Below are 445,676 nucleotides of genomic sequence, written 5' to 3'. Positions count from 1 at the left end.
GATCGGTCGCTGGCCGGCAGCCGTCACGTCGTCTGTACTGCGTGCGCCGGTGTAGACCGTCGCGCCGTGGTCGACCAGCTGAGTCGCTATCTGTTCGCCGATACCACGCGTCGCGCCTGTCACGAGGACGACCTGTTCGTCCATGGAGTCGTATCGTTCGACGGAGACCATCGTGCTAGTCCAACGGCATCACACCGACATATGAGTTCGTCGCGCTGGCGAGATTCGAATCGATCGATGGGCGTGTCGCCCGACAGAGCGCGGGCGTGTCAGTCGGCGATCTCACCCCCCGCCAGCGCTACGTTGCACCCGGTAGAACCGAGGGTGACATAACTTTCCAAACCGATAGATACTAGGTATATAGACATAATATTCCCAGCCTTAACGGATATAACTTTGTAGACACCGGAAGATATAACCGTATATTTTGTGAATCTGCAGACTGGCACTAACCATGCGTCGAGCCGCGAGGGATTCTAATGGTAGATGACAGCGTCGACAGCGGAGTTCCGGGGCCACCGCCGGACTCGACGACGATTCGGCGGAGTATCGAAGTCGAGTACTGGGTCGTCGACGAAACGGGGAGACTGGTTGAACCGGACGGGTTGACTGATTTTCCAGGCGTCGAGCGGGAGTTCGTCGAACCGCTTCTCGAAATCAAGACCACACCCTGTGAGACGTCGGAGGAGCTGCGGACCGAACTCCTCGAACGGATCACCAGGGTCGTGAACCGGGGAAAGGATATCGGGAAACGACTCGTCCCGCTCGCGACGCCGATCCACGAACCCGAAATCGGAGAGATTCCGAGCGATCGGACACGGATTCAGAACGACGTCGTCGGTGAGAACTTCGAGTACGTCCGTCACTGTGCCGGGACACACATCCACGTCGAGCAACAGCCAGGGCGGTCGATCGAGCAGTTGAACACGCTGGTCGCCCTGGACCCCGCCCTCGCGCTCGTCAACTCCTCGCCGTATTACGAGGGCCGGAGCGTCGCCGTCGGCGGTCGGTCGTGGCTCTACCGCTGGATGGCGTACGCCGACCTCGCACACCAGGGCCGACTCTGGCGGTACGTCGATAGTCACGACGAGTGGAACCGGCGGATCGAGCGCCGATACGAGGAATTCGTGGAGGCAGCGAGAGACCATGGCGTCGACCGACGGGACATCGTGGCGAACTTCGACCCCGAGAGCGCCGTCTGGACGCCGGTCCAGCTCCGCGACGAGTTCAACACGGTGGAGTGGCGGTCGCCCGACACCGCGCTCCCGAGTCAGGTCCTGCGGGTCGCCGACCATATCGCCACGGTGACGGCACACCTGACCGAGACCGAACTGCGAATCGAAGGCGACAGAGGGGAGATCCGGGAGGACGGGATCATCGTCCCCGAGTTCGACACCGTGCTCGAGTACCTGAACGAAGCGATCGAGGTTGGCCTGGAATCGGAGGCTGTGTGTGGCTACCTCGACCGGATGGGGTTCCAGCCCGATACGTACGACCCGATCGCCCACGAGATTGACGGCCGGGAGGTAGTCGACCGGGAAGGGGCCCGAGAGATCCGGCTCACGTACGCACAGCGGCTCGAAGAGGAGGTGACTCGCGCGGCACCGGTCCGCCGCGAGTGAGACGGCACGCGCCCGACCAGACACCGTTTTAGGCGTCGAGCGACAAGCCGCGTCCATGACCGACCCCGAGACGCTCGACGTGACCATCGTCGACGGCTACGTCGACGAACCCGCGCACTTCGGGGTTCCGCCCTACGTCTCGACCTACCCGCGCTACGCCGCCGGCGCGCTGGTCGACGCCGGCGTCCCCCGCGAGCGGATCACCTACCACACCATCGACGAACTCCGCGACGACCGGCACCTGTGGCGCGACGTCGAGGAGGCCGACCTGATGGTGTACGTCGGCGGGATGACCGTCCCCGGCAAGTACGTCGGCGGGACCCCAGCCGAACCCGACGAAGTGCGGGAACTCGCCTGGACGGCCGACGGCACCTCCATCATCGGCGGCCCCGTCCGCTTCGGCGTCGGCGAGGCCAACGAAGGGGCCAGCGAGACGGCCCGCGACGACCTCGACTTCGACTTCCTGGCGATGGCCGACGTGGAAGCCGCCGTCTACGACCTCGTCGAGTCCGGCCTGGAGGGGTTCAACAACCGCTACCGCGACGTCGAGGAGGAGACCCGCTGGGCCAGAGCGGGCGCGTTCGTCGTCGAGCAGCACCCGAACCACCCCGACTATCTCATCTGCGAGATGGAGACCTCGCGGGGCTGTCCGTACCGGTGTTCGTTCTGCACGGAGCCGATGTACGGCAACCCCGACTTCCGTCCACCCGAGAGCGTCGTCGACGAAGTGGATGCGCTCTCGGACCGCGGCGTGAAACACTTCCGACTGGGCCGGCAGGCCGACATCCTGGCCTACGGTGGCGACGGCGAGGCCCCGAACCCCGACGCCCTGCGCCGATTGTACGGCGGCATCCGCGAGGTGGCCCCCGACCTCGAGACGCTACACCTGGACAACATGAACCCCATAACCATCGTGAAGTGGCCAGAGAAGGCCAGAGAGGGGATCCGGATCATCGCCGAACACAACACGCCCGGCGACACCGCCGCCTTCGGCCTCGAGTCGGCGGACCCGAACGTGATGAGCGACAACAACCTCAACGTCACCGCCGACGAGTGTTTCGAGGCCGTGAAGGTCGTCAACGAGGTGGCCGGCTTCAGGCCTGGCGGCGACCGGGACACGGCCCCCAACCACGGCGCGGACGCCGCCCCTCGCCTGCCGAAACTCCTGCCGGGCATCAACCTCGTCCACGGGCTGAAAGGCGAGACCAGGGAGACCTTCGAGCACAACAAGCGGTTCCTCCAGCGGGTCTACGACGCGGGCCTGATGCTGCGCCGGGTGAACATCCGCCAGGTGATGGCCTTCGAGGGGACCGACATGGCCGACACCGGCGCGGAGATCGCCCACGACCACAAGAAACTGTTCAAGCAATACAAGCGGGAGGTCCGTGAGACCATCGACAACCCGATGCTCAAGCGCGTCGCGCCGCCGGGGACCGTGCTGCCGGACGTCCACCTGGAGTACCACCAGGACGGCAAGACCTTCGGCCGGCAACTCGGCACCTACCCGCTGCTCGTCGGGCTCCCGGGCGAGCGCGACCTGGGCACGACGCTGGACGTCGCCGTCACCGGCCACGGCTACCGCTCGGTGACCGGCGTGCCCTACCCGCTGGACCTGAACTCGGCGTCGATGGGCGAACTCGCGACGATCCCGGGCGTCGGCAAGAGCCGCGCCGGCGACATCGTCGTCGGCCGGCCCTACGAGTCGGTCTCGGAGGTCGGCGACGACCTCGCGAAGTTCGTCACTGCTCGTTCGCCGCCGAAGGCAGACTAACTCTCCAGTCGATCGAGAACAGGCCGCACATCGCTCCGACTGCAGTCGAAGCGAACAGAAGGTACTTTTGCGCCGCTCGCACATCCCGAGGTAATGAGCGACGGAGTCGAGGTGAGCGTCGTCCTCCCCGCCTACAACGAGGCCGACACCATCGAGGAGACCGTCCGCGTCACCCTCGAGACGCTCGACTCCTTCCTGCCTGCAGGTGCCTACGAGGTCATCGTCGCGGAAGACGGCTGTGCCGACAGGACGCCCGAGATCGCGGCGCGTCTCGCACGCGAGGACGACCGGGTTCGGCACGTTCACAGTGACGAGCGCCTCGGTCGCGGCGGCGCACTCGAGTACGCCTTCGAGCGGGCCAGAGGGGAGACCCTGGTCTACTTCGATACGGACCTCGCGACGGACATGCGGCACCTCGAGGAACTGGTCGAGTCTATCCGGACCGACGGCTACGACGTGGCGACGGGGTCGCGGTGGCTGCCCGAGAACCGCGCAGACCGCCCGGCGAAGCGGGGCATCCCCAGTTTCGGGTACAACACGCTGGTCCGGACGGTCCTCCGGTCGGACCTGCGGGACCACCAGTGTGGCTTCAAGGCCTTCGACCGGACGGCACTCGAGTCGCTGTTGCCCGCGGTCGGCGACGAGCACTGGTTCTGGGACACCGAAGTGCTGGTGAAAGCCCAGCGTCGGGGCTACCGCGTCAAGGAGTTCCCCGTCGACTGGACGCCGAAGGGTGACTCGAAGGTCGACATCGTCCGCGACGTCTTCGGGATGGGGAGCCAGATACTCCGGACCTTCTGGGAGCTGTCGGTCAGCCCCCGCATCACCCGCCGGGTGTCGCTGGGGGCGGGGACCGCGCTCGTCGTCGTCGCCCTGCTGTTGATGACCCAGTACCTCGACCCCCAGGCGGTGCTGACCCGGATGGCCGGCGCCGACCCCGGCATCGTGCTGGCGAGCGCGCTCGTGTACGCGGTCTCGTGGCCGCTCCGCGGTGCCCGCTACCGCGACATCCTCTCGTCGATGGGCTATCGCGAGCACTGGGGCTTCCTGACCGGCGCGGTCTTCATCAGCCAGACCGGGAACCTCGTCTTCCCGGCCCGCGCCGGCGACGCCGTCCGGGCCTACGTGGTGAAGGCCCGCCGGTCGATCCCCTACCCGACGGGCTTTGCCTCGCTGGCCGTCGAGCGCGTCTTCGACCTGCTGACCATCACGCTACTGGCCGGCGTCGTCATGGTGGCCCTGGCGGCGACGGGGTCGGCCGACCAGCTGCTCGTGGCCCTGACCGACGGGGCAGTCGGGGCGACACGGCCACCAGCGGGCGGACCGCTATCGCCGTCGCCGCCGGCGTCGGCGTCGCCGCCATCACTGCAGTGACGGCCATCGTCGCCAGCGCCCGCACCGACCGGAACTTCGTCCGCCGGACGGTCGGCGCGTTGAGCGACGACTCCTACGCCGACTACGTCGCCGGCGTCGTCGAGCGGTTCGTCGGCGACGTCCAGACAGTGGCCGCGGACGCCTCGGCCTTCGGCCGCGTGGGCGGTGCGAGCCTCCTCATCTGGTCGCTGGACGTGGTGACCGCCATCGTCGTCTTCGCCGCCTTCGGCGTCGACGTGACGCTCGCCGTCGTCGCGGTTGGGTTCTTCGCGGTCAGCGTCGGGAACCTGGCGAAGGTGCTCCCGCTGACACCCGGCGGCGTCGGCCTCTACGAGGGAGCGTTCACGCTCATCATGGCCGCGCTGACGCCCGTCGGGGTCGCCACCGCGCTCTCTATCGCCATCGTCGACCACGCGGTCAAGAACGTCGTCACCATCGCCGGCGGGGTGGCCTCGATGGCCTGGCTCAACGTCTCGCTGACGAAGGCCGTCGAGGAGTCACAGAGCGCGGGGGACGTTGAGGTCGAAGCGGACGATTGACTCCGTCGACCCGCTTCGCGTGGTCGACACGCGAGCGTCCGGGTCGTAGAAGCGGACGATTGACCACCGAGGGCCGCCGTGCGTGCCTGAGACTCGAGCGACCGGCTTTCCCGTTTCGGCCGTCAGGGTGGGGACGGACGACAAAGCAGGCTTTTTATCGGTTCACAGACCACTCCGTGGTGTGAGCGACTGGTTGTTCCCGGACGAGGACGTCGACCCGGACGACATCGACCCGGAAGACGTCGACATCCGCCGGTTGAACACGCACGACATCGATCCCGGCACGAGCATCCTCGTCGCCGGCCCGGTGATGACGGGGAAACGCCGCTTCGGCGTCGACGTGCTCGGTGGCTCCGCCTCGCGGACGGCCTGCATCGTGACCACGAAGAAGTCCGCCCGCCACGTCGACGCGTCGTTCCGGGCGGCCGTCGAGGGCGACGACTGGGACCTCTCGATAGTGGACTGTAACGGGGGCATCAACCGCGAGGACCAGACGGGGGACTACACGCTCGAACAGGTCTCGACGCCGAGTGACCTGACCGGCATCGGAATCAAGCTGAGCGGCGTGCTCCAGCGGTGGTACCACGAGGGCCGTGAGGACCCCCGGGTTCAGTTGCACTCGCTGTCGACGCTGTTGATGTATACGGACATGAAGCGCGTCTACCGGTTCGTCCACGTCGTCCTGGGCCGACTGGATCGAATCGACGCCGTGAGCGTTTTCACGCTCGATACGAGCGAGCACGACCGCCACCGGTTCAACCAGTTCGCACACTGTTCGATGCGGTCGTCGAGGTTAGAGAGGGTGCGGACGGTCGCGAGTTCCGGGTCCGGGGTGGCGAGTTCGGCCCGCAGACATGGACGCGGTACTGACTCAGCCGTCGAAGTGCCGTTCGGCCAGGTCGAGCAGCGAGTCCGTGACGCGGTCGAAGGTGAAGACCAGTCCCGACCACTCCCGGACCGGGAACGTCGCCACGACGACGGCGTCGTACCAGCGGACCGTCGCGTCGAGGTGCCCGAAGTCGAACAGCGCGCTCTCCTCGACGGGGTCACCCAGGCCCTTGAACATCAGCGTCTTGACCCGCTCTGCCATCTCCGCCTCGGAGAACTGCGCCGCGACGTCGTCGCGGACGAACAGGAGGTCGTAGTCGTCGCCGCTGTACTGGAGCGCCATGCGGACGCTGTCGCCCGAACCGTCGAGGATGGCATCGAGCAGGGCCCGTGCGTCCTCGTCCAGGTCGGCGGCGTCGCCCGAGACGTCCTCGGAGACGTCGTCGAGGTCTTCGGCGGCTGCCGAAAGGTCCTCGGAGACCGCATCGAGCGAATCGTCCGTGGGGTCTGGCATGCGTAGGCGAACGCCCCACGGGAAAATAAAGCCACGCCGTCGGCGACCGGTGGTGTTTAGTTAAGGGATTCAAGTCGTGAACAGCCAGAAAGCCCCACCCGAAGCCGGGTGATCAGCCGGCCGGGGCTTTCTGGCTCTCTGAACCGATTGCTGCTAAAGTAAACACCGCCCGGCGACCCGAAGATGTTCGTGGCCGGGACTACGGTCGCTCCAGCCCGAGAGTGAGGTATGACCGACCGGACTGCGGAACTCAGGGGGCTGGCGGCCGACCTCCGGGAGACCGACGACATCGCCGACGCCTTCCTCGCGAAGAGCTTCACCGACCGCCTGCTCGTTGTGGACGTCGCGGGTGGTGGTGCCGTACCGGACGCGACAGCGGTCAGACTGGCCGAACACGGACTCCCTCCGGCAGAGGAGGTCTACGGCGACGACGAGACGGGGCGCTCGTTCGCCGGCGTCGTCGGCGACGCGGCCCGTCACCACTTCGTCGACATCCGAACGCGCGGGCGCCACCAGTCCTACACAGTCGAGTGAGCGGCCCCGCGACGACAGCGAGTGCGCGTGGTCGCGGGTCACCGCCCGGTCCTGGAGACACAGGCACACGTAGCGCTCGCATGCGGAACCGGGCGTTCCGGCCATCAGGCGTGCTATTTGAATGGTCGTGCGAGAGTGACACAGACCCGGGCGTCGACGGGTGAAACGGTGGTCTCCATCACGATACCAGAGCGTTTAAATGGCTTTCGGACGCAGGAAGGTTTACCGACAGCCGCCGGGTTTCTCGGGAAGATTCCAGCCCGGTGAGCACCCGCCCTCGCAACCAATGAGTGACCATACACGACTGCGACAGCGAACCGAGGAAACGACCACGGAGTCGACCGAGTCGACTGCGACCGCCTGCCCTGAATGTAGCGGCTCGCTCGTCATGGACGACGAGCACGGCGAGACGGTCTGTGAGGACTGTGGCCTCGTCGTCGAGTCCGACGAGATAGACCGCGGGCCGGAGTGGCGCGCGTTCGACTCCAGCGAGAAAGACGAGAAGTCCCGCGTCGGCGCGCCGACGACGAACATGATGCACGACAAGGGTCTCTCGACGAACATCGACTGGCGCGACAAGGACGCCTACGGCAACTCCCTGTCGAACAAGCAGCGCCAGAAGATGCAGCGCCTCCGCAAGTGGAACGAGCGGTTCCGCACCCGCGACTCCAAGGAGCGCAACCTCAAGCAGGCGCTGGGCGAGATCGACCGCATGGCCTCCGCGCTCGGACTCCCGGAGAACGTCCGCGAGACCGCCTCGGTCATCTACCGCCGCGCGCTCGACGAGAACCTCCTTCCCGGCCGTTCCATCGAGGGCGTCTCGACGTCCTCGGTGTACGCCGCCGCCCGCCAGGCCGGCGTCCCCCGCTCGCTGGACGAGATTACCGAGGTCTCCCGCGTCGAGAAGAGCGAGATCGCCCGCACCTACCGCTACGTCGTCCGCGAACTGGGCCTGGAGGTCGCGCCGGCCGACCCCGAGAGCTACGTCCCGCGCTTTGCCTCCTCGCTGGAGCTGTCCGACGAGGCCGAACACCGCGCCCGCCAGCTCCTCCAGAACGCCAAGGAACAGGGCGTCCACTCCGGGAAGTCCCCGGTCGGCCTGGCCGCCGCGGCCGTCTACGCCGCCGCCCTGCTGACCAACGAGAAGACCACGCAGGCCGCCGTCAGTGAGGTCGCCGACATCTCCGAGGTCACCATCCGTAACCGGTACCATGAACTGCTGGAAGCCGAGCAGGACCTGCCGGTCGCCTGACGCAGGAAAGAGATTTACCGCGAAGTAGTGTTTAGTCAGGCTTTTTCGATGGTGAACAGCCAGTCGGGGCTTTCTGGCTCTCTTAACCTACAGTTGCTAAAACAAACACTGCTGCGCGCGACAACCGCAAGAACCGAGTCCCGCCCCTGTCTCGACCGTTGATATGGAGACGACACATCGGATCGTCACGGGGGACGCCCGCGAGATTCCCCGCCCGGACGACAGCGTGGAACTCGTCGTCACGTCCCCGCCCTATCCGATGATAGAGATGTGGGACGACATCTTCGGGGCCCTCGACCCGGCTATCGCGGACGCCCTCGCGGCCGGCGACGGTGACCGCGCCTTCTCGCTGATGCACGACATCTTAGATGAAGTCTGGGCCGAGGTAGCCCGCGTCCTCGCGCCCGGGGGCATCGCCTGCATCAACGTCGGCGACGCGACCCGCTCGCTGTCCGACGGCTTCCGCTCGTACCCGAACCACGCCGAGATAACGTCCCGGCTGACCGACCGGGGCCTGCGGGCGCTGCCGGACATCCTCTGGCGCAAGCCGACCAACAGCGGCGCGAAGTTCATGGGTTCGGGGATGGTCCCCCCCAACGCCTACCCGACACTGGAACACGAACACGTCCTCATCTTCCGCAACGGCGAGCGCCGTCGACTGGAACCCGGGGCCGACCGGCGCTACGAGAGCGCGTACTTCTGGGAGGAGCGCAACGAGTGGTTCTCGGACCTCTGGGAGTTCCCCGGCGAGGTCCAGGACTTAGACGAGGGCGTCCGCGACCGGTCGGGAGCCTATCCGCTCGAAGTGCCGTACCGACTCGTCTCGATGTTCTCGGTGTACGGCGACACCGTCCTCGACCCGTTCCTGGGGACGGGGACCACGACGCTCGCGGCGATGGTCGCGGGGCGCAACTCCGTGGGCATCGAACGCGACCCGGACCTGGTCGCCGCGCTCGACCGGCGGGTCGCCGACGTCCCCGAGCGCTCGGCGGGGATGGCACGGGACCGGTTGGCGGCCCACCGCGAGTGGGTCCGGGCCCGCCGCGAAGCCGGCGAGGAACCGGGCTACGAGGCCGAACACTACGGCTTCGCGGTCAACACCAGACAGGAGGAACAGATCCGCCTGTACGCCGTCGACGAGGTCGACGCGACCGACGAGGGGTACCGGGCGATCCACGCACCCATCGAGGCAGGGACGTTTTAGGTCGGCGCGGCGAACCCCGGCTATGGACTTCAGTTCGTTCACGCTGCTCGCGGCCGGCCACGACCTGGGTATCGAACCGGCCGCCCGCGAGGACGCCGACGGGGTCGAACTGCGCATGGACATGGCCGAGGCGCCACTGGCTCAGCTCGAGGCCTACGACGGCGAACTCCCGGTGCTCGTGACCAATCGCGTCGAGTGGGAGGGTGGCGGGACGGCGGACTCGGCCGAGCGACTCGACACACTGGAGCGGGCCGTCGAGTTCGACGCCGTCGAGGCCGTCGACCTGGAGCTCGCGGCGCTTTCGGGCGAGGGGGGCCACGACGCGAGCCGGGTGGCGGCCCACGCCCGCGACCACGGGGCGTCGGTGGTCGTCTCGACGCACGACTTCGAGGCGACGCCGGACCGGGAGACGCTCGTCGACCGGCTGGAACGGGCCTGTGCGGCCGGAGACGTCGGGAAGATAGCGACGACGGCGCACACGCCCGACGACGTGCTGGCCGTGCTGGCCGCGACACGGGTGCTGACCACCGCCGGCGAGCGCGTCGCCACCATGTGCATGGGCGAGGCCGGACGCCACTCACGGGCAGTGGCGCCGCTCTACGGGTCGAAGATCGGATACGCGCCGGTCGATCCCGCTGTGGCGACGGCACCGGGCCAGTACGACCTGGCGACGCTCCGGGACCTGGTCGAGCAGCTGGCGAGCGAGGCGTAGCGAAAAGAGACCGCGCTGTACTGTAGCGCCCCGTCTCTACGGACCGGCCAGGTGACTCGCCTCCGGGTATCGATCCACCGGTTCGTCGTCCCCTCGGTCGCTACTCGGCGCCGTGGGCCGGCACGAACCCGCAGTTCTGACACCCGCGATGTTTCGTCGTCTCGTAACTCATCGGTTCGCCGCAGTCGGGACAGTCGTAGGCTCGAACTGACATATGCTACCCTATATTTCGACGGCTACTAAATTATACGACAATCGACGAACCTACAGTAGCCCGGACCCCGCTCGTCGAACCGGAGCGGCCACGGAACAGACAGTCGATGAGTGAGAAACCGAAACGGAGTGAGACGGGCGTCGAAATTACCCGTCGGTGGCGACGGCCGGGGTTACATGTAGCCGAGGTCGCGCAGGCGCTGCATCAGGTCCTCCTTGTCCTGTGCGCGGCCCGCGCGCTCGGTCGTGTTGGCCATGTCTTGCAGCCAGGCGGGTTCGTCGTCGGACTTCTTCGTCGAGACCTCGCTGCCCAGCGAGCGGAAGCCCTCGAAGTACTTCGGGGAGACGGGGATGTCTTCCTGTTCGATGCCCTCCGGCAGGTCGCCAAAGCCCTGCGGGACGTAGCCCTCCTCGGGGTAGCCGGAGACAGTGTCGGGGACGACGAAGTGCCAGAAGGCCTCCCAGACGTCGGCCTCGGCGAACTGGAGTATCGGCTGGATGCGGTCGTGGGGCGGGTAGATGTCGGGGTTGTGCCGCGGCGAGAAGAACGTCTCGTCGGCGCGGGACTCCTGTTCGTCCCAGCGGATCCCCGAGAGGATGCCGTCGACGTCGTACTCCTCGATGGTGTCGTTGAGCGCGACGGTCTTCAGCAGGTGGTTGCCGACGTACGTGTCCAGCAGGAACGGGAAGGTCTCGTCCTCGTACTCGAGGATGTTGCGCACGTGGTGCTGGTTGTGCTCGGAGAGGGCGTCGATGGGGATGTCGTCACCCGGTTCGAGACCGTTCTCGTCGACGTAGTCGCCGACGTCGGTGTTGCGCGCCCAGATGACCTCCAGGTCCCACTCGTCGGCCCAGTGCTTGACGAACTCGATGAGCTCGTCGAAGTGCTGGTAGTGGTCGATGAAGACGACCGGGGGTACCTCGAGGTCGAATCGGTCGGCGACCTCTTTGACGAAGTACAGCGTCAGCGTCGAGTCTTTCCCGCCGGTCCACATGACGACCGGGTTCCGGTACTCCTCGAGGCCGCGCTTGGTGACCTCGATGGCCTTCTCTATCTTGTCGGTGATCGCCGGGTAGTCCGCGGCGGTCTGTTTCTCGCCGTCCTCGTAGTCGACGTCGAGGTAATCGGGGAAGTCGTCGGACATCGTGTAATGAGATATAATTAGAGGCTTGTAAGTATTTTTTGGGTTCTCGAGCGGTGTGGGAGGAAAAGACACGCCTACTATCGTGCGGTCCCGCCGTCGCGTCCCCGTAGGCGCTCTCTACGCCCCTGTCCTTTTACTCGTGTCGCCCCTGCGTCCAGACAGGATGACCGACCGAATCGCGTCGGCTGCCGGCATCGTCCGGCGCTGGGTCGCCCTGTATGTCCCCGTCGCGGCAGTCCTGCTCGGGGCCAGCACCGCCGTCGGGTTCCTGCTCGGGAACGCCGTCCCCCTCGAGTCGCTGCCGACGGCGCCCGACGGCGGTGCGGACCCGTTCGGGCCGACCGAGCTGACGACCACCGCCATCGCGGTGAACAACCTCACGGCGATGCTCGTCATGTTGCTCGGGGCCGTCACGCTTGGCATCGTCTCCGTGTTCGGCCTCGTGCTGAACGGCCTGCTCATCGGCGCGGTGGTGGGCCTGGCCCTCCAGGAACTGCCTGTCGTGGTGGTTCTCGCCCTGCTGATCCCCCACGGGATTCTCGAGATCCCGGCGCTCCTGCTCGTCGCGGCCGTCGGCCTGCGCTTTGGCAGGTTGACCGTCCGCTACCTGCGCGACCGGGAACCGGAACTCGTGACCGAGCGGCGACTCCGGGAGGCCGGGTGGCTCGTCGTGCTCTCGACGCTGCTGATTCTCGTCGCGGCGTACATCGAAGCCACAATCACCCTCCAGGTGGCCGAGCGGGTGGCCGGCGGGCCCATCACTCCGGTCGGGCGCTGAGGGCGCGACGGCGTCAGTCGAGGTCGGCGGGCGCATATCCGCGACGCTCACGAACACGCGGCAGCCGTCGGACCAATCCGGACGCGACTAGTTGATGAACTCGTTGTCCCGCCAGTTGACACCGTCGCTCTCGTCGTCGTCGGACGGGTCCTCGACGACGTTGATGGAGGCGGGCAGTTCCTCGCCGTCGACGATTCGGACCGCCGTGAGCTCGTCGTCGACGGCGGCGATGGCCGTCAGCGTCCCTTTCTCTGCCACCTTCGCGATCTCACACAGCACCTCGAACATCTCGTACTGGAGGGCGGTGTTCTGGAGCACCGTCTCGCGGTCGCCCTTGAAACAGGCGTACTCGACGAGTTCGGACTCGATCTCCTCCTCTTCCTCCTCGAGGGCGCCCCACTGTGGCCCCCCGCTGCTCCCCGTGCTGGCCGCGCCGGGCGGCCCCATCTCGTCGGGGTCCTCCTCGTAGACGCGATTTTCCGTGACGCTGGCCTTGAGCTGTGCTGTCGGCGTGTACTTGCTCATCGTCTCGTCCTCGGCGACGGCGCTGACGATGAGCGTGTTGTTCCGGCGGGTGATGTCGATGTCCGCGATTTCGGGTGGGAGGTCCGGGTCGTCGAAAAAGTCGTATGCGTCTTCCAGTGGCAGTTCAAGTGTCGAATGAAGTCTGTATACGCGACTGGTCATGGTTAGGGGAAGGTGTCAATCGTCGCCGACCGTCCGCTGACACTGCTGTCACCACCACCTAGGAACCACACGCTTATATCACCTGCCCTTTATTGTGCTAGGTTATGTCATTCTATTGGCGTCCGGTTCGAACGGTGGGTCCGGCCGCGAATGGGGTCGCTAGGGGCTCCGAAAACCGGGTTGGCAGCGCCTACCGACGGGTCAGTCGTCGGCCGAGACGGCGTCGCCGGCAGCCGCTTCGATGCTGGGCGGGTAGACGCCACGGTCGAGTTTCAGATCCGACTGGGGCCGGGCCATGCAGGTCAGCGCGTAGTTCTCCCGTTCGCGCTCGGTGAGGCCGCGCGCGGCCGGCTGGGTCACCTCGCCCTCGACTATGTGGGCCGAACACGCCAAACACATTCCCACGCGACAGGAGTACTCCTGGGCGATGCCCGCCTCGATGCACCGCGAGAGGATGGTCTCCGTGTCGGCGACCGTGATGGTCTCGCCGGTCCCGACGAATTCGACGGTGTACTCGGTCATATCCCGCCGTTCGGAACCACCCATCAAAACTCTTGTCTCCGAGGCTGACCCGCCGAGACCGACAGTCGGAACGGTTTTCTCTCTCCGGCTAGCAGGCACCACCATGAGCAGTCACGAGTACGACGTCGTCGTCGTCGGGGCGGGCACGTCCGGGTGTTACGCCGCCGCGACGCTCGCCGACGGGGGGTACGACGTCGTCGTCGTCGAACGGAAGGACGCCGAGGAGGCGGGGCACATCGCCTGCGGTGACGCGCTGAAGGGGGCCAGCGACTTCCCCGAGGCCATCCCGAAGTCCCAGCTCGAACCCGCGTTCACCAACACTGGCGTCGACCACGGCCGCTTCGAGATTCCACAGGAGGACACGGTGCTGGAGATTCCGGTCCCCGGGGAACTGGCCGTCATCGACCGCTGGGAGTACGGCCGCCGGGTCATCGACGGGGCCGAGTCGAAGGGCGCGGACTTCCACTACGACACCGTCGTCCAGGACGTCGACCAGGACGCCGACGGGCGCGTGACGGGCATCACAGCGATGCGGAAGGGCCGCGAGGCCACCTACGAGGCGGACCTGGTCGTCGACGCCGCCGGTGCGCTCTCCCTGTTGCAGGACAAGACCGACTTCGAGGGGGCCACCTTCGACACCAACGTCCGGTACTCGCAGTTCTGTTCGGCCTACCGCGAGATAATCGAGGTCGACGAACCCGTCGAGTGGGACGACGCCCTCGTCTTCAAGCCCACCGAGCGGTCGGCGGGCTACCTCTGGTACTTCCCGCGCACGTCGACGGAGATCAACGCCGGCCTGGGCTTCCAGATGAACGAGGAACCGATGGAACTCGTCGACGACCTGAAAGCCGACCTCGAGAACCGCGCGGAGTTCCAGGGCGCGACGGTCACCGACAAACTCGGGGCGGCCCTGCCGACGCGGCGGCCCTACGACTCGGCGGTCGCACCGGGCTACATCGCTGTCGGCGACGCGGCGGGCCACGTCAATCCGACGACCGGCGGCGGCATCGCCGGGGCGGCCTACGCCGGGAAGTACGCCGCCGAGCAGGCCATCGAAGCCATCGAGGACGACGCCACGGGCGACGAGGCCGCGCTCTGGGAATACAACGAGCGGGTGATGGACCACTTCGGCGCGCGTTATGCCGCGCTGGACGTCTACAACATCTTCACCACCGCCTACGACATCGACGACCTGATGGGCCTGCTGGCCGCGCTCCCCGGAGAGAAACTCGCCGAGGCACTCTACGGCGGGTCCACGGACCTGAGCCTCGGGCTGAAGGTGAAGACGGCGATCAAGAGCGTCGGGCACTGGGGGACCATCTACGACCTCTATCAGACAAAGCGACTGGCCGACCGCCTGCTCGATCACTACGAGTCGTACCCGAGCGACCCCGCCGGGTTCGACGCCTGGCAGCGCGAGCGCGACGCGATCATGGACGACGTCTACGAGCTCACCGGTGCGGACCCGAAGTACTGACACGTCCGTGACTGACCGTTCCGCGAGTGTGGGACCGACGTGCAGTCATCGTGGCACGATGTCGCCGGACCTCGCTCGGGCAGGTCAAGATACAATAGCGTCGGGCGCGACGACCGACCTATGAGCGATGCGAGGCCCGGTGCGTCGTCCGACCGAACGTCCAGCGACGAGTTCTCGCTGGAGAGCGTCCTCGCCGTCTTCGACGACCGGGCGGACCCCGGCCGGCCGCTGACCGCCAACGACGTGATGGAGGCACTGGGGTGCTCGCGGCGGACGGCCCACAACAAGCTCAACGCGCTCGTCGAACAGGGCCGCCTCGCGACTCGGAAGGTCGGTGCCCGCGGCAGGGTCTGGTGGGTACCGCTCGACTCGGTCGTCGACGACGCGGCTCGGGCCCGCGCGGAACGCGAACTGGCCATCGACAACGAGGTCCATGCGGTGGACCTGCCGGGCGACGGCGAGCGACTCGCGAAGCAGCGCGCGGCCCTGCAGGCGGCCTACGACTTCCTCGGCGAGAACCCGGAAGCCACCGAGTCGGAGGTCATCACAGAGGTGTTCCCCGACCACCCCGCGGGGCACGACACCGCCGACGACTGGTGGGCGGTCATCAAGCCGGCGCTGAAGGAACTGCCCGCCGTCGACGTGGCCGCGGACACGGACCACTTCTGGCACTACGTCGGCGGGTGATAGAGACGGCGAGCGAAGACCGCGAGATCGGGTCGTTCAGACCCGTCTCAGAACGTCCCGGGCGCGAAGACGTAGACGAACAGCAGCGCCAAGATGCCGGTCATCGTGGCGTAGTAGGCAAGCGGGATGAGCTCGAGGCGGATGACACGCCCCTCCTCGCCGACGAGGCCGACGACGGCCAGCGCGGCGACGACGTTGTGGACCGCGATGAGGTTCCCGATAGCGCCGCCGACGGCCTGGGCGCCGACCAGGATGGTCCGGGAGACGCCCAGGTCGGTCGCGACGTTGTACTGGAAGGTGCCAAAGAGGATGTCACTGACCGTGTTCGACCCGGCCAGGAAGGCCCCGAAGGCCCCGACCAGCGCGGCGAAGAACGGATAGACGACGCCGGCGGTGTCGGCCGTCGCCTCCGAGAGGACCACCAGCATACTGTCGACGTTGGCCGTCTCGCCGGACTGGATCATGATCTGGACCGTCGCGACGGCAAAGATCAGCGCGAGCACCGCGGGCGTCACCTTCACGATGGTCTCGGACCAGGCGTCCGTGATCTCGCGCCGGTCCATCCCGTGCAGCGGAATGGTCAGCAGGTGGACCGCGACGAAGATAGCGCCGGGCAGGTACAGCAGCGCGAAGCTGTTGTCCATGCCCGTACCGAGGATGTTCGGCCACGCGAAGACGAGCGTCGAGGTGAGGAAGTTCGTCACGGGGTCGACGACCCGCGTGAGGACGAGCAGCGCGGCGAGCACGGCGTAGGGCGTCCACGCGCGGACGAGCGACATGGACTCGGAGGCGGCGACCTGCCCGCCGTCGGCGGCGACCCTCGTACTGCCGCTGGCCGATTCGCCCGGCTGGATGTCGCCGATCCAGTGCTCGGGCCACTGGGACTCGGGCGCGAAGTCCCAGTCCTCGTCGGGGTGGAAGAAGCCGGCCTTCAGCGCACCGACCGTGAGGACCATCCCGCCCATCGCCCCGAACAGGCCGGGGAAGGTCGGGCCCAGGAAGTACGCGGTGAGCCAGTACGGCACCGAGAAGGAGGCCCACGCGAACAGCGTCAGGGGCAGGACCTCCAGTGCGGGCCGGATGGACCGTTCCTCGCCGAAGAAGCGCGTCATCATCGCCACGCCGATGAAGGGCAACAGCGCCCCGACGACGACGTGGAAGGTCGCGGCCCAGACGGCGATCTGGGCGACCCACTCGGGGATGGTCATCCCCTGGGCGGCGACCGTCGACTGGATGGACTCGGTCGAGGCGAAGATGTCCTCGAGGCCGATGATGAGCGGCGTCCCGACGGCGCCGAACGTGATTGCCATCAGGTTGCCGGTCAGCGCGATGACGACGGCCGCCAGCGGCGGGAAGCCAAGTCCCACCAGGAGCGGGCCGACGACGGCGGCGGGCGTCCCGAACCCGGCCGCGGCCTCGATAAAGGACCCCATCAAGAACACGAGCAGGACGACCTGGACGCGCCGGTCGTCGCTGATGGAGGTGAACCCGGCGTTGATGACGTCGAACGCGCCAGTCTCCTTGAGCGTATACAGGACCAGGATGGCCCCGAAGACGATATAAAGGATGTTCACCGCGGTAATCGCCCCGTTGATGGACGCCGCCGCGAGCCACCGTGGTGACATGTTCCACCCGAGGACGCCGACGACGGCCGCGACGAGCCACGCGACGGGCATGGCCCGCGTGGCGGGCCAGTACCGGCCGATCATCAGGAAGGCGATGGCCGCCAGCGGTAACACCGCCAGGCCGATCTGCAGTGCGGTCGCCATCTCAGTGCCCCTCCCCCGGGAGCGCGCGACGCACCGGTCGCGGACTGTACTGTGCTGTCTGTGTCGATGCCAGTGGTGGCATAGTCGACGGCTCGTCCTACCGGCTATTTATACCCGACAATCGTTCAGAACGAGTTGTTACTCAAACGACTACCACATAGAGCGTAATCTGTGCTTTTAGTCCGTTTCAGAACTTTATTCTTATTTTCTATTTTTGAAATAAAATCCCCCAGTTTACAGTTGTGTGTACACCCAGCGGGGGATGCACTCGTGTGTACCATCAGTACAAGGCTGGATTTCCCCTGTACAGTCAACTGTAATCGCCGGTCTCCGGCCGGTTTCCCGGCCAATCCCGACCGACCTGCCGACAAGCCCGGACGACCGACCGGCTACTCGGGCACGTGGACCGGAACGTGCCCCCCGGCGAGCGCACGCATTCGAGACGGGTTCGACGGACCGAAGGCACCGACGGTGAGTCGACCCGAGGGCGACGGCGGGTGATCGCGGCGGGGTCGCTCGCGTCGTTCAATCTGGTCGACTGGAGTGCCAGACGGCACGGCGGACCGCCCGGGACCTGCCCGTCAGTCGTCGACCGGCCACAGGCCGGGCAGCGGCGAGTGCCCCCGGGTCGAGAGGCTGGCCACCAGCAGGGCCCCGGCGAGGAGGGGGACGACGGCGCAGGCGACGTAGACCGGGGCGAACCCGACCACGTCGACCAACGGGAGCGACACCAGCGGGCCGAGCGCACCGCCGAAGTCGCCGAGGACGTTGTTCGTCGCCGTCGCCCGCCCCATCCGCTCGCTCGGCGTGAGGTCGGCCAGGAGCGCGACCAGCGGCCCGCTGGTTCCACCCTGGCCCGCGCCGACGAGGAGGCAGGCCAACACGAACGCCGGGAGGGAGCCGGCGACCGCGAGCAGGAGAAACCCGGCGAACGAGACGACGAGGAAGGCGAGCAAGACCGGCAGGCGCCGGCCGTCGCCGTCGCTGAGCGTCCCACCGGCGAGCGTCAGCCCCGAGGCGGCGACGACGGTCACCGCCATCAGACCGCCCGAGAGCCCCTGGGGGCCGTAGCCCAGCGTCGTCAGGTCCCTGACGTCGATGACGAGCACGAGCGTCGAGAACAGCGCCCCGAGGTACGCGAAGTAGAGGCCGAAGTTCACCAGGCCGACCGAGAGGGTGGTCCGGGTAGTGTCGACGTCGAGCGGCGAGACGCCGCCGCGGTGGTCGTCGACGTGTGTCTCGGGGACCAGCACGTAGGCGATGGCGCCGGCGAGCATGGCGAACGCCGCCGCGACGGTGAACGCGGCGGCGACGCTGTAGGCCTCGCTGACGACGCCGCCCAGGACGAGGCCGACGGGGAACCCGAGCGTGATGCCGCCGCGGACGACACCCATGTTCGCCCCGCGCGAGTCGGCGCCGCTCACGTCGGCGGCGATGGTGTAGGCCGTCGCGAACACGAGCGCGCTGCCGATCCCCCAGAGGACCCGAGCCACCAAGAACCAGGCCTCCGGGAACGGCGCGGTGACAGCCACGAGGTAGCCAAGCGTCGCCAACCCCTCGACGAAGAGACCGACGACGAAGGGTGTGCGCGTCCCCACCCGATCGATGAGTGACCCCGCCGGGGCGTTCGCGACGATGCGGGTGATGCGGTTGGCGCTGAGAATGAGGCCCACGAGGAACGGCGAGATGCCGAGCACGGCCCCCAGGTTCGGCAGGATGGGGAAGACGACGCCGCCGCCGAACCCGACGAAGAAGGTGCTGACGATGACCGCGAGCACGACGGTCCGTCGGCGGGTCATCGGGCCGACTCACCGCCGCTCGTCGCTCGGTGCACAGCGGGCGTTGTGACCGGCCGCAATTAGGGATGTCGTTGTGGCGGCGTTCATGTCCGTGGCGCCCGAAACCGGGGGCATGGATGTCTTCGTCTACGGGACGCTCACCGACCCGGCGACGGCGGCGTCGGTACTCGAGACGTACACGTACCGCGGGCCGGCCACGCTCGCCGGCCTCCACCGCGTCGACGGACGCTACCCCACGCTCGCGCCCGGTGGCACGACCGACGGCCGGCTCCTCCGGACGCCCGACGTCGCCGCCCTCGACGCCTACGAGGGGGTCGACCGGGACCTGTACGTCCGGGTATCGCCCCCGCGGGCCGACACAGCGGACGGGCGCGTCGAGTGCTACGTGGGCGACCCGGCGGCGCTCGACGCCCCGGTCGAGTGGCCCGGAACCGGCCCGTTCGCCGACCGCGTGGGCCGGGTCTGTCGACGCGAGGACGTCGGGGTTCGGGTCCGGGAATAGCCGGGTCGGCCGCACCGATCACCGACACCGAAGTATCAGCAGTAGTAATCCCGTCCGAACTATTATCAGTGTCACATCATTCTGTGCGGCATATGTCTGCGGCCGAGCGTACCACCCGGATCCTCTATGTCGACGGCGACGAGGCGTCCGCGGCCCACACCGCGGCGTGCCTCGAACGGGAAGCCGACTCGTTCGAGGTCGTGACCGCGGACTCGGTGCGCGACGGGCTCGACCGCATCGAGACGGAACGGGTGGACTGTGTCGTCAGCGAGTACGACCTCCCCGACCGGACCGGTCTCGAGTTCCTCGAGACGGTCCGCGAACGGTACGGGGAATTGCCGTTCGTCATCTTCACCGGACACGGCAGCGAGGCGGTGGCGAGCGAGGCCATCGGCGCCGGCGTGACCGACTACCTGCAGCAGTCGAACGAGCCCGGTCGGGACGCCGTCCTCGCGAACAGGGTCGCCGCGGCGGTCGACGAATACCGGTCGCGCAGCGAGGACGAGTCGAGCGAGGAGCGCCTGTCCCTGCTCGTCGACGAGTCGCCGATGGGCGTCATCGAGTGGGACGGGGAGATGCGCGTCGTCCAGATGAACCCCGCAGCCGAGGACATCCTGGGATACAGCGAGGCGGAGCTAGTCGGCAAACAGTGGACGGAGATCGTCCCGCCGTCGGACCGGGCCCCCGTCGCCGACGTCATCGCCGAGATCATGGAGACCGGGACGAAGGCCCGCAACGTCAACGAGAACGTCCGCGGCGACGGCGAGCGCATCACCTGCGAGTGGCACAACCGCGTCGTCACCGACGACGACGGGTCGGTCGTCACGATGTTCTCTCTTCCAGGAGGTCACGGAGCGACGGCGCCGCGAGGACGCTGTCGAACAGCTCCACGAGACGGCCCGATCGCTGATGAGAGCCGAGACGCACCAGGACGTCGCCGAGATGATCGTCCGGGCCGCCCGCGACATCCTCGACATCCCGGTCAACTCCGTCCACCTCCGGGCGGCAAAGGACGACCGCCTCGAACCGGTCGCGTGGACCGACGAGGCCAGGGAGGTGGTCGGTCCCCTTCCGACGTTCGAGCCCGGGAGCGGACTCGCCTGGCAGGTCTTCGAATCCGGTGACGCGGCGATGTTCGAGGACGTCTCGACCGCCGATGACCGGTTCAACCCCGAGACGAACGTCCGGAGCGAGATGATACTCCCGCTCGGGGACTACGGCGTGCTCCTGGCCGGGTCGACAGCGGTCTCGAAGTTCGACGGGGCCGACGTCTCGCTGATGAAGACGCTGACCACGACGGCGACGGCGGCCCTCGAGCAAATCGAACGAACCGAGGCGCTGGGACTCGAGCGCCACCGGCTCCGGACGCTCTTCGAGATGGTACCGGAACCGATCATCCGGGTCAAGTTCGAGGACGACCGCCCCGTCCTGCGGGACGGGAACCCGGCGTTCGAGGAGACCTTCGGCCACGACGTCGAGGACGCCGCCGGCGAACCGGTCAACGACCTCATCGTCCCGCCGGACCGCCAGCGCGCGGCCGAGCGCATCGACGACCGGATACGCAGCGACCGGACACTCGGGCGGGAGGTGCGTCGCCAGACGGACGACGGACTCGGTGACTTCCTCTTCCGGTCGGTCCCGGTCCCCGGGGAACGCGACGAGTACTTCGGCATCTACGTCGACATCAGCGAGCTGAAGCGGTACGAGCGCCGCCTGGAAGAGCAAAACGAACGCCTGGAGATGTTCGCGGGCGCCGTGAGCCACGACCTCCGGAACCCGTTGATGGTCGCTCAGTCGGGCGTCGAGATGGTCCAGCAGCAATTGGAGGGCGACGGAGACCTGAACGACGACGCACTGGACATCGTGGCTCGCGCCCACGACCGGATGGACCAGCTGGTCGACGACCTGCTGACGCTCGCGCGCCACAACGGCCAGACGCTCGACCCGGAGCCCATCTCGCTCGCCGACGTCGGGCGGGCCTGCTGGGAGACGGTCAAGACCGACGGGGCGACACTCGACGTCGAGGCGACGATGCGCGTGCGGGCCGACGAGAGCCAGCTGAAACAGCTACTCGAGAACCTCGTCCGGAACGCGGTGGACCACGGCGGGACCGACGTGACCGTGACCATCGGCGACATCGCGGACGGGTTCTACGTCGAGGACGACGGCACCGGAATCCCGCCGGCCGAACGAGAACAGGTCTTCGAGCGGGGCTACTCGACGGCCGACGACGGCACGGGGTTCGGACTGGTCATCGCCGATCAGGTCGCCGACGCCCACGGCTGGGATCTCCGCCTCACCGACGGCGCGGACGGCGGGGCGCGCTTCGAGGTGTCCGGCGTCGAGACTGACCCGACCGAGGGGTGAGCGCAGTCCCGCGGGCAAAAGAATACCCACAGTACTACGATAAAATCAGACGTATTCTATACTAAAATTTAAGTCCGATCGGGCGTCGAACGACCCGACATGAACCGACACGCGGACACAGCCTGGCACGCCGCCGTGCCGGCACCGGTACCGCCGGACGACCCCGGGGCCTGGTACGCTCCGGACGTCCGAGAACAGGACGAGATCTATCCCGGCGTGGTCGTCACCATCCGCCGGGCGGGCAGCGAGTTCGGGTACGAGGTCCGCGAACCGCTGCTCTCGACGCCGGCTGCGAACGCCCTCGCGACCGTCGAATCGCACTTCGAGGGTGCACACGTCGAGCGTCCCCGAACGCGTGAGGGTGCCATCGAGCGCATGGACGGCGGATTCGACCCGAAACACCGCCGGGTCATCGACCGACTGGTGGAGTGTTCGCCGGCCGTCCGCCGACGCGTTGACTACCACGCGGCCTGTTCGCTGGCCTGTTTGGACGACCTGACGCCGTACGCGCTGGACCACCGCATCGACGTCGCCGACGTCACCGACGACGGCGTCGTGGTGCACACCGACGACTACGCGCCGGCCCAAACCGACCTGGGGCCGGAGCCGGCGTTCATCGACCGGTTCGCCAGCGAGCGCGTCGAGCGCCACACCGTCTCCTTCGAGGGGTTCGAGGTGCCGGTCGTCGTCTACCGCGAGCACCTGCTGGGGTCGGACCCGTTCACGACGAAGTACGCGGTCCGGGAACCGGACCTGTTGCCCGGCGACGAACAGCTCATCGAGGCCTGCAAGGAGCGCATCTGGGAGACGAACGTCGACGGCCTCGTCGAGGACCGCACCGCGTTCGTCCGCGAGCGGGCGCGGGCCCATCTGGCCCGACAGCTCACCGTCCGCAACACGACCGAGTGGCTCGACGCCGTGCGCTACCGCGTGCGCTCGGCGCTCGCCGAGCTCGACCTGGCGGTGCCGCCGGTCGACCACCGCTTCGCCGCCGACCGACTCGAGGACCTGCTGTACTACGTGATGCGCGACCTGGTCGGCTACGGGAAACTGACGGTCCCTATCCGCGACCACACGCTCGAGGACATCGAGGCCAACCGGGTGGGCGAGCGGGTGAAGGTCCTTCCCCGAGCCGACCTCGGTCACGACGGCCGTGTCCCGACGAACCTCGCCTTCGAGTCCGAGAGCGCCTTCGTCAACGTGGTGATGCAGCTGGCGGCCGACGACGGCACCGAGCTCAACGCCTCGAATCCGAGCGCGAAGGTCAACATCGACCCCGACGGCGACAGCGAGGCCGACGAGACCATCCGCTGTGCGGTGGCCCTCCCGACGATCAGCGAGGGCGGCCCGCACATCTCCATCCGCAAGCAATCGGCCGACGCGATGACGCCGGTCGACCTCGTCGAACGCGACTCGCTCCCGACGGCGCTGGTCGCCCTGCTGTGGCTGTTCTACGAGTCCCACGGCGTCGTGCTGTTCTCGGGCCCGACGGGCGCAGGGAAGACGACGCTCATGAATGCCCACATGCCCTTCGTCCCCTACCGCGACCGGCCCATCAGCATGGACGAGGGATCACGCGAGGTGCGCATCCCACACGAGACCGGCGTCTCGCTGACCACCCGCGAACACGAGCGCGACCACCGGCGGGTGACGATGGCCGACCTGATGACCCAGTGCAACTACCTGAACCCGGACGTCGAGGTCATCGCCGAGATCAACACGCCCGAGTCGTTCGAGACGTTCGCGGAGACGCTGAACACCGGCCACGGCGTCATCGGCACCACGCACGCCGACGACGTGGAGACGCTCGTCAACCGCGTCATCGAGAAGGGGGTCCCGACGTACCTGCTCGCGGAGATCGACCTCGTCGTCTTCCCGCGGCACGTCGACGGCCAGCGGTACGTCGCCGAGGTCGTCGAGTTCGTCGACGAACCCCGGTACCGCGACGACCGTTCCGGAACCATCGAAAAGGACGGGACGACCGTCCACTGGAACAGCGTCTGCCGGCGCCGGCCGGACGGGACCTACGACCTCGCATACGAGCACCCCCAGTTCGGCGACGAGGCCCGGTCGGTCGAGACGGCCGTCCTCGAGCGCCTGGCGAGGCTCCGCGACGAACCGATCGAGGACGTCGAGGCCGCGCTGCACCGCCGGCACCGCTACGTGCAGTACCTGGTCCGGGAGGGAATCACGGACTTCGAGTCGCTGTTCGAGGTGCTCGCGGACTTAGAGACCAACGAGGCCGCGACCGTCGAGCGACTGCGACGACGGGCCGGCGAGTCGGGCCCCGACCGCCCGGAGGTCCGGAGCGATGACGACTGACGGTCCCCCGCTCGGTATCGTCGACCGGGGCTGTACGCACTCTTTGCCCACCACGCCGACGACGACCGCCACACCGCGACGCGGGCCCGGTACCGGGCGGCCGACCCAGACACCGGGTTCGGACTCTACGTCGCGCGGCTGTACGGCCTCGCGTGGCTGGCGCTCGTCGCCGGTATCACCGGCACCGCGACGCTGGCCGCACTCGCCCCGCCGGCCGCAGTCACCCGGCTCGCGGCCGTGGTCGGCGAGAGTCTGCCGGTCCTCAACCGTCTGCCGCTGCCGACGGTCCCCCGGGCGGTCCTCCTGCTCGTCGCCAGTGCGGCGGCCGGGCTCTGCTGTCGGACCGCGGTGTTCCGGCTGGGCGACCGCTACCTCTCGTGGGTCGCCGCCGGTCGACGGGCCGACATCGCCGCGACGCTCCCCGGCGCCGTCCGGTACCTCCGCGTGCTCGCCTCCGGCACCCACGACCGGGAGGCGATGCTCCGGGCGGTGGCCCGGCAGGACGCCTACGGCGAGACGGGCCGAGCGTTCCGGCGTGCGCTCAACCGGGGCGCGCTGACCGGAAGCCTGGACGACGGGCTCGAACAGGTCGCGGGCGAGACGCCCTCCCGGGACCTGCTCGCACCGTTCCTGCTGAAGTTCAAGGAACACGCCAACCAGAGCACCGAGGCGTTGGCGGGCTATCTGGAGATGGAGGGGCGACTCCTCGCCCACCAGCAGACCCGCCGCCACGAGCGCGCGACCGGCTACCTCGAACTGCTCGCGGAGCTGTTCGTCGTCCTCCTGGTGGTGCCGGCGCTGGTCGTCCTCATCGTCACCGTCATGAGCGTGCTCGCGCCAGGGCTGTCGGCGCCGGTGTCGACCCCGCTGGGCGAGACCACGGTCAGGGCGGCCGTAGTCTACGCGAGCGCGGGGTTCGTCCTGGTGACCGGGGTCCTCGCGTCCTGGCTCGTCCACTCGCTGCGGCCCACGACGACCGCGACGCCGACGTACCACCGGCCCGACGGTCCGCTGGCGACGCTCGCGACGGCCCACACGAACCCCGCGAGCGCGCTCGTCGTCGCCGTGCCGGCCGGGGTGCTGGTCGCCGCTGGTCTCTGGTCGCTGGGCTACCGACCGCTGAACGTCGGCCTGCTGTCGTACGTCGCCGTCGGGCTCCCGGTCGGCGCCGTCGCCGTCCGCAGGGCGCGCCGTGACGACGCGAAGGACCGGGAGATACAGGACTTCGTCCACGCCGTCGCCGGCCACGTCGCCCTCGGGCGGCCGTTCCCCGAGGCGGTTCGGCGGGTGGCGGCGGAGGTGGAACTGGGGGCGCTCGCCGCGGACGTCGACGCGCTCGCGTTCACGCTTGGCCTGAGCGACAGTCCGGACGGGGAGGCGACCAACGGACGCTCGGCGGCGCTCGAGCAGTTCGTCGAGCGCGTCGGGACGCCGCTGGCCGAACAGACCATCGGGCTCGTCGTCGGCGCGCTCGACGCCGGGAGCGACAGCGAGGACGTCTTCGAGACCCTGCAGACCGAGATCGGGACGCTCTACCACCAGCGCAAGTCGCTCCGCTCGGCGCTTTTGGTCTACGTCGCCGTCGGCTGGACGACGGCCCTGCTGGTGCTTGGCATCACCGTCGCCGTCAACGTCTACGTCCTGGCCGAGTTTACCCAGCTGTCGGCCGTCGCCGACGGGTCGACCGTCGCCTTCGACCCAGCCGCGGTCGACCCCGAGCGGGCACGATACCGGTTCTACGTCGTCACCCAGGCGACGATGCTCGCCTGTGGCTGGTTCGCCGGCACGGCCAGCCGCGGCGTCTACGAGGCGCTGCTTCACTCCGGCGGGCAGGTCTGTATCGCCTACGTCGTCTTCGCGGGGGTGGGGCTGCTGTGAGTCGGACGCCGTCGCGCGGCCAGTCACACGTCGTCGGCGTCGTCCTGCTGCTTGGCATCACCGTGGTCGCGCTGGGGGGCCTGACGGCGGCCGTCGGCACCGTCGTCGACGGCCAGACCGCGGCGGCCGACGAGACACGTGTCGAACACGCCTTCCGGACCGAACTCCGGCCGGTCGAACACACCGGGCCGAACGAAGCGCGGGTCAGTTTCACCGAGGGGCGCCTGTCGACCGTCGAGCGTGACCTCAGAATCACGACGTCCGCGGGTGTCGTGCGAACGGTCGAGGTCGGCGGGCTGGTGTACGCCTCCGGTCAGTCCCGGGTCGCGTTCCTCGCTGGAAGCGTGGTTCGCGGCACGGCCGGGAACGCGTGGCTGGAGCGGGACCCGCCCGTCACGGTCACGCGTGACGGGGAGACGCTCGTCGTCGGCGCGCCGCGCCTCGGGGCCCGCGGAGAGGGCGTCGCCGGGAACGGCGGCGCGTCGGCGCGACTCCGGACGAACGTCAGCCACGAGCGGATCGAACTGGGCGAGCGGGAGTACGGGGTCGCACTGGAGACGGCCACACCAGGCCCACTGGCCCGCTACTTCCGGCGGCAGAACGCCACGACGGAGATCCGTGACCTCGACGACGACGGGGTCCGGAGCGTCCACGCCACCTTCCCCGGGAACCGGACGCTGTACCTCGTGGTCCACCGGATGCGCCTGGAGGTGGCCCATGGATAACCGCGCGGTCAGTCCGGTCGTCGAGAAGCTGCTCGCGCTGGGGCTGGTGGTGGTCTATATCGGCCTCCTGACGACGACGCTGTACGGCGGCGCCGTCCCGACCTACCGGGCGGCCGTCGGGAGCGAGCTGGGCGAGCGGACGCTGGCCGAAGCGACGGCCCGCGTCGAACAGGCCGTGCCACCGGACGGGCGGGCGGCGTCGGCGCGGTACCCGGTCGACCTGCCGGCGACCATCGGCGGGGCGGCCTACGAGATTCGGACGGACGGGCGCGAGCTCGTCCTGGTCCACCCCGACCCGTCCGTCGGAGGTCGGACCCGCCCGGTGTTGTCGGACCGCGTCGGCGCGCTCGCCGGGACCTGGGAGAGCGGCGCCGAGACAGTGGTGACAGTGGACGGGTCGCCCGACGAGTTGACCGTCGAACTGGAGGAACGATGAGCGACGCGAGGGTCGAACCGCCCGGCGCTCGACGGGGCCGCGCGCAGACGACGCTCCCGGCACTGGCGCTCGCGCTCGTCGTCCTCACGGTGGTGACCGGTCTGAGCCTGGGGATGGCCGACGCGGCCATCGGCGGCGGCGACCGCACGCCAGACGAGCGACGCGCCGCGGCCGCGCTCGCCGACCACCTGGTCGCGCCGGACGGTCCGCTGGCGGTCCGGGAGAACGTCCTCGCGCGGGACCGGGTCCGGTCGTTCGACGGCGGCGCCCTCCCACGAGTCGCCCCGGCCGACGACGCGTACGACGTCCGCGTCACCCTCGACGGCCGGACGATTGCGCGCCGGGGCACCCCGCAGGGCGGGACGACGGTCCGGCGCATCGTCCTCGTCGAGCAGCGGACGCGCGAGAGGCTGACCCCGGACCTTGGAGCCACCGCCACGGTGACGCTCCCCCGCCGCACCGGCGCGGCGACGGTGACCCTGGCGCCGCCGAACGGGACCACCGTCTGGACGGTCCGGGCCGACGACAGGGTCGTCCTCCACGACGAAGGCGGCCTCGAGGGGCGCTTCGACGTGTCGCTGGTCCCTTACGAGACGGCGACGCTCCGGTTTCGGTTCGCCGGTCCGCTGGACGAGGGCGACGTGACCGTCGCCTACGACGCCGCCCGGACGACGAAGGCCACGCTGGCGGTGAGCGTCGATGCCTAGGGCGCAACTCCCGCTGTCGCTGGTCGAGGTGGCGCTGGGTGCCGTGCTGATACTCGGCGTCGCGCTGGGATTCGCGCTCGGGACACCGGCGCCGGACACGCGGACGCCCCAGCTGACGGCCTACGCCGAGGATACGGCGACGGTGGTGGCAACCGAGGCGCCGCGTCACGGCGGCACGACGCGGCTGGGGGAGGTGCTGCGCAGCGAAGCGGCCTTCGAGCGAGAACGGGGCGCGCTCGAACGCCGCGTCGACCGCATCGTGCCCGCGAACGTGATGTACCGGGTCGTGACGCCACACGGGACCGTCGGGTTCCCGAAACCCGATGGAGTCCCGACGGGGACGGCGACGGTCCCGACCGGGTACGGCCGGGTCCGCATCGAGGTGTGGTACGCGTGAGACGGGGCCAGCTCGTGCTCGTGGCGGCGGCGCTCGTCGCAGTCGCGCTGGCGCCGGTCGTCCTCGCGTCACTCCAGCTGGGCTACCACGGGGACGTCCGGGCGACGGGGGACTACGGCGATCCGACGCGGGACGCCCGGCGCGCGCTCGACCGGGCGGTCGCGACTGCGCAGTCGGGCGTCACCGGCGAGTACGCCTGGTCGCGCCGGCGGGCCGCGGTGACGGAGGTCCGCGACCGACTGGAACCGCGACTCGAGCGACTCCGGACCTCGCGGGTCGACGCCGGGACGGTCCACGCGGTGACCTACAACGGGACCGTCGCCGAAGCGTGGGCCGACGAGCGCTGTCCGGGCGGCCCGGCCCGAGAGTTCGGTGCCTGCGTCGTCGACCGGGGCGTCCTCGTCCAGAACCGGATCGGCACCACCCACGTCGTCGGCGTCGGTCTCGACGTCACGACGACGACACCCCGCGGCGAGACGCGCGTGACCGTCTTCGTCCGCCCGGTCGGTCGATGACGCGATCGACAGCTACACAATCGTGACACTAAACACGCAGGGGCCTGGTACTGTAAACCAATGGAACCCGACGAGGCGGCCTTCGGGGACGTCCAGTTTCTCACTGGGTCCCCCCAGCGGTTCGCGGTGCTGTCGGCCCTGTGTGAGACGCCGGCACGACCTTGCGACCTACGCGACCGGGTAGACGCGACGCGGACGACCGTCCAGCGCATCCTCGCCGGGTTCAGGGAGCGCGACTGGGTCTACAAACGCGACGGGCAGTACCACCCGACGGTGACCGGGCGGCGGGTGCTGACGCGGTACCGGTCGCTGCTGACCGAAGTCGAACGGGCCCGCGAGTTCGGCCCCGTCGCGACGCACCTGGAACCGGTGGCCGACCGGTTCCCCGCGGCGCTGCTGATCGAGAGCACGATGACGCGGGGGACCGAACAGGACCCGCTCGCGGCGGTGAGCCGGCTCATCGACCGGTTCCGATCGGCCGAGGGACGGGTACGGGCCATCTCGCCGATCGTCTCCCAGTCGTTCAACGAGGTGGCGGCCGAACTCCTCGACTCGGACGTCGAGATGACGCTCGTCGTCGACCGGGACGTCATCGCCCGCTCCGCCTCGGACTTCCCGACGGCGTTCGAGCGGGGGATAGAACACGGCGGTATCGACATCTTCGTCCACGAGGCGCCACTGTCGTTCGGGCTGTTACTGGACGACACGGGGTGCTGTCTGGCCGTCTACGACGACGGGAACAACCTCAGGGCGACCATCGAGTCGGCCGACGAGTCCGTCATTGAGTGGGCGCACGCGCAGTACGAGCGACGCAAGGAACGGGCGGACCCGCTGGAGACACTCGTGGCCGACTCACAGGAGTGATACGAGGGCGCGATGTCAGACGGGGGACCGGGCGACCGGAACGGGGGTGGAGGGGGAATGGGGGACCATGGAAGGCCGAATCGAAGGGTCCCTGGCGGACCTGGCATCCAGGCCAGTGGGACTGGAGCGTCCCACCCGAATAATGCGGGGGGAACAGTCTATACTTATTCTCGCGCACCCGTTACCGATCCCGACACCTGTTACAACCCCTGTAACATGCCTGTCGCCGGGTAGACCGCGGGACGTCGAGGCGTTCCTCATGGACGACCGACAGTATAAGTACCAGGCCGTCGTGATTTCTCACATGTCACCACCCGGACGGGAAGTCCAGTACACCGAATCCGACGTCATCGAGGTGTTCAGAGACCGGAACGACTACGCGGAGCCACTGACGGCCTCGGAAGTCGCCGACCGGCTGGGCTGTTCGCGCCGGACGGCGCTAAACAAGTTGCACAGCCTGGCCGCGGAGACGGACGTCACCAGCAAGAAGGTCGGGGGGCGCTCGCGGGTCTGGTGGATTCCGGTCCGGACGAGCTGATATCTGAGTTTTCCGCCCGCGAGAGGGGTTCTGCCGACGGTTCACGCCGCATCGCGAGTGAGAGCAAGAATGGCAAAAGCGGTGTCGCTTCGCGTGACGATGAGCGACGCCTGTGGCTCGGACGGACCCTCGCGGCCACCGCTCTCCGCCTCGTGCCGATGCTCGGGACGAGGTGTGCCGCCCGGGGATGCGGCGATGGGACATTAACAAGTGAGGTCCGCGGCGCTAGAGGTCCCACTCCTCGGCCCGCTCCCGGGCCTCGGCGCGCGCCTGCTCTTTGATGGCCGAGATCTTCTCCGTGTCCTCGAGGAACGCCTCGACGGCGCTCGCGTCGCCGGGGTCTCCCTCCGTCTGGGAGTTCGCGGGCTCGTCGCCCGCCGACCGGTCCGGGTCGGCCCGGCGCGTGCTCTCGGCCAGCGCCGGGTCGCCGGCGAGTCGCTCGGCCGGCATCCCCGGGGGCACCTTGAGGTCCGTCGCGTCGTGGACGGCCGCCAGATCGGTCGCCGGCAGTTCGTGCAGCGAGACGTGGTAGGGGCCGGGGATCGCCAGGTCGGCCAGCGCCGGCGGTCCGCCGCGGTCCGTCCCGGTGTGGTAGGCGACGACCGGCACGCCGTCCTCGAAGGTGATGACGCCGCGCCCCTCGGCATCGAGCAGGAGCGCGTCCTGGGACTCGAAGACCGCGTAGCCCGTCAGCTCGCGGTCGAGCACGTCCGCGAGCGGTTCCCGCGGGTCGGCGACGACCCGCGACTTGCAGAGGCGACCGGTTGGGAGCCTCATGGCGGGTGGGGGATGACCGCGCTCCGGAAGCGGTCGGCGACGTCTCCCGGCCGGCCGCTGGCTACTGTCAGCGCGTCCGCCGCACGCCGGTAGGCCGCGGCCGCCGCCGACTCGGGCGCGTGGGCGAGCAACGGTCGACCCGCCCGCCGGGCCTCGCGTGCGGCCTGGGCCTCCGGAACTGCCGCGAGCGTCGGTCCGTCGAAGTACCGCTCGGTCTTCTCGGCGACCCGGTCGATAGGTTCGTCGTCCCTGACCTTGTTGAACAGGAGGCCGGCCACGTCGGTGTCGTAGGAGGCGGCGTACTCCTGGACCTTGAGGCCGTCGGAGATGGCCGGTATCGTCGGCTGGAGGACGACCACGGTCCGGTCCGCCATCACCACCGGGAGGACGGCGGCGCGACTGTCCAGCGCCGGGGGCGAGTCAAGCAGGATGACGTCGGTGTCGGCCGCGAGCGTCGCGACGACGTCTCGCAGCCGCGTCGGGTCGGCGTCGCGGAACCCCTCCAGACTCGTCCCGCAGGGGACCACGGTCATCCCGAAGCGGTCGTAGGCCGCGTCGACGACGGACGCGTCGTCGGCCAGCACGTCGTGCAGCGTGGTCTCGGCGTCAGAGAGCCCGGCGTGAAAGAGCAGGTTCGCCATCCCGGTGTCGGCGTCGACGACGGTCACGTCGTACCGGTCCGACAGCGCCATGCCCAGCGCGACGGTGCTCGTCGTCTTGCCCGTCCCCCCTTTCCCGCTGGCGACGGCGAAGACTTCGACCATGTGCGTGCGTCCCCGCCCCATCGCACATAAAGTTCGCGAATATTCGATCCGAAAAAACCTTACTCGACCCCGAGCGGCCCGAGGTCCACGTGGTCGGCGACCATCCGTGCGGCGCGCTCGTAGGGATTTGGCTGCCCGGAGTCTCCCTCCCGCGGCGGGTCGATACCGGCGGCCGCGAACGTATTTCTCACGAAGGTATCTCTCGCAGACTCGTTCTCGAAGAGGTCGTGGAGGTAGGTACCGAGCACGTCGTCGGTGGCGGCCCTCGGTCGCGAAGGGGCGCGTCACGTCGCCGGTCGACGTCGACTCACCCGTGTGTATCTCGTAGCCCTCCACGACGCCCTCGGCGCCGTCGAGCGGGCCGACGCCGCGAATCTGCCGCGTGACGTGCTCGACCGTCTTGGTCTCGGAGAACGTCGTCTCGACGGGGAGCAGGCCGAAGCCGTCGACGCGCTCCTCGTCATCAGTACCTTCGAGGGTAGCATTCGTCAGCGTCTCTCCGAGCATCTGGTAGCCGCCACAGAGGCCGACAACCGGTCCCTCGAAGGCGGCGAGTCGCTCATCGAACCCCGCCTCGCGGAGCGCCAGCAGGTCGTCGACGGTGTTCTTGCTCCCGGGCAGGACGACGGCGTCGGCGTCCGCGAGCGAGTCGGCGGGCGGGACGTAGGCGACCCGGACGCCCGGTTCGCGGACCAGCGGTTCGAGGTCTGTGAAGTTCGAGATGCGCGGGAGGCGGGGCACGGCGACGGTGACGCTCCGGTCTTCGGGGACGCCGTCGTCGTCGCCGCGGACCGCGCGCGTGCCGACCGGCGGGAGCGAGACGCTGTCTTCCTCGGGGAGGCCGGGGTCCTCGTAGGGGACGACGCCGAGCACCGGCACGCCGGTGCGCTCCTCGACGGCCTCGATACCGGGCGCGAGCAGCGAGCGGTCGCCGCGGAACTTCGTGATGACGACGCCGGCGATGCGGTCGCGGACGGCCTCGGGGACGAGTTCGAACGTCCCGACGATGGACGCGAAGACGCCGCCGCGCTCGATGTCGGCCACCAGCAGCACCTCGGCGTCGGCGAACCGGGCCGTCTCGACGTTCGCGAGGTCGCGGTCGTGGAGGTTGATTTCGGCGATGGAGCCGGCCCCCTCCGCGACGACGACATCGTGATCGCGGGCGAGTCGCTCGTGTGCGGCCTCGGCCGCGGCCAGCGCGGTGTCCCAGTGGTCCGCGTAGTACGCGCCCGCCGAGACATCGGCGACGGCGTCGCCGTCGACGACCAGCTGGGACTCACCGTCGCCGCGGGGCTTGAGCAGGACGGGGTTGTGGTCGGTCGTCGGCGAGACGCGGGCCGCCCGCGCCTGGACGTACTGTGAGACACCGACCTCGCCGCCCGGCGTGGCCCGGGCGTTGTTGCTCATGTTCTGAGCCTTGAACGGCGCCACGTCTCGCCCGCGGTTCGACAGGAGGCGACAGAGCCCCGCCGCTATCGTGCTCTTGCCCACGTGGGACGCGGTGCCGGCGACGAGGACGGTCGTCATTCGAGTCGCCGGTGCTTGGGACCGGGCCCGCTTGAGACTCCCGGTTAGCTACGCAGTGCGACCGGCGCCACCGCGAGGACCGAATCGCCTACGGTGTCACGGACCGAACGGGGAGTGATGACAGAGGACCGACTCGATAGCCTGGCGGCCCACATCCAAGCGACTGGCGAACGGCCGGTCGAGCGGTCGGCCGCCCGCTGGCTGGGCGAGGCCGAAGCCATCGCGACGGACCTCGCCGAGAGTGACCTGGGCCCCGACGCCCGGGCGAAGCGCCTGGACCAGCTCGACCACCTGCTGTCGAACGTCGAGACGACGGGCGACCCCGAGGCCGACGAGCACCTCGAGTCCGCCCGGGACCTGCTGGCCGCGCTCCGCGAGTCGTAGTCAGTACTCGGTGCCCTTCCGGGCGGCGTGGCCCGCGTCGAGCGGGTGTTTCTGCTTGCGAACCTCCGTGACCAGGTCGGCGTGGTCGACGACGTAGTCGGGTGCCTCGTGGCCGCCAGTGAGGACGAGTTCCAGGTCCGCGGGTTTCGACTCGACCAGGTCGACGACGTCCTCGGGGTCGACGAGGCCGCGGTTGGCGGCGTACAGAATCTCGTCGGCGACGAGCATGTGCACGCCGTCCGCCGGCGGCCCGTCGGCCGGGAGCGGTGCCGAAAGGTCGGCCGCGGCGCTCCCCGCGAGTATCTCGCGGGCGCGGTCCAGTGCCCCCTTCGCGCGGGCCGCGTGTTCGTCGTCGTCGCTCCCGTCCATGAACCCGTGCCAGCCGTAGTGGCCGGCGTTCTCGTAGGAGAACCCCGGGAGCGCGCCGATGGCGTTGTACTCGCCGCGGACGTCTTCGACGGTGCCCGTCCCGCCTTTCATGAACTGGAGCAGGTGGACGCGGTAGCCGTGCCCCACCGCGCGGGTCGCCATCCCCAGGGCGGCGGTGGTCTTTCCCTTCCCGTTTCCCCACCACACCTGCACGAGGCCGAAGTCCTCGGGCGCGCCGGGCGTGATCGGTTCGGCCGTCGGGCCGGCCGCGTTGCGCGCGCGGTCGGTCTGGTCGTCGCTCATACACTCGCGTTCAGGGCTGGAACACATCGGTCTGCCGGTCGGTGACGACACCGTAGGGGGCCTCGGCGGGAGCGGGCGGCCCATCGTCGTATCGAGCGGCCAGACTCACCCGGACTGCGTCTCGCACGCAGGCGCGGGTCGCCGTCCCCACCTCGGTCGCGCTCCCCGCAAACTCGGCCACCGACGCGTCCGGAACACAGCCGACCAGCGCCGCGTCCGAGGTGGTCCCCGGGACGCCGGCAACGTCCATCAGGGTCGCGGCCTTCGCCTCGACGGCCGTCGCCAGGAGCGTCGCGAGCGCGCCGTCGTCGAGGGCCCGGTGCGCGCCGACGATGAGGTTGACCGTGCCCGGTCGCCAGCCGTCGTCGGTCTCGCCGGATGCCGGTCCGGCGGCTTCCCCATCCGCGGCATCGTCCTCGCCCATCGGCAGCACCGCCGGGTTCGACACGCCGGCCGTCGCGAGCACGGTCACCGGGCCGCTCCGGGCGTACCGAGCGTTCGCCATCTCGACGCCGGTCAGGAGCGCCGGGCCGGTGGCAAAGCCCGCGTCGGCGAGTCGCTGTTCGCGGTAGGCGTCGAGGTCCGTCCGCTCGAAGCCCTCGGGGACGGTCAGGTTGTAGACGGCGTCGGCGCGCCGGTAGCCACCGTCCCACGACGTCGAGAGCCAGCGGGCCCCGTCCTGGGCCATCCGCGCGACGCCGTGGCGCCGGTCGACCTCAAACATCCAGGGCCTCCAGCAGGCGGTCGTTCTCCGTGGGGGCCCTGACGGCGACGCGGACGTGGCTGTCGAGGCCGCGGAACGTCCGGGCGTCGCGCAGGGCGATGCCCTGCTCGCGCGCGCTCTCGAGGAGGGCGTCGATACTCACGTCAGATACCTCGAAGAGGAGGAAGGGGGCGTCCGACGGGTAGACGTCGAAGCGCGAGCCGAGCCGCTCGGCCATCCGGGCGCGCTCGGCGGCGACGCGCTCGCGTGTCTCGGCCACGAAGTCGTCCTGCCGAAGTACGTGGGCACCGACGGCGGCCGCCGGGCCGCTCATCGACCACGCGCGCCGCGCGGTCACGAGGCGCTCGAGCGCCTCGCCGGTCGCGACGGCGTAGCCCGCGCGGACTCCCGGGAGGCCGAAGAGTTTCGTCAGCGAGCGCGCGACGACCACGCCCTCGCGGCCGGCGAGCGACGGGTCGTCAGTGTACGCAAGGAACGCCTCGTCGACCAGCAGCGTCGTGTCATCTTCCCGACACCGGTCGGCGAACGCCCGGAGCGCCGCCGGGTCGCAGGGCTCCCCGGTCGGGTTGTTCGGGTTGCAGACGATGGCCAGCGCGTGGGGCGCGGGGTCGGCCTCGAGGACGGCGTCGTGGGTGACGAACGACGGGTCGGCGCCCTGCAGGCCGACCTCGCGAGCGTACTCGCCGAAACTCGGCGTCGGGACGAGCACGGACTCGCCGGCCCGGACCGTCGTCTGGATAGCGAGCCGGATTGCTTCGAGGCCACCGGCCGTGGGGACGACCTGGACGGGCGCACAGCCGACGAACGCGGCGGCCGCCGCGCGGAACTCGGGGTAGCCGTCCGCGGGGTACGAGCGGGCCCCCTCGAACGCCGCACGATAGACGTCCTCGACGCCCGGCGGGAGCCGCGGGTTCGTGTTCGCGCTGAAGTCGAGCACCTCCGGGTCGTCATCGCTGCCGTGGGGCACACGGCCGTCGGGGCCGATGGCGTCGTCGGCGCCCGCGCGCAGGCGCTCGACCGTGTCTGGATCCATTGGCCAGTCGTAGGGCCAGGAGCCTAGAGAAGGTTTCGCGACGCGAGCAGGTGCTCGGCCACTTGCGCGTCCCGGCGCGTGTTGACGTTGATCGCCACTCGCAGGTCGTCCGTGCACCACGCGTCGTCGCCCGCGTCGCCGACGACGTTCACGCCGGTCGGTGCGACCTCGCGGCCGCCTCGCTCGAAGGTCGTGTCGTCGCTACCCCCCAGGGCGCGTTTCAGGGCGGCCGGGACGATGACGGTCATCGAGCCGGCGTCGTGGGCCGCCAGCACCCGGTCGAGAATCTCGCCGTCGAGCAGCGGCAGGTCCGCGGCGACGGTGAGCACGGGCGTCGAGAGGCGGTCGTCGGCCAGCGCCGACGACAGGTCGTCGACGTACCCCTCGCCGGGCGTCTCGACGGTCGGGACGTCGACGTGAGCACGCGTCTCGGGCGTCGCTGGCGACGTCGCGGCGTAGACCGCGTCGACGCTGCTCGCCTCGAGCGCGTCCAGCACGCGGTCGACCATCGGCACGCCGTCCACCTCGAACAGGGGTTTCTCGACCGGCGCGTCCAGGCGGGTACCCCGGCCCCCACACATCACCAGGGCGTCCACGCGAGCACCCCCCAGTCGGAAAGCGTCCAGGCGGCCACGGCGGTGTGGAGCGCGACGACGCGGGCGAGTTCGTTTCCCGCGCCGAAGACGTCCCCGCCGACGCCGTCGAGTGTCCGGGCGACCCAGCGTGTCAGGCCGGCGCCGACGACGAGGCCGGCGAGGACGGCGGTGGCCGTCGCGGGCACGACCAGGACGGCGACGGGGAGCGTGACGGCCACCGGTGCCAGGAGGTCACTGGGGCGCGCTCCCTCGAGCACCATCGCCCCGAATCCCTCGTGACTCGGTGTGCCGAGACAGGCGAGCGTGGCCATCGCGACTTTCGCGCCCACCTCGCTGGCGAGGACGAGCGCGACGGCGACGAGCGGCGGGAGCGCGGCCACGGCGAGCGCCCCGAGCGCGAGGGCGAGGAGGACCGACCCGAGCGCGAGGACGGCGCCGACACCGACGGTGGTGTCACGCAGCACCTCGCGCCGCGCTTCGGGGCTGCCGTGGACGACGGCGGCGTCGCCCAGGTCGGCGAGGCCGTCGAAGTGGTTGACGCCGGTCACGAGCACGACGGCCGCGAGGTAGCCGGCGGCGACGACGGGCGCGGGCAGGGCGCCCGCGGCGAGCAGCGGGAGCGCGACGAGGCCGCCGACGACGTACCCCGCCAGCGGGAAGGCCGCCGGCGTCGCGGTGAACGCGTCCCAGGCCGCCTCGCTGTGGCCGACGGGGAGCCGCGAGAGGAAGCCCAGCGCCCCGCGGACGGCGGTCAGAACCACGCGAGCACCCCCGCGACGACGTACGAGAGCAGGCCGGCGAGGCCGACGCGACGGACGGCCCGACGAGCGGTGTCGAGGTCGGGCAGGGCCGCGCCGTCGTTGAGCACGTAGACGTCGGGTTTCTCGAGTCGGACGTCGAGTGCGGCGGCGGCGACGCCCATCGGCCATCCGGAGTTCGGCGACGGGACGCGATCGAGCCACGTCCTGGCGCGGACGAGGGCCAGCGGGTCCGCGAATGCCGCAGCGAGCGCGAGCGCGCTCACGCGAGCGGGGAACCACATCACGGCGTCGTCCAGGCGCGCGGCCGGCGTTCCGACCCGCTTCTCGTGGTAGCCCAGCATCGAGTCCATCGTGTTGACGGCCTTCACCCACGCGGCCGCGCCCGCCGCGACGGGCAGCGCCGGGAGGCCGACCAGCGGTGCCAGCGCGCCCGCGAGGACGAACGCGCCGAGCGACGCGACCAGGCCGTCGGCGAGGTTCTCGGCGGCGCTCTCGACCGCCGCGCTCCGGACGTGGCCCGCAGAGAGGGACCGCGCGTCCCGCCCCGCGAGCGCGAGCAGACCCTCGCGGGCGGCCTCGAGGTCGCGCTCGGAGTCCACGACGACCCGCCAGGCCACCGAGACGAGCATCCGGAGACTCGTCGTCAGGAAGAGGACGGCACCCGCAAGTAGCACGCCGCCGAGCAGCGACACCGACGTGGCGCCCGCGACGAGGAGCGCGACGACGGCCGCGACGGCGAGCGGGAGGACGAGCGCGGCAGCGGCCCCGACGAGCGAGGGACGTCGCCACTCCCGGTCTACCATCCCGACCACGGACCCGAGCCAGGCCACCGGGTGGAGACGGGTCGGCGGTTCCCCGACGACCACCTCGAGGGTCGCCGCCACGAGGACGGCGAGTGCCGTCAGCACAGCGACCCCTCCCGGAGTTGCTCGGCGACGGTCGGGAGTGCCACGTCATCGAGCAGGACCGACTGCGCGCCGACTCGCCCGGCGCCGCCGTCGGTGCGCGCGTCGTCGCCGACGTGGACCAGGGCCGCGAGCGGGACGTCCAGCGCCGCGGCCGTCGTCTCGAATATCTCCGGGTGGGGCTTGCGCCACCCGCAGTCGACGCTGGTCACGACGGTATCGAACCCGCCGGGGACGGCGTCGGCCAGCCCGGCGCGGTCGAGCGTCCGCTCGACGAGGTCGGGGACGCTGCAGTTCGAACAGATGCCCACCGGCCCGCGGTCCGCGGCGGCGCGTAGCGGGGGTCGGGCGCCCTCGCGCACCGCGACTGGTGCGTCGAACGCGGCGAGGACCGCCCCGCGCGCTGTTGCCTCGGTGACGTCGACGCCGCGACTCGCCAGCGCAAGGCGGACGTGCTCGTCGAGCGGTGCCTCCCGGCCGCGGTCGTACTCCCGGTGGGACGTGCGGTACGCGGCTTCCCAGTCCTCGGGGACACGGACATCGTGTTCGGCGAGGGTGTCCGCGACGGCGTGCCAGGGGGCCGCCGGCCGGTCGGCGTCGACGAGCGTCCCGAAGAGGTCGAACGAGACTGCCACGTCCGTGTGAACCCCGCAAGCGTACTTCAACGGTGTGGTCGGTCCAGTACCGATTTACCCTGTCCCGCCGTCGGTGCGGCCATGACAGCCCCGTTCCGCTACGGCGGCGAGGTGGCCCCTGGCGAACAGCGACACGTCCGCTACGAAGTGGGCGAGACGTACCTGGGGGACCCGATCGAGATCCCGGTGACGATCGTCAACGGCGAGCGCGACGGCCCGACCGTCGGACTGACGGCGGCGCTCCACGGGGACGAGCTCAACGGCGTGAAGGTCATCCAGGAGGTGGCCGACCGCTACGACCCCGCGGACGTCCACGGGACGCTCCTCTGTCTGCACGTCCTGAACGTCCCCGGCTACCTCGCACAGACCCGTGACATCCCCATCTACGACCAGGACCTGAACCGCGCGTTCCCGGGCAAGCCTCGGAGCAACACGGCCGAGCGCATGGCCAACCGCATCTACGAGACGTTCATCGACCAGTGTGACCTGGTGCTCGACTTCCACACCTCGACCCGCAACCGGACGACGATGTACCACACGCGAGCGGATATGACGAACCCGGCCGTCGAGCGACTCGCGCGGTCGTTCGGCGCGAATGTCGTCATCTCCGGCGCGGGGGACGCGGGGTCGCTCCGGCGGACGGCGACGGAGAACGACATCGCGGCGGTCACCGTCGAGATGGGGAAGGCCCACCGGTTCCAGCCGACGCTCATCGAGCGCGCGCTGGCCGGCGTCAGGAGCGTCTTCGCCGAGTACGGGATCGATCCGTCGGCGACCGTCGACTGGCCGGGCTGGTTCCGCGCCGTTCCCGCCGACCAGGGCGACAAGACGTGGCTCCGTGCCGACACCGGCGGCCTCGTCGAGATGAAGTGGGGACCGTACCCGCTGGTCCGCGAGGGCGAGACCATCTGTACCGTCACCGACCACTTCAAACACCAGGAGCGAATCGTCGAAGCCCCCTTCACCGGCATCCTCGTCGGTGTGCTGGAGAACCCGGTTGCCCAGCCGGGTCACTCTGTCACCTGGTCCGCATCGACGACGCGACGCGCGACGAGATCGAGGCCGAGATAGACCGCGGCGAGTTCGACGGGTACCGACAGCGCGGGCTCCGCTGGCGCGGCGAACGGTCCGAGCTCGACTGACCGACTCGTCATCCACTATTTCTGATAGGAGGAGATAGCGGAACTACCAGATTACGTATACGTAGATTCGCTCTAACAGTCAGGATCGTTACCCAAACCGACGGACATGAGACTGATAATATACTGGAGAGTTTTATCTGTTGTTACTAATGGGTTTGTCAAGGACCTCGACAGCAGTGGTACGTATACCGATACGTTCGACCCTGGGTCTCACCAGCGATGGTGGACAGCGTCGTGGACGTGTTCCTCGTAGATGTCGCGCACCGCGCCGTGAGTCTGGTGGGACAGCGGCGGGAGGTCGCTGGCGGCCGCGTTGGCCTCGATGTGTGCCGGCGTCGTCGACCCGGGGATGACCGTCGAGACGGCGTCGTAGTCGAGAATCCAGCGCAGCGCCATCTGGGCCATCGTCATCCCCTCGGGGACGTGTTCGCGGAGGTCCTCGACGGCGTCGAAGCCGGCCTCGACCGGGAGGCCCGCGAAGGTCTCGCCGCGGTCGAAGGCCTCGCCCTCGATGTTGTAGTTGCGGTGGTCGCTCTCGGGGAAGGTCGTGTCCCGCGAGAGCTCGCCCGTAAGCAGCCCGGAGGCCAGCGGCACGCGGACGATGACGCCGACGTCGCGCCGGGCAGCCTCCTCGAAGAACAGTTCCGCGGGTCGCTGGCGGAACATGTTGAAGATTAGCTGGACCGTCTCGACGCCGGGGTACTCGATGGCCTTCAGCGCCTGCTCGACGCGCTCGACGCTGACGCCGTAGTGGGAGACTGCCCCCTCGTCGGCCAGTCGGGCGAGCGCGTCGAACGTCGACGGCTGATAGTACGCGTCGCTGGGCGGACAGTGCAGCTGGAGGAGATCCAGCGTCTCGGTACCCAGATACTCCCGCGAACGGTCGACGAACGCCGAGAGGTGCTCGTAGTCGTACCGGTCGGCGGTGTGGGGATCCAGGCGACGGCCGGCCTTCGTCGCGACGGTCACCTCGTCGCGCACGCCGCGTTCGTCCAGCACCTCGCCGATGCGCTGCTCGCTGAACCCGTCGCCGTAGACGTCCGCGGTGTCGACGAAGTCGATGCCGGCGTCGAGGGCCGCCCGAACGGCCTCGCGCCCCGCTTCCTCGTCGACGTCGCCCCAGTCGCCGCCCATGTTCCAGGTGCCGAATCCGACCTCCGTCACGTCGATGCCAGTCGAACCGAGTGGCCGTCTGCCCATACAGAGCAAAGCGGCGCGAGGTACTTGTGTCTGACCGACGCGACCAGTCGAAAAATGAGGCGAACGCCCGATAGCGTGAGGGTGTGGACGTGCCAGTGGACGTCGAGGGGTTATTCGACCCATTTGGCCCGGCGGACGTCGTACGCGCCACAGACCGGACACGAGTGATAGAGCACATCGAACGACTCCTCGCAGTTCAGACAGATGTACGGTCCCCGTGTGTCTGCCCCGAGGTGGGATTCAGGTTTGTTCTTGTCAAATAGTCCCATCGACGACCACGTCGTACGTACGGCAGACATCGATAAAAAGCGGGCGGATAGTTCACGTCATTTCACCCGCCGCCGTCGTGCGGTTTTCGCGCCGGCGGTCGGAAGTCCCGTTCGGCCGCTCGGCGAGGTGCGATCTGGGGACCTCCCACACGGTGGGGACCGGCCGTCGGACAGCGAGGGAGAGGTGCCCCGTCAGGTCAGTTCCGGAGAACGTCGGACGCAATTACTAATAGCAGCACTCCACACAGGTGATTTTGGGATGAGTCTCGCAGAGAAAGTCGACGCGATGGCGGTCCGTACGACGGCGGCCGATATCGTCAGCGACCAGCCGTCGGCCAGCGGGGGCACGTTCCACTATCACCAGGTCGCAGAACTGCACAGGTACGTCAACGAGAACATCACCTACGTCCCGGACCCGTCATCCACCAACTACGTTGCGCCGCCGAGTGAGACGCTGGAGACGGGGGCGGGAGATTGTGATTGCCAGGCCGTCCTGGTCGCTTCGCTGTGTGAAGCCATCGGAGCGACAACGAGACTCGCTCGGTGCCAATCCGTCGACGGCGACTGGCACCTCCTCCCGGAGATCTATCTCGCCGATTCAGCAAACGGCGAGACCGCCGATATCGCCGGTTCACTTACCGACTACTACGCATCGTATGGGTACGGGTACGACACGTTCTACTACGATGCTGGCGACAACCGAATCTGGTATCCAGCCGATACGGCGATGGGACGATACGTGGGCGACATTCACCAGCTTTCTGACAACGGGTACGTTCACGGACCAGAATCAGACGGGTCGTGGACGTGGAGTACCGTCGAGTACTACTATCCCTGACTGTGCGAGCGAAGCAGGGATGTGTCCGTGATCGGATGGTTCGCGACGGCGGCCCGCAGCGATCACCGAGCGCCGGCAGACGTATTCGCTCTCCCCGATTTGAACGCCGGAAGACGCGCTCGCTCCGCTCGCCGCTGCGACTCTCGTGTTCAAATCGACTCGAGAGCGACTACTCACTGCTCACGTCGTTCGCAGGAAGAGTCCATCCTCCCCGATTTGAACACCGAAAGACGTGCTCGCTCCGCTGTGCGCGCCTTCCGAGCCCTCGTTCGCTGCGCTCACGAGGACGGAAGACAAGTCGATCTACGGTCGGTCACGTATCGACCGAAAACCAAGTCCGCCCTCCCCGATTTGAACGGGGGACAAGTCGATCTACAGTCGACTGCTCTACCAGTCTGAGCTAAGGGCGGTCTACACCCGAACGTAGCCCGCCGTCCGGACTTAAGGATTGTTATTCGGTAGACGTGCGACGGACGATACCACGGCGAGTTCTGAAAACCTGGCGGCGATGGTCCGCACCCGCGGCGGCGCACGTGTGACGTTCGCCCCGAGCGGCATTGAGGTGACCCGTACTAGTCAAGCATCCAACCAGTTTGACAGACGGACGTCAGACATCGCGGGAAGATTAAAATAGTCGGCCGACATCGTGTCTGACGAGTCGGATGAGCAAGATCACGTTCCGGGCCGACGACGCCCTCATCTCGCAGCTCGAGGAGTACGACGCCTCGAAGAGCGAGGTCATGCGTGAGGCACTCAGAGCGTACCTCGGGGAGCAGGAGGACTCGAGCGTACAACGTGAGAGCCCCCAGGGGTCGGTGACCGACACCGAGTCCATCGACGAGCTCATCGCGGACCGCGTCGATCGCATCATCGCCGAGCGCCTGGACGACGCCATCCCGCGCCGGGATCCCCAGGACGTCAACGTAAACATCAGGTTAGCGGGCGATTCAGCGGTGAACACGGCCAAATCGGATGCGGCGCAGTCGGACGTGTCTAACGACCCTGCGGCGGGCGTATCACACGACGACGAGGCCCGTAAGACAGAGCCCGAGGCGCGGGATCGCGCGGAGCCAACGGCGCGTAAAACGTGTGCACAGTGTGGTGAGGATGTCGCGTCGTCGCACGTCTACTGTCCGAATTGCGGGGAGAAGGCGTCCCGGCGCGTGTTCTGCGACTGCGGCGACGAGCTCCGGTCGGACTGGGGCTTTTGTCCGAGCTGTGGTCGTCGAACACCGGCTGCAGACGTGCTCGACCAGACCTGATTACGGCGTTTACGCGCCACACAGGCCGTAAGACTGCGTTCCCGGGTGTGTGTATGACACCCACCGTAAGTTTTAATATATAATGGTCTGTTGTTTCGTCTGCGTAAGACGGCTGTCTTACACAGCGGGCGTCGTGGGGGTGTGACCCCCGCAGTCGGGCGGGTTCGCTGTGTAAACGAACGGGCGGGGCGAGAATCGACCCGGTCGGACCGTCTTACCCAAAGGGAACAAAAAATATGGAGCGTGTGACACTACGGATTCCGAAACAGCAGATCGAAGAGGTCGAACAGATGGTCGAGACGGGAGTACCCCAACCGGAGTGAGGCCATCCGTTCGGCAGTCCGGGAGATGCTCGCAGAGCAGGAGAGCTCCGAGCGGTCCTCCGAGAAACGCAAGCGGACCTGGGCGAGGGTGTAACGATGCAGGACATCGTCAACGAAGCCCTCGAACGCGACGAGCAGGAGCAAAAGCAGCTGTCGGACGAGGACGTCGACGGGTTCGGAGACCCGCGCATCGTCATCGTCGGGTGTGGTGGGGCCGGGAACAACACCGTCAACCGGCTCTACAACATCGGCGTCGAAGGCGCCGACACGGTCGCCATCAACACGGACAAACAGCACCTCAAGATGATCGAGGCCGACACGAAGATTCTGGTCGGCAAGTCCCTGACCAACGGGCTCGGCGCCGGCGGCGACCCGTCGATGGGCGAGCGCGCAACCGAGATGGCACAGGGGACGATCAAGGAAGTGCTTGGCGACGCGGACCTGGTCTTCGTCACCGCCGGCATGGGCGGCGGGACCGGGACCGGTGCAGCCCCCGTTGTCTCGAAGATCGCCAAGGAGCAGGGCGCCATCGTCGTCGGCATGGTGTCGACGCCGTTCAACGTCGAGCGCGCACGGACGGTCAAGGCCGAGGAGGGCCTGGAGAAGCTGCGCAACGAGGCCGACTCCATCATCGTGCTGGACAACAACCGCCTGCTCGACTACGTCCCGAACCTGCCGATCGGCAAGGCCTTCTCCGTGATGGATCAGATCATCGCCGAGACGGTCAAGGGCATCTCGGAGACCATCACCCAGCCGAGCCTCATCAACTTAGACTACGCCGACATGACATCCATCATGAACCAGGGCGGGGTCGCGGTGATGCTGGTCGGCGAGACGCAGGACAAGAACAAGACCCAGGAAGTGGTCAAGGACGCGATGAACCACCCGCTGCTGGACGTCGACTACCGCGGTGCGTCCGGCGGGCTGGTCCACATCACCGGCGGCCCCGACCTCACGCTGAAGGAGGCCGAGGGCATCGCCCAGAACATCACCGAGCGCTTAGAAGCCTCGGCGAACGTCATCTGGGGCGCCCGCATCCAGGAGGAGTACAAGGGCAAGGTCCGCGTCATGGCCATCATGACCGGCGTCCAGTCCGCACAGGTCCTGGGTCCGACGACCCAGAAGCAGGCCAACAAGTCACGCCAGGCCATCCAGGAGGTCGGTGACGACGCCTCCTTCGACGCCTCCGAGAACGTCGAGTCGTTCAGCGGTGGCAGCGCCGGGCGCTCGAACGGCGGGCGCAACACGGGCTACGGCGAGACGGACGGCGGGCAGGACCCCGTCGAGAAGAACAACGGCCTCGACGTCATCCGGACGAACAAGTAACGACGCCCCGCGGTCGGGAGTCGTCTGCCGCCTTCTGCGTTCGATGCACCGCCGAGCGGTCGCTGTGTGACACGCCGTCGGTCTGTCTGACGAGGAGTCAGACCGCCTCGAGCGCCTCCAGCAGGTTGCACTTTCGACACAGGTCGCGGGCGGTCGGCGCGCCACAGCGGTCGCAGTCACCGAAGTCGACGTCGGCGTCGGCACCGCCGTAGGCGTCCGCGGCGAGGGCGGCGAGTTTCTCGTAGCCGGCCATGATGGAGTGGCGCGTCCCGGGATGGTTCTGTTCTAAGTCGAGCATGAGCGACTGGATCTCGCCCCGATAGGCCTCGTCGGCGTGGGGACACTCGGTGATGTGGGCGGGCAGGCCTCGGAAGCGCGCGTAGAGCGCGACCTCCTTCTCGGGGACGTCCCGCAGGGGTTTGCCCCGCGGGATGTGGTGGTCCTGGGCCTCGCGGGCACGGTCGGCCGGCGCGTCGCCGCCGGCCTCGAACGGGCCCAGCGAGGCGTCGAAGTGCTGGGCCATCTGGGTCACGTCACCTTCGAGGAAGTTCATCAGCGCCGTCTCGGCCTCGTCGTCCAAGTTGTGCCCGGTCAGCAGTTTGTCGGCGTCGAGTTCCTCGGCGTAGCGCGACAGCAGGTCACGACGGAAGACGCCACAGTACGCACAGGCGGCCATCCCCTCGGGATCCTCCTCGACGACGTCGTCCATCTCGACGCCGAACTCCTCGCTGTAGGAGACGACCTCGTGACGGATACCCAGGTCGGCGGTCAGCTCCTCGCAGGCCTCGAGGCTCCGGTCCCGGTAGCCCTCGATGCCCTCGTGGATCGAGAGTGCGACGAGTTCGATGCGGGGGTCCTGCTCGAAGATATCGTGGAGAATCTCGGTGAGGACGACGCTGTCCTTGCCCCCCGAGAGTCCGATGACCCACGTGTCGGGGTTCTCGGGCGTCGCGTCGTCGGGAACCAGCCCGTCCTCGCGGATGCGCCGACGCACACGCTTCTCGACAGCGCGACAGAGATGCTCCTCACAGAGGTGCAGGCCCGAGTAGGCCGCGTGCATCACGGCGCTCTCGCCGCACTTGTCACAGTCCATTGGCGGGAGATTGCGGACCGAGGTGCCTGAGCGTTTCGTCTCGAAACGGCCGGTGGGTTGTCCCCCGAGAGAAAGTCCGATACTTCCGGCACCCCGTCGGAAGGTACGGGCGAATCGCTGCGGACGCGGCGCTAGTGGCTCGCGTTCAACCTGTACCCCCCCTACCGGCGCAGCGGCGGGTGGATGACCCACATCGAAGACGACTGGTCGGAGCTGCGCCTGCGGGTGCCGCTGAACTGGCGGACCCGGAACGTCGTCGGTACCATCTTCGGGCAGCCTCTAGGCCGCCGTCGACCCGATGTACATGATGCAGTTGCTCAAACGGCTGCCCGACGGCTACGTCGTCTGGGACAAGGCCGCCGAGATCAGGTTCAGGCGCCCGACGACCGAGACCGTCTACGCGACCTTCGAGATGCCCGACGAGGAGGTCGCCGCCGTCCAGTCGGCGCTGGCGTCGACGGACTCGGTCGACCGCGAGTACACCGTCGACCTGGTCGGGGAGGACAGCGAGGTGTGCGCCACCGTCGAGAAGACGGTCCACGTGAGCACCGACGAGGACAAGCGCGTCTGACCGTCAGACGGCGTCGGGCCCGGCTTCGAGCGCCGCGAGCACCGTGTCGGTGTGTCTTTCACGCGCACTCGAGGAGAACAGTTCGTGGCCGCCGTCGTACAGTCGGACGCGGTCGGCGGGCAGTCGCTCGCCGATGGCCCGCGGGTCGACGATCTGGTCGGTGAGCGTGCAGAATGCGACTTCCTGCTCACGGGCTGGCGGGAGCGTTTCGTGTGCGTCCGCGATGGTCCGGACGAACGCCGGCGAGTACGCTCGCGGACCGTCCCGCAACTGGGCCTCGGTCGCGAGGTCACCGATGTCGTCGGGGTCGCCGAGGCCGGTCGGGAGGATCGGTTTCGAGACGGGGATGCGTGCGACGAGTTCGAGAAAGCTGCTCCGGGAGCGGCGGGTCGGTCCCCCACCAGGGGCTCAGGTAGACGCGGTTCGTGATGCCCGGGGCGTCGAGGTGGGCGGTGGTCAGTCCGCCGGCGCTGTGAGCCAGCACGGGAAACGAGTCCAGGTCGGCGTCCGCGAGGTACCGTTCGATCGGGGTGGCCCACTCGCGGCGGAAGTCAGTGATGTGGGTCGGCAACTCGACGGCGTGGATGCGGTAGCGCTCGGCGACCCGGTCGACGAGCCACTGGACGTTCTCGTGACGACAGCGGTTCAGCCCAGCACCAGGAGGCAGTCCGCGTCGGCGCCGTCGTCGTAGACTCGGACCTTCATTGCCGGCCGTAGCGGCGCGAGTGGCAAAAACACACCGTGCCGGAGAGTCAGCGTTTTGCCCGCGGGGCCGTTACGGACTGGCGATGAGCATGGACCGTGCGGCGGCCGTCGAGCGCGTCGAGGAGATCGTGGCGACCGTCGAGGAAGCGACGATGCCGGTCCCGGTGCGCGAGGTGTGGGTCTACGGCGACGTGGCGCTGGGCTTAGACCCCATCGAGCGCCTGGACGTCTACGTCACCAAGGACATCCTGTTCCGGGACGCCCCCGAGCGCGCCGACGAGTTCGCGGCCAGTCACGGCGTCGACGGCGTCGGCAAGACGGTTCGGGCCGAGTGGGCCGACGAGTTCCCCGAGTACCTGCGGGCGAACGCCAACGGCCACGCCGCGCCCGAGAAGTGCCTGGCGGCCCACTTGCTCCCCGACGACGAGCCCGTCCACCTGGAGGTGTGTAACGCCTCCTTCGACGACAACGTCACTCAGCGCCTGAAGGGCGCGATGGCCCGCGAGGACTACGAGCAGATTCTCGACCCGCGGGGCGCGTGTCTGTGGGTCGACGGGCAACGCTCCCCGGAGGCCTTCCAGAAGTTGCGCGACGGCGAGTTCGTCTTCCCGACGCTCTCGGGCGCGCTGGAGATGCTGGGCATGGACCCAGAGGAGGCCAGCGAGGCCGCCGACGCCGTCCGCGCCTCCCGCGAGCACCAGGAGGGGGCGACGGTGCGTGGCGACGTCGTGTAGGCCGACACTTTTGGGCCGGCGTGCGTAGTATCGGGTCATGGCTCCCCTGTCCCTCGCGGTGCGAACCCTCCACGTCCTGACGATGGCGGTGCTGGTCGGCGGGACGCTCGCGGTGTGGTACGGCTACCGAACCGAGGCGGTCACCGACCTGTCCCTCGCGCGGCGCTACGAGTGGGGCTTCTGGGCCGCGCTGGGTGTCCTCGTCGTCACCGGCGTCGGGAACCTCGGCGCCGTCGGCGCCCCCGGGCCGGCGACCGCCTGGGGTCGGACCTTCCTGGTGAAGCTGGTCCTCGTCCTCGCCGTCGTCGTCGGCTCTGCCGTCCGGACGCTCGCGGTCGTTCACGTCACCGATGACCCGTCGGCAGGCGCCGTGCAGAGTCCCGTCGTCGGACGGCTGTACGGCGCGACGACCGTCGCGCTCGTCGCCGTCGTCGTCCTCGCGGAGGTGCTGGCCCATGGCTGAGTGGCCCCCCGGCGGCGACTGGACGCTGACCGCGTGGGCGCTCGCGACGGTCGACGTGACGCTGTTCGTGTCGCTCGCCGTCCTCGTCGCCCACGCCAGCGGCGCCCTCGGCGACCTGCTCGCCGGACTGAACACCGTGCTCGGTATCGCCATCTTCGCGTACCTCTGGGTGCTCGTGGGCCTCGCCGTCCGGTGGGTGCTCGCGGGGGCGTCGCTCGGCGAGGCACAGATGCGGGTGCTCGCGCTCCGGGGAGTCGCCGCAGGGGCCGCCACCGGCGTCGCGTTCCTGCTCGGGGTCGTGGGCGTCGCGGTCGTCCCGCGGGTCTTCACCACCACGCTGGAACCGCTGTCGGCCGCGCTCATCACCCTGTTCGGTGTCGTCCTGGCCGCGCCGATCGGCGCACTCCTGGGGCTCGCGTTCGGCCTGCTCGACGTGGGGCTCTCCCGGCTGGCCGGTGCCGTCGCCCCGGGTCGGGGCGAGTCGGCTACGGGACCCGACCGACGGTGACGAAGAAGGGCGTGGTCTCCCGGCGCTCGTACTCGCCGGCCTGCATCTGGGCGACGACGTCCCGGCCCATCTCGCGCCACTGCTCGCGCAGGGCGTCGTACTCCGCCGGCGTCGTCCCGCCCTCGAGGATGGTCTCGCGGTCGGCCGCCAGTCCCTCCCCGGTGGCCTTGCGCCGGGCGGCCCGCACCGCCGTCTCGTCGTACGGTGGTTCCACGGCCCGGCGCTGGTCGTAGCGGCGCGTCGAGACGACCTCGAGTCCAGCGGCCTCGAAGACGTCGGCCGTGTCCGCGCCCAGTGTCACGTCGGTCCGGACGCCGTCGAGAAAATACTCGCGGGCCCGGCGGGCCAGGAGGGGCTCGCTGTCGACGGTCGACTCGACGGAGACGGCGGCGTTGTTCGGTTCGACGGCCGCCACCCGGTCGCTGGCGACGCGGGCGAACTCCCGGACCGCCGCCTCGGGGTCGGGCAGGTTGATCAGCAGCGCCTGACAGACCACCAGGTCGACGGCGTCGTCGGCGAACGGGAGGCGGGTCGCGTCCCCGCGGACGACCGGCTGGCCGACCCGTTCCAGCAGGCCCGCGTCGGCGTCGAGGCCGACGACGGTCCCGCCGGTCTCCTCGCGCAACACCCGCGTGAGTTCGCCGGTGCCACAGCCGACGTCGAGCACCCGCTCGCAGTCGGCCAGGCGGAGGTCGACAAGCGCCTCGCGGGAGTCGGCCCACATCCCCGTCCGCGTCGTCTCCAGGTAGTCGGCGGAGAACCGTCGCACACTCACAGGGAGTCGGGTCGCGGGCAAAAGTGCAGCGGTCAGCGGCGCTACGAGTCGCGCAGCTCGCGGACCCGCTGGATGTTCCACGGGTAGCTCTTCCCGTCTTCCGTGGGCGTCTCGAGCACTATCGGCACGTCTCTGATGGCGTCGTGATTGACGAACGCGCGCATGCCGTCGTCGCCGATCTCTCCCTTACCCACGTGGGCATGTTCGTCCTTGTTCGTCCCGCAGGCGTGCTTGGAGTCGTTGAGGTGGACGCAGGCCAGGTCCTCGAAACCGACCACGTCGTCGAACTCCGCCAGCGTCTCCGCGACCGCCTCGGGCGTCGAGAGGTCGTACCCGGCCGCGAACGCGTGGGCGGTGTCCAAACAGAACTCGATGTCCAGGTCGGTCCGCTCGCGGACCGTCGCGAGGTGCTCGAAGTCGCCGCCGAGCTTCGTGCCGCTGCCGGCGTCAGATTCCACGAGCACGGTGACGCCGTCGGGCACGTCCAGTTCGTCCAGCGCGCTCGCGGCGTTCGAGAGGCCGCCGTCGACGCCCGCACCGGTGTGGGCACCCAGGTGGACGTTGACGTACTCGACGTCCAGCGTGGCCGCGGCGTCGACCTCCTGCTGCATGGAGTCGACGGACTTCTCGCGGAGGTCGTCTTTGGGCGTACAGAGGTTCACGAGATAGGACGAGTGGATGACCCACGGGCCGACGCCGTGCTCCTCGGAGAGCGAGCGGAACCGCGCTGCTTCCCCGTCCTCGATGTTGGGGTCCTGCCAGACCTGCGGCGAGTGCGAGAATATCTGCCCGCAGTTGCCGCCGTATTCGACCTGCTCTTCGACGGCGTTGAACGCGCCGCCCGCGATGGAGGTGTGTGCGCCGACTCGTACCATGCTCCGGGGTGGGGGAGCTGGCACAAAAGAGGTTCCGGAGTCGGCGGTCAGGGCGCCCGCCGCACCCACTCGTCCGCGGCGTACTTTTCGACGGCGAGGGCACGGGCACGCGCCAGTTCCGCGTCGGTCCAGGTCCCTTCGTGGGCACCACACCACTCGGTCAGCGTCTCGTGGAGCGTCTCGACCGCCTCGTCGCGCGAGACGTCGACGTACTCGTCGATGGCACCCACGCGCTCGCCGAACGCGCCCGGGTCCGGCTTGCCGGCGAAACAGCCACAGTGGCGCTCGGGCCGCAGCGAGAACGAGAGCGATCCGTGCTGGACGACGGCCTCGCGCTGGCGGTACTGGGCGTTGCCGCTGATCTTCCGGCCGTCGGGGCCGACGACGTCGTGGGCCGGGTGGAGCGCCCGGAGGTAACAGGCCGGGTGATAGATCGCCTCGCGTTCGCGCTCGACGAAGTCCGCGTCGACGCCCAGCCGGCCGAACGCGTCCAGTACCGGCTCACAGAACAGTTCGTAGCAGTCCATGAGGTTCCCGGGGACGGCGTCGGCGGGGGCGACGATGCCATACGAGATGTCGCCGACCGAATCGTGGTAGATGGCGCCGCCGCCGGTCGGTCGGCGCGTGACGCCGACGCCCTCGCGCTCGCAGTAGTCCCAGTCTATCGTCTCGGGGTCCTGGTTGTACCCCAGCGAGAGCGTGTCGGGCCAGGTGTACACCCGGACCGTGGCCGGGCCACCGTCGGCGACGGTCTCGGCGGCCACCTCCTCGAGGGCCATCGTCGTCGGGCCCGGGTGGCGCTCCTCGCCGACGACGCGCCACTCCAGGGCCGAGAGGTCGGTCATCGACGGGTGTAGGTCGCTCGGGCCGATATGGGTTGCGCTAGGGTTGCCGGGTGCCGGTGTCGACGAGCCGTTCCATGACGCGGGCTTCGGCCTTCCGGAGGTGTTCGGCGGCGGTGCTGGGCGCACAGTCCAGCGCCGTGGCCACCTCCTCTGTGCTCCCGCGTCGGGGGTCGTCGTAGTAGCCACACTCGACAGCCGCCGAGACGGCGGCGAACTGCCGGTCGGTCAGCGTCGCTGTCGTGTCCAGCCGGCGACTCGAGTACGTGCCCACCTCCCGGACGTCGACCGTGGCCCACGCCGGCAGGGCTTCGAGGGCGCGCTGGACCGTCTTCCCGGGCCCCACCAGGGTGAGGCCGACCGTGCCGTCGGCCCGGTAGGCGACGGGCGAGACGGGCACGAGGCCGACCTGCAAGAGCGCGTCGACGAGGTCCCGGTCCGTCCCCGTGGGACGGTCCCTGACATAGAGGTAGAACGTCTCGTCGGGACACGTCGAGATGGCGTACTCCACGACCGAGTCGGTCCGCTCCAGGGCCGCCCGGTAGGGGTCGGGCGGGAAGCCATCGACGTGGAAGAGCAGCGTCTGGACGTCCTCGCCGACCTCGTTGCCACGCACGAGGTAACTCGCCTCGTAGCCGTCGTGTTCGACGACGAACTGGTGCATCGGATGGCGGACGTCGGCGTCCATCGCGAGCGAGAGGCTGACGTACTTCACGGCGGCCGTTCGACCCCTCTTGATAAATAAGCCTCGCCGTTGGGGCATCAGACACAGGGGGCGGCGTCGCAAATCGGCACCCACGAGATGTCACAGACAGTCCGTGTCGACGCTGTCGAGTCGACGCCGCTCGTCGACCCCATCCGCGAGCACGTCGTCGCGACCGACGACCACGAGCACGCGCCTGCAGTCGTCGTCCGCGCCGACGAGGTCCAGACGGTGCTCTCGAAGCTGAAAGCCGAGTCCGGTCTCGATCACTGTGCCACCGTCACCGCACAGGAGTACGACGACCGCTACGAGTCAATCTATCACCTGCGGCGCTACGACGACCCCACGACGGAGCTGTCGGTAGTCGTCCCCACGACGAAAGACGACCCGACGAGCGAGTCGGCCGCCCCCGTCTACCCGACGGCGGCGTGGCACGAACGGGAGGCCTACGACCTCGTCGGCATCGAGTACGAGGGGCACCCCGACCTCCGGCGTATCCTGCTCCCCGAGACCTGGCAGGGCCACCCCCTCTCGAAGGACTACAACCAGGACCAGCCCCAAATCGTCACCTACCGCGAGCACGAGCGCATCCTCGAGGACCGGCGCGAGGGTCCGGAGACGCTGCACCTGAACATGGGCCCCCATCACCCATCGACCCACGGTGTGCTCCACCTCGAGGTGTCACTGGACGGGGAGCAGGTCGCCGACATCGCCCGACATCGGGTACATCCACCGCTGTGAGGAGCAGATGTGCCAGTCGAAGACCTATCGCCACCAGATCATGCCGTACCCCGACCGATGGGACTGGAGCGGGGCCGGCCTGCTGAACGAGTGGGCGTACGCCCGAACCGCCGAATCCCTCGTGGGCATCGAGGTTCCGGAGTACGCACAGGTCATCCGGACGATGTGTGGCGAGTTCTCGCGCATCCTCGGACACCTGCTCGCGGTCGCGACCTACGCGCTGGACGTCATCGGCGAGTTCACGCCCGTCTTCCAGTGGGGCGTCCGGGACCGCGAACTCGTCCAGGACGTCCTCGAGGACCTGACCGGCCAGCGCCTGATGTTCAACTACTTCCGCCTGGGCGGGGTCGCGTGGGACCTTCCGGAGCCGCGCGAGGCCTTCTTCGAGAACATCCGGGCGTTCCTCGAGGACCTGCCGACCAAACTCGAGGAGTACCACACACTGCTCACCGGGAACGAGATCATCCAGGCGCGGACGGTCGGCACCGGCCACCTCCCGGCGGAGACGGCCCGAGCGTACGGCTGTACCGGGCCCGTCGCACGCGGGTCGGGCGTCGACTACGACCTGCGGCGGGACGACCCCTACGGCTACTACGACGAACTCGACTGGTCGGTCGTCACCGAGGACGAGGGCGACAACTTCTCGCGCCTGCTCGTCCGCCTCCGGGAGGTCGAGGAGTCCGCGAAGATCATCGACCAGTGCGTGGACCTGCTGGAGGAGTGGCCCGAGGCAGATCGCGAGATACAGGCCAACGTCCCGCGGACGATTCGGCCCGACCCCGACCGAGAGATCTACCGCGCCGTCGAGTCCGCCAAGGGCGAGCTGGGCATCTACATCCGCACCGACGGCACCGAGACGCCCGCCCGCTTCAAGATTCGCGGTCCGTCGTTCTCGCACGTGCAGGTACTCCCCGAGATGGCCCGTGGGGAGTACGTCGCCGACCTCGTGGCCACCCTCGGCAGCCTCGACCCCATCATGGGCGACGTGGATCGGTGACCCCGACGCACACCGCCGAGGCTGTTTTCCCTCTCGCGCGCCTACATACGTGAGATGACAGCACAAGCGACGTTCGCCGGGGGCTGCTTCTGGTGTACCGAGTCCGTGTTCAAGCAGATCAAAGGCGTGACGGACGTCGTCTCGGGGTACAGCGGCGGTCACGTCGCGAACCCCAGTTACGAGGCCGTCTGTCGCGAGGAGACCGGCCACGCCGAGTGCGTCCAGGTCACCTACGACCCCGACGTGGTGAGCTACGAGGAACTGCTCGCAGTTTTTTTCACCACCCACAACCCGACGACGCTGAACCGCCAGGGCAACGACGTCGGCACCCAGTACCGGTCGGCAATCTTCTACCACGACGAGACCCAGCGCGAGACCGCGGAGGCGTTCATCGAGGACATCCAGCCCGGCTACGACGACGCCATCGTCACCGAGGTCGAACCACTCGAGGCGTTCTACCCCGCCGAGGAGTACCACCAGGACTACTTCGAGAAGAACCCCACCCAGGCGTACTGCCGGATGACCATCCCGCCGAAACTCGAAAAGCTCGAGGAGAAGCACGCGGAACTGCTGGCGTGAGCTTTGACTTCACCACGGACGTCGCGGTGCGGTACCGGGACGTCGACAGTTACGGTCACGTCAACAACGTCACCTACGGAACGTACTTCGAGGAGGCCCGCATCGACTACCTCGAGTCGGTGGTCGGCCGCGAGGACAGCGCGACCCTCACCGGCGGCGACGGGGAGGGGACCGGCATCGTCATCGCCAACCTCCAGATCGACTACGAACGGTCGATAACGATGACCGACAGCGTCGCCGTCGCCGTCAGGGTGACCCGCCTGGGTGAGAAGAGCTTCACCCTCGAGTACGAACTGCGCGATGAGGGCGCCGTCGCGGCCACCGGCGAAACGACGGTCGTCACCTACGACCGGGCGGCGCAGGCGCCGCGCCCGATTCCGGACCACTGGCGCGAGGCCATCACCGAGTTCGAGGGGCTCTGAAACGGCGCTGACAGCGGTCAGGCCCACACGCGCCGACGGACCGCGGCGAGTGTGTCGGCCTGCCGGACGAGGACGCTCCCGACGACGCTCGTCACGAGGACGTAGCCGACGGTGAACGCGGGGATGACCTCGGTGAGAATCGGCGTCGTTCCGGCGGTCGCCAGGAAGGCGGCGATGACGAGCGAGAACTCCCCTCTCGGGGTGAGCGCGGTGCCCATCCGGACGGCCCCGTCCGGGTCAAGGCCGAACGCGCGCCCCGCGTAGTAGCCGCTGACGACCTGCCCGCCGAGGGTCACGACGCTCGCGACGGCGATGAACGGCCCGACCCGGCCCACGACCCCCGGGTCCGTCCGGACGCCGACCCACACGAAGAACGCGACGGCGAAGACGTCCCGGACGGGCGCGAGGTACCGTTCGGCCTCCGGGAGGAGGCCGGCGTTCCGGAAGACGCTGCCGGCCAGGAACGCCGCCACGGCCTCGCTGGTCCGCGTGAGCACGCCCAGTCCGCCGACGACAGCCGTGGCACCCAGGGAAGCGAGGACGAACAGCTCGCTCCCGAGCGGCCGGAAGGCGCGCTCGACGACGTCGCTGCCGTGCAGCGAGACCGCCGTGAGGGCGACCAGGAACGAGAGGCCAGCCAGCAACGCGGCGGCCAGCGACCACCCCGACCCACCACCGACGACGGCCGAGAGGACGCCGAACAGTCCCGCCGTCACGAGGTCCTCGACGACGACGAGCCCGAAGATGGCGTCGCCCTCCGGCGTACCGATCCACCCGAAGTCGAGGACCGACCGGGCGACGATGGCCGTCGAGGAGTTGAACACGACGAGTGCGAGGAAGGCCGTCTCGAGCAACGAAAAGCCCGCGGCAAGGCCCAGCAGTGCCCCGAGACCGAGGCTGATGCCGACGTCGACGGTCCCGGCGCGGGCGAACGCCCACCGGTTCGCGAGCAGGTCGGTGACGGTGAGTTCGAGCCCGACGAAAGAGGAGCAAGACGACGCCCACCGCCGCGGGGAGCGAGAGCAGCGTCGGGAGCGGGACCCCGACGGTCAGGACCCCGAGGCCGAATCCGAACGGCCCGACGAGGACGCCAAAGAGGATGTAGACCGGGAGGACCGACTGCCCGACGGCCTGGGCGGCGCGAGCGAGCACGACGAGGGCCAGGAGCGCGAGTCCCAGGACGAGCAGCGGGTCCGTCACGCGACTACGTGAGCAACTCCGTCAGCCGGTCGTGTGCCTCGTCGCTCCCGACGGTGACCAGGACGTCACCGGCACGAAGCACCGTGTCGGCGGTCGGGTTCCCGATGGTCCGGTCGCCTCGCTGGACGCCGATGACGAGGACGCCAGTCTCGCTCCGCAGCGCGCTCTCGCCGAGGGACAGCCCGACGAGCGGGTCGTCCTCGGTGAGTTCGACCCACCGGATACGTGCGTGGTCCAGGGTGTCGCCGAGTTCGTCGGCGACCGGCGTGAAGTACGTCCCGTCGAATATCTCGGCTATCTTCCGGGCCTGGGGCTCGGAGAGGGTGAACAGCCGCTCGCTGTCGTCGTCCTCCTCCGCCCGCCAGAAGGTCTCGCGTCTGCCGTCGTTGTAGAGGAGGACGGTCAGCCGGCGCCCGTCGGCGAACTCGACAGTGTACCGCCGGCCCACGCCGGGAAGTTCGGTCTCGAAGACGCGCATACCGGAGTAACGGCCACCGCCTACTTTGTTATTTGCTATCTCTGCACAAACAGTCCGGTGGCCGACCGCGGCAGGCACGTCGACCCTGGACAGACGAAGCCGGCACCCCGGAAGCCCCGGAACGGGACGCTGGCGGCGTCCTCCACCGGTCCACTATCCTCGATTTAATATAGCGGAGTGGAGTTTATCCCCGTCGCCCCGGCAAACGCGTCGCGCTTTTACGAGTCGGGCGACTACGGCACGCTAATGGTCCAGAACGTCGCTTCCGTGATGGCCGAACTGGAGGCCGAGGACTTTCACCTGCTCTCGGGCGTCGAGCAGGGGATGCGGTTCTCGGAGTTCGTCGACCGGGGGAAACTCACCGACTTCTCCGGCCTGACCGAAGAGAACGTCGACTACCGACTGGACCGCTGTGAGGACCGGGGGCTCGTCGAGCGAAAGACCATCCAGTACGAGGGATTCAAACTCACCTTCGAGGGCTACGACGCGCTCGCGCTCCACACGTTCGTCGAGCGAGACACCATCGAGGGCATGGGCGCCCCCCTGGGAGTGGGCAAGGAGAGCGACGTCTACGAGGTCACGTCGTACAAACCCCTGGCCCTGAAGTTCCACCGGGAGGGCTACACCAACTTCCGGGAGGTGATGCGCGAACGGGATTACACCTCCGACCGGGACCACGTCTCCTGGCAGTACACGGCCCGGAAGGCCGCAGAACGGGAGTACGAGGCACTCGAGACGCTGTACCCCGACGTCTCTGTCCCCCAGCCCATCGACGCGAACCGCCACGCGATCGTGATGGAGAAAGTCGACGGTGTCGAGCTCTCGCGGACCGGCCTCACCGACGGCCAGGTCGTCCCCATCCTGGAGCTCGTCCTCGAGGAGATGCAGTCTGCCTACCGCGAGGGGTTCGTCCACGCGGACATGAGCGAGTACAACGTCTTCGTCACGAACCAGGGGTCGTCGTCTTCGATTGGCCCCAGGCGGTGCCGACCGACCACGAGAACGCGCGCGAACTGTTGACGCGTGACGTGGACAACATCGTGAGCTACTTCGAGCGGAAGTATCCGGCCGTCGTGGGTGACGTCGACGTCGAAGGCGTCGCCGAGGCGGTGGCGGCGGCGGCGTTCGACTCGCTGTCGCCGTATCTGGACTGAGGCGGGATTTCACGGATTTCTGGTGTCCTGGGCCGCGAGTAGCCACGATGGCGCCGCTCGAGCCAGCACTGATAAATCGCATATCGCGATATCAAATCTAGATTCGCGGCCACCTCCGGCACACAGCACACCGGCGGTCTGTGGGCCGCTCGTGGTCGAATTCGTCAAAAGGACTATCTCGGTGCCGGCCGATGTGGACGTATGTCACTCGACCGACTATCGGAGTTCGACGCCCGGCCCGGAGCCGGCGATGTCGTCGACGGCGAACTCGCGGTGACCGACGACGTACTGGTGAAAGCCTTCGCGCTCGGGCCGGGAGCGACGGTCGAGCCACACGACCACGCCGAGTCGACGAACGTCTTCCACGTCGTCGAGGGTACCGTGGTCGTGATACAGGACGACGCGGAAGCGCAAATCCGGGCGCCCGGCGTCGTGTTGAACGAGCGCGGGCAGGCCCACGGCCTCCGCAACGAGAGCGACGAGCGAGCCGTCGTCACCGCGAGCCTCTGTCCGCTCCCGTGACGTGACCGAAAAACGGACCGGTCAGTAGTCGGTCTGGCCCTGGTTCTGGGCGATAGCGTCGTCGAGCCAGTCGGGGTCCTCGACCGACGTCGAGCCCAGGTCGGTCACCGTGTAGCGCCAGGTGGCCGAAACGGGCTGTCCGTCCTCCGTCTCGCCGGTCATGGTCCACTCGGTCGAGCGTGCGATGCCGTCGCGGTCGATCAGGACGACGACGGTGAAGTCGGTGACCGTGACGTTCTCTTCGGCTCCGAAGGTCGTCGTGCCGTACTGTCGCCAGACGGTCGGGTCGGAGTAGACGAAGCGGTCGACGGTGGTCCCGTCGAAGGACTCAGTGCCGTCGTGCCGCGCGTCGTCGAACTCGTCGTAGCCGGTCATGCCCTGGCTGAGGGCGTTCTCGACCAGATCGGTGTCGTCGGGTCGCACCTGGTAGAACGCCTGTTCGCCGTCGCCGAGTTTCGTGTAGGCCGTGCCGTCGGCGTAGAACGTCTCGAACTCGACGGCCTCGGCGTCGCCGACGATCGAGAACGACTCGGCGGAGCGCTCGGCGTCGAGGTCGACGGAATAGGTGCGCTCTATCGAGGACGTCGTCCCGTTGCTGTCGGTCATCTCGAAGTACAACCGGGCGGTGAAGCTCCCGGCGTCACGGAGCGCCTGCTCCGAGTCGGTGACCGCGAACGACTGGTCCGGGCTGTCGCCGTCGCTGCCGCTCGATCCGGCGTCGCCGGCCGAGCCGTCGCCGCCACCGGTCCCGTCGTTGCTGCCGGCCGCGCCGCCGTCCCCGTCCTCGGAGACGGCAGCGCCGCCACAGCCCGCGAGGAGGACCAGCAGCGCGACGAACACTGTCAGAACTGTACGTGAACTCATCAGACTAGAGACGCGTGGATACCAGATAAGGTTATATGGTTGATATGATAGCGCCGACCACACCCGAACCACCCAAGCACCGGTCGCTGTCGACGGGGACGCGAGACCGGGTTCGGCGGCCTCGTGGACGGCATCGATGGCGGTCCTGCCCACCAGTGATAGATCCCGTCAAGGGAAACAGCCATCTCGATGGCGACGCCTCGAGCCGTCTCGGTCGAACTGTCGACCGGGAACAGCCCACCGCAGTGGCCGCTCTCAGGTGGCACAGAAGCACGTGGACGGCGCCTGGCGGCGACGACGGCCGGGATTTAGAGCCAGTCCGTGTCGGGGTCGATGCGGTCCGGCGGCGTCTCGCCGGCCAGGACCGCACGGACGTTGTCGGCGACGGTGCGGTTCAGGTCCGCTCGGGCCTCGACGGAGTACCATCCGGCGTGAGGGGTGACGATACAGTTGTCGAGGCCCACCAGCGGGTTGTCGCTGCTCGGCGGTTCCGCTTGCAGGACGTCGAGACCGGCAGCCGCGATGTCACCTGCTTCCAGCGCTTCGGCGAGGGCGGTCTCGTCGACTAGCCCACCACGGCCCGTGTTGACGAGCACGGCGTGGTCCTGCATGGACGCCAGCGCGTCGGCGTCGACCATCTCGCGCGTGCCGTCGGTCAGCGGTGCGTGCAGGGAGACGTAGTCCGCGTGCGCGTACAGGTCCTCCAACGGGACCTTCTCGACGCCGTCCGCGGCCATCTCTGCGGCGTCGACGTACGGGTCGAAGGCGACGACCTCGAGGTCGAACCCACGGAGGCGCTCCCGGACCTGCCGGGCGATGGGGCCGTAGGAGACCAGCCCGAGGGTCCGGCCGGGGACACGGTACAGCGGCCGGCTGCGCTCCCAGCCCCAGTCGCCCGCCGCGACGTCCCGGTCGTAGCCGGCGACGTTGCGAACGCAGTCCAGGAGCAGGGCGACGGTGTGGGTCGCCACTTCCGTCGTACAGTAGTCGGGGGCGTTCGTGACGGTGACCCCGTGGTCCGCGGCGGCCGCGACGTCGACGTTGTCGATGCCGACGCCGGCCCGCGCCACCACCTCCAGGTCGTCGAGTTCGGCGAGGATAGCGGCGGTCACCGGCGTGTTCACGTCGACGACGAGGCCGTGGGCGCCGCTGGCCGCCGCGACGAGTTCGTCTTCGTCACCCGTTTCGGCGGTGGTTACCTCGGCGTCGAGTGCCTCGTCGAGCTGTGCGACGTCTATCATCGGGTCGTCGCTGGCGACCACTCGCTTCATACGCCGAGTGTTGGTCTCCCGCTATATAACGGCCCCTGGCGTTCCCGGGCGCCTGGAATCGTCACGATCGTCTGTGAGCAGCTCACGTCGGTAAACCACATGTCGGGATAGGAAATCGACTCGGCGGGACCCTGTGAGGATGCCACAGCCCCGGGACAGTTCGAACCGTTTAAGCCGCCGAGTCCAGAATCTCCAGTAACTCGCTGGACGACGGGCGCCAGCGGGCACCTGCGTGTGCAGGTCGGGATGTGAGGCGCTCGGGGCCGAGCCCCGCAGGCCTTGAACCACGCAACGCCCGTGGTGATACACATGGCACGAAGTGCATACTCGTACATCCGAGACGCCTGGAAGAACCCGGGTGACGGCAAGCTCGCAGAGCTCCAGTGGCAGCGACAGCAGGAATGGCGCAAGCAGGGCGCCGTCGAGCGCATCGAGCGCCCGACCCGCCTCGACAAGGCCCGCTCGCAGGGCTACAAGGCCAAGCAGGGGATCGTCGTGGCGCGCGTCTCCGTCCGGAAGGGCAGCGCGCGCAAGCGCCGACACAAGGCCGGGCGCCGCTCGAAGCGCCAGGGCGTCACCCGCATCACGCGCCGGAAGGACATCCAGCGCGTCGCCGAGGAACGCGCCGCCCGCGTCTTCCCGAACCTCCGCGTGCTGAACAGCTACTCCGTCGGCCAGGACGGCCGGCAGAAGTGGCACGAGGTCATCCTCGTCGACCCCGAGCACGCAGCCATCCAGAACGACGACGATCTCAACTGGATCTGTGAGGACCACCAGGCAGACCGCGTCTTCCGCGGGCTGACCGGTGCCGGCCGCCGCAACCGCGGCCTCTCGAAGAAGGGCAAGGGCACGGAGAAGACCCGGCCGTCCCTGCGCAGCCAGGGCGGCAAGGGCAAGTAACGCCCCGGACACGAGCCACGATTTCTTCGGTCGGACCGGCCTGCAGCGGCCGCGCCGCCGTCCCCTGTATCGCGAGGCGACCCACAGGCTGGAGCGTGTGGAAGCCGGTGGCCAGCGCGTTCTGAATCGAGAGTGGTGTGAATTCGGAACTACCTCAGGTCGTTACGTCCCCAGATTCCCGATATATAGTACCAAAAATGGGGTTTCGAGAGAATATTTTCGCCTTTAAGACATTTTCGAGGTGCGTATCGCCGCCTCTGCCGCCATCTGCCACTCACGTATCGAAGGTTATCATCCCTTTGACCACATCCGACTCCATCGATCGCTGGAAGGCGGCGTCGATGTCGGAGAGCGGGGCCTCGAAGTCGACGATGCCCTCGACGTCGACGACGCCGTCGGCGAGCAGGTCGACGGCCGCATCGTAGGTGTTCTTGTAGCGGAACGACCCGTGGACGTCGAGTTCGTTGTCGATGATGTCGAGGACGTCGATGGGGATGGTCGCCTCGGAGGCGAGGCCGACGAGGACGACGCTACCGCCCCGGCGGACGACATCGAACGTGCTCTCGATGGACGGAGCGGCGCCCGAGGCCTCGACGACCACGTCCGCCCCGACGCCGTCGGTGTGGTCGTCGACGGCCGCCTCGAGGTCCGTCTCGGTGACGTCGACGGTCAGGTCGGCGCCGCGTGCCTCGGCGACGGCCAGTTTCTCCGGGACCACGTCGGTGAGGACGACGTCGGTGGCGCCCGCGGCGCGGGCGGCCTCCATCACCAGCAGGCCGATGGGGCCCGCACCCGTGACGACGACGGTGTCGCCCGTCTCGACGTCGCCGCGCCGGACGGCGTGGATACCGACGCTGAGCGGTTCACAGAGCGCTCCCTCGGTGGTCGAGACGGTCTCGGGCAGCTTGTAAGCGAAGTCGGCCGGCCACGAGACGTACTCGGTGAAGGCACCGTCGTGTGGCGGCGTCGCCATGAACGTGACCTCCTCGCAGAGATGGTAGTCCCCGCGTTTGCAGTGGGCACAGCGGCGACAGGGGACGCCCGGTTCCAGCGCGACCCGGTCGCCGGCGGCCAGGTTCCTCACCTCGTCGCCGACGGCCACGACCTCGCCGGCGCTCTCGTGGCCCAGCACCAGCGGGTTCTCGACGACGTAGTCGCCGATACGACCGTGTTCGTAGTAGTGGACGTCGGACCCGCAGATGCCGATGTCGCGGACGGCGACGAGCACCTCGTCGGGGGCCGGCTCCGGTCTGGGACGGTCCGTGAGCTCGAAATCGGTCGGTTCGACTAGAACTGCGGTTCGCATACGGCAGTGTGGGTCGGTGCCCTACTAAAAGCGTGGGGTCACCACTCGGCGACGCTCCCGTCGGCGTGGTGCCAGACCGGGTTGTACCAGTTGACCTCCGCCTGGGCCTGCTCCCGGACGGTTCCCTCGTCGACCTCGATGCCCAGTCCCGGACCGGTCGGGCGCTCGACGTAGCCGTCCGCGAACTCGAAGGTCGTGGGGTCCTCGAGGAGGCCGAGTCGCTTGCTCGACTCGGGGTCGTCCACGCCGAGGTCCTGTTCCTGCATCACGATCCCCTGGGCGCTAAAGCCCACCTGGAGGTGGGCCGCGAAGGCGATGGGCCCCAGCGGGCAGTGAGGGACGACGGTGACGTCGAATGCCTCGGCCATCGAGACGAGTTTCTTCATCTCGCTGATGCCACCGAGGTGGGTCAGACAGGGCTCGATGACCGAGACGGCGTCGTCGACGAACAGCTGCTTGAAGTCGTACCGGGAGTAGAACCGCTCGCCCGTCGCGATGGGGACGGTGGTCTGTTCGCTGAGACTGGCGAGCAGTTCGGAGTGTTCGGGCAAGACGGGCTGGTCGACGAACATCAGGTTGTACGGTTCGAGTCGCCGGACCAGCTCGCGGACCATCGCCTTCGAGACGCGGCCGTGGAAGTCGACGCCGATGAAGCAGTCGTCGCCGACGGCGTCCCGGACGGCCCTGATGCGGTCGAGGGCGTGGTCGACCGTGTCGGCGGTCTCGAGCGGCCGGAACTTCCGGGCGACGTTGAACTTGAGCGCCCGATACCCCCGTTCGTATCCCTGCCGGGCGGACGCGGCGATGTCTTCGGGGTCGTCGCCGCCGATCCACTGATAGACGAGCATCCGGTCGCGGACGTGGCCGCCCAGCAGCTGGTGGACCGGGGCGTCGTGGTGACGGCCCTTGATGTCCCACAGCGCCATGTCGATGCCCGACAGTGCGCTCATCAGCACCGGGCCGCCGCGGTGGTAGCCTCCCTGGTAGAGCTTGCGCCAGTGGTACTCGGTCCGGCGGGGGTCCCGGCCGAGCAGGTGCCCCTCGACGAGTTCGGTCACCGCCGACCGCACCGTCTCGAGACGACCGGGGACAATCGGCTCGCCCCACCCGGCGACCCCCGTGTCCGTCTCCAGTTTCAGCAGTAACCACCGGGGCGGCACGGCAAACAGCTCGTAGTCGGTGATTTGCATGCGTGGTCAATAGGGGAGTATCCACTTGAAATGGCTGGTCCGGAGCCACCGCTCACCGACTGCGAGTCGAAAACGACGGCGCACGTCGCGGGGTTACTGACTGACCGACTGCATCCGCTCCTCGAGCGCGACCTCGGCCTCTTCCCCGAGTGGCGCTGGTGGATGGTCTCGCCCGACCCGGCGTCGAACAGGTGGACGTCGTCTGCCGGGATGTCGACGTAGACGGTCTGTTCCTCCGAGATGGGGCGCTGACCGTCCGTCTCGACGATGAACGTCTGGTCGTGATCCTGGTTGGACGCCTGCAGGTAGACGTAGGAGATGCTCCCCATCGGCTCGACGACGTCGACGACGGCCTCGAACTCGGTGCCGACGGTCGGTTCGTCGTGCAGGGAGATGTCCTCCGGACGGACGCCGAGGGTGAGCGCGGTCCGGTCGCCGACGGCCGTCTGCATCCGGTCGGTCAGGTCGAAGTCGAAGCCGTCGGCCCGGAGCGTGCCGCCCTCGACGGTGCCATCGAAGAAGTTCATCGACGGCGACCCGAGGAAGCCGGCGACGAACTGGTTCGACGGGCGGTAGAAACACTCGAGCGGGGTCCCGACCTGCTGGATCTCCCCGTAGTTCAAGATCACAAGCCGGTCGCCCATCGTCATCGCCTCCGTCTGGTCGTGGGTGACATACAGCGTCGTCACGTCCAGGTCGTTCTGGAGGCGGTTGATCTCGGTGCGCATCTCCGCGCGGAGCTTCGCGTCCAGGTTACTGAGCGGCTCGTCCATCAGGAAGACGTTCGGGTCCCTGACGATGGCACGGCCCAGCGCGACGCGCTGTTGCTGGCCACCGGAGAGCTCGCCGGGGCGGTTGTCGAGCAGGTCGCCGATACCCATCATCTCGGCGGCTTCGGTGACCTGGCGCTCGATCTCGTCCTCGGAGAGGTCCGTGGACATCTTCAGTCCGAAGGACATGTTCTCCTCGACGGTCATGTTGGGGTACAGCGCGTAGTTCTGGAACACCATCGCGATGTCCCGGGCGCGCGGCCCGAGCTGGTTGACGAGGGTGTCGCCGATGTGGATGTCGCCCTCGGACTGCGTCTCGAGCCCCGCGACGATGCGCATGAGCGTCGACTTCCCGCTGCCCGAGGGGCCCACGAAGACCATGAACTCGCCGTCGTGGATGTCCAGGGAGACGTCGTCGACCGCCACGATGGACTCGTCGCCCTCTCCGAACCGCTTCGTTACGTCGTCGATTGTGATACGAGCCATTAGTGAACCTCCGTCGTGCGGCTATTTACCGCCACCGCATGGGCGTGGTCAGCGAGCAGTACGCGCCGTGTCGTGGGAGTCGTGCTCATTCTTTGATCACCACACCGAAGCTGAGTCCGGCGGCGAGGTACTTGTTCACCGCAATCAGGAAGATGGCCACCGGGATAATCATCGACATCGAGGCCGCCGCCAGCATCGACCACTCGATGGACCGGGAGCCGATGAAGGAGTAGACGAACAGCGTCACCGGCACCGCCTCGAAGCTCGTCAGCACGAGCCCGAAGAGCAACTCGATCCACGCGAAGATGAAGCTGATGATGGCCACGGAGAAGATGCCGGGTTTGGCCGCCGGCAGGACGACCTTCATGAAGCCCTGGAACTGTGTGGCTCCGTCGACCCGAGCGGCCTCCTCCAGCGTCTCGGGGATGCCGTCGAAGAACGCCTTCATCACCCACACGACCAGCGAGAGGTTGATACTGATGTACATCAGCACCATCCCGATTCGGGTGTCGAACAGGTTGAGCTCCCGGAAGATGATGAAGAAGGGGAGCACGACGGCGATGGGCGGGAGCATCCGCGAGGAGAGAATCCACACAAGAATGTCCCGCTCCATCGGGACGTCGTACCGCGAGAGGACGTACGCCGCCGGCACGCCGATGAGCAGGACGAGGATGACCGACGCCCCGACCATGACGAGACTGTTGACGAACGCCCCGACGAAGTCCGACTGCTGGACGAGCTCCAGGTAGTTGAAGACCGTCGGCAGGAAGATCCAGTCCGGCGGGAGCGAGTTGGCCTGCCCCGGGGGTTTCAGCGACATGGAGGCGAGCCAGTACAGCGGGAACAGCACGATAAAGGACCACAGCAGGAGCAGGCCGTGTCGGACGACCGTCACGAGCGTCTCCCGCGTGTCTTTCTCGAGCATCTGTTCCGAACCCGGTTCGATGTCCTGGGTCGCCATCAGTCCCACACCCCCTCGAAGCCGACCTTCGCGATAACGATGTTCGCGATGGCGATGACGAAGACGAGGTAGACGACTGCGATGGCAGCCGCCACCCCGACCTGGTTATTGATGAACATCTGTTCGTAGATGTTGATACTCACGAGCTGGGTCGCCGTCCCCGGACCGCCCTGGGTCAGGCCGTATACCACGCCGAAGGTCCGGAACAGGTCGATCATCCGGATGAGGGTGGCGACAAACACCACCGGCTTCATGTACGGGATGATGACGTGGACGTACCGGCGCCACAGCGGCGCTCCGTCGACCCGAGACGCCTCGACCAGCGTGTCGGGCACCGACGAGAGGCCGGCGTAGAAGATGATGAACATGAACGGCGTCCAGTTCCACGTGTCCAGCAGGATGACCGTCAGCAACGGCATGTCCGAGAGGAACGCCGGTGAGGCGAACGGGGTCGCCGAGTTGATGACATAGGGGATGATTCCGACCTCGGTGTTCAGCATCAGCCGACCGATGGTCGCGAGCGAGACGGGTGCCACTGCCATCGGCAGGATGAACAGGACCCGGTAGAACGACTTTATCGAACTGGAGTCGTCGACGCCGGCGACGAGTGCCGCCAGGAAAAAGCCCAGAAGGCTCTCTAGGGCCAGGGCGCTCACGACCACGGTGACCGTGATGACGAACGAGTGGAACGCGCCACCGCGGGTGAACGCCGTCCGGAAGTTGTCGAGGCCCGCGAACTCGGCCGCGAAGATGTTCGTCGTGGGCTCTTCGATCAGCGAGAGGTACAGGTCGTACGCACCGGGGAAGAAGGTGATGCTTACCATCACCAGCACCATCGGCGCGATGAACCAGTACGGGAGATACTCGTTCCACAGGTCGCTGAGTCTGCCGAGGCCCTGTGAATTGCTTGTTTCTGTTTGTGTTGGGGTACTCATGGATTATTGGAAATTGACCGGTGCGGTCTGTCGTCAGGCCTCAGCCGCTGTAGATGTCTTCGGCAGCCGCCGCAGCGTCCCGCATCGCCTTCGCAGCCTCCTTCTGGCCGGCGATGGCCCGCTGCAGTTCCTCGGAGTAGCGCTGACCCCACTCGGGGTACTTGCGGTCGAACGGGTCAGGCGCCGAGACACGGAGCGACTCGAGGGAAACCTGTGCGTAGTCCTCGCCGACCTTCGAGATGTAGTCCTCGTTCTCCCACGTGGACTCGCGCACGGAGAAGACACCGCTGCTCTCCGTGTTGATCCAGAGGTCCGTCGGTGGCGAGGTCGCCCAAAGCATGAACAGGAAGCCCTGCTTGGAGTTCTCGGCGTTCGTGGACGTCGAGATCTGCCAGTTGAACGCGTTGGGGTTCAGCTCGCCGCCTTCCGGCTTGGGCACCTTCGCGATCCGGACAGTGTCCTTGACGGCGGACTCGTCGTTGGTCAGGCCGCCCCAGAACATGTTGGCGTCGGCGACGATGTGGCCGGTCTGCCCCTCTGCCATCGCGGCCTGGACGTCGGACCAGGTCTGAGTCGACGCGCCGTCGGGCCCGTAGTCCTGCAGGAGGCTCGAGTAGTACTCGGCCGCCTCGATGACCCCGTCGGAGTCCAGCCCGGAGTCGTTCGGGAAGTCGGTCCAGAGGCTGGTCCCCTTCTGGCGCAGGAGCGTGTTCAGGATGTAGATGTTCATCCCGTAGCCCTTCTGCCCACGACCGGACGTTCCGGCGACGTCTTCGTTCTCGTGGAGGACCTTCGCGTTCTGGCGGTGCTGTTCCCACGTCTCGGCGACTTCCAGGTCGTGCTTGTCGTAGAGGTCCTGGCGGTAGAACTGGGTCTGAACCTCGACCGTGATCGGGAGGCCAGTCCAGTTGTCGCTGTAGCCACCACCGTGGGCCTGCCAGCGCGACCCCTCGAAGAGGTCGTCGGGCTGGTAGAAGCTCTCGTCGTACATGCTCTCGTCGTTGAAGTACGGGTCGAGCGGTTGGAGCCAGCCCTCCTCGCGGAACTGGTTGACGACCTGGTCCATGAAGAACACGTCGAACTGGCCGGCACCGGTACTCGCGTCGGTCTGGCGCTTGGTCCGGAACTGGTTCTCCGGCAGGATGTTCCACTGGACGTCGATACCGGTCAGTTCCTCGAAGACCGGGATGGCCGGCTTGATGGCCGAGACCCACGGGTGCTGGACGGCACCGATGTTGACCGTGTCACCCTCGAACTGCCGCCAGTCGATGTCGGCGCTGTCGTACTCGCTCAGTGAGATCGGGAGCTCGTCCTCCGAGCTGCCGTCGTTCGAGCTGCCGTCGCCGGACGAGCCGCCGTCGCTCGAACCGTCGCCGCCAGAGCCACCGTCACTGCCGCTGCCACCGTCGGAACCCCCTCGCGTACACCCCGCGAGACCCGCTGTGATTCCGACACCTGTCGCTTTCAGAAACTTCCGTCTGTTGGAATTACTTGGCATGTTCGGTTGCCTCACACTAAGCACATTGTTCATAGATAATAAAGCTACTCCCTTCCCCTCCGCGACAGTGGTTCCTCAGCAGCATTCGGCTCACCGAGCCAGACGAACCACTGCCCCACGCCACCGGTGCTTACTTTAGCCGCAATCGGTTCAGAGAGCCAGACAGCCCCACCCAGGGCCGGATGGGCAGCCGGCATGGGTGGGACTGAAAGGGGCGGCCAGCTGAACGACGGTGGACGACGCAAGCACTGGAGCGAACGCAGTGAGTGAAGCGCGCAGCGAGTTCGTTCGGAAGACCGGAGGTCTTCCGTGATGACGAAAGACGCAAAGCGTCTTTCGAACCACCCTTGAGTTCAGCCAGCAGAGCGAGACCGAAGGTCTCGCGGGCAATCGGACGCTTCGCGCCCGCTGACAGCCGGAGCTTTCTGTCTCTACAACCCGAATACCGTCTGAGTAACCACCGCCCCTCCGCCGGTGGAAAGTTTTTAATAGAGCCTCACACCATATCCGGGACGAGAAAGCCGATCGCTACACGCGTGGCGACCGCAGGAATCGGCCACGGTACGGCCCCCGACCGCCTGCAGACGGCCCACCAGCAGCCAAAGACTATGACACGAAACCTACCCAAGCACTCCCAGTATCGTTCACTCGCGTCACGGACACCCACGCGCGCCCGGGAGGGCGGGAACTGATGCGCGTCGCCGCCCTGACGGAGGTCGGTGAAATCGAGATCCAGGAACGGGAGCGACCCACGCCCGAACCCGACGAGGTACTCGTCGAGGTCGGTGCCTGTAGCGTCTGTATGACCGACTTCCACATGTATCACGGTACCTTCCCGGTGGACAAGCCGATGGTCCCGGGGCACGAGAGCGCCGGTACCGTCGTCGAGGTCGGTGCCGACGTCGACACCGCCGCGGTCGGCGACCGCGTCGCGGTCAACCCGACTGTCCCGTGTACCGTGTGTTCGTACTGTAAGGAGGGCGACACGCACCTCTGTGAGAGCAGCACGAGCATCGGTGGCGCCGCCGACACGGTCCGCGACGGCGCCTTCGCCGAGTACGTCAGGGTCCCCGAGATGTGCGTCGAGAACATCGGCGACATGCCCTTCGACCGGGCCGCCCTGGCCGAACCCCTGGCCTGCTGTGTCCACGGCGTCGAGGTGGCCGACATCACCCCGGGCGACAGCGTCGCCATCATCGGCGCGGGCCCCATCGGTCTCCTCCTCCTGCAGTCGTTCCGCAACGCGGGCGCCGGTCCCATCGTCGTCTCGGAACTGGACCCCGAGCGGCGGGAGGTCGCGAGAGAGCTGGGCGCGGACGCGGTCATCGACCCGAACGAGGCCGACCCGGAGACGGCGATTCCCGAGGCTGCCGGCGGGAAGGTCGACGTAGGCGCCGAGGCCATCGGTCTCGTGCCGACCATCGAACAGGCCAACGCCGTCACAGCCAACGGCGGGACCACGCTCATCTTCGGCGTGCCCGCCCAGGACGCGACGCTGGAGGTCAGCCCCTTCGACATCTTCTACCACGAGATCGACTACCGTGGCTCGTTCGCGCTCAACACGGCGGACTTCCAGCGAGCCATCACCATGCTCCGGACGGGGCGCATCGACGCCGACAGCGTCATTACCGAGCACATCGGCCTCGACGACATTCCGCGCGCGTTCGAGCGCATGGACGACGCGGAGGGATTGAAGAAAGTCGTCGACCCGAGCCGGACCTGAGGCCGGGGCCGGTCCGGCCACCGCATCTGCGCGTGACGGCGTCGTGAGCCTCGCGTACGGCGGTCCGCTTTGGGGGAGAGCGTGGCGGGCGCGACACGGCACGAGCGGTGTTCTGCAGAGCAGAAAGGATATGCTTCGTACCATTTCCGGGCCGGTAGAAAGGCAATAGTGGTTATTTATCATTATATACAACCCTATGTCATCTGTTACCATACACCTCGTGTTCTTTTCTAACGAACAAAGTTATACGTCGTCGCTCTGTACTGGCTGACAGCATGTCATCCGACCAGGACTACACCATCGACGCGACGGAGACCTCGCTCGACCTCCTCGAGACACTCGTCGAGTCGGACGAGCCAATGGGGGTGACCGCGCTCGCAGACAGTCTGAACGTCTCGAAGAGCGTGGTCCACAACCACCTCTCGACGCTACGGGCCCGGAACTACGTCTGCAAGCGGGGAACTCGCTACGAACCGGCGCTGTGCTCGCTTTACCTCGGAGCGAAGGCACTCCAGCGGTTACCCATCTACACGGCGGCCAAGCGGTATCTGGACAATCTCGCGTCGGCCGCCGGAGAGACCGCGGTGCTGTTCGTCCTGCAAGAAACCGTCGGTGTACCCGTCTACATCGCCGAGTCTCCGGACGGATGGGCACCGCGCTACGTCGTGGGCGAACGCCTCCCCCTGCACGTAAACGCCCCCGGAAAGGCCATGCTCTCGGCGCTCTCGGAGGAACGCCTCGATGCGATCGTGGCCGACACGGACCTCGTCGCGCCGACGAGCGCCACGATCACCGATCCCGACGCGCTGAAAGAGGCGCTTTGGGGCGTCCGCGACGAGGGGTTTGCGTTCTGCAGAGGAGAACAGTACGAGGGCATCGTCGGCGTCGCCGCGCCGGTGACGACCACCGAGGACGACCGCGTGGCCGCGCTGGGCGTCTGCGGGCCCGTGGACAGGCTGCACGGCCGGTATCTCGAGGAGGACATCCCCGGCCAGGTATTCAGTACGGCGAAGTCGATAGAGGTCGAGCTCACGGGACCGTGAAAATAACAGAGGTACACCCATTATTTTTGTAGACTTCTCCAGATTACTCACATAATCTCTCTTTTTGAGATTGTATATTAGTATTTCATTCCCAAAATACACCTATCTTCTCCGATAACTGATTTTGAAGTCTGAGAGATAGAATATAGCAGTATATTTAAATCACCTACTCTCATTTTCCCCATCTGCGCCTGTACTTGTATCCCTGTGTATCGGATTTCGAATCGTTCGACGAAGGTGCGAGTCCCACGAGCGGCGGCCGACTCAGGCCGCCGCCGACCAGATGTCCTGTTCGAGGTCCATCAGCGTGACGACGACGACGTGGGGGAGCGTCACCACAGCGATGAACACGAGATAGAGCGCGACCCACTCCGGGACCGTCTGTGGGGATCCGGGACGAGGACGGCGAGGCCGGTGAGCAACGCGAGCGACGCCACCGTGAGCGGAGCCGCGTCACGGGCGAACCGCCCGAGTGCACGCGCGGGGTGTCGGTTGCGGAGTGCGGTCGCCGCGCGGTCGTCGACCGCCAGCAGGCGGGCGACGTGACGCAGCGAGTGCCAGAGACAGAAGTAGACGCCGATGGCCAGCACCGGCGGAACCAGCGCGAAGTACACGACCAGGCCCAGCGTCTCGCCGGCGTCGACCAGCCAGGGGGTCCGGTCCGTCGCGCGGGCGTATCCCACGGCCAGCGTCGCGACGAGGACCGTCGCGTAGGCGACGGCCAGCCCCGCGCGGACGTCGGGCCGGAAGACCACGGCCAGCGCCGCCGTCGCACCGGGCGCGAACAGGTCGACCAGGTCGGTGGCGACCCGGCGGTACCAGGCCGGGAAGGCGAGCAACGGGACGAGCATCGGGAGGCCGCCCCGGACGACGACGGTGGCGACGCGCTGGCCGGTCGATCGGACGTGGTCGGCGTCCACGAGTGCGACCAGTGAGAAGAGGTCCCCCTGTCCCCAGTGGAACCAGGTGAGCGCGATGAAGAGGACGAAGGCAGTCGCCGGCGCGAGGAACCACAGGCCCGCGTAGGCCCCGCCCAGAACGACGTAGAGGCCGACCACGCGGACGACGGCACGCACGTCGGGGCGCGCCCCGCGGGTGCGCGCGACCGCGAGGTGGTCCACGGCCCCGTGTGGGAGCCCGAAGACGACGACGCTGAGCACCAGCGGGACGTACTGCAGCGCCGGCGAGAGCGACGCGCCGGCCAGGAAGAGTGCCGAAAGCAGGAGTGTGGCTACCCACGAGGGGACGAAGACGACGCGGCGAAGCGTCTCGCGAGCGGGTCGAGCGACGAGCGACCGGTCCGTCACTGCCATCTATCGACCACCCAGGCGTAGAGCACGACGCCCTGGACGACAAAGAGGGAGGTCAGCAGGAAGAATGTCGCCTCCTCGATGGGCAGTCCCAGCAGTGGCACGTCGAGGCCGAGCGTGTGTTCCTTCGAGATGACCCAGATGCCCAGCGCGAGGGCGATGGCGTCGACCACCCAGAGGTACGCCATCGGGACGAGCGTCCCGACGGCGACGGTCCGCCAGTGGGCGACGAGGAACGGCCACCCGAACGCCCACTGGATGGCCAGAATCGGTGCCCCCCAGGCGAGCAGGAGACCCAGATACAGCCCCCCGGGGTGGCCCAGCAGCGCGACCCCTGCCAGGCCGACGAAGGCGGCCACCCCCAGGCCCACCAGGCGCGTCCGGACCGGCAGCGCGAGCGACCGGGAGGTGTCGACGGGGAAACGCCCGACCCACAGTCCGACAACGACCGGCTGGAGGACGAAAAAGAGGTACTCCCCGAGCGGGATGTCGGCCACTCGGAGCGCGACGCGGCCCTCGCCGTACCACCAGGCGCCACGCAGGATGAGGTAGCGGTCCCACGGCGTGGTGTAGACGGCGGCCAGACCGGCGAGCACGAGCGTCCCGGTCAGGACGACGCGGCGGCTGGCGAGCCGGTATCGGGCGGCCACCACCAGCCCGACCAGCACGGGCAGGATAAAGACCGCGTGAAACTGGAGGTACGTCAGTGGATACGGCATCACCCTGGCGCGGATCAGCCGCGCCAGGCGGGCTGGCCGTGGCTGGCGACTTCCGTCGAAGCGGTGCTCGGGCGGCGTTCGGAGACGGCGCTGACGGCGTAAAAAGTCGCCTCCGGGTCGCCGTTGCGCCGCCAGTGCCACCAGGTCCGGACGAGCAACCAGAGGCGACGCCGGCGAGTCAGCTCGGGCGTCTCAGTCAGGACGTCGTACCCCCGCGACCTGATGAGCCGGTGGTGTTCGGCGTACAGCACTGCCGCGAGCAGGACACCGAACTGGCAGTCCGCCGGGAGATAGCGGATGCCGGCCACGCCCTCGCGGTAGAGGTCGTCGGTCCGGGCGATCTCCTCCTGCATGACCGCCCGGAACGCCTCGTCGACCCGGCCCTCCGCCAGCTGGTCTTCGGTCACGCCGTGACGCTCGAGCGTCTCCTGGGGAAGGTAGACCCGCCCGTACTCGTGGATGTCCTCCCGGACGTCCCGCAGGAAGTTCGAGAGCTGGAACGCCTCGGCCAGCGCCGCCGCGTGCGGGCGCGCCTCCGCCCCCTGGTCGGGCCCCATCACCGTGGTCATCATGTTGCCGACGGCCACCGCCGACCCGCGCATGTACTCCTGGAGGTCCTCGAAGGTCTCGTAGCGGGCCTGGGCGATGTCCATCTCCATGGCGTCGATGAAGACGTTAATCTCGTCGTCGTCGATGTCGTGTTCGGCCGCCAGTTCCTGGAAGGCAGCCAGGACAGCCCCCGCCTCGGAGTCCTCCGGTTCGCGGTTCCCCAGCGCCATCTCGCGGAACTCCTCGAGTCGGTCGTGCTGGACCGCCGGCGGCGGGCCGTCCGGCTGGTCGACGATCTCGTCGGCGACGCGGAAGAAGGCGTACATCACGTACGTCGGGTGCCGGATGCGCTTTGGCAGGAGCCGCGTCGCGAGGTGGAACGTCCGACCGGTCTGTCGCTGGATCGATTTACTCTTGGTGATATTGTCAGATTGCATTGGATTTGGGCGGCATGTCGGTCGGAGATGATGCGAGTCGCATCTGAGTCAGATTCCTCGAGCGTCCCGGTGCTGTCGGGCGGCGGGCGACCCGGCAGTCGTCGGGCGCGTTCGCGTGGGGCCACTCGTCTCCAGGGTTACGCGTCATTCACCTGAAATATGGGCTCCACAACTTTAACCTGTGTACCCAACCGTGTTAGGCACCGGTCCGCCGACCCGGTTCCGGGACGGCCGTCGAGTGCAGGGATCGGTCCCGTTCGGCGCCGGCGGTCGCCGGAAGCGGGCGATCCCCGAGGCGGGACCCGACGGCCCCGTGGAAACACCAGCGAAGCGAGGGCCCATCGCCGCGACGACGGAGGGCATTGCCAGCAGGATGTTGGGCCTCGATCACTCCGCTGTCAAGAATTCGACGACGAAGACTGCACCCTCGGGGTCGTTGTCTTCGATCCACACGTCACCGTCGAACTGCTCGGTCAGGGTGTGGACGAGATAGAGGCCGATACCGGTCCCTGGGCTGTCGAGGCCTTTCTCGCCCTTTCCGAAGACCTGCTCTTTCTGTTCGTCGGGGACACCCGGTCCGTTGTCCGCGACCCGAACGCGAACGACGTCGACTGTCTCGTTGCAGGTGACGGTGACCTCCGGGTTCGCCGCGTCGTTGTGTTGGACTGCGTTCTCGAACAGGTTTCTGAAGACGGATGACAGCATCTCGTTTGCCCGGACCGACACCTCCGGGAGGTCGCCCGACACGCGAAAGGTCGCGTGGGGATGGGAATCACGCGCCGTCGCGAGCTCGGATTCGAGTATCGCAGCCAGCGCGATCGGTTCCAGCTCGGTCATCTGCTCGTCCGAGAGCGATTCGATGAACTCGCGCGCGATGTCGGTGAGTTCGATGACGTGACGGGACCGCCGCAACACGCGGTCGAGCGCGGCCGCCCCCTCGTCGTCGACGTGCGCCTGCAGCTGTTCACTCCACCCGAGAATGACGGTCATGTCGTTCCGGATGTCGTGACGGATCACGCGGTTCAGCGCTTCGAGCTGTTCCGTCTTCTCCTCGAGTCGCTGCCGGTACGATTCCTGGGCAGTGACGTCCGTGAGCGTCACCAGCTGCCCGGTCTGGACTTCACCTGCCACGAAGGGAGCAGCCGACACCTTGTAGTACAGGGTCTCGTCGCCCTCCGGTACCGTGAGAATCCCGCGCTCGGAGACCTGGTCCGCAAACGCGGCGCTCACGGACTCGACTGGCGACCCGATCGATCCCTGTAGGTCCGGGAGGATTCGGCGTGCCGCCCGATTGTAGTCACGGATCCGGCCATCGATGTCGAGGAAAATCGCGGGCTCGTCGGTCCCGCCGGTCAACCTGATCGCCTCGAACCGGCGGACGTAGACGAACAGAGTCCCCACTGCGAACAGAGCGACGCCCGGGGGCTCGTACATCAGCGGGAGGAGCCCGTCGAGCTGTCCGCCGAGGACCGTCGCTATCGCAGGCAGGGCCGTCAGACAGACGAGGATCACGAGCGGTCGACTATCGGTGCCAGTTTGATAGAACCGCTCGAGAAGCATGAAGAAACCGACCGCCAGGAGCGCGTACGACACGCCGAGCACGACCCAGTAGAGAAGCTGGGGCCGTATCGCGAGGTGCGCGAACGGGTCGGTCGTCCACTCGGTGGTAAAGTAGAGACGGTGGAGCGGGTTCGTAAACTTGAGTGCGATCAGGAAGAGAAAGACACCGGTCGCGGCCTTCCGATACGGGGCCTCGCTCGGGGCCGACCCGTGTAGGCCGCACAGAAGTAGAGCCAGGCACCGACGGCGACGAACGCGAAGACGAAGCCGACGATGTACGACGCGACTTTGGCTGTTTCACCCGGCACGAGCAGGTACCCGACGTAGCCGACCGACCAGACCGCGACCGACCCGAGGAGTGCGACGAGTCCCCGTCGAGTGCCCGGATGCTCGATGGACCGGGCACGTGGAATGCTGGCCAGACAGGCGAGCGCAGAAACAGCGTACAGAACCACGTAGCCCAGAACGGTCACTGTTATCGGTTTGGGGGACGGCTAAACGGGCAATAACTGTTGGGAAGTCACGGCGGGCTCGCCGGCGCGTTCTGGCACTCAGTCTTACGACGACCGGGGGCGCCGATGACGGGATCCGACGAGCGAGTCGTGACGTCGGGAAGGCGTCCCTCCCCAGCTACTCACCAGAACTGGTATCAGGCGAGGGGTCCGACGGGTCCAAAACGATATAATCCACCCGCTGTTAGTAGCGGATATGTTCGGGTCCCGGGCCCGCCGGGAGACGGTGACCTGCATCGCCTGCGGGGAGACCGTGTCGCGGTCCGACGCCCGCGAGTACGACAAGTACGGGGACCGGTGGGACCGGACGGACAAGGAGTTCGAGTACGTCTGCAAGGCGTGTTTCGGCGACCTCTGTCGCCAGCCCCGGCGTGGGCTAGAGCGAACCCTCGACGAGGCCGGTGCCGGGGAGGCCGACCGGGAGACGTTCCTCGAGCGGTTCCGGGAGCTGTCCGAGCGCCACCGCGAGTGACGCCGTGTCCGGCCCGACAGTCCTAACTACACCCTGGTCGTAGGCCGCCCCATGACTACCGAGGACGCGCAGGCGGCGGCCGGAACCGCGGAGGGGCAGGGCCCCGTCGAGATCGACGAGGAGATGGCCCGCCACCTGGCCAACAAGCGCGAGGAGCTGTTCGAGAAGTTCGGCATCCGCGACGAGTTCCCGCCGGAGGTGCTCGAGGAGGCCGAGGCCCGGACCGAGGACGTCCAGCAGGAGATACACGACGAGCTCGACGACCGTGAGGACCTCCGGACGATGACCACCTGGACGACCGACCCCGTCGACGCCCAGGACTTCGACGACGCCATCTCCGTCGAGGAACGGGACGACGAGTACGTCCTCTGGGTCCACATCGCCGACGTGACCCACTACGTCCACCCCGAATCGGCGATGTGGGCCGAGGCCGTCGAGCGCGGGAACACGGTGTACCTCCCGGCCTACACCATCCACATGCTGCCGCCGGTGCTGGCCGAGACGGTCTGTTCGCTGGTCCCCAACGAGGACCGCCTGGCCCACACCGTCGAGATGCACCTCGACAAGGAGACGCTGAGTTACGAGGAGATAGACATCTACAAGTCCGTCATCGAGAGCGACGCCCGCCTGACCTACACCCAGGCCGAGCGCCTGCTGGACGACCCCGACAGCGCCGACGACCTGCTCGAAGACCAGAGCGTCGACCTCGCCGAGAAGACCGAACTCGTCTGGGAGCTCGCCGACCGGATGCACGAGCAGCGCAAGGAGGACGGGTCGCTCGTCCTCAATCCGGCCCGCGACCGCGCCCACACCATCATCGAGGAGTGCATGCTGAAGGCGAACAAGGCCGTCACTCACGAGCTGATGTGGGACCGCGGGGTCGAGGCGATGTACCGCGTTCACCCCCAGCCCAGCCCCGAAGAGTGGGACGAGGCGCTCGTCGAGATTCAGGACCTCGACGGCGTCTCCATCCCCGGGTCGTCGTGGGACGACCCCCGGAAGGCCGTCAACGCCACGCTCGAGCAGGCCCCCAAGCGCCAGCTGAGCAAGATACAGTGGGCCGTGATGAAGGTCATGCCGCGCGCGAAGTACATGAACGATCCCTTCGGCGGCCACCACGCGCTGAACTTCGAGATATACGGCCACTTCACCTCGCCCATCCGTCGTCTGTCGGATCTCATCAACCACTGGATCGTCTACACCAACGATGTCCCCGAGGACCTCGTGGCGCTGTGTGACCGCGCGAGCGACCGGCAGAAGGACGCCGAGCAGTGCGAGCGGGAGTACAAGCAGTTCTTAGAGGAGGTCGGCCTCGACCCGTCGGCGGTGAACAACCGCGGCCTCGAGGTCGTCGACGACGAGAACTGAGCGACCGAGCTGCCCTCGAAGGTGACCGAACTACGACTGGACCGCGACGTCGTCGAGGGCCCCCTTGCGGTCGCTGAAGCCGCGCCTGTCGTCTGCCAACAGCGTCGAGAGGACGACGGATGCACTTCTTGCCAAGCACCGCCGTCGCCCGTCGGAGGTGTGAGTGCACTCCCACCCGCACCCGGTCGCCTGCCTCTGAAGACACAACCGCAGTGCACGAAACACGGACGTAAGTACTGGTGTGGGGTCGGGGGTGGTGTTTTGTTAACAAATGGAGCCGCAAACAGCCAGAAAGCCGATTGCTGCTGCAGTAAACACTACCGGTTCGGCGCCGCCGTACTCAACAGACCGGTCTGGGGTCGAGCCCCATCGCCTCGAGAGTCTCGGCGTAGTCGGCGTAGACCGCCTCGATGGCGTCGACGGCGGCGGCCGCCGCCTGCTCGCGCTCCTCGGACGAGAGCGACTCGAGCGCGACACGAGCGTGCTCGAGGTCTGCGGCCGCCGTACGGATCTCGCGGAACAGGTCCGCGCTGGCCCTGTCGGGTTCGTTCAGGAAGAAGTTGACCACCTGGAGGTAGAACCGGTCGGCGACCAGCGCGGGCGCGACGAGGCCAGCCCCCACGCGGGCGGGCGAATCCGCGACGGTCTCGAGGTGTGCGACCAGCGCGTCGTCGTCCTCGGCGTCGGCGTCGACCCGGTCGGCGCGGTCCACGGCGTCGGCCGCCGCATCCGTGAACACATCGGCGACGGTCGTATCGGACGCCTCGACGCCCCACCGTTCGAGCGTCCGGGCGAGGCCGCGCTCGCGCGTCGCCGCCGCCGCCCGGACCGCGGCCGGTTCCAGCGTCGCCCGTCACGGCGACGAGGAGCTTGTCCGACCCGAGGCGATCGAGTTCCGTGGCCGTCGTCTCGCGAACTGTCTCGATGGTGTCGGCAGGATCCATACCGGACGATGGGGTGAGACGTATTTCAATCCCCGTCCGACTTATCCGCCCGCGAGACCAAGCGCTGGTATGCCCACCAACGCACCGACTCCGCCGGCCGAACCGGAGGGGCTGTCGGCCGCGGAGCTGAAACGGCGGCTCGACGCCGGGGAACCGGTCCGCTTACTCGACGTCCGCGACCGGGAAGAATACGAACAGTGGCGCATCGAGGGCCAGTCGGTCACGTCCAGCCAGGTCCCGTTCACGAAGGTGCTCCAGGCGAAGGTCACCGGCGACGTCGACGCGCTGCTGGCGGACCTCGACGGCGAAGGTCCCATCGTCACGGTCTGTGCCGAGGGAGAAGCCAGCGCGTTCGCCGCGGGGCTGCTGGTCGACCACGGCGTCGAGGCCCGGAACTTAGACGACGGGATGGAGGGGTGGGCGCGGCTCTACGAGGCCCACGAACTCCCCTGTGAGGAAGCTACTGTGGTCCAGTACCAGCGGCCGTCGTCGGGGTGTCTGGGGTACCTCGTAGTCAGCGACGGCGAGGCCGCCGTCGTCGACCCGCTCCGGGCGTTCGCCGACCGCTACGTCGACGACGCCGCCGCCCGGGACGCGACGCTCCGCTACGCCGTCGATACGCACGTCCACGCCGACCACGTCAGCGGCCTCCAGCGACTCGCCACCGAGGGCGTCGAACCGGTGCTGCCCGCACGCGCCAACGAGCGAGGGCTCACCTACGCGGTGTCCGAGGTGGAGGACGGCACGGAACTGACCGTCGGGGACACGGCGCTCACGGCCGTCGCGCTCCCCGGCCACACCACCGAGATGACGGGGTTCCGCGTCGGCGAGGCATTGCTGGCCGGCGACAGCCTCTTCCTCGAGAGCGTCGCCCGCCCGGACCTCGAGGCCGGCGACGAGGGTGCTCCGGCGCTGGCCAGGGACCTCCACGAGACGCTCACCGAGCGACTCGCCACGCTGCCCGACGACACGCTGGTCGCACCGGGCCACCACGACGACCGGACCGAGCCCGCCGCCGACGGGACCTACACCGCTCGGCTGGGCGACCTCAGGGACCGCCTGCCCGCGTTCGACCTGGACACCGAGGCGTTCGTCGACTACGTCACCGACGACATCCCGCCCAGGCCGGCCAACTTCGAGCGCATCATCGCGGTCAACCTCGGTCGGGAGACCGTCGAGGAGACGGCGGCGTTCGAACTCGAACTCGGCCCGAACAACTGCGCGGCGACGCCGCTCGAGAACGCCTGAATCCGGAGGTACCCGGAGACGGGGGGCGGCGAGGCGCGCAGCGACGGCGTCGGGCCAGCGGCGCCGCACCCACCGACGTCGCGACGAGTTCAGCCACCTGTCGCGACGCACTCCCGCCCCGGAAGGTCACAGCGGGAGTCGCCTGCGCAACTGGTCGAGCAGTGACTCCTCGTCGTCCGGCTGGTCAGCCCCGACCACATCCTCGTGCGGGAGGATGACCGTCCGCTCGCCGTTGTCCTCGACCTCGATGAGGTCGTCCGCCTTGAGAGCGGCCAGCGCGTCTTCGATCTGGTCGATGCTGACGTCCGCGCGCGACCGGAGTTCGAACACCGTCATCCCCTCCTGGTGGCGGTCCGCGAGGGCGTCGAGCACCGCAACTTCGGTATCGTCCCGGTCACGGTACTCCCGCTTCGCTCTCATACGTGGTACTATACTCGGACGACTCTTGGCTTTGTCCCTCGTTCGGGCGGTCGGCGTGCACTCGTCGCAGGCGGCCTGGGACCGGTCAGGGAGGCGCCCGCTCTTCGCTCCGATTCATCTCCGGATAGGTCAGCCGCGTGGTGGAGTTCTCGCCACCCTCGACGTACGACGGCGAGGCCGGCCCCTCGATTTCGGTCGAGAGGTACATGAACCAGTAGCCAGTTATCTCGTCCTCCAGATCGTACGTGTCGGCCCACTCCTTGGTGATGTAGGTCGTCCGATAGAGCGTCCCGTTCGGCGTCATCGCTCGATGGTAAATTCGGTCGGGGACCCACGACTCGTTGACCTGCTCGTACTCAGTTCGGTAGTCGTCGAGCATGATAGTGTACGAAATTAATAGCGAGGTGTCTATATCCATCAATTCACGCGGGCTCGGGTCGTCACTGCTCAAGTGGTACGTGACCACTGCGTAGTCCTGGACTGGATTTACCGCGTCGATACCGCGAGTCGGTCGGATTGTCACAGCATCATCACTGGCGAGTTCCTGGTAATCGGCAGTAAACTCAGCATATCGCTCACTTTCGTTCCATTTCTGCATCTCACCAGCAAACCATCCCCGGTCGTTTGGATGGACCCACTCGGAAACCGTCAGCCAGTACTCAAACGTCTCGCCAGGCTCGGTCGACATTGCTCTAATAGTATACTCCCCATTCACGGGGAGCGTGACGTTCACACGGGCAGAGTCGTTGCGCTGCCAGTAGTCCTCGTTAGATGCGACGACCGTCCCGTTAGGTGCGACGAACTCCATGTACGGGTCGCCAGATTCCGATTCCATCGTCACGACCACGGTCGTACCTTTTTGCCCGGAAAGCGTGACGGGTTCGAAGTGGTTGTCGTTGACTTGCGGGTCTTGCTGGTCGATTTCGCCGCGCGCTGGTTGGTCAATGATTTTGATTTGCTCCAAATCGATTCCCCGCCGAGGACTAGGGGTCGAAACAACAGTAGTAGTCGTGGCTTCGGTTGGTGAGTTTGTCTTCTCTCTATCTGGAACTGGCTCAGAGTTCGCCGACACCCCAAAGCCTGCACAACCTGCACTGGACATCAACAATACGGCAACCGCGAGGATGCTCAGAAATGATCTACACTCATCGAACATTTTTCTATAATTTTAGAAGTATGAACCTCCGGAAAACCCACCAAAAGAGGTACCAGCGCTTCCACTCCAAGAGTGAGAGGAGTCGCTGGAATTTCCGGTAGATGGAGACCCGGCGTTGCCTGCACCACCCGTATTATACCCATCTTCTGCGCCGCTGTCTGTGTATCCACCATCGCTACCTCCCTCCCCATCATCATCGGCGTTGCTACTGCTGTTATTTTCATCAGCACTGTCACGGTCTTGATTTGAGTTTTCGTTTTGTTTCTCCGTCTTGTCCAACGTTGCCTTGTTCACCGTATCAATCATCTCTGCCTCGTAGAGTACTGGCCCGTTCTCCCCGCCCGAGGTCCGGTACTTGCTCACGTCGACGTACTCCCGCGCGTCGACCTGCCCGTAGGCGTCGGTCAGCACCTGGATGCCGGCCTCACCGTTGGCGTTGATGACAGTCTCGGTACCGGTCTCGCTGTTGGTGAGGACGGCGTCGTTGAGGCAGTTATTCGACCAGAAGTGACAGTCCTCGCTGTTGCCGTCGCCACCGTCGCTCCCGCGGATGTACACGGTGACCTCGCGGGTCGTGCTGTTACGCCGACCGGCGCTGTCGTAGACGACGGTACGCACCGGGACCGAGTCGGTGGCCGTGTACGTCCGTTCGAGGGAGACCGTCGCGCTGTCCCCGGCAAGGGTATCGCGTTGCACGACGCTGCCGTCGAGGACCCAGGCGAGCGACGAGAGGGTGGCGTCGCCGGCGTCGACGTCGGCCGTGAGCGTCGCCGAGCGGTTCCGGACCACCGTGGTCGGGCCCGAGAGCGTGACCGCGGGGTCGGTGCCGGCCTGGACGTCGACGAAGAGCGTGTCCGAACGGGTCGCGCCGTCGTCGTCGGTGACGTTCAGGGTGACCTCGTACCGGCCCGTCGTCGCGGGCTGGAACTCGGTCTGCCGGCAGGTCGGGCAGTCGGGGCGCGTGGTCGTCCCGTCGGGGGCCTCGATAGTCCAGGCGACGCTGGCGATGGCGCCGTCGGGGTCGCGCGACCCGTTGGCGTCGAGGTGGACCGTCGCGTCGGGGCCGACCGTCTGGTCGAGGCCCGCGTCGGCCAGCGGCGGCGCGTTGCTCGTGGTCGCCGCCACACTGACCGACAGGCCACTGACACACAGGATCAGTACCGCACACGCCGTCAGCGACCGGGGCATCGGTCGAGTGTCGGCTCCCCTTCAGTTATAAAATTTCAGTTTCCGCGCCATTAATTAAGTCCCCAAATATTTGAATCGCTCCGGGCGAGGGTTCGACCGCCCAGACAGACAGGGTTTAAGTACGTCACGGTGGGAAGAACTGACAATGGGTCTCAAATGCTCCGTCTTCGGGCACAAGTACGGCGAGGCCACCGTCGAGCGCGACCGTGAGGAACAGGGCAGCGAAGTCGTCATCACCATCCGAGAGGAGGAGACGTGCGAGCGGTGTGGCAACACGCGGATCGTCTCCGAGAACAAGGAAGTGACGTCGATAGAGACGCCCGCCGACATCGCCGGTGACGTCGTGGAAGCACAGGCAGCGGCGGACGACGCGGACGACGACACAGACACCGCGGCGGAGAGCGGCGACGCCGTGACGCCGGTCTTCGAAGAAGGGGATGGCGAGGAGGGCGTCGGCCCGGTCGACCCGTCGGCCGACGACGCCGAGATCATGGACGACAGCGACGACGGCGTCGCGAGCGGGGACGCCGAACTCGACGCGCCGACCACGGGCGTCGACGTGCCCGACGCGGAGAGCGACGTGACCGCCGAGACCGAACCCGAAGAAGACGACGGCGTCATCATCGACGGGGACGACGAGGAGTCGGCCGGCGACGACCGCGCGCCGGGCGAGTGGCCCGAGGAACCGGGGGACGACGAGGACGACTGGAAGCCAGAGACGGTGCTCGGCGACGACACCGACGAGACGGCCCAAGAGCCCGAGGTCGAACCGGTCACCAAGAGCGCCGTGACCGTCCCGGATGGGCAGTTCTACTGCGAGGAGTGTGGGTTCTCAACCCCCGTCGAGTCCTCGTCGCTCCGCGAGGGCGACTTCTGTCCGGAGTGTCACAAGGGCGCACTGGTCCACACCGCCGGCGAGTGAACGCAAAGGGTAAGACGGGCGCTCGCAAAACGACGCCCATGCGAGAGTACAAAATGCGTCGGGGCGAGCATCTCGAAGACCGCGTCCCGGACATGGAGGCGTTCGTCGAGGAGTACTTCGGGGAGATCACCGACACCGAGGACTACGAGGGGAACGACCTCTATGTCGTCGACGAGCCGAAAAATCCCGTGTTCGATCGCGTCGTCGCCGGCACCGTCGGCTACGGGAGCAAGAAGGACAAACTCGCACTCCACATCGACGAGAAGCCCGCCGAGCAGGTCATCGCCGAGGGGCACGTCGACGCCGCCGAAGACGCCGTCGCGGCGAAAAACGACTTCCTCGAGGAGGCGACCGGCCGCGACGCGAAGGCCCGGCGTGATTCCCTGAAGCGGGCCGTCGAGGACGACCCCGACGCGCCCGACAACGTCTGAGACGGGCTATTTTTCACGCCCCGGCACGTGAAAGCCCGCCAAGTGTAAATACCCCGCGTGACATATTCTCACACACGCCCCGTCCGGAGGCGCATACGAGTATCCGGACCGCGAGCGCCGCTCGTGGGGCACCTGTCATAGTTTGCCCGCCCGCCGGAGCGGACCCATTCCGGCATTCGGCACGTCCGTTCGGTCGGTTCTCAGTCCACCAGGCCGTAGCCGCGCTTGACCAGCGCGATGTCGACGGCGACGACGGCGACAGTCAGGCCGGAGAGCACCGCGAGCGAGACGCTCGGCGCCACGTCGGTGGTCTGGGGGATGACGCCGTAGCGGACGCCGTTGACCATGTAGACCATCGGGTTCAGCAGGGTGACTTGCCGCCAGATACCCGAGAGCGCGTCGAGCGGGTAGAAGACGGCCCCGAAAAAGACCAGCGGACGGATGATGAACTGGTTCATCACCGTCAGGTAGTCGAAGTCGCTTGCCCAGAGGCCGCCGATGACGCCAAAGCCCGCAAAGAGCGTCGGGATGACGAGCATGAACGCCACGAGGTAGAACGGGTTGGCGACCGAGACGGGGGGTGAATATCATCCCGACCCCCCAGATGATACAGCCGACGACGACGCCGCGCAGCGCCGACGCCGCGACGTACGCCAGCACCATCTCCGTATGCGAGAGCGGCGAGGTCAGCACCTCGTGGATATATTCGTTCCACCGCCCGTGGAAGATCGAGAAGGAGGCGTTCTCGAAGGCGTTGGAGATGGTCCCTAACACGACCAGGCCGGGCAGGATGAACAGAATGTAACCCGCGCCGCCGAAGGCGTCGGGGTCGCCGCTGCTGATGCGCTCGCCCAGCACGACGCCGAAGACGGTGAAGTACAGGACGTTGGTAATCATCGGCGGCAGGAACGTGTTCCGCGGCCGGCGGACGTACCGGAGGATCTCGCGGTGGAGCAGCGTCCAGAGCCCGACCATGCGTGCGCGGGGGCCGGTGGGCGCGCCGGACTCGCTCTCGCCGGCCAGCGTCGTGGTGCCGCCGTCGGTTCCGACCACCGCGTCGTCGCGGCTCACGCCGACACCTCCGCGTACTCGCGTTCGTCGCGGGTCATGTTGACGAAGACCTCCTCGAGCGAGGCCCGGCGGATGTCCAGGGAGGTGACGGTGTGGCCCTCGCGTTCGAGCGCGCGCATGAGTTCCGGCGCGGTCTGACTGCCGCCCATCGCAGTCACGCTGAGGCCGTCGTCGGTGACCGCGACGTCGGTGACGCCCTCGACGTCGAGGCGGGGCGCGGTCCGGGGCGGGTCCGCCAGGCCGAGCTCGATGGTGTCGGTCCCGCGGGACATCAGCTCGTCGGGGGTGGCGACGTCGACCTTCCGGCCGTCGTCCATGATGGCGACGCGGTCACAGAGGCGTTCGGCCTCCTCGATGTAGTGGGTCGTCAGCAGGATGGTCGTCCCCGAATCGTTCATCCGGTTGATGATGTCCCAGAGGTCGTGGCGCAGCTGGACGTCGACGCCGGCGGTCGGCTCGTCGAGGATGAGCAGGTCGGGGTCCGAGACCAGCGCGCGAGCGAGGACGAACCGGCGCTTCATCCCGCCCGAGAGCCAGTCGAAGCGGGTGTCGCGCTTGTCCCAGATGCCGACGGTCTGCAGCGCCTCCTCGGCCCGTTCGCGGGCTTCCGAGCGGGGGATACCGTGGTAGCCCGCCTTGTGCTCTAAGACTTCGATGATGGGGAAGAAGCGGTCGACGTTGAACTCCTGAGGAGCCAGGCCGATGCGGTCGCGGGCCTCGCGGTAGTCGGCCTCGACGTCGAACCCGAAGACCTCCGCGGTACCGCCGTCGCCGTGGGCCAGGCCGACGAGCGTGTTGATGAACGTCGTCTTGCCCGCGCCGTTGGGACCCAGCAGGCCGAAGAACTCGCCTCGTTCGACGGTCAGGTCCAGGCCGTCGAGGGCCGTCACGTCGCCGTAGCGTTTCACCAACTCCCGGGCACGGATGGCCGGCGCTGTCATTGTCACCTGCAGTGGATCGAGACCGAAAAGCACGTTGAAACGACGCGGACGCCACCAGTGCGGCGAGTGCCGGGCCGATCGGCGCCGGCGAAACGGTCCGTCGACGACCGACTACTGCCCGAGTCGGTCGCGGGCGATGGCGACGCCGGCCGGCGTGATGATGAGCTGGTCGTCGTCCTTCTGGACGATGTCGCCGCCCACCTCGTTTGCGACCTGCTTGAGCTCGTCGCTGATGTGTTCCATCGTCCGGTCGGTCGTCGAGTGGCGGACGATGTCGGCGATGACGATGTCGCCATCGTAGACGGCGTCTTTGATCTCGATGACGTCCTGCTTGTCGCTGATGCGGGCGATTCGGACCCGGCGTTCGGCCTCGGCGCTCGTGAGGTCGTAGGCGTCGGCGTTCAGTTCGACGTAGTCCTCGGTCTTCCGGGAGGATCCCGAGCCGCCGAGGATCTTGCTCATCAGTCCCATGTCATGTAGGGCGTTCGCAGGTGGTTTAGGTCTTACGTCAGACTCCACCTTTTTCTTCGTTGGGTGGCCTCGCTTCGCTCGGCCACCACGCCTCGAAAAACGTGGGCGAAAAAGGCCGGAAGAGCGTCTCCAGGTCCCATGGAACGGATGGAAGCAGACATCGACAGAGGAAGCAGCATGCTCGAACAGTACTGTACAGGAGACGGCTGGCAGGTGGCACTCGGCTTCAGTACGTTCGCGATTGCCGCGAGTACGGGAACGAAGCGCCGGACAGCAACGACTCCAGAGAGACCCGTAGAGATGGATACGACGCCGACACCGGACACAAAGCGTGACAGAGAAGCACTTCTCGCGCGGTCGCCTGCACTCTCTGTCCGATATCCGAAAGACGGCGTCGACCCGTCCTGAGGAGTCCGAAGGCGCTGTTCCTCAGTCCCGGTCGGGCGCGTAGTAGTACTCGCCGGCGTTCTTCTGCTTGCGGTCGAGCTGCGACCCCGGCTTGTTGATTCGGGGCCGCGAGGTGCGCTCGTCGCGGCGGAAGGTGATGTCCAGGTTCTCCAGGAACTCGTTCATCCCCTCGCGCATCCCCTGTGGCGGGGTCGCCCGACCGTGCTTTGCGGGTTCGCCCTCGAAGACCAGCAGGCGGTCGGCCAGCAGGTCGATCATGTAGATGTCGTGGTCGATGACCAGGGCGGTGGCGTCGTGGTTCTCGGCGTAGCGTCGAATCGCGGAGGTCGCGAGCACCCGCTGTTCGACGTCGAGGTGTGCCGAGGGTTCGTCGAGCAGGTAGAGGTCGGCGTCCTTCGAGAGACACGCCGCGATGGCGACGCGCTGGCGCTCCCCGCCCGAGAGGTCCGTCAGGTTCTGCTCCATCACCGCGTCCAACTGGAGGGGCTGGGCGATCTCGGTGTTCCAGTAGGAGCTGCCGAAGTCGTCGGTGATCGTCGAGAGGAACGCGTCGACGCGCATCTGCTGGTCGATGTCGATGTACTGGGGCTTGTAGGCGATGTCGAGTTCCGCGTCGACCGAGCCCGAAGAGGGTTCGAGGCGTCCCGCGAGCATCTTCGCGAACGTGGACTTCCCGATGCCGTTGGGGCCGACGACGCCCAGCACCTCGCTCTCGCGGATAGTGCCGGCCTCGACTGACAGCGAGAACTCGCCCTCGCCGTAACTTTTCTCTAAGTCGGGGTACTCGATGACCACGTCGCCAGTCGAGGCCGTTCGAGGCGCGTGTTCCTCGAACTCGATCTCCGTCTGGCGGATGCGCATGTTCTCGTTCTCCAGATACCCGGAGAGGTACTCGTTGATGCCGTTCTTCGTCGACTTCGGCGAGGTGATGATCCCGAACGCGCCGGGGCGTCCGTAGGCGATGTTGATGTTGTCGGCCAGCAGGTCCAGGATGGCCAGGTCGTGCTCGACGACGAGCATCGAGCGGTCACCCTCCTCGGCGAGGTCGCGGATGAGTCGCGCGGCAGTCATCCGCTGGCCGATGTCCAGGTAGGGCGTAATCTCGTCGAGGAAGTAGAAGTCGGCGTCGCGAGCGAGCGTCGCGACGAGCGCGACCCGCTGGAGTTCGCCGCCCGAGAGGTCGTCGATGTGGTTGTCGACGACCGGGCCGATGCCCGTGCGTTCGACGAGGTCGTCGAGCGCGCCGCGTTCGTCGGTCCGTTCGAGCAGTTCGCGAGCCGTGCCGTCGAACTGGTCGGGGATGCGGTCGACGTACTGGGGCTTGCGGGCCACGGTCACGTCGCCGTCGCGCATCTCCTCTAAGTAGTCCTGCAGGGCCGTCCCGCGGTAGCGGTCGAGGATGTCGTCCCAGCCCGGTTGCTCGCCGTAGCGCCCCAGGTTCGGGGCCATCTCGTCGGCGAGGATGCGGACCGCGGTGGTCTTCCCGATGCCGTTCGGGCCGAGGATGCCGGCGACCTGGCCCTCCGACGGGGCGGGCAGGCCGTACAGCGCGAAGGCGTTCTCCCCGTAGCGGTGGACCGGTTCCTCGTTCAGTTCCTGGGGGAGGTTGATTATCTCGATGGCGTCGAAGGGGCACTTGTTGACACAGATGCCGCAGGTCTCGCCGAGACAGATGTCCTCGGAGATACGGACCTGGTCGGGTTTCCCCTCGAACTCCTCGTCGTCCTCGTAGGTGTCCCCGCGCTTGACGATGCACTCCTTCCCGCTCCGGTTGGGCGGGCAGTAGTTCATGCACTCGTAGTTACAGCGGTCGGGCTGGCACCTGTCGAGGTCGACGACGGCGATGCTGTCGTCTGCCATGGTTACGCTCCCGTCGTCAGCAGGATGCCCCACGTGACGAACCACAGCGAGAAGGTCATGAAGGCGATATAGAGGATGTCCTTCGTCGAGAGGTCCTCCTGGTCGATGCCGACGAGGCGCAGAATCGGGAACTGCACCAAGACGGCCGCCGCGAGCACGAGCACCCCCATCGTGTCGGTGGCACCGCTCGCGAGGGCGTTCGACCCGAACGCCGCGGCGATGCCCGCGACCGCTGTCAGCGTCGTGACAGTGAGCCCGCGCATGTGCGAGCTCATGCCGTCCGCCGTGTCCGTAGCCATACCCCATCTTCGTCTACCCTCCACCAAAAGGGGCGCGGTTCGCCGAGACGCCCTCGCCGGCCGCGAAGGCCTTCCAGCCGACCCAACTCCTCAATCTTTAAGCATCCCGCGCCACTGGGTCCACGTGATGACAGAGTCCGATGGGGAAGCCATAGCGGACCTTCCTCCGAGCGCGAAACTCGTGTACAAGGTGCTGGAGTACGACGGGCCGCTCACCCAGAAGGGAATCGTAGAGGAGTCGATGCTCTCCGCGCGGACCGTCCGCTACGCGCTCGAACGCTTAGACGAGGTCGGGGTCGTCGAGGAGGACGTCTACTTCGCCGACGCACGACAGAACCTCTACGAGATAACTGAACAGCCCGCCGAAGCGGACGCGCCGGTTTCTGACTGACGCAGTGTCTCCGTTCGATGGTCGTCGCCGGCGAGCGACTGGGCTCTCGCGACCGACGCCGTCGTAGGGGTAGTGTTTAGTTAAGAAACTAAGGTTGGGAACAGCCAGAAAGCCCCGGCTGGCTGAACTCGGGGGCTTCGTTGCGGTCCTCACTCACTCCGTTCGTTGCGGTCCTTGCGTCGGCCGCCGTCGTTCACCCAGCCGCCCCTTTCAGTCCACCCAACGCCGGGTGGCCAGCCGGCATGGGTGGGATGAAAGGGGCCGCGCTCTCAGCGAACCCCGGCGACGCAAGCACCTACTGGAGCGCAGCGAGCCGCGGGAGCTGAGAGCGCGGGGGCTTTCTGTCTCTCTGAACCGATTGCTGCTAAAGTAAACACCACCGTCGTGGGCACGCGGAGGTTTTTGGTCGGGAAGGGCTTACGGACCCTCATGAGTGACGAGGGCCGGCGGACACACGGGTTCAGACGGCGGACGCCGCTCGGGGCGGCCAGGGAACGACTCCTCGAGCAGGTGACGCCACACGGGCGGACCGAACGGGTGCGGCTCCGGGACGCCGACGAGCGGATCCTAGCAACCGACGCCGTCGCCGAGCGGCCGGTCCCCCACTACCGGCGGGCGGCGATGGACGGCTACGCGGTCCGGGCCGAGGACACCTTCGGCGCGAGCGACCGCTCGCCGGCGCAGTTGCGGGTCGGGGAGACGGTCGGGCCGGAGACGGCGACCCGCGTCCACACCGGGAGCGAGCTGCCCGAGGGGGCCGACGCCGTCGTGATGGTCGAGGAGACGGAGACGCGCGGCGAGTCGCTGACGGTGTTCGACGCGGTGGCCGGCGGGGAGAACGTCGCCCCCGTCGGCGAGGACGTCGAGGCCGGCGAGGCGCTGTACGAGGCGGGTCACCGCCTGCGTCCCTCCGATCTCGGATTGCTGAAGTCCGTCGGGAACGAGGCCGTCGAGGTGTACGAACGCCCGAGGGCGAGCGTGGTTCCGACCGGCGAGAGCTGGTCGAGACCGACCCCGAACCCGGCGAGGTAATCGAGACCAACGGGCAGACCGTCGCCCAGTACGTCGAGCGGTGGGGCGGCGAGGCGACGTATCGCGACATCGTCACCGACGACGAGGCGGCCCTGCGGGCGGCCGTCGAGCGGGACCTGGACCACGACGTCGTAGTGACCACCGGCGGGTCCTCGGTCGGCGAGCGCGACCTGGTCCCGGAGGTCGTCGACGACCTGGGGGAGGTGCTGGTCCACGGCGTCGCGCTCAAGCCCGGCCACCCGGTCGCACTCGGCGTCGTCGAGGGGACGCCCGTGCTGATGCTGCCGGGCTACCCCGTGGCGTGTATCGTCAACGCCGTCCAGTTCCTCCGGCCGACGCTCCGCGAGGTCGGCCACCTCCCGCACACCGACCCGCCGACGATCGAGGCGGAGCTGACCCGGAAGGTCGTCAGCGATCCCGGCACCCGGACGTTCGCCCGGGTCCAGGTCGACCGCGACGGCGAGACGGTGACCGCGACGCCGACGCGGGCCAGCGGGTCGGGCGTCCTCTCGAGCGTCGCGCTGGCGGACGGGTGGGTTGTCGTGCCCGACCGCCGGGAGGGACTGGACGCCGGGGACGTCGTCGCCGTCGAGGACTGGGAGTGGTCGGGATGAGCGAGCGCCGCGAGTTTCGCGACCTCGCGCCGCCCGAGGAGGCACGTGAGGTGCTCTCGGGCCTGGACCTGACGCCCGACACCGAACGGGTGCCGCTGGCCGAGGTCCGTGGCCGGGTCCTCTCCGAGCGCATCGACGCCGAACTGGACGTCCCGGGATTCGACCGCGCGAGCATGGACGGCTACGCGGTCCGCGCGGCCGACACCTTCGGCGCCGACGAGGCCGACCCGGTGACGCTGCCGCTCGCCGGGGCGGTCCACGCCGGCGAGGAACCGGAGGTGGCCGTCGACGAGGGGACCGTCGCCGAGATATCCACCGGGGCCGTGATGCCGCCGGGCGCCGACGCCGTCGTGATGGTCGAGCGGACGACCGAGGTCGAGGACGGCATCGAGGTTCGGACCGCCGTCGCGCCCGGGGATAACGTGATGCTCGCCGGCGCGGACATCGCCGCCGGCGCCCGGGCGCTCGGGCCGGGCACGACCGTCACGCCCCGGGAGATCGGCCTGCTCTCGGCGCTGGGCGTCGACGCGGTGCCCGTCCGGGGCCGCCCGACGGTCGGCATCATCTCGACGGGGGACGAGCTGGTCCGGCCCGGCGACTCGCTGCACAGCGCCGCCGGGCAGATCTACGACGTGAACAGTTACACGCTCGCGGCCGCCGTCGAGGACGCCGGCGCCGACCCCGTTCTGTACCCCCACGCCGGCGACGACTACGACGAGATGGAGCGCCTGCTCCACGAGGCCGCCGACGAGTGTGACCTCGTGCTCTCCTCGGGGTCGACCAGCGCCAGCGCCGTCGACGTCATCTACCGCGTCATCGAAGACCGCGGCGAACTCCTGTTGCACGGCGTGGCGGTCAAGCCCGGCAAGCCGATGCTCGTCGGCACCGTCGGCGACTCGGCGTACGTCGGCCTCCCGGGCTACCCCATCTCGGCGCTGACCATCTTCCGGGAGTTCGTCGCCCCCATCGTCCGCGAGGCGGCGGGCGTCGACAAACCGGCCACGGCGACGGTCACCGGGCGGATGGCCGTCACCGAGCGCTACGGCGAGGGGCGCCTGCGGTTCATGCCGGTCGGCCTCGTCGAGGACGGCGCCGACGACCTGCTGGTGTACCCGGTCGACAAGGGCAGTGGGGCGACGACCAGCCTCGTCGACGCCGACGGCACCGTCGCCGTCCCGCCGGGGACGGACATCCTGGAGGCAGGCGAGGCCGTCGAGGTGACCCTGTTCTCGCCCGGCGTGCGACCCCCGACCCTGCTCGGCGTCGGCGAGGACGACCCGACGCTTTCGGCGTTGCTCGACGACGTCGAGCGACCCCGGTACCTCCCCGTTGGAACCACGGAGGGCCTGCGGCGACTGGCGGGCGGCACGCCGGACATCGCGGTGGCCGCCGGTCCGGCCGACCCGCCGACCGACGCCGTGGACATCGGGGGCTGGGAGCGAGACTGGGGGCTGGTGGTGGCAGACGCCGACGCGGTGGACGGCCTGGCGGCACTGGTCGATGGCGACGCGAGCTTCGTCAACCGCGGGACCGAGTCCGGCCTCCGGCGGAGTCTCGACGATACGCTCGGGGCCCTGGCCGCGGACCGCGGCGTCGACCGCCACACGCTCACGGAGTCCATCGCGGGATACGGACTGACGACGAAGGCCCACGAGAGCCCGGCCCGGACGGTCGCCGCCGGACGGGCCGACGCGGGCCTCGGCCTCCGTACGACTGCCGAGAAACTGGGCCTGGAGTTCGTCCCGCTCGGAACCCAACAGGTCACCGTGTACGCGAATCCCGAGCGGACAGAGAAAGCGGGCGTCCGGGCACTGGAGCGGGCGATTTCGTCCCTCGGTGACGCGTAGTCAGTCGTCTGTGGAGTACTCGTAGGGCGTCCGGTCGCCCTCGCTGTCCTGGTAGGCCTCGTTGAACGTCCAGTCGCCGTCCTCGTCTTCGACCATGTACTCGCCGTAGTAGGGGACCCGCTCGTCGACCGTCTTCTCGAAGGCCGCACGCATCTGGGCCTTCGTCTCGCCGATGTCGACCAGGTCGTCGTTGCGGTTCAGACAGCCCTTGAGGTAGCCGTCGTGGGTGAGCCGGACCCGATGGCAGTTCGCGCAGAACTCCGCGTTGCCGACGGGGTCGACGATCTCGACCATCCCGACGTCGCTCGCACCCGGGTCGGTCCGGACCCCGCCGTCGGCGGCCGCCATCGCGGTGCCGGGCGTCGCCTCGCCGGTCTCGCTCCGGACGAAGTAGCGCTTGCGGTCGTGCATCTCGCGGGTCTCGACGTGGTCGGCCCGGTCCGCGAGCCAGTCGTGGACCCGCTGGATGTCGATGGCCCACTCGGGGTGGCCAGCCAGCTCGGGCATGTACTCGATGAGCTGGAGCTGGAGCCCCCGGTTCTCGGCGACGTGGTCGACCATCCGGGGGACGTACCCCGCCGTCGGCTCGAAGACGACCATGTTGAGTTTGACCGGGGCGAGTCCGGCGTCCAGCGCCGCTTCGACCCCCTCGAGGACGCGCTCGTAGGCCCCGCTGTTGGTCAGCGCCGCGAAGTCCTCGGCGTCCAGGGCGTCCTGTGAGACGTTGACCCGTTCGAGGCCGGCGTCGACCAGGCCGGCCGCCCGGCCGGGGAGGAAGGTCCCGTTGGTCGTCATCGACACCTCCATCGCGTCGGGCGTGCGCCGGACGAGTTCCTCGAGGTCGTCCCGGAGCATCGGCTCGCCGCCGGTGAACTTCACCGCCTCGACGCCGTACTCCGCACAGACCTCGAGGAAGGCGACGACCCGGTCGGTGGAGAGCTCGTCGTCTTGCGGGTCTAGCGGCCCGCGCGTGTCACCCAGCCCCTCGTTGTGGCAGTAGACGCAGTCGAAGTTACACCGGTCGGTGAGTGACACCCGGACGCCTGTCACCTCCCGGCCGAAGCCGTCCTCGAGCATATACTGCCATACGTTGACGCTCCCCGGATTTAAAGGGTAGTTTTTTCGCACTTCTGACACAGACAGCGTGCCTCAGCCGGTCGCCAGCGCCCGGGTCGCCGTCGCCTTGAACGAGGCCACGACGCCGTCGCCGGCCCCCAGGCCCATCCGGTCGAGGCTCTCGTGGGTCAACAGCGCTACCAGGGGCGACTCGGCACCGACGTCGACGGTCACGCGGCCGACGGCGGTGCCACGCTCGACGTCCACGACCGTCCCCTCGAACCGGTTGCGGGCGCTGGTCGCGCTGGCGGCCGGCACGTCAGACGGGTCGTGGAGCGTCACCGCGTCCGAGTGGACGCTGACCTGGACAGGGGCCCCGACCTCGACGGTCTCGCGTCGGTCGACCAGCCGGGCCCGAAGGTGGCCGGCGGCGGTGTCGACGACGCCCAGTTCGCCCTCGCGCTCGGTCACGGTCCCGGCGAGGACGGACTCCTCAGCGCTGGTCGTGCTCGCCAGGGCCGCCTGGAGCCGGGCGAACCGGGAGAGGAGCCGCTCGGCGGACGCCGTCAGTTCGCTGCCGCCGCCGGTCTCGCCGCCGCGGTGCCGGTCGACCAGCGGGCCGAAGGCGTCCTCGAGGCGCTGGATGCGGTCCAGCGCCCGTGCTCGCGAGCGACCCAGCTCCTCGCTGGCGCCGCTGACCGAGCCGGTCCGGTCGATGGCACGCAACAGGGCGGCGTCGGCAGCGGTGAAGGCCACGCCCTCGGCCTGGAGTTGTGCGTCGACGCTGGCGTCCATACCGCCACTCGGTCCCGGCCGGGCAAAACGGTTGTCACCACGCCGAGCAACCGATGTATCAGGTTCGGAACATAGCCGTCGAGGGTACCCCCAGCGAGGGTCCGGCCGTCGGTCATCGCACCCGGCTGAGCGACCGAGTCAGTCCGTTCGAGCCGTCGGCCGGTCAGACAGGGCCCGGCCTGCACGCGGCCCATCGCGGCCGGCCGCGGGTCGATGTTATCAGTTTCTAGTACAAATCGTTAAGTGGATACAAACCCCGGTCTAGGACAGATATTCATGACTGACCTCGGCGGCTTCCAAGACCACATCGCCCGAATAGACCTCGGAGAGGGGGAGGTGTCCTACGAGGGCATCGACGACGAGGACGCGAAGAAGTACATCGGCGCCCGGGGGCTGGGCGTGAAGTACGTCTTCGACCAGGGGCCGGACGTCGACCCGCTGGGCCCGGACAACCTGCTCGCGTTCATGAACGGTCCCCTGACGGGGACACAGGTGACCATGAGCGGCCGTATCGCCATCTGCACCAAATCGCCGATCGAGGGACAGGTCACAGACTCCCACCACGGCGGCTGGTCGGGTGCGCGTCTCAAGTGGGCCGGGTTCGACGGCCTGCTGTTCGAGGGGCAGTCCGAACACCCCGTCTACGCCGTCGTCGAGGACGGCGAGGTCGAACTGCGCGACGCCTCCCACATGTGGGGCTGGGGCATCCACGACACCATCTCGGAGATCGAAGACGAGGTAGAGGGCTCGTACGGCAAGAACCTCTCGGCGATGGCTATCGGGCCCGCCGGCGAGAACGAGGTCAAGTACGCCTGCATCGTCAACGAGGACGACCGGGCCTCGGGCCGTGGCGGGACCGGCTGTGTGATGGGCAACAAGAAGCTGAAGGCCGTGGTCGTGAAGTCGCCGACACGGATGCCGAAACCGAAGGACAAGGAAACGTTCCAGGAGGGCCACAAGCAGGCCATGCAGGTCATCCAGGAGTCCGACATCACCGGTCCCAACGAGGGCGGCCTCTCGGTGTACGGCACCAACGTGCTGATGAACCTCACCGAGGAGATGGACGGCCTGCCGACCAAGAACGCGAAGTACTCCTCGACCCGGTCGATGTCGGAGTCGGAGGGCGGCGGCGAGCGCATCATCGACTCCGAGGACGTCTCCGGCGAGAACGTCCGCGAGAACATCCTCGTCGACGAGCCGACCTGTCACTCCTGTCCGGTCGCCTGCAAGAAGGAAGTCGAGGTCCAGACGATGCACAAGGGCGAGGAGCTGAACGTCCGCACCGAGTCCTACGAGTACGAGTCCGCGTGGGCGCTGGGCCCGAACTCCGGCCACGTCGAGCGCGACAAGATCGCCGTGATGCTCGAGCGGTGCAACGACATGGGCGTCGACACCATCGACGTGGGCAACACGATGGCGATGGCCATGGAGATGACCGAGCAGGGCAAGCTCGACGGGCTCGGCGAGGGCATGGACTGGGGCGACGCAGACACGATGATCGACATGATCGACGCCATCGCCGAGCGCGACGGCGAGCTCGCCGACCACCTCGCCGAGGGCCCGAACCACCTCGGCGAGGAGTTCGACGCCCACGACAACTCGCTGGCGGTCAAGGGCCAGACGATGGCGGCCTACGACCCCCGCTGCATGAAGGGGATGGCCATCGGCTACGCCACCTCGAACCGCGGCGCCTGCCACCTCCGTGGCTACACGCCCGCCGCCGAGATCCTGGGCGTCCCGGAGAAGGTCGACCCCCGCGAGTGGGAGGGCAAGGGCGAACTGTGTGCCCTGTTCCAGGACCTCCACGCCATCAGCGACTCCTTCGACATCTGCAAGTTCAACGCCTTCGCCGAGGGCATCGAGGAGTACGTCCTGCAGTACAACGGCATGACCGGCCTGGACGTCACCGAGGACGAGCTGATGGAGGCCGGCGAGCGCATCTACAACCTCGAACGGTACTACAACAACCTCGCGGGCTTCGACGGCAGCGACGACGATCTGCCGGGCCGGTTCGTCGAGGGCCACGAGGACGCCATCCCGGCACAGGGCGGCTCCGAGGGCGAACTCGCCGAGCTGGACGAGCTGAAAGCGGAGTACTACGACGTGCGCGGCTGGGAGGACGGCGTCGTGCCCGACGAGAAGCTCGACGACCTGGGCATCGACATCGGCCCCGGCACCGGCGTCAGCGCCGGCGGCGCGGCCGCCCCGAGCGACGACTGACGAGGCATCGACCGCAGGAGATGCCCCGAACCGGAGCGGTGAACCCAGCGTGCCGCGGGGGGACAGCGTCACTAATGGGCAAGGAGGATTTCGACGATTTCGAGTTCCAGGTGGAGTCGCGCCTGACCAGCCACGGCGTCTACGTCCAGACGTTCACCGAGCGCACGGAGGACGAGACCTACGAGGTCACCTACGAGTCCATCGCCGCCGAGCCTGGGTCGGTCCCCCACCGCGAGATCGGCCGGGTCATCAATGTCCTGCGTGACCTGCATACCGACGACTGGACGGGCCACGACGTCGAGGCCACGGTGCTCGACCTGGACGGCGAGGTCCGGGGCTACTGGTACGTCGACGCCGAGTGGTTCGACCGCCTGCACAACGGCGACCTCTCGGAGACGGACTTCTCGGAGAAGGTACTCGAGACGCTCAGCGTGTAGCCGAGACGGCCACCACTTCCCGCACCTCGAGTGTCGTCTCGAACTCCGACTCCCGGTCGAGTCGCCGGCCGTCGCGGGTGAACTGCGCCTCGTGGGCGCGCCGGACGGCGTCGGCCTCCCGGCGGTCCAGGCCCAGTTCCTCGCCGACCCGCTCCCAGAATCCCGTCTCGACGCAGTAGAAGTCGGCGTCGCGGGCGCCCTCGATGCGCTCGTAGGTCCGCTCGTACGCCTCGCGGTTGGCGACGACGTGGTCCTGGGCCCGCTCGACGAGGCCGTCGACGCGGTGCAGGGCGACGCTCGCCCGGGCGCCCGCCGCCAGGAGGAGTTGTCCTTCGATGGGGTGGTCGGCCACAATCTCACCCGCCCGCGCGCATCGCCTTCTGTGCGAACTTCTCGATGAGCGGGTCGAGCGTCTCCCGCTCCCCCTCGAAGACCACCGTCACCTCGTTCAACTGCAAGGAGGGGCCGACGCTGACCTTCTCGGCGGAGAGCTCGGCCGTCCACCCGTCGCCGGCGACGGTCGTCTCGTCCTGCCGTTCGCCGCCGCAGTTCTCGAGGTAGCCGACGGCGGCCCGGATGGAGATACCGCGCCAGCTCCGTTCACGTCGCATCGGTGGTCGTAGGGACCCTCGCGGCTAAACCCTGTGGGTGTCGTGGCCCCGCTCAGCCGGGCCGGATGCCGTCGTCGACGATGCGGGCGTTGCGCTCGCGATTGATGCGGTCGGCCAGGTCGGCGTGGTCGTATAGCTGCTGGATGACCGACGCCACGAGGTCGCGCCAGACCATCGCGTAGATGGGCGACTGTCCCCACGCCCGCAGCTCCACGACGTACTCGTCGTAGGCCTCCCAGCGGTCCTCGAAGTACTCGATGAGGTCGACGACGCCGGCGGCGGGATCGTCGCTCTCGAGCACCGCGTTGATGTCCTGCTCCCACCCGTCGACGGCGCGCTGGATGTCCCGCTTCGCGTCCGCGCCGTCCTCGGGCAGCGAGTCGACGATGGGGCCCGGGATGGCCAGTTCGATGTCGTCCATACCTCCGCGTCGGGCCGGACCCAATTAAAGCCAACCCCGGGCGAACATGTTCGGGCTCACGTTGTTACTGCTCGCGACCCTAGCCCTCGGCATGAGCAGGCAACTTCGCGAGCAGGAGGCGGCCGCCGAGCGGACCGTCGAGGTCCGCTGTACGGGCCACGTCAGAGACGCCGTCGGGGAACCGCACATGGAGTACACCTTCGACGGGCGGACGCTCGGGGACTTCCTCGAGGCGTTCTGTGGGACCTACGACGTGGCAGACCTCCTCATCGCCGAGACGGAGTCCGAGGCCTCGACGGACGGCTGGGCGCCGGAGCTGGTCGACCTTCCCGGGACGTGGGTGAAGAACCCGGAAGGAGAACAGACGCGGTGTTACGCCCGCGTGACGGTCAACGGGCAGTTCAACGAGCTGCTCGATGGCCTCGAGACGACGCTCGAGGACGGCGACCGGGTGGGGCTTCTCTACCCGTTCATCTTCTGCTGTTAGCCGCCCGCGACCGGCGGGAAGACGCTGAGCTCGTCGCCGTCCTCGATCGAGGTCTCGAGCCCCTCGATGTGTTCGATGTCCTGGCCGTTGCGCAGAATCGTCAGGTACTGGCGCAGCTGGCCATCTCCCTCGAACAGTTCCATCTCGGGGAACTCCTCGGGGAGCGACCGGAGGATGTCGCCGGCCTTCGCGTCGTCGTCGAACTCGCGGTGGATGGTCTTTTGCCCGACCGCCTCCCGGAAGTTCGCGAAGAAACGGAGCTCGATTTCCATACCCGGTTCCTAGGCGCACGGCAGTATAAATGTGGACGGGCGGCCTGGCCGGCAGCGCCCGTTCGTGCCTACGACGGCACGACGGTGATCGTGTTCCCGCGGTCGATGGCCCACTCCAGTTCTTCTGCGATACCGGACCCGCGGGAGACCTGAATCTCGCACACCGACCTTTTTCGTCGTCGGGGGTCCTCGCTCGCTCCGCTCGCTGTGGGTCCCACTCCTCGAAAAACGTCGACGAAAGACGCTCGCTCGTTCCTCGCTCGCAACTACGACGGCACGACCGTAATCGTGTTCCCGCGGTCGATGGCCCGCTCCAGTTCTTCTGCGATACCGGACCCGCGGGAGACCTGAATCTCCCCGCCCCGCGAGACGGTGGCCGTAAACAGGTACTCGCCGTCGGCCTGGACCTCCACGGTGTCGCCAGAGTGCCCGTCAAGCGGGACGATGATGTGCCGGGAGGTCACTTCGGGTTGGACGATTTCGCCCTGCTGGCCCCCGCTATCGGTCTGTGGGCCGCCGGAGGGGCCGGTCGGGCGCTCCGCGAAGGTCCGGACGTCGATGTCGATGCCCAGGCGGTTCTCGACGTCGCTGATGCGGCCGCCGCCCTTGCCGATGACCTGTGAGATGTCGTCGTCCTCGACCCAGACGACGGCCGTGTTCGGGCCGCGGAGTTCGACCTCCACGTGACCGCGGGCGATGGAGCGAATCTCGCGTTCGACCTCCTGTTTCGCGAGGCGGTCGACGCCCGAGTCCTCGCCGTCGTCGTCCTCGTTCAGCGGGACGGTGACGACCTGGTTGTTGAAGGTGTAGATCTCGAAGGCCGGGGCGTCTGTCTCGAAGTCCTTGACCATGATGACCGGGCGGGCGAGGTCTTCCTCCATGAGGCCCGCGGGCACCTTCACCTCGGTCGTGACGTCGTAGACGGTGTGGACCTGCCCGGCCTCGATGTAGACGACGGTGTCGACGATCTGCGGGATGAGGCCGAGTTCGACCCGGCCGATGAGCCGCTGGAGGGCGTCGATGGCGCGGGTCGCGTGGACGACCCCGACCATGCCGACGCCGGCCAGACGCATGTCCGCGAAGACCTCGAAGTCGTCGGTCTTGCGGACCTCGTCGTAGATGGTGTAGTCGGGTCGCACCATCAGCAGTGAGTCGGCCGTCTTCGCCATCGATCCGTCGAGGGCGGTGTACTGGGTGACGTTCGGGCCGACCTGGAGGTCCCGTGGCTTCTCCATCGTCTTGACCGAGTAGTCGGCGTCGACCAGGAACTCCGCGACGGCCTGGGCGAACGTCGACTTCCCGGCCCCGGGCGACCCGGAGATGAGGACGCCCCGCTGGTGTTCGGTGAAGCGGTCCCGGAGTTCGTCGGCGTACTCGTAGTCGTCGAGTTCGGTCTTGACGATCGGCCGGACGGCCGTGATTTCGAGTGCGTCGGAGAACGGCGGGCGGGCGATGGCGATACGGAGGTCGCGGAACTGGATGATCGTCATCCCCGGTTCGTCGAGTTCGACGAAGCCGTCGGGCGACCCGCGAGCACCGTCCTCGATGTCGGCGGCGTACTCCCGCAGTTCGGACTCGGTGGCCTCGCTGTCCCGGATGGGCTGGTAATGCATGTCACCGATGTCGCCCTTCTTCGCGAAGGGAGCGACGCCCACCTTCAGGTGGACGCTCATCGTCGACTCGTCGAAGAAGTTCTCTATCTCCAGGCGGTCGACCGAGCGGCCCCGCGGTTCAAAGTACTCGACCTGGAGCCCCTTCGCGCGGGCCACCTCGGCCTGGACGTCGTCACTGGTGACGAGCACGGCGTCGCGGTCGCCGGCGACGTCCCGGATGAGCGCGTCGATCTCGCCCTCGCCGGCGTCGCGTTTCTCGATGGCGTCGGGCCGCCGGCCGACGTATTCGACCTCGATGATGCCCTCGCTCGCGAGATCGACCAGTCGCTGGAGCTCCTCGAGTCCCTCCCAGCCGGTCTGTCGGCCGTCGTTGGCCTGTGCTTCGAGTTCGCCGACGACGGCCTCGGGCATCACCACCGTCGCGCCGGCGAAGCCCTTGCCGCTCTCCGGCGAGTCCGGGTCGGCGTCGGCCTCGACCTGTTCGGACACGCGGCCGTCGACGACCACGCTCGTGTCCGGTACAATTTCCATACCGGGAGTACGCGGCCGTCGATTGATAAGGATGTTCACCCGCGAGCGCCGGGAGCGTCCCGGGGCCGCCGTCCGGACAACGGACCGGCTATCACACTCGCTCTGCCTCGCGTAGTCGGTGACTGACGGCACCGGTCCAGCAAGACACAAACCCGCGGCCACCGACCGACCGGTATGGACGTCACCGACCTCACGCGTGAACTGGTCGCGATACCGAGCCACGAGGACGAGACGGCCGCCGGCGACCGTATCGAGGCGTGGCTCCGGGCCGAGACAGCGGCCGACGTGACCCGTGACGACCACGGGAACGTCCTCGCTCGCAAGGGCGACGGCGAGCCGTCGCTCGCGCTCGTCGGCCACCACGACGTCGTCCCGCCGGACGACTCGCAGGTAGCCGACGGCGAGTACGTCGTCGAGGAGCGAGACGGACGCCTGTACGGCCGGGGCGCCGCCGACATGAAGGGGTGTGTCGCCGCCGCGATGCTCGCTTTCAGGGACGCCGACCCGGCCGGGGAACTGGTCTTTGCCTCCTTCGTCGGCGAGGAGCAGGGCGGCATCGGCTGTCAGGCGGCCATCGAAGACGGCTTCGCACCCGACTACGCCGTCGTCGGCGAGGGGTCGACGGGGTACTCGGGGGAGGGTGTGACCGACGTCGCCGTCGCCCACAAGGGCCGGCGCGGGTCGACCATCGTCGCGGAGGGGCGACCGGCCCACGCCAGCGAACCCGAGGCCGGCGAGAACGCCATCTACCGCGCCACGGACGCCGTCGACGTAGTCCGCGAGCTCACCGTTCCCGAGACGACGGTGCTGGGCCACGACCTGTCGGGGAGCGTCGCGGTCACGGAGGTCGACGGCGGGTCGGCGTGGAACGTCATCCCAGAGCGCTGCGAGGTGACCGTCGACGAGCGGACCGTCCCCGGCGAACGCGCCCCCCTGGAGCGCGTCGAGGGCATCCAGGGCGTCACCTGGCAGGTCGACCAGGACCTCCCGCCGATGGCCTGCGAGGACGCCGCCTTCGCCGAGAGCGTGCTGGCTGCGGCCGCCGCCACCCAAGAGGGCGCGCCCCAGCAGGTCGTCAAGCCCCACGCGACGGACGCCGGGTGGCTCTCACAGACGGGCACGGAGTGTGTCGTGGTCGGTGCGGCGGAACCGGGCGAGGCCCACACCGGCAACGAGAGCGTCTCCCTCGCGGTGCTGTCGCGGTGTTACGAGACGTACCGCGGTGTCACAGCGTCGTGGCGTCGGTGAGCGGCGCGACTCACCCGGTCGGCTGGAAGTACCGGTACCTGACGACGGGTTCGAACCCCAGGTCCTCGTAGAGCGGTGCGACCGACGCCTCGGCCTGGACCACAGCCACCTCACAGCCGTCGGCTCGGCCCGCACGAAGCAGCGCGCGGGTTGTCGCTTTGCCGATGCCGCGACCGCGGAACGGTTCGACGACGCCGACAGTGTAGATGCCGGCCACGTCGCCGGTGCGGACGAGGACGCCACTGGCGACGGGCCGACCGTCGACCCGGCCGACGTACAGGTCGGCGCCGTCGGCGGCCGCGACCGCCCGGTGGACCCGCTCGGCGACGCGTTCCGCACGCCCGAAGACCGCCGTATAGACGGTCACGAAGTCGGCGAAGTCGTCCGACCCCGACACCCCCGTGACGTCGACACGCCCCTCGTCGGCCGGGACGGCATCGAGCGAGCGGTGCGCCAGGCCGAGCTCGGGGTCATCGAGGAGCGCCAGCGCGGCGTCGACCTCCTGGACGCGCTCGTGCTCGCCGTCTGTCACACCCACCAGGAAGGGGACGTCGCGGGCACGCATCCACGCCACTGCCGCCGCGATGTCGTCGGGTGGCGCGTCGAACGCGAATATCTGGTTGTACACCGAGAGCGGGAGGCCGGCCGAGACAGCGAGTGCGGCCCCGTGCCGGCGAGTCGCACCGCCCGAGACGTGGTCCGCGATGTGCTCGAAGGTTCTCGCCATGTTCGCGTTCGCCTCGGTCACGATGTCGCGGGTCATAGAGACACCCATCGGTCGACGGACCATGATACCCCGGGACGAAGGCAGGTGCGACGACTAGCCGTCGGTCGGGAGGACGTTCGCCTCGAATCCGCGCGGCGTCTCAGTGATGCGTTCGGTACCGTCAGCGGTCACGACCACGGTATCGGAGTGTCTGAACCCGCCCACGTCGGTGTACAGCGCCGGTTCGACGGCGTAGACGTCGCCCGCCCGTATCGTCGCGTCGCTTCCCCGGTCGAGGTACGGGGGTTCGTGGAGTTTCATCCCGAGGGCGTGGCCGCTGTGGTGTCGCGTGAACTCGAGGACCCCTTGCTCTTCGAAGTAGTCACGGGCCGTTCGCTCGACTGTCGCAACCGGAACGCCCGGTTCGATGCTGTCGATCGCCACAGACTGGGCCTCACACATTATCTCGAAGTACTCGCGTGCCCTGTCGTCCGGGTGGCCGACGAACATGGTCCGTTCGAGCTCGGCCTGGTAGCCCCCGATATCCACGACGACGCCGGTGATGAGCGAGTCACCGGGTTCGAGCGGGTCGTTGGACGTATAAGCGTGCGGTCGACCCGTCCGCTCGCCGCTCACGATGCCCGCGATGACGGGGCCGTCGAACCGCGTCCGTGCGTCGTAGTCGTCGCCGAGTTCGGCCGTCAGCGACTCGGTCCCCGCGGTCATCGCTCGCTCCGAGACGGTCAGCGGATTCGCGCCCGGACGGACGAGTCCGCCGAGGTGGTCGTGGACCCGATCGGCCCACCGCGCCGATTCGCGTATCAGTTCCAGCTCGGCCGCGGACTTCTCTCGCCGAGCCTCCCGGACCCACGACTGCGCCGTGACAGCGACGAACTCGTCGAGCGAGGGGCCCTCGTATCCCATGACCGACGGCGGCGACCCGGCGTCGGCCGCGACCGACCCGACGCCGAGGCTGTCGAGCGTCTCGCGGACAGTCCCCATCGGGGGCTCTGCCGGGTAATCGAAGTAGTGATGCACCGCGTCGACGTGCTCGGCCGCACGTGCCCGCTCGACCTCCAGTCGGGGGACGACCAGCGCGACGGTCTCGGCGGTCACGACGAGCACCACGGGGCGTTCGGTGACGACGTGGGGGAACCCGGCGAGGTACTCGATACTCGTCGCGTCGAACCAGACACCGGCGTCCACGCCTTCCTCGGCGATTCGCTCGCGTACGGTGTCGAGTCGCCGATCGCGGGCCGACGCCGGAAGACGGAACATGCGTTCCTGTTCGGAACTCGCGTATAAAAGCTACCGGACGCAGGCCGGCTGCGTGACCGTGGATTTCGGGGGCGGCGCCCCCTCTGGAACGACCGCCCCGTACCGGCCTCGTTGCTGTGTCACCCGACGCGTCCGCTCGTCCCTTCGTGTCGGCACTCGTGACCCCGTGGTTGCGAAATCCGTTCCAGACGGACACCGGCAGTCCAGTGGCGGGAATCTGGTCAGGGCGCTCGTCGGTAAATTTATCCTTCACGGTCCTAAATGAATGGATGAGGCCGGGCCGCTGGCCCGAACAGTGCGTGAACGACCGAATCCATCACTCACCATGATCAAACCAACGTAACCGGCCCACGGCGCGGTGAGCCGGCAGCAAGTATCAGCCACGACTGCGGCGGTTCCGTTCCCACGCCGTTTCGGACGCCCAGAGAGATTGTCGCGGTGTTGCTGCCCTAGAACTGCCGTTTCGGGTTGCTGATGTAGTCACACTCGTCGCACTCGAGCGTCCAGTCTGACAGGCGCGTATACCCGTCGCGTCTGTGCTGGGTCCGCCCGTCGACCCGGCGTTCGAAGTGTATCCAGTCGGTGCCACACCTGCTGCAGTCACCTGACCACTGTTCGGCCCAACCGTCACTCATAAGTGCGCAGTTACTCTGTAGCCATTTATCAGTACCGTGACGATGCTCGGTGAAGACATCGCATGACGGCCGACAATACGTGCGACTACGTATTCGATCTGGCGGAGTGGCGGGACGAGCGGGGACGAGACTTCCGCCTCGAGGAGTCCGTGCCGACCGAGTGGTCGTGTGACCGGCCGGTCGAGGGCGACGGGGCCTGCCTCTTCCACCGACCTGCAGACGAGACGGACAGTCAGGCGGTGGCGGAGCGACTGGTCGAGGAGGTGGCGACGCCGGCAGCCGAGACGGACGTCGACGCGGTGGCCGAGAACCGGTTTCTCGGCGCCGCGTTCGACGACTTCTCGCTCTCACATCGCGTGCTCGAAGGGGAGGGGAACCGCCCGATAGACCTCCGGTTTTCCACCGTGGCGGGTGCGATGGAGTGGGACCGGCTCGTGACGACGAACCCGGTCCGGCTCGTCGGGACCGTCGTCGGGGGCGAGGCGACGTTCCACCGGGCACAGGTCCGTGCCGATTTCGACGTCTCCGATACGGTCTTCGGTGGTCCGGTCGATTTCACCGACGCGACGTTCACCCGGCACGTCTGGGCGATCCACGCAGCGTTCGGCGCCGGGATGTCCTTCGACCGCTGTGCCGTCGGGGAGGACCTCTGTCTCGCTGGCGCCGACATCGGCGGGAACCTCCGCCTCGCCGACGCCGAGGTCGACGGATACAGCTGTTTCTCGCGGATCGACTGTGCAGGGGCGCTCGTCGTCGAACCGAAACACGTCGGCGAGAACCTCTGGTGTGTCCGCTCCACGTTCGAGACCTTCGACGAGACCAACGAGCCGAACAACCTCATTCGCGGCGGGAGTATCGAGGGCGACGTCGTCGTCCGCGAGTCGACGTTCGGGGGGAAGCTGACCTTCGAGGACCTCGACGTCGAGGGGCGATTCCTCTTCGAGGACACCTCGGTGGCGGGCAACTGGGTCGATCTGACCGGCTGTTCGGTACCGGCGGGGGAGCTCGGCCAGCCCGACGAGGGTCACGTCACGTACGATTTCACGGACGCGACGATCGGCGACGTCCGGCTCCAGGACGTTCCCGGGAACGGATTCGAGCGCATATTCTTCACGAACACGACCTTCGACGGGTTCGACTTCGGTCGACACCGCCCGCTCTTGCTCAGGTCGAACTGGACGATCCACACCGTCGCGGACGGACCGATAGCCGACACGCAGACCGAATCGGGGCCGCTCCGGGCGACCTGGGACCGGCTGGCCTCGCTTGCGGCCCCCGTTGCCTGGTTCGGACGCTCGCTCCTCGGGCGGACAGCGCCCGGTGTCGACGAGAAGTCGCTCGACGAAACGACGTATCTGAAGGCCAAGAACGGCGCGAACAAGGCCGGGGACAACAAGGCGGCCGCTCGCTTCTTCCAGAAAGAGCTCGCCTTCCGCCGGAAGGGCCACGCCGAGGTCGCGCTCAACGGGCGACCGGCCGCCAACGGCTCGACGACGGTCTTCGAGCGACTCTCGGCTGCGGGCGCGTGGGTCGCCAACGTCGTGCTCTCGGCCACGACCGGCTACGGCGAGAAACCCCATCGCGTCCTGCTCGCCTCGCTGGCGACCATCCTTGCGTTCGCGTTCGTCTTCGCCGGGATCACCCACCTCGGGCCCGGCGCGGACTACCCGCCGCGGGAGATACTGCTCCTGAGCTTCCAGAGCTTCATCACGTTCATCCTGGGCAGTCCCGTCGGCGAGGACGTCACGTACGCCTTCCGGTTCGTCTCGGCCGTGGAAGGGCTCATGGGCGCGTTCCTCGTCGCCCTGTCGGTGTTTGCGCTCACCCGGTCGGTCCATCGATAGCGCGTCCCGGCCAGTCACGGCGCCGGGTCTGATCCGGGTTCAGAGCGCTTCGCCGTGGACCTGTTTGCCATCGACGAAGACGTGTTCCGGGTTCGTCTGCAGGCGATAGAAGGGGCCGTCCCAGACGACGAGGTCGGCGTCGGTCCCCGGTTCGAGCGTCCCCACGCGGTCGTCGATACCCAGCAGCGTCGCCGGCGTCGTGGTGACCGTATCGAGGGCGGCCTCGCTGGGCAGCCCCTCGCGGACTGCCAGGCCGACACAGACGTCGAGATACTGCTGTGGAAGGACCGGAGCGTCCGTCTGGATCGCGACCGCGACGCCTGCGTCGTGCAGTTTCGCCGGCGTTTCGAAGGAGATGTTCCGGAGTTCGTACTTCGTGGCGCTGACGAAGCTCGGCCCGACGACGGCCGGGACCCCCCGCGAGACGAACTCCCCGGCGATCCGGTGTCCCTCGGTGGCGTGTTCGATAGAGAGGTTCGTGACGTCGAACTCGTCCGCGATCCGGAACACGCTCCTGATGTCGTCGGCCCGGTGTGCGTGGACTCGCAGCGCGAGGTCGCCGTCGAGAACCCGCGAGAGGTTCTCCATCCCCAGGTCGCGCTCGAAGGCATCCCCCTCGTCCCGAGCGTGTTCCTTGCGCGCGACGTAGTCCTCGGCTTTCATCAGGGTGCTCCGGAGCATCGCAGCGACGCCCGGCCTGGTCGATGGCTGTCTGTCGTTCTCCTCGCCGTGGATCCGCTTGGGGTTCTCGCCCATCGCGGCCTTCATGCCGTCCTCGCGGACGAGCATCTCGTCGGCAGTCTCCCCGTGGGTCTTCATCGAGCAGGTGATGCCGCCGACGACGTTCGCGCTCCCCATCCGGGCAGACACCGTCGTGACCCCGCCCTGACAGGCCTTCGCCAGTTCCTCGTCGCCGGGGTGGAACCCGTCCAGTGCCGACACGTGGGGCGTCACCGGCTCGGTCAGCTCGTTGATGTCGTAGTCCTCGGGTTCGCCCCACTCCGAGAGCCCGACGTGGCTGTGTGCGTCGACCAGGCCCGGCGTGACGTGCGCCCCGTCGGCGTCGAGTACCGTCTCGTCTGCGCGTGCCTCGATGTCACCCACCGAGACGATCTCGCCGTCCCGAAAACAGAGGTCGGCCTCGACGGTTCCGCGCTCGGTCTGCGTGTGGACGAGACCGTTTCGTATGATCACCATTGGGCAGACGGAGCGCTGGGAGAGTAATCAGCTTTGCGTCGCCCACGAAGCCGCGGCCGCCGTCCCGACGCGCTCGCCGAGTGCTGACCGGGGGACCGGCTGGTTTTCAGTCGGCGGGATGTAGGTATGACCTTTTTTGAATACAAGAGCAAAGCATGGGATACAATGTCCAAGCGTAGCACGGGAGCGACGGAGATTGCCGCCGACGCGGACATCGACGACGACATCGACGCCGACATCGAGGACGACGTCGCGGAAGACATCGACGAACAGGCCGGCTACGACCACGAGGCCGCCAGCGAGATACAGACGCTGCTGGCGGAACTCGAGGACTCCTCGGTCGACATCGCCGAGGAGACGGACGACATCCGCGAGCAGGCCGCAGAACAGTACGAGGGGATGGCCGAGGTGGCAAGCGAGGTCTCGAACCTCTCGGCGTCGGTCGAGGAGATTGCCTCCTCCTCCGAGGAGGTGTCGGCGGCGGCCCGCGAGGCCAGGGAGCTCGCCGAGCGCGGCCAGGGCAACGCCGAGGACGTCCACGAGGCGATGGAGAGCATCCAGCGGGCCGCCGACAGCGTCGCGCAGGACGTCAGGACCATCCAGGAGGGCGTCGAGGAGATCGACTCGATCGTCGAGGTCATCAACGACATCGCCGATCAGACCAACATGCTGGCGCTGAACGCCTCCATCGAGGCCGCGCGGGCCGGCGAGGCCGGCGAGGGGTTCGCGGTCGTCGCCGACGAGGTCAAGAGCCTGGCCGAGGAGTCCCAGGAGCAGGCGACGACCATCGAGAACATGATCGACGGCATCCAGGACGACACCCGGAACGCCGTCGAGAGTCTCGAGGAGAGCAACGAGGAGATAGAGGCCGGCATCACCACCGTCGAGGAGTCCACGGAGATTCTGGACGAGATCGACGACACCGTCACGGAGGTCAACCACGGCATCGAGGAGGTCGCGACCGCGACCGACCAGCAGGCGGCCTCGACCGAGGAGGTCGCCAGCATGGTCGACCAGGCCACCGACGCCGCCGAGGAGATCGCCGACAGCACGGCCGACATCGCCGACGAGGCCGTCGCCCAGACCGACCAGATCTCGAGCATCAACCGGAAGATGGACTACCTGGTCGCGGACCTGCAGCGCAACAACTGAACGCCCGTCGCCCCCATCCCGCTCTTTATCTTTCCGGCCCGTCAACGGGGCGTATGCGACCGAACCTGGACCCCGAACAGCTCGACCGCTACTCGCGGCACATCATCATGGACGGGGTGGGCCCCGAGGGCCAGGCAGCGCTGCTCGACGCGTCGGTGCTGGTCGTCGGAGCCGGGGGACTGGGCTCGCCGGTCCTGCAGTACCTCGCGGCCGCCGGGATCGGCACACTCGGTATCGTCGACGACGACGTGGTCGAGCGGTCGAACCTCCAGCGCCAGGTCATCCACGGCGACGACGACGTGGGCCGGCCCAAGGTCGAGAGCGCCGCCGAGTTCGTGACCGGCCTCAACCCCGACGTCACCGTCGAGGGCCACCAGACGCGGTTCGCGACGGACAACGCCCCAGAACTCGTCGAGGCCTACGACATCGTCGTCGACGCGTCGGACAACTTCCCCACCCGGTTCCTGGTCAACGACGCCTGCACGCTCGCCGGCGTCCCCTTCTCCCACGGCGCGGTCTTTCGCTTCGAGGGGCAGGTGACGACGTTCTCCGGCGAGGGGCCGTGTTACCGGTGTCTGTTCCCCGAGGCACCGCCGGCGGGGACCGTCCCGGACTGTTCGACCGCCGGGGTGCTCGGGGTGCTCCCGGGGACCATCGGCTGCATGCAAGCGACTGAGGTCGTCAAACTCGCGATGGACTACGGCGAGTCGCTGGAGGGGCGCCTGCTGGCCTACGACGCCGGGTCGATGCACCTCGACGAGGTGCCGGTCACACAGCACCCGGACTGTCCGGTCTGTGGCGACGAGCCGGTCATCGAGACCGTCGGCGAGGCCACCTACGAGGGACAGTGCTCGCTGGCCGGCGACTGACCGGCGACCGGGAACCGGCGAGAAACGACGGAGAGAGTTATTACAGTCCGGTACGTAGGGGAACGGAGACGACCAGTATCACGCATGTCACGACCACCAACCGACAGCAGTCGTCCCGCAGCGCTCCTCTCGCGAGTGGTCCGGCCGGGGTACGTGGACCTTGTGTTCGCGGTGGTGCTCGTATGGGGCTTCGGTGACGCCGTCTCGACGCTGCTGGCGGCCGAGGCTGTCGGCTTCCGACACGAACAGAACCCGTGGCTCCGCCTCCTGCTGTCGGTCGAACCGCTGCTGGTCCCCCTGGTGAAAGGTGCGGTCGTCCTGCTGGTGGGCGTGGTGCTGCTGGAGTGTCGCGACCTCATCGAGTCGGTGCCGCTCTGGCGGGCGTGGTTCGTCGCCGTCATCCTCGCCGGGACGCTCGTCATCGCGGGCAACGTCTACGTCGCGCTCTCGACGCTCTAGGCGCGCAGCGTCGCCAGGTCGCTGACGGCGTCGCGCGGCGGTGCGTCGAACAGGTCGGGGTGGATCAGTGCGGCCAGATATTCCAGGGTCTCGACCAGCCGCGGCCCCGAGCGGTTGACGAAGTGGTGCCCGTCCATCACGTGGGCGCGGCCCTCGCGGACGGCCCGCAGGTCGTCGAATCCCGGTCGGTCGGTCAGGTCCGCGAGGTGCTCGGTGGTCTGTGCGACGTCGAACCCGCAGGGCGCGGCGACCAGCACGTCGGGGTCGTACTCCCGAACTTCCGTCCACTCGCGGGGGCGGGAGTGGGCGCCCCGCTCGGCCATGCCGTACCGACCACCGGCCAGTTCGACCAGTTCTGGGATCCAGTGCCCGGCGACCATCACCGGGTCGAGCCAGTCGAGGACGGCGACGCTGGGCGCCTCGGTCACCCCGGCGGCCGTCCGTTCCACCGCCGCCACGCGGTCCCGGAGGTCAGCGACCAGTTCGGTCGCCCGCGCCGGTTCGTCGATGGCCGCGCCGACGCGGCGGATGGACTCGAAGAGGTCCTCGAGGCTGTGGACGTCGAGGGTCAGTACCTCGCAGTCGAGGCCCAGGTCGGCGACGGCGTCGGCGACCAGGACGTGGTCGACGGCACAGACGTCACAGACGCCCTGCGTGACGACGACGTCGGGGTCGAGGTCGGACAGCGTCTCACGGTCGATGGCGTAGACGCCGTCGCCGGCCTCGGCGTCGGCCACCTGCTCGTTGATCTCGCTGCTCGAGGTCCCGGGGTCGACCCGTGAGCGGTTGACCGCCGGTTGCTCGCGGGCGGCCGGGGGGTAGTCACACTCGTGAGAGACGCCGACCGGGGCGACGCCCAGGGCGTAGACGATCTCGGTCGCCGAGGGGAGCAGGGTGACGACGCGCATACCCCACGTAGGGCGGGGGCCGACAAAAGCCTCCGCCGGTTCGTTACGCTTACCCGCCGGCCCCGCTGACTGGGAGGTATGCAGGTCAAATCCCGCCACCATCTCCGTTCGGACGAGGTCGGGGCCATCACCGACGCGCTCGCGGCCAACCTCGGCGTCGAACTGGACGCCGACAGCTTCGAGAAAGTCGAGTTCGCCGAGAGCAACTGGGACGTCGTGCTGGTCGACGGGGAGCCGTTCGTCCTGTACGTGGACGGCGAGCCGTTCCTCACGGTCCAGGGTGCAAACGAGTACCCGCCGGAGAAACACGTGGTGACCGTCGACGCCGGGGCGATATCGTTCGTCTCCGACGGCGCCGACATCATGCGGCCCGGAATCACCGAGGCGGACCCGGACATCAGCGAGGGCGACCTCGTGGCCATCAACGAGGAGACCCACGGGAAGTTCCTCGCCATCGGCCGGGCGATGACCGACGGGTCGGACATGGTCGGCGACAGCGACAAGGTCGTGAAGTCGATCCACCACGTCGGCGACGACCTCTTCGAGTTCACTATCTGAGCGACACCCGCCGCTGGAACGTCGGCGTCAGGGAGAAGGGAAGACAGGAGGGCGTCGCGTCAGTCGTCGCCCAGGTCGGCAGGGTCGGAGGTGTCGCCCATCTCGGCGCCCGCGACGGCGTCTTCGAGACCGTCGGCGACGTCTTCGCCGTCGAACTCGTCGTCGGGCCGCAGCTCCCGGTCGGAGGGTCCGTCGTCCTGCTGTTCGGTGACCGATTCGCCGCCGGTGACCGAGACGAAGATGTCGCCGAGTTGCTTCGTGCGGTCGCGGGATTGACTCTTGCTCATCGCAGTTAGCCGTAGCGTATGGGAGAACCTATCAGGGTCACCTAACTCGTTAGGAATACTGCGGGCGGTTCAGAGGACGTCGCGCTGACAGGAGCCACAGAGCGACGCCTCCTTGACGTCGACCTGCCTGACCGTCGGGGAGAAGTTCATCACGCAGCGCTTGTTGTCACAGTGTTCGAGGCCGAGTGTGTGGCCGATCTCGTGGACGATCTCCTTGCGGACGCGGGCCGAGAAGATCTCGCCGGCAGAGCGGTTCGAGAACCCGCCGTCGGAGGAGGTCTGCAGGCGATAGGTCGAGATGACGCTCCCGGAACCACCCAGATACGCGAGGCCGAAGACGTAGTTGCGGCGGCGGTAGAACAGGTCCATCGGGGTGATGCCGATGTTCTTGTCGCCGGACCCGACCCGGCGGACGAGGTCTATCAGTTCTTCGGCGCGGTACTGGTCCCGGTCGGCGTCGTACGCACCCTTCGGGATCGACTGCGGTTCGTGCATGGAGACCTCGCAGTCGTAGACGGACCGCAACCCGTCCGAGGCCTCCCGCTTCACCTGGGCGGAGACCTCGCCCACGGGTACGATGTCGACGTGCATGGGAACCTATATGCGACGCCGTCTCATAAATATCCCGACGTGCAAGACCCGGAGACGGCACTCGTTTCTCGGCTGGAAGTTGCCGACAGAGTCGTCGAAGTCGGGGTGGGTGCGCGGCCCGGCGTCGCGGGGGACCTGGCCGCCGCGGGCGTGTCAGTGACGGCGACGGATATCGAGCCGCGACCGGTCCCCGAGGGCGTCCGGTTCGTCGTCGACGACGTGACCGACCCGGACCCGTCGGTGTACGCCGGGGCCGACGTCGTCTTCGCGCGGCACCTGCCGCCGGAACTACACCGGCCCGTCCGGGACGTCGCGCGGTCGGTCGGTGCGGCGTGCTGGTTCACGACGCTGGGCGGCGACCCCCCGACAGTGCGGGTCGAGACGGAGCAACTCCCCGGCGGCGTGACGCTGTACCGGGCGACCGGGAGAGATGGGAAGGTGCTTGAATGACCGGCGTGTTCCGCCAGGCATGGACGTAGATACGGTCGTCCTCGACATCGACGGCGTGCTCGTGGACGTGGCCGACTCCTACCGGCGGGCCATCATCGAATCCGTCGACCGGGTGTACGGCGACACCATCGAGCGGGCCGACATCCAGCCGTTCAAGGACGCGGGCGGGTTCAACAACGACTGGGAACTGACCGACGCCGCGGCCCTGTTCGTCCTCGCCGGTCGCGAGGGCGACATCGGCACCGTGGCCGAGTTCACGGACGCCATCTCGGAACGCGGTGGCGGCCTGGACGCCGCGAAAGCCGTCGTCCGCGAGCGACTCGACGACGCGAGCGCCGACCGCGTGTTCGACGCGTGGGACAGCGAGCGCCTTCGAGACGTCTTTCAGGCCCTGTACCTCGGTTCCGACCTGTACCGCGACATCGAGGGCGGGGAGCCGCCGTTCGACGCGCCGGGGTACATCCACGACGAACCGAAGCTGGTCTCGGCCGAGACGCTGGCGACGCTCCAGTCGCGGTACAACGTGGGCGTCGTGACCGGACGGCCGGCCGCCGAGGCCGACATCGCGCTGGACCGGGTGAGCCTCGACATCCCCGACGACCACCGCTTCACGATGGACGACTGGGACGAGGGCAAGCCCCACCCCGCCGCACTGCTGACGCTGGCCGAGCGCTTCGACGCCGAGCAGGTGGCCTTCGCCGGCGACACGCTGGACGACATCCAGACCGCGATCAACGCCGACGCGGAGGACGACGAGCGAGTCTACTACGGCGTCGGCGTCCTGACTGGCGGCCTCACCGGGGAGGCGGGGCGAAAGAAGTACGTTTGGGCGGGGGCCAGCGCCGTCGTCGGCTCCGTCGAGGACCTGCCCGACCTGCTGGAGTGAGCGAAGCGGCAGGGATTTCTGCGGCGACGAACAGGTCGAGGTATGGGCCGGTTGGCGACGGTCGGGTGGTCGCTCCTGGTGAGCATCTGGGCCGGCATCGTCGGCGGTGCGGCCGTCTACCTCCCGAGCGTCGACGCCGCCCAGCTGTACACGGTCGGCTTCCAGCTGGTCGCCTGGCCGGTCACCTACTGGACGATTCGCGAGCACCCGGACGTCTTCGCGGACGCACACCGCCCGGGACGGCTGGCGATGTTCATCCTCGCGTGCTTCTTCACGACGGTGACCCTGGCGACGGTGGCCAACCTCGCGCTCGGCCACACCAGCATCGTCGGGATTGGCGGCCAGTTGGTCGCGTTCGCGGCCGGGCTGGGCGTCGCCCTCTACGTCGCGTACGGCGGCGGGTTCGACCGGGCCTGGGACACCTACACGTAGGCGATACCGGCCGGTCGCACAACGCTTATTCGCCGGACGCCCGACGCAGACGACATGGACATCGCGTTACTCGGCGGCACGGGCGACATCGGACAGGGACTGGCGCTGCGCTGGGCGGCCGACTCCAATCACACGGTCATCGTCGGCTCCCGGGATGCCGAGAAGGCCGAGACGATGGCCGAGGAGTACGAGACGGAACTCGACAGCCGCGGCCGCGAGGTGACCATCGAGGGACTCTCGAACGCCGCGGCCGCCGCCCGGGCCGACGTCGTCGTCACGGCCGTCCCGGCCTACCACCTCACGGACACCATCGAAGCGGTGGCGGACGAACTCGGCGACGCCATCCTCGTCTCGCCCGCCGTGGGCATGAAACGCGACGAGGACGGGTTCCACTACAACCGTCCCGGCGCCGGCAGCGTCACGGAACTCGCGGCCAACGCCGCGCCCGACGACATGCCCGTGGTCGGCGCGTTCCACAACCTCGCCGCGGGTCGACTGGCCAACCTCGACGCCGACCTGGACTGGGACACCGTCGTCGTCGGCGACGACGCCGACGCGAAAGCGACCGTCAGCGAACTCGCTGAAGCCATCGACGGCCTCCGGGCCCTCGACGCCGGCCCGCTCTCGAACGCCGCCGAGGTGGAGGCGGTCACGCCGCTGCTCATCAACGTCGCCCGCCACAACGAGAAGATGCACGACCTCGGCGTGAAGTTCTGGTAGTCCCAGAGAGAAAGCGTTATTCCCGCCCGTCGAAAACGACGGGATACGGGTCCGTGGTCTAGTTGGTTATGACGTGGCCTTTACAAGGCCGAGGTCGGTGGTTCGAATCCGCCCGGACCCACTTCTGACGCCGCCTGCGACGAGCGAAGCGAGGAGCCAGCGGCGTCTGTGTGGGTGACGAGGGTTCGAATCCTGGAAGACGAGCACAGCGAGTCTTCCTCCGGTTCGAATCCGTCCGACAGGACAGAGCCACGCCACCGTGGACCAATCAGGGGTCGAGCGGCCGGCCCCACCGACGGCTATTTGCGCCCGTGTGACGAAGTGTCATCTGAGGGCAACGATAGTTGCCACCGGTGTCGCACAGTCGTCGACCACAGCGGAACCACGCAAAGTCATGGACATCGAAGCAATCGTATCGGAAGACTACACCGAGTTCAGTCCCGAGACGCGCGTCTCGAAGCTCGTCGGGGCCTTCGACGACCCCACACTCAAGGGCGTCGTCGTCCGCGGCGAGGAGTTCGAAGGGGTCGTCACGCGCCGGCAGCTGGCGGGGTCTCACCACCCGCCGGGCGAGAAGGTCGGGTCGCTCGTCTGGCACGTCCCGCGACTCAGCCCCGACGAGGACGTTCGAACCGTCGCGCAGTTGATGATCGACAGCGACGTGCAGCTGCTCCCCGTGTTCGAGGGGGAGACGCTTTCGGGTATCGTCACCGTCGACGGGATTCTCGAGGCGGTGACACCGTACCTCGACGCGGTGACCGTCGGCGACGCCGCGACGTCGGAGCTGGTCACCGTCGCCCCGGAGACGACGATCGGCGAGGCGCTGCACGACTTCCGGGAGCACCGAATCACGCACCTCCCCGTCGTCGATGACGACGACGCCGTCGGCATCGTGAGCCTCTACGACGTGACCGACCTCACCGTCCGGGAGACGAGCCAGAGCCAGGGCGGGGACGCAAGCGGCCGCGACGCCTTCGGCGGGTCGCTGTCCGCGAGCGCCAGTCGGAGTCGGGGCGGCGGCTTCGGGGCGCGGGAAGGCGAACTCGAGCGCGTGCTCGATCTGCCAGTTCGGGACGTGATGGTCGCGCCGGTGCGGACCATCGGCCCGGACGCGACGCTCGACGTCGCCGTCGAGGGGATGTTCGAGGTCGGCGGGTCGTCGCTCGTGGTCACCGAGAACGGCCACCCGTACGGCATCGTCACCAAGACGGACGTCCTCGACGCGCTCACGTGGGAGGCGGGCGGCAACCGGGGCGTCCAGGTCTACGGGACCGACCTGCTCGACGACGTCCGCTACGAGGACATCGTCGAGATGGTCGACAAGTTCGACACCCTCGACGGGGAGATGTCGATACTCGAGGCGAAGATACACCTCCACGAGCACGACGAGAAACTGCGCGGGACGCCGCTGTTGCTGGCCCGCATCCGCCTGTACACCGACCGGGGGCACTACATGGCGTCCGGCGAGGGCTACGGTGCGAAACACGCGCTCAACGAGGCGCGGGACATCATGGAGCGGCGGATCCGCGACCGGAAGACCCACGGGCGCAGCAAGAAGCCACCGGGCGAGGAGTTCTGGGAGAAACGCTTCGGGTGGCTCCTCGAGGAGGCGGACTGACGGCGGAGACCTGGGGTAGCGGCTAGTCGTCCCTGGCGCCGGGGACGGCGAGCACCGGCGTCTCCGAGAGTCGGATGACGCGACTGGTGACGCTGCCCAGCAGGTACCGCTGGACGCCGGTCCGCCCGTGGGTACCCATCGCGATACAGCCGACGTCGTGTTCGTCTGCGTAGTCCGTGATGGCTCGGTAGGGCGTTCCCCGGGTTACCGTCGTCTCGACGTCGAGGCCGGCGTCTTCGGCCTCTGCGCGGAGTTCTGCGAGGAGGTCGGCCCCGGCCTCTTCGAGCGAGTCGAGGAACCCGACGGCCCCGATGTCGCCGTAGACCGTCGCGGGGTCGACCACGTGGAGCAGGTGGAGCGTCGCACCGGTCAGGTCAGCCAGGTCGATGGCGTGGTCGACGGCGGCGCGGGCACAGTCGCTGCCGTCCGTGGGGACCAGTATCGAGGGGAAGGACGGGTCGAGCACCGAGTCCGCGTGGACGGTGAGCACGGGGACGGGGGCGTCGCGGACGGTCCGTTCGGCGACGCTCCCGAAGACGAGGCGGTCGACCCCGCTCCGGCCGTGCGTGCCCATCACGAGGCAGTCGACGTCGTGGCGCCGGGCGTAGGTGACCAGCGCCTCGTGGACCGAACTCCCCGCCTCGACGATGGCCGTCTCCACTGAGAGGCCACGCTCGGTCGCGTCGCGCTCGACGTCGCGTATCGCCGCCTGGGCACCAGTCGCGAGCGTGCTCGCGTCGTCGTCGTCCGCTCCCGGCGGGAGTTCCCCGAGTTCGTTGACGTGGACGACGTGGACCGTGGCCTCGAACCGTGCAGCGAGTCCCAGGGCCGCCTCGGCTGCGGCCGCGGCGACGTCGCCGCCGTCCGTCGGCACCAGAATCTGGTCGTACATCGGGAGAGTCAGGACTCCGCTTCGACGACGACCACTTCGTAGTCGCCCCCGTTCCGTATCTTCTGCCCGACACCGGAGAAGTGCCTGTCGTGGTCGCCGTGTTCGCCGACCACGATGACGTCCGCGTCGACTTCGTCGGCGTACGCCACGATGGTCTCGTGGGGGACGCCGTGTCTCGTTTCGCCCTCGACCCGGACGGCGCGCCCGTCGGCCATCTGGGTGACCTCGTTGACGGTGACGACGGCGTGATCCTCGGCGTATATCGTCGCCAGTTCGGCGGAGCTGAGTGCGGGGTCGTCGAACTTCTGTCTGTCGACCACACAGATGACGTGCAACGCGCTGTCGCGTTCCTCCGCCAGGTCGATCGCCCGGTCCGCGGCCTTGCGTGCGTACTCGCTCCCGTCGGTGGCAAGGAGGATACTGCCCATACCACACATACACTGTGGAATGAATTAACTGTTCCCCGAAACGAACCGGCTGGAGCGGTCACGGTGCCGTCGGCGTCCCGCAACCCGACTAGTGGCCGGTTATTTGACCTTCCGCTGCCTACGTACCAGGTGCGGGAACAGTGTTCCCGGTTGCCATGACCTACACGCTCGAAATCAGCGACGACCTGCGAGAACGGCTCGAGAGCCATCTGGAAGAAGACGAGACCTACGAGGAGTTCATCACCGAGCTGGTGGCGATGTACGAGACGGAGGGTGCGTTTCTCCAGGAAGGCTACTCGGAGTGACCAGGGCGGGCGGGGCCGTTCCGGGCCGCCGTCGGCCCGACCCGGTCAGACGATAGAGTCCGGGCGCGTCATGAAGTAGTTGAAGACGATGCCGAGGCCCAGGCCGTAGACGACGTGGGCGACCAGCGTCAGGACGACATACAGGACCAGCGAGAGCCCCGACTGGCCCGTGTAGAACGCCAGGACGAACCCCGTCCACATCGCGACCCCGAAGAAGGCTCCGCTCGTGGGGTCGGACCGTCCGGGGAGGTACGCCTTCAGGGACGCAAAGAGGAGCGGCCAGGGGAACATCCCGCCGCCGAGGAAGATGATGTAGCCGAACAGTATCTCGGGGACGAGCCCGTCCAGGCCGACCAGTTCCGTCAGGATGGCGAACGCGGACCGGTCGAAGGCGCCGACGGACTCGGCGACCAGGAAGACGACGCTCATCATCGCCGTCCCGACGAGGCCGCCCGCGGCCCCGACGACGCCGTCACCGATGATCCCGGCCAGGTTGTCGAACTCGTTGTCCTCGCCCACTGCCGACTCCTCGTTCACGGGCCGGTCGTCGACGCCGGAAGTCGTATCTGCCATGGTGTGGTATTCCATACCAGTGGACAAAAAAGTTCGCGCGCCGACATGCCGGGAGGATATATGTCGGCACCCTGTCCACAATGACTAATAGGTACTGGTTTGAACGCTTACCACGATGCCGAGTGACACGATAGCACACGCCGTGGGGGTCCCGCTCCACGGGGGCGACGTCAGGGCGCCGGCGGACGTTTTCAACAGTATCTTCGAGGTGTTCCTCGTCCTCGGGACGGTCGTGGGCATCGTCGTGGTGGCGTACACGATGTACCACGCCATCAAGTATCGGGACTCCGGGAGCACGGACGACCCGTACGCGGACACGGTCGAACGGCCCCAGCTGGGCGAGAAGCCCACCGGGGGGACGGGCGGACGGAAGGTGTTCTACTCGTTCGGAATCAGCGCCGTCATCGTCGTCTCGCTCATCGCGTGGACGTACACGACGCTGCTGTACATCGAGAACGGGCCCGACGAGTCACAGGCGGCCATCGACGCCATCGAGATAGAGGTCGAGGGGTTCCAGTTCGGGTGGAACTTCGTCTACCCCAACGGACACGAGACGAACTCGCTGGTCGTGCCCCAGGATCGGGTGATAAAATTACAGGTGACATCCCTGGACGTGTTCCACAACTTCGGGATACCGGAGTTGCGCGTCAAGACCGACGCACTCCCGGGCCAGTACACCAGCGCCTGGTTCACGGCCAGCGAGACCGGCGAGTACACCGCCAAGTGCTACGAGCTGTGCGGGACCGGGCACTCGCTGATGGTCACCTCGGTCGAGGTCGTCCCCCAGTCGGAGTACGACGAGTGGTACGCGGACACGCAGTCGAGCGGTAACGGAACCAGCGGGAACGTGACGGCAGCTATCGACGCCGGAGCGACAACTGCGGTCGGAGGTGCCCCGGCATGAGCCACGACCACGAACACGGCCTACCGCCGAAGTCCTCCATCAGTCGCTGGTTCCTCACGACCAACCACAAGGACATCGGCATCCTCTATCTCATCACCGCGCTCTTCTTCCTCGTCTTTGGCGGCATCCTGGCGCTTCTCTTCCGTCTCGAACTGCTGTCTCCCGGAGCGGACCTGCTGGGCCAGATGGGCTACAACCAGGCCGTCTCGACCCACGGCCTGCTGATGGTGTTCTGGTTCATCTCGCCCTTTGCCTTCGGCTTTGCCAACTACCTCGTCCCTACAGATCGGGGCCGACGACCTCGCCTTTCCGCGCCTGAACGCGCTGTCGTACTGGCTCTACCTGTTCTCGGGGATCCTGGTCGGCGTCTCCTTCTTCCAGGGGTCGACGTTCGCCGGCGGGTGGACGATGTACGCGCCGCTGAACACGCCGGCCTACATCCCGGGTGAGGGGCTGGGCGCGACGTCGGTCGTCCTGGCGCTCATCATGTTCACCGCCGCGGTGACGATGGGGTCGGTGAACTTCCTGACGACGATGTACCGCATGCGCGCCGAGGGTCTGCGGATGCGCGACATCCCCATCTTCTCGCTGTCGATCAACCTCACCGTCTGGATGATGCTGTTTGCCTTCGCGGCGCTTTTGGCCGCGCTGATGATACTGGCCTCCGACCACGTCATCGGGACGACCTACTTCCAGTTCGCCAACGACGGGTCGACGCTCGGGACCAGCGCCGAGAACCCCGGCGCGTCGTTGCTCTGGGCCCACCTATTCTGGTTCTTCGGCCATCCGGAGGTCTACATCGTCTTCTTCCCGGCACTGGGCGCGATGGCCGAGATCTTCCAGACGTTCACCGGCCGCCGCCTGGTCGGCCGCAAGTGGTTCATCATCTCGATGGTGCTCGTGGCCATCCAGTCCTTCATCGTCTGGATGCACCACATGTTCCTGACGGGCATCAACCTGCCAATCAAGACCATCTTCATGGCGACGACCATCGGCATCTCGCTACCCTTCGACCTGATGGTCTTCTCGCTCATCTACACGATGGCGAAGGGGCGGGTCCGGTTCAAGACGCCGTTCCTCTTCTCGCTCGGCGCCCTGCTCCTGTTCATCCTCGGGGGCATCACCGGCGTGTTCCTCGGGGCCATCGTGCTGGACTATCAGTTCCGGGGGACCTACTGGGTGGTCGCGCACTTCCACTACGTGATGTTCGGGGGCGCGACGGCGCTCATCGGGGGCCTCTACTACTGGTACCCCAAGATGACCGGGAAGATGTACGACGAGTTCCTCGGGAAGGTCCACTTCGCGACCTTCTTCGTCGGGTTCAACCTCCTGTACTTCCCGATGTTCATCGCCTGGGAGACCCCGCGGCGGGTCTTCGAGTACCCCGCGGACCTGCAGATATGGCACAATCTCTCGACGGTCGGCGGGTTCATCCTCGGGGCGAGCATGCTCGTCATGTTCTACAACCTCTTTGTCAGCATCTGGCGCGGCGAAGACGCCGGTGAGAGCCCCTGGAAGTACGCCAGCACCGCCGAGTGGGCCGTCGGCTCGCCCCCGAAACTCGAGAACTTCCCCGGACTCCCGTCGTACGCGAGCGGGTCCCTCGAGTTCCTCGACGACGAGGAGGTCGCCGAGCGGACCGGGAAACCGCCCGGTGCCGGCGTCGCCGCGGACGGTGGCACCGCCTCGGACGGCGGGACCGCCAGGAACATCAGGGCGGTGACCGCTCCCGCAACGCCGACGGCGGCGGCCCACGAGACAGGCGGCGAGGGGCACGCCAGCCACGCGAGCTTCTGGCCGTTCCTCGTGAGCCTCGGGGGCTTCATCGCGTTCCTGGGCCTCTCGGGCGTCCGGACCGGCAGCCCCGTCTACGTCGGCATGGCGGCCGTCGGCGGCCTGGCCACCGTCGGGTCGCTGGTCGGCATGACGCGCGAGTCGTTCCACGCCCCGGAGATGGCCATCGCCGAACGGTGGCCCTTCGAGGGTGTCGAGAAGATGAAACTCGGGATGTGGACGTTCCTCGCGAGCGACGTGGTCCTCTTCGGTGGGTTCATCGGGTCCTACGCCTTCGTCCGGGTGGCCTACGGCTGGTCGGACTGGCACCACGACCTCATCCCCGCCGAACACGTGACGATGCCGGGACTGATCAACACCTACCTGCTGCTCACGTCGAGTTTCCTCGTCGTGCTGGCGATGGTGGCCGCGAAACGCGAGTGGCGCGGGGCGACGACAGCCTCGCTGGCTGGCACCTTCGCGCTCGGGGTCGGCTTCCTCGTCAACAAGGGCATCGAGTGGAACCACCTGTTCCACATCCACAGCGAGATGTTCCCGAACGGCTGGACCCTCTCGACGAACATCGGGTCGTCGACGTTCTACCTGACGACCGGGCTCCACGGGGCCCACGTCGTCGTCGGGCTCGTCATCTGTGGATACATGACCATCCGCGCCTGGAACGGGGCGTACCAGGGCGACGACAAGCCGATAGAGTACTTCGGGCTCTACTGGCACTTCGTCGACATCGTCTGGCTGTTCCTGTTCCCGCTGTTTTACATCCTGTGACCATGGACTGGAAAGGCTACACCCTGATATACGTCGTACTGTTCGTGTTCGCGACCATCCAGGCTGTCGTGGAGTTCGTCGGCCTCGTCGACAGCGCGTACTGGCTGGCGTTCGGCATTATCATGGTGCTGTCGGTCGTCAAGGCCGTCGGCGTCGCCGCGTACTACCAGCACCTCATCTCCGAGCCGCGGTCGGTCACCTACATGATACTGGGCGGGACGCTCGGTGCCATCGCGCTGACGGGCGCGGCGGCGTACTCCATCGTCTGAGAGGCTGCGCCCGGCGAGAACCGCCGACGGGGACGAGGCAGCGAACCACGCACTCGATGGCGTTCTCCTCCCGTTCGAGCTGGAGCTTGCCGAGGTCCCGCAGGTCGGGGTCGTCGTCGACGTGGAGAATCGAGAGCTGACTGGTCCCGCTCATCCTTGCACAGTCGGACGGCAGCGACACGTCAATGCACGATGCCAACTGTGTTACACAGACGACGGAGCGTGTCGGCGCTACGGGAGGAGGAGCCTGACAGTTATCGCGACCAGGAAGAGCGTCCCGGCGACCGTCGCCGACTCGGCGGCCGCGAGGGAGCTCGGGTGGCCTCGACGCTTCGCCGAGATATAGACGCCAAAGAGGAGATATCCCACGAGCACCATCCCCCCCGCCGGCGGCGAGGGCCGGGCCGGCGAGACCGCCACTCCCGTCGGGCGCGGAGATGAGCGCCACCACGCCGACGACGAAACCCACGACGAGCAGCGTGAACGCGACGACCCACGCCGACGTGTTGCCGGCCAAGCGGGCGAGCGTGTTCTCCCGCCGGACGCCCGGCGACCACCCCCCGCTGGAGACGGCCGGTGAGTACTGATACCACCCGCGGGCTCGGCCGAGCCACAGCAACACGCCGACCACGAGCAGGCCCATCACTCCCGTACTCGCCAGATACGCCGTTGTCATGTCATGCAATTACATGACACTCCGTAATAACCGTTTATCCGCCCGGGACGCCGTCGCCTGAAGGTACCGACGATTCTCGGCTCGTGCCAATCACCCGAATTAAAAGTGGGGACGGGCGGATGGTGCCGGTGATGCGCGAGAGTCCGTCCGGAGACGGGAGAACCGCGAGCCGGCCCCGACCCTGTCCGTGTCGGCCAGGGCTGCGGGCCCGACAGACGGCGAATCACGCACGGAGGCGAGGGTGAGCCAGCGGGACCGCTCGCCGGAGGCCGACCTGGGACTGCTCGACGCGACGATGATCGGCATGGGCGCGATGATCGGCGCCGGCATCTTCGTGCTCACGGGCCTGGCCGCCGAGATAGCCGGGCCCGCGGCGATTCTCGTCTTCGCGCTCAACGGCGTCGTCACGGCCTTCACCGGGCTGTCGTACGCCGAACTGGCGGCGTCGATCCCCAAGAGCGGCGGCGGGTACGCCTTCGTCCGCGAAGTGTTCGCCGACCTGCCCTCGTTCCTGATGGGCTGGATGCTCTGGTTCGCCTACATGATCGCCGGTGCGCTGTACGCGCTGGGCTTCGCCCCGAACTTCCTCGAACTGCTGCATGTCTACGGCCTCGTCCCGCCGCCGGAGGCCGTCGGCGCGATCGCACTGCCCGTCGTCGACCTGGCGCTGCCCGCCGCGTTCCTGCTCGCGTTCCTGGCGGTGCTCGGCCTGGTGTCGCTGAACGCCGTCTCGACGGCCGCCAGCGGGAGCCTGGAGACGGTCTTTACCATCGTCAAGGTGAGCATCCTCGTGGTGTTCGTCGCCTTCGGCGTCGCCTCGCCGATGTTCTCGACAGCGGAGTTCCAGCCTCTGTTCCCCGAGGGAGGGGGCGCGCTGGCTATCCTCCCGGCGATGGGGCTGACGTTCATCGCCTTCGAGGGGTACGACCTCATCACCACCGTCACCGAGGAGGTCGAGAACCCTCGGGAGAACATCCCGAAGGCCATCTTCGTGAGCCTCGCGGCCACGGTGGTCGTCTACCTCGCGGTGGTCACCGTCGCCGTCGGCACCCTCGGCGCACAGGGACTCGCCGAGGCCGGCGAGGCCGGCATCGCACAGGCCGCGACGTCGTTCATGCCGACCGGCATCCCGATCATCCAGAACGGCGGCGCGATCATCGTCTTCGGCGCGGTGTTCTCGACGCTGACGGCGCTGAACGCCGTCGTCATCGCCTCCTCGCGGGTCGCCTTCTCGATGGGGCGCGAGGGACAGCTGCTGCCCTCGTTCGGGCAGATCCACCACCGCTACGGGACGCCGTTCGTGGCCATCGTCGCCTCGGCGGTGGTGATGCTCGGGTCGGTCGTCTTGCCCACCCAGAGCGCCGGCAACATGTCGAGTCTCTTCTTCCTGCTCTCCTTTATCGTCGTCAACGGCTCGGTCATCAAGCTGCGCCGGGAGCGCCCCGACATGAACCGACCCTACGAGATGCCGTTCTACCCGGCACCACCGATCATCGGCATCGTGTTGAACCTCGTGTTGACCGTCGTGCTGATCGAGTTCCTCGTGCGGACCGACCCGCTGGCACTGGCGCTCAGCGCCGCGTGGATCGGGCTGGGGGTGGTGTCGTATCTCGCACTGAATCACCTACGAACGGACCCGGACGCCGCCGAGGGGACGGCGGCCGGCGACGAGCAGGTTCCCCTGGAGGACGACTGAATCATGGTAAGCAAACTGGACGTCATCGTCGCGGGCGGCGGCCGTGTCGGCTTCGAAACAGCGACCATCCTCGACGACCGGGGCCACGACGTCACCGTCGTCGAACGCGACCAGGAGCGGGCCGACGCCGTCTCCGACCAGTACGTCGCGACGGTGGTCACCGGCGACGCCTCGAACCCCGAGATACTCGAGCAGGCCGGCGTCGAGGACGCCGACGCCATCGCCGGCCTGACCGGTCAGGCGGGGCTGAACCTCGCCGTCTGCATGGAAGCCAAAGAGATAGCGCCGGGCATCCGGACCGTCGCGCGCATCGACACCCGGGCCAAGGAGTCCTACACCCGGTTCGTCGACACCGTCCTGTTCCCCGAACTGGCGGGGGCCCGGAACGCCGCGAACGAGATAATCGGCAGCGACGTCGAGACGCTCGCGGACGTCACGGGCACGCTCGACATCATGCAGATTCGCGTCGCCGAGGGCGCGCCGGCCGCCGGCCGGAAACTCTCCGAGGTCCGGTTCCCGGCCGGGACGCTGGTCGTCTCCGACGACGACGGCAACCGCATCGCCCGGCCGGAGACGACCCTCGACGCCGGCAAGCGCTACGTCGTCGCCGTCGAACCGGACGTCGCCGACGAGGTGATGAACCTCATGCGCGGGTGACTCAGGCCTCGACCGGCCGGCGCTCGGGCCGGTCGCGCGCCGTGCCGGCCAGCCGGACCGCCTCCCGGAAGGGCGTCGTCGCGACGGACACGTACGACTCGATGCTGTCGTCGGTGACCACGACCGGGTTCTGGAGGCCGTCGACCAGCGGCTTGGCGACGCTGGTGGGGACGTCGGTGACCAGCCTGAGCCAGCGAGCCGACAGCCCCGGCGAGAGGACCGGGACGGGGACGATGACCGGGCGCCGGCCGAACAGGATCTCGGCCGTCTGGACCAGGATCGTCTCGTAGGTCAGCACGTCCGGACCGCCGATTTCGAACGTCCGGCCGGCGGTCTCGGGGGTCTCGAGCACGCCCACGAGGTAGGCGACGACGTCGTCGACGTAGATGGGCTGGCAGTCGGTCCGGACCCAGCTCGGGGTGACCATCACCGGGAGCCGCTCAGCGAGCTGGCGGATGACCTGAAAGCTCGCGGACTCGTCGCCGATGATGATGGCCGCCCGGAGCACCGTGAGGGCGGCCGCGCCGGTGTCGAGCAGGCGCTCGACCTCGCGCCGCGACCGCAGGTGATCGGAGAGGTCGTCCTCCTCGCGGCCCAGGCCGCCGAGGTAGACGATGCGGTCGATGCCCGCCGCGTCGACGGCCGCGACGAAGTTCCGGGCCGCACGCCGGTCGCGCTCCTCGAAGTCCTCGCCCGCCCCCATCGAGTGGATGAGGTAGTAAGCGGCGTCGACCGTCGGGAGCGTCAGGTCCGGGTCGAGCACGTCGCCCTGGACCACCTCGACGCCCGCCGGCGCGTCGTATGTCGCCGGGTCCCGGACGAGCGCGACCACCTCGTGGCCCGCCTCGCACAGCGCCGGGACGAGGTGACTTCCGACGAACCCTGTCGCTCCGGTGACGAGGACGCGCATACAGACCTGTGAGACCCCAGACGCTTTAATCACAGCCCTGACTGAGGGTGTCGACGAGGGCCGCTCAGTCGTCGGCGTCCGTCCGCGCGCGGCGCCGAATCGCCCGCTGGACGAAGTCGTCCGGCAGTTCGTCTATCTCGCCTGCCTGGACCGCCCAGAGATTGGCGTAGAGGCCGTTCTCCGCGAGCAGCGCCTCGTGGGTGCCCCGCTCGACGACCCGGCCGTCCTCCAGGACGAGGATGACGTCGGCGTCCTTGATCGTCGAGAGGCGGTGGGCGATGGCGAAGGTGGTCCGGTCGGCGGTGAGTTCCGACAGGGAGCGCTGGATGAGCAGTTCCGTCTCGGTGTCCACGTCGCTCGTGGCCTCGTCCAGTACGAGGACGTCGGGGTCTTTCAGCATCGCGCGGGCGATGGCGATGCGCTGGCGCTGGCCGCCCGAGAGTTTGACCCCGCGCTCGCCGACCATCGTGTCGTAGCCGTCCGGCAGGTTCTGGATGAACTGGTGGGCCTCGGCGGCCTCCGCGGCCGCACGGATCTCGGCGTCGCTGGCGTCGAACGTGCCGTAGGCGATGTTCTCCCGGACGCTCCCGTAGAAGAGGAACGTCTCCTGGCTGACGTAGCCGATGGCCTGGCGGACGCTCGGGATGGTCACGTCGCGGACGTCCTGGCCGTCGATGCGCACCGCGCCCTCGTCGACGTCGTACATCCGCAACAGGAGCTTCAGCAGGGTCGACTTGCCCGCGCCCGTGGGCCCGACCAGTGCCACCGTCTCGCCGCCCTCGACCTCGAAGGTCACGTCCTCGACGACGGGGTCGTCGCCGTAGCCGAAGGTGACGTCGTCGTACTCGACGGCGCCCTCGGTGACGCGAAGCGGGGCGGCATCGGCGGCCTCCTCGAGTCGCCCCGGCGTGTCCATCAGGCCGAAGACCCGCTCGGCGGAGGCGTACGCGCGCTGGTACATGTTGATGATCTGCCCGAACTGCGCCATCGGCCAGACGAACCGCTGGGTGTAGATGATGAACGCGACGAACTGCCCCGGACTGAGCGTCGTCGTCAGTGGGCCCGGCGGGCGGCCCAGCACCATCAGGCCGCCGACGACGAACGTGACGACGAAGCCCAGCCCCGAGACAAGCCGCAGGCCCGGGAAGAAGGTGATGCGCGTCTCGATGGCGTCCCAGTTGGCGTCGAGGTACTCCTGCGAGCTGTCCTCGACCCGGTCGGCCTCGTAGGGTTCGGTGTTGGCCGTCTTGATGATCTGGATGCCGCTGAGGTTGTTCTCCAGCCGGGAGTTGAGGCTCCCGACCGACGAGCGGACGTCGGCGTACTTTGGCTGGATGGTCTCGATGAACCGCTTGGTGAACACGGCGATGATGGGGACCGGCAGCAGCGCTACGAGCGCGAGTTGCCAGTTCATCACGAACAGGTAGGCGGCGATGCCGACGACCATGATGACCAGCCGCGAGGTGGAGTTCAGGCCGTCGTTGAGGAACTTCTCCAGGCGGTTGACGTCGTTCGAGAGCACCGACATCATCTCGCCGGTCTGCTTGTCGGCGAAGAAGTCCATGTTGAGCCGCTGCATCGTCTCGTAGGTGTCGGTCCGCACGGCGTGCTGGACGTGCTGGGCGAATCTGTTCCAGCCCCAGTTGCGACTCCAGTGGAACAGGGCGCCGAAGGCGAAGGTGGCGGCGATGATGCCCGTCGTCAGGAACAGCTGGCCGACCGGGTCGGTGGGGAGCCACGCGTCGGGGACGAGCCAGAGGGAGAAGGCCGTCTCGTCCTGGATGACGGCGTCGATGGCCACCGCGAGCAGCAACGGCGGCAGCAGGTCCAGCATCCGGGCGAAGACCGAACTGACGAGGCCGACGACGAACGCGACGCGCTGCCCCTCGCCGTACTGCGTGAACAGCCGGAGCATCGGACGCTCGGCGCGCTCGCGCGCCTCCTCGAAGACGTCGTCGTCGGACCCGGCGTCGATGTCCATTGGTCACAGGTTGGGCCGAACGCGCAAAAGGCCGTCGGGGACGCGACCGCGGTCACCGGGCGGCGTCGGGAAGTTCGACCCGGTCGCCGACGGTGACGCCGGTCCGGTTGGCCCACCCGCGGTTGACCTCGAGGACGTACAGCCCCCGTCCCTCGTAGCGTTCGAGGTCGGAGTTGCTCGTCCCCTCGGGGGGCAGCGACGCGTGGTGGATGGTGGTGATGGTCCCGTTCGCGGATATGAAGAGGATGTCGAGCTCGAAGGACATGTTCCGCATCACGTAGGCGTGGCGCCCCGCCTCGTCGTGGACGAACAGCATCCCCTCGTCGGGCCCCATCGACTCGGTCTCGCTGAGGCCGACGTAGCGCTGCTGGAAGGTGTCGGCGATGCGCACCTCCACCGTCGCGAGCACCGGCCCGGCCGGGTCGTTGCGCACGGCGACGGTCGTCCCGGCGGCCTCGGGCGTCGACGTGGCCGTCCGGGTCGGCGCGTCGCCGGTCGCGTCGGTCCCCTCACGGACCGTCACGGTCCCCTCCTCGTACTCGCCGACGCCGAGCAGGCTCACCCACAGGCCGGACTGGAGGACGACGACGGCGAGGACGAGCGCGACGGCGGCCGCGACGACGACCGCGAGCGCACGGCGTTCCATGCTCGACCGATAGGTCGGGCCGTGGGTAACGCTGTCGGTGTCGGGGAAACCGCCGGCCGGCGAGCGACCACCGTAGCGGTCACCGCCGACGCTGGTCGCGAACTGCGTCGGAAAACAGCCGTCTCAGGCGCTCGCCTGCTGCAGTGCCGCCTCGATGTCGTCGGCCTGTGTCACGCCGACGAACCGCTCGACGATGCCGTCGTCGTTCTCGATGATGAGCGTCGGCAGCGACCGGACCTGATATTCGTTGGCGATGTCCTGCTCCTCGTCGACGTCGATCTTCTCGAACTCGACGTCACCCCATTCCTCCTCGAGCTCCTCGAGAATCGGGTCCTGCGTCTTGCACGGACCACACCAGTCGGCGTAGAAGTCCATGAGTGTAACCGTCATTGTACTCTCCCCATCGTTGTCCGTGAAATCAGATAAGGGTTATCAATGTGTGTTGACTCCTCACAACCCCGGATACAGGGGAAATAGCGGACAGAAGTTGGCGTCCAGTCGGTTCTACGGCGGAAAGCCGACGGAATTCGCGGGACAAGGGCCGTCCAGCGCTCGTCCGGAACGCCGGTCCCTGGAGTCACCCGGACAAAGGCGAAAGGCTTAGGCGGGCAGGGACGACAGAGATGACTATGAGCAGCAACAGCGGCGGACTGATGTCCAGTGCCGGACTCGTCCGGTACTTCGACGCCGAGGACACGAACACGATCCGCATCGACCCGCGAACCATCGTCGCGTTCGGCCTCCTCTTCGGAATCCTGATGCTCGTGCTGAACGCGATGGCCTGAATCAGCGACGTTTTCTTCCCGGGCCGTCGAACGTCGGCTATGCACTTCACACAGCGCGAACAGCAGGCGCTTCGCGAGGCCGGCGTCGCCCAGGAGACCATCGAGGCAGCGTCGGCGGCCGTCGTCGAGGCGACCGCGGACGCGGCCGGGGCCCTCGAGGCCTTCTTCGAGGGGCGCGAGACAGTCTACTCCGACATGGACCTCGCCCACAGTTCGAGCGACATCCAGGAACACACTGTCGCCTACCTGGACCTCTACACTCACGCCGACGACATCCGGGGCTACCTCCGGTTCGACTCGTGGGGCGTCCCGGTCGAGGGTGGTCGGGTACTGAGCGGCGACGTCGTCGAACTGTCGCTGGGTCCGACGGTCGACGCACGGATCCGCTTTGGCGCCACAGAGGACGCCGTATGACCGTCCGGGTCAGGGGCATCTACGCGACGGCGCTGACCCACCTGCTGACCGAGGCGGGCGTCGACGTGGTGCAGGCGTCGGAGCCGATACGGGAGCGGTTCGACGCCGACTTCGCGGCCGAACACGCCGCCGTCGCCCTCGAGACGACCGGCGACCAGCAAGGCGTCGGCGTCGTCGGCGACCCGGAGCGCGTCGAGACGGTCCTGGACCTGCTGGCCGACCTCGGCCGGGATACCCTGTGGTGGGACGCGCCGCTGCCAGCGGGTGCGGTGTACGCCGGCGAGGTGACCGAGACGCTCGGCAGTGGCGCCATCGTCGACTGTGGTGACGGCGAGGGCTTTCTCCCCTACGGGAACGCGGCGGACCGCGTCGAGACGGGCGACCGCCTGCGCGTCCAGGTCGTCGACGCCAGTGCCCCCTGGACGGACGGCCGACCGGTGCTCGACACCACGCTGGCCGTCCGCGGCGAGGTGCTGACGCTAACGCGTGGCCGCGCGAACACGACCACGGCGGGCGGCCCGGCGATGCTCGACGTCGTCGACGCCGACCCCCGGGATGGGTGGGGCGTCTCCTGGGAGGCCGCGAGCGACGACGCCGGGTTCGACGCGCTGGCCGGCGCACTCGAAGCGGCCAACGAGCGGGCCGCGGCCATCGACGCGGCACTCGAGGATGCAGAACCGCCCGAGGAGGCCGCGCCCGCCAGTTACGTCGACGGCGAGCGGACGGTCTGGGTGTGGTTCGGCCGCGAGAGCCGCTTCGCGCTGGACGAGCACCGGCGCGCGGTGACGACGACGATGGCCGGCCACCACCGCGTGAAGGCCGGCGACCGTGCCGCCAGCGCCGCCGTCGATTACGTCGAGGCCCTGTGTGTCGATCCCGGTGCCGGGACGGAGACGGACTTCCCCTTCGCCGTGACCGCCCGGCAGTTCGGCCCCCGCGAGGGCGACTCGCTGGGGATGGGCCACGGCAAGCCCGACGGCCGGCTCGTCACGCTAAGCAGCGGCGAGGTCCAGTCCGTCGACCCGGACGGAACGGTGACCATCGAGCGCGAGATGGGCGGCGGCGGGACCTACGACGGGCTGGGTACCCCGAAGGAGTCGGGGGACGTCGCCCGGACGACGCTCAAGGAGGGGCGCTGGTGGTACCCGACGACCTACCGGGGCAGCGACGGCGCCGCGAAGGGCACCTACGTCAACGTCTGTACGCCCGTCGAGATATTCCCCGACGTCGCCCGCTACGTCGACCTGCACGTCGACGTGGTCAAGTACCCCGACGGGTCGGTCGAGCGCGTCGACGACGACGAACTGGCGGCCGCCGTCGAGGCCGGGGACGTGCCGGCGGAACTCGCAAAGCGGGCGCGGAGCGTCGCGGCGGCCGTGGAGACCGCACTGCGATAGGCCGGGTCAGCGCCGGTGCCGCCAGGCCCACAGCGCGACCGCCGAGAGCGCCGCCCCGACACCGAAGCCCGCGCCGCCGGCGCCGGAGACGGCCGGGTCGTCGCCGGCCTGTGACTCGGCGGTCCCCGTCGTGGCATCGGTCCCCGGCGCGCCGTCCCGGGGCGGGTCCGAGAAGGTGTAGAGCCCCGGCTGGACGTCGACGCCGCCCAGCGCGTTCGTGCTGGTGGCGACGACTGTGTCCGCGCCCCGCTGGGCGGTCCAGAACGACGCGCGCCCGCTGTCGCGCCAGGCGAACACCTCGCGGGGGTTCGAGGGGGCCGAGACGTCGTGGACCGTGAGGCCGCCGAGGTACCACGAGGCGTAACACCGGCCGCCGACGAGTTCGAAGTTGTGGGCCGTCGTCAGGACGCCGTCGCGCGTCGAGTCGTCGGACGGCGGCGGGTCGATGGTCGCGAGCGATTGCGGGGCCGTCGGGTCGCTGACGTCGAAGAGCTCGATGCCGCTGGGCCCGCCGGCGCCGTCCTCCAGGCCGAACGTCTCGCTGCCCACCCCCAGGAGCGTCGCGTCCTCGTCGACGGTGACGTAGTGGTCGTTGCCGGGCGGGACGCGATTCTCGCGCCCGGGGTCGTCGACGGCCGCGAGCGCTCCCGGGTCGCGGCCCCGCACCTTCGAGACGAGTGTGGGTGCTGCGGGGTCGGTGACGTCGAGAATCCACGTCCCGGCGTCCCAGTGGGCCAGGTACGCCCGGCCGTCCTGGACGGTGACGTCGTGCAGCGAGCGCAGGCCCGGCGAGACGTCCCGCCAGCGCGCGTCGACGTCGAACAGCGACCACGTGCCGACCTCGCGCTCGCGCTCGGTGTCGACGACGACCAGCGGGTTCGCCGCCCGCCCGTTCGCGGTCAGGTACGCGAAGCGGCCGTCGAAGTCGCAGTTGTGGACGGTCGAGTCGAACTCGAAGGCGGCGACCTGTCGGGGATTCCGGCGGTCGCGCACGTCGAAGACCACGAGGCCGTGGGCGCCCTCGCTGGGGTGGGCCGGACCGACGACCAGCAGGCGAGAGCCGCTGACGGCGAGGTCCTGGACGCGCTGCATCGGGCCGTCGGCGCTGTCGGCCAGCAGGGCTGTCTGTGTGGCGAGACGCCGCGGGTCCGACGGCGACTCGATGTCGACGACGGCGAACCCGTCGCCGAGAGCGACGTACGCTGTGTGGCCGTCGGGGCTGACGACAGCCTCGTGGGCAGCGGGGAGGTCGAGGACCCCCAGGAGCCCGTCGCCAGTCGGCGTTCCCGGGGCCGGGTCGCCGGTGGCGTCGTCGGTGGGCGTCGGGTGGGCGGCGGCCACGCTGGCGAGGCCGACGCCGGCAGCGCCGACACCGAGATTGCGGAGGAAGGTCCGGCGGCGCATATCCGCGTTCGGGCCGGGACAGACAGAAGGCTTCCGGTGGTATCCGGCCGGCGGAAACCGCGACGATGAACGACGAGGGTCCCGCTCAGTTCCCCTGGATGGCGTCGATGACCATCGCCGCCGCGACGACCGGTTCCTTCGGCACGCCGCTGGCGTCGTCGATGGTGATGTCGTAGCGGTCACGCATCGAGAACTGGCCGTCGATGTTGCCGACGTGGTTCCCCTCACTGTCGGTAATCTCGTACTTGTGGGGAATCCACTCGCCGAAGGGGAGTGTGTTCCGAGCGATAGTTACCAGCGCCCCGCGGGAGTCGATGCGGGCCAGTTCGGCACCCGTCTCGGGGTCGCGGACGCGCCAGGTGTCCTGCAGGAGCGAGAAGTCGTTGTCCAGCACGACGACGGGGTCGCCGGTCCGGGCGTCGATCAGCGTGTAGTTGCCGGCGACGTCGACGATGCCGCTGGCTTTCACCGTGAACACGTCCTCGCCGTTCCCGTCGACGAAGGGGAACTCCTCTTTCAGCTTGAACATCTTCTGCTTGCCCCGGAGGACGACGTTCCCGGCGGTGTCCATCGCCTTGTACTTGTTCCGGACGAGGCTCTGCTCGACGGTGTAGCTGTCGTCGGTGAGCTCGATACCGCTGATGTCGTACGTGGAGGGCGTGCTCATACTGGCGAGTGCACCGGTCAGGACCTTGAACGTGTTGGCACGCCGCCCACTCGCCCGGGCGCAATCGACAGCGTTTCCCCGACCCAATCCCTGGACACGCCATAGATGAGCAAAGACGTCATCGAGGTCACGGGCGCAGCGGAACACAACCTCAAGGACGTCGACGTGGAGATTCCCCGCGAGGAACTCACCGTCGTCACCGGGCTGTCGGGGTCGGGGAAGTCGTCGCTCGCCTTCGAGACGGTCTACGCCGAGGGGCAGCGCCGCTACATCGAGTCCCTGTCGGCGTACGCCCGGAACTTCCTGGGCCAGATGGACAAACCCCAGGTCGAGAACGTCGAGGGGCTCTCGCCGGCCATCTCCATCGACCAGAAGAACGCGGCGAACAACCCCCGGTCGACGGTCGGCACCGTCACCGAACTCCACGACTACCTCCGCCTGCTGTACGCCCGCGTCGGCGTCCCCCACTGCCCGGAGTGTGGCCGAGAGGTGGGCGAGCAGTCGGCCCAGAACATGGTTTCGCGCCTCCTCGACCTTCCCGAGGGGACCCGGGCGAAGCTGTGTGCCCGTGGTCAGAGACCAGAAGGGCGCCTTCGAGGACCTGTTCGACGACCTCGTGAGCGACGGCTACTCCCGGGTCGAGGTCGACGGCGAGGAGTACGACCTCACGCTCGACCGGCCCGAACTCGACGAGAACTACGACCACACCGTCGACGTGGTGGTCGACCGCATCAAGGTCTCGACGGAGGCGCGCTCGCGCATCACCGACTCCGTCGAGACGGCGCTGGGCGAGGCCGAGGGGACGCTGAAGGTCGTCCTCCCGGACCCACCCGAGGGCGCGGCCGACACGCTGGGCGGGTCGACGGCCCGCGCGACGGGCGACCTGGCCCACGACGACGCCGCGGACCCCGAGGAGGACCGTCTCGTGGTCGAACTCTCCGAGGACCTGGCCTGTACCCACTGTGGCATCGACATCTCGGAGATCGAGACCCGCTCGTTCTCGTTCAACTCCCCGCACGGCGCCTGTCCGGCCTGTGAGGGACTCGGCGAGACCAAGGAGGTCGCCGAGGACCTGGTCGTCCGCGACGAGAGCAAGCCCCTGAAGGACGTCTTCGAGCCCTGGAGCTACGACCGGACTTACTACTCGCGGCAGCTTGACAACGTCGCCGAGCACTTCGGCGTCTCGGTCCACACCCCCTTCGAGGACCTGGACCCGGAGATTCGCCGGCAGTTCCTCTACGGCACGGACGACGTGGTCCACTTCCAGTGGCGCACCAAGAACGGCACCCGCGAGAAGACCGAGCGCTTCGAGGGAGTCATCCCCAATCTCGAGCGCCGGCACGTCGAGACGGACTCGGACCGCGCCCGCGAGCACATCGAGGACTTCATGGCGACGACGACCTGTCCCGACTGCGAGGGGACGCGCCTGAAATCGGAATCGCGCGCAGTCCTCGTGGACGGGACCGCAATCACCGAGGTCAACCGGATGTCGATCGGCGACGCGCTGGCCCACTTCGAGGGCCTGGAGGCAAACCTCTCAGCGCGCGACCGGACGATAGCCGAGGAGATCCTCAAGGAGATCCGCGCCCGCCTGGGCTTCATGAAGGAGGTCGGCCTGGAGTACCTCACGCTGGACCGCGAGGCCGCGACGCTCTCCGGTGGCGAGAGCCAGCGCATCCGCCTCGCGACGCAGATCGGCTCCGGCCTGGTCGGCGTCCTCTACGTGCTCGACGAGCCGTCTATCGGCCTACACCACCGGGACAACGACCGCCTGCTGAACACCTTGGAGGAACTGCGCGACCTGGGCAACACCCTGCTGGTGGTCGAACACGACACCGAGACGATGCGCCGGGCCGACAACATCATCGACATGGGCCCCGGCCCCGGCCGGCGCGGCGGCGAAGTCGTCGTCAACGGCCCCTACGAGGAAGTCGTGGCCGCCGACGACTCCGTGACCGGCGAGTATCTCTCCGGGGAACGGGCGATTCCGGTGCCCGAGGAGCGCCGCGAGGGTGACGGGACGCTCACCGTGAAGGGCGCCCGTCAGCACAACCTCGCGGACGTAGACGTCGAGTTTCCCCTGAGCACCGTCACCGCCATCACCGGTGTCTCCGGGTCCGGGAAGTCGACGCTGATGCACGACGTGCTCTACAAGGGCCTCGTCCGCCGGATGAACGACACCGACGTCAACCCCGGCGAGCACGACGCCATCGAGGGCATCGACAACATCGAGACGGTACGGTTGATCGACCAGTCACCTATCGGCCGCACGCCCCGATCGAACCCCGCGACCTACACCAACGTCTTCGACCACATCCGCGAGCTGTTCGCCGAGACCAGCCTCTCGAAGCAGCGGGGCTACGAGAAGGGGCGGTTCTCGTTCAACGTCAAGGGCGGCCGCTGTGAGGGCTGTGGCGGCCAGGGCACCGTCACCATCGACATGAACTTCCTCTCGGACGTGGAGGTTCCCTGCGAGGAGTGTGGCGGCGCACGCTACAACGACGAGACGCTGGATGTCACCTACAAGGGCGCGACCATCGCCGACGTGCTGGAGATGACCGTCGAAGAGGCCTTCGACTTCTTCGAGAGCCACTCCGGCATCCGCCGGCGCCTCCAGCTCCTGAAGGACGTCGGGCTGGACTACATGAAACTCGGCCAGCCCTCGACGACGCTGTCGGGCGGCGAGGCCCAGCGCATCAAGCTCGCCGAGGAGCTCGGGAAGAAGGACTCCGGCGAGACGCTGTACCTGCTGGACGAGCCGACGACCGGGCTCCACCCGGAGGACGAGCGCAAGCTCATCGACGTGCTCCACCGTCTGACCGACGACGGCAACACCGTGGTCGTCATCGAGCACGAACTGGACCTCGTGAAGAACGCCGACCACATCATCGACCTGGGCCCCGAGGGCGGCGAGCACGGCGGGACGCTCGTCGCCGAGGGGACGCCCGAGGACGTGGCGCGGACCGAGGAGTCCTACACCGGCCAGTACCTCCGTGACCTGCTCCCGGCGGTCGACCTGGAGGGTCCGCGAGCGGACCGCGAGGTGGCCCAGCCGGCCGCGGACGACGACTAATCGCCGGCGTCGTCGAGGAGTGTCTCCGCGCGTCTTACCAGGCTCGCGCTGAGACGAGCACCGACGTCGTCCATCGCGTAGAGCTTCGTCTTGGCCTCGTTCGGTTCGAGAGCCCCGGTTTCGACCGCCCTGACGAGAATCCCGATAGTTCCCGAGACCGGTATCGAGAGCGATTGACACGTGTTCCGAAGCGGCTTGTCGTCGGTCAGGATCACGGCCGTATCGGTGAGCCGTGCGGCGGTGAGGAGTGCGACGTCGCCATCGGTACTCGCCGGAGTGGCGGGGCCGGTCCTCACCGTCTCGTCCGGGTCCTTTCCGAGTCGGCGTGCCGAATCGTCGTAGACGTCCGCTGCGTCCATTTCGAGCGCCGTCGAATATACGTCTACGGCGCGGACGTCACCGGTTGCTCGCTCGGGCGCGTTCTCGTCGAGGAGCGTGGCCAGTTGCGTCCGAGCGGGGTCGTCCCTGACCTCTGCTCGGACCGCCGTCGGAACGACGGATTCGCCCCGAAGCGAGGAGAGCAACTCCACGGCGTCGATCGCGGCCAGCGTGATGAACACGCTCGCGTCGACGAACAGCGTCCGTGGGTCGCTACTCATCGTAAGGCGTCCACGTCGTCAGCCAGGTCGGCCTCGTCGTAGTTCGACAGCACCCCACGGTCGTTTGCCTCCGCCATCATCTCGGCGATGGTGAGGCCGGCAAGCGCTGCCGCACCTCGCATCCCGACGGTTCCGTCCTGATAGCGCTGGAGTGCGACGCGAATGAGTTCTTCACGTGCACCCCGTCGGAGCGCCTGACGGATAGCATCGCTCCGGCTCTCACCGCGTGCCTCGGCCAGCCGTTCCACGAGGTCGAGTTCGTCATCGCTCATCCGAGTCGTGACGTTCTCCATATGCAATGCGACGCGTTGCATCGTAATAATCGCATCGTGCTATCGAGTACTGGGCCCGGAATCCCATTTAAATACTCGTGCCGCCCTGAATGCTTATATACCAGCCACAGTTGTCGTTCGCACATGGCTGGTGCGACAGCTGACCAGGTGGAGCGGAAGCGGGGTATCGGGGGACTCGCACGACAGGCGAATCCGGCGTTCGCCGTGGGGGCGGTGGCGGTGCCGCTCCTGGCGCTCGCGGGCGCGCTGGTGACCGGGAACGTCCGGTCGCTCACGTACGTCCACGTCATGGCCGGGGTGCTGTGGACCGGCATCGACCTGTTCATGGGGCTGGTGCTGGGCCCGGTGCTGGGCAGCCAGGAACCCGAACAGCGGGCGGCGTTCTTCACGACGTTCACGCCGAAGATGACGTTCCTGATGCCGGCGCTGGCGATGGTGACCATCGCCGGGGGCATCGTGCTGGCGCTCAGGCTCGGGAAGTTCCCCAACGCCGACCCGTGGCTGGCGCTCATGACGGCGGCGACGCTGATTCCAGTGGTGGTGCTCATCGGGTACCAGTTCGACGCGCTGACCGACCCGAAGACGCTCGTGGCGCTCGGCGTGGCAGTAGTCGGGTCGGGCGCGTATCTGGCGACGGCCCTGCCGGAGTTCGCGATGACCTCGCCGTGGATTATCGCGGCGCTCGCGATCGTCACGCTCCTGTCGGTGCAGGGCTTTGGCGTCATCCTCCCCGGGGAGATTCGAATCTACCGGCAGGTGGTCTCGGCGGACCCCGACGTCGATCTCATCTCGGACATCGGGATGCGAAACGCCAAGCTGGGCGGTATCCAGGGGCTGATGCAGTTGGCCATCGTCTTCGTGATGGTCGGCATCCGGTGGGCGGGATAACCGAACAGTTATCCCACACTCGCGCAAGGTGTCAGGCAAGATGACCGTACTTGACGGGAGTGGGGCGCTGGAGGCGCTTGCCGAGCTCCCGACGATCGCCCATCCCACCGCGTCGCCCGACGGCGACTCCGTCGCGCTGTACTACGACGGGACCGGGCGAAACGAGCTCCACGTCGTCGACGTCGAGACGGGCACACTGACCCAGTGGAGCGACGGCGAAGTACCCAGGGACGTACGCTGGCACCTCGAGTGGAGCGCCGACGGGGACCGGGTGTTCTTCCACCGCGACGAGACCGGCGACGAGCAACACGACGTCTACGCCATCGACGTAGACGGCAGCGTGGAACCGGTGGTCCGGATGGACGGCCAGGTGACCGTCGAGGACGTCGGCGCGGACGGGCGGACGCTCCTGCTGGGCGGGATCCGCGACGGCCAGCGGAACCTCTACCGCCACGACCTGCGGACCGGCGAGACGACGAAACTCACGGCTTACGAGCGGGCCGTCCGGAGTGCGGAACTCTCCCCGGACTGCGAGCACGTCGCCTACGCCACCAACGAGACGGCGGACGTCGACAACCTCGACGCCTACGTCGCCGCGGCCGACGGGTCGGGCCCGCGCGTCCTCCCAGTCGGCCAGCCGGGCGCGGAGACGGTGCCGGTCGACTGGGCGCCCGACGGCGACCGGCTCCTCGTCGCCGACAACAGCGCCGACCTGACGCGGAGCGGCGTCTACGACCTCGAGACCGGCGACGTCGACTGGTTCGGCGGCGAGTTCGAGGAGGAGCCGCAGTGTTTCACACCCGACGGCGAGCGAATCGTCGCGATCCGGACCCGCGAGGCGACGAAACTCCCGGTCGTCTACGACATCGAGGGGCGCGGCGAGCAGGCGGTCTACCTGCAGTCGGGCGTCAGTTCGCTGGGCCGCACCGCCACCCTGGACGACGAGCGCCTCCTGTTGACCCACACGACGCCGACGCGGCGGCCGGAGCTGCTCGTCTACGACCTCACCACGACCGAGGCATCGACGCTGGTGGGCGCGGAGTACGGCCCGTTCACGCCGTCGGAGTTCGCCGACGCCGAGTACTTCACCGTCGAGTCCGACGGGGTCCCCGAGACGCGCCAGGCGGCCGTCGAGCACGAGCCGGCCGCGTCCCTGGAGATCGGGGCGTTACTGTACGACTCGGGGGCGCGGCCGTCGCCGCTCGTCGTCACCCCCCACGGCGGGCCGCGGGCGATGGACACGAAGGCGTTCGACCGCTACACGCAGTTCCTCGTCCAGCAGGGCTACAGCGTCCTCCAGGTGAACTACCGCGGGTCGGCCGGTCGTGGCAGGTCGTTCGTCCGCGAGCTGGACGACGACTGGGGCGGGGCCGAACAGGGCGACGTGGCGACGGTGACCGAACACGTCGTCAGGGAGCGCATCTGGATCGACCCCGACGGCGTCGCCGTCTTCGGCGGCTCCTACGGCGGCTACTCGGCGTACTGGCAGCTGGTCCAGTACCCGGACCTCTACGACGCGGGCGTCGTCTGGATGGGGCTGACGGACCTGCCGCTCATGTACGAGACGACGATGCCCCACTACCGGACGGAACTGCTCGAGCGGAACCTCGGGACGCCCGCGGACAACCCCGACCTGTACCGGGAGCGCTCGCCGGTCAACTACGTCAGCAACCTCTCGGCCCCGCTGTTGGTGCTCCACGGCGTCAACGACCGGCGGGTCCCGGTCTCGCAGGCCCGCCGGTTCCGCCAGGCGCTCGACACCTACGGCTACACGGAGGCCGAAGAGGGCGACTACGAGTACGTCGAACTCGGCGAGGAGGAGCACGCCTCCTCGGACATCGAACGGACGAAACGCCGCTTTCGCCTGCTCGCCGACTTCCTCGACCGGCGGCTCTGACCGGTCGCACCGGCGATAGGTTTCTGCCGCGCCGACGCCAAGAGATGGACATGGACGTCTACGCCGGACTCTCGGACCGTGTGCTCGTCGGCGACGGCGAGACGTGGGCCGACCGACTCCAGGGCCGGACCGTCGAGTGTGTCGCGGCCGACGCCAGGGCCCCCGAGCGGGCGTTCGTCGGCACCGTCGAGGCGGGCCTCCAGCGGACGACTGACGGCGGCGAGACGTGGACCGAGGCGCTCGCGACCGACGACCGGGTCACCAGCGTCACGGTCGCCCCCCACGACCCCGACGTGGTGTGGGCGGGGACCGAACCGAGTGCGGTCTACCGGTCGACTGACGGCGGCGAGTCCTGGACCGAGCGCGGTGGGCTGACCGACATGCCGTCGGCCCCGCGCTGGTCGTTCCCTCCCCGCCCCCACACGCATCACGTCCGCTGGATCGCGGTCGCCCCGGACGACCCCGAGCAGCTGTACGTCGCCATCGAGGCCGGCGCGTTCGTCCGCTCGCCCGACGGCGGCGCGACGTGGGACGACCACCCCGACGGCGCCCGGCGGGACACCCACACGCTCGCGACCCACGCCGACGCGCCCGACCGGGTCTACACCGCCGCGGGTGACGGCTACGCGCGCTCGGACGACCGGGGCGAGACGTGGGCGACCCCGCAGGCGGGGTTGGACCACCGGTACGTCTGGAGCGTCGCCGTCCACCCAGCGGACCCGGAGGTGGTCGTCGTCTCTGCCGCGAGCGGTCCCTATACGGCCCACAGCACGACCGGCGAGAGCTACGTCTACCGCCGGACGGGCGGGGCGTGGACGCGGGCGATGGCGGGCCTGCCCGCCCGACGGACTCGCCCGGGCGGTACTCGCGACCGACGCCGAGGCGTTCTACGCGCTCACGAACCACGGCCTCTTCCGGTCGACCGACGGCCGCGAGTGGGACGCGGTGGGACCCTGGTGCGACGCCTACGACCAGGTTCCCCGGGGACTGGCGGTCGTCTAGAGCGTGCCGCCGAGGAGGAGGACGACGCCGGTGGTCGCCACGGTGAAGATCCCGGCGACGGCGAGAATCTGGAGCGCGCGCTTCCGATCGGCCCGTACCGCCTCGCGTTCCGCGACGGACCCGCTGGACCCGCCAGACCCGGAGAGGTCGTAGCGGGCCAGCGCCCCGAATGCGACGCAGAACTGGAAGTGGTCCTGGAAGACGCCGACCCACCCGCCGAAGACGAAGGGGACGGTCGCCCACAGCGCGGTGTCGGGCACTCGCCCGAGCGCCACCGAGAGGACGATTGCCGCGGCGATACCGAACGACCCGACACCGGAGAGTCGCCTGGCGCGGCGCTGGTCGGCCCCGATGTTACAGACGCCTGGCTGGTACTCGGTCATATCGGACTCAGGTCCCCCGGCGTGAAAATCACGACGGTCACGGGCGACCGAATCGGGAACATATTTGACGCGTGACACCCACAGCGGAGGTATGCACGACGTCGTCGTGGTCGGAGCCGGGCCGGCCGGGTCGCGCTACGCCCGCCGGGCCGCCCAGCGAGGGCTCGACGTGCTCGTCTTCGAACAGGGGACGGTGGGCGAGCCGCTGGCCTGTTCGGGCCACGTCAGCACCGACATCTGGGAGTACACCGAAGACGCCCGCGACGAGCTGTTCCAGAACGAGATCACGGGCGCGCGCTTCCACACCGGCGGGCCGGGCAGCGCCGACCACCCGTTCTACCGGGACGAGGTCATCTCGAACGTCATCGACCGCGTGGGCCTGGACCGCCACCTGGCGGACCTGGCCCGGGAGGCGGGCGCGGACGTCCGCGAGGAGCACACCGTCGTCGGGGTCAGCGAGGAACGCGACGGCGCCAGCGTCGAGGTTCGCGGGCCGGACGGCGTCGAGACCCACCGGGCGAAGCTGGTCGCCGGTTGTGACGGCCCCAAGAGCCGCGTCCGGCGGGAACTGGGCATGCCCGAGCCCGGCGAGCTGCTCCACGGCGTGCTCGGGTTCACCGACGAGGTCGACGACGGCGACTTCGTCGACGTCCACCTCACCGTCCCGCGCTTCTTCGCCTGGCGCATCCCGCGCGGCGAGGCCGGCGTGGAGTACGGCCTCGCCGTGCCGCCGGGCGACGACGCCCGCGGCCGGTTCGAGGCGTTCTGCGAGGGGTACGGCGTCGAGCCAGACCACCGCTGCTCGGGACTCATCCCCGTCGGCCCGCCCAGGCGCGTCTCCGGCCGGCGGTCGTTCCTGATCGGTGACGCCGCCGCCCAGACCAAGCCCTTCACCGGCGGCGGCATCCTCTACGGGATGACCGCGGCGGACCACGCGGCCCGCGAGATCGACCCCGACGACCCGGGGACGCTGGGTGACTACGAGCGGGCGTGGCGGGCGGACCTCCGCTCGGAGATTCGCCTGGGACATGCCGTTCGCGCCGGCTACTCGATGCCCGAACCGGTCCAGAAGCTCGGCATGCGCGCCCTCGAGGGGAAGATCGGGGTCCACATGGACCGGCCGACGACGCTGTTCTCGCGCGAGCAACTGCGGGCGCTGCTCTCGCGGTCCTGACCGCTCAGTTCGACGGGGATGCGACCCGCGCCACGAGTCGCTTGTAGCCGAGCATGTAGACGCCGGCGTAGAGCGCGATGGCGCCCATCCACAGCTCCCACAGGCCGAGCGTCGACTGGCCCGCGAGCAGGTTCGCGAGGCCCGCGCTCTCGATCAGCGCCCCAACGACGGTCAGCAGGCCGGCGGCGAGGAGCGAGAAGACCAGTCCGGCCAGTTCGGCGACCGATTCGGTGACGATAGCGTTCATCACTCGTGGCAAGGCCGCTTTCGACTATAGGCCTTTCTGAAATCGAAAGACAGGTATCATCCCACGTGCGAGCCGACTGGTATGGGACAAACACGTCAGATGGACCACGCGACGCTCGCCAAACGCGGCTTCCTGCTCGGCGTCGGCCTCTTCGCGCTCGGCGTGCTCGGCGAGGTCGCCGGGCCCGCGCTGGTCGGTCCGCTGCCGGCCTGGGGCGACGTGCTGTTGACCGACATGGAGGGACTCGGCATCCTCCTCGCGCTGTTCTCGCCGCTCGTCTTCGGCATCGCGCTGCCGCTCGTCGAGTGACCGACGGCGCTCGAACCTGGTACAACCTATTTAGGCGGTGGCGGCGACTCTCACCCGTATGGAAGCCGCTCGCTTCACTACGGCATCGGCAGTCGTCGCCCTGCTGGGGTGTGTCGTCGCGTTCGTCGGACCGCTCGCGCTCGGTGCGAACCCGGGCATCCGCGGGAGCGTGACGCTCTCGGCGGTGGTGGGCGCGGTGTTCGCCGGGAAGAACTTCCTGACGATTCGCGGTCGGGGCCGTCCCCGCCTCGCCGCCGGCGTCATGGCGACGGCCGTCGGCGTGTGGCTCATCCTCGCACCGCTCCAGTACGGGAACGTGCAACCGGCGTTGACCGCAGTCACGCAGTTCGGCGGGATGTGTCTCGGGGCGTTCTCGGCGTACACGGCGCTGGTCGCCGTCGAGTACTACCTCGGCGAGTCGGACCTGGCGGCCGACGACGCGGGCTACTCGTAGGTCGGCAGTCGCGCCGACGTCGCAGACCCCTCGACGAAGGGCAGGGACACGCGCTGGGCTCCGACCGGGTCGTCGTCGACGCGGACGGTCAACGCGTCCGCGGGCAGGTCCCAGTCCAGGGTCGCCATGGCGATGGGGGCCGCGCGCATCGGGCTGTCGACGGCCCGAGTCACCTCGCCGACGTGCTCGTCGCCGGCGAAGACGGCCGCGCCCGGTTCCGGCAGGGCCTCGACTGCCAGGCCGACGAGTCGCGTGCTCGGGTGCCCGCGGTTCTCGACCCGGGAGACGACCTCCTGACCGACGTAACACCCCTTCTCGAAGTCCAGCGCGTTGCGCAGGCCCAGGTCGTTCGGGAGCGCCCCCTCGATCTCGGTGTCGAACAGCGGCGTCCCCGCCTCCAGGGTCAGGGTCTCCCAGGTCGTGTATCCGAACGGGACGGCGTTGAGGCCGCGGTTGACGAGCGTGTCGAAGACCCGCTCGGCGTCGGCGGCGCGACAGATAACGTCGTAGCTCTCCTCGCCGGCGAGGTTGTCGGTCCGGACGACGGTCACGCCCGCGTCGCCCAGTTCACCACGCTGGAACGAGAGCGAGGTCTCGGGCGAGGACGCCTGGTGGAGGACGCTCGCGACCTTCTCCGTCGATTTGGGGCCGTGGACGCCGAAGGTGGCGAAGTCGTCGGTCGCGACCCGGAACGCCACGTCCTGGATGAACGTCTTCTCGGCCCACTCCTCGGCCAGGGGTTCGGCCTTCTGTGGCGGGGTGAAGACCAGCAGGCGCTCGCCGGCGTTGTAGACGTACATGTCGGTGTCGACACGGCCCTGCGGGTCGAGCAAGAGTGCGTACGTGCCCTGTCCGTCAGTCGCGGGGACGCGGTTCGAGACGGCGTTGTCGACGTACTCGACTCGGTCCTCGCCCGTGACGACCACGACCCCGTAGCCGAACTCGCAGACGCCGACGACGTTCCGAACCGCGCGGTGGGTCCGTTCGGGACGGCCGTAGTTGTCGACGACGCGCCGGCCCCCCACCTCGCGGAACGTCGCGTTGTGGGCCTCGTGGACGGCCTCGAGAACAGTCATTGTACGCCGGTGGGGCCTTCGCGGGGAAAAGCGTCCCGCTAGCGGCGCCGTGCCAGGAAGGCCACCGCGAGCGCCAGTGCGACCAGCGCGGCGGCGGGGGTGAATCCGGGGCCCGCGACGCCCGTCGAGTCCGTCGTGGCCTGCTCGGTGGGCGTCGCCGTGGCCGTCTCGGTCGGCGTGTCGGCCCCGCCGGGCTGGACGCCCTCGACGGTGACGGTCGTCCGCAGCGACCCGTTCTCGGCGGAGAAGGTCACGTTCCCGGCCGTCGGGACGGTGGCGGTTATGTCGCCGGCAGCGTCGGTGGTGCCGACCATCTCTTCGCCCCGGCTGACCGTCGCGTTGGGCACCGCCTCGCCGTACTCGTCGGTGACCGTCAGGGCGACCGACTCGCCGACCACGACCCGTTCGTTGGCCGGCGTCAGGTCGATGCGGGGCGTCCGCGAGATGGAGACGTTGACCGTCGTCTCGGACTCCTGAATGGCGAGGCGCTGTTCGAAGGTCTGGTAGCCGTCCTTGGTGATGCGGACATCGTAGCGGTCGTTGACCGGCACCGAGATGGTCGCCTCACCGTCCGAGAGGGTCTGGACGGAGCCCACGTCGCCGACGGCTATGCGGGCCTCGCGCATCGGTTCGGGCGGGTCGAAGTGCTCGTCGACCACGGAGAACGTGACGAGCACCGACCCCTCGGCCAGCGTGATAGACGTCTCGTTCTCGCCGACGAACGTCGCGCGGGTCATGTTCCGGAAGAATCCGGCCTTCGTCGCGATGACGGTGTAGGTCCCCACCTCGATGGGCGGGGAGGTGACCGTCCCGTCGCTGCCGGTTCGCTGGTCGGTCACGTAGTTCCCGTCGGTGAACAGCCGGACACGGGCGTCCTCGACGGGGCTGCCGTCGGACCCGACGACGGACACCGTCGCGGTGGCCGCGGGCGAGACGTCGACTTCGACGCTGCGGGCCGAAGCGTCCTCGACGGTCAGCGGGACGTTGCGGACGTACTCGTCGTCGTGGACGGCTATCTGGACGGTCGCGCCCTCGGGTACGTCGACGAGCGCCTGCCCGTTCGCCCGGGTCGTCTCGTTGACCGGGCCGCCGCCGTCCCACCGCGCCGAGATGTCGATGTTGCTCAGCGGGTCGCCGTCCTGGTCGACGACGGTGACCGTCAGCGTCACCTGTGACTGTGCCGTCGCGGCCCCCGACAGTGCCACCGTACTGCCGGCCGCGACCAGAAAGAGGACGGCCAGTGTCGCTGCTTGACTCCGGTTCCTGGACATATAGTGACACTTATCGTGGGCGCCTTTAACAGTATGATCGTATTACCGGGGCGAGATAGCGGGGTGCCCGGGGTCAGGGGCGGCCGCCGGACTGGGCCGCGACGAGTCGCTCCACCTCGGCGCGCTCTATCGGCGTCAGCGCGCCCGGCATCGTCCGGGTGAGCGCGGCGGCCGCGACGCCGTGGGACAGGGCCTCGTCGAGCGGGGCGTCCGCGACGAGGCGCTCCAGGACGGCGCCCACGAGGGCAGCGTGCTGGCCGGTGTCGTCGACCGTCTCCGTCTCGACGGCGTCCCGTTCGTGGATGACGTTGTCGTGGAAGGCGACGGCGCCGTACTCGTTTCGCGTCAGGACCACCGTCTCGAAGCCGTGGTCCGCCGCGATGGCGTGGACCATCTCGCGCGGGCGGCCGTTCGTATCGAACAGGGCTTCGACCTGGCTCTCGCCCGCAAAGAGGACGTCGACGGCGTCGAAGAGGTCAGAGAGCGTCTCGAAGGCCCGCTCGGCGGACCACAGTCCGGGGTGGAAGTCCAGGTCCAGCGCCGTCGTCCCCGGCATGGCCCGCAGCAGGGCGCCAGCCGTGTCGGCGGCCGTCTCTGACAGCGCGGCCATCGACCCGGCGACGAACAGCGCGTCGGCGGCCCGGAGGCGGTCCATCGGGAGCTCGCCGGGTCCGAGCGTCGCCATGGCGGCGCCGTGCCTGTCCTGGAGGAGGCGGGTCTCCCGCGGGGGCGCGGCGTCCTCGTGGAAGGACAGTCCCTGGCGGCCGTCCGCGGGGTCGGCCCAGACGACGTCCGTCTCCAGCCCGTGTTCGTGGAGTTCGGCGACGACGCGGCGCCCGAGCGGCGAGTCGGGGAGCTTCGAGACCCAGACGGCGTCGCCACCGAGGCGGTGGGCAGTGGCGGCGGCGGTGCTCGCCATCCCGTCCGTGTGGAGGGTCACCTCGTCGGCGGTTTCGAATCTGTGACCGGCCGGTGGCGAGAAGCGGAGAGCCGTCTCGCCGACCGTGACGAGTGTCATATCCCCTCATCGAGAGACTGCGGCTTAGTTCAACCGGCTAGCTGCCGGTCAGGAGCGGCGGCCGCCGTGACCCGGATAGTCCCGCTCGAAGCGGTCCTCGAGTTCGGTCCGGTCAACCTCGATGACGGTCGGCCGGCCGTGCGGGCAGGCGTAGGGGTTCTCGCAGTCGTCGAGCGCCGCGAGCAGGTCCCGCACCGAGCCCTCAGTGAGCGACGTGTTGCCGGTCACGGAAGGGTAACACGCCAGGTCGCCCAGCAGTTCGTCGGCGGCGGCCTCGACCGTCGCGGCCGCCTCGTCGGCCCCCGAGACGAACCCGCTCAGGACGTCACGCACCAGGTCGGGGCCGGCGGCGTCGGCGACGACCCCCGGCAGCGTCCGCACCTCGACGGTCCGCTCGCCGGTCCGGGCAGTGTGAAAGCCGAGGCTGGCCAGCGCGTCGGCCCGGCCCTCGAAGACGGCGGCCTCGCGGGCGGTCAGTTCCAGTTCGACCGGGTCGGCCAGCGCCTGCGTCGTCGTCTCGCCCTCGAACTGCCGTTGCAGGCGCTCGTAGTTGACCCGCTCGTCGGCGGCGTGCTGGTCGACCAGCAGGAGGCCGTCGTCCGTCTCGGCGACGACGTACGTGTCGTGCAGCTGGCCGAGGATGCGCATCGACGGGAGCGAGTCGTGGGTCGTCTCGGGGGCCTCGCCCAGGCGCTGCTGGTCGTGGCCGCCGGAGAACTTCCGGGCCGCGGACCGGTCGCGACCCGCCGCCGTCGAGGGCGTCTCGAGCGAGTCGGTCCCGGACCCCGACTCGGTAGCGTCAGTCGGCGTCGTGGTGTCGTCAGTGGCGTCAGTCGTGGCATCACCACGAGCGTCGTTCGCGTCACCTGCGTCCACAGTGGCGTGGCTCCGCGACGGGGAGCCATCTTCGTCACGCGACCCCCCGACGTCACCGGCCACGCCGCTGGCGCCCTGCGTGTCGTCTCTGCCGTCGTCGCGGGCCGCCACCTCCCTGGAGTCGGCCGACTCGTCGCCCGCTGGGCCGGGGCTGATTTCGGTCTGTTCCGGCGCCGACCGGCCACGCGGTGCCGACGAGCGCAGCAGCCCCTCCCGGAGCAGGGCGTCCTCGACGGCGGTCCGGACCTGGCGGCGCAGTCCCTCGTCGTCGGCGAAGCGGACCTCCATCTTCCGGGGGTGGACGTTCACGTCGACGTCGCTGGCTGGCACGTCGAGGAAGACGACGGCAAAGGGGTAGCGGTCGGGAGCCAGCTGGGTGCCGTAGGCGTCGACGACGGCGTCGCGGGCGGTACCGGCGCGGACGTACCGGCCGTTGACGTAGGTGGTGAGGTACTCCCGGCCGGCGCGGTTCGTCTCGGGATGGGAGACGAGCCCCGAGATGCCGTCGAGCGGGCCGTCCGGGAGATCGCCCGATTCGACCTCGATCATCGACGTCGCCACCTCCCGCCCGTACACCGACAGCACCGTCTCGCGCAGGTCGCCCTGGCCGGTCGTCGCGAACGTCTCGCGATCGTCGTGGGACAGCGACACCGCGACGTCGGGGTTGGCCAGCGCGTAGGACGTGACGACGGTGTTGACGTGGGCGAACTCCGTCGAAGCCTGCTTGAGGTACTTCCGGCGGGCGGGGACGTTGTAGAAGAGGTCCTCGACCTCGATGGTCGTGCCCTCGGGACACCCCGCCGGCCCGACGGCGGTGACCTCGCCGCCCTCGAGGACGAGTTCGGTGCCGACGTCACCGCCGCGCGGCCGGGTGGTGATGGTGAGCCGGGAGACGGCACCGATAGCGTGGAGCGCCTCGCCCCGGAAGCCCAGCGTGCCGACGCCACCCTCCAGGTCCGCGATGTCGCGTATCTTCGAGGTGGTGTGTTTCTCGACGGCGCGCTGGGCGGCCTCGCGATCCATCCCGACACCGTCGTCGCTGACGCGGATGCCCTCGGTGCCGCCGGCCTCGACGGCCACCGAGACGCGGGTCGCGTCGGCGTCGATGGCGTTCTCGACAAGTTCCTTCACGACCGAGGCCGGCCGTTCGACCACCTCGCCGGCGGCGATGCGCTCTACCGTCTGGTCGTCGAGTTGCCGGATGTCGGTCATGGCGTCCCCCGCATGTCGTCGGTGATAGCGGCCGGGGCGACTTGAGCGTGTCCCGTGTGCTAGCAAAGTGTTAACACGGAACAGATCCCAGTTGGACACGGTGGACTCCCATGTGCCACGACAGAGGACGGATGCCACCGTGGAACCGCGACCGAGAGCACACTGCGGACAGCGAGACGGACGAGGAGGACCTGCCTTCGTTCCTCAACGAAGCCGACGACGAGCTCGAGGTACTGACCGACGGCGGCGACGGCGAGGAGGACTGACCCGGCGGCGAATTACCCCCACGACATCCGTATTTTCGCGCCGACGCCGGGACCGTACAGTGAAGTGCGCCGGCGTCCACACACCCAGCATCGAGAGTCAATGGAGAAATACGACCAGCTCTACCACCTCTACCGGACGACCGACACCGAGACGCTGCGGGCCTACCAGGAGTTCGTGGACCTCTTTCCCCGCTACGGTCGACGGTCGCGCTGGACCAGTGGGACGCCGTGCGGGCGGAACTCGACGAGCGCAAGGCGGCCATCGCCGAGGAGTACCCGACGACCGGGGAGACCTACGCCGAACTCGCCGCGCGGCTGACCCGCGAGGAGGCCTTCACCGCGCTGGACCTCTACTCGAAGTACGGCCGGCGCGTCAACGTCCTCGTGCTGGACGTCGACGAGACGCTGCGGTCGGCCGGCGACACGGACAACGAGATTCCACGGAGCACGCTCCACCTCCTGACGGAGTTCCACGAGCGGGGCGTCCCCATCGTCGTCGTCACGGGCCAGACCTTAGAGAACGTCAAGGGGTTCATGATACAGGGGCTGGGCAACGCGGTGGTCTCCTCCGGGGACGTGAGTATCGTCTACGAGACGGGCAACGCCGTCTTCACGCCGGGCCACGGTCCCGACACGAAGCGGTTGCTCTACGAGCGCCTCGACCCCGAGATCGGCAGCGTCTTCGAGACGGTCCGCGGGCGGGTTCTCTCGGAGGCACCCGACTCGATCCGCCGCGGCTGTCACCTCCAGGGCAACGAGTTCAACGTCACGCTCAAGCCAAACGCCGAAATCGGGAGCGAGGCCGCCGCCGCGGTCGTCGACGAGGCCGTCTGTCACCTCTGTGCGCTCGTCGGCGAGGCGGTGGTCGAGGCCGTCGACGGGTCGGTCGACGACCCCGCGGCGCTCGCCCGGACGTACTTCGCGAGCGACCCGGAGCTTTCCCGCGTCTTCGCCGACGCCGAGGTGTCGACCGACGCGGACCTGGATGGCGCCCCCGAGTCCGTGCTGGAGGCTCTCGAGCGTATCGACCTGGGCTACTACGAGGCCGACGCGGTCGAACTGGTCAGCCTGGAGCTGGACAAGGCCACCGGGGTCCAGGAGGCCCTCGACGTGCTGGGCATCGACGACCCCTTCGGCATCGTGATGGGCGACAGCAAGAGCGACCTGCGGGTGATGGAGTGGGTGGCCGAGGCCGAGGCCGGCATCGCCGCGGCACCGGAACACGCCTCGCAGGCCGTCCTGAACCACGTCCGGGCCCACGACGACCTGGTCTACGAGCCGGGCGAGGCCAGTTCCATCCTCCACGTCGTCTACGGCCTGAACCTGCTCGCCGAGCTCGACGAGCGACACTCCTGACCGGCGCCGTCGCCCCGGTCCCGTCCGCGACCCGGCACAACAGTTAGACGGGCCGGGACCCAACGCGGAGGCATGTCACTCGAGACCGTGTTCGGGAAGGTCCCGGACCCCGCGTCGTACACCTTTCCGGACTACTCGCTCCCGCAGGGCGACCCGGTCCGGCCCGTGGCGGTCACCGCCGACGAGCTGACCACGCTGCTCGACCTCTACGAGCAGTTCGCCCGCGTCGACCCGAGCGGGATGGGCTCGAACCCGTTCGTCCAGGCGACCAGCGACTTCCTCGAGCAGACCTTCGGGACCCCGCTCAAGCGGCCCGACGAGCAGCTCCACGACGACATCGCGACGATGCTCAACGACTTCTCGGACGACCTCGGGGGTGCGTCGATGGGCGTCGTCGACGCCACGCCGGCCCACCACCGGACGCTGTATTTCTTCCTGACCAGCTGCAAGGCCTACCACCTCGCCCCGCACGTCCGGTTCGACCCGCCGCCGACGGCCGTCGAGACGCTCTATGACGTCTACGAGCGCGTCACCGACCAGGAGTTCTACCTGAAGCGGCCGAAGTCGGTGCTCGAGTGAGCGCGCGGGAATCGGTCCGTATTTCACGCCCCCGCTGAGAGTGACGGGTATGGCCAGCGACGACGAACTCCCGGAGATTCCGGTCGTCTGTCCCGAGTGTGACACCCGGACGAAAGTCGCCTTCGACGAGGTCGAACGGGCCGTCCAGCGGCACAACGACCACTCCACGACGGCGAGGCCGTCGCCGAGGTCGACCCCGAGGTGCTCGAGGCGCTGACCGACCGCGTGGCGAAGGACCTGGGACTGTTCTGAGTCCACCCGTGCCGGAACAGTCCGGCATCGGGGTTACCTGCCACCGTCACGTCAGACACCCTATGAGTCTACTCCTCGAGACAGTCTGCCCGCTCTGTGGCGACGACTGCGGCGACCACGGCCAGCTCCGGGCCCACCTCCACGTCCACCATCGCAAGAGCGAACTCATCGAGCAGTGTCTCGTCTCGGAGTGAGTGGCACCGCCGAGGGCTCTTGTCGCTGCCCGCCGTAGTGAATCCATGGACCTCAACGACGTCCGGCGGGCGTGGGACGACGTCGCCGAGACGTACGCCGAGCGGCGCGACCCGACCGGCTCTGACGCCGCGCTCCTCGACGACCTGCGTGCCCTGCTTCCCGACTCACCCACGGTGCTCGACGTCGGTTGTGGCGACGGCGCGCGGACGCTGGCGAACCTCCCGCCCGGCAGCGTCGGCCTGGACGTCTCCCGCCGGAGCCTCGAACTGACGGCCGAGCGGGTCCCCGCAGCCAGACTCGTCCAGGGCGAGATGACCGCCCTGCCGGTCGCCGACGAGAGCGTCGACGCCGTCACCGCGTACCACGCCGTGTTCCACGTGCCTCGCGAGCGCCACCCCACAGTCTACCGCGAGTTCGCCCGCGTGCTACGCCCGGGCGGCCTCGTCCTGCTGACGCTCCCCGGCGGTCGCTTCGAGACCGTCCGGCGGGGCTGGATGGGCGGGTCGATGTTCTTCTCGGCGCCCGGCCGGCAGGCCACCCTGGACCAACTGCGCGACGCCGGGTTCGACGAGGTGTGGACCGAGGTGGCCGACGACCCGCTGGGAACTTCGACGGAGTTCGCCTTCGCGCGGCTCGGGTGAGTCACGACCCGGACAAGACACTTATACGTCCGGTCTGACAGTCCGAACATGGTCCACTGTCCCGGCTGCGAGACGACGCTCGAGGCGTCCGCGGACATCGAGTTCGTCGAGATGGACTCGACGACCGGTATCCTCGCGGCCTCCAAGCGGTTCTACGTCGCGAACTGCAGCGAGTGCGGGCGGACGCTCGGGAGCGGCGTCGCCGGCGCGAAAGCCGGTGGCGGCGGGGCCGTGTGACGATACCTGGAGTCCCCGACAATGGTTCACTGCCCTGAATGCGACACGACATTCGAGGAAACGGACGACGTGGAGTTCGTCGAGATGGACGCGACGACCGGCTTCTTCGCCGCGTCGAAGCGGTTCTACCTAGTCGCGTGCAACGAGTGTGGCGCCGCCATCGGCAGCGGCGTCGCCGGTGCCAAGGCCTGACGGCCCCGGTCCGCCGGCGGCCGTGCGGAGCCTGGCCAGCGGTGCGTATTTCCGTCTGAGCGACGAAGATTCGAGTATGTCACTCGACGTTCCCGTTCCGGACCCGCCGGCGCTCCGTGGCCCCCAACCCCGGGGCGAGTACGACGCCATCGGCGCCTCGACCGACGAGCAGGCGGACGACTACCGACGCGAGGAGGTCGCCGAGATCCTCGAGGCCGGCGCCTGGCACGACGGCTTCGAGGAGTGGGCCACCCAGACCAGCCTGGTGCCGGCCGACTTCGAGCTCGTCGTCGAGCACGACCTGATCGACGGGTTCGACTTCTACTGGGACCCCGCGACCGACGAGGTGGGGTACCGGGCACCGGCGCTGCCCGAGGCCGTCGAGCGCGACCTCGAAGTCGGCGACGCCGACGAGATAGAACTTGAACTGGACGCGCTCGGTCGCATCGTCTCGGAGATGCTCGAGAACGACTACCTGCCCCGCGACGAGGAGACCTTCGGGTTCTTCGACGACGAGGCCCCCGAATCGGAGTTCGACGCGGAACCGGAACGCCACCGGGGGGAAGAACCGGCCGAGGAGCCGACGGAGGAACCCACGAGGGACCCCCTGAGCGACGACACCCGGCGCTAAGCGCTCGCGACCGGATCAGTCCTCGTCCAGGTCTGCCTGCCAGTCCTGGACCCGCGCCAGCAGTTCGACCGGCGGCGTCTCGTTGACGTCCAGCTCCGAGAGGGCCCGCAGGACGTCCTCGGCGCCGGAGCCGAACCGGTCCTCCAGCGTCGGGTCCTGCTCGGCCGAGCCGCCGTCCGCGCTCGTGGGCGAGTCCGCGGCACCGCCGCCGAACGTCCCCGAAGAGAGGTCGAAGACGGCCTGCGTGGTCCCGCCGCCACCACTGCCTTTCGCTTCGATGGCCTTCTCCTCGCGGAGGCGGTCCAGCACCTCCCGCGAGCGCTCGACGACCGGCCCGGGGACGCCGGCCAGGTCCGCGACGTGGATGCCGTACGAGCGGTCCGTGGGGCCGTCCCGCACCGTCCGGAGGAAGGTCACGTCCCCGTCCGTCTCGTCGGCCGCGACGTGGACGTTCTCCACCCGGTCGAGGTGGTCGGCCAGCGTCGTCAGTTCGTGGTAGTGGGTCGCGAAGAGCGTCTTCGCGCGCACCTCGTTGTGGAGGTACTCGGTCGCCGCCCAGGCGATGGAGATGCCGTCGAAGGTCGCCGTCCCGCGGCCGACCTCGTCCAAGATGACGAGCGACTCCTCTGTGGCCGAGTGGAGGATGTTCGAGAGCTCCTGCATCTCGACCATGAACGTCGAGCGGCCCTGGGCGAGCTCGTCCAGCGCGCCGACGCGGGTGTAGATGCCGTCGACGACGCCGACGCGGGCCGACCGCGCGGGGACGAAACTCCCGACCTGGGCCAGCAGCGTGATGAGCGCCGTCTGGCGCATGTAGGTCGACTTCCCGCTCATGTTCGGGCCGGTGACGACGAGGAACTGGCGCTCGGCGTCCATCGCGAGGTCGTTCGGGACGAACTCGGTGGTCTGTTCGACGACCGGGTGGCGACCCGCCTCGATGGTGAGTTCGCGCCCCTCGAGGACCTCGGGCCGGCTCCAGTCGTTCTCGACGGCGTGGACCGCGAGCGAGGCCAGCGCGTCCACCTCGGCGAGCGCGCGGCCGACGTCCTGCAGGACCGACGTTCGCTCGGCCACTCGGTCGCGCAACCCCTCGAACAGCTCGTATTCGAGGTCGTGGCGCCGTTCCTCCAGGCGGAGGACGTCCCGCTCGCGCTCGCCGAGCTCGGGGATAGTGTAGCGTTTCGAGTTCTTCAGCGTCTTGATCTCCTCGTACTCGTCGGGCACCCCGTCGGTCTCGCTCTTGCCGACCTGGATGTAGTAGCCGTCGGTCTTGTTCCGGTCGACCGAGAGGTGCGTGATGCCCGTTCGCGACTTCTCGCGCTCTGGGAGGGTGTCGAGCCACTCCAGGGCGGCCTCGTGGTCCTCGATGAGGTCGTCGAGTCTCTCGTCGTAGCCCCGGCGGAAGAGGCCGCCCTGGGTGACGGTACCGGGCGGGTCCTCGACGAGCGCCGCGTCGAGTTCCTCCGCGAGCGAGGCGGCGGCCTCGCGGTCCGCACCCTCGAGCGCGTCGGCGACCGGCGACTCGGCGAGGCGTTCGGTCTCGGCGACGGCGTCGGCCACCGCGGGGAGCAGCGCCAGCGTCTCCTGGACCGCCCGCAGGTCGCGCGCGTCGGCGCTCCCGGAGATGGCACGCGCCCCCAGTCGCTCCAGGTCGTAGGCGTCCGAGAGCGTCTCGCGGATGGCCTCGCGAGCCATCGCCGCCCGCGAGAAGGCGGCGACGGAGGACTGCCGGCGGCGGATCTCGCTCCGGTCGCGCCGCGGCCGCTGGATCCACTCCCGGAGGCGGCGCCGGCCGGCCGCTGTCACCGTGTGGTCGATGGTGTCGAACAGCGACCCCGTGCTGTCGCCCTGCATCGTCTCGGTGAGTTCGAGGTTGCGCTGGGTCGTCGCGTCCAGGTCGACGTGCTCGCGAGCGCCGTAGGCCTGCAGGCGCGTCACCGCGGCCAGCGTCCCCACGCCGGTCTCCTCGACGTACGAGAGGACGGCCCCGGCGGCGGCGACGGCCGCGTCGTCGTCGTCGATGCCGACGCTCTCGAGCGTCTCGGCGCCGAACTGCTGGCGCACCCGGTGGCGCGCTCGCCCAGGGGCAAACGACTCCGTGGCGTGCAGGGTCAGGGCCGCGTCGGTCCGCTCGCGGAGGCTGTCGAGGAAGTCGTCGTCGGCCCGCAGGTCCGGCCCCGGGAGGACCTCCGCGGGGTCGAAGGTGTACAGCTCCGAGAGCACCTCGCCGGCGGTGGCGCCGTCCAGTTGCGTGACCTGGAACTGGCCGGTCGTCACGTCCGCGACGGCCAGTCCATAGGTGTCCGTGTCGCCCTCGCGGTGGCGGACGACCGCCGCCAGGTACTGGGCGGCGGCGTCGCCCGTCTCTAAGTGCGTGCCGGGCGTTACCACGCGAGTTATCTCGCGAGCGTGGCCGTCGGCCGTCTCGTGCTGGTCGGCGACGGCGACGCGGTAGCCCCGCTCGACCAGCGCGGAGACGTACGGCGTGAGGTCGTCGACGGGGACGCCGGCCATCGGGTACGACGAGCCGTGGGAGGACTTCTGGCTCACCTTCAGGTCGAGTTCGTCGGCCACCCGCTCGGCGTCCTCGCCGAAGAACTCATAGAAGTCGCCACACTGCATCGCCAGCAGGTCGGCGTCGGTCCCCTCCTTGAGCGTGAGGAACTCCCCGACGATGCCCGTCGCCTCGGTCATATCAACGTCTGTGCGTGTCCCCGGCGTAAGGGTTGCGGGAGCAACGCGGATGCAGCGATGGGTCCCCGAGCCGGAACATACCGCTCAATAGGGGTATGGAGACGGGACGGCACCGAAATCGGCGATACGTCCGGTGAGCGAACCCACGCTATCGCAGAGGACTCCGTGACCTCATCATGACCGACACATTCCGCGTCGCCTTCGACTGCGTACAGAACGCCGGTCGCGCGCAGACGTCGACCGCCTTCGCCGAGCGAGCGGTGGCCGAGTGCGGCCTCGAGGACTTCGTCCCGCGGACGGTCACCGACGCGGGGCTCAACGCGTGTGACCTGGTCGCGACGAGGGGGTGTTCGACGCCGGAACTCGGCGCCGACGTCGAGAGCCGCGGCTGGGCGCTTGCCGACCGGGACGGGCAGGACGCCGGGGTGGTGCGGGAGATCCGCGAGCAGATACGCGAGCGCGTCGCCGACGTCTTCGACGACGTCGAGGCGCGGCTCGAACCGGCCGCATAACGGGGCAGTTATTTCATTGGGGGCCTGTAACAAGGAGCGTATGCACGGGGCCCGCCGGGGAGTGGTGGCCGCGCTCACCGTCGCTGTCGTGGTCGCCGTGGTCACGCCACTCGTCGGCGTGGCCGGCGCGACGACCGGTGCGCCGGTCCGTGACGTGACCAGCGCGAGCGGCGCGCAGGTCACCGACGGCGATAGCATCCGGCAGACCCAGACCTACGCGCTGACGCCCTCGCGCCCCGGCGAGGTCCGGGTGACGCTGACCTACGAGATACCCGACCGGGTGGTCAGCCTCGAGACGCAGGTGCCCGCCAGCGTGACCGTGGCCAACGCCGACGGGTTCGACCGGGTCAACGAGACCGCCTTCGAGTGGGACGGGACGACCGCGGTGGCGACCATCACCTACCGGACGAACCCCAACGAGACCCTCGAGACGACCGGGCCCGAGGCAGACTCCGGGACCTACATCAGCGTCGACGCCGGCGAGTGGGCACTGTTCCAGCGCTCGCGGACGCCCACGCGGTGGCGGTACACCGGGTCCGAGCCGGTTCGCTTCGAGCGCGAGGTGACGACCGACGGACCGGGGGCGGCCGGCGACGACCTGGTCTACCTCGGCGAGCAGGAGACTGTCAGCCGGACCGCCCACGGACAGACCGTCCGGCTGGTCGTCCCCGCGGCGTCGTCGCTCGCCGAGAACCGGTCGGGTATCTTAGACTCCATCGCCAACGCCTCCGACGCGCTCCGGGTCGGCGACAGGGACACGTCGGTGTTCGTCGTCGCGGCCCCGACCGGCGAGGTCGAGTGGGCGGTCCGGGGCCTCCAGACCGGCGACGCCGACATGTGGGTCCAGGACCGGGAGCGACTCGACACCGCCGAGAACGTCTGGATTCACGAATACGTCCACTCGCGACAGCGGTTCCGGACGACGGCCGAGAGCCGCTGGTTCACCGAAGCGAGCGCAGTGTACTACGCCGCCCTGCTGACGCTCGAACAGGACCGCGTCGACTTCGAAGCGTTCGAGGCCCGCATGAGCGAGGGCGAGCGGGCGGTGTACGACAGCGTCGTCCTGACCGACCCGAGCACCTGGGAGCGAAACCCCGACTACCACCGCGGGGCGCTGGTCGCCGGCCGCGTCGACGAGCGCGTTCGCGTGGCGAGCGACAGCGAACGGACGCTCCAGGACACGTTCCGCCTGCTGAACGGCCGCGACCAGGCGGTCACGCAGGCGGCGTTCCTCGCGGCCGTCGAGCGTGCGGGCAACGAGTCGGTCCGGACGGCGGCCGCCGACCTGACTGGGCAGCGGACGGACGTGACGATGTGGGACCAGGCCCGCCACGCCGCCGTCTTCGAACAGCTGCCGGCCCGCATCGGCTACGGCCTCCCGTCGACGGACGAGGCGGCGACGTACAACGTGACCGGCCCGTATCGCGAGACGAACCTCGACGGCGCCGGGCCGATCCGGCTGGCGACCGGCGAGACGCTCACGCTCGATGCCGTCGTCAGCAACGCGGGCGGGACCGAGGGCCAGTACAACGCCACCCTCGAGATAAACGGGACCGAGGTGTCGACCCAGCGCGGGCGCATCGAGCCGGGGGAGGCGGTGCTCGTTCCCCTCTCCCACCGGTTTGTCACGCCGGGGCGGTACCAGATGAGCGTCGACGGCGACAACGTGACCGTCCTCGTCGAGCGTCCGGCGCGGGCCCGCGTCACCGACGTCGAGGTCAGCACGCGCGCGGCCGACCAGGGCGACATCGTCGTCGTCACCGCCTCGGTGGTCAACGACGCCGAGATACCCGGCGAGGTCCTGGTCGTGTTCACCAGGGACTTCCAGTCGGTCGCGGAACGCCAGGTCTACCTCCCGCCCGAGAACGCGACGGAGGTCTCGACGGGCGTGACGGTGCCCGAACCCGGCGAGGTGCTGCTCTCGGCCGGCGAAGCCAGGGCGGTCAGGGTGACGGTCACACCCGCCGAGACGCCGACGCCGACGCCGACGTCGACCACCACCACGACGGTAAGCGAGACGACCGGCGGGAGCGCGCCAGGCTTTACCGCGGCGCTCGCGGTGGTCGCGCTCGTGCTGGCGGCGCTGCTGGCACGGCGACGCTAGTGCCCCCGGCAGATAGCCACTGATTAGTACCACCGCGAGATATCACCGGGTATGTCAGACCTCGGCAAAGTCGACCGCGAGTTCTTCGACGAGTACATCTACCCGCACCTGGGCGCCGACCGCGAGGACGTGACGCTCGGCCCCCAGCACGGCGTGGACTTCGGCGTCGTTGACGTCGGCGGGCAGGCCGTGGCGATGGCGACCGACCCCGTCTTCGTGATGCCCTCACTCGGGTTCGAGCGGGCGGCCTGGTTCGCGTTCCACATCCTGATGAGCGACGTGGCCGTCTCCGGCCTCCCGCCGACGCACCTCTCTATCGACTTCAACCTGCCGCCCGAGATCACCGACGAGGAGTTCGCCACCGTCTGGGAGACGTTCGACGAGGAGGCCCGGCAGCTGGACGTCTCGGTCGTCACCGGCCACACCGCGCGGTACGCCGGGTGTAACTACCCGATGGTGGGCGGGGCGACGGCCGTCTCCGTCGGCGACTACGACCGGCTGGTGCGGCCCGACGGGGCCCAGGTCGGTGACCGTGTCGTCGTCACGAAGGGGCCGGCCATCGAGGCCACGGGACTGCTCTCAATCCAGTTCGAGCCCCTGATGGCCGAGGAACTGGATCCGGGGGCGATTCAGGACGCCAAAGACCGCTTCTACGACATGAGCCCCGTGAAGGACGCCCTGGTCGCGGCGGCCGCCGGCCCGGTGACGGCCATGCACGACGCCACCGAGTGTGGTGTCTTCGGCGGTCTCTACGAGATGGCCCGGGCCGCCGGCGTCGGCATCGAACTGGAGACCGACCGCGTCCCGGTCCAGCCCGGGGTCGAGGCGACGTGTGACTTCTTCGGCATCGACCCGTGGATCTCTATCAGCGAGGGGACGCTGCTGGCCTCGGTGCCGCCCGAGGGCGTCGAGGACGTACTGGCGGCGCTCGAGGCGGAGGGCATCCCGGCCGCCGAGGTGGGCGAGGTCACCGAGGGGTCGGGCCTCGTCGTCGACGGCGACCCGACGGACCACCCCGGCGTCGACCCCTTCTGGGGCACCTTCGAGGAGTACATGGGCAAGCTCGAGACCCGAGACTGAACCACGTCGTCGCCGGCCGGCGGCGCAGTCGCTCGTTGCCGGGGTTGCCGAAAGAAGGACCCGCTTACGCGCTTGTTCGTTCCGACGAGGGGCCGACCTCTACCGCGTAGTCGGACTGGAGCCACGCTTCCGGGTTGTCCGTGTCGTAGACGACGACGTCGCCGCCGCCGGTCGTGAAACTGCCGTACCGTTCGTCTGCCTCGTCGGCCTGGTTCGATGCCGGTTCCATTGTCGTACACCGGTTTTGTGGGACTGAGACACATAAACTTTTCTCGGGTCTGGTATCAAGTATTATTAGCATACTAGGATGGCCGCCGGCCGGTGGTTCCGCTCCGAGACCACCACCGCTTTGGGGACACCGGCCCAGACACCGGGCATGAACCGAGCCGACGCGCCAGTCTCCCCGCCGGTCGTGTTGACCGTCGCCGGGAGCGACTCGGGCGGCGGGGCCGGCATCCAGGCCGACCTCAAGACCATCGAGGCCGGCGGTGCCTTCGGCACCAGCGCCATCACGAGCGTCACCGCACAGAACACCACCGGCGTCCAGGGACAGCACCTGCTCCCCGTCGAGGACATCGAGGCACAGATTCGGGCCGTCCGCGAGGACGTCGACCTCGCGGCGGCCAAGACCGGGATGCTCGCGACGAGCGAGGTCGTCGACCTCGTCGTCGACCACGCCGGGGACCTGCCGAACCTCGTCGTCGACCCGGTGATGGTCGCCGCCTCCGGGGACCGGCTGCTCGACCCGGACGCCGAGGACGCCTACGAGCGCCTCGTCGCTGAGTCGAGGCTCGTCACGCCAAACGCCGACGAGGCGGCGGTGCTCACCGGCCGCGACGTCGACGACCCCGACGCGGCCGAGGCGGCCGGCCACGACCTCGTCGAGATGGGGGCCGAGGCTGCGCTCGTCAAAGGCGGGCACGTCCCCGGCGACGAAGTGGTCGACACACTGGTGACCGCGGACTCGGTGACGACGTTCCGCCACGACCGAGTCGACACCGAGGCGACCCACGGGTCGGGGTGTACGCTCTCGTCGGCCATCGCGACCCGACTGGGCCACGGCGACGACCTGTCGGCGGCCGTGGCGTCGGGCATCGACTTGCTCTCGCGGGCGGTGCGGTACAACATAGACGTCGGCGAAGGGCCCGGCGCGGTCCACCATCTGGTCGAGACGCGCAACGAGGCCGCGCGCTACGAGACGAGCGAGGCCGTCGAGGACGCCGTGGAGGCGCTCGTCGACCGCGACGTCTCCCGACTGGTCCCGGAGGTGGGAATGACCGTCGTGGGCGCGACACCCTACGCCGAGACGCCCGCCGAGACGGCCGCTGTCGAGGGGCGCATCACGCGCACGCTCTCGGGGGTGCGACCGAATCGCGGCGTCCGCTTCGGGGCGTCGACCACCGTCGCCCGTGTCCTGCTGGCGGCCCGAGAGCACGACCCCGCGCTACGCTTCGCGATCAACTGCCGCCTCGACGACGCCGTCGAGGACGCGCTGTCCGACCTGGCCGGGTCAGCGCCCGCCTACGACCCTGAAGACCGACCCGCGGCCGTCGGGGCCGACGAGACGGCGACGTGGGGCGTCGGCGAGGCGTTCGCGGCGAGCGAGGAGACGCCCGTGGCCGTCGTCGACCGGGGCGAACTCGGCGTCGAGGCGAGCGCGACGCTGCTCGCGACGGACGCCGAAACGCTCGTCGAGCGGACGGCCCGGGTGCTGGACGCGGTCGAGGCCTGAGACTCAGTCCAGCGCCGCCTCGAGTCGCTCGATGAGGGCCGCGTTGCCGACGTGCATCGGTGCCCGCTGGTGCAGCGACTCGGGCTCGGCGTCGAGTATCGAGCCGTCACCGGTCGAGGACGCCCCGCCCGCCGCCTCGAAGACGTGGGCGATCGGGTTGCCCTCGAACTGCAGGCGGAGTTTGCTGTCGGGCTTGTGCTCGAGTGCGGGGTAGGCGAAGATGCCGCCGTAGGTGAGCAGCTGGTTGATGTCGGCTATCATCGCCCCGCCGTAGCGGAGTTTGAGCTCCTGCTCGATCTCGCGGGCGAACGCGAGGAAGTCGTCGGTCCAGTTGGGGACGTCCCCACCGAAGCCGTAGATGTCGGGGTCCTCGGGCAGCGTCACGTCCTCGGCGAGCACCTGTGGCACGTCGTTCTCGAGGAGGTAGTCCGTGACCTCGCCGTCGCGGGCGACGATCATCGTCGTGATGGGGCCATAGAGGACGAACCCGGAGGCGACGAGGTCGCGCCCCAGCGCGGGCGGGCGCTCCGTGTAGACGCCGAAGATGGTTCCCATGGCGTTGTTCGACCGGAGATTCGACGACCCGTCGAGCGGGTCCATCGCGACGTGGTACTCGCCGCCGTCGCGCTCGATGGGGTCCACGCGCTCCTCGCTGGCGTAGGTGCCGACGCCGTCGATCGACAGGATGGCGTCCTCGAACAGTTCGTCGGCGCGGATGTCGGCGGCCATCTGCGTCTCGCCGCTGGGGTTGGTCTCCGCGGAGACGGTCCGGTCCTCGACGAGGCCCTCGCGGACGTCCGCGGACGTGTCTGCGATGGCCGAGACGATCTCGTCGACCGTGCTCCCCGAGTCGAAGTGCGTCATGCCGCCATCGCCCTCCCCGGCGAGGGCGGCGCCGACGTGTGCGTCGTGGTCATAGAGTCCGGGTTCGCCCACACCCTATATCAAACTGTTCCCGGAGAGCCCGGGTACTCGATGCGAACCCGGTCGAGCAGTAACGCGGCGTGTGGGCGAGGGCCCTGGCGCGGCCGTCGTGTCGCGGGGCGCACGACCGGAACGGACTCTTTACCCGCGAGCGAATAGGGCGACCATGACACAGGAGCCGGACGAGACCATCACGGTGTACTCGGACTACGTCTGTCCGTTCTGTTACCTCGGCCGCGAGTCGCTACGGCAGTACCAGGACCGGCGCGAGGAACCGCTCGAGATAGACTGGCACCCGTTCGACCTGCGGAGTCAGCAGCGCAACCCCGACGGCACCATCGACCACTCGGTCGACGACGGCAAGGGCGAGGACTACTACGAGCAGGCGAAGCAGAACGTCCGGCAGCTTCAGGAGAAGTACGGCGTGGAGATGGAACTGGACATCGCCACCGACGTCGACTCGCTGCCCGCGCAGGTGGCGTCGTACTACGTCGCCGAGCACCACGACTACGAGACGTGGCTGGCGTTCGACCGCGCCATCTTCGACGCGCTGTGGCAGGACGGCGCCGACATCGGGGCGACGGATCAGCTCGTCGACCTGGCGACCGAGGCCGGCGTCGACGGCGCGGAGATACGGTCGGCGCTCGACGACGACGCGCTCCGGGCCGAGGTCCGCGAGCAGTTCCGCGCCGCCCAGCGAGAGGGCGTCACGGGCGTCCCCACGTTCGCCTACGACGGGTACGCCGCCCGCGGCGCGGTGCCACCGGAACACCTCGAGCGACTCGTCGAGGGGACCTGAGTCGGGCCCCTTGTCGTGACGTCGCTATCCGCGCGCACACAGCAGGCGCTACCGGCCTTGAACACGCGGAGAACTGCGGCGACCCGTCTCAGTCCCGACGGCCGGTGCGTGCTTCGACGCGCATCTCGACGTAGCGGCCGGCCCAGTGCTCGACGTGGTCGCGAATCGCGCCGGCGAGTCCGTCACGGGGACCGTCCGTCGGGGCGGGGTCGACCGGGTCGTCGTCGTACGTGGACTGCTCGACTGCGTCCGTGGGCCCCTCGGGAAAACTCATTACGCTATACGGTACCACAGGTGTTACAATAAATATTAGGGATTCCAGTGCGCGAGAATCACCTCTAGGGACCCCCAAGAGACGAGTACACACGGCCGGCCGGAGACGTTCACGAACGTTGTGACGAGAAATATACAGACAGCAACGCACTTATACCATTGTTCCAAACACTGGGCCCAAGCCTCAATGACCACCCCTTCTACGTCCAGTAGCATCCAGAAGACCTTTCTGAAGTATCAGCACGTCTTCGTGTTCCTCGCACCGCTCGCGTTCGTGGTTGGGGTGTACTTTTTCGCCCCGACCCGAGAGTGCGGGAACGGCGTACTGGGTCAGGTACTGGTGGCTGTTCCTGGCGTTCATCACCGGCGCGACCATCGTCAACACCGTCGGTATCAGCGGGTCGGCCCTCTTTGTCCCCTTCCTCATCTTCGTCTTCCCGGTCGTCGCCGGCGAGACGCTGACGCCCGAGACGCTCGTGAAGGTCGGCCTCATCAGCGAGTCGTTTGGCCTCTCAAGTTCGGCGCTCGCGTTCATCCAGTACGGCCTCGTCGACCGCCGGCTGGCGCTCAGCCTCGTCGCTGGCGCGGTCCCGTTCGTCGTCGCCGGCGCCCTGCTCTCCTTTATCATCCCCGCACCGGTCTTCCACGCGATGCTGGGGATGGCACTATTGGCCGCCTCCTACCTGCTGTTCAAGGCCGACCTCGGCCACGAGGAGCCGAGTGCGGCGGGCGACGAGGCGGACGCCGACGCCGCGGCCGACGGGGGCCGCGCCGACCTGCCGGACGACGACGACAAACTGGGGCCCGCGGGCGTCGAGAAGGCCGACGACGGCACGGTCACGCGCATCGACCGCGACGGCAACGACTACACCTACTCGCACGGCGGCTACTTAGAGCGATTCGCCAACTACAGCGTCGGCGGCGTCTTCCAGGGCCTGGCCGGGTTCGGCATCGGCGAACTGGGCATCATCTCGATGCTGCGGACCAACGTGCCCGTTCGCGTCGCCATCGGCAGCAATCACATCGTCGTCGCGCTGACGGCCGTGCTGGCCTCGCTGGTCCACGTCTTCGGCGGCGGCCTCGTCCCCGGCGCCCACAACATCGACCTCGCCTCGACCCCCTGGAACATGGTCGTCTGGACCGTCCCCGCGACGGTCACCGGCGGGCAGATCGCGCCGTACGTCTCGGCGAACCTGGACACGAGCCTCATCAAGAAGGGCGTCGGCGTCCTCTTTGCGGTCATCTCCGTCGCGCTCTTTCTGATGGCCTCGGGCACGGTCTGAGGCGCGCGAGCCCTGACAGTACTCGTCTTTCGAACGCGGAAAACCGGCGCCAGCGGCCGCTCAGTCGGCGCCCCGTCGCGGGCTCCAGCAACAGAGGTCACAGCGCTCCAGTCCGAAGGGACCGGTCAGCCGACCGCTACAGGCCGGACAGCGCTCGGTCAGTGCACCCGTCCGCGTCGCGTCAGTCATCGTCGCTCGTGACGATGTCCGCAGACAGGCCCTGTGCCATCTGGATGTCCTTCGAGTTGTTGAGCGTCCACGCGGTCCGGTCGGTGACGGCCTCGATTATCTCGCGGGCCGAGGGGAAACCGTTGCCGGACTTCTTGACGCCGCCGAAGGGCAGCTGGACCTCCGCGCCGATGCAGGGGAGGTTGCCGTAGGCCAGTCCCAGCTCGGCGTGGTCGCGGTAGTAGTTTATCTGGCGGTAGTCCTCGGAGACGATGGCGCCCGCCAGGCCGTAGGCGGTGTCGTTCTGGATCTCGACGGCCCGCTCGATGTCGCCGTCGTACTCCATGAGCGCGACGTGGGGGCCAAAGACCTCCTCGTGCGTACAGCGCAGGTCGTCGTCGGGGTCGGCCTCGTAGACGAACGGGCCGACCCAGTGGCCGGCCTCGTGGCCGTCGGGAATCTCGTCGGCGTCGAGCTCCGTGCGGTCGACGAGGACGTTCACGCCCTCCTTGCGGGCGACGTCGGCGTACCCGATGACCTTCTCCTTGTGGTCGGCCTCGATGAGCGGGCCCATGAACGTGTCCTCGGAGAGGGGATCACCGACGGCGACCTTCGAGGCGACGTCGACGAAGCGCTCTTTGAACGCATCGTAGACGTCCGTGTGGACGATGAGGCGCTCCGAGGAGACACAGCGCTGGCCGGTCGTCTTGAACGAGGACATCACCGCCGAGTGGACGGCGATGTCCATGTCGGCGTGTTCGGTGACGACCACGGCGTTCTTCCCGCCCATCTCGCAGGCGGCCCGCTTGCCGGGGACGCCGCCGACGGCGTCGGCGATCTTGTGGCCGACCTCCGCCGAGCCGGTAAAGAGGACCGTCTCGACGGTGTCGGACTCGACGATGGCGTTGCCGGCGTCGCCGAAGCCGTGGACCATGTTGAACACGCCGTCGGGCAGGCCGGCGTCGACGAACAGCTGGGCGATGACGTCGGCGCACTTGGGCGTCTGCTCGGCGGGCTTGAACACGACGGTGTTGCCCTCCACGAGCGCGACGGCCATGTGCCAGTAGGGGATGGCGATGGGGAAGTTCCACGGCGTGATACAGCCCACAACGCCGCGGGGCTTGCGGCGCATGTAGGCGTCTTTCGCCGCGACCTCGGAGGGGACGACGTCGCCGCTGGGGTGGCGGGCGTCGCCCGCGGCCCACTCGACCATGTGGGCAGCCTCGACGACGTCGGCCCGGCCCTCGCTGATCTCCTTCCCGCACTCGCGGGTGACGATCTCGGCGTACTCGTCGACGTTCGACTTCAGGGCGTGGAAGACGTCCCAGAGGTACTCCGCGCGGTCGATGCGGGAGAGCGCGCGCCAGTCCTCGTAGGCGTCCTCGGCGGCCGCGACCGCGCGCTCTACGTCCTCGGGGGTCCCACGGGGAAACTCGCCGAGGGGCTCGCCCGTCGCCGGATTCTCGCTCGAAAACGAGTCCGACCCGGTTCCGTCCGTCCATTCGCCGTCGATGTAGTGCTGATGTGTCGCTCCCATTGCGTCGACCTACCACGCCGGAGAGCCAATAGCCCCGTCCGACCATGGACGGGTCGGAGCGGTGACAGGGGGCCGAGGCGGGCGGCTGGACCCCACCCGACCATGGTCGGCCGGGGTTTGTGAAACCGTCACGTACAAACGCGTACAAGGGATACAGAATCTATGAGTGTCGACATTCCGGTGTCGGGAACCAGGCTCACCCTGGACCTGTGGCACCCGAACTGCTGGGCCATCGAGGCGACCGAACAGGTAGGCGGCGGCGTCCTGGCCCACGCCGTCTACAACTCGCCGGCGACGAGCGAGGCGGGGGTCTCGTCGGTCAACGGACTGTTCACGGCCTTCGGGGACTCCGAAGACGAGGTCGAACAGCTGCTCCGGACGATCAGCGAGTCGAACCGCGCCGGGGAGCTGCAGGAACTGCAGGAGCGGTTCGGCCGCCAGCGCAACGCCCCCGGCAACGTCGTCCGCGAGTTCTTCCTCGAGTACGACCCCGCGGACATGGTCTGTCCGACGCTGCTCGAGCACGGGTTCGTCCACAGCGCCCCCGTCCGCATCGAGGACGGCCGCGAAGAGTGGCAGGTCTGTTTCGCCGGCGAGCGCTCGCGCATCGAACCGGCGCTCGATGACGTCGAGTCGGTCGCCGGAGCCGACGTGAACGTCGCGTCGATAACCACCTCGGACTCGCCGTCGTCGGCCCGCGAGGACCGCCTCGACTCGCTTACGGCGGCCCAGCGCGACGTCTTCGAGCACGCCCGCGAGTCGGGCTACTACGAGTGGCCACGCGCCACGTCGACCCGCGAGCTGGCGGCCGACCTGGACGTCTCGAAGACCACGCTGTTAGAACACCTGCGGAAGGCCGAGGCGAAACTGCTGGACCCCTAGATACCGACGACGGCCCGCAGCGCGAACAGGGCGTTGGACTTGCGCTCCCTGACGCGGCGATAGAAATACGAGAACCACTTCTCGCCGTAGGGGATGTACTGGTAGACGTCGACGTCGGGGGCGAGACGAGTCTGTTCGTCCTCGCGCACGCCCATGAGCATCTGGACCTCGTAGGGCGTGCCGTACTCGGCGTGGAGGTCGGCGGCCAGCGAGATCATCTCGGGGTCGTGGCTCCCGACGGCGATGCCGTCCTCGAAGTGCTCGAACATGTACTCGAGGTACTCCCGGTAGGCCTCGTCGACCTCCGCCTTCTTCTTGTAGGCGATCTCCTTCGGTTCGTCGTAGGCGCCCTTGACCAGCCGGACCTTCCCCGGAAGGTCGGCCAGTCGTTCGAGGTCCTCGCGCGTGCGCTTGAGGTTGGCCTGGACGCAGACACCCACGTTGCCGTCGGTCTCCCGGGCGTGGTGTTCGAAGGCGTCGAGGGTGACGTCGGTCGTCGTGTGGTCCTCCATGTCGATCCAGACCAGACAGTCGGCGGCCTCGACGATTCGCGCGAGGTTCTCCCGGAAGACGTCCTCGCCGATGTCGAGACCGATCTGGCTGGGCTTGACAGAGATACAGGACCTGGTGTCGCGGTCGGCCAGCGCGGTCACGAGGTCCACGTAGGCCTGCGTGTCCGCGTCCGCGTCCGCCCGGTCGTCGTAGTGTTCGCCCAGCAGGTTCAGTATCCCCGCGACGCCCCGGTCGTTCAGGTCGTCGACGTGGTCCATCGCCGCCCCCTGTGTCTCGCCCGCGACGAAGTTGCTCGCGATAGGTGGTAGCATACCCACTAGCTGGTCCTACCGCGGTATATAGGCCCCCCCGACCAAAGATTCCAAGTTGTTTTCCTTGAAATTAAACTGACGATCCCCGTCTCGAGACGCCAGTTCCCGGGATTCCCGTCCATGGTCGGGACACGGTTAATGGTGGTCCTTGTGCCATGTGGGGCATAGCCATGCAAGACGATTCAGAATACACGTTCGACCGACGACGAGTACTCAAAGCGGCGGGCCTCGCGGGGCTCGCGGGCCTGGCGGGCTGTGTCAGCACGACGGACGACGGCGGCGACGGGGGTAGCGACGGTGACGGTGGCGACGGCGGCGACGGGAGCAGCGAGGACACGGACACCGAATCGGGCGGCGACGGCGGGAGCAGCGGCCCCTACGAGATCGGGATGGTGAACTCCCTGACCGGGTCGCTGTCGGCGTTCGGCCAGCGCAACCAGCGCGGGAAGGAACTGGCGCTCGAAGTCGTCAACGCGGTCGGCATCGACGGCCGCGAGCTGGCCATCATCGAGGAGGACTCCGAGAGCGAGAGTCAGGGCGGCGTCTCCGCTGCGCAAAAGCTCGTCAACCAGGACGAGGTCCCGTTCCTCATCGGCGCGGTCGGGTCCGGCGTCTCGCTGGCGATCTACGAGAGCGTCGTCCAGGGCACCGACGTCGTCCAGCTCAGCCAGAACTCGACGGGGCTCGGCCTCACCGACTTCCCCGGCCTGCTTCGGATGTCGCCGACGGGTCGCGTCCAGTCGGTCGCGCTGTCGAACATCATCGCCGAGGACGGCTACGACTCGGTCGCGGTCACGTACGTCAACAACGACTACGGGCAGTCGCTGACGGACGCCTTCGTCGAGGCCTGGGACGGCGAGATCGCCTACAACAGCCCCCACGACCAGGAACAGCAGTCCTACTCCAGCGTCGTCTCCGAGATGAACGACTCGGGGGCCGAGGCATGGCTCTTTATCACCTACCAGGCCGAGTTCGCGACGATGGTCAACGAGGTGTACTCGAGCGGGTACGAGGCGCAGTTCTACGGTGCCGACTCCGTCTCCGGAGACAACGTCATCTCGAACACGCCCGAGGGCAGCATGGAAGGGATGAAGATCGTCGTCCCCTCCGCCCGTCGAGGAGGAGAACTATCAGCAGTTCGCCGCGGACTTCGAGGAGGCCTACGGCGAGCAGCCCACCGCGTGGTCGGCCTACGCCTACGACTGTGTGATCACCGCGGCGCTGTCCATCTGGGCCGCAGACGAGTTCACCGGGGCGGCGCTCCAGGAGGTCGTCCGCGACGTGACCCGTCCGGAGGGCGAACAGGTCACGTCCTTCGAGGCCGCGAGTCAGATCCTCGCAGACGGCGGCGGCGCGACCGACATCGACTACCAGGGCGTCAGCGGCCCCATCGACCTGGACGAGAACGGGGACCCCAAGGGCTTCCTGCAGATCCTGGAGGTCCAGGACCACGACTACGTCGGCACCGGCTTCATCGAATCCTGAACCGGACATGGTCCTTGACTTACTCGCCAGTGGCCTCGTGTTCAGCAGTATCATCGTGCTGGGCAGCATCGGGCTGTCGCTGATCTACAGCATCGCGAACTTCGCGAACTTCGCCCACGGGGACACCATGACGGTCGGTGCGTACGCGGCGTTCGTCACCTTCGGGGCCGTCGGCGGGCTCGGGTTCGGGATCCTCGGCCTCCCGCTCGGGTTCTTCGTGGCGCTCCTGGTCGGTATCGTCGCCGCGGCCGTCGTGGCCGTCGTCACGGAGAAGATCGTCTACGACGGGATGAACGCCGGGTCCATCGAGTTGCTCATCACCTCCATCGGCATCGCGTTCATCTACCGGGCCATCATCCAGATGGGATTCGGCGCGGACTTCACCCGGTTCGACGTCCAGACGCTCCGGCCCATCGAGGCGCTGTTGCCCTACGGCGTCCGCGTCACCTTACACGACGTGGCCATCGTCGTCTCGGCGATCATCCTGGTCGGGAGCCTGCACGCGCTGTTGCAGTACACCGACCTCGGCCGGAAGATGCGCGCGATGGCGGACAACCCCGACCTCGCCCGCGTGAGCGGCATCCGGACCGACCGGGTCAAGCTGTGGACCTGGATCATCGGCGCCGGCCTGGCCGGGTCGGGCGGCGTCTTCCTGGGCCTGTACAACCAGCTGTCGCCCCGGATGGGATTTAACCTCCTCTTGCTCATCTTCGCCGCCGTCATCCTCGGCGGCATCGGCTCGGTCTACGGGGCGATGCTCGGTGGCTTCCTCATCGGGGTCATCAACCAGCTGACGCCCGTCCTCTCGGACATCAGGTTCCTCACCGAGATGGGCGCCATGCTGCCGCTGGTGCCCGACAGCTTCGGCATCGTCATCGGCATCGAGTACGCCAACGCCATCGCCTTCGTGATCATGGTGGCCGTGTTGCTCGTCCGCCCGAACGGCATCGCCGGGGAGGCGGTCTGAGATGGGCGTCCTCTCCGACCCGAAGGGGTACTGGGCGGACCTCACGCGGGCCGAACGCGGCGTCGTCGCCTCCGTCGTGGCCTTCGCCGTGTTGCTGCTTGCGGGCCTGCTGACGGGGGCGCTCTCGCCGACCTATTTCCTGTTTCTCGTCGGCATCGCGGGGATGTACGCGCTGCTATCCTTCGGCCTGAACTCCCAGTGGGGGTTCAGCGGCCTCATCAACTTCAGCGTGGCCGCCTTCTTCGGCATCGGGGCCTACGGGACGGCGCTGATGAGCGCCGACTCCTCGCCCATCGCGGGCGGGTACCTCCCCATCGTGGGCCTGTTCGTCGCGCTCGCGGTCGCCGGCGTGCTCGCGCTGGCCATCGGGATTCCGACGCTGCGCCTGCGGGCGGACTACCTCGCTATCGCGTCGCTCGGGCTCGCTGAGGTCGTCCGGCTGGTCGTCCTCAACGAGCGCCAGCTGACCAACGGGAGCGCCGGCGTCCGGGGTATCCCGCAGTTCTTCGAGGGGTGGCCCGTGCTGGCGACGCTCCCCCAGCAGATGCCGGGGCTGGTGGTCCGCCCGTTCCCGGGGACGGAGCTCGTCTTAGAGACGCCGTTCTGGGGGGCGCTGTTGAACGTCGCGGTCGTCGTGGCGTTCGTCGGCGTCAGTTACGGCATCCTCCGGCGGGCCCACCGCTCGCCGTGGGGGCGGGTCCTCCGGACCATCCGGGCCGACGAGGACCTGGCCCGGGCGCTCGGGAAGAACACGTACGCGTTCAAGATGCAGTCGTTCGTCCTGGGCAGCCTCATCATGGCGCTTGCGGGCGTCTTCTACGCGCACCTGAACCTGTTCGTGAGCCCCGGCGACCTGGACCCGGTCACGACGTTCTACGTCTGGGTGGCGGTCATCCTCGGCGGCAGCGGGTCGAACCGCGGCGCGCTGTTCGGCGGCGTCGTCATCGTCACCATTCGCGAGGGGACCCGGTTCCTCAGCGGGCTCTCGGAGTTCGTGCTCGACCTGGGCGTCGTGGCGCTCCAGTTCGACCTGAGCTTCATCTCGTCGAACGTCGCGCCGCTTCGCTTCCTGCTCATCGGCGTCCTCATCGTGGTCCTGATGCGCTACCGGCCACAGGGCATGCTCCCGCCACAGCGGGAACTCATCTGGCCCAGCGTGGTCGACGACCCGCCGTCGAAACTCGAGTCCGGCGTCCGCGGCGTCAAGGCGGGTGAGTCCGATGAGTGAACAGACGGAGGCCGCCCGCGGGGCGACCGACCCCGACCTGAAGGAGGACGTCGTCCTCCGCGTCGAAGACCTCCAGAAGTCCTTCGGCGCGCTGACAGCCACCGACCACGCCACCTTCGCCGTCGAGCGCGGCACCATCACGGGGCTCATCGGCCCGAACGGCGCCGGCAAGTCGACGCTGTTCAACCTCGTCTCGGGCTTCTACGAACCGGACGGGGGCCGCGTCGAGGTCAACGGCACCGACGTGACGGGGCTGGAACCGTACGAGGTGGCCGACCACGGCCTCATCCGGACGTTCCAGACGCCCCGCAAGCTGGAAGGGATGACCGTCCGCGAGGCGATGCTCGTCGGCCCGCGCGAACAGCCCGGCGAGTCGTTCCTGAACCTGTTCTTCCGGCCGGGGACGGTCGGGGAACGCGAGGGCGCCAACCTGGAGAAGGCCGAACGCATCCTCGAAGAGTTCGAGATCGACCACCTCGCGACCCAGCCCGCGACACAGATCTCGGGCGGGCAGATGAAACTCGTCGAGCTGGCGCGGGCGATGCTGGCCGAACCAGAACTCCTCTTGCTCGACGAACCGGCCGCCGGGGTCAACCCGACGCTGCGGAACAAGCTCGCCGATCAGATCCGCCGGTTGCACGAGCAGGGCACGACGTTCTTGCTCATCGAGCACGACATGGACTTCGTGATGAACCTCGCCGACCCGGTCATCGTCTTAGACCAGGGCCACGTGCTCATGGAGGGGCCGCCGAAGGCGGTCCAGACCGACCAGCGCGTCATCGACGCCTACCTGGGAGGGAACGTATGACCGAGCCCGTCCTCGAACTGACCCACGTCGACAGCGGCTACGGGGAGGTCCAGGTGCTCGACGACCTGACGCTGCATCTGAACCCCGAGGAGATCGTCTGCCTCATCGGCCCGAACGGCGCCGGCAAGTCGACGGTGCTGAAGACGGCCTTCGGCATGCTGACCCCCTGGGAGGGGTCGGTCACGTACCACGGCGACGAGATCGGCGGGATGGCCCCCGAGGACATCGTCCGCGAGGGCATCGGCTACGTCCCACAGACCGACAACGTGTTCGGGAGCCTCACAATCGAGGAGAACCTCCGGATGGGCGGGGTCGCCCGCGAGAGCGGCCTCGACGACGTCATCGACCGGCTCTACGAGCGGTTCCCGTTGCTCGACGAGAAGCGGTCGGCGAACGCGTCGACGCTCTCGGGCGGCCAGCGCCAGGTGCTCGCGTTCGCCCGCGCGCTGGTGATGGAACCGGACGTGTTGCTCATCGACGAGCCCTCGGCCGGTCTGGCACCGAACACCGCAGACGAGGTGTTCGGCCACGTCCAGGCGGTCAACGACCTCGAGACGGCCATCCTCATGGTCGAACAGAACGCGACGAAGGGGCTGGGCATCTCCGACCGCGGCTACGTCTTAGACCAGGGGACCGTCCGCTTCGAGGACGAGGCGTCGGCGCTGCTGGACAACGACGACGTCTCGAAGCTCTACCTCGGTGGGTAGGCCAGAGTCCGGGACGGCTTTATGTCGGCCCGACGTCGGGTCAGACATGTACGACACTATCTTACTCCCGACCGACGGGAGCGAGGGCATCGAGACCGCTGCGGACCACGCGGCCGCCATCGCCGAACGGTTCGACGCGGCCGTCCACGTCCTCTCGGTGGTCGACACGCGCAACCGCTTCGAGAGTCCCACGAGCGGCCTCTCGACGGACGCGTGGCTCGAGGCGGAACGCGAGCGGTCGGCCCACGCCATCGCCGAGACCGTCGACACGCTCCCGGACGACGTCACCGTCGAGCAGGTCCGTCGGGAGGGCGTCCCGAAGTCCGTCATCCTCGACTACGTCGAGGACGAACCCGTCGACCTCGTGGTGATGGGGACCCACGGTCGGACCGGGCTGGACCACTACCTGGTCGGCAGCGTCGCGGAGGCGGTCGTCCGCCGCTCGCCCGTGCCGGTGATGACCGTCCGGCTGGACGACGACTAGCCCTCGACGAACGCGACGAGGTCCTCGGTGGGGACAAAGCCGTCGGCCAGCCGGTCGACGACCTCGCCGTCCTCGAACAGGAGGAACGTCGGGACGCTGCGCACGCCGAAGGCGTCGACCGCCTCGAGGTCGGCCTTCGGGTTGAAGTCGACCACGGCGACGTCCGTCGCCCGGGCGACGTTGTCGATGATCGGATCCATCGACTTGCAGATGGCACAGCCCGCGGTCCGGACCATCACGAGCACCCGCTCGCTGGACGCGAGCACGTCGTCGAGTTCCGCACGGGTCGCGACCGTCACGGCACGGTTAGAGGCGTCTGGAGACACGGGTGTCGATAGGTCGCCACGCGTCAAGAATCCCGCGACGAGGGAGCGGAGCGCCTATCAGGGCCGGGGTGCTGTCACCGTCCATGGACGCAGCGCTTGGCCCGCCCGACCAGATGGCCGAGCTCGAGGACGAACTGACGCCGATGATGGCACAGTACTTCGAGCTGTGCCGGCAGTACGACGAGTCCCTCCTGCTCTTTCAGGTCGGGGACTTCTACGAGGCGTTCTGTGATGCCGCCGAGCGGGTCGCCCGCCTGTGTGAGATCACGCTCACCCAGCGGACGGACTCGACGGGCGAGTACCCGATGGCGGGCATCCCCATCGACAACGCCGAGTCCTACGTCGAGACGCTGCTGGACGCGGGCTACCGGGTCGCTATCGCCGACCAGGTCGAGGACCCCGACGAGGTCAGCGGCGTCGTCGAGCGCGCGGTGACGCGGGTCGTCACGCCCGGGACGCTCACCGAGGCCGAGCTGCTCGCCGGCGCGGACAACAACTACGTCGCCGCGCTGGCCGCCGGAGAGGACTACGGCCTCGCGTTGCTGGACATCTCGACCGGGGACTGCTACGCGACCAGCGTCGCGAGCGAGACGGCCGTGGGCGACGAACTGAGCCGCTTCGGCCCCGCCGAGGCCATCGTCGGCCCCGGGGTCGACGTCGACGAGGACGCCGTGTTCGGCCCGGCCTGCCTGGTGACCGAGTACGACGAGACGGCCTTCGAACGCGCCCGGGCCGGCGAGCGCGTCAAGCGGTACTTCGGCCCGCCCGACCGGTTGCTCTCGGGCGACAGCGAGTTGCGGGCGACGGGGGCGCTGCTGGCCTACGCCGAGTACACCCGCGGCAGCGCGGGCGCAGTCGGGCCGGACGGCGAACCGGTCGACCCGGACGCCGACCCCGAGCGGACGCTGGACTACCTCAACCACCTCACGCGCTACGACCCCCGTGAGTACATGCTGCTGGACGCCGTCGCCGTCGAGAGCCTGGAGCTGTTCGAGCGCCGGTCGGTCCGGGGCCACGAGAACCTGACGCTGGTCGAGACGCTGGACGAGACGGCTTGTGCGCTCGGCCGGCGGAAGCTCACCGACTGGCTCCGCCGCCCCCTGCTCGACGCACAGCGCATCGGGGCCCGTCACGAGGCCGTCGCGGAACTCCACTGCGACCCGGCGACCCGCGAGCGCCTCCACGACCTGCTGACGGAGGTCTACGACCTCGAACGACTCATCTCGCGGGTGTCACGCGGACGGGCCAACGCCCGCGACCTACGCTCGCTGGCGTCGACGCTCGCCGTCGTGCCCGACGTGCGCGAGGCCCTGGCGGGGGCCGACGCGCGCCTGCTCGCGGACCTGGGGGCGACGCTCGACCCGCTGACCGAGACCCGCGAGGAGATCGAAGCGGCCATCCGCCCGGACCCGCCACAGCAGGTGACCGAGGGCGGGGTCGTCCGCGAGGGCTACGACGACGACCTCGATTCGCTGCGCTCGACCGAACGCTCGGGCAAGCAGTGGATCGACGACCTCGAGGCAAGCGAGCGCGAGCGCACGGGCATCGACTCGCTGAAGGTGGGCCACAACAGCGTCCACGGTTACTACATCGAGGTGACCGACGCGAACCTCGAGTCGGTGCCCGAGGACTACCAGCGCCGCCAGACGCTGAAACAGCGAGCGCTACTACACGCCCGAACTCAAGGAACGGGAGGAGGAGATCCTGCGGGCCGAGACGGCCGCCGACGATCTTGAGTACGACATCTTCTGTGCGGTCAGAGACGACGTCGCGGCCGAGGCCGAACGGGTGCAGGCGCTCGCGGCCCGACTCGCTCGCCTGGACGTGCTGGTCTCGTTCGCCGAGGTGGCCGCCCGCTACGACTACTGCCGGCCGACCGTCGGGGCCGACGGCATCGACGTCACGGCGGGCCGGCACCCGGTCGTCGAGCGCACCCAAGATGCGTTCGTCCCCAACGACACCCACCTCGGGAGCGGCCCCGTCGACGCGGCGGCGCGAGCGGACGGCGACGCGACGCAGGACCCTTTCTTCGCCGTCGTCACCGGCCCGAACATGAGCGGGAAGTCGACGTACATGCGCCAGGTCGCACTCGTCTGCCTGCTGGCACAGGCCGGGAGCTTCGTCCCAGCGCAGTCGGCCGACCTGCCGATTCTGGACCGCATCTTCACCCGCGTCGGGGCCAGCGACGACATCGCCGGCGGCCGGTCGACGTTCATGATCGAGATGACAGAGCTGGCGACCATCCTGGACGCCGCCACCGCGAACTCGCTGGTCTTGCTCGACGAGGTCGGGCGGGGCACTTCGACGGCCGATGGGCTGGCCATCGCCCGCGCGGTCACGGAGTTCCTCCACGACGAGGTCGGCGCGTACACCCTCTTTGCGACTCACCACCACGACCTGACCGACGCGGCCGACGACCTGGACGGCGTGACGAACCGCCACTTCGAGACCTCGCGGGAGAGCGGTGAGGTGGTCTTCGACCACGAACTCGCACCGGGCCCGGCCGCGGCGTCCTACGGCGTCGAGGTGGCGAGCATGGCGGGCGTGCCCGAGTCGGTCGTCGACCGCGCACGGGTGCTACTCTCCGACGACGAGCCGACCGCCGACACGCCGGCAGATCCGGCGACCAACGGTCACGGGCCGACGGACGGCGCCACGGAACCCACGGCGAGCGTGAGCGAGACGACGAGCCTCGAGGCGGCGCTTCGGGCGGCCGACGTGGCCACGATGACACCCCTGGAGGCGCTGAACACGCTCGCGACCCTGAAAGACGAACTCGAGTGACCCGCCGCCGTGTCCGCCAGGCCCGTCGGCACGCTAGATTCGCGAATATCGGTATGCTATCCACTCGCTACCCAAAATACCCATATTTAACAATAATTTTATTATCCATTAGCAGCAATATTTACCATGCAACTCGAAACTGCATCGGAGACCAGATCACCGGCGACCGAGAACCGAGCACCGCCCATCTCAGCATCCGTGTCGGTCGTCGAGCTGATCTCCGAGGTCGACTCGACGCCGATCACTGAGTTGCCGCCGCTCGCGAGCGGCGTCGACCCGGACGCGCTCGACCGACTGGTCGCGAACGGGGAGACCACCGTCAGGTTCGACTACGCCGGCCACACCGTCGTCGTCTCATCGCCGACGGACCTCACCGTCCACTGAATCCGGTGACGTGTCCGTATTTTCAGCTCCGCGACCGACCGGTCACGAGCCGCTGGCGGAGCACCAAACATCGTCGACAGCTACGGACTCGGCGGCTCCAGCGCGACGAACTCCAGGCCCTTCTCGGCCAGCAGCTGTCGCGCCCGGTCGGTGACCGAGGGCGCGACCAGTATCCCGCGGATCTCGGTGTCGGCGTGAAGGTCACGCCGGAGCGCGCCCACGTACCGGTCGAGCTGGCCGACGGCGTCCGGCCCGACCCGCCGACGTTTCAACTCGACGACGACAGCCCGACCGGCGTCGTCCTCGCCGTAGATGTCGACGGCGCCGGCCGGCGTCTCCCGTTCGGTCGCTAGCGGCGTGAACCCGGCCTCGACGAGCGCGGGCTCCGCGAGGATTCGGTCTTTCAGGTCCGCCTCCGTCCCGGTCAGCGCGAGGTCCTCCGGGTCGGTACCGTCGAAGGCAGCTGCGTGGGCGACCGTCTCGAAGACCACCTCCAGGTGCTCGTCGGGGGTCGACCGGTCGGAGGTGACGACGAGTGCGTCGTCGTCGACCGTGGCCTCGTGGTCACACCCCGGCGGTTGCCAGTTGACCGGCTGGTGGCCCTCGTCGGTGTGGACCAGCGCCGTGCCGTCCGGCTTGAGCATCACGTGGCGGTCGCCCGGCCCCAGCGAACTGCTCGCACGACCCTCGTACTCGACGGCACAGGTGCCAAAGAGGGTCACCAGCGCGCCGCGCTCGAGGCCGCGTTCGACGAGGTCCAGCGCCGTCGCTGGGGCGGGGTACGAGAGCGTCTCGACGGCGCGTTCGGCGGTCACGGCTGGCGGTTAGCGGTCGTCCCGTAAAAAGGACGCGTCGTCGACGTGGACGGCCTCGGCCCGCCGGCGGAGCGCCACGAGCAACCCGGCGCGGACCAGGGGTGGTGGCAGGCCCGCGGCGACGGCACCGGAGGCACGGCTCTTGGCGTCGGTCCACCAGTCCCGCAGGGCGTCGGGGTCGCCGGTGCGGGCCACCGCGACGTCATCGGGGTCAGATACCGTCGGGTCGAGCCAGCAGACGCAGTAGGTGCACACGGTCCCGTCGAGGACGATCAGCCGTTCCACCGTCGCGTCCAGGGCGTCCCACACCCCCGCGGCGGTCACGCCGGTCGCGAGCGGGCGCGACTGGGCGAGCGGGTCGGCGTCGACGCCCCAGTGGGCGAGTCGGCAGTCGAACCGGCCGTCGTCGCGGGCGACGGCGACGAGCGTCCGCGCCCCCATCAGCGACCACCGGGCGGCTCTCGGGCGAGCATACGCGGCCCTGGTCCCGTCACCCCACTTGAAGGCTCGGACGGTGACGGCGGCCGAGCGCGCACGACCGGGGCCCCAAGCCATGATACCACGGCACAACCCTCAAGTAATTCGTCACCGTAGCATCACGTATGCTGGTGAGCGAATGGTTATACGGGGCGATCGCACTCCTCGTGGGTATCCATATCCTGACCATGCTGTACGCCTACCGGCGAAACAGCGACCCGGCGGGCGCGAGCATGCAGGCAGAGCCGCCCCCGCCCGTCAACGAGACACACGACGAGGCGCACGTGACCTGCCCGCACTGTGGCGTGACGAACCGGTCGGGGTACCGGTTCTGCAAGCAGTGCGTCTCGGACCTCAGCACCCGGACCACACAGCGGCCACAGGTCGAGCAGGGACAGCCACACTGACCGACGGGCGGACACTTTAGGTGCGACCCCGCCGTTGCCCGCGCCATGCGCTTCGGAATCCTCTCGACGGCCAGAATCGGGCGCGAATCCGTCGTCCCAGCCATCCAGCGGAGCGACCACGAGATCACCGCCATCGCGTCGCGCGACGCGGACGCTGCCCGCCGGGTGGCCGACGACCTCGGCATTCCGACCGCGTACGGCGACTACGAGGAGATGCTCGCCGAGGCCGATATCGACGCCATCTACAACCCGCTTCCCAACGCTCTCCACGCCGAGTGGACTCAGAAAGCGGCCGACCACGGCCTGCACGTCCTCTGTGAGAAGCCCCTGACCGTCGACGCCGCCGAGGCGGCCGACCTCTTTGCTTACGTCGAAGAGCGCGATGTGACGCTGATGGAGGCGTTCATGTACCACTTCCACCCGCGGACCGTGCGGGCCCGCGAAGTCGTCGCCGAGGCGCTTGGCGAGGTCAGGACCGTCGAGGCGTCGTTCAAGTTCCGGCTGGACGACCCCGACGACATCCGTCTCAGCCCCGAGCTGGCCGGCGGCGGCCTGATGGACGTGGGCTGTTACGCCGTCAGCGCAGTGCGTGGCTTCATGGGCGAACCGAACCGCGCCTACGCGTCCGCCGCCGATACCCGCGATACGGGCGTGGACACGAACCTCGCGGGCACGCTGGCGTTCGACGACGGCCGCGTCGGCCAGATCGGCTGTGGACTGGACGGCCCGAATATCGAGCGCTACCGCGTCGAGACGACGGACGGGTGGCTCGAGGCGCGGGACTGCTTCGGCCCCGGCCCCGACCAGTCGGTGTCGCTGACCTACGGCGTCGACGGCCGCGAGGTCACCGAGACGTTCGACGCCGTCGACCACTACACCCTGCAGGTCGAGGCCTTCGCGGACGCCGTCGAGGCCGGCGAGAAACCGCCCGTCGACCGCGCCGAGACGATGGGGAACATGCGGGCCATCGACGCCCTGGCCCGGAGCGCCGAGCGCGGCGAACCGGTCGACGTCGCCGGGCCGGACTGAACGGCGCGGTCAGCCAGCCGCTCCGTCCTCGGTCATGGGGGTGCCGTCCGGAGCGGCAGTCGCCTCGTCGGCGTCACCCGCGCTGTCGGACCCGCCGGCCGAACCGCTCGAGGCCCCGCCGCTCGCACTGCCCCCGGCGGCCGACGCGCTCGAGACGCCGAACCCGCCGCCACTGTTCTCGTCGCCGTAGTACCCGCCGACGAGCCGGTCGTCGTGAGTGACAAGCAGGGTGTAGTCCTGTGGCTGGGAGAGGTTCAGCGAGACGTTGTACCGGACCTCGAGGTGGCAGTCGGCGGTCTCCTCACCCGGCTCGCGGTCGAACGCGAGGACGTAGCGGCCCGGCCCGAACCCGTCGAGGTGGACCGACACCGTCGAGTCGGGAGCGTCGACGGCGATAGTGTCGTTGATCGTCAGCACGCGGCCGCCGGGGACCGGACGGCTCCGCGAGGAGCTGTTCGACGTGCGCGGGTCGCTACAGTACGGGTCGGTCATGTCGACCGAGCGAATCGACGTCTCCTCGAAGGCCGCCTCCTGGCCGAAGTCGGTGAGGACCGCCGCCCCGACGGCGGCGGTGGCCAGGCCACCCAACAGGAGGAGCGCGACGACGCCGAGGAGGGCGTGTTCGGTTTTCATGCGTGCCACGTCTCGGGGGCCACCAAAAGAGGCGGCGAACGCTCGGATTCGCCTTTGAGTCACTCGAAGGCGCCGAGCGTCGTGTCCCGCGTGTCACGGAGGTAGCCACGGACCCGGTCGCGGTCCCACCCGAGCGGCGAGAGTACCTCGCCGGCCGCCCGGGCGAGACGCTCGCGGTAGAACGTGGCGTCGTAGTCGTCGCCGGCCTCGAAGGCCAGGCGAACCCGTTCACGCGAGCGGACGGTGTCGTCGACGACGACGTACCGGACGTCCTGACCGGGGTGGCGCTCGATGCCGTGGTCGCGGTAGCGTTCGAGCGCCGCGACGGTCCGGGAGCGCCGGTCGTACCCGTCGAGCGACTTCGAGATGCGCGTCCGGACGACGAGGTCGGCGGGGTCGACGCGCCCGGCCTCGAGGCGGGCGACGTGGCGGGCGAGGCGGTCACAGACCGCGCCGGGGTCGCGGCGGGCGTCGAACGTCCGCAGGAGGTCGCGCTGGGCGGCCGCCACGAAGCCGCAGGTCGAGCGCCGACGGGCGGCGAGTCCCCGAATCTTGAACTCGTCGCGGTCGGCGACTTTCCCGACGTAGCTGGTGAGCGACCCGCCGCGGCCGTCCTGCCGGGGGACGAACGACACCCAGGCGAAGTCGTCCTCGCGCTCCAGCGGGATGCCGGCGTCGGCCGAGATGCGTTCACAGAGGGCCTCGATGGGCGTCGGGTCCTCGACGCGCGGGGTCACCCAGAGGCTGTCGACGATGCCGTGCAGGACGCGCCAGCCACCGGTCTCGAGGGCGTCTTTCGCGTCCAGCAGGATCTCGCGGGCGTGGGCGTTGATGGCCTCGTGGCACTCGATGCGGCCGAACTTGCTGTTGCGGTACCCCTGGTAGCCGAAACAGGTGACCAGAATCCACTTCAGCGCCCCGGAGCGGGCCTCGAGGCGGGCGGTCTCGGCCGAGTCGGGGCCGGCGTCGGCGAGGCGGGCCTTGAGATCGGCCCGGTCGTCGAGGATCGGCTGCAGGACCGACGGAACGAACCCGGGGTCGTCACAGACGCTGTAGCCCAGGCCCGGCACGTCGTCTGTGTCGTGGCAGTCACACCGGACCGTCTCGGGGCTGAGGTTGTACTCGCACATGATGCGGGGGTACAGCGAGGCGAAGTCCACCTCGACGACGTCCTCGTGGACGCCGACCGCCGGTTCGAACGTGAACCCGCCGCGGTCGGCGTCGTGGAGCGTCCGGGCGTCCTTGAACGCCTCGGGTTCCCAGGCCCGCCAGGGGACCAGCACGTCCCGCTCGAACGCCTCGCGGATCTGGATGCCCGTGAACACTGTCCCGATGGAGGCCCGCGAGAGCACCTGCAGGGGGAGCCACGACCGCTCGACGAGGTCCAGCAGGCCGGGCAGGCCGCCCTCGTCCCAGAGGAAGCTGTTCGAGCGGTCGACGATGGCCCGCCCGGGCACCGCGTACCGGGCCGGGGAGTGACCGACCCGGCCGTAGCTCTGGTAGGTGTTCGCGCCGGCGAGCTTGCGATAGCCCGGTTCCCGACCGAGCGAGCAGTCGACGCCCATGTCGTCGGCGCGGTCGGACAGCAGGGGCACGAGGTCGGCGCTCGAGAGCACCAGCACGTCGGGGTCCGCGGCGGCGAGGCGGTCGGCGAGCGCACGCAGGACGCGGCGCTCGGCGGCGTCGGTGCGCTCCAGGTCTGTGGCGAGCGGGGCGCCCTCGCAGGTCAGCGCGGTCAGGTCCCCGTCGGCCAGCGCGGCGGTCGGCAGCGACAGCGAGAGCGAGCGGAGGTCGGCGTCGGGCACCGGACTCGTGCCCGTCGCGAGACAGTAGCGCGCTGTGGGGTCGAGGTCCACGTTGTACAGGCGGACGGTCCCGGGCGCCCATCGGTCCGGTTCGTGGATGCAGCGAATCTCGCGGGCGACCTGTCGGACGGCCCCCGGCGCGGTGTCGACCCGGAGGACGTCGCGGGGGGCGTCGTCCCGGAGCGACGTGAACCGCGAGGCGACGCCCGTGGCCTCGACCTTCGGGTCGCGCGCCAGGCGCTCGTCGAGCGTCGCGAGCGCCGCGTCCGGGCCAGCGGCGTACAGCGACGGGCGAAACTCGCGGTCGGTGCGGACGGTGGCGTCGCCGCCGGGCGCGCGGCGCCAGACGCGGACGCCGTCGCCGGTCACGTCGAAGGCGAACGCCATCGGCGGTCACGCCCCGTCGTCGTTCTCGGCGGCCGCCTCGAGGGTCTCGACGCGCTCCCGGAGCCGCCGGAGTTCCGTCTCGTGGGCCAGCAGCATCGAGACGACGACGAGCAGCTCCCGGTCGGGGTCGTTGGCGTAGCCCGCGGCGTCGGCGTGGCGCCGGGCGCGGGCGAACAGGCGGTCGAAGTCCTCGCCCGCCTCGTGGCGCAGCGCCCGGCGGAAGTCGCGCCAGCGCCCCTCGTAGTCGGCGAGGAAGTCGCGGTAGGTGGGGTTCGTCCGGCCCATCGTCACTCGACGGCGACTGCCACGGGGTCGGCCGTGGCCGGCGCGGACGTCCCGACGGCGCCACACACCGCCACCCAGTAGGGGATGGTCGTCTGCCACCAACCCCCGCCCCAGTAGCCCGACTGGGTGAACCCCGGCGCGTCGACGGCGTAGCCGAAGTCGGTCGGTCGACAGGTCACCTCGCGGGCGGCCGCCTCGCGGAGCGTCTCGCGGTGGGCGTCGGTGGCGTCGGGCGCGCCGGCCAGGACCGGGACCCCGGTCGACTCGCCCAGGGCGGCGAGCAGCGAGCAGGTGGCCGCGTACAGGCGGTCGAGTTCGGTGTCGGGGCCGTCGGCCGCCTCGTACAGCGCCGCGAGGTTCGGGGCGACGACGAGGTCGGTACGGGCCGTGGCGGCGTCGACGGCCCGGCGGACGAGTGCGTGGTGCTGGTGGGCGGTGAACGCGCGGGCGACCCGGAGCCCGCGGAGGACGCTCCGGTCGGCGTCGGCGGTCAGCGCGTAGGTGGACGCCGCCCCGCGTGTGTCGACCCACAGCGTCTCCGTGGCGTCGGCGTGTCGGGCGAGCGCCGCGACCCCCCCGCGCCCGTCGGGCTGGGCGACGAACGTCAGTCCCGGTTCGAGTGGTGGCGTCTCCATGGCCGACCGGTTCCGCCCGGACGGCACTAAAGCCGAGCCACGGGTGGGGAGTGGAAGTGAAAGTGGAGCCAACGCCGCCGGGCGGTCAGTACCGTCGTGCAGCGGCGAAACGAGAGCGTGCGCCGGCCCAACGGTTTTGACCACGGGGGGTGTTGGCACGGACATGGCACGCCCGACGGCGACGCTCCCGAGCGGTGACGGCCCCCCGGTGGTCAGTCTCGGTACGTGGAACGGCGACGAGACGGTCGCGAACGCCGTCCAGGCCGGCCTCGGGCGAGGGGGCGCCGAGGAGAATCACCGGCGAATCGACGACAGCGCCCGGTAGCGATGGTCGCGCCGCCGGGTCCGGGTCGGTACGACTACGCGGCTGCCGCGAGCGTCGTGGGCCTGCTCGTCGTCGCGTACGTCCTCGTCCCGGACCCGACGGTCCAGTACGCGGCCTGGCTGACCATCTTCTGTGTCTGGATGGCCTGGTTCGTCGCCTACGGTGCGAGGTGGCTCTACCGGGCGAACTGACAGAAAGTACACGGAATCGAGTGAACTATTTCACGACAGCGAACCGCCGTACAGCGGCGCGTTCTGCGTATGCGTATCGAAGCGTTTACTCGATTCCGTGTCAGACTGATTTTATGTATCCGTAGCCAGTATAGACAGGTGATGCCCCGAATCGACGTCCCGGAGAACCTGTACCGGCAGCTCGAGAACGAAGCGAACGGCGGCGACCTCAACGACACCCTCTGGAAGATGGTCGGGTCCTACCGGCGGACGAACAACCCCGAAGCCGACCAGACCTGAGCCGGTGACGACTGTGCCGTGACGAGGCGGCGAGCAACCGAGACGGAACTGGCGACGAGGGTTATGTCTGTACCTATCGACTAGACTGGTGGAGGGACAGACATGCAACAGACGAGGAAGAACCGAGTTCCGGTCGGCGCGACCCCCATCCCGAGGTACGGGACCTGGGACGAACACCGGGAAGCGTTGCGCCTCGAGGCGATGGCACGACGCCGAGAGGCCGACGCGAAGCGCAACGTCGTACAGAACGCGGGCTGATTTTTCGACGCAGTGACGGTCCGGCACCCGGAAGCCGTGGCACACGGTCTCCCGGTAACACCGATGTCAGCACCAATTGAAGTCCGTCCGGCGCCTACCGGGAGCTATGACCGACCCAACGCCCACACCGGGCATCCACCACGTCACCTGCATCGCCGGCGACCCGCAGCGGAACATGGACTTCTGGACGGAGACGCTCGGCCTGCGCCTCGTCAAGCGCTCTATCAACCAGGACGACCCCGGCACCTACCACTTCTTCTTCGCCGACGCCGAAGGCACCCCCGGCACGAGCATGACGTTCTTCCCGTGGGAGAGCATGCGACAGGGAAAGTCGGCTCCGGCCAGGTCTCCCGGACCGCGTTCCGGGTCCCCGAGGGGAGCCTGGAGTTCTGGGAGGACCGCTTCGACGAGTTCGGCGTCGAGTACGACGAGCGGGTCGAGCGGTTTGGCGAAGTGGTCCTGCCCTTCCGTGACCCGGACGGCCTCCCGGTCGAGCTGGTCGAGGTCGAGATTCCGGACGACGACCCGACGGTCCCCTGGACCGAGTTCGTCCCCGCCGAGTACGCCATCCGGGGCTTTCACTCGGTGACGCTCTGGCTGGCCGACCCAGACCGCACGATAGAGGTCTTGGAGGCGATGGGCTTAGAGAAGGTCGGCACCGAACAGGCAGAAGGAGACACGCCGGGCGACGAGCGGACCCGCTTTGCCGCTGCAGGCCCCGTCGGGAAGTACGTCGACGTGCTCCCGACCATCCAGGGCGGGCGTCAGGGTCACGGCACCGTCCACCACGTCGCCTTCCAGACGCCGACCGACGAGGATCAGGCCGCGACGCGCGAGGCCATCCAGTCGCTGGGCCTGCGCCCGACGAACCAGATCGACCGCCACTGGTTCCGGTCGGTCTACGTGCGGGAGTTCAACGGCGTCCTCTTCGAACTGGCCACGAGCGGGCCGGGCTACACCAGCGACGAACCGCTCTCGGACCTCGGTGGCCGCCTCGTCCTCCCCGGGACGTTCGAGGACCGCCGCGAGGAAATCGAGGCCCAGCTCACCGACGTGACGGTGCCCCGAGCGGAGTCGATGGAAGCCGGCGACTGAACGGGGAGCGGGCGACCCGGGCCGGCGTCAGGGCGTCGGGGCCCAGACCGCGACCCGAAGACGCCGGCCATCGCGAGGACGGCGACGAGAGAGGAGGTGACGACGATGCTCGCCGCCGGCAAGCGCGCCGCCGCCGCCGACGGGCTCAGTCCTCGAGCTCCTGACGGAGCTCGGACCGACGGGTGAGGTCGCGCCCGAGGTGCCTGGAGACGGCCACGAGGTAGCCCAGGCCGGCCTGGACCTCGGGATCCCGCAGGGCACGGAGCAGGCCGACGATGCCGACCCGCTCGGGCGGTTCCTCGAGGTCGCCGGTCGCGTCGCCGACGGCGTGGAGCAGCGACTCGACGCCCCGGACGGTCGCCGGTTCGGCGGCGGCGTCCGCCAGCGCCCCGAGGTTCCCCCCGGTGGCGGCGAGCGTCCGGACCATCTCGTCGTCCATCGCCTGGGTGCCAAGCGCGAGGACGTCCAGCAGGTCGTTGACCTCGTCGACCCGATCGAGCAGTTCGGCCACCTCGGCCTCGTTGCCCTCGACCGCGTCGGCGAGTTCGGCCAGCTGTTCGAGGTCGGTGGACGCCTCGACCGGGGCGTCGTCCCCGGCCTCGACGTCCTGTTGTTCCTGTTCACTCATCGTCCCACCTCACAGGAGCCCCCTGGCGGTCAGCCAGTAGGCCTCGTTGTAGGCCAGTTTCCCCCAGTGGACGTACTGGTTCGGATCGCGGGGTTCGGGCTGGCGCTCGTAGCTGAACTCGATGAACGCCGCCTCGTCGGTGCCGGACTCGACGAAACACATCGTCTTGCCGTCGTACTCGGCGGTCGGGACCTGGCCCCGGACCTGGCTGGCGAGGCGGTCGGCGACGGCGCCGGCCTGGTAGTGGGCGACGCTGCCGGCCTTGCTCGTCGGCACGTCCGCGACGTCACCGATAGCGTAGACGCCGTCGGCGTGTGCGGCTTCGAGCGTCCGGTTGTCCACGGCGACCCAGCCGCCATCGCCCAGGCCCGCCGCCTCGACCAGCGGCGACCCGCTGTGTGGCGGGATGGCCACGAGGAGGTCGTAGGCCAGTTCCGTCCCCTCCATCGTCTCGATGACCCGCTCGTCGGGGTCGACCGACTCGGGGTTGAAGAACGTCTCGGCCTCGATGCCCCGCTCGTCGAACAGCGGCTGGGCCCACTCCGCGACGGGGGCGAGCCCGTGGATGCGCTGGATGGGGTAGGTGTACGTAATCTCGACGTCCTCGCGGCGGCCGCGCTCGCGGAGCCACTGGTCGGCCATGAGGACGAACTCCACCGGTGCGGCCGGGCACATGTGGGGGACGCCGATGACCGACAGGACGAGGTGTCCCGCCTCGAACTCGGCGAGGGCGTCGCGCAGTCGCTCGGCACCCGCGGCGCCGTAGAAGTGGTGCCCGCCCTCGACGAGGCCCGGCACCTCCTCAGGGGCGAGGTTCGCACCGGTCGCGAGCACGAGGTAGTCGTACTCGAGGGCGCCGTCGCGCTGGAGCGAGAGGCGCTTTTCGTCGGTATCAATCTCGGTCACCCGGTCGACACGGAAGTCGACCGTGCGGTCGACGAGGTCCACGATGGGGTGGCGCGCCTCCTCGACGGTCGCCTCGCCAAAGGGGACATACAGGAACGTCGGCTTGTAGACCTGGTCGGGGCCGTCGTTGACGAGCGTCACCTCGACGTCGCCACGTTTCAGGTCGGGGGCGAGCGTGTCGGCGAGGCGGTTCGCGAGAACCGTCCCACCGGTGCCCCCGCCGACGATGACGATTCGGGTCATGCCGCGGTCACTCCCTCGTCTCGACGAAGATGGACCAGTACTCCTCGTCGCCGTGTTCGACGACGTCGAGCAGCTCGTGACCGGCCTTCTCGACCCACTCGGGGACGTCGTGGCTCGAGGAGCTGTCGTTGGTCTGTAGTTCGAATACCGTGCCTGCGTCGGCTTTCTTTATCTTGCCGATCAGGTCCATCAGCGGACCCGGGCAGGCGGCACCGCGCGAATCGACCGTCACGTCTGGGGAAATGGATTCACTCATTGTGGTCACCTCAGATGAACATCACCTGTTTGTCTTCGGCCATCGTCAGGAACCCGGAGACGCCGAGCACGTCGTCGAAGAGGTCGGCGTACTGGTCTAAGTCCTTTCCGAGCATGTCCATCGACAGCTCGCAGGCGTACATGTTGACCGGGCCGATCTCTTTCGCCTGGCCGATGGACTCGTAGAACATCGGCATCTTCGTCGACTCGGACTCCATCATCGCCTGGGCGACGGCACCCATCTCGAAGTCGCCGTTCTCGATGGTCTCGAGGTCGAAGGCCTCGAGGCCGTCCATCGTCGCGAAGATCTCGATGGGGATGTCGGACGCGCCGGCGACCGACGCGATGTTCGCTACTGCCTGTAACCGCTCTAGCTTGCCCGAGGCAAGGACGATTGCATATCCTGGCATGTCTCTTTCACCTACAGGTGAGTGTACGCCCTACAGGAATATAATATTGTGCTTCAGTTCCAAGATTATGAGAAGACTCGAACGACGTATCGAAACGAGTGGAGCAAATACGAGGTTCTCAGCTAGTGTAGTGAACAGAGTATTTCGAACGTCGCGAACGCACTCCCAGAACTATCCGCCCGGCCGGCGTGCTACTGTTCCCGGTCGGTTCGGCGGATGACGACCTCGCCGTCCTCGGTGATATGCAGGGTCAGTGACACCGTGATCGTTCGCCCGTCGACGACCGACTCGGCTTCGTCGAGGAGCAGGCGGACGAGTTCCGGGGCCGAGTAGGCGACCTTGATGTCCGCCTCGTTGCACGCCTCGTAGACCGTCTCCGGGACCTCGTAGATGTCGGCCCCCGCCGGGACGGGGACCCGCACGGGGGCTTCCATCGCCCGGACGACCCGCAGGGTCTCGCGTGCCTTCGCGACGTTGGCTCTCGCGCTGGCCTCGACGTTGGCCACGTTCGCCCGTGAGGTCCCCAGCATCTCGGCGATGGCCGTCTGTGTGCGCCCGCGCTCCCGGAGCAACAGTACCTCGGCCTGCCGTTCGGTGAGCGCGCTCTCCTCGGGGTCGAACCCGATGGCTGCAAGCAGCGCGCTCGCGTCCGCCTCGTCGTCCGCGGTGTCCATCGTCGAATCGTCCCCTGGCTGCCTAGAGCGGGTCGGTCCCCTTGGCTATCCCGGTCGGTGGACCGCCGTCACGACCGGACCGACGGGCCGGTGCCGTCACGGCCGTCGCGCAGTCGCCGGCGGAGTAGTGAGACCCCGACGCCACAGGCGAACCCGACGCCGACGTTCGAGAGGAGGCTCACCGCCCCGACCAGGAGCGTGACGCCGAGGTGCTCCGAGTCGGGGCTCCGTCCGGCCCAGCTGGAGCGCGACCAGCACGAGGACGACGCCCAGCACCGAGAGGGGGAACGTCATCGCGAGCTGGCCCGCCGTCGCGCCGAGCAGGGACCCGTAGTCGAGCGGCGCAGACCCGAACAGCGGCCCCGAGAACGTCGGGACAGCGGCGGTCGGCGGCCCGGCGTACCAGAAGGCCAGGAGGGCGCCGAGCCCGAGGACGACCAGCGGGGCCGCCCGCACCTGCCCGAGGACGGCGAGACCGACGACGAGGCCGGCCGCCAGCAGCCCCAGGGGAGGGTCCTGCACGCCCAGCTGCACGCCCGTCTCCAGGAGCAACAGCGCCACGGCGAACTGCACGCCGCGGACGACCGGCTGGCCGACGAGCGCCTGGACCCGCCCGAGCGTCCGGGTCGATCCGACCAGCAGGAGGACGACGCCGGCCAGAAGGCCGGCCACCACGAACCCCCTGACCGACAGCGTGCCCGCGATGACGAGCGCCGCGAGCGCCTTCATCGGCTCGACCGACACGGGCACGCGGTAGTGCAGGCCCCACACGACCTGGAACAGGCCGAAGCCGACCAGCATCGTCCCGACAGAGAGGTCCGACAGCGCCCCGACGGCGACGACGATCGGGAGGACCGTAACCGAATCCCCTAACGCGCCGCTGACCTCGCCGAGCGCGAGCTCGAGCCGGTGATCGGCCTGAACGGCGCCGTTGTTCACTCGAGACGCTACTCACGACAGCCAGATGAACGTTGTCAGAAATCGGAATCGTTGGCACCGACCACGGTGTGTGCCCGGAATCGATTACTTCCACCGCGTCCGGCTGAACGCGACTTCCGTGGGGAACCGCAGGGCGCACCGTCGCCGGTCAGTACACCAGTTCCCCGGAGATGAACTTCCGGGTGCGCTCGTCGGTCGGGTCCTCGAAGATTCGCTCCGTCGGTCCCACCTCGGTCAGCCCGTCGCCGAGCAACACGGCGGCCCGGTCGGCGATGCGCTCGGCCTGGTGCATGTCGTGGGTCGCGACGACGACACCCAGGCCCCGGTCGCGCGCCTCGCCGACGGCCGCCTCGATGAGCCCCGTGTTCCGCGGGTCGAGGTCGGACGTCGGTTCGTCAAGCAGGAGGTACGCCGGATCGTAAGCCAGCGCCCGCGCGAAGGAGACGCGCTGGGCCTCGCCGCCCGAGAGCGAGCGCGCGTCCTGGTCGACCTTGTCACGCAGCTCGACGACGTCGAGCGCCTCTTCGACGGCCGCTGGCAGGTCGTTCGATCCGACGAGCGAGCGCACGCCATCCGCGAGTCGCGTTCGCCAGGACCGTCGCACCCGGAGGCCGTACGCGACGTTCCGGGCGACGGAGGCGTCGAACAGGCTCGCCCGCTGGAACACCATCCCGACGCGGCGGCGCAGTTCCAGGCGGCGGCTCTCGTCGACCGACCACGCCCGCTGGCCGTCCAGTTCGACGGTGCCTTCGGTCGGCCGGCGGTTGAGGGCCAGGATGCGAAGCAGGGTGGTCTTGCCCACCCCCGAGGGCCCGATGATCGCGACCACTTCGCCGGGGTCGACCGTGAGCGAGACGTCCGCGAGGACGCGCTCGTCACCGTACGCGTGCGAGAGGTCTTCCAGGCGGATCATCAGCTCATCACCCGCGAATCGCCGAGCTGGACGACGACGGCGTTGACCGCCAGCACGAGCACAAGCAGGACCGCGCCGAGTAGCATCGCCGTCTCGTACCGACCCTGGCGGGCCTCGAGCTGGATGGCCGTCGTCAGCGTCCGCGTCTTCGAGATGCCCCCCGACGTCGTGATGTTGCCCCGACGATGAGGACGGACCCGACCTCGCTGATGGCCCGACCGAAGCCCGCGAGAATCGCCGTGGCGATGCCATAGCGGGCTTCCTTGACCACGACCAGCGCGACGTCGAGGCTCGTCCCGCCGAGGACGTGGGCCGCGTCGCGGACGTCGTCGTCCACGCCGGTGACGGCCGCGAGACTGATGGCCGTGATGGGTGGCGTCGCGAGGGCGAACTGCGAGATGATCATCGCCTCCCTCGTGAAGATGAGGTCGAACGTCCCCAGCGGTCCCTGGTTGGAGACCGCAAAGAGCACGAGCAGGCCGACGACGACGCTCGGAAAGCCCATCCCGGTGTTGATGACCGACTTCAGGATCCGTTTCCCCGGGAAGTCGGTAAAGCCCATCGTGAGCGCGACCGGGATGGAAAACAGCGTGCTCAACCCGACGGCGATGCCGCTGACGTACAGCGAGACGTAGATGATACTCGAGACGTACCCCTCCCTGAACGGCAGGTCGAGAAAGACCGCCAGGGGATACGCGAGCGAATCGAGTGGCACACTCACCCGTTCGAGGACTCGCTACTCCACCCTTGCGGAACGTACTGCTGGAAGTCGGGGTCCTCGGAGACCGCTTCGGGGAAGAACAGCTGCTCGCCGTTGACCTGATACTCCTCGATGGCCGCCTGGGCGCCGGGGCTGGTTATCCAGCCGATGTAGGCCATCGCGAGGTCGTAGTTCGCGTTGTCGTGGACGCCGGGGTTGACCGCCATGACTCCGTAGGGATTCGCCAGGATCTCCGGGCCGCCCGATGGGCCCCTGGACGAGGATGACCAGGTCGATCTCCGAACGCTGGGAGATGAACGTGCCGCGGTCCGACAGCGTGTAGGCGCCCTGCTGGGTGGCGACGTTCAGCGCTTCGCCCATCCCGGTCCCGGTCTCCTGGTACCAGTCGCCGCCGGGATCGGTCCCGGCGGCCGCCCAGAGGTTCAGCTCCTTCGTGTGGGTCCCGGAGTTGTCCCCGCGGGAGACGAACGTCGACCCCGACTCGGCGATGGCGGTCAGCGCCTCGGTCGCCGAACCCATCCCCTGGATGCCCGCCGGGTCGCCCTCCGGGCCGACGATGACGAAGTCGTTGAACATGAGGTCCCGGCGGTTGACCCCGTAGCCGTTCCGCATGAACTCGTCCTCGAGGCCGCGGGCGTGGACCATCACCACGTCCGAGTCGCCGTTGCGCGCGGACTCCAGGGCCGCGCCGGTCCCCTGTGCCACCGCGTCCACCGTCACGCCGTACATCGTCTCGAAGTCGGGGTGAATCGCGTCGAGCAGCCCCGTGTCGTACGTGCTCGTGGTCGTCGTGAGCGTCAGCGTCTCGCCGGCCACGCCGGGCCGGTCCTGCGACTCGCTCTCGCCCGCTGTCTGCCCCCCTGACTGCGAACAGCCGGCGACGCTCGCGACCGCACCGACCCCGACTGCCCTGATGAACTGTCTCCGTTGTATCGGCATGGAAACAACGATGTAGCAGCACCTGATAGGCGTTTCGCCGCCACCGACCGGGAAGTCCGTGAGTGGGGAGTCGCCGGCGAATCCGGAGTTGCGTCCTCGCCGAACGGGACAGCTGGGGCGCGGGGACCGCTAGAGCATTGATAGCCACGCAGCTCGAAGCGGAGCGCATGTACGACGACATCCTGGTTCCGACAGACGGGAGTCGGGGCGCGAACGCGGGGCTCGATCACGGTATCGAGATGGCGACACAGTGGGACGCGACCCTGCACGTCCTGTACGTGGTCGATACGCGACTGGCGCGCTCGGGACCGTTGCTCGAAACCCTTCGGAACGAGGGACGCCGAGCCGTCCGCGACGCCGAGGTGGCCGGGGCGCAGGCGGGCCTGACCGTCGTGACCGAGGTCGTCGAGGGGAACCCGCACGAAGCGATCCTGGACTACGTCGCCGACCGCGGCATCGACGTGGTCGTCATGGGAACCCACGGCCGAACGGGGCTCGACCGGGCCGTCATGGGAAGCGTCGCCGAACGGGTGGTTCGACGGTCGCCCGCCCCCGTACTGACCGTCCGGGACGAGTGACGGAAGTGAATCGCCCGCAGAGTCCCCGTCGCGCACCTTCTGCACTGTCGCTGAGGCGGGGGCATCCGTCAGGTTCCGGAACGAAGGATTTTCTATACCGGCCCGAGCAACTGGGGGCATGGCCCTCCAACTTGGCCGTGCGATTAGCAACGGTGTTCGCCGGAGCCTGTCTCCGGTCGGTATCGCTCTGATGGCACTCACAGCCCTCTACGTGGGGCTGTTCACCAGTTCGGTGAACACCATCGTCGCCAACCAGCTCCCGCCCGCCGTCGAACAACAGGCACAGATCGGGGTGACCCTGCCGCTCTCGAGTGCCGTGGCGGGGGTGCTCGCGCTCGTGGCCCTCCTGTTCGGGATGATAATCTACATCGCTGCCGCCCGGGCGTTCACCCGCCAGGGGCCCGACAGCGGGGCGGTCACCGGGTCGCTGTTTACCCGACGGATCGGTCGGGCGTTGCTCTCGGCCGTCGGCGTGAACGTCGTCGTCGGCATCGCCACGCTCGTGGGGTTCGTCTTGCTGGTGCTGCCCGGCATCTTCCTCATGGTGAGTTTCGCGTTCGTCCTGTTCGCCGTCGCCGTCGAAGACGCGCGGCTCGTGGCGTCGCTGCGACGGAGCTGGGACCTCGCTCGCGGAAACCGCCTGCGCCTGGCGGCGCTGCTCCTGCTCGTCGGCGTGGTGACCGGCGTCCTCAGCGGTCTCGGCTCGGTCGCGTCGTTCGTGAGTCCGACGCTCAGACAGATTCTCAGCTTGGTGGTGACGGCCCCGCTCGCGATTATCGGGTACGGCATCGTCGCCGACGCCTATCTGCAGCTGCGCGACGAACAGTCGGGCGTTGCCGAGCTGTAGACCGCTCGGCTGCAGGGTGTCCCGGACGCGGGGGCCCAAAGCGGGAGCGACAGACGAGCGCGCACGGCGCTACGCGATCTCGAGGTCCCTGTCACACTCCGGGCACGTCTCGTCGACGATCGTCACCTGCGCGTCGCAGTCGGGGCAGTACTCACGATAGCAGACGCGGTCTCCCATACCACCACCTTTCGAGAGTCGCGTCGAAAAGTCTGGCTCCGGTCGCCAGCGCGAACCCGGTCGAACTACCCTCTCCTCCCGGCCCCGAACGGATGGAGTCCGGGCCGGCATCCTCGTGAGTCGTGCCCGGGACTCCCGGGTAGCAGACACGTCTCAGAACAGCGCGCAGAGATGTCAGCAGATACACCCCAGATCAGTATCGCGTCAATCAGAAAATATTCAACGTCGGCACCGGTTACTCCAAATGTCCCTCTAGGGACCTATCCGAGCCCCGATTGCGGACGGCTCGGCATAGTGCCGGGCTCGCATCCCGATACCACTGCTTTCGCTCGGACACGTCCGCAGAGAGGCGAGTGCGTGACGGCGTCCACGGCCGGATGGCTGCCTGGTTGACGAACGTCTCCGCCCACACGTACGAATCCCCGAGGCACACCCGAACCGTCGGCAGGTCGCCCGACGGTGCATCCGCAGCGACCGTCCCCTGTCGTTCCCACCCGGCGCCTCGCGTCGACCGAGACGGCTGTCACGGTTCCTGGGGCGATTCGAGTCCGTGCGCGTCTTCGGCGAGTTCCCGCAACCGCTGGACGAACCGCGCGGCGGGTGCACCGTCGACGACGTCGTGGTCGAACGTCACCGTGAGATCGAGCACCTCGCGCGTCGTGATCTCTCCGTCGACGACTCGGGGTTGCTCGCTGATGCCGCCGACGGTCAACTGGACGGTGTAGTTCGTCGGGCTGACCGCCCACCCGCCGCCCGCCCCGAACATGCCCACGGACGTCACGGCGACGGTGCCCGCCACGGCCTTCCACCGTTCGGGAAACCACTGCGGGAGCCGCCAGACGAGTCGGCGGAGGAACCCCGGGAGCCGAAACGCCAGCTCGTCGAGTCGCGAGAGCGCCGTCGGGTCCGCGGATTCCCGGGTGGCCCGGATCTCGTCGTGAATCGAGCGGACCGACCGCTCGTTGGCCGCCCGGACGACGTGGGGGACGGCCATGCGCTCGCCCCGGATCGTCGTCTCGACGAGGACGTTCACGTCGACGTCCTCGAAGACGTGCAGGCGGCCACGCCAGTCACGATAGGCGTTGACCTGTGGGTGGTCCGCGATCGCTCGCGCGAGACAGGCCACGAGGAAGGCGGTGAACGACAGCGACGTGCCAGTCTCGGCGTCGATGGCGGCGATGCGGCGACGGGCCTCGGTCACGTCGACCTCGACGAGACCGTGAACGTTGCTCCGCCGACCAGCCGCTCGCATGTAGTCGACCGTCCCCCGGCGACGAGCGGGGAACGGTTCGATGCGGTCGCCGTCGTCGCTCATAGGGAGTCTACACGGGGACGCCCCATACCTTTTGATAGCCGACAGCGCGACCGGTGAGGAGATGTCGGGGATTCCGGCCCCGGCGACGACATCCGGCGGGGTCGACGGGGCCACCACCCCAAGACGGGTCGGACACCCGAGTGAATCGCCGTCCCGTTCGGACAGGCGCGAGAGGGGAACGGTTCGGCGGGCTCTCCCAGCGCGCAGCTCCTCGGACCGACACCAGATCACCCCCCCGGTGAGAAACTCCGAGAGCGGCCAGCGCGGGGTGTGTTCGGGTGACTCGTCGGCGTATCCGAGCCGGAAGAGGTGCTGGGGACTGTCGGTCGTACCGAGCAGGTCGGCGAGTCTGGACCGCGTCTCGGGGCGCTCGAGCGTCTGACTCATGGGGTGGACGGCGACGTCCTGGAGACTGGCCAGCAACGCGACACGCTCGAACGTTTGCCCCGTCCGGACCCGCGCCGGCGGGTCGTCCGCCGGCGTCGTCAGCACGGCGACGACGGGGGCGCTCGTGATGAGTTTCGAGTTCTTCGCCGCCTCCCGGTCACCGATGTCGAGGTGGGTGACGACGGCCTGGCCGACCCGGGCCGCGAGCCACGAACTCCCGAGGGCGCCGAGACCGACCCAGTGACCCAGTTCCCGGCGGTACTCGGGGTCGTCCATCTGGAGCCGGTCGGCCTCGGCCTGCAGCTGGGCGATGGCGGCTTTCGTGTCCGGGTCGTCGACCACCTGCAGCGTAACGTCGTCGTCCCGGACCAGCGCCGCCAGTCGCTGACGGGTCGCCGGCGCGAGCGGCCGGTCCTCGAACACCGCGTGGCTCGTCGCGCGCGTGGTGAGCGCGTCGAACAGCTCGGGTGGATGGGGGTCCGCCGGGGCGCCGTCGGCGAGTCGCACGGTCGCGACGCGCCCCGTAGACGCGGGGTCGTGATACTCGACCTGCGGGTCGAAGCCGAAGTGTTCGGCCGCGACACAGCAGTTCTCGACGGCACAACCGACGCTGACGTACAGTTCGCGCTGGTCCGGGTCGGCGACGTCCAGCCACCGGGACTCGTCGGCGGCGAACCGTATCTCGTCGTCATGCACGTCGAACGTCCAGGGCTGTGAGTTGTGGCTCGACGGCGCCAGGATGGCGTATCTAAGCAGGAACCTGGCCCGGTCGTGGACGGCGCCGTCGGCGGGGAAGTCGTCGGCGTCGACGTCCCAGACCGACCTGGTGAGGGGTGGCCGTGACATAGTGGACATTTGTTGTCTAAACTATAACTTGTTCCGTCGGCCTCCGGCCGGGGCCGCCGAACAGACCAGTAGCGATTTTATGTGTGGCGGTTGTCACCACCGACGCGATGATACCGAGTGCGCGTCACGGGTCCGTACAGCGACGGAAAGTCGGCTGGTTCCTCGCCGGCGCGTTCGGTATCTCGTGGACGAGCGCTCTCCTGCTCGCGCTCGCCGACGTCGAGCTGGGGAGCCCCCTGGGAACGGTGCTGGTGGTCGCCACCTACATGTGGGCCCCCGCCGTCGCCGCCGTCCTCGTCCAGTGGCGGTACGGGGAGTCGATACGGGCGGGCTGTGGTCTCCGCCGGGGCCGCCTCCGCTGGTCCGTGCTGGCCTGGCTCACCCCGGTCGCCCTCTTGGGCCTGACCGTCGGACTCGGCGCCCTCCTCCCGGAGGTATCGGTCACGACCGACTACGGCGTCGCCCTCCGCGCCCTCGGCCTCCCGGAGGCACAGGTCGAGGCGTCGCTGGCCACCCTCGAGGACCTCCCGGTCCCGATACCCGTCTTCTTCGTCCTCCAGGGCCTCGTGGCGGGGCTGACGGTCAACGCCGTCGCGGCGCTGGGCGAGGAACTGGGCTGGCGCGGCCTGCTCCTCCGGGAACTCGCGCCGCTCGGGTTCTGGCGCGTGTCGCTCCTGACCGGCGTGGTCTGGGGCGTCTGGCACGCGCCGCTCGTCCTCCAGGGGCACAACTTCCCCGACGCGCCGTACGCCGGCGTGTTCGTGATGACCGGCTGGACCGTCGCCGCGACGCCGGTGTTCACCTACCTGACCGCCCGTGCCGAGTCCGTCCTCGCCCCGACCCTACTGCACGGGTCGTTCAACGCCGTCGCCTCCCTCTCGCTGGTCTTTCTCACGGGCTCGAGCGCGCTGCTGGTCGGCCCGGTGGGGATCGCGGGCATCGGGGCCGGCCTGCTCGCGACGGCGGCCTGTGTCGTCCACGACCGTGTCGTCGCGACGACGCCGCTGACGACGGGGGCCCCGCTCCGGACGTAGGCCCGCCCAGTGCTGTCCGGGGGAGCCGGCGGCAGATTTTCCTCGAAGCGTGACAAATTGGTGTCACATGAACCCCTCCGTCCGCGCGTGGATCGACCGCCATCGGGTCGCGAGCTTCCTGGCGATCACGTACGCGTTCACCTGGACGATACAGGGCCTGCTCGCTGCCTCGGACCTGGGCCCGTCGTGGACGCTGTCGATACTGGTCGGCTTCGGCGGCTTCGGGCCACCGGTCGGCGCGGCCGTGGTCGTCTGGGCGGCCGGCGGCAGCCTGCGTGCCTGGCTCGGGCAGTTCTTCCGGTGGCGTATCGGCGCGACATGGTGGGCGGCGGCGCTTTTGATCCCGCTCGTCGTCCTCGCGCTGGGGAGCGGACTCTACGCCGTCCTGGGGGGTCCCGTCGACCTCGCGGCGCTGCCGTTTCCCGGCGTCTACCTGTTCGTGATGGCCTGGGGTACCGTCTGGGGCGGCGGGCAGGAGGAACTGGGCTGGCGCGGGTTCATGGTGCCGGTGTTGCAGGAGCGATACAGCGGGCTCGTCACGAGCCTGCTCGTCGGGGTCGCGTGGGCCGGCTGGCACCTGCCGCTCTTCCTGAACCCCAACACCACGCACGCCACCTGGCCGGTGTCCCAGCAGCTCATCTGGGGGGCGACCATCCTCGCCGGCTCGGTGCTGTGGACCTGGATGTACAACAACACCGGCAGCGTCCTCGCGGCCGCCGTCTTCCACGCCGGGATGAACAGCATCGGCGTCTTCCATCCCGCAGACAGGGCGGCGCTCGTCCCCGGCGGGATTCCCGACCCGTGGCTGAACTTCCTCGCCGAGATCGCCTCGGCGGTCGTGCTGGTCGGCCTCGCCGTCGTCGTGGTCCTCGTCTTCGGGCGCGAGCGGCTCGCGAACCGCGAGGTCCCGGACACCAGCGTGCTCGGCCTCGAGCGTGGCGACGCCAGACCCGCCGACGGACAGTGAGCGTCCCGCCAGCGAACACCCATGACACAGACTCCACTTCCCCGTCCGTACCGCGTCGCATCGCTCACGACCCTGCTCCTGACGGTCGCTGCGACCGTCGTCGGACTGGTCGTCCCGGGATTCTACCGCGACGACCCGGTGTTGCTCCCGCAGATATTCGGGCAGGACCTGTTGACGCTTGGAGTGGCCGTCCCGGTCCTGGGCGCCTCGCTGTACTACGCGAACCGCGGGTCGCTCCGGGGCTACGTCGTCTGGCTGGGGGTGACCGGCTACCTGCTGTACACCTACGCCTCGTACGCGTTCATGACCGCGTTCAACGAACTGTACCTCGTCTATACGACGCTGCTCTGGCTGACGCTGTTCACGTTCGTCGGCGGGATGGTTCGCCTCGACGCGGCGAGGCTGAAGCGCGAGCTCCGCGGGTTGTCCGTTCGACCGTACGTCCGCTTCCAGTTGCTGCTGGCGGGCCTAGTCGCTGCGTTGTGGCTCTCGGAGATTCTGCCGGCGACGCTCGCCGGGACGACGCCCGCGAGCATCGCCGACCCGGGACTCCCGACGTCGGTCATCTATTCGCTGGACCTAGGCGTCGTCGTCCCCGCCTTTGCCCTGGCGGCCTCCCTGCTCTGGCGCCGTCACCCGCTGGGATACGCGTTCACGAGCGTCCTGCTCGTGAAAATCGCTACGCTCGGCGGGGCCGTCCTGGCGATGATCGTCTACATGGTCCGCGACGGCCAGGTCGTGCCCGTGCCCCAGATCGTCATCTTCGGGACGCTGACGGCTGTCAGTCTCGGGCTCATCGCCCGGTTTCTCGCCGCAATCGATCCCGGGTCAGACCCGGTCGCGGCAGACGCCGGTGCCGGACGCGAGATGGAGGGCTGACGAGTAACCACCGCCAGACGTATCCACGAACGACCACAGCAGCCGTCGTCGGCAGCCCCCAAGGTTGCGTTTTCAGAGATTGCTTCTGCAGCTTCGCCCGTCTCAATCGGTTGGAGCTTGAAGTCAGTCGGTAGTGGCCACACTGGGAGCCTGCTTACCGTCCAGAGCAGATACGCGACGAACGGATCGAATTGTGACCATGTTCACCGAAATGTGGTGTCAGAGAGTCAGATATGTGTCCCGGTCGATTCAATCTCGCCAACTCCGAGGAAGGTCCGTGCTGAGCATGCGCTATGTATGCAGCAACACCGTTTCGACATACGCAGTGTCTGTCAGTAGCGGTGTGACCGATACAGAGAATGTATTCAGTAGAATCGTCTAAATCATTTCAAGGGCTCTGGTGAATCGCTGTATAGCGCCGGTTTCGACCGTTAGAACTAGGAGTATGAAGCGGGAAACCGCCGATGATCCATGTCGAAGATCTCCCGCTTCACAAAGAAAGCGGTCCAGTTAGCTAAAAATGCTGTTGGTGAGCGAGGCGAAGTCGCCGCCCCCGAAGGGGGTGGCGGCTTCGCCGAGTATGCGGTGGTGTCGCTGCACTGTCTGCGGGTTTACCTGGAAAAATCCTACCGAGAGGCACTTGATTTGCTGAGCGAGATGCCACAAATACTCGGGGAGATCGGCCTCGACGCGGCCGATCTCCCCGACCATTCCACGCTAGTCAAGTGGTTTGACAGAATTAAGACAGCACTCTGGCGAGTGCTGCTGCGCCTGTCGGCGCAGCTGCACGACCCGAGCGGTCACGCCGCCATCGACGCGACGTTCTTCGACCGCGAAAACGCTAGCAAGCACTACTGCCGACGGACGAATTACCGCGTCCAGACGCTCAAAACAACTGCTCTCGTGGACACAGAAAGCCAAGCAATTCTGGACGTTCACTGTACGACCGAGAAACGTCACGACACACAGCTCGGCTGGCAGGTCGCCCGCCGCAATGCGGGCGACCTCGCCAGCCTCGCTGCCGACAAAGGCTATGACTGGATGGATTTACGCGAGAAACTCCGCGAAGAGGGCGTAAGACCGCTGATTAAACATCGAGAGTTCCGGCCCATCGATCACGCGCACAACGCGCGGATCGATGGGCCTCGATACCGCCAGAGAGCGATGTGTGAGACCGTTTTCTCGACGATCAAGCGCACGCTCGGCGACGCTGTGCGTGCGCGAAATTGGTACGGTGAATTTCGTGAACTCGTTTTGATGTGTGTCGTTCACAACATCAAGCAGTCTCTGAAACCGTGAAATCAAGCTACGTCTGGCGATTCACCACGGCCATTTCAAGTAAAATAGCCGTGTATCAATAGCAAATTCAGTAGACGAATGTGATATCCTGAGGCTGTTCTTGCGTCACTTCCAACACCTCGCGTTCTTAAACGCCCGGTGCTGTCGATCACCGAGAATATCGAAGACGACGATGTATTTGCGTGGTTAGTACTTGGCGGGTATGAAACCGTAATTCCCGGATTGATGACAATCAACTTGGTCTACCAAGCCATCAATTTTTATACTTAAAAAAACAGCAGTATCACATGGATGGCGATTCGAACCGGGATGAGGAAGCAACGTCGGACGAGTCCGCGTCACCCGAAACGGAACTGCCACCCTCACCGGCCTTTTTAGAACTCGACCCGGTGTACGAAGCGTTGGGACACCCCCGACGGCGCTACCTGTGCTACACCCTTCTCGAAGACACTGAATGGTCGCTGAACGACTTGGCGACAAAGATCGTCGCGTGGGAGACCGACGTTCCCGAACACGCAGTTACAGAAGCCCAGCGCGAAGAAGTATACGTCTCGCTGTACCACGCTCACGTTCCGAAGTTGGTCGACGAGGGTGTGATTACGTTCGATGAGGCGACCGAGAGGATAACAACCGCAGAACACGCCGACCAAGTCTTGGCTGCGCTTGAAGCGATGGGCCAGTCTCGACTCGAACCAGGAAACGCACGCACGGAGTGAGATGGATGAACAAGAAGACTAACGGGGAAATCATGAACGACGACTCTACTATGGGTGCCACTACACACTGGTCACAGGTAGCACAGCGTCACTATGAACCCGATGGACGGGGTGAACTCACGACCGCAATCGTCTACGCCATCGCAGAGGCCGAAGGCGTCTCCCCGAGTGAGGTGACATCGCCACCGCTGTATGACATTGTGGACGTGCCAGCGATAGAAGGCGCGTTCTTCGGGCCGAACGTGGCCGAAGAATCTCGGCAGGGCGTTGGCAGCGTGGAGTTTCAGTACACTGAGTATCTCGTGAAAGTCCGAAGCGACGGATGGGTCCAGGTGTACGAACCGACCGAAGCAAACCTCTCGTAGAACGTCACTCCGGAGCCGCTACGTTCTCGTACGCTGAATTATCGGCCACTCACCGTGTTTGCGAGACCAGCATTGTTGTCGCCTTCCCGCGCTTGCGTCGGTAGTCGATGACCTCGCTTGTATTTCGGCCGAAATTGAGTGAGCCACCATCCCGGACTTGCATTCAGAACTGTGCGAGAAACGCGCGCTGTATGCAGCAGGGTCGTAGAATTGCAGCAGTGCTCGAGATAATTGCATACGAGAGACCACACCCCAGAGGAGGGTGCGTCAGGAAGCGTGAAAGAATCGAGCTAACCGAAAACAGAATATTGCCGTTTCAGCCCCGTTGTCCGGTTAATAGAGTGGGGATCGTGAGTGGACTCGCCGGGATTCCGTTACACCGTTTCAAAGAATCCGTTTAATCCCCGCGCAGTCTGGCGGTTTGTATTATAGTCAGATGAAAGTACAGACGTCACTGGCACTGTCGAATCCCTCGTAAATTGATACGATTGGCGTGCAAGATACAGAGGGTGTACTCAGCACAGAATGGTGACCCGTCTCAACCGAGGTACCGCTATCCAGTCTGCCACTCAATGAACCTCTCGAACCCATAGGTAAACCCGAGAAAGACGACAGCGAACACGAACCAACGGAAGGCATCGAAGGACCCTGTGAACGCGAGAACGTTGAATATGTACGATAACGACGCACCAACAAACGCAGCGACGTAGAGGTTCCGTCGGCTGTCCATACAGACGCTTCTAAAGAGCGTGAGTTAATTCTTTTCCAGTGGGTTACACGAAAGTCGCCCAGTCGCGTACGTCTCACGAGTTCATCTTACACTGACTAAGCGCCCTCTGTATCGGACACACCGTACTGACAGACTCGGAGTGAGATCTGAAATCGGTACTGTACGTAGAGTGCGAGTCGGTCGCACATATGTTCCGACACACGGCGGTCGGTAGCTCTGCATCTCTATGCTCTGTATCGCTGGATCATCATCCATCCGAGTGACGCAATACCAACCAACAGGAATGCGCTACCGAAGAATACCGACTGGTTCCCGAGGAAGTCTGAAAGACCGAAGAAGTCGGTTCGGTTGAGGTAGCCAAGGCCGAAGAATATCCCGATGACGACTATCCCGGCACCGATTCGTAGGGCCAGATCACGCAGAAAACCGTCTAGCGTTGGCTCCGGAACCATACACATCGGTCCCTGTCTGCGCTCCCTTATGATGTTTTTTCCGAATGCCGGATGTGCTTCAGCCCGAGAGAACAACGGCAAATCGGTGGCCTTCCATCGCACATCGCTGGGTCTATCGCGGAGGTTCGTCTGCCGACTCACTCCAATCGACACTCTATGATGGAGACCGTGAACTTGACTGTCAAGCGCTTTCTCGGCTTCGTCGTCCGAGCGTGTTCCTGGGTCTGTGAGTTCCGAGTAATTACACTGATGTAGGTCAGCAATAACACCAAGTGTGTGGTAACGCGTGTATTCCACCGTCCTATGGCGGTTCACCATAGCCATTTACAACCAAACTGCTCAAGATACGCTCGATGGGGCATTCACATCTGGGGAGGAATTGCACTTGATGCCCTCCTTCATCAACCAGATTGTGTTCAGTGAGCCCGCCGGTCGGCCCGATTCAGTAGTCCAGTTTACAGCCTCACTCGTTTTCTTGGGGATATACCGATACGCTTGGAATGGTGGTAACGGCGACTCCAGCAGTTGGTTACTTGTAATGATGGTCGGATCTGCCTTGTCTGCAATCGCTGAATCGCTGCCGAAAGATCAACACCTTACGGCCGGTATCCTTCGGGCGACAGCGGTCACCGTATTGCTGTGTCTTCTCGCCGCTACGGTCTTCGTTCCGGAGTTCGTCGTTGGATAATCCCAAAACATACTACGCTACCACATCGTTATGCAATCGTCCCGTTAGGGACCTATCCAAGCCACCATTCCTGGTTGCTTGGTATAGTGCCGGGCTTGCACCCCGACATCACTGCTTTCATCCGGTATCGCCTGTTCTGAGCTCGGACCCAGAGTTAACACACTGTTGATTCCCTGCGAAAGAGACACAGATCGCCTTCTGAATACACTCTCTGTATGCAGCATGGCCTCAACACCCAATCAATGTGACATCTGGTCTTTATCCAACAACAGACCAAGTTACCCTCCACCATCAGTTGTCGGTCTCACTGCGGAGAGACACAACCGTAAGCACAAACGCAGTAACTCCGAGTATCCGCGTCACCGGAATCACCCACGATTTCACAGTAATTTCGTCTGGGTTCTCGTACGCGAGCGACAACCCAAAATTCAGGTACCAATGCGGTAATATCGCCGCCATTGAGCCAAACAGGCCAAAGACCACGCTTACGGCCCCCGAGAGGAAACCAGACCGGCGTGCGAAGAGGAGGTACCCGATTCCCTCAACACGGGCCATTGGGATGGTCCATCCGCGGAGTGTGGCGTCCTCCGGATTCTCGAACGCCAAGGTCTCCGCGGCGTCTACAATCTTGCGTGGAACCGACACCATTAGCAGACCGATAACCGACATCAGCGTTTGGAACATAGTCCAGATTCTCAAGCCATCGAGATAAGTGTTAAATGACTAACGTACAGGATGATTCAGACTCGTTGGCGCTGGGTCTGTCGGCATCCACACAGTTGGATACGGTGGCCAGATGGGCGCGGAGCTAACTATCGGCGGTGTTAGTGACTACGAAGACATCAAAGACCAGGTCTGACGAAAGTGCGGCGACATCCCAGCGGCTACCGAGAGCGGTGACGAAACCATTGATGAAGAGCCCGGCGCAGTGGATTGCCGAACAGGGCGAACGACCGACGAATTGACTGATTTTCGTCGCATCCGAGAACTTCTTGAACAGGAAGTCGTAAGGTGATCCATCAGACTTGATGCCCGAATAGTAATAGAATCTTCAACTCAAAAATCTCTATAACACCATTCGCTCGGTCAAACTATGGGTTCTCATATCAACCGGCGGTCAGATCTCGTCCGCCGAACAGGTGCCGGGATTGTAGCAGGGGTTCTCAGTATCGTGTGTACGATTCTAGTCGCCGCAAGCACGGTGAACGTCCTCTCTGATACTCTCGAAGACATCGGCACTCTCGTCGCTGTGGCTATCGTTGCACTTCTCATCGGTCTGGGGATCGGGATTCGATATCGAGCACAGTGGCTGACCCCCGCGCTCATTGCCGGTGGCCTGACCGGCATTTTTCTGTTCCTCCGAGGGCAGCTGTTCCTTGCTGACGGAACCCCGATTTCGTATCCGCTTCTCTTTGGACTTCCCGGGACGGCTGCCGCGGTTGTATTCATGCTTGGTGGCGGATGGCTCGGGACTCGATCAGTGGTTACATCCCGTCTCTCACCGTCAGAATTGCCTCCCCTCACCCGTGCAGGGGTGATCATCGCCACCGGGTGGACAGTAATCGAACTCCTGTTCGGACTGGGGATAGGCTCGTCAGTCGGAATCCTCCTCGACAACACGTTCGTGGGCGTCCTCGTGGCGACATTCGTTGGCTTTCCCATCGCCGCGTTATTCGCAGTTCGGTACGGTCAGCGTGTCAATATTGACCGCTCAGACTGGGGGTACACGACGGACGGTCGGACGATTTCACTCGGAGTCCTCGCTGGAGCCTTCGCGGTACTCACTGTCTACGGCATCGGGTTCGTGAACGCGTTGCTTGGAGGGACCGAGACTGCGGTTGCTGCCTTCGGATTTCTCTTCTCCGATCTCGAAGCTGGTCTCTGGGTCGCTGTCCTCTTCGCGCTTGCGCATGGTATCGTCGCACCGGTAACCGAGGAACTAGCCTGGCGTGGCATCGTTCAATCAGCTTTCGTCCGTGCGGAGGGACTCGGGACAGGTATCGTCATCACTGCTGTCCTTTTTACGGCGAAACACGCGCTCTTGGACGTCTCTCTGGCACGCGTTCCGACAATACTCGTCTTGGCGCTCGTTCTTGGAATCGTGCGTCACCGCTGGGGGACGACCGCAAGTACCGTCGTGCACATGGTCGTCAACCTCACGAGTGTCGGTCTACTCACAATCTACGTGTTGGGATAATCGGACAGGAGGGCAGTCTTTTCCAGTCCGGGGTGTAATGTCTCCTATGGCGACCCACATTCGTCGTACACTGGGTCAGTCGAGCACCGAAGGGCCGGACAGTCTGTACGTGTTAGTCGCCGGTCTGTATGTCGCAGCGTTTCTGGCTCCGGCACTGGTCCTTGGACTGTCACGGGCCGTCACTGACGCGGCCGTTCTCTACGTCGGCTTCCTTGTCGCCGTGGCAAGTGTCACTGTCGTCGCCAGCGGGATCGTCTCTCGGACGCCTGGCCTCGCGGTCAGTCTCGGCCGCTACGACGCTGTTTGGCTCCTCGCTGTGCTTCCGTTCTGCTGGTTCGGCGGTGTGTTCGGTGCGGTGGCTGTCGGCCTCGAACCACCCAACTTCGCTGTCCCATTAGCAGTGATCGGGACGGCTGGCGGGATGCTACTCGGCATAATGTTAGTGGCGATGAGTCGGACTCGGTATGCGAACGCGGCGCTAGCGGATGCCGTCGATTTTGCCGAGTGGGAGGCTCGCTGGCCGCGGCGCTGGCGGCGTGTGGCTGGCGGTATCTCTCTGGTGGCGTTCACTGTCAGTACACTCGGAATCATCTCTGCGTTCGTGTTCAATTCCGAGTGGGGATGGTGGCTGTACAATCTGTTGTTCGTCGGTGTCGTGCTCATGAACGTACTGAATCCGCGGACCTTCCGTGTGACGGATGCTGGGCTCGTTATCGAGCATCCACTCCAGCGGCAGTTCCGACCATGGCCGACCTACACGAGCTACGAACTTACCGACGAGGCGCTCGTCCTCCACCCGGTCGAATGGTGGCGTCCGGCGCATCGATGTGACCGAGCGGACATCGACGACGTCGATGCTGCTGTAACGGCACTGGACGATTGTCTCGCTCAGCAGTGACCCACGGTAGAATTCGACTGGGTTGGCTCTGGTGAAATCCACAGCACCTGCTAGGCTGTGCTGCTGAATACAACGTGAACAGTCTCAGAGGGCATAGATTTTCACGGTATCCGATTGAACCCCCGATATGGCTGTCCTGAATGCCCTCCGCCGAACGCCGAGTGCCCTCCGCAGAAATCCAGTCGTGCTCGTCCCGATACTCGTGATATCACTGTTCCAGGTACCACAATTAGTCCTGCAGGCAGTCAATCCACTGCTCAGCAGTGTCGTCTCGCTCGGAGTGTCGCTCGTGTTCCTTGTCGTCATGCCGTTCTTCCAGGGTGGGATGATCGGGATGGCCGACGAAGCCCTCACTGGAAGGACGGCACTGCAGACGTTCGTCGAGGACGGGAAGTCCCACTACGTCTCGATACTGGTCGCGTATCTGGCCTTAGTGGCGGTAAACTTCGCTCTCGGGATGGTCGGGTTCTTCGTCGCGCTGGTCGGTGGCGTCTTCGTTATCGGAAGCGGGGGCCTCGAATCAGCGAACATTGCCGTGCTCGCCGTCGTCGGAATCATCGTCGCTGCCGTCGTTCTGCTGTATCTCCTGGCACTCTTTTTCGTCCAGTTCTACGGCCAGGCAATCGTGCTTGAGGATATGGGCGCAGTTGATGGGCTCAAACACAGCGTGTCGGTCGTCCGCCAGCACGTCGTGAGTGTCCTTGGCTACTCGATTCTCGTCGGTATTCTTGGTGGGCTGTTTGGTGGTGTATTCGGTATCCTTTCGCTGTTGTTGTCACCGGAATCGGCAGCAACACTTCCGCTACCGGAGCTTTCACTCCCGCTCGTGGCCGGTGTCGGTCTCCTCGTCCTTATTGTTGGGACGCTGTTCGGCGGCTTCTTCGCGGTGTACTCAGTGTCGTTCTACCGGGAACTTACACAGTAACGGCAGGGTCCCAGGCGAATCCTTGCCTGATACGCGCTGGGTGCCTTGTACGTCCTTGAGGGATTTCCTGACAAATCTCAGGAGCGGTGTGACCGATACAGAGGATGATTTTTCATGGTCGGAAAACCACATCAGCAGATATGAATCAGATGGAGTCTGTTGGTATTCTATTCATTGGATTGGGGCTCGTAGCAGGTTCAATAGCGACAACACAGGGCTTTGCCAACGTAATCCTGCCTTCGATTTTCCCCACTGGCGTCGGTATGGCTGTGACGGCATTCGGGAGATATCACTGACCGGCTTGCGCTGATTATTCTGTACGGCTGCTGGACCCCATTCCCGATAGAGGGTTTCAGCAATCATACCGAATACAGGGCACGTCTCGGTCATTGGTAGGTTCTTATCAGTCGTACGAATAGACTGTAGAGCTAGTTCCTATGCCTGGCACTTCCGAACCTATCGACGTCTTTTCACCTTACCCAATCGTGGTACGCGTATGGATGCTGCCGGGGACACACTCATTCGTATCGATGCGTGGCTGTTCCATCTGTTGAACGTCCTCGTCGGCATCGCTGTCCTCGTTACAACCGTTCTATATACGCCACTGGGAACAGTCTCTCTCGACCTGTTCGTCGCACAGATAGATCTGTTCTATATCCTCGTTCCCCTCGCAGTGCTGTACACGTGCTGGAGTGGTGCTGTGTTGTGGCGATGGGTAAACGGAAACGACCTGTTGTGAAACTGCGGACGTCCGCTCCCATCCAATCGCTCGGTTCGCTCCTCTCAGTATGGACTGGCACAGACCAAGCTACTGTACGCATCGCCTGGGTGCAGCCCACTGGTTGTCTCTGGTTCGACGGCGCTATTGAAGCCTTCAATAAATGACGGGTTTCAGCAGACGTGCTGAATACAGGGCGCGTGTGTTGCATAATCAATGGCGTTATTCTTCGAGTGGATGAATAATAACACTCCCTTCACCCGTGAGCGAGACAGTCGCGTCATTATATTCGAACTGGACGATCAGGTCTGAATCATCAGCGCTGGTTAGTAACGACTCCAAGGCATCAACGTCTATAGTCTCCTGCAATGGCGGTAGCTCTGTCAAGCCACACCCGTCCAGTTTCATAAACTGTTCAACTATTTCGACTACGATATTATCGCCATACAACTGTCTCATCATGTATTAATATATGTTCTCTAAGGTGATAGTTTCCTCAGACTATTCTTACTAACCGAGAAAATGCTTGTGTGGTGTGGTTCTCGAGGAAGGCGGCCCATCCAACCAATATATTTGACGGTGCTGACTACACCCTCTGTATCGGTCACTGAGATATTGGTCGATGGTGGATAGGTTACGTCCGGCCGTGCAAGATACAGAGCGCGACCCGGCCAATGGTAGAATTTTAACTCCAATAACACCCACCCAACAGTATGGCGGAAACGCTCACAGAGCTCTCCCAACGAAATGAAGCGTTCTGGATTGGTTTAGCTCTCTTTCTGCTCGGGATAATTACTCCTGAAACCCTCCTTCTCGGGGAGCTCGAACTCTCAGGAGTTCTTGTCTGGGTTGGTGGTGGGATTCTCATGGTCAGGGTTCTCGTTGGGATATACCGAATCCTGAGAACGACGGCTGAGGCAGGAATATTTGGCTATCGGGAGGGGAAACAGAACGATCGATAGAGCCACTGTATCTCGCACGCCGGTTCTGATAGGATTCGAGTAGTTGCTAAGGGCGTTGCTGTATACAGCACGCATATCGGCTACGGAGTACATCAACGTGAATCACCAGAAGAGTTGCTCAATACAGGCACCGCATTTATCCTCGCTCTCTATCGTTGGGAATGATGGTAGATTGATCCTCACTCGATTCGGCTCGACGATCCGCATCTAATAACGTCTCCAGTTGCTTCTCGAATTCCGCATCGGAGATCTCACCTTCTGCATACCGCTGTTTAAGTTTCTCCAGCGGATCACGCTGGTCACGGCTCTCTGTACTTCCGTCCCTTTCACTATCGAGACGATCCATCCAACGGAAACGAACCCATCGTGTGAAGATCCATAGCGCGAAAACAACCAAGACAGCAGCCGATACGACACCTGCAGTCTCCCCCGAAATCCGGCCGACGTACCACAGTACACCGACGAGTATTATCGTATCAACTCCAAAAGCGAGAAAAACGCCCAGTATCATTCCGGTGACAATACGTGGGTCCGAGCGGGGCACAACTGGATTTCGGACCGCTACAACTTGTCCGTTCCGCAGACTTATCCACGGACTGATTAACCGGACTCGATGTGAGAACAACATGGTTGACTGCTGACTACACCCTCGATATTGGTCACGGCGTTACTGATGGGGATCAGACAGATCGGTTGCGCTCGTACTGCACCGTCGGTACCGTTTGTAGGTGCAGTGAGCGCCCTCCTCGCGACGATGCTGGTCTATGTGGATCCGGCAGTGATTAAGATCTGTGGCGTCGCCGTCCTTACTGGCGATGTCATCGCTGAGGCCGTCGTCGGTGTCGCCGCGCTCGTCGGACGAATGAGGCCACTTGACAGCCGAGTGTATCGCGAGGAATTTGTCGAGGGCACCAATTATCTCGCATGGTCGTTCCGCTGGAGATGGGCTGGCGCCACCTGTTGTTCGAGAACTGGCCAGTCAAGCCAGAGATGATGGACGCCCACCTCCCCGCGACGCTTAGTACCGACACTCACAATGGGAGCGCGTGGCTCTCGGTGATCCCGTTCACGAACGTCGCCGTCCGGCCGAAAGGAATGCCGCGACCGCTCGGCGTGCGGCTCCCGGAGATCAACGTTCGGACCTACGTCACTCGTGACGGTGTTCCGAGTGTCTACTTCTTCAGCCTGGATGCCCAGGGGCTCGCCAGCGTCACCGGTGCCCGCCTGTTCCATCACCTGCCGTATTACTACGCCAGGATCGCACTGGAAATGAGCGATGGGCGCATCCAATTTGAGAGCCGGCGCCACCATCCCGGTGCCCGCCCCGGCCACTACGAAGCCACGTATTGGCCGACCGGTAATCCCTTCGACGCACCGACTGATCCACTAGCCGAGTTTCTCGTCGAGCGGTATCGCTTCTACACCGAAGCGCCTGACGGATCCGTCCGCTACACCGATGTCGATCACGACACCTGGACGCTCTACCCGGCCGAGGCGACTGTCGAAACCGATACGCTGTTACGGGCCAATGGCTTCGCCCGCCCAGACGCAGAGCCAGTGTACTACTACAGCCCAGGGCTGGACGTCGTCGCTTCTCGAAGCAGACAGCTCCGGGAGGACACAGAATGACCGCCGAACAGAACCTGTGTAAAATTGCCCGGGACGACGTTAGCGACCAGCTTCTCTAGCCTACAGCGACCGCGAGATGAAACACGCCGATGAGTGTGAACCCGGCTGCGACCAGCCAGTCACCCGGTCGGGAGCCCATGTGACGCTGTGTCGCCGCGCGGAGAAACCACCAGCAAGCGATCCAGACGAGCAGGTGTGGCGCGAACCACGCCGCAAGCCAGCGCGACGCGAGTAAATCGACACTGCCGATCGAAACAAGGGTATAGCTGACGGCGTGGTTCATAATCTGCGCGATCCCACGAATATCTGACCGCTTCGTCTGGTACGTGACGACGAGCAGAGGAAGCGGACGCAGCGAGTCCCCATCGGTGGGTATTGCGCCGTCGAAGTCCAGTAGCCACGGCATGACGAAGTGAACGACCCAGAACAACGGTAAACGTGCCGCAGATGAGGAACCCGGCTGTCAGAAAGGGATCGGGGATCATCAGTAGATAGACTTTCGATCGGGGTGATATTGGAAGTGGGGATTCCATCGGCCTGTCACCTGGGATAGGATAGACCAGGTGGACAGGGCACGGAGTATCACCCGTACAGAGTGCCGTGAGTAACTAGTGGTGCCCCAAAACGGACCGGTCGTACTTCGTACTCGGGAACTACGATCGGGAGCCGATCCGTCGACTGAATCTGGTTGTAGATCGTCTCAATCGTCGGACGGACGCGTACGCCTTCCGGATGGTCGATATTCGAGGAGAGTGGGAAACAGTATTCAGAAGTTCTGCCTGATTGCAGACATCGTCACGTATCACGTCGGTGTCGCTGAGAAGGGGCCGAGTGACTTTCTCGTCGAACAGGGTCTTCTCGTCGAGACGGTCGAGTATTTCTCGAAGAGCCACGTCCTCAAGCGGGAATACCATGACGAGCAACAACCCTTCGGCTGGATGCAAGATGGCGTCTTCGAGCTATTCGAACGCGAAGGGCGGTCGTACTGCTGGCAAACCGAAGAGGACCTCGTCGACGCGGCTGAAGAACTCCCGTGATGCTCACCAACCACTACGATTCTCAGCTGTGGACTGACCAGCACTCTGTCCAGCACTTCACACAGAGTGGTTTGTACTAAATCCGGCAGTGTGACGGGATCAAACCAGCATTTACAGGAGTTAAATGCGGAGGATCACACGACGACGGGGGGTGCGTCACGAAGCGTGAAAGAATCAAGTTAACCCAGTTCAGCAAAACAACCGTTTTAGGCCATCTACTAGCCGATTAGCCGATAGGGAATGAGTTGGCTCGCCGGGATACGATGACGCTGCGTGAAAGAATCGATTAAACCGGGCCGCAGTCAGGCGATTATGAACCTGGGAAATTCTAATCGTCGTCAGCAGTGTAGGCACCGCTCCGATGTTCGATTCGATGGACTTCCAGTACCGATCCGTTCCGATCGAGTGTACAGGCGAGTCGATACTGTCCAACACGAAGTTTCGAGAACGGACCACCAGTCAGCGGTTCGAGAAAGTCGTCAGGCTCACGCCATTCTGACTCGACGAGTTCGTCTAACTTCGATACAATTCGGTCCTGGACATGGGGGTCAAGGGAATTGAACTGATCGGCCGCTCTCGTCGTGAACTTCCAGGCCCACTCGTCACTCGGCATCTTCGTCTCGATCCATCATCTCGACGACTTCCTCACGCGACACCAACTCTGCGTCGCCAGACCGCAGCTCGTGTTCACTGGCGGCGATCTGTTTCCATCCCTCACGAGAAAACTCGGGGTGTTTCACCGCGTCGCGTGCTGCGTATCGGAGGAACTCACTCCGAGAATTGAATCCTTCCTCTTTCCACGTCGTATCGATATCTTCGAGAAACGCCTTGCTCAGCCGGAGGTTGATCTGGACCATCTCTGGCCCGTCGTCGCCAGCTGTGGTATCTGCATCGGACATATACAATTGCTTTACAAACGCATATACAAAATCTTGCCGCCGGCCTGAATACGAAAGCGCCCTCTGGAAGTGGGACTGATTAAATGCCATCCGTCATCGAGCGTGATGAATTCACGAGCAGTTTCTCGCGGCCCTCGAAAATCTGCCATAGAACGCTCCTAGCTAGGGAATACGTGCGAATGGACTCGCCGGGATACGATGACGCTGCGTGAAAGAATCGATTAAACCGGTCCGTTTTCAGGCGATTACGAATCTGGGAGAAACTAATCGTCGTCGGCAGTGTAGGCACCGCCCCGGCGTTTTATCCGCGCCACGATGATCCGTTGGTCGTCCCGTCGAGAGCTCACAGAGAGACGGAACTCGCCGACACGAATCTTTCTGTACGGACTATTTTGAAGCGGTTCACCGTATTCAGGCGGATCGCGCCACGGAGAATCGACGATTTCGTCGAGTTTATCGAGAACACGGTCCTGTTCGTCCGGCGAGAGTCCGTCGAGGTCGCCCTGTGCCTTCGAGGAGAGTTCCCATGTCCACGTCTCCTCACTCATCGCTCGTTCCGAACTGCTTGCGTGCCTCGTCTGCACTCATCGTTTTTCCCTCGCGGACGTCCTCTTCAGCTTCGAGCAATGCGATGAGTTCGTCGCGATCGAACGTCGGGAATTCGATCGCGTCCCGAAGCGTATAGCGAATGAACTCGCTTCGACTGTTGAATCCGCGCCCCTGCCACGTATCGTCGACTGAGTCGAGGAATGACTCGGTGACTTTGAAGTTCACCGTGACGATCTCGTCCTCACCGTCGCCTTCCGTGGTTGCTTCAGACATACCATAGTAATACGGCTGTCTTACCGATAGTCGTTTCGCCGGAACACACAGACGAAACTGCGAGTGGCTTGTTAAATGCGAAAAGCCGCATGCTGACGGAGGGTCCGCCACGAAGCGTGAAAAAATCGAGTTAACAGAAAATATAGAACAGCCTCAACAGACGCTCTATCAGCAGGTTAGCATTGAATTCGTGAGTGGACTCGCCGGGATACGATGACGCTGCGTGAAAGAATTGATTTAATCAGCCCGCCGTCTTGTGATTCCAAATTTCCTGTCTGAACCGTTTGTCGAGAGAATCAGATCAGTCCTCACGGCATGTCACACCCATGCGTCCAGTTCTTCACGACCATTGAACGCATCTCGATCTGGGTACGCATCAACAAGTGCAATAAGTGCTGCCGCAACTCTGTAGGCTGGCATCGTGTCGTCGTACAGGAGGATGATACCTGCGTGAGAATCGGGAGGTAGTGAGCCGAAATCTTTCACGTCACTCGTTACGATGATGCGGTCCTGTTCACGAGCGTAGGGAAGTACGTCAGCTTCATCGTCGGCACCTTGTCCAAGTGTGTCCCGAACGTGGGCTGCATCCAGCTCTTCTTTTGCCAGATACGTCGCGACTTTCGGATCGATGTTTTCGTCGAGGAGAAACTGCCACTCGGACATCTCAGGCCGTGTCTGGTTCGACATCCTCGGGGCGGGCGATCGACTCTCTGAACGACTCGATAGCTGATTCCCGCTCGGCTTCGATATCGCTCATCTCCCGTGGGTGATCGTGATAGTAGGCAAGGGCGTGATAGACGTCGGCCACGTCGAGATCGTACCGATCGGCGACAGCTTCAGGATCGACACCTCGTTCTTCGACGAGCGCGTACACTTGGCGGACGCTGATACGTCGGTCAGTGATGTGGGGCTCGCTCATCAGCTCGTGGGCGATCCGTCGCGACTCGCGCTCGGCCATACCGGTTTCTATCGCCCGCTATCGCAAAAACGTTCGCACGACCAGAGAGAACAGTTATCAGAGTCGAGATACCGTTAAACCGAATCTATCACGCTCTGTGACGAACTCTATCCGAGTTCAGCATGACCCGAAGAAAACGGAATCAGGAGCGTTCCAGCGGCATTTCAGTGAGGAATGGACTCGCCGGGATTTGAACCCGGGGCCTCTTCCTTGCGAAGGAAGCGATCTGCCACTGATCTACGAGCCCGCACCTGCCTCTCTAACGCGGGGTGGTAAAAACCCTGCGCGTGAGGGCGACCTTCGATAGCGATTCACACAGCGGGTGGAGTGTGTCCCGGCCTGCGATTCGGACGATCGCCGCCTCGACAGCCGGTCGAGCCGACGGGTCTGGTCCGAAAGGCGTTCGCCTTTCGGCCCTCGCTCAGTCCTCGAGGACGATCTCGATGGAGACGTCGTTGGGAACCTGGATGCGCATCAGCTGGCGTAGCGCCCGTTCGTCAGCGTCGATGTCGATGAGACGCTTATGGACGCGCATCTCCCAGTGTTCCCACGTGGCGGTCCCCTCACCGTCGGGGGACTTGCGGGTGGGAACCTCCAGCGTCTTCGTGGGGAGCGGGACGGGGCCCGACAGTTCGACCCGTCTTCGAGGCGATCTCCCGCACGTCGGCGCAGATGTCGTCTAAGTCCTCGGGACTCGTGCCTGCGAGCCGAACGCGTGCCTGCTGGGCCATGCGTTATCGCTCGTTGACGCTGAGGACCTTGCCAGCGGCGATGGTCTGACCCATGTCGCGGATGGCGAAGGAGCCCAGTTCCGGAATCTCGCCGGACGGCTCGATGCTGAGCGGCTTCTGCGGGCGGATGGTGACGACCGCGGCGTCGCCGTTCTGGATGAAGTCCGGGTTCTCCTCGGCGACCTCGCCGGAGGACGGGTCGATCTTCTTGTCGATGGACTCGACGGTACAGGCGACCTGTGCCGTGTGAGCGTGGAAGACCGGCGTGTAGCCCTCGGTGATGACCGACGGGTGCTGCATCACGACGATCTGGGCCTGGAAGGTCTCGGCGACCGTCGGCGGGTCGTCGGCCGGGCCACAGACGTCGCCGCGGCGGATGTCGTCCTTGCCGACCCCGCGGACGTTGAACCCGACGTTGTCACCGGGTTCTGCCTTCGGGACCTCCTCGTGGTGCATCTCGACGGTCTTGACCTCGCCGGAGACGTCCGACGGCTGGAATGAGACGTTGTCGCCGGTGTTGAGGATGCCGGTCTCGACGCGGCCGACCGGGACCGTCCCGATACCGGAGATGGTGTAGACGTCCTGGATCGGCAGTCGGAGCGGCGCGTCCGTCGGCGGCTCCGGGGCCGGCAGGTTGTTGAGGGCCTCGAGCAGGATGTCGCCGTCGTACCAGCTGGTGTTGTCCGAGCGCTCGGCGATGTTGTCGCCCTCGAACGCCGAGATCGGGATGAACGAGGCGTCCTCGGTGTTGAAGCGGACCTGGTTGAGCAGTTCCTTGACCTCCTCGACGACCTGCTTGTAGTCGGACTCGCTGTAGTCGACGAGGTCCATCTTGTTGACACCGACGATGAGCTCGCCGATGCCCAGCGTGCGGGCCAGGAAGACGTGCTCCTGGGTCTGCGGCTGGACGCCGTCGTCGGCGGCCACGACGAGGACGGCGTTGTCGGCCTGGCTCGCGCCCGTGATCATGTTCTTCACGAAGTCGCGGTGGCCGGGACAGTCGACGATGGTGAAGTCGTAGGCGTCCGTCGTGAACTCCTGGTGGGCGATGTCGATGGTGACACCGCGCTCTCGCTCCTCGGCGAGGTTGTCCATGACGTAGGCGAACTCGAAGCCGCCCTTGCCCTTCTCCTCGGCCTCTTCCTTGTGCTGTTCGATGACGTGCTCCGGTACCGATCCTGTCTCGTACAGGAGTCGTCCGACGAGCGTGCTCTTGCCGTGGTCAACGTGGCCGATGATGGCCAGGTTCTGGTGTTGTTCGTCGCTCATTGATTATCTCACGCGCAGGGGCGCTGTGTGAGTGTCTTTACTTGGTAGTTCATAAAACGATTTCGATAGCGAGCAAGCGTCAGGCCGGCGCATTCGTGCGATTTGCCACATAGTGTCATGGGGGCCGCGCACACGAACCGGGACGTCCGGTGGACCCGGAGAACGCGTCGGGTCGCCGTCAGTGCTGCCGCTGGACGGTGTGTGGCTGGAAAATCGGTCCGACGCGCGAGGTGCTGGCGGCTACTCCAGGCGGCCGACGTCCGCGAGCACCGCGCTCGCCGTCTCCGGACCGCCCGCACCTCGGCCGGAGATGTTGAGTCGGCCGGCGTGGTCGGTCTCCAGCTGGACGATGTTGCGCGTGCCCGTCGGCGCCAGCGCCGCGTGCTCCGGGACCAGTCGCGGGCCGACCCGAACCGCGCCGTCGGTCACTTCGGCGATGAGCCGGACGGTCTGGCCGTCCTCCTGGGCGAGCTCGAGCGCGCTGCCCGTGATGTCCTGGATGCCCTCGACGTCGGCGTCCTCGAGCGTGTACTCCTCGCCGTCCTCGGCCAGCACGTTCGCGACGATGACGCCCTTCAGCGCGGCGTCGGTGCCGTCGACGTCGAAGGTCGGGTCGGCCTCGGCGACGCCGAGGTCCTGGGCCTCCGCGAGCACGTGCTCGTAGTCGAGGCCCTCGGCGGACATCCGCGAGAGGATGAAGTTCGCCGTCCCGTTGAGCACGCCACGCACGGCCGAGATGTGCTCCGGGTCGAAGTCGTCGATAGTCGAGAGCACCGGCATCGCGCCGCCGACGGTGGCCTCGAAGAGGACGGTGCCCTCGCTGTCGGCTTCCAGTTCCCGGACCTCGGCGAACCGTTCGGCGACCGGGCCCTTGTTGGCCAGCACGACGTGGCGGTCCATCCCCAGGGCCGTCTCGACGTGGCCGAAGCCGGGCTGGGCGTCGCCCAGCGTCGTCGGCGTCGCCTCGACGAGGACGTCGTAGTTCGCGGTCAGCGCGTCCTCGGGGTCGGCGTCGCCGACGATGCCGTCGCGGCGCTTGCGCTCGAGTGCCCCGTCGGCCTCGATGCCGTCGGCGTCGACGACGGCGCTCTGTGAGTCGGCGAAAGCGGTCACGGTGTGCCCGTAGTCGCCGGCGAGTTCGACGACCGAGCCGCCGACGGCCCCGGCGCCGAGCACGGCGAGCCTCATACGTCACCCCCCACGGTGAGCGGTTCGATGAGCCGCAGGTCCTTCTCGGCGGCCACCTCGCGGACCGCCGCCAGCGCCTCCTCGACGGCACCCTCCTCGGTCGCCAGGCGGATGCGCGCACTGGAGGCGTCCTCGGTACCCTCGGGGGCCGACAGCGAGAGGTCCGTCACCGTGGCGCTCGTCGACTCCTGGATGTGCGAGAGCGTATCCGAGAGGTCTGTGTTGACGAGGTGGCCCGAGAGGACGATGGTCAGCGCCTCGCTGTAGCGCTCGGCGCCGGCCTGGATGACGTTGATGCCCGCCTCGCGCAGGGCGTCGACGATGCCCTCGAAGCGGTCGGGCGTCGCCTCCAGGTCGACCTCCACGGGGATGTGCCCACGCGGGGTGACGTTCCCCCGCTCGTGGAAGATAGAGAGGAGGTTCCCGCCGTTGCTGGCGATGGGTTCGAGCGCTCGAAGCAGCTCGCCCGGTTCGTCGACCAGTTCCAGCCGAACTGTGTACGCGCGAACCTCTTCGGTCGAGTCGCTCATCGCCCGCTCACCTCCTGTCGAGTGAATCCGCTCATTGTGGGTGACTCAGCAGGGGCAACTATAAGAAACCGTTCGTTTAGTCGAGCGCCGAACCGGTAGCAAAGTCGACTACGGAAGGTACTCGTCGTACAGGTCGTCGATCCACTCGTTGTACTGCTCGCCTTTCAGCGAGCCCCACGGGTTCCGTGAGAAGTAGTACATCGCAGCGAACAGCGTTCCCAGCCAGAGTGCGAGAAACGCCGAGCCGGTGGCGAACTGCCAGACGAACGTCGTCGTCCCGGCGATGACCGCTGCGATGAGCAGGTCCACGATCTGGCGCATCCGGTCGCTCATGCCCAGCGGTTGGCCACGGACCGACCTAAGCGTGGGGGAACCGGGTCGGTGCGCGAGACGCGGGCAGGACAAGGGCCGACGGCATACCGCGCCGGAGGCGCGGTTTCACGGGACCTCGCTTCGCTCGGTCCCGCCTTTTTCCCCACGTTTTTGCAAGGAGTGGTACCCGCAGCGCCGCCATCGGCGGTGCGAGGATACCCGACGCAGCAAAAAGTGGGTCCTAGAAGTAGTCGATGGCCTCGGGCAGTTCGAGCTCATGCCCTTGCGCTCGCGGATCTCCTGGATCTTCTCGGGCTGGAGGTTGTCGGCCATGACCTGGAAGCCGGCGTTCTCGGTGTTCCAGGAGGCACGCCCTTCCGTCGCGGAGCGGATGTCCGAGGAGAAGCCGATCATCTCGTCGACGGGGGCGATACCCTCGACAACCATCAGGTCGCCTTCCTGGTACATGTCGTCGACGCGGCCACGGCGGCCCTGTATCTCGCCGGACGCGGCGCCCATGTGGTCGTTGGGCACGTCGATGCGGACCTGCTGGATCGGCTCGAGCAGCTTGATCCGCGCGTCGATGAGCGCGTTGTGGACGGCGTTGCGGACCGCAGGGATGACCTGGGCCGGACCGCGGTGGATGGCGTCCTCGTGGAGGCGGGCGTCGTGGAGGCGCAGGAGCGAGCCCTGGACGGGCTCGTTGGCCAGCGGCCCCTCGTCGAGGGCCTCCTCGAGGCCCTCGATGACGAGTTCCATCGTCTCGTTTAAGTGCTGAATCCCCTTCGTGTCGTCGATGAGGATGTTGGTGCCGTGGATGTGCTCGACGTTCTGGGACGTGTCCTTGTCGAGGCCGGCCTCCTGCAGCGCCTCACGGCGCTCGAGTTCCGGCATGTCCATCGACGCTTCGCCCATCTTGATGGTCTCGACGACGTCCTCGGCGAGCGGGTGGACGGAGATATAAAACCGGTTGTGGCGGTTCGGCGAGATGCCCTCGACCTCGCGGGACTCCTGCTGGGGGGCCTCGCGGTAGACGACGATGGGCTCACCGGTGTTGATGGGGATGCCCTGGTTGCGCTCGATGCGCTGGCCGATGACTTCCAGGTGGAGTTCGCCCTGCCCGGAGATGAGGTGCTCGCCGGTGTCCTCGTTGATCTCGACCTGGATGGTCGGGTCCTCCTTTGCGACCTGCTGGAGCGTCTTGATGAGCTTTGGCAGGTCGTCCATGTTCTGGGCCTCGACGCTCTTGGTGATGACCGGCTCCGAGATGTGCTCGATGGACTCGAAGGGCGTCATCTCGACGCTGGAGACGGTCGAGCCGGCGATGGCGTCCTTGAGACCGGTGACGGCGGCGATGTTCCCGGCGGGAACCTCCTCGACCTCCTCGCGCTCGCCGCCCATGTAGATGCCGACGCTCTGGACGCGGTTCTTGCCCGCGGTGCCCGAGACGTACAGCTCCTGGCCCTTCTCGAGGGTCCCCGAGAAGACGCGGCCGGCGGCGATCTCGCCGGCGTGGGGGTCGATACCGATGTCCGTGACCATGAAGACGACCTCGCCGTCCTCGTCGACCAGGCGCATCTGCTCGGCGAGTTCGGAGGTGTCGTCGCCGCGCCAGATGCGCGGGATACGGCGGGGCTGGGCGTCGATGGGGTTCGGGAAGTGCTCACAGACCATGTCGAGGACGACGTTCGACAGGGGCGTGCGCTCGTGGAGCTCCTGGCGCTTGTCGGCGCGCTCGAGTTCCATGATGTCGCCGAAGTCCATCCCGGTGCGCTGCATCGAGGGCATCGAGACACCCCACTTGTACAGCGCCGAACCGAAGCCGACGGTGCCGTCCTCGACGGAGACGGTCCAGTCGTCGACGTCGTCCATCTCCTCGGTCATGCCGCGGATGAGGTCGTTGACGTCGCTGATGACCGAGAGAAGGCGCTTTTGCATCTCCTGGGGCCCCTCCTGGAGCTCGGAGATGAGGCGGTCGACCTTGTTGATAAAGAGGGTCGGCTTGACGCCCTCGCGCAGCGCCTGGCGCAGCACCGTCTCCGTCTGGGGCATCGCGCCCTCGACGGCGTCGACGACCACGAGCGCGCCGTCGACGGCACGCATCGCGCGGGTCACGTCGCCACCGAAGTCGACGTGGCCGGGCGTGTCGATGAGGTTGATGAGGTGGTTCGTCTCCTCGTACTCGTGGGTCATCGAGACGTTCGCGGCGTCGATGGTGATCCCACGTTCCTGCTCGTCTTCCTCCGTGTCCATGGCCAGCTGCTGGCCGGCCGTGTCGTCGGAGATCATGCCCGCACCGGCGAGCAGGTTGTCTGTCAGCGTCGTCTTCCCGTGGTCGACGTGAGCCGCGATGGCGATGTTCCGGATGTTCTCCGGGTCGTGCATCAGGGACTCACATTCCTGAACGATCTTCTTGCGTCGGCCCATTATACAGAAGCGTATCAACAGGAGGGTCAAAAGGATAGTGTTTCCGCGCGAGCGTGTCAGAGACACCCGAACGCGGACGCTCGACAGGGAGCGGGCCTGTCGGGCGGACTACCGGTGTTTCCGTGTGAGCGCGGTCCACAGACCGAGGTGGTTCAACAGCCACTGGCACCGGGCCCGCCGGGGGCCGGTGACGGGAGCGCCGCAAGTATCATACGCCCGCGGTGCATGTGAACGACACACATGGACGTTCACGTGCGGGGCGGTCCTGCCGAACCGTTTCTCGGGGCGCGCGACCTCTTCTCGACGGAACACGACCTCGACCGACCGGTGACAGTTCGGGTCCGGACCGACCCTGACGAGCGGACGCGCGTCAGCCACGACGATGATAGCCACCTCCTGACTATCTCCCGGCAGGCCGCCACGAGTGCGCTGGCCCGCGAACTCGCGCTCCACGAGTACGCCCACATGCACCACTACGAGCACGGCCATCCCTCACACACACAGTCGACGGAGGAGGCCATCTTCCTCGCCGTGGCCGGTCGCAGCGTCGAGCGCCGGAAGCTCGTCCACTGCTACCAGATAGCGAATCACATGAAAGACGTCTACGCCGACGACGTCTGGATGCAGATGGTCCCGGGCGACAAGGTGGTCGACTTCCTGGAGGCGAGTCTCGCGGCGGCCGTCGCCGACCGTCCGGTCGACCCCCCGGTGTGGGACGGGGTGGGCACGCGGGTGCCGAGTCCGTCCGAGGCCGCCGAACCGTCGACCCGGCTCACGCCGGCCGCCGACCCCGACATCACGGCTGTCAACGCCGCGTTCGCGCTGGCGCTGTGTGAGCGCCACGACCTGCTCGACGCCGACCACCGACTGTACGACCTCGCGCACGCGGCAGCCTCGGACGCCCCAGACCTCGATTTCGGAGGGTTCAAACGCCAGTTCGCCGCGCTCGCCCCCGACCCCGACGAGTCGGAGTTCCGCAAGGCGCTGGTCGGCGCGACGAAGGCCTACCTCACCAGCGGGTCGGGCAGGGCGGCCGACTGAGTCGGGTCGCAAGCGTCACCAGCTCACACCAGCGGCGACAGCGCGAGCGCGACGCCGAGGGCCAGGACCGGGTAGTCGCGGCGTTCGATGGCCAGCGGCGGGAGTGTCGGGTTCCACGCGAAACAGCGGGCCCGCAGCGCGACCCCCAGGCGGTCCGAGCGGGCGAGCGTCCGCTCGAGCGACCGAACCACGAGCAGTCGGGCGCGCTCCCACGCCGGTCGCTGCTGGCCCCCGCGGGCCCGAATCGCGTCGCGGACCTCGCGGACGTCCGCGAGCACCAGCGGGAACAGGCGCACGACCAGCGCCATGCCGACGCCGAGCAGCTGGCCCGCCTTGCCCGGGACGAGGCGCTGGACGGCGGCCCGCGTCTCGCGGACCGACGTCGTGTGGAGGTATGCGGCGCTGACGAACAGCACGGGGACGACCCGCGCCACCAGGCGCAGCGAGCGCAGCGCCGGGTCGACCCGGAACCACGGCGGTCCGGGCGCAACACCTGCCAGGAACGGCGCGACGGCCAGCACCGCGAAGACGACCCAGTACGCGCGGAGCACGGTCAGCGGGGAGAGCCGCGCCGCCGCCAGCGCGACCAGGCCCAGCAGCGTCGCCCCAGCGAGCCACGGGACGGTGGGGTGGGCGACGACGGCGATGGCCAGGCCGAACTGCACGAGCAGTTTCCCCCGGGGATCCAGCCGGTGGAGGACCGTCGCCCCCGGCCGGTAGGTCAGCATCGCGGGTCCCGGACGCCGAGGGCCTGGACCTCGTCCAGCGCCGTCTCGGGCGGTTCGTCGAGGACGACCTGCCCGCCGTCGAGCCCCACGACGCGCTCGGCGCGCTCGTGGAGGTCACGCAGGTCGTGAGTGACGACCAGCAGGCCGGTGCCCTCGTCGTGCAGGCCCGAGAGGTGGTCGAGCACGGACTCTCGGGCCGGCCAGTCGAGGCCGGCAAGCGGTTCGTCCAGCACGAGGTAGTCCGGATCCATCGCCAGCGCTCCCGCGATGGCAGCCCGGGCCTGCTCGCCGCCCGACAGCGAGTCCAGGCGGTCGTCGACCCGGTCGGCCAACCCCACGGCCGACAGGGCCTCGTCGACCCGGCAGTCGATCTCCTCGCGGTCCAGGCCGAGGTTCTCGGGGCCGAAGGCGACGTCGGCGCCGACCGTCGCGGCGACGAACTGGTCGCGCGGGTGCTGGAACACCATCCCGACGGTGGTGCGGGCGACGACCGGGCGCTCGGTCACCTCGGCGCCGTCGACGGTGACGGTACCCGAGTCGGGCGTCAGGAGCGCATTGAGGTGACGCACCAGCGTCGTCTTGCCGCTGCCGTTGGGCCCCACGAGGAGACAGAACTCGCCGTCGGGAATCGACAGCGACAGGCCGTCGAGGACGCGGGTATCGTCGTACCGGAAGGTGACGTCCTCGAGCGCGATCATCGAACGGCGAGGTAGCCCCCCTCGACGATGGCGACGGCGATGCCCAGCTTGAGCAGGTCGAACGGGACGAACGGTGCCATCACGGTGGCCGCCCGGGGCAGCGGGAGGCCCGTGACGGCCGAGAGCCACGGGACGCCGATAGCGTAGACGACGGCCAGCGCGGCGACCAGCCCCGCCACCTGGACGGGCACGGACACCGTCCGGAGGTCACGCGGCGTCGTCCCGCGGTGGACGATAGCGCCGGCGACGACGGCGCCGACGAGAAAGCCCACGAGGAAGCCGCCGGTACCCTGGCCGACGAGGACGTAGCCGAGGCCGGCGTTGCCGTTCGAGAACACCGGGACGCCGGCGATACCCACGAGGAGGTACAGCGCGAGCGCGAGGCCGCCCCACAGCGGGCCGAGCAGGAGGCCGGCGAAGAACATCCCGAACGGTTGCAGCGAGAACGGGGGCAACGACCCCGGCAGCGGGATCGATATCTGGGAGAGCGCCGCCGTCAGCGCCGCCAGCAGCACCGCCATCGTGAAGTACCGCACCGTTTCGTCACCGACCAGCTCGACCGAGCCGTACTGTTGTGACATGGACATACCTCCGGCGTCAACTCGAATATAGCCGGTGGTTTACGGCATATGACGCCGGGTCCGGCGTCGCCACTCGCCGGCGTGAAAACAGGGAGAAAACCGGACAGATTATCGAGCGGCCGCCGCGACGCGCTCTTTCTCCTCTTTCTGGTTGACCGCGTAGGTCTGGACGTCGGCGTTCGCCGCGCCGATGAGCTGTGAGGCGAGCGCCTCCTCTGCGCTGGTGGTGGTCTTGAACGACCCGCCGTAGACGCCCTCGGCGAGGAACTTCAGGGCCTGGTCGACCCGCCGCTGGGGCGCGACGTCGACGGCCTTCGGGACGCTGATGCCCCCGTACTTCAGGCGGACGGTCTCCTCACGCGGGGCGCTGTTCTCGACGGCGCGGACGAGGACCTGGACCGGGTTCTCGTCGGTGCGCTCGTGGATGGTATCGAAGGCGTCGGTGACGATGGTCGTCGCCAGCTGCTTTTTGCCCGTGTTCTCGTCGGTCTGCATCAGCCGGTTGATGAGGCGTTCGACGACGCTGATGTCGGACTTCTTGAACTGCTTTTCGGCGTGACGGCCCATCGTGTGCGCGATGGGCGTGACGTTGATGTACCGCTCGGTCGAGGGGTCGGTGTACTCGATGTCCGTAACCTCCCACTTGCCGAACAGTTTCGCCCGTGCGGTCGCCTGCTCGTCCTCGACGTCTTCCGGTTCCTCGGCCTCGGGTGTGTCTTCGGCACTCATGGTTATCGGACGGGTTTCTCCGCGTTGCCGCGAACCAGTTCGATCATGGAGACGCCGTTGACCTTCTCGACCTTGTAGTTGACACCGGAGAGGTCGCCCATCGCGCGACCCTTCGCCCCGCCGATGCCGGCGATGGTGACCTCGTCGTGCTCGTCGATGAACGAGATGGCGCCGTCACCGGGACAGAACGCGGTGACCTGCTTGCCGTTCTTGATGAGCTGGACCCGGACGCACTTCCGGATGGCGGAGTTTGGCTGCTTGGCCTCGATGCCCACCTTCTCCAGGACGATCCCTCGGCCCTGTGGCGCGCCCTCGAGCGGGTCGGACTTCTTGCCCAGACCGCGTTCGCGGCGCGCGTAGTCGGAGTCGGACCACCGGTGCTTCTGGCGGTCCTTCTTGAGTTTGCGCGCGGCGTATTTGCCGTTCGTCATAGTACGCTTTCGTATCCTGCCGAGATACTTAAGACTCCTCTTTTGTATCCGACCCACAGCGGGTGTGTGTGGCGTTCTGTCCCACAACCAGGGGTGGACGCGCCGACGGTCGTCACTGGTCGGTCGAGAATACTCCACGGGACCAGTCTGAGAGCGACGCCGCAGTCAGGTCAGTTCGATGCCGTCGATGTCGAAGTGGCGCTTCGCCAGCGTGCGCGCGGCGTCGATGTTGCGGCCGTCGCGGCCGATGGCGGCCCCGCGGTCCTCCTGGGCCACCTCGACGTAGGCGACGGTGTCGCTGTTCTCCGAGATGGTGACGTTGTACACCGCCGCCGGTGCCAGGGCGTTGGCGACGAAGTCCGCCGCCGTCTCGGCCCCCTCGACGAGCTTCACGTCGCGGCCGAGCCGTTCCTCGACGCGCTGTACCGTCTGGCCACCGGGGCCGATGGCGTCGGCCATGTCGCCCCGCTTGACCAGATAGACCACCTGGTCGTGGTCCTCGTCGACCACGCAGTCCCGGACGGTGATGGACGCCTCGTTCTCGAAGAGGGCGACCAGCTGTCGCGCTTCGTCCGAGAGTTCGACCCGCATCAGTCGGCGTTGCGACCCACGCCCATCCGGAGGTCGACGTCCCCAGTGCCGAGTTTGATGGGTTTCCCGACGATGACGTTCTCCGTGACGCCGTCCAGCTCGTCGATCTCGCCGTGGATGGCGGCGTCCAGCAGGTGGTTGACCGTCACCTCGAAGGCAGCGCGGGCGAGCACCGAATCCTTCGACCCGCTGATGCCGTGGCGGCCGATGGACTCGATGGTCCCCTCGTTGGTCATGATGTCCGCGACCAACATTAGATGGCGGACGTTCACGTCGTCCAGTCCCTGTTCTTCGAGAGTGTTCATCGTCTCGTTGATGAGCGTCTCGCGGGCGGCCTCGACGCCCAGTTCGCGGTAGATCTCGTGGATGTTGTTACACGTGGTCCGGGAGGCGTCGACTCCCTCGATGCCCAGCACCTCGCCGAAGTCAGACCCCTCGGTGTAGAGGACGAACTCCTCGCCGTCGTCGGTCTCCTCCTTGCGGATGACGACCCGGGAGACCTCCTCGATGCCCTTGAAGATGATGTCGCGCAGCTCCTCGACCAGTTGCAGGAGGTCCCGGTAACTCGGTTCCTCGGGGCCGAACTCGATGACGGTCCCGACCTGCCGGGCGTCGACACCCAGTTTGGACTCGATGGTCTCGGCGATCTCCTCGGCGATGGCGTCGACGTCGTCGACGGTCGGCCACCGCTCGAGCAGGGTGTCGTCGTTGAGGTCGATCTCGACGAGCATGTCCGCGACGTTCGTCGAGATGTCACCGAGCGCGAGGATGCGCGTGGCCTCGATGTTCCAGACGACCTCGTGGGCCTTCTCGCGGTCGGTGGCGTACTCGTCTTCGAGGTGGACGGTCATCATCGGCGTGTCAGGCGTCTTCCGGGCGTCGACCAGTTCGATGAGCCGCGGGAGCCCCTGGGTGACGTCGATCTCGGCGACGCCGGCGTAGTGGAACGTGTTCATCGTCATCTGGGTTCCGGGTTCCCCGATGGACTGAGCCGAGACAGTCCCGACCGGGTCCAGCGGGTCGACCCGCGTCTCCATGTAACGGGACTCGACGGCCTGTGCGACGCGGTCGGCGTCCTCGACGCCGAGGTCGCGCTGTTCGACGGTGCTGTACACCTCGTCTTTCAGCCGTCGCGGGAGTTCCGTGTCCTCGACGACCGCTTCGATGTCTGCGGAGACGTTTGCTGTCATTGTTAGTCGTCACCCTCGGCCAGCCACCAGTCGTCGGCCTGTTCCGAGAGGTTGGTGTGTTCGGTGCGCTGTCCCAGGAACGACTCCTTCTCGCGCTCGGAGTCGAACTCCTCGTTGAGGACGCTGTCGGCGATCTCCTCGACGTCGACAGCGGCCTCGTCTTGGTTCGAGGAGACGTTGACCGGCGAGGTGCCGTCCTCGCCGAACTCGAACTGGACGATGGTGTCCGAGGTGTCCCGGACGGTGCCGTCGTACTGCGTCTCGAGCTCGGAGAGGGCGTTGATGAGACGGCGCTGCAGGTACCCGGACTTCGAGGTCCGGACTGCGGTGTCGACCAGCCCCTCGCGGCCACCCATCGCGTGGAAGAAGAACTCCTTGGGGGAGAGTCCCGAGCGGTAGGAGGCCTCGACGAAGCCGTGGGCGTCCGCGGAGAGGTCGCCCTCCTCGAAGTGCGAGAGGGTGCGGCCCTCGTAGCCGCGGTTGATACGCTCGCCACGGACCGCCTGCTGACCGACACAGCCGGCCATCTGGGTCAGGTTCAGCATCGACCCACGCGCGCCGGACTCGGCCATGACCACGGCCGGGTTGTCGTCGTCGAAGTGGTCCTCGGCGATGTCGCCGGCGGAGTCACGCGCCTTGCCCAGCGTCTGCATGATCTTCATCTCCAGCGTCTCGTCGACGGTCCGGCCCGGCAGGGACTCGAGGTCGCCCTGTTCGTAGGTCGCGATGAGTTCCTCGACGCGGTCGTACGCGGAGTCGATGGCGTCGTTGATCTGCTCCTCGGCTTCCCGGGGGATGGACTCGTCGTCGATACCGATGGAGAACCCGAAGTGCATGATCGAACGCATCGCCAGCGCCGACACCTCGTTGACGAGGATGCGGGCGCGGGTCCGCGAGTACTCCTTGGCGATGGTGTCGACGACCTCGCCGCCGAACGCGCCGACGGCGTCCTCGTCGATGGTCCCGTCCTGCATCTGGCCGTCCTCGATGACGACGGTGTCGCCGGCCGAGGACGTGAACTCCAGGTTCAGATCGTCGGGCAGCAGCTCCGAGAACAGCGACCGGCCGGTCCAGTAGGCCTCGCCGGCCTCGTCCTCGCCGTCGGGGTCGGGCAGCTCGTCGATACGGGTCGCACGAAGCAGGTCAAGCGCCTGCGTCTCGTTGAACTCGGGGTTGGTGTGGGTCAGCAGGTACGTGCCGGAGATGTGGTCCTGGATGGCCCCGATGATGTTCTCGCCGAAGCGCGGCGAGAGCATCTGTTCTTGCACGCGCATGAGGACGCGGGCCTCCGCGCGGGCCTCCTCGTTCTGGAGGGCGTGCATGTTCATCTCGTCGCCGTCGAAGTCGGCGTTATAGGGCGGACAGACGACGGTGTTGAGCCGGAACGTCTTGTAGGGCATCACCACGACCTCGTGGGCCATGATGGACATCCGGTGCAGCGACGGCTGCCGGTTGAAGATGATGATGTCGCCGTCCACGAGGTGCCGGGAGACCTCCCAGCCGGGTTCGACCTTCTCGGCCAGTTCCTCGCAGTTCTTCTCGGTGACCTTCAGGCGGCGGCCGTCCGGTCGGCGGACGTAGTTCGCACCGGGGTGCCCCTCGGGCCCGTTGGCGACGTAGCGCCGGGCCTTCTCTAAGTTCCGCTCGTTGACGTTCATCGTCTGGGTCATCTCCCGGGCCACGCGCTCGGGGACGCCGACCTCGTTCAGCGAGAGGGTCGGGTCCGGCGAGATGACGGTTCGTGCCGAGAAGTTCACGCGCTTCCCGGACAGCGAGCCACGGAAGCGCCCCTCCTTGCCTTTGAGCCGCTGGGAGAGCGTCTTCAGCGGCCGGCCCGAGCGGTGTCGCGCCGGTGGCGTGCCCGAGATCTCGTTGTCCATGAACGTGGTGACGTGGTACTGCAGCAGTTCCCAGAGGTCCTCGATGATGAGTTGCGGAGCACCCGCTTCGCGGTTCTCCATGAACCGCTGGTTGATGCGGATGATGTCCACCAGTTTGTGGGTCAGGTCGTCCTCCGAACGCTGGCCGTTGTCCAGCGTGATCGAGGGGCGGGCCGTGACCGGCGGCACCGGCAGGACGGTGAGAATCATCCACTCCGGTCGGGAGCGCTCGGGATTCATCCCGAGCACCTCGATGTCCTCGTCCGGGATGTCCTCGAACCAGTCGCGGATGTCCGAGGGCATCAGTTTGTTGTGGTCCTCCTCGGTCAGGTCGACGTTCAGGGCCTTCTCTAAGGCGCGGCGGTCCTCCTTCCGCGGGCGGAACTCGCCGCTGAGAATCTCCTGGACGCGGCTCTGGTCGATGCCGGTCTCCTCGGCGAGGTCGACTGGCGAGATGGGCTCGTCGGCCTCCTCCATCGCGGCGGCGATGAGCGAGGGGTACTCCGAGGACAGCACCTGCTGGACCTCGTAGTACGTGGTCGGCTTCTCGTGTTTGATGTCGTACTGCTTCTCGCCACAGAACGGACAGCGGTCCTTCTTGCGGGCCTGCCGGATGGCGGCCTTGGTGACGTCGTTTAAGTCACGGCCCAGGTCGCGGGTGCGCTGGAGCTGGTCGCGGAACTCCTCGCGCTCGGCCTCGTCGAGACAGAGCCGCGAGCACTCGCGGCAGGTGCCACGGAGGAGGCGGCGGATGAGCTTCGAGAACCCGACGTGGATGACCGGCGCGGCCAGTTCGATGTGACCGAAGTGGCCGTTACACGACCCGCTGTGTTTCCCGCAGGTCTTGCACTCCAGGCCGGGGTCGATGACCCCCAGGCGCGGGTCCATCAGCCCCATGTCGATTGGGAAGCCGTCGTCGTCGTAGGTGTCGGCGGTGATGACCTTCGTCGCCGACATGTCGCGGTACTCCTCGGGGTTCATCAGCCCGAAGCTGATCTGGCCGATCTCCTTGGGTGTCTGTTGGGAACTCATACTGCGTCCTCCAGTTCGATCCGCGGGGCGATTCCGAGCGCCTTCATCTCGTCTAACAGGAGCTTGAACGCGTAGGACATCTCGACCTCGTGGATGTCGGTCTCCTCCTCGCAGTTCGGACAGTAGACGCGCCGTTGTTCGACGTTCTCGACGGCAGTCATGCCACACTGGCCACAGACGTTGATCCACTCGCGGTCGGACTCGTCCAGGAGTCGCTCCTTGAGTGCCATCGCCGCGCCGTGCCCGATGAGCACGTCGCGTTCCATCTCACCCACGCGCAGGCCACCTTCGCGGGCCCGCCCCTCGGTGGGCTGGCGGGTGAGCACCTGCACCGGCCCGCGCGAACGGGCGTGCAGCTTGTTCGAGACCATGTGGTAGAGCTTCTGGTAGAAGATGTCGCCGACGAAGATGTCGGCCTCGATCTTCTCGCCGGTGACGCCGGAGTACATCGTCTCCTTGCCGCTGGAGTCGAAGCCGTGCTCCTCTAAGGAGCCACGGAGTCGCTCCTCGTCCTCGCCGGTGAACGCGGTGCCGTCGACGCGCCGGCCCTCCAGCGCACCGACCTTGCCGCCGATCATCTCTAAGATGTGCCCGACGGTCATCCGCGACGGGAGCGCGTGCGGGTTGATGACCAGGTCGGGGACGACGCCCTCCTCGGTGAACGGCATGTCCTCCTGAGGCGCGATGTGGCCGACGACGCCCTTCTGGCCGTGCCGGCTGGCGAACTTGTCCCCGAGTTCCGGGATGCGCTCGTCACGCACCGAGACCTTCGAGAGCTTCGAGCCGTCCTCGCCCTCCATCAGCGTGACCGTGTCGACGACGCCCGATTCGCCCGAGCGCATCGTAACGCTGGTCTCGCGGCGCTTCTGGGGCGAGAGGCCGCCCATGTCGTCCGGTTCCTCAAGGAACCGTGGCGGGCTGGTCTTGCCCAGCAGGACGGCGTTCTCGCCGACCTTCGTCTCGGGGTTCACGAGGCCGTCGTCGTCGAGGTGGGTGTAGGCGTCCTCGCCGCGAGCGCCCCGGACCTCGTCGTCGGGAATCTCGAAGCGGTCCTCCTGGCCGCCGGGGTAGCGGCGTTCCTCGCCTTCGTAGGTCCGGAAGAAGTGCGACCGGGCGAGCGCGCGATCGACCGACCCCTTGTTCATCACCAGCGCGTCTTCGATGTTGAACCCCTCGTAGGACATGACGGCGACGACGAAATTCTGTGCGGCCGGCCGGTCGTCGTAGCCGATCTGCTCGGTGGTCTGGGTCTTGACCATCGAGAGCTGGGGGTAGTGCAGCAGGTGCTGGCGAGTGTCCGGGCGGATGCGGTAGTTCGCGCTCGGCAGCCCCAGCGACTGCTTGATCATCCCCGACCCCATCGTGATCCGCGGGGAGGCGTTGTGCTCGGGGTACGGAATCATCCCCGCGCCGATGCCGAACATCAGCTGGGGGTCGACCTCGAGATGGGTGTGGTTCTCGGTGAGTTCGGTCTCGTCGACGCCGACGAGGATGTCCTCCTCTTCCTCGGCATCGATGAATTCGACGAGGCCCCGCTCGACGAGCTCCTCGAACCCGAGGTCGCCCTCTTTGACGGCTTCTATCTCGTCGTCGGTGATGAGCGGGTCGCCGTCCTCGACGACCAGGAGCGGGCGGCGGGCCCGACCGGCGTCGGCGTTGATGATGACCTCGTCGGTGCGGTCCTTGACCGACACGTTGACCATCTGGGAGACGTCTCCCCGGCGTCGCGCCTGTCGGACCTGTTGTGCGAGCTGTTCGGGGTCGGGGTGTGTCCCGACCAGACTACCGTTGACGTATACCTTGGCTTCGCGTCCCTGGCTCATGTTAGTCGTCCGCGGGCTGTGTTTCGATCGATTCGATTCCGGGGATGCCCTGGACCCCCATCTCTGCGAGTTCCTGTTTCAGTCCCTGTGCGTCCTCGACGTCCTGTGAGAGTTCCATGGCCTGGGCGAAGTTCTTGACCAGTCCACAGTTGGGCCCCTCCGGCGTCTCGGAGGGACAGATGCGACCCCACTGGGTCGCGTGCAGGTCACGCGCCTCGAAGTGGGGTTGCGAGCGGCTGAGCGGCGAGCGCAGCCGGCGGAGGTGTGACAGCACGCCCATGAAGTCCGTCCGGTCGACGAGCTGGGAGACGCCCGAGCGGCCGCCCACCCAGTTACCCGTCGCGATGGGATGTTCGAGGCGTTCGGTCAGCACGTCCGAGCGGACCACAGTGGAGACAGACAGCTGCCGGTTGCGCATGTTGGCTCGTTCGAGCTGGTACTTGACGTCGCGTGCCAGCTTGTTGAGCGCGGTCCTGAACAGGTCGGTCATCAGGTCGCCGCTGACCTTCAGGCGCTTGTTCGCGTAGTGGTCCTTGTCGTCGGCCTCGCGACGGTCCAGCGCCAGTTCGAAGCAGGCTTCTGCCATCCGGCAGAGGTAGAAGGCCTTGTTGATACGGACCTCCTCCTCGTCGACGCCCTCCTCGTGGAGGTGCGGGAGGAGGTACCGGTCGATGACGTAGTTGGCCCGCTTGAGCTGGTAGTTCTTGCCCTGGCCGGAGGCGACGCGTTTCCCGAGGGCCTCGATGGCCTCCTCGGTCGTCTGGACCTCCGCTTCCTCTAAGTTCTCGAGCATGAACTTCACGATCTCGGGGTCCTCGGAGACGCGGTGGACGATCTCCTCGTCCGATTCCAGCCCGAGTGCGCGCACGAGCGTCACGAAGTCGATGCTGCCCGAGACGGAGGGGAACGAGACCTCGAGCAGGCCGTCCCGGGTCCGCTCACAGAGCACGAGGGCCCGGTAGCCACGGCGCTGGGAGAAGGTCTTTGCGACCTGGACCTCGTCGCCGTACTTGGTGTCGTACTCGGCCAGAATCTTGTTCGGCGCGAGGTCCTCGCTGGTCATCAGCACCCGTTCGGAGCCGTTGACACAGAAGTAGCCGCCGGGGTCGGCGGGGTCCTCGCCGATGTCGATGAGTTCCTCGCGGGTGAACCCCGCGATGTTGCACTTGTTCGAGCCGACCATGATGGGCATGCGCCCGATCTTGGTCTCGGTCCGGTCGACGACCTCCTCGGGTTCCTCCTCGCCCCCGCGGACGATGGCCATCTCCATGAACACCGGCGCGGAGTAGGTGATGTTGCGCAGGCGGGCCTCCTGGGGGTAGAGGAGCTCCTCGCTCCCGTCGGCCTCGCGGACGCGGGGCGTGACGACGCGGACGTCGCCGAGTTCGACCCACACCGGTTCCTGTCCCTCCTTGTCGCCGATGTCGGTCTCGATGGTCTCTTTCTCGTCGACGACCTGTTGCATCCCTCTGTCGAGGAAGGCGTTGAACGAGCGGAAGTGATGTTCTGCGAGCCGTTCCTTCGCGAAGTACTCGCGCGATATCGCGCGTCGGTCCTGTGTGTCCATTATTCCACCACCAGCCGATAGACGATTGCCTGGTCGGTCGTTCGTGAGTCGCGGACGATACGGACCACGTCACCTTCCTCGGCGTCGTCGGGCAACGCCGGGTCGGAACGTTTGATCTTCGGGAGGTCCGTCCGTTTGATGTCGTACTCGTCGAGCACTGCCTCGAGGTCGTCCTCGTCGACGACGCTGTGGTCGGGGACGAGGTCGTGTTGACTTACATCTACCATGTGTGTGTGCGTGCGTGGGGCCTGCTGCTAGAGAAGGTGGCTGTCACGAGATACTACAGGTCGGTATTGTCGGGACGCATATAACGCTTGCCAACTCGGCCTGCCGTGGCTACTGGACCCCTGCCGGCGACACGAGACACCGGCAGTGGGACACCGACGTACCAGTCCGTTGGCCCAGCGCCATCATAGAAGTTTGGGTCCGCCACGGGGTACCGTCACAGGGCGCCTCCGTTTGGAAAGTCTTAATACCAGCACCGGGATACCACGAAGTGCAGCAAGGCAGCGTGCCCGGATGGTGTAGTGGCCCATCATACGACCCTGTCACGGTCGTGACGCGGGTTCAAATCCCGCTCCGGGCGTCTTCTACCGCGAACAAGTCGGCGAGCACCGCGTAGCGTGTGCTCGCCACCGTGAGCGGTGAAACGCAGACGAGCGGATTTGAACCCTGGAAGCCGCAGCGGCCGAGCGAAGCGAGGCCGACCGTCTTCCTCAGGTTCAAATCCCGCTCCGGGCGCTTCTCTGAATTTGACTCGCCGGCGAGGCGTCTCGTCGCCGAGCGGTGTCGCGGCGTCACGAGACACGGTCTCGGAGCGCCGTGGAAAACGAGGGGGAAAGGCCCCCTCGACCTGTCATAGTCGTCCGTCCCACCTCGGCGGAGCGGACGTGTTAGCCCTTACAGCGATGTGGTATATGTTTTGTGCCACTGAGTACCGTGGCACGATCGGGTGCGACAAACTGTTTAGTGCCCACACCTGAAGGGCAACGCATGGACGACGTGGACGGGGAGGAGATGCCGCGGGCCATCGTCGAGTCGTTTCTGGAGCGCGAACGGGGCGTCCGGACGCTGCTCGACGAGCTCGAACGCCTCACCATCGAGGGGCGCAACGAGGAGGTCCGCGAGCGGGTCCGGAACCTCGCGGACAGCGACGAGTCGGTGTTCTACACGGTGGCCTTTAGCCTCACGAACTCCCGGCAGTTCTTCGGCGACGTGGAGGCCCAGCTCGACGTGACGGCCGCAGACCAGCTGCGGGACCTGGCAGAAACCTACCCGACCCTGGCCGACCCGTTCAACGTCGTGCGGACCGAACGGGCCGAGGACCGCCACAACCCAGTCACCGACACCAGCTATACGGTGACCTACCACCGTGAACTCGAGTCGCCGATGGTGACCTACCGGCCGCTCTCGGGCGACGTCGAGCTGTACGAGTCCCGGGGGACCCCCAGCGAGGTACTGCGCGTCTCGACGGACCTCGCCGCGGCGACGACGGACGCCCTGGACGTCGCGCTGGAGAACGACTACTCGGTCAACACCGAGGAGCTGAGCGCGCTCATCGACCGGCGCGAGGAGCTGGAGACGGAGCTGAGCCGGCTGCGCGACCAGCTGGACGAACTCCGACGCACGCCCGTCGGCGACGAGTGACGACGGCACGGCACGCACCGCGGGGGGGCGAAACCGCCAGCGTTTATATAACACCGAGCGTTACGTTGGCGTACGATTCTCCATGGGAACGGACCGACTCAGCAACCAGGTCGAGAAGGAGAGCCGGGACCTCGCGATTCTCGAGGCCGTCATCGACGAGGGACCCATCGGCATCGTCAGACTCTCCGAGGAGACCGGGATTCCCGAACACAAGGTACGGTACTCGCTACGGATGCTCGAGGACGACGAACTCGTCGAGCCGACGCCCCAGGGCGCCATCCCCGCCGACGACATCGAGAGGCGCGTCGACGCCATCAACGAGGGCATCGACCACCTGGTCGGTCGGCTCGAGGAGCTGCGGGACGTCCTCCCGTCGGTCGAGGCCGTCGAGTAGCGACAGAAAATTTTGTCCGGCACCCGATGGGGGCACATGGACGTCGCAGTCATCGGCGACACGCACATCCCGTCCCGTGCCCACACGATTCCGGCGCCCTTCCGGGAACGCATCGAGGCGGCCGACCACGTCATCCACACCGGCGACTTCGACGCCGAGGGGACGCTCGCGAACGTCAGGGCGATGGCCTCGCGGCTGACCGCCGTCGCCGGGAACATGGACCGACGCATGGGCCTGCCGGACGTCGCGACGGTCGACCTCGGCGGCGTCACGTTCGTCGTCACGCACGGCACCGGGTCCCGGCGGGGCTACGAGAGCCGCGTGGCGACCGTCGTCCGCGAGGAGGCCGGTCCCGACGCCGTCGGCGTCGCCGGTCACACCCACGAGGTTCTCGATACGGTCCACGACGGCGTCAGACTGCTCAATCCCGGGAGCGCGACGGGCGCGTCGCCGGCCGACCGGACGACGATGCTCACCGTCCGCATCGCCGACGGGGACCTGGACGTGACGGTCCACGAGGCCTGAGCGGACGCCCCGCTCTACCCCCGACCGGGGGGAGCGGCGACGCCGTCCCGGGGGCAGCGAAACCAGCAACGGTTGCCACCGCTTGCCGGGCTTGCACCTATCAGGGGGCTTTTTCTGGTGCACCTCTCAGAGGGGGTATGGAGGTATTCGCGGTCGAGGGACTGCCGGAGGTCACGCCCGGCGACGACGTCGGGCGACTCGTCGCCGAACGGGTCGACCTGCGAGACGACGACGTGGTCTGTGTCGCGAGCACCGTCGTCTCGAAGGCCGAGGGGCGACAGGCCGACCTGTCGTCGTTCCCGGCCGGCGACCGGGCGCGGGCCATCGCCGCGGCCATCGAGGCCGTCACCGGCGACGAGAAGGACCCGCGGTTCGCACAGGCGGTCTTAGCGGAGAGCGAGGAGATACTACTCGAGGCTCCCTTCGTCCTCGCGGTCACGCACTTCGGTCACATCACGGTCAACGCGGGCATCGACCGCTCGAACGTGCCCGACGCCGACCTGCTCTTGCTGCCCGAGGCCCCCACCGCGAGCGCCGAGCGCATCCGCGAGAGCGTCCGCGGGCACGCCGGCGTCGAACCCGCCGTCGTCGTGACCGACACGTCGGGGCGCCCGTTCCGGCACGGCCAGCGCGGGGTCGCGCTGGGCTGGGCCGGCATCCACGCCTCGCGGGACTGGCGCGGCGAGTTCGACCGCGAGGGCCGCGAACTCGCGGCGACGGTCCAGTCCGTCGTCGACGAACTCGCCGGCGCGGCCAACCTCGTCACCGGCGAGGGCGACGGCGGCACGCCCGTGGCCGTCGTCCGGGACTTCCAGTTCGGCGACCACGCGGGCAGCGACAACCTCTTTCGGGACGAGGACAGCGACATCGTCCGTCGGGCGCTCAGAGAGTGGACCCATGTACGCGATTGAACTCACGCCGGAACAGCCAGTTGCACAGCTCGCAGACTTCGCCGTCTCGGCGGAGGCCGAGGGCTTCGACGCGGTGTTCGCCAGCCACCACTACAACAACCGCGACCAGTTCATGGCGCTGGCCCAGATGGCCGCCCGGACCGACGGGGTAGCGCTGGGGCCGGGCATCGCCAACCCCTACGAGACGCATCCGGTGACGCTGGCCTCGCGGGTGGCGACGCTCGAGGAGCTGAGCGAGGGGCGGGCCGTCTTCGGCGTCGGGCCCGGCGACAGGTCGACCATCCGGAACCTCGGGTTCGACCACGACGACGCCCTGCGGCGCGTCCTGGAGACGTTCAAGATCGCTAAGCGCCTGTGGGCCGGCGAGCGCGTCGACCACGACGGCACCTTCCGGGCCGACGACGCGGGCCTGAACTACGACGTCGGCGACGACATCCCGGTGTACGTCGGCGCGCAGGGCCCGCACATGACGCGGATGGCCGCGAAACACGCCGACGGGGCGCTGTACAACGGCGCACATCCGAAGGACCTCGCGTGGGCCCGCGAGCAGGTCGCGGCGATGGCCGACGAGCGACCCGATTCGCGGGGCGAGTTCGACCTGGCGGCCTACGCCAGCGTCTCGGTTGCCGAGGACGCCGCCGCCGCCCGCGAGGCCGCCCGGCCGCCCGTCGCCTTCGTCACCGCGGGGTCGCCCCCGCCGGTGCTCGACCGGCACGGGCTCGACCACGGGACGGCCGACGACATCGGCGCAGCCATCTCCGCCGGCGAGTTCGAGCGGGCGTTCGGCCTGGTCACCGAGGCGATGATCGACGCGTTCTGCATCGCGGGCACGCCCGACGACGTCGCCGGGCGGACCGACGAACTGCGAGAACACGCCGACAGCGTCGTCTACGCGTCACCGCTCGGCCCGGACGTCGGGACGTCGATTACTCTGCTCGGGGCGGTCGTCGACCGCCTGACGGCGTGAGTAGCGAGAGGGCGGCCCCGAGCGAGAGGTAGCCGAAGGCCGCGACCGAAAGCGTCGTGATGACGGCCCCGACAAGCAACATCACGGCTGCCAGGGGGTCGTTGAGCGCGACGGTGAGGAACTTGCCCGGCATCTCCAGGACGCTCGTGACGAGTTCCGTGAGGAGTCCTTGCATGGGTCGACGTTGGCAGGGCCCCTACTTTGCGCTTCTGTTCGCTCTCGGCGTCGGGACAGGTATTTGCCGCGGCCGCCACGAGAGACGGTATGGTCGAAGACGCATCGCTCGACGACTTCCTGGGAAGCGGGGACGACGAAGACGAACAGGACACCGGCCCGACCGACCCGGAGACGAGCGAGGAGCCGGGAGCCGACGACGGGGCCGCAGATGGGAACCGGGCCGGGACGGAGCCGGCAGCGGCGGGTGCCGACGTAGCGGGGGCTGAGGCGGATGACGAGACAGCGTCAGTCGTCACGCCCGCGACGACGACCTACGCGTGGTCTGGTGAGGGGACCACGTGCGAGGCGTGTGGCGAACCCACCGAGCGACGCTGGCACCAGGACGGGGCGCTCGTCTGTCCGGACTGTAAAGAGTGGTGAGCCCGGTCGTGTGTGGGGCTGGTTCGCACCCAGCAAAGTTACCTGTATCCGCTCCCAAGGCGGGTGTACGACCGACCCGCACTCGACATGCGCAGGAACGACACGTCGCTGGGGGGCGTGAGCACGCCGCCGACCCACCGGTACGTTCCGCGGGCTGACACTTACCCATGACAGACACGGACACTTCACGAGGACAGCAGTCGGACAGCGCACTTCCCGACGCCACGCGGGTGGCGACGGACGTCATCGAGAACGTCGAGAAGGTCATCGTCGGCCACCACGACGAGATCGAACACCTCGTCGCGGCCGTGCTCGGCCGCGGCCACGTCCTCTTAGAGGACGTCCCCGGCGTCGGCAAGACGATGCTGGCCCGGGCCGTCGCCGCGTCCGTCGACGGGGCGTTCAAGCGCATCCAGTTCACGCCGGACCTGTTGCCGACGGACGTGACCGGTGTCAACGTCTTCAACCAGAAGACCCAGGAGTTCGAGTTCCGGCCCGGTCCCATCTTCGGCAACGTCGTGCTGGGCGACGAAATAAACCGCGCCCCGCCCAAGACCCAGTCGGCCCTGCTCGAGGCGATGGAGGAGGGACAGGTCTCCGCCGACGGGACGACCCACGCTGTCCCCCAGCCGTTCACCGTCATCGCGACCCAGAACACCGTCGAGCAGAACCGGGCCTACGACCTCCCGATGGCCGAGCTCGACCGCTTCATGACGAAACTGCACCTGGGGTACCCCGGCGAGCGCGAGGAGGCGGACATGCTCGGGAAGGTGGTAGGCCACCACCCCATCGAGGAGCTGTCGCCGGTGGCCAGTATCGACGCGCTCGCCGCCGCTCGCGACACCGTCGCCGGCGTGACCGTCGAGCAGTCGATCCGTGAGTACGCGACCCGGCTGGCCCGGTTCACGCGCGATCGGGCCCAGCTGGGCGTCAGCCCGCGCGGGAGCCTCTCGTTGCTCCGGGCCGCCCAGGGGCGGGCGGTGCTGGAGGGGCGCGCCTACGTCGTCCCGGACGACGTCCAGCGGGAGGCGCCCGTGGTGCTGCCACACCGGATACAGACCGACAGTAGCGACCAGACCGCCGACGCGCTCGTCGCCGAGGCGCTCGAGACCGTCGCCGTCGAATGAGACCGACCCGTCGCGGCGTCGGCGTCCTGTCCGTCGCCATCGCGGCCGTCGTCATGGGCCTGCGGTTCGGGCAACCGGGGCTGAACGCCGTCGCCGGCCCGCTGCTCGTCGCCGTCGTCGCGGCCGCCGTCCAGGTCCGCCTCGCGGGCACGCCGACCGTCGAGCGAGACCCGCCGCGACGGGGGTTCCCGGGCGACCGGCGTAGCGTCGAACTCGCCGTCGAGGGCAGCGGCATCGCGAGGCTGACCGACACCGTGCCCGAGGCACTCGGCGGGACGACGACGGTCAGGCGGTCGCTGCCGACGACCGTCGCGTACGAGGTGACCTACGAGCGCCGCGGCGAGCACCGCATCGGCCCCGTCGACGTGGTCCTGACGGACGTCCTGGGGCTGGTCCGGCGGGCGACGACCGTCGACGTCGTCGACGAGGTGCTCGTCTACCCGCCGGTCTACCGGATGGGCGGGCCGGACGCCTTCGCCCGGACGCTCGCGCCCGAACCCGAGGACCGGCAGGCGTTCGACCGTCTGCGCGAGTACGTCCCCGGCGATTCGCTGCGGGACGTCCACTGGAAGTCCAGCGCCAAGCGCGACGAACTGCTTGTCAAGGAGTACGACGACCGCCGGAACGACGACGGCATCCTCGTCGTCGGCGAGGCGACCCCCGGGACCGACGACGCGATGGCGGCGGCCGTCGCCACGGTAGCGATGGCGGCCCTGGACGGCGGTATCGCGGTCGAGCTGGCGGTCCCCGGCGGGTCGGTGCCGGTCGGCTTCGGCGACAGTCACCGGACTCGCCTGCTCGAAGTGCTCGCCGTCACGTCCCACGGAGAGACCGACCGGGCCGACGACGCCGACGTGCTCGTCCGGGCCGACGAGGACGGCGTCACCGTCGCCACCGGCGGCCGGAACCACCCCTTCGCCGACGTGACCACGGACACGGTGGCACCACTCGCCGGGGAGGGGCAGTCGTGAGTCCGTCGCTTCGCGAGCGCGTCGGCGAGCGGGCACCGGTGAGTCCGTCGCTTCGCGAGCGCGTCGGCGAGCGGGCACCGGTGAGTCGGACACGTGCCGTCGCGCTGCTCGCCGTCTCGCTCGCGCTCGGCGCGCCGCTGCGGACGCTGTTTCACCTGACGGACGTCGTCGGCTCGCCGACGCTGTTCCTGGTGGTCGTCGCGCTCTCGCTCGTAGTCGGGACGGCGCTGGCCCGGGTCGTCCGCCCCGCGCTGGCCGTCCTCGTCGGCGCCGTCCTGCTCGCCGGCGGCCTCGGGTGGTACATCGCGAACCTCGCGACCCAGCCGGCGGTCTCGGCACTGCTCGCGGACCTGGTGGCGCTCGTGACCGGGCGGTCGCTGCTGCAGATAGAGAACGTCAGACTGTGGGCGCTCTCTATCGCGCCCGCGCCGGTCGTCCTGACCTGGTACTTCGCCCTCCGGCGGTGGTACGTCACCGCGACGGCGGCGTCGGCGACCACGCTCGGGTTCCTCGTCCTGACAACGGACGCGGGTCTCGTCACGGCGCTGCTCGGCGTCGTCGGGGGCGTGGCGACCATCGGCTTCGGCACGCTCGATACCGTCGCACCGGCGACCTCGGTCGACGAGCGCCGGCGCGTCGACGGCCCGGTGTTCGGCGACGACGTGGCCAGCGACGACGGCGTCGACACCGGCCGCCGGGCCGTGCTCGAACAGCTCGCGGCCATCATCGTCCTGCCCGCCGTCCTGGCACGGGTCCCCTCCGTAGCCGGCCAGTCGCTGTCGTTCGCGGAGGCGGGCGAGCGGCCCACGATGGAGGGGAGCCTCCTCAGCGCGGACGAGTCCGTCGAGGTGCTGGGCTCGATCACGCTCTCGCCGGAGGTGCGGTTCACCGTCGAGAGCCCGGAGGCCCGCTACTGGCGGGTCGCGACGTACGACCGCTACACGGGCCAGGGCTGGGTCCGGACCGGGAACACAGGCGAGTACGGCGGCGGGCGACTCTCGGGGCCGCCGGGCGACAGCCGGACGCTCCGCCAGTCCTTCGAGGCGGAGTCGGACGTCGCGACGGTGCCGGCCGCCTGGAAACCGGTCCGGTACACCGGGGACGTCGACGTCGAGTTGACGACCCACGACGGGTTCCAGCCGACCCGGTCGCTGTTTGCGGGGGACCGCTACACCGTCGAGAGCGAGGTGCTCGTCGCGACGCCCCAGCAACTGCGGGCCGCCGGCGACGACTACCCGGCCGACGTCCGCGAGCGGTACACGCAGGTGCCCGAGAGCACGCCAGACCGGGTCGGCGAGCGGACGGCCGTCCTCACCGCAAACGCCGAGAACGACTACGAGGTGGCGCTGGTCGTCGAGCGGTGGCTCCAGAACAACAAGGGCTACTCGCTGGACGTGCGACGGCCGGACCGGAACGTCGCCGACAGGTTCCTCTTCGGGATGGACGAGGGCTACTGCGTCTACTTCGCGACCACCATGGTGACCATGCTGCGCACGCAGGGAATCCCGTCCCGGTTCGTCGTCGGGTACACGCCCGGCCAGCGGGTCGACGAGGACCGCTGGGTCGTCCGCGGCCTCGACTCCCACGCCTGGGTCGAGGTGTACGTCCCCGACCAGGGGTGGGTCCAGTTCGACCCGACGCCGAGCGGCCCCCGCGAGAGCGCCGAGCAGGGCCGGCTCGAGGACGCCCGCGCCGCCGCCGAGTCCGGCATCGACACCGGCGAGACCAACGACACCGAGTTCACGGAGACGGAGACGCCGACGCCGCCGCCGCTGACCGAGACGAACGAGACGGCCACCCCGACCGAGTCCAACGGGACGACGTCGACGCCGCCAGGGGGCATCCAGACGCAGGCGGGGCCGGTCGGCGGTGCCGAGGCCGACGACGACGGCGGCTTCCGGATTCCGGACCTCCCCTCCCGGGAGGAGACGGCCCTGGGCCTGGTGGCCCTGCTCGGCGTGGCCGCGGGCGCCCGCCGGTCCGGCCTGGTCGACCACGTACGTCGGGAGCTGTGGCTCCGCTACCAGCGCCCGGAGGACCCCGAGACGGACGTCGAGGTGGCTTTCCAGCGGGCGATGTACGTCCTCGGGTCCCGGACGCGGCGGCGCGACCCCGGCGAGACGGTCCGGGCCTACCTCGAGGCCGTCGACGCGGACGACCGGATCCGCCGACTGGCGGCCCTCCGCGAGCGGACCCGGTACGCCGGCGAGGTCGACGAGGCCGTCGCAGCGGAAGCGGTGGAACTGGCCGACAGCGTCGTTGCCGAGCGCTAGACCGCCCCTGGCACCGTTCGGCCTCCCGACAATGTTTAATACGACCCTTTCGTACGGTTTGCTGTAATGTCGGAAGTCTGCTCGACGTGCGGGCTCCCTGAGGAACTCTGCGTCTGCGAGGACGTCGCCAAAGAGTCCCAGGAGATCAACATCCGCATCGACGAGCGCCGTTACGGTAAGGAGGTAACGATCATCGAGGGGTTCGACCCGAAAGACGTCGATATGGACTCGCTGTCCTCCGACCTCAAGTCGAAGTTCGCCTGCGGCGGCACGGTCGAAGACGGGCAAATCGAACTCCAGGGCAACCACACCGGTCGCGTCGAGGACTTCCTCCGCGACAAGGGCTACAGCGTCGCCTGATCTCCTGACCGACGATGGTTCTGCGGAAGCGATTCTCTAGTGCCGACAGTATTGTGGTCGGCGACGACGGCATGCGTTCGACACTGAGCGCGCCGTGCGTGCGAGCATCCGCCGAGCGAAGCGAGGCGGTTCACGGAATCGCTGCTGCGCGGCGATTCCGCCTTTTTCGCCCACGTTTTTGGGCGGGGGTTGAGCGCTCGCCGGCGGCGAGCGCGAACCCCCCGTCGAAAAAGGTGGTTTAGAAGAACTGAAAGAGGTCGTCGCGCTCGGCCTCGTGGAGGTGGTGGCGAACCGCCTCGTTCAGCGGGCCGATACTGCCGCGCTTGGCGCTGATGGGGCGATAGTCTCCTGCCACTGCTGCCAGGGCGGGTGCAGACCGAGCCGGTCACAGAGGTCGTTCAGGCGCTGGTCCTCGTCGTCGACCTTGTCCATCTTGTTGACCGCGACGACGGGTTCGACGCCGACCTCCCGGAGGAAGTGGAACATCTCGACGTCGTGGGGAATCTCGTCGGGCCCGGAGTGGCGGTCGATGATGTCGATCACCGACTTGCCATCGACGACGAGGATGCCGACGAGAATCTTCTCGGCGTTTGCCTCGACGTAGCGGACGACGTCGGTCTTGATCTGCTCGCGGACGTCGTCCGGGACCCCCTTCATGAACCCGAAGCCGGGCAGGTCGGTGACGACGAAGTCCTGGGGAGCCCAGTCGTAGTGGTTGGGCTTGCGGGTGACGCCGGGGCGCTGGCCGGTGTTGAAGGTGTGCCCGGTTATCTCGCGCATCAGCGTCGACTTCCCGACGTTGGAGCGGCCGACCAGCACCACCTCGGCGTCGCGGTCGGGGCGTGCGTCGAACATACCCGGGGTAGACGGCCGGCAGGGAAAAGCGCGTCAGTTCACGGCCGACCACCCCACGGGTTTTTGCCGGCGGGCGTCACAGCGAGAGACGTGCGGTTCGTCCAGATCACGATTCCGCGGGGCAAGCGCGAGGCGGTGCTCGGGGTCCTCGACGACGAGGGCATCGACTACGTCCTCACCGACGAGACGAGCAACCGCGAGTTCACCGCCGTCGTCACGTTCCCCCTGCCGACGAACGCCCTGGAACCGGTCCTCGAGGAGCTGCGAGCGGTCGGCATCGACGAGGACGGGCACACGGTGATAATGGACGCGAACACCGTCATCTCCAGGGAGTTCGACGAACTCGAGGAGCGCTACGCCGAGGAAGAAGACGAGGAGCGCATCGCCCGCGAGGAGCTCACCTCGAAGGCCGAGTCTCTCGCGCCGTCAGTGTCGACCTACACCCTGATGACGGTCATCAGCGCCGTCATCGCCACCGCGGGGCTCCTGTTGAACTCGCCGGCCGTCGTCGTCGGGTCGATGGTCATCGCACCGCTCATCGGCCCGGCGATGACCGCCAACGTCGGCACCGTCGTCGACGACCACGACCTGTTCGTCCGGGGGGGTCAAGCTCCAGGCCTTCGGCCTCGTGCTGGCCATCGCGAGCGCCACCGTCTTCGCGCTGGTCGTCCGGTACGGCAACGTCGTCCCGCCGCTCGCGGACGTCACCACCGTCGACCAGATCCGAGAGCGCGTCGCGCCGGACTTCCTCTCCCTGGTCGTCGCACTCGGAGCCGGTGCGGCGGGCGTGCTGAGCCTGACGTCCGGTGTCTCGACGGCGCTCGTGGGCGTCATGATCGCCGTGGCACTCATCCCGCCCGCGGCGACCGTCGGCATCGGAATCGCGTGGGGTCAGCCGCTCGTGAGCCTCGGGTCGGGCGTGCTCGTGCTGGTGAACATCCTCTCGATCAACCTCGCCGTCCTCGTGGGCCTCTGGTACCAGGGCTACCGGCCGGAACACTGGTTCCGCGAGGGGAACGCCCGGTCCGCGACAATAAAGCGCATCGGCGTCCTCCTCGCCGCGATAATCGTCCTCTCGGGGTTCCTGGGCGGGGTCACACTCGACTCGTTCCAGCGGGCGACGACCGAGTCACAGATCCAGACCCAGATTCGGGACAGCGTCGACCCGCCGCTGCGCGTCCTCGACGTCGAGGTCGAACAGACCAACACCGTCATCTTCCAGCAACCGCGCCGGGTGGTGGTCACCGTCGGTATCCCGCCCGACACCGACCCACCCGGCCTCGCCGGGCGGATCGACACGATCGCCGACAGTGCCGCCGGCGTCGACGTCGAGACCGAGGTCCGGTACACCGTCGTCGAGCACGCGTGACGTTCAAAATCGGGTTTGAGCGTCCGACGAGGTAAATATCTCGCGTGTCGATATGTCGGGTATGGCATCGAAACTACTGCCGGTCGTCGGCGTCCTGGCCCTGCTGGTGGCCGGCGCCGTCGGCTTCGCGGTCGCACAGAGTGGTGGCGCGCAGGCCGCCGAGAACGCCACCGTCAGCGTCAGCGCGGACGCCAGCGTCGAACGCAGCCCCGACCGGGCGACGGTCACCGTCGCGGCCGTCGGCCGCGGTGACACCGCCGAGGCCGCTCGCAACGCCGTGAGCGGTGACGCGGAGGCCGTCCAGCAGGCGCTTGCAGACGAGGGCGCGTCGGTCACCTCATCGCGGTTCAGCATCCACCCGGAGTACGAGCGCACCGAGAACGGGCGTGAACAGGTCGGCTACGTCGCGGTCCACACCATCGAGGCCGAGACCGACGACGTCGGGACCGTCGGGACGCTGATCGACGCTGCTGTCGACGGTGGCGCCGACCGCGTCGAGGGTATCCGCTACGAGCTGAGCGAGGAGACCCAGCAGGAGGCCCGCGAAGAGGCGCTGTCGGCGGCGATGGACCGAGCGCGGACCGACGCCGAGACGGTCGCCGCCGCCGAAGGCCTGGCCGTCGACGGGGTCGTCACCATCCAGACGAGCCAGCACGGCCGTCCAATCGTGTACGCGGAGGCCACGGCGGGCAGTGACGGCGGTGGCCGGACGGCCATCTCACCGGGTCCCGTGACCGTCGACGCGTCGGTGCAGGTCACCTACGAGCTCGGGTAGACGGACGGACAGTCACCCCGGCAAACCGGGGGCGAACTTTCATTTTCCCGGCGCCGGTGGTCCCACGCACAGCATGGTCTCGGGTGGCTCGCTCGTCCAGGTCGCAGTCATCGTCGTCTCCGTGCTCGGGTTGTGGGTGGGCGCGCGGCTCCTCGTCGACGCGGTCGTGCGGTTCGCAAGGCGCGTCGGCCTGTCGGACCTCACCATCGGCCTGACCGTCGTCGCGGCCGGGACGTCCACCCCGGAGCTGGCCGTCTCCGTCGACGCCGCGCTCAAGGGCCTGGGCGACATCGCCGTCGCGAACGTCCTGGGCTCGAACATCTACAACCTCGCGTTCATCCTCGGGGTCGTCTCGCTGGTGCGGGTCCTCCCCATCGCCGCGGGGCTGGTCCGCCGGGACGGCCTGGCCCTGCTGGCGAGCACCTTTCTGGGCGGCGTCGTCCTGCTCGACGGGACGGTGACCCGACTCGAGGGCGCGACGCTGGTCGCAGCCTTCGTCGCCTACACCGGCTACCTGCTCCGGACCGCGCAGTCGACGGACGAGGGGGCAACGTCGACGCCCGACGCGGCGGTGACGCGGGCGGTCACCGAGCGAGTGAGCTTCCGCGGCCGGGACGGGCTGTTGCTGGTCGGCGGACTGGCGCTCGTCCTCGTGAGCGGGGACTTCATGGTGCTCGCGGCGTCGGCGCTGGCACGCGGCGCGGGCGTCTCCGAGTGGGTCATCGGCGGGACGATCGTCGCGGCCGGCACGTCGACGCCGGAGTTCGCCGTCTCGGTGGTCGCGATTCGACGGGGGAGCCTCGGGGTCTCGGTCGGGAACGTCATCGGCAGCAACGTGTTCAACATCACGGGCATCGTCGGCCTCGCGGCCCTGGTCCGCCCGCTCACGGTGAGCACCACGCCGACGGGGACGCTCCTGTGGCTGGCCGTCGTGTCTGTCGTCATGGTCGCGGCGCTGTGGACCGGCAGAGTCCTGTCGCGACTCGAAGGGTCGTTGTTCGCCGCATCAGAACTGGTCCGGTGGACGCTTGGTCTGCTCGGCTGAGGCGACCTACTCGTCGTCGAACGGCAGTTCGAGTTCGTAGCCGACGGCGTCGACGGCGGCCTGCAGGACGGTATCGACGTTGTCGTCCTCGGTGACGCTCATGTAGTGGTCAGCCTCCACGTCGGTCGAGCGGTCGCTCTTGTTCGCGATCGTGAGGACCGGCACGTCGAACCGCGCGGCGATGGCGTCCCGGAGCGCGAGTTGCTGGTCGAGCGGGTAGCCACACTCCTCGCTGGGGTCGACGAGCACGAGCACGGCGTCGGCGAGGTGTTCGAGCGCGCTGACGGCCTGGGACTCGATCTCGTTGCGGTCCTCCGGCGGCCGGTCGAGGAGGCCCGGCGTGTCGACGAGCTGGTAGCGGATGCGCCCGTCCTCGAAGTGCCCGACGCGAATCTGCGTGGTCGTGAAGGGATAGGAAGCGATGGCGTTGTCGGCGCGGGTGACGTGGTTGACGAAGGAAGACTTCCCGACGTTGGGGTAGCCGGCGACGACGATGGCCGGTTCGTCGGGGCGGATGTCGGGGAGGACCTTCAGGGCGTCGCGGGCCTTCGAGACCGCGGTGAGATCGTCTTCGACCTCCTCGACCACGTCGGCCATGCGGGCGAACGCCTGCTTGCGAAGTTTGCGGGCGGTGTCCTTGTCACCACGGACGAGCCGGCCCTCGTACTCCTGGCGGATCTCCTTGGCCTTGCGGCCGGCCCAGGAGATCTCCGAGAGGTGCTGTTTCAGCGCGTCGATGCCGTCGTCGTCGTCCGCGGGGTCCGTCTCGCTGACGACCGCGTCGGCCAGTTCGACGTAGAACGGGTCCAGGTCGTCGATGGTCGGCCACGACTGGGCGACGTTCCCCAGGTTGTCCGAGACGATGTTCGAGGCCGTCATCAGCATCGACTGCTGGGCCTCCACGCCGTCTTTCGCGCCGCCGGCCCGCGTCGCCCGCGAGAAGGCCTTGTCGATGACCTCCTCGGCGGTCGGTGTCGTCGGGAGATTCTCGAAGGGATGGCTCATTGGACCGGAATAGACGACCAGCGCGTAAAAGCGCGTTCAATCGGCGGTCCGCTCGAGCCACGCTTTTGCCCGTCGAGTCCGCAGGCCCCGCTATGGCACACATCGACGCCGGCGAGGTTCTCCCGAACGAGCACGTCCGGAAGCAGGCGGCCGAGGGGCGAGTCACGCAACTGCATCGCGGCCACCAGTACGCCGAGGAGGGCGATACGTTCGACATCGACGGGCAGCGCTTCGAGGTGACCGACGTGACCCACCGGACGCTCGGTGACCTCACCGACGAGGACGCACAGCGTGAGGGGTCGGCCGACCTCGAGGCGTATCGCGACCGACTCGCTCGCGTCCACGACTCCTTCGAGTGGGACGACGACAGCGAGGTCGTCCGCCACCGGTTCGCTGCGGTCGAGGAGTGACGCGAGAGCGCGCCGCCGGCGAGCAATTCGTGGCGTGAAAACCGAGTCTGGAGGGGGCAGATAGTCAGCAGAGGCTCACTGCGCGCGACGGCGGGCCAGCACACCGGCCGACAGCAGCGCACCGAGCGCCGCGGCGACCCCGAACCCGGGGCCGGACGATCCGGTCGTGGACTGGGGCGGCGGCGTCTGCTCGCTGGCCGGTTCGGCGACCACGCGGAAGTCGTCGAGACTGGTGTTCGGCGCCCAGTTCGCGACGGTCCCCTCGGTGCCGGCGACGTCGGGTCGCGGAGTCACCGTCGAGAGGACGTAGCCGTCGGGTCGCGGAGTCACCGTCGAGAGGACGTAGCCGTCGGGCGCGGTAACGACGAACCGGTGCTCGGGGTCGAACGAGGACGCGAAGGGTTCGGTGAGCGTGACCCGGTCGCCCTCGACCGCGGCCAGGCCGGTCCAGGTCGCCGAGAGCGAGACGGTGCCGACCGACTCCGTCGCGTCGACAGTCACCGTCGCGTTCTCGACTGTCATCTGTCGACCGGTCGAGTCGGCAGTCGCCGCCGCGACCGCCCGGAGTCGCTCGACGAACCCGTCGCGGAGCGCGGCGGTCTTCGTCTCGTTGTCCCGCAGTTCGCGAAACGCCGCCCGCTGGCTCTCGGTGGTCAGGTCGAACGCCGACCGGAGGGTCACCGTCGCGGAGCCGTCCGTCTCGAGGTCGACGACGAACGCGTCCTGGGCGTGGCTGGTCCCGCTCGCGGTCCCCACGGGACCGACCAGGCACCCGACGAGCAGGACGGCGAGAGCGAACGATGCGACGCGCCGTCGCGTCTGTCCACCGGCCCCGATCATCTATCGTCCTCTGGTTCCTCGGTCTCCTCGTCTTCAGGCTCCTCCGTTTCTTCTTCCTCGGGTTCCTCGGTCTCCTCCTCTTCGGGGTCTTCGCTCTCTTCTTCTTCAGGCTCCTCGGTCTCCTCCTCTTCGGGCTCTTCGCTCTCTTCTTCTTCAGGCTCCTCGGTCTCCTCCTCTTCGGGCTCTTCGCTCTCTTCCTCTTCAGGCTCCTCGGTCTCCTCCTCTTCAGCCTCGTCGCCCCCGGACTCCGCGTCCTCGCGCTCGACCTCGCCGTCGGGACCGTCGGTCAGGACCAGCGAACCGTTCCGGAGTTCGTACTCGAACTCGGCCTCGAACTCGCCTTTGACGATCTCGACGTCGAGTTCCTCGGCGCCGCTTGGCACGTCGAACGCGACCGCCCCGTCGCTGTCGGAGGTCCCGACCTGCCGGTCGTTGGCGTAGACGACGGCGTCGGCGACGCCACGGTCCTGGTAGGTGAGCGTCACCGTGACGGTCCCGTCCGAAAGCGCGGTGTCGGCACGGAGGTCACGGAAGACCTCGTTCTCGTCTTCGCCGAGTTCGAACTCGAGTTCGCCCTCGCCGGCGGTGAGTTCGGCGTCGCCGCCCTCAGGGAGCGTCACCGAGACGAGTCCGTCGGCGTCGGTCGTCCCGACCGGCTCGCCGTTCAGCGAGACGGTGACGTCGGCGGCGGGCTGACCGTTCTCGAGCGCCTGGACGGTGATGGTCTCGGAGGCGGCGACGGTGCCGTCGGCCACGACCAGCGCCAGTTCGCGCTCGTCGCCCTCTCGCTCTTCTTCGGTCTCGTCGTCCTCACGGTCTTCTTCGGTCTCGTCGTCCTCACGGTCTTCCTCGCGCTCCTCGGCTTCCTCGCTCGGTTCGATCTCCTCTTCGATACGGAAGACCTCGCCGGTGGAGCCGTCGACGCGGATCTCGGCCTCACCGGTCCGGTTGGCCGTCCGGAAGCCGAACTCGAACTTGTAGTAGCCGCTGTCCTCGTGGACGCTGGCCTTCCCCAGTCGCCACGTCGCGTCGGCCTGCGTCGAGAGGGCGCTTCGTGCGGTGTCGAGTGCGTCGGCCTGGCTCGTCGTCAGCGAGGTGTCGCCGTCCGTGGGGCGGGTGATCTCCCGCGAGAACTCGCCGTCCTCGCCCTCGACCTCGATCTCGAGCCCGTCGGCGGTCTCGAGTTCGATCTCGCCCTCGCTCGTCCCGGTGAACCGCTGGAGGAGCGCCGCCGCGCCGGCACCGCGGACGCTGTCGAGATCGTTGACTGCGGCCCGAAGTTCGGTCTGGTTGAACCCGGCCGCGCGGAGTTCGAGTTTCGAGACGTCGTCGAGTCGGTCCTCGAGTCGGTCGTGGCTCTCGGCGAGGTTCTCCGCCCGCGCGTTCAGCGTCGCGATGCGCTGGGCGTACTCCGAGCGCGTGAGTTCGCCGGCCTCGTAGGCCTCGGTTGCGTTCTCGTAGTCGTCGCGGATGGCCTCGGCTCGCTCGGCGAGCCGGGTACCGCGCTCGGCGACGACCTCGGCGCGTCGCTCGTCCGAGCGACTCTCGTACTCGACCTCGAACTCGGTCTCGTCGACCTCGCTCTGGACGTCGTCGCTCGTCGCCGACAGCACCGTCGAGAGCTGCTGGCCGGTCGTGACGTTCACCGTCTCGTTGCCCGCAGACTGTGCCTGCACGCCCGGCCCATCCAGCAGTGCCGCCGCACCCACCGGCACGCCGGCGACCACGACGAGCGCCGCCACGAGAGCGGCCGTGAATCTGGTCCATTCCATACCCATCCCATGCAGCCAGCCCACTATCAACCCGGACGACCGTTGCGCTCGTTCCCGCCGGTTTTCGGACGCTTGCGGACGTTTGCAGACGCTTGCATCGGCCCGCAGTCGTGCGGTTTTCGAACGTGTCGTCGTTTCGTCACTTGGAGCGTCGGAAACATACTTGATTGGGCTGGGGCTATACCCACTCGATGGATGGCACGCGGGTCGTGGGAATCGTGCTGGTCGCGCTGCTCGTCACGCAGGCGGGGGCGGCCCAGACGCTCCCGGACACGGACAACACGGTGACGCGGATCTCGGTCGCGGCCGACGGCGACGCCGAGTGGACGGTCACCGTCCGGACCCGCCTCCACGACGAGTCAGACGTCCAGGCCTACCGGACCTTCCAGGAGCGGGTCCGCGAGAACAGGTCGCGGTATCTCGGCCCGTTCCGCGACCGCCTCACCGGCGTCGTCGCGACGGCGGCCGACGGGACCGGGCGGTCGATGACCGCCGAGAACTTCGCCATCTCGACGCGCGTCCAGCAGGTGCCCCGACAGTGGGGCGTCGTCGAGTACACGTTCACCTGGACGGCGTTCGCACGGACCGACGGCGACGCGCTGGTCGTCGGCGACGTCTTCGACGGCGGGCTGTTCATCGCGCGCAACGACACGCTGGTCGTCACCGGACCGCCCTCGTACGGCGTCGCGGCGGTGACGCCGACGCCACAGACCCGGGAGGGCGAGACGGTCAGCTGGGTCGGCCCGCGGGAGTTCGCCGACAGCCGGCCACAGGTGCGGTACGCGCCGCAGGCGGAGCGTGACGTCACGTCGACGGGGCAGCCGCTCGCCGGCCGACAAGTGGGCGTCGCCCCGTTTGTCGTCGGGGCGCTCGGCCTGGCCGTCGCCCTCGTCGGCGCCGTCCTCTACCGGCGCCGACGCAAGGGCGGTGTCAGTACCGACGACGCCGGCGCTGGGACAGCGGCTGAGGCGGGGGCCGCGCCCATCCAGACAGACGGCGACCGCGTCGTCAGACTGCTCGAAGAGCGTGGGGGGCAAGTCAAGCAGTCGGCGATCGCGGAGGCGTTCGACTGGTCGGCGTCGAAGACGTCCCGGGTCGTCTCGGACCTGACCGACGACGGACGTGTGGAGAAACTCCGTATCGGCCGCGAGAACGTCGTCTCGCTGCCCGACGAGCGCGAGGAGTGAGGCGAGTGTCGGTCCGACGACGCTTACCGTCGCTCGGCCAGCTCCGCCCGCAGGTCCGAGACGTCCGTGTCGCGACCACTTTTTCGGCCTCGGGGTCGCTTCGCGACCCACTCGCCGAAAAACGTGGGGAAAAACCGACCGCTCCCGCCGGTCGCGGTCGGTCCGACGCTGCTTACCGCCGCTCGGCCAGCTCCGCCCGCAGGTCCGAGACGTCCATGTCTTTCATCGCCAGCAGGACCAGCATATGATAGACGATGTCGGCGGCCTCGTGGGCCAGTTCGTCGCGGTCGTCGTCTTTCGCCGCGAGGATGAGTTCCGTGGTCTCCTCGCCGAGTTTCTCCAGGACGGCGTTCTCGCCTTTCTCGTGGGTGAACAGCGAGGCCGTGTAGGAGTCCTCGGGAAGCGTCTCCTTGCGGTCCTCGATGACGGCGAACACTTCGTCGATGACGTCGTCGCTCATACCTCCGACTCGACGGGTGGCCCCTTCAGGCCGTCGCTACGCCTCGACAGTCCGGAAGAAGGCGAGGTCGTGGATTCGCGAATCGGGGGTCAGCTCGGGGTGGAAGGAGGTGCCGACGACGGGGCCGTCGCGGATGGCGACCGGGCGGCCGTCCCACTCGGCGAGCACCTCGACGTCGTCGCCGACGCTGTCGATGACCGGTGCGCGGATGAACACGCCGGGGAAGGGGTCCTCGAGGCCGGTGACCTCCAGTGGTGCCTCGAAACTGTCCTTCTGGCGGCCGAAGGCGTTGCGCTGGACGGTGGCGTCGACCAGACCGAGCGTCTCGACGCGGTCGTCCTGGGCGTCCGTCGCGGCGACGATGAGGCCGGCACACGTCGCCAGCACCGGTTTGCCGGCCGCGACGTGGGCCTGGATCTCGCTGGAGATGCCCTCGCGCTGGACGTGCCGGGAGATGGTCGTCGACTCCCCGCCCGGCAACAGCAAGACGTCACAGTCGGGGACCAGTCCCGCGGTCCGAATCTCCACGACGTCGGCGTCGTCGCCGTGGGCCGCAGCCGCGCGCTCGATGGCCGCCGCGTGCTCGGAGACGTCGCCTTGGACGGCGAGGACGCCAGCCCGGATAGTCATGATCCGGGATAGGGAATCGAACGCGAAAAACGACTCGGATTGTACTTTCGGGACAGCGTTGCCGACGGGAGTGGACGACTGCACGGCCCGACCCGTCCACGCGCGAAAGAATGCTACCGACAGGGTCGACGGGCGGTGTCCGGCGTCGTAGCATCGCGTCGAAACGGCCACGCGGGTGCCAAACCGTTAGGTAGCACCGCTCCTTGCTTCGACCATGGCCAAGAGACGGCAGGACCCCGTCGAGGCGAACGCCGGTTCGTCGGTCGACCTCTACGAGATAACGGACTGGGAACCACGCTCCCTGCTCGACCGCTTCCTCCACTGGTTCTACCACGCCGCGCTGTGGACGGTCCGGAGCCTGGTCGTCGTCGTCGCGGTGGCGATCCTCGTCCTCCAGTTCGCGTTCGGGAGCCTCGGCGCCATCGGCAACCAGCCGGTCTTCGCGGGGATGGCGGTGCTCTCGGCGGTGCCCGCGCTCCTGCTGGCGGCCTACGTCTGGTACGCGGACGTGACCACCTCGGAACCGCTGACCCTGCTCGTGGGCACGTTCTTCCTCGGCGTGCTGTTCGCGGGCTTTGCCGGCCTGCTCAACGTCTTCCTGGGCGGGCCGGTCCAGGCCATCGGCTCGGGGTTCGGGCTGGTCCCCTACGTCGGGCAGGTGGTCGTGTTCTTCGTCGTGGTCGGCCCCGTCGAGGAGAGCGTGAAACTGCTGGCAGTGCGCCTCTATGCCTTCCGTGACGACCGCTTCGACGCGGTCATCGACGGCGCGGTGTACGGCGCCGCGGCGGGCCTGGGCTTTGCGACCATCGAGAACGCGCTCTACATCACCCAGCAGACGGAGATGGTCGGCGGGTCGCTGCAGGCGTTCGCCGAGAGCGGCGACATCGCGGCGGTCCGGGCGCTGGCGGGGCCGGGCCACGTCATCTACTCGGCGTTCGCGGGCTACTACCTGGGCCTGGCGAAGTTCAACCCCGAGAACGCCGGCCCCATCGTGCTGAAGGGGCTGCTCATCGCCGCGCTCATCCACGGAACGTACAACTCGCTGGTCGGCCCCGTCTCGGGCATCCTCTCGGCCGTCTACAACGTCAACCCGTTCGTGGCCTTCTTCGGGTTCGTCATCGTCTTCGACGGCGTCTTCGGCCTCCTCCTGCTGAAGAAACTCGACGCCTACCGGCAGGCGTACGCCAGCGCCCACGCCACCGACGAAGTCGGGCCGGCAGCCGAGCCGACGGAGTTCGACCCCTAGCAGAGCTGTTCGACGTACTTCGCGACGACGTCCACCTCGAGGTGGACCGGGTCCCCGACCGACTTCGTCGAGAGCGTCGTCTCGCGGTAGGTCGTCGGGATGATGGCGACGTCGAAGGCGTCCGCGTGCCGGTCGGCGACGGTGAGACTGATGCCGTCGACCGTGATCGACCCCTTCTGGACGAGGTAGTCGCGCTGGGCCTCGGGCAGCGAGAAGGTGTAGGTCCAGTCGTCCCCTTCCTGCTCGATGGCCAGCACCTCGGCGGTGGCGTCGACGTGGCCCTGGACGACGTGGCCGTCGAAGCGGCCGTCGGCGGGCATCGCCCGTTCGAGGTTGACCGTATCGCCCGCCTCCAGGGTGTCGAAGTACGTCCGGGCGAGCGTCTCACGGGCGAGGAAAACCTCGAAGTACTCGCCGTCGACGGCGTCCTCGACGGTGAGACAGGCCCCGCTCACGCTGATGGACTGGCCCGCCGAGAGCCCGGAAAAGGGCGTCCCGATGCGGACCCGCCGGCCGCCCTCGTCGTCTACGACTGCCTGGACTTCGCCGGTCGCCTCGACGATACCGGTGAACATACCTCTCGTAGGTAGCCCGGCGTCCAAAGGCCTTCGTTCCGGTTTCTAGAAATTACTCGGAATCGAGTGAAGTTTTTTACACCAATATACACAAGAAATATAATCGTGCCGCGAGTCACTACTGGTATGGCCGAGGCAGACCCGTCCGTCGAGCGGACCGAAGACGACGACTGGAAGACCCGACACGCACGGGTCAGACCACGCGCGGACGCCAGCGAGGAAGCGCGCCGGAGCGAGTTCCCGGAATCGACGGACGACGACTGGGCGCTCCGTCACGCGGAGACGAGACGGCAGTCGTAGGCGGCGACGCGAGCGCACCAGAGAAAACGCGAGCGGACTGCTTACTGCTGGAGGACTTCGACACCGACGAGCTCGGCGCCCGTGAGCGCGCGGATGTACGCGCCGCCGGCGATGGAGACGTGGTCGAAATCGGCCTCGTCGAGCCCGTACATGCCGATAGCACGCGAGGTGTCGCCGCCGCCGACGACCGAGAAGCAGTCCGTGTCGGCGATGGCCTCGAGGACGCCGACGGTCCCAACCGAGAACGCCTCCATCTCGAAGACGCCCAGCGCGCCCTTCAGGAAGACGGCCTCCGAGTCGCGGATGACCGGCGAGTACTCCATGACCGTCTCCGAGCCGACGTCGAGGAAGTCGATGGCGGCGTCCTCGGGGATGTCCTCGACGGCGATCTCCTCACGGCCCGTCCTCGCCCTCGTAGGCCATGTCGACGGCGAGCGTTATCTGGTCGCCCCGTTCCTCGAGCATCTGCTCGATCTTGTCCTCGTTTGCCTCGTACTGCTCGTCGTAGAGATCCGTGTCGCCGACGTCGTAGCCCACCGGGTACCCTTCCGCGCGCAGGAACAGCTGGCCGGCGACCCCGCCCAGCAGGAAGTCGTCGACCGTCTCGCCGAGGTGGGTCATCACGTCGATGACGTCGGTGGCCTTGGTCCCGCCGACGACCATCGTCACCTGCCCGTCGAACTCGCGCTCGGCGATAGCGGTGTTTGCCTCGTACTCGGTCTGCATGACGCGGCCCGCGTAGGCCGGCAGGACGAGCGGGAAGCCCACGAGCGAGGCGTGCGAGCGATGCGCCGCGGAGTACGCGTCGTTGATGTAGGCGTCGAAGTTCGGGGCGAGGGTCTGGACGAACTCAGTCTCGGCCTTGACCTCGGGGTCCTCCTCGGGCAGTTCGTCCTCGCACATCCGCGTGTTCTCTAAGACGAGCACGTCGCCCGCCTCGAGAGCGTCGACGGCCGCCAGCGCCTCCTCGCCGTAGGTGTCGGCGACGAAGTCGACGTCGTGGCCGACGTGGTCGGCGAGGATGGCGGCATGCTGTTCGAGCGAGACGAAGTCGTCGCCGCCCGGCCGGCCCTGGTGGGCGAGCACGGCGACGGCGAAGTCGCGGTCGACGAGTTCGCGGATGGTCTCGGCGTGGCGTTCGAAGCGACGGTTGTCCTGTACCTCGCCGTCCTCGACCGGCGAGTTGAGGTCGAGACGCACGAGGACGCGCTGGCCGTCCTCGAGGTCGTCGAGCGTCTGGAAGGTCATGTACGCGGACCCACGACTGGGGGACCTTTAGAGATTGTGTAGTCGACCGACGGGCGACGAAATCGGGACACAGCGAGCCGTGATGTCGTCGGTCACGCGACCCTTATCTCCGGCTAGTGGCTAGACTAGAGGCATTGAGTAAGGATACACTCGACATCGCAGGCCTCCCCGACGACCTCGGACTCATGGCGGACCTCGACCGCGCACAGCAACGCGTCAGGATGACCGTCAATACCCGCCGCTACGGCAAGGCGGTGACCGTCGTCGACGGGCTCGACCCGAAGACCGTGGACCTCGACGAGCTCGCCTCGACGCTGAAGCGGACGCTCGCCGTCGGCGGAACCGTCACGGACGACCGCATCGAACTCCAGGGCAGACACGGTGACCGGCTCCGAGAGGCGCTGGCTGCCGAAGGGTTCGACGTAGAAGCCTGAGACGGCGGTTCGTCCGTCCGCTGACGGCGCTCCCGCTCACGACCTGGAAAGAGAGAGAAGACAGTGCGACTTACTGCTCGGTGATGTACTCGGCGACGTCCAGCATCCGGTTGGAGAAGCCGTACTCGTTGTCGTACCAGGTGAGGATCTTCGTCATCCCGTTGACGACGTTCGTCGACTGGAGGTCGACCTGCGTGGAGTAAGGGTCACCCACGATGTCCGAGGAGACGACGTGCTCGTTCGTGACGCCCATGACGCCCTCGAGGTAGCCCTCGGCGGCGTCCTCGAACGCGGCGTTGACGTCGGCCTCGGTCACCTCGTCCTGCAGGTCGACGACGAACTCCGTGATGGAGCCGTTCGGGACCGGGACGCGGATGGCCATCCCGTCGAGCTTCCCATCCAGCTCGGGCAGGACCTCGGTGGTCGCCTGGGCGGCGCCGGTCGAGGTCGGGATGATGTTCTCGGCGGCCGCGCGGCGGCGGCGGGGCTTGCCGTTCGGGCCGTCGATGAGGTTCTGCGATCCGGTGTAGGCGTGGACGGTCGTCAGCTGGCCCGACTCGATGCCGAACTCGTCGTTGAGCACCTTCGCGACCGGCGTGATTGAGTTGGTCGTACAGGAGGCGTTCGAGACGACGTCCTCGCCGTCGTACTCGTCGTGGTTGACGCCGTAGACGATCTGCTTGACCGGCTTCTCGCCTTTCGGCGGGGCCGAGATGAGCACCTTGTCCGCGCCGGCCTCGAGGTGCTGGCTCGCGTCCTCGTAGGTGCGAAAGATGCCGGTCGCCTCCAGGGCCACGTCGACGTCCAGGTCGTCCCAGGGGAGCTCCGTCGGGTCGGTCTCGTGAAAGACGCCCGCCTCGAAGTCGGTGCCCTCGACGGTGAGGACGCCGTCGTCGACGCTCGCACCCGCCAATTTGCCCATGACGGTGTCGTACTTGGCGAAGTAGTCCATCTCCTCGTCGTCGATGACGTCGTTGACGCCGACGAGCTCGACGTCGTCGTTCTCCAGCGAGGCACGGAATACGTTGCGGCCGATCCGGCCGAAGCCGTTGAGGCCAACGCGAACTGGGTCGCTCATACCGTCTGAAAAACGTCCGGTCTGGAGTAAAGTATTTTCGAAGTTGAACTCGGATGTGTGTAAATGATTGATTTCGCCCAGAACCTATCATCGATACACAACCACCGCACGACCACAGGTAGTTCACCCGACAGAAGGCTTTTGAGACGGTCGCTCGTACGATACCCCACTGATGAGACGCGACGATAGAGACGACCCCTTCGACGAGTTCTTCCGGGAAATCGAACGGATGATGAACGAGATGATGGGGGCGGAAGGGGACGTCCACATCGACCGGAACGCCACACCCGACGGGGGGAACCTACACGTCGACGTCCACGAGACCGAGGCGGAGATCCGCGTCGTCGCCGACGTCCCCGGCGTCGACAAGGACGCCATCGACCTGAAGTGCGACGGGACCGCGCTCACCATCGACGCGAGGAGCGACCAGCGCGAGTACCACGAGCGGCTCTCGCTGCCCGCCCGCGTCGACGAACACTCCGCGTCGGCCACCTACAACAACGGCATCCTCGAGGTCACGTTCGACCGCGAAGAGGACTCGGCCGACATCGAGCTCTAGAGACCGCTTTCCCTCGGTCGGGAGCCCGTCGCGCGCTCGTGATGACCGACGATCCGAGAGTGGAGCCGCTAAAGGCGGTCGCCAGCGGCGCTCCGGAGCGGTGAGCGCCTGGTCCGCATCGGCGACGCTGTGTGCGATTCCGCCGGGTCACTCGCCGGGACAGCCGAGCTCGTACTGGTTCGTCCGCGCCTCGGCGGGCAGCTCGACCGAGACCGGGTCGCCGTAGTCCGCGAAGGTCGTCGTCATGGTCGCGGTCGCCGAATTGTCCCCCTTCGAGACGGTGAACCGGAGTTCCGTCCGGAGCAGTCGGCCAGTGTCGGCGTCGATCCAGGCTCGCAGTTCGGGGTCCTCGATGCTCGGTCCGCCGAACACCGGTTGCGACCGGTCCTCCCGGTACTCTGTCAGCGCCTCGACGGTCGGTTCGCCGGTGACGACAACGGCCCGCTCGCCGTCGACGGATTCGGTGCCGTTCCAGTAGAGCGAGCCAGACTCCAGCAACGAGAGCTGCCGGGCGGCGGGGGTCTGATTCAGCCAGCGGTCGTCCTCGGCCGGATCCTCGACTGCCCAGCCGTCCCACGGTGGCGCACACTCCCGGTAGACAGTCCGGTTCAGCACGAACGCGCGGCGTGACTCGCCGTCGCTTGTGGCCTGCTGGTACATCGCGCGGTCAGCGACGTCGACGGCGCCGGTCAGGTCGACGTCGACCCGCTCGGAGCGGCCGTCGGCGGACGTGGTGACGGTCATGTGTGATTCGAAGCGATACGACTCGGTCGCCTCGAGCGCGTCCGTCGCGTTGTCGAGCGCCCCGACGGCACGCGCCTCGCGTGTGTGGTCAGGGGCAAGCAGCGAACAGCCAGCAGTCAGTACACAGACGACCAGCAGGGCGTGGAGGGCAGGGCGGGCCATGGGCGGGCGATTGCGTCGCACTGGTACTTATGTGTCCCGACGGCGCTGCCGGCGGTGGGTACGAGAGCCACGGTCGTACCGCGGGCCCGATCAGTCCCGGGCTAAACACGTTGCGTGTGCAGGCCCGTGCTATTTGCCCCTCGGCACCGAACTGGAGACCACGCTATGGCCACGATAGATCTGCAGTCCGCCAAGCGGATCGGTGTCGTATCGACGGTCGTCGACGCTGCGTTCGCGTTCGCTCGTGGACGCAAGAAGAGTGGACTCGTGCTCCTCGGCGCGGCTGCGCTCTCGTCCCGGGTCCCCGGGCTCGGGGCGGTGGTCTCGCTGTTCCTTCGAGTCGTCCGGTGGGTGCGTTGATTCCGTCACCCGTATGGTCGACGTCGCTGGCCACCTCGGCATGGCGTTGCTCTGGCTCGCGCCGGCGTGGATCGTCCTCGACCGGCCTGAGACGGCGGGCACCTTCGTCGCGTCGGGCTTCCTCTTCGGGATGTTTCCGGACGTCGACCTCGCCATCAGCCCGATAGTCCCGACGGTCAAGCACCACGGGGTATTCCACACGGTGGCGGTCGTGACGGTGCTGGCCGCAGTCGTCGGGCCGCTGGTCGGGAGGCTCGTCGCTTACCTCGGCGGGCGTCGGGAGCTGCTCTCGACGCAGGCCGAAGCGACCGCCTCCCGGTTCGGGTTCTTCGCGGTCTGGGTCGCGGGACTCGGCCACATCTTCGCAGACGTGCTCTCGGCGCCGGACGTCTCCGAGGCGATCGAGCCGTTCTGGCCGCTCTACCGGCAGCCCCTCGGCGTCGACGTCGTCTGGTACAACGACCCCTGGGTCAACTGGGGGCTGTTGGCCGCCGGCATCCTCGTCAACCTGGGACTGTACGCGTACCGGCGGTGACCCGCTCGCAGTCTCGCTCACCTGTCCCGGGCCGTCGTCCGAATCAGCGCCGCCAGCCGGTCCCAGAACCCGTCCTCGTACTTCGTCGCGCTGTCGATGGTCGGCCGGGCGTTCGTCTCGTTGACGACGGCGCGGTCCTCGCTGACCAGCAGGTCGACGCCCAGATAGGCGACATCGAGGACCTGGGCTGCTCGCTCGGCCAGCGCCCGGAGCTCGTCCGGCAAGGCGACCCCCTCGGCGACGGCGCCCCGGTGGACGTTGTGCTTCCAGCGGCCCGCCTGGCTCGCGTCGGCAGGGAGTCGCCGCTCGACGGCCCCGACGTACTCGCCGTCGACGACCATCGCCCGGTAGTCCGTCGCGTCGGCGATGACCTCCTGGACGAGGAACGACTGGTCGCCGGTCGCGCGGTAGTCGTGGACCAGCGAGAGGTAGTCACAGATTCCCAGGAAGGAATCCAGATCGTGGGCCTTCGCGACCCCGACGCCCCGGGTCGTCGAGTTCGGTTTGACGACGACGGGCGGTCCCAGGCGCTCGAAGGTCGTCACGAGGTCGGCCTCGTCGACGGGGTTCGACACCATGACTGTCTCGGGGACCGGCACGTCGGCCCGCCCGAGGCGGGTAAGGACGTCGGCCTTGTTGCGCGAGCGCAGGATGGCCTCGCGGTCGTTGACCCACGGCACGTCGAGATAGGCGTCGGCGACGGCGCCCTCCATGATGCGCGTCGGATAGACAAAGCCCACGTCGAAGTCGTCGAAGGGGTTCTCCGAGAGCGAGATGGCCCGCTCCTTTGCCTGGACGTGGCCCACCTCGATACCGCGGGCAGAGAGCGGGGCGCCCAGCCGCTCGTAGGTCTCGGCGTTCGTCGCGACGGCGAGGGTCAGCATCGCCCGTCGGTTGGGGCGGTCGGTACAAAGACCTGTCTCAGGGTGTCGGGATCGGAGAGCTCGGTCGAAATTTTCGCGATCCGACACCTCCTGCGTCGTGGCTGTCGAGAGAGCAGTCACACGGGACTGCGACTGGGGCCAAGCGAGGTACCACTATCAAGTCTGCCAGTCAACGAGCTTCTCGAAGCCGTAGGTAAATCCGAGGAAGACGACGGCGAACACGAACCAACGGAAGACATCGAAGGTCCCAGTGAACGCGAGAACGTTGAATATGTACGAGAGCGACGCACCAACAGACGCAGCGATGTAGAGGGTACGTCGGCTTTCCATGCAGTCGCTTCTACCGAGCGTGAAGTAATCCTTTCCTAGTGAGTTACACGAAATCCGACTTACTCACGTCAAAGAATATATCCTTACTGCGCCGCCAAGTCGTGATAATGACCAGCTCCGATGATCCTCATAATTTACAACGATTCGTTGACGCACAGGACCCTGTGATAGAGCAGGTGAAACGAGAACTGCGATCAGGCCGCAAACAGAATCATTGGATGTGGTTCATCTTCCCGCAGGTCGAGGGACTCGGCAAGAGTCCGAGGGCCCGGAAGTATGCGATATCGTCACGAGAAGAGGCGGAAGCGTATCTGGCCCATCCTGTATTAGGGCAACGGTTGCGAGAATGTACGGAGATAACGAACGGAATCGAAGGACGCACAGCGAACGAGATATTTCGCTCACCCGACGACATGAAGTTCCGTTCGTCGATGACGTTATTCGATGCTGTCGCAGATGATCCGACTCCGTTCCGGACGGCTCTGAAAAAGTACTACGATAATAAAACAGACGAAAACACACTGGAGTTTCTTTCAGATTAACACCAGTATCGGGCCAAGAGCTACGGTGTAACCGATAGGAACGCCTCAGTTCCCGTTGATAATTCAGCGGTCCGAAACGACGGCGACGCTGGAAGAGTAGTCCCCCGTATCGACTGATTCTCCGTCTTGACTGTGGGCGGAGGGCTGCTGACCGGCTTGCGTACCGTATGCAGCACGGCCTCGACAATCTGCTAGGCCTGTCAGTACCGCCGTGCAAGATACAGAGGAGATAGTCAGCACCCTGCCGTGTTTAGCTGTCGCCACTGCCTTTTCCTGCATGGTGGGCGTCGATGCCGAACAACAAGCCAGCGAGGAACAGCAGCTCGTTCCCTTGGTAAAAGTTCTGAATCACGTAATCGACAAGTCCGATATCCGGCGCGGCGATGCCGAAGATCACCAAAACGAGCGCGATGAGGGCCGCGAGTCCGGCAATCGCTCTGATAATGACACCGGAGAACAATCCAACGACGAATACCACAATCGCTGAAAACAAACTCATGTTGGTGTCAGTTCGAATCGCACTGAAGTATAGATGTCTCTACGGTCCATGCGATAGCTGAACTCTATCGTTCGACCGGCTCGATGCCCCTTTGCAGTGGGACGAGAAAGCGCTCACAGCAGTACAGGTGGGTCAGTTCCCTAGTCACTGTTATGGATAGGCACCGATGGGTGATACGCGCTGTGTATCTCACACGGCGTCAGAGAACCCCGTTGTGTGTGACAGGTATGTACAGAGAGCTACAATTGGCAGCCGGAAGGTCGGTGTGTTACTGAGAGACGCGGCGGGTTTGTACTCGAGGCGACCCCACCAGAAGCCAACAACGCGACATCGGTACGTTACGCGTTATCACACCTTTCCTGAGGGCGCATCGTGCAGGCCACTCACTCCGGTTCGTCGTCCTGGAGTCGCGCGATCTGAACCTCCAACCGACCGACGTTCCGCTCGATTCGGTCCAGCCGTTCGCTCACACTGCCGCCCGAGCGAATCCGGAGGAGAAAGTAGCCGAGGCCACCCAAGAACCCAACGAGAACCAGTGAACTGCTTCGGGGTCAAGCCCCGAGGCTTCCCGTGGATTAGTCGGACACACCTCGAATACCATTGGGATGATGCCCTATAGCAGTATCCGAGGTCACGGTCGAGGCGTCCACAGCCCCCGATGCCTGCCGTCGCACCTTCCGAACTTGGGGAAGGCTGTTGAGAGCAGGCACATTCCAGTCCTGATGCTTCTTGATGCCTTTCACGGCGATATTGACGCTTGCACCACGGTCGCTGTGGTCTTGGTGGGAACACGACCGACACTTGAATCGCTTGTTACGGTTCGCCCGCTCCGTGTGTCCACACATCGGACACTGCTGACTCGTGTATTCAGGGTCAGTCCACGCCGTTGGCACGCCCTCGAAGGCGGCTTTGTACGACGTGTAGTATTGGAGCGCACGGAACGGAAGGTGGTGCAAGCGTCGGTTCATCCGCGTGCCGTAGTCGATACTGTCGCGCATCTCTTTGAGGTCTTCAAAGACGATGCACGGTTTCTCGAACTGCTGGCTCCACTCCACGATGTGACGGCTCACCTTGTGGAGTCGGTCACGGACGAACCGTTCTTCCCGACCGTCGAGCGTATCGTGCATACTCGGTTTCTCGGCGTTCTGCACCCGCTTTCGCATCGTGAAGTAACGGTGTCTCTCGAACTTGATTTCGGGGAAATCGATGATCAGCGTATCCTCGACGCCCTCTGCTGACAGTGCCGACAGTGCCACGTTGTCTTCGTTCACGTCCACGCCGATGACTGTCCGAGAGTCCTGTTTCTCTCGGACGGTACGCTCGGTGTTCGTGACATTGACGTGCAACTCGGGCGTTCCGTCGTTGAACAGGGCTTCGGCTGTCCCGATGGTCCACTCGTCACCAGCGAGTGCCGCTCGCAGAATATCGAGATGGGTATCGTCACCCTTCAGCACGCCTTTGACGTGTTTATACGGCTTGGCACTGATACGGAACCCCACGGTTCCATCGTCTCGGAGCGTGAGGTTGTAGCCTTCTTCGTAGTTGGCTCGGAGCGGGTACGCGCCGTCTTTGGTGTGACTCGGCAGGCCGAAGTCGTCGTACTCGTGGTAGTTTTCCATTGCGCCGAGTGCTTTCGCAACGACTCGCTGTGTGGTGTTTTTTACGAGTCCGGCGTTGTTGGCCACGCGGTCGGGGATTTCATCCCAGTCCACGCCCTGCTTGGCGAGACGGATAGTTTCGTTGTACGCCCACCGCGATTCGAGCGTGGCGTCGTACAGCAAACTCTCGTTGTCACTCTGGATATTCAGCTGGAAATCCAGCGTCTTCACGAGAGTCTGTGCGTCGGTCATCTGCCTCATCCCAGAATAGTAGTGTGCCGTGCTTGAATGTCAGCCATCCACGGTGAAAGTGGAGCACTCACCCGAGCGTACGGCCTTCACCATCGGGGTCAAGCCCCGAGGCACTCGGCCTGCTCCGCCTGTAGAATGTACGGCTACACGGGCGGAGCAGCCGCGATTGTTACATATCACCAGAATTAATATCTATTGGAGAAAACCGGGCACGGGATGGTCCCCAATCAAGCCCCTCCACGAGCATCGCACAGATGATCGGGTCGGTGCGAACGCGATCTTCAGCATCGATCTGGTCCGTGGTCGTCCTCACGTTGCTCCTCGTCACAGTCGCCCCAATCGCTGTGGGGACAGTGTCGGCCGAATCCAACATCGCCATCACTAACGTGACACTTTCGACCGAACAGCCGGCCCGGCCAGCTGGTAGAGGTCAGGACGACTGTTCGAAGCTCGATGAACGAGTCGAAAGCGGTGAAGATAACCGACGTATACGTCCGACCGGCGGGTAATGCCAACGACAGAGCGCGAGCGGAGAACATCGGAACCGTGAGTGGCGGTCGGAGTTTGACGGTCCCACTGACGCTCTCGTTCGACGATCCCGGCGTGAAGAACCTCCGCGTGTACGCTACCGGACGGATGCCCGACGGCGACTACGTCCGGCGCGAGTACCCCCTGACCGTCGTCGTCGGCGGCGATGGTCCCGGACTGAACGTGCGGGCACAGAATCCGAAGGTCGGTGGCGAGACAGAGGTATCGGTCAACGTGACCAACGGCGAGACGAACGAGATCCGCGACGTCCACCTCCTCGTAAACGGCTCGAACGTCGCCGTCGAGAACCCCGAGCGTATCGCGGCGGTCCTCGAGTCCGGTTCGAAACGGTCGTTCACCTACACCGCGACCTTCCTCGAAGACGCTCCGAGCACGGTACGGGCAACGCTCCAGTACACCACGGACGGTGGGCAAACCAGAACTGCCACGAAGCAGATACGCGTCGGAACCGACCGGCTCTCCGCGTCCGGTGACCGCCCCCAGGTCGAGCTCTCGGTCCGTGACGCAGTCCCGGGTGCAACCAGACCGGTAAACGTCACCGTTTCGAACGGTCTCGACGAGGAAGTCCGACAGCTGCGGGTCAGTGCATCCTCACCGTCGGCGGCGTTCGACGTCACTCGGCGCGTCCGTGCCAACTTGTCGGCCGGCGAGACGGCCACGTTCACGTTCCCCGCGACCGCCGAAGAGACCGGTACACTCCCGGTAAACGTGACGCTCGAATACACCCAGGACGGAGTGCGGCGCCGGACGACACAGACGATCCAGGCCTCGTTTACCGCTCCACCGAACCCCGCCGAAGTGACCCTGACGGATCTGGATGCGGTCCAGAGAGGCGGGCGGATCGAGATCTCGGCAACGGCCGGGAACGTCGGATCGACGGAAGCGGAGGCCGTCGTCGTTTCGGTCGGTGATGGACAGCGAGTCGGTGGCGCCGAGTACTTCATCGGCGAAATAGCGGCGAGCGACTTCGCCTCCTTCACCCTCCAAGCGAACGTCGATGGGAACGTCTCCTCGGTCCCGGTCGAGGTACAGTACGTCGTCGACGGCGTCGAACAAAGTGCGGTTACCGAGGTCCCCGTCGAGCGCGAGGTCGTCACCCGAACGTCCAGCGGGGGCGGCTTCCCGGTACTGCCCGTCGTCGGACTCGTCATCGTGCTCGCTCTGGGCGCGGTCGGGTACCGCGTGTGGCGGTGATCGATCGTGCCTGTCGACGACCGACCGGGAGACGGCGACGGCAACGAAGCCACCACGGGGACGCCGCTCATCAGTGGAACGAACGTCGTCAAGGAGTACCAGACCGGTGGACAGACGATCCGCGCGCTAAAGCGGATCGACTTCCGGATCGATGAGGCCGACTCGGTCGCCATCGTCGGCCCCTCCGGCAGCGGCAAGTCGACGCTCCTGAACCTGCTGGGTCTCCTGGACGTCCCCACGTCGGGTGAGATCCGTCTCAGGAAACAGGACGTCGCGACGCTCTCGGACAGCGAACGCAACCGCGAGCGAAAACAGACGATCGGGTTCGTCTTTCAGAGCTATTACCTCATTCCCACGCTGACGGCGCTCGAGAACGTCGAGATGCCCCGGATGCTCGACCGGACTCCCAAGAAGACGCGTGATCGAGCGACGGAGCTCCTGGAACGAGTCGGGCTCAGCGACCGGTTAGATCACGCACCAGACGAACTCTCGGGCGGACAGAAACAGCGGGTCGCGATCGCTCGCTCGCTGATCAACGACCCAGAGCTCGTGCTCGCCGACGAACCGACGGGGAATCTCGACCGCGACACCGGCGATCAGATCCTCGATCTGTTCGAGGAGCTCCGAGCTGAAGAGGGAGTTGCCGTCGTGATGGTCACTCACGACGAGTACGTCGCGGAGGCCGCCGACCGAGTGGTCAATCTAGTCGACGGCACCCTTCGGGCGCCAGACACGGCCACACGCGCCGATGGAGGGCATCGTGACCGGGAATAGTGACGATCGAGACCGCTCGTCGATGAGCAGGCGCAGGCGCATCGCTGCCCTCGTACCGACCGTCTTGCTGGCGCGTCGGAACGTCTCCCGGGCGACCGCACGGTCGACACTGGCTGTCGTCGCTGTCGTCATCGGGGTCGTGGCCGTCGGAGCTATCGGCACCGGTGGCGAAGCCTTCAAACAAAACCAGGTGGCGGCGTACGAGGGGTTCGGGGGTACGGCGACCGTCCATCCCGTCGTGTATCCAGAGGCCGAGGACCCCAACCGTAACTTCTCCGATGCGGAAGTCGCCCGGATGCGCCGGGCGGCAGCGGGTGCGACGGTCATTCCCGTCGTCCAGCCGTTCGGCTCGCTCGTCCGCACCCCGGCCGGAGAGACCGTCGTCACCGCGCAGGTCAAAGGTATCGAGGACCCCGGTACGTTCTACGAGACTGCCAACGGATCGGTCCCGGAAAACTGGCGGCGCAGCGTCATCGTCGGTTCGCGGATCGCTGCCGACAACGACATCGAGCCCGGCGATCAGATTACGGTCGTCGTCGAGGACGAACTCGAGGGGACATTCCCGGTCGCAGCGGTCCTGCGACCACAGGGGTTTGCTGACCCGCTTTCGGCCGATCAGTCGGTCTTCGTTCCCGTCTCGAGGTTCGACGACGCGACGTACGACGAAGTGATCGTGAGAGTCGACCCGTCGGCGGGCTCGGTCGCCGGGGCAGCTACCGCTATCGAGACTGAGTTCAATTCGCGCAGACGAACCGTCTCCGTCCAACAGGTCCAGCAACAGCGCGAGCAGTTCGAGCAATCGTTCGAGACGGTCAACCAGTTCCTCATCGGCGTGGGCGCAATCTCGCTGCTCGTCGCGGGCGTCACGATCGCCAATACGCTGCTGATGTCCGTCATCGAACGTGAGGGGGAGATCGGTGTCCTGCGTGCGGTGGGGTACACCAGAGGCGCCGTGGTTCGCATGCTCGTCGCCGAAGCGACGATACTCGGCATCATCGGGGGCGTGATTGGCGTACCGATCGCGCTCGGTATCGGCGCGGTGATCAACGTGTTCCTCGTCGGCGACCCACTCGCGTTCACCCGGGCCGGGCTGCAGTACGTCGGTATCGGTTGCCTCTTTGGAATTACGACCGCGCTCGTCGCCGGCGTCTATCCAGCCTGGAAGGCCGCGAACAAACGACCTGCGGAGGCGTTCGACTGATGGACAGAGCCGTCTCGGCAGTCTGGACCGAGATGTCACTGCATAGGTTGTACGGCAAGCGAGGTGAGCGCGGATGAGCAGACTCTACCGGTTGACTGGCCGATTCCCCGTGGTCGTCATCGCGTGGCGGAACGTTTCGCGTGCGAAGGCCCGATCGGCACTCGCGGCCGCAGCGATCGTCATCGGCGTAGTCGCGATCGGGGCGATCGGGGCAGGCGGGGCAGCGTTCAAGCAGAGCCAGTTCCAGTCCATCCAAGAGCAGGGTGCGACGGACGTCTTCGTCGCCCCAGGGATCGACAAAGAGCCCGGACACTTCGATCGTGAGGACGTGAAAGCGATCGAGGAAACGGTCGGTTCGGCAGGCGTCGTTGCCACCAGAGGGGGAGAAGCGGAGTGGGTGAGACGGGGCGACAGGCGCGAGTCAGTGTCGATCACGTACATGGACGATCCGCGGTCGCTGTACACCATCAACGACGGAGCGATACCTGAGAACTGGCGGCGGAGCATCGTAGTCTCGAACGAATTCGCCCAAGAACACGGACTCGGCCCCGAAAGCCGACTCACGCTCGCGCTCGACGAGGACACGGGAGCGACCTACCGGGTCGTCGCCGTGCTCGCAGCGACGCAGGGTTTCGGATCGAGTGACGTGTATCTCCCGATCGAGCAAGCGCCCGCCCGTGAGTACGACCAGGTCCGCGTCCGAACGCGGTCCGTCGACCGGGCGGAGTCCACCGCGGATGCCCTTCGGGAACGATTCAACGATCGGGAGGATCGGCTGCTGGTCTTCGAACTCACGTCCCTGGTCCGACTGCTCAAGACGATCGTCAACGGGATCAACGTGTTTCTGACGGGACTGGGGTCTATCTCGCTTTTGGTCGCTGGCGTCTCGATCACGAATACGATGCTGATGGCGGTCATCAAGCGCCGCGAGGAGATCGGCGTGCTACGGGCGACGGGGTACGGGAAAGCCGACATCGTGCGGATTCTCCTCGTCGAGGCAGTTATCCTGGGAGTGATCGGCGTAGTCGTCGGGTTGGCGATCGCCTTCGTCGTCGCGTCGGTTGCCAACGCGATATTTCTCGGCGACCCTCTCGCGTTCACGTCCGATTCGCTCCTGTATCTGCTCGGCGCTGCAGCGTTCGGCATTCTGACGAGCCTCATAGCCGGGGCGTATCCGGCCTGGCGTGCAGCGAATGAACGTCCCGTTGACGCGCTGCGCGGCTGAGGCCACTCGTGATCGCCCTCGCCCGGTCGGGTGTCACCGATGGGGGCTCTCACGGGTGCCTCGCCGCGGTCGCAGGTCGTCAAGCACTTGTCTGTATCGGGCAAGCCGAGCGTATGGACGCGACATACCTACACTACGCGCTGCTCGCGATGGGGGCGTACGCGCTCGTTTCCCCACTCATGCGCGTAGCGACGACCGGTCCCGACGCGATTCCGAGCAACGTGGCCGTCGTCATCTCTAACACCCTGCTCATCGTGATGGCACTCGGTGTGTTGTGGCACACGGATCAGGGCATAGTCACGTATCTGTCGTCACGAAAAGTGGCGTACGTGCTCGCGGCGGGCATCTTTGGGGATCGGAATCATCTCGTTGTACCAGTCGCTGTCTCTGGGCCCCGTAAGCGTGGTCACGCCCATCTTCGCGATGTTTCTCGTCTTCTCCTCGGCGATCGGGGTTCTCGTTTTGGGCGAGGAGTTTACCACGCGCAAAGTGCTCGGCATCTGCTTCGCCGTGCTGGCCGTCTACTTCATCTCGGGCGCGTGACGAACGCGACGACACGACCGCGAGTAGTCCCCCGAAACACAGGACCGACTCCATGCACGCTTCGTCCTGTATGCACCACGCTGCTGGAACGGATCACCAGTGGAAGGGGGCGCCATGATCGAGTAGCGGAAACGCTGCAACGAGCAGGCGGCGAGCGAAGCGAGCCGTTTCACCGGTCGCGAACAGCGAGGTCACGGAGACCTCGTAAGCGAACGGCGGAAAGCGCCGTGACCGAGTGAGCGACCGGCAGTGTTCCCCACGTGTTTCCAAGGAGTCGCCACGCTGTGCCCGCAGCGCCGCTACGCGGCGCGAGGACATCCGACGACGTGCGGATCGGTCGTGAAAAAGTGGTTACGCGATGAGCAGCTCTTCGCCGCGCTCGACTTTGATGCGACACGAGGGAGTGATCTTGTTGTACGCGCGGCGGAACGCCTCCTTGACGTGGCCGGCGTCCTCGACGTTGCAGTAGGCGGTGAACAGCTGCTCGCCGGCCTGGATGCGGGCGGCGGTGCCGACGATCTTGCCGAACGCCTGGCGCATCCCGTCGGAGACACGGTCGGCCCCGGCACCGGTCGCCTGCTTGTTCTCGCGCAGGACCTGGTGGGGGAACTTCCGCAGGGTCATCTTGTAGTCGCCGTCCTCGCCGAGCTGCTTGATGAGGTGGCGGTTGGCCGAGAGGCGGGAGGCCTCGAGCGACCCGTGGCGCAGCTGGCAGACTCCTCGACGATGAGGCTGATCTGGACGGGGTAGTCGTCGGCGTCCTTTTGCTTCTGTCCCATCTTGTGCTGTGCGATCTTCGAGCCCGGGATCCCCGTGATGTACTCGCGGCGTGTGTACGAGGGTTTGTCGATATCCCGATACATCGAGGCAGGTTTGTCAGACATGGGTACTCTTGAGTCATACCTGGCCAAGCGTCCCAATAAGCGCTTCGAAGGGCGCTCGAGAGTCGCTGTATGGCCGTGTCTCACACACGCACGGCGGAGGCGGCGACGGTGTCGGCCCCCTGGGTGGTGACACCGAGGTTACTTTCCTGGGGTGTTTATCCCCGTCAGGCCCGTTCATCCGGTATCATGAATATGCTCGTCGACGGCGAGTGGCGCACCGACGCCTACGAGAGCACGAACGATGACGGCGAGTTCGATCGGCAGGACACGACCTTCCGGAACTGGGTTCGCGACGACCCCGACGCCCGGTTCCAGCCGGAGGCGGGGCGCTATCACCTGTACGTCTCGCTGGCCTGTCCGTGGGCCCACCGGACGCTGCTCGTCCGGAAGCTGAAGGGGCTGGAGGACGCCATCGGCGTCGACGTCGTCGACCCCTACCGGGCCGAGGACGGCTGGCAGTTCACGCCCGCGAAAGCGGGCTGTACCGAGGACTCGCTCTACGGCTCGGACTACCTCCGGGAACTGTACGTGAGAGCCGATCCCGACGCCACGTGTCGCGTGACCGTCCCGGTCCTCTGGGACACGAAAGCGGAGACCATCGTCAACAACGAGTCGAAAGAGATCCTCCGGATGCTGGACACCGAGTTCGACGACGTGGCCGACAACGACGTCGACCTCTACCCCGAGGGGTACCAGGACGACGTCGACGACATCATCGAGCGCATCTACGAACCCATCAACAACGGCGTCTATCGCTCTGGGTTCGCCAACTCGCAGGCCGCCTACGACAGCGCCGTCGAGGACCTGTTCGACGCGCTCGACCACTGGGACTCGGTGCTCGAGGACCGGCGCTACCTCGCCGGCGACCGCCTGACCGAGGCGGACGTCTGCATGTTCACCACGCTCGTGCGCTTCGACGAGGTGTACCACACGCACTTCATGTGCAACCACCAGTTCATCCGGGAGTACGACAACCTCTGGCCGTACCTGCGCGACCTCTATCAGACGCCTGGCGTCGCCGAAACGGTGAACATGGCACACATCAAAGAACACTACTACACGACCCACCCGGACGTCAGCCCCAAGCGCATCGTCCCGAAGGGGCCCGACTCCGACTTCGAGGCTGCTCACGACCGGGACGACCTGCCGGGGGAACCGCCCGAGGACCTGGTCGTCACCGCGTAGGCGACCGCTTTCTGTGCGTGAGAGGGGAGGTGTGGTTATAAGTCCACGTATCACCGTCACTCGCCACTGAACTGGCCTCGTGACGGGGGCCGCGGCGTAAGTCCGGTCGTCGGCCTCGTCCTGATGGTCGCTATCGTCGTCGTCCTCGGCACGGGCAGCGGCGCGTACTTCGTCTCGTGCAGCGAGCAGGAACCCACGCAGGCGCCACAGGTCGCCATCGTCGCCGAGTACAGCGAGCGCACCGGTGGCAACGGCGAGTCCCTGAACCTGAGCTTCGAGAGCGGCGACACGCTCGAGCGGGCCGGCCTCACTCTCGTCGTCAGCGACGCGAGGAGTTCCGGCGGCGCCGCGACGCTGACGGCGGCCCCGCTGCGGGCACAGGCGCCGACGCGCATCACCGCCGGGACCGAGATTACCATCCACGCCGGCCACTTCACCGGCGTCGGTGCCGGAGAGCACCTTGACCTGAGCGAGGCGACGCTCCGGTTCGTCTGGGAGACGAACACCGACGAGGAGACCGAGACCTACGTCATCGACCGGTGGCCGGCCCCGAGTCAGCGATAGGCGGGGGCGGAACCACGGGGACCGCGCTCAGGGTCGCCAGCCGCGCAGGAACGCCGCGGCGACGCCGCCGGCCGAGAGCGCCAGCGGGATACTCAGCGTCCGGACGACCAGGACGGGCGCGGCGGTCACGGCGGCCGGGACACCGGTGACGACGGCCAGTGCGCCGGCGAGCAACACGTCGTAGGCGCCGATGCTGGCCGGAATCGGGACGGCACTGGCCACCTGTGGCAGCGGGACGAGCACGACGATGGGAAGCAGTGGCACCGCCGTCCCGGTGCCGGCGAGCGCGACCCACAGCGCCGCCGCGGTGAGTACCTGTTCCGTCACACCGCCGAGAGCGACCAGCGCGAGCAGTCCGGGGCGGTCCCGGAACCGGACGATGCGGGTCCAGAACCGGTCGGCGGCGGCCGCGACGGTCGACCGGTCGTGGGGCACCTCCCGGTACAGCGAGGAGAGGAGTCTGACGACCGGCGCCAGGACCGGGACCAGCGCCGCAGAGAGCACCCGCCGTGACCGGAGCGTCACCGCACCGACGAGCAGTAGGCCGCCGAGCGCGCCGCCGAGCGTCGTGAGCAGGGCTGTCGCCGACGGCGTTCCCAGCAGGAGGGTGGCGGCCAGGACCGTCGAGACGGCCAGTTGCGAGCCCGACTTCACGTACTTCGCGACGCCGCGGACGCCCAGCGCCTCGCTGTATCCCGTGTCCGTCGTGACCCCGATGAACCGTGCCACGATGGGTTCGGAACTCACCGGTCCGGCGGGGCTGAGCGTATCGAAGAAGTCACCCGCGAGCGCGAACTGGAGGCTCTGGGCCGGCGAGAGGCCGTCGCCGAGCGGCCGCACCGACGCCCAGACACCGATGCCGTCGGCGAGCGCCTCGGCGACGACGAGGAGGACGACGGCGGCGAGTGCGGGGCCGCCGATGGTCGACGCCCGCTCGATGACCTTGTCGGCGCCGACGAAGTGGAGGTAGCCGGCCAGGGCGCCGACGCCGACGGCGGTCCCCAGGAGGAACCGGGCGAGGTCGCGTCTCGAGGGAGTCACTGGCGGAAGGTACGGAGACGCCAGTTTCATGTTTCCTATGTGGCCTATGTATCGCTATATAGTCGAGGCGCGAGCCCACCTCGTGCCGGCGTGGCCGGGACGAATACCGCTGGCGGGGAACGCCCGCGCCGGACCGCGCTCACCGACTCGTCACCGGCGTCACGCCGGTCGTCATCCAGCACCCCTCGTAGGGGGGTGCGGTCTGGTTCTGGACGCGCCAGGTGTAACTCGTCGTCGTGCCGTCCGGACCCAGCACGCTGACCCGCTGGGTGGCGAGGTCACCGTCGCGGTCGAGCGGGCCGTACGCGACGGCCCGCGCAGTGAACAGCGGCCGGTACCCGACGATGAACGCGTCGGCGAACCCGTCGAAGGTGGCGAAGGACTGCCGGTAGGTGGGCGCGAGGAACCGCCAGGTGACGTTGAGGCCCTCGTCGGTGGTCGGGTCGTTGGTGCCCAGTGTGGCCACCTGGATGTGGATGACCTGGCCCGGTGGGCGCTCACAGGTCGGGTGCAGGGAGAAGTACCGGGGCTGGACGGCGGCCGTCCCGTTCGTGTCGGCGGCGATGCCGGCCCAGTGGTTGCGCGGCGGCACCGCACCGGCCAGCGCGCGGCCGTTGGGTGGCGACGTCGACAGGGTCGGCGTGGCCGTCGCAGTGTCCGCGGACGGCGTGGGTCGCCCCGAGTCCGCTGGTACCGGCGCGGGCGTCACCGTCGGCTCCGCGGACGCGCTCTCGTCGCCGCCGAAGAGCCCGGCGCAGCCGGACAGGACCACGAGGGCGGCCAGCGCAACGGTGGCGACCCGCGGACGCGAGAGAGCCATACAGAACCGACGGTGGCGAGACCCTTCGCTGTTCCGTCGGGTCAGCCCAGGCGGTCCTCGACGCGGGCCCGATCGGCCGGTTCGTTCATGTTGTGACACCAGCCCTCGAGCTCGACGGCCTCGACGCTGTGGCCGGCGGTCCGCAACAGGTCGATGGCGGGTCGTCAGGTCCCGTCTCGACGACGCCCGCCTCGCTGGCTTCCTCGCGGGAGACGTCCTCGACGAGCAGTGTCGCGGCGGCGTCCGTCCCGCGGTGGCGTTCGAGGACGGCCACGAGGTTCACCCGGCAGACGTTGTCGCCGTTCATGACGACGAACGTGCCCTCGACGGCCGGGAGCGCCTGGCGGACGTACTCGAGCGGCGTCCCCTCGCCCGCCGCGAGTACCACGCCGTCCATACGGGTCGCCAGGGCGGCGAGACAAGGGTCTGCCGGCCAACGCATTTTTCCGTGGGAAATCCGGAGGATCGAACATGGAGCGGGCTTCCTTCGAGTGTGGGACCTGTGACCGGTCGGTCCGGGCAGCGGCGGCCATCCGTCCGAGCACGTACGGGGGGCTCGACGAGGACCGCTGGGAGACGCTGTGTTGTCCGCACTGTGGCGCACGGCTGACGACCGTCTTCGTCGGGTGAGTTCGGGGAAAGAACGAGGTATCTGGCTCGTGTCACCGGACCGCATGGAGAGTGAAGCGTGGCAGTCGGTGGACGTCATCCGCAACAACGAGGGGTTCCACACGTCCTCCAGCAGAAGGTCGCCGTCTACACGAGCGGCCACACCGAGGAGTCCGCGGGGTACACGAAACCGACCATCGAGCACCGACTGGTGCCGCTGACGGAGCTCACGAAGTTCGGCGGCGACTGAGTGGCACGGCGGGAGCGCCCACGGGTCAGGCTTTTGTCGGCCGATGACCGATAGCCACCGATGGCCCCGCAACTGTACGTCGGCGTCGTCTGGAGCGAGGGGGCGTGGCTCGCGGTGGGCTTTACCAAGTCGGGCTTCGACCACGCCGAGGTCTTCGACGGCATCGGCGACTGCTGGGCCCGCTACGAGGAGACGGCCCGGCGCATCCTGGTCTCGCTGCCCGTCGGCCTCGTCGAGTCGGGCGACCCGACCCGGGAGTGTGACGCGCTGGCGCGGTCGGTACTCGGACCGCGCGACGTCGCCGTGGTGACGCCGCCGGTCCGCGAAGCCACGCGCAAGCGCCGCTACTCGACGGGGAACCGCGTCCACGAGCGAAAGAGCGGCGCCCCGCTCTCGGAGACCGCCTTCGCCCTCAGCGACGGCATCGCCATGCTGGACGAACTGCTCCAGGAGATTCCGGAGGCCGCGGCGGTGGTCAGGTCGGCCCATCCCGAACTGTGTTTCCGGGCCTTCGCCGACGACCCGCTCGAGTACGCCCGGGGGACGGCCGCGGGCTACGCCGAGCGGATGCGGACGCTGGCGCGCTACGACCGCGACGCCGCACCCACCGTCCAGAAGGCCGCCGAGTCCACCGACGGTGCGGCCGTGACCGTCGCGGACGTCCTCGACGCGGTGGTGCTCGCGTACACCGCTCAGCCGGGGTCGGGAACGCTCAGGACCCTGCCGCCCGACCCGCCGACCGACCGACGCGGCCTCCCGATGGAGCTGGTCTATCGTGCGGCGGCGCCGCTGGTCGACGCCTGAATCGTGGCGACGGGACTGCCGGTGCTCGAAGTGGCTAAATATTGCTGGCTGCAGAAACCGCCTTACAGCCGCGTGAGGTTGGTCGCTCGCGGACCCTTGTCCGCCTGTTCGATGTCGAACTCGACGTCCTGCCCCTCCTCGAGGTCAGGACCGCCGACGTCCTCCATGTGGAAGAAGACGTCGTCGTCTTCGTCCTCGGTGTCGATGAACCCGTATCCACCCGTGTCGTTGAAGAAGTCTACTGTACCAGTAGCCATCGTTAGAGCCGGGTGACGTTGGTCGCGCGCGGACCCTTGTCCGCCTGTTCGATGTCGAACTCGACTTCCTGCCCCTCCTCGAGGTCAGGACCGCCGACGTCTTCCATGTGGAAGAAAACGTCCTCGTCGGAGTCCTCGGTGTCGATGAAACCGTAGCCGCCAGTGTCGTTGAAGAAGTCTACTTTGCCTGTTGCCATCGTTAGAGCCGGGTGACGTTGGTCGCGCGCGGACCCTTGTCCGCCTGTTCGATGTCGAACTCGAGTTCCTGTCCCTCTTCGAGGTCAGGGCCGCCAACGTCCTCCATGTGGAAGAAAACGTCCTCGTCCGCGTCCTCAGTCTCGATGAAACCGTAACCGCCAGTGTCGTTGAAGAAATCAACCGTTCCTTTCGCCATTGCAACTCAACAGATGCCAGTACCACGGATAACGGTGTCGGTACGTGTATCGTCGCTCGGATCGACGGAACCGACGGACAGCGGCCGAATCTTGACAGTGAACGACACACATGCGGTCCACAGCCCGACCGTTCTTGTAGGTCGCCTACGAGACGTCGACCATGCTCCGTCGCGCCCGCGAGAACGGCCCCGTGGTCCTGGTCCCCCTGGCGTGGACCTTCGCCACGGCGGCCCACCTGGACGTCGTCACCCTTCGGACCGTCCTCATCGCCCACCTCGTGATGGACGCCATCATCGTCGCCTTCACCGTCCTCTCCTGGGGCGAGATGACCGAGGGCGTGTTGCGTGCGTGGAAACTCGTCTTGCTCGCGGGCCTGGGGGCGACGCTTGCCGGGACCGCCGGCCTGCTCGCGTCGCCGCCGGTCGACCCGCTCCTGTCGCTGACCGTCGTCGCCTGGATGCTGATTCCGGCCGCCGGACTTGCCTACACCGGCCAGCACGTCGCGGAGGCCCCCTGGGTGTACAGCGTCGGCGCGATACTCAGCATCGCCGGGGCCGTCGTCTACGCGGGGACGCTGCTCACCGGCCTCCCGGCTGTCGGTCTGCTGGCCGGGCTGACCGCCACGAACGTCGGGCAGACGGCGGGTATCGTCAACGCGGTCGTTCAGTACTGACGACGAGGGACTCTGGCCGCTGCACTACTCGGGCGACGCCGGCGTCAGACCGCGCGGCGGCCCACGACGCGGTCTGTGTCGACCTCGACGTGTCCCGGCCGTCCATCCGCAGCGTGGGCCACCACATCGTCCGGGGGACGGCCGACGAGACTCTCGACGGCCGCGAGCGGTCCTGCACCCTCAACGAGGTCCGCGGGGTGTCACGCGAACAGTTCACGCGCAAGTACCCGCTCGGGACGATCCACTTCCTGCTGTGGCTGCACGGCGCGGACGGGTTCTCGCCGCTCCAGCGGGCCGTCCTGCTCGCGGCCGACTCGGCGTGGATCAACGGCCAATCGCACAACTACGGCGACAACGTCGCCGACTGGGTCGAAACCTGCCTGCCGATGGCTGGCTCGTCGCCGCACTCGAGGCGACCCAGACGGAAACCTTCGAGGCCCGCGTCGCGATGAGGTCTTTCGGACAGGGCTACAAGCAACTCGGAGTTGGGCCAGTTAGCATGCCCTGATAGAATCGTCGAAATAGCGGTGTTCTGAAAGACGTTCATGTGGTGTGTTGTCAACGCAATCGTTGGATGTGTGTGTCCTGGTTCGACCTATAACGGAAGGAACCCGAGCTTGGTGAGCTGCCAACTAAACCCGAGTCCCAGAAGTGCCAAGACTGATTGATGGATCCGAGCTCGAATCGACCAATAACGATTCCACCACGCGATTCCCGCACCAATCGTGGTCGCGGCAGTGAGAACCATGATTACAGCTGGTAGTGAGACCGCTATCTGCATCAGGAGCGGCCGCGTGAAGAGTGTGACATTGCCACCGGTCTCCACGACGAACACGAAGAGTATGAGAAACCCGATAGAGATACTGCACAGACCAACGCTTGCCGCACGGGCGAGCCACGAGGGGCTCGTCAGTCGGCGCTTTACGCCGTGAGTAACTCTATCTCGGTCGGCTTGTCCGTGGAGCTGTCCGGTTTGTTGCTGAGAGGGGTGTTGGTCTGTCATTCGGCATCCGCCGTGTCAGGGTCGTCGTCGGTGCTTTGCTGTTTCCACGTCCGCCGTATGCTGTGTCCGCCCCAGCCGGCAAGCGAGAGCCCGAACCCGGATACTGCGGTTCCGAGGACAGCGCCGGTGACGAACTGGCGTTCCTGGAACGGCACTGGCTGGTAGACGCCAGTCGGTTCGCTACTCATACTGAGCACGTCTACTTCACCATCTGTGACCTCGAAAGCGAGGACATCGTGACCGCCAACCTCGTCGTACACGTACGGCTCACTCTCGACCCACTGTCGGGCGTCACCTTCGAGCGTCGTCGTACGCACGCGGCCATTCCCTGCAGGCTCGACGGTCAGGTGTTCAAGCAAATCGACGGCCTGTAGGGGCCCGCTCTGTGGGAGATACGTGAGGCTATACTCACCGGCGACAGTTTCAGCGCGTTCCTGGCCGCCCGGTCTCGAAGTCGGTGTCGGCGTAGTCGGCGCTCGCTGGAGATCGAACTCAGCGACGATCTCGTCAACGACGGTTGTCGGCAGTTCACTCGGATTGCTGTTGGAGGCGACGAAGATTCCGACGTCGTAGTCCGGGGCGAGCAGCAGGGAGCTCGTGAAGTTGACCGTCGCACCCGAATGGCCGATCAGGTTGGCGTCGGGATTCCCGTACTCGTGGAACCCGTACCGCCAGTTCGTGACTGCCGGATGACGGACGTGGTGGCGGTTGTGCATCGCCTCTGCGGTCTCCGCGTCGAGAATCCGAGTTGCATCGACTGCGCCGTCGCCGAGGTGTGCACGCATGAACGTGGCCATGTCCGTTGCCGTCGCACTCAGCGAGCCCGCAGGACGCATATTGATGTACACGTCGTCTGTTGTCAGGAACGACTCACCGTCGCGGATATGCGGCGCAGCGAGGTCACCGGGCTGGTCGGCCGGGACGGGCTGAGCGAACGTGCTGTGAGTCATCCCGAGCGGATCGAAGATCGCCGCCTGAACGAGCTCCTCGAACGTCGTGCCGTGAGCCTCGGCGACGACGTGACCGGCGAGTGCCGCGCCGTAGTTGGAGTAGCCGACGAGTTCCCCGGGCGGGCGGATGCGCGAAGGCTGCTGGTCGGTGAGTAATGCCTCCAGCGTGTCGAGAGAGTCTGGGTCGGCGACGATGTCGGGATCGAGCGTGGATTCGAATCCGGCAGTGTGGGTGCCGAGATGTCGGAGCGTCACGGGGTCGTCGTACGTATCCGGGACCGTGACTCGGGAGTCATCGAGATACGAGTTGACGTCCGTATCGAGGTCGAGTATGCCCTGTTCGACGCCCTTCATAACGGCGGTGTAGGTCACGAGTTTACCGACCGACCCGACTCTGAACACCGTCTCGTCGGCTCGGACTGGACGATCAGCATCAACGTCGGCAGCGCCGTAGCCTTTGGTGAGGATGGGTGCATCTCCAGAGACGATGGCGACAGTAGCTCCGGGCGTCGCCGTCCCGATCCGTTCGGCCATCACGTCGTCGATGAACGCTTCGAGTTCGTCCGCGGCCGCGAATGGGCCCTCGCCTGGCCGTGATCCAGGACTCGGAGCGCCTGTCGCGGCGGTCGTTCGACCGGTTGCAGTTCCGACGACTACGAGTGCGAGGCTGCCGAGCCCGGCGAGGAACGACCGTCTCGTGGATCTATCCGTACTACTGTCCGCCGTGGAGAGTCGTGGTTGTGTCATTAGTCGGAACGGCTGTGGATGAGGTGGTTGCGTTGCTGGGCGGTGCGGTCGTGGTTTCGCCGGCGTGTCCACAGGAGCACGATGACGTACCCGGCGATGGTCGCTACGAAGAGCGGAATGCCGCGGGACGCGTTCCACAGCCCCGCCGCAGTGTGTTCGACTGCCAGTAGGCTTGGGACGCCGGGGGTTTCTGGGGCACCGATGCCGAAGATGTTCACGAGCGCGTAGTTCACACCGAGGTGGAGTCCCATCGGGAGCGCAAGCTCGTTGGTACGGAGATACGCGAGGCCGAATAGGCCACCGAGCAGTCCGGTCTTCACGACTACGAGTCCGACGTTGGCGTCCGTGAGGACTGCACCTGGAAGGTGGACGAGTGCGAACGCGAGTGTGCTTGCGACCAGGGCAGCGCCGGTTGCGACGGGGCGACTGATGTCGCGGGCCGTGAGTCCCTCGACTGCGTTCGTGATGACCGAGCCACGGTAGATGAACGAGACATACGCTCCCACCAGGATAGCGGCCGGATTCGGATACGACATTTCATCTGAATCGGGATGGGGATGCTTCCGGGGTGGGACGTTCATGATGGGTTCGTGGAGTGTGCCGTGGTGGTTGGCGAGTCGATGTGCGAGCGATTGGTGAGTCGTGTGCGTGTTCATGGGACGATTACCTCGGGGTAGCGTCGATGGCGGTGACGAGACCGAAGAACGCGGTCGATGCCTTCTCGACCGGAAGCGCGGCCTGCCCGACGGCCTCCAGCGGTTCGTGGTTCAATCGGCAGCCGTTCTTCTCGTAGTGAGCGTCGGCGCGCCAGTCTTGGAGCCAGGCAAGTGGGGCAGCGTGGCTTCGGCTGTGTTCGAGTAACAGAATCTGGCCTTCAGGGGTGCAGACTCGCTCCATCTCGCGGAGCGCGGCAATCGGATCGGGGAACGTGCACGTGGAGAACGACGAGATGACTGTGTCGAAGCTGTCGTCGGGGAAGTCGAGTGCTTGGGCGTCCATCCGATGGACGGTCCCGTCCAGCTCGAGCCTGTCGAGCTCACTACGGGCGTAGACGAGCATCTCGTCGCTGATGTCGATTCCGACGACGTCGCTCGACGATGGGAGGTAGCGGAAGTTCCGCCCGGTGCCACAGGCAACGTCGAGTACTCGGCCGTCCGCATGCTCGAACTGGCGACGGCGGTATCGACCGGCGAACAGCCGGTCGAGTTGCCGCCATCGTGCGAGTTTGTCAGCCACCTCAGCGTACGCGTCGGCGATCTCGTCGGCCGATTTCGAGCGGTTCTGCGCTGCCTGTTGTTGGTCGGTATTCTCGCCTCGGGTTCGATACTGCTGGCCTGTTGAATCGTGGGGATCGCTTGAGTGCACGTGTTGGTCCTCCGTTGACAGCGATTAAGGGTCGGGCCAGCGACACCGATAAAAGTATCGTTAATTTGATAATTTATCGGATCTGCTTCAAAACCTGAGTTAAGCAGAAAACCACGATACTGCGCCTGTAACGGCGATAGTCAGCGAACGCTCCGTCCAGCACCATCGTCTGCTCAACGGCAATTTCGTAATAATTCTGTCAAGACTGGCGAAACTCACCGCTCTCGCCTCGCACGCGCTCCGTCCGCACCACCGTCGCAGTCGAATCAAGATACAGTCGAACTGCGTCCTCTCCGTGACGCAACACAACCTCATACTCGTCGGGATCAGCCGAGGTCTGTGCTGACGTCCAACGCCCCTCGTAAAGATGCTCGTGAAACTCCCAGAGCCCGCGCCGTCACATCGATGCCGCGGTCCCAGTGGAACGCAATAGACGCTGGGTGGAAAACGACGCTGTAGGTCAACGGACTGTTGTACTCCCGGAGACACTCCTCACACGTACTCGTCACCACGAACGGATCAGCATCAGGCAACGGACTTTCGGGCACCGCAATCACGTCGGCAGACAGCTGCGCCCCGCACTCGGGACACATCCCACGCCTGATCTGCCTGGCATCCTCCGCACTGCGTAACTTGACACTCTGCACCAGCGACTCGCTATCTCGCGTCCTGCCCTGTGCGGGCGTGATTGGCTGTCCCGTCACCTGCTGTTCACAGGACGTACAGTCGATACGGAAGAATTGATGCGAGCGCTTCGCTTCCAGCGCTTCCTCGCCACAAAAGACGCACACTCCATCGACCGGCTTCGGTCCAAACGCCTCCGGTTGCTCGTAATTCCCCGACAGAATGAATCGAACGATGCGCTCACCAGCGTGTGACAGCGAGTAGCCATCGTCGCTTTTCCGCAGATAGGTGCCGGTGAGTTCGCCGAGATGGTATGACAGCTTCGAGGTATTCTCCACATCGACGTGATCGTAGATCTCAGAAAACGCGGGTTCAGCAGCCCCTGACCCGACCTGTTCGAGTTCGTACTGCGCAACAGCAACGGCACGGAGAATATCAACCCGTGTCTCGTCGGCGAGAAGGCGGAAAATATCCGTTGCCGAACGATCCTCACTCATTGTCTTTCGTATTTACACCCAGTTCAGCGGCGATATTGAAACCTCTAGTCGTCGTACCCTTGGGGAAGAACTGCTCCTCCGGGAGGCAGAGCAGTACTTGGGTATTTCACTAAACTGCGCTACTGTCTGTCTCCCGGAGTCCGGGCAGAGTTTCGTTTCAGTGGTAATAGACTGATAAATTACGCGCTAATCGAGCGAGCCGTAGGTCGAGTTCAACGAATTGGCTGTGAGAAACCGTCGAGAGTCTCGCCCGCGCAGCACCGCAGGCATGTGAACTCTGAGTCTAATGCCGCCTCCCGGATTTGAACCGGGGACAGCTCGATCTTCAGTCGAGTGCTCTCCCAGTCTGAGCTAAGGCGGCGCGCACCTCAATCGATGGCGAGGGTATCAAAAAGGATTTCGATAGCCGGCGCGCCATCGCCCGAATCGCGGGTCGTGTCACCGTATCACTACGGCAGGAAGAGGTCGGCGGAGTCGTACTCCGCGCCGCAGTCGTCGCACTCGTAGTCGGTGCCGTTGTCCGTCGAGACGTGGCCGCTGCAGACCGGACACGTCGACCCATCTATCATGTGACGGGGTACCACAGGTCCGGGTAAATGGCTTTCGTCACCTGTTCGTAGGCTAACGAGTCTCATCGGCGGGGGGCATTATTGTACACCCGGACACATAGCGCCCGTATGGAACTACGGGACGCGACGTGGCCGGACGCCGAGGCGGTCGACACAGACCTGGCGGTCCTGCCCGTCGGGAGCACGGAACAGCACGGGCCACACGCACCGCTGGGGACGGACGTGCTGACGGCCGACGCAGTCGCCAGGGCGGGGGTGGCGGCCCACGAGGGCGAGGTGGTCGTCGCGCCGGCGATCCCCGTCGGCGTCGCCGAGGAGCACCGCCATTTCCCGGGGACGCTGTGGGTCAGCGAGGATACGTTCAGGGACTACGTCCGCGAGACGGTGGGGAGTCTCGCCCACCACGGCTGGGACCGCGTCGTCGTCGTGAACGGTCACGGCGGGAACGTCGACGCCCTCCGGGAGGTCTGTGGGGCGGTCAGCCGACACGACGAGGCCTACGCGGTTCCCTTCACCTGGTTCGACGCCGTCGACGCGCCGGACATGGGCCACGGCGGTCCCGTCGAGACCAGTCTGCTCCGGCACACCGACCCCGACAGCGTCGACGAGACCCGGCTGGACGCGGCCGCCGAGGGCGGTGCCGACGGCTGGGGCGAGTGGGTCGAAGGCGTCAACCTGGCCTACGACACGGCGGAGTTCAGCGAGAACGGGACGGTCGGGGACCCACGCGAGGGGAGTGCCGACCGGGGACGGGACCTGCTGGACGAGGCGAGCGAGGCGCTCGCGGCGGTGCTGGCCCGGGTCGCGACGCGAGAGCGGTAGGCTGGGTCAGGCGCCGGCCTCGGCCTCGGCGTCGCCGTCGGCGTCGGCCTGGTCGTCGTCGGCCGCGAACTCCTCTAACGTGCTGCGCAGTTGCGGGATGGTGGCGGTGAGGTCGCCGACCTGGTCGCGGGCGTCCTCGACGTCGGCGACGAGTTCCTCGACGGTCTCGATGTCCTCGGCGAGGTCCTCGGCGTCCTCGAAGGCGTCGGCGCGTTCGCCCATCGTGTACCACTTCTTGGCGTCGCGCAGGTGGTCCTCGGCGTCGCCGACGTCCAGCGCGGTCTTCAGCGCGTTGAGCACACCGAGCGTGTTGTCGGCCTCGACGTCCCAGACGGCGTCGGCGTCGGGGAGTGCGGCACGGGCCTCCGCGAGCGACGCCTCGACGTCGGAGCGCATCTCCGAGGCCGCCTCGCCGAACAGTTCGTCGTCGTCCAGACTGGTCTGTGTCATAGTTCACAGTTGACACCCGGAGGGATTAAAAGCCCGCCTGAAAGTGAAAGTATAATCGCCAGACGTGAAAGAGCCCCGGTCCGAGAAACCGAAAACGACGTGCTGTCCCTACGCGTCGGACCGCACCGAGGCGCGCACCTCGGGGATGGGGTCGAGGTCGGCGTCGATGTCGCCCAGCACGAGCATCGCGTAGTACCGCAGGAACGACTGGAGGGGCGCCTTGATCAGGTTCGCGACCACGAGCAAGGCAAGCACGAACAGGAGCGCGACGAGGCCAACGAGGACGCCCGCAGCGAGGCCCTCACCGAGTGCGAACCAGAACACGGCACCGACGATGCCGAAGGGGATGGCCAGGACGACGAAGGCGATGGCGCCCAGCACGGCGCCGACGATACCGACGCCGATCCCCAGAACAACCGAGAGGAAGAGGTACGCGAGGTACTGCTTTGGTTCGGCGGTTATCGACGACCAGAGCCGGCCCCAGCCGGCGAGGACGCCGTCCTCGCCCTGAATCATCAGCGGGACGACGAAGACGTTGGTGAAGCCCGAAATAGTTCCGAAGACGAGCGCCGCCGCCGCGACGACGACGATGACGAGGCCGATGGACCCGAACAGCGCCGACGTCCCGAGATTCGCGAGGTCCCCACCCACGACCAGGACGAACAGGCCAAGCAAGATGCCACCGAACACCAACAGCCCCAGGATGCCCAGGACGATGCGGAAGCCGAGGAGCCGGAGGCCGTCGCCGAGGTGCTCGCGGAACGATCGGCGGACGTGTACCTCCTGGGTGATGAGCGACGTGGTGAAGACGAACTCCATGACCGCGCCGACGGCGGCGAACACCAGGGCGACGGCCAAGACGACGACGACGGCGATGGCGACCACCGCCACGCCGAGCCCGGCCAGCGCACCGCTCGGGTCGGCCGGAACGTCGGGGCCCGCGACCTGGAACAGTACGTCGTGGAGGGCGGGGAGTGTCTCGACCGGTGCGGTCAGTGAGAATCCGCCGGAACCCCCGGGACCACCGGGACCGCCGCCGTCGCCGACGTTTCCGAGGTTACCGATGTTCTGGATACCGCCGGTACCACCGCCGCCACCGAGGAAGAAGACGACGAACGCCAGTTTGAGCCACCGTCGTACCTCGAACGGCAACACGAACTCCTTGGTCGCGTCGATCGCGTCGTCGATGTTTCCGACTGCGTGGAGGGCCATACGGACTGTTGCACGAGGAACGAGCCTAAAATTTTCGGATGGGTGACACAGTTTCGGCCGGGAGCGGCAGCTGAATGTGTCACCAGACGGCCTCCCGGGTCACTCGGCGACGTCGTCGACCCGCATCAGCGGGTAGCCGTCGACCATCGCCATGCTCGTCTCGACGACGGTCCCCTCGTAGTCGACGACCATCTCCACCTCGAGGAACCGGCCGGTGAGTTCGGTGTAGTCGGCGCCGCCCTCGTCGATGGCCGCCCGGAGCGCCGCGTCGTCGAACGCGACGGTGACCGCCTCGCAGTGGGGCTGGTTCTCGATGGCCTCCTCCATCGCTTGCGCCAGCGAGTCGGCGCTCGCGGGGCTGACGGGCGTCCCGGCGAACTGGTGGTACAGCGAACCGAACTTGATGCCCGCCTCGAAGCAGGCGCGCTGGGCCGTAGTGGGGTCCATGCGGGCACCTCGGGGCGGCCGGATAAATACTGCCCGACGCCGATCGAAACCAGACGTTTCGGCCCTCGTCGGGCGCTACTGTGGCCGATGCTCGGGACGCGAATCGAACCGCAAGTTACCTATTGCATGCTACCCTCCCATTACTCGAATGGACGACCCGGTTCTGCTCACAGGTGCCGGCGGCGCTGTCGGGGAGGCCATCCTCGAAGGCATCGGGGACGAGTACTACTGGCGGCTGATGTACCACAACCCGCCAGGCGAGAACCCCGGCCACGAGTACGTCGTCGGCGACGTCAGCAACACCGACGACATCAGGGAGGCGATGGACGGCGCCAAGGCCGTCATCCACCTCGCCGGCGACCCGCGGCCCGAGGCCCCATGGGACTCCGTGCTGTCGAACAACATCGACGGCACACAGAAGATGTACGAGGTCGCCGTCGAGATGGGCGTCGAGAAGTTCGTCTTCGCCTCGTCGAACCACGCCGTCGGGTCCTTCGAGACCGATACGCGCACGCCCGAGATGTACCGCACACACGACGACTTCCGTCTCGACGGCACCGAGTTGCCCCGCCCGGGCAACCTCTACGGCGTCTCGAAGGCGACCGGCGAGGTGCTGGGCCGGTACTACCACGACGAGTACGGCATCAGCGTCTGCAACATCCGCATCGGGAACCTCACCCGCGGCCACCCGCCCATCGACTACGAGCGCGGCCAGGCGATGTGGCTCTCCTACCCCGACTGTGCCCACATCCACCAGTGTGCCCTCGAGGCCGACTACGACTACGAGATCGTCTACGGCATCTCCGACAACGACCGCAAGTACTACTCCATCGAGCGCGCGAAGGAGGTGCTGGGCTACGACCCACAGGACAACTCCGCCCACTACAACGGCGACGAGCGCGTCGTCGAACCGGACGCGTAGTCAGTCGAACAGGCCGCTGACGTCGTCGTCTTTCTGCCGTTCTCGTGCGACGTGTTGAGCGAGGCGCAGAGCCACCACGGGCCGTTTCTCGGACTCGCGGACGAACGAGAACAGCAAGCCGACGAAGGTCCCCTCGCCGCGTTCGTCGAGTTCCTCGCGCGCGTACTCGATGGCCTGCTCGACGGCAGTCTCGTCGTAGCCGTCGGCTTCGGCCATGACCCGTGCTGCGACGGCCGTCGACTCGAAGTCCAGCGCCTCGTAGTCGACGGCGACGCCGGCGTGGATGAGCGGGGGCGGCGCGACGCGTTCGGCGTGTTCGGGGTCCGCGGCCACCCGTGCGAGGTACTGGCGGACGGCGTCGAGGTTCACGCCCCGGTAGTCCTCGGGCAGGGGTGCCAGGTACGTCCCGGCGCTCTCGGCCAGCCCCTGCGCGCCCGACCAGTTGCCGGTGTGGGCGTGGTGGACGACGGCGGTAAACTGGATGAGGCCGTGGAGGAACCGCTCGTCGTCGCCCGCCTCGAGGTCCAGCCAGTAGTCCTCCCAGGCGTCGTGGGCCGCGTGGTACCGGCCGGCGTTGTAGACGGCGATGCCGGCCCGGAGGTGCGCGTCCATGGACGTGCTACGGGCGGCCGGGGCAAAAACGGCCGGGCGAGCGCGCCAGCCGGCGCGCTCGGCGACGTGCCCGCTCGATACCGCTCCCGAGCGATGGGGAGCGATATATAGCGGTCATAGCAACCAGGTTGTAGGTCAGGCCGACAGCTTGGACCGATGTCGGTCCAGCGCGACGAGCGATTGCCGGCGCGGTTCGAACAGCTACACGTCGGCATCGTGCTGTACGACCCGGAGACTGGCGCCGTGCTCGACGCGAACGAGCGAATCGAGTCGATGTTCGGCTACGACGTCGCGACCCTGCGGGAGATGGCAATCGACGAGTACAGCGCGAACACACAGACCGAGAGTGGCGCACAGCTTCGCGAGTGGATGCGGGCGGCGGCCGCCGGCGAACCCCAGCAGTGTCAGTGGCGGGTCAAGCGCGCCGACGGCGAACTGATCTGGACCGAGATACGACTCTCGCAGTACGGCCCTCAGGGCCAGCCATGCGTGCTCGCCGAGGTGTTCGACGTCACGGACCACTACACGGCCACGCGCCGGGTCGGCCTGTTCTCCCGCGTCCTCCGGCACAACCTCAGCAACGACGTCACGGTCATCGCCGGGCGTGCCGAGAACATCCGCGGCGAGGCCGACGAGCGACGGGTGCTGACCGACGCCGAGGCCATCCGGCGCAAGGCCGGCGAGGTCGCCCGCCTGACCGAGTCGGTCAAGCAGATCGACCGGGCGATGGCCGGAACCGTCGCCGACCGGACCGTCGAGAACGCGACCGACGCAGTGACCGAGGTCGTCGAACGCGTCGGCGAGCGGTACCCCGACGCCAGCGTCACCGTCACCGAGCGCGACGAGATGTGGGTCCACATCGACGACGCGTTCGACCACGCCCTGACCCACGCCGTCGACAACGCCATCCGACACGACGACGTCGACCCGTCGGTCGAGGTTACCGTCGGGGCCTCGCCGAACACCGGCCGCGTCGAGATTCGCGTCGCCGACACCGCCCCGCCGATTCCGGACACCGAACTCGACGCCATCGACGACCTCACGCAGACGACGACCACCGCACACGGGTCCGGGACGGGACTGTTCGTGATGAAGTGGTGCGTCGAGTCACTCGGCGGCGAACTCCGCTTTGACCGCTACGACGGCGGGAACGTCGTCACGGTCTATCTGCCGCCGAAGACGCCCTGAGACACGTGGTATCGAGTGGTACGCACTCGATTGTAAGTGGTATTTATCTTCTGAGCACGCGTACTACTACTCGTGAAGACATGGGGGCGGTACGGGCCGGTGGTACTGTTGTTGGCGGGACTCGCCGTCGTCACGCTCTATCTCAGAGTCAACGCCGCGGCCTTCGGCCCCAGGCCGGCGACGCTCCGGTTCGCGTTCCAGCTGATGCTCGCGGGCACGGTCATCGCCGTCCTGCGCAACGAGGTCGGCTTCTCGACGTTCGGCGTCTTCGGGCCGGTCATCCTGGCGTTCGCGTGGCTCGCAGTCGGCCCCGTCTGGGGCTTCCTGTTCGTCGCCTACGTGTTCATCGTCACCGTCGCGGCACGGTCCGCGCTGACGGGTCTCGACCTGGGGACGGCCCACCGAGTCGCGACGCTGCTGGTCGTGGCCATCGTCGCGGTGTTCGTCATGGTGACCGTCGGGCGCGTCCAGGGGACGCCCCCCTTCGACGCCGTGTTGCTGTTCCCCGTCGTCCTGACGACCTGGTACGCGGAGCGGTTCGTCCAGGGCGTCACCGCGTCCGGGTGGGCCCAGCCCACGCGACGCCTGGCGCTGACCGTGGTCGCGATCAGCGCGGCGTATCTGGTCGCGGGCTACGACCCGCTGGTGACGGCCGTCGTCGAGAACCCCGAACTGTGGGTGGTGCTCGCCGGTCTCAACGTCGCGCTCGGCACGAAGACCAGCATGCGGCTCGGGGAGTACCTGCGGTTCCGGACCCTCAGGCGTGCACTGGCCGCAGAGAATCCCTCCGACGTCCTTACGATGCGCGTGCGAAACCGGGAGTTCATCAGCCGCTACAACCCGGCCTCGCTGCTGGCCAGTTACGACAAGGTCGAGATGAAACAGCGCTTCCACGGCCTCGGCATCCCGACGCCCGAGACGCTCCTGGTCGTCGCGGACGAGACAGACCTGGCGGCGCTCCGTGACCTCGTGGCGACGCGGGACCTGTTCGTCATCAAGCCCGTCGACGGCAGCGGCGGCGACCGCATCCTCGTCGTCAGCGGTCGCGACGCCCCCGACGGGACGTTCACCACCAACCGCGGCCAGCTGACGGCCGAGGAGGTCGTCGCACACGCCCGGGACATCTGCGTGGGCGGCCTCGCGGACTACGGCGAGCGGAGCCGCGCCGTCGTCGAGGAGCTGGTCACGCCCGACGGCCTCCTGGCCGATCGGGTCACCGCCGGCGTCCCCGACCTCCGAGTCATCACGCTGCACGGCTACCCCGTGATGGCGATGGCCCGCCTCCCGACCGAGGAGTCGCGGGGGACCGCCAACCTCCACGTCGGTGCCGTCGGCGTCGCCGTCGATATCGCGACCGGGGTCGCGTCCGGCGGCTACCAACAGACCCGTCGGGCCTTCCTGGACGAACACCCCGACACGGGGCGTCGCTCGCGTTCGAGATTCCCGACTGGGAGCGCGTCCTCGCTATCGCGTCGCGGGCGGCCATCGCCTCCGGGCTCGGCTACGCCGGCGTCGACGTGGTCTTCGACGCGGTTCGGGGCCCGATGGTGCTCGAAGTGAACCGCCGGCCCGGGCTCGGGATACAGAACGTCAACGTGGCCGGCCTCCTCAGCCGCCTCCGGTTCGTCGAGACCCGGGCCGAGGCCGGTCAGTTCCTCGCGGCCGACGAGCGGGTGCGCCTCGCCCGCGAGTGGGCGCGCGACGGCTGGCAGTCGACGACCGTGGACGAGCCTGCGCGGGCGGCCCCGATGGCGGTGGAGCCATGAGACCGCTCCGCTCGCACGGCCAACTGTGGGCCGCGCTGCTGACGGGGCTCCTCCTGCTCGTCCCCGTCGTCCTGGCCGGCTACCCGCTGTTCCAGAACGACGGGTTCCCCGGCCCCTACACGCGGGCCGACGCCGTCCTCGTCTTCTTCGTCGCCGTGGCGCTGTTGTTTACGGCGTTTGCGGTCTACGAGGTCGCGCGCTACCACGGCGTCGTCGGTGACGGGGCGCGGTAACGCCAGCGTCGCTTATGGCGCATTTTTGAAGGTGGTCGCAGCGCGCTTCGCTCGCGGTGTCGTGCTGCAGAGAAACGTCCGGACGGAGTTCCACGCGAGTGAAGCGAGCGTGGAGCACGTCCGGGCGTGAGTGAATCGAACGTCCGAACGGAGATTTGAACTCGCCGGGAAATGCTCGCTTCGCTGCGCGTTCCACGTCTGCTCAAATCTCCGTGACTCCGCAGAACCGCTCACGGAAGCGAGCGACACAGCAGTCGCTCGCGGAGTTGTTCGCGGAAATGTAGCGTCCGGACGGAGATTTGAACTCCGGTCCCTGGCTCCGCAAGCCAAGAGGATAGTCCACTACCCTATCCGGACTCATATCGACGGAGGGGGGTCCTGCTCAAAAGGGTGACGGTTCGCCCACCGCCACGCGACGGGGCGACACACCACGGTCAAGGCCGGATTTGAGCGAACACAAACGCCGTATCCAGGGGGCACGTCAGAAGCGGTATGAACCGGAGAACGCTCCTGAGCGGACTGACGGCGACCGGCGCGGTACTCCTGGCGGGGTGTTCGTCGTCGGGCGGCGACGACGAGGACCCGGGCACGGACGAGACCACGGAGCCGGGGTCGAGTCAGTCACCGACCCTTCTGGACACCGAGTTCGTCGTCGGCGACCGGACGAGCGGGAGTGAGCGCGACGAGGCGACGGTCCGCGTCGAGGAGTCACGGGTCGTCGTCGAGGGCGTCATCTGGGGGAGCGACGGGTGCAAGACCGCGACGCTGCTGGGCAGCGACTACGACCTCGCGTCGAACACGCTGACCGTGACCGTCGGGACGACCGACCGCGAGGGGACCGAAGACCAGGCGTGCACGGAGGCCATCGTCGAAATCGAGTACACGGCGACGGTCAGGTTCGAAGGTGGGCTTCCCGGCCGGGTCGTCGTCGAGCACGACCACGGGGCCGGGTCCGAGCAAGTGAGCGAAGCCGAGTTGTAGCCAGCGTGGCGACGGCGGCACGGAGGTTTATATCACAAGGGGCGACCAGTGTGTCGTGATGCCCGCTCGTGTCGACAAATCGACTGACAGCACCGGGTCGCTCGACCAACGACAACGCTTAAGCGGAGCCCATCCCTGCCTCCCATAGATAGATGGGCGCGATCAAGGATGTCTACGAGGAGGACGTCGACGCGGACGTCTCCGAGGCGGAGTTCCGCGAGGCCGTCGAGGCGAAGGTAGAGCAGATGGGGGGCCTCGCGGACGAGGAGACGGCGGCGATGCTCATCGCCCACGAGCTCAGCGAGGGGGAGGTCAACGCCGTCGCCGACATCGAGGCGGGGATGGACGAGGTCAAGTTCCTCGCGAAGGTGATGGCCGTCGGCGACCTGCGGACCTTCGAGCGCGAGGGGGAAGACGAGGCCGGCCGGGTCATCAACGTCGAAGCGGCAGACGAGACCGGTCACGTTCGGTTGGCGTTCTGGGACGAGCAGGCCGCCGACATCGCCGACGGGGCGCTCGACGTCGGCGAGGTCCTGCGCATCAAGGGGCGCCCGAAGGAGGGGTACAACGGCCTGGAGGTCTCGGTCGACAAGGCCGAACCCGACGAGGACGCCACCATCGAGGTCGAACCCGGCGACGGGTCGACCATCGAGTCGCTGACGATGGGGCAGTCGGACGTCACCCTCCGGGGGCTCGTGCTCGGGACGGACTCGATCCGGACCTTCGACCGCGACGACGGCAGCGAGGGCCGGGTCGCCAACCTCACGCTGGGCGACGAGACCGGGCGCGTGCGCGTGACGCTGTGGGACGACCAGGCCGACCGCGCCGAGGAACTCGAGGCGGGGGCGGCCGTCGAGGTGGTCGACGGCTACGTCCGCGAGCGGGACGGGGCGCTCGAACTGCACGTCGGCGAGGGGGGCGCCGTCGACGAGATCGACGAGGAAGTCGCCTTCGAACCGGACGCCGACCCCATCGAATCGGTCGCCATCGGCGAGACGGTTGACATCGCGGGGGTCGTCCTCGAGGCGGACCCGAAGCGAACCTTCGACCGCGACGACGGCAGCGAGGGGCAGGTTCGCAACGTCCGTCTGCGGGACGCCACCGGCGACATCCGGGTGGCCCTCTGGGGCGAGAAGGCCGACGCGGACATCGCCCCCGGCGACGAGGTGCTCGCGGCAGACGTCGAGATACAGGACGGGTGGCAGGACGACAAGGAGGCCTCGGCCGGCTGGCAGTCGACGGTCGTCGTCTTCGACGACAGCGTCGACGCCTCGCCCGCCACGGCGCCCGCGCCGGCGGGCGGCGACGACCAGCACGCCGGCCTCTCCTCGTTCGCCGACGGGAGCGCCGACAGCGGCGGCGAGGACACGGCGAGTGGGGACGGCGGTACCGCGACCGCCGCGGCGGCTGCGGACGGCCCAGCCGACGGCGAGGAGATCGAGTTCACCGGGACCGTCGTCCAGACGGGCGACCCCGTGGTACTCGACGACGGCGAGCAGACGATGACCGTCGAGACGAGCGAACACGTCCAGCTGGGCCAGCAGGTGACGATCCGCGGGCAGTTGCGCGACGACCGGCTCCAGGCAGAGGACGTCTTCTGAGACGGAGAGCGGCGCTACGGAAACTCTTAAGACCGCAACACTCCGGACTGTTGGTATGAGCGTCGAGCTTCCGTTCGCCCCGGTGGACGCAGTCATCCGGCGCAACGCAGACGGGTTACGAGTGAGCGCAGGCTCCGCGGAGGAACTGGCCCGTCGAATCCAGTCCCACGGGGCGTCACTGGCGGTGACGGCCGCCGAGGAGGCGACGGCCGACGGCCGCAAGACACTGATGCCGTCGGACTTCGGCGTCACGCACGTCTCCGACAAGGACGACCTGGAACTGCCGGTCGCTCCGGTCGACCGCATCGCTCGGCTCGACATCGACGACGACTACCGGGTGGCGATGGACGCCAGAGTTGCGCTCGCGGAGATGCTGGAGACCTACGCCGACGACGTGGCCGCCGCGGCCGCGACGCTCGCTCGCCACGCAGACCGCCGGACTATCAAGGCAGAGGACATCGAGATGTACTTCGAACTGGCACAGTACTACTGAATGAACTTCGGCTATCGCGAGGTCTGTCTGGACCACGACACCGGCCCGCGACATCCAGAGAGTCCCGACCGACTCCGCGCCGTCAGGCGCGCGCTCAAGGAGAAACACGGGGTCGAGTACGTCGACGCCGGGAACGTCGACCTGGACCTGGTCCGCTCGGTCCACGACCCCGACTACGTCGAGTCGTTCCGCGAGTTCTGTGCCGACGGCGGCGGGAACTGGGACGCCGATACCGTCGCGGTCGAGGCGACGTGGGAGGCCTCGCTCGCCTCGGCGGGCCTGGCCGTCTGGGCTGCTGAGGCGGCGCTCGATGGCCCGGTCGCCCGCGATACGCCGTTCTCGCTCGGCCGACCGCCCGGCCACCACGCCGTCGAGGACGACGCGATGGGGTTTTGCTTCATCAACAACGTGGCCGTCGCCGCGCAGGCGGCCCTGGAGGCCGACGCCGACCGCGTCGCCATCTTCGACTGGGACGTCCACCACGGCAACGGGACCCAGGACATCTTCTACGACCGCGACGATGTCTTCTATGCCTCCATCCACGAGGACGGGCTCTACCCCGGGACCGGCGCGATAGCCGAGACGGGTGCCGGCGACGCCGCGGGGACGAACCTCAACGTCAAGTACCAGCCCGGCGCGGACACCGCCGACTACCTCGCGGCCATCGACGAGGCCATCGCGCCAGCCATCGTCGACTACGACCCCGACCTCCTGCTCGTCAGCGCCGGCTTCGACGCCCACGAGCACGACCCCATCTCGCGGATGCGCGTCTCGACGGAGGGGTACGGCGCGATGGCCGAACGGGTCCGCGAGGCCGCCACCGACTGTGACGCCGGCCTCGGCTTCGTCCTCGAGGGCGGATACGGACTGGACACGCTGGCCGACTCGGTCACGATGGTCCACGAGGTGTTCGACGGGTACACGCCCATGGAACCCGGCGACGAGGTCAGCGACGAGGCGCGCGACGTCCTGGACGAGCTGGCCGCTCAGGGCTTCGGGTCGAAGTAACCGGCCAACTCGACGCCGAAGGCGTCCGCGAGCGCCGTGAGTTCGTCACCGACGAGCACCTCGTAGCCCGACTCGAGTGTCGCCTCGACGTGCGGGCCGAGGCTGACGTCGAAGACGGCGTCGCTTCGGAGGAGGGCAACGGCCGAGGTGAACTCGCGTGGCCGCTCGACGACGTAGCGGTCGCCGGCGACGTACGGGCCCGCGACAGCCGGGTCGTCGGCATAGCGGTCGTAGAACCCCGTCGCGTGCTCGCGGACGTGGACCGGCGGCCCCTCGTGGCGCTCTATCGCCGGGCGTTCGACCACGGCGAGTTCGAGGAGAAAGACAGCCTCGTCGTGGTCGGTCCGCGCCGAGTTGGCGTCGGTCCCGGCGCTCGCGAAGGTGGCCGACCGCAGGACGTCGAACCCCCGGCGGTCCAGAGCGCCGGTGAGTCCGCCGAGCGACTTGCGCAGCTGCGGCCAGAGCTGGTCCTCGACGACGTCGGGCGCGTCGAACCGCAGCGCAACCGGCGTCGTGCCCCGTCGCTCGATGGCCGCGCGGACGGCGGCGGCATCGTACGGGTCGGGGACAGCGGGGTCGAACAGCGACTCGCGCGGGTCCGAGAGCATCGCCCGGGCGTAGTGCTGGAAACGGGCGACGTTCTCGGCCGAACAGACGGCGGCGACGTTGCGCTCGGGGTCCGTCGGGTCGATGACGACCAGCGGATCGTCGAACGACGCCTCCCCGTGGGCTTCCGGGTCGAGTTCGACCGGCGGGTGCCAGTCGGCGGCCGCCGAGAGCAGCGGCCCGAACCCCCCGTACGCGAGCACCAGCAGCTCCGTCAGGTACCCCGAGAAGCCCCTGGTCCGGAGGTCGCTCCCGTAGACGCCGATGCCCTTGAGGAACTGCTTTGTCACCCTGATCTCGTCGGCCAGGTCCTCGTCCAGGTGCGTCTCGAGGTAGCGCGTGTGGAACGGCGTCCGGTCGACGGCCGAGCGGATGGCCGTCGCCGAGGCCACGTCGTAACACGGGACCAGGTCGACGTCGTAGCCCTCGCGCTCGCCGACGACGTATGGATGTTCGGCGTACTCCTCGCGCCCGTCGGGCAGGACGGCGTGGCCCACCTCGAGGCCGTAGCGCTCGAGCGTCTCGCGGTCCAGGTCGGTCGGGAACGACACGAAGACGTCGATGTCGCGGTCCCCCGCCGTCCAGGTGCCCCGTGCCGTCGACCCGACCTGGAGCACCGTCGCCGCGACGGGGAGGTCGGCGACGGCGTCGCGAGCCCGGTCCATCACCGCGTCTGCGACCCCCTGAAGCCGCTGGCGCTCGTCGGGCGAGGGCGACACCCGCTCGCGCACCCGGTCGACGACCGCGTCGAACTCGTCGCTCATACCCCGCCCTTTCTACAGAGTGCGTGAAAGCGTGTCGATGCCGGGCGGAAGCGAAAGCCCTATTTGACAACTCCGACTACCTCGGAATGCAACAAGCCGCCGTAGCTCAGTTGGTAGAGCACCACGCTGTTAACGTGGTTGTCCCAGGTTCGAGCCCTGGCGGTGGCGTCGTCTTCTGTGAACACGATGGCGAGCGGAGCGAGCCATCCGTGAACAGTGTCGACCCGACACGCCAGGCTCGAACACGCGAGTCGGAGCCCGCGCAGCCGACGAACGGAGGCGAGCAGGACCGTCTCGCACCTGTTCGAGCCCTGGCGGTGGCGTCTTTCTGCGGGCGACACCACGCGAGGAGCGTCGGCTCCGAGGACCGGCGCCTGTCATCGACCGGGCGTGAACTGTCCGGCGTCTATCGCCGCCGGCCCGGGTCGGGGCGGAAGCTGCCGATGGTGACCCGACAGGCTAAAGACGCGGACTCAAGAATACGACGACGAGGGCCCTTAGCTTAGTCTGGTTAAAGCGATCGGCTCATAACCGATTGAGCGCTGGTTCAAATCCGGCAGGGCCCACATTCTGTGAGGAGCGGACGCGACGAGCGGAATGTGTCATATATCGGATTTGAACCCCGGCAGACGAACGGAGTGAGTCTGCAGTCGGTTCACAATCCGGCAGGGCCCATCCGCTTACTGGTTGATTGATGGCCGTTTTTTCCTGAGAGGCTCCCTCGCAGGTGTGCAGTCAGAACAATCTCGTCTTAATGAAGGCGTAGGTAACCGCCAGAAAACTCGCGATTCGATGGCGGTCGCTCGGGCGAACGGAGGGAGATATAACAATAATACTGAATGATTCGGTTAGTAACTGCCGTTGGTTCCCACTGGACGAAGGGGGAGAGTACTCGTTTCGAGCTATTTGAAGCGGTGGGCGGCCCTATCGAACGCCACTCCGGTCGTCGGTGGATGATATCGCTATCCCGCACCGACTCGTCATGCAACGCTGTGACGGCGTTCAGAATGAAACGCACGCCGAGCGCCGAACGATTTCAGTCCGCGGGATGGTGGGTCCCGAGAGCGGATGCGCCCAGTGCTGGGAGTTCCAAGTCCGCCCGTCGGAGAAACTGCGCGTTGATCGCGACGATCACCGTCGAGAGCGACATCAATAGCGCACCCACCGCTGGCGAGAGCAAGATACCGATCGGAGCCAGGACCCCAGCGGCGAGTGGGATGGCGAAGACGTTGTACCCGGCGGCCCAGACGAGGTTTTCCTGCATCTTCCGATAGCTCGCCGTGCTGAGTTTCACGAGCCGAACCACGTCCGTCGGGTCGTTCTGCACGAGGATGATATCCGCCGACTGTACCGCGACGTCCGTCCCGGAGCCGATGGCGATGCCGACGTCGGCTCGGGTGAGCGCCGGGGCGTCGTTCACGCCGTCGCCCACCATGGCCACGAGGTGCCCCTGTTCTTGAAGTTCCTGGATCTTTTCGTCCTTGTCTTCGGGCAGGACCTCTGCGAACACCGTATCGATGTCGAGCTCGGCGGCGACCGCGGTGGCGACGTCCTCGGAATCACCGGTGAGCATCGCCACCTCGATGCCGAGTTCGTGGAGCGCATCGACGACGTGGTAGCTCGCCTCGCGTATCACGTCCGCCAGGGCGAACGCCGCGACGGGGTCACCGTCGCGAAGGAGATACACGACCGTGCGTGCGTTCTGTCCGGACCGCTCGGCAAATCTCCGAAGTTCGTCCGGGATCTCGCTCTCGACGGTCGAGAGGAGGTTCGGCCCGCCGACGTGGACGACCGCTCCGTCGACGCGTGCCCGAACGCCGCGTCCCTTGATCGCCTCGAAGTCGGTCGCCCGCGGACCGTCGACGTTGCGCTCGGCGGCCAGGTCGCGGATGGCCTCGGCGATCATGTGCTCGGAGTCGGCCTCGACGGCCGCCGCCAGTCCCAGCGCCTCGTCTTCCGTGACACCCTCGACCGTCTCGACCGCTACGACGCCCTGCTCGCCTTCCGTGAGGGTCCCCGTCTTGTCGAAGACGATCACGTCGAGTTCCCGGGCCTGTTCCATGGCGATCCGATCCCGGACGAGCATACCGTTCCGTGCGGCCAGCGACGTGTTGATGGCGACGACCAGGGGAATCGCGAGGCCGAGCGCGTGCGGACAGGCGATGACCAGCACCGTGACCACGCGTTCGATGACCCCCACGTCGAACGTCGTGGCGACGGTCCAGCCGACACCCGTTACGATGGCGGACGCGACGGCCACGTAGAACAGCCACCCGGCGGCCCGGTCGGCGAATATCTGCGTCTTCGACTTGCTCTGCTGGGCGTCTTCGACCAGCCGCATGATCCCGGCCAGCGTCGTCTCCTCGCCCGTCGCGGCGATTCGTACCCGGAGACTCCCGTCGCCGTTGACCGTTCCGGCGATCACCTCGTCGCCCGGGTCCTTGGTGACCGGCTTCGACTCGCCGGTGATCATCGCTTCGTTCACCTCGGAGTCGCCCTCCTCGACGACGCCGTCGGCAGGGACGCTGGCGCCCGGGCGTACCAGGACGAGATCACCCTCGTCGAGGTCGTTCACGGAGACCTCCTCGATGTCGCCCGTCTCGGTGATTCGCTCGGCGGTGTCGGGGATCAGTTTGGCCAGCTCGTCCAGCGCGCTCGACGCCCGACGGACGCTCCGCATCTCGATCCAGTGGCCCAAGAGCATGATGTCGATGAGCGTCACCAGTTCCCAGAAGAACGCCGCAGTCGTGGGGACGACCACGCTCGCGAGGCTGTAGACGAACGCGACGGTGATCGCCATCGAGATGAGCGTCATCATCCCGGGCGACCGGTCCCGTAGCTCCGGGACGGCCATCTTCAGGAAGGGAACGCCACCGTAGGCGAAGACGACCACGGCGAAGACGGGGTTGATCCACTCGCTGCCGGGGAACACCGGTACGGAGAAGCCCAGCCACTCCTGCAGCGTCGCGCTGTAGAGGAGCACGGGAATCGACAAAAGCGTCGAGACGACGAACCGCCGCCGGAACAGCTGCTCGTGGCCTTCGTGCATGCCGCCGTGACCGCCGTCCCCACCATGCTCGCCATCCGTGCCGTGTGCTCGCGTCTGTCCACTCACGGAGGTTTGGTCCCGGCCGGCGTGATGTCCGTGTGCGGTATTCTCTGGCGGCGACCGGTTGTGATCTCGGTCCCGTCCCTGGCCCGAGGACCCCTCGTTCATACCGCCCTTCTCAGCGTTGTCGTGTCTCTCGTGATGTGTCATATGTTACCACTATGGTCTGGGGCCACCTAATTTGTTGTTTCAGAGATAGGAAGGACGGCACCGCCTACGAACCAAACGACGCGACCGCGGCGAGATACAGTGCAAACGAGAGCACTGCTGCTGTCGTTCTGACGTGGTTCCATCGCGTCCATCTTACTCGAACTGTGGCCCAGTCGGCCGGCGGCGACACCGGCGACCACGTGGCGATGCGCTCGTTCATCGGAAGAGGTGTTTACATATCAGCGCGGTGCAGACGTCGCCTCACGCCGACTCGCGCGCAACAGGAGGATGCCGAGGGCGACGAACCAGACGATCTGCGTGAGACCGAAGATGCCACCGCCGACTTCGCCAAGTGCCGGGATCGCAGAGAGGATGCCTGCCGTGCCGACCACGAGGCCGACGTAGTTCAGCACTCGGTGCAGTGCCCGGGCCCGTAGCGCGACCACGCTTACGAGGAGGGTCCAGATGCCGCCGACGACTTCGTTACCGCCGCCAAGCCCGTCGATGACTGGGCTGACCGCCAGCCAGACCGTCGTCGCCTGCGCCGGATCAGTGGCGTAGAGGTCGACGACCACGCCCGTCGCGAGGTTGGCTATCATCCCGCTGGCGATGACGAGCCCGGCCCAGATCAGCCCGAACGCGGTCGTCGCCCCCATCAGCATCGGTGCGTCGGTCTTGAGACGCGCGTGGAGTGACAGGACGAGGGCCACGAGAACGATACCGAAGACCACGTAGATGAGCAGGTACATCGCGTACAGGCTGGTCTGGTTCGCCACGAACAGCTCGACCTGCTGGAGCGGCGCGGTGACGTTCGCAAAGTCGAGGACCACGAGGAAGTACGCGATGCCGGCCACGTAGATCGCCGCCTCGGTCAGCGCGGCCAGACCGCCGACCCGCAGGTAGTTCCACCGGCGCCCACCAGTAGGTCGCTCAATACTCTCGACTGCTTGGCTAGTTGACGATGCCACTTCGTATCACCTCATTTACTATAGACTCCTGAGAAGATAGCCGTGTCGAAGGTGGTCCACCTACCGGTCAGGCGAGTGTCGGCCCGCTACGAGAGGCACAGAATGTTCCGTCCCCGTACTCGGCGGTTGGCCAGCGGACGCGTCCCAGGAGACCGGTCGCGACTGGACAGTGAACTACGGAACGGGGTTTCGACCGAGCAGTGTCGCAATCCCGGCGAGCACGCGTAAGAGGGGACGCTGAAGCGCCCACGGTACCCCCGCGAGACGCACGTCTGCCCGGAAGTGAGAGAGCACCGCCGCCACCCCGAACAGGTCCGGCCGGCCCTGCACCGGCATCGTAGAGCGCCCGGATCGCGGCTTCGAATTCGCCGGGCGGGCGTAGCGTGGTCCGAACGACAAGTGTGTCAGTGCCGCTGTTCCGGATGCTGTGGCCCTCACCGACGGCGATTGTAAGCGACTCGCCCGGGAGCAGGCTGTGGGTTTCGTCGCCCACCGTCACGTCGGCTCGACCTGCCACGACCGCTGAGTGTGCCACCGCCCGTGGGTGAAGCCGGGCGGGCCCGCTGTCTACTCCGGGTGGCAGAACGCCATTCATCACCAGGTACGAACCCTGTCCGTCGATACCGCGTTCGAGGAACGTGATACGTGCACCAGTCGACAGGTCTTCGACGGTGTTCGGATACCCAGTTGAAGCGTCCCCTGTGTGGCCATCTAGTCGCATCGGCCGATTCCCAGCAGAGTATGACTCCATCCGCTCCGGTAGTACCCCGGCGGTACTAACCATACCGCCCCTTCTATCGGATAGCTGGGCCCGAGGGCCTGCTTCGTTCCAGCAGCATCTCCTCTACTATCCAACGGTCTTTCAGCACCGACATGGCCGATACAGCGGGTTTGCGGGGCTGGAACATCGTTCATTTTGGCCCCTTCGACTCAGACGAGCGGGTAAGTAGCGCCTCTACGAGTACCCGAGGTCATCGAGGGTAGCATTAGACCGCTAACCGATCGTCATGTATAACTAATCGAAAGGTCAGATGACACGAACGATTATATCGTCGACTGTCGTCTCATTATAGCGATCCTTACCGTGCACAGCTGATTGGGCTGCGGTCTTCGGCGTATCGCCGTCCAGCACGTGTGTCGCTCAGTCAGGATTCCCAGAGGTACACCTAATGGCAACTACAACCGCTGCGTCCGTCGGCGTCGAGCAGACGCCGGCCGAGAGAACGATTTCGACCAGGACCATCGCCCGGATAACCGGGCTCCTCTATCTGCTGATCTTCGTCACCGCTGGCTTCAGCGAGGGGTTCGTCCGCGCCTCGCTCATCGTTCCCGGCGATGCGACGGCGACTGCCGCGAACATCGTCGCCGCCGAGGAACTCTTCCGGCTCGGTATCGCCAGCGACCTGGTCGCCTTTTCGGCCGACGCCGTCGTGGCAGTCTTACTCTACGTCCTCCTCAGACCGGTGAGCCGGACGTTGGCACTGCTGGCCGCGTCGTTACGGCTGATCGCCCACCCGGCGATAGCGAGCATCAACATGCTCAACCAGTATATGGCGCTCCAGCTACTGAGCGGGGACGAGTACCTGAGTGTCTTCAGCCCCGAGCAAATCGACGCGCTGGTCTTGCTCTTGCTCACCGCACACACGTACGGCTACCTGATCGGTGGGATATTCTTCGGACTGCACCTCATCGTTCTGGGATATCTGCTCTATCGGTCCACCCTCTTTCCCGCGGTTCTCGGTGGGTTGATCGTCCTCGCGGCAGTCGGCTATCTGACCGAGAGCTTCACTTTCTTCCTCCTCCCGGCCTACGAACCGGTCGCCGCCACGCTCGTCGTCGTGACTGCCGTCGTCGGTGAGATCGCTCTCGCCCTGTATCTCGTCGTGAAAGGCGTCAGGACAGAGCGGCCGGCAACCCAGGAGGTAGCGTGATGGCGACGACGAAACAGCGGCCCGGAACGCGGCACTCGCCGACGACTGGTCACGAACCGACCACGATGACTGCAGTCGTCTATTCGGAATACGGAGGGCCCGAGGTGCTCAGGCTTGACGAAGTCGAACGACCCACGTCGGACGACGACGAAGTGTTGGTTCAGGTGATGGCCCGGTCGGTCAACGCAGGTGATTGGCACCTGCTGCGCGGAACGCCGTTTCTCGTCCGCCTCGTGTACGGCGGTTACCGGCGACCGCGGTTCCCGATTTTGGGAGTCGATATCGCAGGACGAGTCGAGGCCGTCGGCAAGAACGTCGTCGACTTCCGACCTGGTGACGAGGTTATCGCCGACCTCTCCAAGAGTGGGTTCGGCGGGTTCGCCGAGTACGTCCGCGTGCCAGTTACCGCAGTCGTCCGGAAGCCGGCCACAGTCTCGTTCGAAGCGGCAGCGGCGGCCCCGACAGCGGGTGTCGCCGCCCTCCAAGCGCTTCGAGACGCTGGGAAGCTCCAGGCAGGCGAAACCGTCCTGATCAACGGCGCGTCGGGAGGCGTGGGAACCTTCGCCGTGCAGATCGCCAAGTTCCTCGGCGCAGCGGTCACGGCGGTGTGTAGCACTGAGAAGATGGATACTGTTCGTTCGATCGGAGCGGATCACGTCATCGATTACAGGAAAGAGGATTTCACGGAATCTGGGACGCAGTACGACCTTATCCTGGACGCGGCGGGATCACATTCGATGAGAGACTACGCACGTGCGCTTCGTCCGTCGGGACGGTACGTCTTCGTCGGGGGGCCCACGCGACGATTCGTGACCACACTACTCGCGGGCCCAGTCCTCTCGATGACGGGCAGAACGCAGTTCCAGACGTTCATGCTCAACCCCGACCGGGACGATCTAGAATTCGTGATTGGCCTCATGGAATCCGGTGATGTAGAGCCCGTCATCGATCGACGGTATCGCTTGGACGAGACGCCAGCGGCCCTTCAGTATCTCGAAGCGGGTCGTGCTACCGGAAAGGTCGTCGTCTTGTAGGAGTTCGGAACTCATCTGAGAGTCGGGCCGTGGTGGATCGCCAGCCGTGGATTGATTACACGGGTTCGGAGACTGCTTGATGTCGTGAACGGGGCCAATCAGAACGAGATCACGGTATTCACCGTACGCCAGGAGAGATTGAGACGGCACTGCGCTCCCGGTGGTGACCTGGGAGTGGCCCCTGGAGAGTGTCCACCCGACGAGCATCCCCAGCGTGCCGATTGCTAGCATCTGGATCGTAAGCCCGCGAGTGAGTTCGAGATCGGCGGACACTCGCTCAGTAGACACGTTGTCCATTCTGTGGGCTGGTAGATCTCTTGCGGAAAAGCGTTTGCACCGTACGCGCTCTCGATTTACCCTGTCTGAACGAGCTCACAACACCCAGTCAGAAGCAGCGTAACCGAGACAGAGAGTGTCGTCAACAGCGAGGTACAAAGTGAGAGGCGACACTTTATTCCGCCACATCACAAAACCAAATTATAGAGATGGACCGTGCCGTCTCGCCCGTTATAGCAATTATTGGCCGTGGTGAATCGCCAGACGTAGCTTGATTTCACGGTTTCAGAGACTGCTTGATGTTGTGAACGACACACATCAAAACGAGTTCACGAAATTCACCGTACCAATTTCGCGCACGCACAGCGTCGCCGAGCGTGCGCTTGATCGTCGAGAAAACGGTCTCACACATCGCTCTCTGGCGGTATCGAGGCCCATCGATCCGCGCGTTGTGCGCGTGATCGATGGGCCGGAACTCTCGATGTTTAATCAGCGGTCTTACGCCCTCTTCGCGGAGTTTCTCGCGTAAATCCATCCAGTCATAGCCTTTGTCGGCAGCGAGGCTGGCGAGGTCGCCCGCATTGCGGCGGGCGACCTGCCAGCCGAGCTGTGTGTCGTGACGTTTCTCGGTCGTACAGTGAACGTCCAGAATTGCTTGGCTTTCTGTGTCCACGAGAGCAGTTGTTTTGAGCGTCTGGACGCGGTAATTCGTCCGTCGGCAGTAGTGCTTGCTAGCGTTTTCGCGGTCGAAGAACGTCGCGTCGATGGCGGCGTGACCGCTCGGGTCGTGCAGCTGCGCCGACAGGCGCAGCAGCACTCGCCAGAGTGCTGTCTTAATTCTGTCAAACCACTTGACTAGCGTGGAATGGTCGGGGAGATCGGCCGCGTCGAGGCCGATCTCCCCGAGTATTTGTGGCATCTCGCTCAGCAAATCAAGTGCCTCTCGGTAGGATTTTTCCAGGTAAACCCGCAGACAGTGCAGCGACACCACCGCATACTCGGCGAAGCCGCCACCCCCTTCGGGGGCGGCGACTTCGCCTCGCTCACCAACAGCATTAGCTAACTGGACCGCTTTCTTTGTGAAGCGGGAGATCTTCGACATGGATCATCGGCGGTTTCCCGCTTCATACTCCTAGTTCTAACGGTCGAAACCGGCGCTATACAGCGATTCACCAGAGCCCAATTATTCTACTGATCGCAGTCGTCGTTATATTAGCCGCAGCGATATCCGTGTTTGTCCTTGGGTTCACCGAAGATCTCGATGAGCCTGCACCGAACGTCGCTCAGTCAAGTGGTGCATTTATCCCCCAGGATGGAAACAGCGGTGGCGTCGTCAAACTGACACATGTCGACGGTGAATCCGTCGCAATCTCGGATATCGAGATCGCAGTGAGGGCAGAATGTGAGGCAGGAACAAGACAGGGACGAATCGTCAACCCTCCAGCAGGATCGTACAATGCGGTCCGCCAATCGGATGGTCAGATCGAGGGCGATGATATTTCGACGAGAGTTCGTTGAATACGATCGACAATCACGTAGACGGGGTAAATGACGGTGGTGCGCTTTTACAGGGCGGCCAGTACACCGCTGGTGACATCATCATATTCCGGATAGCAAAATCGGGTTGTGAATTGACACAGGGGAGTGAGATATCGGTCCAGGTCGTTCATCGTCCATCGCAGGCGGTCATTATCGACAAGGGTTTGATCGCCTGATACCGGGTTCGGACATCCGGATCGGCCAACAGGATCGCCTGAGATCGCAAGCCCATCTCGATGCGAGATGTGTGCGCTGTAAGCAGCACCGATTCCAGATCTCACTCGGGATCTGTCAGTACTGGCGGGACCGATATCGAGCGTGAATACAGCACAGGATCATCTTGTTGCGACCGATCAGTCTCAGTTACGGGAGCGTTCCGTCCTCCGCGTAGCAATTGAACCGGAGACTCGTGGTTGCGATTTGCTCACCCTCCGAACTCATCAGCGAGACCGTGTACTCACCATGAACCGGTGGTGGACCCAGCGGTACCGCGTATAGTTCGCCACTGCTGGATCCGAATACCGGATAGTCTTCGGGGTCGAGACTGCTCATCCCACGATCATTCATGAGCGGTACCGAAGCAACGAGCGTGTCGTCACTATCTCGTATCCTGACCGTGTGATACAGTTCACCGGAAACAGCCTCCTCAGAGACCAGTATGCCGAGAGCGATCTGTTCGTCACCTTCTATCGGGGCGATCTCACGGAGGTGTTGCGAGCCGCTACCCACTCCGCGACTGGAACACCGAGCGATGAACTCCTCGTTACCGAGACAGCCAGCGGTCACGCTCAAGATGCCAGCGACACCCGTAATCAGTTCACGTCTGGAGGGCACAAGATATGCTGTATGTCCACGAGTGGTAATTCTAAGGGTGCTGGGGCACTCGTTATTGGATTCGCTACGGTGGTCGGAAATGGCCAGATTCCGTTGGAATCCTCTGCTGGTGACGGGTATGGCCCGCGAGACAGATAGGGGTCAGTGAGACGGATTCGTTTCTTCCGTCTACTCACTGGTGGATCCACTACTCAGTAAGTCTGCGTATTGGCCGAAGCATTTTGAAGCTTCGACGAACCAATGTCGCTGTGAATACAGTAGAGTCCGGGATCCTCGGTGTACAGATGACGCTCGTCGGGTTGCTTCTCGTCGTGTTCTTCGAGGGAGTGTATCCGTATCCGCTGATGGGGTTCCTGTTCGGACTGGCGGGTACCGCCGTCGTGCTAACAGGAGTGTTCTCTGAAACACTGGAGTGATACCTTTCACCACTGTATCTTGCACTCCAGTATTGTCCCCTTCTGGGGGCAACAGAGCCAGGTCTCTCAAATGCCAAAGTTGGTGTCGCGTTCAACGACGGTGTAACCCTGGGCTGTGAGTGCGTCATTGCGGTAGCGTTCTGCGACGATCTGCTGCGGAATGCGTCGTAGTCCGAAACGCCGGTTCGATGTGTACTCGATATCGACACTGGTCTGGCCGTCGTCCGTACTGATAATTGCCGTGTACGTCGCCCAGGGCTGCCCGTTTACAGTGACCTCCAACTCGACGTGACGAGCGCCACTTGGTGTGGTCTCTGTTTGTGAGCGGACTATCGACTCGACGGAGCGCAGGCCGAAGAAATAGGGGATACGGTACATTACCGTGTTCTCGCTTGCGGTGATTTCATCAGCGATTCCCCACTGAAACGCGAGTACTGGCGGTGTCGGCCCGGCGAACGCATCGACGACCACGTCCGGCGTGTCCTTAGTTAGGAGGCGAGCCGTCCCGTGGGACTGAATGAGTGGTGCGCGGGCGATGAGGACCAAGAGTACCCCGACGACGAGCGCTGGCAACAGTGATGTCGCTAGGAATGTCCCGAGGAACACAGACGCGACGAGCACGACGACGAGTGCACTGAGTGGACGTTCGCGTCTGAGGTATCGCTTTGCGACATCAACTGCCTCCTGTGGCCGGTCGATCTCTTGTGTGGAGGGCATCTTGCGAATCCCCTCCTCCTTGGTAATTATGTCTGCTGAAATGAGTTGTCGTATGGCCTTATTTAATGCAGACCGGTGTCGAGTTTCAGTGTGAGCTCTGTTCCCGTTCTATAGATTGTTCACAGCATATTTATCTCTCGATGAGAACCATCTGCCGAATGACGAGAGCCCTCCAACAGTCTCGTTCGCTCACCACACAACCGAGTACGGGTGGACGGTAATATGTCCGACAGTTCTGGCCTCAGTGTCAACGGTCCAGAGACGCTTCGCGGTTCGGTAGCCTTCCTCCTCGTCGGCCTCTGTCTCACGGGCTACGGGGCGTTCGACTACGTTCAACAATCTGATTCGATAAGAGACTCGGTCGAGGTCGAGGCGACGATCACCGAAGTGGGTGTCGAGCCGGTCTCGGGTAGCTCTTCGAGCACCTCGGTTAGTTACGAGCCACGTGTTAGATTCACGTACACATATCGAGGGCAGTCCCACACGGGAACGAATCTCTACCCGGCTGACATCCCGCCGAATTTCGAGACACGGTCGGCGGCTGAAACGGCCGTCCAGAAGTACGAGACCGGCCAGGAGATCACAGCATACGTAGACCCTGACGACCCGGGGAACGCGTTTCTGCAGAACGAATCTTCCAGCGCCCCGTTAATAGCGGTGGGGATCGGGGTGGTGTTGACGCTGCTTGGCAGTGCGGCGACGCTGAAACAGTACCGCAGCGGCTGATTTCTGACCCGAACACGGGCACTCCCTCGGCGTGGAGAATTTGTCGCTCGAAGCAGAAAATCACGGGGATTGGAAGCCCGGCCGTCGAGAACGGCCGCGGTCCAGAAAGCCCGGTTCGGTGGACGAACAGGACGCGAACTACCGCTCGTTCTGGGAACGGAAGTTGCAGGGGTATATTCAGTTAGTTTGAGTAAGTAATCAGAATTATATGTCGGAGATTCGCACCTCAAAAAGCAATGAGCAGTGACCCTCCACTCGACATCGGCGGTATCACCATGTCCGCCACAGTAATTGGTCTCGTACTCCTCCTTTCGTCGCGCTGATCGGCGGGGTGATGGCGTTCGAAGGCGTCAACGAAGGGACGGTGAAAGTCGTCAAGAACCAGGGTGCAGTGACGGGCATGGTCCTCGAACCCGGCTGGCACTTCATCACGCCCATCGTCGAAGGGACCGTCAGTATCCCGACGCGGCCCCAGACCTACACGATGAGTCACCAAAGCGGTGAAGGAGACAACGCGAACCAGGACGATTCGGTGCGCGTTCTCACGCAGGATGGTCTGCACGTCGACGTCGATGTGACCGTCCGCTACCGCGTCACACCCCGCGACGCCCCACGGTTCCACGAGGAGTACCGCGACCTGCCGACCGCGGAGACGCGCCTCATCCGCCCGACGGTTCGGTCAGTATTGCGGACCGAAGGCGGCAACATCGACGTGACAGACATCTACACCGGAGAAGGACAGACTCGCCTCAAACTCGCAGTCGAAGGGGCACTCAAAAACGAGACGGACGGGAGCGGCATCGTCATCGAGAGCGTCCAGATTCGCAACGTCCGGCTCCCCACCGAGTACGCGAGATCCATCGAACAGAAGAAGGTCAAACAACAGAAGATCGAGGAAGCGGAGTACGAGATCCAGGTCGCCGAGAAGAACAAACAGCGACAGGTCATCGAAGCCGAGGCCGAGGCCGAACAGATTCGCATCAAAGGCGAGGCCCTTCGCCAGAATCCCGAGGTACTCGACCTGCGTTACATCGAGGCGCTCCGAGAGAACGAGAACACGATCTACGTCCCGGCTGAGGGCGGTGTCACTCTCACGCGGGACGTGTCTGACGACACCAGTCCCCGACCGGGACGCCGTCCGGGAACGAGAACTCGACCTGATCGGTGACTGGCAGGAGAGTTTCGAGATGGGACACTACGTCAAGACCGCTGCGGCCGTCGCCCTCACCTTCGGGTTGGTAGTGGCGATGGCGCGCGTCTCCGGGTTCCTCCTGCTCCCGCTGGCGCTCGCGCTGCTTCTCGGCCTCGGATACGTGGGCTCCCAGATTCTTGCTGGGTCGCCGTCACCCTATCCACGGATCGCGTCGGGCGTGTTCGAGCGGACGGAGTCCGAACAGATACAACTCTCCGAGACAGCGGCCTGTGAATCCTGTACCGACCGGGACGGGCCTGGCCAGCGCCGCATCACGCATCGGGAACTCGTGTTCCTCGGCGTCCCGCTCGTTCGCCTCTCGACGACACGGGTGATTCTCTGTGCCCTGTGTGCCGACCCAGTTGCAGCCCTCGAAGACGAGGAACTAGACGCCATCGACCGCGAACTCGAACGCGGCCGGTGAGGCTCTGGGTGCCAGACACAACGGGTGTTTGTCTCAGAACACGTCCTCCGTAACGATTAGAGGTCCGTCCGTACAAGTGGGTCGTATCCTCGATGCCCTCCACCGACATCGACCTCGCCATTCAGACGACAGACCTCCGGAAGACGTACGGTTCCGAGATCGCGCTCGACAGTGTATCGCTCTCGATTCCGACCGGCACCGTCTACGGGTTTCTCGGGCCGAACGGCGCGGGGAAGACGACGACGATGCGGCTCCTGACGGGACTCACACAGCCCACTAGTGGCTCCGTTCGCGTCTGCGGTGTGGACGTCGCCGACCGAGGCGAACTCGCGCCACACGTCGGCTATCTCCCCGAGGAACCGCCCCTCTACGACGAGTTCAGCGCTCGCGAGCAGCTCGAGTACGTCGCCGACCTCCGAGACATTCCGCGCGCCACCGCCCGGGAGCGCATCGACGAGTATCTGGACGCGTTCGACCTGACCGACGACGCCGACAAACGAATCGACGCGTACTCGAAGGGAATGCGACAGAAGACCGCGTTCGTCCAGAGCGTCCTGCACGACCCGGACGTTCTATTCCTCGACGAGCCGACGTCGGGCCTGGATCCCCGTGCGGCACGGACCATCCGCGAGTCGATTACCGACTTCGCCGACGCGGGAACGACCGTCTTCCTCTCGACACATATCCTTCCGGTCGTCGAGGCGGTTGCCGACGAGGTCGGCGTGCTGTTCGACGGCCGACTGGTCGCCGAAGGGACGCCGTCGGAGCTGCAGTCCCGCGCAGAGACCGACGAGGACGGCTCGCTTGAAGATGCTTTCCTCGCGGTCACGAGCGAAACCGATGCTGACGCGGCCCGTGAGGGAGCATGAACTTCCGAGGGGATGTCCGCCACGGACTCAGAATCGGTCGTGCCGAGTTCGTCCGAAGCCTGCGAGGATACCTCGGAGATACACGCCGCCTCATCGGACTCGTGTTCGTCGTACTGTTCTTCGGCGGGAGCCTCCTCTTTGCGCTCCCCGCGGCGTACGTATTCGGTCGAACGGCTCGCTCTGTAACCGCCATTCCGTTTTTCGGTCCCGCCGCGACTGCCGTCCCAGTGATGGTTTTGCTTCTGGCAACGCTCAGAACGCTCGAACGCATCGGGCGTATCGAATCCGAAGAATTGGTCCTGACGACGGTCCATCCGCGAGCAGTGGTCGTCGGTCTCATCACTGCAGAGGTCGGGCGGTTGCTGTTGTGGTTCGGGATTCCAGTGGGGGCGTTCGTCACCGCGTTTGCACTCGGGCTCGGTACACCGGTGCTGCTTGTCACAAGTGGCGTCGTCGCACTTCCGATCATCGTATCGAGCGCAGTGTGGGGGTACGCAATTGGCATCGGCGTGTTGCGGGTGTTACGACGGTTACCTGGCGTCCGTCGCGTCCTGAGGGGACTCGGGATACTCCTGCTACTCGGCTTCGTCGTCGTCTCGCAGTTCGTCGGTCGGCACTGGTTGAGGGAGGGGGAGCGGTCCGAGGATTAGCCTCGACGTTCACGTTCGGTCCCATGGTCGAGTACGTGGCGCTTGCCTTCGCGGGAACGCCACTCGCACAACCGACATCGGTTCGTTCGATAGCGGTGGCCATCGCGCTACTCGCGCTCACGCCCGTCGGACTGACCGTCGCAACGAAGCAGGCATCAGTGTTCTGGTTCACTGAGACCCCGAACCGGAACGGAGCGCGGCAGACACGAACATCGACCGGCGGATTCTCCGCCCCGCGGCCGTTCGCGTGGACCCAATCCGGCCGCATCGCGTGGGGAATTCTCGTCCGCGCCCGACGCCACCCACAGACGCTCAGCCATCTCGTGATGGCCCTCTTTTTCATCGGGCCGCTCGGGACGACTGTCGTGCAGTCGTCGGGTGACGCTATCGGGCCACTGATTGCGGGCACTGGCGTCGGCCTCGGGACGTACCTCGCGGGTGCGGCCTTCGGATTGAACCCGCTCGGCGACGACCGACCCCAAATGCCCCTGTTGTTGCTCACCGAGACGAGTCCTCGAACCATTACGAGAGGGCGGTTATTCGCTGGCGTCGCCGTCGGCATTCCGGTCGCCGTGCTCGTGCCGCTGGCCTCGATAGGCCTCCGTACGCGACCGCTGGACGCCCTCGCGTTCGGGGTGGCGGGGCTGGAATGTGTCTCACCGCGTCGATGTTCGCTGTCGGGCTCGGTTCGGCGTATCCCATCTACGAGGAGCGAGCGTTCTGGGGGACCGAATCGGTCGTCCCCTCGACGCTCGTGATGGTGACGTATCTGTTCGTCGTCGGTGGTGGAACGGCACTCGGACTGGTCGTGACCTGGTTCGCGGTCACCGGGAACCTGAGTCTGACACCTGTGTTCGGCATCGGCTTCGGTCTGTATCTGTTGCTGACTGTCGGAGTGTCGTACGGTTCGTACAGATACGCCGTTCGACGCTATCGGCGATACACCGTGACGTAGCCCGTCCTGGCAAGATGGGGACCAACAGAGCGGGTCGTCTCTAATGGGCGGTCTCCAGCTTCGATGGGGTGATAGTTTCGACCGGTGAATGCCGTGAACGAGTATGGAGACTCGTACTGCCGGTGTCCTGACTGGCATCCTTTCGGTGGTGTGTCTGGGACTCATCTTCTCTGCCGTCTACCCGCTCACGACGTCCGAACCACACGCGGCGAGCGCTCCCGGGGAACGATTCACCGGTAGCGATACAGACGCCTACAGCGCGAGTGGGCGTCTCGTCGTGGACGGACAGGTGAGACTGGCATTCGAGGGAGTCGTAACCTCGGACGGGGGATGGTATCAGAAGGTCGTGGACGACGACATCGTTTCAGAGGCATACCAACCCACTGCGAACGGAACGGTCTACCACAGGCTGTCGGTAGAGGGGAGTAATGAAGCCGAGCGGCGTCGGGAACTAATCACCGAGGATGAGGATAGGAAACTCGTCCGTGAGAAAAGGAACGGAGAGCACGTGAGGTTTCTCGAAAAAGAGAACGGCACTGGCGTCACGCAACCAGTTTCGGGAACGGCATCGGTGTTCGTCAACAGTCTATTCCTCGCCGGGTACGAAGCCAAAGGACGCGACCCGTCAGCAGTGACGGTCTACGAGCCACGGCCCGGCTGGTACGACGGGCGGGAGACGTACCGCATTACAAGAGCGTCGGGTACGGTACGTGCTGATACCGACACGCACGTAGTCAAATCGGCAAACGTGACCTGGGACGTCACGGCACCTGCGGGGACGTACGCGGAGTACGCCTTGGTCACGTTGCTCACCGACGAACCGACGACGTACAGGATCACGTTCGAGTTTGAGGCAACTGACTCTGACCTCGAACGACCGACATGGGTCGTCGAAACAGAGTGGGCGTAGCCACCGAGAACTGGCGATTTCCGTTCTAGTCCACTTCGTTTTGAAGCAGGCATCGTGTACTCGCTACACTGGTCGGACCACGTAGCGCTGTTGAATCCCCCAGGCGCGGACAAGATGTCAAGGCCGTTCCGGATACAGCCCACAAGTCGGCCAGTGCAGGGGACACAACCCTCTCGTGAGAATCACAGGTAGAGATAGTCCCTCGTACAGCGCCCCGCCACCCAGGCACGTCTTGCTCAAATTCGGTGGACGTACCGTAGTTACGGCCACGCTCGCAGTGCTCCGCACTCTGTACTGGCCTTCGATGGCGCTCGAATCTGCCGTGCAAACTGGTCTGATTGCGACTGCTGTAGCCCTCGGGATCGTATAGAGAAATGGCCGGCGGACAAGCACTCAACCCGTGAGGGGATCGAGACCCGTCTCGAGCCGAGCGCCCCCATTTTAACCCCCAGTCAGCCACACTGTTGTCCTATATGTATTTTTGGTTCGTCTGCAGGGCAGATAGAAGATTAAAATCGGATTTTATAAACACATATTACTCATGTGTCCCTAAATACGCCCCTCAAGCATAATTTCGGCCTCAAATCCCCACTAATGTGAATAAATTCCCGACCGACACAGATACGTGGCTGGTATCTTTGTTTCCTCGATACCGACGGGTATACTATGATTTCGCCCAGGGCATCGCCACCTGGCACCGTTTATCGTGTCTCGGTTCTCTCCGGGAGGAGCGTGTCCGTGGGAGCGTGAGGATGGTCATCGGTCGGCCCGAGTCGCTTCGAGCGCTCGGCGGATCGCCATAACTCGTTCGTCGCGTGCTTGCGTTATTTCGTCGGGCGAGTCGTCGTACTCGAAGATACCGCCACCACTGTGGATCCCGTCGCGCCCCGCAGAGAGGTGTGCTTCGAGCAGGGGATTCGCTTCGTCGTCGTTACAGAGGTGTGGACTGAGATCGTCGAGGACCGTCTGAACCAGATCGAGTCCCGCGATATCTATCGTTTCGAGCGGCCCGATTGCGGCCGTTCTGAGCGCATATCCGTCACGGATCGCTTTGTTGACGTCCGCCGCAGAGGCGATCCCTTCCTCGACGATGTGAAGTGACTCGCGGAAGATGGCCATCTGGATACGGTTCCAGACGAACCCCGGGACGTCCTTGTTGACCAGGACCGGGTCTCGGTCCACGGATCGGAGGAGCGATTCGACCCGTTCGACGGTTTCGTCGCTGGTTTCCGCACCCCGAACGACCTCGACCGTCGGGAGGAGATACGGCGGATACCACCAGTGACAGCCGACGACACGCTCGGCGTGGTCGGCTACTCCCGCTGCGATGTCCGTGATCGGGAGGCCGGAGGTGTTCGATGCGAGGACCGCATCGCCCGGAGCAGCCTCGGCAATCTGCTGGAACACCTGGTGTTTCACGTCGAGGTCTTCCGGCACAGATTCGATGACGACGTCGGCACCGGAAAGGCCACTCGCTGTGTCCAGCGTGTACTCGATGTCCGAAGTGACCGCGTCCGGGGGGTGGTCGGTAACGTCTTCGTCGTTGAGGAACGAGACCACGTCGTGAATCCTGTCTCTGGCCGCGTCGAGGTTCGACTGCCGGTGGTCCAACACGGTCACGTCGTGACCGTGAACGGCGAAGTGCGCCGCGAGGCCGTGGCCCATATCGCCAGCCCCGAAGACACCGACACGGTGGGTTTCGTGCATAGTACGTATTGTTCTCGATAGTTTCGATAATAAATGCTTTGCAGTTGGTGTATCGTGAGTTGCGCGCGCAGACCGGCCGGGAACCCGGGGACAACGACCCACAGAATAACAATTGTACACCAGATAGGAGAGGGACACGGATCGCCTCGTCGGGGCGTGTGTCGGCGCCACGCGCCGGTTCGGTCCGCTGGACTGGTGATGGTGGATTCGCCGCGGAGTTATTCGTGGGCCAGGTTCACTTCGATGACGTTGGCCGTCTGTTTGACCATCTCGATGATCCGCTGCTGGGTGTCGCCGGCAGTCAGACGGTGGATAGGGGCGGTGATACTGATAGCGGCCTCGCGGCGGTCGCCCGTGTCGACTGGAACCCCGATACACCCGGTTCCGTCGACGCGTTCCTCCTCGTCGTAGGCCACCCCCTTCTCGCGAATCGTCTCGAGTTCGTCGAACAGAGACTCGCGGTCGGTGATCGTGTTGTCCGTCTCCGCGGGCAACCCGTGCTCGTCGACGATAGCGTCGATGCGCTCGTCGGCCATACTCGAGAGGAGCGCCTTCCCGACGGCGGTCTTGTGGAGGTGGACGCGCTTGCCCAGGCCGGTGTCGAGGGTCACCGCCCGGTCGCCGCTCGCAGTGTGAACGTAGATGCCGTAGCCCCGCTCTTCGACCATCAGATTCGCCAGTTCGCCGGTCTCGACGGCCATCCGTCGGACCTCTGGTTTCGCGACCTCGTAGATGCCGCCTTCACGCTGGGCGATGCCACCGAGTTCCAGACACCGTAACCCGATGTGGAAGGTGTCGTCGCGGACGACGACGAGGCCGCCCTCCTCGAGCGTTCGCAAGTGCTTGTAGACGGTACTCTTCGCGAACTCGACCGACGAGCAGATTTCGGTCAGTGTCGCGGCACCGCCGAGCGTTTCGAGTGCCGAAAGGACCGCCATCGACGTCTCGGTCGCCCGGACCGTTTCCGACTTGTTTCCGGTCATTGTGGTGCCGTACCGGGTGGCAGCGAATAAAAATTACTGTCACCCGGACCAGACCGGGAGAGCGAGGAGGAGCGGCCCGATGTCTGAGTGCTGGACGTCTGGTTCGGAATGGCGAAACGTCGTGGCGGAGAGCGGACGGTGGCGGTAACGGCACCGGGAGACGTTTGGGCGGTTATATCTGATATATCGAAAAATACGTCGACAATAGTCCGATTAGTGGGTGAAATGGTTTGGGCCGAGAGAGACGCGCGAAGTGTCGTCTCGCAATCGAGTTTCACCATTCCGAACGAGTCGGGATCGGTGTGTGAGCGCAAGGGCCCGGTGCACGACGCCCGCGGTACCGGGTGATGCAAACGGTTAAGTCGCTTCGATAGAAACGTCGCCAACGTATATGAGCGTTGAGCGGCACTACGACCGTGAGTTCGTGCGAACGTTCTTCACGTCGCCGACGGCGGTGGAAGGCGAGGACGACTCCGCGAAGATGATCCGGAGCGCGGCCCGGCTGCGCGGGATGCAGGCCCCGACGTGTGGGTCCCGGACAACGAGGACGCGACGGCCCCGAACATGCGTGACGAGGGCATCCAGAACATCATCGACGTGGTCGCCGACCACGGGGCGGACTTCCCCGGGGAGATCCACCCGCGGATGGTCTGGCACCGCGAGTCCCCGGGGACACGCTACCAGGGGTTCAAGCACATGATGGAGGTGGCCGACCCCGAGAACGGCGCCATCGAACACATCGACGGGTTCGTCATCCCCGAGGTCGGGGACATCGACGACTGGAAGAAGGCCGACGAGTGTTTCACCATCGTCGAGAACGAGTACGGCCTCGAGGAGGGCAGCCTCTCGATGTCGGTCATCGTCGAGAGCGGCGAGGCCGAGCTGGCAATGGGCGACCTGCGCGAGGAGATGGGCAAGCCCTCGAACAACCTCGAGCGCCTGTTCCTGCTGGTCGACGGCGAGGTCGACTACACGAAGGACATGCGCGCGATGACCCCGACCGGGGAACTGCCGCCGTGGCCGGAACTGCGCCACAACACCTCCCGCGGGGCCAGCGCGGCCGGGCTCATCGCGGTCGACGGCCCGTACGACGACATCCGCGACGAGGCGGGCTACCAGGAACGGATGACCGAGAACCGTGCGAAGGGGATGACCGGCATCTGGTCGCTGACGCCGGGACAGGTCGTCGCCGCGAACACGGCACCGCTCCCGCCCAAGACCGGCAGCTGGCTGCTCGAGGTCGGCGACGAGGACGTCGAACTCACCGAGGAGGACGGCCGGCAGGTCTACGACGGCCCTGACCTCTCGCTTTCTGACAACGGCGACGGCACCTACACGCTGGCGGTGGGTGGCGACGAGCGGACCCTCGACGAGGACGAGGTCACCGAGGAACTGCTGGAGATGACGTCGTACGTCCCCAGCATGAACGACATCGTCGACTCGATGGAGGAGTTCGAGGCGGCCAAGGCGGCCGGCAAGGGCGCCATCGCAATGACCCAGGCCGCGACGCTGGTCGTCGACGGCGTCGAGGTCGAGGTCAGCAAGGACCGAATGTGGGACGAGGCCACCTACCAGGCCGCCCAGACGCCGGTCGCGCTGTTCCAGGACGTCTACGAGCACCGCCCCGACCAGCACGAGGAACTCGAGGAGATGTACGGCGCCGACGTCGTCGAACGGGCGACGAACGTCGGTAACTGACCGACCCGCTCGTTACTCGTCCAGCGGTTCGATGAGCTCGACCAGGTGCCCGTCCGGGTCCTCGACGAAGGCGGTGTAGGCACCCGCTTCGGGCTGTGGGCCGGGCTCCTTCGCGATACCGTAGTGGTCGACCCGCTCGACGGTCGCGTCGACGTCGTGGACGCCCAGCGCGAGGAGGTCCCACGCGGTGCCGGTCTCGAAGTCCGTCCCGCCCTCGGTCTCGGAAAGCTGGAGTTCGACGCCGTCGTCGTCCGCGACGTAGTAGTTCGTCGTCGCGCCGTCGGCCGTGGTGAACTGCCAGGACGTCCCGAAACCGAACTGTTCGTAGAAGGCGATGGATTCCTCGGCGTCGGCGACGTTCAGACACACGTGCAGCACGGCTGTGCTTGGCATGGCTCACCGTGTGCCACCCGTGGTCAAATAGCTGGTGGGTCCGTGGCCGCCGTGACCGACACCAGTGTGAACGCGTGGCATAGGATTTAACTATTATCAATCATGAGGTAGCGCATGGCTACGGAAGACGGACGTTCGACGTGGTCGGCACACGAGCTCGACCAGGGCCGCCCCGACGTCGCGGAGTACCGCGCGCTGGCGTCGGCCCTCCGCGAGCGCGTGACCGGCCGCGTCGAGTTCGACGAGTACGCACAGGTGCTCTACGCGACGGACGGCAGCATCTACCGAGCCGAGCCGGCCGGCGTCGTCTACCCGACCGACGTCGCGGACGTGCGCGCCGCGGTCGACGTCGCCACGGACCACGGGGTGCCGATTCTCCCGCGAGGGACCGGCTCCTCGCTCGCCGGACAGACCGTCGGTCCGGGCTGTGTCGTCCTCGATATGTCCCGACACATGGACGACGTCCTCGACGTCGACCCCGAGGGGCGGACCGCCCGCATCCAGCCCGGCGTCGTCCAGGACGACCTCGACGACCGCCTGGGCGAGTACGGCCTGAAGTTCGCGCCCGACCCCGCCTCCTCGAACCGGGCGACGGTCGGCGGCGGCATCGGCAACAACTCGACGGGGGCACACTCGGTTCGGTACGGCATCACCGACGCCTACACCGACGAGGTGAAAGCCGTCCTCTCGGACGGGTCGCTCATCGACGCCCGCGAGGTCGTCGTCGACTCCGAGGAGTGGGACGAGATCGTCTCCAAAAACGACCGCGAGGCCGAGATATATCAGACAGTTCGCCAGGTCGTCGAGGACAACGCCGAGGAGATCGAGGCCCGGTACCCCGACCTCAAGCGCCGCGTCACGGGCTACAACCTCGATCGCGTCGTCTACGAGAACGAGGCCGGCGAGGAGGTGATGAACCTCGCGAAGCTGTTCGTCGGCGCGGAGGGGACGCTGGGCGTCATCGTCGAGGCGGAACTGTCGCTCGTGACCGTCCCGGAGGAGACGGCGCTGGCGCTGTACTGTTTCGAGGATCTGGTCGCGGCGATGGAAGCGGTCCCGGTGGCCCTGGAATACGACGTCAGCGCCGTCGAACTGATGGACGACGAGGTGTTCCGGCTGGCCGCCGAATCGGACGGCTACGCCGAGTATGTCGAACCGATCCCCGAGGGGACCGACGCCGCGCTCATGCTGGAGTACGACTCGGAACTGCACGACGACTTCGAGGCGGCGATCGCCGCCACCAACGAGCGGTTCCTCGAGAACGGGGCGGCCTTCGAGGTCGTCGAGGCCTACGACGAGGGAGACCAGGCCGACATCTGGAAGCTCCGGAAGGCGGCCATCCCGCTGTTGATGAGCCTCGACGGCGACCCCAAACCGTACCCGTTCATCGAGGACGCGACGGTCCCGCCCGAGGAGCTGGCCGAGTACGTCACGAAGTTCGAGGAAGTGCTCGAGGACCACGACACCTCGGCGGCGTACTTCGCCCACGCGGGGTCGGGGACGCTCCACATCCGGCCCATCCTCAACCTCAAGTCCGAGGGCGGCATCGAGGCCATGCACTCCATCACCGACGACGTGACGGACCTGGTGCTCGACCACGACGGCTCGTTCTCGGGCGAGCACGGCGACGGCATGGCCCGCACCGAGTTCACGCCCAAGATGTACGGCGAGGACCTCTGGCAGGCGTTCAAGGCGGTCAAGACGGCCTTCGACCCCGAGTGGTGGATGCACCCCGGCAACGTCGTCTACCGGTCGGGGGCCGAGGACGTCGGCCCGGACGCCGACCGCGGCGTCGGCGCGGACATGCGCGAGAACCTCCGCTACGGGGCGGAGTACCGGTCGCTCGAGCCACAGACGACGCTCGACTTCAGCGAGGAGGGCGGCTTCTCCGAGCTCGTCGAACTGTGTAACGGCTGTGGGACCTGCCGGCAGACCGGCGAGGACGTGATGTGCCCGACCTACCGCGCCTCGAAGGAGGAGGTCCAGACCACGCGCGGCCGGGCGAACCTCCTGCGGTCGGCCATCAGCGGCGACCTGCCCGAAGAGGAGATCCACGCCGACCGGTTCCAGGAGGAGGTGCTCGACCTCTGTGTGGGCTGCAAGGGCTGTAAGAGCGATTGCCCGACGGGCGTCGACATGGCGAAGCTCAAGACGGAGGTGAAACACCAGCACCACCAAGAGGAGGGCGTGAGCCTGCGCGAACGCCTCTTTGCCAACATCGATGCGGCCTCGAAACTGGGGTCGGCGCTGGCGCCAGTCTCGAACTGGGCGACCGAGATTCCGGGGGCCCGGACCGCGATGCAGAAACTGCTCGGCATCCACCCGGACCGCGAACTGCCCCCCTTCCGGCGGGAGACGCTCGAGGACTGGTTTGCGGCCCGCGGCGGGTCGACAGTCTCGCGGGCCGAGGCCGACCACAGGGTCCTGCTGTTCCCGGACACGTACACGAACTACTCCTACCCCGCCGCTGGCAGGGCCGCCGTCGAGGTGCTGGAGGCGGCGGGCGTCCACGTCGCCATCCCGGACGACACCGCGCCGTCGGGCCGGGCGTCGTTCTCCGGCGGGATGCTGGACCTCGCGCGCGAGCGGGCGGAGGCGAACGCCGAACGACTCGCGCCGCGAGTCGAGGACGGGTGGGACGTCGTCTTCGTCGAGCCCTCCGACGCAGTCATGTTCCAGGACGAGTACCTGGACCTGCTCGACGGTGACCGCGTCGGAGAGGTTGCGGCCAGTGCCTACGGCGTCCTGGAGTACCTCGACGTCAACCGGCTCGACGACGATCTCGACGTCGCGGACCGCTCGCCGGGTGCCGCCGGAACGCTCTCGTACCACGGCCACTGCAACCAGAAAGCCACCAACAAGGACCACCACGCCGTCGGCGTCCTGCGGCGGGTCGGCTACGAGGTCGACCCGCTGGAGACGACCTGCTGTGGGATGGCCGGCAGTTTCGGCTACCACGACGAGCACTACGACCTCTCGAAGACCATCGGGCGCCTGCTGTTCGACGAGGTCGACGAGAGCGACGGCGACCGGGTCGTCGCCCCCGGTGGGTCCTGCCGGTCGCAACTGGGCGACCGCGAGGGCGCCGAGGACATCCCGCCCCACCCCATCGAAGCCGTCGCCGACCGGCTCTGAGAACACGCGTTTCAGAAGACGTTTTTACGAGGGCGACAATCGACGCCCATGAAACTCGCACGCCTGCAGACCCCCGAGGGAGTCGTGTCCGGTCGCTACGAAGACGGCGTCGTCGTCGCCGAGGACGGCGAGTACGTCGTCGGCCGAGATGGCCAGTTGACCTACCCGACCTCGCCGTCGGCGCTGTACTGCGTCGGCCGGAACTTCGCCGAGACGCTCGACCAGATGGACTACGAACGCCCCGAGGAACCGGATTTCTTCATCAAGCCGCCGGCGTCGCTCGTCGGTCCGGAAGACCCGATTTACTATCCCGGGTGGACGGAAGAACTGACCTACGCCGGCGAACTCGTCGCCGTCATCGACGAGCGGTGCCACGACGTCGCCGAGGCCGACGTCCCCGACGTCGTCCGGGGTTACACCATCATGAACGACGTCGACGCGCTCGACCAGCAGGGCCGGACCGCCCGCAAGGCCTTCGACACCTCCGGCCCGCTCGGCCCGTGGATAGAGACGGACCTCGATCCTCGCGGTATCGACATGGAGACCGTCATCGACGGCGAGACGCGCCAGTCCGCCAACACCGAGCTGATGCTGTTCGACCCCTACGAGATCGTCTCGTTCCTCTCGAAACGGTTCACCTTCCGTCCCGGCGACGCCATCGCGTTCGGGAGCCCGGCCAATCCCGGGACCGTCGAACCCGGAGATACCGTCGAGATTACCTACGAGGGTGTCGGGACGCTTCGCAACACGGTCGTCGCTCCGTCGGAGTGAGGTGAGGCAGGCCGCGGTCGTGAGATCGTCACCGACAGCCGTTCCAGCCCTGTACAGACGTATCTACTACTGCCAGATTCAGACATATATTAGGACTATTTGAAGCAAGTGATTCCAATACTGGGCAGTAAAGACACAGTATTGACGGTTATAGGGGCATAAGAGAGTGTTTTGTAGTATACAGATATGGATATGTAAGATATGCATCCAAATGTCGGAATTCGGACAGAACTATCGGAGTCGAAACGCTCGCACCGGGATGGGGCGGACCAGTCGATACCCATTCATGCGACGCCCCCCACGGAACGAACGACGTGACAGCACACGTGGACAGCGCGACGCGACCGGCGAGTGAGAGAGACGACCGCGCGACCGCCGTGATGTGGGCAGGGGCGGCGAGATGAAGGGGTTCGTCGTCGGCGGCACCCGGTCGGGCGTCGGCAAGACCGTGACGACGCTGGCCATCGTCCGGGCCCTCCAGGCGCGGGGTCACGACGTCCAGCCCGCGAAGGCGGGACCGGACTTCATCGACCCGAGCCACCACGAGGCCGTCGCGGGGAGGCCCTCGCGGACGCTCGACCTGTGGCTCGAGGGGGACGGAGGCGTGCGGCGCAACTACTACCGGGGCGAGGGTGACGTCTGTGTCGTCGAGGGGGTGATGGGGCTGTACGACGGCGACTGTTCCAGCACCGCGATGGTCGCCGAGGCGCTCTCGCTGCCGGTGGTACTGGTCGTCGACGCGAAGGCCGGCATGGAGAGCGTCGCCGCGACGGCCCTCGGATTCCGGGAGTACGCCTCTCGGGCCGGCCGCGACGTCGACGTCGCCGGCGTCGTCGCCCAGCGCGCCCACGGCGGCCGCCACGAACAGGGCATCCGCGACGCCCTGCCGGACGACCTGGCGTACCTCGGGCGGATTCCGCCGGCCGACGCGCTCGAGATCCCGGACCGTCACCTGGGACTCCACATGGGCGAGGAGGCGGCCCTCGACGAGGCGGCCCTCGACGACGCCAGCGAGGCGATACGGGTAGACCGGTTGGTCGATCTCGCGCGCACCCCGCCGCGTCCGGAGGCGCTCGAAACCGGCGACCGGACCGACGCCCGCATCGCCGTCGCCCGTGACGCGGCGTTCTGTTTCACCTACCCGGCGACGCTCGAACGCCTCCGCGACCGGGCGTCGGTGACCACGTTCTCGCCGCTGGCCGACGACGACCTGCCGATATGCGACGGCGTCTACCTGCCCGGCGGATACCCCGAACTGCACGCGGAGACACTCGCAGCGAGTCCGACGCTGGACGCCATCGCGGCCCGCGCCGCCGACGGCGCGGCCGTCATGGGTGAGTGTGGCGGGCTGATGGCGCTCGCCGAGTCACTGACGACGACGGACGGGGAGACCAACGAGATGGCCGGCGTCCTGCCCGCGACGGTCCGCATGCACGACCGCTATCAGGCGCTGGACCACGTCGAACTGCGGGCGACGCGGGAGACGCTGACCGCGGCGGCAGCCGACCGGCGGCGCGGCCACGAGTTCCACTACTCAAGCGCCGACGTCGCCGGCGACGCGCAGTTCGCGTTCGACGTCGTGCGGGGCGACGGCATGCTCGACGGGCAGGACGGCCTCTGTGCGTACCGGACGCTGGGCACCTACTGCCACCTCCACCCCGAGAGCGGTGCGTTCGACACGTTCGTCCAGCGGGCGGCCGAACGCTGACTGGCCGCCGTGCGTGGCCGTGACGGGAACCAGCGTCGGCTAGTTCTCGAGGACGGTCCAGGCGTGGGACGACCCGCCGTGGGTCGCTCACTGCCAGCCGCTGGGGGCGATGCCGAGGCGAATCACGATGGGCCGGTAGGCGAAGACGATGACGACGATGATGGCCAGCTCGGTCAGGAACCCGATATCGCCCACGAGTATGGCGACGAGTTCGAGGACGAGGAAGACCAGCACCAGCATAGCGATGTAGTGGGGTGCGAGCTCGAGCAATCGGTCGGTATCCATACCCCTACATGGGGCATGACGGTATTCAAACCCGCGCCTGTGGAGTCTGTACGCCGCGACCCACGACCGGATGGGGAGCCGGTGCCCATCAGGGTCGCGGCCCGGCGTACGTGTAGTACGTCACTTCACGGGCACACCAGGCACAGCCACAGCTGTAGGTGCCGCTACGCCCCGACAGGGCGTCGGGGTGGGTGATCTCGATATTGCGCTCGAACCGCTCTGCGAGGTCGTGGTAGCGGTCGCACTCATGCCAGAACGACGTGGCAGCGGCCGACACGAACGAATGGACGGCAGACGCGAACTTAAGTGTTGGTGAGCGGACCGGTCGGCGCTACCCTAGTCGGGCGAGCGGTCGAACCGTTCGTCGAGCGGTTCGGCGGTCCCGTCACCGCCCACCTTCGTGACCGACGCCGGGTCGCCGGGCTCTACCAGCGCGTAGTTCCCCGTCTCGCCCCGTGGATGCAGCTCCTTGTTGAACGCGTCGACGGTGGCGTGGACCACGTCGTCCGACCGGAGGTACCCCCACCAGTGGAGGTGCCCGTTGACGACCGTCGAGACGCCGGCGGCGGACAGATGCTCGCAGACGGCCTCCATGTTCACACAGTAGGCGCCGGCCGGGGCCGACTCGTGCCAGTAGTTGCCGTCGAGGGTCTGGCAGGCGAGCGGGTGATGGACGAACGCCACGGCGTCGGTCAGCTCGCCGCGACGGTCCCGGAGCCGCGCCAGTTGGGCCTCGGAGACCTCCCCCCCGACCGCCGTCGAGGTGGGGCGCCGTCGAATCGAGGAAGACGCAGTCGGCTGCCGGGTCGATGTCCCACAGGTCGTGGCCGACGACGTCGCGATACGCCGCCGGCGAGAGGCCGGCCAGGTCGTGGTTGCCGGGGACACACCGGAAGTGGACGCCGGTGCGCTCGAGGCGGGCGACGAACCGGCGGAGCAACCGCCGGTCCGTCTCGGGGGCTGTCTCCTGGACGACGTCGCCCAGCACGACGAGCAGCGACGGGTCGTGCGATGCGATGTCCCGGAGCGTCGTCTCGAGCGCGTCGAACAGTCGCGGTTCCCGGCGCGGTTCCAGGTGGACGTCGCCGAGGACCGCGATGGGGCCGCTCACGGGTCGAACTCGTCGACGGCGATGCCGTAGTAGACCGTGTCGATGCCATCGCCCCGGTCGTCCTCGAGTCGGGCGAGGCGTTCGAACCCGAGTTCGTCGAGCAGCGTCAGGTGCCCACCGTTCGTGCTCCAGGTCCGGGTCGTGACGTAGGGCGCCCGCGCCGACGGCGGGAGGTCCGTCAGGAGCGTCTCGTACATCCGTCGTGCGTACCCCTCCCGGCGGTGGGCCTCGTCGACGATGATCGTCGAGACGTAGTTCGAGGGAGTGTAGTCACCGAGCGCCTCGGTCGCGTAGCCCTGGCGGAAGGAGAGGAACCCGTAGACGTCGCCCGCCGCGTGGGCCAGCACGAACGACTGGTCCATGCACTGCTCGTGGTAGTCCTCGAGCGCGTCGTTTCGCTGTTCGTCGAGCCCCGCCGTCTGTGTCGTCCCCTCACGGGACGCGAGCGGCGGGACGAACTCGTCGTTTGCCTCGGCGAGGAGCCGCCGAATCTCGCTGCCGTAGGGCCGTGCGTCGCGAACGAATTCCACCGTGACCATCGTGTACACCCTCACGCTGGAGTCGCAATCATGTATATGCGACGGACCGTGACGTCGTCGGTGTCAAGTTCCTTGTGGGCGCGCTTCTTGAACTGCTCCCGGAAGACCGTCCGCTGGGAGTCGTTCTCGAGGCGGTCACAGTAGGCGTTGAGGCTCGCCTCGGCGAAGTCCTCGATGATGGTGTCCGGTGCGGTGGTCTCCTCGACTTTCGACTCGAGTGGGTCGAAGTCGTGCCGTTCGAGCAGTGTCCGCATCGCCTCCTCGGTGTAGTAGATCAGATCCAGCGGCGGACTCAGGTTCTCGAAGTACGAGTCGTAGCCGAAGTCCTCGAGGACGTCGACGGTCACCTGGTGTAACTCCTTGTACGTGCCCTCGTGGCCCTGGTGGATGGCCAGCAGGCCGTCCTCGGTGATCAGCTGCCGGAGGTTCGCGTAGGCGTGGTGTTGCTCTTCGACCCAGTGCATCGCCGAGTTCGAGAAGATGAGGTCGTAGCGCCCGCGTTCGTCGTCCGGACAGTAGTTCTCTATCGCGGCGTGTTTGTACTCGATGTCGTACCCCTCCGGGGAGTGTTCGGTCCGGGCCTTCGCGACGGCGGAGCGAGACGTGTCCAGGCCCACGATGGTGCTGTCGGGGTAGGACTTCGCGAGGCGCTGGGTCACCTTCCCGGTCCCACAGCCGACGTCGAGGACGTACTCGGGGTCGAACTCGCGGGTCAGCGTGACGCGGTCGATGTACCCCTCCAGTTCCAGGGACTGGCGTTCCTGGGTCGTCGAGTGTTCCTCGTAGCGGTCCGGGTTGCGAAAGAGGGCCCGCTCGTTGTTGATGTGCTCCAAGCAGCTGTTCGTGAAGTGGTTGAGCAACGCCTGGTCGGTGTAGCGCTCGTCGCGCGTGTAGGCCTCGGTGAACGCGCTGAGCGCCGCCTCGTAGTTCTGGTCGACGAACTGCTCGACGCCCTCGTTGAACAGCCTGATGTACTCCTCGCTGAACTTGTGGGTGTCACAGAGGTGGTAGACGTCGATGCCCTTCCGGATGCCACGGAGGTTCTGGTCCGGAATCTTGCGGGCGATGAAGCCGTTGGTGAGGCCGCGAACGGAACTGCTGCGGTAGGTCTCCGCGTCGAAGAGGATAGAGGCGTCGAATTTCTTACACAGCGCCTCGAGTCGGGCGGCGATGTTGACACACCGGCCGATGACCGTCGAGTCGACGTCGGCGAGGGTCGCCTGGTTCACCGTGCCGGTCGAGATGCCGATGCCGATCTCGATGGTCCCGAAGCCCTGGGTCCGTTCGGTCTCCCTGGTCGTGTCCTGGTGGATCTCGATCGCGGCCCGGAGCGCCTCGGTCCCGGGGTCGTCGCCCTCGAAGACGACCATCATCCCGTCGCCGACGATCTTGTCCACCGTCCCGCCGTGGTCGGTCACGATGTCGCGGACGGAACTGAACAGGAAGTCGAGCATCTCCGTGATGTCCTGGGAGTCGTAGTTGTCGAGCAACAGCGTGAAGTTCCGCACGTCCAGGAAGAGCACGGAGACGGTCGCTTCCGACTGGATGTCCAGTTCCTCGGGTGGCATCAACTGGGCATAGCGTGCTTGGGAAGATAGGTGTTGTGTGTGGTCCAGTTACGTACCACTCGCGGTGCGGTTTGCCAATGCGCGGGCGACGGCGTCCTCGGGAATGGCCCGTATCGTCGTCTCGTCCAGCCCGCTGGTCGTCTCTGCCCGCAGGAGAGAGTTGTATATCGCCTCCTCGGTGGCCTCGATGGCGCCCCTGAACAGCGGGGTGAGGTCGCCGTCGGCCACCGGGTCGCCGCGCCCGTTGGCGAAGCCGATGGTGAAGTCGCCGCTGCCGTGGTGGGCGATGCCGCCGACCCGGCCGAGCGCGAGGTCGGTTCGCTTGGCCACGCGGTGGAGCTTTCGGGCCGACAGCGCCGCGTCCGTCCCGACGAGCATCATGATAGAGCCGCCCGCCGAGACGGCACTGGTCGAGTCGTCGACGAAGGCGTCGACGTGGAGGCCGTCGATGCGGAGGTCGTCCGGTTTGCCGGTGTTCGTGAGCACGAGCGCCCCGACGGTGTGCCCGTCGACGGCGCGGGAGGCCGTCCCAATGCCGGCCTTCCAGCCAAAGCCCGTGGTCCCGGTACCCGCACCGACACAGCCTTCCTGCGTGTTCGCGGCGGTCGCCGCCTCGAGTGCCCGCGAGACGTGCTCGGCGGTGACGTGTCGCCCGCGGATGTCGTTCAACACGCCGTCGTTGCACTCGCCCACGACGGGGTTGACCGACGTGGCAGCCTCGTTGGTCTCGACGACGTGGCCCGCGAGCGCGTCGGCGACGGTCCAGACGTCCAGCGTGTTCGTCAGGCCGATGGGCGTCTCGATGTCGCCCAGCTCGTCGACCTGCGGGAAGCCGACGGACTTGCCGTACCCGTTGAGGACGTGGGTCGCCCCGGTGACGGGACGTTCGTAGACGTTCCGGTCACCGTCGGGGTCGACGACAGAGACGCCGGTCCGGACACAATCCGCGTCCGTCGGCGCACCCTCGCGAACGGTCTCGTGACCGACGCACACACCGGGGACGTCCGTGATGGAGTTGTCCGTACCTGTGGGCAGTCGGCCGGGGCTGACACCGACCTCGCGGATCCGGGGTCGGGAGTTCGCTGTCATGTACCCGGGTACAGCCGACCCACAGATTAGTGTTGTTATGCCCACCCTCTAATACAATGGCTCGTATATGGGGAAAATATGTCCGAGGACACGAACGGGGAGATCGCCAAAGCGGAGGCGGACGAGACGTTCCGTTCTATCTCGAACCTCGACAGCATCAGCGACACGGCCATCGTCGGCATCACGTTCCTGCTCGCGGCCCTCGGGACCTGGATCACGTTCGCGTACAACCGCCTCGCCGGGCTGCTGTGGGCCCAGGGCCTGTTCGTCGCGCTCGGGGTCGTCTGCGTGCTGATGATCGTCCTGAGCATCACGTTCCTGACAGACGCGCTCGCGCCCCGGAAGTTCTACGGAGAGGGCGTCGGCCAGCGGTTCCTGGACCACCGGTGGCTGGTCTGGCGGAACGACGACCCGGTCGACCTGCAGCGGTACGCACGGAGCGGGGACATCGAGACGCCCGCGGATCTCGAGGACGCCGTCGAGTCGTGGATCGACGACTACGACCAGGACACGACCGTCGATTCGAAGACCGCCTTCGAGTACGCCCGGCTCCTCAACTACAAGGTGGTCGCCCGGCAGAAGGCCCGGAACACCGCCTACGGGATGGCCTTTCTCCGCATCGCCGTCGTGGCCCTCGCCAGCCTGATCGTCGTCGGCCTCCTGGCACCGTTCCTCACGAATCTGTAGGGGGCGTCTCAGCAGAGATGTGAGACGGCCTCGAAGTTCCGGTCCAGCGCCGCCTCGACGGCCGCGTCGGGTTCGGACGGCACGGTCTCGTACCGGTGGACGGTCAGGTCGAGGGCGTCGGTGTCTACCGGTATCGGGCGCGAGTAATCGACCAGGAACAGCGTCGGAACGTGCATGTAGCTGCCGCCGACGTGAGCGTCGCGGTCCGCGAAGTAGTCCATCGTCCACTCGACGAGCAGCGTCTGGAACTCGATCATCTGCTCTAAGGAGTCGACGGCGACGGTCAGCGGCGGGTCGTAGTCCAGGAACGCCCCGCGGTACGCCGAGAGCGCGACCTGGTCGGGCGTTTCGACGGACCCCGTGGGGGGAAGGAGCGCCTCGGCGAGCACCTGCGTCGGGTCGATGACCGAGAGGTGGTCCGGTAGCGCGCCCGACGCCTTGAGGCGTGGGACGCTCTCGTCGTTCAGCGCCAGCGGCAGCTCGGTACAGCCCAGGACGACGGAGTCGATCTCCGGGTGCCGGTCGCAGGCCGCCGCGACGACGTCACAGAGCATCGACTCGGCCTCGTCGGTCACCTCACCGGTCTTGATGCCAAAGTCGGGGTCGTAGATGACGTCCATGAGGCGCTGTCGGTCGTCGGGGGTCGGCTGGTAGGTGTCGACGCCGGCCGCCTCGAGCTCGTCGTCGTAGAGCCGCTCCTCGAGCGTCCGTTTCGTCCCGAGGACCAGCACGCCGTCGTCGGCGTCGGGTACGGCCGCCGTCTCCGCGATCATGTCGACGAACGTCGAGGCGAAGCCCCCGTAGATGTCCCGGTAGAGCGGGTGCCCGCCGTTGCAGGCAAGGCCGACTCTGCCAGCCCCGAAGTTCTGGAGGAGTGCTGCGGTGAACTCGCCCGTGTGCCGCTTGCGACGTATCGGGGGGGTCGCCGTCCTCCCACTCGCCGTCGGCCTCGTCCGGGGTGAACGCCTGCCGGGAGTTGCCATAGCAGACGTACGAGTAGTCGTCCGCGTCCGGCAACGCGGCGACGTTCGCCGCCAGGTCGGCCATCGCTTCGTTCCCCATCCCACCGATGATACCTATCGTCTCGGACATGGACCGTTAGTACAGCACAGACGTCCACTAAATAAATAAGTCGGGGCCCCGGCGAGTGTCGGGCCGGTGCGCCCCACCGCCCGTTTCGGCCTGCCTAAAATCCGAAGCGGTTATCAGTGTTTAGGCCAGCCTAATAGATATGATGCGAGAGCCGACGCGACGGGGCGCCCCGGATGCCCGGCGCCGGACGGTCGAGAGCGGGCCACGAACCGCAAATCCCGGTCGAAGTGGGGCGGTCCGCCCGTGACGGGCGACCGCGAACAGGACGACGACCCGGTCGAGACCGTGCCGCGACTCCGCGAGCGCATCAAGGCGCTCGCCGATCCCGAGGGGAGGTACGTCGTCGCCTGCCGGGTGTCCGGGGTCCGCCCGGAACCGGTCAGAGACCGCCGGTTCGAGACCTACGCCGACGCCGAGAAAGCCAGCGAACTCGCCGGCCGGTACCGGGCGGCGATGCGCCGGGTCGACCCGGCGCTCGCCAGGTACGACCTGACCGTCTCGGAGACCGACGACTCGACGGTCGAACTCGTCAGCGTCCGCGAGCGGACGGCGCGACGGCGCGAGAACGGCCTCCCGACTACCAGCCAGACCGTGACGCTGGCGGGCAACGGGAGCGACGAGTGGCTCCGCGTCGAGAACGGCCCGGTCGTCGAGTTCGCCGGGCCGGACGCCCTGCTCGACGACGAGTTCGTCACCCGCCAGCTCGACTCGAAACTGCGCGAGAACCGCTGAAAGAGTGGGGCGTCAGTCGGTGCGGTTCCAGTAGACGAGCGCCCAGACGGACGCGGCCGCGACGACGACGTGCATCACCATGAGGACGACGACGCCGGCGACGGTGGCGGCCGGGTCGCCCACCAGCAGGCCGACGTCGGGCAGGAACGAGAGGACGAGCACGACGGCGGCGACCCTGACGAAGTAGTGGTCCGGCCGGTCCAGGTAGCGCCGGAAGCCCTGGTAGACGACGACGGCTCCGACGGCACCGACGGCCGAGAGGAAGGCGACCGGCGGCACGGTCAGCGGGCGAAAGCCCGGTGCCACGCCCAGACTGGTCGCCGCAGCGACGATACCCACGTTCACCAGGACGCCGAGGACGAGCGCGACGCCGGTACGGATCAGTACCGATGGTCCCGCGCTGTGCTGTCGACTGGCGGTTTCGGTTGCCATACCATCCGTAGGGATCCAGAATAGATAAAGTGTTGACACCACCGCCACCACTCGCCCCGTGGACGGGACGGGAACTCGAGACGCTCACCGCGAGAAGACGGCCCGCCCGTCGGCGTGCAACCGGAGGAACACCGGCGCGGCGACGAGCGCCAGTCCCAGTTCCAGCGCGCCGATGACGGTGAACGCGGCGGGATAGCCGTACGCGCCGGCGACGGTGCCACCGAGCAGGATACCGACGAGGAACCCGACGCTCCCGAAGACGTTGAAGCCGGCCATCGCCACCCCTCGACCGGTCGGCGAGGCCAGGTCGCTGACCAGCGCCATCGTCGCCGGCGCCATCAGCGCACCCAGGACCCCGACGGCGACCATCGCGACGGCCGCCAGTTCGACGCTCGGTGCCCGACCGACGGCGACCACGCCGAGGCCGTAGAACGCCGACCCCGCGACGACCGGCAGCGTCCGACCGATGCGGTCCGACAGCACGCCAAACGGGTACTGCAACAGCCCGAAGGGGGCAAAAAACAGCGCCAGCATCAGGCCGGTGGCGCCGGGGCTCAACTCGAAGGCGGTCCGGAAGTACAGCGTCCCGACGAGCGCGAAGAACCCGGCGGTCAGGCGGTCGATGAACCCGAAGGCGTAGGGCAGGGTCAGCGCCGGCCGCTCGCGCACCCCGCCGGTGAGGATGCGGAGCACGGAGTCGCGGTTCCCCGCCGGGGCGCGGTCCGGGATGGCCCAGGTCGCGAGCGCGACGAGGCACATGAGGGCACAGGCCACGTAGAGCGGTACGAGCGGCCCCTGGGCGAACAGTTGGCCGCCGACGGGCGCGCCGAGCGCGGTGCCAGCACCGATGGCGATCCCGGCCGCGCCCATGTTCCGCCCGTGGCCGCCCTCTAAGTCCATCAGCATTGTCATCGCCAGCGAGAACGCCCCGATGGTCGTCGCGCCCTGGAGGGCCCGCAGGAGCAGGATACTCTCGAACGGGAGGGCGAACTGCGTGGGGAGCGTCGCCAGCGCGGCGTACCCGACGGCGCCACCCACCGCCCCGGCGGCCACGAACGGGACCCGCTTCCCGGCCGCGTCGCTCACTGCGCCCCAGACGCCGGCGAATGCGATGAATGCCCCGAACTCGGCCGCGAGGAACCACATGCTCGCGTCGAGGCGGGTCTGTGCCCCCAGCGCCGTGACCAGGACGTCGACGCCGGGATAGAGGAGCACCTGCGCGAAGAGGATGGTGAAGACGATCCCGGCCAGGTAGAACCTGGTACGTGTGGTGGACATCTCGCCGCTATCACCCGAACGTGTGACTCCCGGCGGGTAATACTGTTGTGGACCCGGTACCAATAGTAGTGTGGACGTTCCAGTCACTGCCTGGCGTGATGGTGATACAGGCACCCTTCTAACTGCGGTGTTCCGGTCGCAAATCCCGAGGCTACACATGCAATCGAGGTTTTTAGAATGGATTCTGAATTTCGCATCCAGATTACTGAGAAATAGAAGCATATAGGACCATAACAGAAACGATACAACCATAACATAGATTAGTAGAGTTGTTTCGAGAATATCAGACACTAGATCGGGGCATCAATAGCTAACCACGGTGGGTTCGGATTCGCGACGGGACGTACGAAAAACGTGACCCCCGGTTCGTGGAGCCCTGGTCGAGACCGGCTGTTCGCCGTGCCGCTACGAGATGTGGACTCGCCGGTCGGTCGACGCGGCTTCGTATATCGCCTCCAGGGTCTTCATGTCCACGAGCCCGTGAGTTCCGTCGGGATGGACGTCGCCGCCGGTCAGCACCTGATGGGCGAAGTAGTCGAACTCTTCGAGCATCTGGTTCGCCTGGTCGAACTCCACGTCGACGGTTTCGTCCCCGACGGTGAGGCGAAAGCCCCTGTCGTCACTTGGGAAACGCCGGTTCGATGCGGAGCTCGCCCTCGGTACCGACAAGTCGGAGATGGCTCGTCTGGCTGGCCTGCTGACTGGCTGAACAGGCGGCGAGTGTCCCGTCCTCGAACGTAAGGGTGAACACCGCCCGTTCGTCGCCGACGGATTCGAACAGGTCGTCCTCGACGGTGGTGGTCGCCTGGGCAGCGACAGGGTCGGCGTCGAGGACGAACCGGGCGGTGTTCAGCGGATACAGGCCGATGTCCATGACGGACGAACCGTAGCCGCTCAGGTCCGTGTCGAGGCGCCACTGGTTCTCGTCGGGGATGATGTCGAGGAGCGGCTGTGTCATACTCCCGTGGGCGATGACCGGCGTGCCGATCGTGCCGTCGGCGACCAGTTCGCGCGCACGTCGTATCGCCGGTTCGGTCTGCATCCGGTAGCCGATCATCAGCTCGACGTCGGCGTCCTCGCAGACGTCGACCATCGCTGCGGCCCGTTCGACGTCGGCCTCCATCGGTTTCTCGCAGAGGACGTGTTTGTCCAGGGCCGCCGCCGCACGGGCGTACGGCAGGTGGAGCGCGTTGGGCGTGCAGATGTAGACGGCGTCGTACGCGTCGGCGGCTTTCCCGGCCTCGAACTCCTCGTAGTTCAGTCCATGATCGATAGAGTCCGCGAGGTCGGTCGCATCCGTTGCTCGCTCACTGGTGCTACTGACGAGCGTCGTGGTCTCACAGTAGTCGGCGTCCTCGATGGCGGGAATCGCCTGCGTCCGCGTCCACCAGCTGAGCCCGATCATCGCGAAGCGGACCGTCCCGGCATCAGGTGTCGTTTCCCAGTCACGTCTCGTGAAGGGCTTCTGGAGCAGGTCCATAACAGCTAGTGTGAAATATGCTTCTTAATGATTTCGGACCGGGCGGAGTGTGGCTCGGGTGGCCCGGGGTATCGACGATCGACGGTCGGTCGATCAACCACGATACTCGACGAAGCGGGCGCAAACGACCGCCGAGGACGACCCTCGCATGTCACGTTCCCAGCAACGGGTCGGGCAAAGATACTAAACCTTTATACGGGTAGATGGAAAGACCAACGATATGGCCAGTACGCCAGTTGACCAGGAGAGTGTACAGCGGGAGCGAAGTGTAGTCCAACGGATACTTTCGAAACGCGAGTTCGGGGTCGTCATCGCCGTCTTCGGGCTGTTGTTCTTCGGGATGCTGGTCAATCCCGGCGTGTTCCTCTCGCTCGGCAACATCGTGGGCGTCATTCGCAACGCGGCCGTGGTGACGATCATCGGGTTCGGGATGACCCTGCTCATCACCGCCGGCGAGTTCGACCTCTCCGTCGGGTCTGTGATGGCCGTTGCGGCGGCACTCACAGCGACGATGATAACCTCCGGCGGGTTCCCGATAGAGCTCACGCTCGCCATCATCCTGGTCCTCTCCGTCCTGTACGGGCTGTTCCAGGGCATTCTCGTGACCAAACTCGGACTCCCATCGCTCATCGTGACCATCGGAACGCTGACGCTCCTCAGGGGAGGTGCGCTTATCACGCTCGGGAGTGTCACAGCGACGGTCTCCGCCGAAGAGACCCCGCTCGTCCTCAAATCCCTCGGGAGCGTACTACAGCTGCCGTTCCCGATCCTGATCCCGTACACGGACGTCCAGCTGTTCAGTATTCCGGCGATAACGTACCAGGTTCCGTTCGTCCACAGTTCGGTCCAGACGTTCGACAGCTTCCCGCTGCAGATTCTCTGGGTGCTGATCCTCGGCGTTATCTTCCACTACATCCTCTTCTACACGCGATTTGGCTACCGGACGCAGACGACCGGTGGAAACGAGCAGTCCTCCCGGTACGCGGGGGTGAAGACGGACCAGGTCAAGATGATGAACTTCGCACTCGTGGCCGTGCTCGCCGCCTTCGCTGGCATCGGTCAGCTCGCCTTCACCGGCAACGTGTCCCCGTTGACCGGTGACGGACAGGAGCTGGTCGTCATCGCGGCCGTCGTCATCGGCGGGACCAACCTCTTCGGTGGAGAAGGGACCATCGGTGGGACATTCCTCGGTGCACTCGTCTTCGCGTTCACGCAGAACATCCTCGTACTGGCCGGGTTCGGGACCCAGTTGTTCGCCGTCTTCACCGGTCTGTTCATCATCTTCGCCGTCGCTGTCGACGCGATCACCCGCCGCGCTCGCTACGAGAAGCTCTGGGACATGTACCTCGACCCGATCCGGGAGGTACTCACCTCGTCCCGGACGTTCTACGAAAACGTCGACGAGAACGTACAGGGACTGGACGCGCCGCTCGCGTTCGTCGGCCTGCTCATCGCCTCGATCTCGGTCCCGGCACTGCTCGTGGTCCTGCTCACGGTCGTCGGTGACGGCCTGCTCGACGAGGAGTTCAAGCTGTTCATCGTCGAGAGTAACGTCGAGGCAGTCGGGATGGTGCCGTTGACGGTCACCGTCGGCATCGCCACCGCCGTCCTCCTGACCACGGTCTTCGCACACATCAGCGTCCGTGCGCTGGGCGGTCGGGGGACGATCGACAAGACGTTCCAGGCGGTCTCGTACTCGTCTGCCCCCCTACTGCTGGCGTGGCTCCCGTTCGTCCTCGCTGGATTCCAGTTCATCGACGCCGTCGTCGGCGCGGTGACGCTCGTACTGGCGCTGGGGACCGGGTACTTGCTCGTCTCGGGGCTCGGTGTCCTGCACGACCTGGACACGAGGGAGGCTATCGGGGCGGTCCTCGGAACCGGCGTGCTGTGGGTGCTCTCGCTCTGGTGGGTCCTCGGACAGATCTGAACGGGTCGTAACGGGCTACTCGACGCCCGGGGTATCGGTTGCCATTCGCTCGGCTGTGAGAAACCGCGCTGTAGGGCATACTTTTCTACTGTTTCAGCGTCTCTTCGCGGTTCTGACTACCACATACCGGGTGCGTTCGCGAGTCCGACAGACGAAGGTCCGACAACACGCCGTCGTCGACCCCACGGTCGTCGTCCTCGAACGGACAAGCGAAGCCAGTGAACCCCCTGCCTCGAGCGTGACCGAGCAGCCGTCGGTCCCACGCGGTCGTCAGAGGGGAACACAGTCGCGGTCGAGAATCGTCCTGTCTTCAGCGCCTGGAGGCCAGGTGGTCGTGCGGGCCGACACACAGGAGTTCGTCCGCCAGGGTGCTGCCGCCTCAGGTACTAGCGTCGATGCACAAGAAGGTGGTCCGTGTCGCGGTACGTGTGTCAGATTGCACCCGTCATCAGGCCGACGATGTGTTCCCGGTCGACGGTGCCATCGTTCTCGAGCACGTCGATGAGTGTCCCGTCGCGAAGGACGGCGATACGGTCGGCCACTTGGAAGATCTCTTCGAGGTTGTGTGAGATGAAAATCACCGTCCGGTCCTGCTCCTGGAGCCGTTCGATCAGGTCGAGGATCTTCTCCGAGCCCTCGACGGAGACCTCGGCAGTCGGTTCGTCCAGCAACACGACGTTCGGGTCGGAGATGAGCGCTCTCGCGACAGCGACGGCCTGCTGCTGGCCACCGGACAGCTCCGCGGTCTTGGCTCGAGGGTCGACCGAGAACCCGATCTCCGCCAGTGCTTCGATCGATTCGCGGTCCATCCGTTCCCGGTCGATCTTCCGCAGGACAGTGCCTTTCAGGCCCTCGGCGATCGGTTCACGACCCAGGAACACGTTCTTCGCGACGTCGTGTTTCTTCGACAGTTGCAGGTCCTGGAACACGGTTTCGATGCCGGCACCCTTCGCGTCGTTCGGATCGTCGAGCGAGCGCGGTTCGAGTCCGTTCTCCGTCCGGATGTATATCTGTCCGCCGGTCGGCTTGATGACGCCGGAGATGGTCTTGATCAGCGTCGACTTTCCGGCACCGTTGTCGCCGACGATGGCCAGTACTTCGTTGTCGTAGACGTCGAGGGAGACATTCGAGAGCGCCTTTACGCCTTCGTAGTGCTTCGAGATGTCCTCGATCCGGAGGATCGATTCGTTTCGTTGGGCACTGGGGCCGTCTGTGGAGTGGTCGCTTGAGTCGGGTTCTGCTCCCATATGGAGGTGCGTATCCACTCCTGCATATTAAGTGTGGGAGTATTCCGACGTATAGTCACGAGAACACGTGAAGATACCCGAGTGTACGTACCCACAACCACAATCATTAAATATAGTTAGAAACAAGTTGCGCTCGCATCATGCCAGAAGGCGATAGACTCGATTATAGCGACGACGACGGGGCCGTGTCGATCGAACTCGGTGTGAGCCGACGAAAGCTGATGAAACAGCTGTCCGCAGTTGGACTCGCAGGGGGCTTGACCAGCTTCGCGGGGTGCAGTTCACTCAGATCCGACGACGCGACGGAGACGGAACAATCGACACCAGCGGACGATGGTGGCAGCAGTGACAGCTCGGGGCAGGGCGGAAACGACAGCGAGATTCCGCCGTTTACACGCGTTCCGCTCGTTCCACCGCCGACGCGTGACAGCCTCGACCTCTCTGAACCACAGGACCCGGAGCGTCACATGGCGTTCGTGGTGCACAACGGGACCAACCAGTTCTTCACACCCGTCATCGCCGGGATGAACGACGCCCTGAACAAGCTCGGGTGGACCGGGGAGTTCGTCGGCCCGAACGGGAACAATCAGTCCAAGCAGGTCGAGATCATGAACACGAAGATCAGTTCCCTGGAAGCGAACCACGATCTGCTCGGGACCACCGTCCTCGACGCGTCCTCGTATGCGGCACCCGTCAAACGGGCGATGGACAAAGGCGTCACCGTCGTCCAGTACAACACGACGGTGAACGACTGGGACTTCGACTTCATGATGGAGGAGTTCGGGAACGTCCTGCCGTACGTCGGTCAGAATCAATTCCCCGCTGGCAACGCAGTCGGTATCACGGCCTATGAGAAGGCACAGGAGAAACTCGGCAGTGATACCCAACTGACGGTCCTCCCCTGTATCGGCGTTCCTGGTCACCCGGCGCTGCAGGCCCGAACCGACGGGATCGTCAACGCGATCGGTGCCCAAGACAACGTCGAGGTGCTCGAACAGCTCAACGTGAGCACCGACGTGTCCCAAGCGACGACGCGTGTCAACGACGCCTACCAGGCGAACAACGACATCAACGTCATTCTGGGGTCGGGGTTCTGGGGCCCGGCGGCGGCCGCGAAGCTGGTCGAGAACGAGGGCCTGCAGGACGAGATCATCGTCGGCGGGTTCGACCTGCCAGAGTCCACGCTCAACGGGATTCAGAACGGGACCGTGACGTTCACCGTCGGGCAGGACCCGTACTCCCAGGGCTTCCAGCCCGTCATGCTTGGCTACGAGTACGTCGATCGGGGCATCCCCATGAAAGACTACATCACGGGCGTCGAGATCGTCGACGAGTCGAACGTCGAGTTCGCCGTCCAGCGGTCCGGCTCCTGGCCCGACCTCCGGTCCTGGCAGAAGAACAACTACTGACCGGAGAGTCGAATCGAACGACGCGGGACGCGGGGCGACGTTCTCACGGCTGGTCGGGGATTTTGGCGCTCTTTATCCGAACTACGGGGACAGTCTACGGGAGGTAGCCGGTGGAGGTCGCCGCCGATTCGCACCGTAATCGCGAGAGAACCTCCACATCGTGTCGCCCCGGCCACCAGAGACCTCGCTCTCCGGGGTGGGGAATATCCAAGCTTTTTATATTTGCTTATGGAACGACGAGTATGGAAATCACCAGGCTAGAGACTGTGACGTTCGCCGACGATAGCCCCTTAGTGAATACGGAACGGGATATCGACCTCACGATGCTGCAGGTGCATACCGACACTGGCCTCGTCGGACTCGGCGAGACCTTTCCACAGGCGGGGATGGAACAGGCCGCGTTGCTCGGGCCGATCGCCGACGAGGTCCTCGGGCGGAACCCGGAGAACGTATCGGCGATTCACGACGACCTCCGCACCTACTTCAACTACTACGGCCACGCGGGAGCGGAGATGCGGGCGATGAGCGCGCTCGACCTCGCCCTCTGGGACCTGAAGGGACAGGTCGCTGGCCAGCCGATATATAAACTCCTCGGCGGGGCCTGTCGCGACTCGATTCCGACCTACAACACCTGCTACGACGATACGTACGATTTCCGGGACGAGCCCGTCGAACTCGCGGAGTCGCTCCTGGCGGACGGGATCGATTCGATGAAGCTGTGGCCGTTCGACGAGTTCGCAGAGAAGACCCGCGGGCAACGCATCAGCGACGACGACCTCGCGGCGGGGCTCGAACCGATCCGGCGGATTCACGAGGCGGTCGGGGACCGTATGGACTTCGCGGTCGAGTTCCACGGACTGTGGGCGCTCACACCGGCGAAGAAGCTCGCACGCGCCGTGGAGCCGTACGACCCGATTTGGGTCGAAGACCTCATCCGGAAGGGCAACTTCGACGCGTACGCCCAGCTCGACGCTGCGACGGACATCCCGCTCTGTATCAGTGAGCGACTCATCGGCGAGTACGAGTTCACCCAGGCCATCGACACGGGCGCTGTCGACATCGTGATGCCAGACCTGTGCTGGACTGGTGGGCTCTCGACCGGGAAAGCGGTCGCCTCACTGGCCGAGGCGGCCCATCTGCCCGTGGCACCACACAACTCCGGTGGCCCGGCGCTACACTTCGCGAACGCACACCTGTCGGCGGCAATCCCGAACCTGTACCTCATGGAGTCGATACGGGACCGGTACGACGGCTGGCACCGGAACCTCGTGACGGAGGGGCTCGACGTGGTGGACGGACAGAGCGAGCTCCCGAGCGGAGCGGGGATCGGCACGGAGCTCGACCGCTCGATCCTCGAACGCGAAGACGTCACCGTCACCGAGCGGGCACGATAGCCGGTAGCGGCGAGTCGACGACCGTGTTCGCCGAAGAAAGTATTAAACGCCAGCCACGCTATCACCCCACATGGTCGATAGCTGGGATCTCCCACGGATTTCGACAGACTACAGTTTCCGCGGCATCGACACCGCGTTCCTCGAGAACGAGGCGCTCCGTATCCAGGTGTTGCCCGGGAAGGGAGGCGACATCATCGAATTCAGAGACAAACGGACAGATACCGACGTCCTCTGGCATGCCGATCACAACTGGCAACCGCCTTCGAACGGTTCGCTCCCGGCGGCCTCGACCGCCTCGTGGCTCGACCACTACCCGGGCGGGTGGCAGATGAACCTCCCCATCGCCGGCTTCGGCCGCAAAATCGAGGGGAGCGAGTACGGCCTGCACGGCGAGAGTGCGCTCATCCCGTGGAACGCCCGGGTGGTCGAGAACTCGGACGAGGCGGTGGCCCTGGAACTCACCACCGAGCTCGTCAGGTACCCGTTCGAATGTACACGTCAGTTACGGCTCCCGCGAGGTGCGTCCCGGCTGGAGATAGCGGAATCGATAACCAACCGCGGTGGCGTGGAGTTAGAGTACATCTGGCAGCAACACGTCACGCTCGCACAGCCGTTGCTCGGACCGGCTGCCAGGTTAGACATCCCGGCCGAGCGCGGCGTCACCCAGTCCGAGAGTCCGGCGTTCGCCAACGGCAGGCTACAACCCGACGCGACGTTCCAGTGGCCCGATGCGCCGACCCGGAGCGGTGGGCGGACCGATCTCCGCGAGATACCGGCCCCCGAATCGGGCATTCACGACCAGTGTTACGCGACGGACCTCGAGGCGGGGTGGTACGCGCTGACGAACCCCGAGATAGACCTCGGATTCGCGCTGTCGTTCCCGGTCGACCCGTTCGAATGTATCTGGTACTGGCAACCGCTCGGTGGGTTTCACGAATCACCGTACTTCAAGCGAAACTACAACGTCGGCCTAGAGCCGACGACGGCCTACCCGAGCGGGGACCTGCCGGACGCACAACGAGCCAACGGAACGATGGACACGCTCGGACCCGGCGAGACAGTGTCCGCTTCCTTCGTCGCGCATACGTTCGGTGGGCACGAAGCAGTGACCGACGTCTCCGATACGTCGGTCGACGGGCGCTGAGATTTCGGTTCTTCGACAGCAGGGGAGCCCCTCGTATCGGTTGGTGGTCGCGTAGATCCCGACAGGGCAAGCACCGTCGACCGGCTACCCCCTGTTTTCGAATATGCGGAAAGTTAAGTCGAGCCGGACCGACCGCTAGATATGGACAGAAAATCCCGAACGCTCTCGACGACGAAACTCTCGCTCGAGATAATCGAGTTGCTCGCCGAGCTCGAGGGGGCAGGGGTGACCAGAATCGCAACCGAGCTCGACAAGCCGCCGAGCACGATTCACGGGCACCTCTCGACGCTCCACGAAGCGGAGTTCGTGGTCAGAGACGGCGAGGAGTACCGGATCGGCCTCAAGTTCCTCAAACTGGGCAAAATGATCGAAAACAGCGAGGAACACTTCAGGCGGGCAGACAAGTACACGGCGAAGGTCGCAGAGGAGCTGGACGCCCGCTCTATCTTTGCTGTCGAAGAGCACGGGTGGTGCGTGTACATCTCCCGCAACGCTGGCGACCTGAGCGTCTGGAAACACGAGATGACGGGAAAGCGGACGTACCTGCACGCGACAGCGGCCGGAAAGGCAATTCTCGCCAATTTACCGGAGAAGAAGATCGACGAGATCGTCGACCGTCGTGGGCTCCCCCGGATGACCGAATCGACGATAACTGACCGCGCGGAGCTGGATGCGGAGCTGCAGCGGGTCAGAGAACAGGAGGTCGCGTTCAATCGCGAGGAGTCTGTCGAGGGTGTCAAAGCCGTGAGCGCCCCGGTCCTGGATTCCGACAGGCAGGTATTCGGTGCGCTCAGCGCGAACGGCCCAGCCAAGCAGATGATCGGGGAACAGTTCGAGACGGAGATACCGAAGCGACTGCGCGGCATCGCGAACGAGTTCGAGCTCGACCTGCAGCTCTCGTGATAGGCTGGATTGGTTTTCCCACATGTCGAATCGGCTCGTGAGGGGACGAGGTCGGCACCGGGTCCTGCGAGACGATTATAACAGGCGTACGTTAGTTACACACGGGGCGGAAGGTTCCTGGTACCAATTGTCACGGGGTTCCGGAGTCGAGTTTCAGCGAATCGTTTTCGAACATGCCGAAACCGAGCGGGCGGGCACGACGGCATCCGGGTGAGATGTCGGGCCATGATCGACGGCAATCCGCTCCCCAGCCACCGTAGATGCGGCAGTGGAATCGCTGGGGTCCGGTCGAACAGCGCTCTCGGTACGCTTCGTCGAACAGCTCCTGGCCCTCCGCGAGGTGCCGCTCCACGGCGTCGAGATCGAGGGAGAGACCGAGACCGGGTTGCTCCCGGACTGCCATCCGGCCGTCCTGGATGAGGCCGTCCTCCTCGACCAGGTCCTCCCACCAGCCCAGTTCGTGACTGTGGTACTCGAGCGCGAGCGCGTTCGAGATGGCAGCGCCGACGTGGGCCGAGGCCATCGTCCCGATCGGCGAGGAGACGTTGTGCTTCGCCACCGGGACGTAGTAGATGTCTGCCAGGGTCGCGATCATCATCGACTCGCGCATGCCGCCGACCTTGGGGACGTCGGGTGTGACGATATCCACCGCCTGCTCCTCGAGAAGCCGACGTTGTCCGTGGGTGCGGTAGACGTTCTCGCCGGTGGCGATCGGCGTCGAGGTACCTTGTGTGACCTCGCGCTGGACGTCGTGGTTCTCCGGTGGGATGAGGTCTTCGAGCCACCAGACGTCGTACGGTTCGAGCGCCTGTGACAGTCGACGGGCCGCGCCGGCGCTGAAGGCCCAGTGGCAGTCGAACGCGACCTGCCCGCGTTCGGTGACCTTGCGGACGATCTCCTCCTTGTGGTTGATTTCTGGCGTCCCGAGGTAACGGTTCGCACGGTCGCGTTCGTGCCCCGAGGGAACGTCGTGGTCGAACTTCAGCGCGTCGTAGCCGAGCTGGTCGACGAGGTCGGCTACAGCCTCGATACGTGTGTCTGAGTGAATTCGACGGATAGACTCGCCGAATACATACTGATATTCCGAATTACGTGTCGAAATTGTACCGATACGTCCGCCCACAGTCCCCGACGCCAGATTCCGGAAGATCCACAGAGACACCGAATTCGAGATCAGAACACGAGTTGCGAGCGGCCACACAGTTATCCGGGCACCCACGGATGCACAGCGTCGGGAGAGGTGAAACCCGAATAGTACTATCCCGCCATATACGAACCATATAAAAATTTATGGCCATTTTCCGACATTAAACAACAAATATTCGAACCTATTCCCGTAATTTGCGTATACGGTGGCCGAAAATGATTATTTCTGAACTCATAGGACCAGATATAGACCTCGAATCGAAGAGATAGAGCTGGGCGCGCTGATTCGGACGTCCGTCGATCGGTCAAGACCGGCGCCAGTCGGCAGGATTCGACACTGCCCACGACCACGGCACTGCGGAGGCGTCCGCCCGTGAGACGCGATTCGTGGCGGGTCGAAAACGGATTGCTCCCGTCCACGTCGAAAACAATATTAGTCGAAACGGCCGTTCGGAATCTATGAGCGAGCAGACGCTGTACGAGCGGTTGGGGAACGCGAGGGCATCCGAGCGGTCGTCGACGACTTCTACGACAGACTGGTCGAAGACGACGACCTCGGACCGTTCTTCGAGAGCGCGGACATGGAGCTGTTGCGGCGGACCCAGACTGACTTCCTCTGTGAGGCCGCCGGCGGGCCGGAGACCTACGACGCGACGCCGGTCCGGGAGGCCCACCTCCACGTCCCGTTCACGCCCGCCCACATCCAGCGCGCCGTCGAGTTGCTCCAGGCGAGTCTCGACGCGTTCGACGTCCCGGACGACGACGCGGCCGCCGTCGTGGATGCGGTCGCGGCCTACGAGGAGGACCTGCTGGCGAGTCCGGACGAAGACTGACGAAGGCCCGCTTTCAGCCCGGTGGGGACGCGGCTGGACGAGGCCGACAGCGGACCGAATCCGAGGTCAGACGGCCAGATACTCGGCGATGACGTCCTCGTCGTCGAGCGTCGTGGGCTTCACCCCAGTCTATCGTGTCCCAACCGTCGGCCATCTCACGGGTCACCCCGAGTGTTGGGCGACGAACAGGATGGATGGCTGAACGCCCTCGCTGGGTTCGTCGAGGACCGTGGCTCACTGGTCGTTCGGCTCGAAGTCGCCCGCCGCGACTGCGCACGTGACCGGGTGGGAGTGAGGAAAGAGTTGCGCGTGACACAATGTTGACGACGCGCGGGTTTGCACGAGAAGGTGTGACAAACGCAATCTGTTTTCAGTCGGTTCCTGAACTTGCCGTGCAGGTCCGTCGGGGTACCGTCTCTGCGGTAGACGTCGTCGAGGCGCATCTCGGGCGTATCGAAGCCAGAAATGAACGAACGAACGCCTTCGTCAAGGTGTATGGCGAGGACGCGCTGGCGGCCGCCCGGAAGGCGGACAACGCACGCCGGAAGGGCGAGGAACTCGGTCAGCTTCACGGCCTACCCGTGGCAGTGAAGGACAACTATGCAGTCGCCGGCAAGCCATTTACCAACGGGAGTGTTCCGCTCTCCGGAAACGTCGCCGAGGAGGACGACCTGACGGTGCGGCAGTTACGAGAGGCCGGCGCCATCGTCATCGGGAAGACGAACACTCCGGAGTTCGCGACGAAGGGAGTCACCGACAACGACCTGTTTGGAGCCACCGGAACGCCGTTCGACCCGACCCGGACGGCCGGTGGTTCCTCGGGGGGAAGCGCCGCAGCCGCCGGTGACGGGCTGGCACCCATCGGACTCGGTACCGACGGCGGTGGCTCACTCCGTATCCCGGCGAGCGCGTGTGGTGTCTTCGGGATGAAGCCGTCGTTCGGACGGGTACCGATTCCGCTCCGCCCCGACGGATTCACACATCACACACCGATGCGCGGGCGCGGTGCACTGACACGGACCGTCGAGGGTGCCGCAACGGTCCTGGACGTGCTGTCGGGGAGCCACCCGTCAGACCCGTTCGCCGTGGAAACGGGCGAAACCGACTTCGTGGCGGCGACTCGTCGCCCCATCTCGGACCTGACCATCGCCTACTCGGTGGACCTCGGCGGGACGTTCCCGGTCGACGAGCGTGTCCGCCGCCGGTTCCACAAGGCGGTCGACGCGTTCAAGTCTGGACCGGCGACGTTCGTCGAGGTCGAACCCGAGATGCCCCGGTCCCGGAAGGCGATGTATCATTGCTGGAAGACGGGGTTCTCGGTCGTACTCGCCGAGGCGCTGGAGAACATGAGAGAAGATGGAACAGACCTGTTGGGCGACCACCGCAAGGAGTTGGACGACCACAACGTCGCCGATGCCGAGGCGGCGAAGGAACTCGGTGCCGTCGAGTACCGACGGTCGGACGTCGTTCGGACGGAGGTCTTCGAGGCGTTCCAGTCGCTGTTCGCTGAGTACGACCTGCTGCTGCTGCCGACGATGGCCGTGCCACCGTTCGAGCACGGGAAGTGGGGGCCCGAGGAGATAGAGGGTGAACCCGTCGACCCGATACTCGAGTGGACCTTGACGTGGTTGTTCAACCTGACCGGCCACCCGGCGGCCTCGGTCCCGGCAGGAGTCACCCGGGAGGGGCTCCCGGTCGGGATGCAGGTCGTCGGGCCGCGGTTCGCCGACGAGCGAGTGCTGGCGGCCAGCGGAGCGTTCGAGCGCATCGAACCGTGGTACGACGCCTATGACGAGCGACATTGACGCCGCGACGTGCCGGTGGGGTGGGACCGGACCCCGGGACAAGCGACGTTGTGTTCCCCCACACATATCTGCGCAATTTCTGTACGATAAGACAATATTAATACGATAGAGTTGAATGACTCCCACAATAACCGGCCTATGAGTAAAAGTGAGTTCATTTCTACACACGGACGGGAAGCGTATCTAGAGCGCGTCGAAGAGACGTACGAGGAGTTTCAAGAGACCGACGTTTTCAGGTATCCCGAGTGGCTCTACGGGCCGCCCAAGGGAGATCTGTTCGAAGTCGAGGTCGAGGACTGCCCCGACTTCGGCGACACAGCTTACGTGGAACTCGACTCGGGCCGGACCGCGTTCCTCTCGATCGATATGCAGACCGACTTCTGTGGAGCCGACGGATACGTGGACGCGATGGGATACGACCTGTCGCTGACTCGCCGGGCCGTCGAGCCCATCGCCGACGTGCTCGAGACGGTTCGAGGAACCGACGTCGACGTCGTCCACACACGAGAGGGACACAAACCAGACCTCGCGGACGCGCCGTTCAACAAGCTGGTCCGAAGCAAGGCCGCAGGTGACGGTGTCGGAATCGGAGAGACACCGCCGGGTGGATTAGGGCCACTTCTCACCCGCGGGAACGCGAACTGGGACATCATCGACGAGCTGGCACCGGAACCGGGCGAGCCAGTCGTGGACAAGCCGACGAAGGGTGCGTTCGGGAACACGAACATCGAGATGATTCTGAACCGTCAGGGCGTCTCGTATCTCGTCATCGCGGGGATAACGACGGACGTCTGTGTCCACACGATTATGCGAGAGGCCAACGACCGGGGCTACTGGTGTATCCTGCTGAAGGACGCGACCGGTGCGACCGACGTGGACAACCGTGACGCCGCAATCAAACAGATCAAGATGCAGGGCGGGGTCTTCGGATGGGTCTCAGACTCCGAACGGTTCATCGACGCAGTCGAATCGAAGGGGGGCGACTGACGCGTCGACGTCCGGCCGCCCGAAGCCGGTCCCGCTCAGCTCGGGAGACCACATCACCACATATCAACAGAAATCTGGACCAGAATCGTATTTCCTTCCGATATCTTGCCCATTACCCCATTATTTGCGTAATCAAAAGTCGTTTTATAATAATATCCCGTGTCTAACGTGTGGCAGTAGACACCATAATCGCCGGCGGGACGCTGGTGCAACCGGACGGAACGTACGACGCAAGCATCGCCATCGACGACGAGACGATCGTGGCGGTGGGGGCACGATCGGAGCTCCCCGATGCCAGGCGAACAGTCGACGCGACGGGGAAACTCGTCATGCCGGGTGCGGTAGACGTCCACGTCCATCTGGACGACATGTTCAGCAACGATACCTACGACACCGCATCGCGAGCGGCGGCCCTGGGCGGGACGACGACGTTCATCGACTTCGCCTGGCAGGCGTGGGTGAGCGAGTCGAGCATCTTCGAGGAGGAGAGTTCGCTCCTCGAGGGGATCGAGCGCAAGCAGGAGAAGGCCGAGGGCTCCCTGATAGACTACAGCCTCCACGGGGCCATCACGCGGGAAGACCCGGCGGTGTTCGACGAGCTACCGGAGATCATCGAGGCAGGGGTGACCTCGATCAAGATGTTCACCGCCTACGAGCACGGACTCCCGAACGGGTTCATCAACGAGGTGCTCCAGGAGGCGGCCGGTCACGACCTCGTGGCCGTCCTCCACACGGAGGACTCGTCGGTGTGTGAAGTCATCACCGAGGCGTTCAAACGAGAGGGGAACGGCGAACCGGAGTACTACCCCATGTCCCGTCCTGACTACGCGGAGGCGATGGCAGCGGACGACGCACTCACGATGGCGATGGAAGCCGGCTGTCGCTACTACGGCATCCACACGACATGTCGGAAGGCCGCAGACGTCATCGAAGACCACCGCGACGACTATCACGACCGAGTCCGCGCCGAGACCTGTACCCAGTACACGGTCGCCGACGACTCGCTGTTTTCGGAGGTCGGATTGCTACCGATGGCCGCGCCGCCGCTTCGGAAACCCGACGACAACGACGCGATGTTCGAGCATCTCGACCGGGGGACACTCGATGTCGTGTCCACGGATCACTGTGGCTACACCCGCGACCAGAAGCAGGTCGAGCCCTGGTGGGAGGGAACCTTCGGGATGAACTCACTCCAGCGGAGTCTGCCGGTATTTTACGACGAGGCCGTCGAAGAGCGCGGATTCTCGCCGTCGTTCGTGGTCGCGAAACTCGCGTCGAACCCCGCTCGAATCTTCGGGATGCCGGACAAGGGAACCCTCGATCCGGGGACAGACGCCGACGTCGTCGTGTTCGACCCCGACGACACGGCACCGATTACGCCGGCGGACAACGAGTCGATGGCTGACTTCTCGGTATACGAAGGCCGAGAGGTCGGCCGCATCGCGAAGACGTTCGTCCGGGGTGAACTACTCGCCGACGATGGAGACGTCGTCGGCGAGTCGGGACACGGCGAGTTCGTTCACCGCGAGATCCCGGACTGGGAACAGTAGGCCGTAGGTAGGACGGTCTGGCGCTCGTCGTAGTGGGGAATCGGTAGCCCACGAGCGAATAGCGTCCCCACGTTACTTCGGCAGAACGTCAGAAAGCCGGCGGCCAATTTCCGTGACTTCGGTCGCCGGTGTGCTGGAAAACGGCTCGTGTTACAGATCCGCCGGCGTGTACTGCGTCGTCTCGACGGTCTCAGTCAGGTCACAGCCGACCTCTTGCAGGAACGAGGGTTCGATGAGCTCTCCCTCCTCGCCGTTGAGAACCTCGATGTTGTGATTCTCGTCCGCGCGGGCGATCCGCATGTGGTGTGACATGTGATGGGTCGGCCCGTGCAGGGAGATGTCACCCTCGGGAGCGGCGATATCCATGCCGCTCTCCAGGGTCGCGATGACCTCGTCCTGGTTGGTCGTGCCGGCCTCCTCGACGGCATTCTTGTACAGATGCATCGAGAAGTAGTTGTTGTGGGCGCTCTGGTTGAGGTACTGGGCGTCCGGATGCATCTCGTAGAACCGATCGACGAAGTCGTTGTTTCGCTCGGTATCGAACTCCTGCATGTAGTTGGCCCCGACGTAGACGTCTTGCAGGGCCGGCGGGTCGAGACGGAGATGCTCGAAGGGCAGCGCCATGACGGTCGAGGTACCCATGGGGACATCGAGGCCGGCCGCGGCCCGCTCCTCGTAGAAGGAAGCGTGGTTCGCGCCCACGAGAATCGACATCACGAAGTCCGGATCAGCCTCCTGGATGTTGTTGATCGAGGAACTGAACTGGCTCTGTGAGAGCGGGACGAACTCCTCTCCGATCACGTTTGCACCCATGTCGTCGGCGAGGATTTCGACCCAGTCGGCGCTCAGCTGGCCGAAGTTGTAGTCGGCCGCGATGGTGTAGATGTCCGTGCCGAACTTGTCGGTCATAAGCTCCATGACCGGTCGGAGCTGCTGGCGCGCCGTCGCCCCCATCGGGAAGGTGTACTTGTCACAGACGCCGCCCTCGTACTGGGTCGTATAGAAGTACAGCTGCTCGTTCTGGTCCATTATCGGACGGACGGCCTCCCGGACGGAACTGCGAATCCCACACCAGATGGCGTCGGCGTCGTCTTCGTTTATCAGTCGGCGGACGTGCTGCTGGAAGGTGTTGATGTCGGATTCGGGATCGGGGTGAGTAGCTCGACCTCACGGCCCAGGATGCCGCCGTCGTCGTTTATCTCCGAGACGGCGAGTTCGCTGGCCAGGACTTTCGGCGTGCCCGTCAGTGCCGCGTTGCCGGACTGTGCGTCGACGACACCGACCGTGATGGGGTCGTCATCGGACCCACTCGAACCGGTCGAGCCGCCGTCCCCGCCGCCGTCGCCGCCGTCGCCGCCGCTGCTGCTCCCCTCCGAGCAGCCCGCCAGCGAGGTCATTGCGGCGAGTGCGGCGCCGCTGGTACGGAGATATCCACGCCGGGATAGCCCGCCGTCAGTGCGCTTGCCATCAGTCATCGGCGACCACCGCCCGCGCGGAGATGTGGTTGACGTTCAAACAATATTTGCGATACTTTCTCGATATGCTTCCACTCATATACTCATTTGATGCTAATAGCAAGCACATATTAAAGATTTTGTTAAACATATGTATAGTATTAAAGCAAGAGTTTTGTCCTAATACACCTAATATTCGATGCCGAGCGAATCGGCGGGCAGCTGGCCCGGTGAACATGACGACCAGCCACAGGGTATCGGGCAGTTCTCATTCGTCAGTTCTGGTTGGAACCGACCGGCAGTCTTCGGGAACCAGGCGGTCGGCGACCGAGAGGGTCGAGGCGTCGTGGTCGGCGGGGCCGACAAGCGTCACCCCGAGGTGGGCACCGTCGGGTCGAGTCCCGCCCGGGACGGCAACCGCACACAGGTCGAGCAGGTTGACGTAATCAGTGTAGTGCCCGAGGGTCGCGTTCGTCTCCTTTGGAGCCTCTCTCACGGCATCGACGGTGTAGGTGGTACCGGTCGTGGGCGTCAGCAGGAAATCGACGTCCTCGAATACCGCCTGCACCCGTCGTCGGCGTTCCTGAAGCGCGTACATGGCCTCGAAGGAGTCGACGGCGGAGTAGTCCGCGCCCTCGGTGATGATGTCACGCGTGACATCGAGGGCCTCGTCCGGGTGGTCCTCGAGGAAGTCACCGACGGCGGAGAACCGTTCGGCGACCCAGGGACCGCCGTACAGCAGTTCCGCGGCCTCCCTGAACGGCGCTTCGGGGACGGTGACGACCGTGGCACCGGCGTCCTCGACCCCGCGGACGGCTTTCTCGAACAGTGTTCTGGCCGCGTCGTCGCCGAAGTGTTCGGTGCGCTCGAACACACCGATGGTCGGCGTGTCGCGGGCGGTTCCGGTGACTGAAAGGCCGTCGGCCTCGGGCCGCGAGTACGGGTCCGCGTCGTCGTAGCCGACGAGCAGGTCGCCGACCCGAGCGGCATCCGCGACGGTCGTCGCGAAGACCGACACGCAGTCGAGCGTCCGGCAGGCGGGGACGACGCCATCGGTGCTCACGAGTCCGCGCGTCGGCTTGTAGCCGACGACACCGTTCAGTGCCGCCGGGACCCGCCCTGACCCGGCCGTGTCGGTACCGAGTGCAAACGAAACCTGACCGCGGGCGACGGCGACGCCCGATCCGGAGCTGGACCCGCCGGAGATGAGCGAGCGGTCGTGTGCGTTCCGGCAGATCCCGTACGGACTCCGAGTCCCGACCAGACCGGTGGCGAACTGGTCCATGTTCGTCTTGCCGAGCAGTACCGCACCGGCGTCGGCCAGCCGTTCGACGACGGTCGCGCTGTCCTCGGGGACGTACTCGTAGGCCGGGCAGGCGGCAGTCGTCGGTCGGCCGGCCACGTCGATGTTGTCCTTGACCGCGAACGGGACACCGTAGAGCGGATACTCGGCCGGGTCCACCGAGGCGAGATCGGCGGCGCGCCGGCGAGCCCGTTCGTCGTATCGGTCTATCCAGACGTTTCGCGATTCGTCACTCTCTGCGCGGGAAAGCGCCGTCTCGACGACCGCACGCGGCGTGATATCTCGCTCACGATAGGCCCACTGGAGAGTCTCGAGGTCGAAGGTCGCCGGGACGTCCGTCATCCGTCGCCGGCCGGTGCAGTCGACGGTGGCTCGCGAGTGTCAGCGACCTGGTCGTAGGCACCGGCCAGCGCGACCAGGGCGTGATCGTCATAGGGCACCCCCACCAACTCGAGGCCGACCGGAATTCCGTCGTCGGTGAGCCCTCCGGGAACCGAGACGGCCGGGCAACCGGACTGCGAGGCGATGACGGTGTTCGTCGGGAACTCCATGGTCGAGTACGTCCCGTCCCGGAGGTGCCGTTCGGTCGGGGGCAACACCGGCGCGTCGGGGAACACGATGGCGTCGAGGTCGTGTTCGGCGTGAACCTGCATGATGTCCCGCTGTAGTTTCCCCTGTGCCCCGACGCCTTCCCAATACTCGGGGACGTCGGCCGGGTCAGCCGGACCGTCGAGCATCGCCGTGAACAGGTCCGCGACGAGTTCGTGACAGCCACCGGCCGCCTCGATGTCCGCGACCGAGTCCGCCGGAGCGTTCTCGCGCCCGCCGAGGAACTCGTTGAGATCGTGTTTGCTCTGCAGGACGTAGAGGGACGTCTCGTCCAGCTGCTCGTCGAGGTCCGGGATGGAGACGGGGTCCACGAGCGTCGCGCCCGCGTCCGCAAGCGTCGACAGCGCGTCCTCGACGACGGCAGTCACCGGGGCCGACTCGGGATTGCGCTCGTCCCCGAACGCCTGGCGAAGCACGCCGATTCGCGCGCCGTCGAGTGCGTCGGAATCGAGAGCGTCGGTGAACGATTGGTCCGCGACGCCGGCGTTCGCTCCGGTCCAGACGTCAGCCTCGTCGTAGCCGACGATGGTATCCAGCAGGCGAGCGAGGTCCGCCGCAGTGCGAGTCATCGGACCCGGCGTGTCCTGGCGACTCACGAGCGGGGCGAAGCCGGTCCGACTCACGAGTCCGGTCGTGACGCGCATCCCGAAGAGGTTGCAGTAGCCGGCGGGCAGACGGATCGACCCCCCGGTGTCCTCACCGATACCGACGACGCCGAGGTTGGCCGCGACCCCGGCACCCGTGCCCGCGCTGGAGCCACCGGGGTCTCGGTCGAGTGCGTAGGGGTTCTTTGTGCGGCCCGTAGCCGACGAGTAGCCGAACCACGACGCGGCCCAGTCACAGAGGTTCGTCTTCGCCAGCACGATGGCGCCCGCGTCCTTGAGCCGTGTCACCACCGTCGCGTCTGTCTCGGGAACGTAGTCGTCGAACACCGCAGACCCGAACGTCGTCCGTATGCCCGCGGTCTCTGCCTGGTCTTTGACGAGCACGGGGATTCCGTGGAGCGGACCGACGAGCCCGGAATCGTCGAGCGCCTCGTCGAGCTCCGCTGCGCGGGCTCTGGCGGCGTCGTTGACCGTGACGACACTGTTGAGTGCCGGCCCGTCGCGGTCGTAGGCGTCGATGCGGTCGAGGTACCAATCGACGAGTTCGCGGCTCGTGACATCGCCGTCCCGCATGGCCTCGTGAATCGCTGCAACAGTCGTCTCGTACGGATCGAAGGATAGTGTCATGGTGAGTTAGACGGCCAGGAACTGGGCGAGCGTGTCGTCGGTCAGGTCACTGGACCCGAGTTCGTCGACGATGGTCCCGCGCTCGATCGCGTAACACCGTTCGGACATCGCCTGGATGACGCCGAGGTTCTGTTCGACGAAGAGGACAGTCATGCCGAGGTCGTCGCTGATCTCGGGGATGTCACGCTGAATCTGCTGAACGATCGACGGCTGAATCCCCTCGCTTGGCTCGTCGAGGAGGAGGAGGTCCGGATTGCCGACCAGTGCACGTCCGATGGCGAGCATCTGCTGTTCGCCGCCACTCATCGAACCGGCGGCCTGATCTGCACGTTCTTCGAGAATCGGGAAGTACTCGTAGACAGTATCGTACAGCAGCTCCTCGACGTCCTCGTTGACCGTCTCGCCGACGAGGAGGTTCTGTCTGACCGTCAGGTCCGGGAAGACGTCCCGGCTCTGGGGGATGTACCCGATACCGGCCTTGGCACGCTCGTCTGTCGGCAGGTCCGTGATGTCGGTCCCGTCGTACTCGATGGAGCCGTCGGTAGGGTCGAGGAGCCCGACGAGGGATTTCATCAGTGTCGTCTTCCCGACGCCATTTTTCCCGATAACGCCGACCACTTCGCCCTCGTCGACGTGTAAGTCGATATCCCGAAGGATGGGGGTGGACCCGTAGCCGACGGTGAGGTCGGTGCAGGTGAGCATCTCAGGCGTCCCCCAGGTAAATTCGACGGACTGCTTCGTCCGATCGGATCTCCTCGATACTCCCCTCCTGGAATATCTCACCCTGGTTCAGCACCGTGACCTGGTCGGCGATACGGTCGACGAAGTCGATATCGTGTTCGATGACGATGAGGGTGAGGCCGTCGTCGTTGAGCGTCCGGACGAGGTCCGCGATCGCTTCGCGCTCCTCCATCGAGAGGCCCGCGACGGGTTCGTCCAGCAACAGCAGCGAGGGGGAGAGCGCGATGGTCATCCCGATCTCGAGACGTTGCTGCTGGCCGTGGGAGAGCGACGACGCCTGGACGTCACCTTTCGGGTAAGCCGACGCGTTCGAGTGTCGAGCGGATGCTTTCGGAGAAATCGCCGTCTTCGGTACGCTGAATCGCCATGCGAATGTTCTCGGCGGCAGTGAGCGAGTCGAAGACTGCCGGCGACTGGAACTTGATACCGATGCCTCGCCGCACCCGTTCGTGAGGGCTGAGGTCGGTCACGTCGGCCCCGTCGTAGTAGATTTTCCCCTCGGTCGCCTCGTGACGACCGGTGATGAGCTTCAGCAGGGTCGACTTCCCGGCCCCGTTGGGGCCAATGAGACACCGGAGTTCTCCCTCCTCGATTGCGAAGTCGACGCTGTCGATGGCGGTGAGGCCACCGAAGCGTTTGGTAAGCCCCTGGGTCTGCAGGAGCGTCTCCGTGTCCACGCCGGTCGCATCACCGGCCGGGGTCTGTCGAACGTTCGGTCCCGCGACGGCTCCGGACTGCTCTTTCGGTTCGGAATCTGGTGTCATTCTGCGATCTCCTCCTGCGGAGTGCCGGCAGGTCGGTCGTCGTCCGTACCAGTGTACTTCCGGTAGGCCCCGAGACCCTTCTCGTGGACGTACGGGACGATGCCGTCCGGAACCACGAGCACGATAAACAGTAAGAGCAAGCCGACGACGACGAGGGCGAACTCGCTCCCGGTGATAGAGAGTTGCTGACGGAACCACTCGAGTGCGACCGTTGCGAGTACGGCGCCCAGCAGCGACTCGCGACCGCCGACGGTCACCCAGATCACGGGCAGCGTCGCGAACGTCAGCGTGAACACCGACGGATCGATGTAGTTCCCCCACGAGGCATAGAGCACACCCGATAGCCCCGATATCGCGCCGCCGAGCGTGAACACGGTGAGTTTGACGCGCCGGACGTCGTACCCGAGCATCTCGATGCGGTCTTCGTCCTCGCGGACGCCGACCATCGCGTACCCGAATCGGCCGTTTACTAGCGCCCGTGCGCCCAGGTAGGTGACCACGAGCAGGACGAGCACGAGCCAGTAAAATGTCATGCCTCTAAAAGAAATCGACACGCCCTCGACGCCGAGGGCGACGTTGGGGATTCCCGGCATCCCGTTGAACCCCCCGAGCTTGACGTCGCCAATCGCCCATTCGGAGCCAGCGGTCTGGGCCATGAACGTCTGCATAACGACGGTCGTGACGAGCGTGATGATCGCCACGAAGACGCCGGTGACCCGGCCGTAGAACATGAAGTAGCCGAGGACGAACGCGACCACCGTGGCGACGGCGACCGCGACCGGGATTGCGACGGTGATTCCGAGCGTGCTCCCGAGGTTCAGACTCACGATGCCGAACGTGTAGCCGGCGAACCCGAAATACCACCTGACCGAAACTCAACACGCCGGTGTAGCCCCACACCACTGACAGCGATAGCCCGAGGATTGCATACAGCAGAAACAGGGCCGTGTTACCGGCCTGGTACCCACCGACCAACAGCGGGTACACGAACGCACCGACGAGCGCGACCGCGAACCCGATCCAGAAGCCCCGTGAGTTCCCGATGGTGTTGGGGCCCTCGAACCGGCCGAGGAGTCTGCTCTCGCCCATCAGTTTTCACCTCCAATCCGTTCGCGGAGGTCCTCCAGTGCGCCGGAGAGGCCGGTCGGGAGGAACCGGAGGATGAGGATGGCGAGGATAAGCATCGCGACCTGTCCGATGAAGGTTCCATACAGGTTCGTGAACAGGGCGTCGGCAGAACCCAGAACACCCGCCGCCAGGGTCGTCCCGAGCAGGACGGAGGTGCCGCCGGTGACGACGGCGACGAACGCCTCGACGAGGAACGTCGACCCCATCCCCGGGACGATAGACAGAGCCGGCGCGTACAGCGCTCCGGTGAGCCCGGCCAGCGCACACCCGATGACGAACGTCGACGTGTACATGCGGTCGGTGTCGACACCCATCGCACGTGCGGTGTCGGCGTCCTGGATGGTCGCACGGGCCCTGATACCGAACTCGGTGCGAGTGAACACGAGGTACGCACCGACGAGGAGGGCAAGCGCGACGACCGACAGCACCGTCCGGTACATCGAGTAGGAGAACGCGCCGAACCGTATCGCCCCGAACGGGAGCCCGATACCGGACAGCGAATTCCCGAAGATGATACGGACGACCTGTGTGAGTGCCAGGCCGAGCGCCCACGTCGCGACCATCGAGTCGAGTGGTCGATGGTAAAGGCGTTTAACGATGGTTCGTTCGATTATCAGTCCGGCAACTGCGGCTGCGAGGACCCCAGCGGCCATCGCGAGTACGAGTGGCGCGCCGGCGTTAGCCACGAGGGTGGTCCCGTACGCACCGATCATTATCAGCTCTCCGTGTGCGAGGTTGATGACGCCCATCATGCCGAAGATGACTGCCAGACCGATGGCAGCCAGCACGATGAACCCGAAGCTGTCGAGGAACTGGAAGAACAGGTTTATTCCATTGACCATGCTATTGGGCCTCCTCGAAGTAGTCGACCGGCGTGTACTGCGTGGTCTCGACTTCCTCACGGAGGTCACAGCCAACCGTCTCCGAGAGGAACTGTTCGGGGATCTTGCGGTTCTCGACTGCCTCGACGTTGTGCTGGTCGTCGGCACGCATTACCCACATGTGGTGATCGACGTGATGGGTCGCCCCGTCTAGTTCGATGGTCTCGCCCTCGGGGGCCTCCGGCGCGCGCTCGGACCCCAGCGAGATACCCGACTCCAAGGCGTCGATGACCTCCGGCTGTTCGACGGTGCCGGCCTGCTCGACGGCCTCCTTGTACATATACGTCGAGAAGTAGTTGGTCTCGGCCTCCTCGTTGAGGTATGGAGCATCGGGATACTTCTCGAAGTACCGGTCGACGAACCCACCGTCCTGGGTGTTGCTGTCGGTCGGCACCTCCTCCATGTAGTTGACCCCGGCGTAGATGTTCGCCATCGCTGGGGGGTCGATCCGCCGGTGTTCGTAGCCCTGTGCCATCGCCGTCGAGGTCCCGATCGGTACCTCGAGCCCCGCGGAGGCCTTCTGCTCGTAGAAGGAGGTGTGGTTCGCACCCACGAGCATCGACATCACGAAGTCCGGATCGGCTTCCTGGATGTTGTTGATCGTCGAACTGAAGTCCGTCTCCGAGAGCGGGATGAACTCCTCGCCGAGGACGTTGGCATCGTTCTCGTTTGCCAAAACCTTGACCCAATCGGCACTCAGCTGGCCGAAGTTGTAGTCGGCCGCGATGGTGTAGATGTCCGGGCCGAACTCCTCGCGCAGGTAGGGGAGGACGATGCCGAGTTGCTGGCGGGCCGTCGGCCCGACTGCGAAGGTGTACTTGTCACAGACGCCGCCCTCGTACTGGGTCGTATAGAAGTACAGCTGTTCGTTACGGTCGATGGTCGGCCGGATTGCCTCGCGGGTGGCCGAAGAGTAGCCCGCCCACAGGGCGTCGACCTCCTCCTCACGAATCGCCCGGGAAGCCAGTTCCTGATAGCGCTGGTTGTCGGACTGCGGGTCCGGCGAGAACGTCTCGATCTGCTTGCCGTCGATGCCGCCGTTGTTGTTGATCTCCTCGATGGCCAGCATCGACGCCTTGTGCTTGGGGTCGCCGACCAGGGCGAAGTTACCCGACCGGTCCTCGAGGACGCCGATCTTGATAGTGTCGTCGCTCGACGCGGAGCCACCGGAACACCCGGCGAGTGCCGTCCCGGCCAGGACGGCCGACGACGAGAGGAACCCACGGCGGCTGACGAGTCGGTCGCTCATACCTCGACCTCCGAGGACGTCGAGTTGTCAACTAGTTCTCGGAAATTACTGCACGATTCAACACCACGAGAGGATTCTGCGATACGTCCGTCCATGAATTCGTTCACACACGTGGCGTTTAGGGGGATGTAATTAAGGCTTGCGAGTCGAATATTATGTTCACCTTCATAGCCGTGGTTGTGTTTAAGGATATGTTAGGACCCGCCCAGAAACCCACACATCAGTGAAGAAACACCCGAGAGTTGTGAATATGTCCGGAATTTCTGCTTGCGGAGCGGAGTAGCGGCGATATTCTCCTATTCCGGGCGCTGCCGGCGAGGTGACGATGACCGAACGATTCGACGACGATTCGACAGAGAAGCGATCGGAGCACTACAACAGCATCGGAACGGAATCGAACAGCAGTGTCGCGGCGAGCGCCGCTATCGCGACGCCTGCGACGGTCTGGGCGGCTCCGTGGAACGTCGCGCTCCGCGACTGGGTGAGGCCGAACAGCGTGCCCGCGCCGGCACCGAGGAGACTCATCGTGGCCGTGATGGTGACGCCGTAGGTGACGACGGCGAGCGCGACGACGGTCGACCCGTAGTCGGGAAGCAGGGTCGAAGAGAAGACGATCATCGACACCGGCGGCGAGAGCGTGAACAGCGCGCCGACGAGACCGGTCTTGAGATACGAGACGGTGTCGTGACCGTGGTCGTGGCCGTCGAACCCGGGCAGCGGGAGGTGGACGTGCGGGTGGCTGTGTGTCACGGAACCGTGGTCGTGTTCGGTCGTCCGAATCGTCCGCCGGATACCCGTGACGGCCATCACAGCGCCGAGCAGCCCCAGCACGATACCCACGCCGACCGTCCCGACGGCGTCGAAGATCGGCGGGAAGGTGGTCTGTCCGAGAAGGAGGTACGCGACGCCGAGCCACGCGACCACGAGCGCGACGTGGCCGAGGCTGAAGCACGCGCCCGCGAGCGCGGACAGGCGAGAATCGGCGTACTGGCTGGTCAGCGAGGAGATACCGGCCACGTGGTCCGGTTCGATCGCGTGTGTGATTCCGAGAACCGCGGCGGTCGCGAGTGCGGCCACTTCAGTGGACGTCATCCGATCGTACCCTCGTACGACCAGGGGATGACAGTTCCGGTCCCACGGGCCAACGTGCCGTAGTGCCGTCGCATACCAGACGGATTGACGAACGGTCGCAAAACCGGTTCGTTCTGACGCAAATATTGTCTCACTACGCCCTTTTATGACGAGACTTGCGTAACTGGGCCGTAGGATGAGTGAATATCCAGGCTGTTTCGGGCAGGCACGACGACCGGGAGGACACACGACATGAACGACTCGTTCGTCCCCGGCGAGATCATCACGGAACCAGGCACCGTCACGTTGAACGAGGGGCGCGAGACGGCCGAGGTGACGGTGGGCAACACCGGCGACCGACCGGTACAGGTCGGCTCGCACTTCCACTTCTTCGAGGCCAACGCCGCGCTCGCCTTCGACCGCGAGGCCGCCTACGGGATGCGGTTGAACATCCCCGCGGGCACCGCCATCCGGTTCGAACCGGGCGACGAGCAGACGGTCGACCTCGTCGCCATCGGCGGCAAGCGCGTCGCCCACGGGATGAACGGCATGGTCAACGGCAGTGTCGACGGGGACCCGGGCGAGGCGCTGGAGCGCCTGCGTGCTGCCGGGTTCGCCGACACGGGCGCCCCCGACGAGACGGAGAGCGAGGAATGACCCGCGACATCGGCCGCGAGAACTACGCCGAACTGTACGGCCCGACGGAGGGCGACAGGGTCCGGCTCGGCGACACGGAACTGTTCGCCGAGGTAGAGACAGATTACCGGACCCACGGCGACGAGGCGGTCTTCGGCGGCGGCAAGACCCTCCGGGACGGCCTCGGTCAGTCGCCGGGGACCACCCAGGAGGAGGGGGCGCTGGACTGGGTCATCACGAACGCGACGGTCATCGACCCCGTCCTCGGCGTCGTCGCCGGCGACATCGGCATCCGGAACGGCGAGATCGTCGGCGTCGGGAAAGCGGGGAACCCCGACACGATGGACGGCGTCGACATGGTCGTCGGCCCGTCGACCGACGCCTACCCCGCGGAGGGGAAGATCGCCACCGCCGGTGGCCTGGACATCCACATCCACTGGAACTCCGCGCAACTCCACGAACACGCCCTCTCGTCGGGCATCACGACGATGCTCGGCGGCGGCTACGGCGGCGGCGCGACGACCTGCACCACCGGACCGGAGAACATCAAGCGCTTCCTCCAGGCCGCCGAGGCGTGGCCGGTCAACGTCGGCTTCTACGGCAAGGGCAACGCCTCGGACCCCGCGCCCCTGCGCGAGCAGGTCGAGGCGGGGGCCTGTGCGCTGAAACTCCACGAGGACTGGGGCTCGATGCCCGACGCCATCGACACCGCGCTCGACGTCGCCGAAGAGGAGGACGTGCAGGTCTGCATGCATACGGACACACTCAACGAGGCCGGCTTCGTCGAGAACACCTTCGCCGCCGTCGACGGCCGGACGATGCATCTGTTCCACATCGAGGGCGCGGGCGGGGGTCACGCCCCGGACATCATGGAGATGGTCGGCGAACCCAATATGCTCCCCTCCTCGACGAACCCCTCGATGCCCTACACGGACAACACGTTCGACGAGCACCTGGACATGGTGATGGTGTGTCACCACCTGAACCCCGACGTCCCCGAGGACGTCGCCTTCGCCGAGTCCCGGGTCCGGGCCGAGACCATCGCTGCCGAGGACGTCCTGCACGACATGGGCGCCATCTCGATGATGACCTCCGACTCCCAGGCGATGGGGCGGATGGCCGAGGTGATTTCCCGGACGTGGCAGACCGCCTCGAAGATGAAGTCCCAGCGCGGCCCCCTGCCGGAAGACGAGGGGACCGGCGCGGACAACCATCGCATCAAGCGCTACGTCTCGAAGTACACGATCAATCCCGCCATCGCGGCCGGCATCGACGACTACGTCGGGACGCTCGAACCCGGGAAGCTCGCCGATATCGTGGTGTGGGACCCCGCGTTCTTCGGCGTCAAGCCCGCGATGACGTTCAAGGGCGGCTTCCCGGTCCACTCGGAGATGGGCGAGGCCAACGGGTCGCTGATGACCTGCGAACCCATCCTCCAGCGCGAACGGGCCGGCGCGGTCGGGAAGGCCAAACACGGGCTCTCGCTGTCTTTCGTCTCCCCCGCGGCCGCCGAGGCCGGCGTCGGCGAGGAGTACGGCCTCGATACTCCGGTTGTCCCGATAAAGGGCACCCGGACGCCCGGGAAGTCGGATATGGTGTACAACAGCTACTGCCCGGACGACATCGAGGTCGACGCCGAGACGTTCGCCGTCGAGGTCGACGGCGAGCACGTCACCTGCGAACCGTCATCCGAGCTGCCGCTCGCACAGAGGTACCTGCTATGAAACTCACCGCCAAGGAACAGGAACGACTCACGGTCTTCACCGCAGCAGAGGTCGCGCGACGCCGCAAGGAACGTGGCGTCCCGCTGAACCACCCCGAAGCCGTCGCCTACATCAGCGACTGGTGCATCGAGCGCGGTCGCGACGGCCAGTCGGTCGCCGAGATCCGCTCGGGGGCCTCCCAGCTGCTCGGGGGCGAGGACGTCATGGAGGGCGTCCCGGAGATGATCGACATGATACAGGTCGAACCCGTCTTCCCCGACGGGACGAAGCTGGTGACGGTCCACGACCCCATCCGCTCGGACAGCGTGGGCACCGCAGACGGCGAGAGCGAGGGCGAGGAGGTCGCAGACGGCGGTGGGTCCGACGCATGAGCCTCACCCACCGCGACGTGGCCACGGTCGGCGTCGGCGGGCCGGTCGGGTCCGGGAAGACCTCCCTACTGACCGAACTCGTCCCGCGCCTGCGCGAGGCGGGCCTCGACGTCGGCGTCATCGCCAACGACATCCTCACACAGGAGGACGCCGACCGCCTCCGCGAGCGGTTCGCCGGCGTCGTCCCCGAGGACCTCGTGGCCGGCGTCGAGACCGGGGCGTGTCCTCATACTGGCATCCGCGAGGACCCGTCGATGAACCTCCAGCAGATAGATTCGTTCCTCGCGGAGTACCCTAACCTCGACCTCGTGCTCATCGAGAGCGGCGGCGACAACCTCGCGGCGACGTTCAACCCCGAGCTCGCCGACTACTCGCTGTACGTGATCAGCGTCGCCGAGGGCGACGACATCCCCCGCAAGCGCGGGCCCGGCGTCGTCGACTGCGACCTGCTCGTGGTGAACAAGACGGACCTCGCGCCCCACGTCGGCGCCGACCTCGACGTGATGGAGCGGGACGCCCGCGAAGTCCGGGACGGCCCGTTCGTCTTCACCGACTGCAAGGCCAGAGAGGGCATCGACGAGGTCCTCGACCACGTCCGGGAGGGGGTGCTGTTCGCCTGATGGCCGCCGACGTGCCGGAGTCCGGCGGGGAGCAGTCGCCCGCCGACGCCCCTCACCCGGCCTTCGAGGACTACGCCACCGAGTCGCCGCCCCAGGCCGCCGTGGGTGCGCCCGGCAAGGATGGCGTCCTCGAGCTCAGGTTCGAACCGGGCACGGGCGGGACGCGCCTCGTCCACGACTACGCGACGGTGCCGTTCCACGTCTCGGGAACGCTGGGCCACGACCCCCATCCCGACGTCGAGACGGTCTTCGTCCAGTCGCCGACCGGCGGCATCGCACAGGGGGATCGCCACGACGTGACAATCGAGGTCGGCGACGGGGCACGCGCCCACGTCTCGACCCAGAGCTCGACGAAGGTCCAGTCGATGGACCACAACTACGCGGGCGCCGAGACGGGCCTGTCCGTGGGTGCGGACGCCCACCTCGACTACGTGCCCGAACCGACCATCCTGCACGCCGACTCGCGGTTCGTCCAGGATCTGACGATCTCGTGTGCGAGCGGGGGGTCGGCCGTCGTCAGCGACGTCGTCGTCCCCGGCCGCCTCGCGCGCGGGGAACGCTTCGCGTTCGAGCGCTACCTCTCCCGTGTCCGGGCGACGGGCCCCGCCGGACTCCTGTTCGAGGACACCACGCATCTCGTCCCCGGCGAGTCGGACCCCCAGGTGCCGGGCGTACTCGGGGAGTTCAGCGTCTACGGGACGGCGTTCGTCGTCGCGCCGGACCGGGACGCAGCCGACCTGAGCGACGCGCTTCACGAGGCCGTCGCCGATTGCGAGGCCCGCGCGGGGGCGAGCGAACTGCCCAACGGCGCGGGCGTCACCGTCCGGGCGCTCGGTGACCGCGCCGAGACGGTCCAGGCGGCGCTCCACGCCGGATGGGACCGTGCCAGGCGAAATCTGTTTTCCGCGCCGGCGCCCGCGGGGAGGAAGTACTGATGCTGATCGCCGAGCGCTACGTCGGGCACCGGACCGACGAGACAGTGGCCGGGCGACTGGCCGACGCCGACCCCCACCGGGTGGTCCTCACGGACACCGAGCGCCGACGGTCGCGAGTGCGGACGGCGACCGAGGGCGGCGCCGACCTCGGTATCGTCGTCGCCCGTGACCTGGCGGACGGTGACGTGCTCGCGACGGATGACGGCGACCTGGTGGTCGTCGCGCTCGCGGAACTCGAGGCACTCGTCCTCGACTTCGCCGACGCCGACGTCCCGGCCACTGCGGCGCTGGAACTCGGGCACGCGCTCGGGAACCGACACTGGGACCTGGCGGTCCGGGAGCACGAGGCGCTGTTCCCGGTCACGGAGTCGCGCGAGCGGATGGAAGCGACGGTCGGGGAGGTCCTGCCCGACGGCGTCACGCTGCGCTACGAGTCCGTCCCGCCGACGACGTTCGACGACGCGACGCCGGATCACGACCACGGACACTCGCACGGCGACCACGCGCACGACCACGATGGCGACCACGCACACGGCCACGGCGTCCGGACCATCGACGGGAGCGACCCGTGAGCGACGACGCCACGCTCGAGGCGTTCCGCCTGGCGGACTCGTTTCTCCCGGTGGGGACCTACTCGGTCTCGTACGGCCTCGAGCAGTTCGTCGCCGACGACCGGGTCACGGACGCCGACGACCTCGAGGCGCTGCTTTCGACCTATCTGCGACGGCAGCTCGGCCCCGCCGACCTCGTCGCGTTACGGGGGGCCCACCGGGCAGTCCGCGACGACGATCTCGAGGCGGTCTGTGCAGCGGACCGGCGGCTCTCGGCGGTGACGCTGGCCGCCGAGTTTCGAGAGAGCGCCCGCCAGTCGGGCGACCGCCTGCTCTCGCTCCAGCGGGAGATCCGCGGCGATGCGCTGTTCGAGTCGTACGCCGACCGGATCGACGCTGGCGAGACGCCGGGGAACTACCCGGTCGTCCTCGGCGCCGCGACCGGGCTGGCGGGCATCGGGGAACGCGAGGCATGTCTGCTTGCCTGTCACGGGTTCGTCACGGGGCTGCTCGGGGCGGCCCAGCGCCTCCTCTCGCTGGGACACACCGACGCCCAGCGGATCCTCGACGGGCTCAAACCGGTGATGTCGGCGGCGATCGACGACAGCGCCGACCGCTCCGTGGCAGAGATGGCGCCGTTCGCCCCGCTGGTGGACGTGCTCGCCGCCGACCACGAGCGGGCCGACCGCCGGCTGTTCGCCAGCTGAGTGGTCGCCGGTCGTTCGGTCGGCCGGATGCCGACGGTCCTGGGCCGACAGCGTCCCGGCCTGACGACGTGAACGGTGGGGCCGTCAGGTGTCGTCGGCCAGTTCCGCCTCGGCCTCCGCCTCCTCCTGCCGCCGGGATGCCTCCTCGTCGGCCTCCTCGGCCTCGATCTCTTCTTCGAGCTCCTTCTCGCGCTGGTGTGCCTCCTCGTCGTGGCCTTTCTTGTCTCGTCCCGATTTCGTGTCAGCCATACAACTCCAATGTCGTCGTCGAGGATCGTAGCAGTTGTGCCTGACTGGACAGGGCGGCGGTAGCCGAGCCAGGCACCTGAAACCCACCGGACCCGCTATCGGCGTCGCACGCCGGCCTAACGGGCGGACTGCGAATACGTATCACTGTATATTCATTTTCTGCGCCAGCGTCCTGACTGGCATGGCAACAGAGACCTCCGCCCCGGAGACCGGCGACACGCTCGTCGCGACCGTCACGACCGAGACCATCCCCGGCCGGGAGGTCGCCTCGGTGCTGGGCATCGCACGCGGCAACACCGTCAGAGCGCGGAACCTCGGCCGCGACATCACGCAGGGCCTCCGGAACCTCGCCGGCGGCGAGCTGAAGGCCTACTCGACGCTGCTCGCGCAGGCACGCGACGAGGCCATCGCCCGAATGGAGGCCGACGCGCTCGAGATGGGCGCCGACGCCGTGGTCAACGTCAGGATGGAGACGTCCGAGGTCACCCAGGGCGCCTCGGAGGTCATCGCCTACGGGACCGCCGTCACGCTCGAGTGAGGCGGACGGGCCCACGACCCGCGGCCATTGAGCCGCCGCGCTCTCACCTGCGGGCGCCCGCACCTATACGACCCTCCCACGAGAACGGGGGGTATGGCTGGCACTGAACGCACGGCAATTCTCGGCGGCACGTTCACTCCCATCCACAACGGGCACCGCGCCCTGTTGCACAAGGCGTTCCAGACGGCGAGTCACGACGGGCCAGGCGACGGCCACGTCGTCGTCGCGCTCACAAGCACCGAACTCGCCGCGGAGACGCGCAGCGACCCCTCGCACGTCGAGATGCTGGGGGCGTACGCGGACCGGAAGACGGCGCTGGGCGTCGAACTGGACCGACTGGCCGCCGCCTACACCGCGTCGTACGACATTCACCGGCTCGAGGACGCGCTGGGCCCCGCCGCGACCCGGGAGGACGTGGACGCGCTCGTCGCCTCGCCCGAGGCCAAAGCCCAGCAACGCGCCTACGAACTCAACGAGCAGCGCCGTGAGGACGGTCTCCGGCCGCTCGAGGTCCACACGCCGCCCTTCGTCACCGCCGAGGACGGCACCAGAATCAGCAGCACTCGGATTCGCAACGGCGAGATCGACGTCCACGGCCGACTCCTCGACGGGAGGGAGTGACCGAACCCGGGTCCTGCTGCCGACGACTGCCGGGTGACGGAGCCGGGGTGCCGCTTGCCGGGTAGCGAGCTGTCCGTATTCGACCGTAAGTGATGGCTGAATTATAGAAATATTGATGCTTGCTACCCGTATAACTAGATTGAACGTAACTGGTTGTAAGTCGGTCACTATCGATACCAACGGTGGGTGCGCCAGTCTGGGACTGACTGCAACAGTGGCAGGGGATGGCCGGACACGGGGAACGGCGTGGTCCCGGTCGACGACCGAACGGCGGTTCCCGCGGCCGAGACTGCCGGTAGGGGAGGCCTGCACCACGGTGCCGACAGCCCCACGACTGCAGGGCACACCAATGAACGACGACACGACAGCGGGAGAGACAGGGGGTTCAGAACGGGCGGCGAGTCTGCTCGAGAGCACTGCCGGCGAGGCAGGCGGCGTCTCGGACCGTCGCGAGGGCCGGCCGGACGACGACGAGGCACTCACAGAGGTGCTGGACATCGACCTGGTCGACGTCGCGGGCGAGGCCGACGACCGGGAACTGGCGCTGTGGGAGGACCCGACAGTCACGGACATCCTCGCGGACGTCCGCGAGTACTTCGCGTCGGACGCGGACGAGGTCTTTACCGACCCGCCGACGGACGAGTTCATCGCGACGCGGTTCTTCGACTTCTCGTTCCTCGAGACGTACGACCTCGTCGAGTACCGCTGGGTCAAGAAGCCGTTCGCGTTCGTCGCCGTCGTCTACGACGACCACGACAGAGAGCACACCTACCTCGTCAACGAGGTGACGATGAACAACTTCGAGCGGTACGTCCGCCAGGATCTGGTCGAGCTCCTGCGCAACCAGCTCATGTACAAGGAGTTCGACGACGAGACCGACCGCCGGGCGCTTTTCACCCGCGAGGCCAGGACGATGATTCTCGACAACGCGGCCACCGTCGAGAACGGCACGCTCTACAAACTGCTGTATTACCTGGTCCGGGACTTCATCGACTACGGCGCCATCGACCCCATCATGCGTGACCCGGCCGTCGAGGACGTCTCCTGTGACGGGACGAACGTCCCCGTGTTCGTCTACCACCGCGAGTACCGCGACGTGAAGACGAACATCGCGTTCGGCCGCGAGGCGCTCGACTCGTTTATCTTCCGGACGGCCCAGCGCGCCGGGAAACAGCTCACCGTCTCGAACCCGCTGGTCGACGCCTCGCTCCCGAACGGGTCCCGGGTCCAGATGACGCTGGGCGGCGACATTAGCACCCGCGGGTCGAACTTCACCATCCGGAAGTTCGCGGACATCCCCTTCACGCCGGTCGACCTCGTGCGCTGGAACACGTTCTCGGCCGAGCAGATGGCCTACTACTGGGTCGCCATCCAGAACAACAAGTCGCTCATCTTCGCCGGCGGCACGGGGTCGGGCAAGACCTCGAGCATGAACGCCATCTCGTTTTTCATCCCGCCGCGCAGCAAGATCGTCTCCATCGAGGACACCCGCGAGATCGACCTGCCACACGAGAACTGGATCCAGAGCGTCACCCGGACCCCCCTGACCGCCGAGGGTCGGGGCGAGGTCAGCATGTACAACCTGCTGAACGCGGCGCTCCGCCAGCGTCCCGAGTACCTGCTGGTCGGCGAGATCCGGACCGAGGAGCGGGTCGCCCTGACCTTCTTCCAGGCGATGTCGACCGGCCACACGGCCTACACCACGTTCCACGCTGACTCCGTCGACACCGTCATCTCGCGGTTGCAGAACGCGCCGCTGAACGTGCCGGTCCAGATGCTCCAGGACCTCGATATCGTCTCCATCCAGCGCCAGACCTACCTCGGGGAGAAACGCGTCCGGCGGAACGCGGAGACGGCCGAGATAGTCCCAGGAGTACAACTTAGAGGAGGTCCGGTCGAAGCGCGTCTTCGAACGTGACGCGAGTTCCGACACCCACGAGCAGGTCGGCACGTCCGTCCTGATGCAGGAGATCGCCGAGGAACGCGGCTGGGACGAGGAGGCGCTTCAGGCACAGCTCGACGACCGAGCGCGACTGCTGGAGTATCTCGCCGACGAGGGCATCAACGGCTACGTCGAGGTGACCGCGGCCATCCAGCTGTTCGACAAGGACCGCGATCGGACGATGGCCGACCTGAAGGCGGGCCGGCTCACGGCCTCGTACCTCCGGACCTACGGACCGGACGTCGAGGTGCTGAAGTCCCAGGGCGTCGACCTGCGGACGCTCATCGAGGAGGAGTGAGATGGGGGCCGACGAGTACGGGGACACCCACCGCGATAGCGGCCAGGCCGACACGGGCGTCGGCCAGTTCCGGCAGGCCGACGCCGTTCGGCCCGAGGACAGCGAGGAGTTCCGCGAGCAGTACGGGCTCGTCCGCAGTTACTACCGGCTCCGCCCGGAGAAGCACCGTGACCTCCAGCGCTGGCTGAACCAGGCCCGCTTCGGGCAGAACTACGACTCGTACCTCGAGCGGTCGGCGATCTACGCGATGCTGGCGGCCGCCCTGGGCGTGTTCGCGGGCGTTTCCCTCACCGTGGCGCTCGTCGAGGCCGGCGTCGTCGCGGCGCTGTCGAACCCGCTCTCGTACCGCGGCGACCTGACGGTGTACCTCGGCGAGAACCGGGCCCTGGCCACCGGCGTGGCGCTGGCCGTCGTCGGGGCCGTCGTCCTGGCGGCCGGCGTGTGGTTCGGCCGCTACTACTATCCGAAGTCGATCGTCGGGTCGCGCCGCCGGAGCATCAATGTCACGCTCCCCCACGCCATCACGTTCATGTACGCGCTGTCCTACGGGGGGATGGACCTGCTCGAGATAATCCGTGTCGTCGGGGCCGCCCAGGACACGTACGGCGAGGTCGCAAACGAGTTCCAGATGGCCGTCCGCGACGTCGAACTGTTCGGGAACGACCTCTACACCGGCCTGCAGAACGCCCGGAACCTCACGCCGAGCGACACCTTAGAGCAGTTCTTCGACGACCTGCTGAGCGTCCTCGACTCGGGTGGCGACGTGACGGTGTTTTTAGAGAACCAGACCGACACCTACCTCCAGGACGCGCGCGACGAACAGACCGGCTTCCTGGAGACGCTCTCGCTGCTGAGCGAGGTGTTCGTCGTTCTGTTCGTGGCGGCCCCCTCTTTCTCATCGTCATCCTCATCGTCATGAGCCTGCTGGGCGCAGAGACTGTCGGCCAGATTTCGTTGCTGGTCTACGTGGTGATGCCGCTGGCGATGGCACTCTTTCTCGTGTTGCTGGACACGCTGTCCTCGCCGTTCACGCAGGCAGCGGTCACACTCGACGAGGAGTACCACGTCACGAGCGAGAGCGTCGGCCGTCTGTCGGCGCTGGTGGGACGGGACCTCCTGCTGAGCGCCGGCGAGTCGCTGCGCGGGGCCGTTGCGGGCGTCCTCGGGGACGACCGGACGCCGTCGGAGGCGACACAGCGGAAGGCCCAGCGGACCGCCTACCTCCGGCAGCGCCGGAGACGGTATCTCCGCGAATCCCTCGAGACGCCGTTCGCCGTCTTCGAGCGGGCACCCCTGTACACGCTCCTGGTGACGGGGCCGCTCGCCGCTCTCTGGGTCGGCGGCGTCGTCACCACCGGGACGGCCGAGTTGAGCTGGCAGGGCTTCCTGGATGCCCCCCGGTTCGCGACGGTAGTCCTCGTGGTCGCCCCGCTCCTCGTCACGATGGCCCCGCTCACGCTGTTCGCCGAGCGCAAGTTCCGCCGCGAGAAGCGTATCTCGAGCCAGTTTCCCGACACGATGAACGCGCTGTCCAGCGCGAACAAGATGGGCGTGCCGACCACCGAGGCACTGGGCCTCGTCGCCAAGTGGTCCAGCGGCCCCATCGAGACCGAGCTCCGGAAGGTGCGCAACGACATCGAGTGGAATCACGACACCTCGCGGGCGCTCCGGGCCTTCGCCGACCGCCTGCGGGTCCCAGCTCTCGCGGGCCATCAAGCTCATCGCCGAAGGGATGCGCTCGTCGAGCGACCTCGCACGCGTCCTCAGCATCGCCGCCGACGACACGCGCAACCGCTTCAAGATAGAGCAACAGCGGCGTCGCGAACTCAGTTCCTACGTCGCCGTCGTCGTCATCGGGTTCCTCGTCTATCTGCTCGTGGTGGCGCTGCTGACCACGGCGTACCTCGACCCCATCTCGGCGGTGTCGGCAGCGTCGACGGGCACCGACGTCGAAGCGCCAATCAGCATCTCGAACCTGCCGGTCGCGGCCTACGAGACGCTGTTCTTCCACTCGGCGATCATCCAGGGCTTTGGCTCGGGCCTGCTCGCCGGGAAACTCGTCGACAACAAGGCGCTCAGCGGCCTGAAGTACAGCATCGGCCTCGTCCTGCTCTCGACTGTGGCGTTCCTGTTCATCTGAGAGACCATGCAACCAGACTCACGACACGACGACCGAAGTGCGCTCCCGGGTACGAACCCGGTGTCCCGTCTCGCCGCCCGACTGACCCGGCGGTTCGGTGCCGACAAGCGCGGGGCCGCGGAAGTCATCGGGGCGATTCTGATGTTCGGCCTGGTCATGTCGCTGCTCGTGTTGATACAGGTCAACGCCGTGCCGGCCCAGAACCAGCAGGTCGAGTTCGAACACAACCAGCGCGTCCAGCAGGACATGCTGGACCTCGACCGGGCCCTCCTCCAGTCGGGGACCGAGAACGTGCCGACGTCGACCCAGATCGAGCTGGCGGCGCGCTACCCGACCCGGTTCTTCCTCCTGAACTATCACCGAGCGCCTGGATGTCCTCGGAACCGTCTAGCGCTACCCGACCCGGTTCTTCCTCCTGAACCCTGCCGTGGGGTCGGGGACCGTCGAGACGCTCGGTCCGGGGACGGTCACCGTCTCGAACGCGCAAGCGGCGTCTGCGTCGTCGTACTGGGACGGCAGTGACCGGACGTTCGAGACGACGGCCATCCGCTACCGGCCGAACTACAACGAGTACGCGAACGCGCCGTCGATGGTGTACGAACACACCACGCTGGTGAAGACCTTCGAGAGCGGGGCGGCGCTGCCGGCCGACACGGGCAGCTTCATCGAGGGCGACCAGGTGCTGCTACTGCTGGTCGACGGGCAGCTGTCGACCGCGAGCACGGGCGACGTCGCCGTCGACGCCGTCCCGCTGTCCGCGCCGGCCCGGACCACGACCATCACGAACGCGGGCCCCGGCGGCATCACGCTCACGCTCCCGACAACGCTCGGCGAGGAACAGTGGGTGTCGCTGCTCGAGAGCGAGACGGTCGCGAACGGCGGGCACGTCTCGAACGTCGCGTTCGCGGACGGCGACCCGTACAACACGCTTACGGTGACGCTCGAACCGGGCAGTTACACGCTCCGGATGGCCCGCGTGGGAGTGGGCAGCGACGTCGACGACAGCGTCCTCGGCCCACACTATCTCACCAGGGTAGGCGAGGAGACGACCAAGAGCATCCGCGAGGGCGAGACCAGGCGCGTCAGCGTGCAGGTCACCGACCGGTACAACAACCCCGCGACTGGTGAGGTGGCCTTCACCGCAACGGACGGCCAGGTGCGACTGGCCGACGGGACCTGGGCGGGGACGGTCACGAAGTCGAGCAACGAGAGCGGCGTCGTATCTGTCCTCTACCGGCCGGACAGCGGGTTCGTGGGGACCGGCGGCGTCACCGCCGAACGCGACTTCGACGGGGACGACACGGTCCAGCCCCGAGAGCGGACCTCGTTCGACGTCCCGGTCGAGAGCGCCGACGGGACCGGGGACGACTGGGTGTCACGCATCAATCCCGCGGGCGCCGACGACGTCGAACTCGAGGACGTCGAACTGGTCAAGGGCACACAGAACACCGTCGCGGTCACGTTCCGCAACACCGGCACGGCGGACCGGGAGATGGAGCGGCTGCGCCTGCTCTTTTTCATGGCCAACAGCGGCGACATCGCGCAGTCGGCGACGGTCAACGGCGAGGCCAGCGACACCATCCACCTGTTCGGCGACTACGACGACATCGACCAAACCATCGTGGTGCCGGCGGGTGGGAGCGAGACGGTCACGTTCACCTTCACCGACGCGGGCAACAAGGACCTGTTCGGCATCACCGTCGACTACAACGACTACTCGGCGAACTACTTCATCCAGGTGCCCTAGCCGCGGGTACCGCCTCTCGGTCCGGGACCAGTGCCGGCGTCGAATCCCTGAACTGTCCGGATCCGCCCGACCACCATGTCACGTGGCAACGAGGGACGCTACCAGTAGCTTGAAATACTGTCGTGGTATAGCATACCACGTATGGCGAGCGCACCGAGTCCCGACGACATGTTCGACGAGTTTCTCACCCAGCGCGGACACGACGTGGAGGAGACAGGTTGGGAGGACAATTACAACAAAGCAGTGTCCTGACTGTGGCGGGCTCCACTCGTCCGCCGCGACCGAGTGCTCGGTGTGTGGCTGGACACCGGTAAACTGACGCCGCCTCGCAGGGGCAGTCCTTTTCGGCGGTGACGCAAGTATTGGAGCCCTGGCTCTCGGCGCCGTCGCTGCTCCGAGTGAAAACGCAGACAGTCGCCGGCCGACGAGGGTCAGGCGCCGGCGGGCGACAAACGGGCGGGTGCTGGGTCACGAGGCCCGGCGTCGGCGGGGATATCGTCCGGCGACGGTGGCCTCACACCCGCCCGGCGACTGCAAGCGAACCGACGGACGCCACCGCCATATAGCCAGGTGAGCGTTTTCTGAGTGTGAACACGGTACCCGCTGCACGAACGCTTATGTGATACGAGGAGAAGTCTGAACCAGTGTCCGAGGACAAGAGTATCGAGGAGATCCTGGATACGATCGGCGATTCCCACGCCCGACGTGTCCTGGCCGCTATCAGTCAAGAGCCCCGGTCGGCAAAAGAGCTCGCAGACGAGTGTGACCTGTCCCTCCCGACGGTCTACCGCCGCATCGAGATGCTAGACGAGTACGACCTGGTCACCGACCAGACCTTGGTGGCCGACGACGGCAACCACTACAAGGTCTACGAGTCGAACTTCGACTCGACGGTCATCTCGCTGGAGGACGAGAAGTACAGGGTCCGCATCTACCGCGAGGAGAACCTTCCCGACCGGTTCAGTCAGCTCTGGGACGAGCTGAACCCGGAATGAGCCGGCCGCCGACGCCGGGGGAGTGGTGACGCCGTGGTCGACGGTGTCGACGTCGCCAGGGGCGTCCTCCTCCTGATGCGGATGGCCGTCTTCGGCCTGACGCTGGGCATCACGCTCATCAGCTTCCAGGCCTACCGGCAGCGCCCCTCGGAGCGCCTGCAGTACGCCTTCGTCGGCTTCGCGTTTATCAGCATGGGCGTCGCCGTCACCACCGTCATCACCCAGCTGGGCACGGGGCGCATCGACCCGCTCGTCGACATCTTCCTCCAGATGTCCGAGACGGTGCCCTTCATCATCGGGTTCGCGATGCTGTACGTCTCGCTGTACAGATAGTCAGCGATACGAACAGTCATTCTCGCCAATAACTATATGTGAGTTGGTGACAATGTGACGAGTACCCATGCCAGAGTGTCAGAACTGCGGCGGTTTCGTGACGAAAGACTACGTGCGCGTCTTCACGCCCGGACGTCGGCGCGCCACGAATCTGTCCCGCCTGCGAAGACAAGATCCGGGACGGTCCAGAAGTCAGAGACGCGCGGTCGCCGCGACATCCATGAAGGCCGCTACGTGAGTCGGCCACACGCCTCTCTTAAAGCACGTCGTTTATAGTTGCGGGGCCCTAGTCTAAGCCCAATGACCGACTCGACCACCGAGGTCGTCCGCCTGTTCGGTGGGCCCGGCAGTGGGAAGACGACAGCGCTACTCGACCGCGTCGAAGAGATACTCGAAGACGACGACGTCGAGTTCCGGGACGTACTCGTGGTCTCGTACACCCGTGCCGCGGCGGCCGAGATCCGCGAGCGCCTGGCCGAGCGCCTTGACCTCTCGCCCCGGGCGCTCCGCGGGAACGTCTCGACGATGCACGCGAAGGCCTACGAGTTGCTGAACCTCTCGCGGGGCGACGTGGTCGGGGAAAGCGACAAGGAGGCGTTCTGCGAGGAGTACGGCCTCGAGTTCGAGGACGAGTACGAGGGTTCGCGACGGCGGTCGGCCCGGTCGACGACGCTGGGCAACAAGATCATCGCGACGAGCCAGTGGCTCCAGCGGACCCGCCGGGACGTCTCCGACTGGTACGACGTCCCCTTCAAGTGGGACGACGAGGAGGTCCGCCTCCCGCCCGATATCGACGACCGGGCCCAGACGGGCAACAAGTACACCCCGACGTGGCCGACCGACGACGATCGGGTGGACGTGCCAAACGCCATCCGCGCCTGGCGCACGTACAAGGGCGACAACGACCTGACCGGCTTCGCGGACATGCTCGAGCGGGTCGCCCAGCGCTCCTTGCTCCCGAACGTCGACTACCTCATCATCGACGAGTTCCAGGACATCACGACCCTGCAGTACGACGTCTACCAGGAGTGGAAGCCCCACATGAAGCGGGTGCTCATCGCCGGCGACGACGACCAGGTCGTCTACGCCTGGCAGGGCGCCGACCCCGACCTCCTGTTGGAGGAGATCGTCACCCAGGACGAGATCCTGCCCAACTCCTACCGTCTGCCCTCGCGCATCCTCAACGTCGTCAACCGCGAGGTTCGCCACATCAAGAAGCGCCAGGAGAAGGACCTCAACCCGCGCAAGGAGGGGGGCCGCGTCGAGGCGGTCCAGAACCCCTCGATGTTCGACCTCTCGCGGAACGTCACCAAGACCGTCGAACAGTCCGACGAGACGGTGATGGTCCTCTTTCGGGCGCGCTACCAGATGTTCCAGTTCATGGACGAGTTCATCGGCAACGGCATCCCCTTCTCCTGTCTGACCGACCAGCGGATGTGGACAGACCGGCTCACCCAGTACGTCCGCGCCGTCGAAGCGATGGACGCCGACGAACCGCTGACGGTGCTCCAGGGTCGCCGACTGGCCGATATGCTCGCCGACTCCGCGTTCGGCACCGGCGAGCGCGACGACTTCTTCGACGCGCTCGAGGACATCGAGGAGGAGTACGAGGACGCCGACATCGCCGAGATAGAACTCGACCCCGACGTGGTCCGCGACCACGTCCCGTTCGTGCCGGACCCGGCCTCGGCCTCTGACATGCTCCGGAAGGTGACCAACTTCCAGGAGCGCTCCGTCGACGCCTACTTCAAGGGCGACTACCGCGGCCTGGACCCCGACCGAGTCCGACTGGGCACCATCCACTCCGCGAAGGGCCGCGAGGCCGACCACGTGTTCGTGGCGACGGACCTCACCGAAAAGGTCGTCGAGCAGATGGCCGCAACCGTCGACCAGCAGGGCATCGAGGTGCCCGGCGTCGACGAGTTCACGAAACACACCAGCCCCGTCCCGACGCTGACGGACAACGAGCGCCGGGTGTTCTACGTCGGGATGTCCCGTGCGCGGGAACGTCTGGTCCTGATGGAGAACCTCGTCGACGGCGCGCCGACCCTGCCCATCGGCGTCCTGCTGGAGAACGAGCCGACCGACCGCGACATCGAGGACCTGCTCGACGAGGCCGGCGAGGCCGTCGCCGCCGACTGACTCACTCGTCGACCGTCCCGCCCTCGAGGTAGTACTCGGTCTTGTCCTGCGTGGCTCGAGCCACCTTCGTGAACTCGACGACGCGGTCGCCGTTCTCCGACTCGTCACGGTCGATCTCCACCTGGAGGCCCTGGTCCCGGAAGTACGAGAGCAGCGCGTCGAGGACGGCAGGGTCGCCCCGGACGGTGTGTGACTCGCCGACGAGCTCGTCGTCGGCGACCGCCCGGATGGTCTCGACGGCCGGCGCGAGGATCGACTCGCCGAGGTCCCGGCCCCGCTGGCGGACGGTCTCGGGGTCTTCGCCGCGCTCGACGGCCTGGAACGCCTCGCGGATGACGCGGGTGAAGACGAAGTCCCGGCCGTAGTCGAAGGGCAAGGAGAAGGCGTGTTCGAGGTCGGCCCGGTGGATGGCGCTCGTGGTGTACTTCAGCGCCTGCCGGCCGTCCATCGACTTCAGGACGACCCCCTCCCGGCCGCGCTCGTCGAGGTCGGCGAGCACCTCGTGGACCGCAGTCGCCGCCTCGGCCGGGTCGAAGGTGCCGTAGTGGGGCACCGCCGCGAGGTCGTACTCGGCACACACCGCGCGGCGGCGCTCGGGGGCCATCGGGTCGCCGGTCGCCCGGTCTCGAACGTCGAAGACGTAAAATCCTACGGAGTCGACCTCGGCGTAGTCGTGGGTCGTGTAGGGATTCTCCGGCCCCACGACCTCGCCACAGAGCATCCGCTCGGGGTGGTCCTCGAAGAACGCGGTCGGTCCGAGCAGTTCCTCGATGGCGGCCGTCGTGTACGGGCAGACGTAGCCCCGTCGGGTAAAGGCCAGCAGGTCGCCGTCGATCCGCGCGACCCGGACGTTGTAGCCGTTCAGTTTCTCCTCGACGGTGACCGGCCCGTCGAACTGTGCGGGGACGGCCGTCTCGAGGACGAGCGCGCGCGGAATCGACGGGAACCCGCGGACGACGGCGTCGCCCACGAGCGCGGTGCCCCGCTCGACGCCGTGGCGGGCGTCCGTGAGGTGGCGGTACTCGCGGCCCCGGAACCACGCCCGGTCGAAGTGCTCGAGCAGGTCCTCGGGGTCGACGTCCTCGGTGTCCACGACGGTCGTCCAGTCGCCGCCCATATGACCGATAGGCGCGCTGGGGTGTAAAGTGTTACCAGAACAACCACTCTGCCCGTGGTTCTATCTCCCCTGCGGCCCAAGCATCCGGTATGGCCGAGCGCCCGCTCAAACAACGCTTCGTGCTCGACACCTCGCTGTTTCTCACGACGGAGATACGGGGTCCGGACGGCGACCTCGAGGCGGCCTGTTTGGACCTGCTGGACCTCATCGCCGCGGCGAAACAGATCCACAACATCTCCTGTTACATGCCGCCCTCTATCAAAGACGAGCTGACGACGATGCTCGCTGACCGGGAAGTGAGCGACGAGGTGCTGACGAAACTCGACACCTGGGTCATCACGAAGTCGCCGGCCCACTACGAGGTGATGATTCCGGCCGAACTCGTCTACACGTTCATCGACGAGATGTCCGACCGGGTCAACCGCGGCCTGCGCGTCTCCGAGAAGGCCGTCCGCAAGGCCGAGGAGTCCCGCGCCGAGACTGTCGAGGACCACGACCACATGACACAGGTCGACGCGGTCATCTCCGAACTGCGCGACGAGTACCGCGATACGCTCCGTCAGGGCGTGCTCGACTCCCGGGAGGACTTCGACCTGCTCATCCTGGCCCGCGAGCTCGACGCCGGCGTCGTCACGGAGGACAAGGGCATCATCAACTGGGCCGAGGACTTCGGCCTGCGCTACCTGAAAGGCCGGGCGTTCCCCTCGCTCCTGCGGGAGTACCTGGCGGCCGACGACCCGGACCGCTGGCGCGACCAGTCCTAGTCCTCGCTGTCGGGCTCGTCGGTCTTCACGACCGCGCCGATGGTCTTCTCGGCGACCATCCCGGGGACGTCCGTGGGCGTCGTGAGGTACTGCTCGACGGCGACCATCAGGCCGGCGATGGCGATGAAGACGACGCCCTGGAGAAGCTCCCCGCGGACGAGGTGTTCGGCGCCGAACAGCGCGACGGGGATGGCAAAGACCAGCACCGTCACCAGCCCGACCGTCTCGAGAATACCCTTCGGCATTACCGGGGGTTGGCGGTACCCGGATAAAAGGTGTGCGGGACGGCGTGAGGGGGAGGAGTCGTCGGAAAGGAGGGTGACAGTCGGTCCAGCAGGCCCCCGACTGAGTTCCCGCCCGGATCGCGTGGCCGCACAGCCCTCTGCGGTCCCCCGCGTGGTCGTTCGTCGCGGGGCCTGCTGGCGTCTCACTCCTGGCCGCTCGTACCCGAACACTCCCCCTGGGCGGTGCAAATAGATAAAGCGCGGCCAGTGGAAGGGACGTCCATGTCCGAAGCGAAGGTAGCAATAGTGACTGCCGCTGGAAGTGGAATCGGGGCGGCCTGTGCCCGGCGACTCCACGAGGACGGCTACACGCCGGTACTGCTCTCACGGTCGGGGAGCGCTGTCGAGGTGGCGGAGGACCTCGGTGGCGACGGGTTCGAGGGGTCGGTGACCGAGCCCGCCGACCTGGCGGCGCTCGTCGAAACGACCTACGAGCGCTACGGGCGAATCGACGCGGTCGTGAACAATACAGGCCACCCGGCGACGGGCGACCTCCTCGAGATCACCGACGAAGAGTGGCACGAAGGGCTGGACCTCGTCCTGTTGAACGCGGTCCGGATGGCACGACTCGTCACCCCGATCATGGAAGACCAGGGGCACGGGTCCATCGTGAACATCTCCACCTTCTCGGCGTTCGAACCGTCGAGCGCGTTCCCCGTCTCCTCGGTGCTTCGCGCCGGACTCGGGAGTTTCACCAAACTCTACGCCGATAGATACGCGTCGGCCGGCATCCGGATGAACACGGTCCAGCCCGGGTTCGTCGATAGTTACGACGTAGACGAGGACACGAGAGCGCAGATTCCGATGGGGCGCCCGGCACGAACCGACGAGATCGCAGCCACGGTCGCATACCTGCTCTCGTCCGAGTCCAGCTACGTCACGGGCCAGAACATCCGTGTCGACGGGGGTCTTACGGCCTCCGTCTAGCCGCACTGCTCCTGACGAGGCGTTCATGCACGGCCCCGGCTCCGTCCGCCGAGTCGGCCACGTCGTGACAGCGGGCGATCGAGCAGTTCGCAAATGGTCGCTGCACAGCGGACGCATCTCGGCTGTTGAGTAGTCCCTCTCAGTTGTGGCTCGGAGTTACACGTAAGAGACGTACCGACAGCACCACCGGGCGAGGGTCTGAAGCGTCGTCACGTCCTCCCTCGGTCTGTCCGGCGGTGACCAGGGCGGGGTGTCCCGGATTCGGTTCCACACCATCGAAGAAATCGAGACCCGCGTGGAGTTGGCGGGTCAATGACAGAGCGGACTCGGACGGGGCCGTGGAAGACGACGGTGAGATAGCGTTCTCCGAGACAGACGAACCGGGGACGGATCCCGACACAGCGACCGTCCACGAGGACGCTCCCGTCGACGGGATTGGCCGGACGAGACAGCCGCTCTATTGATCGGTCATCTCGCGCGTCACCTTCGCGAACCCACGCAACGCCCCCTCGTCGTCAAACAGGGCGGTGAGCGTGACGTCCGCGCGAAATCGACTTCCGTCCTTCCGCAGACGCCAGCCCACGTCTTCGACGGCGCCCTCCCGCTCGGCGATCGCGAGTAACGTCTCCGGTCGTCCCTCTTCAACGGCGTCCTCGGTGAAAAACTCCCGGTAGTGTCGACCCACGACCTCCTCCTCGGAGTATCCTTTGATCTGTTCGGCACCGGTGTTCCACGTCGCTACGTTGCCCTCCGCGTCGAGCATGAAGATCGCGTAGTGCTCGATTCCGTCGACGAGATGTTGGAACTGGTCGCGCTCACGCCGGAGTTGCCGCCGAACCAGTGGTGGTGGAGCGCGTGGCCGATATCGCCGGCTAACTCCGTGAGGAGGTCCCGTTCCCGTTCGTCGAATGCGCCAGTGCGATCAGCGTAGACGTTTAACACGCCGTAGAGGCCTCCCTCGTAGCGGAGCGGGATGGCCGCGCTCGATCGGTAGCCACGTTCGAGAGCCGCCTCGCGCCAGGGCTCGTACTCCTCGGCCTCGGGGATATTCTGCATCGTCGCTATCTCGCGCTCACGGATCGCACGTCCAGTCGGTCCGTTCCCGGTCGCGCTCTCGTCGATCCGCACTTCGATGTCGTCGAGGTAATCGCCGTCGATACCGGCGCTGGTGCGCGGGTCTACCGTCCCCGTCTCGGGGTTGTACTCGCCGATCCAGGCAAAGCGATAGAACTCCGTGTTGGCGATGCGCTCACAGAGCTTCGCCTCGATCTCCTCGCGAGACGACGCGTGGACGAGCACGCGGGTAACGTCGGCGACGATGTCACGGATGCGCCGGAGGGTAGCAGCTTCCCGCTGGGCGTGGTACTGCTCGACAGCGTTGGTCACCCGGTTGGCTAGCAGTTCGTACTGCTCGGTTCCCGTTTGCTTCTGGAGGTAATCGGAGACGCCGGTCGCGATGGCGTCGCTCGCGACCTCTTCGCTCCCCTTTCCGGTAAAGAGGATGAACGGTAGATCGGGAGACTTCTCACGGACGGTCGCGAGAAAATCGATACCGTCCATGCCGGACATGTCGTAATCCGAGACGACGCAGTCGAAGCTCCCCTCGTCGAGCAGTTCGAGCCCCTCGCTCGCTCTGTGCGCGGTTTCGACGACGAGGCGGTCGTCTTCGTTTTCGAGGTACGTCGCCACTAGATCGGCAAGATTTGGCTCGTCGTCGACATGTAGCACCCGGATCTGGTTGCTTGCACCTGCCATTCCGCGCTGCGAGCTTCTTGTCAAGGTGAAATGCCTCCCGGCCAGCTTCGAAGACGTTCCATATCGCGTTTCCCATTCGTACTGGTCTTGCCCACAATGCGAGACTCCACGCTGGGGGATGTCCTCGCTATCTCGCACGGCGTTTCGACAGGGAGTGTGGCATTCCGTGGGTTGATCGGGTTCCAGATCACGATAGTCACTCGATGAAATCGACGTTGGCAATTTCGAACCGAGCCCCTGCATCACGTCCCTCTGTCACACGGATCTCCCAGCCATGGGAATCACAGATACGCTTCACGATCGACAGTCCGTACCCCGGATTCTCGGTCACCGTCGAAAACCCGGACTCGAAGACTGACTCGCGGTCTGTGACTGGAATACCGACCCCGTCGTCCTCGACGTATATCCCCTCCTCGTCGATGACACCCACTCTGACCGTGGTCGCTTCCCCGTGGTCCAGTGCGTTCCAGAAGAGGTTCTCGAAGAGCCGACGAAGCTGGCTCTCGTAGGCCCTGAACGTCGCGTCTTCGTCGACAACGAGCTCCGTCTCGCCCGACGTAACGGTCTCCCAGCCAGACCAGGCACTCTCTGCCAGCGACACCTCCGTGAGTGCAGACTCCTCACCTCTGGCGACGTCCAGCAGTTCGTTGATGAGGTTTCGCATCCGGTTGTGCGCCTGGGCGACCTCTTCGAGGTGCTCGAAGTCACCCGTCTCTTTGGCCAGCTGGAGTCTCCCTTCGGCGACGTTCAGAGGGTTCCGGAGGTCGTGAGACACCGTGTTCGCGAACGACTCCAGGATGTGGTTGCGTCGCTCCAGTTCCTGTTCCTGTTCTTTCTCCGCTGTGATGTCCTCGGAGTGGACAAAGAGGCCTTCATCGACCGGATACACGCGCACGGTCACCCAGTAGCCGTGCGGTTCGTAGAACGTTTCAAATTCGACGGGTTCGCGGGACGCCATGGCCCGCTGATAGCGGTCGTAGAGCTCGGTCCCCTCGGCCCGGGGAAAGGCATCGAGGTACGACTGGCCGAGGACGTCGGCGGCGGAACGGCCGGTCCGTCGCTCCATCTGCTGGTTCCAGTACGTGACCGTCCACTCGCTGTCGAGCACGAAGAACCCGTCCGTTTGCTCGTACAACTCGAGGAGTCGCTCCCTGGTCACTTGCGCTCGCTGCTGCGTGCGATGGTGGTCGACGGCGGTCCGGATGCGATTGACCAGCTGCTCGTACGTCTCCGTCCCGCCTTTCTGGATGTACGACGTCACGCCCGCCTCGATGGCCTCGGAGGCGACCTCCTCACTCCCTTTCCCGGTGAGCAGGAAGACCGGTAAGTTCGGATAGTCCTCGCGGACCGCGCGGAGGAACTCGACCCCGTCCATCCCTGGCATCTCGTAGTCGGTAACGACGCAGTCGATCGTCTCGCGGGTGACGGTCTCTAGCCCGGCTTCGGGGCTCGTCTCCGTGCTGACGGTGATGTCCTCCTCGAGTTGTTCGAGGTACATCGCCGTCACGTCACAGAAATCGGAATTGTCGTCGACGTGTAGCACGTCGATCGACTGCTCCCGCCAGGTTCCAAACTGGTTGTCTGGGAGGTCCATTCTACTCGTTCGAATCTCCGGACACATCGGACGCCAGACGATCCACGGCTCGGTTGATGTCTGTCACCTGGTCGGTCTGTTCGTCGATCATATCGGCGATCTCGGCGGTCTGCGTGGCGATCTGGTCAGCGGCCGACGTGGTCTGGTCGACCATACTCGCCACCTCCTCCGTCGACGCCGCCTGTTGGTCGGTCGCGGACGCGATCTCGGTGATCCCCTCGTTCGCCTCCGAGACGGCGCTGTGGATGTCGTCCAGGATCTCCATCGCGTCGTCGACCGATCCGATGCCGTCCGCGATGCGCTCGTTGTTCGCCTCGAGCGAGGTCACGGCGTTCTCGGTGTCCTCTTTGATGCCGTCGACCATCGTCTCTATCTCGCTTGCGTGACGCTGTGACTCCTCGGCCAGCGACTTGACCTCGTTGGCGACGACGGCGAACCCCTCCCCCTCCTCCCCGGCGCGAGCGGCCTCGATGGAGGCGTTCAGGGCCAGCATGTTCGTCTGGTCCGCGATGTCGTTGATCACGTCCACGATCTCGTCGATTTCGGTGACGCTCACCTGGATCTGTTCGACGTCTTGCGAGACATCGTCGGCGGCGTCCTGGATCGACGCCATGGCGTCTCGCACCTCCGTCGCCGATTCCTGGCCGTCGTCGGCGAGCTCCTTGGCCTGCTGGCTGGCGGCGGAGACCTCCTCCGAGGACGAGGCGATCTCTTCGACCGCCGCCGAGAGGTTCGACACCTCCTCTGCGACCTGCTCCATCCCCTCGTACTGCTCGGCGGTCTCCTCGCGTATCTCGCCGAGCTGGCGTGCGATTTCGACCGAGGTGTCATGTAAATCGGCGATCGAGGTCTGGACCTCGCTCGCGGCCTCGTGGTCGTACCCGTCGTCGCTATCGACGCCCTCCTCGATATCGTCGATGTCAGTATCGAGATTGCCGCCTACGTCGTCGCTGACATCCTGTTCGAGGTCTGCCGTTGCGGGCTCTTCACGACCGGTCTGGTCGGATTCGGAGGCCATAGGGGCCATCAGAATATCGACTTGTAAAATAATTAATGACCGATTTTCTCGACTGATACTGGGAAAGTCCATCGATAATATGGTTTTTGTTGTTTTTATTTTAATAACAATAATAATGTACGGACAATTGAATAACTATATCCGGATCGCCAAATTCTGTATTCGCATGTCCCCGCCGCAAATAAATCCAGGGCGATCGAAGAGTTGCAGGCGGTCGGTCTCACCGAGTACGAGGCGAAGTGTTTCGTCGCCCTCTCCCAGATTCCCTCGGGGACGGCGACAGACGTCAGCGAGATCGTGGACATCCCGCGAACGCGGATTTACGACATCGCAGAGAGTCTCCAGGACTGTGGGCTGGTCGAAATCCAGAAGGGGACGCCCCGCGAGTTCCGTGCGGTCTCGACCGACGTCGCGATGAAGCGACTCCAGCTCAGTCACAGGGAGCACCTCGACAACGCCGCAAAGGCGCTTCGGCAACTTACGACGCCCGACGTCCGGGACGAGGCCAGCGGCGTCTGGCGGATCGAGGGGAAACAGAAGGTGGCCGAGCGGGGGCAGTACATCGCGGCGCGGGCCGAAACCGAGCTGTTCGGGCTGTTCACGGAGGACGCGGTATTTCAGGACGACTGTTTTCGACAGGCACAGAGCGCCATCGACCGCGGTGTCGACGTCGTCCTGAGTTCGCCGGACGAGGACCTTCGCGAGTCACTCCGCGCCAGGTTCCCGGACGCGACCATCTGGGACCCGTCGCTCGACTGGCAGACGCTCGAGGAGTTCGGGGCGCAGGTGAGTCGCCTCGTCATGGCGGACCGACATACCGTGATGCTCGCGTCTCTCAGTAAGGACGACGGCGACTGTGCGGAGACCGCAATCTGGGGCGAGGGGTCGGACAGCGAACTCGTGGTCCTCTGTCGGGAGCTCGTGGGCGCACAGCTCGACGAGTTAGACGCGGAAGACGGCAGTTCGCGATTCTCGCTGTAGCGGATCGGTTCGATACTGTCTGGGGTGGCGTCGGGAAAATAAAGCAGTGAGCACCCACACTGAACAGCTGATTCGGCAGGGCCACTGGAAGGCACCAGCGGCGTCGTGGTGAACGAACGCGCTGTATTCAGCACGACTCGCGTTGCATCCTCGAGAAGGGCGACAGGGACGGAGACTCCGGAACCAGACAATCCCGTCGATGGGGCCATACGTTCTTGAGGCCGCCACCGGAACACACACCCATGAACATCGGCATCGTGTCCGACACACACGACAACCTGGACCGGGTCGAGGCGGCAGTCGAGACGTTCGAGCGCGAGGGCTGCGAGGTGGTCGTCCACTGTGGGGACTTCGTCGCGCCGTTTTCGGTGACGCCGTTCGACAGCGACTGGACCTTTTACGCGGTGCGGGGGAACAACGACGGCGAGTGGGCCGTCGAGGACACCGTCGACGGGTTCGGTACCTACCTCGGGGAGATGGGCGAGCTGACGCTGGACGGCAGCGAGGTGGCCGTCTATCACGGGACCAGCGGGGCCATCGTCGACGCGCTGGTCGAGTGTGGCACCTACGACTACGTCGTCCACGGGCACACCCACGAAGCCGGCACCGAGGAGTACGAGGGGACGGTCCGGGTCAACCCCGGCGGCATCGCTATCCCGCCGGCGCCGGACCCCTTCTCCGTGGCGACGCTGGACACCGAGAGCGGCGCGCTGACGTTCCACGACCTGGGGTAGGCCCGGACCGTCGTCGGGTTTCTCAACCGTTATGAGGTGGGCCCGACTGGGAGGGCATATGAGCAGGACCGAGCGGATTCGTGCGACGGAGGCGTGACGATGGCCGGCTCGTCACCCCACGTCTCCCGTGACGTCGTCGCCGAGGCGACGTCGGCCGAGGCGCTGACCGAGCTGTTGCAGGCCCGCTACGCGGACCACCCGGACGCCGAGCGCCTCGCCGAGCGACTCGCGGCCCACGTCCCGGACGTGTGGGCGAACTTCAGCGAGGTCTACGGCGGCGGCCCGGAGCAGCGCGCGTGGCTCGTCGAGGCCGTCGACGCCGCCGTCGAGGGGTTCGAGGACCGCGACCCGGCGCTGCGTGACCTCGACCGGTCGCGCGAGGGGCAGGCCGACTGGTTCCAGGGACCCGAGCAGGTGGGCTACATGTGCTATGTCGACCAGTTCGCGGGGTCGCTATCGGGCGTCCGCGAGAAGATCCCCTACCTGCAGGAGCTGGGCGTGACGTACCTGCACCTCATGCCGCTGCTCGAACCGCGCGATCCGCCCAACGACGGCGGCTACGCCGTCGCGGACTACCGGTCGGTCGACCCGCGACTCGGGACGATGGACGAGTTGCGGGACCTGGCGGCCGATCTCCACGACGCGGGCATCGTGCTGGCGCTGGACTTCGTGATGAACCACACGGCCCGCGAACACGCGTGGGCGCAGGCCGCCCGCGAGGGCGACGAGCGGTTCGAGGACTTCTATCTCACCTTCGAGGACCGGACGATGCCGGACCGCTACGAGGAGACACTGCCCGAGGTGTTCCCCGACTTCGCGCCGGGAAACTTCACCTACGACGAGGCGATGGACCGGTGGGTCTGGACCAGTTTCTACGACTTCCAGTGGGATCTCGACTACGGGAACCCCGACGTCTTCGTCCAGCTGTTCCGCGAGATGCTGTTTCTCGCCAACGTCGGCACGGACGTACTCCGCCTGGACGCCGTGCCTTTCCTCTGGAAGGAACTGGGGACCGACTGCCGGAACGTAGACGAGGCCCACGCCATCCTGCGGGCCTACCGGGCCCTGCTTCGCATCGCCGCGCCGGGCGTCCTGTTCAAGTCCGAGGCCATCGTCGCGCCCGAGGAGACGGTGAAGTACCTGGGCACCGGCGACAACGAGGGCCGCGAGTGCGAGCTGGGCTACAACGCGCCGCTGATGGCCCACCTCTGGCACGCGCTGGCCAGCGAGAACACCCAGTTGCTCACCCGGACGCTCACCGAGCTTCCGGCAGTCCCAGACGCGTCGGCGTGGATCAACTACGTCCGCTGTCACGACGACATCGGGTGGGGGCTCGACGACGCGGACGTGCGAGCGGTCGGCCAGGACCCCGTCGCGACGCGGCGCTTCTGTGCGGACTACTACGCCGGTGACCATCCCGACAGCGACGCCGAGGGGTATCGCTTCCAGGTCGAGAAGGCGACGGGCGAGGCCCGGACGTCGGGGACGACGGCCGCCCTCTGTGGCCTCCAGAAGGCGCAGGTTGAGGGCGAACCCGACGACATCGACCGGACGCTCCGGCGGGCCCTGCTCCTGCACAACGTGGTCTTCGCGATGCGGGGCATCCCCCTGCTGTACAGCGGGGCCGAGGTCGGCCAGCTCAACGACTTCTCGTATCTGACCGACCCCTACCGGGCCGGTGACAACCGCTGGGTCCACCGGCCGCCGATGGACTGGGACCGGGTCGCCCGGCGGAACGTCGAGGGGACCGTCCAGCAGCGCCTCTTCGACGGCATCCGCCGACTCGCGAGCACCCGCGCGGACCACGCGGCGTTCCACGCCCGGGCCGACGAGCGGGTGATCCGGGCCGGCGACGACCGGGTGTTCGTCGTCGAGCGCCGCCGTGACGGGGAGCGACTGCTCTGTCTCTCGAACTTCGCCGGCAGCCCGGCGGCCGTCGACCTCGGCGTGCTGCCGGACGTCTGGAGCGCGGGCGGCGTGACCGACGTCCTCACGGGCGAGACGCGCCACTACCCCGACGGCCGGCTCGTCCTCGAACCGTACGGCTACCAGTGGCTCGAACCGGCCCCCGACGCGCCGCCCGGCGACCCGGTGGAGACGGCCGTCGAGGTCGAGGTCCACACCGAGTGGGGCGAGCAGCTGTCGCTGACGGGGAGCATCGACGCGCTCGGGAACTGGGACGTCGACGCGGCCGTCACGCTGTCGGCCCAGGAGTACCCGACGTGGCAGGCCAGCCTCGAGGTACCAGACGGGACCTGCTTCGAGTTCGAGTGGCTGAAACGCCACGAGGACGGATCCTACGAATGGTCAGGTCACCGGTACGCGGCCGTCGCGGGCGGCGAGACGGTCTGGCGACTCGACTGATTCAGTCGTCCGCGAGGCCGTCGACGCGGGCGGGCGTCCCCTCGTGCTGGACGAGGCCGCGGCCGATGCCGAGCGCCTCGTTCGTGCGGGCAATGCTCTGCTCGGCGCTGGCCGTCCGCCGGGAGAGCGCCCGGACGGCGTCGATGTTCTCGGGAACGACGTCGGCCTCCTGGTGGATGGCCTGGAACAGATAGAGGTCCCGGCCCTGGACGGTGACCGACTCGGCCCAGATGCAGTTCTCCCAGACGTCGCCCCGGGAGCGGCCGGCGTCGCGCGTGTACTCCTTTATCTTGCCCGTGCCGTCGATTCCCAGCGACTCGGGGATGAGAAAGAGCCGTGACTCCCGCGAGAGGAGGTCTCTGACGGCGTCGCTGGTGGGTTCGGACGCCAGCGTGACGTTGACCGAGTGGGTGTGCATCTGCGTCGTCGGCACTTTCATCCCCATCGTGTCGATGTCCAGGTCGGGGAAGACGGTCTGGACGTCCGGGCCGTGGTGGGAGGGGATCTCGACAGGGTCCGGGAGCGTGTCGTTGATGGGCCCGCGACTGGAGTCGCCCGGGTCGCCGCCCCGGCGCACGAGTGTCACGCGGGCCTTCTCGATGCCGTAGGCCTCCTCGATAGGGGCGAAGAGACGCGAGAGGCCGGTGGTGTTACACGAGACCACGCGGACAGACCGGACGCCGACGGCGGTGTCGTAGTTCGCCCGGGCGTTGAAACTCACGTCGGCGACGTCGGCGGCCTCGCCGCCCTGGAAGATGGCCGGCGTGTCGTGGTCGGCGTAGAGCGACGCGTTCTCGGCACCGACGCCGCTCGGGGTCGCGTCGACGACGACGTCGCTCGCGGCGACCAGGTCGTGGACGGTGCCGGCGGTCGGGATGCCGGCGTCCTCGAAGGGGTCGCGGTCGCCGGCGGCATAGAGATCATAGCCCCGGTCGGTCGCGATGGTTGCCTCGAAGTTCGGCGAGCGTTTCGCGACGCCCGCGACAGTCATGTCCGGTTGGGCACGCACCGCGTCAGCGACGCGCTTGCCGATGGTGCCGAATCCGTTGATGCCCACGTGGAGCATGTACCTTCGTACTCGGGGCACCACGATATTCTTTTCGGTAGTTTTTCAGAGAAATTAACTCGGATTGTTGTACTAATGACAGGAGATACCACAGGACACGAGCACCGGCCCACCAAGAGTTAATCCGCCGGGACGACCCGTCGGTATGGACAACTCCTCGCTGCGGAAGCCAGCGGAGACCGCCATCCACCAGTGTCTGCACCTCCAGGCCGACGAATCGTGTGCCGTCGTCACCGACGACAAGCGCAAGGCCATCGGCGAGGCGCTGTACCGGGTCGCAAGCGAGACCACCGACGACAGCGTCTTCGTCCGCTACCCGCCGGGCAACCAGCACGGCGAGGAGCCACCGGCACCCGTCGCCGGCGCGATGCGGACGGCAGACGTGGTCCTCGCGCCGACCACCAAGAGCCTGACCCACACCGAGGCCCGGAGCGAGGCCAACGCCGCCGGCGCCCGGGTCGCGACGCTGCCGGGCATCACCGAGGGCGTGTTCCTGATGGGGCTGGACGCCGACTACGAGGCCATCGAGCAGCACTGTGAAGACGTGCTCGCCCAGGTCGAGGGCGCCGGCGAGATCCGCGTCACGACTCCCCAGGGTACCGATATCACCTTCGGTCTGGGCTCGCGCGAGTGGCATCTCGACACCGGCATCGTCCACGAGGCCGGCGCGATGTCGAACCTCCCCGCCGGCGAGGTGTTCGTCTCGCCGGAGACGGCCGACGGCACATTCGTCGTCGACGGAACGATGCGTCCCCACGGGAAACTCGACGGCGAACTGCTCTCCTTCGAGGTCGAGGACGGCCAGGTCACCGACATCTCCGATCCCGCCATCCGCGAGCAGGTCGAGGACGCCGCCGAGGACGTCGGCGCGGACGCCTACAACCTCGCCGAACTCGGCATCGGGACCAACGTCGCCGTCACCGAACTGGTCGGGTCAGTACTGCTGGACGAGAAGGCCGGCGGCACCGTCCACATCGCCATCGGCGACGACCACGCCATCGGCGGCGACGTCCACGCGCCGCTCCACCTCGACGGCATCCTGACGGAACCGACCGTGTATGCGGACGGCGAGGAAGTGGAACTTCCTCGTGGAGAGTGAACGGGGAACGCGAGCCGTGAACGCGGCGACCCGCGAACAGGGGCGGTCGGGGACCGCCGGCAGGGCGAGTGGCGAGCCCGGTCACGTCCGGCGGTCCCGTGTCGGTCGACGGCAGGCTTCCTATCGCTATGGGACGGCAGACCACAGATAGCGCCGGTGCGACGACCATTTACGCCCGGGCGCTAGAACGGGAGGTATGACTGACGCTACACCGGGCGACCGCATCGCGTTGCCGTGCCCGGCCTGTTCGCCGGACGTCGAGACCGTCCACGAGGTACTCAAGCCCGGCGGCCAGGTCACGGTCCGCTGTACGGCCTGTGACCACGTTCACAAGGAGCGACTGCCCGAGGAACGCACCGTCCAGACCGACGTCGTCGTCTCGCAGGACGGCGACTCCTTCTCCGCGCAGGTCGACGTCCCCGAGGACGAGGCCCTGAAGGTCGGCGAGGAGTTCCTCTTAGAGACCGAGGAGGCGGTGATGACCGTCCGCATCACCAGCCTGGAGACCGCCGACGGCCGCACGGAGGAGGCCCCGGTCACCGACGTCGGGACCATCTGGTCCCGCGCGGTCGGGAACGTCGCGGTCAACGTCACGATGCACCCGAAAGACGGACGCCACGACGAGACCGAGAGCTTCAAGCTGCAGGTCCCCGGCGACTTCGAGTTCGTCGTCGGCGGGACCGAGCAGTTCGGCGACGAGGAGTTCACCGTCGAGGGCATCCACGTCCGCGACGACGCCCACGGCTACCAGCACGAGAAGCTGGACTTCGACGGCGACATGGCCTTCGCGAAGGACATCGACCGACTGCTGGTGCGCGACGAGTCGACCACGGCCTGGTCGGCCTGGTAGGATGCCCGACTGGGGACGACAGCGGGGGGCACTCGTCGACCGACTCGGTAAACGCGACCGGGTCGGCGAAGCCGTCCTGGACGCTCTGGAGGCGGTCCCGCGACACCGGTTCGTCCCCGAGGGGCTCCGCGAGGAGGCCTACGAGGACCGCCCGTTGCCCATCGGCGAGGGTCAGACCATCTCGGCGCCGCACATGGTCGCGAAGATGGCCGACTTGCTCGCCCTCCGGCCCGGCGACGACGTGCTCGAGGTCGGCACCGGGTGTGGCTACCACGCCGCCGTTACGGCCGAGCTGGTCGGCCCCGAACACGTCTACAGCGTCGAGTACCGCGAACCGCTGGCCGAGCGCGCCCGCGAGACGCTCGCGTCCCTGGGCTACGACGCCGTGTCGGTTCGCGTCGGCGACGGGAAGGAGGGGTGGCCCGAGCACGCCTCCTACGAGGGTGCCTACCTGACCTGTGCGGCCCCGTCCTTCCCGCCGGCCGTCGTCGAGCAGCTCCAGCCCGGAGGCCTGTTGCTCGCGCCCATCGGCGGCGACCGGCAGCGCCTCGTTGAGGCCCGGCGCCGCGCCGACGGCTCGCTGTCGGTCGACACCCACGGCGCCGTCCGGTTCGTCCGGTTGCAGTAGCGCCGCGGCGGGCGCGTCATTGATATAGCTCCGGCCGAACTCTGTGACATGGACCCGGCGGTACTGCGGGACGACATGGTCGCGAGCCTGGAACACGACAGCAAGGGGGTCGTGCACAGCGACTGGCTCTCGGCCGCGATGCGGGCGGTGGCGCGCGAGGCGTTCGTCGGCGAGGAGCAGGCCTACTCCGACCGGCCGTTCGAGCGCCTGGGCACCCGCGTGCTCGCCCCCAACACCGCCGCCAGACTGCTGGAGGCGCTGGACCCGGACGCGGACGACACGGTGCTGGTCGTGGGGGCGGGCGTGGGCTACACCGCCGCCGTGCTCGCCGAACACGTCGGGGCGGCTAACGTCCAGGCCATCGACATCACCCGGCGGCTGGTCATCGAGGCGCGCTCGAACCTCGCGGAGGCGGGCTACGAGGGCGTGCTCGTCGACTGCCGCGACGGCGCCGGCGGCCTCCCGGAGTACGCCCCCTACGACCGGATCCTGGTGGAGGCGGCGGCCATCGAACCGCCGCGAGCGCTGCGCGAGCAGCTGTCGCCGGACGGTCGGCTGGTGATGCCACTCGGAGCCAGCCAGCAGGCGCTCGCCATCGTGACGCCCGACGGCGTCGACCAGCGCCTGGGGAGCGTCGCGTTCCAGCCGATGCTCGTCGAGGGCGAGCAGGCCGACACCGTCGAGCGCAACCGGACGCGGCGCGAGGACCGCGAACACGCCCGGCGGTCGGCCCAGTCCCGGAACGGCTGGGAGCAGGAGTGGATCGACTGGGACCGGTAGCCCCGCTCACGACCGGACCACCAGCAAGGCCGTGTTCGACCGGTCGTCCCGGTAGTTGCTCCCGGCGGGCGGTTTCACGTCGAACCTCACCGTCCCCTCCCGCTGGTTCTGCTCTAACGTCGGCGACAGCGTGAGCGTCGCCGTCCCGGTGGCGTTCGTCTCGGCCGTCGCCACCCCCGAGAGCGACGCGGTCCCGCTCTTGGCGACCACCGTCGCCCCGGCGACCGCCCCGCCGTCCGGGTCGACGACGGTGACGGAGACGGTCACGTTCTCTTGGGCCGAAGGCGGGGCCATCACCTCCGGTTCGGGCTCGACGTCGACCTCGGTGACCTGCAGCGTCTCCATCCCGGAGATGGTGCTCATCATCACGCTCAGGCAGGCCACGCCGACGACGAGCGCGATGACCAGTCTGATGGGCAGTCCCTCGATGGCGCGGTCGTCGCGCCACAGCGCCTCGAACATGGGCCGGACTGGCCGCGGGTTCCTACTTGAACCCTCGCCCGGAGGTTCAAGTACCGGGACGGGACCAGGCCTCCTATGGTCGTCATCGGACGCGAGACGGGACGCGGGGACCGGCCGGTCGCCCCGCTGGGGCGGTACCGGGCGCGAGATGGGAGCCACGGGGCGCGCGTGACACTCGACGTCGACCGGCCACACGTGGGGCTCGTCGTCGGCAAGCGCGGCACCGGGAAGACGTACACGCTCGGGGTCCTGCTGGAGGGGCTGGCCACCACAGAGGGCGTGACGCCGGTGGTCGCGGACCCGATGGGCGCGTTCGGCGCACTCGCCGGCTCGGAGACTGGCCTCAACGCCCGCCGGGTCGATCCGACAGTCCGGGCCGACAGCCTCGGTCCGCGCCAGTGGTGTACCGTCCTGAACCTGGCGCCCGACGGCGGCGCCGGCGCGCTCGTCTGGCGGGCCGCCAGCGAGTGTGCGACGCTCGCGGCGATGCGCGAGTGGGTCACCGCGAGCGACGCCGACGCGTCCGCGCGCCGGGCGGCGGCGAACCACCTTGCCCTGGCGGCGTCGTGGGGCGTCTTCGACCCCGACGGCCTGGGCGTCCGGCGGCTGTGTGCCGACGAGGTGACCGTCCTCGACATGACCGGCCTCGACAGCGAGGCGGCGGGTGCGGTACTCGCGGCCGTCGCCAGCGTGCTCTACGACGCCCGGGTCGCGGACGCGACCGACCGCTTGCCCTGGCTGCTCGTCGACGAGGCCCACGCGTTCACCGACGGCGTCGCGTCCAGACCGCTCCGGCGGCTGGTGACGCGGGGTCGCCAGCCCGGAGTGAGCTGCTGGCTGGCGACCCAGCGACCCAGCGCGCTCCCGGCCGTCGCTGTCTCGCAGGCCGACCTGCTGGTCGCTCACCACCTGACGAGTCGGGCGGATCTCGACGCGCTGTCGGCGGCGCGGCCGACGTACCTGACAGAGGAGCTGGCGACCGGCCTGCCGGCGGAGACGGGGACGGCGCTGGTCGTCGACGACGCCACCGAGTCGACCCACACCGTCCGGATTCGCGAGCGGGAGACGCCACACGGGGGCGAGAGCCCGCGCGCGTCGGCGGTCGCGGTCGGACGGGACCGAGCCTCGGCCAGCTCGGCCGCCAACCACAACTGACGAATACCGGGGCACGGAGTCTCCACCAATGAGCGAGCCACACGGCCTCTCGCGGGCCGAGCCACTCCTGCTCGTGGCCGTCGGCGGGTTCGCGGGGGCCGTGCTGCGTCACACGGCGACGGTCGCGGCGCCCGGCCTGGGGATGGTAGAGGGCGCCGTCGTCGGGACGCTGGCGGTCAACGTCCTGGGGAGTTTCGCGCTGGGTCCTGCTGTACGAGGCCCACCTCGCCGGTGCCCTCTCGGCGGAGACCCGGCTGGTCCTCGGGACGGGATTCCTCTCCTCGTTTACCACCTACAGCACCTTCGCCGTCCAGACCAGCGGCCTGTCGCCGGCGCTGTCGGTAGGGAACGTCGCCGCGAACTACGCGCTGGCCTTCATCGCCGTCGTGCTGGGTCGACTCGTCGCGAGGTGGCTGTCGTGAACCCGTTGCTGCTCGTCGGGGCAGGCGGCGTCGCGGGCGCGCTCGGGCGTCACTTCGTCGGCACCCGGCTCGAACGCGACCGGGCCGACACGCTGGCCGTGAACGTCCTCGGGAGTGTCCTGCTGGGTGCGCTGGTCGCCGCCCCGGTCGGCGAGTCGGCCCTCCTGGTCGTCGGGACGGGGTTCTGTGGCGCGTTCACGACGTTCTCGTCGTTCGCGTTCGAGACGGTGCGCCTGGCCGAACTCGGCCACCCGCGGGCGGCGGGGTTGTACGCCGGCGGGACCCTCCTCGCGGCACTGGTCGGAGTCACAGCCGGCGGGGCAATCGCCGTCGCGCTCTGGTAGGAGAGTCAGTCGGAGGTCGGGTCGGCGTCCTCGGCGGAGATGTGCCCGACTTCGGCGACCGTCTCGTCGCCGACGGCCGTCTGTACCTTCCCGACGACCACCGCGACGACGTAGATGGCGACGGCCACGAGGACGATGACGCCCCCGGCGGTCGCCCCGGCGTAGTACGAGACGCCGATGCCCAGCAGGACCGCGAGTTCGGCGAGGACGACCGAGACCAGCAGCGACTGGGAGAAGCTCCGCGAGACCTGTGCCGCACCGGCGACGGGGACGACGAGCATCGCGGCCACGAGGATGACGCCCATGATCTGCATCGCGCCGACGACGACCAGCGCGGTGAGCATCACCATGATGCGGTTGTACCAGCCGACCGAGAGTCCGGAGACGGCCGCGGCCGTCTCGTCGAAGGTGACATAGAGTAACTGGTTGCGCGTGACCGCGACGGTCACCACGATGACGGTAAAGAGGACGAGCAGGATGGCGGCGTTCTCCATCGACACCGTCGAGAGGTTGCCAAAGAGGAACTGGTTGATGCCGACCGCCAGCCCCCCGGCGTTGATGCTGATGAGGACCGTCCCCAGCGCGAACCCCGTCGAGAGGACGATGGCCATCGAGACGTCGTTGTAGGCGTCGGTCGCTTCGGAGATGAGTTCGATGAGCAGCGCCGACAGCATGGCGACCACCACGGCCGTCAGATAGGGCGAGACGCCGAGCTCGAGGACGCCGTTGAGAAAGAGGCCGACGGCGACGCCGGCGAAGGCGGTGTGGGCGAGCGCGTCGCCGATGAGCGCCAGCTGCCGGTGGACCAGGAAGGTCCCGATGAGCGGCGCCATCACGCCGATACAGAGGCCGACGAGGATGGCGCGGTGCATGAACCGGTACTGGAGGAGTTCCAGCCCGGTCACGCCGGCGACCCAGAACAGCAGGTCCGTCCACAGCTCGAGCAGCAGATAGAGCGGCCAGAGGACCGCATCGAGGGGGCTCGACTGGAGCGCGACGAGCAGCAGGCTCATCCGGCGTCACCTCCCACGGCCATCGCGGTACCGAACGCGCGGGCCAGCGCGTCGCTCTCGACGAACGCCGCGGTGGGGCCGTCGAAGTAGACCTCGCGGTTGAGACAGACCACCCGTTCGGCGTGGTCGGTGACCGCGCGCAGGTCGTGCTCGATGAGCAGGATGGTGATGCCGGTGTCGTGCAGCGAGTCCAGCAGGTCGTAGAACGCCGCGACCGACTCGGCGTCGACGCCGACGGTCGGTTCGTCCAGCACGAGCAGGTCCGCCTCGCTGGCGAGCGCCCGGGCGATGAAGGTCCGCTGGCGCTGCCCGCCCGAGAGCTGGGTCACCCGGCGGTCGGCGAAGGCGGCCATCCCCACGGTCTCGAGCGCCCGGTCGACGATGCGGGCGTCGTCCCTCGAGAGGCGGCCGAACCCGACGTGGGGAAACCGCCCCATCTTCACGACTTCCCGGACCGTGATGGGCATCTCCTTCGAGGCGCTGGCCTCCTGGGCGACGTAGCCGATGCGCGCGCCGTCGTCGAACCGGTGGGCCGGCTCGCCGAACAGGCGCGCCTGGCCCGAGTCGGGGCGGACCAGGCCGAGCAGCAGCCGCATCAGCGTCGACTTCCCCGAGCCGTTCGGGCCGACGACGGCGACGTACTCGCCCGGGTCGATGCGGAGCGAGACGTCCTCGACCACGGGCGTGGCCGTGTAGCCGAAGGACACGCCGTCGAGTTCGGCGACCGGGCCGTCGTTGGTCATTCGAAGTTCCTCCACTGGTCGTTCCACCCCTCGATGTCGACGTCCTCGGGCGCCGTGTTGCCCAGGACGACGTCGAAGGTGGGCATGTTGATGTTGTCGGCGATGTCCTCGTACCCCCAGCCACGCTCCACCCAGTCCTCGCGGACGCCGGCGTAGGGCGTGACGGGGTAGTACGCCTCGACGGCGGTCTCGGCCAGCAGCTGCTGGGCCGGCCGGCGCGTCTCGAAGACGGCCGCGCCGATGTAGCGGATGTCGTTGTCCTCGATGACCCGCTTGGCTTCGGTGATGTCCGACGGGCGGACGTCACCGCTCGCGGCGAGGTTGACGACCAGCGGGCGCATCTGGACGCCGTACCGGACGCCAATGTACTGGAAGGCGTTGTGGGCCGCGAGCTGGACGACGTCGCGGTCGGCGGTCTCGAAGATGCGCCGGTAGTCGGCGTCGATGCGGTCGAGCACGTCGGACTTGTACGTCGCGGCGTTCTCGCGTAACGTCGCCTCGTGGTCGGGCGCGAGCTCGGCCAGCCCGTCGGTGATGTTGTCGACGGACTGTTTCGCGCGTCGCGGGTCGAGCCAGAAGTGCGGGTCCTTCCCCCGACCCTCGCCGACACCCTCCTCGTCGGGGTCCAGACTCGCCGCGAGGTCGACCAGTTCGACGCCCTCGCGGACGTTGATGGTCATGGTGCCGGCGTCGTCGTCCTCGAGCGTCTGGATGGCGCGGTCGGCCCACGGCTGGAAGTCCGGCCCGACGTGGATGAACGCGTCCGCCTCGATGATGTCGCGCGTGATGGTCGCGTTGGGCTCCCAGCCGTGGCCGTGCAGGCCGGTCGGGACGAGGTTGCGCACCTCGATGGGCGTGTCGCGTGCGATCTTCCGGGCGAAGTCGTAGAAGCTGAAAAAGGAGGCGACGGCGACGGGGCCCGACCCGTCTTTCGCGTCGGTCGTCGTCCGCGAACCGCCCGATCCGTCGCCGACACAGCCGGCGACGGCGCCGGCGAGTAGCGAGCCGCCGGCGGCGAGTGCCTGTCGGCGCGAGAGTCGTCTGTCGTGTCCGGACCGCGTCTCACGAGTCGTCATTGACTGATAGACTACGTCGAACCAAATAATAGTTCTGTTCTAAGTATAGTATTAGACTAGTCTAATTCCCCGCCGGCGCGGTCCGCTCGCGGTCTGTGGCACAGTCCTCAAGGCGCCGGTGGCCCTACACCGCCTATGGACCCAGCGGAACTCCGCGCGTCGATACCGGCACTGGAGCGGTGTACGTACTTCAACACGGGTGCGAGCGGCCCGAGTCCCCGCAACGTGGTCGGTGCGGCGACCGACTTCCTGGAGCGCCACGCCTTCGAGGCGCCGGCCGCGGAGGGGCCCTACGACGTCGCCTGGAGCGCGCTGGCCGCCGCCCGTGAGGTCGTGGCGGGCCACGTCGGCGCCGCCCCCGAGGACGTGGCGCTGACCCGCAGCACCGCCGACGGCGTCAACCTCGTCGCCTGTGCCATCGACTGGCAACCGGGCGACGTGGTCGTTCGGACCGACCTGGAACACCCCGCCGGGACGCTCCCGTGGGACCGCCTGGCCGACACGCACGACGTCGAGGTCCGGGTCTTGGAGACCCAGGACGGCCGGCTGGACATGGAGGAGGTGAAGGCGACGGTGGCCGACGCACGGCTGGTCTCGCTGAGTTCGCTCACCTGGACCCACGGGACCCGTCTGCCGGTCGGCGAGGTCGTCGATATCGCCCACGACGCCGGCGCGCAGGTGCTCGTCGACGCCGTCCAGTCGCTCGGCCAGCACCCGGTCGACGTCACAGAGTGGGGCGCCGACTTCGTCGCGATGGCGGGCCACAAGTGGCTGCTGGGAGTGTGGGGCAGCGGCGTCCTCTACGTCGACCCCGCGGCCCACGACCGGTTGCGCCCGCGCCGCATCGGCTACCGGAGCGTCACCGACCCCACCGCGCCCGAGTACACCTACCACGAGGGCGCCCGCCGCTTCGAGGTCGGGACGACCCAGCCCGCCCCCTACGTCGCGCTGGCCGAGGCCATCGAGACCATCGAGTCGGTCGGCCTCGACACCGTCCAGTCCCGCGTCGCCGACCTGACCGGCCGGCTCAAGGCGGGGCTGGGCGACCGGCTGGTGAGCCCGCGCGAGTACGAGTCCGGTCTCGTCTCGTTCACCGCCGAGGACCCCGCGGCGACCGTCGAGCGTCTCGCCGCGGACGGCATCGTCGCCCGGTCGCTGCCCCATCCGGACGTCGTCCGCGCCTCGGTCCACGTATTCAACACCCGCGAGGACGTCGACGCCCTGCTCGAGCGGGTGTAGCCCCCACGCTCATTGTCCCGGCACGCGACGGGCAGATATGGACGAACGCCCGGTCGTCACCTGTTTCCTGCGGAACGCGGGCGAGGTACTGCTCCTGTGCCGGAGCGACGCCGTCGGGTCGTATCAGGGTCAGTGGGGCGGCATCGCGGGCCACGTCGCCGACGACGCGGGACGGGAGCGCGACCCGGAGACGGCCGCGCGGGCCGAGATAGCCGAGGAGGTCGGCCTGGCCGACGCGGTGACGCTCGTGCGTGCCGGCGAGCCGTTCCCGGTCGAGGACACCGAGCGCGGGACCCGGTGGGTCGTCCACCCCTTCCTGTTCGACTGCGATTCGCGGGCCGTATCGACGAACGAGGAGACCACCGACGTGGCGTGGGTCGCCCCGCCCGAGATACGCCACCGGGAGACGGTCCCGCGCCTGTGGACCTCCTACGACCGGGTGCGGCCCCGCGTCGAGACGCTCCGCGACGACACCGCCCACGGGTCGGCCTGGCTCTCGCTTCGCGCACTGGACGTCCTGCGCGACGAGGCCGCCCTGGCAGTCGAGGGGCGCCGGGACGACCTGGAGCGCGCCGAACGGGCGGGCGACGACTGGGAGGCCCTGACCGACCTGGCCGGGCGCCTGCTTGACGCCCGCCCGTCGATGGCCGTCGTCGCGAACCGCGTGAACCGGACCGTGGTCGCGGCCGGCGACGAGCACACTCCCGGCGCCCTCGAACACGCCGCGACGGGGGCCATCGAGCAGTCGGTCGATGCCGACGCCGCGGCCGCAAAGCTGGCCGCCCGGCGGTGTCCGGACAGCGTGGCGACCCTCTCACGGTCGGGGACCGTCGCGGACGCGATTCGCGACGCGGGCCCCGAGGCGGTGCTGGTCGCCGAGTCCCGGCCCGGCGGCGAGGGCGTCGGCGTCGCCGCGTCGCTCGCAGAGGGGCACGACGTGACGCTGACCACGGACGCCGCGTTCGCCTTCGAACTCGCCGACTGGGGTGTCGAGGCGCTGCTCGTCGGCGCCGACCGCATCCTCCCGGACGGTCGCGTGGTCAACAAGGCCGGCACCCGGGGAGCCGCGCTCGCAGCCGCGCACGACGGCATCGATGTCTACGTCGTCGCCGCCAGCGACAAGGTGGCCGCGACGGCCGACTACGACCTGGAACCGCGCGCGGCCGGCGAAGTGTACGACGGCGACGCCGACCTCGCGGTGGCGAACCCGACTTTCGACGTGACGCCGGCCGACGCGGTGACGGCGGTCCTCACCGAACAGGGCGCGCTGGGCGGCGATGCCGTGGCGAGCGTCGCCGCGGCCCATCGGGAGTGGGCGGCCTGGCGCGAGTGAGTCCTCGAGGCGGGTAGCGTCAGCGCGTCACTCCTCGTCGAGGACCACGGGGACCCCCGCTTGGGCCACGTCGGCCGCGAACGCCCGGGAATCCGCCCGGAGCGTCGAGAAGGTGTTGTAGTGGACCGGTAGTACGAGGTCCGGCCGGATGGTCGCAGCCAGCGCCGCCGCCTCGTTCGCGTTCATCGTGAACCGCTGGCCGATTGGCGGACAGAACAGCGAGACGTCGACGGTCCGGTGGCCCGGCAGCACGTCGGTGTCGCCCGGCCAGAAGACCCGGGTGCCCTCCACGTCGACGAGGAAGCCACAGCCAAAGCCCTCCGGGTGGTACGGCGTCCCGTCGGGTCGGGTGTGGGGGCCGTCCGGTTCGTTGTAGGCCGGCGTCGTCCACACCGGCACGTCGCCGACGGTGACCTGGTCTTTCATCCCGACCTCGCGGACGTCGTAGGGCAAGTCGAGTATCGGGTCGAGGTCCCGTTCGGCGTCCCGGCCGTCGATACCCTCGAAGGCCAGCACCGTCGCGTCGTCGCTCGCGACCCGCTCGATGCCGTCCGGGTCGTAGTGGTGGACGTGCGAGACACAGACGACGTCGCCGTCCTCGGGCCGGTAGTCCCGCGACGGCGGGTGGCCGAGCGACTCGTCGTCGGGCCCACGCTCCGGTTAGCACGCCGTAGCGGCCCGGATCGAGGTAGACGACGGTCTCCTCGCCGGCCAGTCGGAGCGTCGCGTACCCGAGCCACTCGACGGTGAGCCCGTCGTGTCGAACGGTCATCGGGACGGCTACGCGGGCCGGCGAGAATAAGTCGGCGGTTTCGGCGCGGCTGGCTGGTCAGTAGATGAGGTCGGTGCTGTTCTCGGCCATGTACAGCGTGCGCGCGGCGATGTTCACCGCGTGGTCGCCCACCCGTTCGAGGTCCCGGATGATGAGCAGGACCCGGGAGACGTCGTCGAGCAACTGCTCGACGCCCCACAGGCCGTCGTCGGCCTCCAGCTCGATGAGGTCCCGGACGACCGTCTCGCTGGCGTGCTGACAGAGGGTGTCGATGTCGTCGTCGGCCGCCGCGATGGTCCGGCAGGCCGCGGCGTCCCCGGTGGCGTAGGCCTCGAGACTCCGTTCGAGGAGCGCGTTGGCGTCCCGGCCGATGTCGTCGATGGCCACCTCCGGCGTGAGCCCCTCGCTCGCTGTCATCGCGTACCCGGCGAGGTTCGACGCCAGGTCGCCGATGCGCTCGAGGTCGGTGAGGATCTTGAACGAGGCGGCGACGAGGCGGAGGTCGCTCGCCACGGGCTGCTGGAGGGCAAAGAGGTCGATACAGCGATCCTCGAGGTCCAGATACAGGTCGTTTACCTCCGCGTCGCCCTCGACGACGGTCCGGGCCAGCACCTCGTCGCCGGTCTCGAGGGCGTCCAGCGCCATCTCGAGCCGCTCGCCGACGAGCTCGCCCATCGCGAGCACGTCGTCCCGGAGGTCCGCGAGGGCCTCCTGGTAGGGCTCCCGCGCCATCGGTTACCCGAACTTGCCGGTGACGTAGTCCTCGACGCGCTGGCTCGCCGGGTTCTCGAATATCTTGTCCGTGTCGTCGTACTCGACGAGTTCGCCGCCGGTGAGGAAGACGGCCGTCTGGTCGGAGATGCGGGCCGCCTGCTGCATGTTGTGGGTGACGATGACGACGGTGTAGTCCTCGGCCAGTTCGGTGACGAGGTCCTCGATCTTCGAGGTGGCGATGGGGTCCAGCGCGGAGGCCGGTTCGTCCATCAGGATGACCTCGGGGTCGGTCGCCAGCGCGCGGGCGATACAGAGCCGCTGTTGCTGACCGCCCGAGAGCCCGAGCGCGTTGTCGTCGAGCCGGTCGCTGACCTCGTCCCACAGCGCGGCCTGCTTCAGCGAGCGCTCGACGAGTTCGGTCTCCTCGGCCGTGTCGTCCCGGCCGAACAGGCGCGCGAGCAGGCCCTTGTTGATGTCGCCGTGCTTGCGCGGCCCGTAGGAGATGTTGTCGCGGATGGACTTGGGGAAGGGGTTGGGCGACTGGAAGACCATCCCGACCCGCTTGCGCAGCTCGACGAGGTTGGCGTTCGAGTCGTAGATCTCCATCCCGTCCAGTTCGACCGAGCCGTCGATGCGCGCGGCCTTGATGCGGTCGTTCATCCGGTTGAGACACCGAAGGAAGGTCGACTTCCCGCAGCCCGAGGGGCCGATGAGCGCCGTGACGCTGTTTTCGGGGATGTCCATCGAGACGTCCTTGATGGCGTGGTCGTCCCCGTACCAGACGTTGAGATTCTCGACGGAGAGTTTCGCCTGCCCGTCGAAGCGGTAGTCGGTCCACTCCGCGCGGACCTCCTCGTCGGTCTCGCCGGCGGTCGTCGTGGTCGTCTGGCTCGCGGTGCTCGCGGGTTCGGTGTCTGTCATTGAATCACTCATAGTTCAACTTCCTCCTGAAGTAGGTCCGGGCGACGATACCGACGGCGTAGAACGTCAGCACCACCATCAGCAGGATGAACGCCGTCGCCCAGCCCATCGAGGGCGATCCGCTGACGCCGGCCGCGATGACGGCCCACACCTGCGTCGGCAGCGAGGCAGAGGTCGACAGCAGGGCCTCGTTGGCGACGAACGGCGGTTCGGCCATGAACCGGAAGCCGCCGATGACGTCGGCGGCCTCCGTGGCGTTCAGCGTCGACCCCAGGACCAAGATGAGCGGAGCCGTCTCGCCGGCGATGCGGCCGACGCCGAGGATGACGCCGGTGATGACCCCGGGCATCGCCGCCGGGACGACGACGCTCCGGATGGTCTCCCAGCGGCTCACACCCAGCGCGGCGCTCGCATCCCGGTACTCGTCGGGGACCGACTTGATGGCCTCCCGCGAGGTGATGAGCACCAGCGGCAGGAGCATGAACCCGAGTACGAGCATCCCGGCCAGCAGCGACTCGTCGCCGCCGATGCGCGGGATGAGGAAGACGGCGCCAAAGAGACCGAAGACGATGCTCGGGGTGGACCACAGCGCGTTGGTGGCCACCTCGACCAGCGCGGTGAACCGGCCCTGCTCGGCGTACTCGGTGAGGAAGACGGCCGCACCGAGGCCCAGCGGGACAGCAAAGAGCGTCGCGCCGACGACCAGCCAGACGGTGCCGACGATAGCCGGCATGATACCGCCCGGAGCAGTCCCAAGCGGGATGTACGCCTGCTGGACCATCGGCCAGGAGAGCGTCCCGGCGTTGGCCACCGAGAGACCGAGGAGGAACTGCGGGATGCCCGTGACGGCCACGTGGAGGCCGACGAGCGTCAGGAACCCCGCAGCGCCGGCGAGCGCCAGTCGGAGTTCCTCGGCCAGGAATCGGCGCTGGATTCTGGTGTCTGCGCTGCGTCCGGCGACCGCCACCAGCGCGGCGGCCGCCAGCATGGCAGCCGTCGCGACCATCGCGACCAGTGTGACGAGGTTGACCGGCCCGACGCTCGGGGCGACCTGGGCGACCGGCTGGAGGAACAGGGTGACGGTGAGCAGTCCCAGCCCGCCGAACACGCCGAGGGTGAACAGCGGGGCGCTGTCCTGTGCGCTGTCGGCCAGCGACGCCTCGCGCGTCCCGGCCAGGACCCCGAGTGCCGGGAGAGCCGCGAGTGCGAGCGCGGCGACCGTCCCGAGGTCGATGACGGCCAGCCCGGCGTACCAGAGCGGCGTGATGCCGAACGGGACCGGGCCCACGAGGAGGAAGACGAACGTGAGCGCGGCGATAGCCAGCACCGCCATCGTGACCGCCTGCCGCACGAGCGCGAGTCGGTCGCTCGCGGTGCCGACGTTCCGGAGAGTGCCGTACTTGCGGAAGAAGTAGACGAACAGGACGAACCCGGCGAGGACCAGCAGGAGCGAGCCGACGGTCGTCTCGTTGGTCACCGCGACAGCCGTCCGGAGCTGGTTCTCGACGCGATTCTCGAGGACCGTGTAGTCGAACGCGTAGTACACCGGTTCGCCCAGGGCGAGGACGCCCACGAGGAAGGCCCCCGCGGCCCCGACTACCGCGAGCGGGAGGACGCGAAGCCCCTGTCGCGCGCCGGCGTGCCACTCGTCGGGTCCCGCGGGCGACCGGGCGAACTGCACCGCACCGACGAACAGCGGCGCGAGGAGGACCATCGCGGCGACCGCACCGATAGAGAGCCCGTGGACGGAGTAGGCGATGCCTTTCACCGTCACGAAGACGACGATGGTCGCCATGACCGCGAGCATCAGGAGCGCGTTCAGGTTGATGACGAGGAAGGCCCCGTACTCGCGACCCTGGGCGCCGAAACCGGCGCGGGCCTTGGCGGCCGACCAGGCCGCCAGCACCGACGAGAACAGGACGAAGACGGGAATCACCGCGCCCCCGGTGAACCCGCCCGAGAGCGTCTGCGGGTTCCACTGCCAGCCGGGGCCCAGCACCGATGTCGCGATGACGACGCCGAGCGTGCCGACGACGAGTGCGGCCGGGAGCGTCGACCCGAGGTCCTCCCGGGGCACGATGGCGAGCACCGCCAGGACGCCCGCCGTCGCGAGAGAGACGACCGGCCAGAGCAGCGACTGGAAGCCGACGAGGCCGCCACCGAGCGCCGCGCCGATGGCCAGGCCGATGACCCCGAACGCGCCGCCGGCGAGCAGGCCGGCACTCATATCTGGCCCGGTGTCGACGAGTCCGACGCGGGAGACGACGCCGGCTGCGGCCACGGCGGCCGCCTCGAACACGAGGACGAGGCCAAGCAACGTCGCCAGCGTGACGCCGAGTCCGTACGCGAGGACGGTTACCCCGACGGACGTGACGAGCAGACCCAGGCCGATGCCTCGGACGCGCTGTGAGGTGACGGGGACGACGTTCAACCAGGAGGCGAGCCCGGCGACACCGACGCCGCCGACGGTGACGGCGAGCAGTGCCAGGAAGAATCCGCCGAGCGCGCTCCCGGAGGCGTCGAGCGGGACGACGTCGACCAGTGCGACCATCGAGAGCGCAAAGCCCAGTACCGTGAGCGAGATGACCGCGTCCAGCCCCCTGTCGTAGACGTCCGATTCGGTACTGACCAGCGTGTTCTCGTTCGCGTATGCGTCACTCATTGTTGCCCCTTCAGTTTCGCTTCCATCTGCTGTTCGATGTACTGTGAGACGATGCTCATGCCGGCGACGATGACGAACAGCATCACGCCGGCGACGAAGAGCACGTCGATGGTGCTCGCCGACGCGCTCCCGTACTGGGTGGCGATGAGGCTGGTCAGCGTCGCGTTCGCGTCGAAGATGTCGAAGAGGGGGTCGGCGAACTGTGTCCCCGAGGCCATGATCGCGGCGACGGCCATCGTCTCGCCGATGGCCCGACCGAGGCCGAGGATGACGCCGGCCGAGATGCCCGAGAAGGCCGCGGGAATCGAGATGCTCTTCATCGTCTGCCACTCGGTCGCACCCATGGCGACCGACCCGTCACTCATCGCGCCGGGGACCGACGAGAGGGCGTCCTCGCCGACCGAGACGACGGTCGGAAGCGCCATGACCCCGACGACGAGTCCGGCGATGAGGAAGCTCGCGCCGTCGTCCAGGAACTTGACCTGGATGAAACTGTTGAGCACCTGGAAGCCGATGAAGCCATAGACGATAGAGGGGATGCCGGCAAGAATCTCGACGCCGGGCTTGATGACCTCGCGCATGCCGTCGCTGGCGACTTCGGCGATGAAGAGCGCGCCGAAGAGGCCGAGCGGGCCAGCGATGGACCCGGCGATGACTGTCACGAGGACGGTCCCCCAGATCATCGGGATGAGCGAGTAGGCTCCGTCGACCGGATTCCAGTACGTGCTCGCAGAGGGGAGAACCGTTTCGAGGAAGAAGAACCAGCGCGGTTCGCCGTTCTGTTCGGGAATGAGGAAGAGTCCGAGACCGTGTTCGACGAAGGCCGGATACGCGCTCGCAAAGAGGAAGATGGTGATGAGCGTGACCGTCAGGACGGTCAGGACGGTCGCGACCAGTGTCAGCAACCGGGCGATTTCGGCTTGGTACGTCACCCAGCCGATAGCGGTAACGAAGATGAAAGCCCAGCGCCGGGAGCGCCAGCACGGGACGGACGTAGAAGACGACCAGGGCCGCGACCAGGGTGACCGCCGAGGCCGCGACCGCCAGCAGCGACCCGTCGGCGGCGTCGCCGCCGAGTATCGTCTCGCGCACCGTCACTCTAGCCTCGTCGAACATGCTGTGTAGTACCAAAATTTACTGTCTCAAAAGTTCGCTGGATTCGATTCGTGGGAGTCACGTGGTGTCATGGCGAATACCGAGGTCGCGTTCGTTCCGGATCGGCCGGCGTGTGGGCTCGTCAGGCCGTCTCAGGCCTGTTCCGGGAGCTTCTCGCGCTCTTCTTCCTGACGGCGGGCGCCGAGCGTGAAGTAGTTGTTCGGAGCGACGAAGGTGTCCTGCCCGAAGTCAGAGAGGACCATGTTGAGGACGGCCGCTTCCTTCTCCGAGGTGCCCTGCCACGTGTAGCAGTGCAGGTCACGGGAGAGCGGGTACTCCGTGGAGTCCAGCCCGTTCTCGTCGTCCTGGTAGGCGTAGGTCGTCCCCTCCCACTCGAGGGCGATGGGTGCGACGCCGCTCGTGTTGATGAACGAGAGCGCGAGATAACTGATTGCGTTGTCGGCCTGGGCGATAGCCTGGGCGAGCCGCTGGTTCTGGCCGAAGCGGTTGGCGACGACGGTGTCTTCCTTCGGGTTGCCGAAGACGTTGGCCACGAAGGACGTCCGGGTGCCCGAACCCTTGACGCGTCCGAGGACCTGAATCTCGCGGTCCGGGCCGCCGAGTTCCGTCCAGTTGGTTATCTCGCCCTTGTAGAGGGCCTTGAGCTCGTCCCCGGTGATCTTCTCGACGCCAGCGTCGGCGATCTCCTGGGAGACGACGAGCGGCTGGCCGTCGACGCCGACGACGTGGTCGGTGAAGTCCTCGTAGGAGTCCCGGTCCGGGAGTTCGTCTTCGACGGCACCCGAGGAGTTCCCGATGTCGATCTGCCCGTTCATCACCTTCTCGACACCGGTTCCCGAGTGGGAGAGTGCCACCGAGAAGTTGAACGGCGGCTCACCTTCGCCTGTCGACTCGAACCCGTAGAGGCTGCCCCAGTAGTCGGCGAGGTTCAGGTCCGTGTCGATGTCGTACTCGCCGTGTGGCCAGTACTCGGAGTCGCTGGCCGGCCGGTTCGCGTTCCAGTACGACGCGGCCGAGTTCATGATGGGATACACCGTCGAGGAGCCACCCGCCTCGAGCGACGAGACGCTGCCCGAGGAGTTCCCGGAGCTGTCGGCGCTGTCTGTCGAGGCCTCCGTCGCCTCGCTCTCCCCGTCGGAACCGCTCCCACCATCGGAGCTCCCACCATCAGAACTGCCCGCGGACCCCGGCGGTTCACCGCTCGAACACCCTGCGACCGCAGCGACGCCGGCCGCTCCGGTCGTCGCGATGAACTTGCGCCGCGATACGCGGTCTGAAAGACGGTCTGAGTCGTGCGCCATCACCAGATAGAGGGGGACGGTGTATTAAACGGGTTTATAATATGGCTACAGCCAGGTATATTCTCTATATAGTATGCTGGAGTATAAATAGAAGTGTGAGAGTATCTCGCGTCGGTGGCACGCACGCTCCCAGTACTAGGATCACCGGGAAGCCCAGCTCGTCCCGGGCCTAATCACGACGACGTCGCACATCGACTCGGCCGTCTATCGACAAATAGTGGTTAAAATATGCGTATTCGTCGTATTTGCTACCAAATATAGGTTATTTAAAGTCTAAAATGATATTTAAAGTATAAATTACAGGAAGGAAGCCACATTTTGATGCTATACTTCTTATATATTTCCCAAATTCCTCTTTTAGAGTCTTTTAAACCCAATAATCCGATATCTGGGGAGAAATAGAGTTTATCTTTCCATAGCGCGATTCAATAGCGCCATCTACGCGGGATATGTGAGTGGATATTACCGGTGCCGACGACGCCGTCTCCTCATCATTTATGTCATCCCGAACGGTAGCCCAACACATGAGTCTGTCAGCAGCGTCTCGAGTACCCGCGGTACTCGAGTCGAGCCAGTCGGACAGTCGTCGCTGGACACCGTGGCGGCCAGTCGAGCGACGGACGCGTACAGCCGGTGCACAGAGCCGACGACCGACGGCGGGCCGTGGACGTGAGACCAATGGCGACTGACTACCCGGACGACGAGACGAGAGAAGCGGTCGCCGCGTGCCAGAACCACCTGCCCGACGAACCGAGCGGCGGCGACGTCGTCTTCGGCTTCGACGGGTACGTCGACAACGTCAGGCAGGCCGGGACGAACGCCGGCGCCTCCGAGAGCGAGCGCATCAGGACGCTGGCCGAGTTCGGCGAGCAGATCGTGACCTCGGCGGCCGCCGACAGCTCGCTGGCCATCTCGTGGGAGCGCCACGGCCAGCGAACCGGGGGCCACGTCAGCCATCTCTCGCGCGCGTACGACACGCTCGGGTTCGACCCGACGATGGTCGGGATGTGTGGCGACCCGGTGCGGGACCTCTTCGCCGAGGAGTTCGCGGACTGTACTATCTACTCGCTTGGCGACCCCGGCATCACGGACGCCGTCGAGTTCGACGACGGGAAGCTCATGCTGATGGAGAGCGGCGGCGCCGCCACGCTGGACTGGGCGACGATCACCGACCGCGTCGGCGTCGAGACGCTCGTCGACGAACTCGACGGGGCGAAGCTGCTCGGCATCGGCTACTGGGCGATGATTCCCGCGCTCCCCGGCATCCTCGACGGCCTCCGCGAGCAGGTCTTCCCGGAGCTGTCTGCCCCGCCGGAACACGTCCTGCTCGACCCGGCGAACATCCGGGAGATAGACCACACGGTGCTCGAGTCCATCGTCGCGGCGACGCGCCGCCTCGCGGCGGACGTCGAGGTGACCGTCTCGGCGAACCGCTACGAGACAAAGGAACTCGCGTCCGTCCTCGGCGCGCACGACGGCGAGGAACTCCTCGCGGACGCGCGCGTGGCGTTCGACTCTCTCTCGGTCGATCGGTTCGTCGGCCACAGCGTGAGCGAGTCCGTTGTCGTCAGCGACGACGGGACGACGGGCGTCCAGGTCACGCCCGTCGAGTCGCCGGCGTTGACCACGAGCGCGGGCGACCACTTCAACGCGGGCCTGTCGCTGGGCCTCGTCGAGGGACTGCCCGAGGACGCCGCCGTCGTCATGGGCAACGCGCTCGCGCGCGAGTTCGTCCGGACGGGCGAGACGCCGACCTACGACGACGTCGCCGCGGCCGTCAGGAACTACGGCGAGCAGTTCGCGTAGCGCACGACGGTCCGTCGGTCGTGCCCGCGGGCTGGCACGGCACTGGTTAGCGCCCCGCGCTACCGGGGCGTACAGCCGACGGCACCGTCCTGGTCGACAGTGACTGCGTGACCGGCGTAGGCGAACCGGACGGAGAGCGGCGTCTCGTTTTGCCGGGCAGATGCGACGAGAACCTCGAGGACAGTCGGGTCGACCGCCTCGTACAGCGGCGGCAGGTCCGTCGGCCGCCGGCCCGTGTGCTCGCCGACGTGCTGTACCACCGCCTCCAGGACGGAGTCTCGCACGGGCGATTCCCCGTACCTGCCACTCGTTGTCATGGGCCTACGTGGAGTTCCACAACGGTCTATGTAAATATATCGTGGACGCTGGTGTGCCAGGTGAAACCAGTTCCGGACCCTGCGGCCGGGATGTGCCGGAGACCTCCGCCTGGTTGTTGAACCGCACCCGACCGACGACGTCCGTGTCGAGGCCGGGCCCGCTGATCCCCTTGCCCATCTCGTCGACGACGAGCAGGTCCAGGTCGTCGCCCGGGAGCTCGGGGACAGACCGCTCGAGCAGTTCGGGCCCCTGATCCAGGAGGTCCGCCGCCGGTCACAGCTGACGCAGTAGGCACGGGATAGGTCGGTCACGTCGGCGTCGTTCGTCGACTCCAATCGCTCGCGGTCGGGGAACTCGAACGCCATGGAGACGCGTACTCCCGCCCTGCCGGTGTTTACGGATTCGCCGCCTGTTGACGGGGGAGTATCCGGGCGAATGTTTCTTTACGGAGCACCCGCCATATGTATCATGGATCGGCAGATGTTAGTACACCACATCCGAGATGATCGCCGCCGGGGAGGTGTCCGATGACCCGCTGTCTCGTCGTCGCGGACGACCTGACCGGGAGCTGCGACGCAGGCCACGAGTTCGCGACACGCGACTACGACACCCGGGTCGTCGTCGGCCCGGAACGCGAGATGCCGGCCGGCGGCGACGTCGTCGTCGCCAACACCGACTCGCGCTCCGTGGACCCGGCACTCGCCGCCGACCGCGTGCGTGCGGTCCTCGACGCCCACGACCCGGCCGTCGTCTACAAGAAAGTCGACTCGACCCTCCGCGGGAACGTCCGTTCGGAGGTCGAGGCCGCGACGGACGCGGTCGATCCCGCGCTCGTCCTCGTCGCACCGGCGTTCCCGACCAGCGGCCGCCTCACGGCGGGCGGCTACCACCTCGTCGACGGCCGGCTGGTGACCGAGTCGCCGCCCGGCGCCGACGCAGAGCGCCCGCCGACACACGACGCCCTCCCCGAACTCTTCGCCGAGAGTCCCGTGCCCGTCGAATCGGTCGGTGTCGAGACCGTCGCGCGCGGGCCGGGCGCCGTCCGCGACACACTGGAACCGCTGGCCGGGACCGACGGGCCGGTCGTCGTCACCTGCGACGCCGTGACGGACCGGCACCTCGGGACGCTCGCGGCGGCGGCCGAGGCGCTCGCCGAGCGGTGTCTGTACGTCGGCAGCGGCGGGCTCGCGCGCCACATCACCGTCCCGGGGGTGCCGTCCGGGGCGGACGTCGACGTCGACCGGAACCGGGCGGTGGTGGGCGTCTCGGGGAGCGTCGCCCCGGAGACGCTCGCACAGCTCAAGGTCATCCCGGCAGCGCTGCGGCGACAGCTCGCCGTGGCGGATGCGGTCACCGACCCGACGGGGGCTGGGGCCGACCTGGCGGCCCGCGGCCGCGCCGCCCTCGACGACCACGGGACGGTCCTGCTCTCGAGTGCCGAGGCACGCGCCGACGTCGACCGGGCGATGGCCGCCGGCGAGCACGCGGCCGTCGACGGCGCGACGGTACGGCGACGCGTCGCCGAGGCGCTCGCCGCAGGCGCGGCCGGTGTCGTCGGCGAGGGACGGGCACCGAACCTCTTCCTGACCGGCGGCGCGACGGCACGGGCCGTCTTCGACGAGCTCGAGGCGACGCGGCTCCGCATGGCCGGCGAGGCGATAGCGCCGGGCGTCCCGCTGGCGGCCGTCGAGGGTGGCGTCGCGGACGGGACGGCCGTCGTGACGAAGGCGGGTGGATTCGGCGGCGAGCAGGCAATCATTAAGTCCCTCGCTCGTCTGGGTCAATCCGATGAACGATCGAAGCATCACCGTCGGCGTCACCATGGGTGACCCGTCGGGTATCGGCAGCGAAGTCATTGTCAAATCGTACCCCACGCTGGTGGAAGATGCCACCGTCGTCGTCATCGGGGACGCGGCCGTCGTCGAAGACGCCGTCGACCGGTTTGCCCCCGGCCTCGAGGTCCGTCGCGTCGACGACCCGCGCGACGCGACGCCCGACCCGGGAGTCGTCCCGGTCATCGACCTCGACAACGTGGCCGACCACGAGTACGGCGAACTCTCGAAGGAAAACGGCGAGGCGAGTCTCGAGTACATCGAGCGCGCCATCGAGCTGGCACAGGCCGGTGCCATCGACGCGATGACCACCGCGCCCATCAACAAGCAGGCGACGAAGATGGCCGGCAGCGAGTACGCGGGCCACACGGGGATGCTCGCGGACTACACCGGCACCGACGACTACTCGATGATGCTCATCGAGGACGACCTGACCGTGACACACGTCAGCACGCACATCCCGCTCCGGGAGGCCTGTGACCTCGACGTCGACGACGTCGCCTCGACCATCGCCGTGACCGACGAGGCGCTGCGCGACCTGGGCATCGACGAGCCGTCGGTGGCCGTCGCCGGGTTGAACCCCCACGCGAGCGACGGCGGACTCCTCGGCGACGAGGAGGCCGAGACCATCGAACCGGCAATCGAGCAGGTCGCCGAGACCGGCGTCGACGTGACCGGCCCGCTCCCGCCGGACACGGTCTACGTCCGGGCCGCCTCCGGTGAGTTCGACTGCGTCGTCTCGATGTATCACGACCAGGGCCACATCCCCATCAAGATGCTCGGGTTCACCGGCGACGGGGACGCCGTCAGCGGCGTCAACGTCACCATCGGCCTGCCCATCATCCGCACGAGCGTCGACCACGGCACCGCCTTCGACATCGCCGGCGAGGGCGTCGCCTCCGAACAGAGCATGATCGACGCGGTGTCGACGGCCGTCAGACTCGCCCGGTAGCCGCGAGTCCGGTTCCGGACCGCGTTACCAGACGCCGGCGCCTCACCCGCCGTCGAAGACGTCCTCGACGAGCTGGGTCTCCTCGAAGAGGTCGCGGTACTCGTCGGGGACGCGTTCGTCGGTCACGAGGAGGTCGACGTCGTCTATCGACCCGAAGCGGCGGAAGCTCTGCTCGCCGAACTTCTCCGCGATGGTGACGACGACGGCCCGCGCCGAGTGCTCGACGACCAGGCGCTTTATCTTCGCCTCGGACTCGTTGGGTGCCGAGAGCATCCCGTCGGCCTCGATGCCGTTGACGCCGATGAACGCCAGGTCGAAGTTGGAGTTTCGGATGTACTCTTCGGTCGTCGGCCCGACCAGGGCCTTCGTCTCGTTGCGGTACTCGCCGCCGGTCATCTTCACCGTCCCCTCCGCCTTCGCCAGTTCGAGGAGCAACAGGGGCGAGCTGGTGACGGCGATGGTCGACCGGTCGCCCGGCGCGGCCTTCGCGACCTGCATCGTCGTCGTCCCCGCGTCGTAGTAGACGACGTGGCCCTCCGAGATCTCCTCGACGGCCCGGTCGGCGATGGCCTGCTTGCGCTCTAAGTGCTGGATGAGGCGGCGATTGAACGACCGTTCGATGCCCACGTCCGTCGTGGGCACGACCCCGCCGTGCGTCCGCTCGACGAGGTTGCGGTCGTCGAGGTCACGGAGGTCACGTCGGATGGTCGACTCGGAGACGTCGAGGTGGTCGGCGAGTTCCTCGACGGAGAGCCCACCGTGTTTCGTGACCAGCTCGGTGATCGACCGGCGACGCTTCTCCGGGGTCGTCATGGGACAGCACCCCCGGGCGCGCGTGGCTGTGACGGTGTGGCTGGCATACCTCCGTGTAACGCCGACTGGTATTTACGTCTCTCGCCCGCGTCGGTCGGCGATTACGCCTCGTCCCAGACCTCGTCGACGGACGCGCCCTCGTGGACGATGTCGTTGAGGGCGGCGACGGTCCGCTCGGGGTCCTCGGACTTCCAGATGGTGCGGCCGATCATCAGGCCGCGAGCGCCGGACTCCATGGCACCCTCGACGGACTCGAGCATCGCCCGGGTCGTACCGGTGGCCGGGCCACCCAGGATCATCACGGGGACCGGCGAGTTCTCGACCAGCGGCTCGAACGTCTCGACGCTGCCGGTGTAAGGCGCCTTGAGGATGTCCGCACCGAACTCCCAGCCCATGCGCATCGCGTCCTCGACGAACTCGACGTCCGTCTCCAGCTTGTCCGGGACGCGTCGACCCCACATGACCGGCTCGACGACCAGCGGAATGCCGGTGCCGCGCAGGTCCTCGGCGAGCTCGGCGATGTACTCGACGTTTCGGCGGAACACCTCGGTGTCGTCGCGACCGAACACGAGCACCGTCTTGACGCCGACGGGGTCCAGTTCGGCGAGGAACTCGGCGTCGAACGCCGGCGTCCAGAGGTCCTTGTCGTGGTCCCGACCGGGGCTGGTCGACCACGTCACGACGTCGGCGGTGACGACGATGTCGACGTCCGCCTCCTCGAAGCGGTCCTGGTAGTGACGGGCCATGTGCGGCCCGACGAGGACGCCGTCCGGCTCCCCCGCCAGGACCCTGTCGATGGTCTCTACCGGGTTCTTGAATCCGTCAGGCGCACCGAGGCTGAGTCCGTGATCGAGCGCTACGACGACTGCGTTCCCCGACGGGGTGTCGAGGAGTTGCTGTGTGCTCATTGGCTTCAGCTAGTCCTCTGTAAGGCCACCTATAAAACTATTCTCCTGGCGGCTCGCGTCCCATCAGATCGTCCGCCAGCCGCCGTCGACCATCAGCACCTCGCCGGTCACGTAGTCGGCGTCGTCGCTGGCCAGATAGAGGGCGGCGCCGGCGATGTCGTCCGGCGTACCCGCACGCCCGGCGGGGACCGGTTTGATCAGCCCGTCGGTCGCCGCCTTCTCGGGGGCCTCCTCGGACCAGCCGTCGATGAACTCGGTCGCGATCTGTCCGGGACCGATGGCGTTGACCCGGATGTCGTGCTCGGCGAGTTCGAGGGCCGCCCCGCGGGTTATCATCTTCACCGCCGCCTTCGTCGAGTCGTACTGGATCTGATCTCGCTGGGCGACGAAGGAACTGATGGAGGCCATGTTGACGATCGACCCGTCGACCCCGCGGTCGATCATATCCTCGGCCGCGGCCTGACAGCCGAAGAACACGCCCTTCGCGTTGACCTCGTGGATCCGCTCGAACTCCTCCTCGGTGATGTCGAAGAGGCTCCCGCCGATGAACAGCCCCGCGTTGTTCACCATCACGTCGACGCCGCCGTACTCCCGGGCCTTCTCGACGACCGCACGGATGTCGTCGGCGTCCGAGACGTCCGTCTGGACGAATTCGGCCGTCCCACCCTGCTCGCGGATGTACTCGGCCGTCGGGACGTCTGCGTCCTTGGGTTCGGCCTCGATGTCCGCGACGAGCACGGTGGCCCCCGCCTCCGCGAACCGAATGGCAATTGCTCGTCCGATACCTGAAGTCGCGCCTGTGACCACGACGGTGTCACCGTCGAAGTCCGAACTGTAGTCCGGCATCGTCGGTTACTGCGTCAACGTACGTTTTAAACATTTGGGGACCCGGCGCGGTCGTGTTTAGTCAAGCGGTGCAGGTCGTGCACAGCCAGAAAGCCCCGGCCGGCTGACCATCCAGCATGGGTGGGGCTTTCTGGCTCTTCGAAGCAATCACTGCTAAAGTAAACACCACCCCCTGGCAAGCGTGTGACTGACGGTGAACGGCGCGTGAATATTTCTCCGCATTGCAAATTAATTGTATAGAGAACTGGCCAAAATATTCATATATATTGAGCCGTGTTAACAATCCACAATCTGCAGAGCCCCGCAGTCTTGCGGTTTTTTCGTCGCAGTGTCAGGAATGGTGTAGTAATTTTTGATTGTAAAATTCTAAATTTTTTGTAAAGTGGTCAGAATTATGTCCCAGTTCGGGTTATTTTGCGCAGACGTGCCCACGCCGACCGACGGACGGACCGCGACCGGTGCCACGAACCCCGGCACCCGCTGTGGCGCAGCCGGTGGAGACGCCGACTTCGGCGGGGTACCCCGACGACAGAGACTATTATAACATACGTACGTTTGTTAGGTCCAGGCGTCGTCGCACCGGCGACACGCCACCCGACGCCGGACCGTTCACAGCGGGAAGTGACAGAGCGCGTTCGTCCAGCAGATATTCGATTTTCGAAATCGGAAATGGGAGAGTATCGACATACTCGAGTATATAGGGAGTTCGTACCTTCGTCATCCGAAATCCGATGCGATATTTGTACTATATAAAGATATATTTGTCAATTTAAACTCGCACTCGCCAGTACTGTACTCATCTGTCGAGATTACACCCAAAATCGATCTCGAAGGCCGAAAATATGTGTATTGATTCCGGTGAAAGGCGTGTCGATGGACAGCCCTCGACGATTGTCCGTACCACTTCCGTCGCCGGCCACCGCGGGAGCGGCGGCGCGAACGTCGGCCGCCGACCACCCTGGACGCGGGGTGACCGGAGGAGATTCTTACCGGCCGAGAATCGTCCTCGCGGTATATCGTCACTGCGAGCCAACAGTACTAGTGGAGGACGACAACGATGAACATTCCAGTACAGGGCGTCGCCCAGTGGGGGCCCCACGGGCCACACGGCCCGATGGGACCACACGGTCCGATGGGGCCCGACTGGGTCGCCCGGAACGGGCTCGCACCCTGGAGTAACGCCGGGAGCGCCGGGTTCGAGTTCCTGATGCCGCTCATCTGGCTGGTCCTGCTCGGCGTGCTCCTCGTCGGCGTGGTCTACCTGCTGGGCACCGGCAGGTCGGGTACCGACTCTGGTCGGGCCGAGGCGGTGCTGCGGGAGCGATACGCCCGCGGCGAGCTCACCGACGAGGAGTTCGAGCACCGGGCGGCCAGACTCAGTGACGGTGGGGACCGACGCGCGCCGTCGTGAGGCCGCCGGGCGAACCGAGTCCCCGCCCGGTCACCCCCACCACGATACGTATTTCCGAGTTGTTAGTTCAGCTGGCATGGGTCGAGACGTCACACGACGGGGCTCTTGGAGGCGCGCCGACCCGAATCTATCTTTTCCCCCGCCGGTGAACGGGGGAACATGACACCCGACGATGCGACCGTCGAGGCGGTCCGTACCTGCCAGCGAGCCCTCCCGGCCGAACCGACCGGTGGGACCGTCGTCTTCGGCTTCGACGGCTACGTCGACACGGTGCGGAAGGTCGGTGCGGACGCCGCCGACGGGACGTTCGAATCGCTGGAGACCCTCGTCGCGCTCCGTGACCGAATCGACGAGGCAATCGCCGCCGACAGCTCGCTCTCGCTCAACTGGACGACCGACGGGACTCGGGCCGGGGACACGTCTGCCACCTCGCCCGCGCCTGGGACCACCTCGACTACCGGCCGACGCTGGTGGGGATGCTCGGCGAGCCACGGCACCCGCAGTTCGAGCGGGAGTTCGGCCACCTCGAGACCCACAGCCTCGGTGACCCGGGCTACACCGACGCCGTGGAGTTCGACGACGGTAAGCTGATGCTCAACGAGGAGGGCGACGTCCGCCACCTCGACTGGGAGACGCTCCGGGCGAGCGTCGACCACGAGACGCTCGTCGACGCCATCGACGGGACGAAGCTGTTCGGCATCGGCTACTGGGCTATCGCCCCGCACCTCGCGAGTATCCTCGACGGCCTGCGGACGGAGGTCTGGCCGTCACTCGGCGACCCGCCGGCACACCTGCTGGTCGACCCCGCGGATATCCGGAAACTGAACGAGGGGACGGTCCGGGAGACGGTGGCGGCGACCGAGCGCCTCGATGACCTGGCCCCCGTGACGCTCTCGGCCAACCGGGCGGAGACGCGAGCTCTGGCCGACGCGGTGGCAGAAGGACCGGTGTCGGACCCGGTCCAGGGGGTGTTCGACGCCGTCGACGTGACCCGGTTCGTCTCACACGGCGTCGACCGGTCACGGTCGCACACCGCCACGGACAGCGCCAGTGTCGCGGTCCCGCGCGTCGCGAACCCGGCGCTGACGACCAGCGCCGGCGACCACTTCAACGCGGGCTTCTCGTTCGGCCTTGTCGAGGGACTGACCGACCGGGAGGCACTCGTCGCGGGGAACGCCCTGGCCAGGGAGTTCGTCAGGACCGGGAAGACGCCGACCTACGAGGCCGTCGTCGGCGCCGTCGGATCGTATCTCGAAGGGTTCGAGTGACATTCTGGCGAATCGAGTGAGTGGTTTGTCAATTTTGTCTGCAGATAATCCAATTAGAGGTGTATATTTATTCGCTTCCGTTCGAAATCACGATATCCGAAACCGGAACCAGCGCCTCGATGAATATATTCGAGCGGATGGGTCGAAGCGACGGACGCCCGGGAGGAGCTGCTGGCGGACTGCTTCGAACGGGAGCGGACGACCACGCTGGCCCCGGGCAGTTGGGGTGTGCCCGCTCGATACCGGCCCGCGCTCCAAAACAATTTTTGTCACCGCTGGCGAATCGGACGGTGTGTACTGCCGTGGTAGAAAACGAAACCCTAGGGACGCTCCACGACGACGTCGCCGGCGCCGACCCACAGCGGGCAGCGATCATCGACGGCACCACCGGCGAAACGCTCACGTACGGCGATCTCGCCGAGTCAGTGGCCCGCGTGGCCGGTGCGCTGGACGCGACGTCGCTCTCGCCGGGTGAGCGGGTCCCACTCTGCTATCCGAACCGTCCGCGGTTCGTCGTCCTCTTCCTGGCGATATGCCGGACCGGTGCGGTCCCGGTCCCGGTGAACCTCCACTCGACCGCCGGAAAGTCGGCCATATCCTCGAGGACTGTGACGCGTCGGTCGTGATAGCGGCCGCGACGGCGCTTGAGCGGCCGGCCATCCGTGGGGGGCTGGACGACGCCGACGGCGACGTGGCCGTCCTCGTCGACGGCGAGCCGGCGCCAGACTTCCGGGTCGACAGCGACTGGCGCGCTCTGCGAGAGTTGACTGCGCAGGCCGAGACCGCGTACGACCCGGTCCCTCTCACGGGACGCGACCCGGCGATACAGGCCTACACGAGCGGGTCGACCGGTGACCCGAAGGGCGTCGTGCTCACCCAGCGTGGCGTCCGGTGGTGTACGGACAGCTTCCGCGAGTTCCTCGAGATCACGCAGGACGAGCGCGGACTCGTCGTCACGCCGCTGTACCACAAGAACGCGATGACCGGCGTCGTCAAGCCGTGTCTCGCTGCGGGCGCCAGCTGCGTCGTCTTGCCGGAGTTCGAGCGCGAGACGGTCATAGAGACCATCGAGACGTACGAGGTCACGTACCTGACCGGCGTCCCGGCCATCTTCAAGCGACTGGTCGAAGCACCGGCACTCGTCGCGGCCTCCGACACGGCGAGTCTCTCGTGGGCCAGCTGTGGCAGTGCGACCGTCCCGGAGACGCTGGCCGGCCAGTTCGAGGACGTCTTCGACGCGACGCTGCTCGAAGTCTACGGCCTCACGGAGGGTGGCCCGGTGGTCACCCACTCGCCTCGCGACGGGCCACAGAAGGCCGGGAGCGCGGGGCTGGCGCTTCCCGGGTGTCGAACCCGCGTCGTCGACCCGGAGACGGGCGAGGCGGTCGCGGACGGGAACCCCGGCGAACTGCTGGTCTCGAACCCGGGACTGGGGAGCTACGACGAGCGACCGGCGGCAGAGCGGGCCGCCTTCGAGATCATCGACGGGACGCGGTGGCTCCACACCGGAGACCTGGCACGGAAGGACGAGGACGGCTACCACTTCATCCTGGGCCGGTTGGACGACATGATGATCGTCGGGGGAGAGAACCTCTATCCCGCCGACGTCGAAGAGCGGGTGCTCCAGCACGACGCGGTGACCGACGTCGCCGTCGTCAGCGTGCCCCACGACACGAAAGGCGAGGCGCCCGTGGCGTTCGTCGTCACAGACCGTCCCGTGACGGCGGCGGCGGTCAAACAGTTCGCGCTGGACCGGGGGCCGGCGTTCGCACACCCCCGGCGCGTCTTCGTCGTGGACGCGATACCGCTGAGCGGCACCGGGAAGGCCGACACGGAGACGCTGCGGCAGCGGGCCCTCGAACGCATCGACGGGTCGCTGTAAACGGTATCGAGGGCGGTGCGGGCGGAGGCACTGGTCGTCTCACCGGAGACGGGCGGTCAGCGACGACCCGGGACGGGACCGGACCACCGCGGGGACGACGCGCACGAACCGGGTCACGTGACCGGCAATTGCGGCGGCAATCCGTACAGGTACGTCCGCACTCGGCAGGCCACGGCTCGCTCACTCGGGGAGGATGTTGTCGGCGATGATGTTCTTCTGGATCTCGCTCGTTCCCTCGTATATCCGGGTCGACCGGACGTCCCTGACGTACCGTTCGACCGGATATTCGCCGGCGTACCCGGCACCGCCGTGCAGCTGGAGGGCGTCGTCCGCGACCTCGAAACCGACCTCCGTCGCGAAGAGCTTCGCCCTGCTCGCCAGGTCCGTGGCATCGTCGGCCCCGTTTTCGGCCGCAGTGGCGGCCCGGTAGGTCAGCGACCGGGCGGCCTCCGTCCGGGTCGCCATCTCGGCGATGCGGTGCCGAACCGACTGGAACTCGCCGATGGACTGGCCGAACTGCTCGCGCTCGGTGACGTACGACGTCGCGGCGTCGAGCGACGCGCTGGCGGCCCCGACGCCCTGGGCGGCGACGATGGCCCGCCCCTTCGCCAGCGAGTTCATGAAGTGGTAGAACCCCCTGTCCTCCTCGCCGACCAGGTGGTCGGCGGGAATCCTGGCGCCGTCGAGCTCGACCCTGCCCAGGTTACCGGCCCTGGTGCCCATCTTGCCGGTCAGCGCCTCGGCCTCGAAACCGGGCACGTCGGTGGGAACGAGAAAGATGCTGATACCACGGTGGCCGGCGTCGGGGGACGTCTTCGCGAAGACCAGCAGGTACGCCGCTTTCGTGGCGTTCCCGATGTAGGTCTTCGTCCCGTCGAGGACCCACTCGTCGCCATCCCGGGTGGCGGTAGTCTCCATCGCGGCCGGGTCGGAGCCGTGGTCGGGCTCGGTCACCGCGATGCCGTCTGCCACCTCCGCGCTGGCGACCTTCGGGAACCACTCCGAGCGCATCCACTCGTCGCCGTGTTCAAGCAGGAGTTCGACGTTGGTCGGGAAGCCGCTGATGCCGATGACGAACCCGATGTTGGTGTCGGCACGCCACACTCCTCGACGATTATGGACGCAGCGACCGTGTCGTGGCCGCCGCCACCGTACTTCTCGGGGATCATCGGACCGACGTAGCCACGGGCCGCGGCGGCGTCGATGACCTCCGTCGGGTAGGTCGACTCGTCGAGTCGTTGCGCTGCGGGACGGACGATCTCGTTCCCGAACTCCCGTACTGAACGACGCAGTTGCCGATGGCTCTCGTCTAACTCGTACGCCATGGGTACAGGTCCACCTCTCGATATAAAAGCATTCCTGTACACGCCACCTGACGCGGAGCCGAGAGTCTGCGGTGAGGCCCAGACGCGAACCGGGCGCGACGGGCCCACCACTGCTACGCGACAAATCCCGAAGACATGGCAACTAGGAATCATAATAGTTCGAAGATAGCGAATACTCGCATTAGAGAGCCGATACAGCCTGGTTTGGCTCATTTCACATCACGCACGACAGACACCACCGGGCTAGTACCCGGGCATCACTCCAGCAGTCCGTTGGCAGGCCTGCCCAACGCCCGGCAGCTCTGACCGTATCGTCGCCGTCGCTCCCGCGTCGGAATAACGGCCGTACGGATGTTATCCAGTGTCCACAGATTCGAAGATAGCGAACTGTCGACGGTGCGTGACGGGGCGCGTCCCACGAGCCGCAACAGCGGCTGGACCGTAAGCAAAAATCCTTTATCTCAGTACTGTCCATCTCGGGCTATGTCAGCTGCGCTCGAAGACGTTACTGTGGTCACCTTCGGTCAGATCGTACAGGTCCCCTACGCCACGCAGATCCTGGGCGAACTCGGCGCGGACGTCGTCAAGATAGAGCGCCCCGGCGGCGAGTGGAGTCGCCACTGGTCGCTCGCCAACGAGTACCTGGACGGCGAGAGCATCCTGAACCTGGTCTTCAACAGGAACAAACGGAGCATCGAGCTGGACTTGAAAGATGACGTCCACCGCGACGTCGCCTACGACCTAGTCGAGGAGGCCGACGTCGTCGTCGAGAACTTCAGACCGGGCGTGATGGACCGACTGGGCTTTGGTTACGAGGAGCTGTCCGAGGCGAAACCCGACCTCATCTACTGTTCGGCGTCCGGGTACGGGTCGACGGGGCCGTACGCCGACCGGCCGGGCCAGGACCTCCTCATCCAGGCGATGTCGGGGATGATGTCGCTCACCGGCCGGCGGGACGACCCACCGACGCCACAGGCGACGTCGATGATCGACATCCACTCCGCGACCTACCTCGTGGTCGCCATCCTCGCGGCGCTCCACTACCGCGAGCGGACGGGCCACGGACAGAAAATCGAGGGGGACCTGTTGAGCGCGTCTATCGACCTCCAGACGCAGGAACTGGGCGTCCTGGAGAACACGGACGAGCCGGCAGAGCGGAGCGCGACCGGCGTCGGACACGTCCATCACCCGGCGCCCTACGGCGTCTACGAGACCGCCGACGGGTACCTGGCCCTGTCGCTGTCGATGCCCGCCGAGATCGGCGAAATTCTCGACGACGAGGCCCTCGAGGCGGTGACGACGTGGCAGGAGGCCTACGACCGGCGCGACGAGATCAAACCGCTCATCGAGGCCCAACTCGAGGACCGCTCGACGGAGCACTGGCTGGACACGTTCCTCGAGCACGACATCTGGTGTGCGCCGGTCAACGAGACGAGCGACATGGGCTCGGACCCGCAGGTCGAAGCGAACGACATGCTACAGTCGGTCGCACATCCGACCGGCGGCGAGTTCACCACGACCGGGTTCCCGGTCCGGCTGAGCGAGAGTCCCGGGTCCGTCAGGCGACGGCCGCCGACGGCAGGTGAACACACCGAGGAGATCCTCGAAGAACTTGGATACGACCCCGACGACGTGCTTGGAGACGACTGAACCGCCTCAGTCCCCGTCGGCGCTTCCTTCGAAAACGCGGTGTTACGCCCCGTACGAGTCGACGAGGTTCTCGGCCGCCCGCAGGCAGATGGCCCACATCGTCAGCGTCGGGTTGATGCCGGGACACGTCGGGAACGCCGCCCCGCTGTAGACGTGCAGTCCGGGCGTGTCGTGGACCTCGAGGTTGGGGTCGACGACGGATGTCTCGGGGTCCTCACCCATCCGACAGCCACCGAGGTCGTGGCTGCTGCCGACGCCGGTAAAGCGCGGGCCGCGCCACGTCTTCGACGCGCCCATCTCCTCGAGTATCTCGGCGGACTTGTCCTCCATCCACTCGTGCAGTCGCTGCTCGTTCTCGCGCATGTCGTACGTGATGCGGAGGACGGGCATGCCCACGCCGCTCGTGTCGCGGTGGTCCGGGTCGAGCTCGAGGTAGTTCGTCGAATAGGGGAGGGCGGTCGACTGGATGCGGACCGTCCCGACGTGCTGCCAGTCCCGGAGGTGGTCCTTGTATCCCTGCCCCCACGCCGGCACGTCCTCGGGGAGCGACTCCTGGCTGATCTGTATCGGGAGGTACTGGTTTTCCGATCCCAGCGTCGCACCGCCGACGAAGCCACCGCGTTCGACCGAGTCGAAGTCGGTCGAGAGATAGTCGTCGAGGATGATGCCCTGGGCGGCGGGGCCGGTGTGACGGTTGAACACGTCGTCGGGGAAGTAGCCGTTGACGTGGGCGAACATCTTGGTCATGAAGTGCTTGCCGACCTGACCCGTGTTGTTCCCCAGTCCGTTGGGATGGTGGTCGTCCGTCGAGTTGAGCAGCAGGCGGACGTTCTCGAAGGAGTAGGCGCTCAGGATGACGTTGTCGGCTTTCTGTGTCTTTTGCTCCCCGTTGGCGTCGATGTACTGCACGCCGGCGGCCTCGCCGTCCTCGTCGGTCAGGACCTCGACGACGCGGCAGTGCGTCCGCAGGTCGAAGTTGCCTGTCTCGAGCGCCCGCGGGATGTGTGTGAGCCCGGGGTGCCACTTCGCGTCGTTGAACGAGCCGAAGCCGTTGTTCCAGGCGGTGTAGGTGGTCGCCGGCCGGCCGTCGTAGGGTTCGCTGTTCATGCCGACGGGCACCATGTACGGGTTCAGGTCCATCGACTCCGTCACCTCGCGGAAGTCCTCGCCCATCCGGAAGCGCCGGAGCGGCGGCATCGGGAGGTCCTCGCTCCGGGAGACGTAGGGGTTCGCGTCACCGCCGGCGATACCGATCTCGTGTTCCAGTCGCGTGTAGTACGGCTCGAGCTCCTCGTAGGAGAGCGGCCAGTCGGTGAGCGTGCAGTTGTCCGGGAGGACGTCCTCGCCCCACCGCTCTTCGACGTAGGAGCGCTGCCGGAAGTGGTGTGGGTGGAACCGGCGGAGCCAGGCGCCGTAGTGAATCACGGAGCCGCCGACGCTATTCATCATCCGGCCCAGCGAGAACGTGGCCTCCTGGGTGTCCTCGCCCTCGTTCCGGCGCCAGCGTGGCGTCTCGCTGTCGAACTTCTTGCCCATGTTCGCCCGGCAGTAGTAAGAGTGGCCGAGCTCGTCGGGGAGGTAGTCGTCTCTCGTCCGCCACGGGCCGGCTTCGAAGGCGACGACGTCGAGTCCGGCCTCCGCCAGGACGGGGGCAATCAGCCCACCCATGGCGCCGACCCCGGCGAGGACGACGTCGGCTTCCTCGGCAGGTGGTGCCGCGCCCCGCTGGGGGTCGTAGCCCTCGGTCTCTGCCGGGTCGCCGTCCGACGAGCTGTCGAGATCGAACCCCAGGTCGGCCATCGACTGGATGTCACCGTCCTTGGTGACCGGCTCCTCGGCGAGGTTCTCCGCCGCGGAGTTCTCGAGATAGACGCCGGGGTGCCCCAGCACCTCCCAGCCCTTCTTGTCCTCGTTCCCGCCGTAGACCGGGTCGGCGAACAGCCCTTCCTGTAGATGTGTCCGAACGGTCCCGAAGAACTCCGTCTGCGGTGGCGTCTCGAAGTCCTCTAAGTCGCCGGCCTGAAGTCGCGAGAGAAGTTCGTCCTGTTCGGCGTCGTCACACTGGGCGAACTCCCTGCCGAACGCTGCCTCGGCGTTCCTGTCGAGCGCGTCGAGTCCGAGCCGGTACATCCGCACCTGGTCCTCGTAGGGGCCGTCGAGCGCACGGTCAACGTACCGGGTGACGCCGATATCCTCGGCGCCCGGGTCTTCGTCCGCCGGGAACAGCCGTTCGAAGAGTGCTGTCGCCGTCTCGGCCTGGTGCTCTGTGAACGTGACCAATGTATCTGGAATGGACATTGCACTCATTTCACAGCCCCCACTGCTCTCTGCGAGTATTTATAACCACTGGTTGGCTGGACGGCGAAGTGTCCCAATACCGGGCGAAAAGCCAGTCGATGGGCGAAGCCCCTCGGCTTCGTGGTGTGCTAGATGGGTAGTGTTTAGTTAAGAGATTCTGGTCGTGAACAGCCAGAAAGCCCCACCCAAAGCCCGCTGACTATCCGGCATGGGTGGGGCTGAAAGGGGCGGCCGGCTGAACGACGGCGGCCGACGCAAGGACCACAACGCAGTGAGGACCGCAGCGAGGCCCCCGAGTTCAGCCGGCCGGGGCTTTCTGGCTCTCCAAAACAATCACTGCTAAAGTAAACACCGCCGCTAGATGGTAGTGTTTAGTTAAGGGATTCAGGTCGTGAACAGCCAGAAAGCCCCACCCGAAGCCGGGTGATCAGCCGGCCGGGGCTTTCTGGCTCTCTGAACCGATTGCTGCTAAAGTAAACACCGCCCCGCTAGATGCCCCCAACGTTTATTTTCTTGCCAGGCGGACGGTCTGAAGATGTCAGTGCTAGACCGATTCGACCTGACGGGAGAGACGGCGATCGTCACCGGCGGTAACCGCGGCATCGGCTACGCCATCGCCGAGGGCCTCGCGGAGGCCGGCGCGAACATCGTCGTCGCCAACCGCGACGCCGAGTCGGGCCGCGACGCCGCGGCCACGCTCGCAGACGAGACCAGTGCCGAGACGCGGGCGGTCGCCACGGACGTGACCGACGAGGCGGCCGTCGAGGCCCTCGTCGAGGCGACCGTCGAGGCCTTCGGCGGGGTCGACGTCCTGGTGAACAACGCGGGTATCGCCATCAGCACGCCTGCCGAAGAGAAACCCGTCGAGGAGTTCCAGCAGACGCTGGATATCAACACCACGGGAGCCTTCCTCTGTGCGAAACACGCCGGCCGGGAGATGATAGAGGGCGACGGCGGGTCCATCATCAACGTCTCCTCGATGTCGGCGTTCGTCGCCAACCACCCGCAGAAACACGCCGACTACCAGGCCTCGAAAGGTGCCCTCGAGGGGCTGAAAGTCCAGCTGGCGTCGGAGTGGGCGGAACACGGCATCCGCGTCAACAACATCAATCCGGGATACGTCGAGACCGACATCCTCTCGGACGATCCGGACGAGCGCCGGACGTGGCTGGACGAGATGCTGCTCGACGAGTTCGCGCAACCGGAAGACGTCGCGCCGCTGGCCCTCTATCTCGCCTCGGACGCCTCCTCGTACGTCACGGGGACGTCGGTGCTCATCGACGGCGGGTACACCGTCCAGTAGTCCGGTCGGACCGCGGTTCCGGCCCCGCCGCGCGTTCGCAGACGGACTGTGTACAGCCGGGCCGTGTCCCCCGTCTCAGTTCCCGGTCCCGACCCGACGGGACGCAGATCTAACCCGCGGTAGAACAGCGTGGCACGGCCGAGCGCGTCGAGAACGAAAATCCGACCCTACCGGTGTCCGGTGGTGATGAGGTTCGTCAGCGTCGCCTTGTCGACCTCCGACGGCCGGACGACCTCCGCGATCTCGCCCTGGTAGAGGACCGCGATCCGGTCGGCCAGATCCAGCACCGACTCGAAACTGTGGCTCACCACCACCTGCGTGTGACCCTCGTCGCGCAGCGTCCGCATCGTCTCGTGGACGAGGTCCGTCCCGGCCACGGAAAGCGCCGACGTCGGTTCGTCCAGGATGAGCACGTCCGGGTCGAACGAGATCGCCCGCGCGATCGCGACCAGCTGGCGCTCCCCGCCCGAGAGGAACGACACCTCCGAGTGCGGGTCCAGGTCCAGATTCAGGTAGTCCAGGATCTCCGCGGTCTCACTGTAGGTCTCGTTCCAGTCTATCAGTTCGACGGGCCCCACGCTCAGACGCGACGGGAACTGGTCCATGTAGACGTTGGTCGCGATGTCCAGCTCGTTCATCAGCGCGAGATCCTGATAGACCGTCTCGATACCCATCTCACGGGCCTCGCTCGGGTTCGAGAACGTCACCGGCTCGCCGTCGTAGTAGAGGGTCCCGCTGGTCTGTTCGTGGACGCCACACAGGATGTTCATCAGCGTCGACTTCCCCGCGCCGTTGTCCCACCAGCGCCAGTATCTCCCCGTCCCTGACCGTCAGGTCGATCGACTCGAGCGCCACCAGACGGCCGAACTGCTTCATGATGTCCTCGAAGCGGACCTTCGTGTCGGGCGCCTGGCTCGTCGCCGAGCTGTCGGGCGCGTCTTCGGCGCGACTCATTGTGACACCTCCGCGGCGAGGACGCGCTGCCGGATGGTCGAGCGCGTGTTGTACAGCAGGATGGCGACCAGGAGGACGGCCCCGTTGACCGCCTGAATCTGGGCGATGCCGACGCCGCTCAGGTTCAGCGCCGACTGGATGACACTCAGCAGGAGGACCCCGCCGAGCGCGCCCGAGACCTTCCCGCGGCCGCCAAAGAGGCTGATGCCCCCGATGACCGCCGCGGCGAACGCCGGGAACACCATCCCGCTTGCCGTCTCCGGCGAAACCGTCGTCGTAAACCCGGTCAGCATCAGCCCGCCCATCGCCGACAGCAGCCCACTCAGCCCGTAGACCGCGATTATCATCCGGTCGGTGTTGATACCGACCGCGCGCGCAGACTCCTTCTCCGACCCCAGCGCGTAGATCGCCTGCCCGATGTTCGTCTGGCTCATCAGCACCGCCGCGACGGCGAAGGTGACAAGCAGCAGGCCGATGGCGTATTCGGGCGTGCTCCCCACCACGGTGTACCCCTCCGGGAGGTCCGACACCGGGAGGCTACTCAGCGATATCTTCAGCCCCTCGAAGATGATGAGGAAGGCCAGCGTCTGCAGGAACGGGTTGACGCCGAGCTTGCTGATCATGACGCCGTTCGTCGACCCGATTACCGTCCCGACCGCCAGGATGACGAGGAACCCCAGAATCGGGTCGGAAAAGAGCGCCCACTTGCTCGGCGAGAGCATCAGCGCCGTCAGCATCGCCGAGAAGCCCGCTATCGACCCGATCGAGAGGTCGAAGTGCCCCGATATCAGACAGATCGACTCCGCCAGCACCAGAAAGCCCAGGCCCACCGACCCGTGTAACAGGAGTTCGACGGACCGCAAGTTGCGGAACGTCTGTGGCACGAGGACCATAACGCCGACCAGCGTCAGCGCCAGAATCGGCCAGATCATGTTGTCCAGCAAAGTGAGGACGACGTCGTCGCGCTCGCTCGTCGGACGGAGCAGGTTTACCACACTCATTGTATCAGTATCGTTGTTCGCATTGGTCGATTGTCGGGACGTTATCCCCAGATGTTACCCCAGAGGTAGGGTTCGTCGGCGTTCTCCTCGGTGACGGTCACGGAGTTCGTCTGAAACTGGACGTGCCCGTCCTTCTCGACGATCTCGGCGGGCGCCCACACGGGTTCGGACCACAACTCGACGCCCTTGTGCTGTGCAGGCTCGATAGTGAGGTCATCGGCCGTGATGGTCGTGCCGACCTCCGGAATCTCGTCTTCGCCGTCGCCCTCGACGTACTTGCGCATGTACTTGAGCGCGATAGGCCCGTAGAAGTAGTTGGGCTGGTCGATGGCCGCGTCGATGTACCCGTCGTTGATTCCTTCGATGACCTGCGGGCCGGCGTCAAGTTGCACGAGGACGACGTGGTCGTCCTCGCCGCGCTTTGCCGCCAGGCCGGCGTTCTTCAGCGCCGTCAGGACGCCCAGTCCCATCGAGAGGTTGGCCGAGTAGATGGCGTCGGGCGCCCCGTTGGCGTTGATCCACTCCGACGTCGCTTGCTGGGCAGCGTCGCGGGTGAACTCGCCGGGCACCTTGTCGGCGATCTCGAAGCCGTCCGTATTCGAGATCTTCTCGACGAACGGTTCGTCGCGCTGCTGGGTGATCTGCTGGGCAGGAGCGCCCATGACGTCCAGGATCTGGTAGCTGTCCTGGTCGGGTTTTTCCTCCTCGAGTTCGGCGATGGTCTGCTCGGCGGCTGTCTCCGCGGCGGCGCGGTTGCTGAACGCGACGTACATCGTCACGTTCTCGGTCGTCGCGTCGACGTTGGCCGTAAAGACGGGCACGCCCTGCTCGGTCGCCTCGTCGATGGCGGGGTTGACCGCCTCGGAGTCCCAGGTGTTGACGAGGATGCCGTCGTAGCCCTGGTTGGCCATCTGCCGGATGTCGCTGACCTGTTTCTGGCCGCTCTCCTGGTTGCCAAACTCGTTGTAGTCGAAGTTCTGGTCTTTCGCGTAGAACTCCGTCGCCTCCAGGAAGGCCGTGATCCACGCCCCACCCCGGAAGTACGTCGAAAAGCCCATCGAGAGCGCCGAGTTGGTCTCATCGTCGCCCCCGCCACTGTCGCTCTGCCCGCCACCACCGCCGCCCGAACCGCCGTCAGCGCCGCCGTCGCCGCCGGAGCCGTCGGAACCGCCGCCGCCGTCGCCGTTCGAAGAACAACCGGCGAGTCCAGTGAGACCGGCGAGCCCCGCGGCCCCCGTGGCTTTCAGAATACGACGCCTGGTACTATCGAATTGACTGCTATCTGGCATGGCCATCTGAACGGACTACGTAACGATATAAATAAGTTTCCCACGTAGCCCCGGCGGTGCTATCGACGCGTCCGACACCGGTGAACGGCCACGCGGGCGTCCCGCACGTTCCCCCTTCGATGCGGGTTCGCGAGACGGGCGAGGGCTCCGGGAGGAGGATCCGGCAGGAATTTCGAAAATGGCGAATTGTAGTCGGCGATCGGAGCGGGTCGGCGCCGGACGAGAGAAGATATCCCTCCTGTAGAACAGAAAATAACATCCGTACGTGTGTTATTCTTTCCGCGAGCGGACCGAATGACGGGAGAGAGGGGGCGGACCGGTGACAACGCGCAGCGACAGAGTGACGAGTGCAGCGTCACGCGACCCCGGCGAGAGCCCGTCGTTCCTGCGGGCTTACGGGCCGGGTCGGGCGGAAGCGCGGACGTCGACGGCGGTCGGGAGCGACAGATGACGGGGCGAACGGGTCGGAAGATCCGGGCCGGGGACCGAATTCGCTCACTTCGAAACCGCCGACCGGAGGGGCGACGCGACGAACCGGCGCCCGGGTCATGAGTGGCGATACCACAAACCAACATATATAAGTCCGTGTAATCTGTTGCCAGTATATGGCGCCATCGCAAAACACCCGGGTCGTCAAAACGTCGGACACCGTATTCGGGATTATCGAATTGCTCGACTCGGGCGAGGCACGGGGGGTGACCGAAATCGCGGAGGAGCTCGACAAGGCCCCGAGTACAGTCCACAAGCACCTCACCACGCTCGTCGAGATGGAGTACCTGGTCAGAGAGGGCACGAAGTACAAGATGGGGCTCAAGTTCTTCGAGAAGGGCGTCGCGGCGCGCAACGAGTCCCCGCTGTATCCGCTCGCGAGAGATTCGATCGAGGAACTCGCCGAGACGACGGGCGAGGTCGTCTGGGTCATCGTCGAAGAGCACGGATACGGGGTCCACATCATGAAAGCCGTCGGGTCACACGGGGTCCAGACGCACGGAGCGCTGGGCAAACGGGCGCACCTGCACCACCTCGCCGCCGGAAAGGCGATACTCGCACACCTCCCCGAGGACCGCGTCTCGGAGATACTGGACCAACACGGCCTCGAAGCACAGACGGACCACACCATCACGAACCGCGACTCGCTCGAGAGCGAGCTCGCCGACATCAGGGACAGGGGGTACGCGTTCAACAACCAGGAGACGGTCGAGGGCCTCCAGTCGGTCGGTGCACCGATACTGATAGACCAGGACGAACCCGTCGGTGCCCTCTGTGTCTGTGGGCCGGCCAGGCGGATGGTCGGCGACCGCCTCAGAGACGAGATACCCGAGGCGTTACTCGGCGCGACGAACGAGATCGAGCTCAGGCTCACGTACTAGGCGCGACTCGGCCGGGCCGGCGGCAGCAGCGAGAGGGCGAATCAGCCCCGTTCGTCGGTACCGGACACCCGAGAATTTATATACTACAATTGTGTGTTCCACGGTGTAGCTAGGCATGTCAACATCGATATCCACATCTGAACTGATAGACCGCGTCGCCCAGCACACGATCAGCCGCGACATGGAGGCCGAGGACTGGGAGAAGGCGGTCGCGCTGAACGGGCTCCTGGCGACCGGGTCCCCGGAGCACGAGCAAGCGGCCAAGGAGCTGGTCGACAGGTCGATAGCGACCCAGACGAGCGCCGGGCAGCTGACCTACGGCTCGCTGGACTACAAGCCGTGGATCGACCGCACCGACCTCCCGTCGTTCAAGGGACAGTCGGACCCCGCTGCCGTCGGGCACGCGGTGTTGGACTTCTACCGGAAGACCGGCGACGACCGGTATCGGACGGCAGCGGTGCGACAGTACGAGTACTTCGACGACGTCGATCGGACCGAGGAGGGGGGAATCCCGCACATCCGCGAGCGCAAGGAGCTCTGGGTCGACGCGATATACATGGTCTGCCCGTTCTTCGCCCGCTACGGGGACCTGGTCGACGAGGCTGGCTTCGAGGAGGCCGTCCGGCAGATCCGGCTTCAGTCGAAGTACCTGCAGGACCCACACACCGGCCTGTTCCGCCACGCCTGGCGCGAGCAACCCAACACCTTCCCGTCGGGGACGTTCTGGTCCCGCGGGAACGGGTGGGCGGCGGCGGGAATCGCCGACACACTGGAGTTTCTCCCGGCCGGGTACGACGGTCGGGCAGAGCTCGAGACGACCTTCCGTGAGATCGTCTCCGAGGCGGTCACACTCCAGGACCGCAGCGGATACTGGCACCACATCCTGGACGACCCGACGTCACCGCTCGAGGCCTCGGGGACGCTCATGTTCTCCTACGCGCTCAAGCGCGGCCTGGAACAGGGGCTCATCGAGGGGGAGGACTACCTCGACGCCGCGAAACAGGGGTTCGACGTCTGCCGTGACCTCGTCGACGAGGACGGCGCGGTCCACCGCATCGCCGAACCGCCGGGCGGGGAACGGATGCCACTCGGCGTGACGTCGTACGGCCAGGGCTGGTTCCTGCTGGCTGCGAGCCAGTTCGACGACGTCTGAGTCTACGGGAGAGACCGTTCGCATACGAACCCGGACAGCACCGGTCGGGTCACCCGGCGGTCGCAGACGGAACGTCCGGAACCGAAACGGCGTCCGGTCCACCGTCTCCGTGCCCGCCCGTGGCAGACCTCAACATTTATAATCGATTGTCCCACAGTGTCGACCATGCAGGACTTCAGTGCGCTAGACCTGCGTGCGTCGTACGACCACGTGATAGCCGGCGAGGGCGTGCCTCCGGAGAGCGGAGACACGTTCACGACTCTCAACCCGGCGACGGAGGACGGAATCGCCGAGATCGCTCGCGGGAACGAAGCCGACGTCGACCACGCCGTAGACGTCGCCCGCGACGTCCAGCAGGGGTGGAGAGAGACGCTGCCCCGAGAGCGCGGTCGGATTCTCCGGCAGATCGCCGACGCGCTCAGAGACCACGTCGAGGAACTGGCCCAGCTCACCACGCTCGAGAACGGGAAACCGATATCCGAGGCGCGGGCGGAGGCCGAGACGGCCATCGAGTCGGTGGAGTACTTCGCGGGCATCGCGGACAAGGTCCACGGCAAGCAGATACCAAGGGGCCAGGAGTACGCTGACTTCACCTACCGGGAGCCCTACGGCGTGACGGCCCACATCGTCCCGTGGAACTTCCCCCTGCAGCTGATGGCCCAGAGCGTGGCCGCAGCGATGGCGACGGGGAACACGGTGGTCGTAAAACCCGGTGAGGAGACGTCGATCGGGACCCTGCGCTTCGCCGAAATCGCCAACGAGACCGACCTGCCGGCCGGCGTGTTCAACGTGGTCACCGGCTACGGCGGCGAGGTCGGCGCACCGCTCGCCGGCCACCGGGACGTCGACAACGTCACCTTCACCGGGTCTACCGAGACGGGCCGAAAGGTCGCGAAGCTCGCCGCCGAGAACATCACCCCCGTCAACCTCGAGTGGGCGGCAAAGGGCCGAACGTCGTCTTCCCCGACATCGACATGGACCACGCGCTCGACAACGCCGTGGCCGCACTCTTTACCATCGTGAGCGGCCAGTGCTGTTCGGCGGGCTCGCGTCTGCTGGTCCACGAGGACATCTACGAGGAGTTCACCGACCGGCTCGTCGACCGGGTGAAGGCCCTCGATATCGGCCCGGGCATCGACGACCCGGACATGGGGCCGATGATCAACGAATCGCAGTACGAGAAAGTCCGGAGCTACCTCGAGGTCGGGCGGGAGGAGAACGGCGAACCGGCGTACGGCGGGTCCACGCTCGACCGCGACGGGTATTTCGTCGGACCGACGATATTCACCGAGGTCGAGAACAGTACGCGGCTGGCCCAGGAAGAGATATTCGGCCCGATACTGCCGGTGATTCGCTTCAGCTCCGAGGCGGAAGCCATCGAACTCGCAAACGACACCCAGTACGGCCTGACGGCGGGCATCTTCACCAGCGACATCGGCCGGGCACACCGGTTCGCGCGCGACGTGCAGGCGGGTGGCATCTACATCAACCAGTGGTTCGCGGAGGGTATCGAGACGCCGTTCGGCGGGTTCAAACAGAGTGGCATCGGACGCGAGAAGAGCGTCGATGCCGTCAAGCACTACACCCAGCCCAAGAACGTCTGTGCGAACATAACGATATAAACGCGGCCGATAGTCGCTCATAGGTCTCGCTCGAAAGGACTCTGGTGAATCACCATACAGCGGTTGATTTCACGGTGTGACGGCTCGCTTGATGTTGTGAACGACACATTTCAAGACGATCTCTCGAAACTCGCGGAACCACGCTCGCGCACGTACGGCGTCGCCGAGCGTGCGCTTAATCGTGGAGAAGACGGTCTCACACATCGATCGTTGGCGGTATCGAGGCCCATCGACCCGCGCGTTATGCGCGTGGTCGATGGGCCGGAAGATCCGATGCTTGATCAGCGGTCTCACGTTCTCTTCACGGAGTTTTTCGCGTAAATCCATCCAGTCGTAGCCCTTGTCGGCGGCGAGGCTGGCGAGGTCGCCCGCCGCAACGCGGGCGACCTCGCCCACCAACAGCATTTTTAGCCAACGTGACCGCTTTGCTCGTGAAGCGGGAGATCTTCGACATGAACTATCGCCGATTTCCCGCTTCAACTCCCTAGTTCTGACGGTCGATTCCGACGCCGTCTAGTGATTCACCAGAGCCCTCGAAAGCGAATTTTGAGGGGAGATGTTCCGGAACCCGGTGTTAAAATCCTGTATTTTCACCAGACAGTTTCAGAAACACGTTATAAATTTTCATCCTACGCTATATAGTTATATAATTCATATTTCTGAATATAAATAAGGATTAGTATTAGTGTATTCTCAATTCTATGCATAGATCACACGGAAAAGTGAATATCGAACGGGCAGTCACTCATACGGAGATATTCGACGAGACGAACCAGAGAGACGGCGAGAAAACGCGGCAGAGCCCTCGTGGCCACCTGGTCGTCGCCGGGGCGGGCGATAGCAAAGCCCGTGTTCGAAAATGCTATTGTTCAGTAGACACAATATTAAACAGACACATGCCCACAACAGACGTGCCGGCCGACTGGGCCGCCCGGATCGAGCGAGAGCGCGAAACCAAGGCGGAGTATTTCAGGGAATCGCCGCGGTCGCCGCTGCCACAGGAGCTGCGCGGCGCGGACTTCCCGGGACTCGCGTACTTCGATCCCGACCCGGCGTACCGGTTCTCCCGCCCGCTGGAGGAACACGACCGGAAGGAACGAATCACCGTCGAGACGACCGCGGACGGCGAGCAGACGTACCGTCGGTGGGGAGCGTTCCGGTTCGAGATAGACGGGACCGAGTACACGCTACAGGCCTACCGGCCCGACAGCGACGCCGAGCGGTTCTGGGTGCCCTTCCGCGACGAGACGAACGGCGAGGAAACCTACGAGGCCGGTCGGTATCTCGACCTCGTCCCGGACGAGCACCTGGTCGACGGCGAGTGGGAACTCGACTTCAACGCCGCGTACAATCCGACCTGTGCCTACAACCACGCCTACGAGTGCCCGCTGATTCCCGTCGAGAACTGGCTCGACGTCCGAATCGAAGCCGGCGAACAGGACTTCCCCGCCGACCCCCACGGGCACCAGCACTGAGGGGCGGCCTCGTACTCCGAGCGAGACCACAGATCGCACCGCATGGTAGCCCCAATGTTGTTTGAATCCCACAATAAAGTCGTGCTGAGTGGATGCCGATAGACGGGCCAACTGCGAGACGAACTCGAACCGACGGGAACCGCACCTGGATCGAACCGACGACTACCGGTCGAACAGGACGTTTGTCAGCGCCGGGCCGTGTGATTCGGGACCCGCACTTCTGAGCGTTGCTCTTGGAGACCTCGCGGAACGAGCGCCGAGCGAATCCCAGACCCGACCTCGAACTCGCCGGTTGGGACGTGGAAGGCGGTGCTGTCGTGGGCGCGCTTTTGCTCGGGACCAGTGTTCGCGTACGTGAGGCCGGAATCGGCCTGGCGGAAGTTGGTGAGCCACTGCCTGTGTCCGTTCAGATCCCACTCGCCACCCCCTCTTTCGGTGGTGGTCTCCATCCCCGCCCTGTCACTCCCGGCACCCTCTTTACGCACCCCGGGAATCCCGACAGTGTCGTACGTAGCCAACGACGGGAGGTGTGTATCCCGCTGCTGGTCGGTGCCCAACCGCTGGATGGCTTCGGCGACGTCGAGATGCAGGCCTAACGGACACGGGCCCTCTCGAAGTAATCGCGTCGCGAGCCCGTCAGACACCGAGGCAAGTGCATGGTCGTCGGTCGGTTCGCCGTCGTCGAGAGGCCGACCAGTTCTGACCGTCATCGAACGTAGCAGCGCCCCACCAAGGAATCGGAACGGTTCTGTGGCGGAATCGGGTACCGGGCAGCGGTTCCAACAGCGTTGAGTCGTCCAATCGGACGGATAAAGCGAAACGTTCCGATGCGAGACATCGACACGTCCAATCCGCCTCCGCGGAGGTATTGATGGGCCCCAATGGTTGCCACCGTACCATCGGAAGAATCTGTTTCAGGTCTCGTGGAGACGGGAATCCGGTCCTTCGGGGACTTCTTCGCCCCAACCCCGGGCCCACGCATCCAGGTCTGCTAACACGTCAAGGAGATCCGTCCCCTTTGCTGTGAGACCGTAGTATACCGCAACCGGAGCGTCTTCCTCCATTCGTCGAGCCACGATGTCGTGGTCCACCAGTTCGTCGAGTGCATCGGAGAGGGTCTTCGAGCGGGCGCCGGTCGCTCGCTTGAGCTCGTTGAACCGTTTCTCACCCTCTCTGAGGGCGTAGATGACGTTCATTCGCCAGGGGGTCCCGATTTGGTCGATGGCCCGGACGACCGGACACGCCGATGCGTTCTGTTTCTCGATCTCGTGCTGCCGGGATTCGGTTTCAGCAGACATGGTCAATCGGCCGTGAGGCCAGTACAGGCAGGAGTGGTTTCGAGGTACGATTCGACGCCCGCGTAAGCGACGAGGTCAGTTCCGAGCGTCTCAACTCGTTCGACCAGCGTTTCGTCGGTCAGTTCTCCGGCTTCGAAGGTGCGGTGCGCATCGGGGATTGCGACCTGATGGGGGAGCACCCAGGCGTTGAGCGTGCGGGCAACCGACCGAAGGTGTTCCAGCGCGGGCGTCGGGAACCATCCGCCGGCGACGACCGGGTGGCCGACAGTCGTGCCCTCGAACTCGTCGAACCCGCAGTAATCGATTGCGGTTTTCAGTACACCAGACAGTGCGACGATATGTTTGGTACCGGGTACGTCCATTCCTTACCAAATTGGACACCCCCAACCCAGTTAAGCGCTCGGTGGAACGCATTTCAGTAATTCAAATTATACTACTCGTCACTCCTTGGTGGTGACTGCGAACGACTCCTCAACGATGAATGCCAGCGAGTCCGTCGCATCTGGCATCGAGACTTCGACACGCATGGGGTCCGTTTGCTGGACCGTGACGGCACCGGCGTCAACGACAAATCCGAGGTCCCACAGCGGTGTCTCTCGGGCGTCGATATCTGCAGCATGAAGCTGGCCCGTGACTGCCGGCCGTGTCAGGAGGACGACGCCGACCGGAATGAAGCTGTAGAAGCTACATCGCTCGCAGTCGACCGCCACGACCGCAGGATGGTCGCGGGCGAAGTACTCGTCGTATCGATCGAGCTGCTCGATAACATCGACGCATGCTCCCTGCTCGTGGACGCGGCTGGTCAGTTCGCGGTCGACGTGACCGGCGCAGAACGGACAGATGCCGTCGAGGGCACACGACCAGATGAGTTTCGTCCGCCTGTCGAACGCCGCAACGATGGCGTCGCTGTCGCGGCCAGCGGTTCCACCGGGATCGAACGGCCACTCTAGCGCCCGATTCCCGCACACAGGACAACGAATCCGGGCGATGTAATCGGTGTCGTATTCGAAGGTCAGTTGCTCCCCGCACTCCCGGCAGTCATCGTCTAACTCGACCGGCCCGACCGTGACCTGATCATGAAAGACTCCACTCTGAATCGCATCGAGAACGCGGTGGCCGGGGTACTGCAGTTCGTAGCCCTCGTCGGTCTTCGCGACGAACTGATCCTGTAGCTCCGAGAGATGGTAGGTGAAACTGCCCGAGTCACGTTCACCCACTGTTTTCCGAAGTTCGGAGAAAGATAACGAAAACCCTGGTGCATCCCACAGTGCGAGCAGAATCTCCAATCGGAGATCGTGGCTCAGGGTCATAAACGCCGATTCAGCGTCAGTTGCGACCTGAGTTCTGTCAGACTGCTCACTTGCCATATGTGTTGACTCCTCACAGTCCAGTATAAATATGGAGTGCTGTCAGAAGTCGACTGTGAGGACACTCAGTACCACAGCTGCTAGGGTGGCTCCAACACTCCCGGAGAGGAGCGTGCTCTGGTAGCCGATTGCGCCGCCGAGAAGTGTGAACAGTGCCGGGCCAACAGCTTGACTGATCCCGATAGTCGTTGTCTGGAGACTCATCACGCCGCCCCGAACCTCGTCTGGAGCTAAGACACTAATCCTGGCAAAGAGCGTGGGGGTGACAAGACCACTCCCAGCACCGAACACGAGCAGTCCGCCGATTAGCAGCGGGGGCGTGTCTGCGAGGGCGACGCCGAGAAAGCCGAGTGCGTACAGGGCAAAGCCGGCGGTGAGCAGAGTCGTCGTCGAAGCTCCTGCAGCCAGCTTTCCGTTCTGTGTTGAGACGGCAGCTGTAACCAGTAAGACAGTGCTAGTAACGAGCCCCACCGTTGTGGGGGGAAAGCCGAACGCATCAGCGAGGTAGAAGGGCAGGGCGGTGTATAGCCCACCGAAGAGGAGGGTAAAGGAGACGAACATGATGCCGTACAGGGTGAGAGCTCGACGAGTCGGAATGAGAGTAAGAGCCTCACGGATGTAGCCCCGATCAGTACCACTCGGTGGAGTCTCGCGCTCGTCGAACGCGAATAGCACCAATCCCGCAACCGGCAGCGTGAACGCATACATGAGGAACGGTGCGTTCCAGGCGCGAGCTGCGAGATAGCCTCCAATCACGGGATAGGCTGCGGTCCCGAGAGAGAGCATCGCCGACGTGACGCCCATGACGGAGTCGTGTTGGCGGCCGGAGTATCGGTCGCCGACCGCGGTCATCGCAAGTGCAGCGAGGATACTCCCGGCGGCAAACCCCTGAAAGACACGCAAGCCGAGCGCGACTGTGAAGTCGTTCGTGAATGCGATGACGGTACCAGCGAGTCCGAAGATGGCAAGGGAACCTGAGAGAACATACCGCCGACCGATGCGGTCGGCGAGCGCGCCGATGACCGGAGCAAGCAGTATCCCAGGGAGGGCGTACAGTGTGATGAACAGGCCAGCGCGAGACTCGGAGACGCCAAATACGGACTGGATTTCGGGGAGTGCCGAACTGATCAGCGGCACGTCCATGGGCGTCATCAGTGTGGCTGCGAGGATGGCGACCAAGACTGGCGAACGCCATGGAACAGCTGCTGATCGCTCAGTACTCGATGACGTCTCGGGTATTCCCATGGATTATCAGAGTCCGATCCCGACTGCAAGCGGCCAGGCGACCGTCGAGAGCGCGAGGAAGACCAGTGCGCTCCCGATCAGACCGACGTTTTTCAGAAAGTGAATCTGTTCGTTCTGTCGGTCCTGTCCGTCCATGGTCCAGAAGTCGTGCATGATGACCGTGATGGGGACGAGGAAGGCGATCACTGCCAGTGCGCCGACAGCGGGGAAGATTCCGGTGAGGACTGCGAGTGCGCCAGCAATCAGGCCGAAGCTTCCCAGGGGGACGCTGACCGACGCCAGCGGTGCTCCCTTGCTTTTCGCGTACCCGACCGAGGATTCGAGGTCGAGCAAGTTACCCAACGCGAGGTAACTGATGACGAGTGTGAACAGTACTCGACTTCCGAGGAACGCTGTCCCAGCCAGTGCCGAGGAGAACACCATCAGACACCACCTCCCGTACTGGAGACACGTGGGAGACTGTTCGTCCGTACGGTACCGACCGTCGCGGTTCGAATGTCGGTTGCTGACATCGTTGCAGATGGTGGGACGATCGTTCGAGGAATATACCTCAGGCAAGTTACACTAAACCAGGTTTCCCGTGCTAAATCACGGGCAGTTTCGAGACAGAGACGGCCTCGAAGACGAGTGAGACGACTCCGTAACCGCTGCTGGTAACGGAGTTCTTCGGGCGTGCCGACGACCAGATAGCCGGATCTCCTCGCCGAGTACGCCCAGTGCAATCCCGGGACTGACGAGAGGGGCGCGGCCACGTCCCCCGCATTCGTGGTTCATGAGAGATTTGGTACTGTCCCCGGGCCGGTCACCGTGTAGTCGTGGGACCGAGAACCGAGGCAGTCGCCGGAAGAACTGGCCTTGGGACTCGCGACCCCTCGGGGACTGCCAGCAAACCCGGCGACGGCAGCCCGGACCCGGAGGCTCGTACGTTCGGCCTGATCGGACCGGATGCGAGCGCCGCCAAAGCACACGAGCGAACCAAATACGTGGTGACTGCTGTTGATGTCCCGTCGATACCGTAGAAGAGTTCCAGGAGAGGTGCCACTACACGATGACGGCACCACGACGGCGGACGATGAGGAGCGTGCCGATACCGACGACCATCGCGAGCAGGACGCTCTCCGTCCGGTGAGCGACGACGAGCACGGCGATTCCGGCCACCCACTCACTCGGGCCACCCTCCAACAATCGAACGGCCAGAATCGCAACGAGGATGCCGCCGGGGAGCGCGTCGAGGCCGTCGCGGACCGTGTCTGACGGCTCAACTCGGTCTAATGCCCAGAACCCTCCGGCCTTTGTCGCGTACGTGACGATACTCATCCCGACCACAACTACGAGCGCGGTCAGCGACGCGTCACCGAACATCGCACATCACCCCGGTAAGACTCGCAGCGAGTCCCCCCGCCAAGATATACCACGGGCCAGGCAGAACTGCTTCCACGCCGACGGCAACGACGGCAGCCACAATCCATGAGACGAGGGACTCTCGACCCTCCCAAAAGCTAACCAGTAATGCCAGAAAGATCGCCGGTAGGACGAACCCCAGACCGTAGGTCTCCGGATTACCGATTCGGCCACCAGCGACCGCGCCGATGGCTGTGGCGACGACCCAGAAGACCCAGATCGCCAGTCCACTCCCGAGAAGAAATGCTCCGCGCCCGTTGCCAGCACGGAGATCCTGAATCGTGAGTGCCCAGTTCTCGTCTGCCATGAAAAAGAGGCTGATATACGCCTTTCGAGATGAGAGCCGTGTAAACCACGGGCGCAAAGACGCACCCATCAGTAGGTACCGGAGATTGACTACCAACGTTGTTCCAATTATCGCGACGGCAGGAATCGGCCAGTCCCAAAGTTCGACTGCGATGAGTTGTGCTGCTCCTGCCAACACGGTCGCACTCATTACCACGGCAGTGAGGAGACTCAGGCCAGCTTCACGCGCAAGAACACCAAATACGAGGCCATAGGCACCGACTCCGAGGGCAACCGGAACGCACGTGACGAAGCCAGCTCGGATACCGTCACGGGAAAACACGAGCCGTTCGTTCTCGCTTTCGGCTGACGTATCCTCCTCTCCAGACGACGAAGTACCAGCTGATTCCGCGTCCATTTGTGGCATATTCAGGCTTCACCTTGTTACCGTTCTTCGATTGGTATCCACGACCGCTGTGTGTCACCGATGTAGTGAGAGGCAGGCCGGATCAGTCGATTGTCATCTAACTGTTCGAGTGCGTGAGCCATCCAGCCACCGACCCGAGAGATAGCGAACGTGGTCGTGAAGAGGTCTTTCGGGATACCGAGGCCGTCAAGTAGGATTGCCGTGTAGAATTCGACGTTGGTCTCCAGCCGCCGATCAGGCGTGTGTTCCGCTAACAGGCCAGTGGCGATCTCCTCGAACTCTTGAGCAGCTTCGAAGAAGTCGGCGTCGCCGCCCTCAGTGTAGAAGCGCTTCGCAGCTGATTCTAGTACACCTGCTCTCGGGTCACGTGCGCGATACACACGGTGGCCGAAGCCCATCAGGCGCTCTCCAGCGTCCAGCGTTTCACGGACGTACCCTGCTGCATCGCCAGTCTCGTGCACTTCCCGAAGCATTTCCAGAACCGGGCCGGGTGCGCCCCCGTGGAGGGGACCTTTGAGCGTCCCGACCGCAGCCGTCGCCGCAGAGACGAGATCCGATTCTGTAGAGACGACGACGCGTGCGCTGAACGTGGACGCATTCAATCCGTGGTCGGCGACAGTATTCAGGTAGGTTTCGAGCGCAGCGACTTCGGCTTCTGATGGCTCCTCGCCGGTGAGCATGTAGAGGTAGTTCGCCGCGTGTCCCAGGTCGTCGCGGGGGGTGACCGGTTCTGTCCCCTCGCGGTATCGCCAGTAGGTCGCTACGATCGTGGGGAAAACTGCAATCACCCGATGGACCTCCTCAGCTGGGCCTTGCTCTGCAACGCCCAGGTTTGCTGCGGCGACGCCCATCCGGAGGGCATCCATTGCTGGCTTCCCCTCTCGGGCTGCACGCTGGAGAACAGCCCGAACGTCCTCGCTAATCTGGCGGTGTGACGACAGCGCAGCCCGGAAATCGGAATATTCCGTGGATGTCGGCAGCCGGCCATTCAGCAGGAGGAAGACCGTTTCCTCGTAGCGTGCATTACTGGCGAGTTCATCGATTGGGAACCCATGAATGGCCAGCGTTCCCTGTTTACCGTTGATTTGACTCAGACGCGTCTCCGCAACAGCGATACCTTCGAGGCCAGGGTTGAGGAGATCAGTCATGTGTTTGCCTCGTCGATTACAGTGGATTCATCGGACAACTCGTCTCGTTCATGCGGGGTTGCCCAGTCCTGTTCGGGTCCTACCGGGACAAATCCGGTTGGATTGATGTCGTCGTGACTCCGATAGTAGTGTGCTTTGACGTGGTTCATGTTGCAGGTCTTTGGGACCCCAGCCGTCTGGTAGAGATCTCGGGCGTAGGCCCAAAGGTGGTCGAAGTCAGGGAGGCGACGGACGTTGCACTTGAAGTGGGTGTGGTAGACAGCGTCGAACCGATACAGCGTCGGAAAGAGGAACACGTCTGCAAGGGTGAGCGCATCACCGACGACGTATCGGCGGGTAGAGAGTGTGTCGTCCCATCGAGACATCGCATCGAAGAGTTCCTGCACGGCCGTTTCGTATGCAGCCTGCGAGTCGGCGAACCCGGCCCGATAGACACTACTGTTGATCGAGGTGTGGATGTCCTCGATAGCGTCATCGATTTGCTCTCGGAGGAACTCAGGGTAGAGATCTCTTGGTTTCGACGCGTAATCGCCGAATTCGGTGGCGAGCATCCGGGCAATCGCTGCTGACTCCTCGTGGACGATAGTGTCGGTGCCCCGGTCGTAGAGGATGGGAACGGTCACTCGGCCAGTGTAGTCGGGGGCTACCTCTTGATAGACCCCGTAGAGCGTGTCGTGGCCGTGCACCGAATCCAGGGTGCAATTTGTCTTCTCCGGGGAGAATTCCCACCCCTGGTCGTGGCGGACAGGGTCAACGACGTCAACGGAGATAGCGTCTTCCAGGCCGAGCAGACGTCGGGTGAGCGCCGTCCTGTGCGCCCACGGACACGCCCGTGAGAGGTAAAGGTGGTACCGGCCCGCTTCCGCGGGATAGGTGGCATCTTCGGCATTCTCGATGTGGTCGTCGAAGGTGTCGTGAGTATACTGGTCTCGCGTGGCATCAGGGTCCCACTCGCCGTCGTGGAGCAGTCCCATCAGCGGCCACCTCCGACGGTCGAATGCCAGAAGAAACCGTTGCCACGGGCTTCGCGACGTACCACCCCATCGTCACCGAGCGATTCCAGTACCTGTCGTGCTTTTCCGTCGTCGAGTTCGTACACTTCTGCAATCTCCCGCGTCGCAACCGGCCCGTAGTCGGCGATGAATTGCCGCATCGGTGGGGGTGATGACAGCTCCACGGTAGGATCAACTGCCATCAGGGCGGCCACCAGTTCCGCAAACGACTGGTAGCCCGCTGCCTGCTCGTCACCGACCGGCCCGTCGATGTGGTACGTCGGGAACGCCCGAACTCCCGCCTGTCGGGTTCGAGAGAGATCCCTCTCGAGTGCTGCCCGAGCAGTTCCGTCGTCCAGTGCCGCAGTGAATTCATCGATATCGAGGCCGACCGACTCCGCAATCGTCACCTGTTCTTCCCGGTGGTTGACGTTACGGACCTGTGTAGCGTACACCTCACGAAGGCGGCGCAGATATCGATGTGCCAGTTCGGTATCCTGTAGGCGTGCAGCGGTGAAGGCCTCGCTTGCGGGATACGTCGACTGTGCCGGATCAGTTTCGAAGATCTGCGTATCGACCGGCATTCCGTGATGTCGAGATGCTTCCTCCCAGTGTGGGCCAACATCAC

General features: G+C 66.7%; 432 protein-coding genes, 8 tRNA genes and 51 pseudogenes (2 of these 491 running past the window's edge). 250 read left to right on the top strand and 241 right to left on the bottom strand.

Going from position 1 to position 445,676, the window contains the following annotated elements; genetic code table 11:
• Window positions 1-171 carry the start of an SDR family NAD(P)-dependent oxidoreductase gene (locus tag P1N55_RS16365; RefSeq protein WP_276276569.1) on the bottom strand. Its footprint begins 531 nt before the window's first position, so the window shows 171 of its 702 coding nt (coding positions 1-171); it begins with the start codon at window positions 169-171; the stop codon falls past the left edge of the window.
• 308 nt (window positions 172-479) lie between these two features.
• Here P1N55_RS16365 and P1N55_RS16360 point away from each other — a divergent pair, with 308 nt between their 5' ends.
• The 8 genes and pseudogenes from P1N55_RS16360 (at window position 480) to P1N55_RS16325 (ending at window position 10,350) form a co-directional block, all read left to right on the top strand.
• Window positions 480-1,622 carry a glutamate-cysteine ligase family protein gene (locus P1N55_RS16360; protein WP_276276568.1) on the top strand — a complete coding sequence of 381 codons (1,143 nt, stop codon included), beginning with the start codon at window positions 480-482 and terminating at the stop codon, window positions 1,620-1,622.
• Between the two features lie 55 nt (window positions 1,623-1,677).
• Window positions 1,678-3,393 (top strand): radical SAM protein, encoded by a 1,716-nt coding sequence (locus P1N55_RS16355; protein ID WP_276276567.1) that lies wholly within the window; start codon window positions 1,678-1,680, stop codon window positions 3,391-3,393.
• A 93-nt stretch (window positions 3,394-3,486) separates the two neighbouring features.
• Window positions 3,487-5,306, top strand: a pseudogene (locus P1N55_RS16350) (flippase-like domain-containing protein).
• Between the two features lie 181 nt (window positions 5,307-5,487).
• Window positions 5,488-6,654: a DUF7504 family protein gene (locus P1N55_RS16345; protein ID WP_276276566.1), complete on the top strand. Its 1,167-nt coding sequence runs from the start codon at window positions 5,488-5,490 to the stop codon at window positions 6,652-6,654.
• A 222-nt stretch (window positions 6,655-6,876) separates the two neighbouring features.
• The gene (locus P1N55_RS16340; protein WP_276276565.1) at window positions 6,877-7,182 is read left to right on the top strand and encodes a hypothetical protein; all 306 of its coding nucleotides are present in this window, start codon (window positions 6,877-6,879) and stop codon (window positions 7,180-7,182) included.
• 286 nt (window positions 7,183-7,468) lie between these two features.
• Window positions 7,469-8,434 (top strand): transcription initiation factor IIB, encoded by a 966-nt coding sequence (locus P1N55_RS16335; RefSeq protein ID WP_276276564.1) that lies wholly within the window; start codon window positions 7,469-7,471, stop codon window positions 8,432-8,434.
• Window positions 8,435-8,597: 163 nt separating this feature from the next.
• On the top strand, window positions 8,598-9,638 hold the full coding sequence (locus tag P1N55_RS16330; protein WP_276276563.1) for a DNA-methyltransferase: 1,041 nt from the start codon (window positions 8,598-8,600) through the stop codon (window positions 9,636-9,638).
• Between the two features lie 22 nt (window positions 9,639-9,660).
• A complete protein-coding gene (locus tag P1N55_RS16325) occupies window positions 9,661-10,350 on the top strand; it encodes a type I 3-dehydroquinate dehydratase (protein WP_276276562.1) in 690 nt (229 codons plus the stop codon).
• Between the two features lie 386 nt (window positions 10,351-10,736).
• Here P1N55_RS16325 and P1N55_RS16320 read toward each other — a convergent pair whose 3' ends face one another.
• Entirely contained in the window at window positions 10,737-11,708 is a 972-nt protein-coding gene (locus tag P1N55_RS16320; protein WP_276276561.1) for a phosphoadenosine phosphosulfate reductase family protein, read from the bottom strand.
• Between the two features lie 163 nt (window positions 11,709-11,871).
• Between P1N55_RS16320 and P1N55_RS16315 the strand changes: the two genes are divergently transcribed.
• Window positions 11,872-12,486, top strand: a complete 615-nt coding sequence (locus tag P1N55_RS16315) for a stage II sporulation protein M (protein ID WP_276276560.1) — start codon at window positions 11,872-11,874, stop codon at window positions 12,484-12,486.
• Window positions 12,487-12,573: 87 nt separating this feature from the next.
• On the opposite strand, the gene P1N55_RS16310 is transcribed toward P1N55_RS16315, so the two are convergent.
• Window positions 12,574-13,173: a DUF7110 family protein gene (locus P1N55_RS16310; protein ID WP_276276559.1), complete on the bottom strand. Its 600-nt coding sequence runs from the start codon at window positions 13,171-13,173 to the stop codon at window positions 12,574-12,576.
• A 201-nt stretch (window positions 13,174-13,374) separates the two neighbouring features.
• Window positions 13,375-13,695, bottom strand: coding sequence for a 2Fe-2S iron-sulfur cluster-binding protein (locus tag P1N55_RS16305; RefSeq protein ID WP_276276558.1), 321 nt, complete (start codon window positions 13,693-13,695; stop codon window positions 13,375-13,377).
• 103 nt (window positions 13,696-13,798) lie between these two features.
• Here P1N55_RS16305 and P1N55_RS16300 point away from each other — a divergent pair, with 103 nt between their 5' ends.
• Window positions 13,799-15,172: a geranylgeranyl reductase family protein gene (locus P1N55_RS16300; RefSeq protein ID WP_276276557.1), complete on the top strand. Its 1,374-nt coding sequence runs from the start codon at window positions 13,799-13,801 to the stop codon at window positions 15,170-15,172.
• A gap of 120 nt (window positions 15,173-15,292) precedes the next feature.
• Window positions 15,293-15,859 carry an ArsR family transcriptional regulator gene (locus tag P1N55_RS16295; RefSeq protein ID WP_276276556.1) on the top strand — a complete coding sequence of 189 codons (567 nt, stop codon included), beginning with the start codon at window positions 15,293-15,295 and terminating at the stop codon, window positions 15,857-15,859.
• A gap of 47 nt (window positions 15,860-15,906) precedes the next feature.
• Here P1N55_RS16295 and P1N55_RS16290 read toward each other — a convergent pair whose 3' ends face one another.
• Both P1N55_RS16290 and P1N55_RS16285 read right to left on the bottom strand, forming a co-directional pair.
• Entirely contained in the window at window positions 15,907-17,628 is a 1,722-nt protein-coding gene (locus P1N55_RS16290; protein WP_276276555.1) for an L-lactate permease, read from the bottom strand.
• A gap of 581 nt (window positions 17,629-18,209) precedes the next feature.
• Window positions 18,210-19,427 (bottom strand): MFS transporter, encoded by a 1,218-nt coding sequence (locus tag P1N55_RS16285; protein ID WP_276276554.1) that lies wholly within the window; start codon window positions 19,425-19,427, stop codon window positions 18,210-18,212.
• A gap of 112 nt (window positions 19,428-19,539) precedes the next feature.
• On the opposite strand from P1N55_RS16285, the gene P1N55_RS16280 reads away from it, so the two are divergent.
• The 12 genes and pseudogenes from P1N55_RS16280 (at window position 19,540) to P1N55_RS16225 (ending at window position 30,678) form a co-directional block, all read left to right on the top strand.
• On the top strand, window positions 19,540-19,929 hold the full coding sequence (locus tag P1N55_RS16280) for a gamma-glutamylcyclotransferase family protein (RefSeq protein ID WP_276276553.1): 390 nt from the start codon (window positions 19,540-19,542) through the stop codon (window positions 19,927-19,929).
• A gap of 92 nt (window positions 19,930-20,021) precedes the next feature.
• A pseudogene (locus P1N55_RS16275) lies at window positions 20,022-20,747 on the top strand (PAS domain S-box protein); the annotation flags it as partial.
• 91 nt (window positions 20,748-20,838) lie between these two features.
• Window positions 20,839-22,296 (top strand): ATP-binding protein, encoded by a 1,458-nt coding sequence (locus tag P1N55_RS16270; protein ID WP_276276552.1) that lies wholly within the window; start codon window positions 20,839-20,841, stop codon window positions 22,294-22,296.
• A 99-nt stretch (window positions 22,297-22,395) separates the two neighbouring features.
• On the top strand, window positions 22,396-24,618 hold the full coding sequence (locus tag P1N55_RS16265) for a type II/IV secretion system ATPase subunit (RefSeq protein ID WP_276276551.1): 2,223 nt from the start codon (window positions 22,396-22,398) through the stop codon (window positions 24,616-24,618).
• Window positions 24,619-24,648: 30 nt separating this feature from the next.
• Window positions 24,649-26,496 (top strand): type II secretion system F family protein, encoded by a 1,848-nt coding sequence (locus P1N55_RS16260; RefSeq protein ID WP_407067201.1) that lies wholly within the window; start codon window positions 24,649-24,651, stop codon window positions 26,494-26,496.
• Window positions 26,493-27,221 carry a DUF7289 family protein gene (locus tag P1N55_RS16255; RefSeq protein WP_276276549.1) on the top strand — a complete coding sequence of 243 codons (729 nt, stop codon included), beginning with the start codon at window positions 26,493-26,495 and terminating at the stop codon, window positions 27,219-27,221. The genes P1N55_RS16260 and P1N55_RS16255 overlap by 4 nt, the downstream gene beginning before the upstream one ends.
• Window positions 27,214-27,657: a DUF7266 family protein gene (locus P1N55_RS16250; RefSeq protein ID WP_276276548.1), complete on the top strand. Its 444-nt coding sequence runs from the start codon at window positions 27,214-27,216 to the stop codon at window positions 27,655-27,657. The genes P1N55_RS16255 and P1N55_RS16250 overlap by 8 nt, the downstream gene beginning before the upstream one ends.
• The gene (locus P1N55_RS16245; RefSeq protein ID WP_276276547.1) at window positions 27,654-28,364 is read left to right on the top strand and encodes a DUF7263 family protein; all 711 of its coding nucleotides are present in this window, start codon (window positions 27,654-27,656) and stop codon (window positions 28,362-28,364) included. The genes P1N55_RS16250 and P1N55_RS16245 overlap by 4 nt, the downstream gene beginning before the upstream one ends.
• Entirely contained in the window at window positions 28,357-28,761 is a 405-nt protein-coding gene (locus P1N55_RS16240; protein ID WP_276276546.1) for a DUF7262 family protein, read from the top strand. The genes P1N55_RS16245 and P1N55_RS16240 overlap by 8 nt, the downstream gene beginning before the upstream one ends.
• A complete protein-coding gene (locus P1N55_RS16235; protein ID WP_276276545.1) occupies window positions 28,749-29,276 on the top strand; it encodes a DUF7261 family protein in 528 nt (175 codons plus the stop codon). Before P1N55_RS16240 ends, P1N55_RS16235 begins: the two co-directional genes overlap by 13 nt.
• Before the next feature lie 60 nt (window positions 29,277-29,336).
• On the top strand, window positions 29,337-30,140 hold the full coding sequence (locus P1N55_RS16230; RefSeq protein ID WP_276276544.1) for a helix-turn-helix transcriptional regulator: 804 nt from the start codon (window positions 29,337-29,339) through the stop codon (window positions 30,138-30,140).
• Between the two features lie 304 nt (window positions 30,141-30,444).
• Window positions 30,445-30,678, top strand: coding sequence for an SgrR family transcriptional regulator (locus P1N55_RS16225; protein WP_276413388.1), 234 nt, complete (start codon window positions 30,445-30,447; stop codon window positions 30,676-30,678).
• Window positions 30,679-30,903: 225 nt separating this feature from the next.
• Here the strand turns inward: P1N55_RS16225 and P1N55_RS16220 are convergent, their stop codons facing one another.
• From P1N55_RS16220 to P1N55_RS16210, 3 genes and pseudogenes are all read right to left on the bottom strand, one after another.
• Window positions 30,904-31,455, bottom strand: a complete 552-nt coding sequence (locus tag P1N55_RS16220; RefSeq protein ID WP_276276542.1) for a hypothetical protein — start codon at window positions 31,453-31,455, stop codon at window positions 30,904-30,906.
• Window positions 31,452-32,219, bottom strand: coding sequence for a nucleotide-binding protein (locus P1N55_RS16215; RefSeq protein WP_276276541.1), 768 nt, complete (start codon window positions 32,217-32,219; stop codon window positions 31,452-31,454). The genes P1N55_RS16220 and P1N55_RS16215 overlap by 4 nt, the downstream gene beginning before the upstream one ends.
• Before the next feature lie 59 nt (window positions 32,220-32,278).
• A pseudogene (locus P1N55_RS16210) lies at window positions 32,279-33,746 on the bottom strand (cobyric acid synthase).
• A 117-nt stretch (window positions 33,747-33,863) separates the two neighbouring features.
• Between P1N55_RS16210 and P1N55_RS16205 the strand changes: the two are divergent.
• The gene (locus P1N55_RS16205; protein WP_276276540.1) at window positions 33,864-34,130 is read left to right on the top strand and encodes a hypothetical protein; all 267 of its coding nucleotides are present in this window, start codon (window positions 33,864-33,866) and stop codon (window positions 34,128-34,130) included.
• On the opposite strand, the gene P1N55_RS16200 is transcribed toward P1N55_RS16205, so the two are convergent.
• The 7 genes from P1N55_RS16200 to P1N55_RS16170 are packed head-to-tail and all read right to left on the bottom strand — an operon-like array spanning window position 34,131 to window position 39,456.
• Window positions 34,131-34,802, bottom strand: a complete 672-nt coding sequence (locus P1N55_RS16200; protein WP_276276539.1) for a cob(I)yrinic acid a,c-diamide adenosyltransferase — start codon at window positions 34,800-34,802, stop codon at window positions 34,131-34,133. It lies immediately after the preceding gene.
• A gap of 10 nt (window positions 34,803-34,812) precedes the next feature.
• Window positions 34,813-35,526: an adenosylcobinamide amidohydrolase gene (locus P1N55_RS16195; protein ID WP_276276538.1), complete on the bottom strand. Its 714-nt coding sequence runs from the start codon at window positions 35,524-35,526 to the stop codon at window positions 34,813-34,815.
• The gene (gene cobD / locus P1N55_RS16190; RefSeq protein WP_276276537.1) at window positions 35,519-36,559 is read right to left on the bottom strand and encodes a threonine-phosphate decarboxylase CobD; all 1,041 of its coding nucleotides are present in this window, start codon (window positions 36,557-36,559) and stop codon (window positions 35,519-35,521) included. The genes P1N55_RS16195 and cobD overlap by 8 nt, the downstream gene beginning before the upstream one ends.
• A 23-nt stretch (window positions 36,560-36,582) precedes the next feature.
• A complete protein-coding gene (locus P1N55_RS16185) occupies window positions 36,583-37,140 on the bottom strand; it encodes an NTP transferase domain-containing protein (protein ID WP_276278751.1) in 558 nt (185 codons plus the stop codon).
• Window positions 37,140-37,916, bottom strand: coding sequence for an adenosylcobinamide-GDP ribazoletransferase (gene cobS, locus P1N55_RS16180; protein ID WP_276276536.1), 777 nt, complete (start codon window positions 37,914-37,916; stop codon window positions 37,140-37,142). The genes P1N55_RS16185 and cobS overlap by 1 nt, the downstream gene beginning before the upstream one ends.
• Entirely contained in the window at window positions 37,907-38,824 is a 918-nt protein-coding gene (cbiB, locus tag P1N55_RS16175) for an adenosylcobinamide-phosphate synthase CbiB (RefSeq protein ID WP_276276535.1), read from the bottom strand. Before cbiB ends, cobS begins: the two co-directional genes overlap by 10 nt.
• Entirely contained in the window at window positions 38,818-39,456 is a 639-nt protein-coding gene (locus P1N55_RS16170; RefSeq protein WP_276276534.1) for an HAD family hydrolase, read from the bottom strand. The genes cbiB and P1N55_RS16170 overlap by 7 nt, the downstream gene beginning before the upstream one ends.
• 81 nt (window positions 39,457-39,537) lie before the next feature.
• Here P1N55_RS16170 and P1N55_RS16165 point away from each other — a divergent pair.
• A pseudogene (locus P1N55_RS16165) lies at window positions 39,538-40,598 on the top strand (succinylglutamate desuccinylase/aspartoacylase family protein).
• Between the two features lie 210 nt (window positions 40,599-40,808).
• On the opposite strand, the gene P1N55_RS16160 reads toward P1N55_RS16165, so the two are convergent.
• Window positions 40,809-41,798, bottom strand: coding sequence for an aldo/keto reductase (locus tag P1N55_RS16160; RefSeq protein WP_276276533.1), 990 nt, complete (start codon window positions 41,796-41,798; stop codon window positions 40,809-40,811).
• A 528-nt stretch (window positions 41,799-42,326) separates the two neighbouring features.
• Between P1N55_RS16160 and P1N55_RS16155 the strand changes: the two genes are divergently transcribed.
• Window positions 42,327-42,905, top strand: a complete 579-nt coding sequence (locus P1N55_RS16155) for a transglutaminase-like domain-containing protein (protein WP_276276532.1) — start codon at window positions 42,327-42,329, stop codon at window positions 42,903-42,905.
• Between the two features lie 336 nt (window positions 42,906-43,241).
• On the opposite strand, the gene P1N55_RS16150 is transcribed toward P1N55_RS16155, so the two are convergent.
• Window positions 43,242-43,315, bottom strand: a tRNA-Tyr gene (locus P1N55_RS16150).
• A gap of 252 nt (window positions 43,316-43,567) precedes the next feature.
• Here P1N55_RS16150 and P1N55_RS16145 point away from each other — a divergent pair.
• The 3 genes and pseudogenes from P1N55_RS16145 (at window position 43,568) to ftsZ (ending at window position 45,816) form a co-directional block, all read left to right on the top strand.
• On the top strand, window positions 43,568-44,167 hold the full coding sequence (locus P1N55_RS16145; RefSeq protein WP_276276531.1) for a double zinc ribbon domain-containing protein: 600 nt from the start codon (window positions 43,568-43,570) through the stop codon (window positions 44,165-44,167).
• A gap of 236 nt (window positions 44,168-44,403) precedes the next feature.
• Window positions 44,404-44,584: pseudogene (locus P1N55_RS16140) on the top strand (ribbon-helix-helix domain-containing protein).
• Window positions 44,585-44,586: 2 nt separating this feature from the next.
• Window positions 44,587-45,816: a cell division protein FtsZ gene (gene ftsZ / locus P1N55_RS16135; protein WP_276276530.1), complete on the top strand. Its 1,230-nt coding sequence runs from the start codon at window positions 44,587-44,589 to the stop codon at window positions 45,814-45,816.
• Between the two features lie 97 nt (window positions 45,817-45,913).
• Here ftsZ and ncsA read toward each other — a convergent pair whose 3' ends face one another.
• On the bottom strand, window positions 45,914-46,909 hold the full coding sequence (gene ncsA, locus P1N55_RS16130; protein ID WP_276276529.1) for a tRNA 2-thiolation protein NcsA: 996 nt from the start codon (window positions 46,907-46,909) through the stop codon (window positions 45,914-45,916).
• 150 nt (window positions 46,910-47,059) lie between these two features.
• Here ncsA and P1N55_RS19820 point away from each other — a divergent pair.
• A pseudogene (locus P1N55_RS19820) lies at window positions 47,060-47,480 on the top strand (DUF4442 domain-containing protein).
• A gap of 3 nt (window positions 47,481-47,483) precedes the next feature.
• Here the strand turns inward: P1N55_RS19820 and P1N55_RS16120 are convergent.
• Both P1N55_RS16120 and P1N55_RS16115 read right to left on the bottom strand, forming a co-directional pair.
• Complete coding sequence (locus tag P1N55_RS16120; protein WP_276276527.1) at window positions 47,484-47,750, bottom strand: hypothetical protein; 267 nt, start codon at window positions 47,748-47,750, stop codon at window positions 47,484-47,486.
• A 19-nt stretch (window positions 47,751-47,769) separates the two neighbouring features.
• Window positions 47,770-48,129 carry an alpha/beta fold hydrolase gene (locus P1N55_RS16115; protein WP_346430041.1) on the bottom strand — a complete coding sequence of 120 codons (360 nt, stop codon included), beginning with the start codon at window positions 48,127-48,129 and terminating at the stop codon, window positions 47,770-47,772.
• Between the two features lie 145 nt (window positions 48,130-48,274).
• On the opposite strand from P1N55_RS16115, the gene P1N55_RS16110 reads away from it, so the two are divergent.
• Genes P1N55_RS16110 through P1N55_RS16100 form a run of 3 tightly spaced genes read left to right on the top strand, consistent with a single transcriptional unit; the run spans window position 48,275 to window position 49,890 of the window.
• The gene (locus tag P1N55_RS16110; RefSeq protein ID WP_346430040.1) at window positions 48,275-48,919 is read left to right on the top strand and encodes a DUF7095 family protein; all 645 of its coding nucleotides are present in this window, start codon (window positions 48,275-48,277) and stop codon (window positions 48,917-48,919) included.
• A gap of 37 nt (window positions 48,920-48,956) precedes the next feature.
• Window positions 48,957-49,382 carry a CopD family protein gene (locus P1N55_RS16105; RefSeq protein ID WP_276276524.1) on the top strand — a complete coding sequence of 142 codons (426 nt, stop codon included), beginning with the start codon at window positions 48,957-48,959 and terminating at the stop codon, window positions 49,380-49,382.
• A complete protein-coding gene (locus P1N55_RS16100; protein ID WP_276276523.1) occupies window positions 49,375-49,890 on the top strand; it encodes a hypothetical protein in 516 nt (171 codons plus the stop codon). The genes P1N55_RS16105 and P1N55_RS16100 overlap by 8 nt, the downstream gene beginning before the upstream one ends.
• On the opposite strand, the gene P1N55_RS16095 is transcribed toward P1N55_RS16100, so the two are convergent.
• From P1N55_RS16095 to P1N55_RS16080, 4 genes are all read right to left on the bottom strand, one after another.
• Entirely contained in the window at window positions 49,868-50,614 is a 747-nt protein-coding gene (locus P1N55_RS16095; RefSeq protein WP_276278750.1) for a class I SAM-dependent methyltransferase, read from the bottom strand. The two genes, P1N55_RS16100 and P1N55_RS16095, sit on opposite strands and share 23 nt — an antisense overlap.
• Window positions 50,615-50,706: 92 nt before the next feature.
• On the bottom strand, window positions 50,707-51,540 hold the full coding sequence (locus P1N55_RS16090) for a deoxyribonuclease IV (RefSeq protein WP_276276522.1): 834 nt from the start codon (window positions 51,538-51,540) through the stop codon (window positions 50,707-50,709).
• A 47-nt stretch (window positions 51,541-51,587) separates the two neighbouring features.
• Window positions 51,588-52,385, bottom strand: a complete 798-nt coding sequence (locus P1N55_RS16085) for a lipoate--protein ligase family protein (RefSeq protein WP_276276521.1) — start codon at window positions 52,383-52,385, stop codon at window positions 51,588-51,590.
• 37 nt (window positions 52,386-52,422) lie between these two features.
• Window positions 52,423-53,097, bottom strand: a complete 675-nt coding sequence (locus tag P1N55_RS16080) for a helix-turn-helix domain-containing protein (RefSeq protein ID WP_276276520.1) — start codon at window positions 53,095-53,097, stop codon at window positions 52,423-52,425.
• Between the two features lie 87 nt (window positions 53,098-53,184).
• On the opposite strand from P1N55_RS16080, the pseudogene P1N55_RS16075 reads away from it, so the two are divergent.
• From P1N55_RS16075 to P1N55_RS16065, 3 genes and pseudogenes are all read left to right on the top strand, one after another.
• Window positions 53,185-54,823, top strand: a pseudogene (locus P1N55_RS16075) (NADH-quinone oxidoreductase subunit D).
• A gap of 54 nt (window positions 54,824-54,877) precedes the next feature.
• A complete protein-coding gene (gene msrA, locus P1N55_RS16070) occupies window positions 54,878-55,402 on the top strand; it encodes a peptide-methionine (S)-S-oxide reductase MsrA (RefSeq protein ID WP_276276519.1) in 525 nt (174 codons plus the stop codon).
• Window positions 55,399-55,824 (top strand): acyl-CoA thioesterase, encoded by a 426-nt coding sequence (locus P1N55_RS16065; RefSeq protein ID WP_276276518.1) that lies wholly within the window; start codon window positions 55,399-55,401, stop codon window positions 55,822-55,824. The genes msrA and P1N55_RS16065 overlap by 4 nt, the downstream gene beginning before the upstream one ends.
• A 17-nt stretch (window positions 55,825-55,841) precedes the next feature.
• Here P1N55_RS16065 and P1N55_RS16060 read toward each other — a convergent pair whose 3' ends face one another.
• The gene (locus tag P1N55_RS16060) at window positions 55,842-56,777 is read right to left on the bottom strand and encodes a cation:proton antiporter (protein WP_276278749.1); all 936 of its coding nucleotides are present in this window, start codon (window positions 56,775-56,777) and stop codon (window positions 55,842-55,844) included.
• Here P1N55_RS16060 and P1N55_RS16055 point away from each other — a divergent pair.
• On the top strand, window positions 56,725-57,036 hold the full coding sequence (locus P1N55_RS16055) for a hypothetical protein (protein ID WP_276276517.1): 312 nt from the start codon (window positions 56,725-56,727) through the stop codon (window positions 57,034-57,036). The genes P1N55_RS16060 and P1N55_RS16055 overlap by 53 nt on opposite strands.
• Here P1N55_RS16055 and P1N55_RS16050 read toward each other — a convergent pair.
• Window positions 57,029-57,502, bottom strand: coding sequence for a cation:proton antiporter regulatory subunit (locus P1N55_RS16050; RefSeq protein ID WP_276276516.1), 474 nt, complete (start codon window positions 57,500-57,502; stop codon window positions 57,029-57,031). The genes P1N55_RS16055 and P1N55_RS16050 overlap by 8 nt on opposite strands.
• A gap of 246 nt (window positions 57,503-57,748) precedes the next feature.
• Here P1N55_RS16050 and P1N55_RS16045 point away from each other — a divergent pair.
• Window positions 57,749-58,656: pseudogene (locus tag P1N55_RS16045) on the top strand (serine/threonine-protein kinase RIO2).
• A 201-nt stretch (window positions 58,657-58,857) separates the two neighbouring features.
• Entirely contained in the window at window positions 58,858-59,178 is a 321-nt protein-coding gene (locus tag P1N55_RS16040) for a cupin domain-containing protein (protein ID WP_276276515.1), read from the top strand.
• A 21-nt stretch (window positions 59,179-59,199) separates the two neighbouring features.
• Here P1N55_RS16040 and P1N55_RS16035 read toward each other — a convergent pair whose 3' ends face one another.
• Both P1N55_RS16035 and P1N55_RS16030 read right to left on the bottom strand, forming a co-directional pair.
• Window positions 59,200-60,042 carry a DUF7537 family lipoprotein gene (locus P1N55_RS16035; protein WP_276276514.1) on the bottom strand — a complete coding sequence of 281 codons (843 nt, stop codon included), beginning with the start codon at window positions 60,040-60,042 and terminating at the stop codon, window positions 59,200-59,202.
• Window positions 60,043-60,350: 308 nt separating this feature from the next.
• Window positions 60,351-61,313 (bottom strand): C-terminal binding protein, encoded by a 963-nt coding sequence (locus P1N55_RS16030; RefSeq protein WP_276276513.1) that lies wholly within the window; start codon window positions 61,311-61,313, stop codon window positions 60,351-60,353.
• 309 nt (window positions 61,314-61,622) lie between these two features.
• On the opposite strand from P1N55_RS16030, the gene P1N55_RS16025 reads away from it, so the two are divergent.
• Complete coding sequence (locus P1N55_RS16025; RefSeq protein ID WP_276276512.1) at window positions 61,623-62,213, top strand: 50S ribosomal protein L15e; 591 nt, start codon at window positions 61,623-61,625, stop codon at window positions 62,211-62,213.
• Between the two features lie 274 nt (window positions 62,214-62,487).
• Here P1N55_RS16025 and P1N55_RS16020 read toward each other — a convergent pair whose 3' ends face one another.
• The 6 genes and pseudogenes from P1N55_RS16020 to P1N55_RS15995 all read right to left on the bottom strand — a co-directional run bounded on the left by P1N55_RS16020 (window position 62,488) and on the right by P1N55_RS15995 (window position 69,359).
• Window positions 62,488-63,519: an NAD(P)-dependent alcohol dehydrogenase gene (locus P1N55_RS16020; protein ID WP_276276511.1), complete on the bottom strand. Its 1,032-nt coding sequence runs from the start codon at window positions 63,517-63,519 to the stop codon at window positions 62,488-62,490.
• 38 nt (window positions 63,520-63,557) lie between these two features.
• Window positions 63,558-64,709, bottom strand: a complete 1,152-nt coding sequence (gene dgoD, locus P1N55_RS16015) for a galactonate dehydratase (protein ID WP_276276510.1) — start codon at window positions 64,707-64,709, stop codon at window positions 63,558-63,560.
• A gap of 93 nt (window positions 64,710-64,802) precedes the next feature.
• Window positions 64,803-65,965: pseudogene (locus P1N55_RS16010) on the bottom strand (ABC transporter ATP-binding protein).
• 85 nt (window positions 65,966-66,050) lie between these two features.
• Window positions 66,051-66,926, bottom strand: coding sequence for a carbohydrate ABC transporter permease (locus P1N55_RS16005; protein WP_276278748.1), 876 nt, complete (start codon window positions 66,924-66,926; stop codon window positions 66,051-66,053).
• Window positions 66,926-67,861 (bottom strand): carbohydrate ABC transporter permease, encoded by a 936-nt coding sequence (locus P1N55_RS16000; RefSeq protein ID WP_276276508.1) that lies wholly within the window; start codon window positions 67,859-67,861, stop codon window positions 66,926-66,928. Before P1N55_RS16000 ends, P1N55_RS16005 begins: the two co-directional genes overlap by 1 nt.
• A gap of 40 nt (window positions 67,862-67,901) precedes the next feature.
• A complete protein-coding gene (locus P1N55_RS15995) occupies window positions 67,902-69,359 on the bottom strand; it encodes an extracellular solute-binding protein (protein ID WP_276276507.1) in 1,458 nt (485 codons plus the stop codon).
• Window positions 69,360-70,050: 691 nt separating this feature from the next.
• Between P1N55_RS15995 and P1N55_RS15990 the strand changes: the two genes are divergently transcribed.
• Together P1N55_RS15990 and P1N55_RS15985 are read left to right on the top strand one after the other, a co-directional pair.
• The gene (locus P1N55_RS15990) at window positions 70,051-71,082 is read left to right on the top strand and encodes an alcohol dehydrogenase catalytic domain-containing protein (RefSeq protein ID WP_276276506.1); all 1,032 of its coding nucleotides are present in this window, start codon (window positions 70,051-70,053) and stop codon (window positions 71,080-71,082) included.
• A gap of 275 nt (window positions 71,083-71,357) precedes the next feature.
• Window positions 71,358-72,125: an IclR family transcriptional regulator gene (locus P1N55_RS15985; protein WP_276276505.1), complete on the top strand. Its 768-nt coding sequence runs from the start codon at window positions 71,358-71,360 to the stop codon at window positions 72,123-72,125.
• A gap of 264 nt (window positions 72,126-72,389) precedes the next feature.
• Here the strand turns inward: P1N55_RS15985 and P1N55_RS15980 are convergent.
• From P1N55_RS15980 to P1N55_RS15960, 5 genes and pseudogenes are all read right to left on the bottom strand, one after another.
• Window positions 72,390-73,438: pseudogene (locus tag P1N55_RS15980) on the bottom strand (Brp/Blh family beta-carotene 15,15'-dioxygenase).
• Window positions 73,429-74,154 (bottom strand): lycopene cyclase domain-containing protein, encoded by a 726-nt coding sequence (locus tag P1N55_RS15975; RefSeq protein ID WP_276276504.1) that lies wholly within the window; start codon window positions 74,152-74,154, stop codon window positions 73,429-73,431. Before P1N55_RS15975 ends, P1N55_RS15980 begins: the two are co-directional and overlap by 10 nt.
• Before the next feature lie 14 nt (window positions 74,155-74,168).
• On the bottom strand, window positions 74,169-75,140 hold the full coding sequence (locus P1N55_RS15970; RefSeq protein ID WP_276276503.1) for a phytoene/squalene synthase family protein: 972 nt from the start codon (window positions 75,138-75,140) through the stop codon (window positions 74,169-74,171).
• A gap of 387 nt (window positions 75,141-75,527) precedes the next feature.
• Window positions 75,528-76,850, bottom strand: a complete 1,323-nt coding sequence (locus P1N55_RS15965; protein WP_276278747.1) for a sensor histidine kinase — start codon at window positions 76,848-76,850, stop codon at window positions 75,528-75,530.
• On the bottom strand, window positions 76,850-77,173 hold the full coding sequence (locus P1N55_RS15960) for a histidine kinase N-terminal 7TM domain-containing protein (protein WP_276276502.1): 324 nt from the start codon (window positions 77,171-77,173) through the stop codon (window positions 76,850-76,852). The genes P1N55_RS15965 and P1N55_RS15960 overlap by 1 nt, the downstream gene beginning before the upstream one ends.
• A gap of 235 nt (window positions 77,174-77,408) precedes the next feature.
• Here P1N55_RS15960 and P1N55_RS15955 point away from each other — a divergent pair, with 235 nt between their 5' ends.
• Together P1N55_RS15955 and P1N55_RS15950 are read left to right on the top strand one after the other, a co-directional pair.
• Window positions 77,409-77,684: a DUF7562 family protein gene (locus tag P1N55_RS15955; RefSeq protein WP_276276501.1), complete on the top strand. Its 276-nt coding sequence runs from the start codon at window positions 77,409-77,411 to the stop codon at window positions 77,682-77,684.
• Between the two features lie 51 nt (window positions 77,685-77,735).
• Complete coding sequence (locus P1N55_RS15950; RefSeq protein WP_276276500.1) at window positions 77,736-79,052, top strand: RNB domain-containing ribonuclease; 1,317 nt, start codon at window positions 77,736-77,738, stop codon at window positions 79,050-79,052.
• Between the two features lie 340 nt (window positions 79,053-79,392).
• On the opposite strand, the gene P1N55_RS15945 is transcribed toward P1N55_RS15950, so the two are convergent.
• Window positions 79,393-79,791 (bottom strand): hypothetical protein, encoded by a 399-nt coding sequence (locus tag P1N55_RS15945; protein ID WP_276276499.1) that lies wholly within the window; start codon window positions 79,789-79,791, stop codon window positions 79,393-79,395.
• 274 nt (window positions 79,792-80,065) lie between these two features.
• Here P1N55_RS15945 and P1N55_RS15940 point away from each other — a divergent pair, with 274 nt between their 5' ends.
• Window positions 80,066-81,244, top strand: coding sequence for an MBL fold metallo-hydrolase (locus P1N55_RS15940; protein ID WP_276276498.1), 1,179 nt, complete (start codon window positions 80,066-80,068; stop codon window positions 81,242-81,244).
• Window positions 81,245-81,370: 126 nt separating this feature from the next.
• Here P1N55_RS15940 and P1N55_RS15935 read toward each other — a convergent pair whose 3' ends face one another.
• The 3 genes from P1N55_RS15935 to P1N55_RS15925 form a co-directional block, all read right to left on the bottom strand.
• Entirely contained in the window at window positions 81,371-81,664 is a 294-nt protein-coding gene (locus tag P1N55_RS15935) for a DUF6432 family protein (RefSeq protein ID WP_276276497.1), read from the bottom strand.
• Window positions 81,665-81,749: 85 nt separating this feature from the next.
• Window positions 81,750-82,628 carry a PPC domain-containing protein gene (locus P1N55_RS15930; RefSeq protein ID WP_276276496.1) on the bottom strand — a complete coding sequence of 293 codons (879 nt, stop codon included), beginning with the start codon at window positions 82,626-82,628 and terminating at the stop codon, window positions 81,750-81,752.
• A 204-nt stretch (window positions 82,629-82,832) separates the two neighbouring features.
• Entirely contained in the window at window positions 82,833-84,008 is a 1,176-nt protein-coding gene (locus P1N55_RS15925; protein ID WP_276276495.1) for a PKD domain-containing protein, read from the bottom strand.
• Window positions 84,009-84,153: 145 nt separating this feature from the next.
• Here P1N55_RS15925 and P1N55_RS15920 point away from each other — a divergent pair, with 145 nt between their 5' ends.
• Window positions 84,154-84,930: a DUF7093 family protein gene (locus tag P1N55_RS15920; RefSeq protein WP_276276494.1), complete on the top strand. Its 777-nt coding sequence runs from the start codon at window positions 84,154-84,156 to the stop codon at window positions 84,928-84,930.
• Between the two features lie 38 nt (window positions 84,931-84,968).
• Entirely contained in the window at window positions 84,969-85,361 is a 393-nt protein-coding gene (locus P1N55_RS15915; RefSeq protein WP_276276493.1) for a DUF5611 family protein, read from the top strand.
• A 200-nt stretch (window positions 85,362-85,561) separates the two neighbouring features.
• Here the strand turns inward: P1N55_RS15915 and P1N55_RS15910 are convergent.
• The 3 genes and pseudogenes from P1N55_RS15910 to P1N55_RS15900 form a co-directional block, all read right to left on the bottom strand.
• Window positions 85,562-86,336 (bottom strand): annotated as a pseudogene (locus P1N55_RS15910) (ABC transporter permease).
• A 92-nt stretch (window positions 86,337-86,428) separates the two neighbouring features.
• A complete protein-coding gene (locus tag P1N55_RS15905; RefSeq protein WP_276276492.1) occupies window positions 86,429-87,373 on the bottom strand; it encodes an ABC transporter ATP-binding protein in 945 nt (314 codons plus the stop codon).
• Window positions 87,374-87,484: 111 nt separating this feature from the next.
• Window positions 87,485-87,844, bottom strand: a complete 360-nt coding sequence (locus P1N55_RS15900) for a cell division protein SepF (protein WP_276276491.1) — start codon at window positions 87,842-87,844, stop codon at window positions 87,485-87,487.
• Window positions 87,845-87,991: 147 nt separating this feature from the next.
• Between P1N55_RS15900 and P1N55_RS15895 the strand changes: the two genes are divergently transcribed.
• On the top strand, window positions 87,992-88,252 hold the full coding sequence (locus tag P1N55_RS15895; RefSeq protein WP_276276490.1) for a hypothetical protein: 261 nt from the start codon (window positions 87,992-87,994) through the stop codon (window positions 88,250-88,252).
• Window positions 88,253-88,273: 21 nt separating this feature from the next.
• On the opposite strand, the gene P1N55_RS15890 is transcribed toward P1N55_RS15895, so the two are convergent.
• Entirely contained in the window at window positions 88,274-90,112 is a 1,839-nt protein-coding gene (locus P1N55_RS15890) for a ribosome biogenesis/translation initiation ATPase RLI (protein WP_276276489.1), read from the bottom strand.
• 2 nt (window positions 90,113-90,114) lie between these two features.
• Complete coding sequence (locus P1N55_RS15885; protein WP_276276488.1) at window positions 90,115-90,411, bottom strand: EMC6-like membrane protein; 297 nt, start codon at window positions 90,409-90,411, stop codon at window positions 90,115-90,117.
• Window positions 90,412-90,538: 127 nt separating this feature from the next.
• Here P1N55_RS15885 and P1N55_RS15880 point away from each other — a divergent pair, with 127 nt between their 5' ends.
• The 3 genes and pseudogenes from P1N55_RS15880 to P1N55_RS15870 all read left to right on the top strand — a co-directional run bounded on the left by P1N55_RS15880 (window position 90,539) and on the right by P1N55_RS15870 (window position 94,295).
• Window positions 90,539-90,802, top strand: coding sequence for a MarR family transcriptional regulator (locus tag P1N55_RS15880; RefSeq protein WP_276276487.1), 264 nt, complete (start codon window positions 90,539-90,541; stop codon window positions 90,800-90,802).
• Window positions 90,803-91,231: 429 nt separating this feature from the next.
• Window positions 91,232-92,448 (top strand): annotated as a pseudogene (locus P1N55_RS15875) (molybdopterin molybdotransferase MoeA).
• A complete protein-coding gene (locus P1N55_RS15870) occupies window positions 92,445-94,295 on the top strand; it encodes a molybdopterin biosynthesis protein (protein WP_276276486.1) in 1,851 nt (616 codons plus the stop codon). The pseudogene P1N55_RS15875 and the gene P1N55_RS15870 overlap by 4 nt, the downstream one beginning before the upstream one ends.
• Here P1N55_RS15870 and moaA read toward each other — a convergent pair whose 3' ends face one another.
• The gene (moaA, locus tag P1N55_RS15865; RefSeq protein ID WP_276276485.1) at window positions 94,296-95,372 is read right to left on the bottom strand and encodes a GTP 3',8-cyclase MoaA; all 1,077 of its coding nucleotides are present in this window, start codon (window positions 95,370-95,372) and stop codon (window positions 94,296-94,298) included.
• Window positions 95,373-95,444: 72 nt separating this feature from the next.
• Entirely contained in the window at window positions 95,445-96,146 is a 702-nt protein-coding gene (locus P1N55_RS15860) for a TOBE domain-containing protein (protein WP_276276484.1), read from the bottom strand.
• A gap of 276 nt (window positions 96,147-96,422) precedes the next feature.
• Here P1N55_RS15860 and P1N55_RS15855 point away from each other — a divergent pair, with 276 nt between their 5' ends.
• Together P1N55_RS15855 and P1N55_RS15850 are read left to right on the top strand one after the other, a co-directional pair.
• Entirely contained in the window at window positions 96,423-98,366 is a 1,944-nt protein-coding gene (locus P1N55_RS15855; protein WP_276276483.1) for an aldehyde ferredoxin oxidoreductase family protein, read from the top strand.
• Window positions 98,367-98,440: 74 nt separating this feature from the next.
• Window positions 98,441-98,803, top strand: a complete 363-nt coding sequence (locus P1N55_RS15850; protein WP_276276482.1) for a hypothetical protein — start codon at window positions 98,441-98,443, stop codon at window positions 98,801-98,803.
• Here the strand turns inward: P1N55_RS15850 and P1N55_RS15845 are convergent.
• The 3 genes from P1N55_RS15845 to P1N55_RS15835 are packed head-to-tail and all read right to left on the bottom strand — an operon-like array spanning window position 98,793 to window position 99,835.
• On the bottom strand, window positions 98,793-99,155 hold the full coding sequence (locus tag P1N55_RS15845; protein WP_276276481.1) for a hypothetical protein: 363 nt from the start codon (window positions 99,153-99,155) through the stop codon (window positions 98,793-98,795). The genes P1N55_RS15850 and P1N55_RS15845 overlap by 11 nt on opposite strands.
• A 4-nt stretch (window positions 99,156-99,159) precedes the next feature.
• Complete coding sequence (locus P1N55_RS15840) at window positions 99,160-99,414, bottom strand: hypothetical protein (protein ID WP_276276480.1); 255 nt, start codon at window positions 99,412-99,414, stop codon at window positions 99,160-99,162.
• A 52-nt stretch (window positions 99,415-99,466) separates the two neighbouring features.
• Window positions 99,467-99,835, bottom strand: a complete 369-nt coding sequence (locus tag P1N55_RS15835) for a hypothetical protein (protein ID WP_276276479.1) — start codon at window positions 99,833-99,835, stop codon at window positions 99,467-99,469.
• 91 nt (window positions 99,836-99,926) lie between these two features.
• Between P1N55_RS15835 and P1N55_RS15830 the strand changes: the two genes are divergently transcribed.
• Entirely contained in the window at window positions 99,927-100,322 is a 396-nt protein-coding gene (locus P1N55_RS15830; RefSeq protein ID WP_276276478.1) for a MoaD/ThiS family protein, read from the top strand.
• On the opposite strand, the gene P1N55_RS15825 is transcribed toward P1N55_RS15830, so the two are convergent.
• Window positions 100,319-100,594, bottom strand: coding sequence for a ubiquitin-like small modifier protein 1 (locus P1N55_RS15825; protein ID WP_276276477.1), 276 nt, complete (start codon window positions 100,592-100,594; stop codon window positions 100,319-100,321). The genes P1N55_RS15830 and P1N55_RS15825 overlap by 4 nt on opposite strands.
• Before the next feature lie 266 nt (window positions 100,595-100,860).
• Window positions 100,861-102,738: a PINc/VapC family ATPase gene (locus tag P1N55_RS15820; protein ID WP_276276476.1), complete on the bottom strand. Its 1,878-nt coding sequence runs from the start codon at window positions 102,736-102,738 to the stop codon at window positions 100,861-100,863.
• A 174-nt stretch (window positions 102,739-102,912) separates the two neighbouring features.
• Here P1N55_RS15820 and P1N55_RS15815 point away from each other — a divergent pair, with 174 nt between their 5' ends.
• Window positions 102,913-103,986 carry a M20 family metallopeptidase gene (locus P1N55_RS15815; RefSeq protein WP_276276475.1) on the top strand — a complete coding sequence of 358 codons (1,074 nt, stop codon included), beginning with the start codon at window positions 102,913-102,915 and terminating at the stop codon, window positions 103,984-103,986.
• Window positions 103,987-103,996: 10 nt separating this feature from the next.
• On the opposite strand, the gene P1N55_RS15810 is transcribed toward P1N55_RS15815, so the two are convergent.
• From P1N55_RS15810 to P1N55_RS15800, 3 genes are all read right to left on the bottom strand, one after another.
• Window positions 103,997-104,749 carry a GNAT family N-acetyltransferase gene (locus P1N55_RS15810; protein ID WP_276276474.1) on the bottom strand — a complete coding sequence of 251 codons (753 nt, stop codon included), beginning with the start codon at window positions 104,747-104,749 and terminating at the stop codon, window positions 103,997-103,999.
• 57 nt (window positions 104,750-104,806) lie between these two features.
• Window positions 104,807-105,970, bottom strand: coding sequence for a M24 family metallopeptidase (locus P1N55_RS15805; protein WP_276276473.1), 1,164 nt, complete (start codon window positions 105,968-105,970; stop codon window positions 104,807-104,809).
• 449 nt (window positions 105,971-106,419) lie between these two features.
• On the bottom strand, window positions 106,420-106,605 hold the full coding sequence (locus P1N55_RS15800; protein WP_276276472.1) for a hypothetical protein: 186 nt from the start codon (window positions 106,603-106,605) through the stop codon (window positions 106,420-106,422).
• Window positions 106,606-106,667: 62 nt separating this feature from the next.
• Here P1N55_RS15800 and P1N55_RS15795 point away from each other — a divergent pair, with 62 nt between their 5' ends.
• Window positions 106,668-108,449: a hypothetical protein gene (locus P1N55_RS15795; protein WP_276276471.1), complete on the top strand. Its 1,782-nt coding sequence runs from the start codon at window positions 106,668-106,670 to the stop codon at window positions 108,447-108,449.
• Between the two features lie 39 nt (window positions 108,450-108,488).
• On the opposite strand, the gene P1N55_RS15790 is transcribed toward P1N55_RS15795, so the two are convergent.
• Window positions 108,489-109,646, bottom strand: a complete 1,158-nt coding sequence (locus P1N55_RS15790; RefSeq protein ID WP_276276470.1) for an amidohydrolase — start codon at window positions 109,644-109,646, stop codon at window positions 108,489-108,491.
• A 165-nt stretch (window positions 109,647-109,811) separates the two neighbouring features.
• Here P1N55_RS15790 and P1N55_RS15785 point away from each other — a divergent pair, with 165 nt between their 5' ends.
• From P1N55_RS15785 to P1N55_RS15775, 3 genes are all read left to right on the top strand, one after another.
• The gene (locus P1N55_RS15785; RefSeq protein WP_276276469.1) at window positions 109,812-110,798 is read left to right on the top strand and encodes a methyl-accepting chemotaxis protein; all 987 of its coding nucleotides are present in this window, start codon (window positions 109,812-109,814) and stop codon (window positions 110,796-110,798) included.
• A gap of 53 nt (window positions 110,799-110,851) precedes the next feature.
• The gene (gene ubaA / locus P1N55_RS15780; RefSeq protein ID WP_276276468.1) at window positions 110,852-111,667 is read left to right on the top strand and encodes an SAMP-activating enzyme E1; all 816 of its coding nucleotides are present in this window, start codon (window positions 110,852-110,854) and stop codon (window positions 111,665-111,667) included.
• Between the two features lie 84 nt (window positions 111,668-111,751).
• Window positions 111,752-112,126, top strand: coding sequence for a hypothetical protein (locus P1N55_RS15775; protein WP_276276467.1), 375 nt, complete (start codon window positions 111,752-111,754; stop codon window positions 112,124-112,126).
• Here the strand turns inward: P1N55_RS15775 and P1N55_RS15770 are convergent.
• A complete protein-coding gene (locus P1N55_RS15770; RefSeq protein WP_276276466.1) occupies window positions 112,123-113,034 on the bottom strand; it encodes a cobalamin-binding protein in 912 nt (303 codons plus the stop codon). The genes P1N55_RS15775 and P1N55_RS15770 overlap by 4 nt on opposite strands.
• 78 nt (window positions 113,035-113,112) lie before the next feature.
• Here P1N55_RS15770 and P1N55_RS15765 point away from each other — a divergent pair, with 78 nt between their 5' ends.
• Window positions 113,113-113,592: an RNA-binding protein gene (locus P1N55_RS15765; RefSeq protein WP_276276465.1), complete on the top strand. Its 480-nt coding sequence runs from the start codon at window positions 113,113-113,115 to the stop codon at window positions 113,590-113,592.
• A gap of 59 nt (window positions 113,593-113,651) precedes the next feature.
• On the opposite strand, the gene P1N55_RS15760 is transcribed toward P1N55_RS15765, so the two are convergent.
• On the bottom strand, window positions 113,652-113,879 hold the full coding sequence (locus P1N55_RS15760; RefSeq protein ID WP_276276464.1) for a hypothetical protein: 228 nt from the start codon (window positions 113,877-113,879) through the stop codon (window positions 113,652-113,654).
• 69 nt (window positions 113,880-113,948) lie between these two features.
• Window positions 113,949-114,470: an archaemetzincin family Zn-dependent metalloprotease gene (locus tag P1N55_RS15755; RefSeq protein WP_276276463.1), complete on the bottom strand. Its 522-nt coding sequence runs from the start codon at window positions 114,468-114,470 to the stop codon at window positions 113,949-113,951.
• A 39-nt stretch (window positions 114,471-114,509) separates the two neighbouring features.
• Between P1N55_RS15755 and P1N55_RS15750 the strand changes: the two genes are divergently transcribed.
• From P1N55_RS15750 to P1N55_RS15725, 6 genes are all read left to right on the top strand, one after another.
• Window positions 114,510-114,920, top strand: coding sequence for a UPF0146 family protein (locus P1N55_RS15750; protein WP_276276462.1), 411 nt, complete (start codon window positions 114,510-114,512; stop codon window positions 114,918-114,920).
• Between the two features lie 19 nt (window positions 114,921-114,939).
• The gene (locus P1N55_RS15745; protein WP_276276461.1) at window positions 114,940-115,806 is read left to right on the top strand and encodes a TIGR01548 family HAD-type hydrolase; all 867 of its coding nucleotides are present in this window, start codon (window positions 114,940-114,942) and stop codon (window positions 115,804-115,806) included.
• A 42-nt stretch (window positions 115,807-115,848) separates the two neighbouring features.
• Window positions 115,849-116,238 carry a hypothetical protein gene (locus tag P1N55_RS15740; protein WP_276276460.1) on the top strand — a complete coding sequence of 130 codons (390 nt, stop codon included), beginning with the start codon at window positions 115,849-115,851 and terminating at the stop codon, window positions 116,236-116,238.
• A gap of 54 nt (window positions 116,239-116,292) precedes the next feature.
• The gene (gene npdG / locus P1N55_RS15735) at window positions 116,293-116,958 is read left to right on the top strand and encodes an NADPH-dependent F420 reductase (RefSeq protein WP_276276459.1); all 666 of its coding nucleotides are present in this window, start codon (window positions 116,293-116,295) and stop codon (window positions 116,956-116,958) included.
• 47 nt (window positions 116,959-117,005) lie between these two features.
• Window positions 117,006-117,079, top strand: a tRNA-Val gene (locus P1N55_RS15730).
• Between the two features lie 273 nt (window positions 117,080-117,352).
• On the top strand, window positions 117,353-118,576 hold the full coding sequence (locus P1N55_RS15725; RefSeq protein ID WP_276276458.1) for a CBS domain-containing protein: 1,224 nt from the start codon (window positions 117,353-117,355) through the stop codon (window positions 118,574-118,576).
• A gap of 22 nt (window positions 118,577-118,598) precedes the next feature.
• Here P1N55_RS15725 and P1N55_RS15720 read toward each other — a convergent pair whose 3' ends face one another.
• Together P1N55_RS15720 and P1N55_RS15715 are read right to left on the bottom strand one after the other, a co-directional pair.
• Window positions 118,599-119,468, bottom strand: coding sequence for a universal stress protein (locus P1N55_RS15720; RefSeq protein WP_276276457.1), 870 nt, complete (start codon window positions 119,466-119,468; stop codon window positions 118,599-118,601).
• Window positions 119,469-119,476: 8 nt separating this feature from the next.
• Window positions 119,477-119,896, bottom strand: a complete 420-nt coding sequence (locus P1N55_RS15715) for a universal stress protein (protein ID WP_276276456.1) — start codon at window positions 119,894-119,896, stop codon at window positions 119,477-119,479.
• Between the two features lie 155 nt (window positions 119,897-120,051).
• Between P1N55_RS15715 and P1N55_RS15710 the strand changes: the two genes are divergently transcribed.
• Window positions 120,052-120,201, top strand: a complete 150-nt coding sequence (locus P1N55_RS15710) for a DUF7557 family protein (RefSeq protein ID WP_276276455.1) — start codon at window positions 120,052-120,054, stop codon at window positions 120,199-120,201.
• Between the two features lie 45 nt (window positions 120,202-120,246).
• Here the strand turns inward: P1N55_RS15710 and P1N55_RS15705 are convergent, their stop codons facing one another.
• On the bottom strand, window positions 120,247-120,774 hold the full coding sequence (locus tag P1N55_RS15705; protein ID WP_276276454.1) for a DUF6789 family protein: 528 nt from the start codon (window positions 120,772-120,774) through the stop codon (window positions 120,247-120,249).
• Window positions 120,775-120,889: 115 nt separating this feature from the next.
• On the opposite strand from P1N55_RS15705, the gene coxB reads away from it, so the two are divergent.
• The 4 genes and pseudogenes from coxB to P1N55_RS15690 all read left to right on the top strand — a co-directional run bounded on the left by coxB (window position 120,890) and on the right by P1N55_RS15690 (window position 124,506).
• Window positions 120,890-121,678 carry a cytochrome c oxidase subunit II gene (gene coxB / locus P1N55_RS15700; RefSeq protein WP_276276453.1) on the top strand — a complete coding sequence of 263 codons (789 nt, stop codon included), beginning with the start codon at window positions 120,890-120,892 and terminating at the stop codon, window positions 121,676-121,678.
• Window positions 121,675-123,052, top strand: a pseudogene (locus P1N55_RS20045) (cytochrome c oxidase subunit I); the annotation flags it as partial. The gene coxB and the pseudogene P1N55_RS20045, both read left to right, overlap by 4 nt.
• 72 nt (window positions 123,053-123,124) lie before the next feature.
• Window positions 123,125-124,237, top strand: coding sequence for a cytochrome c oxidase subunit 3 (locus tag P1N55_RS20040; RefSeq protein WP_407067200.1), 1,113 nt, complete (start codon window positions 123,125-123,127; stop codon window positions 124,235-124,237).
• Between the two features lie 2 nt (window positions 124,238-124,239).
• Window positions 124,240-124,506 carry a cytochrome C oxidase subunit IV family protein gene (locus P1N55_RS15690; protein ID WP_276276452.1) on the top strand — a complete coding sequence of 89 codons (267 nt, stop codon included), beginning with the start codon at window positions 124,240-124,242 and terminating at the stop codon, window positions 124,504-124,506.
• A gap of 231 nt (window positions 124,507-124,737) precedes the next feature.
• Here the strand turns inward: P1N55_RS15690 and P1N55_RS15685 are convergent, their stop codons facing one another.
• Complete coding sequence (locus P1N55_RS15685) at window positions 124,738-124,926, bottom strand: hypothetical protein (RefSeq protein WP_276276451.1); 189 nt, start codon at window positions 124,924-124,926, stop codon at window positions 124,738-124,740.
• Between the two features lie 17 nt (window positions 124,927-124,943).
• Between P1N55_RS15685 and P1N55_RS15680 the strand changes: the two genes are divergently transcribed.
• From P1N55_RS15680 to P1N55_RS15670, 3 genes are all read left to right on the top strand, one after another.
• Window positions 124,944-125,093: a hypothetical protein gene (locus P1N55_RS15680; RefSeq protein ID WP_276276450.1), complete on the top strand. Its 150-nt coding sequence runs from the start codon at window positions 124,944-124,946 to the stop codon at window positions 125,091-125,093.
• Between the two features lie 384 nt (window positions 125,094-125,477).
• Window positions 125,478-126,878: an APC family permease gene (locus tag P1N55_RS15675; RefSeq protein ID WP_379689280.1), complete on the top strand. Its 1,401-nt coding sequence runs from the start codon at window positions 125,478-125,480 to the stop codon at window positions 126,876-126,878.
• A gap of 3 nt (window positions 126,879-126,881) precedes the next feature.
• A complete protein-coding gene (locus tag P1N55_RS15670; protein WP_276276448.1) occupies window positions 126,882-127,535 on the top strand; it encodes a potassium channel family protein in 654 nt (217 codons plus the stop codon).
• Window position 127,536: 1 nt separating this feature from the next.
• Here P1N55_RS15670 and P1N55_RS15665 read toward each other — a convergent pair whose 3' ends face one another.
• The 4 genes from P1N55_RS15665 to trxA all read right to left on the bottom strand — a co-directional run bounded on the left by P1N55_RS15665 (window position 127,537) and on the right by trxA (window position 131,462).
• Window positions 127,537-128,445: an NAD(P)H-binding protein gene (locus P1N55_RS15665; RefSeq protein WP_276276447.1), complete on the bottom strand. Its 909-nt coding sequence runs from the start codon at window positions 128,443-128,445 to the stop codon at window positions 127,537-127,539.
• A gap of 64 nt (window positions 128,446-128,509) precedes the next feature.
• A complete protein-coding gene (locus P1N55_RS15660; protein WP_276276446.1) occupies window positions 128,510-130,426 on the bottom strand; it encodes an ABC transporter ATP-binding protein in 1,917 nt (638 codons plus the stop codon).
• 52 nt (window positions 130,427-130,478) lie between these two features.
• Window positions 130,479-131,072: a DUF192 domain-containing protein gene (locus P1N55_RS15655; protein WP_276276445.1), complete on the bottom strand. Its 594-nt coding sequence runs from the start codon at window positions 131,070-131,072 to the stop codon at window positions 130,479-130,481.
• Between the two features lie 123 nt (window positions 131,073-131,195).
• Window positions 131,196-131,462 carry a thioredoxin gene (trxA, locus tag P1N55_RS15650; protein ID WP_276276444.1) on the bottom strand — a complete coding sequence of 89 codons (267 nt, stop codon included), beginning with the start codon at window positions 131,460-131,462 and terminating at the stop codon, window positions 131,196-131,198.
• A gap of 233 nt (window positions 131,463-131,695) precedes the next feature.
• Here trxA and P1N55_RS15645 point away from each other — a divergent pair, with 233 nt between their 5' ends.
• From P1N55_RS15645 to P1N55_RS15635, 3 genes are read left to right on the top strand one after another with little or no spacing between them, the layout of a single operon-like run.
• Window positions 131,696-131,857 carry a preprotein translocase subunit Sec61beta gene (locus P1N55_RS15645; protein ID WP_346429980.1) on the top strand — a complete coding sequence of 54 codons (162 nt, stop codon included), beginning with the start codon at window positions 131,696-131,698 and terminating at the stop codon, window positions 131,855-131,857.
• A 39-nt stretch (window positions 131,858-131,896) separates the two neighbouring features.
• On the top strand, window positions 131,897-132,271 hold the full coding sequence (locus P1N55_RS15640) for a DUF7532 family protein (RefSeq protein WP_276276442.1): 375 nt from the start codon (window positions 131,897-131,899) through the stop codon (window positions 132,269-132,271).
• The gene (locus P1N55_RS15635) at window positions 132,268-133,668 is read left to right on the top strand and encodes a DUF402 domain-containing protein (RefSeq protein WP_276276441.1); all 1,401 of its coding nucleotides are present in this window, start codon (window positions 132,268-132,270) and stop codon (window positions 133,666-133,668) included. The genes P1N55_RS15640 and P1N55_RS15635 overlap by 4 nt, the downstream gene beginning before the upstream one ends.
• A 6-nt stretch (window positions 133,669-133,674) precedes the next feature.
• Here P1N55_RS15635 and P1N55_RS15630 read toward each other — a convergent pair whose 3' ends face one another.
• Both P1N55_RS15630 and P1N55_RS15625 read right to left on the bottom strand, forming a co-directional pair.
• Window positions 133,675-135,072, bottom strand: a complete 1,398-nt coding sequence (locus P1N55_RS15630) for an LVIVD repeat-containing protein (protein WP_276276440.1) — start codon at window positions 135,070-135,072, stop codon at window positions 133,675-133,677.
• 85 nt (window positions 135,073-135,157) lie between these two features.
• Window positions 135,158-135,739 (bottom strand): LURP-one-related/scramblase family protein, encoded by a 582-nt coding sequence (locus P1N55_RS15625; protein ID WP_276276439.1) that lies wholly within the window; start codon window positions 135,737-135,739, stop codon window positions 135,158-135,160.
• 105 nt (window positions 135,740-135,844) lie between these two features.
• Here P1N55_RS15625 and uvrA point away from each other — a divergent pair.
• Window positions 135,845-138,812: pseudogene (gene uvrA / locus P1N55_RS15620) on the top strand (excinuclease ABC subunit UvrA).
• Here the strand turns inward: uvrA and P1N55_RS15615 are convergent.
• Window positions 138,809-139,411, bottom strand: coding sequence for a DUF3368 domain-containing protein (locus P1N55_RS15615; protein WP_276276438.1), 603 nt, complete (start codon window positions 139,409-139,411; stop codon window positions 138,809-138,811). The pseudogene uvrA and the gene P1N55_RS15615 sit on opposite strands and share 4 nt — an antisense overlap.
• Window positions 139,408-139,683, bottom strand: a complete 276-nt coding sequence (locus P1N55_RS15610; protein ID WP_276276437.1) for a UPF0175 family protein — start codon at window positions 139,681-139,683, stop codon at window positions 139,408-139,410. The genes P1N55_RS15615 and P1N55_RS15610 overlap by 4 nt, the downstream gene beginning before the upstream one ends.
• Window positions 139,684-139,827: 144 nt before the next feature.
• Here P1N55_RS15610 and P1N55_RS15605 point away from each other — a divergent pair, with 144 nt between their 5' ends.
• The 3 genes and pseudogenes from P1N55_RS15605 to P1N55_RS15595 all read left to right on the top strand — a co-directional run bounded on the left by P1N55_RS15605 (window position 139,828) and on the right by P1N55_RS15595 (window position 143,491).
• Window positions 139,828-140,592 (top strand): hypothetical protein, encoded by a 765-nt coding sequence (locus P1N55_RS15605; protein WP_276276436.1) that lies wholly within the window; start codon window positions 139,828-139,830, stop codon window positions 140,590-140,592.
• Between the two features lie 40 nt (window positions 140,593-140,632).
• Window positions 140,633-142,489: a S9 family peptidase gene (locus tag P1N55_RS15600; RefSeq protein ID WP_276276435.1), complete on the top strand. Its 1,857-nt coding sequence runs from the start codon at window positions 140,633-140,635 to the stop codon at window positions 142,487-142,489.
• Between the two features lie 50 nt (window positions 142,490-142,539).
• Window positions 142,540-143,491, top strand: a pseudogene (locus P1N55_RS15595) (WD40/YVTN/BNR-like repeat-containing protein).
• On the opposite strand, the gene P1N55_RS15590 reads toward P1N55_RS15595, so the two are convergent.
• Window positions 143,488-143,874, bottom strand: a complete 387-nt coding sequence (locus P1N55_RS15590; RefSeq protein ID WP_276276434.1) for a hypothetical protein — start codon at window positions 143,872-143,874, stop codon at window positions 143,488-143,490. The pseudogene P1N55_RS15595 and the gene P1N55_RS15590 overlap by 4 nt on opposite strands.
• Before the next feature lie 91 nt (window positions 143,875-143,965).
• Between P1N55_RS15590 and P1N55_RS15585 the strand changes: the two genes are divergently transcribed.
• Window positions 143,966-145,048, top strand: a complete 1,083-nt coding sequence (locus P1N55_RS15585) for a geranylgeranyl reductase family protein (protein WP_276276433.1) — start codon at window positions 143,966-143,968, stop codon at window positions 145,046-145,048.
• Window positions 145,049-145,052: 4 nt separating this feature from the next.
• On the opposite strand, the gene P1N55_RS15580 is transcribed toward P1N55_RS15585, so the two are convergent.
• Window positions 145,053-145,295, bottom strand: coding sequence for a hypothetical protein (locus P1N55_RS15580; protein ID WP_276276432.1), 243 nt, complete (start codon window positions 145,293-145,295; stop codon window positions 145,053-145,055).
• Between the two features lie 81 nt (window positions 145,296-145,376).
• On the opposite strand from P1N55_RS15580, the gene P1N55_RS15575 reads away from it, so the two are divergent.
• Window positions 145,377-145,604 carry a DUF7860 family protein gene (locus P1N55_RS15575; RefSeq protein WP_276276431.1) on the top strand — a complete coding sequence of 76 codons (228 nt, stop codon included), beginning with the start codon at window positions 145,377-145,379 and terminating at the stop codon, window positions 145,602-145,604.
• Between the two features lie 58 nt (window positions 145,605-145,662).
• On the top strand, window positions 145,663-146,058 hold the full coding sequence (locus P1N55_RS15570) for a hypothetical protein (protein ID WP_276276430.1): 396 nt from the start codon (window positions 145,663-145,665) through the stop codon (window positions 146,056-146,058).
• Here P1N55_RS15570 and ygfZ read toward each other — a convergent pair.
• The 4 genes from ygfZ to mutL form a co-directional block, all read right to left on the bottom strand.
• The gene (gene ygfZ, locus P1N55_RS15565) at window positions 146,049-147,134 is read right to left on the bottom strand and encodes a CAF17-like 4Fe-4S cluster assembly/insertion protein YgfZ (RefSeq protein ID WP_276276429.1); all 1,086 of its coding nucleotides are present in this window, start codon (window positions 147,132-147,134) and stop codon (window positions 146,049-146,051) included. The genes P1N55_RS15570 and ygfZ overlap by 10 nt on opposite strands.
• 38 nt (window positions 147,135-147,172) lie before the next feature.
• Window positions 147,173-148,405 carry a carboxypeptidase-like regulatory domain-containing protein gene (locus P1N55_RS15560; protein ID WP_276276428.1) on the bottom strand — a complete coding sequence of 411 codons (1,233 nt, stop codon included), beginning with the start codon at window positions 148,403-148,405 and terminating at the stop codon, window positions 147,173-147,175.
• A gap of 73 nt (window positions 148,406-148,478) precedes the next feature.
• Window positions 148,479-149,423, bottom strand: a complete 945-nt coding sequence (locus tag P1N55_RS15555) for a sugar kinase (RefSeq protein ID WP_276276427.1) — start codon at window positions 149,421-149,423, stop codon at window positions 148,479-148,481.
• Between the two features lie 48 nt (window positions 149,424-149,471).
• Window positions 149,472-151,511, bottom strand: a complete 2,040-nt coding sequence (gene mutL, locus P1N55_RS15550; RefSeq protein WP_276276426.1) for a DNA mismatch repair endonuclease MutL — start codon at window positions 151,509-151,511, stop codon at window positions 149,472-149,474.
• Between the two features lie 131 nt (window positions 151,512-151,642).
• Between mutL and P1N55_RS15545 the strand changes: the two genes are divergently transcribed.
• From P1N55_RS15545 to P1N55_RS15505, 9 genes and pseudogenes are all read left to right on the top strand, one after another.
• Window positions 151,643-151,777: a hypothetical protein gene (locus tag P1N55_RS15545; protein WP_276276425.1), complete on the top strand. Its 135-nt coding sequence runs from the start codon at window positions 151,643-151,645 to the stop codon at window positions 151,775-151,777.
• 100 nt (window positions 151,778-151,877) lie between these two features.
• Window positions 151,878-153,133, top strand: a pseudogene (locus P1N55_RS15540) (HAD family hydrolase).
• Between the two features lie 72 nt (window positions 153,134-153,205).
• Window positions 153,206-153,712: a hypothetical protein gene (locus P1N55_RS15535; RefSeq protein ID WP_276276424.1), complete on the top strand. Its 507-nt coding sequence runs from the start codon at window positions 153,206-153,208 to the stop codon at window positions 153,710-153,712.
• Window positions 153,713-153,761: 49 nt separating this feature from the next.
• Window positions 153,762-153,964: pseudogene (locus P1N55_RS15530) on the top strand (hypothetical protein).
• A 62-nt stretch (window positions 153,965-154,026) separates the two neighbouring features.
• Window positions 154,027-154,158, top strand: coding sequence for a hypothetical protein (locus P1N55_RS15525; RefSeq protein WP_276276422.1), 132 nt, complete (start codon window positions 154,027-154,029; stop codon window positions 154,156-154,158).
• 45 nt (window positions 154,159-154,203) lie between these two features.
• Window positions 154,204-154,800 (top strand): class I SAM-dependent methyltransferase, encoded by a 597-nt coding sequence (locus tag P1N55_RS15520; protein ID WP_276276421.1) that lies wholly within the window; start codon window positions 154,204-154,206, stop codon window positions 154,798-154,800.
• Window positions 154,801-154,848: 48 nt separating this feature from the next.
• The gene (locus tag P1N55_RS15515; protein ID WP_276276420.1) at window positions 154,849-155,037 is read left to right on the top strand and encodes a hypothetical protein; all 189 of its coding nucleotides are present in this window, start codon (window positions 154,849-154,851) and stop codon (window positions 155,035-155,037) included.
• 21 nt (window positions 155,038-155,058) lie between these two features.
• Window positions 155,059-155,229: a hypothetical protein gene (locus P1N55_RS15510; RefSeq protein ID WP_276276419.1), complete on the top strand. Its 171-nt coding sequence runs from the start codon at window positions 155,059-155,061 to the stop codon at window positions 155,227-155,229.
• 76 nt (window positions 155,230-155,305) lie between these two features.
• Window positions 155,306-155,860: a hypothetical protein gene (locus P1N55_RS15505; protein WP_276276418.1), complete on the top strand. Its 555-nt coding sequence runs from the start codon at window positions 155,306-155,308 to the stop codon at window positions 155,858-155,860.
• A gap of 15 nt (window positions 155,861-155,875) precedes the next feature.
• Here P1N55_RS15505 and mutS (P1N55_RS15500) read toward each other — a convergent pair whose 3' ends face one another.
• On the bottom strand, window positions 155,876-158,554 hold the full coding sequence (mutS, locus tag P1N55_RS15500; protein WP_276276417.1) for a DNA mismatch repair protein MutS: 2,679 nt from the start codon (window positions 158,552-158,554) through the stop codon (window positions 155,876-155,878).
• A 176-nt stretch (window positions 158,555-158,730) separates the two neighbouring features.
• Between mutS (P1N55_RS15500) and P1N55_RS15495 the strand changes: the two genes are divergently transcribed.
• Genes P1N55_RS15495 through P1N55_RS15485 form a run of 3 tightly spaced genes read left to right on the top strand, consistent with a single transcriptional unit; the run spans window position 158,731 to window position 162,250 of the window.
• Window positions 158,731-159,066, top strand: a complete 336-nt coding sequence (locus P1N55_RS15495) for a low molecular weight phosphatase family protein (RefSeq protein WP_276276416.1) — start codon at window positions 158,731-158,733, stop codon at window positions 159,064-159,066.
• Between the two features lie 40 nt (window positions 159,067-159,106).
• Complete coding sequence (locus P1N55_RS15490) at window positions 159,107-161,170, top strand: PGF-CTERM sorting domain-containing protein (protein ID WP_276276415.1); 2,064 nt, start codon at window positions 159,107-159,109, stop codon at window positions 161,168-161,170.
• Window positions 161,171-161,221: 51 nt separating this feature from the next.
• Window positions 161,222-162,250, top strand: a complete 1,029-nt coding sequence (locus P1N55_RS15485) for an AIR synthase family protein (protein ID WP_276276414.1) — start codon at window positions 161,222-161,224, stop codon at window positions 162,248-162,250.
• A 64-nt stretch (window positions 162,251-162,314) separates the two neighbouring features.
• Here the strand turns inward: P1N55_RS15485 and P1N55_RS15480 are convergent, their stop codons facing one another.
• The gene (locus tag P1N55_RS15480) at window positions 162,315-162,479 is read right to left on the bottom strand and encodes a DUF7331 family protein (RefSeq protein ID WP_276276413.1); all 165 of its coding nucleotides are present in this window, start codon (window positions 162,477-162,479) and stop codon (window positions 162,315-162,317) included.
• Window positions 162,480-162,626: 147 nt separating this feature from the next.
• Between P1N55_RS15480 and thiD the strand changes: the two genes are divergently transcribed.
• Entirely contained in the window at window positions 162,627-163,982 is a 1,356-nt protein-coding gene (gene thiD / locus P1N55_RS15475) for a bifunctional hydroxymethylpyrimidine kinase/phosphomethylpyrimidine kinase (RefSeq protein ID WP_276276412.1), read from the top strand.
• Window positions 163,983-163,985: 3 nt separating this feature from the next.
• Here the strand turns inward: thiD and P1N55_RS15470 are convergent, their stop codons facing one another.
• Entirely contained in the window at window positions 163,986-164,846 is an 861-nt protein-coding gene (locus P1N55_RS15470) for a class 1 fructose-bisphosphatase (RefSeq protein WP_276278746.1), read from the bottom strand.
• A gap of 226 nt (window positions 164,847-165,072) precedes the next feature.
• Between P1N55_RS15470 and P1N55_RS15465 the strand changes: the two genes are divergently transcribed.
• Window positions 165,073-165,705, top strand: coding sequence for a DsbA family oxidoreductase (locus P1N55_RS15465; protein WP_276276411.1), 633 nt, complete (start codon window positions 165,073-165,075; stop codon window positions 165,703-165,705).
• Between the two features lie 88 nt (window positions 165,706-165,793).
• Here the strand turns inward: P1N55_RS15465 and P1N55_RS15460 are convergent, their stop codons facing one another.
• The gene (locus tag P1N55_RS15460) at window positions 165,794-165,979 is read right to left on the bottom strand and encodes a hypothetical protein (RefSeq protein ID WP_276276410.1); all 186 of its coding nucleotides are present in this window, start codon (window positions 165,977-165,979) and stop codon (window positions 165,794-165,796) included.
• A gap of 186 nt (window positions 165,980-166,165) precedes the next feature.
• Between P1N55_RS15460 and P1N55_RS15455 the strand changes: the two are divergent.
• Window positions 166,166-167,261 (top strand): annotated as a pseudogene (locus P1N55_RS15455) (sulfite exporter TauE/SafE family protein).
• Window positions 167,262-167,321: 60 nt separating this feature from the next.
• Here P1N55_RS15455 and P1N55_RS15450 read toward each other — a convergent pair.
• Complete coding sequence (locus P1N55_RS15450) at window positions 167,322-167,450, bottom strand: hypothetical protein (RefSeq protein WP_276276408.1); 129 nt, start codon at window positions 167,448-167,450, stop codon at window positions 167,322-167,324.
• Window positions 167,443-168,966 carry an aldehyde dehydrogenase family protein gene (locus tag P1N55_RS15445; protein WP_276276407.1) on the bottom strand — a complete coding sequence of 508 codons (1,524 nt, stop codon included), beginning with the start codon at window positions 168,964-168,966 and terminating at the stop codon, window positions 167,443-167,445. Before P1N55_RS15445 ends, P1N55_RS15450 begins: the two co-directional genes overlap by 8 nt.
• 162 nt (window positions 168,967-169,128) lie before the next feature.
• Between P1N55_RS15445 and P1N55_RS15440 the strand changes: the two genes are divergently transcribed.
• Window positions 169,129-169,848: a helix-turn-helix domain-containing protein gene (locus P1N55_RS15440; protein ID WP_276276406.1), complete on the top strand. Its 720-nt coding sequence runs from the start codon at window positions 169,129-169,131 to the stop codon at window positions 169,846-169,848.
• Here the strand turns inward: P1N55_RS15440 and P1N55_RS15435 are convergent.
• Entirely contained in the window at window positions 169,845-170,672 is an 828-nt protein-coding gene (locus P1N55_RS15435) for a proline dehydrogenase family protein (RefSeq protein ID WP_276276405.1), read from the bottom strand. The genes P1N55_RS15440 and P1N55_RS15435 overlap by 4 nt on opposite strands.
• 170 nt (window positions 170,673-170,842) lie before the next feature.
• Between P1N55_RS15435 and P1N55_RS15430 the strand changes: the two are divergent.
• From P1N55_RS15430 to P1N55_RS15405, 6 genes and pseudogenes are all read left to right on the top strand, one after another.
• Window positions 170,843-172,157: pseudogene (locus P1N55_RS15430) on the top strand (ABC transporter substrate-binding protein).
• Window positions 172,158-172,164: 7 nt separating this feature from the next.
• Window positions 172,165-173,124 (top strand): branched-chain amino acid ABC transporter permease, encoded by a 960-nt coding sequence (locus P1N55_RS15425; protein WP_276276404.1) that lies wholly within the window; start codon window positions 172,165-172,167, stop codon window positions 173,122-173,124.
• Window position 173,125: 1 nt separating this feature from the next.
• A complete protein-coding gene (locus P1N55_RS15420) occupies window positions 173,126-174,352 on the top strand; it encodes a branched-chain amino acid ABC transporter permease (RefSeq protein ID WP_276276403.1) in 1,227 nt (408 codons plus the stop codon).
• Window positions 174,345-175,160, top strand: a complete 816-nt coding sequence (locus P1N55_RS15415) for an ABC transporter ATP-binding protein (protein ID WP_276276402.1) — start codon at window positions 174,345-174,347, stop codon at window positions 175,158-175,160. The genes P1N55_RS15420 and P1N55_RS15415 overlap by 8 nt, the downstream gene beginning before the upstream one ends.
• The gene (locus P1N55_RS15410; RefSeq protein ID WP_276276401.1) at window positions 175,157-175,867 is read left to right on the top strand and encodes an ABC transporter ATP-binding protein; all 711 of its coding nucleotides are present in this window, start codon (window positions 175,157-175,159) and stop codon (window positions 175,865-175,867) included. The genes P1N55_RS15415 and P1N55_RS15410 overlap by 4 nt, the downstream gene beginning before the upstream one ends.
• Window positions 175,868-175,913: 46 nt before the next feature.
• Window positions 175,914-176,351: a universal stress protein gene (locus P1N55_RS15405; protein WP_276276400.1), complete on the top strand. Its 438-nt coding sequence runs from the start codon at window positions 175,914-175,916 to the stop codon at window positions 176,349-176,351.
• Here P1N55_RS15405 and P1N55_RS15400 read toward each other — a convergent pair.
• A complete protein-coding gene (locus tag P1N55_RS15400) occupies window positions 176,348-176,650 on the bottom strand; it encodes a thioredoxin family protein (protein ID WP_276276399.1) in 303 nt (100 codons plus the stop codon). The two genes, P1N55_RS15405 and P1N55_RS15400, sit on opposite strands and share 4 nt — an antisense overlap.
• Before the next feature lie 110 nt (window positions 176,651-176,760).
• Here P1N55_RS15400 and mutS (P1N55_RS15395) point away from each other — a divergent pair.
• Window positions 176,761-179,461: pseudogene (mutS, locus tag P1N55_RS15395) on the top strand (DNA mismatch repair protein MutS).
• A 126-nt stretch (window positions 179,462-179,587) separates the two neighbouring features.
• Window positions 179,588-179,845, top strand: a complete 258-nt coding sequence (locus P1N55_RS15390) for a HalOD1 output domain-containing protein (protein ID WP_276276398.1) — start codon at window positions 179,588-179,590, stop codon at window positions 179,843-179,845.
• 80 nt (window positions 179,846-179,925) lie between these two features.
• Here the strand turns inward: P1N55_RS15390 and nucS are convergent, their stop codons facing one another.
• Together nucS and P1N55_RS15380 are read right to left on the bottom strand one after the other, a co-directional pair.
• The gene (gene nucS / locus P1N55_RS15385; RefSeq protein ID WP_276276397.1) at window positions 179,926-180,660 is read right to left on the bottom strand and encodes an endonuclease NucS; all 735 of its coding nucleotides are present in this window, start codon (window positions 180,658-180,660) and stop codon (window positions 179,926-179,928) included.
• A gap of 9 nt (window positions 180,661-180,669) precedes the next feature.
• Complete coding sequence (locus P1N55_RS15380) at window positions 180,670-181,215, bottom strand: hypothetical protein (RefSeq protein ID WP_276276396.1); 546 nt, start codon at window positions 181,213-181,215, stop codon at window positions 180,670-180,672.
• Window positions 181,216-181,262: 47 nt separating this feature from the next.
• Between P1N55_RS15380 and P1N55_RS15375 the strand changes: the two genes are divergently transcribed.
• Both P1N55_RS15375 and P1N55_RS15370 read left to right on the top strand, forming a co-directional pair.
• On the top strand, window positions 181,263-181,544 hold the full coding sequence (locus P1N55_RS15375; RefSeq protein WP_276276395.1) for a DUF7577 domain-containing protein: 282 nt from the start codon (window positions 181,263-181,265) through the stop codon (window positions 181,542-181,544).
• Between the two features lie 45 nt (window positions 181,545-181,589).
• A complete protein-coding gene (locus tag P1N55_RS15370) occupies window positions 181,590-182,573 on the top strand; it encodes a Gfo/Idh/MocA family protein (RefSeq protein ID WP_276276394.1) in 984 nt (327 codons plus the stop codon).
• Between the two features lie 9 nt (window positions 182,574-182,582).
• Here the strand turns inward: P1N55_RS15370 and P1N55_RS15365 are convergent, their stop codons facing one another.
• Genes P1N55_RS15365 through P1N55_RS15350 form a run of 4 tightly spaced genes read right to left on the bottom strand, consistent with a single transcriptional unit; the run spans window position 182,583 to window position 186,318 of the window.
• Window positions 182,583-183,206 carry a hypothetical protein gene (locus P1N55_RS15365; RefSeq protein WP_276276393.1) on the bottom strand — a complete coding sequence of 208 codons (624 nt, stop codon included), beginning with the start codon at window positions 183,204-183,206 and terminating at the stop codon, window positions 182,583-182,585.
• A 59-nt stretch (window positions 183,207-183,265) separates the two neighbouring features.
• Window positions 183,266-185,398 carry a type B DNA-directed DNA polymerase gene (locus P1N55_RS15360; RefSeq protein WP_276276392.1) on the bottom strand — a complete coding sequence of 711 codons (2,133 nt, stop codon included), beginning with the start codon at window positions 185,396-185,398 and terminating at the stop codon, window positions 183,266-183,268.
• Between the two features lie 6 nt (window positions 185,399-185,404).
• Complete coding sequence (locus tag P1N55_RS15355; protein ID WP_276276391.1) at window positions 185,405-185,683, bottom strand: hypothetical protein; 279 nt, start codon at window positions 185,681-185,683, stop codon at window positions 185,405-185,407.
• Between the two features lie 2 nt (window positions 185,684-185,685).
• Window positions 185,686-186,318, bottom strand: coding sequence for a hypothetical protein (locus tag P1N55_RS15350; RefSeq protein ID WP_276276390.1), 633 nt, complete (start codon window positions 186,316-186,318; stop codon window positions 185,686-185,688).
• A 163-nt stretch (window positions 186,319-186,481) separates the two neighbouring features.
• On the opposite strand from P1N55_RS15350, the gene P1N55_RS15345 reads away from it, so the two are divergent.
• The 5 genes and pseudogenes from P1N55_RS15345 to P1N55_RS15325 all read left to right on the top strand — a co-directional run bounded on the left by P1N55_RS15345 (window position 186,482) and on the right by P1N55_RS15325 (window position 188,466).
• Window positions 186,482-186,643: a hypothetical protein gene (locus P1N55_RS15345; RefSeq protein WP_276276389.1), complete on the top strand. Its 162-nt coding sequence runs from the start codon at window positions 186,482-186,484 to the stop codon at window positions 186,641-186,643.
• Window positions 186,644-186,645: 2 nt separating this feature from the next.
• Window positions 186,646-186,834, top strand: a complete 189-nt coding sequence (locus tag P1N55_RS15340; protein ID WP_276276388.1) for a hypothetical protein — start codon at window positions 186,646-186,648, stop codon at window positions 186,832-186,834.
• Window positions 186,835-186,975: 141 nt separating this feature from the next.
• Window positions 186,976-187,113 carry a hypothetical protein gene (locus P1N55_RS15335; protein ID WP_276276387.1) on the top strand — a complete coding sequence of 46 codons (138 nt, stop codon included), beginning with the start codon at window positions 186,976-186,978 and terminating at the stop codon, window positions 187,111-187,113.
• Between the two features lie 102 nt (window positions 187,114-187,215).
• A complete protein-coding gene (locus P1N55_RS15330; protein ID WP_276276386.1) occupies window positions 187,216-187,371 on the top strand; it encodes a hypothetical protein in 156 nt (51 codons plus the stop codon).
• 106 nt (window positions 187,372-187,477) lie between these two features.
• Window positions 187,478-188,466 (top strand): annotated as a pseudogene (locus P1N55_RS15325) (ring-cleaving dioxygenase).
• A 145-nt stretch (window positions 188,467-188,611) separates the two neighbouring features.
• On the opposite strand, the gene P1N55_RS15320 reads toward P1N55_RS15325, so the two are convergent.
• The 9 genes and pseudogenes from P1N55_RS15320 to P1N55_RS15280 all read right to left on the bottom strand — a co-directional run bounded on the left by P1N55_RS15320 (window position 188,612) and on the right by P1N55_RS15280 (window position 195,094).
• Window positions 188,612-189,094: a DUF1641 domain-containing protein gene (locus tag P1N55_RS15320; RefSeq protein ID WP_276276385.1), complete on the bottom strand. Its 483-nt coding sequence runs from the start codon at window positions 189,092-189,094 to the stop codon at window positions 188,612-188,614.
• Between the two features lie 9 nt (window positions 189,095-189,103).
• Complete coding sequence (locus P1N55_RS15315) at window positions 189,104-190,243, bottom strand: NAD(P)/FAD-dependent oxidoreductase (RefSeq protein WP_276276384.1); 1,140 nt, start codon at window positions 190,241-190,243, stop codon at window positions 189,104-189,106.
• Window positions 190,244-190,250: 7 nt separating this feature from the next.
• A complete protein-coding gene (locus P1N55_RS15310; protein WP_276276383.1) occupies window positions 190,251-190,499 on the bottom strand; it encodes a sulfurtransferase TusA family protein in 249 nt (82 codons plus the stop codon).
• Between the two features lie 10 nt (window positions 190,500-190,509).
• Complete coding sequence (locus tag P1N55_RS15305; protein ID WP_276276382.1) at window positions 190,510-190,908, bottom strand: DsrE/DsrF/DrsH-like family protein; 399 nt, start codon at window positions 190,906-190,908, stop codon at window positions 190,510-190,512.
• A 191-nt stretch (window positions 190,909-191,099) separates the two neighbouring features.
• Window positions 191,100-191,582 carry a Tfx family DNA-binding protein gene (locus tag P1N55_RS15300; RefSeq protein ID WP_276276381.1) on the bottom strand — a complete coding sequence of 161 codons (483 nt, stop codon included), beginning with the start codon at window positions 191,580-191,582 and terminating at the stop codon, window positions 191,100-191,102.
• Window positions 191,583-191,678: 96 nt separating this feature from the next.
• Window positions 191,679-192,521, bottom strand: coding sequence for a putative sulfate/molybdate transporter (locus tag P1N55_RS15295; RefSeq protein ID WP_276276380.1), 843 nt, complete (start codon window positions 192,519-192,521; stop codon window positions 191,679-191,681).
• A 148-nt stretch (window positions 192,522-192,669) separates the two neighbouring features.
• Window positions 192,670-193,434: an ABC transporter ATP-binding protein gene (locus P1N55_RS15290; protein ID WP_276276379.1), complete on the bottom strand. Its 765-nt coding sequence runs from the start codon at window positions 193,432-193,434 to the stop codon at window positions 192,670-192,672.
• Window positions 193,434-194,155 (bottom strand): annotated as a pseudogene (locus tag P1N55_RS15285) (ABC transporter permease). Before P1N55_RS15285 ends, P1N55_RS15290 begins: the two are co-directional and overlap by 1 nt.
• Window positions 194,152-195,094 (bottom strand): annotated as a pseudogene (locus P1N55_RS15280) (substrate-binding domain-containing protein). The pseudogenes P1N55_RS15285 and P1N55_RS15280 overlap by 4 nt, the downstream one beginning before the upstream one ends.
• A 167-nt stretch (window positions 195,095-195,261) precedes the next feature.
• Here P1N55_RS15280 and P1N55_RS15275 point away from each other — a divergent pair.
• Window positions 195,262-195,672, top strand: a complete 411-nt coding sequence (locus tag P1N55_RS15275; protein ID WP_276276376.1) for a universal stress protein — start codon at window positions 195,262-195,264, stop codon at window positions 195,670-195,672.
• A gap of 190 nt (window positions 195,673-195,862) precedes the next feature.
• Window positions 195,863-196,519, top strand: a complete 657-nt coding sequence (locus P1N55_RS15270; protein WP_276276375.1) for a hypothetical protein — start codon at window positions 195,863-195,865, stop codon at window positions 196,517-196,519.
• A gap of 700 nt (window positions 196,520-197,219) precedes the next feature.
• Here the strand turns inward: P1N55_RS15270 and P1N55_RS15265 are convergent.
• Window positions 197,220-199,244, bottom strand: a complete 2,025-nt coding sequence (locus tag P1N55_RS15265) for an Acg family FMN-binding oxidoreductase (RefSeq protein ID WP_276276374.1) — start codon at window positions 199,242-199,244, stop codon at window positions 197,220-197,222.
• Between the two features lie 107 nt (window positions 199,245-199,351).
• Here P1N55_RS15265 and P1N55_RS15260 point away from each other — a divergent pair, with 107 nt between their 5' ends.
• The 6 genes from P1N55_RS15260 (at window position 199,352) to P1N55_RS15235 (ending at window position 204,504) form a co-directional block, all read left to right on the top strand.
• Window positions 199,352-200,278: a CPBP family intramembrane glutamic endopeptidase gene (locus P1N55_RS15260; protein ID WP_276276373.1), complete on the top strand. Its 927-nt coding sequence runs from the start codon at window positions 199,352-199,354 to the stop codon at window positions 200,276-200,278.
• A 67-nt stretch (window positions 200,279-200,345) separates the two neighbouring features.
• Window positions 200,346-201,245, top strand: a complete 900-nt coding sequence (locus tag P1N55_RS15255) for a CPBP family intramembrane glutamic endopeptidase (protein ID WP_276276372.1) — start codon at window positions 200,346-200,348, stop codon at window positions 201,243-201,245.
• Between the two features lie 21 nt (window positions 201,246-201,266).
• A complete protein-coding gene (locus tag P1N55_RS15250; protein ID WP_276276371.1) occupies window positions 201,267-202,124 on the top strand; it encodes a hypothetical protein in 858 nt (285 codons plus the stop codon).
• 471 nt (window positions 202,125-202,595) lie between these two features.
• The gene (locus P1N55_RS15245; protein ID WP_276276370.1) at window positions 202,596-203,423 is read left to right on the top strand and encodes an IS5 family transposase; all 828 of its coding nucleotides are present in this window, start codon (window positions 202,596-202,598) and stop codon (window positions 203,421-203,423) included.
• Window positions 203,424-203,710: 287 nt separating this feature from the next.
• Window positions 203,711-204,139: a DUF7344 domain-containing protein gene (locus P1N55_RS15240; protein ID WP_276276369.1), complete on the top strand. Its 429-nt coding sequence runs from the start codon at window positions 203,711-203,713 to the stop codon at window positions 204,137-204,139.
• Window positions 204,140-204,144: 5 nt separating this feature from the next.
• Window positions 204,145-204,504: a HalOD1 output domain-containing protein gene (locus P1N55_RS15235; protein WP_276276368.1), complete on the top strand. Its 360-nt coding sequence runs from the start codon at window positions 204,145-204,147 to the stop codon at window positions 204,502-204,504.
• Between the two features lie 553 nt (window positions 204,505-205,057).
• Here P1N55_RS15235 and P1N55_RS15230 read toward each other — a convergent pair.
• The 3 genes from P1N55_RS15230 to P1N55_RS15215 form a co-directional block, all read right to left on the bottom strand.
• Window positions 205,058-205,234 carry a hypothetical protein gene (locus P1N55_RS15230; RefSeq protein WP_276276367.1) on the bottom strand — a complete coding sequence of 59 codons (177 nt, stop codon included), beginning with the start codon at window positions 205,232-205,234 and terminating at the stop codon, window positions 205,058-205,060.
• A gap of 224 nt (window positions 205,235-205,458) precedes the next feature.
• Window positions 205,459-205,686, bottom strand: a complete 228-nt coding sequence (locus P1N55_RS15225) for a hypothetical protein (protein ID WP_276276366.1) — start codon at window positions 205,684-205,686, stop codon at window positions 205,459-205,461.
• 979 nt (window positions 205,687-206,665) lie between these two features.
• A complete protein-coding gene (locus P1N55_RS15215; protein ID WP_276276365.1) occupies window positions 206,666-207,058 on the bottom strand; it encodes a hypothetical protein in 393 nt (130 codons plus the stop codon).
• A 409-nt stretch (window positions 207,059-207,467) separates the two neighbouring features.
• Between P1N55_RS15215 and P1N55_RS15210 the strand changes: the two genes are divergently transcribed.
• The 4 genes from P1N55_RS15210 to P1N55_RS15195 all read left to right on the top strand — a co-directional run bounded on the left by P1N55_RS15210 (window position 207,468) and on the right by P1N55_RS15195 (window position 211,133).
• Window positions 207,468-208,571 (top strand): CPBP family intramembrane glutamic endopeptidase, encoded by a 1,104-nt coding sequence (locus P1N55_RS15210; protein WP_276276364.1) that lies wholly within the window; start codon window positions 207,468-207,470, stop codon window positions 208,569-208,571.
• 46 nt (window positions 208,572-208,617) lie between these two features.
• Window positions 208,618-209,469 (top strand): hypothetical protein, encoded by an 852-nt coding sequence (locus tag P1N55_RS15205; RefSeq protein WP_276276363.1) that lies wholly within the window; start codon window positions 208,618-208,620, stop codon window positions 209,467-209,469.
• Window positions 209,470-209,596: 127 nt separating this feature from the next.
• Window positions 209,597-210,394, top strand: a complete 798-nt coding sequence (locus P1N55_RS15200; protein ID WP_276276362.1) for a DUF7847 domain-containing protein — start codon at window positions 209,597-209,599, stop codon at window positions 210,392-210,394.
• A gap of 496 nt (window positions 210,395-210,890) precedes the next feature.
• Entirely contained in the window at window positions 210,891-211,133 is a 243-nt protein-coding gene (locus tag P1N55_RS15195; RefSeq protein ID WP_276276361.1) for a hypothetical protein, read from the top strand.
• 201 nt (window positions 211,134-211,334) lie between these two features.
• Here P1N55_RS15195 and P1N55_RS20035 read toward each other — a convergent pair whose 3' ends face one another.
• The gene (locus P1N55_RS20035) at window positions 211,335-211,571 is read right to left on the bottom strand and encodes a HalOD1 output domain-containing protein (protein WP_276278745.1); all 237 of its coding nucleotides are present in this window, start codon (window positions 211,569-211,571) and stop codon (window positions 211,335-211,337) included.
• 254 nt (window positions 211,572-211,825) lie between these two features.
• Between P1N55_RS20035 and P1N55_RS15185 the strand changes: the two genes are divergently transcribed.
• On the top strand, window positions 211,826-212,074 hold the full coding sequence (locus P1N55_RS15185; RefSeq protein WP_276276360.1) for a hypothetical protein: 249 nt from the start codon (window positions 211,826-211,828) through the stop codon (window positions 212,072-212,074).
• Window positions 212,075-212,210: 136 nt separating this feature from the next.
• Here P1N55_RS15185 and P1N55_RS15180 read toward each other — a convergent pair whose 3' ends face one another.
• Complete coding sequence (locus P1N55_RS15180) at window positions 212,211-212,618, bottom strand: SHOCT domain-containing protein (RefSeq protein ID WP_276276359.1); 408 nt, start codon at window positions 212,616-212,618, stop codon at window positions 212,211-212,213.
• Window positions 212,619-212,998: 380 nt separating this feature from the next.
• On the opposite strand from P1N55_RS15180, the gene P1N55_RS15175 reads away from it, so the two are divergent.
• Window positions 212,999-213,703 (top strand): YqjF family protein, encoded by a 705-nt coding sequence (locus tag P1N55_RS15175; protein WP_276276358.1) that lies wholly within the window; start codon window positions 212,999-213,001, stop codon window positions 213,701-213,703.
• A gap of 55 nt (window positions 213,704-213,758) precedes the next feature.
• On the opposite strand, the gene P1N55_RS15170 is transcribed toward P1N55_RS15175, so the two are convergent.
• The gene (locus tag P1N55_RS15170; RefSeq protein ID WP_276276357.1) at window positions 213,759-214,109 is read right to left on the bottom strand and encodes a hypothetical protein; all 351 of its coding nucleotides are present in this window, start codon (window positions 214,107-214,109) and stop codon (window positions 213,759-213,761) included.
• Between the two features lie 215 nt (window positions 214,110-214,324).
• On the opposite strand from P1N55_RS15170, the pseudogene P1N55_RS15165 reads away from it, so the two are divergent.
• A pseudogene (locus P1N55_RS15165) lies at window positions 214,325-214,740 on the top strand (hypothetical protein); the annotation flags it as partial.
• A gap of 328 nt (window positions 214,741-215,068) precedes the next feature.
• Here the strand turns inward: P1N55_RS15165 and P1N55_RS15160 are convergent.
• The 13 genes and pseudogenes from P1N55_RS15160 to P1N55_RS15100 form a co-directional block, all read right to left on the bottom strand.
• The gene (locus tag P1N55_RS15160; RefSeq protein WP_276276356.1) at window positions 215,069-215,353 is read right to left on the bottom strand and encodes a type II toxin-antitoxin system RelE family toxin; all 285 of its coding nucleotides are present in this window, start codon (window positions 215,351-215,353) and stop codon (window positions 215,069-215,071) included.
• Window positions 215,343-215,639, bottom strand: a complete 297-nt coding sequence (locus tag P1N55_RS15155) for a ribbon-helix-helix domain-containing protein (RefSeq protein WP_276276355.1) — start codon at window positions 215,637-215,639, stop codon at window positions 215,343-215,345. Before P1N55_RS15155 ends, P1N55_RS15160 begins: the two co-directional genes overlap by 11 nt.
• A gap of 263 nt (window positions 215,640-215,902) precedes the next feature.
• The gene (locus tag P1N55_RS15150) at window positions 215,903-216,187 is read right to left on the bottom strand and encodes a type II toxin-antitoxin system RelE family toxin (RefSeq protein WP_276276354.1); all 285 of its coding nucleotides are present in this window, start codon (window positions 216,185-216,187) and stop codon (window positions 215,903-215,905) included.
• Entirely contained in the window at window positions 216,180-216,461 is a 282-nt protein-coding gene (locus P1N55_RS15145) for a ribbon-helix-helix domain-containing protein (RefSeq protein WP_276276353.1), read from the bottom strand. Before P1N55_RS15145 ends, P1N55_RS15150 begins: the two co-directional genes overlap by 8 nt.
• A 318-nt stretch (window positions 216,462-216,779) precedes the next feature.
• Window positions 216,780-217,124 (bottom strand): DUF5615 family PIN-like protein, encoded by a 345-nt coding sequence (locus P1N55_RS15140; RefSeq protein ID WP_276276352.1) that lies wholly within the window; start codon window positions 217,122-217,124, stop codon window positions 216,780-216,782.
• A gap of 1 nt (window position 217,125) precedes the next feature.
• A complete protein-coding gene (locus P1N55_RS15135; RefSeq protein ID WP_276276351.1) occupies window positions 217,126-217,419 on the bottom strand; it encodes a DUF433 domain-containing protein in 294 nt (97 codons plus the stop codon).
• Between the two features lie 175 nt (window positions 217,420-217,594).
• Window positions 217,595-217,666: transfer RNA gene (locus P1N55_RS15130), tRNA-Ala, on the bottom strand.
• 174 nt (window positions 217,667-217,840) lie between these two features.
• Window positions 217,841-218,150: pseudogene (gene rpsJ / locus P1N55_RS15125) on the bottom strand (30S ribosomal protein S10).
• A gap of 3 nt (window positions 218,151-218,153) precedes the next feature.
• The gene (gene tuf, locus P1N55_RS15120) at window positions 218,154-219,419 is read right to left on the bottom strand and encodes a translation elongation factor EF-1 subunit alpha (RefSeq protein WP_276276350.1); all 1,266 of its coding nucleotides are present in this window, start codon (window positions 219,417-219,419) and stop codon (window positions 218,154-218,156) included.
• A 240-nt stretch (window positions 219,420-219,659) separates the two neighbouring features.
• Window positions 219,660-220,607, bottom strand: a complete 948-nt coding sequence (locus P1N55_RS15115; protein ID WP_276276349.1) for a homoserine dehydrogenase — start codon at window positions 220,605-220,607, stop codon at window positions 219,660-219,662.
• Window positions 220,604-221,137, bottom strand: coding sequence for an amino acid-binding protein (locus P1N55_RS15110; protein WP_276276348.1), 534 nt, complete (start codon window positions 221,135-221,137; stop codon window positions 220,604-220,606). Before P1N55_RS15110 ends, P1N55_RS15115 begins: the two co-directional genes overlap by 4 nt.
• 108 nt (window positions 221,138-221,245) lie before the next feature.
• Window positions 221,246-221,470 (bottom strand): hypothetical protein, encoded by a 225-nt coding sequence (locus P1N55_RS15105; RefSeq protein ID WP_276276347.1) that lies wholly within the window; start codon window positions 221,468-221,470, stop codon window positions 221,246-221,248.
• A 220-nt stretch (window positions 221,471-221,690) separates the two neighbouring features.
• Window positions 221,691-223,876, bottom strand: a pseudogene (locus P1N55_RS15100) (elongation factor EF-2).
• 240 nt (window positions 223,877-224,116) lie between these two features.
• Between P1N55_RS15100 and P1N55_RS15095 the strand changes: the two are divergent.
• Window positions 224,117-224,917, top strand: coding sequence for a DUF5781 family protein (locus P1N55_RS15095; RefSeq protein ID WP_276276346.1), 801 nt, complete (start codon window positions 224,117-224,119; stop codon window positions 224,915-224,917).
• Between the two features lie 23 nt (window positions 224,918-224,940).
• Here the strand turns inward: P1N55_RS15095 and P1N55_RS15090 are convergent, their stop codons facing one another.
• The 11 genes from P1N55_RS15090 to P1N55_RS15040 all read right to left on the bottom strand — a co-directional run bounded on the left by P1N55_RS15090 (window position 224,941) and on the right by P1N55_RS15040 (window position 236,394).
• Entirely contained in the window at window positions 224,941-225,645 is a 705-nt protein-coding gene (locus P1N55_RS15090; protein WP_276276345.1) for an energy-coupling factor transporter transmembrane component T family protein, read from the bottom strand.
• Complete coding sequence (locus P1N55_RS15085) at window positions 225,639-226,343, bottom strand: energy-coupling factor ABC transporter ATP-binding protein (protein ID WP_276276344.1); 705 nt, start codon at window positions 226,341-226,343, stop codon at window positions 225,639-225,641. The genes P1N55_RS15090 and P1N55_RS15085 overlap by 7 nt, the downstream gene beginning before the upstream one ends.
• Window positions 226,340-226,924 (bottom strand): biotin transporter BioY, encoded by a 585-nt coding sequence (locus P1N55_RS15080; protein WP_276276343.1) that lies wholly within the window; start codon window positions 226,922-226,924, stop codon window positions 226,340-226,342. The genes P1N55_RS15085 and P1N55_RS15080 overlap by 4 nt, the downstream gene beginning before the upstream one ends.
• A gap of 108 nt (window positions 226,925-227,032) precedes the next feature.
• Window positions 227,033-227,653 (bottom strand): 30S ribosomal protein S7, encoded by a 621-nt coding sequence (locus tag P1N55_RS15075; protein WP_276276342.1) that lies wholly within the window; start codon window positions 227,651-227,653, stop codon window positions 227,033-227,035.
• A gap of 2 nt (window positions 227,654-227,655) precedes the next feature.
• Window positions 227,656-228,084 (bottom strand): 30S ribosomal protein S12, encoded by a 429-nt coding sequence (locus P1N55_RS15070; protein WP_276276341.1) that lies wholly within the window; start codon window positions 228,082-228,084, stop codon window positions 227,656-227,658.
• 165 nt (window positions 228,085-228,249) lie between these two features.
• Window positions 228,250-228,675, bottom strand: a complete 426-nt coding sequence (locus P1N55_RS15065) for a NusA-like transcription termination signal-binding factor (RefSeq protein ID WP_276276340.1) — start codon at window positions 228,673-228,675, stop codon at window positions 228,250-228,252.
• Window positions 228,675-229,865 carry a DNA-directed RNA polymerase subunit A'' gene (gene rpoA2, locus P1N55_RS15060; protein WP_276276339.1) on the bottom strand — a complete coding sequence of 397 codons (1,191 nt, stop codon included), beginning with the start codon at window positions 229,863-229,865 and terminating at the stop codon, window positions 228,675-228,677. The genes P1N55_RS15065 and rpoA2 overlap by 1 nt, the downstream gene beginning before the upstream one ends.
• Window positions 229,866-229,867: 2 nt before the next feature.
• Window positions 229,868-232,777: a DNA-directed RNA polymerase subunit A' gene (locus P1N55_RS15055; RefSeq protein WP_276276338.1), complete on the bottom strand. Its 2,910-nt coding sequence runs from the start codon at window positions 232,775-232,777 to the stop codon at window positions 229,868-229,870.
• Window positions 232,774-234,600, bottom strand: coding sequence for a DNA-directed RNA polymerase subunit B (gene rpoB, locus P1N55_RS15050; RefSeq protein WP_276276337.1), 1,827 nt, complete (start codon window positions 234,598-234,600; stop codon window positions 232,774-232,776). The genes P1N55_RS15055 and rpoB overlap by 4 nt, the downstream gene beginning before the upstream one ends.
• 1 nt (window position 234,601) lies before the next feature.
• Entirely contained in the window at window positions 234,602-236,167 is a 1,566-nt protein-coding gene (locus P1N55_RS15045) for a DNA-directed RNA polymerase subunit B'' (protein WP_276276336.1), read from the bottom strand.
• Complete coding sequence (locus P1N55_RS15040; protein ID WP_276276335.1) at window positions 236,167-236,394, bottom strand: DNA-directed RNA polymerase subunit H; 228 nt, start codon at window positions 236,392-236,394, stop codon at window positions 236,167-236,169. Before P1N55_RS15040 ends, P1N55_RS15045 begins: the two co-directional genes overlap by 1 nt.
• A 286-nt stretch (window positions 236,395-236,680) precedes the next feature.
• Between P1N55_RS15040 and P1N55_RS15035 the strand changes: the two genes are divergently transcribed.
• From P1N55_RS15035 to P1N55_RS15010, 6 genes are all read left to right on the top strand, one after another.
• A tRNA-Asp gene (locus tag P1N55_RS15035) sits at window positions 236,681-236,753 on the top strand.
• Between the two features lie 407 nt (window positions 236,754-237,160).
• Window positions 237,161-237,814 (top strand): hypothetical protein, encoded by a 654-nt coding sequence (locus tag P1N55_RS15030; protein ID WP_276276334.1) that lies wholly within the window; start codon window positions 237,161-237,163, stop codon window positions 237,812-237,814.
• An 82-nt stretch (window positions 237,815-237,896) separates the two neighbouring features.
• Complete coding sequence (locus tag P1N55_RS15025) at window positions 237,897-238,208, top strand: winged helix-turn-helix transcriptional regulator (protein WP_276276333.1); 312 nt, start codon at window positions 237,897-237,899, stop codon at window positions 238,206-238,208.
• Between the two features lie 36 nt (window positions 238,209-238,244).
• Window positions 238,245-238,733 (top strand): metallophosphoesterase family protein, encoded by a 489-nt coding sequence (locus tag P1N55_RS15020; protein WP_276276332.1) that lies wholly within the window; start codon window positions 238,245-238,247, stop codon window positions 238,731-238,733.
• Between the two features lie 137 nt (window positions 238,734-238,870).
• A complete protein-coding gene (locus tag P1N55_RS15015; protein ID WP_276276331.1) occupies window positions 238,871-239,644 on the top strand; it encodes a coenzyme F420-0:L-glutamate ligase in 774 nt (257 codons plus the stop codon).
• On the top strand, window positions 239,631-240,611 hold the full coding sequence (locus P1N55_RS15010) for a 5,10-methylenetetrahydromethanopterin reductase (RefSeq protein WP_276276330.1): 981 nt from the start codon (window positions 239,631-239,633) through the stop codon (window positions 240,609-240,611). Before P1N55_RS15015 ends, P1N55_RS15010 begins: the two co-directional genes overlap by 14 nt.
• Here the strand turns inward: P1N55_RS15010 and P1N55_RS15005 are convergent.
• Window positions 240,571-240,786 carry a hypothetical protein gene (locus P1N55_RS15005; protein WP_276276329.1) on the bottom strand — a complete coding sequence of 72 codons (216 nt, stop codon included), beginning with the start codon at window positions 240,784-240,786 and terminating at the stop codon, window positions 240,571-240,573. The two genes, P1N55_RS15010 and P1N55_RS15005, sit on opposite strands and share 41 nt — an antisense overlap.
• An 89-nt stretch (window positions 240,787-240,875) precedes the next feature.
• On the opposite strand from P1N55_RS15005, the gene P1N55_RS15000 reads away from it, so the two are divergent.
• The 5 genes from P1N55_RS15000 to yciH (P1N55_RS14980) all read left to right on the top strand — a co-directional run bounded on the left by P1N55_RS15000 (window position 240,876) and on the right by yciH (P1N55_RS14980) (window position 245,939).
• The gene (locus tag P1N55_RS15000) at window positions 240,876-241,208 is read left to right on the top strand and encodes a DUF7573 domain-containing protein (RefSeq protein WP_276276328.1); all 333 of its coding nucleotides are present in this window, start codon (window positions 240,876-240,878) and stop codon (window positions 241,206-241,208) included.
• Window positions 241,209-241,375: 167 nt separating this feature from the next.
• Window positions 241,376-242,335, top strand: coding sequence for an AAA family ATPase (locus P1N55_RS14995; protein ID WP_276276327.1), 960 nt, complete (start codon window positions 241,376-241,378; stop codon window positions 242,333-242,335).
• Entirely contained in the window at window positions 242,332-243,306 is a 975-nt protein-coding gene (locus P1N55_RS14990) for a DUF58 domain-containing protein (RefSeq protein ID WP_276276326.1), read from the top strand. Before P1N55_RS14995 ends, P1N55_RS14990 begins: the two co-directional genes overlap by 4 nt.
• Window positions 243,303-245,579: a transglutaminase family protein gene (locus P1N55_RS14985; protein WP_407067184.1), complete on the top strand. Its 2,277-nt coding sequence runs from the start codon at window positions 243,303-243,305 to the stop codon at window positions 245,577-245,579. The genes P1N55_RS14990 and P1N55_RS14985 overlap by 4 nt, the downstream gene beginning before the upstream one ends.
• 66 nt (window positions 245,580-245,645) lie before the next feature.
• On the top strand, window positions 245,646-245,939 hold the full coding sequence (yciH, locus tag P1N55_RS14980) for a stress response translation initiation inhibitor YciH (protein WP_276276325.1): 294 nt from the start codon (window positions 245,646-245,648) through the stop codon (window positions 245,937-245,939).
• Window positions 245,940-246,177: 238 nt separating this feature from the next.
• On the opposite strand, the pseudogene engB reads toward yciH (P1N55_RS14980), so the two are convergent.
• Window positions 246,178-246,794: pseudogene (engB, locus tag P1N55_RS14975) on the bottom strand (GTP-binding protein EngB).
• Between the two features lie 90 nt (window positions 246,795-246,884).
• Between engB and P1N55_RS14970 the strand changes: the two are divergent.
• From P1N55_RS14970 to P1N55_RS14960, 3 genes and pseudogenes are all read left to right on the top strand, one after another.
• Window positions 246,885-248,163, top strand: a pseudogene (locus P1N55_RS14970) (TIGR00341 family protein).
• A gap of 61 nt (window positions 248,164-248,224) precedes the next feature.
• A complete protein-coding gene (locus tag P1N55_RS14965) occupies window positions 248,225-248,938 on the top strand; it encodes an SIMPL domain-containing protein (protein ID WP_276276324.1) in 714 nt (237 codons plus the stop codon).
• Window positions 248,939-249,011: 73 nt separating this feature from the next.
• A complete protein-coding gene (locus P1N55_RS14960; RefSeq protein WP_276276323.1) occupies window positions 249,012-249,983 on the top strand; it encodes a calcium/sodium antiporter in 972 nt (323 codons plus the stop codon).
• Window positions 249,984-249,989: 6 nt separating this feature from the next.
• On the opposite strand, the gene P1N55_RS14955 is transcribed toward P1N55_RS14960, so the two are convergent.
• On the bottom strand, window positions 249,990-250,988 hold the full coding sequence (locus P1N55_RS14955) for an NOG1 family protein (protein WP_276276322.1): 999 nt from the start codon (window positions 250,986-250,988) through the stop codon (window positions 249,990-249,992).
• Between the two features lie 92 nt (window positions 250,989-251,080).
• Between P1N55_RS14955 and P1N55_RS14950 the strand changes: the two genes are divergently transcribed.
• Window positions 251,081-251,398 carry an ASCH domain-containing protein gene (locus P1N55_RS14950; protein ID WP_276276321.1) on the top strand — a complete coding sequence of 106 codons (318 nt, stop codon included), beginning with the start codon at window positions 251,081-251,083 and terminating at the stop codon, window positions 251,396-251,398.
• Between the two features lie 75 nt (window positions 251,399-251,473).
• Here P1N55_RS14950 and P1N55_RS14945 read toward each other — a convergent pair whose 3' ends face one another.
• On the bottom strand, window positions 251,474-252,238 hold the full coding sequence (locus tag P1N55_RS14945) for a DUF7345 domain-containing protein (protein ID WP_276276320.1): 765 nt from the start codon (window positions 252,236-252,238) through the stop codon (window positions 251,474-251,476).
• A complete protein-coding gene (locus P1N55_RS14940) occupies window positions 252,235-254,010 on the bottom strand; it encodes a DUF7096 domain-containing protein (protein WP_276276319.1) in 1,776 nt (591 codons plus the stop codon). Before P1N55_RS14940 ends, P1N55_RS14945 begins: the two co-directional genes overlap by 4 nt.
• Before the next feature lie 191 nt (window positions 254,011-254,201).
• Between P1N55_RS14940 and P1N55_RS14935 the strand changes: the two genes are divergently transcribed.
• Window positions 254,202-255,197 carry a helix-turn-helix transcriptional regulator gene (locus tag P1N55_RS14935; protein ID WP_276276318.1) on the top strand — a complete coding sequence of 332 codons (996 nt, stop codon included), beginning with the start codon at window positions 254,202-254,204 and terminating at the stop codon, window positions 255,195-255,197.
• Window positions 255,198-255,369: 172 nt separating this feature from the next.
• On the opposite strand, the gene hisE is transcribed toward P1N55_RS14935, so the two are convergent.
• Both hisE and pdxT read right to left on the bottom strand, forming a co-directional pair.
• The gene (gene hisE / locus P1N55_RS14930; RefSeq protein ID WP_276276317.1) at window positions 255,370-255,657 is read right to left on the bottom strand and encodes a phosphoribosyl-ATP diphosphatase; all 288 of its coding nucleotides are present in this window, start codon (window positions 255,655-255,657) and stop codon (window positions 255,370-255,372) included.
• Window positions 255,658-255,693: 36 nt separating this feature from the next.
• Complete coding sequence (gene pdxT / locus P1N55_RS14925) at window positions 255,694-256,287, bottom strand: pyridoxal 5'-phosphate synthase glutaminase subunit PdxT (RefSeq protein WP_276276316.1); 594 nt, start codon at window positions 256,285-256,287, stop codon at window positions 255,694-255,696.
• A gap of 214 nt (window positions 256,288-256,501) precedes the next feature.
• On the opposite strand from pdxT, the gene P1N55_RS14920 reads away from it, so the two are divergent.
• The gene (locus tag P1N55_RS14920) at window positions 256,502-257,533 is read left to right on the top strand and encodes a PrsW family intramembrane metalloprotease (protein ID WP_276276315.1); all 1,032 of its coding nucleotides are present in this window, start codon (window positions 256,502-256,504) and stop codon (window positions 257,531-257,533) included.
• Here P1N55_RS14920 and P1N55_RS14915 read toward each other — a convergent pair.
• Entirely contained in the window at window positions 257,530-258,108 is a 579-nt protein-coding gene (locus tag P1N55_RS14915; RefSeq protein ID WP_276276314.1) for a riboflavin synthase, read from the bottom strand. The two genes, P1N55_RS14920 and P1N55_RS14915, sit on opposite strands and share 4 nt — an antisense overlap.
• A 126-nt stretch (window positions 258,109-258,234) precedes the next feature.
• Between P1N55_RS14915 and P1N55_RS14910 the strand changes: the two genes are divergently transcribed.
• Complete coding sequence (locus tag P1N55_RS14910) at window positions 258,235-258,408, top strand: hypothetical protein (RefSeq protein ID WP_276276313.1); 174 nt, start codon at window positions 258,235-258,237, stop codon at window positions 258,406-258,408.
• A 41-nt stretch (window positions 258,409-258,449) separates the two neighbouring features.
• Here P1N55_RS14910 and P1N55_RS14905 read toward each other — a convergent pair.
• Window positions 258,450-259,656 (bottom strand): annotated as a pseudogene (locus P1N55_RS14905) (phosphoglycerate kinase).
• A 134-nt stretch (window positions 259,657-259,790) separates the two neighbouring features.
• Here P1N55_RS14905 and yciH (P1N55_RS14900) point away from each other — a divergent pair.
• Window positions 259,791-260,090: a stress response translation initiation inhibitor YciH gene (gene yciH / locus P1N55_RS14900; RefSeq protein ID WP_276276312.1), complete on the top strand. Its 300-nt coding sequence runs from the start codon at window positions 259,791-259,793 to the stop codon at window positions 260,088-260,090.
• A 70-nt stretch (window positions 260,091-260,160) separates the two neighbouring features.
• Here the strand turns inward: yciH (P1N55_RS14900) and gap are convergent, their stop codons facing one another.
• Window positions 260,161-261,168 carry a type I glyceraldehyde-3-phosphate dehydrogenase gene (gap, locus tag P1N55_RS14895; protein WP_276276311.1) on the bottom strand — a complete coding sequence of 336 codons (1,008 nt, stop codon included), beginning with the start codon at window positions 261,166-261,168 and terminating at the stop codon, window positions 260,161-260,163.
• Window positions 261,169-261,340: 172 nt separating this feature from the next.
• On the opposite strand from gap, the gene P1N55_RS14890 reads away from it, so the two are divergent.
• Complete coding sequence (locus P1N55_RS14890; protein ID WP_276276310.1) at window positions 261,341-261,727, top strand: Hsp20/alpha crystallin family protein; 387 nt, start codon at window positions 261,341-261,343, stop codon at window positions 261,725-261,727.
• Between the two features lie 147 nt (window positions 261,728-261,874).
• Here P1N55_RS14890 and P1N55_RS14885 read toward each other — a convergent pair whose 3' ends face one another.
• Window positions 261,875-262,633 carry a hypothetical protein gene (locus P1N55_RS14885; protein ID WP_276276309.1) on the bottom strand — a complete coding sequence of 253 codons (759 nt, stop codon included), beginning with the start codon at window positions 262,631-262,633 and terminating at the stop codon, window positions 261,875-261,877.
• A 165-nt stretch (window positions 262,634-262,798) separates the two neighbouring features.
• On the opposite strand from P1N55_RS14885, the gene P1N55_RS14880 reads away from it, so the two are divergent.
• The gene (locus tag P1N55_RS14880; protein ID WP_276276308.1) at window positions 262,799-262,993 is read left to right on the top strand and encodes a hypothetical protein; all 195 of its coding nucleotides are present in this window, start codon (window positions 262,799-262,801) and stop codon (window positions 262,991-262,993) included.
• A gap of 13 nt (window positions 262,994-263,006) precedes the next feature.
• Complete coding sequence (locus tag P1N55_RS14875; RefSeq protein ID WP_276276307.1) at window positions 263,007-263,528, top strand: metal-dependent hydrolase; 522 nt, start codon at window positions 263,007-263,009, stop codon at window positions 263,526-263,528.
• 17 nt (window positions 263,529-263,545) lie between these two features.
• Here the strand turns inward: P1N55_RS14875 and P1N55_RS14870 are convergent, their stop codons facing one another.
• Together P1N55_RS14870 and P1N55_RS14865 are read right to left on the bottom strand one after the other, a co-directional pair.
• Complete coding sequence (locus tag P1N55_RS14870) at window positions 263,546-264,412, bottom strand: ATP-grasp domain-containing protein (RefSeq protein WP_276276306.1); 867 nt, start codon at window positions 264,410-264,412, stop codon at window positions 263,546-263,548.
• A gap of 156 nt (window positions 264,413-264,568) precedes the next feature.
• The gene (locus P1N55_RS14865) at window positions 264,569-264,742 is read right to left on the bottom strand and encodes a hypothetical protein (protein ID WP_276276305.1); all 174 of its coding nucleotides are present in this window, start codon (window positions 264,740-264,742) and stop codon (window positions 264,569-264,571) included.
• 107 nt (window positions 264,743-264,849) lie between these two features.
• On the opposite strand from P1N55_RS14865, the gene P1N55_RS14860 reads away from it, so the two are divergent.
• Window positions 264,850-265,284 carry a DUF1810 domain-containing protein gene (locus P1N55_RS14860; RefSeq protein ID WP_276276304.1) on the top strand — a complete coding sequence of 145 codons (435 nt, stop codon included), beginning with the start codon at window positions 264,850-264,852 and terminating at the stop codon, window positions 265,282-265,284.
• Between the two features lie 250 nt (window positions 265,285-265,534).
• Here P1N55_RS14860 and P1N55_RS14855 read toward each other — a convergent pair whose 3' ends face one another.
• Together P1N55_RS14855 and P1N55_RS14850 are read right to left on the bottom strand one after the other, a co-directional pair.
• Entirely contained in the window at window positions 265,535-265,783 is a 249-nt protein-coding gene (locus P1N55_RS14855; protein ID WP_276276303.1) for a hypothetical protein, read from the bottom strand.
• 575 nt (window positions 265,784-266,358) lie between these two features.
• Window positions 266,359-267,633, bottom strand: a complete 1,275-nt coding sequence (locus P1N55_RS14850) for a transposase (RefSeq protein WP_276276302.1) — start codon at window positions 267,631-267,633, stop codon at window positions 266,359-266,361.
• 564 nt (window positions 267,634-268,197) lie between these two features.
• Between P1N55_RS14850 and P1N55_RS14845 the strand changes: the two genes are divergently transcribed.
• From P1N55_RS14845 to P1N55_RS19815, 5 genes and pseudogenes are all read left to right on the top strand, one after another.
• The gene (locus P1N55_RS14845; protein WP_276276301.1) at window positions 268,198-269,376 is read left to right on the top strand and encodes a COG1361 family protein; all 1,179 of its coding nucleotides are present in this window, start codon (window positions 268,198-268,200) and stop codon (window positions 269,374-269,376) included.
• A gap of 6 nt (window positions 269,377-269,382) precedes the next feature.
• On the top strand, window positions 269,383-270,150 hold the full coding sequence (locus P1N55_RS14840; protein ID WP_379689454.1) for an ABC transporter ATP-binding protein: 768 nt from the start codon (window positions 269,383-269,385) through the stop codon (window positions 270,148-270,150).
• Window positions 270,151-270,172: 22 nt separating this feature from the next.
• Complete coding sequence (locus P1N55_RS14835; protein ID WP_276276300.1) at window positions 270,173-271,351, top strand: ABC transporter permease; 1,179 nt, start codon at window positions 270,173-270,175, stop codon at window positions 271,349-271,351.
• Between the two features lie 73 nt (window positions 271,352-271,424).
• Window positions 271,425-272,576 (top strand): ABC transporter permease, encoded by a 1,152-nt coding sequence (locus P1N55_RS14830; RefSeq protein ID WP_276276299.1) that lies wholly within the window; start codon window positions 271,425-271,427, stop codon window positions 272,574-272,576.
• Between the two features lie 113 nt (window positions 272,577-272,689).
• Window positions 272,690-273,119, top strand: a pseudogene (locus P1N55_RS19815) (EamA family transporter).
• A 351-nt stretch (window positions 273,120-273,470) separates the two neighbouring features.
• Here P1N55_RS19815 and P1N55_RS14820 read toward each other — a convergent pair.
• A pseudogene (locus tag P1N55_RS14820) lies at window positions 273,471-274,003 on the bottom strand (50S ribosomal protein L16).
• A 186-nt stretch (window positions 274,004-274,189) separates the two neighbouring features.
• Here P1N55_RS14820 and P1N55_RS14815 point away from each other — a divergent pair.
• A complete protein-coding gene (locus tag P1N55_RS14815) occupies window positions 274,190-275,188 on the top strand; it encodes a glutathione S-transferase family protein (RefSeq protein WP_276276297.1) in 999 nt (332 codons plus the stop codon).
• Window positions 275,189-275,254: 66 nt separating this feature from the next.
• Window positions 275,255-275,752 (top strand): type IV pilin N-terminal domain-containing protein, encoded by a 498-nt coding sequence (locus P1N55_RS14810; RefSeq protein ID WP_276278742.1) that lies wholly within the window; start codon window positions 275,255-275,257, stop codon window positions 275,750-275,752.
• 27 nt (window positions 275,753-275,779) lie between these two features.
• On the opposite strand, the gene P1N55_RS14805 is transcribed toward P1N55_RS14810, so the two are convergent.
• The 3 genes from P1N55_RS14805 to P1N55_RS14795 form a co-directional block, all read right to left on the bottom strand.
• On the bottom strand, window positions 275,780-276,793 hold the full coding sequence (locus P1N55_RS14805; protein ID WP_276276296.1) for a lysylphosphatidylglycerol synthase domain-containing protein: 1,014 nt from the start codon (window positions 276,791-276,793) through the stop codon (window positions 275,780-275,782).
• 139 nt (window positions 276,794-276,932) lie between these two features.
• On the bottom strand, window positions 276,933-277,613 hold the full coding sequence (locus P1N55_RS14800; protein WP_276276295.1) for a DUF4864 domain-containing protein: 681 nt from the start codon (window positions 277,611-277,613) through the stop codon (window positions 276,933-276,935).
• Window positions 277,614-277,698: 85 nt separating this feature from the next.
• Window positions 277,699-278,010: a glycosyltransferase family protein gene (locus tag P1N55_RS14795; RefSeq protein ID WP_276276294.1), complete on the bottom strand. Its 312-nt coding sequence runs from the start codon at window positions 278,008-278,010 to the stop codon at window positions 277,699-277,701.
• A gap of 74 nt (window positions 278,011-278,084) precedes the next feature.
• On the opposite strand from P1N55_RS14795, the gene P1N55_RS14790 reads away from it, so the two are divergent.
• The 3 genes and pseudogenes from P1N55_RS14790 (at window position 278,085) to P1N55_RS14780 (ending at window position 279,276) form a co-directional block, all read left to right on the top strand.
• Window positions 278,085-278,243, top strand: coding sequence for a hypothetical protein (locus tag P1N55_RS14790; RefSeq protein WP_276276293.1), 159 nt, complete (start codon window positions 278,085-278,087; stop codon window positions 278,241-278,243).
• Window positions 278,244-278,287: 44 nt separating this feature from the next.
• Window positions 278,288-278,472: pseudogene (locus P1N55_RS14785) on the top strand (hypothetical protein).
• Between the two features lie 60 nt (window positions 278,473-278,532).
• Window positions 278,533-279,276 carry a DUF429 domain-containing protein gene (locus P1N55_RS14780; RefSeq protein ID WP_276276291.1) on the top strand — a complete coding sequence of 248 codons (744 nt, stop codon included), beginning with the start codon at window positions 278,533-278,535 and terminating at the stop codon, window positions 279,274-279,276.
• A gap of 62 nt (window positions 279,277-279,338) precedes the next feature.
• Here P1N55_RS14780 and P1N55_RS14775 read toward each other — a convergent pair whose 3' ends face one another.
• Genes P1N55_RS14775 through P1N55_RS14765 form a run of 3 tightly spaced genes read right to left on the bottom strand, consistent with a single transcriptional unit; the run spans window position 279,339 to window position 279,927 of the window.
• On the bottom strand, window positions 279,339-279,533 hold the full coding sequence (locus P1N55_RS14775) for a cold-shock protein (protein WP_276276290.1): 195 nt from the start codon (window positions 279,531-279,533) through the stop codon (window positions 279,339-279,341).
• A 2-nt stretch (window positions 279,534-279,535) separates the two neighbouring features.
• On the bottom strand, window positions 279,536-279,730 hold the full coding sequence (locus P1N55_RS14770) for a cold-shock protein (RefSeq protein ID WP_276276289.1): 195 nt from the start codon (window positions 279,728-279,730) through the stop codon (window positions 279,536-279,538).
• Window positions 279,731-279,732: 2 nt separating this feature from the next.
• Window positions 279,733-279,927, bottom strand: coding sequence for a cold-shock protein (locus tag P1N55_RS14765; RefSeq protein ID WP_276276288.1), 195 nt, complete (start codon window positions 279,925-279,927; stop codon window positions 279,733-279,735).
• A gap of 161 nt (window positions 279,928-280,088) precedes the next feature.
• Between P1N55_RS14765 and P1N55_RS14760 the strand changes: the two genes are divergently transcribed.
• Complete coding sequence (locus P1N55_RS14760) at window positions 280,089-280,601, top strand: hypothetical protein (RefSeq protein WP_276276287.1); 513 nt, start codon at window positions 280,089-280,091, stop codon at window positions 280,599-280,601.
• Window positions 280,602-280,714: 113 nt separating this feature from the next.
• A complete protein-coding gene (locus P1N55_RS14755; protein ID WP_276276286.1) occupies window positions 280,715-281,053 on the top strand; it encodes a hypothetical protein in 339 nt (112 codons plus the stop codon).
• A gap of 547 nt (window positions 281,054-281,600) precedes the next feature.
• On the opposite strand, the gene P1N55_RS14750 is transcribed toward P1N55_RS14755, so the two are convergent.
• The 5 genes from P1N55_RS14750 to P1N55_RS14730 form a co-directional block, all read right to left on the bottom strand.
• A complete protein-coding gene (locus tag P1N55_RS14750; RefSeq protein ID WP_276276285.1) occupies window positions 281,601-283,373 on the bottom strand; it encodes a serine hydrolase domain-containing protein in 1,773 nt (590 codons plus the stop codon).
• Window positions 283,301-283,957, bottom strand: a complete 657-nt coding sequence (locus tag P1N55_RS14745; RefSeq protein ID WP_276276284.1) for a CPBP family glutamic-type intramembrane protease — start codon at window positions 283,955-283,957, stop codon at window positions 283,301-283,303. Before P1N55_RS14745 ends, P1N55_RS14750 begins: the two co-directional genes overlap by 73 nt.
• 7 nt (window positions 283,958-283,964) lie before the next feature.
• A complete protein-coding gene (locus tag P1N55_RS14740) occupies window positions 283,965-284,537 on the bottom strand; it encodes a class I SAM-dependent methyltransferase (RefSeq protein ID WP_276276283.1) in 573 nt (190 codons plus the stop codon).
• Window positions 284,538-284,992: 455 nt separating this feature from the next.
• A complete protein-coding gene (locus tag P1N55_RS14735) occupies window positions 284,993-285,787 on the bottom strand; it encodes a winged helix-turn-helix domain-containing protein (protein ID WP_276276282.1) in 795 nt (264 codons plus the stop codon).
• 287 nt (window positions 285,788-286,074) lie between these two features.
• Window positions 286,075-286,148, bottom strand: a tRNA-Phe gene (locus tag P1N55_RS14730).
• A gap of 316 nt (window positions 286,149-286,464) precedes the next feature.
• Between P1N55_RS14730 and P1N55_RS14725 the strand changes: the two genes are divergently transcribed.
• A complete protein-coding gene (locus P1N55_RS14725; protein ID WP_276276281.1) occupies window positions 286,465-287,178 on the top strand; it encodes a creatininase family protein in 714 nt (237 codons plus the stop codon).
• Window positions 287,179-287,184: 6 nt separating this feature from the next.
• On the opposite strand, the gene P1N55_RS14720 is transcribed toward P1N55_RS14725, so the two are convergent.
• The 3 genes from P1N55_RS14720 to P1N55_RS14710 form a co-directional block, all read right to left on the bottom strand.
• On the bottom strand, window positions 287,185-287,628 hold the full coding sequence (locus tag P1N55_RS14720; protein WP_276276280.1) for a DUF5790 family protein: 444 nt from the start codon (window positions 287,626-287,628) through the stop codon (window positions 287,185-287,187).
• Between the two features lie 108 nt (window positions 287,629-287,736).
• The gene (locus tag P1N55_RS14715; protein ID WP_276276279.1) at window positions 287,737-288,840 is read right to left on the bottom strand and encodes a DUF7544 domain-containing protein; all 1,104 of its coding nucleotides are present in this window, start codon (window positions 288,838-288,840) and stop codon (window positions 287,737-287,739) included.
• Window positions 288,841-288,939: 99 nt separating this feature from the next.
• Window positions 288,940-289,287 carry a dihydroneopterin aldolase family protein gene (locus P1N55_RS14710; RefSeq protein WP_276276278.1) on the bottom strand — a complete coding sequence of 116 codons (348 nt, stop codon included), beginning with the start codon at window positions 289,285-289,287 and terminating at the stop codon, window positions 288,940-288,942.
• A gap of 148 nt (window positions 289,288-289,435) precedes the next feature.
• Here P1N55_RS14710 and azf point away from each other — a divergent pair, with 148 nt between their 5' ends.
• On the top strand, window positions 289,436-290,209 hold the full coding sequence (azf, locus tag P1N55_RS14705) for an NAD-dependent glucose-6-phosphate dehydrogenase Azf (protein WP_276276277.1): 774 nt from the start codon (window positions 289,436-289,438) through the stop codon (window positions 290,207-290,209).
• On the opposite strand, the gene P1N55_RS14700 is transcribed toward azf, so the two are convergent.
• Window positions 290,210-290,821 (bottom strand): DUF309 domain-containing protein, encoded by a 612-nt coding sequence (locus tag P1N55_RS14700; protein ID WP_276276276.1) that lies wholly within the window; start codon window positions 290,819-290,821, stop codon window positions 290,210-290,212.
• Between the two features lie 156 nt (window positions 290,822-290,977).
• On the opposite strand from P1N55_RS14700, the gene P1N55_RS14695 reads away from it, so the two are divergent.
• The 4 genes from P1N55_RS14695 (at window position 290,978) to P1N55_RS14680 (ending at window position 294,008) form a co-directional block, all read left to right on the top strand.
• Entirely contained in the window at window positions 290,978-292,009 is a 1,032-nt protein-coding gene (locus P1N55_RS14695; RefSeq protein ID WP_276276275.1) for a PAS domain-containing sensor histidine kinase, read from the top strand.
• Window positions 292,010-292,081: 72 nt separating this feature from the next.
• Window positions 292,082-293,569 carry a sugar-transfer associated ATP-grasp domain-containing protein gene (locus P1N55_RS14690; protein WP_276276274.1) on the top strand — a complete coding sequence of 496 codons (1,488 nt, stop codon included), beginning with the start codon at window positions 292,082-292,084 and terminating at the stop codon, window positions 293,567-293,569.
• The gene (locus tag P1N55_RS14685; RefSeq protein WP_346430039.1) at window positions 293,476-293,775 is read left to right on the top strand and encodes a sugar-transfer associated ATP-grasp domain-containing protein; all 300 of its coding nucleotides are present in this window, start codon (window positions 293,476-293,478) and stop codon (window positions 293,773-293,775) included. Before P1N55_RS14690 ends, P1N55_RS14685 begins: the two co-directional genes overlap by 94 nt.
• Window positions 293,772-294,008 carry a hypothetical protein gene (locus P1N55_RS14680; RefSeq protein WP_276276273.1) on the top strand — a complete coding sequence of 79 codons (237 nt, stop codon included), beginning with the start codon at window positions 293,772-293,774 and terminating at the stop codon, window positions 294,006-294,008. Before P1N55_RS14685 ends, P1N55_RS14680 begins: the two co-directional genes overlap by 4 nt.
• 284 nt (window positions 294,009-294,292) lie before the next feature.
• Here the strand turns inward: P1N55_RS14680 and P1N55_RS14675 are convergent.
• A tRNA-Arg gene (locus tag P1N55_RS14675) sits at window positions 294,293-294,365 on the bottom strand.
• Window positions 294,366-294,500: 135 nt separating this feature from the next.
• Here P1N55_RS14675 and P1N55_RS14670 point away from each other — a divergent pair.
• From P1N55_RS14670 to P1N55_RS14655, 4 genes are all read left to right on the top strand, one after another.
• The gene (locus P1N55_RS14670; RefSeq protein WP_276276272.1) at window positions 294,501-294,989 is read left to right on the top strand and encodes a hypothetical protein; all 489 of its coding nucleotides are present in this window, start codon (window positions 294,501-294,503) and stop codon (window positions 294,987-294,989) included.
• A gap of 152 nt (window positions 294,990-295,141) precedes the next feature.
• Window positions 295,142-296,590: a single-stranded DNA binding protein gene (locus P1N55_RS14665; protein ID WP_276276271.1), complete on the top strand. Its 1,449-nt coding sequence runs from the start codon at window positions 295,142-295,144 to the stop codon at window positions 296,588-296,590.
• Window positions 296,591-296,645: 55 nt separating this feature from the next.
• A complete protein-coding gene (locus P1N55_RS14660) occupies window positions 296,646-297,083 on the top strand; it encodes a histone (RefSeq protein WP_276276270.1) in 438 nt (145 codons plus the stop codon).
• Complete coding sequence (locus P1N55_RS14655) at window positions 297,084-298,091, top strand: histone deacetylase family protein (protein ID WP_276276269.1); 1,008 nt, start codon at window positions 297,084-297,086, stop codon at window positions 298,089-298,091. It begins immediately after the preceding gene.
• Here the strand turns inward: P1N55_RS14655 and cca are convergent.
• Window positions 298,070-299,461: a CCA tRNA nucleotidyltransferase gene (cca, locus tag P1N55_RS14650; RefSeq protein ID WP_276276268.1), complete on the bottom strand. Its 1,392-nt coding sequence runs from the start codon at window positions 299,459-299,461 to the stop codon at window positions 298,070-298,072. The genes P1N55_RS14655 and cca overlap by 22 nt on opposite strands.
• A 95-nt stretch (window positions 299,462-299,556) precedes the next feature.
• Here cca and P1N55_RS14645 point away from each other — a divergent pair.
• Both P1N55_RS14645 and P1N55_RS14640 read left to right on the top strand, forming a co-directional pair.
• Window positions 299,557-299,629, top strand: a tRNA-Asn gene (locus P1N55_RS14645).
• A gap of 323 nt (window positions 299,630-299,952) precedes the next feature.
• Window positions 299,953-300,027, top strand: a tRNA-Ile gene (locus P1N55_RS14640).
• A 470-nt stretch (window positions 300,028-300,497) separates the two neighbouring features.
• Here the strand turns inward: P1N55_RS14640 and P1N55_RS14635 are convergent.
• The 4 genes from P1N55_RS14635 to P1N55_RS20025 form a co-directional block, all read right to left on the bottom strand.
• Entirely contained in the window at window positions 300,498-302,510 is a 2,013-nt protein-coding gene (locus P1N55_RS14635) for a copper-translocating P-type ATPase (protein ID WP_276276267.1), read from the bottom strand.
• Between the two features lie 274 nt (window positions 302,511-302,784).
• The gene (locus P1N55_RS20030) at window positions 302,785-302,940 is read right to left on the bottom strand and encodes an anthrone oxygenase family protein (RefSeq protein ID WP_379689420.1); all 156 of its coding nucleotides are present in this window, start codon (window positions 302,938-302,940) and stop codon (window positions 302,785-302,787) included.
• A gap of 19 nt (window positions 302,941-302,959) precedes the next feature.
• On the bottom strand, window positions 302,960-303,688 hold the full coding sequence (locus tag P1N55_RS14630) for a hypothetical protein (protein WP_276276266.1): 729 nt from the start codon (window positions 303,686-303,688) through the stop codon (window positions 302,960-302,962).
• Window positions 303,689-303,755: 67 nt separating this feature from the next.
• Entirely contained in the window at window positions 303,756-304,283 is a 528-nt protein-coding gene (locus P1N55_RS20025) for a cupin domain-containing protein (protein ID WP_407067199.1), read from the bottom strand.
• 574 nt (window positions 304,284-304,857) lie between these two features.
• On the opposite strand from P1N55_RS20025, the gene P1N55_RS14625 reads away from it, so the two are divergent.
• On the top strand, window positions 304,858-305,619 hold the full coding sequence (locus P1N55_RS14625) for a DUF4386 domain-containing protein (protein ID WP_276276265.1): 762 nt from the start codon (window positions 304,858-304,860) through the stop codon (window positions 305,617-305,619).
• Window positions 305,619-306,653 carry an NAD(P)-dependent alcohol dehydrogenase gene (locus P1N55_RS14620; RefSeq protein ID WP_276276264.1) on the top strand — a complete coding sequence of 345 codons (1,035 nt, stop codon included), beginning with the start codon at window positions 305,619-305,621 and terminating at the stop codon, window positions 306,651-306,653. Before P1N55_RS14625 ends, P1N55_RS14620 begins: the two co-directional genes overlap by 1 nt.
• A 553-nt stretch (window positions 306,654-307,206) precedes the next feature.
• Here the strand turns inward: P1N55_RS14620 and P1N55_RS14615 are convergent.
• A complete protein-coding gene (locus tag P1N55_RS14615) occupies window positions 307,207-308,031 on the bottom strand; it encodes an IS5 family transposase (protein ID WP_276276263.1) in 825 nt (274 codons plus the stop codon).
• Between the two features lie 128 nt (window positions 308,032-308,159).
• Between P1N55_RS14615 and P1N55_RS20020 the strand changes: the two genes are divergently transcribed.
• Complete coding sequence (locus P1N55_RS20020) at window positions 308,160-308,447, top strand: hypothetical protein (RefSeq protein ID WP_379690143.1); 288 nt, start codon at window positions 308,160-308,162, stop codon at window positions 308,445-308,447.
• A gap of 384 nt (window positions 308,448-308,831) precedes the next feature.
• On the opposite strand, the gene P1N55_RS14610 is transcribed toward P1N55_RS20020, so the two are convergent.
• On the bottom strand, window positions 308,832-309,302 hold the full coding sequence (locus P1N55_RS14610) for a hypothetical protein (RefSeq protein ID WP_276276262.1): 471 nt from the start codon (window positions 309,300-309,302) through the stop codon (window positions 308,832-308,834).
• A gap of 248 nt (window positions 309,303-309,550) precedes the next feature.
• Between P1N55_RS14610 and P1N55_RS14605 the strand changes: the two genes are divergently transcribed.
• Window positions 309,551-309,718 (top strand): hypothetical protein, encoded by a 168-nt coding sequence (locus P1N55_RS14605; RefSeq protein WP_276276261.1) that lies wholly within the window; start codon window positions 309,551-309,553, stop codon window positions 309,716-309,718.
• A gap of 66 nt (window positions 309,719-309,784) precedes the next feature.
• Here the strand turns inward: P1N55_RS14605 and P1N55_RS14600 are convergent, their stop codons facing one another.
• Window positions 309,785-310,435, bottom strand: a complete 651-nt coding sequence (locus P1N55_RS14600) for a hypothetical protein (RefSeq protein ID WP_276276260.1) — start codon at window positions 310,433-310,435, stop codon at window positions 309,785-309,787.
• A gap of 222 nt (window positions 310,436-310,657) precedes the next feature.
• On the opposite strand from P1N55_RS14600, the gene P1N55_RS14595 reads away from it, so the two are divergent.
• The 6 genes and pseudogenes from P1N55_RS14595 to P1N55_RS14565 all read left to right on the top strand — a co-directional run bounded on the left by P1N55_RS14595 (window position 310,658) and on the right by P1N55_RS14565 (window position 316,161).
• A complete protein-coding gene (locus P1N55_RS14595; protein WP_276276259.1) occupies window positions 310,658-311,161 on the top strand; it encodes a DUF3592 domain-containing protein in 504 nt (167 codons plus the stop codon).
• A gap of 334 nt (window positions 311,162-311,495) precedes the next feature.
• The gene (locus tag P1N55_RS14590) at window positions 311,496-312,329 is read left to right on the top strand and encodes a prohibitin family protein (RefSeq protein WP_276276258.1); all 834 of its coding nucleotides are present in this window, start codon (window positions 311,496-311,498) and stop codon (window positions 312,327-312,329) included.
• Window positions 312,330-312,348: 19 nt separating this feature from the next.
• Window positions 312,349-312,777 (top strand): hypothetical protein, encoded by a 429-nt coding sequence (locus P1N55_RS14585; protein ID WP_276276257.1) that lies wholly within the window; start codon window positions 312,349-312,351, stop codon window positions 312,775-312,777.
• A 92-nt stretch (window positions 312,778-312,869) separates the two neighbouring features.
• Window positions 312,870-313,646 carry an ABC transporter ATP-binding protein gene (locus tag P1N55_RS14580; RefSeq protein WP_276276256.1) on the top strand — a complete coding sequence of 259 codons (777 nt, stop codon included), beginning with the start codon at window positions 312,870-312,872 and terminating at the stop codon, window positions 313,644-313,646.
• Window positions 313,643-315,251: pseudogene (locus P1N55_RS19810) on the top strand (hypothetical protein). The gene P1N55_RS14580 and the pseudogene P1N55_RS19810 overlap by 4 nt, the downstream one beginning before the upstream one ends.
• A 103-nt stretch (window positions 315,252-315,354) precedes the next feature.
• Window positions 315,355-316,161 (top strand): hypothetical protein, encoded by an 807-nt coding sequence (locus tag P1N55_RS14565; RefSeq protein ID WP_276276253.1) that lies wholly within the window; start codon window positions 315,355-315,357, stop codon window positions 316,159-316,161.
• A 756-nt stretch (window positions 316,162-316,917) separates the two neighbouring features.
• Here the strand turns inward: P1N55_RS14565 and P1N55_RS14560 are convergent.
• Together P1N55_RS14560 and P1N55_RS14555 are read right to left on the bottom strand one after the other, a co-directional pair.
• Complete coding sequence (locus P1N55_RS14560; protein WP_276276252.1) at window positions 316,918-318,006, bottom strand: 3-hydroxyacyl-CoA dehydrogenase family protein; 1,089 nt, start codon at window positions 318,004-318,006, stop codon at window positions 316,918-316,920.
• 80 nt (window positions 318,007-318,086) lie between these two features.
• Entirely contained in the window at window positions 318,087-318,851 is a 765-nt protein-coding gene (locus P1N55_RS14555; RefSeq protein ID WP_276276251.1) for an IclR family transcriptional regulator, read from the bottom strand.
• A gap of 391 nt (window positions 318,852-319,242) precedes the next feature.
• Here P1N55_RS14555 and aceB point away from each other — a divergent pair.
• Window positions 319,243-320,549, top strand: a pseudogene (gene aceB, locus P1N55_RS14550) (malate synthase AceB).
• Window positions 320,550-320,561: 12 nt separating this feature from the next.
• On the opposite strand, the gene P1N55_RS14545 reads toward aceB, so the two are convergent.
• Window positions 320,562-320,942: a VOC family protein gene (locus P1N55_RS14545; protein ID WP_276276250.1), complete on the bottom strand. Its 381-nt coding sequence runs from the start codon at window positions 320,940-320,942 to the stop codon at window positions 320,562-320,564.
• 114 nt (window positions 320,943-321,056) lie between these two features.
• On the opposite strand from P1N55_RS14545, the gene P1N55_RS14540 reads away from it, so the two are divergent.
• The 3 genes from P1N55_RS14540 (at window position 321,057) to P1N55_RS14530 (ending at window position 326,556) form a co-directional block, all read left to right on the top strand.
• Window positions 321,057-324,077 carry an FAD-binding and (Fe-S)-binding domain-containing protein gene (locus tag P1N55_RS14540; protein ID WP_276276249.1) on the top strand — a complete coding sequence of 1,007 codons (3,021 nt, stop codon included), beginning with the start codon at window positions 321,057-321,059 and terminating at the stop codon, window positions 324,075-324,077.
• A 48-nt stretch (window positions 324,078-324,125) separates the two neighbouring features.
• On the top strand, window positions 324,126-324,848 hold the full coding sequence (locus tag P1N55_RS14535) for a fumarylacetoacetate hydrolase family protein (protein WP_276276248.1): 723 nt from the start codon (window positions 324,126-324,128) through the stop codon (window positions 324,846-324,848).
• Between the two features lie 400 nt (window positions 324,849-325,248).
• On the top strand, window positions 325,249-326,556 hold the full coding sequence (locus P1N55_RS14530; protein ID WP_276278740.1) for a cobyrinic acid a,c-diamide synthase: 1,308 nt from the start codon (window positions 325,249-325,251) through the stop codon (window positions 326,554-326,556).
• Between the two features lie 87 nt (window positions 326,557-326,643).
• Here P1N55_RS14530 and P1N55_RS14525 read toward each other — a convergent pair whose 3' ends face one another.
• From P1N55_RS14525 to P1N55_RS14495, 7 genes and pseudogenes are all read right to left on the bottom strand, one after another.
• Window positions 326,644-326,841, bottom strand: a complete 198-nt coding sequence (locus P1N55_RS14525; protein WP_276276247.1) for a hypothetical protein — start codon at window positions 326,839-326,841, stop codon at window positions 326,644-326,646.
• Between the two features lie 88 nt (window positions 326,842-326,929).
• Window positions 326,930-327,118: a hypothetical protein gene (locus P1N55_RS14520; RefSeq protein WP_276276246.1), complete on the bottom strand. Its 189-nt coding sequence runs from the start codon at window positions 327,116-327,118 to the stop codon at window positions 326,930-326,932.
• Window positions 327,119-327,177: 59 nt separating this feature from the next.
• Complete coding sequence (locus tag P1N55_RS14515; protein WP_276276245.1) at window positions 327,178-327,525, bottom strand: hypothetical protein; 348 nt, start codon at window positions 327,523-327,525, stop codon at window positions 327,178-327,180.
• Between the two features lie 217 nt (window positions 327,526-327,742).
• Window positions 327,743-327,952: pseudogene (locus P1N55_RS20015) on the bottom strand (metallophosphoesterase); the annotation flags it as partial.
• Window positions 327,949-328,491: a GNAT family N-acetyltransferase gene (locus tag P1N55_RS14505; protein WP_276276243.1), complete on the bottom strand. Its 543-nt coding sequence runs from the start codon at window positions 328,489-328,491 to the stop codon at window positions 327,949-327,951. The gene P1N55_RS14505 and the pseudogene P1N55_RS20015, both read right to left, overlap by 4 nt.
• An 11-nt stretch (window positions 328,492-328,502) precedes the next feature.
• Complete coding sequence (locus tag P1N55_RS14500) at window positions 328,503-330,059, bottom strand: methyltransferase domain-containing protein (RefSeq protein ID WP_276276242.1); 1,557 nt, start codon at window positions 330,057-330,059, stop codon at window positions 328,503-328,505.
• A 48-nt stretch (window positions 330,060-330,107) separates the two neighbouring features.
• The gene (locus P1N55_RS14495; protein WP_276276241.1) at window positions 330,108-331,148 is read right to left on the bottom strand and encodes a P1 family peptidase; all 1,041 of its coding nucleotides are present in this window, start codon (window positions 331,146-331,148) and stop codon (window positions 330,108-330,110) included.
• Between the two features lie 78 nt (window positions 331,149-331,226).
• On the opposite strand from P1N55_RS14495, the gene P1N55_RS14490 reads away from it, so the two are divergent.
• On the top strand, window positions 331,227-331,835 hold the full coding sequence (locus tag P1N55_RS14490; RefSeq protein WP_276276240.1) for a hypothetical protein: 609 nt from the start codon (window positions 331,227-331,229) through the stop codon (window positions 331,833-331,835).
• Between the two features lie 8 nt (window positions 331,836-331,843).
• Here the strand turns inward: P1N55_RS14490 and P1N55_RS14485 are convergent, their stop codons facing one another.
• A complete protein-coding gene (locus tag P1N55_RS14485) occupies window positions 331,844-332,818 on the bottom strand; it encodes an aspartate/glutamate racemase family protein (RefSeq protein WP_276276239.1) in 975 nt (324 codons plus the stop codon).
• A 352-nt stretch (window positions 332,819-333,170) separates the two neighbouring features.
• Here P1N55_RS14485 and P1N55_RS14480 point away from each other — a divergent pair, with 352 nt between their 5' ends.
• Entirely contained in the window at window positions 333,171-333,659 is a 489-nt protein-coding gene (locus P1N55_RS14480) for a DUF7552 domain-containing protein (protein ID WP_276276238.1), read from the top strand.
• 12 nt (window positions 333,660-333,671) lie between these two features.
• Here P1N55_RS14480 and P1N55_RS14475 read toward each other — a convergent pair whose 3' ends face one another.
• From P1N55_RS14475 to gfo6, 3 genes and pseudogenes are all read right to left on the bottom strand, one after another.
• Window positions 333,672-334,091, bottom strand: a complete 420-nt coding sequence (locus tag P1N55_RS14475) for a DUF6069 family protein (RefSeq protein ID WP_276276237.1) — start codon at window positions 334,089-334,091, stop codon at window positions 333,672-333,674.
• Window positions 334,092-334,175: 84 nt separating this feature from the next.
• Window positions 334,176-335,369, bottom strand: a complete 1,194-nt coding sequence (locus P1N55_RS14470; RefSeq protein ID WP_276276236.1) for an MFS transporter — start codon at window positions 335,367-335,369, stop codon at window positions 334,176-334,178.
• A 405-nt stretch (window positions 335,370-335,774) separates the two neighbouring features.
• Window positions 335,775-336,849, bottom strand: a pseudogene (gfo6, locus tag P1N55_RS14465) (D-xylose 1-dehydrogenase Gfo6).
• Window positions 336,850-337,069: 220 nt separating this feature from the next.
• Between gfo6 and P1N55_RS14460 the strand changes: the two are divergent.
• A complete protein-coding gene (locus P1N55_RS14460; protein WP_276276235.1) occupies window positions 337,070-338,776 on the top strand; it encodes an ABC transporter permease subunit in 1,707 nt (568 codons plus the stop codon).
• Window positions 338,777-339,207: 431 nt separating this feature from the next.
• Here the strand turns inward: P1N55_RS14460 and P1N55_RS14455 are convergent, their stop codons facing one another.
• Window positions 339,208-340,023, bottom strand: a complete 816-nt coding sequence (locus P1N55_RS14455) for an ATP-binding cassette domain-containing protein (protein WP_276276234.1) — start codon at window positions 340,021-340,023, stop codon at window positions 339,208-339,210.
• A gap of 221 nt (window positions 340,024-340,244) precedes the next feature.
• Here P1N55_RS14455 and P1N55_RS14450 point away from each other — a divergent pair, with 221 nt between their 5' ends.
• The 4 genes from P1N55_RS14450 to P1N55_RS14435 all read left to right on the top strand — a co-directional run bounded on the left by P1N55_RS14450 (window position 340,245) and on the right by P1N55_RS14435 (window position 344,873).
• Window positions 340,245-341,432 carry a substrate-binding domain-containing protein gene (locus P1N55_RS14450; RefSeq protein ID WP_276276233.1) on the top strand — a complete coding sequence of 396 codons (1,188 nt, stop codon included), beginning with the start codon at window positions 340,245-340,247 and terminating at the stop codon, window positions 341,430-341,432.
• 242 nt (window positions 341,433-341,674) lie between these two features.
• Complete coding sequence (locus tag P1N55_RS14445; RefSeq protein WP_276276232.1) at window positions 341,675-342,826, top strand: mandelate racemase/muconate lactonizing enzyme family protein; 1,152 nt, start codon at window positions 341,675-341,677, stop codon at window positions 342,824-342,826.
• 70 nt (window positions 342,827-342,896) lie between these two features.
• Window positions 342,897-343,970 (top strand): DUF4432 family protein, encoded by a 1,074-nt coding sequence (locus tag P1N55_RS14440; RefSeq protein ID WP_276276231.1) that lies wholly within the window; start codon window positions 342,897-342,899, stop codon window positions 343,968-343,970.
• A gap of 141 nt (window positions 343,971-344,111) precedes the next feature.
• Complete coding sequence (locus P1N55_RS14435) at window positions 344,112-344,873, top strand: IclR family transcriptional regulator (protein WP_276276230.1); 762 nt, start codon at window positions 344,112-344,114, stop codon at window positions 344,871-344,873.
• Between the two features lie 307 nt (window positions 344,874-345,180).
• On the opposite strand, the pseudogene P1N55_RS14430 reads toward P1N55_RS14435, so the two are convergent.
• Window positions 345,181-345,924: pseudogene (locus P1N55_RS14430) on the bottom strand (mandelate racemase/muconate lactonizing enzyme family protein); the annotation flags it as partial.
• Window positions 345,925-346,474: 550 nt separating this feature from the next.
• Here P1N55_RS14430 and P1N55_RS14425 point away from each other — a divergent pair.
• The 4 genes from P1N55_RS14425 (at window position 346,475) to P1N55_RS14410 (ending at window position 351,194) form a co-directional block, all read left to right on the top strand.
• Window positions 346,475-346,852 carry a group I truncated hemoglobin gene (locus tag P1N55_RS14425; RefSeq protein WP_346430038.1) on the top strand — a complete coding sequence of 126 codons (378 nt, stop codon included), beginning with the start codon at window positions 346,475-346,477 and terminating at the stop codon, window positions 346,850-346,852.
• Between the two features lie 350 nt (window positions 346,853-347,202).
• On the top strand, window positions 347,203-348,657 hold the full coding sequence (locus P1N55_RS14420) for an amidase (protein WP_276276229.1): 1,455 nt from the start codon (window positions 347,203-347,205) through the stop codon (window positions 348,655-348,657).
• A 138-nt stretch (window positions 348,658-348,795) separates the two neighbouring features.
• The gene (locus P1N55_RS14415) at window positions 348,796-349,644 is read left to right on the top strand and encodes a cysteine hydrolase family protein (RefSeq protein ID WP_276276228.1); all 849 of its coding nucleotides are present in this window, start codon (window positions 348,796-348,798) and stop codon (window positions 349,642-349,644) included.
• 170 nt (window positions 349,645-349,814) lie between these two features.
• A complete protein-coding gene (locus P1N55_RS14410; RefSeq protein ID WP_276276227.1) occupies window positions 349,815-351,194 on the top strand; it encodes a dihydroorotase in 1,380 nt (459 codons plus the stop codon).
• A gap of 150 nt (window positions 351,195-351,344) precedes the next feature.
• On the opposite strand, the pseudogene P1N55_RS14405 reads toward P1N55_RS14410, so the two are convergent.
• From P1N55_RS14405 to P1N55_RS14365, 9 genes and pseudogenes are all read right to left on the bottom strand, one after another.
• A pseudogene (locus P1N55_RS14405) lies at window positions 351,345-352,669 on the bottom strand (urea ABC transporter substrate-binding protein).
• 247 nt (window positions 352,670-352,916) lie between these two features.
• Window positions 352,917-354,293 (bottom strand): allophanate hydrolase, encoded by a 1,377-nt coding sequence (gene atzF / locus P1N55_RS14400; RefSeq protein ID WP_276276226.1) that lies wholly within the window; start codon window positions 354,291-354,293, stop codon window positions 352,917-352,919.
• Window positions 354,290-355,792 carry an amidase gene (locus P1N55_RS14395; RefSeq protein WP_276276225.1) on the bottom strand — a complete coding sequence of 501 codons (1,503 nt, stop codon included), beginning with the start codon at window positions 355,790-355,792 and terminating at the stop codon, window positions 354,290-354,292. The genes atzF and P1N55_RS14395 overlap by 4 nt, the downstream gene beginning before the upstream one ends.
• 6 nt (window positions 355,793-355,798) lie before the next feature.
• Window positions 355,799-356,494, bottom strand: a complete 696-nt coding sequence (locus tag P1N55_RS14390) for an ABC transporter ATP-binding protein (RefSeq protein WP_276276224.1) — start codon at window positions 356,492-356,494, stop codon at window positions 355,799-355,801.
• A 1-nt stretch (window position 356,495) separates the two neighbouring features.
• Window positions 356,496-357,297: pseudogene (locus P1N55_RS14385) on the bottom strand (ABC transporter ATP-binding protein).
• Window positions 357,294-358,386, bottom strand: a pseudogene (locus P1N55_RS14380) (ABC transporter permease subunit). The pseudogenes P1N55_RS14385 and P1N55_RS14380 overlap by 4 nt, the downstream one beginning before the upstream one ends.
• The gene (gene urtB, locus P1N55_RS14375) at window positions 358,386-359,267 is read right to left on the bottom strand and encodes an urea ABC transporter, permease protein UrtB (RefSeq protein ID WP_276276222.1); all 882 of its coding nucleotides are present in this window, start codon (window positions 359,265-359,267) and stop codon (window positions 358,386-358,388) included. Before urtB ends, P1N55_RS14380 begins: the two are co-directional and overlap by 1 nt.
• A 1-nt stretch (window position 359,268) precedes the next feature.
• The gene (locus tag P1N55_RS14370) at window positions 359,269-360,555 is read right to left on the bottom strand and encodes an urea ABC transporter substrate-binding protein (protein ID WP_276276221.1); all 1,287 of its coding nucleotides are present in this window, start codon (window positions 360,553-360,555) and stop codon (window positions 359,269-359,271) included.
• Window positions 360,556-360,927: 372 nt separating this feature from the next.
• Window positions 360,928-361,647, bottom strand: a complete 720-nt coding sequence (locus P1N55_RS14365; protein WP_276276220.1) for a HoxN/HupN/NixA family nickel/cobalt transporter — start codon at window positions 361,645-361,647, stop codon at window positions 360,928-360,930.
• A 231-nt stretch (window positions 361,648-361,878) separates the two neighbouring features.
• Between P1N55_RS14365 and P1N55_RS14360 the strand changes: the two genes are divergently transcribed.
• The 7 genes from P1N55_RS14360 to P1N55_RS14330 are packed head-to-tail and all read left to right on the top strand — an operon-like array spanning window position 361,879 to window position 367,170.
• Window positions 361,879-362,283 (top strand): urease subunit beta, encoded by a 405-nt coding sequence (locus P1N55_RS14360; protein WP_276276219.1) that lies wholly within the window; start codon window positions 361,879-361,881, stop codon window positions 362,281-362,283.
• Window positions 362,280-363,986 (top strand): urease subunit alpha, encoded by a 1,707-nt coding sequence (gene ureC, locus P1N55_RS14355; RefSeq protein ID WP_276276218.1) that lies wholly within the window; start codon window positions 362,280-362,282, stop codon window positions 363,984-363,986. The genes P1N55_RS14360 and ureC overlap by 4 nt, the downstream gene beginning before the upstream one ends.
• Window positions 363,983-364,357 carry an urease subunit gamma gene (locus P1N55_RS14350; protein ID WP_276276217.1) on the top strand — a complete coding sequence of 125 codons (375 nt, stop codon included), beginning with the start codon at window positions 363,983-363,985 and terminating at the stop codon, window positions 364,355-364,357. Before ureC ends, P1N55_RS14350 begins: the two co-directional genes overlap by 4 nt.
• The gene (gene ureG / locus P1N55_RS14345) at window positions 364,354-364,977 is read left to right on the top strand and encodes an urease accessory protein UreG (protein WP_276276216.1); all 624 of its coding nucleotides are present in this window, start codon (window positions 364,354-364,356) and stop codon (window positions 364,975-364,977) included. Before P1N55_RS14350 ends, ureG begins: the two co-directional genes overlap by 4 nt.
• Window positions 364,977-365,912: an urease accessory protein UreD gene (locus tag P1N55_RS14340; RefSeq protein WP_276276215.1), complete on the top strand. Its 936-nt coding sequence runs from the start codon at window positions 364,977-364,979 to the stop codon at window positions 365,910-365,912. Before ureG ends, P1N55_RS14340 begins: the two co-directional genes overlap by 1 nt.
• Window positions 365,912-366,484: an urease accessory protein UreE gene (locus P1N55_RS14335; RefSeq protein ID WP_276276214.1), complete on the top strand. Its 573-nt coding sequence runs from the start codon at window positions 365,912-365,914 to the stop codon at window positions 366,482-366,484. Before P1N55_RS14340 ends, P1N55_RS14335 begins: the two co-directional genes overlap by 1 nt.
• Window positions 366,481-367,170 (top strand): urease accessory protein UreF, encoded by a 690-nt coding sequence (locus tag P1N55_RS14330; RefSeq protein ID WP_276276213.1) that lies wholly within the window; start codon window positions 366,481-366,483, stop codon window positions 367,168-367,170. The genes P1N55_RS14335 and P1N55_RS14330 overlap by 4 nt, the downstream gene beginning before the upstream one ends.
• An 84-nt stretch (window positions 367,171-367,254) precedes the next feature.
• Here the strand turns inward: P1N55_RS14330 and P1N55_RS14325 are convergent, their stop codons facing one another.
• Complete coding sequence (locus tag P1N55_RS14325) at window positions 367,255-367,419, bottom strand: hypothetical protein (RefSeq protein ID WP_276276212.1); 165 nt, start codon at window positions 367,417-367,419, stop codon at window positions 367,255-367,257.
• Window positions 367,420-367,600: 181 nt separating this feature from the next.
• Here P1N55_RS14325 and P1N55_RS14320 point away from each other — a divergent pair, with 181 nt between their 5' ends.
• From P1N55_RS14320 to P1N55_RS14270, 12 genes and pseudogenes are all read left to right on the top strand, one after another.
• Entirely contained in the window at window positions 367,601-367,957 is a 357-nt protein-coding gene (locus tag P1N55_RS14320) for a YbjQ family protein (protein ID WP_276276211.1), read from the top strand.
• Window positions 367,958-368,050: 93 nt separating this feature from the next.
• The gene (locus P1N55_RS14315; RefSeq protein ID WP_276276210.1) at window positions 368,051-368,578 is read left to right on the top strand and encodes a phosphopantetheine adenylyltransferase; all 528 of its coding nucleotides are present in this window, start codon (window positions 368,051-368,053) and stop codon (window positions 368,576-368,578) included.
• A gap of 487 nt (window positions 368,579-369,065) precedes the next feature.
• A pseudogene (locus tag P1N55_RS14310) lies at window positions 369,066-370,818 on the top strand (type II/IV secretion system ATPase subunit).
• Window position 370,819: 1 nt separating this feature from the next.
• Complete coding sequence (locus tag P1N55_RS14300; protein WP_276276207.1) at window positions 370,820-371,737, top strand: type II secretion system F family protein; 918 nt, start codon at window positions 370,820-370,822, stop codon at window positions 371,735-371,737.
• 813 nt (window positions 371,738-372,550) lie between these two features.
• Window positions 372,551-372,958 carry a type II secretion system F family protein gene (locus tag P1N55_RS14295; RefSeq protein ID WP_276276206.1) on the top strand — a complete coding sequence of 136 codons (408 nt, stop codon included), beginning with the start codon at window positions 372,551-372,553 and terminating at the stop codon, window positions 372,956-372,958.
• Between the two features lie 6 nt (window positions 372,959-372,964).
• Window positions 372,965-373,480, top strand: coding sequence for a hypothetical protein (locus P1N55_RS14290; protein ID WP_276276205.1), 516 nt, complete (start codon window positions 372,965-372,967; stop codon window positions 373,478-373,480).
• Window positions 373,386-374,705, top strand: a complete 1,320-nt coding sequence (locus P1N55_RS14285; protein WP_276276204.1) for a hypothetical protein — start codon at window positions 373,386-373,388, stop codon at window positions 374,703-374,705. Before P1N55_RS14290 ends, P1N55_RS14285 begins: the two co-directional genes overlap by 95 nt.
• A 141-nt stretch (window positions 374,706-374,846) precedes the next feature.
• Window positions 374,847-375,024 (top strand): annotated as a pseudogene (locus P1N55_RS19805) (HVO_0416 family zinc finger protein).
• A 325-nt stretch (window positions 375,025-375,349) separates the two neighbouring features.
• Complete coding sequence (locus P1N55_RS14280; protein WP_276276203.1) at window positions 375,350-375,700, top strand: ArsR/SmtB family transcription factor; 351 nt, start codon at window positions 375,350-375,352, stop codon at window positions 375,698-375,700.
• 75 nt (window positions 375,701-375,775) lie between these two features.
• Window positions 375,776-376,033 (top strand): DUF7521 family protein, encoded by a 258-nt coding sequence (locus tag P1N55_RS14275; RefSeq protein WP_379690145.1) that lies wholly within the window; start codon window positions 375,776-375,778, stop codon window positions 376,031-376,033.
• Between the two features lie 67 nt (window positions 376,034-376,100).
• Window positions 376,101-376,257 (top strand): annotated as a pseudogene (locus P1N55_RS20170) (DUF7563 family protein).
• A gap of 76 nt (window positions 376,258-376,333) precedes the next feature.
• The gene (locus tag P1N55_RS14270) at window positions 376,334-378,175 is read left to right on the top strand and encodes a UvrD-helicase domain-containing protein (RefSeq protein ID WP_276276201.1); all 1,842 of its coding nucleotides are present in this window, start codon (window positions 376,334-376,336) and stop codon (window positions 378,173-378,175) included.
• Window position 378,176: 1 nt separating this feature from the next.
• Here the strand turns inward: P1N55_RS14270 and P1N55_RS14265 are convergent, their stop codons facing one another.
• On the bottom strand, window positions 378,177-379,292 hold the full coding sequence (locus tag P1N55_RS14265) for an RNA ligase (RefSeq protein ID WP_276276200.1): 1,116 nt from the start codon (window positions 379,290-379,292) through the stop codon (window positions 378,177-378,179).
• An 89-nt stretch (window positions 379,293-379,381) separates the two neighbouring features.
• On the opposite strand from P1N55_RS14265, the gene P1N55_RS14260 reads away from it, so the two are divergent.
• The gene (locus P1N55_RS14260) at window positions 379,382-380,056 is read left to right on the top strand and encodes an RNA ligase partner protein (protein WP_276276199.1); all 675 of its coding nucleotides are present in this window, start codon (window positions 379,382-379,384) and stop codon (window positions 380,054-380,056) included.
• Here the strand turns inward: P1N55_RS14260 and P1N55_RS14255 are convergent.
• A complete protein-coding gene (locus P1N55_RS14255) occupies window positions 380,053-380,301 on the bottom strand; it encodes a DUF7533 family protein (RefSeq protein ID WP_276276198.1) in 249 nt (82 codons plus the stop codon). The genes P1N55_RS14260 and P1N55_RS14255 overlap by 4 nt on opposite strands.
• Before the next feature lie 261 nt (window positions 380,302-380,562).
• Here P1N55_RS14255 and P1N55_RS14250 point away from each other — a divergent pair, with 261 nt between their 5' ends.
• Both P1N55_RS14250 and P1N55_RS14245 read left to right on the top strand, forming a co-directional pair.
• Window positions 380,563-381,267: an SDR family oxidoreductase gene (locus tag P1N55_RS14250; protein WP_276276197.1), complete on the top strand. Its 705-nt coding sequence runs from the start codon at window positions 380,563-380,565 to the stop codon at window positions 381,265-381,267.
• Window positions 381,268-381,605: 338 nt separating this feature from the next.
• Window positions 381,606-381,731, top strand: coding sequence for a hypothetical protein (locus P1N55_RS14245; protein WP_276276196.1), 126 nt, complete (start codon window positions 381,606-381,608; stop codon window positions 381,729-381,731).
• Here the strand turns inward: P1N55_RS14245 and P1N55_RS14240 are convergent.
• From P1N55_RS14240 to P1N55_RS14225, 4 genes are all read right to left on the bottom strand, one after another.
• Window positions 381,725-382,030, bottom strand: a complete 306-nt coding sequence (locus tag P1N55_RS14240) for a PAS domain-containing protein (RefSeq protein ID WP_276276195.1) — start codon at window positions 382,028-382,030, stop codon at window positions 381,725-381,727. The genes P1N55_RS14245 and P1N55_RS14240 overlap by 7 nt on opposite strands.
• Window positions 382,006-383,022 carry a response regulator gene (locus P1N55_RS14235; RefSeq protein ID WP_276276194.1) on the bottom strand — a complete coding sequence of 339 codons (1,017 nt, stop codon included), beginning with the start codon at window positions 383,020-383,022 and terminating at the stop codon, window positions 382,006-382,008. Before P1N55_RS14235 ends, P1N55_RS14240 begins: the two co-directional genes overlap by 25 nt.
• A gap of 196 nt (window positions 383,023-383,218) precedes the next feature.
• Window positions 383,219-384,616, bottom strand: coding sequence for an ATP-binding response regulator (locus tag P1N55_RS14230; RefSeq protein WP_276276193.1), 1,398 nt, complete (start codon window positions 384,614-384,616; stop codon window positions 383,219-383,221).
• Between the two features lies 1 nt (window position 384,617).
• On the bottom strand, window positions 384,618-385,634 hold the full coding sequence (locus P1N55_RS14225; protein ID WP_276276192.1) for a methyl-accepting chemotaxis protein: 1,017 nt from the start codon (window positions 385,632-385,634) through the stop codon (window positions 384,618-384,620).
• 204 nt (window positions 385,635-385,838) lie between these two features.
• Between P1N55_RS14225 and P1N55_RS14220 the strand changes: the two genes are divergently transcribed.
• From P1N55_RS14220 to P1N55_RS14210, 3 genes are all read left to right on the top strand, one after another.
• A complete protein-coding gene (locus P1N55_RS14220) occupies window positions 385,839-386,615 on the top strand; it encodes a TrmB family transcriptional regulator (protein ID WP_276276191.1) in 777 nt (258 codons plus the stop codon).
• A 242-nt stretch (window positions 386,616-386,857) separates the two neighbouring features.
• Complete coding sequence (locus tag P1N55_RS14215) at window positions 386,858-387,349, top strand: metallophosphoesterase (protein ID WP_276276190.1); 492 nt, start codon at window positions 386,858-386,860, stop codon at window positions 387,347-387,349.
• Between the two features lie 99 nt (window positions 387,350-387,448).
• Window positions 387,449-389,713 (top strand): alpha-amylase family glycosyl hydrolase, encoded by a 2,265-nt coding sequence (locus P1N55_RS14210; RefSeq protein ID WP_276276189.1) that lies wholly within the window; start codon window positions 387,449-387,451, stop codon window positions 389,711-389,713.
• A gap of 1 nt (window position 389,714) precedes the next feature.
• Here P1N55_RS14210 and P1N55_RS14205 read toward each other — a convergent pair whose 3' ends face one another.
• On the bottom strand, window positions 389,715-390,779 hold the full coding sequence (locus P1N55_RS14205; protein ID WP_276276188.1) for a type II glyceraldehyde-3-phosphate dehydrogenase: 1,065 nt from the start codon (window positions 390,777-390,779) through the stop codon (window positions 389,715-389,717).
• A gap of 145 nt (window positions 390,780-390,924) precedes the next feature.
• Here P1N55_RS14205 and P1N55_RS14200 point away from each other — a divergent pair, with 145 nt between their 5' ends.
• The 4 genes from P1N55_RS14200 to P1N55_RS14185 all read left to right on the top strand — a co-directional run bounded on the left by P1N55_RS14200 (window position 390,925) and on the right by P1N55_RS14185 (window position 394,136).
• Window positions 390,925-391,878 (top strand): aminopeptidase, encoded by a 954-nt coding sequence (locus tag P1N55_RS14200; protein ID WP_276276187.1) that lies wholly within the window; start codon window positions 390,925-390,927, stop codon window positions 391,876-391,878.
• 196 nt (window positions 391,879-392,074) lie between these two features.
• Window positions 392,075-392,728: an HVO_0476 family zinc finger protein gene (locus tag P1N55_RS14195; protein WP_276276186.1), complete on the top strand. Its 654-nt coding sequence runs from the start codon at window positions 392,075-392,077 to the stop codon at window positions 392,726-392,728.
• A gap of 1 nt (window position 392,729) precedes the next feature.
• Window positions 392,730-393,356, top strand: coding sequence for a protein-L-isoaspartate(D-aspartate) O-methyltransferase (locus tag P1N55_RS14190; protein ID WP_276276185.1), 627 nt, complete (start codon window positions 392,730-392,732; stop codon window positions 393,354-393,356).
• Window positions 393,357-393,404: 48 nt separating this feature from the next.
• A complete protein-coding gene (locus P1N55_RS14185) occupies window positions 393,405-394,136 on the top strand; it encodes a protein-L-isoaspartate O-methyltransferase family protein (protein ID WP_276276184.1) in 732 nt (243 codons plus the stop codon).
• A 6-nt stretch (window positions 394,137-394,142) separates the two neighbouring features.
• On the opposite strand, the gene P1N55_RS14180 is transcribed toward P1N55_RS14185, so the two are convergent.
• Window positions 394,143-394,598: a DUF7382 domain-containing protein gene (locus P1N55_RS14180; RefSeq protein ID WP_276276183.1), complete on the bottom strand. Its 456-nt coding sequence runs from the start codon at window positions 394,596-394,598 to the stop codon at window positions 394,143-394,145.
• Between the two features lie 75 nt (window positions 394,599-394,673).
• Here P1N55_RS14180 and P1N55_RS14175 point away from each other — a divergent pair, with 75 nt between their 5' ends.
• The 3 genes and pseudogenes from P1N55_RS14175 (at window position 394,674) to P1N55_RS14165 (ending at window position 396,519) form a co-directional block, all read left to right on the top strand.
• Window positions 394,674-395,753, top strand: coding sequence for an ATP-binding protein (locus P1N55_RS14175; protein WP_276276182.1), 1,080 nt, complete (start codon window positions 394,674-394,676; stop codon window positions 395,751-395,753).
• A gap of 28 nt (window positions 395,754-395,781) precedes the next feature.
• Window positions 395,782-396,175, top strand: a pseudogene (locus tag P1N55_RS14170) (CrcB family protein).
• Window positions 396,163-396,519 (top strand): fluoride efflux transporter FluC, encoded by a 357-nt coding sequence (locus P1N55_RS14165; protein WP_276276181.1) that lies wholly within the window; start codon window positions 396,163-396,165, stop codon window positions 396,517-396,519. Before P1N55_RS14170 ends, P1N55_RS14165 begins: the two are co-directional and overlap by 13 nt.
• Window positions 396,520-396,524: 5 nt before the next feature.
• On the opposite strand, the gene P1N55_RS14160 is transcribed toward P1N55_RS14165, so the two are convergent.
• The 3 genes from P1N55_RS14160 to P1N55_RS14150 are packed head-to-tail and all read right to left on the bottom strand — an operon-like array spanning window position 396,525 to window position 399,351.
• A complete protein-coding gene (locus P1N55_RS14160) occupies window positions 396,525-397,532 on the bottom strand; it encodes a metal ABC transporter permease (RefSeq protein WP_276276180.1) in 1,008 nt (335 codons plus the stop codon).
• Entirely contained in the window at window positions 397,529-398,275 is a 747-nt protein-coding gene (locus tag P1N55_RS14155; protein ID WP_276276179.1) for a metal ABC transporter ATP-binding protein, read from the bottom strand. The genes P1N55_RS14160 and P1N55_RS14155 overlap by 4 nt, the downstream gene beginning before the upstream one ends.
• Window positions 398,272-399,351, bottom strand: coding sequence for a metal ABC transporter substrate-binding protein (locus P1N55_RS14150; protein ID WP_276276178.1), 1,080 nt, complete (start codon window positions 399,349-399,351; stop codon window positions 398,272-398,274). Before P1N55_RS14150 ends, P1N55_RS14155 begins: the two co-directional genes overlap by 4 nt.
• Window positions 399,352-399,486: 135 nt before the next feature.
• On the opposite strand from P1N55_RS14150, the gene P1N55_RS14145 reads away from it, so the two are divergent.
• On the top strand, window positions 399,487-400,590 hold the full coding sequence (locus tag P1N55_RS14145; RefSeq protein WP_276276177.1) for an aminotransferase class V-fold PLP-dependent enzyme: 1,104 nt from the start codon (window positions 399,487-399,489) through the stop codon (window positions 400,588-400,590).
• Window positions 400,591-400,627: 37 nt separating this feature from the next.
• Window positions 400,628-401,923: an NUDIX domain-containing protein gene (locus P1N55_RS14140; protein ID WP_276276176.1), complete on the top strand. Its 1,296-nt coding sequence runs from the start codon at window positions 400,628-400,630 to the stop codon at window positions 401,921-401,923.
• A 27-nt stretch (window positions 401,924-401,950) separates the two neighbouring features.
• Here P1N55_RS14140 and P1N55_RS14135 read toward each other — a convergent pair.
• The 6 genes and pseudogenes from P1N55_RS14135 to P1N55_RS14105 all read right to left on the bottom strand — a co-directional run bounded on the left by P1N55_RS14135 (window position 401,951) and on the right by P1N55_RS14105 (window position 409,409).
• Window positions 401,951-402,695 (bottom strand): annotated as a pseudogene (locus P1N55_RS14135) (MBL fold metallo-hydrolase).
• Window positions 402,696-402,752: 57 nt separating this feature from the next.
• The gene (phoU, locus tag P1N55_RS14130) at window positions 402,753-403,427 is read right to left on the bottom strand and encodes a phosphate signaling complex protein PhoU (RefSeq protein WP_276276175.1); all 675 of its coding nucleotides are present in this window, start codon (window positions 403,425-403,427) and stop codon (window positions 402,753-402,755) included.
• A 3-nt stretch (window positions 403,428-403,430) separates the two neighbouring features.
• Window positions 403,431-404,342, bottom strand: a complete 912-nt coding sequence (gene pstB / locus P1N55_RS14125) for a phosphate ABC transporter ATP-binding protein PstB (RefSeq protein WP_276276174.1) — start codon at window positions 404,340-404,342, stop codon at window positions 403,431-403,433.
• Entirely contained in the window at window positions 404,335-406,992 is a 2,658-nt protein-coding gene (gene pstA, locus P1N55_RS19800; RefSeq protein ID WP_346429979.1) for a phosphate ABC transporter permease PstA, read from the bottom strand. Before pstA ends, pstB begins: the two co-directional genes overlap by 8 nt.
• Window positions 406,989-408,108: pseudogene (pstC, locus tag P1N55_RS14115) on the bottom strand (phosphate ABC transporter permease subunit PstC). Before pstC ends, pstA begins: the two are co-directional and overlap by 4 nt.
• Before the next feature lie 131 nt (window positions 408,109-408,239).
• Window positions 408,240-409,409 carry a PstS family phosphate ABC transporter substrate-binding protein gene (locus P1N55_RS14105; RefSeq protein WP_276276171.1) on the bottom strand — a complete coding sequence of 390 codons (1,170 nt, stop codon included), beginning with the start codon at window positions 409,407-409,409 and terminating at the stop codon, window positions 408,240-408,242.
• Between the two features lie 678 nt (window positions 409,410-410,087).
• Here P1N55_RS14105 and P1N55_RS14100 point away from each other — a divergent pair.
• A complete protein-coding gene (locus P1N55_RS14100) occupies window positions 410,088-411,215 on the top strand; it encodes a PfkB family carbohydrate kinase (RefSeq protein WP_276276170.1) in 1,128 nt (375 codons plus the stop codon).
• Between the two features lie 59 nt (window positions 411,216-411,274).
• Here the strand turns inward: P1N55_RS14100 and P1N55_RS14095 are convergent, their stop codons facing one another.
• Both P1N55_RS14095 and P1N55_RS20165 read right to left on the bottom strand, forming a co-directional pair.
• Window positions 411,275-411,499, bottom strand: a complete 225-nt coding sequence (locus P1N55_RS14095; RefSeq protein WP_276276169.1) for a HalOD1 output domain-containing protein — start codon at window positions 411,497-411,499, stop codon at window positions 411,275-411,277.
• A gap of 145 nt (window positions 411,500-411,644) precedes the next feature.
• A pseudogene (locus P1N55_RS20165) lies at window positions 411,645-411,806 on the bottom strand (DUF362 domain-containing protein); the annotation flags it as partial.
• Between the two features lie 254 nt (window positions 411,807-412,060).
• On the opposite strand from P1N55_RS20165, the gene P1N55_RS14085 reads away from it, so the two are divergent.
• Both P1N55_RS14085 and pdxA read left to right on the top strand, forming a co-directional pair.
• Window positions 412,061-413,362: a four-carbon acid sugar kinase family protein gene (locus P1N55_RS14085; protein ID WP_276276168.1), complete on the top strand. Its 1,302-nt coding sequence runs from the start codon at window positions 412,061-412,063 to the stop codon at window positions 413,360-413,362.
• Window positions 413,322-414,317, top strand: coding sequence for a 4-hydroxythreonine-4-phosphate dehydrogenase PdxA (gene pdxA / locus P1N55_RS14080; RefSeq protein ID WP_276276167.1), 996 nt, complete (start codon window positions 413,322-413,324; stop codon window positions 414,315-414,317). Before P1N55_RS14085 ends, pdxA begins: the two co-directional genes overlap by 41 nt.
• Window positions 414,318-414,359: 42 nt before the next feature.
• Here the strand turns inward: pdxA and glpR are convergent, their stop codons facing one another.
• The 3 genes from glpR to P1N55_RS14065 all read right to left on the bottom strand — a co-directional run bounded on the left by glpR (window position 414,360) and on the right by P1N55_RS14065 (window position 416,884).
• Window positions 414,360-415,130 (bottom strand): HTH-type transcriptional regulator GlpR, encoded by a 771-nt coding sequence (gene glpR, locus P1N55_RS14075; RefSeq protein WP_276276166.1) that lies wholly within the window; start codon window positions 415,128-415,130, stop codon window positions 414,360-414,362.
• 101 nt (window positions 415,131-415,231) lie between these two features.
• Window positions 415,232-416,038, bottom strand: coding sequence for a class I fructose-bisphosphate aldolase (locus tag P1N55_RS14070; protein ID WP_276276165.1), 807 nt, complete (start codon window positions 416,036-416,038; stop codon window positions 415,232-415,234).
• A 63-nt stretch (window positions 416,039-416,101) separates the two neighbouring features.
• A complete protein-coding gene (locus P1N55_RS14065) occupies window positions 416,102-416,884 on the bottom strand; it encodes an SDR family NAD(P)-dependent oxidoreductase (RefSeq protein ID WP_276276164.1) in 783 nt (260 codons plus the stop codon).
• Window positions 416,885-417,941: 1,057 nt separating this feature from the next.
• On the opposite strand from P1N55_RS14065, the gene P1N55_RS14060 reads away from it, so the two are divergent.
• From P1N55_RS14060 to P1N55_RS20005, 4 genes and pseudogenes are all read left to right on the top strand, one after another.
• Window positions 417,942-418,295, top strand: coding sequence for an SHOCT domain-containing protein (locus tag P1N55_RS14060; protein ID WP_276276163.1), 354 nt, complete (start codon window positions 417,942-417,944; stop codon window positions 418,293-418,295).
• A 159-nt stretch (window positions 418,296-418,454) separates the two neighbouring features.
• Window positions 418,455-419,563 (top strand): annotated as a pseudogene (locus P1N55_RS14050) (hypothetical protein).
• 119 nt (window positions 419,564-419,682) lie between these two features.
• Window positions 419,683-420,935, top strand: a pseudogene (locus P1N55_RS20010) (AMP-binding protein); the annotation flags it as partial.
• 195 nt (window positions 420,936-421,130) lie between these two features.
• On the top strand, window positions 421,131-421,445 hold the full coding sequence (locus tag P1N55_RS20005; protein WP_407067198.1) for an AMP-binding enzyme: 315 nt from the start codon (window positions 421,131-421,133) through the stop codon (window positions 421,443-421,445).
• A 180-nt stretch (window positions 421,446-421,625) separates the two neighbouring features.
• On the opposite strand, the pseudogene P1N55_RS14035 reads toward P1N55_RS20005, so the two are convergent.
• Window positions 421,626-422,770, bottom strand: a pseudogene (locus P1N55_RS14035) (acyl-CoA dehydrogenase family protein).
• 483 nt (window positions 422,771-423,253) lie between these two features.
• On the opposite strand from P1N55_RS14035, the gene P1N55_RS14030 reads away from it, so the two are divergent.
• Window positions 423,254-424,420 carry a CaiB/BaiF CoA transferase family protein gene (locus P1N55_RS14030; protein ID WP_276276158.1) on the top strand — a complete coding sequence of 389 codons (1,167 nt, stop codon included), beginning with the start codon at window positions 423,254-423,256 and terminating at the stop codon, window positions 424,418-424,420.
• A gap of 42 nt (window positions 424,421-424,462) precedes the next feature.
• Here P1N55_RS14030 and P1N55_RS14025 read toward each other — a convergent pair whose 3' ends face one another.
• Window positions 424,463-426,700, bottom strand: coding sequence for a GMC family oxidoreductase (locus tag P1N55_RS14025; RefSeq protein WP_276276157.1), 2,238 nt, complete (start codon window positions 426,698-426,700; stop codon window positions 424,463-424,465).
• A 553-nt stretch (window positions 426,701-427,253) separates the two neighbouring features.
• Here P1N55_RS14025 and P1N55_RS14020 point away from each other — a divergent pair.
• Window positions 427,254-428,021, top strand: coding sequence for an SDR family NAD(P)-dependent oxidoreductase (locus tag P1N55_RS14020; protein ID WP_276276156.1), 768 nt, complete (start codon window positions 427,254-427,256; stop codon window positions 428,019-428,021).
• A 167-nt stretch (window positions 428,022-428,188) separates the two neighbouring features.
• Here the strand turns inward: P1N55_RS14020 and P1N55_RS14015 are convergent, their stop codons facing one another.
• From P1N55_RS14015 to P1N55_RS14000, 4 genes are read right to left on the bottom strand one after another with little or no spacing between them, the layout of a single operon-like run.
• Window positions 428,189-428,791, bottom strand: a complete 603-nt coding sequence (locus P1N55_RS14015) for an ATP-binding cassette domain-containing protein (RefSeq protein ID WP_276276155.1) — start codon at window positions 428,789-428,791, stop codon at window positions 428,189-428,191.
• Window positions 428,697-428,975, bottom strand: coding sequence for an ATP-binding cassette domain-containing protein (locus tag P1N55_RS14010; protein ID WP_276276154.1), 279 nt, complete (start codon window positions 428,973-428,975; stop codon window positions 428,697-428,699). Before P1N55_RS14010 ends, P1N55_RS14015 begins: the two co-directional genes overlap by 95 nt.
• Window positions 428,972-429,976: an ABC transporter permease gene (locus P1N55_RS14005; RefSeq protein ID WP_276276153.1), complete on the bottom strand. Its 1,005-nt coding sequence runs from the start codon at window positions 429,974-429,976 to the stop codon at window positions 428,972-428,974. Before P1N55_RS14005 ends, P1N55_RS14010 begins: the two co-directional genes overlap by 4 nt.
• Before the next feature lie 41 nt (window positions 429,977-430,017).
• The gene (locus P1N55_RS14000) at window positions 430,018-431,271 is read right to left on the bottom strand and encodes a sugar ABC transporter substrate-binding protein (RefSeq protein ID WP_276276152.1); all 1,254 of its coding nucleotides are present in this window, start codon (window positions 431,269-431,271) and stop codon (window positions 430,018-430,020) included.
• 599 nt (window positions 431,272-431,870) lie between these two features.
• Between P1N55_RS14000 and P1N55_RS13995 the strand changes: the two genes are divergently transcribed.
• The 3 genes and pseudogenes from P1N55_RS13995 (at window position 431,871) to P1N55_RS20000 (ending at window position 435,410) form a co-directional block, all read left to right on the top strand.
• A complete protein-coding gene (locus P1N55_RS13995) occupies window positions 431,871-432,635 on the top strand; it encodes an IclR family transcriptional regulator (RefSeq protein ID WP_276276151.1) in 765 nt (254 codons plus the stop codon).
• A gap of 115 nt (window positions 432,636-432,750) precedes the next feature.
• On the top strand, window positions 432,751-433,788 hold the full coding sequence (locus tag P1N55_RS13990) for a glycoside hydrolase family 88/105 protein (protein ID WP_276276150.1): 1,038 nt from the start codon (window positions 432,751-432,753) through the stop codon (window positions 433,786-433,788).
• A 165-nt stretch (window positions 433,789-433,953) separates the two neighbouring features.
• Window positions 433,954-435,410: pseudogene (locus P1N55_RS20000) on the top strand (aldehyde dehydrogenase family protein).
• A gap of 69 nt (window positions 435,411-435,479) precedes the next feature.
• Here P1N55_RS20000 and P1N55_RS13975 read toward each other — a convergent pair.
• Window positions 435,480-435,890, bottom strand: a complete 411-nt coding sequence (locus P1N55_RS13975) for a transposase (protein WP_346429978.1) — start codon at window positions 435,888-435,890, stop codon at window positions 435,480-435,482.
• 416 nt (window positions 435,891-436,306) lie between these two features.
• Between P1N55_RS13975 and P1N55_RS13970 the strand changes: the two genes are divergently transcribed.
• Entirely contained in the window at window positions 436,307-436,885 is a 579-nt protein-coding gene (locus P1N55_RS13970) for a DUF1684 domain-containing protein (protein WP_276276147.1), read from the top strand.
• A gap of 185 nt (window positions 436,886-437,070) precedes the next feature.
• Here P1N55_RS13970 and P1N55_RS13965 read toward each other — a convergent pair whose 3' ends face one another.
• The 11 genes from P1N55_RS13965 to P1N55_RS13915 form a co-directional block, all read right to left on the bottom strand.
• Entirely contained in the window at window positions 437,071-437,595 is a 525-nt protein-coding gene (locus P1N55_RS13965) for an acyl-CoA dehydrogenase family protein (protein WP_276276146.1), read from the bottom strand.
• Window positions 437,596-437,799: 204 nt separating this feature from the next.
• Complete coding sequence (locus tag P1N55_RS13960; protein WP_276276145.1) at window positions 437,800-438,183, bottom strand: winged helix-turn-helix transcriptional regulator; 384 nt, start codon at window positions 438,181-438,183, stop codon at window positions 437,800-437,802.
• A gap of 2 nt (window positions 438,184-438,185) precedes the next feature.
• Window positions 438,186-438,545 carry an NADPH-dependent FMN reductase gene (locus P1N55_RS13955; protein ID WP_276276144.1) on the bottom strand — a complete coding sequence of 120 codons (360 nt, stop codon included), beginning with the start codon at window positions 438,543-438,545 and terminating at the stop codon, window positions 438,186-438,188.
• A gap of 78 nt (window positions 438,546-438,623) precedes the next feature.
• The gene (locus tag P1N55_RS13950; RefSeq protein WP_276276143.1) at window positions 438,624-439,550 is read right to left on the bottom strand and encodes a winged helix-turn-helix domain-containing protein; all 927 of its coding nucleotides are present in this window, start codon (window positions 439,548-439,550) and stop codon (window positions 438,624-438,626) included.
• A gap of 42 nt (window positions 439,551-439,592) precedes the next feature.
• Window positions 439,593-440,795: an MFS transporter gene (locus P1N55_RS13945; RefSeq protein WP_276276142.1), complete on the bottom strand. Its 1,203-nt coding sequence runs from the start codon at window positions 440,793-440,795 to the stop codon at window positions 439,593-439,595.
• 6 nt (window positions 440,796-440,801) lie between these two features.
• Window positions 440,802-441,218, bottom strand: coding sequence for a DoxX family protein (locus P1N55_RS13940; RefSeq protein ID WP_276276141.1), 417 nt, complete (start codon window positions 441,216-441,218; stop codon window positions 440,802-440,804).
• Between the two features lie 618 nt (window positions 441,219-441,836).
• Complete coding sequence (locus tag P1N55_RS13935) at window positions 441,837-442,157, bottom strand: AzlD family protein (protein ID WP_276276140.1); 321 nt, start codon at window positions 442,155-442,157, stop codon at window positions 441,837-441,839.
• The gene (locus P1N55_RS13930; RefSeq protein WP_276276139.1) at window positions 442,147-442,899 is read right to left on the bottom strand and encodes an AzlC family ABC transporter permease; all 753 of its coding nucleotides are present in this window, start codon (window positions 442,897-442,899) and stop codon (window positions 442,147-442,149) included. The genes P1N55_RS13935 and P1N55_RS13930 overlap by 11 nt, the downstream gene beginning before the upstream one ends.
• 26 nt (window positions 442,900-442,925) lie before the next feature.
• On the bottom strand, window positions 442,926-444,056 hold the full coding sequence (locus P1N55_RS13925; RefSeq protein ID WP_276276138.1) for a citrate synthase/methylcitrate synthase: 1,131 nt from the start codon (window positions 444,054-444,056) through the stop codon (window positions 442,926-442,928).
• Window positions 444,053-445,030: a glutathione S-transferase family protein gene (locus P1N55_RS13920; protein WP_276276137.1), complete on the bottom strand. Its 978-nt coding sequence runs from the start codon at window positions 445,028-445,030 to the stop codon at window positions 444,053-444,055. The genes P1N55_RS13925 and P1N55_RS13920 overlap by 4 nt, the downstream gene beginning before the upstream one ends.
• Window positions 445,030-445,676, bottom strand: partial view of a DsbA family oxidoreductase gene (locus tag P1N55_RS13915; RefSeq protein WP_276276136.1) — the 3' portion only. It continues 205 nt past the right edge of the window; only the last 647 of its 852 coding nucleotides appear in the window; the start codon falls outside the window, past its right edge; its stop codon occupies window positions 445,030-445,032. The genes P1N55_RS13920 and P1N55_RS13915 overlap by 1 nt, the downstream gene beginning before the upstream one ends.

This window comes from Haloarcula regularis, assembly GCF_029338315.1.
Classification (GTDB): Archaea; Halobacteriota; Halobacteria; order Halobacteriales; family Haloarculaceae; genus Haloarcula; species Haloarcula regularis.
The sequence above is the reverse complement of the archived record's forward strand: the minus strand, read 5'-3'. Positions and strand labels throughout refer to the sequence as shown.

Coding starts and splice junctions, on each gene's coding strand:
- P1N55_RS16360 (WP_276276568.1), top strand. CDS start 480: ATGGTAGATGACAGCGTCGACAGCGGAGTTCCGGGGCCACCGCCGGAC.
- P1N55_RS16355 (WP_276276567.1), top strand. CDS start 1,678: ATGACCGACCCCGAGACGCTCGACGTGACCATCGTCGACGGCTACGTC.
- P1N55_RS16340 (WP_276276565.1), top strand. CDS start 6,877: ATGACCGACCGGACTGCGGAACTCAGGGGGCTGGCGGCCGACCTCCGG.
- P1N55_RS16335 (WP_276276564.1), top strand. CDS start 7,469: ATGAGTGACCATACACGACTGCGACAGCGAACCGAGGAAACGACCACG.
- P1N55_RS16330 (WP_276276563.1), top strand. CDS start 8,598: ATGGAGACGACACATCGGATCGTCACGGGGGACGCCCGCGAGATTCCC.
- P1N55_RS16325 (WP_276276562.1), top strand. CDS start 9,661: ATGGACTTCAGTTCGTTCACGCTGCTCGCGGCCGGCCACGACCTGGGT.
- P1N55_RS16320 (WP_276276561.1), bottom strand. CDS start 11,708: ATGTCCGACGACTTCCCCGATTACCTCGACGTCGACTACGAGGACGGC.
- P1N55_RS16315 (WP_276276560.1), top strand. CDS start 11,872: ATGACCGACCGAATCGCGTCGGCTGCCGGCATCGTCCGGCGCTGGGTC.
- P1N55_RS16310 (WP_276276559.1), bottom strand. CDS start 13,173: ATGACCAGTCGCGTATACAGACTTCATTCGACACTTGAACTGCCACTG.
- P1N55_RS16305 (WP_276276558.1), bottom strand. CDS start 13,695: ATGACCGAGTACACCGTCGAATTCGTCGGGACCGGCGAGACCATCACG.
- P1N55_RS16300 (WP_276276557.1), top strand. CDS start 13,799: ATGAGCAGTCACGAGTACGACGTCGTCGTCGTCGGGGCGGGCACGTCC.
- P1N55_RS16295 (WP_276276556.1), top strand. CDS start 15,293: ATGAGCGATGCGAGGCCCGGTGCGTCGTCCGACCGAACGTCCAGCGAC.
- P1N55_RS16290 (WP_276276555.1), bottom strand. CDS start 17,628: ATGGCGACCGCACTGCAGATCGGCCTGGCGGTGTTACCGCTGGCGGCC.
- P1N55_RS16285 (WP_276276554.1), bottom strand. CDS start 19,427: ATGACCCGCCGACGGACCGTCGTGCTCGCGGTCATCGTCAGCACCTTC.
- P1N55_RS16280 (WP_276276553.1), top strand. CDS start 19,540: ATGGATGTCTTCGTCTACGGGACGCTCACCGACCCGGCGACGGCGGCG.
- P1N55_RS16270 (WP_276276552.1), top strand. CDS start 20,839: ATGAGAGCCGAGACGCACCAGGACGTCGCCGAGATGATCGTCCGGGCC.
- P1N55_RS16265 (WP_276276551.1), top strand. CDS start 22,396: ATGAACCGACACGCGGACACAGCCTGGCACGCCGCCGTGCCGGCACCG.
- P1N55_RS16250 (WP_276276548.1), top strand. CDS start 27,214: ATGGATAACCGCGCGGTCAGTCCGGTCGTCGAGAAGCTGCTCGCGCTG.
- P1N55_RS16245 (WP_276276547.1), top strand. CDS start 27,654: ATGAGCGACGCGAGGGTCGAACCGCCCGGCGCTCGACGGGGCCGCGCG.
- P1N55_RS16240 (WP_276276546.1), top strand. CDS start 28,357: ATGCCTAGGGCGCAACTCCCGCTGTCGCTGGTCGAGGTGGCGCTGGGT.
- P1N55_RS16230 (WP_276276544.1), top strand. CDS start 29,337: ATGGAACCCGACGAGGCGGCCTTCGGGGACGTCCAGTTTCTCACTGGG.
- P1N55_RS16225 (WP_276413388.1), top strand. CDS start 30,445: ATGTCACCACCCGGACGGGAAGTCCAGTACACCGAATCCGACGTCATC.
- P1N55_RS16220 (WP_276276542.1), bottom strand. CDS start 31,455: ATGAGGCTCCCAACCGGTCGCCTCTGCAAGTCGCGGGTCGTCGCCGAC.
- P1N55_RS16215 (WP_276276541.1), bottom strand. CDS start 32,219: ATGGTCGAAGTCTTCGCCGTCGCCAGCGGGAAAGGGGGGACGGGCAAG.
- P1N55_RS16205 (WP_276276540.1), top strand. CDS start 33,864: ATGACAGAGGACCGACTCGATAGCCTGGCGGCCCACATCCAAGCGACT.
- P1N55_RS16200 (WP_276276539.1), bottom strand. CDS start 34,802: ATGAGCGACGACCAGACCGACCGCGCGCGCAACGCGGCCGGCCCGACG.
- P1N55_RS16195 (WP_276276538.1), bottom strand. CDS start 35,526: ATGTTTGAGGTCGACCGGCGCCACGGCGTCGCGCGGATGGCCCAGGAC.
- cobD (WP_276276537.1), bottom strand. CDS start 36,559: ATGGATCCAGACACGGTCGAGCGCCTGCGCGCGGGCGCCGACGACGCC.
- P1N55_RS16185 (WP_276278751.1), bottom strand. CDS start 37,140: ATGTGTGGGGGCCGGGGTACCCGCCTGGACGCGCCGGTCGAGAAACCC.
- P1N55_RS16160 (WP_276276533.1), bottom strand. CDS start 41,798: ATGGGCAGACGGCCACTCGGTTCGACTGGCATCGACGTGACGGAGGTC.
- P1N55_RS16155 (WP_276276532.1), top strand. CDS start 42,327: ATGAGTCTCGCAGAGAAAGTCGACGCGATGGCGGTCCGTACGACGGCG.
- P1N55_RS16145 (WP_276276531.1), top strand. CDS start 43,568: ATGAGCAAGATCACGTTCCGGGCCGACGACGCCCTCATCTCGCAGCTC.
- ftsZ (WP_276276530.1), top strand. CDS start 44,587: ATGCAGGACATCGTCAACGAAGCCCTCGAACGCGACGAGCAGGAGCAA.
- ncsA (WP_276276529.1), bottom strand. CDS start 46,909: ATGGACTGTGACAAGTGCGGCGAGAGCGCCGTGATGCACGCGGCCTAC.
- P1N55_RS16110 (WP_346430040.1), top strand. CDS start 48,275: ATGGACCGTGCGGCGGCCGTCGAGCGCGTCGAGGAGATCGTGGCGACC.
- P1N55_RS16105 (WP_276276524.1), top strand. CDS start 48,957: ATGGCTCCCCTGTCCCTCGCGGTGCGAACCCTCCACGTCCTGACGATG.
- P1N55_RS16100 (WP_276276523.1), top strand. CDS start 49,375: ATGGCTGAGTGGCCCCCCGGCGGCGACTGGACGCTGACCGCGTGGGCG.
- P1N55_RS16095 (WP_276278750.1), bottom strand. CDS start 50,614: ATGTGGGCCGACTCCCGCGAGGCGCTTGTCGACCTCCGCCTGGCCGAC.
- P1N55_RS16090 (WP_276276522.1), bottom strand. CDS start 51,540: ATGGTACGAGTCGGCGCACACACCTCCATCGCGGGCGGCGCGTTCAAC.
- P1N55_RS16085 (WP_276276521.1), bottom strand. CDS start 52,385: ATGACCGACCTCTCGGCCCTGGAGTGGCGCGTCGTCGGCGAGGAGCGC.
- msrA (WP_276276519.1), top strand. CDS start 54,878: ATGACAGCACAAGCGACGTTCGCCGGGGGCTGCTTCTGGTGTACCGAG.
- P1N55_RS16055 (WP_276276517.1), top strand. CDS start 56,725: ATGCCGACGTCGACGGTCCCGGCGCGGGCGAACGCCCACCGGTTCGCG.
- P1N55_RS16050 (WP_276276516.1), bottom strand. CDS start 57,502: ATGCGCGTCTTCGAGACCGAACTTCCCGGCGTGGGCCGGCGGTACACT.
- P1N55_RS16040 (WP_276276515.1), top strand. CDS start 58,858: ATGTCACTCGACCGACTATCGGAGTTCGACGCCCGGCCCGGAGCCGGC.
- P1N55_RS16035 (WP_276276514.1), bottom strand. CDS start 60,042: ATGAGTTCACGTACAGTTCTGACAGTGTTCGTCGCGCTGCTGGTCCTC.
- P1N55_RS16030 (WP_276276513.1), bottom strand. CDS start 61,313: ATGAAGCGAGTGGTCGCCAGCGACGACCCGATGATAGACGTCGCACAG.
- P1N55_RS16025 (WP_276276512.1), top strand. CDS start 61,623: ATGGCACGAAGTGCATACTCGTACATCCGAGACGCCTGGAAGAACCCG.
- P1N55_RS16020 (WP_276276511.1), bottom strand. CDS start 63,519: ATGCGAACCGCAGTTCTAGTCGAACCGACCGATTTCGAGCTCACGGAC.
- dgoD (WP_276276510.1), bottom strand. CDS start 64,709: ATGCAAATCACCGACTACGAGCTGTTTGCCGTGCCGCCCCGGTGGTTA.
- P1N55_RS16005 (WP_276278748.1), bottom strand. CDS start 66,926: ATGGCGACCCAGGACATCGAACCGGGTTCGGAACAGATGCTCGAGAAA.
- P1N55_RS16000 (WP_276276508.1), bottom strand. CDS start 67,861: ATGAGTACCCCAACACAAACAGAAACAAGCAATTCACAGGGCCTCGGC.
- P1N55_RS15995 (WP_276276507.1), bottom strand. CDS start 69,359: ATGCCAAGTAATTCCAACAGACGGAAGTTTCTGAAAGCGACAGGTGTC.
- P1N55_RS15990 (WP_276276506.1), top strand. CDS start 70,051: ATGCGCGTCGCCGCCCTGACGGAGGTCGGTGAAATCGAGATCCAGGAA.
- P1N55_RS15985 (WP_276276505.1), top strand. CDS start 71,358: ATGTCATCCGACCAGGACTACACCATCGACGCGACGGAGACCTCGCTC.
- P1N55_RS15975 (WP_276276504.1), bottom strand. CDS start 74,154: ATGCCGTATCCACTGACGTACCTCCAGTTTCACGCGGTCTTTATCCTG.
- P1N55_RS15970 (WP_276276503.1), bottom strand. CDS start 75,140: ATGCAATCTGACAATATCACCAAGAGTAAATCGATCCAGCGACAGACC.
- P1N55_RS15955 (WP_276276501.1), top strand. CDS start 77,409: ATGTTCGGGTCCCGGGCCCGCCGGGAGACGGTGACCTGCATCGCCTGC.
- P1N55_RS15950 (WP_276276500.1), top strand. CDS start 77,736: ATGACTACCGAGGACGCGCAGGCGGCGGCCGGAACCGCGGAGGGGCAG.
- P1N55_RS15940 (WP_276276498.1), top strand. CDS start 80,066: ATGCCCACCAACGCACCGACTCCGCCGGCCGAACCGGAGGGGCTGTCG.
- P1N55_RS15935 (WP_276276497.1), bottom strand. CDS start 81,664: ATGAGAGCGAAGCGGGAGTACCGTGACCGGGACGATACCGAAGTTGCG.
- P1N55_RS15925 (WP_276276495.1), bottom strand. CDS start 84,008: ATGCCCCGGTCGCTGACGGCGTGTGCGGTACTGATCCTGTGTGTCAGT.
- P1N55_RS15920 (WP_276276494.1), top strand. CDS start 84,154: ATGGGTCTCAAATGCTCCGTCTTCGGGCACAAGTACGGCGAGGCCACC.
- P1N55_RS15915 (WP_276276493.1), top strand. CDS start 84,969: ATGCGAGAGTACAAAATGCGTCGGGGCGAGCATCTCGAAGACCGCGTC.
- P1N55_RS15905 (WP_276276492.1), bottom strand. CDS start 87,373: ATGACAGCGCCGGCCATCCGTGCCCGGGAGTTGGTGAAACGCTACGGC.
- P1N55_RS15900 (WP_276276491.1), bottom strand. CDS start 87,844: ATGGGACTGATGAGCAAGATCCTCGGCGGCTCGGGATCCTCCCGGAAG.
- P1N55_RS15895 (WP_276276490.1), top strand. CDS start 87,992: ATGGAAGCAGACATCGACAGAGGAAGCAGCATGCTCGAACAGTACTGT.
- P1N55_RS15890 (WP_276276489.1), bottom strand. CDS start 90,112: ATGGCAGACGACAGCATCGCCGTCGTCGACCTCGACAGGTGCCAGCCC.
- P1N55_RS15885 (WP_276276488.1), bottom strand. CDS start 90,411: ATGGCTACGGACACGGCGGACGGCATGAGCTCGCACATGCGCGGGCTC.
- P1N55_RS15880 (WP_276276487.1), top strand. CDS start 90,539: ATGACAGAGTCCGATGGGGAAGCCATAGCGGACCTTCCTCCGAGCGCG.
- P1N55_RS15870 (WP_276276486.1), top strand. CDS start 92,445: ATGAGCGAGCGCCGCGAGTTTCGCGACCTCGCGCCGCCCGAGGAGGCA.
- moaA (WP_276276485.1), bottom strand. CDS start 95,372: ATGCTCGAGGACGGCTTCGGCCGGGAGGTGACAGGCGTCCGGGTGTCA.
- P1N55_RS15860 (WP_276276484.1), bottom strand. CDS start 96,146: ATGGACGCCAGCGTCGACGCACAACTCCAGGCCGAGGGCGTGGCCTTC.
- P1N55_RS15855 (WP_276276483.1), top strand. CDS start 96,423: ATGACTGACCTCGGCGGCTTCCAAGACCACATCGCCCGAATAGACCTC.
- P1N55_RS15850 (WP_276276482.1), top strand. CDS start 98,441: ATGGGCAAGGAGGATTTCGACGATTTCGAGTTCCAGGTGGAGTCGCGC.
- P1N55_RS15840 (WP_276276480.1), bottom strand. CDS start 99,414: ATGCGACGTGAACGGAGCTGGCGCGGTATCTCCATCCGGGCCGCCGTC.
- P1N55_RS15835 (WP_276276479.1), bottom strand. CDS start 99,835: ATGGACGACATCGAACTGGCCATCCCGGGCCCCATCGTCGACTCGCTG.
- P1N55_RS15830 (WP_276276478.1), top strand. CDS start 99,927: ATGAGCAGGCAACTTCGCGAGCAGGAGGCGGCCGCCGAGCGGACCGTC.
- P1N55_RS15825 (WP_276276477.1), bottom strand. CDS start 100,594: ATGGAAATCGAGCTCCGTTTCTTCGCGAACTTCCGGGAGGCGGTCGGG.
- P1N55_RS15820 (WP_276276476.1), bottom strand. CDS start 102,738: ATGGAAATTGTACCGGACACGAGCGTGGTCGTCGACGGCCGCGTGTCC.
- P1N55_RS15815 (WP_276276475.1), top strand. CDS start 102,913: ATGGACGTCACCGACCTCACGCGTGAACTGGTCGCGATACCGAGCCAC.
- P1N55_RS15810 (WP_276276474.1), bottom strand. CDS start 104,749: ATGACCCGCGACATCGTGACCGAGGCGAACGCGAACATGGCGAGAACC.
- P1N55_RS15805 (WP_276276473.1), bottom strand. CDS start 105,970: ATGTTCCGTCTTCCGGCGTCGGCCCGCGATCGGCGACTCGACACCGTA.
- P1N55_RS15800 (WP_276276472.1), bottom strand. CDS start 106,605: ATGAGTGACGGTTGGGCCGAACAGTGGTCAGGTGACTGCAGCAGGTGT.
- P1N55_RS15795 (WP_276276471.1), top strand. CDS start 106,668: ATGACGGCCGACAATACGTGCGACTACGTATTCGATCTGGCGGAGTGG.
- P1N55_RS15790 (WP_276276470.1), bottom strand. CDS start 109,646: ATGGTGATCATACGAAACGGTCTCGTCCACACGCAGACCGAGCGCGGA.
- P1N55_RS15785 (WP_276276469.1), top strand. CDS start 109,812: ATGTCCAAGCGTAGCACGGGAGCGACGGAGATTGCCGCCGACGCGGAC.
- ubaA (WP_276276468.1), top strand. CDS start 110,852: ATGCGACCGAACCTGGACCCCGAACAGCTCGACCGCTACTCGCGGCAC.
- P1N55_RS15775 (WP_276276467.1), top strand. CDS start 111,752: ATGTCACGACCACCAACCGACAGCAGTCGTCCCGCAGCGCTCCTCTCG.
- P1N55_RS15770 (WP_276276466.1), bottom strand. CDS start 113,034: ATGCGCGTCGTCACCCTGCTCCCCTCGGCGACCGAGATCGTCTACGCC.
- P1N55_RS15765 (WP_276276465.1), top strand. CDS start 113,113: ATGCAGGTCAAATCCCGCCACCATCTCCGTTCGGACGAGGTCGGGGCC.
- P1N55_RS15760 (WP_276276464.1), bottom strand. CDS start 113,879: ATGAGCAAGAGTCAATCCCGCGACCGCACGAAGCAACTCGGCGACATC.
- P1N55_RS15755 (WP_276276463.1), bottom strand. CDS start 114,470: ATGCACGTCGACATCGTACCCGTGGGCGAGGTCTCCGCCCAGGTGAAG.
- P1N55_RS15745 (WP_276276461.1), top strand. CDS start 114,940: ATGGACGTAGATACGGTCGTCCTCGACATCGACGGCGTGCTCGTGGAC.
- P1N55_RS15740 (WP_276276460.1), top strand. CDS start 115,849: ATGGGCCGGTTGGCGACGGTCGGGTGGTCGCTCCTGGTGAGCATCTGG.
- npdG (WP_276276459.1), top strand. CDS start 116,293: ATGGACATCGCGTTACTCGGCGGCACGGGCGACATCGGACAGGGACTG.
- P1N55_RS15725 (WP_276276458.1), top strand. CDS start 117,353: ATGGACATCGAAGCAATCGTATCGGAAGACTACACCGAGTTCAGTCCC.
- P1N55_RS15720 (WP_276276457.1), bottom strand. CDS start 119,468: ATGTACGACCAGATTCTGGTGCCGACGGACGGCGGCGACGTCGCCGCG.
- P1N55_RS15715 (WP_276276456.1), bottom strand. CDS start 119,896: ATGGGCAGTATCCTCCTTGCCACCGACGGGAGCGAGTACGCACGCAAG.
- P1N55_RS15710 (WP_276276455.1), top strand. CDS start 120,052: ATGACCTACACGCTCGAAATCAGCGACGACCTGCGAGAACGGCTCGAG.
- P1N55_RS15705 (WP_276276454.1), bottom strand. CDS start 120,774: ATGGCAGATACGACTTCCGGCGTCGACGACCGGCCCGTGAACGAGGAG.
- coxB (WP_276276453.1), top strand. CDS start 120,890: ATGCCGAGTGACACGATAGCACACGCCGTGGGGGTCCCGCTCCACGGG.
- P1N55_RS20040 (WP_407067200.1), top strand. CDS start 123,125: ATGCTCGTCATGTTCTACAACCTCTTTGTCAGCATCTGGCGCGGCGAA.
- P1N55_RS15690 (WP_276276452.1), top strand. CDS start 124,240: ATGGACTGGAAAGGCTACACCCTGATATACGTCGTACTGTTCGTGTTC.
- P1N55_RS15680 (WP_276276450.1), top strand. CDS start 124,944: ATGAGCGCCACCACGCCGACGACGAAACCCACGACGAGCAGCGTGAAC.
- P1N55_RS15675 (WP_379689280.1), top strand. CDS start 125,478: ATGATCGGCATGGGCGCGATGATCGGCGCCGGCATCTTCGTGCTCACG.
- P1N55_RS15670 (WP_276276448.1), top strand. CDS start 126,882: ATGGTAAGCAAACTGGACGTCATCGTCGCGGGCGGCGGCCGTGTCGGC.
- P1N55_RS15665 (WP_276276447.1), bottom strand. CDS start 128,445: ATGCGCGTCCTCGTCACCGGAGCGACAGGGTTCGTCGGAAGTCACCTC.
- P1N55_RS15660 (WP_276276446.1), bottom strand. CDS start 130,426: ATGGACATCGACGCCGGGTCCGACGACGACGTCTTCGAGGAGGCGCGC.
- P1N55_RS15655 (WP_276276445.1), bottom strand. CDS start 131,072: ATGGAACGCCGTGCGCTCGCGGTCGTCGTCGCGGCCGCCGTCGCGCTC.
- trxA (WP_276276444.1), bottom strand. CDS start 131,462: ATGACGGTTACACTCATGGACTTCTACGCCGACTGGTGTGGTCCGTGC.
- P1N55_RS15645 (WP_346429980.1), top strand. CDS start 131,696: ATGACTATGAGCAGCAACAGCGGCGGACTGATGTCCAGTGCCGGACTC.
- P1N55_RS15640 (WP_276276442.1), top strand. CDS start 131,897: ATGCACTTCACACAGCGCGAACAGCAGGCGCTTCGCGAGGCCGGCGTC.
- P1N55_RS15635 (WP_276276441.1), top strand. CDS start 132,268: ATGACCGTCCGGGTCAGGGGCATCTACGCGACGGCGCTGACCCACCTG.
- P1N55_RS15630 (WP_276276440.1), bottom strand. CDS start 135,072: ATGCGCCGCCGGACCTTCCTCCGCAATCTCGGTGTCGGCGCTGCCGGC.
- P1N55_RS15625 (WP_276276439.1), bottom strand. CDS start 135,739: ATGAGCACGCCCTCCACGTACGACATCAGCGGTATCGAGCTCACCGAC.
- P1N55_RS15615 (WP_276276438.1), bottom strand. CDS start 139,411: ATGAGTAGCGACCCACGGACGCTGTTCGTCGACGCGAGCGTGTTCATC.
- P1N55_RS15610 (WP_276276437.1), bottom strand. CDS start 139,683: ATGAGCGATGACGAACTCGACCTCGTGGAACGGCTGGCCGAGGCACGC.
- P1N55_RS15605 (WP_276276436.1), top strand. CDS start 139,828: ATGGCTGGTGCGACAGCTGACCAGGTGGAGCGGAAGCGGGGTATCGGG.
- P1N55_RS15600 (WP_276276435.1), top strand. CDS start 140,633: ATGACCGTACTTGACGGGAGTGGGGCGCTGGAGGCGCTTGCCGAGCTC.
- P1N55_RS15590 (WP_276276434.1), bottom strand. CDS start 143,874: ATGACCGAGTACCAGCCAGGCGTCTGTAACATCGGGGCCGACCAGCGC.
- P1N55_RS15585 (WP_276276433.1), top strand. CDS start 143,966: ATGCACGACGTCGTCGTGGTCGGAGCCGGGCCGGCCGGGTCGCGCTAC.
- P1N55_RS15580 (WP_276276432.1), bottom strand. CDS start 145,295: ATGAACGCTATCGTCACCGAATCGGTCGCCGAACTGGCCGGACTGGTC.
- P1N55_RS15575 (WP_276276431.1), top strand. CDS start 145,377: ATGGGACAAACACGTCAGATGGACCACGCGACGCTCGCCAAACGCGGC.
- P1N55_RS15570 (WP_276276430.1), top strand. CDS start 145,663: ATGGAAGCCGCTCGCTTCACTACGGCATCGGCAGTCGTCGCCCTGCTG.
- ygfZ (WP_276276429.1), bottom strand. CDS start 147,134: ATGACTGTTCTCGAGGCCGTCCACGAGGCCCACAACGCGACGTTCCGC.
- P1N55_RS15560 (WP_276276428.1), bottom strand. CDS start 148,405: ATGTCCAGGAACCGGAGTCAAGCAGCGACACTGGCCGTCCTCTTTCTG.
- P1N55_RS15555 (WP_276276427.1), bottom strand. CDS start 149,423: ATGACACTCGTCACGGTCGGCGAGACGGCTCTCCGCTTCTCGCCACCG.
- mutL (WP_276276426.1), bottom strand. CDS start 151,511: ATGACCGACATCCGGCAACTCGACGACCAGACGGTAGAGCGCATCGCC.
- P1N55_RS15545 (WP_276276425.1), top strand. CDS start 151,643: ATGCCACCGTGGAACCGCGACCGAGAGCACACTGCGGACAGCGAGACG.
- P1N55_RS15535 (WP_276276424.1), top strand. CDS start 153,206: ATGTCACTCGAGACCGTGTTCGGGAAGGTCCCGGACCCCGCGTCGTAC.
- P1N55_RS15525 (WP_276276422.1), top strand. CDS start 154,027: ATGAGTCTACTCCTCGAGACAGTCTGCCCGCTCTGTGGCGACGACTGC.
- P1N55_RS15520 (WP_276276421.1), top strand. CDS start 154,204: ATGGACCTCAACGACGTCCGGCGGGCGTGGGACGACGTCGCCGAGACG.
- P1N55_RS15515 (WP_276276420.1), top strand. CDS start 154,849: ATGGTCCACTGTCCCGGCTGCGAGACGACGCTCGAGGCGTCCGCGGAC.
- P1N55_RS15510 (WP_276276419.1), top strand. CDS start 155,059: ATGGTTCACTGCCCTGAATGCGACACGACATTCGAGGAAACGGACGAC.
- P1N55_RS15505 (WP_276276418.1), top strand. CDS start 155,306: ATGTCACTCGACGTTCCCGTTCCGGACCCGCCGGCGCTCCGTGGCCCC.
- mutS (WP_276276417.1), bottom strand. CDS start 158,554: ATGACCGAGGCGACGGGCATCGTCGGGGAGTTCCTCACGCTCAAGGAG.
- P1N55_RS15495 (WP_276276416.1), top strand. CDS start 158,731: ATGACCGACACATTCCGCGTCGCCTTCGACTGCGTACAGAACGCCGGT.
- P1N55_RS15490 (WP_276276415.1), top strand. CDS start 159,107: ATGCACGGGGCCCGCCGGGGAGTGGTGGCCGCGCTCACCGTCGCTGTC.
- P1N55_RS15485 (WP_276276414.1), top strand. CDS start 161,222: ATGTCAGACCTCGGCAAAGTCGACCGCGAGTTCTTCGACGAGTACATC.
- P1N55_RS15480 (WP_276276413.1), bottom strand. CDS start 162,479: ATGGAACCGGCATCGAACCAGGCCGACGAGGCAGACGAACGGTACGGC.
- thiD (WP_276276412.1), top strand. CDS start 162,627: ATGAACCGAGCCGACGCGCCAGTCTCCCCGCCGGTCGTGTTGACCGTC.
- P1N55_RS15470 (WP_276278746.1), bottom strand. CDS start 164,846: ATGACGCACTTCGACTCGGGGAGCACGGTCGACGAGATCGTCTCGGCC.
- P1N55_RS15465 (WP_276276411.1), top strand. CDS start 165,073: ATGACACAGGAGCCGGACGAGACCATCACGGTGTACTCGGACTACGTC.
- P1N55_RS15460 (WP_276276410.1), bottom strand. CDS start 165,979: ATGAGTTTTCCCGAGGGGCCCACGGACGCAGTCGAGCAGTCCACGTAC.
- P1N55_RS15450 (WP_276276408.1), bottom strand. CDS start 167,450: ATGACTGACGCGACGCGGACGGGTGCACTGACCGAGCGCTGTCCGGCC.
- P1N55_RS15445 (WP_276276407.1), bottom strand. CDS start 168,966: ATGGGAGCGACACATCAGCACTACATCGACGGCGAATGGACGGACGGA.
- P1N55_RS15440 (WP_276276406.1), top strand. CDS start 169,129: ATGAGTGTCGACATTCCGGTGTCGGGAACCAGGCTCACCCTGGACCTG.
- P1N55_RS15435 (WP_276276405.1), bottom strand. CDS start 170,672: ATGCTACCACCTATCGCGAGCAACTTCGTCGCGGGCGAGACACAGGGG.
- P1N55_RS15425 (WP_276276404.1), top strand. CDS start 172,165: ATGGTCCTTGACTTACTCGCCAGTGGCCTCGTGTTCAGCAGTATCATC.
- P1N55_RS15420 (WP_276276403.1), top strand. CDS start 173,126: ATGGGCGTCCTCTCCGACCCGAAGGGGTACTGGGCGGACCTCACGCGG.
- P1N55_RS15415 (WP_276276402.1), top strand. CDS start 174,345: ATGAGTGAACAGACGGAGGCCGCCCGCGGGGCGACCGACCCCGACCTG.
- P1N55_RS15410 (WP_276276401.1), top strand. CDS start 175,157: ATGACCGAGCCCGTCCTCGAACTGACCCACGTCGACAGCGGCTACGGG.
- P1N55_RS15405 (WP_276276400.1), top strand. CDS start 175,914: ATGTACGACACTATCTTACTCCCGACCGACGGGAGCGAGGGCATCGAG.
- P1N55_RS15390 (WP_276276398.1), top strand. CDS start 179,588: ATGCAACTCGAAACTGCATCGGAGACCAGATCACCGGCGACCGAGAAC.
- P1N55_RS15380 (WP_276276396.1), bottom strand. CDS start 181,215: ATGGCTTGGGGCCCCGGTCGTGCGCGCTCGGCCGCCGTCACCGTCCGA.
- P1N55_RS15375 (WP_276276395.1), top strand. CDS start 181,263: ATGCTGGTGAGCGAATGGTTATACGGGGCGATCGCACTCCTCGTGGGT.
- P1N55_RS15370 (WP_276276394.1), top strand. CDS start 181,590: ATGCGCTTCGGAATCCTCTCGACGGCCAGAATCGGGCGCGAATCCGTC.
- P1N55_RS15365 (WP_276276393.1), bottom strand. CDS start 183,206: ATGAAAACCGAACACGCCCTCCTCGGCGTCGTCGCGCTCCTCCTGTTG.
- P1N55_RS15360 (WP_276276392.1), bottom strand. CDS start 185,398: ATGGCGTTCGCCTTCGACGTGACCGGCGACGGCGTCCGCGTCTGGCGC.
- P1N55_RS15355 (WP_276276391.1), bottom strand. CDS start 185,683: ATGGGCCGGACGAACCCCACCTACCGCGACTTCCTCGCCGACTACGAG.
- P1N55_RS15350 (WP_276276390.1), bottom strand. CDS start 186,318: ATGGAGACGCCACCACTCGAACCGGGACTGACGTTCGTCGCCCAGCCC.
- P1N55_RS15345 (WP_276276389.1), top strand. CDS start 186,482: ATGGCACGCCCGACGGCGACGCTCCCGAGCGGTGACGGCCCCCCGGTG.
- P1N55_RS15340 (WP_276276388.1), top strand. CDS start 186,646: ATGGTCGCGCCGCCGGGTCCGGGTCGGTACGACTACGCGGCTGCCGCG.
- P1N55_RS15335 (WP_276276387.1), top strand. CDS start 186,976: ATGCCCCGAATCGACGTCCCGGAGAACCTGTACCGGCAGCTCGAGAAC.
- P1N55_RS15330 (WP_276276386.1), top strand. CDS start 187,216: ATGCAACAGACGAGGAAGAACCGAGTTCCGGTCGGCGCGACCCCCATC.
- P1N55_RS15320 (WP_276276385.1), bottom strand. CDS start 189,094: ATGAGTGAACAGGAACAACAGGACGTCGAGGCCGGGGACGACGCCCCG.
- P1N55_RS15315 (WP_276276384.1), bottom strand. CDS start 190,243: ATGACCCGAATCGTCATCGTCGGCGGGGGCACCGGTGGGACGGTTCTC.
- P1N55_RS15310 (WP_276276383.1), bottom strand. CDS start 190,499: ATGAGTGAATCCATTTCCCCAGACGTGACGGTCGATTCGCGCGGTGCC.
- P1N55_RS15305 (WP_276276382.1), bottom strand. CDS start 190,908: ATGCCAGGATATGCAATCGTCCTTGCCTCGGGCAAGCTAGAGCGGTTA.
- P1N55_RS15300 (WP_276276381.1), bottom strand. CDS start 191,582: ATGGACACCGCGGACGACGAGGCGGACGCGAGCGCGCTGCTTGCAGCC.
- P1N55_RS15290 (WP_276276379.1), bottom strand. CDS start 193,434: ATGATCCGCCTGGAAGACCTCTCGCACGCGTACGGTGACGAGCGCGTC.
- P1N55_RS15275 (WP_276276376.1), top strand. CDS start 195,262: ATGTACGACGACATCCTGGTTCCGACAGACGGGAGTCGGGGCGCGAAC.
- P1N55_RS15270 (WP_276276375.1), top strand. CDS start 195,863: ATGGCACTCACAGCCCTCTACGTGGGGCTGTTCACCAGTTCGGTGAAC.
- P1N55_RS15265 (WP_276276374.1), bottom strand. CDS start 199,244: ATGTCACGGCCACCCCTCACCAGGTCGGTCTGGGACGTCGACGCCGAC.
- P1N55_RS15260 (WP_276276373.1), top strand. CDS start 199,352: ATGATACCGAGTGCGCGTCACGGGTCCGTACAGCGACGGAAAGTCGGC.
- P1N55_RS15255 (WP_276276372.1), top strand. CDS start 200,346: ATGAACCCCTCCGTCCGCGCGTGGATCGACCGCCATCGGGTCGCGAGC.
- P1N55_RS15250 (WP_276276371.1), top strand. CDS start 201,267: ATGACACAGACTCCACTTCCCCGTCCGTACCGCGTCGCATCGCTCACG.
- P1N55_RS15245 (WP_276276370.1), top strand. CDS start 202,596: ATGTCGAAGATCTCCCGCTTCACAAAGAAAGCGGTCCAGTTAGCTAAA.
- P1N55_RS15240 (WP_276276369.1), top strand. CDS start 203,711: ATGGATGGCGATTCGAACCGGGATGAGGAAGCAACGTCGGACGAGTCC.
- P1N55_RS15235 (WP_276276368.1), top strand. CDS start 204,145: ATGAACAAGAAGACTAACGGGGAAATCATGAACGACGACTCTACTATG.
- P1N55_RS15230 (WP_276276367.1), bottom strand. CDS start 205,234: ATGGACAGCCGACGGAACCTCTACGTCGCTGCGTTTGTTGGTGCGTCG.
- P1N55_RS15225 (WP_276276366.1), bottom strand. CDS start 205,686: ATGGTTCCGGAGCCAACGCTAGACGGTTTTCTGCGTGATCTGGCCCTA.
- P1N55_RS15215 (WP_276276365.1), bottom strand. CDS start 207,058: ATGTTCCAAACGCTGATGTCGGTTATCGGTCTGCTAATGGTGTCGGTT.
- P1N55_RS15210 (WP_276276364.1), top strand. CDS start 207,468: ATGGGTTCTCATATCAACCGGCGGTCAGATCTCGTCCGCCGAACAGGT.
- P1N55_RS15205 (WP_276276363.1), top strand. CDS start 208,618: ATGGCGACCCACATTCGTCGTACACTGGGTCAGTCGAGCACCGAAGGG.
- P1N55_RS15200 (WP_276276362.1), top strand. CDS start 209,597: ATGGCTGTCCTGAATGCCCTCCGCCGAACGCCGAGTGCCCTCCGCAGA.
- P1N55_RS15195 (WP_276276361.1), top strand. CDS start 210,891: ATGGATGCTGCCGGGGACACACTCATTCGTATCGATGCGTGGCTGTTC.
- P1N55_RS20035 (WP_276278745.1), bottom strand. CDS start 211,571: ATGAGACAGTTGTATGGCGATAATATCGTAGTCGAAATAGTTGAACAG.
- P1N55_RS15185 (WP_276276360.1), top strand. CDS start 211,826: ATGGCGGAAACGCTCACAGAGCTCTCCCAACGAAATGAAGCGTTCTGG.
- P1N55_RS15175 (WP_276276358.1), top strand. CDS start 212,999: ATGGTCGTTCCGCTGGAGATGGGCTGGCGCCACCTGTTGTTCGAGAAC.
- P1N55_RS15170 (WP_276276357.1), bottom strand. CDS start 214,109: ATGCCGTGGCTACTGGACTTCGACGGCGCAATACCCACCGATGGGGAC.
- P1N55_RS15160 (WP_276276356.1), bottom strand. CDS start 215,353: ATGCCGAGTGACGAGTGGGCCTGGAAGTTCACGACGAGAGCGGCCGAT.
- P1N55_RS15155 (WP_276276355.1), bottom strand. CDS start 215,639: ATGTCCGATGCAGATACCACAGCTGGCGACGACGGGCCAGAGATGGTC.
- P1N55_RS15150 (WP_276276354.1), bottom strand. CDS start 216,187: ATGAGTGAGGAGACGTGGACATGGGAACTCTCCTCGAAGGCACAGGGC.
- P1N55_RS15145 (WP_276276353.1), bottom strand. CDS start 216,461: ATGTCTGAAGCAACCACGGAAGGCGACGGTGAGGACGAGATCGTCACG.
- P1N55_RS15140 (WP_276276352.1), bottom strand. CDS start 217,124: ATGTCCGAGTGGCAGTTTCTCCTCGACGAAAACATCGATCCGAAAGTC.
- P1N55_RS15135 (WP_276276351.1), bottom strand. CDS start 217,419: ATGGCCGAGCGCGAGTCGCGACGGATCGCCCACGAGCTGATGAGCGAG.
- tuf (WP_276276350.1), bottom strand. CDS start 219,419: ATGAGCGACGAACAACACCAGAACCTGGCCATCATCGGCCACGTTGAC.
- P1N55_RS15115 (WP_276276349.1), bottom strand. CDS start 220,607: ATGAGGCTCGCCGTGCTCGGCGCCGGGGCCGTCGGCGGCTCGGTCGTC.
- P1N55_RS15110 (WP_276276348.1), bottom strand. CDS start 221,137: ATGAGCGACTCGACCGAAGAGGTTCGCGCGTACACAGTTCGGCTGGAA.
- P1N55_RS15105 (WP_276276347.1), bottom strand. CDS start 221,470: ATGAGCGACCGGATGCGCCAGATCGTGGACCTGCTCATCGCAGCGGTC.
- P1N55_RS15095 (WP_276276346.1), top strand. CDS start 224,117: ATGGACGTTCACGTGCGGGGCGGTCCTGCCGAACCGTTTCTCGGGGCG.
- P1N55_RS15090 (WP_276276345.1), bottom strand. CDS start 225,645: ATGCTGACCTACCGGCCGGGGGCGACGGTCCTCCACCGGCTGGATCCC.
- P1N55_RS15085 (WP_276276344.1), bottom strand. CDS start 226,343: ATGATCGCGCTCGAGGACGTCACCTTCCGGTACGACGATACCCGCGTC.
- P1N55_RS15080 (WP_276276343.1), bottom strand. CDS start 226,924: ATGTCACAACAGTACGGCTCGGTCGAGCTGGTCGGTGACGAAACGGTG.
- P1N55_RS15075 (WP_276276342.1), bottom strand. CDS start 227,653: ATGAGTGCCGAAGACACACCCGAGGCCGAGGAACCGGAAGACGTCGAG.
- P1N55_RS15070 (WP_276276341.1), bottom strand. CDS start 228,084: ATGACGAACGGCAAATACGCCGCGCGCAAACTCAAGAAGGACCGCCAG.
- P1N55_RS15065 (WP_276276340.1), bottom strand. CDS start 228,675: ATGCGGGTCGAACTCTCGGACGAAGCGCGACAGCTGGTCGCCCTCTTC.
- rpoA2 (WP_276276339.1), bottom strand. CDS start 229,865: ATGACAGCAAACGTCTCCGCAGACATCGAAGCGGTCGTCGAGGACACG.
- P1N55_RS15055 (WP_276276338.1), bottom strand. CDS start 232,777: ATGAGTTCCCAACAGACACCCAAGGAGATCGGCCAGATCAGCTTCGGG.
- rpoB (WP_276276337.1), bottom strand. CDS start 234,600: ATGAGCCAGGGACGCGAAGCCAAGGTATACGTCAACGGTAGTCTGGTC.
- P1N55_RS15045 (WP_276276336.1), bottom strand. CDS start 236,167: ATGGACACACAGGACCGACGCGCGATATCGCGCGAGTACTTCGCGAAG.
- P1N55_RS15040 (WP_276276335.1), bottom strand. CDS start 236,394: ATGGTAGATGTAAGTCAACACGACCTCGTCCCCGACCACAGCGTCGTC.
- P1N55_RS15030 (WP_276276334.1), top strand. CDS start 237,161: ATGGACGACGTGGACGGGGAGGAGATGCCGCGGGCCATCGTCGAGTCG.
- P1N55_RS15025 (WP_276276333.1), top strand. CDS start 237,897: ATGGGAACGGACCGACTCAGCAACCAGGTCGAGAAGGAGAGCCGGGAC.
- P1N55_RS15020 (WP_276276332.1), top strand. CDS start 238,245: ATGGACGTCGCAGTCATCGGCGACACGCACATCCCGTCCCGTGCCCAC.
- P1N55_RS15015 (WP_276276331.1), top strand. CDS start 238,871: ATGGAGGTATTCGCGGTCGAGGGACTGCCGGAGGTCACGCCCGGCGAC.
- P1N55_RS15010 (WP_276276330.1), top strand. CDS start 239,631: ATGTACGCGATTGAACTCACGCCGGAACAGCCAGTTGCACAGCTCGCA.
- P1N55_RS15005 (WP_276276329.1), bottom strand. CDS start 240,786: ATGCAAGGACTCCTCACGGAACTCGTCACGAGCGTCCTGGAGATGCCG.
- P1N55_RS15000 (WP_276276328.1), top strand. CDS start 240,876: ATGGTCGAAGACGCATCGCTCGACGACTTCCTGGGAAGCGGGGACGAC.
- P1N55_RS14995 (WP_276276327.1), top strand. CDS start 241,376: ATGACAGACACGGACACTTCACGAGGACAGCAGTCGGACAGCGCACTT.
- P1N55_RS14990 (WP_276276326.1), top strand. CDS start 242,332: ATGAGACCGACCCGTCGCGGCGTCGGCGTCCTGTCCGTCGCCATCGCG.
- yciH (WP_276276325.1), top strand. CDS start 245,646: ATGTCGGAAGTCTGCTCGACGTGCGGGCTCCCTGAGGAACTCTGCGTC.
- P1N55_RS14965 (WP_276276324.1), top strand. CDS start 248,225: ATGGCATCGAAACTACTGCCGGTCGTCGGCGTCCTGGCCCTGCTGGTG.
- P1N55_RS14960 (WP_276276323.1), top strand. CDS start 249,012: ATGGTCTCGGGTGGCTCGCTCGTCCAGGTCGCAGTCATCGTCGTCTCC.
- P1N55_RS14955 (WP_276276322.1), bottom strand. CDS start 250,988: ATGAGCCATCCCTTCGAGAATCTCCCGACGACACCGACCGCCGAGGAG.
- P1N55_RS14950 (WP_276276321.1), top strand. CDS start 251,081: ATGGCACACATCGACGCCGGCGAGGTTCTCCCGAACGAGCACGTCCGG.
- P1N55_RS14945 (WP_276276320.1), bottom strand. CDS start 252,238: ATGATCGGGGCCGGTGGACAGACGCGACGGCGCGTCGCATCGTTCGCT.
- P1N55_RS14940 (WP_276276319.1), bottom strand. CDS start 254,010: ATGGAATGGACCAGATTCACGGCCGCTCTCGTGGCGGCGCTCGTCGTG.
- P1N55_RS14935 (WP_276276318.1), top strand. CDS start 254,202: ATGGATGGCACGCGGGTCGTGGGAATCGTGCTGGTCGCGCTGCTCGTC.
- hisE (WP_276276317.1), bottom strand. CDS start 255,657: ATGAGCGACGACGTCATCGACGAAGTGTTCGCCGTCATCGAGGACCGC.
- pdxT (WP_276276316.1), bottom strand. CDS start 256,287: ATGACTATCCGGGCTGGCGTCCTCGCCGTCCAAGGCGACGTCTCCGAG.
- P1N55_RS14920 (WP_276276315.1), top strand. CDS start 256,502: ATGGCCAAGAGACGGCAGGACCCCGTCGAGGCGAACGCCGGTTCGTCG.
- P1N55_RS14915 (WP_276276314.1), bottom strand. CDS start 258,108: ATGTTCACCGGTATCGTCGAGGCGACCGGCGAAGTCCAGGCAGTCGTA.
- P1N55_RS14910 (WP_276276313.1), top strand. CDS start 258,235: ATGGCCGAGGCAGACCCGTCCGTCGAGCGGACCGAAGACGACGACTGG.
- gap (WP_276276311.1), bottom strand. CDS start 261,168: ATGAGCGACCCAGTTCGCGTTGGCCTCAACGGCTTCGGCCGGATCGGC.
- P1N55_RS14890 (WP_276276310.1), top strand. CDS start 261,341: ATGAGACGCGACGATAGAGACGACCCCTTCGACGAGTTCTTCCGGGAA.
- P1N55_RS14885 (WP_276276309.1), bottom strand. CDS start 262,633: ATGGCCCGCCCTGCCCTCCACGCCCTGCTGGTCGTCTGTGTACTGACT.
- P1N55_RS14880 (WP_276276308.1), top strand. CDS start 262,799: ATGGCCACGATAGATCTGCAGTCCGCCAAGCGGATCGGTGTCGTATCG.
- P1N55_RS14875 (WP_276276307.1), top strand. CDS start 263,007: ATGGTCGACGTCGCTGGCCACCTCGGCATGGCGTTGCTCTGGCTCGCG.
- P1N55_RS14870 (WP_276276306.1), bottom strand. CDS start 264,412: ATGCTGACCCTCGCCGTCGCGACGAACGCCGAGACCTACGAGCGGCTG.
- P1N55_RS14865 (WP_276276305.1), bottom strand. CDS start 264,742: ATGGAAAGCCGACGTACCCTCTACATCGCTGCGTCTGTTGGTGCGTCG.
- P1N55_RS14860 (WP_276276304.1), top strand. CDS start 264,850: ATGACCAGCTCCGATGATCCTCATAATTTACAACGATTCGTTGACGCA.
- P1N55_RS14855 (WP_276276303.1), bottom strand. CDS start 265,783: ATGAGTTTGTTTTCAGCGATTGTGGTATTCGTCGTTGGATTGTTCTCC.
- P1N55_RS14850 (WP_276276302.1), bottom strand. CDS start 267,633: ATGACCGACGCACAGACTCTCGTGAAGACGCTGGATTTCCAGCTGAAT.
- P1N55_RS14835 (WP_276276300.1), top strand. CDS start 270,173: ATGAGCAGGCGCAGGCGCATCGCTGCCCTCGTACCGACCGTCTTGCTG.
- P1N55_RS14830 (WP_276276299.1), top strand. CDS start 271,425: ATGAGCAGACTCTACCGGTTGACTGGCCGATTCCCCGTGGTCGTCATC.
- P1N55_RS14815 (WP_276276297.1), top strand. CDS start 274,190: ATGAATATGCTCGTCGACGGCGAGTGGCGCACCGACGCCTACGAGAGC.
- P1N55_RS14800 (WP_276276295.1), bottom strand. CDS start 277,613: ATGGCTCTCTCGCGTCCGCGGGTCGCCACCGTTGCGCTGGCCGCCCTC.
- P1N55_RS14795 (WP_276276294.1), bottom strand. CDS start 278,010: ATGGACGGCGTGGTACTCGCGGCGGGCGAGGGGACGCCGCTCGAGTAC.
- P1N55_RS14790 (WP_276276293.1), top strand. CDS start 278,085: ATGGAGCGGGCTTCCTTCGAGTGTGGGACCTGTGACCGGTCGGTCCGG.
- P1N55_RS14780 (WP_276276291.1), top strand. CDS start 278,533: ATGGCCCCGCAACTGTACGTCGGCGTCGTCTGGAGCGAGGGGGCGTGG.
- P1N55_RS14775 (WP_276276290.1), bottom strand. CDS start 279,533: ATGGCTACTGGTACAGTAGACTTCTTCAACGACACGGGTGGATACGGG.
- P1N55_RS14770 (WP_276276289.1), bottom strand. CDS start 279,730: ATGGCAACAGGCAAAGTAGACTTCTTCAACGACACTGGCGGCTACGGT.
- P1N55_RS14765 (WP_276276288.1), bottom strand. CDS start 279,927: ATGGCGAAAGGAACGGTTGATTTCTTCAACGACACTGGCGGTTACGGT.
- P1N55_RS14760 (WP_276276287.1), top strand. CDS start 280,089: ATGCTCCGTCGCGCCCGCGAGAACGGCCCCGTGGTCCTGGTCCCCCTG.
- P1N55_RS14745 (WP_276276284.1), bottom strand. CDS start 283,957: ATGAACACGCACACGACTCACCAATCGCTCGCACATCGACTCGCCAAC.
- P1N55_RS14735 (WP_276276282.1), bottom strand. CDS start 285,787: ATGAGTGAGGATCGTTCGGCAACGGATATTTTCCGCCTTCTCGCCGAC.
- P1N55_RS14725 (WP_276276281.1), top strand. CDS start 286,465: ATGGAACTACGGGACGCGACGTGGCCGGACGCCGAGGCGGTCGACACA.
- P1N55_RS14720 (WP_276276280.1), bottom strand. CDS start 287,628: ATGACACAGACCAGTCTGGACGACGACGAACTGTTCGGCGAGGCGGCC.
- P1N55_RS14715 (WP_276276279.1), bottom strand. CDS start 288,840: ATGGCCCTCCACGCAGTCGGAAACATCGACGACGCGATCGACGCGACC.
- P1N55_RS14710 (WP_276276278.1), bottom strand. CDS start 289,287: ATGGACCCCACTACGGCCCAGCGCGCCTGCTTCGAGGCGGGCATCAAG.
- azf (WP_276276277.1), top strand. CDS start 289,436: ATGGACGACCCGGTTCTGCTCACAGGTGCCGGCGGCGCTGTCGGGGAG.
- P1N55_RS14700 (WP_276276276.1), bottom strand. CDS start 290,821: ATGGACGCGCACCTCCGGGCCGGCATCGCCGTCTACAACGCCGGCCGG.
- P1N55_RS14695 (WP_276276275.1), top strand. CDS start 290,978: ATGTCGGTCCAGCGCGACGAGCGATTGCCGGCGCGGTTCGAACAGCTA.
- P1N55_RS14680 (WP_276276273.1), top strand. CDS start 293,772: ATGAGACCGCTCCGCTCGCACGGCCAACTGTGGGCCGCGCTGCTGACG.
- P1N55_RS14670 (WP_276276272.1), top strand. CDS start 294,501: ATGAACCGGAGAACGCTCCTGAGCGGACTGACGGCGACCGGCGCGGTA.
- P1N55_RS14665 (WP_276276271.1), top strand. CDS start 295,142: ATGGGCGCGATCAAGGATGTCTACGAGGAGGACGTCGACGCGGACGTC.
- P1N55_RS14660 (WP_276276270.1), top strand. CDS start 296,646: ATGAGCGTCGAGCTTCCGTTCGCCCCGGTGGACGCAGTCATCCGGCGC.
- P1N55_RS14655 (WP_276276269.1), top strand. CDS start 297,084: ATGAACTTCGGCTATCGCGAGGTCTGTCTGGACCACGACACCGGCCCG.
- cca (WP_276276268.1), bottom strand. CDS start 299,461: ATGAGCGACGAGTTCGACGCGGTCGTCGACCGGGTGCGCGAGCGGGTG.
- P1N55_RS14635 (WP_276276267.1), bottom strand. CDS start 302,510: ATGCACGAAGGCCACGAGCAGCTGTTCCGGCGGCGGTTCGTCGTCTCG.
- P1N55_RS20030 (WP_379689420.1), bottom strand. CDS start 302,940: ATGAACGAGCGCATCGCCACGTGGTCGCCGGTGTCGCCGCCGGCCGAC.
- P1N55_RS20025 (WP_407067199.1), bottom strand. CDS start 304,283: ATGAATGGCGTTCTGCCACCCGGAGTAGACAGCGGGCCCGCCCGGCTT.
- P1N55_RS14625 (WP_276276265.1), top strand. CDS start 304,858: ATGGCAACTACAACCGCTGCGTCCGTCGGCGTCGAGCAGACGCCGGCC.
- P1N55_RS14620 (WP_276276264.1), top strand. CDS start 305,619: ATGGCGACGACGAAACAGCGGCCCGGAACGCGGCACTCGCCGACGACT.
- P1N55_RS14615 (WP_276276263.1), bottom strand. CDS start 308,031: ATGTCGAAGATCTCCCGCTTCACAAAGAAAGCGGTCCAGTTAGCTAAT.
- P1N55_RS14600 (WP_276276260.1), bottom strand. CDS start 310,435: ATGCCCTCCACACAAGAGATCGACCGGCCACAGGAGGCAGTTGATGTC.
- P1N55_RS14595 (WP_276276259.1), top strand. CDS start 310,658: ATGTCCGACAGTTCTGGCCTCAGTGTCAACGGTCCAGAGACGCTTCGC.
- P1N55_RS14590 (WP_276276258.1), top strand. CDS start 311,496: ATGGCGTTCGAAGGCGTCAACGAAGGGACGGTGAAAGTCGTCAAGAAC.
- P1N55_RS14585 (WP_276276257.1), top strand. CDS start 312,349: ATGGGACACTACGTCAAGACCGCTGCGGCCGTCGCCCTCACCTTCGGG.
- P1N55_RS14580 (WP_276276256.1), top strand. CDS start 312,870: ATGCCCTCCACCGACATCGACCTCGCCATTCAGACGACAGACCTCCGG.
- P1N55_RS14565 (WP_276276253.1), top strand. CDS start 315,355: ATGGAGACTCGTACTGCCGGTGTCCTGACTGGCATCCTTTCGGTGGTG.
- P1N55_RS14555 (WP_276276251.1), bottom strand. CDS start 318,851: ATGACCGGAAACAAGTCGGAAACGGTCCGGGCGACCGAGACGTCGATG.
- P1N55_RS14545 (WP_276276250.1), bottom strand. CDS start 320,942: ATGCCAAGCACAGCCGTGCTGCACGTGTGTCTGAACGTCGCCGACGCC.
- P1N55_RS14540 (WP_276276249.1), top strand. CDS start 321,057: ATGGCTACGGAAGACGGACGTTCGACGTGGTCGGCACACGAGCTCGAC.
- P1N55_RS14535 (WP_276276248.1), top strand. CDS start 324,126: ATGAAACTCGCACGCCTGCAGACCCCCGAGGGAGTCGTGTCCGGTCGC.
- P1N55_RS14530 (WP_276278740.1), top strand. CDS start 325,249: ATGAAGGGGTTCGTCGTCGGCGGCACCCGGTCGGGCGTCGGCAAGACC.
- P1N55_RS14525 (WP_276276247.1), bottom strand. CDS start 326,841: ATGGATACCGACCGATTGCTCGAGCTCGCACCCCACTACATCGCTATG.
- P1N55_RS14505 (WP_276276243.1), bottom strand. CDS start 328,491: ATGGTCACGGTGGAATTCGTTCGCGACGCACGGCCCTACGGCAGCGAG.
- P1N55_RS14500 (WP_276276242.1), bottom strand. CDS start 330,059: ATGCCACCCGAGGAACTGGACATCCAGTCGGAAGCGACCGTCTCCGTG.
- P1N55_RS14495 (WP_276276241.1), bottom strand. CDS start 331,148: ATGACAGCGAACTCCCGACCCCGGATCCGCGAGGTCGGTGTCAGCCCC.
- P1N55_RS14490 (WP_276276240.1), top strand. CDS start 331,227: ATGTCCGAGGACACGAACGGGGAGATCGCCAAAGCGGAGGCGGACGAG.
- P1N55_RS14485 (WP_276276239.1), bottom strand. CDS start 332,818: ATGGCAACTCCCGGCAGGCGTTCACCCCGGACGAGGCCGACGGCGAGT.
- P1N55_RS14475 (WP_276276237.1), bottom strand. CDS start 334,091: ATGGCAACCGAAACCGCCAGTCGACAGCACAGCGCGGGACCATCGGTA.
- P1N55_RS14470 (WP_276276236.1), bottom strand. CDS start 335,369: ATGTCCACCACACGTACCAGGTTCTACCTGGCCGGGATCGTCTTCACC.
- P1N55_RS14460 (WP_276276235.1), top strand. CDS start 337,070: ATGGCCAGTACGCCAGTTGACCAGGAGAGTGTACAGCGGGAGCGAAGT.
- P1N55_RS14455 (WP_276276234.1), bottom strand. CDS start 340,023: ATGGGAGCAGAACCCGACTCAAGCGACCACTCCACAGACGGCCCCAGT.
- P1N55_RS14450 (WP_276276233.1), top strand. CDS start 340,245: ATGAAACAGCTGTCCGCAGTTGGACTCGCAGGGGGCTTGACCAGCTTC.
- P1N55_RS14445 (WP_276276232.1), top strand. CDS start 341,675: ATGGAAATCACCAGGCTAGAGACTGTGACGTTCGCCGACGATAGCCCC.
- P1N55_RS14440 (WP_276276231.1), top strand. CDS start 342,897: ATGGTCGATAGCTGGGATCTCCCACGGATTTCGACAGACTACAGTTTC.
- P1N55_RS14435 (WP_276276230.1), top strand. CDS start 344,112: ATGGACAGAAAATCCCGAACGCTCTCGACGACGAAACTCTCGCTCGAG.
- P1N55_RS14415 (WP_276276228.1), top strand. CDS start 348,796: ATGAGTAAAAGTGAGTTCATTTCTACACACGGACGGGAAGCGTATCTA.
- atzF (WP_276276226.1), bottom strand. CDS start 354,293: ATGACGGACGTCCCGGCGACCTTCGACCTCGAGACTCTCCAGTGGGCC.
- P1N55_RS14395 (WP_276276225.1), bottom strand. CDS start 355,792: ATGACACTATCCTTCGATCCGTACGAGACGACTGTTGCAGCGATTCAC.
- P1N55_RS14390 (WP_276276224.1), bottom strand. CDS start 356,494: ATGCTCACCTGCACCGACCTCACCGTCGGCTACGGGTCCACCCCCATC.
- urtB (WP_276276222.1), bottom strand. CDS start 359,267: ATGGTCAATGGAATAAACCTGTTCTTCCAGTTCCTCGACAGCTTCGGG.
- P1N55_RS14370 (WP_276276221.1), bottom strand. CDS start 360,555: ATGAGCGACCGACTCGTCAGCCGCCGTGGGTTCCTCTCGTCGTCGGCC.
- P1N55_RS14365 (WP_276276220.1), bottom strand. CDS start 361,647: ATGACGTCCACTGAAGTGGCCGCACTCGCGACCGCCGCGGTTCTCGGA.
- P1N55_RS14360 (WP_276276219.1), top strand. CDS start 361,879: ATGAACGACTCGTTCGTCCCCGGCGAGATCATCACGGAACCAGGCACC.
- ureC (WP_276276218.1), top strand. CDS start 362,280: ATGACCCGCGACATCGGCCGCGAGAACTACGCCGAACTGTACGGCCCG.
- P1N55_RS14350 (WP_276276217.1), top strand. CDS start 363,983: ATGAAACTCACCGCCAAGGAACAGGAACGACTCACGGTCTTCACCGCA.
- ureG (WP_276276216.1), top strand. CDS start 364,354: ATGAGCCTCACCCACCGCGACGTGGCCACGGTCGGCGTCGGCGGGCCG.
- P1N55_RS14340 (WP_276276215.1), top strand. CDS start 364,977: ATGGCCGCCGACGTGCCGGAGTCCGGCGGGGAGCAGTCGCCCGCCGAC.
- P1N55_RS14335 (WP_276276214.1), top strand. CDS start 365,912: ATGCTGATCGCCGAGCGCTACGTCGGGCACCGGACCGACGAGACAGTG.
- P1N55_RS14325 (WP_276276212.1), bottom strand. CDS start 367,419: ATGGCTGACACGAAATCGGGACGAGACAAGAAAGGCCACGACGAGGAG.
- P1N55_RS14320 (WP_276276211.1), top strand. CDS start 367,601: ATGGCAACAGAGACCTCCGCCCCGGAGACCGGCGACACGCTCGTCGCG.
- P1N55_RS14315 (WP_276276210.1), top strand. CDS start 368,051: ATGGCTGGCACTGAACGCACGGCAATTCTCGGCGGCACGTTCACTCCC.
- P1N55_RS14300 (WP_276276207.1), top strand. CDS start 370,820: ATGGGGGCCGACGAGTACGGGGACACCCACCGCGATAGCGGCCAGGCC.
- P1N55_RS14295 (WP_276276206.1), top strand. CDS start 372,551: ATGCGCTCGTCGAGCGACCTCGCACGCGTCCTCAGCATCGCCGCCGAC.
- P1N55_RS14290 (WP_276276205.1), top strand. CDS start 372,965: ATGCAACCAGACTCACGACACGACGACCGAAGTGCGCTCCCGGGTACG.
- P1N55_RS14275 (WP_379690145.1), top strand. CDS start 375,776: ATGCGGATGGCCGTCTTCGGCCTGACGCTGGGCATCACGCTCATCAGC.
- P1N55_RS14270 (WP_276276201.1), top strand. CDS start 376,334: ATGACCGACTCGACCACCGAGGTCGTCCGCCTGTTCGGTGGGCCCGGC.
- P1N55_RS14265 (WP_276276200.1), bottom strand. CDS start 379,292: ATGGGCGGCGACTGGACGACCGTCGTGGACACCGAGGACGTCGACCCC.
- P1N55_RS14260 (WP_276276199.1), top strand. CDS start 379,382: ATGGCCGAGCGCCCGCTCAAACAACGCTTCGTGCTCGACACCTCGCTG.
- P1N55_RS14255 (WP_276276198.1), bottom strand. CDS start 380,301: ATGCCGAAGGGTATTCTCGAGACGGTCGGGCTGGTGACGGTGCTGGTC.
- P1N55_RS14250 (WP_276276197.1), top strand. CDS start 380,563: ATGTCCGAAGCGAAGGTAGCAATAGTGACTGCCGCTGGAAGTGGAATC.
- P1N55_RS14240 (WP_276276195.1), bottom strand. CDS start 382,030: ATGCTCGACGCGGAGGGCAACGTAGCGACGTGGAACACCGGTGCCGAA.
- P1N55_RS14235 (WP_276276194.1), bottom strand. CDS start 383,022: ATGGCAGGTGCAAGCAACCAGATCCGGGTGCTACATGTCGACGACGAG.
- P1N55_RS14230 (WP_276276193.1), bottom strand. CDS start 384,616: ATGGACCTCCCAGACAACCAGTTTGGAACCTGGCGGGAGCAGTCGATC.
- P1N55_RS14225 (WP_276276192.1), bottom strand. CDS start 385,634: ATGGCCTCCGAATCCGACCAGACCGGTCGTGAAGAGCCCGCAACGGCA.
- P1N55_RS14215 (WP_276276190.1), top strand. CDS start 386,858: ATGAACATCGGCATCGTGTCCGACACACACGACAACCTGGACCGGGTC.
- P1N55_RS14210 (WP_276276189.1), top strand. CDS start 387,449: ATGGCCGGCTCGTCACCCCACGTCTCCCGTGACGTCGTCGCCGAGGCG.
- P1N55_RS14205 (WP_276276188.1), bottom strand. CDS start 390,779: ATGCTCCACGTGGGCATCAACGGATTCGGCACCATCGGCAAGCGCGTC.
- P1N55_RS14200 (WP_276276187.1), top strand. CDS start 390,925: ATGGACAACTCCTCGCTGCGGAAGCCAGCGGAGACCGCCATCCACCAG.
- P1N55_RS14195 (WP_276276186.1), top strand. CDS start 392,075: ATGACTGACGCTACACCGGGCGACCGCATCGCGTTGCCGTGCCCGGCC.
- P1N55_RS14190 (WP_276276185.1), top strand. CDS start 392,730: ATGCCCGACTGGGGACGACAGCGGGGGGCACTCGTCGACCGACTCGGT.
- P1N55_RS14185 (WP_276276184.1), top strand. CDS start 393,405: ATGGACCCGGCGGTACTGCGGGACGACATGGTCGCGAGCCTGGAACAC.
- P1N55_RS14180 (WP_276276183.1), bottom strand. CDS start 394,598: ATGTTCGAGGCGCTGTGGCGCGACGACCGCGCCATCGAGGGACTGCCC.
- P1N55_RS14175 (WP_276276182.1), top strand. CDS start 394,674: ATGGTCGTCATCGGACGCGAGACGGGACGCGGGGACCGGCCGGTCGCC.
- P1N55_RS14160 (WP_276276180.1), bottom strand. CDS start 397,532: ATGAGCCTGCTGCTCGTCGCGCTCCAGTCGAGCCCCCTCGATGCGGTC.
- P1N55_RS14155 (WP_276276179.1), bottom strand. CDS start 398,275: ATGACCAACGACGGCCCGGTCGCCGAACTCGACGGCGTGTCCTTCGGC.
- P1N55_RS14150 (WP_276276178.1), bottom strand. CDS start 399,351: ATGACGACTCGTGAGACGCGGTCCGGACACGACAGACGACTCTCGCGC.
- P1N55_RS14145 (WP_276276177.1), top strand. CDS start 399,487: ATGGACCCAGCGGAACTCCGCGCGTCGATACCGGCACTGGAGCGGTGT.
- P1N55_RS14140 (WP_276276176.1), top strand. CDS start 400,628: ATGGACGAACGCCCGGTCGTCACCTGTTTCCTGCGGAACGCGGGCGAG.
- phoU (WP_276276175.1), bottom strand. CDS start 403,427: ATGGCGCGGGAGCCCTACCAGGAGGCCCTCGCGGACCTCCGGGACGAC.
- pstB (WP_276276174.1), bottom strand. CDS start 404,342: ATGAGTGATTCAATGACAGACACCGAACCCGCGAGCACCGCGAGCCAG.
- pstA (WP_346429979.1), bottom strand. CDS start 406,992: ATGAGTGACGCATACGCGAACGAGAACACGCTGGTCAGTACCGAATCG.
- P1N55_RS14105 (WP_276276171.1), bottom strand. CDS start 409,409: ATGGCGCACGACTCAGACCGTCTTTCAGACCGCGTATCGCGGCGCAAG.
- P1N55_RS14100 (WP_276276170.1), top strand. CDS start 410,088: ATGGCGACTGACTACCCGGACGACGAGACGAGAGAAGCGGTCGCCGCG.
- P1N55_RS14085 (WP_276276168.1), top strand. CDS start 412,061: ATGACCCGCTGTCTCGTCGTCGCGGACGACCTGACCGGGAGCTGCGAC.
- pdxA (WP_276276167.1), top strand. CDS start 413,322: ATGAACGATCGAAGCATCACCGTCGGCGTCACCATGGGTGACCCGTCG.
- glpR (WP_276276166.1), bottom strand. CDS start 415,130: ATGACGACCCCGGAGAAGCGTCGCCGGTCGATCACCGAGCTGGTCACG.
- P1N55_RS14070 (WP_276276165.1), bottom strand. CDS start 416,038: ATGAGCACACAGCAACTCCTCGACACCCCGTCGGGGAACGCAGTCGTC.
- P1N55_RS14065 (WP_276276164.1), bottom strand. CDS start 416,884: ATGCCGGACTACAGTTCGGACTTCGACGGTGACACCGTCGTGGTCACA.
- P1N55_RS14060 (WP_276276163.1), top strand. CDS start 417,942: ATGAACATTCCAGTACAGGGCGTCGCCCAGTGGGGGCCCCACGGGCCA.
- P1N55_RS20005 (WP_407067198.1), top strand. CDS start 421,131: ATGATGATCGTCGGGGGAGAGAACCTCTATCCCGCCGACGTCGAAGAG.
- P1N55_RS14030 (WP_276276158.1), top strand. CDS start 423,254: ATGTCAGCTGCGCTCGAAGACGTTACTGTGGTCACCTTCGGTCAGATC.
- P1N55_RS14020 (WP_276276156.1), top strand. CDS start 427,254: ATGTCAGTGCTAGACCGATTCGACCTGACGGGAGAGACGGCGATCGTC.
- P1N55_RS14015 (WP_276276155.1), bottom strand. CDS start 428,791: ATGAACATCCTGTGTGGCGTCCACGAACAGACCAGCGGGACCCTCTAC.
- P1N55_RS14010 (WP_276276154.1), bottom strand. CDS start 428,975: ATGAGTCGCGCCGAAGACGCGCCCGACAGCTCGGCGACGAGCCAGGCG.
- P1N55_RS14005 (WP_276276153.1), bottom strand. CDS start 429,976: ATGAGTGTGGTAAACCTGCTCCGTCCGACGAGCGAGCGCGACGACGTC.
- P1N55_RS14000 (WP_276276152.1), bottom strand. CDS start 431,271: ATGGCCATGCCAGATAGCAGTCAATTCGATAGTACCAGGCGTCGTATT.
- P1N55_RS13995 (WP_276276151.1), top strand. CDS start 431,871: ATGGCGCCATCGCAAAACACCCGGGTCGTCAAAACGTCGGACACCGTA.
- P1N55_RS13990 (WP_276276150.1), top strand. CDS start 432,751: ATGTCAACATCGATATCCACATCTGAACTGATAGACCGCGTCGCCCAG.
- P1N55_RS13970 (WP_276276147.1), top strand. CDS start 436,307: ATGCCCACAACAGACGTGCCGGCCGACTGGGCCGCCCGGATCGAGCGA.
- P1N55_RS13965 (WP_276276146.1), bottom strand. CDS start 437,595: ATGACGGTCAGAACTGGTCGGCCTCTCGACGACGGCGAACCGACCGAC.
- P1N55_RS13960 (WP_276276145.1), bottom strand. CDS start 438,183: ATGTCTGCTGAAACCGAATCCCGGCAGCACGAGATCGAGAAACAGAAC.
- P1N55_RS13955 (WP_276276144.1), bottom strand. CDS start 438,545: ATGGACGTACCCGGTACCAAACATATCGTCGCACTGTCTGGTGTACTG.
- P1N55_RS13950 (WP_276276143.1), bottom strand. CDS start 439,550: ATGGCAAGTGAGCAGTCTGACAGAACTCAGGTCGCAACTGACGCTGAA.
- P1N55_RS13945 (WP_276276142.1), bottom strand. CDS start 440,795: ATGGGAATACCCGAGACGTCATCGAGTACTGAGCGATCAGCAGCTGTT.
- P1N55_RS13940 (WP_276276141.1), bottom strand. CDS start 441,218: ATGGTGTTCTCCTCGGCACTGGCTGGGACAGCGTTCCTCGGAAGTCGA.
- P1N55_RS13935 (WP_276276140.1), bottom strand. CDS start 442,157: ATGTTCGGTGACGCGTCGCTGACCGCGCTCGTAGTTGTGGTCGGGATG.
- P1N55_RS13930 (WP_276276139.1), bottom strand. CDS start 442,899: ATGGACGCGGAATCAGCTGGTACTTCGTCGTCTGGAGAGGAGGATACG.
- P1N55_RS13925 (WP_276276138.1), bottom strand. CDS start 444,056: ATGACTGATCTCCTCAACCCTGGCCTCGAAGGTATCGCTGTTGCGGAG.
- P1N55_RS13920 (WP_276276137.1), bottom strand. CDS start 445,030: ATGGGACTGCTCCACGACGGCGAGTGGGACCCTGATGCCACGCGAGAC.